The organism is Solibacillus sp. FSL H8-0538, assembly GCF_038003525.1.
GTDB lineage: Bacteria > Bacillota > Bacilli > Bacillales_A > Planococcaceae > JBBOPI01.
On the sequence record NZ_JBBOPI010000001.1, the window covers coordinates 864,729 to 1,326,101 of the forward strand.

463 protein-coding genes, 3 pseudogenes, 1 riboswitch and 1 other annotated feature (2 of these 468 running past the window's edge) are annotated in these 461,373 nt (G+C 38.7%); of the genes and pseudogenes, 415 read left to right on the forward strand and 51 right to left on the reverse strand.

All coding sequences use genetic code 11. The annotated features are described in order from the left end of the window. Window positions 1-366, forward strand: partial view of a potassium channel family protein gene (locus MHH87_RS03920; protein ID WP_340748023.1) — the 3' portion only. Its footprint begins 294 nt before the window's first position; only the last 366 of its 660 coding nucleotides appear in the window; the start codon falls outside the window, past its left edge; its stop codon occupies window positions 364-366. A 54-nt stretch (window positions 367-420) separates the two neighbouring features. On the opposite strand, the gene rnjA is transcribed toward MHH87_RS03920, so the two are convergent. Both rnjA and MHH87_RS03930 read right to left on the reverse strand, forming a co-directional pair. Continuing rightward, window positions 421-2,088: a ribonuclease J1 gene (gene rnjA, locus MHH87_RS03925; RefSeq protein WP_340748024.1), complete on the reverse strand. Its 1,668-nt coding sequence runs from the start codon at window positions 2,086-2,088 to the stop codon at window positions 421-423. 5 nt (window positions 2,089-2,093) lie between these two features. Next, complete coding sequence (locus MHH87_RS03930; protein WP_340748025.1) at window positions 2,094-2,303, reverse strand: DNA-dependent RNA polymerase subunit epsilon; 210 nt, start codon at window positions 2,301-2,303, stop codon at window positions 2,094-2,096. Window positions 2,304-2,684: 381 nt separating this feature from the next. Here MHH87_RS03930 and MHH87_RS03935 point away from each other — a divergent pair, with 381 nt between their 5' ends. Further along, window positions 2,685-3,455 carry a Cof-type HAD-IIB family hydrolase gene (locus tag MHH87_RS03935; protein WP_340748026.1) on the forward strand — a complete coding sequence of 257 codons (771 nt, stop codon included), beginning with the start codon at window positions 2,685-2,687 and terminating at the stop codon, window positions 3,453-3,455. A gap of 89 nt (window positions 3,456-3,544) precedes the next feature. Here the strand turns inward: MHH87_RS03935 and def (MHH87_RS03940) are convergent, their stop codons facing one another. Next, a complete protein-coding gene (gene def, locus MHH87_RS03940; protein WP_340748027.1) occupies window positions 3,545-4,102 on the reverse strand; it encodes a peptide deformylase in 558 nt (185 codons plus the stop codon). A gap of 386 nt (window positions 4,103-4,488) precedes the next feature. Between def (MHH87_RS03940) and pdhA the strand changes: the two genes are divergently transcribed. The 6 genes from pdhA to MHH87_RS03970 all read left to right on the forward strand — a co-directional run bounded on the left by pdhA (window position 4,489) and on the right by MHH87_RS03970 (window position 10,976). After that, window positions 4,489-5,601 carry a pyruvate dehydrogenase (acetyl-transferring) E1 component subunit alpha gene (gene pdhA, locus MHH87_RS03945; RefSeq protein WP_445683075.1) on the forward strand — a complete coding sequence of 371 codons (1,113 nt, stop codon included), beginning with the start codon at window positions 4,489-4,491 and terminating at the stop codon, window positions 5,599-5,601. Between the two features lie 3 nt (window positions 5,602-5,604). After that, window positions 5,605-6,582, forward strand: coding sequence for an alpha-ketoacid dehydrogenase subunit beta (locus MHH87_RS03950; RefSeq protein ID WP_340748029.1), 978 nt, complete (start codon window positions 5,605-5,607; stop codon window positions 6,580-6,582). 18 nt (window positions 6,583-6,600) lie between these two features. Then, entirely contained in the window at window positions 6,601-7,956 is a 1,356-nt protein-coding gene (locus MHH87_RS03955) for a dihydrolipoamide acetyltransferase family protein (RefSeq protein ID WP_340748030.1), read from the forward strand. Window positions 7,957-7,960: 4 nt separating this feature from the next. Further along, window positions 7,961-9,373, forward strand: a complete 1,413-nt coding sequence (gene lpdA, locus MHH87_RS03960; RefSeq protein ID WP_340748031.1) for a dihydrolipoyl dehydrogenase — start codon at window positions 7,961-7,963, stop codon at window positions 9,371-9,373. A 537-nt stretch (window positions 9,374-9,910) separates the two neighbouring features. Continuing rightward, window positions 9,911-10,324, forward strand: a complete 414-nt coding sequence (locus tag MHH87_RS03965) for a CidA/LrgA family holin-like protein (protein WP_340748032.1) — start codon at window positions 9,911-9,913, stop codon at window positions 10,322-10,324. Continuing rightward, window positions 10,287-10,976, forward strand: a complete 690-nt coding sequence (locus tag MHH87_RS03970; protein ID WP_340748033.1) for an LrgB family protein — start codon at window positions 10,287-10,289, stop codon at window positions 10,974-10,976. The genes MHH87_RS03965 and MHH87_RS03970 overlap by 38 nt, the downstream gene beginning before the upstream one ends. Before the next feature lie 226 nt (window positions 10,977-11,202). Here the strand turns inward: MHH87_RS03970 and MHH87_RS03975 are convergent, their stop codons facing one another. Next, window positions 11,203-12,672 (reverse strand): aminotransferase class I/II-fold pyridoxal phosphate-dependent enzyme, encoded by a 1,470-nt coding sequence (locus MHH87_RS03975; RefSeq protein WP_340748034.1) that lies wholly within the window; start codon window positions 12,670-12,672, stop codon window positions 11,203-11,205. Between the two features lie 141 nt (window positions 12,673-12,813). Between MHH87_RS03975 and MHH87_RS03980 the strand changes: the two genes are divergently transcribed. Continuing rightward, complete coding sequence (locus MHH87_RS03980) at window positions 12,814-13,773, forward strand: NAD(P)H-dependent flavin oxidoreductase (RefSeq protein WP_340748035.1); 960 nt, start codon at window positions 12,814-12,816, stop codon at window positions 13,771-13,773. A gap of 21 nt (window positions 13,774-13,794) precedes the next feature. Continuing rightward, on the forward strand, window positions 13,795-14,067 hold the full coding sequence (locus MHH87_RS03985) for a UPF0223 family protein (RefSeq protein WP_340748036.1): 273 nt from the start codon (window positions 13,795-13,797) through the stop codon (window positions 14,065-14,067). Between the two features lie 461 nt (window positions 14,068-14,528). On the opposite strand, the gene MHH87_RS03990 is transcribed toward MHH87_RS03985, so the two are convergent. Then, complete coding sequence (locus MHH87_RS03990) at window positions 14,529-15,155, reverse strand: YktB family protein (protein WP_340748037.1); 627 nt, start codon at window positions 15,153-15,155, stop codon at window positions 14,529-14,531. A 121-nt stretch (window positions 15,156-15,276) separates the two neighbouring features. Here MHH87_RS03990 and MHH87_RS03995 point away from each other — a divergent pair, with 121 nt between their 5' ends. Beyond that, the gene (locus MHH87_RS03995; protein ID WP_340748038.1) at window positions 15,277-15,474 is read left to right on the forward strand and encodes a hypothetical protein; all 198 of its coding nucleotides are present in this window, start codon (window positions 15,277-15,279) and stop codon (window positions 15,472-15,474) included. Window positions 15,475-15,619: 145 nt separating this feature from the next. Beyond that, window positions 15,620-16,411: an inositol monophosphatase family protein gene (locus MHH87_RS04000; RefSeq protein WP_340748039.1), complete on the forward strand. Its 792-nt coding sequence runs from the start codon at window positions 15,620-15,622 to the stop codon at window positions 16,409-16,411. Between the two features lie 123 nt (window positions 16,412-16,534). Here MHH87_RS04000 and MHH87_RS04005 read toward each other — a convergent pair whose 3' ends face one another. Beyond that, window positions 16,535-16,750: a DUF5325 family protein gene (locus tag MHH87_RS04005; protein ID WP_340748040.1), complete on the reverse strand. Its 216-nt coding sequence runs from the start codon at window positions 16,748-16,750 to the stop codon at window positions 16,535-16,537. Between the two features lie 129 nt (window positions 16,751-16,879). On the opposite strand from MHH87_RS04005, the gene typA reads away from it, so the two are divergent. The 3 genes and pseudogenes from typA to MHH87_RS04020 form a co-directional block, all read left to right on the forward strand. Continuing rightward, window positions 16,880-18,730, forward strand: coding sequence for a translational GTPase TypA (gene typA, locus MHH87_RS04010; RefSeq protein ID WP_340748041.1), 1,851 nt, complete (start codon window positions 16,880-16,882; stop codon window positions 18,728-18,730). 35 nt (window positions 18,731-18,765) lie between these two features. Then, window positions 18,766-19,152: a YlaH-like family protein gene (locus MHH87_RS04015; protein WP_445683114.1), complete on the forward strand. Its 387-nt coding sequence runs from the start codon at window positions 18,766-18,768 to the stop codon at window positions 19,150-19,152. 263 nt (window positions 19,153-19,415) lie between these two features. Further along, a pseudogene (locus tag MHH87_RS04020) lies at window positions 19,416-19,958 on the forward strand (ABC transporter substrate-binding protein); the annotation flags it as partial. A 428-nt stretch (window positions 19,959-20,386) separates the two neighbouring features. Here the strand turns inward: MHH87_RS04020 and MHH87_RS04025 are convergent. Further along, window positions 20,387-21,565 (reverse strand): hypothetical protein, encoded by a 1,179-nt coding sequence (locus MHH87_RS04025; RefSeq protein ID WP_340748043.1) that lies wholly within the window; start codon window positions 21,563-21,565, stop codon window positions 20,387-20,389. Window positions 21,566-22,256: 691 nt separating this feature from the next. Here MHH87_RS04025 and MHH87_RS04030 point away from each other — a divergent pair. Then, window positions 22,257-23,465, forward strand: a complete 1,209-nt coding sequence (locus MHH87_RS04030; RefSeq protein WP_340748044.1) for a hypothetical protein — start codon at window positions 22,257-22,259, stop codon at window positions 23,463-23,465. A gap of 283 nt (window positions 23,466-23,748) precedes the next feature. Here MHH87_RS04030 and MHH87_RS04035 read toward each other — a convergent pair whose 3' ends face one another. Beyond that, entirely contained in the window at window positions 23,749-26,022 is a 2,274-nt protein-coding gene (locus MHH87_RS04035; RefSeq protein ID WP_340748045.1) for an nSTAND3 domain-containing NTPase, read from the reverse strand. 1,654 nt (window positions 26,023-27,676) lie between these two features. Between MHH87_RS04035 and MHH87_RS04040 the strand changes: the two genes are divergently transcribed. From MHH87_RS04040 to MHH87_RS04065, 6 genes are all read left to right on the forward strand, one after another. Continuing rightward, window positions 27,677-27,835, forward strand: a complete 159-nt coding sequence (locus MHH87_RS04040) for a hypothetical protein (protein WP_340748046.1) — start codon at window positions 27,677-27,679, stop codon at window positions 27,833-27,835. Between the two features lie 5 nt (window positions 27,836-27,840). Further along, window positions 27,841-29,217, forward strand: a complete 1,377-nt coding sequence (locus MHH87_RS04045; protein WP_340748047.1) for a recombinase family protein — start codon at window positions 27,841-27,843, stop codon at window positions 29,215-29,217. Next, window positions 29,214-30,713 (forward strand): recombinase family protein, encoded by a 1,500-nt coding sequence (locus MHH87_RS04050; RefSeq protein ID WP_340748048.1) that lies wholly within the window; start codon window positions 29,214-29,216, stop codon window positions 30,711-30,713. The genes MHH87_RS04045 and MHH87_RS04050 overlap by 4 nt, the downstream gene beginning before the upstream one ends. Before the next feature lie 787 nt (window positions 30,714-31,500). Beyond that, a complete protein-coding gene (locus tag MHH87_RS04055) occupies window positions 31,501-31,704 on the forward strand; it encodes a hypothetical protein (protein ID WP_340748049.1) in 204 nt (67 codons plus the stop codon). Window positions 31,705-31,751: 47 nt separating this feature from the next. Further along, complete coding sequence (locus MHH87_RS04060; protein ID WP_340748050.1) at window positions 31,752-33,344, forward strand: recombinase family protein; 1,593 nt, start codon at window positions 31,752-31,754, stop codon at window positions 33,342-33,344. Window positions 33,345-34,251: 907 nt separating this feature from the next. Further along, window positions 34,252-34,740: a hypothetical protein gene (locus MHH87_RS04065; RefSeq protein WP_340748051.1), complete on the forward strand. Its 489-nt coding sequence runs from the start codon at window positions 34,252-34,254 to the stop codon at window positions 34,738-34,740. 358 nt (window positions 34,741-35,098) lie between these two features. Here the strand turns inward: MHH87_RS04065 and MHH87_RS04070 are convergent, their stop codons facing one another. Both MHH87_RS04070 and MHH87_RS04075 read right to left on the reverse strand, forming a co-directional pair. Beyond that, the gene (locus MHH87_RS04070; protein WP_445683115.1) at window positions 35,099-36,508 is read right to left on the reverse strand and encodes a phage lytic cycle repressor MrpR family protein; all 1,410 of its coding nucleotides are present in this window, start codon (window positions 36,506-36,508) and stop codon (window positions 35,099-35,101) included. 206 nt (window positions 36,509-36,714) lie between these two features. Then, window positions 36,715-36,874 (reverse strand): annotated as a pseudogene (locus tag MHH87_RS04075) (cytidine deaminase); the annotation flags it as partial. A gap of 256 nt (window positions 36,875-37,130) precedes the next feature. Between MHH87_RS04075 and MHH87_RS04080 the strand changes: the two are divergent. The 3 genes and pseudogenes from MHH87_RS04080 to MHH87_RS04090 form a co-directional block, all read left to right on the forward strand. Further along, window positions 37,131-37,592, forward strand: a pseudogene (locus MHH87_RS04080) (ABC transporter substrate-binding protein); the annotation flags it as partial. A 1-nt stretch (window position 37,593) separates the two neighbouring features. Continuing rightward, window positions 37,594-38,376, forward strand: a complete 783-nt coding sequence (locus tag MHH87_RS04085; RefSeq protein ID WP_340750875.1) for an ABC transporter ATP-binding protein — start codon at window positions 37,594-37,596, stop codon at window positions 38,374-38,376. After that, window positions 38,360-39,148 carry an ABC transporter permease gene (locus tag MHH87_RS04090; protein WP_340748053.1) on the forward strand — a complete coding sequence of 263 codons (789 nt, stop codon included), beginning with the start codon at window positions 38,360-38,362 and terminating at the stop codon, window positions 39,146-39,148. The genes MHH87_RS04085 and MHH87_RS04090 overlap by 17 nt, the downstream gene beginning before the upstream one ends. A gap of 377 nt (window positions 39,149-39,525) precedes the next feature. Here the strand turns inward: MHH87_RS04090 and MHH87_RS04095 are convergent, their stop codons facing one another. Beyond that, window positions 39,526-39,729 carry a YlaI family protein gene (locus tag MHH87_RS04095; protein WP_340748054.1) on the reverse strand — a complete coding sequence of 68 codons (204 nt, stop codon included), beginning with the start codon at window positions 39,727-39,729 and terminating at the stop codon, window positions 39,526-39,528. Between the two features lie 11 nt (window positions 39,730-39,740). Next, window positions 39,741-40,238, reverse strand: a complete 498-nt coding sequence (locus tag MHH87_RS04100) for a peptidyl-prolyl cis-trans isomerase (protein ID WP_340748055.1) — start codon at window positions 40,236-40,238, stop codon at window positions 39,741-39,743. 319 nt (window positions 40,239-40,557) lie between these two features. Between MHH87_RS04100 and MHH87_RS04105 the strand changes: the two genes are divergently transcribed. From MHH87_RS04105 to pyc, 3 genes are read left to right on the forward strand one after another with little or no spacing between them, the layout of a single operon-like run. Further along, complete coding sequence (locus MHH87_RS04105) at window positions 40,558-40,839, forward strand: YlaN family protein (RefSeq protein WP_340748056.1); 282 nt, start codon at window positions 40,558-40,560, stop codon at window positions 40,837-40,839. A 58-nt stretch (window positions 40,840-40,897) separates the two neighbouring features. Continuing rightward, window positions 40,898-42,112, forward strand: coding sequence for an FtsW/RodA/SpoVE family cell cycle protein (locus tag MHH87_RS04110; protein WP_340748057.1), 1,215 nt, complete (start codon window positions 40,898-40,900; stop codon window positions 42,110-42,112). Further along, window positions 42,096-45,530, forward strand: coding sequence for a pyruvate carboxylase (pyc, locus tag MHH87_RS04115; RefSeq protein WP_340748058.1), 3,435 nt, complete (start codon window positions 42,096-42,098; stop codon window positions 45,528-45,530). The genes MHH87_RS04110 and pyc overlap by 17 nt, the downstream gene beginning before the upstream one ends. Before the next feature lie 118 nt (window positions 45,531-45,648). On the opposite strand, the gene MHH87_RS04120 is transcribed toward pyc, so the two are convergent. Continuing rightward, window positions 45,649-46,560, reverse strand: coding sequence for a COX15/CtaA family protein (locus MHH87_RS04120; protein ID WP_340748059.1), 912 nt, complete (start codon window positions 46,558-46,560; stop codon window positions 45,649-45,651). A 335-nt stretch (window positions 46,561-46,895) separates the two neighbouring features. On the opposite strand from MHH87_RS04120, the gene cyoE reads away from it, so the two are divergent. The 7 genes from cyoE (at window position 46,896) to MHH87_RS04155 (ending at window position 53,467) form a co-directional block, all read left to right on the forward strand. Beyond that, complete coding sequence (gene cyoE / locus MHH87_RS04125) at window positions 46,896-47,813, forward strand: heme o synthase (protein ID WP_340748060.1); 918 nt, start codon at window positions 46,896-46,898, stop codon at window positions 47,811-47,813. Window positions 47,814-47,917: 104 nt separating this feature from the next. Continuing rightward, window positions 47,918-48,991, forward strand: coding sequence for a cytochrome c oxidase subunit II (coxB, locus tag MHH87_RS04130; protein WP_340748061.1), 1,074 nt, complete (start codon window positions 47,918-47,920; stop codon window positions 48,989-48,991). 39 nt (window positions 48,992-49,030) lie between these two features. After that, window positions 49,031-50,935 carry a cbb3-type cytochrome c oxidase subunit I gene (locus MHH87_RS04135; RefSeq protein ID WP_340748062.1) on the forward strand — a complete coding sequence of 635 codons (1,905 nt, stop codon included), beginning with the start codon at window positions 49,031-49,033 and terminating at the stop codon, window positions 50,933-50,935. Continuing rightward, window positions 50,935-51,561 (forward strand): cytochrome (ubi)quinol oxidase subunit III, encoded by a 627-nt coding sequence (locus MHH87_RS04140; RefSeq protein ID WP_340748063.1) that lies wholly within the window; start codon window positions 50,935-50,937, stop codon window positions 51,559-51,561. The genes MHH87_RS04135 and MHH87_RS04140 overlap by 1 nt, the downstream gene beginning before the upstream one ends. Window position 51,562: 1 nt before the next feature. Next, a complete protein-coding gene (locus MHH87_RS04145) occupies window positions 51,563-51,904 on the forward strand; it encodes a cytochrome C oxidase subunit IV family protein (RefSeq protein ID WP_340748064.1) in 342 nt (113 codons plus the stop codon). Between the two features lie 157 nt (window positions 51,905-52,061). Continuing rightward, the gene (ctaG, locus tag MHH87_RS04150; protein WP_340748065.1) at window positions 52,062-52,976 is read left to right on the forward strand and encodes a cytochrome c oxidase assembly factor CtaG; all 915 of its coding nucleotides are present in this window, start codon (window positions 52,062-52,064) and stop codon (window positions 52,974-52,976) included. 29 nt (window positions 52,977-53,005) lie between these two features. Continuing rightward, window positions 53,006-53,467 (forward strand): DUF420 domain-containing protein, encoded by a 462-nt coding sequence (locus tag MHH87_RS04155; protein WP_340748066.1) that lies wholly within the window; start codon window positions 53,006-53,008, stop codon window positions 53,465-53,467. Window positions 53,468-53,618: 151 nt separating this feature from the next. Here the strand turns inward: MHH87_RS04155 and MHH87_RS04160 are convergent, their stop codons facing one another. Then, window positions 53,619-53,975 carry a YugN family protein gene (locus tag MHH87_RS04160; protein WP_340748067.1) on the reverse strand — a complete coding sequence of 119 codons (357 nt, stop codon included), beginning with the start codon at window positions 53,973-53,975 and terminating at the stop codon, window positions 53,619-53,621. Window positions 53,976-54,124: 149 nt separating this feature from the next. On the opposite strand from MHH87_RS04160, the gene MHH87_RS04165 reads away from it, so the two are divergent. The 3 genes from MHH87_RS04165 to MHH87_RS04175 all read left to right on the forward strand — a co-directional run bounded on the left by MHH87_RS04165 (window position 54,125) and on the right by MHH87_RS04175 (window position 57,298). Further along, entirely contained in the window at window positions 54,125-55,198 is a 1,074-nt protein-coding gene (locus MHH87_RS04165; protein WP_340748068.1) for a CAP domain-containing protein, read from the forward strand. Between the two features lie 95 nt (window positions 55,199-55,293). Next, window positions 55,294-56,766: a UDP-N-acetylmuramoyl-L-alanyl-D-glutamate--2,6-diaminopimelate ligase gene (locus MHH87_RS04170; RefSeq protein WP_340748069.1), complete on the forward strand. Its 1,473-nt coding sequence runs from the start codon at window positions 55,294-55,296 to the stop codon at window positions 56,764-56,766. 85 nt (window positions 56,767-56,851) lie between these two features. Then, a complete protein-coding gene (locus MHH87_RS04175; protein WP_340748070.1) occupies window positions 56,852-57,298 on the forward strand; it encodes a YlbF family regulator in 447 nt (148 codons plus the stop codon). Between the two features lie 144 nt (window positions 57,299-57,442). Here the strand turns inward: MHH87_RS04175 and MHH87_RS04180 are convergent, their stop codons facing one another. Next, window positions 57,443-58,354 carry a glycerophosphodiester phosphodiesterase family protein gene (locus MHH87_RS04180; protein ID WP_340748071.1) on the reverse strand — a complete coding sequence of 304 codons (912 nt, stop codon included), beginning with the start codon at window positions 58,352-58,354 and terminating at the stop codon, window positions 57,443-57,445. A 211-nt stretch (window positions 58,355-58,565) separates the two neighbouring features. On the opposite strand from MHH87_RS04180, the gene MHH87_RS04185 reads away from it, so the two are divergent. Next, window positions 58,566-58,838: a YlbG family protein gene (locus tag MHH87_RS04185; protein WP_340748072.1), complete on the forward strand. Its 273-nt coding sequence runs from the start codon at window positions 58,566-58,568 to the stop codon at window positions 58,836-58,838. Here MHH87_RS04185 and MHH87_RS04190 read toward each other — a convergent pair whose 3' ends face one another. Then, a complete protein-coding gene (locus tag MHH87_RS04190; protein ID WP_340748073.1) occupies window positions 58,839-59,228 on the reverse strand; it encodes a DUF7147 family protein in 390 nt (129 codons plus the stop codon). A gap of 53 nt (window positions 59,229-59,281) precedes the next feature. Between MHH87_RS04190 and MHH87_RS04195 the strand changes: the two genes are divergently transcribed. Genes MHH87_RS04195 through coaD form a run of 3 tightly spaced genes read left to right on the forward strand, consistent with a single transcriptional unit; the run spans window position 59,282 to window position 61,790 of the window. Beyond that, a complete protein-coding gene (locus MHH87_RS04195; RefSeq protein ID WP_340748074.1) occupies window positions 59,282-60,703 on the forward strand; it encodes an RNA polymerase II in 1,422 nt (473 codons plus the stop codon). A 30-nt stretch (window positions 60,704-60,733) separates the two neighbouring features. Further along, window positions 60,734-61,309 (forward strand): 16S rRNA (guanine(966)-N(2))-methyltransferase RsmD, encoded by a 576-nt coding sequence (gene rsmD, locus MHH87_RS04200; protein ID WP_340748075.1) that lies wholly within the window; start codon window positions 60,734-60,736, stop codon window positions 61,307-61,309. Continuing rightward, window positions 61,302-61,790 carry a pantetheine-phosphate adenylyltransferase gene (gene coaD, locus MHH87_RS04205; RefSeq protein WP_340748076.1) on the forward strand — a complete coding sequence of 163 codons (489 nt, stop codon included), beginning with the start codon at window positions 61,302-61,304 and terminating at the stop codon, window positions 61,788-61,790. Before rsmD ends, coaD begins: the two co-directional genes overlap by 8 nt. Window positions 61,791-61,883: 93 nt before the next feature. On the opposite strand, the gene MHH87_RS04210 is transcribed toward coaD, so the two are convergent. Continuing rightward, on the reverse strand, window positions 61,884-62,894 hold the full coding sequence (locus MHH87_RS04210; protein ID WP_340748077.1) for a hypothetical protein: 1,011 nt from the start codon (window positions 62,892-62,894) through the stop codon (window positions 61,884-61,886). On the opposite strand from MHH87_RS04210, the gene MHH87_RS04215 reads away from it, so the two are divergent. Further along, a complete protein-coding gene (locus MHH87_RS04215) occupies window positions 62,869-63,915 on the forward strand; it encodes a SepM family pheromone-processing serine protease (protein ID WP_340748078.1) in 1,047 nt (348 codons plus the stop codon). The two genes, MHH87_RS04210 and MHH87_RS04215, sit on opposite strands and share 26 nt — an antisense overlap. Here the strand turns inward: MHH87_RS04215 and MHH87_RS04220 are convergent. Then, the gene (locus MHH87_RS04220; RefSeq protein WP_340748079.1) at window positions 63,912-65,120 is read right to left on the reverse strand and encodes a nucleotidyltransferase; all 1,209 of its coding nucleotides are present in this window, start codon (window positions 65,118-65,120) and stop codon (window positions 63,912-63,914) included. The two genes, MHH87_RS04215 and MHH87_RS04220, sit on opposite strands and share 4 nt — an antisense overlap. 212 nt (window positions 65,121-65,332) lie before the next feature. Here MHH87_RS04220 and MHH87_RS04225 point away from each other — a divergent pair, with 212 nt between their 5' ends. The 45 genes from MHH87_RS04225 (at window position 65,333) to pyrE (ending at window position 110,928) form a co-directional block, all read left to right on the forward strand. After that, window positions 65,333-65,866, forward strand: coding sequence for a YceD family protein (locus tag MHH87_RS04225; RefSeq protein ID WP_340748080.1), 534 nt, complete (start codon window positions 65,333-65,335; stop codon window positions 65,864-65,866). Between the two features lie 24 nt (window positions 65,867-65,890). After that, window positions 65,891-66,064, forward strand: a complete 174-nt coding sequence (gene rpmF / locus MHH87_RS04230; RefSeq protein WP_340748081.1) for a 50S ribosomal protein L32 — start codon at window positions 65,891-65,893, stop codon at window positions 66,062-66,064. Between the two features lie 444 nt (window positions 66,065-66,508). Continuing rightward, window positions 66,509-67,273, forward strand: a complete 765-nt coding sequence (locus MHH87_RS04235) for an enoyl-CoA hydratase/isomerase family protein (RefSeq protein ID WP_340748082.1) — start codon at window positions 66,509-66,511, stop codon at window positions 67,271-67,273. A gap of 113 nt (window positions 67,274-67,386) precedes the next feature. Continuing rightward, window positions 67,387-67,797: a transcriptional regulator gene (locus MHH87_RS04240; protein WP_340748083.1), complete on the forward strand. Its 411-nt coding sequence runs from the start codon at window positions 67,387-67,389 to the stop codon at window positions 67,795-67,797. A 126-nt stretch (window positions 67,798-67,923) separates the two neighbouring features. After that, window positions 67,924-68,136: a biotin/lipoyl-binding carrier protein gene (locus tag MHH87_RS04245; protein WP_340748084.1), complete on the forward strand. Its 213-nt coding sequence runs from the start codon at window positions 67,924-67,926 to the stop codon at window positions 68,134-68,136. A 46-nt stretch (window positions 68,137-68,182) separates the two neighbouring features. Then, on the forward strand, window positions 68,183-69,721 hold the full coding sequence (locus tag MHH87_RS04250) for an acyl-CoA carboxylase subunit beta (RefSeq protein WP_340748085.1): 1,539 nt from the start codon (window positions 68,183-68,185) through the stop codon (window positions 69,719-69,721). 157 nt (window positions 69,722-69,878) lie between these two features. Next, window positions 69,879-70,775 carry a ketopantoate reductase family protein gene (locus MHH87_RS04255; RefSeq protein WP_340748086.1) on the forward strand — a complete coding sequence of 299 codons (897 nt, stop codon included), beginning with the start codon at window positions 69,879-69,881 and terminating at the stop codon, window positions 70,773-70,775. After that, window positions 70,772-71,167 (forward strand): DUF3397 domain-containing protein, encoded by a 396-nt coding sequence (locus MHH87_RS04260; RefSeq protein ID WP_340748087.1) that lies wholly within the window; start codon window positions 70,772-70,774, stop codon window positions 71,165-71,167. Before MHH87_RS04255 ends, MHH87_RS04260 begins: the two co-directional genes overlap by 4 nt. A 150-nt stretch (window positions 71,168-71,317) precedes the next feature. Further along, window positions 71,318-72,934, forward strand: coding sequence for a bacillithiol biosynthesis cysteine-adding enzyme BshC (gene bshC / locus MHH87_RS04265; protein ID WP_340748088.1), 1,617 nt, complete (start codon window positions 71,318-71,320; stop codon window positions 72,932-72,934). A gap of 176 nt (window positions 72,935-73,110) precedes the next feature. Continuing rightward, window positions 73,111-73,542, forward strand: a complete 432-nt coding sequence (gene mraZ, locus MHH87_RS04270; RefSeq protein ID WP_340748089.1) for a division/cell wall cluster transcriptional repressor MraZ — start codon at window positions 73,111-73,113, stop codon at window positions 73,540-73,542. Between the two features lie 26 nt (window positions 73,543-73,568). After that, window positions 73,569-74,519, forward strand: a complete 951-nt coding sequence (gene rsmH, locus MHH87_RS04275; protein ID WP_340748090.1) for a 16S rRNA (cytosine(1402)-N(4))-methyltransferase RsmH — start codon at window positions 73,569-73,571, stop codon at window positions 74,517-74,519. Continuing rightward, window positions 74,520-74,888, forward strand: a complete 369-nt coding sequence (gene ftsL, locus MHH87_RS04280; protein WP_340748091.1) for a cell division protein FtsL — start codon at window positions 74,520-74,522, stop codon at window positions 74,886-74,888. Beyond that, entirely contained in the window at window positions 74,885-77,092 is a 2,208-nt protein-coding gene (locus MHH87_RS04285; RefSeq protein WP_445683077.1) for a penicillin-binding transpeptidase domain-containing protein, read from the forward strand. The genes ftsL and MHH87_RS04285 overlap by 4 nt, the downstream gene beginning before the upstream one ends. A gap of 62 nt (window positions 77,093-77,154) precedes the next feature. Next, window positions 77,155-79,071 carry a penicillin-binding transpeptidase domain-containing protein gene (locus MHH87_RS04290; protein WP_340748093.1) on the forward strand — a complete coding sequence of 639 codons (1,917 nt, stop codon included), beginning with the start codon at window positions 77,155-77,157 and terminating at the stop codon, window positions 79,069-79,071. A gap of 92 nt (window positions 79,072-79,163) precedes the next feature. Continuing rightward, complete coding sequence (gene mraY, locus MHH87_RS04295; RefSeq protein WP_340748094.1) at window positions 79,164-80,138, forward strand: phospho-N-acetylmuramoyl-pentapeptide-transferase; 975 nt, start codon at window positions 79,164-79,166, stop codon at window positions 80,136-80,138. Continuing rightward, the gene (gene murD, locus MHH87_RS04300) at window positions 80,135-81,487 is read left to right on the forward strand and encodes a UDP-N-acetylmuramoyl-L-alanine--D-glutamate ligase (RefSeq protein WP_340748095.1); all 1,353 of its coding nucleotides are present in this window, start codon (window positions 80,135-80,137) and stop codon (window positions 81,485-81,487) included. Before mraY ends, murD begins: the two co-directional genes overlap by 4 nt. Before the next feature lie 184 nt (window positions 81,488-81,671). Next, on the forward strand, window positions 81,672-82,772 hold the full coding sequence (locus MHH87_RS04305) for an FtsW/RodA/SpoVE family cell cycle protein (protein ID WP_340750877.1): 1,101 nt from the start codon (window positions 81,672-81,674) through the stop codon (window positions 82,770-82,772). Between the two features lie 3 nt (window positions 82,773-82,775). Beyond that, window positions 82,776-83,606, forward strand: coding sequence for a cell division protein FtsQ/DivIB (locus MHH87_RS04310; protein WP_340748096.1), 831 nt, complete (start codon window positions 82,776-82,778; stop codon window positions 83,604-83,606). Further along, entirely contained in the window at window positions 83,584-84,309 is a 726-nt protein-coding gene (locus MHH87_RS04315) for a DUF881 domain-containing protein (RefSeq protein WP_340748097.1), read from the forward strand. Before MHH87_RS04310 ends, MHH87_RS04315 begins: the two co-directional genes overlap by 23 nt. 24 nt (window positions 84,310-84,333) lie before the next feature. After that, on the forward strand, window positions 84,334-85,044 hold the full coding sequence (locus MHH87_RS04320; protein WP_340748098.1) for a DUF881 domain-containing protein: 711 nt from the start codon (window positions 84,334-84,336) through the stop codon (window positions 85,042-85,044). Between the two features lie 12 nt (window positions 85,045-85,056). Further along, the gene (locus MHH87_RS04325; protein ID WP_340748099.1) at window positions 85,057-85,428 is read left to right on the forward strand and encodes a small basic family protein; all 372 of its coding nucleotides are present in this window, start codon (window positions 85,057-85,059) and stop codon (window positions 85,426-85,428) included. 95 nt (window positions 85,429-85,523) lie between these two features. Then, on the forward strand, window positions 85,524-86,816 hold the full coding sequence (gene ftsA / locus MHH87_RS04330) for a cell division protein FtsA (protein WP_340748100.1): 1,293 nt from the start codon (window positions 85,524-85,526) through the stop codon (window positions 86,814-86,816). Between the two features lie 39 nt (window positions 86,817-86,855). Continuing rightward, window positions 86,856-88,007 (forward strand): cell division protein FtsZ, encoded by a 1,152-nt coding sequence (gene ftsZ, locus MHH87_RS04335; RefSeq protein ID WP_340748101.1) that lies wholly within the window; start codon window positions 86,856-86,858, stop codon window positions 88,005-88,007. Window positions 88,008-88,323: 316 nt separating this feature from the next. Next, window positions 88,324-89,145 carry a sigma-E processing peptidase SpoIIGA gene (locus MHH87_RS04340; protein ID WP_340748102.1) on the forward strand — a complete coding sequence of 274 codons (822 nt, stop codon included), beginning with the start codon at window positions 88,324-88,326 and terminating at the stop codon, window positions 89,143-89,145. A gap of 16 nt (window positions 89,146-89,161) precedes the next feature. Next, window positions 89,162-89,869 (forward strand): RNA polymerase sporulation sigma factor SigE, encoded by a 708-nt coding sequence (gene sigE, locus MHH87_RS04345; RefSeq protein ID WP_445683078.1) that lies wholly within the window; start codon window positions 89,162-89,164, stop codon window positions 89,867-89,869. 87 nt (window positions 89,870-89,956) lie between these two features. After that, window positions 89,957-90,736, forward strand: a complete 780-nt coding sequence (gene sigG / locus MHH87_RS04350) for an RNA polymerase sporulation sigma factor SigG (RefSeq protein ID WP_340748103.1) — start codon at window positions 89,957-89,959, stop codon at window positions 90,734-90,736. A 50-nt stretch (window positions 90,737-90,786) separates the two neighbouring features. After that, a complete protein-coding gene (locus MHH87_RS04355) occupies window positions 90,787-91,026 on the forward strand; it encodes a PRC-barrel domain-containing protein (RefSeq protein WP_340748104.1) in 240 nt (79 codons plus the stop codon). Window positions 91,027-91,101: 75 nt separating this feature from the next. After that, entirely contained in the window at window positions 91,102-91,770 is a 669-nt protein-coding gene (locus tag MHH87_RS04360) for a YggS family pyridoxal phosphate-dependent enzyme (protein WP_340748105.1), read from the forward strand. A 17-nt stretch (window positions 91,771-91,787) separates the two neighbouring features. Beyond that, on the forward strand, window positions 91,788-92,282 hold the full coding sequence (locus tag MHH87_RS04365) for a cell division protein SepF (RefSeq protein WP_340748106.1): 495 nt from the start codon (window positions 91,788-91,790) through the stop codon (window positions 92,280-92,282). Between the two features lie 19 nt (window positions 92,283-92,301). Next, complete coding sequence (locus MHH87_RS04370; RefSeq protein WP_340748107.1) at window positions 92,302-92,559, forward strand: YggT family protein; 258 nt, start codon at window positions 92,302-92,304, stop codon at window positions 92,557-92,559. 183 nt (window positions 92,560-92,742) lie between these two features. Then, a complete protein-coding gene (locus MHH87_RS04375) occupies window positions 92,743-93,531 on the forward strand; it encodes a YlmH family RNA-binding protein (RefSeq protein WP_340748108.1) in 789 nt (262 codons plus the stop codon). Window positions 93,532-93,627: 96 nt separating this feature from the next. Further along, window positions 93,628-94,170, forward strand: coding sequence for a DivIVA domain-containing protein (locus tag MHH87_RS04380; RefSeq protein ID WP_340748109.1), 543 nt, complete (start codon window positions 93,628-93,630; stop codon window positions 94,168-94,170). Window positions 94,171-94,239: 69 nt separating this feature from the next. Next, window positions 94,240-94,506 (forward strand) — a binding site (T-box leader). A gap of 145 nt (window positions 94,507-94,651) precedes the next feature. Beyond that, window positions 94,652-97,411 carry an isoleucine--tRNA ligase gene (gene ileS / locus MHH87_RS04385; protein WP_340748110.1) on the forward strand — a complete coding sequence of 920 codons (2,760 nt, stop codon included), beginning with the start codon at window positions 94,652-94,654 and terminating at the stop codon, window positions 97,409-97,411. Between the two features lie 208 nt (window positions 97,412-97,619). Continuing rightward, on the forward strand, window positions 97,620-98,099 hold the full coding sequence (lspA, locus tag MHH87_RS04390; RefSeq protein ID WP_340748111.1) for a signal peptidase II: 480 nt from the start codon (window positions 97,620-97,622) through the stop codon (window positions 98,097-98,099). Continuing rightward, window positions 98,096-99,004, forward strand: a complete 909-nt coding sequence (locus MHH87_RS04395) for an RluA family pseudouridine synthase (protein WP_340748112.1) — start codon at window positions 98,096-98,098, stop codon at window positions 99,002-99,004. The genes lspA and MHH87_RS04395 overlap by 4 nt, the downstream gene beginning before the upstream one ends. 382 nt (window positions 99,005-99,386) lie before the next feature. After that, window positions 99,387-99,932 (forward strand): bifunctional pyr operon transcriptional regulator/uracil phosphoribosyltransferase PyrR, encoded by a 546-nt coding sequence (gene pyrR / locus MHH87_RS04400; RefSeq protein WP_340748113.1) that lies wholly within the window; start codon window positions 99,387-99,389, stop codon window positions 99,930-99,932. 31 nt (window positions 99,933-99,963) lie between these two features. Then, window positions 99,964-101,259 (forward strand): solute carrier family 23 protein, encoded by a 1,296-nt coding sequence (locus tag MHH87_RS04405; RefSeq protein ID WP_340748114.1) that lies wholly within the window; start codon window positions 99,964-99,966, stop codon window positions 101,257-101,259. Between the two features lie 198 nt (window positions 101,260-101,457). Continuing rightward, window positions 101,458-102,336 (forward strand): aspartate carbamoyltransferase catalytic subunit, encoded by an 879-nt coding sequence (locus tag MHH87_RS04410; RefSeq protein WP_340748115.1) that lies wholly within the window; start codon window positions 101,458-101,460, stop codon window positions 102,334-102,336. 1 nt (window position 102,337) lies between these two features. Then, window positions 102,338-103,612 (forward strand): dihydroorotase, encoded by a 1,275-nt coding sequence (locus tag MHH87_RS04415; RefSeq protein ID WP_340748116.1) that lies wholly within the window; start codon window positions 102,338-102,340, stop codon window positions 103,610-103,612. Continuing rightward, window positions 103,612-104,712, forward strand: a complete 1,101-nt coding sequence (locus tag MHH87_RS04420; RefSeq protein WP_340748117.1) for a carbamoyl phosphate synthase small subunit — start codon at window positions 103,612-103,614, stop codon at window positions 104,710-104,712. The genes MHH87_RS04415 and MHH87_RS04420 overlap by 1 nt, the downstream gene beginning before the upstream one ends. Then, window positions 104,705-107,902 carry a carbamoyl-phosphate synthase large subunit gene (carB, locus tag MHH87_RS04425; protein ID WP_340748118.1) on the forward strand — a complete coding sequence of 1,066 codons (3,198 nt, stop codon included), beginning with the start codon at window positions 104,705-104,707 and terminating at the stop codon, window positions 107,900-107,902. Before MHH87_RS04420 ends, carB begins: the two co-directional genes overlap by 8 nt. 1 nt (window position 107,903) lies before the next feature. Next, window positions 107,904-108,677 carry a dihydroorotate dehydrogenase electron transfer subunit gene (locus MHH87_RS04430; protein WP_340748119.1) on the forward strand — a complete coding sequence of 258 codons (774 nt, stop codon included), beginning with the start codon at window positions 107,904-107,906 and terminating at the stop codon, window positions 108,675-108,677. Next, entirely contained in the window at window positions 108,674-109,585 is a 912-nt protein-coding gene (locus tag MHH87_RS04435) for a dihydroorotate dehydrogenase (RefSeq protein WP_340748120.1), read from the forward strand. Before MHH87_RS04430 ends, MHH87_RS04435 begins: the two co-directional genes overlap by 4 nt. Window position 109,586: 1 nt before the next feature. After that, on the forward strand, window positions 109,587-110,294 hold the full coding sequence (gene pyrF / locus MHH87_RS04440; RefSeq protein WP_340748121.1) for an orotidine-5'-phosphate decarboxylase: 708 nt from the start codon (window positions 109,587-109,589) through the stop codon (window positions 110,292-110,294). Window position 110,295: 1 nt separating this feature from the next. Continuing rightward, complete coding sequence (gene pyrE, locus MHH87_RS04445; RefSeq protein WP_340748122.1) at window positions 110,296-110,928, forward strand: orotate phosphoribosyltransferase; 633 nt, start codon at window positions 110,296-110,298, stop codon at window positions 110,926-110,928. 923 nt (window positions 110,929-111,851) lie between these two features. On the opposite strand, the gene MHH87_RS04450 is transcribed toward pyrE, so the two are convergent. After that, complete coding sequence (locus MHH87_RS04450; protein ID WP_340748123.1) at window positions 111,852-113,534, reverse strand: Rqc2 family fibronectin-binding protein; 1,683 nt, start codon at window positions 113,532-113,534, stop codon at window positions 111,852-111,854. 572 nt (window positions 113,535-114,106) lie between these two features. Between MHH87_RS04450 and MHH87_RS04455 the strand changes: the two genes are divergently transcribed. From MHH87_RS04455 to spoVM, 15 genes are all read left to right on the forward strand, one after another. Then, entirely contained in the window at window positions 114,107-114,982 is an 876-nt protein-coding gene (locus MHH87_RS04455) for a YicC/YloC family endoribonuclease (protein ID WP_340748124.1), read from the forward strand. Between the two features lie 168 nt (window positions 114,983-115,150). Further along, the gene (gene gmk, locus MHH87_RS04460; protein WP_340748125.1) at window positions 115,151-115,768 is read left to right on the forward strand and encodes a guanylate kinase; all 618 of its coding nucleotides are present in this window, start codon (window positions 115,151-115,153) and stop codon (window positions 115,766-115,768) included. A 4-nt stretch (window positions 115,769-115,772) separates the two neighbouring features. Beyond that, on the forward strand, window positions 115,773-115,997 hold the full coding sequence (gene rpoZ / locus MHH87_RS04465) for a DNA-directed RNA polymerase subunit omega (RefSeq protein WP_340748126.1): 225 nt from the start codon (window positions 115,773-115,775) through the stop codon (window positions 115,995-115,997). 257 nt (window positions 115,998-116,254) lie between these two features. Next, window positions 116,255-117,457, forward strand: a complete 1,203-nt coding sequence (gene coaBC / locus MHH87_RS04470; protein WP_340748127.1) for a bifunctional phosphopantothenoylcysteine decarboxylase/phosphopantothenate--cysteine ligase CoaBC — start codon at window positions 116,255-116,257, stop codon at window positions 117,455-117,457. Further along, a complete protein-coding gene (gene priA / locus MHH87_RS04475; protein WP_340748128.1) occupies window positions 117,454-119,868 on the forward strand; it encodes a primosomal protein N' in 2,415 nt (804 codons plus the stop codon). Before coaBC ends, priA begins: the two co-directional genes overlap by 4 nt. A gap of 25 nt (window positions 119,869-119,893) precedes the next feature. After that, window positions 119,894-120,379: a peptide deformylase gene (gene def, locus MHH87_RS04480; protein ID WP_340748129.1), complete on the forward strand. Its 486-nt coding sequence runs from the start codon at window positions 119,894-119,896 to the stop codon at window positions 120,377-120,379. Window positions 120,380-120,382: 3 nt separating this feature from the next. Further along, a complete protein-coding gene (fmt, locus tag MHH87_RS04485) occupies window positions 120,383-121,324 on the forward strand; it encodes a methionyl-tRNA formyltransferase (protein WP_340748130.1) in 942 nt (313 codons plus the stop codon). Next, window positions 121,321-122,685: a 16S rRNA (cytosine(967)-C(5))-methyltransferase RsmB gene (gene rsmB / locus MHH87_RS04490; RefSeq protein WP_340748131.1), complete on the forward strand. Its 1,365-nt coding sequence runs from the start codon at window positions 121,321-121,323 to the stop codon at window positions 122,683-122,685. The genes fmt and rsmB overlap by 4 nt, the downstream gene beginning before the upstream one ends. Before the next feature lie 3 nt (window positions 122,686-122,688). After that, window positions 122,689-123,828 carry a 23S rRNA (adenine(2503)-C(2))-methyltransferase RlmN gene (gene rlmN, locus MHH87_RS04495; RefSeq protein WP_340748132.1) on the forward strand — a complete coding sequence of 380 codons (1,140 nt, stop codon included), beginning with the start codon at window positions 122,689-122,691 and terminating at the stop codon, window positions 123,826-123,828. Between the two features lie 13 nt (window positions 123,829-123,841). After that, on the forward strand, window positions 123,842-124,588 hold the full coding sequence (locus tag MHH87_RS04500; RefSeq protein ID WP_340748133.1) for a Stp1/IreP family PP2C-type Ser/Thr phosphatase: 747 nt from the start codon (window positions 123,842-123,844) through the stop codon (window positions 124,586-124,588). A gap of 2 nt (window positions 124,589-124,590) precedes the next feature. Continuing rightward, window positions 124,591-126,543, forward strand: a complete 1,953-nt coding sequence (gene pknB, locus MHH87_RS04505; RefSeq protein ID WP_340748134.1) for a Stk1 family PASTA domain-containing Ser/Thr kinase — start codon at window positions 124,591-124,593, stop codon at window positions 126,541-126,543. 11 nt (window positions 126,544-126,554) lie between these two features. After that, window positions 126,555-127,436 (forward strand): ribosome small subunit-dependent GTPase A, encoded by an 882-nt coding sequence (gene rsgA / locus MHH87_RS04510; protein WP_340748135.1) that lies wholly within the window; start codon window positions 126,555-126,557, stop codon window positions 127,434-127,436. A 2-nt stretch (window positions 127,437-127,438) separates the two neighbouring features. Next, window positions 127,439-128,104, forward strand: a complete 666-nt coding sequence (gene rpe, locus MHH87_RS04515; protein ID WP_340748136.1) for a ribulose-phosphate 3-epimerase — start codon at window positions 127,439-127,441, stop codon at window positions 128,102-128,104. Further along, window positions 128,101-128,751 (forward strand): thiamine diphosphokinase, encoded by a 651-nt coding sequence (locus MHH87_RS04520; RefSeq protein WP_340748137.1) that lies wholly within the window; start codon window positions 128,101-128,103, stop codon window positions 128,749-128,751. Before rpe ends, MHH87_RS04520 begins: the two co-directional genes overlap by 4 nt. Before the next feature lie 14 nt (window positions 128,752-128,765). Next, window positions 128,766-128,855, forward strand: a complete 90-nt coding sequence (gene spoVM / locus MHH87_RS04525; RefSeq protein ID WP_340748138.1) for a stage V sporulation protein SpoVM — start codon at window positions 128,766-128,768, stop codon at window positions 128,853-128,855. 147 nt (window positions 128,856-129,002) lie between these two features. Here spoVM and rpmB read toward each other — a convergent pair whose 3' ends face one another. After that, window positions 129,003-129,191: a 50S ribosomal protein L28 gene (gene rpmB / locus MHH87_RS04530; protein WP_049668398.1), complete on the reverse strand. Its 189-nt coding sequence runs from the start codon at window positions 129,189-129,191 to the stop codon at window positions 129,003-129,005. A gap of 972 nt (window positions 129,192-130,163) precedes the next feature. On the opposite strand from rpmB, the gene MHH87_RS04535 reads away from it, so the two are divergent. The 91 genes from MHH87_RS04535 (at window position 130,164) to MHH87_RS04985 (ending at window position 222,143) form a co-directional block, all read left to right on the forward strand. Beyond that, the gene (locus tag MHH87_RS04535; RefSeq protein ID WP_340748139.1) at window positions 130,164-130,526 is read left to right on the forward strand and encodes an Asp23/Gls24 family envelope stress response protein; all 363 of its coding nucleotides are present in this window, start codon (window positions 130,164-130,166) and stop codon (window positions 130,524-130,526) included. Between the two features lie 18 nt (window positions 130,527-130,544). Continuing rightward, on the forward strand, window positions 130,545-132,197 hold the full coding sequence (locus tag MHH87_RS04540) for a DAK2 domain-containing protein (protein WP_340750880.1): 1,653 nt from the start codon (window positions 130,545-130,547) through the stop codon (window positions 132,195-132,197). Between the two features lie 347 nt (window positions 132,198-132,544). Next, on the forward strand, window positions 132,545-133,207 hold the full coding sequence (sdaAB, locus tag MHH87_RS04545; protein WP_340748140.1) for an L-serine ammonia-lyase, iron-sulfur-dependent subunit beta: 663 nt from the start codon (window positions 132,545-132,547) through the stop codon (window positions 133,205-133,207). 13 nt (window positions 133,208-133,220) lie between these two features. Continuing rightward, a complete protein-coding gene (gene sdaAA, locus MHH87_RS04550) occupies window positions 133,221-134,117 on the forward strand; it encodes an L-serine ammonia-lyase, iron-sulfur-dependent, subunit alpha (protein ID WP_340748141.1) in 897 nt (298 codons plus the stop codon). Continuing rightward, window positions 134,110-136,158 (forward strand): ATP-dependent DNA helicase RecG, encoded by a 2,049-nt coding sequence (recG, locus tag MHH87_RS04555; RefSeq protein ID WP_340748142.1) that lies wholly within the window; start codon window positions 134,110-134,112, stop codon window positions 136,156-136,158. The genes sdaAA and recG overlap by 8 nt, the downstream gene beginning before the upstream one ends. Window positions 136,159-136,291: 133 nt before the next feature. Continuing rightward, on the forward strand, window positions 136,292-136,867 hold the full coding sequence (fapR, locus tag MHH87_RS04560; RefSeq protein ID WP_340748143.1) for a transcription factor FapR: 576 nt from the start codon (window positions 136,292-136,294) through the stop codon (window positions 136,865-136,867). Continuing rightward, complete coding sequence (gene plsX / locus MHH87_RS04565) at window positions 136,867-137,862, forward strand: phosphate acyltransferase PlsX (RefSeq protein WP_340750882.1); 996 nt, start codon at window positions 136,867-136,869, stop codon at window positions 137,860-137,862. The genes fapR and plsX overlap by 1 nt, the downstream gene beginning before the upstream one ends. 27 nt (window positions 137,863-137,889) lie before the next feature. Then, on the forward strand, window positions 137,890-138,834 hold the full coding sequence (gene fabD / locus MHH87_RS04570; RefSeq protein ID WP_340748144.1) for an ACP S-malonyltransferase: 945 nt from the start codon (window positions 137,890-137,892) through the stop codon (window positions 138,832-138,834). Then, complete coding sequence (gene fabG, locus MHH87_RS04575) at window positions 138,834-139,580, forward strand: 3-oxoacyl-[acyl-carrier-protein] reductase (protein ID WP_340748145.1); 747 nt, start codon at window positions 138,834-138,836, stop codon at window positions 139,578-139,580. The genes fabD and fabG overlap by 1 nt, the downstream gene beginning before the upstream one ends. Window positions 139,581-139,637: 57 nt before the next feature. Continuing rightward, window positions 139,638-139,874, forward strand: coding sequence for an acyl carrier protein (acpP, locus tag MHH87_RS04580; RefSeq protein ID WP_340748146.1), 237 nt, complete (start codon window positions 139,638-139,640; stop codon window positions 139,872-139,874). 222 nt (window positions 139,875-140,096) lie between these two features. Continuing rightward, complete coding sequence (gene rnc / locus MHH87_RS04585) at window positions 140,097-140,858, forward strand: ribonuclease III (RefSeq protein ID WP_340748147.1); 762 nt, start codon at window positions 140,097-140,099, stop codon at window positions 140,856-140,858. Between the two features lies 1 nt (window position 140,859). After that, on the forward strand, window positions 140,860-144,435 hold the full coding sequence (gene smc, locus MHH87_RS04590; RefSeq protein WP_340748148.1) for a chromosome segregation protein SMC: 3,576 nt from the start codon (window positions 140,860-140,862) through the stop codon (window positions 144,433-144,435). A gap of 2 nt (window positions 144,436-144,437) precedes the next feature. Next, a complete protein-coding gene (gene ftsY / locus MHH87_RS04595; protein ID WP_340748149.1) occupies window positions 144,438-145,688 on the forward strand; it encodes a signal recognition particle-docking protein FtsY in 1,251 nt (416 codons plus the stop codon). A 152-nt stretch (window positions 145,689-145,840) separates the two neighbouring features. Then, a complete protein-coding gene (locus tag MHH87_RS04600) occupies window positions 145,841-146,173 on the forward strand; it encodes a putative DNA-binding protein (protein WP_340748150.1) in 333 nt (110 codons plus the stop codon). A 13-nt stretch (window positions 146,174-146,186) separates the two neighbouring features. Further along, window positions 146,187-147,545 carry a signal recognition particle protein gene (ffh, locus tag MHH87_RS04605; protein ID WP_340748151.1) on the forward strand — a complete coding sequence of 453 codons (1,359 nt, stop codon included), beginning with the start codon at window positions 146,187-146,189 and terminating at the stop codon, window positions 147,543-147,545. Between the two features lie 104 nt (window positions 147,546-147,649). Next, on the forward strand, window positions 147,650-147,922 hold the full coding sequence (rpsP, locus tag MHH87_RS04610) for a 30S ribosomal protein S16 (RefSeq protein WP_042471867.1): 273 nt from the start codon (window positions 147,650-147,652) through the stop codon (window positions 147,920-147,922). A 15-nt stretch (window positions 147,923-147,937) separates the two neighbouring features. After that, the gene (locus MHH87_RS04615; protein ID WP_340748152.1) at window positions 147,938-148,171 is read left to right on the forward strand and encodes a KH domain-containing protein; all 234 of its coding nucleotides are present in this window, start codon (window positions 147,938-147,940) and stop codon (window positions 148,169-148,171) included. 82 nt (window positions 148,172-148,253) lie between these two features. Further along, on the forward strand, window positions 148,254-148,772 hold the full coding sequence (rimM, locus tag MHH87_RS04620) for a ribosome maturation factor RimM (protein WP_340748153.1): 519 nt from the start codon (window positions 148,254-148,256) through the stop codon (window positions 148,770-148,772). Further along, entirely contained in the window at window positions 148,772-149,506 is a 735-nt protein-coding gene (trmD, locus tag MHH87_RS04625; RefSeq protein ID WP_340748154.1) for a tRNA (guanosine(37)-N1)-methyltransferase TrmD, read from the forward strand. The genes rimM and trmD overlap by 1 nt, the downstream gene beginning before the upstream one ends. Window positions 149,507-149,635: 129 nt before the next feature. Continuing rightward, entirely contained in the window at window positions 149,636-149,980 is a 345-nt protein-coding gene (rplS, locus tag MHH87_RS04630; RefSeq protein ID WP_340748155.1) for a 50S ribosomal protein L19, read from the forward strand. Between the two features lie 230 nt (window positions 149,981-150,210). Then, complete coding sequence (gene lepB, locus MHH87_RS04635; RefSeq protein ID WP_340748156.1) at window positions 150,211-150,774, forward strand: signal peptidase I; 564 nt, start codon at window positions 150,211-150,213, stop codon at window positions 150,772-150,774. A gap of 309 nt (window positions 150,775-151,083) precedes the next feature. Beyond that, window positions 151,084-151,959 (forward strand): ribosome biogenesis GTPase YlqF, encoded by an 876-nt coding sequence (gene ylqF, locus MHH87_RS04640; protein WP_340748157.1) that lies wholly within the window; start codon window positions 151,084-151,086, stop codon window positions 151,957-151,959. A 233-nt stretch (window positions 151,960-152,192) separates the two neighbouring features. After that, window positions 152,193-152,966: a ribonuclease HII gene (locus tag MHH87_RS04645; RefSeq protein WP_340748158.1), complete on the forward strand. Its 774-nt coding sequence runs from the start codon at window positions 152,193-152,195 to the stop codon at window positions 152,964-152,966. A gap of 6 nt (window positions 152,967-152,972) precedes the next feature. Next, window positions 152,973-154,877 carry a hypothetical protein gene (locus MHH87_RS04650; RefSeq protein WP_340748159.1) on the forward strand — a complete coding sequence of 635 codons (1,905 nt, stop codon included), beginning with the start codon at window positions 152,973-152,975 and terminating at the stop codon, window positions 154,875-154,877. After that, a complete protein-coding gene (locus MHH87_RS04655) occupies window positions 154,874-155,167 on the forward strand; it encodes an EscU/YscU/HrcU family type III secretion system export apparatus switch protein (RefSeq protein WP_340748160.1) in 294 nt (97 codons plus the stop codon). Before MHH87_RS04650 ends, MHH87_RS04655 begins: the two co-directional genes overlap by 4 nt. Before the next feature lie 252 nt (window positions 155,168-155,419). Next, the gene (gene sucC, locus MHH87_RS04660) at window positions 155,420-156,601 is read left to right on the forward strand and encodes an ADP-forming succinate--CoA ligase subunit beta (RefSeq protein WP_340748161.1); all 1,182 of its coding nucleotides are present in this window, start codon (window positions 155,420-155,422) and stop codon (window positions 156,599-156,601) included. Continuing rightward, window positions 156,598-157,500, forward strand: a complete 903-nt coding sequence (sucD, locus tag MHH87_RS04665; RefSeq protein WP_340748162.1) for a succinate--CoA ligase subunit alpha — start codon at window positions 156,598-156,600, stop codon at window positions 157,498-157,500. The genes sucC and sucD overlap by 4 nt, the downstream gene beginning before the upstream one ends. Window positions 157,501-157,757: 257 nt before the next feature. Further along, window positions 157,758-158,654, forward strand: a complete 897-nt coding sequence (gene dprA, locus MHH87_RS04670; RefSeq protein ID WP_340748163.1) for a DNA-processing protein DprA — start codon at window positions 157,758-157,760, stop codon at window positions 158,652-158,654. A 224-nt stretch (window positions 158,655-158,878) separates the two neighbouring features. Beyond that, entirely contained in the window at window positions 158,879-160,963 is a 2,085-nt protein-coding gene (gene topA / locus MHH87_RS04675) for a type I DNA topoisomerase (RefSeq protein WP_340748164.1), read from the forward strand. A 17-nt stretch (window positions 160,964-160,980) separates the two neighbouring features. Then, window positions 160,981-162,294 (forward strand): FADH(2)-oxidizing methylenetetrahydrofolate--tRNA-(uracil(54)-C(5))-methyltransferase TrmFO, encoded by a 1,314-nt coding sequence (trmFO, locus tag MHH87_RS04680; protein WP_340748165.1) that lies wholly within the window; start codon window positions 160,981-160,983, stop codon window positions 162,292-162,294. Between the two features lie 310 nt (window positions 162,295-162,604). After that, entirely contained in the window at window positions 162,605-163,504 is a 900-nt protein-coding gene (xerC, locus tag MHH87_RS04685; protein ID WP_340748166.1) for a tyrosine recombinase XerC, read from the forward strand. A gap of 20 nt (window positions 163,505-163,524) precedes the next feature. Next, the gene (gene hslV / locus MHH87_RS04690; protein ID WP_340748167.1) at window positions 163,525-164,070 is read left to right on the forward strand and encodes an ATP-dependent protease subunit HslV; all 546 of its coding nucleotides are present in this window, start codon (window positions 163,525-163,527) and stop codon (window positions 164,068-164,070) included. After that, window positions 164,067-165,464, forward strand: a complete 1,398-nt coding sequence (gene hslU / locus MHH87_RS04695; protein WP_340748168.1) for an ATP-dependent protease ATPase subunit HslU — start codon at window positions 164,067-164,069, stop codon at window positions 165,462-165,464. Before hslV ends, hslU begins: the two co-directional genes overlap by 4 nt. Window positions 165,465-165,549: 85 nt before the next feature. Further along, window positions 165,550-166,329: a GTP-sensing pleiotropic transcriptional regulator CodY gene (codY, locus tag MHH87_RS04700; RefSeq protein ID WP_340748169.1), complete on the forward strand. Its 780-nt coding sequence runs from the start codon at window positions 165,550-165,552 to the stop codon at window positions 166,327-166,329. A gap of 419 nt (window positions 166,330-166,748) precedes the next feature. After that, window positions 166,749-167,141 carry a flagellar basal body rod protein FlgB gene (gene flgB, locus MHH87_RS04705; RefSeq protein WP_340748170.1) on the forward strand — a complete coding sequence of 131 codons (393 nt, stop codon included), beginning with the start codon at window positions 166,749-166,751 and terminating at the stop codon, window positions 167,139-167,141. 2 nt (window positions 167,142-167,143) lie between these two features. Next, entirely contained in the window at window positions 167,144-167,608 is a 465-nt protein-coding gene (flgC, locus tag MHH87_RS04710; protein ID WP_340748171.1) for a flagellar basal body rod protein FlgC, read from the forward strand. A 6-nt stretch (window positions 167,609-167,614) separates the two neighbouring features. After that, complete coding sequence (gene fliE / locus MHH87_RS04715) at window positions 167,615-167,926, forward strand: flagellar hook-basal body complex protein FliE (RefSeq protein ID WP_340748172.1); 312 nt, start codon at window positions 167,615-167,617, stop codon at window positions 167,924-167,926. Window positions 167,927-167,984: 58 nt separating this feature from the next. Then, a complete protein-coding gene (gene fliF / locus MHH87_RS04720; RefSeq protein ID WP_340748173.1) occupies window positions 167,985-169,586 on the forward strand; it encodes a flagellar basal-body MS-ring/collar protein FliF in 1,602 nt (533 codons plus the stop codon). 14 nt (window positions 169,587-169,600) lie between these two features. Beyond that, window positions 169,601-170,614: a flagellar motor switch protein FliG gene (gene fliG, locus MHH87_RS04725; protein ID WP_340748174.1), complete on the forward strand. Its 1,014-nt coding sequence runs from the start codon at window positions 169,601-169,603 to the stop codon at window positions 170,612-170,614. Then, complete coding sequence (fliH, locus tag MHH87_RS04730) at window positions 170,607-171,398, forward strand: flagellar assembly protein FliH (protein ID WP_340748175.1); 792 nt, start codon at window positions 170,607-170,609, stop codon at window positions 171,396-171,398. Before fliG ends, fliH begins: the two co-directional genes overlap by 8 nt. A gap of 5 nt (window positions 171,399-171,403) precedes the next feature. Next, complete coding sequence (gene fliI / locus MHH87_RS04735; RefSeq protein WP_340748176.1) at window positions 171,404-172,732, forward strand: flagellar protein export ATPase FliI; 1,329 nt, start codon at window positions 171,404-171,406, stop codon at window positions 172,730-172,732. Further along, window positions 172,729-173,178: a flagellar export protein FliJ gene (gene fliJ / locus MHH87_RS04740; protein WP_340748177.1), complete on the forward strand. Its 450-nt coding sequence runs from the start codon at window positions 172,729-172,731 to the stop codon at window positions 173,176-173,178. The genes fliI and fliJ overlap by 4 nt, the downstream gene beginning before the upstream one ends. A 4-nt stretch (window positions 173,179-173,182) precedes the next feature. Then, window positions 173,183-173,782: a MotE family protein gene (locus MHH87_RS04745; protein ID WP_340748178.1), complete on the forward strand. Its 600-nt coding sequence runs from the start codon at window positions 173,183-173,185 to the stop codon at window positions 173,780-173,782. Window positions 173,783-173,804: 22 nt separating this feature from the next. Continuing rightward, window positions 173,805-175,031 (forward strand): flagellar hook-length control protein FliK, encoded by a 1,227-nt coding sequence (locus tag MHH87_RS04750; RefSeq protein WP_340748179.1) that lies wholly within the window; start codon window positions 173,805-173,807, stop codon window positions 175,029-175,031. Window positions 175,032-175,034: 3 nt separating this feature from the next. Then, window positions 175,035-175,736, forward strand: a complete 702-nt coding sequence (gene flgD / locus MHH87_RS04755; RefSeq protein WP_340748180.1) for a flagellar hook assembly protein FlgD — start codon at window positions 175,035-175,037, stop codon at window positions 175,734-175,736. Window positions 175,737-175,748: 12 nt separating this feature from the next. After that, window positions 175,749-176,123 (forward strand): TIGR02530 family flagellar biosynthesis protein, encoded by a 375-nt coding sequence (locus tag MHH87_RS04760; protein WP_340748181.1) that lies wholly within the window; start codon window positions 175,749-175,751, stop codon window positions 176,121-176,123. Between the two features lie 103 nt (window positions 176,124-176,226). Then, a complete protein-coding gene (locus MHH87_RS04765; RefSeq protein WP_340748182.1) occupies window positions 176,227-177,213 on the forward strand; it encodes a flagellar hook-basal body complex protein in 987 nt (328 codons plus the stop codon). A 143-nt stretch (window positions 177,214-177,356) separates the two neighbouring features. Next, window positions 177,357-177,578: a flagellar FlbD family protein gene (locus tag MHH87_RS04770; protein ID WP_340748183.1), complete on the forward strand. Its 222-nt coding sequence runs from the start codon at window positions 177,357-177,359 to the stop codon at window positions 177,576-177,578. Continuing rightward, a complete protein-coding gene (fliL, locus tag MHH87_RS04775; RefSeq protein WP_340748184.1) occupies window positions 177,568-177,996 on the forward strand; it encodes a flagellar basal body-associated protein FliL in 429 nt (142 codons plus the stop codon). Before MHH87_RS04770 ends, fliL begins: the two co-directional genes overlap by 11 nt. Before the next feature lie 146 nt (window positions 177,997-178,142). Continuing rightward, window positions 178,143-179,138: a flagellar motor switch protein FliM gene (fliM, locus tag MHH87_RS04780; RefSeq protein WP_340748185.1), complete on the forward strand. Its 996-nt coding sequence runs from the start codon at window positions 178,143-178,145 to the stop codon at window positions 179,136-179,138. Then, window positions 179,131-180,348 carry a flagellar motor switch phosphatase FliY gene (gene fliY, locus MHH87_RS04785; RefSeq protein ID WP_340748186.1) on the forward strand — a complete coding sequence of 406 codons (1,218 nt, stop codon included), beginning with the start codon at window positions 179,131-179,133 and terminating at the stop codon, window positions 180,346-180,348. The genes fliM and fliY overlap by 8 nt, the downstream gene beginning before the upstream one ends. A gap of 24 nt (window positions 180,349-180,372) precedes the next feature. Further along, window positions 180,373-180,735: a response regulator gene (locus tag MHH87_RS04790; RefSeq protein WP_340748187.1), complete on the forward strand. Its 363-nt coding sequence runs from the start codon at window positions 180,373-180,375 to the stop codon at window positions 180,733-180,735. Window positions 180,736-180,739: 4 nt separating this feature from the next. Then, window positions 180,740-181,405 (forward strand): flagellar biosynthetic protein FliO, encoded by a 666-nt coding sequence (locus MHH87_RS04795; RefSeq protein WP_340748188.1) that lies wholly within the window; start codon window positions 180,740-180,742, stop codon window positions 181,403-181,405. After that, the gene (gene fliP, locus MHH87_RS04800) at window positions 181,402-182,067 is read left to right on the forward strand and encodes a flagellar type III secretion system pore protein FliP (protein ID WP_340748189.1); all 666 of its coding nucleotides are present in this window, start codon (window positions 181,402-181,404) and stop codon (window positions 182,065-182,067) included. The genes MHH87_RS04795 and fliP overlap by 4 nt, the downstream gene beginning before the upstream one ends. 13 nt (window positions 182,068-182,080) lie before the next feature. After that, window positions 182,081-182,350 (forward strand): flagellar biosynthesis protein FliQ, encoded by a 270-nt coding sequence (fliQ, locus tag MHH87_RS04805; RefSeq protein WP_340748190.1) that lies wholly within the window; start codon window positions 182,081-182,083, stop codon window positions 182,348-182,350. A gap of 4 nt (window positions 182,351-182,354) precedes the next feature. Beyond that, window positions 182,355-183,131: a flagellar biosynthetic protein FliR gene (gene fliR / locus MHH87_RS04810; protein WP_340748191.1), complete on the forward strand. Its 777-nt coding sequence runs from the start codon at window positions 182,355-182,357 to the stop codon at window positions 183,129-183,131. Further along, a complete protein-coding gene (gene flhB, locus MHH87_RS04815; RefSeq protein WP_340748192.1) occupies window positions 183,132-184,220 on the forward strand; it encodes a flagellar biosynthesis protein FlhB in 1,089 nt (362 codons plus the stop codon). It abuts the gene before it with no gap. Window positions 184,221-184,243: 23 nt separating this feature from the next. Further along, window positions 184,244-186,277 (forward strand): flagellar biosynthesis protein FlhA, encoded by a 2,034-nt coding sequence (flhA, locus tag MHH87_RS04820; protein ID WP_340748193.1) that lies wholly within the window; start codon window positions 184,244-184,246, stop codon window positions 186,275-186,277. Continuing rightward, a complete protein-coding gene (gene flhF, locus MHH87_RS04825; RefSeq protein WP_340748194.1) occupies window positions 186,274-187,440 on the forward strand; it encodes a flagellar biosynthesis protein FlhF in 1,167 nt (388 codons plus the stop codon). The genes flhA and flhF overlap by 4 nt, the downstream gene beginning before the upstream one ends. Beyond that, window positions 187,437-188,309, forward strand: coding sequence for a MinD/ParA family protein (locus MHH87_RS04830; protein ID WP_340748195.1), 873 nt, complete (start codon window positions 187,437-187,439; stop codon window positions 188,307-188,309). The genes flhF and MHH87_RS04830 overlap by 4 nt, the downstream gene beginning before the upstream one ends. Further along, window positions 188,310-189,452, forward strand: a complete 1,143-nt coding sequence (locus tag MHH87_RS04835; RefSeq protein ID WP_340748196.1) for a protein-glutamate methylesterase/protein-glutamine glutaminase — start codon at window positions 188,310-188,312, stop codon at window positions 189,450-189,452. It begins immediately after the preceding gene. Window positions 189,453-189,467: 15 nt separating this feature from the next. Continuing rightward, window positions 189,468-191,534: a chemotaxis protein CheA gene (locus MHH87_RS04840; RefSeq protein ID WP_340748197.1), complete on the forward strand. Its 2,067-nt coding sequence runs from the start codon at window positions 189,468-189,470 to the stop codon at window positions 191,532-191,534. Between the two features lie 22 nt (window positions 191,535-191,556). Then, window positions 191,557-191,997 carry a chemotaxis protein CheW gene (locus tag MHH87_RS04845; protein WP_340748198.1) on the forward strand — a complete coding sequence of 147 codons (441 nt, stop codon included), beginning with the start codon at window positions 191,557-191,559 and terminating at the stop codon, window positions 191,995-191,997. A gap of 71 nt (window positions 191,998-192,068) precedes the next feature. Continuing rightward, window positions 192,069-192,704, forward strand: coding sequence for a chemotaxis protein CheC (locus tag MHH87_RS04850; protein WP_340748199.1), 636 nt, complete (start codon window positions 192,069-192,071; stop codon window positions 192,702-192,704). After that, window positions 192,704-193,207 (forward strand): chemotaxis protein CheD, encoded by a 504-nt coding sequence (locus MHH87_RS04855; RefSeq protein WP_340748200.1) that lies wholly within the window; start codon window positions 192,704-192,706, stop codon window positions 193,205-193,207. Before MHH87_RS04850 ends, MHH87_RS04855 begins: the two co-directional genes overlap by 1 nt. Next, the gene (locus MHH87_RS04860; protein WP_340748201.1) at window positions 193,204-193,581 is read left to right on the forward strand and encodes a multidrug transporter; all 378 of its coding nucleotides are present in this window, start codon (window positions 193,204-193,206) and stop codon (window positions 193,579-193,581) included. The genes MHH87_RS04855 and MHH87_RS04860 overlap by 4 nt, the downstream gene beginning before the upstream one ends. 148 nt (window positions 193,582-193,729) lie before the next feature. Then, a complete protein-coding gene (locus MHH87_RS04865; RefSeq protein WP_340748202.1) occupies window positions 193,730-194,500 on the forward strand; it encodes a FliA/WhiG family RNA polymerase sigma factor in 771 nt (256 codons plus the stop codon). Window positions 194,501-194,512: 12 nt separating this feature from the next. After that, window positions 194,513-194,827 (forward strand): RNA polymerase subunit sigma, encoded by a 315-nt coding sequence (locus tag MHH87_RS04870; protein WP_340748203.1) that lies wholly within the window; start codon window positions 194,513-194,515, stop codon window positions 194,825-194,827. 8 nt (window positions 194,828-194,835) lie between these two features. Next, entirely contained in the window at window positions 194,836-195,420 is a 585-nt protein-coding gene (locus MHH87_RS04875) for a hypothetical protein (protein WP_340748204.1), read from the forward strand. Window positions 195,421-195,580: 160 nt separating this feature from the next. Continuing rightward, the gene (gene rpsB, locus MHH87_RS04880) at window positions 195,581-196,297 is read left to right on the forward strand and encodes a 30S ribosomal protein S2 (protein WP_340748205.1); all 717 of its coding nucleotides are present in this window, start codon (window positions 195,581-195,583) and stop codon (window positions 196,295-196,297) included. A 151-nt stretch (window positions 196,298-196,448) separates the two neighbouring features. After that, window positions 196,449-197,330 carry a translation elongation factor Ts gene (tsf, locus tag MHH87_RS04885; protein ID WP_340748206.1) on the forward strand — a complete coding sequence of 294 codons (882 nt, stop codon included), beginning with the start codon at window positions 196,449-196,451 and terminating at the stop codon, window positions 197,328-197,330. Window positions 197,331-197,504: 174 nt separating this feature from the next. Then, complete coding sequence (gene pyrH, locus MHH87_RS04890) at window positions 197,505-198,230, forward strand: UMP kinase (RefSeq protein WP_340748207.1); 726 nt, start codon at window positions 197,505-197,507, stop codon at window positions 198,228-198,230. Next, window positions 198,230-198,787 (forward strand): ribosome recycling factor, encoded by a 558-nt coding sequence (gene frr / locus MHH87_RS04895; protein WP_340748208.1) that lies wholly within the window; start codon window positions 198,230-198,232, stop codon window positions 198,785-198,787. Before pyrH ends, frr begins: the two co-directional genes overlap by 1 nt. A 376-nt stretch (window positions 198,788-199,163) precedes the next feature. Continuing rightward, window positions 199,164-199,958, forward strand: a complete 795-nt coding sequence (locus MHH87_RS04900) for an isoprenyl transferase (protein ID WP_340748209.1) — start codon at window positions 199,164-199,166, stop codon at window positions 199,956-199,958. Beyond that, entirely contained in the window at window positions 199,955-200,755 is an 801-nt protein-coding gene (locus tag MHH87_RS04905) for a phosphatidate cytidylyltransferase (protein ID WP_340748210.1), read from the forward strand. Before MHH87_RS04900 ends, MHH87_RS04905 begins: the two co-directional genes overlap by 4 nt. Before the next feature lie 17 nt (window positions 200,756-200,772). After that, a complete protein-coding gene (gene dxr / locus MHH87_RS04910) occupies window positions 200,773-201,918 on the forward strand; it encodes a 1-deoxy-D-xylulose-5-phosphate reductoisomerase (protein ID WP_340748211.1) in 1,146 nt (381 codons plus the stop codon). Between the two features lie 61 nt (window positions 201,919-201,979). Continuing rightward, window positions 201,980-203,239, forward strand: a complete 1,260-nt coding sequence (gene rseP, locus MHH87_RS04915; protein ID WP_340748212.1) for an RIP metalloprotease RseP — start codon at window positions 201,980-201,982, stop codon at window positions 203,237-203,239. A 279-nt stretch (window positions 203,240-203,518) separates the two neighbouring features. Next, the gene (locus MHH87_RS04920) at window positions 203,519-205,225 is read left to right on the forward strand and encodes a proline--tRNA ligase (protein ID WP_340748213.1); all 1,707 of its coding nucleotides are present in this window, start codon (window positions 203,519-203,521) and stop codon (window positions 205,223-205,225) included. A gap of 85 nt (window positions 205,226-205,310) precedes the next feature. Beyond that, window positions 205,311-209,639, forward strand: a complete 4,329-nt coding sequence (locus tag MHH87_RS04925; protein ID WP_340748214.1) for a PolC-type DNA polymerase III — start codon at window positions 205,311-205,313, stop codon at window positions 209,637-209,639. A gap of 455 nt (window positions 209,640-210,094) precedes the next feature. Then, entirely contained in the window at window positions 210,095-210,580 is a 486-nt protein-coding gene (gene rimP / locus MHH87_RS04930) for a ribosome maturation factor RimP (RefSeq protein ID WP_340748215.1), read from the forward strand. A 13-nt stretch (window positions 210,581-210,593) separates the two neighbouring features. After that, on the forward strand, window positions 210,594-211,727 hold the full coding sequence (gene nusA / locus MHH87_RS04935) for a transcription termination factor NusA (RefSeq protein WP_340748216.1): 1,134 nt from the start codon (window positions 210,594-210,596) through the stop codon (window positions 211,725-211,727). Between the two features lie 56 nt (window positions 211,728-211,783). After that, window positions 211,784-212,062 carry an RNase P modulator RnpM gene (gene rnpM / locus MHH87_RS04940; RefSeq protein ID WP_340748217.1) on the forward strand — a complete coding sequence of 93 codons (279 nt, stop codon included), beginning with the start codon at window positions 211,784-211,786 and terminating at the stop codon, window positions 212,060-212,062. Next, window positions 212,059-212,367: a YlxQ family RNA-binding protein gene (locus tag MHH87_RS04945; RefSeq protein ID WP_340748218.1), complete on the forward strand. Its 309-nt coding sequence runs from the start codon at window positions 212,059-212,061 to the stop codon at window positions 212,365-212,367. Before rnpM ends, MHH87_RS04945 begins: the two co-directional genes overlap by 4 nt. A gap of 14 nt (window positions 212,368-212,381) precedes the next feature. Beyond that, the gene (infB, locus tag MHH87_RS04950) at window positions 212,382-214,748 is read left to right on the forward strand and encodes a translation initiation factor IF-2 (protein ID WP_340748219.1); all 2,367 of its coding nucleotides are present in this window, start codon (window positions 212,382-212,384) and stop codon (window positions 214,746-214,748) included. Then, window positions 214,748-215,026 (forward strand): DUF503 domain-containing protein, encoded by a 279-nt coding sequence (locus MHH87_RS04955; protein ID WP_340748220.1) that lies wholly within the window; start codon window positions 214,748-214,750, stop codon window positions 215,024-215,026. Before infB ends, MHH87_RS04955 begins: the two co-directional genes overlap by 1 nt. Window positions 215,027-215,173: 147 nt before the next feature. Beyond that, window positions 215,174-215,518, forward strand: a complete 345-nt coding sequence (gene rbfA, locus MHH87_RS04960) for a 30S ribosome-binding factor RbfA (protein ID WP_340748221.1) — start codon at window positions 215,174-215,176, stop codon at window positions 215,516-215,518. Window positions 215,519-215,689: 171 nt separating this feature from the next. Then, on the forward strand, window positions 215,690-216,601 hold the full coding sequence (gene truB, locus MHH87_RS04965) for a tRNA pseudouridine(55) synthase TruB (protein ID WP_340748222.1): 912 nt from the start codon (window positions 215,690-215,692) through the stop codon (window positions 216,599-216,601). Between the two features lie 15 nt (window positions 216,602-216,616). Next, window positions 216,617-217,570, forward strand: a complete 954-nt coding sequence (ribF, locus tag MHH87_RS04970; protein ID WP_340748223.1) for a riboflavin biosynthesis protein RibF — start codon at window positions 216,617-216,619, stop codon at window positions 217,568-217,570. A gap of 128 nt (window positions 217,571-217,698) precedes the next feature. Then, entirely contained in the window at window positions 217,699-217,968 is a 270-nt protein-coding gene (rpsO, locus tag MHH87_RS04975) for a 30S ribosomal protein S15 (RefSeq protein ID WP_340748224.1), read from the forward strand. A 302-nt stretch (window positions 217,969-218,270) separates the two neighbouring features. After that, on the forward strand, window positions 218,271-220,382 hold the full coding sequence (gene pnp, locus MHH87_RS04980; RefSeq protein ID WP_340748225.1) for a polyribonucleotide nucleotidyltransferase: 2,112 nt from the start codon (window positions 218,271-218,273) through the stop codon (window positions 220,380-220,382). Between the two features lie 537 nt (window positions 220,383-220,919). Further along, window positions 220,920-222,143: a M16 family metallopeptidase gene (locus MHH87_RS04985; protein ID WP_340748226.1), complete on the forward strand. Its 1,224-nt coding sequence runs from the start codon at window positions 220,920-220,922 to the stop codon at window positions 222,141-222,143. Window positions 222,144-222,428: 285 nt separating this feature from the next. Here the strand turns inward: MHH87_RS04985 and MHH87_RS04990 are convergent, their stop codons facing one another. Genes MHH87_RS04990 through MHH87_RS05000 form a run of 3 tightly spaced genes read right to left on the reverse strand, consistent with a single transcriptional unit; the run spans window position 222,429 to window position 224,283 of the window. Then, a complete protein-coding gene (locus MHH87_RS04990; protein WP_340748227.1) occupies window positions 222,429-223,064 on the reverse strand; it encodes an ABC-2 transporter permease in 636 nt (211 codons plus the stop codon). Continuing rightward, the gene (locus MHH87_RS04995; RefSeq protein ID WP_340748228.1) at window positions 223,064-223,906 is read right to left on the reverse strand and encodes an ABC transporter ATP-binding protein; all 843 of its coding nucleotides are present in this window, start codon (window positions 223,904-223,906) and stop codon (window positions 223,064-223,066) included. The genes MHH87_RS04990 and MHH87_RS04995 overlap by 1 nt, the downstream gene beginning before the upstream one ends. Then, a complete protein-coding gene (locus tag MHH87_RS05000; protein WP_340748229.1) occupies window positions 223,903-224,283 on the reverse strand; it encodes a GntR family transcriptional regulator in 381 nt (126 codons plus the stop codon). The genes MHH87_RS04995 and MHH87_RS05000 overlap by 4 nt, the downstream gene beginning before the upstream one ends. Before the next feature lie 152 nt (window positions 224,284-224,435). Here MHH87_RS05000 and MHH87_RS05005 point away from each other — a divergent pair, with 152 nt between their 5' ends. From MHH87_RS05005 to MHH87_RS05335, 67 genes are all read left to right on the forward strand, one after another. Then, entirely contained in the window at window positions 224,436-224,705 is a 270-nt protein-coding gene (locus tag MHH87_RS05005; protein WP_340748230.1) for a YlmC/YmxH family sporulation protein, read from the forward strand. Further along, complete coding sequence (locus MHH87_RS05010; RefSeq protein ID WP_340748231.1) at window positions 224,702-225,496, forward strand: NAD(P)-dependent oxidoreductase; 795 nt, start codon at window positions 224,702-224,704, stop codon at window positions 225,494-225,496. The genes MHH87_RS05005 and MHH87_RS05010 overlap by 4 nt, the downstream gene beginning before the upstream one ends. Beyond that, window positions 225,475-226,065 carry a dipicolinate synthase subunit B gene (locus tag MHH87_RS05015; RefSeq protein WP_340748232.1) on the forward strand — a complete coding sequence of 197 codons (591 nt, stop codon included), beginning with the start codon at window positions 225,475-225,477 and terminating at the stop codon, window positions 226,063-226,065. Before MHH87_RS05010 ends, MHH87_RS05015 begins: the two co-directional genes overlap by 22 nt. An 80-nt stretch (window positions 226,066-226,145) precedes the next feature. Continuing rightward, entirely contained in the window at window positions 226,146-227,183 is a 1,038-nt protein-coding gene (locus MHH87_RS05020; RefSeq protein ID WP_340748233.1) for an aspartate-semialdehyde dehydrogenase, read from the forward strand. A 13-nt stretch (window positions 227,184-227,196) separates the two neighbouring features. Further along, entirely contained in the window at window positions 227,197-228,105 is a 909-nt protein-coding gene (gene dapA, locus MHH87_RS05025) for a 4-hydroxy-tetrahydrodipicolinate synthase (RefSeq protein WP_340748234.1), read from the forward strand. A gap of 374 nt (window positions 228,106-228,479) precedes the next feature. Continuing rightward, the gene (locus MHH87_RS05030) at window positions 228,480-230,147 is read left to right on the forward strand and encodes a ribonuclease J (RefSeq protein WP_340748235.1); all 1,668 of its coding nucleotides are present in this window, start codon (window positions 228,480-228,482) and stop codon (window positions 230,145-230,147) included. 149 nt (window positions 230,148-230,296) lie between these two features. Beyond that, entirely contained in the window at window positions 230,297-232,534 is a 2,238-nt protein-coding gene (locus MHH87_RS05035) for an FtsK/SpoIIIE family DNA translocase (RefSeq protein WP_340750883.1), read from the forward strand. A 190-nt stretch (window positions 232,535-232,724) separates the two neighbouring features. Next, complete coding sequence (locus MHH87_RS05040) at window positions 232,725-233,453, forward strand: GntR family transcriptional regulator (protein ID WP_340748236.1); 729 nt, start codon at window positions 232,725-232,727, stop codon at window positions 233,451-233,453. A 54-nt stretch (window positions 233,454-233,507) separates the two neighbouring features. Next, window positions 233,508-234,602 (forward strand): BMP family lipoprotein, encoded by a 1,095-nt coding sequence (locus tag MHH87_RS05045; RefSeq protein WP_340748237.1) that lies wholly within the window; start codon window positions 233,508-233,510, stop codon window positions 234,600-234,602. Window positions 234,603-234,940: 338 nt separating this feature from the next. Beyond that, the gene (locus tag MHH87_RS05050) at window positions 234,941-236,482 is read left to right on the forward strand and encodes an ABC transporter ATP-binding protein (protein WP_340748238.1); all 1,542 of its coding nucleotides are present in this window, start codon (window positions 234,941-234,943) and stop codon (window positions 236,480-236,482) included. Further along, window positions 236,483-237,529, forward strand: coding sequence for an ABC transporter permease (locus MHH87_RS05055; protein WP_340748239.1), 1,047 nt, complete (start codon window positions 236,483-236,485; stop codon window positions 237,527-237,529). A 1-nt stretch (window position 237,530) separates the two neighbouring features. After that, a complete protein-coding gene (locus MHH87_RS05060) occupies window positions 237,531-238,490 on the forward strand; it encodes an ABC transporter permease (RefSeq protein ID WP_340748240.1) in 960 nt (319 codons plus the stop codon). Between the two features lie 293 nt (window positions 238,491-238,783). Next, a complete protein-coding gene (gene yfmF, locus MHH87_RS05065) occupies window positions 238,784-240,046 on the forward strand; it encodes an EF-P 5-aminopentanol modification-associated protein YfmF (RefSeq protein ID WP_340748241.1) in 1,263 nt (420 codons plus the stop codon). Between the two features lie 3 nt (window positions 240,047-240,049). Then, window positions 240,050-241,351: an EF-P 5-aminopentanol modification-associated protein YfmH gene (yfmH, locus tag MHH87_RS05070; RefSeq protein WP_340748242.1), complete on the forward strand. Its 1,302-nt coding sequence runs from the start codon at window positions 240,050-240,052 to the stop codon at window positions 241,349-241,351. Then, window positions 241,351-242,079: an elongation factor P 5-aminopentanone reductase gene (ymfI, locus tag MHH87_RS05075; protein ID WP_340748243.1), complete on the forward strand. Its 729-nt coding sequence runs from the start codon at window positions 241,351-241,353 to the stop codon at window positions 242,077-242,079. The genes yfmH and ymfI overlap by 1 nt, the downstream gene beginning before the upstream one ends. Window positions 242,080-242,122: 43 nt before the next feature. Continuing rightward, complete coding sequence (locus tag MHH87_RS05080; RefSeq protein WP_340748244.1) at window positions 242,123-242,380, forward strand: DUF3243 domain-containing protein; 258 nt, start codon at window positions 242,123-242,125, stop codon at window positions 242,378-242,380. 325 nt (window positions 242,381-242,705) lie between these two features. Next, window positions 242,706-243,503, forward strand: coding sequence for a DUF3388 domain-containing protein (locus MHH87_RS05085; protein ID WP_340748245.1), 798 nt, complete (start codon window positions 242,706-242,708; stop codon window positions 243,501-243,503). Between the two features lie 9 nt (window positions 243,504-243,512). Next, a complete protein-coding gene (locus MHH87_RS05090) occupies window positions 243,513-244,388 on the forward strand; it encodes a helix-turn-helix domain-containing protein (protein ID WP_340748246.1) in 876 nt (291 codons plus the stop codon). Window positions 244,389-244,434: 46 nt separating this feature from the next. Further along, the gene (gene pgsA, locus MHH87_RS05095) at window positions 244,435-245,013 is read left to right on the forward strand and encodes a CDP-diacylglycerol--glycerol-3-phosphate 3-phosphatidyltransferase (protein WP_340748247.1); all 579 of its coding nucleotides are present in this window, start codon (window positions 244,435-244,437) and stop codon (window positions 245,011-245,013) included. 15 nt (window positions 245,014-245,028) lie between these two features. Continuing rightward, window positions 245,029-246,285: a competence/damage-inducible protein A gene (locus tag MHH87_RS05100; RefSeq protein ID WP_340748248.1), complete on the forward strand. Its 1,257-nt coding sequence runs from the start codon at window positions 245,029-245,031 to the stop codon at window positions 246,283-246,285. Between the two features lie 173 nt (window positions 246,286-246,458). Next, a complete protein-coding gene (recA, locus tag MHH87_RS05105) occupies window positions 246,459-247,523 on the forward strand; it encodes a recombinase RecA (RefSeq protein WP_340748249.1) in 1,065 nt (354 codons plus the stop codon). Window positions 247,524-247,980: 457 nt separating this feature from the next. Next, window positions 247,981-249,534, forward strand: a complete 1,554-nt coding sequence (gene rny / locus MHH87_RS05110) for a ribonuclease Y (protein ID WP_340750885.1) — start codon at window positions 247,981-247,983, stop codon at window positions 249,532-249,534. 287 nt (window positions 249,535-249,821) lie between these two features. Then, window positions 249,822-250,850 (forward strand): UDP-glucose 4-epimerase GalE, encoded by a 1,029-nt coding sequence (galE, locus tag MHH87_RS05115; RefSeq protein WP_340748250.1) that lies wholly within the window; start codon window positions 249,822-249,824, stop codon window positions 250,848-250,850. 279 nt (window positions 250,851-251,129) lie between these two features. Beyond that, complete coding sequence (locus MHH87_RS05120; RefSeq protein ID WP_340748251.1) at window positions 251,130-251,909, forward strand: tyrosine-protein phosphatase; 780 nt, start codon at window positions 251,130-251,132, stop codon at window positions 251,907-251,909. A 42-nt stretch (window positions 251,910-251,951) separates the two neighbouring features. Next, on the forward strand, window positions 251,952-252,857 hold the full coding sequence (locus MHH87_RS05125; RefSeq protein WP_340748252.1) for an LCP family glycopolymer transferase: 906 nt from the start codon (window positions 251,952-251,954) through the stop codon (window positions 252,855-252,857). Between the two features lie 213 nt (window positions 252,858-253,070). Continuing rightward, window positions 253,071-254,909 carry a polysaccharide biosynthesis protein gene (locus MHH87_RS05130; protein ID WP_340748253.1) on the forward strand — a complete coding sequence of 613 codons (1,839 nt, stop codon included), beginning with the start codon at window positions 253,071-253,073 and terminating at the stop codon, window positions 254,907-254,909. A 106-nt stretch (window positions 254,910-255,015) separates the two neighbouring features. Next, window positions 255,016-256,242 carry a DegT/DnrJ/EryC1/StrS family aminotransferase gene (locus tag MHH87_RS05135; protein WP_340748254.1) on the forward strand — a complete coding sequence of 409 codons (1,227 nt, stop codon included), beginning with the start codon at window positions 255,016-255,018 and terminating at the stop codon, window positions 256,240-256,242. Continuing rightward, window positions 256,235-256,909 carry a sugar transferase gene (locus MHH87_RS05140; RefSeq protein ID WP_340748255.1) on the forward strand — a complete coding sequence of 225 codons (675 nt, stop codon included), beginning with the start codon at window positions 256,235-256,237 and terminating at the stop codon, window positions 256,907-256,909. Before MHH87_RS05135 ends, MHH87_RS05140 begins: the two co-directional genes overlap by 8 nt. A gap of 109 nt (window positions 256,910-257,018) precedes the next feature. Next, window positions 257,019-258,212, forward strand: a complete 1,194-nt coding sequence (locus MHH87_RS05145; protein WP_340748256.1) for an ATP-grasp domain-containing protein — start codon at window positions 257,019-257,021, stop codon at window positions 258,210-258,212. A gap of 4 nt (window positions 258,213-258,216) precedes the next feature. Beyond that, window positions 258,217-259,482 carry a glycosyltransferase family 4 protein gene (locus MHH87_RS05150; protein ID WP_340748257.1) on the forward strand — a complete coding sequence of 422 codons (1,266 nt, stop codon included), beginning with the start codon at window positions 258,217-258,219 and terminating at the stop codon, window positions 259,480-259,482. Continuing rightward, window positions 259,469-260,788 (forward strand): nucleotide sugar dehydrogenase, encoded by a 1,320-nt coding sequence (locus MHH87_RS05155; RefSeq protein WP_340748258.1) that lies wholly within the window; start codon window positions 259,469-259,471, stop codon window positions 260,786-260,788. Before MHH87_RS05150 ends, MHH87_RS05155 begins: the two co-directional genes overlap by 14 nt. Before the next feature lie 3 nt (window positions 260,789-260,791). After that, window positions 260,792-261,829 carry a glycosyltransferase family 4 protein gene (locus MHH87_RS05160; protein WP_340748259.1) on the forward strand — a complete coding sequence of 346 codons (1,038 nt, stop codon included), beginning with the start codon at window positions 260,792-260,794 and terminating at the stop codon, window positions 261,827-261,829. Between the two features lie 58 nt (window positions 261,830-261,887). After that, the gene (locus MHH87_RS05165; protein WP_340748260.1) at window positions 261,888-262,769 is read left to right on the forward strand and encodes a D-glucuronyl C5-epimerase family protein; all 882 of its coding nucleotides are present in this window, start codon (window positions 261,888-261,890) and stop codon (window positions 262,767-262,769) included. Between the two features lie 3 nt (window positions 262,770-262,772). After that, window positions 262,773-263,879, forward strand: a complete 1,107-nt coding sequence (locus MHH87_RS05170; protein ID WP_340748261.1) for a glycosyltransferase — start codon at window positions 262,773-262,775, stop codon at window positions 263,877-263,879. Window positions 263,880-263,909: 30 nt separating this feature from the next. Beyond that, window positions 263,910-265,097, forward strand: a complete 1,188-nt coding sequence (locus tag MHH87_RS05175) for an O-antigen ligase family protein (protein ID WP_340748262.1) — start codon at window positions 263,910-263,912, stop codon at window positions 265,095-265,097. Window positions 265,098-265,747: 650 nt separating this feature from the next. After that, window positions 265,748-266,860: a GNAT family N-acetyltransferase gene (locus tag MHH87_RS05180; protein WP_340748263.1), complete on the forward strand. Its 1,113-nt coding sequence runs from the start codon at window positions 265,748-265,750 to the stop codon at window positions 266,858-266,860. Between the two features lie 763 nt (window positions 266,861-267,623). After that, window positions 267,624-268,598 carry a glycosyltransferase gene (locus MHH87_RS05185; protein WP_340748264.1) on the forward strand — a complete coding sequence of 325 codons (975 nt, stop codon included), beginning with the start codon at window positions 267,624-267,626 and terminating at the stop codon, window positions 268,596-268,598. Then, entirely contained in the window at window positions 268,583-270,058 is a 1,476-nt protein-coding gene (locus tag MHH87_RS05190) for a lipopolysaccharide biosynthesis protein (RefSeq protein ID WP_340748265.1), read from the forward strand. The genes MHH87_RS05185 and MHH87_RS05190 overlap by 16 nt, the downstream gene beginning before the upstream one ends. A 44-nt stretch (window positions 270,059-270,102) precedes the next feature. Beyond that, window positions 270,103-271,320 carry an ATP-grasp domain-containing protein gene (locus MHH87_RS05195; RefSeq protein WP_340748266.1) on the forward strand — a complete coding sequence of 406 codons (1,218 nt, stop codon included), beginning with the start codon at window positions 270,103-270,105 and terminating at the stop codon, window positions 271,318-271,320. A gap of 38 nt (window positions 271,321-271,358) precedes the next feature. Beyond that, window positions 271,359-272,582 (forward strand): ATP-grasp domain-containing protein, encoded by a 1,224-nt coding sequence (locus tag MHH87_RS05200; protein ID WP_340748267.1) that lies wholly within the window; start codon window positions 271,359-271,361, stop codon window positions 272,580-272,582. 245 nt (window positions 272,583-272,827) lie between these two features. Further along, window positions 272,828-273,778: a hypothetical protein gene (locus MHH87_RS05205; RefSeq protein WP_340748268.1), complete on the forward strand. Its 951-nt coding sequence runs from the start codon at window positions 272,828-272,830 to the stop codon at window positions 273,776-273,778. 89 nt (window positions 273,779-273,867) lie between these two features. After that, window positions 273,868-274,980: a DegT/DnrJ/EryC1/StrS family aminotransferase gene (locus tag MHH87_RS05210; RefSeq protein ID WP_340748269.1), complete on the forward strand. Its 1,113-nt coding sequence runs from the start codon at window positions 273,868-273,870 to the stop codon at window positions 274,978-274,980. A gap of 134 nt (window positions 274,981-275,114) precedes the next feature. Beyond that, window positions 275,115-276,005, forward strand: coding sequence for a glucose-1-phosphate thymidylyltransferase RfbA (rfbA, locus tag MHH87_RS05215; protein WP_340748270.1), 891 nt, complete (start codon window positions 275,115-275,117; stop codon window positions 276,003-276,005). Window positions 276,006-276,126: 121 nt separating this feature from the next. Beyond that, a complete protein-coding gene (rfbB, locus tag MHH87_RS05220) occupies window positions 276,127-277,161 on the forward strand; it encodes a dTDP-glucose 4,6-dehydratase (protein ID WP_340748271.1) in 1,035 nt (344 codons plus the stop codon). A gap of 311 nt (window positions 277,162-277,472) precedes the next feature. After that, entirely contained in the window at window positions 277,473-278,771 is a 1,299-nt protein-coding gene (locus tag MHH87_RS05225) for a glucose-6-phosphate isomerase (protein ID WP_340748272.1), read from the forward strand. A 129-nt stretch (window positions 278,772-278,900) separates the two neighbouring features. After that, entirely contained in the window at window positions 278,901-279,785 is an 885-nt protein-coding gene (galU, locus tag MHH87_RS05230) for a UTP--glucose-1-phosphate uridylyltransferase GalU (RefSeq protein ID WP_340748273.1), read from the forward strand. A 274-nt stretch (window positions 279,786-280,059) separates the two neighbouring features. Then, window positions 280,060-280,788, forward strand: coding sequence for a YveK family protein (locus tag MHH87_RS05235; protein ID WP_340748274.1), 729 nt, complete (start codon window positions 280,060-280,062; stop codon window positions 280,786-280,788). Next, on the forward strand, window positions 280,788-281,513 hold the full coding sequence (locus MHH87_RS05240; RefSeq protein WP_340748275.1) for a CpsD/CapB family tyrosine-protein kinase: 726 nt from the start codon (window positions 280,788-280,790) through the stop codon (window positions 281,511-281,513). Before MHH87_RS05235 ends, MHH87_RS05240 begins: the two co-directional genes overlap by 1 nt. Before the next feature lie 378 nt (window positions 281,514-281,891). Continuing rightward, window positions 281,892-282,689, forward strand: coding sequence for a TIGR00282 family metallophosphoesterase (locus tag MHH87_RS05245; protein WP_340748276.1), 798 nt, complete (start codon window positions 281,892-281,894; stop codon window positions 282,687-282,689). Between the two features lie 185 nt (window positions 282,690-282,874). Then, window positions 282,875-284,095 (forward strand): ISL3 family transposase, encoded by a 1,221-nt coding sequence (locus MHH87_RS05250; RefSeq protein ID WP_340747992.1) that lies wholly within the window; start codon window positions 282,875-282,877, stop codon window positions 284,093-284,095. 430 nt (window positions 284,096-284,525) lie between these two features. Then, window positions 284,526-284,792 carry a stage V sporulation protein S gene (locus MHH87_RS05255; protein ID WP_340748277.1) on the forward strand — a complete coding sequence of 89 codons (267 nt, stop codon included), beginning with the start codon at window positions 284,526-284,528 and terminating at the stop codon, window positions 284,790-284,792. A 253-nt stretch (window positions 284,793-285,045) separates the two neighbouring features. Continuing rightward, window positions 285,046-285,312 carry a stage V sporulation protein S gene (locus MHH87_RS05260; RefSeq protein WP_340748278.1) on the forward strand — a complete coding sequence of 89 codons (267 nt, stop codon included), beginning with the start codon at window positions 285,046-285,048 and terminating at the stop codon, window positions 285,310-285,312. Window positions 285,313-285,744: 432 nt separating this feature from the next. Next, entirely contained in the window at window positions 285,745-287,478 is a 1,734-nt protein-coding gene (locus MHH87_RS05265; RefSeq protein ID WP_340748279.1) for a 2-oxoacid:acceptor oxidoreductase subunit alpha, read from the forward strand. Window positions 287,479-287,480: 2 nt separating this feature from the next. Then, window positions 287,481-288,347, forward strand: a complete 867-nt coding sequence (locus MHH87_RS05270; RefSeq protein ID WP_340748280.1) for a 2-oxoacid:ferredoxin oxidoreductase subunit beta — start codon at window positions 287,481-287,483, stop codon at window positions 288,345-288,347. A 122-nt stretch (window positions 288,348-288,469) separates the two neighbouring features. After that, window positions 288,470-289,996 carry a methyl-accepting chemotaxis protein gene (locus MHH87_RS05275; protein ID WP_340748281.1) on the forward strand — a complete coding sequence of 509 codons (1,527 nt, stop codon included), beginning with the start codon at window positions 288,470-288,472 and terminating at the stop codon, window positions 289,994-289,996. Between the two features lie 199 nt (window positions 289,997-290,195). Continuing rightward, window positions 290,196-291,026 (forward strand): nuclease-related domain-containing protein, encoded by an 831-nt coding sequence (locus tag MHH87_RS05280; RefSeq protein ID WP_340750888.1) that lies wholly within the window; start codon window positions 290,196-290,198, stop codon window positions 291,024-291,026. Window positions 291,027-291,152: 126 nt separating this feature from the next. After that, window positions 291,153-291,515 carry a hypothetical protein gene (locus MHH87_RS05285; protein WP_340748282.1) on the forward strand — a complete coding sequence of 121 codons (363 nt, stop codon included), beginning with the start codon at window positions 291,153-291,155 and terminating at the stop codon, window positions 291,513-291,515. Window positions 291,516-291,599: 84 nt separating this feature from the next. Continuing rightward, complete coding sequence (miaB, locus tag MHH87_RS05290; protein ID WP_340748283.1) at window positions 291,600-293,147, forward strand: tRNA (N6-isopentenyl adenosine(37)-C2)-methylthiotransferase MiaB; 1,548 nt, start codon at window positions 291,600-291,602, stop codon at window positions 293,145-293,147. Continuing rightward, window positions 293,144-293,578 (forward strand): RicAFT regulatory complex protein RicA family protein, encoded by a 435-nt coding sequence (locus MHH87_RS05295; protein WP_340748284.1) that lies wholly within the window; start codon window positions 293,144-293,146, stop codon window positions 293,576-293,578. Before miaB ends, MHH87_RS05295 begins: the two co-directional genes overlap by 4 nt. 222 nt (window positions 293,579-293,800) lie before the next feature. Then, window positions 293,801-295,996, forward strand: coding sequence for an EAL domain-containing protein (locus MHH87_RS05300; RefSeq protein ID WP_340748285.1), 2,196 nt, complete (start codon window positions 293,801-293,803; stop codon window positions 295,994-295,996). A gap of 254 nt (window positions 295,997-296,250) precedes the next feature. Next, window positions 296,251-296,826 carry an outer spore coat protein CotE gene (gene cotE, locus MHH87_RS05305; protein ID WP_340748286.1) on the forward strand — a complete coding sequence of 192 codons (576 nt, stop codon included), beginning with the start codon at window positions 296,251-296,253 and terminating at the stop codon, window positions 296,824-296,826. 101 nt (window positions 296,827-296,927) lie between these two features. Next, entirely contained in the window at window positions 296,928-299,555 is a 2,628-nt protein-coding gene (mutS, locus tag MHH87_RS05310; RefSeq protein WP_340748287.1) for a DNA mismatch repair protein MutS, read from the forward strand. 14 nt (window positions 299,556-299,569) lie between these two features. Next, the gene (mutL, locus tag MHH87_RS05315; protein ID WP_340748288.1) at window positions 299,570-301,459 is read left to right on the forward strand and encodes a DNA mismatch repair endonuclease MutL; all 1,890 of its coding nucleotides are present in this window, start codon (window positions 299,570-299,572) and stop codon (window positions 301,457-301,459) included. 31 nt (window positions 301,460-301,490) lie between these two features. Then, window positions 301,491-302,408, forward strand: a complete 918-nt coding sequence (locus tag MHH87_RS05320) for an alpha/beta fold hydrolase (protein ID WP_340748289.1) — start codon at window positions 301,491-301,493, stop codon at window positions 302,406-302,408. Next, on the forward strand, window positions 302,401-303,300 hold the full coding sequence (gene miaA, locus MHH87_RS05325; protein ID WP_340748290.1) for a tRNA (adenosine(37)-N6)-dimethylallyltransferase MiaA: 900 nt from the start codon (window positions 302,401-302,403) through the stop codon (window positions 303,298-303,300). Before MHH87_RS05320 ends, miaA begins: the two co-directional genes overlap by 8 nt. 77 nt (window positions 303,301-303,377) lie before the next feature. Beyond that, window positions 303,378-303,635 carry an RNA chaperone Hfq gene (hfq, locus tag MHH87_RS05330; RefSeq protein WP_340748291.1) on the forward strand — a complete coding sequence of 86 codons (258 nt, stop codon included), beginning with the start codon at window positions 303,378-303,380 and terminating at the stop codon, window positions 303,633-303,635. A 78-nt stretch (window positions 303,636-303,713) separates the two neighbouring features. After that, entirely contained in the window at window positions 303,714-304,016 is a 303-nt protein-coding gene (locus tag MHH87_RS05335; RefSeq protein ID WP_340748292.1) for a rhodanese-like domain-containing protein, read from the forward strand. A gap of 119 nt (window positions 304,017-304,135) precedes the next feature. On the opposite strand, the gene MHH87_RS05340 is transcribed toward MHH87_RS05335, so the two are convergent. Next, on the reverse strand, window positions 304,136-304,747 hold the full coding sequence (locus MHH87_RS05340) for a trimeric intracellular cation channel family protein (protein ID WP_340748293.1): 612 nt from the start codon (window positions 304,745-304,747) through the stop codon (window positions 304,136-304,138). Between the two features lie 276 nt (window positions 304,748-305,023). Here MHH87_RS05340 and MHH87_RS05345 point away from each other — a divergent pair, with 276 nt between their 5' ends. From MHH87_RS05345 to glnA (MHH87_RS05355), 3 genes are all read left to right on the forward strand, one after another. Then, the gene (locus MHH87_RS05345; protein WP_340748294.1) at window positions 305,024-306,271 is read left to right on the forward strand and encodes a methionine gamma-lyase family protein; all 1,248 of its coding nucleotides are present in this window, start codon (window positions 305,024-305,026) and stop codon (window positions 306,269-306,271) included. A gap of 590 nt (window positions 306,272-306,861) precedes the next feature. Then, the gene (locus tag MHH87_RS05350; RefSeq protein ID WP_340748295.1) at window positions 306,862-307,242 is read left to right on the forward strand and encodes a MerR family transcriptional regulator; all 381 of its coding nucleotides are present in this window, start codon (window positions 306,862-306,864) and stop codon (window positions 307,240-307,242) included. A 96-nt stretch (window positions 307,243-307,338) separates the two neighbouring features. Then, on the forward strand, window positions 307,339-308,673 hold the full coding sequence (gene glnA, locus MHH87_RS05355; RefSeq protein WP_340748296.1) for a type I glutamate--ammonia ligase: 1,335 nt from the start codon (window positions 307,339-307,341) through the stop codon (window positions 308,671-308,673). Window positions 308,674-308,773: 100 nt separating this feature from the next. Here glnA (MHH87_RS05355) and MHH87_RS05360 read toward each other — a convergent pair whose 3' ends face one another. Then, the gene (locus MHH87_RS05360; protein WP_445683079.1) at window positions 308,774-309,163 is read right to left on the reverse strand and encodes a CotD family spore coat protein; all 390 of its coding nucleotides are present in this window, start codon (window positions 309,161-309,163) and stop codon (window positions 308,774-308,776) included. A 266-nt stretch (window positions 309,164-309,429) separates the two neighbouring features. Between MHH87_RS05360 and MHH87_RS05365 the strand changes: the two genes are divergently transcribed. Further along, on the forward strand, window positions 309,430-309,681 hold the full coding sequence (locus MHH87_RS05365; protein WP_340748297.1) for a phage holin: 252 nt from the start codon (window positions 309,430-309,432) through the stop codon (window positions 309,679-309,681). Between the two features lie 166 nt (window positions 309,682-309,847). Here the strand turns inward: MHH87_RS05365 and MHH87_RS05370 are convergent, their stop codons facing one another. Beyond that, entirely contained in the window at window positions 309,848-310,273 is a 426-nt protein-coding gene (locus tag MHH87_RS05370; protein WP_340748298.1) for a ferritin-like domain-containing protein, read from the reverse strand. 463 nt (window positions 310,274-310,736) lie between these two features. Between MHH87_RS05370 and MHH87_RS05375 the strand changes: the two genes are divergently transcribed. The 3 genes from MHH87_RS05375 (at window position 310,737) to MHH87_RS05385 (ending at window position 314,274) form a co-directional block, all read left to right on the forward strand. Beyond that, complete coding sequence (locus MHH87_RS05375) at window positions 310,737-310,895, forward strand: hypothetical protein (RefSeq protein WP_340748299.1); 159 nt, start codon at window positions 310,737-310,739, stop codon at window positions 310,893-310,895. Between the two features lie 632 nt (window positions 310,896-311,527). Then, window positions 311,528-313,651, forward strand: coding sequence for a DUF2339 domain-containing protein (locus MHH87_RS05380; protein ID WP_340748300.1), 2,124 nt, complete (start codon window positions 311,528-311,530; stop codon window positions 313,649-313,651). 80 nt (window positions 313,652-313,731) lie between these two features. Beyond that, window positions 313,732-314,274: a 5' nucleotidase, NT5C type gene (locus MHH87_RS05385; RefSeq protein ID WP_340748301.1), complete on the forward strand. Its 543-nt coding sequence runs from the start codon at window positions 313,732-313,734 to the stop codon at window positions 314,272-314,274. A 114-nt stretch (window positions 314,275-314,388) separates the two neighbouring features. Here the strand turns inward: MHH87_RS05385 and MHH87_RS05390 are convergent, their stop codons facing one another. Genes MHH87_RS05390 through MHH87_RS05400 form a run of 3 tightly spaced genes read right to left on the reverse strand, consistent with a single transcriptional unit; the run spans window position 314,389 to window position 316,555 of the window. Next, window positions 314,389-315,654 (reverse strand): type II secretion system protein, encoded by a 1,266-nt coding sequence (locus MHH87_RS05390; protein WP_340748302.1) that lies wholly within the window; start codon window positions 315,652-315,654, stop codon window positions 314,389-314,391. Between the two features lie 9 nt (window positions 315,655-315,663). After that, window positions 315,664-316,122, reverse strand: coding sequence for a type II secretion system protein (locus tag MHH87_RS05395; protein ID WP_340748303.1), 459 nt, complete (start codon window positions 316,120-316,122; stop codon window positions 315,664-315,666). A gap of 10 nt (window positions 316,123-316,132) precedes the next feature. Further along, window positions 316,133-316,555 (reverse strand): prepilin-type N-terminal cleavage/methylation domain-containing protein, encoded by a 423-nt coding sequence (locus MHH87_RS05400; protein WP_340748304.1) that lies wholly within the window; start codon window positions 316,553-316,555, stop codon window positions 316,133-316,135. Window positions 316,556-316,872: 317 nt separating this feature from the next. Here MHH87_RS05400 and MHH87_RS05405 point away from each other — a divergent pair, with 317 nt between their 5' ends. The 10 genes from MHH87_RS05405 to MHH87_RS05450 all read left to right on the forward strand — a co-directional run bounded on the left by MHH87_RS05405 (window position 316,873) and on the right by MHH87_RS05450 (window position 327,334). Further along, window positions 316,873-318,195: a VanW family protein gene (locus MHH87_RS05405; RefSeq protein WP_340748305.1), complete on the forward strand. Its 1,323-nt coding sequence runs from the start codon at window positions 316,873-316,875 to the stop codon at window positions 318,193-318,195. Window positions 318,196-318,213: 18 nt separating this feature from the next. After that, window positions 318,214-319,884 (forward strand): GspE/PulE family protein, encoded by a 1,671-nt coding sequence (locus MHH87_RS05410; protein ID WP_340748306.1) that lies wholly within the window; start codon window positions 318,214-318,216, stop codon window positions 319,882-319,884. 12 nt (window positions 319,885-319,896) lie between these two features. Then, complete coding sequence (locus tag MHH87_RS05415) at window positions 319,897-320,946, forward strand: type IV pilus twitching motility protein PilT (RefSeq protein WP_340748307.1); 1,050 nt, start codon at window positions 319,897-319,899, stop codon at window positions 320,944-320,946. Next, window positions 320,943-322,148, forward strand: coding sequence for a type II secretion system F family protein (locus MHH87_RS05420; RefSeq protein ID WP_340748308.1), 1,206 nt, complete (start codon window positions 320,943-320,945; stop codon window positions 322,146-322,148). The genes MHH87_RS05415 and MHH87_RS05420 overlap by 4 nt, the downstream gene beginning before the upstream one ends. 130 nt (window positions 322,149-322,278) lie before the next feature. Then, the gene (locus MHH87_RS05425) at window positions 322,279-322,719 is read left to right on the forward strand and encodes a prepilin-type N-terminal cleavage/methylation domain-containing protein (RefSeq protein ID WP_340748309.1); all 441 of its coding nucleotides are present in this window, start codon (window positions 322,279-322,281) and stop codon (window positions 322,717-322,719) included. Window positions 322,720-322,845: 126 nt separating this feature from the next. Next, window positions 322,846-323,823 (forward strand): type IV pilus biogenesis protein PilM, encoded by a 978-nt coding sequence (pilM, locus tag MHH87_RS05430; protein WP_340748310.1) that lies wholly within the window; start codon window positions 322,846-322,848, stop codon window positions 323,821-323,823. Then, window positions 323,820-324,410: a PilN domain-containing protein gene (locus tag MHH87_RS05435; RefSeq protein ID WP_340748311.1), complete on the forward strand. Its 591-nt coding sequence runs from the start codon at window positions 323,820-323,822 to the stop codon at window positions 324,408-324,410. Before pilM ends, MHH87_RS05435 begins: the two co-directional genes overlap by 4 nt. Continuing rightward, window positions 324,410-325,147, forward strand: a complete 738-nt coding sequence (locus MHH87_RS05440) for a potassium transporter (RefSeq protein ID WP_340748312.1) — start codon at window positions 324,410-324,412, stop codon at window positions 325,145-325,147. Before MHH87_RS05435 ends, MHH87_RS05440 begins: the two co-directional genes overlap by 1 nt. 33 nt (window positions 325,148-325,180) lie before the next feature. After that, the gene (locus MHH87_RS05445) at window positions 325,181-325,933 is read left to right on the forward strand and encodes a prepilin peptidase (protein ID WP_340748313.1); all 753 of its coding nucleotides are present in this window, start codon (window positions 325,181-325,183) and stop codon (window positions 325,931-325,933) included. A gap of 705 nt (window positions 325,934-326,638) precedes the next feature. Further along, window positions 326,639-327,334: a gamma-glutamyl-gamma-aminobutyrate hydrolase family protein gene (locus tag MHH87_RS05450; protein ID WP_340748314.1), complete on the forward strand. Its 696-nt coding sequence runs from the start codon at window positions 326,639-326,641 to the stop codon at window positions 327,332-327,334. 122 nt (window positions 327,335-327,456) lie between these two features. Here MHH87_RS05450 and lexA read toward each other — a convergent pair whose 3' ends face one another. Then, on the reverse strand, window positions 327,457-328,077 hold the full coding sequence (gene lexA, locus MHH87_RS05455; protein ID WP_340748315.1) for a transcriptional repressor LexA: 621 nt from the start codon (window positions 328,075-328,077) through the stop codon (window positions 327,457-327,459). 166 nt (window positions 328,078-328,243) lie between these two features. On the opposite strand from lexA, the gene yneA reads away from it, so the two are divergent. The 4 genes from yneA to tkt all read left to right on the forward strand — a co-directional run bounded on the left by yneA (window position 328,244) and on the right by tkt (window position 331,819). Beyond that, window positions 328,244-328,579, forward strand: coding sequence for a cell division suppressor protein YneA (gene yneA, locus MHH87_RS05460; RefSeq protein ID WP_340748316.1), 336 nt, complete (start codon window positions 328,244-328,246; stop codon window positions 328,577-328,579). After that, window positions 328,579-329,238: a YneB family resolvase-like protein gene (locus MHH87_RS05465; RefSeq protein WP_340748317.1), complete on the forward strand. Its 660-nt coding sequence runs from the start codon at window positions 328,579-328,581 to the stop codon at window positions 329,236-329,238. The genes yneA and MHH87_RS05465 overlap by 1 nt, the downstream gene beginning before the upstream one ends. 66 nt (window positions 329,239-329,304) lie before the next feature. After that, on the forward strand, window positions 329,305-329,544 hold the full coding sequence (locus MHH87_RS05470; RefSeq protein ID WP_340748318.1) for a DUF896 domain-containing protein: 240 nt from the start codon (window positions 329,305-329,307) through the stop codon (window positions 329,542-329,544). A gap of 280 nt (window positions 329,545-329,824) precedes the next feature. Further along, window positions 329,825-331,819, forward strand: a complete 1,995-nt coding sequence (gene tkt, locus MHH87_RS05475) for a transketolase (protein ID WP_340748319.1) — start codon at window positions 329,825-329,827, stop codon at window positions 331,817-331,819. A 143-nt stretch (window positions 331,820-331,962) separates the two neighbouring features. Here the strand turns inward: tkt and MHH87_RS05480 are convergent, their stop codons facing one another. The 5 genes from MHH87_RS05480 to MHH87_RS05500 form a co-directional block, all read right to left on the reverse strand. Beyond that, window positions 331,963-332,595, reverse strand: coding sequence for a response regulator transcription factor (locus MHH87_RS05480; RefSeq protein ID WP_340748320.1), 633 nt, complete (start codon window positions 332,593-332,595; stop codon window positions 331,963-331,965). Further along, window positions 332,588-333,616: a sensor histidine kinase gene (locus MHH87_RS05485; RefSeq protein WP_340748321.1), complete on the reverse strand. Its 1,029-nt coding sequence runs from the start codon at window positions 333,614-333,616 to the stop codon at window positions 332,588-332,590. The genes MHH87_RS05480 and MHH87_RS05485 overlap by 8 nt, the downstream gene beginning before the upstream one ends. After that, window positions 333,613-334,290: a cell wall-active antibiotics response protein LiaF gene (liaF, locus tag MHH87_RS05490; RefSeq protein WP_340748322.1), complete on the reverse strand. Its 678-nt coding sequence runs from the start codon at window positions 334,288-334,290 to the stop codon at window positions 333,613-333,615. Before liaF ends, MHH87_RS05485 begins: the two co-directional genes overlap by 4 nt. 70 nt (window positions 334,291-334,360) lie before the next feature. Next, on the reverse strand, window positions 334,361-334,993 hold the full coding sequence (locus MHH87_RS05495; protein WP_340748323.1) for a PspA/IM30 family protein: 633 nt from the start codon (window positions 334,991-334,993) through the stop codon (window positions 334,361-334,363). A 19-nt stretch (window positions 334,994-335,012) separates the two neighbouring features. Beyond that, complete coding sequence (locus tag MHH87_RS05500; RefSeq protein ID WP_340748324.1) at window positions 335,013-335,366, reverse strand: lmo0954 family membrane protein; 354 nt, start codon at window positions 335,364-335,366, stop codon at window positions 335,013-335,015. Window positions 335,367-335,580: 214 nt separating this feature from the next. Here MHH87_RS05500 and MHH87_RS05505 point away from each other — a divergent pair, with 214 nt between their 5' ends. The 5 genes from MHH87_RS05505 to MHH87_RS05525 all read left to right on the forward strand — a co-directional run bounded on the left by MHH87_RS05505 (window position 335,581) and on the right by MHH87_RS05525 (window position 338,815). Next, the gene (locus MHH87_RS05505; RefSeq protein ID WP_340748325.1) at window positions 335,581-335,802 is read left to right on the forward strand and encodes a YneF family protein; all 222 of its coding nucleotides are present in this window, start codon (window positions 335,581-335,583) and stop codon (window positions 335,800-335,802) included. A 172-nt stretch (window positions 335,803-335,974) separates the two neighbouring features. Further along, window positions 335,975-336,772, forward strand: coding sequence for a transporter substrate-binding domain-containing protein (locus tag MHH87_RS05510; RefSeq protein ID WP_340748326.1), 798 nt, complete (start codon window positions 335,975-335,977; stop codon window positions 336,770-336,772). A gap of 143 nt (window positions 336,773-336,915) precedes the next feature. Continuing rightward, window positions 336,916-337,575, forward strand: coding sequence for an amino acid ABC transporter permease (locus MHH87_RS05515; RefSeq protein WP_340748327.1), 660 nt, complete (start codon window positions 336,916-336,918; stop codon window positions 337,573-337,575). A gap of 17 nt (window positions 337,576-337,592) precedes the next feature. Next, window positions 337,593-338,333, forward strand: coding sequence for an amino acid ABC transporter ATP-binding protein (locus MHH87_RS05520; RefSeq protein WP_445683116.1), 741 nt, complete (start codon window positions 337,593-337,595; stop codon window positions 338,331-338,333). 11 nt (window positions 338,334-338,344) lie between these two features. Continuing rightward, entirely contained in the window at window positions 338,345-338,815 is a 471-nt protein-coding gene (locus MHH87_RS05525; protein WP_340748329.1) for an S-ribosylhomocysteine lyase, read from the forward strand. Window positions 338,816-339,040: 225 nt separating this feature from the next. Here the strand turns inward: MHH87_RS05525 and MHH87_RS05530 are convergent, their stop codons facing one another. Further along, a complete protein-coding gene (locus tag MHH87_RS05530) occupies window positions 339,041-340,003 on the reverse strand; it encodes an alpha/beta hydrolase (protein WP_340748330.1) in 963 nt (320 codons plus the stop codon). Between the two features lie 194 nt (window positions 340,004-340,197). Here MHH87_RS05530 and MHH87_RS05535 point away from each other — a divergent pair, with 194 nt between their 5' ends. Both MHH87_RS05535 and MHH87_RS05540 read left to right on the forward strand, forming a co-directional pair. Next, window positions 340,198-341,379, forward strand: coding sequence for an acetyl-CoA C-acetyltransferase (locus MHH87_RS05535; RefSeq protein ID WP_340748331.1), 1,182 nt, complete (start codon window positions 340,198-340,200; stop codon window positions 341,377-341,379). 69 nt (window positions 341,380-341,448) lie between these two features. Next, a complete protein-coding gene (locus MHH87_RS05540; RefSeq protein ID WP_340748332.1) occupies window positions 341,449-341,709 on the forward strand; it encodes a YqkE family protein in 261 nt (86 codons plus the stop codon). Window positions 341,710-341,740: 31 nt separating this feature from the next. Here MHH87_RS05540 and MHH87_RS05545 read toward each other — a convergent pair whose 3' ends face one another. Together MHH87_RS05545 and MHH87_RS05550 are read right to left on the reverse strand one after the other, a co-directional pair. After that, entirely contained in the window at window positions 341,741-342,226 is a 486-nt protein-coding gene (locus MHH87_RS05545; RefSeq protein ID WP_340748333.1) for a VanZ family protein, read from the reverse strand. 5 nt (window positions 342,227-342,231) lie between these two features. Then, window positions 342,232-343,122, reverse strand: a complete 891-nt coding sequence (locus tag MHH87_RS05550; RefSeq protein WP_340748334.1) for an aldo/keto reductase — start codon at window positions 343,120-343,122, stop codon at window positions 342,232-342,234. Between the two features lie 87 nt (window positions 343,123-343,209). Between MHH87_RS05550 and MHH87_RS05555 the strand changes: the two genes are divergently transcribed. From MHH87_RS05555 to MHH87_RS05610, 12 genes are all read left to right on the forward strand, one after another. Next, the gene (locus MHH87_RS05555; protein WP_340748335.1) at window positions 343,210-343,773 is read left to right on the forward strand and encodes an NUDIX hydrolase; all 564 of its coding nucleotides are present in this window, start codon (window positions 343,210-343,212) and stop codon (window positions 343,771-343,773) included. Between the two features lie 828 nt (window positions 343,774-344,601). Beyond that, window positions 344,602-345,057 (forward strand): ferric iron uptake transcriptional regulator, encoded by a 456-nt coding sequence (gene fur / locus MHH87_RS05560; protein WP_340748336.1) that lies wholly within the window; start codon window positions 344,602-344,604, stop codon window positions 345,055-345,057. Window positions 345,058-345,300: 243 nt separating this feature from the next. Then, window positions 345,301-346,203 carry a site-specific tyrosine recombinase XerD gene (gene xerD / locus MHH87_RS05565; RefSeq protein WP_340748337.1) on the forward strand — a complete coding sequence of 301 codons (903 nt, stop codon included), beginning with the start codon at window positions 345,301-345,303 and terminating at the stop codon, window positions 346,201-346,203. A gap of 135 nt (window positions 346,204-346,338) precedes the next feature. Continuing rightward, on the forward strand, window positions 346,339-347,517 hold the full coding sequence (deoB, locus tag MHH87_RS05570) for a phosphopentomutase (protein WP_340748338.1): 1,179 nt from the start codon (window positions 346,339-346,341) through the stop codon (window positions 347,515-347,517). Window positions 347,518-347,530: 13 nt separating this feature from the next. Then, window positions 347,531-348,835, forward strand: a complete 1,305-nt coding sequence (locus tag MHH87_RS05575) for a pyrimidine-nucleoside phosphorylase (RefSeq protein WP_340748339.1) — start codon at window positions 347,531-347,533, stop codon at window positions 348,833-348,835. A gap of 472 nt (window positions 348,836-349,307) precedes the next feature. Then, window positions 349,308-351,056, forward strand: coding sequence for a SulP family inorganic anion transporter (locus tag MHH87_RS05580; protein WP_340748340.1), 1,749 nt, complete (start codon window positions 349,308-349,310; stop codon window positions 351,054-351,056). 240 nt (window positions 351,057-351,296) lie between these two features. After that, complete coding sequence (locus MHH87_RS05585; protein WP_340748341.1) at window positions 351,297-351,650, forward strand: STAS domain-containing protein; 354 nt, start codon at window positions 351,297-351,299, stop codon at window positions 351,648-351,650. Further along, window positions 351,643-352,083, forward strand: a complete 441-nt coding sequence (gene spoIIAB, locus MHH87_RS05590; RefSeq protein WP_340748342.1) for an anti-sigma F factor — start codon at window positions 351,643-351,645, stop codon at window positions 352,081-352,083. Before MHH87_RS05585 ends, spoIIAB begins: the two co-directional genes overlap by 8 nt. Window positions 352,084-352,095: 12 nt before the next feature. Continuing rightward, the gene (locus MHH87_RS05595) at window positions 352,096-352,881 is read left to right on the forward strand and encodes a SigF/SigG family RNA polymerase sporulation sigma factor (RefSeq protein WP_340748343.1); all 786 of its coding nucleotides are present in this window, start codon (window positions 352,096-352,098) and stop codon (window positions 352,879-352,881) included. Continuing rightward, a complete protein-coding gene (locus MHH87_RS05600) occupies window positions 352,878-354,320 on the forward strand; it encodes a spore germination protein (protein WP_340748344.1) in 1,443 nt (480 codons plus the stop codon). The genes MHH87_RS05595 and MHH87_RS05600 overlap by 4 nt, the downstream gene beginning before the upstream one ends. Window positions 354,321-354,429: 109 nt before the next feature. Further along, the gene (lysA, locus tag MHH87_RS05605) at window positions 354,430-355,749 is read left to right on the forward strand and encodes a diaminopimelate decarboxylase (protein WP_340748345.1); all 1,320 of its coding nucleotides are present in this window, start codon (window positions 354,430-354,432) and stop codon (window positions 355,747-355,749) included. 187 nt (window positions 355,750-355,936) lie between these two features. Continuing rightward, on the forward strand, window positions 355,937-356,296 hold the full coding sequence (locus MHH87_RS05610) for a GNAT family N-acetyltransferase (RefSeq protein ID WP_340748346.1): 360 nt from the start codon (window positions 355,937-355,939) through the stop codon (window positions 356,294-356,296). 43 nt (window positions 356,297-356,339) lie between these two features. On the opposite strand, the gene MHH87_RS05615 is transcribed toward MHH87_RS05610, so the two are convergent. Beyond that, complete coding sequence (locus MHH87_RS05615; RefSeq protein WP_340748347.1) at window positions 356,340-356,852, reverse strand: DUF309 domain-containing protein; 513 nt, start codon at window positions 356,850-356,852, stop codon at window positions 356,340-356,342. A gap of 124 nt (window positions 356,853-356,976) precedes the next feature. Between MHH87_RS05615 and MHH87_RS05620 the strand changes: the two genes are divergently transcribed. The 17 genes from MHH87_RS05620 to glnA (MHH87_RS05700) all read left to right on the forward strand — a co-directional run bounded on the left by MHH87_RS05620 (window position 356,977) and on the right by glnA (MHH87_RS05700) (window position 374,559). After that, the gene (locus MHH87_RS05620; protein WP_340748348.1) at window positions 356,977-357,759 is read left to right on the forward strand and encodes a segregation/condensation protein A; all 783 of its coding nucleotides are present in this window, start codon (window positions 356,977-356,979) and stop codon (window positions 357,757-357,759) included. Continuing rightward, the gene (scpB, locus tag MHH87_RS05625; protein WP_340748349.1) at window positions 357,728-358,315 is read left to right on the forward strand and encodes an SMC-Scp complex subunit ScpB; all 588 of its coding nucleotides are present in this window, start codon (window positions 357,728-357,730) and stop codon (window positions 358,313-358,315) included. The genes MHH87_RS05620 and scpB overlap by 32 nt, the downstream gene beginning before the upstream one ends. Window positions 358,316-358,327: 12 nt before the next feature. Continuing rightward, entirely contained in the window at window positions 358,328-359,305 is a 978-nt protein-coding gene (locus MHH87_RS05630; RefSeq protein ID WP_340748350.1) for a D-alanyl-D-alanine carboxypeptidase family protein, read from the forward strand. Between the two features lie 325 nt (window positions 359,306-359,630). Then, window positions 359,631-360,365: a pseudouridine synthase gene (locus MHH87_RS05635; protein WP_340748351.1), complete on the forward strand. Its 735-nt coding sequence runs from the start codon at window positions 359,631-359,633 to the stop codon at window positions 360,363-360,365. Between the two features lie 116 nt (window positions 360,366-360,481). Beyond that, a complete protein-coding gene (gene resA, locus MHH87_RS05640) occupies window positions 360,482-361,015 on the forward strand; it encodes a thiol-disulfide oxidoreductase ResA (protein WP_340748352.1) in 534 nt (177 codons plus the stop codon). 12 nt (window positions 361,016-361,027) lie between these two features. Further along, a complete protein-coding gene (locus tag MHH87_RS05645) occupies window positions 361,028-362,680 on the forward strand; it encodes a cytochrome c biogenesis protein ResB (RefSeq protein WP_340748353.1) in 1,653 nt (550 codons plus the stop codon). After that, complete coding sequence (gene ccsB, locus MHH87_RS05650; protein WP_340748354.1) at window positions 362,677-363,864, forward strand: c-type cytochrome biogenesis protein CcsB; 1,188 nt, start codon at window positions 362,677-362,679, stop codon at window positions 363,862-363,864. The genes MHH87_RS05645 and ccsB overlap by 4 nt, the downstream gene beginning before the upstream one ends. A 315-nt stretch (window positions 363,865-364,179) precedes the next feature. Further along, window positions 364,180-364,896 (forward strand): response regulator transcription factor, encoded by a 717-nt coding sequence (locus MHH87_RS05655; RefSeq protein ID WP_340748355.1) that lies wholly within the window; start codon window positions 364,180-364,182, stop codon window positions 364,894-364,896. Continuing rightward, complete coding sequence (locus tag MHH87_RS05660; RefSeq protein WP_340748356.1) at window positions 364,889-366,661, forward strand: ATP-binding protein; 1,773 nt, start codon at window positions 364,889-364,891, stop codon at window positions 366,659-366,661. The genes MHH87_RS05655 and MHH87_RS05660 overlap by 8 nt, the downstream gene beginning before the upstream one ends. Before the next feature lie 107 nt (window positions 366,662-366,768). Further along, window positions 366,769-367,302, forward strand: coding sequence for a sigma-70 family RNA polymerase sigma factor (locus tag MHH87_RS05665; RefSeq protein WP_340748357.1), 534 nt, complete (start codon window positions 366,769-366,771; stop codon window positions 367,300-367,302). Beyond that, window positions 367,299-368,525: a hypothetical protein gene (locus MHH87_RS05670; protein ID WP_340748358.1), complete on the forward strand. Its 1,227-nt coding sequence runs from the start codon at window positions 367,299-367,301 to the stop codon at window positions 368,523-368,525. Before MHH87_RS05665 ends, MHH87_RS05670 begins: the two co-directional genes overlap by 4 nt. Before the next feature lie 83 nt (window positions 368,526-368,608). Then, a riboswitch (FMN riboswitch) is annotated at window positions 368,609-368,784 on the forward strand. Between the two features lie 248 nt (window positions 368,785-369,032). Further along, window positions 369,033-369,611, forward strand: a complete 579-nt coding sequence (locus MHH87_RS05675) for an ECF transporter S component (RefSeq protein WP_340748359.1) — start codon at window positions 369,033-369,035, stop codon at window positions 369,609-369,611. Window positions 369,612-369,796: 185 nt separating this feature from the next. Further along, on the forward strand, window positions 369,797-371,065 hold the full coding sequence (gene kynU, locus MHH87_RS05680; RefSeq protein ID WP_340748360.1) for a kynureninase: 1,269 nt from the start codon (window positions 369,797-369,799) through the stop codon (window positions 371,063-371,065). 18 nt (window positions 371,066-371,083) lie between these two features. Then, on the forward strand, window positions 371,084-371,941 hold the full coding sequence (gene kynA, locus MHH87_RS05685; protein ID WP_340748361.1) for a tryptophan 2,3-dioxygenase: 858 nt from the start codon (window positions 371,084-371,086) through the stop codon (window positions 371,939-371,941). 17 nt (window positions 371,942-371,958) lie between these two features. Beyond that, a complete protein-coding gene (gene kynB, locus MHH87_RS05690; protein WP_340748362.1) occupies window positions 371,959-372,582 on the forward strand; it encodes an arylformamidase in 624 nt (207 codons plus the stop codon). A gap of 195 nt (window positions 372,583-372,777) precedes the next feature. Next, window positions 372,778-373,188, forward strand: a complete 411-nt coding sequence (locus MHH87_RS05695; RefSeq protein ID WP_340748363.1) for a MerR family transcriptional regulator — start codon at window positions 372,778-372,780, stop codon at window positions 373,186-373,188. Window positions 373,189-373,212: 24 nt separating this feature from the next. Continuing rightward, entirely contained in the window at window positions 373,213-374,559 is a 1,347-nt protein-coding gene (glnA, locus tag MHH87_RS05700) for a type I glutamate--ammonia ligase (RefSeq protein WP_340748364.1), read from the forward strand. Between the two features lie 94 nt (window positions 374,560-374,653). On the opposite strand, the gene MHH87_RS05705 is transcribed toward glnA (MHH87_RS05700), so the two are convergent. Then, a complete protein-coding gene (locus tag MHH87_RS05705) occupies window positions 374,654-375,787 on the reverse strand; it encodes a tyrosine-type recombinase/integrase (protein WP_340748365.1) in 1,134 nt (377 codons plus the stop codon). Window positions 375,788-375,845: 58 nt separating this feature from the next. Then, window positions 375,846-376,322: an ImmA/IrrE family metallo-endopeptidase gene (locus tag MHH87_RS05710; protein WP_340748366.1), complete on the reverse strand. Its 477-nt coding sequence runs from the start codon at window positions 376,320-376,322 to the stop codon at window positions 375,846-375,848. A gap of 175 nt (window positions 376,323-376,497) precedes the next feature. On the opposite strand from MHH87_RS05710, the gene MHH87_RS05715 reads away from it, so the two are divergent. Next, the gene (locus MHH87_RS05715; RefSeq protein ID WP_340748367.1) at window positions 376,498-377,733 is read left to right on the forward strand and encodes a DNA cytosine methyltransferase; all 1,236 of its coding nucleotides are present in this window, start codon (window positions 376,498-376,500) and stop codon (window positions 377,731-377,733) included. A 24-nt stretch (window positions 377,734-377,757) separates the two neighbouring features. On the opposite strand, the gene MHH87_RS05720 is transcribed toward MHH87_RS05715, so the two are convergent. Continuing rightward, window positions 377,758-379,680 carry an ATP-binding protein gene (locus tag MHH87_RS05720; protein ID WP_340748368.1) on the reverse strand — a complete coding sequence of 641 codons (1,923 nt, stop codon included), beginning with the start codon at window positions 379,678-379,680 and terminating at the stop codon, window positions 377,758-377,760. A gap of 203 nt (window positions 379,681-379,883) precedes the next feature. Then, on the reverse strand, window positions 379,884-380,246 hold the full coding sequence (locus tag MHH87_RS05725) for a helix-turn-helix domain-containing protein (RefSeq protein WP_340748369.1): 363 nt from the start codon (window positions 380,244-380,246) through the stop codon (window positions 379,884-379,886). Window positions 380,247-380,434: 188 nt separating this feature from the next. Here MHH87_RS05725 and MHH87_RS05730 point away from each other — a divergent pair, with 188 nt between their 5' ends. The 12 genes from MHH87_RS05730 to MHH87_RS05780 all read left to right on the forward strand — a co-directional run bounded on the left by MHH87_RS05730 (window position 380,435) and on the right by MHH87_RS05780 (window position 384,802). Continuing rightward, window positions 380,435-380,623: a helix-turn-helix domain-containing protein gene (locus tag MHH87_RS05730; RefSeq protein ID WP_340750892.1), complete on the forward strand. Its 189-nt coding sequence runs from the start codon at window positions 380,435-380,437 to the stop codon at window positions 380,621-380,623. A 146-nt stretch (window positions 380,624-380,769) separates the two neighbouring features. Further along, a complete protein-coding gene (locus tag MHH87_RS05735) occupies window positions 380,770-381,048 on the forward strand; it encodes a group-specific protein (protein ID WP_340748370.1) in 279 nt (92 codons plus the stop codon). Window positions 381,049-381,208: 160 nt separating this feature from the next. Beyond that, the gene (locus MHH87_RS05740; protein ID WP_445683080.1) at window positions 381,209-381,481 is read left to right on the forward strand and encodes a helix-turn-helix domain-containing protein; all 273 of its coding nucleotides are present in this window, start codon (window positions 381,209-381,211) and stop codon (window positions 381,479-381,481) included. Between the two features lie 157 nt (window positions 381,482-381,638). Continuing rightward, on the forward strand, window positions 381,639-381,833 hold the full coding sequence (locus tag MHH87_RS05745) for a hypothetical protein (protein ID WP_340748371.1): 195 nt from the start codon (window positions 381,639-381,641) through the stop codon (window positions 381,831-381,833). A 53-nt stretch (window positions 381,834-381,886) separates the two neighbouring features. Further along, complete coding sequence (locus MHH87_RS05750) at window positions 381,887-382,540, forward strand: ORF6N domain-containing protein (RefSeq protein WP_340748372.1); 654 nt, start codon at window positions 381,887-381,889, stop codon at window positions 382,538-382,540. After that, on the forward strand, window positions 382,537-382,692 hold the full coding sequence (locus MHH87_RS18865; RefSeq protein WP_445683081.1) for a DUF6906 family protein: 156 nt from the start codon (window positions 382,537-382,539) through the stop codon (window positions 382,690-382,692). Before MHH87_RS05750 ends, MHH87_RS18865 begins: the two co-directional genes overlap by 4 nt. Before the next feature lie 15 nt (window positions 382,693-382,707). After that, window positions 382,708-383,679, forward strand: coding sequence for a DnaD domain-containing protein (locus tag MHH87_RS05755; protein WP_340748373.1), 972 nt, complete (start codon window positions 382,708-382,710; stop codon window positions 383,677-383,679). Between the two features lie 2 nt (window positions 383,680-383,681). Beyond that, on the forward strand, window positions 383,682-383,816 hold the full coding sequence (locus MHH87_RS05760; protein ID WP_340748374.1) for a BH0509 family protein: 135 nt from the start codon (window positions 383,682-383,684) through the stop codon (window positions 383,814-383,816). 76 nt (window positions 383,817-383,892) lie between these two features. Further along, window positions 383,893-384,087 carry a hypothetical protein gene (locus MHH87_RS05765; protein WP_340748375.1) on the forward strand — a complete coding sequence of 65 codons (195 nt, stop codon included), beginning with the start codon at window positions 383,893-383,895 and terminating at the stop codon, window positions 384,085-384,087. Between the two features lie 10 nt (window positions 384,088-384,097). Beyond that, complete coding sequence (locus tag MHH87_RS05770) at window positions 384,098-384,310, forward strand: hypothetical protein (RefSeq protein ID WP_340748376.1); 213 nt, start codon at window positions 384,098-384,100, stop codon at window positions 384,308-384,310. Between the two features lie 64 nt (window positions 384,311-384,374). Continuing rightward, the gene (locus MHH87_RS05775; RefSeq protein WP_340748377.1) at window positions 384,375-384,557 is read left to right on the forward strand and encodes a hypothetical protein; all 183 of its coding nucleotides are present in this window, start codon (window positions 384,375-384,377) and stop codon (window positions 384,555-384,557) included. Between the two features lie 35 nt (window positions 384,558-384,592). Further along, complete coding sequence (locus tag MHH87_RS05780; RefSeq protein ID WP_340748378.1) at window positions 384,593-384,802, forward strand: hypothetical protein; 210 nt, start codon at window positions 384,593-384,595, stop codon at window positions 384,800-384,802. 142 nt (window positions 384,803-384,944) lie between these two features. Here MHH87_RS05780 and MHH87_RS05785 read toward each other — a convergent pair whose 3' ends face one another. Continuing rightward, window positions 384,945-385,211 (reverse strand): hydrolase, encoded by a 267-nt coding sequence (locus tag MHH87_RS05785; protein ID WP_340748379.1) that lies wholly within the window; start codon window positions 385,209-385,211, stop codon window positions 384,945-384,947. Between the two features lie 221 nt (window positions 385,212-385,432). Between MHH87_RS05785 and MHH87_RS05790 the strand changes: the two genes are divergently transcribed. From MHH87_RS05790 to MHH87_RS05965, 36 genes are all read left to right on the forward strand, one after another. Then, window positions 385,433-385,735 carry a hypothetical protein gene (locus MHH87_RS05790; RefSeq protein ID WP_340748380.1) on the forward strand — a complete coding sequence of 101 codons (303 nt, stop codon included), beginning with the start codon at window positions 385,433-385,435 and terminating at the stop codon, window positions 385,733-385,735. Window positions 385,736-385,913: 178 nt separating this feature from the next. Further along, on the forward strand, window positions 385,914-386,279 hold the full coding sequence (locus tag MHH87_RS05795) for a hypothetical protein (protein ID WP_340748381.1): 366 nt from the start codon (window positions 385,914-385,916) through the stop codon (window positions 386,277-386,279). Between the two features lie 205 nt (window positions 386,280-386,484). Next, a complete protein-coding gene (locus MHH87_RS05800) occupies window positions 386,485-386,883 on the forward strand; it encodes a hypothetical protein (protein WP_340748382.1) in 399 nt (132 codons plus the stop codon). A gap of 50 nt (window positions 386,884-386,933) precedes the next feature. Next, window positions 386,934-387,383 carry an IDEAL domain-containing protein gene (locus MHH87_RS05805; protein WP_340748383.1) on the forward strand — a complete coding sequence of 150 codons (450 nt, stop codon included), beginning with the start codon at window positions 386,934-386,936 and terminating at the stop codon, window positions 387,381-387,383. 42 nt (window positions 387,384-387,425) lie between these two features. After that, window positions 387,426-387,833 carry a hypothetical protein gene (locus tag MHH87_RS05810; protein ID WP_340748384.1) on the forward strand — a complete coding sequence of 136 codons (408 nt, stop codon included), beginning with the start codon at window positions 387,426-387,428 and terminating at the stop codon, window positions 387,831-387,833. Continuing rightward, complete coding sequence (locus MHH87_RS05815) at window positions 387,817-388,086, forward strand: hypothetical protein (protein ID WP_340748385.1); 270 nt, start codon at window positions 387,817-387,819, stop codon at window positions 388,084-388,086. Before MHH87_RS05810 ends, MHH87_RS05815 begins: the two co-directional genes overlap by 17 nt. Window positions 388,087-388,178: 92 nt before the next feature. Then, window positions 388,179-388,376, forward strand: coding sequence for an XtrA/YqaO family protein (locus MHH87_RS05820; RefSeq protein WP_340748386.1), 198 nt, complete (start codon window positions 388,179-388,181; stop codon window positions 388,374-388,376). A 206-nt stretch (window positions 388,377-388,582) separates the two neighbouring features. Next, a complete protein-coding gene (locus MHH87_RS05825; RefSeq protein WP_340748387.1) occupies window positions 388,583-389,302 on the forward strand; it encodes a hypothetical protein in 720 nt (239 codons plus the stop codon). A 182-nt stretch (window positions 389,303-389,484) separates the two neighbouring features. Then, a complete protein-coding gene (locus tag MHH87_RS05830; protein WP_340748388.1) occupies window positions 389,485-389,673 on the forward strand; it encodes a hypothetical protein in 189 nt (62 codons plus the stop codon). Between the two features lie 16 nt (window positions 389,674-389,689). Beyond that, on the forward strand, window positions 389,690-389,962 hold the full coding sequence (locus MHH87_RS05835) for a hypothetical protein (protein ID WP_340748389.1): 273 nt from the start codon (window positions 389,690-389,692) through the stop codon (window positions 389,960-389,962). Between the two features lie 28 nt (window positions 389,963-389,990). Next, entirely contained in the window at window positions 389,991-390,446 is a 456-nt protein-coding gene (locus tag MHH87_RS05840) for an ArpU family phage packaging/lysis transcriptional regulator (RefSeq protein WP_340748390.1), read from the forward strand. Continuing rightward, a complete protein-coding gene (locus tag MHH87_RS05845) occupies window positions 390,443-390,985 on the forward strand; it encodes a tyrosine-type recombinase/integrase (protein ID WP_340748391.1) in 543 nt (180 codons plus the stop codon). The genes MHH87_RS05840 and MHH87_RS05845 overlap by 4 nt, the downstream gene beginning before the upstream one ends. A gap of 421 nt (window positions 390,986-391,406) precedes the next feature. Beyond that, window positions 391,407-391,991, forward strand: a complete 585-nt coding sequence (locus tag MHH87_RS05850; RefSeq protein ID WP_340748392.1) for a hypothetical protein — start codon at window positions 391,407-391,409, stop codon at window positions 391,989-391,991. Between the two features lie 139 nt (window positions 391,992-392,130). Then, window positions 392,131-392,316, forward strand: coding sequence for a hypothetical protein (locus MHH87_RS05855; protein ID WP_340748393.1), 186 nt, complete (start codon window positions 392,131-392,133; stop codon window positions 392,314-392,316). 308 nt (window positions 392,317-392,624) lie between these two features. Then, window positions 392,625-392,951 carry an HNH endonuclease gene (locus MHH87_RS05860; RefSeq protein WP_340750896.1) on the forward strand — a complete coding sequence of 109 codons (327 nt, stop codon included), beginning with the start codon at window positions 392,625-392,627 and terminating at the stop codon, window positions 392,949-392,951. A gap of 159 nt (window positions 392,952-393,110) precedes the next feature. Next, complete coding sequence (locus MHH87_RS05865; RefSeq protein ID WP_340748394.1) at window positions 393,111-393,446, forward strand: P27 family phage terminase small subunit; 336 nt, start codon at window positions 393,111-393,113, stop codon at window positions 393,444-393,446. Continuing rightward, window positions 393,421-395,190 carry a terminase large subunit gene (locus MHH87_RS05870; RefSeq protein WP_340748395.1) on the forward strand — a complete coding sequence of 590 codons (1,770 nt, stop codon included), beginning with the start codon at window positions 393,421-393,423 and terminating at the stop codon, window positions 395,188-395,190. The genes MHH87_RS05865 and MHH87_RS05870 overlap by 26 nt, the downstream gene beginning before the upstream one ends. Window positions 395,191-395,208: 18 nt before the next feature. Then, window positions 395,209-396,426, forward strand: coding sequence for a phage portal protein (locus tag MHH87_RS05875; RefSeq protein ID WP_340748396.1), 1,218 nt, complete (start codon window positions 395,209-395,211; stop codon window positions 396,424-396,426). 38 nt (window positions 396,427-396,464) lie between these two features. Further along, window positions 396,465-397,184: a head maturation protease, ClpP-related gene (locus tag MHH87_RS05880; protein ID WP_340750898.1), complete on the forward strand. Its 720-nt coding sequence runs from the start codon at window positions 396,465-396,467 to the stop codon at window positions 397,182-397,184. A gap of 52 nt (window positions 397,185-397,236) precedes the next feature. Then, entirely contained in the window at window positions 397,237-398,418 is a 1,182-nt protein-coding gene (locus MHH87_RS05885) for a phage major capsid protein (protein WP_340750900.1), read from the forward strand. A 47-nt stretch (window positions 398,419-398,465) separates the two neighbouring features. Beyond that, window positions 398,466-398,714 (forward strand): hypothetical protein, encoded by a 249-nt coding sequence (locus MHH87_RS05890; RefSeq protein ID WP_340748397.1) that lies wholly within the window; start codon window positions 398,466-398,468, stop codon window positions 398,712-398,714. After that, window positions 398,714-399,079 (forward strand): head-tail connector protein, encoded by a 366-nt coding sequence (locus tag MHH87_RS05895; protein ID WP_340748398.1) that lies wholly within the window; start codon window positions 398,714-398,716, stop codon window positions 399,077-399,079. The genes MHH87_RS05890 and MHH87_RS05895 overlap by 1 nt, the downstream gene beginning before the upstream one ends. Continuing rightward, complete coding sequence (locus tag MHH87_RS05900; RefSeq protein ID WP_340748399.1) at window positions 399,039-399,380, forward strand: phage head closure protein; 342 nt, start codon at window positions 399,039-399,041, stop codon at window positions 399,378-399,380. The genes MHH87_RS05895 and MHH87_RS05900 overlap by 41 nt, the downstream gene beginning before the upstream one ends. Then, entirely contained in the window at window positions 399,381-399,803 is a 423-nt protein-coding gene (locus MHH87_RS05905) for an HK97-gp10 family putative phage morphogenesis protein (protein WP_340748400.1), read from the forward strand. It abuts the gene before it with no gap. Further along, a complete protein-coding gene (locus tag MHH87_RS05910; RefSeq protein WP_340748401.1) occupies window positions 399,800-400,144 on the forward strand; it encodes a hypothetical protein in 345 nt (114 codons plus the stop codon). Before MHH87_RS05905 ends, MHH87_RS05910 begins: the two co-directional genes overlap by 4 nt. A gap of 17 nt (window positions 400,145-400,161) precedes the next feature. Further along, window positions 400,162-400,734 carry a major tail protein gene (locus tag MHH87_RS05915; RefSeq protein WP_340748402.1) on the forward strand — a complete coding sequence of 191 codons (573 nt, stop codon included), beginning with the start codon at window positions 400,162-400,164 and terminating at the stop codon, window positions 400,732-400,734. Between the two features lie 79 nt (window positions 400,735-400,813). After that, on the forward strand, window positions 400,814-401,116 hold the full coding sequence (gene gpG / locus MHH87_RS05920) for a phage tail assembly chaperone G (RefSeq protein WP_340748403.1): 303 nt from the start codon (window positions 400,814-400,816) through the stop codon (window positions 401,114-401,116). 198 nt (window positions 401,117-401,314) lie between these two features. Further along, window positions 401,315-405,952 (forward strand): phage tail tape measure protein, encoded by a 4,638-nt coding sequence (locus MHH87_RS05925; protein WP_340748404.1) that lies wholly within the window; start codon window positions 401,315-401,317, stop codon window positions 405,950-405,952. Continuing rightward, window positions 405,953-406,813 carry a phage tail family protein gene (locus tag MHH87_RS05930; RefSeq protein WP_340748405.1) on the forward strand — a complete coding sequence of 287 codons (861 nt, stop codon included), beginning with the start codon at window positions 405,953-405,955 and terminating at the stop codon, window positions 406,811-406,813. Between the two features lie 14 nt (window positions 406,814-406,827). Continuing rightward, entirely contained in the window at window positions 406,828-408,294 is a 1,467-nt protein-coding gene (locus tag MHH87_RS05935) for a hypothetical protein (protein WP_340748406.1), read from the forward strand. Further along, entirely contained in the window at window positions 408,291-408,518 is a 228-nt protein-coding gene (locus MHH87_RS05940) for a hypothetical protein (protein ID WP_340748407.1), read from the forward strand. Before MHH87_RS05935 ends, MHH87_RS05940 begins: the two co-directional genes overlap by 4 nt. Window positions 408,519-408,520: 2 nt before the next feature. Continuing rightward, window positions 408,521-409,669, forward strand: coding sequence for a siphovirus ReqiPepy6 Gp37-like family protein (locus MHH87_RS05945; protein WP_340748408.1), 1,149 nt, complete (start codon window positions 408,521-408,523; stop codon window positions 409,667-409,669). A 79-nt stretch (window positions 409,670-409,748) separates the two neighbouring features. Beyond that, on the forward strand, window positions 409,749-410,123 hold the full coding sequence (locus MHH87_RS05950) for a hypothetical protein (protein WP_340748409.1): 375 nt from the start codon (window positions 409,749-409,751) through the stop codon (window positions 410,121-410,123). 70 nt (window positions 410,124-410,193) lie between these two features. Next, complete coding sequence (locus MHH87_RS05955) at window positions 410,194-410,616, forward strand: phage holin family protein (protein ID WP_340748410.1); 423 nt, start codon at window positions 410,194-410,196, stop codon at window positions 410,614-410,616. Then, window positions 410,613-411,377, forward strand: a complete 765-nt coding sequence (locus MHH87_RS05960; RefSeq protein WP_340748411.1) for an N-acetylmuramoyl-L-alanine amidase — start codon at window positions 410,613-410,615, stop codon at window positions 411,375-411,377. Before MHH87_RS05955 ends, MHH87_RS05960 begins: the two co-directional genes overlap by 4 nt. A 156-nt stretch (window positions 411,378-411,533) precedes the next feature. Then, a complete protein-coding gene (locus tag MHH87_RS05965) occupies window positions 411,534-411,896 on the forward strand; it encodes a hypothetical protein (RefSeq protein ID WP_340748412.1) in 363 nt (120 codons plus the stop codon). A gap of 12 nt (window positions 411,897-411,908) precedes the next feature. Here the strand turns inward: MHH87_RS05965 and MHH87_RS05970 are convergent, their stop codons facing one another. Next, entirely contained in the window at window positions 411,909-412,142 is a 234-nt protein-coding gene (locus MHH87_RS05970; RefSeq protein ID WP_340748413.1) for a helix-turn-helix domain-containing protein, read from the reverse strand. A 241-nt stretch (window positions 412,143-412,383) separates the two neighbouring features. Here MHH87_RS05970 and MHH87_RS05975 point away from each other — a divergent pair, with 241 nt between their 5' ends. From MHH87_RS05975 to MHH87_RS05985, 3 genes are read left to right on the forward strand one after another with little or no spacing between them, the layout of a single operon-like run. Next, entirely contained in the window at window positions 412,384-413,685 is a 1,302-nt protein-coding gene (locus MHH87_RS05975) for an FtsK/SpoIIIE domain-containing protein (RefSeq protein WP_340748414.1), read from the forward strand. 4 nt (window positions 413,686-413,689) lie between these two features. After that, window positions 413,690-414,226: a replication-relaxation family protein gene (locus MHH87_RS05980; RefSeq protein WP_340748415.1), complete on the forward strand. Its 537-nt coding sequence runs from the start codon at window positions 413,690-413,692 to the stop codon at window positions 414,224-414,226. A gap of 13 nt (window positions 414,227-414,239) precedes the next feature. Continuing rightward, window positions 414,240-414,773 (forward strand): hypothetical protein, encoded by a 534-nt coding sequence (locus tag MHH87_RS05985; RefSeq protein ID WP_340748416.1) that lies wholly within the window; start codon window positions 414,240-414,242, stop codon window positions 414,771-414,773. Between the two features lie 40 nt (window positions 414,774-414,813). On the opposite strand, the gene MHH87_RS05990 is transcribed toward MHH87_RS05985, so the two are convergent. The 4 genes from MHH87_RS05990 to MHH87_RS06005 form a co-directional block, all read right to left on the reverse strand. Next, window positions 414,814-415,503 carry an Ltp family lipoprotein gene (locus MHH87_RS05990; RefSeq protein WP_340748417.1) on the reverse strand — a complete coding sequence of 230 codons (690 nt, stop codon included), beginning with the start codon at window positions 415,501-415,503 and terminating at the stop codon, window positions 414,814-414,816. 410 nt (window positions 415,504-415,913) lie between these two features. Continuing rightward, the gene (locus MHH87_RS05995; RefSeq protein ID WP_340748418.1) at window positions 415,914-417,326 is read right to left on the reverse strand and encodes an alanine/glycine:cation symporter family protein; all 1,413 of its coding nucleotides are present in this window, start codon (window positions 417,324-417,326) and stop codon (window positions 415,914-415,916) included. A 661-nt stretch (window positions 417,327-417,987) separates the two neighbouring features. Then, entirely contained in the window at window positions 417,988-418,764 is a 777-nt protein-coding gene (locus MHH87_RS06000; protein ID WP_340748419.1) for an enoyl-ACP reductase FabI, read from the reverse strand. 346 nt (window positions 418,765-419,110) lie between these two features. After that, entirely contained in the window at window positions 419,111-419,359 is a 249-nt protein-coding gene (locus MHH87_RS06005; RefSeq protein ID WP_340748420.1) for a ferredoxin, read from the reverse strand. 101 nt (window positions 419,360-419,460) lie between these two features. Between MHH87_RS06005 and MHH87_RS06010 the strand changes: the two genes are divergently transcribed. From MHH87_RS06010 to MHH87_RS06030, 5 genes are all read left to right on the forward strand, one after another. Further along, window positions 419,461-420,498: a helix-turn-helix domain-containing protein gene (locus MHH87_RS06010; RefSeq protein ID WP_340748421.1), complete on the forward strand. Its 1,038-nt coding sequence runs from the start codon at window positions 419,461-419,463 to the stop codon at window positions 420,496-420,498. Next, complete coding sequence (locus MHH87_RS06015) at window positions 420,498-421,943, forward strand: RecQ family ATP-dependent DNA helicase (protein ID WP_340748422.1); 1,446 nt, start codon at window positions 420,498-420,500, stop codon at window positions 421,941-421,943. Before MHH87_RS06010 ends, MHH87_RS06015 begins: the two co-directional genes overlap by 1 nt. 81 nt (window positions 421,944-422,024) lie before the next feature. Then, window positions 422,025-422,651, forward strand: coding sequence for a LysM peptidoglycan-binding domain-containing protein (locus MHH87_RS06020; RefSeq protein WP_340748423.1), 627 nt, complete (start codon window positions 422,025-422,027; stop codon window positions 422,649-422,651). Between the two features lie 94 nt (window positions 422,652-422,745). Then, entirely contained in the window at window positions 422,746-423,510 is a 765-nt protein-coding gene (locus MHH87_RS06025; RefSeq protein ID WP_340748424.1) for a metallophosphoesterase, read from the forward strand. Between the two features lie 52 nt (window positions 423,511-423,562). Beyond that, the gene (locus MHH87_RS06030; RefSeq protein WP_340748425.1) at window positions 423,563-424,528 is read left to right on the forward strand and encodes a YpdA family putative bacillithiol disulfide reductase; all 966 of its coding nucleotides are present in this window, start codon (window positions 423,563-423,565) and stop codon (window positions 424,526-424,528) included. Between the two features lie 45 nt (window positions 424,529-424,573). Here the strand turns inward: MHH87_RS06030 and MHH87_RS06035 are convergent, their stop codons facing one another. Next, a complete protein-coding gene (locus MHH87_RS06035; protein ID WP_340748426.1) occupies window positions 424,574-425,548 on the reverse strand; it encodes an asparaginase in 975 nt (324 codons plus the stop codon). A gap of 82 nt (window positions 425,549-425,630) precedes the next feature. Between MHH87_RS06035 and prsW the strand changes: the two genes are divergently transcribed. From prsW to MHH87_RS06205, 34 genes are all read left to right on the forward strand, one after another. Beyond that, entirely contained in the window at window positions 425,631-426,305 is a 675-nt protein-coding gene (gene prsW, locus MHH87_RS06040) for a glutamic-type intramembrane protease PrsW (RefSeq protein WP_340748427.1), read from the forward strand. A gap of 229 nt (window positions 426,306-426,534) precedes the next feature. Beyond that, window positions 426,535-427,356: a spore cortex-lytic enzyme gene (sleB, locus tag MHH87_RS06045; protein WP_445683082.1), complete on the forward strand. Its 822-nt coding sequence runs from the start codon at window positions 426,535-426,537 to the stop codon at window positions 427,354-427,356. A 12-nt stretch (window positions 427,357-427,368) separates the two neighbouring features. After that, entirely contained in the window at window positions 427,369-428,652 is a 1,284-nt protein-coding gene (locus MHH87_RS06050; protein ID WP_340748429.1) for a PepSY1/2 domain-containing protein, read from the forward strand. Window positions 428,653-428,740: 88 nt separating this feature from the next. After that, window positions 428,741-429,394, forward strand: a complete 654-nt coding sequence (locus MHH87_RS06055) for a flagellar brake protein (protein WP_340748430.1) — start codon at window positions 428,741-428,743, stop codon at window positions 429,392-429,394. A 130-nt stretch (window positions 429,395-429,524) separates the two neighbouring features. Beyond that, window positions 429,525-430,199, forward strand: coding sequence for a (d)CMP kinase (cmk, locus tag MHH87_RS06060; RefSeq protein ID WP_340748431.1), 675 nt, complete (start codon window positions 429,525-429,527; stop codon window positions 430,197-430,199). 114 nt (window positions 430,200-430,313) lie between these two features. Further along, complete coding sequence (rpsA, locus tag MHH87_RS06065; RefSeq protein WP_340748432.1) at window positions 430,314-431,462, forward strand: 30S ribosomal protein S1; 1,149 nt, start codon at window positions 430,314-430,316, stop codon at window positions 431,460-431,462. A gap of 138 nt (window positions 431,463-431,600) precedes the next feature. Continuing rightward, a complete protein-coding gene (gene der, locus MHH87_RS06070) occupies window positions 431,601-432,911 on the forward strand; it encodes a ribosome biogenesis GTPase Der (RefSeq protein WP_340748433.1) in 1,311 nt (436 codons plus the stop codon). A gap of 24 nt (window positions 432,912-432,935) precedes the next feature. Further along, window positions 432,936-433,949, forward strand: coding sequence for an NAD(P)H-dependent glycerol-3-phosphate dehydrogenase (locus MHH87_RS06075; RefSeq protein WP_340748434.1), 1,014 nt, complete (start codon window positions 432,936-432,938; stop codon window positions 433,947-433,949). Between the two features lie 164 nt (window positions 433,950-434,113). Then, window positions 434,114-434,380 (forward strand): DUF2768 domain-containing protein, encoded by a 267-nt coding sequence (locus tag MHH87_RS06080; RefSeq protein ID WP_340748435.1) that lies wholly within the window; start codon window positions 434,114-434,116, stop codon window positions 434,378-434,380. Between the two features lie 22 nt (window positions 434,381-434,402). Then, window positions 434,403-435,119: a hypothetical protein gene (locus tag MHH87_RS06085; RefSeq protein WP_340748436.1), complete on the forward strand. Its 717-nt coding sequence runs from the start codon at window positions 434,403-434,405 to the stop codon at window positions 435,117-435,119. Between the two features lie 86 nt (window positions 435,120-435,205). Then, window positions 435,206-436,684, forward strand: coding sequence for a stage IV sporulation protein A (gene spoIVA, locus MHH87_RS06090; protein ID WP_340750903.1), 1,479 nt, complete (start codon window positions 435,206-435,208; stop codon window positions 436,682-436,684). A 202-nt stretch (window positions 436,685-436,886) separates the two neighbouring features. After that, on the forward strand, window positions 436,887-437,159 hold the full coding sequence (locus MHH87_RS06095) for an HU family DNA-binding protein (RefSeq protein ID WP_340748437.1): 273 nt from the start codon (window positions 436,887-436,889) through the stop codon (window positions 437,157-437,159). Between the two features lie 208 nt (window positions 437,160-437,367). Beyond that, window positions 437,368-437,937, forward strand: a complete 570-nt coding sequence (gene folE / locus MHH87_RS06100; RefSeq protein ID WP_340748438.1) for a GTP cyclohydrolase I FolE — start codon at window positions 437,368-437,370, stop codon at window positions 437,935-437,937. A 59-nt stretch (window positions 437,938-437,996) separates the two neighbouring features. Further along, on the forward strand, window positions 437,997-438,218 hold the full coding sequence (gene mtrB / locus MHH87_RS06105; RefSeq protein ID WP_340748439.1) for a trp RNA-binding attenuation protein MtrB: 222 nt from the start codon (window positions 437,997-437,999) through the stop codon (window positions 438,216-438,218). Window positions 438,219-438,258: 40 nt separating this feature from the next. Next, a complete protein-coding gene (locus MHH87_RS06110) occupies window positions 438,259-439,008 on the forward strand; it encodes a heptaprenyl diphosphate synthase component 1 (protein WP_340748440.1) in 750 nt (249 codons plus the stop codon). A gap of 11 nt (window positions 439,009-439,019) precedes the next feature. Next, complete coding sequence (locus MHH87_RS06115; RefSeq protein ID WP_340748441.1) at window positions 439,020-439,733, forward strand: demethylmenaquinone methyltransferase; 714 nt, start codon at window positions 439,020-439,022, stop codon at window positions 439,731-439,733. A gap of 19 nt (window positions 439,734-439,752) precedes the next feature. Continuing rightward, window positions 439,753-440,727: a heptaprenyl diphosphate synthase component II gene (gene hepT / locus MHH87_RS06120; protein WP_340748442.1), complete on the forward strand. Its 975-nt coding sequence runs from the start codon at window positions 439,753-439,755 to the stop codon at window positions 440,725-440,727. Window positions 440,728-440,814: 87 nt separating this feature from the next. After that, a complete protein-coding gene (gene ndk, locus MHH87_RS06125; protein ID WP_340748443.1) occupies window positions 440,815-441,231 on the forward strand; it encodes a nucleoside-diphosphate kinase in 417 nt (138 codons plus the stop codon). Between the two features lie 622 nt (window positions 441,232-441,853). Continuing rightward, entirely contained in the window at window positions 441,854-442,084 is a 231-nt protein-coding gene (locus MHH87_RS06130) for a hypothetical protein (protein WP_340748444.1), read from the forward strand. Window positions 442,085-442,165: 81 nt separating this feature from the next. Further along, window positions 442,166-442,936, forward strand: coding sequence for a CheR family methyltransferase (locus MHH87_RS06135; RefSeq protein WP_340748445.1), 771 nt, complete (start codon window positions 442,166-442,168; stop codon window positions 442,934-442,936). A gap of 269 nt (window positions 442,937-443,205) precedes the next feature. After that, window positions 443,206-444,387, forward strand: coding sequence for a chorismate synthase (gene aroC, locus MHH87_RS06140; RefSeq protein WP_340748446.1), 1,182 nt, complete (start codon window positions 443,206-443,208; stop codon window positions 444,385-444,387). Between the two features lies 1 nt (window position 444,388). Continuing rightward, a complete protein-coding gene (gene aroB / locus MHH87_RS06145; protein ID WP_340748447.1) occupies window positions 444,389-445,480 on the forward strand; it encodes a 3-dehydroquinate synthase in 1,092 nt (363 codons plus the stop codon). Then, complete coding sequence (aroH, locus tag MHH87_RS06150) at window positions 445,477-445,839, forward strand: chorismate mutase (RefSeq protein WP_340748448.1); 363 nt, start codon at window positions 445,477-445,479, stop codon at window positions 445,837-445,839. Before aroB ends, aroH begins: the two co-directional genes overlap by 4 nt. Window positions 445,840-445,872: 33 nt before the next feature. Then, on the forward strand, window positions 445,873-446,973 hold the full coding sequence (gene hisC / locus MHH87_RS06155; RefSeq protein ID WP_340748449.1) for a histidinol-phosphate transaminase: 1,101 nt from the start codon (window positions 445,873-445,875) through the stop codon (window positions 446,971-446,973). Continuing rightward, entirely contained in the window at window positions 446,970-448,067 is a 1,098-nt protein-coding gene (locus tag MHH87_RS06160) for a prephenate dehydrogenase (protein WP_340748450.1), read from the forward strand. Before hisC ends, MHH87_RS06160 begins: the two co-directional genes overlap by 4 nt. Window positions 448,068-448,162: 95 nt before the next feature. After that, window positions 448,163-449,455, forward strand: a complete 1,293-nt coding sequence (aroA, locus tag MHH87_RS06165; RefSeq protein ID WP_340748451.1) for a 3-phosphoshikimate 1-carboxyvinyltransferase — start codon at window positions 448,163-448,165, stop codon at window positions 449,453-449,455. A 113-nt stretch (window positions 449,456-449,568) separates the two neighbouring features. After that, the gene (locus MHH87_RS06170) at window positions 449,569-450,813 is read left to right on the forward strand and encodes a tetratricopeptide repeat protein (protein WP_340750905.1); all 1,245 of its coding nucleotides are present in this window, start codon (window positions 449,569-449,571) and stop codon (window positions 450,811-450,813) included. Between the two features lie 14 nt (window positions 450,814-450,827). Beyond that, entirely contained in the window at window positions 450,828-451,379 is a 552-nt protein-coding gene (locus MHH87_RS06175; protein ID WP_340748452.1) for a ReoY family proteolytic degradation factor, read from the forward strand. A 59-nt stretch (window positions 451,380-451,438) separates the two neighbouring features. Continuing rightward, window positions 451,439-451,888: a YpiF family protein gene (locus MHH87_RS06180; protein ID WP_340748453.1), complete on the forward strand. Its 450-nt coding sequence runs from the start codon at window positions 451,439-451,441 to the stop codon at window positions 451,886-451,888. Between the two features lie 159 nt (window positions 451,889-452,047). After that, window positions 452,048-452,551 carry a QcrA and Rieske domain-containing protein gene (locus MHH87_RS06185; protein WP_340748454.1) on the forward strand — a complete coding sequence of 168 codons (504 nt, stop codon included), beginning with the start codon at window positions 452,048-452,050 and terminating at the stop codon, window positions 452,549-452,551. A 22-nt stretch (window positions 452,552-452,573) separates the two neighbouring features. Further along, window positions 452,574-453,248 (forward strand): menaquinol-cytochrome c reductase cytochrome b subunit, encoded by a 675-nt coding sequence (gene qcrB, locus MHH87_RS06190; protein ID WP_340748455.1) that lies wholly within the window; start codon window positions 452,574-452,576, stop codon window positions 453,246-453,248. A gap of 43 nt (window positions 453,249-453,291) precedes the next feature. Next, window positions 453,292-454,086 (forward strand): menaquinol-cytochrome c reductase cytochrome b/c subunit, encoded by a 795-nt coding sequence (locus tag MHH87_RS06195; protein WP_340748456.1) that lies wholly within the window; start codon window positions 453,292-453,294, stop codon window positions 454,084-454,086. A gap of 128 nt (window positions 454,087-454,214) precedes the next feature. Next, window positions 454,215-454,814, forward strand: coding sequence for a DUF1405 domain-containing protein (locus MHH87_RS06200; protein WP_340748457.1), 600 nt, complete (start codon window positions 454,215-454,217; stop codon window positions 454,812-454,814). 50 nt (window positions 454,815-454,864) lie between these two features. Beyond that, window positions 454,865-455,545, forward strand: coding sequence for a zinc metallopeptidase (locus MHH87_RS06205; protein WP_340748458.1), 681 nt, complete (start codon window positions 454,865-454,867; stop codon window positions 455,543-455,545). Between the two features lie 204 nt (window positions 455,546-455,749). Here MHH87_RS06205 and MHH87_RS06210 read toward each other — a convergent pair whose 3' ends face one another. Next, window positions 455,750-456,616 carry a YitT family protein gene (locus tag MHH87_RS06210; RefSeq protein WP_340748459.1) on the reverse strand — a complete coding sequence of 289 codons (867 nt, stop codon included), beginning with the start codon at window positions 456,614-456,616 and terminating at the stop codon, window positions 455,750-455,752. 146 nt (window positions 456,617-456,762) lie between these two features. Here MHH87_RS06210 and MHH87_RS06215 point away from each other — a divergent pair, with 146 nt between their 5' ends. The 6 genes from MHH87_RS06215 to MHH87_RS06240 all read left to right on the forward strand — a co-directional run. Next, window positions 456,763-457,098: a nucleotide pyrophosphohydrolase gene (locus tag MHH87_RS06215; protein WP_340748460.1), complete on the forward strand. Its 336-nt coding sequence runs from the start codon at window positions 456,763-456,765 to the stop codon at window positions 457,096-457,098. 1 nt (window position 457,099) lies between these two features. Then, window positions 457,100-457,897, forward strand: a complete 798-nt coding sequence (dapB, locus tag MHH87_RS06220) for a 4-hydroxy-tetrahydrodipicolinate reductase (protein ID WP_340748461.1) — start codon at window positions 457,100-457,102, stop codon at window positions 457,895-457,897. 17 nt (window positions 457,898-457,914) lie between these two features. Then, window positions 457,915-458,319 carry a methylglyoxal synthase gene (gene mgsA, locus MHH87_RS06225; RefSeq protein WP_340748462.1) on the forward strand — a complete coding sequence of 135 codons (405 nt, stop codon included), beginning with the start codon at window positions 457,915-457,917 and terminating at the stop codon, window positions 458,317-458,319. Window positions 458,320-458,502: 183 nt separating this feature from the next. Continuing rightward, on the forward strand, window positions 458,503-459,639 hold the full coding sequence (bshA, locus tag MHH87_RS06230) for an N-acetyl-alpha-D-glucosaminyl L-malate synthase BshA (protein ID WP_340750907.1): 1,137 nt from the start codon (window positions 458,503-458,505) through the stop codon (window positions 459,637-459,639). Beyond that, window positions 459,636-460,811: a CCA tRNA nucleotidyltransferase gene (locus MHH87_RS06235; protein ID WP_340748463.1), complete on the forward strand. Its 1,176-nt coding sequence runs from the start codon at window positions 459,636-459,638 to the stop codon at window positions 460,809-460,811. Before bshA ends, MHH87_RS06235 begins: the two co-directional genes overlap by 4 nt. Further along, window positions 460,789-461,373, forward strand: partial view of a biotin--[acetyl-CoA-carboxylase] ligase gene (locus MHH87_RS06240; protein WP_340748464.1) — the 5' portion only. It continues 402 nt past the right edge of the window; only the first 585 of its 987 coding nucleotides appear in the window; it begins with the start codon at window positions 460,789-460,791; its stop codon lies off the right edge, out of view. Before MHH87_RS06235 ends, MHH87_RS06240 begins: the two co-directional genes overlap by 23 nt.

Genomic DNA, 461,373 nt, shown 5'->3' on the forward strand with positions numbered 1-461,373 from the left:
AAAGCTCAAAATGATTATCATGAAAAGGTGCTCCGTAAAATTGGAGCGGACTTTGTCGTCCATCCGGAACGGGATATGGGGATTCGAATTGCGAATAATATGATGTCGAATAATGTTCTTGATTATTTAGAGCTATCCGAAGAGCACTCAATTATGGAAATAAAAGCGAATGAGCGCATTGCGGGAAATTCGTTAATTCAGCTCGATATCCGTGTGAAATACGGTATTAATATTGTTGGGATTAAGCGTGGGAATATAATTATGATTTCTCCAGCTGCGACAGAAAAGATTGAAGTAGGGGATATTTTGCTTGTCATCGGAGCTGATATTGATATTAATCGCTTTGTGAAGAAAGCCATGGGGTAAATGAAAAAAGCGTTGCTGACCAAATTTGGCCGGCAACGCTTTTGTTCTTCTAACCTAGACTTCCATAATGATCGGTAAAATCATTGGGCGACGTTTTGTTTTTTCGTATAAATACGGTCCTAAAACGTCAGTAATTTCATTTTTAAGCTCAGTCCATTGTGTAGATTTCTCTTGAATGGAGTTGTTTAAATGGTGATTTAGCATTTTCTGAGCTTCGTTAATCATCGTACCAGATTCACGCATGTACACGAATCCGCGAGAAATGATGTCAGGACCAGAAACGATTTTATTTCTTTCCATATCCACACTAACTACAACGATTACTAACCCTTCTTCAGAAAGAATGCGACGATCGCGTAGTACGATATTGCCTATATCTCCAATGCCGTTGCCGTCGATGTATACATCACCTGAAGGTATGCGACCTGTAACTTTAGCTTCGTTAGCACTTAGTGCTAGCACGTCACCATTTTCCATAACAAATGTACGGTCAAGTGGTACGTCACATGAAGCAGCAAGCTCCGTGTGGATTTTTAGCATGCGGTACTCGCCGTGGATTGGCATAAAGAATTTTGGTTTCATTAAGCGTAGCATAAGCTTTTGCTCTTCTTGAGAACCGTGTCCAGATGTATGGATATTGTTTAATGCGCCGTGGATGACTTCTGCGCCTGCACGGAACAGTAAATTAATAATTTTGTTTACGCTCAATGTGTTACCTGGTACAGGTGAAGATGAGAAGATAACAGTATCACCAGGCTGAATTTGAATTTGACGATGCGTACCATTTGCGATACGAGATAACGCAGCCATAGGTTCCCCTTGAGAGCCAGTACATAAAATCATAACTTCATTGGCAGGTAAGCGATTTAAGCTTTGTACATCAACGAATGTTTCCTTCGGTGCTGTAATATAGCCCAGCTCACGACCGATTGTAATGGCATTGTCCATTGAACGACCGAAGACAGCTACTTTACGACCATATTTTACAGCGGCATCTGTTGCCTGCTGTAGGCGATGGATATTTGAAGCAAATGTTGCGAAAATAATACGACCATCTACCTTACGGAAAATATCATCAATACTTTTTCCTACAGTTCGTTCTGACATTGTGAAATCTGGTTTTTCAGCGTTTGTACTATCAGATAGTAAACATAAAACACCGTCACGACCAATTTCAGCCATTTTTGTTAAGTTTGCTGGCTCGCCAACAGGAGTAAAGTCAAATTTAAAATCACCTGTATGCACGATATTGCCTGGTGGTGTTTTAACAACGACCCCGAATGCATCTGGAATACTATGCGTCGTACGGAAGAAACTTACAGAAGTTTTACGGAATTTAATCACGTCTTCTTCTTTAAATTCTATTAACTTAGTCGTACGAAGTAATCCGTGCTCTTCCAATTTGTTTCTTAGTAAACCTAATGCTAATTTACCACCATATACTGGTACGTTTACTTGACGTAAAAGATAAGGAATACCACCGATATGATCTTCGTGACCATGTGTAATGAATAAACCTTTAATTTTATCGACATTGCGTACTAAATATGTGTAGTCAGGGATAACATAATCAATCCCTAATAAATCATCTTCTGGGAATTTAATACCGGCGTCGATTAATATAATCTCGTCCTGAAATTGAACTCCGTATGTGTTTTTGCCGATTTCACCCAGTCCGCCAAGTGCGAAAACAGCCGCTTGATCATTCTTAACAAATTTCATATGGATTAAGCGTTCTCCAAACGGAAATTCGGACTAGCTTGTTCATACTCTAAGTAGTTGCCTTCTAAAAGCTGAACAAGTTCAATGTTATAATTGCGGTCTTTTAAGTAGTGGCGCACTTCGCGTTCAGAAGATGCCTCTAGATAAAGAGTTTTTGTGTTTTCGCGAACTGGAATGTCAGTGATGCCTTCTTGATAATAAACTTTGTAAATCATAGTTACTCTCCTTTAAGTACGTACATTATTGTTGCATTTACGATTACGGTGCAAAAAAATTGTGTATTTCTGTTACTTATATAGAATACGTCAACGAAAAGTAAGCGGAAAACGACGATGCAACGTAAAACAACGTATCGATCTGACGATTACAATAAATGCATTTCCTTTATATTATCATGCGACTCCTTTAAAATAAAGAAAAGCCCTTCAATTTGTGAAGGGCTTAGGCAATTGATTTTTTTCCGAGGATGCCATTTAACCGTTTCAACCATTTCTTTTTGAGCCGTTTCAACATGGTACATCACTCCTTACATTCATTATACGGAAAATTCTGAAATTTGTAAAGGGCGGACAAAATTAATATGAAAGGACTTTTATATGAAAAATATTCTATTTTTTGATGTGGACGGAACGCTTTTTAATAGTCAAAAGAAGTTACCGGTATCTGCTAAAGAGGCGATTTTTAAAGCCCGAGCAAATGGTCATGAAATTGCAATTGCAACAGGCCGCGCTCCGTTTATGATTAAACAGCTACTAAAAGAGCTTGAGATTGATACATATGTAACGTTTAATGGTCAGTACGTTGTTTATAAAGGGGAAGTCATTTTTACTGATAGCATTCCGAACGTGGAGCTAGAAGAAATTATAGCGTACGGTGCTGAGCGAAATCATCCAGTAGTCTTTCTGGATGATCGCAAAATGATTGCATCGGTAGAAGGCAATGTTGCCATTCAAGAAAGTTTAGACACACTACGTTACCCTTATCCTGAAATGGATGCGCAATTTTACTTAAATAGTGCTGTATATCAAACGCTACTATTTATAGAAGAACATGAACAGCAACAATATGAAACGCGCTTTCCCAATGTGGAGTTTGTGCGTTGGCATGCAAAATCATGTGACATGCTTCCTAAAGGGGGTTCGAAGGCGCGCGGGATTGAAAAAATATTACAACATATTAGTGTGCCGATTGAACAGGTTATGGCATTTGGTGATGGGTTAAATGATGTGGAAATGCTGCGAGCAGTTGGTATCGGTGTTGCGATGGGCAATGGACATTCAAAAGCGAAAGAAGCTGCCGATTTAATCGCAGGGCATGTAGATGAAGACGGATTATACAAAATAATGAAGAAATTGATGTTGTTTTAAGAAGAACGCAATGTAAATTAAATCTATATGTTTATCAAAAAAAGGAATTGCGCCCTGTGAGTTACTCAGCGAGCGCAATTCCTTTCTAATTATTCGCGGTCAAATGGTGCTGCATCCGGGATAGAGGCGAATGGATCTTCCTCGTTAATGCGATCATAGAACATGACGCCGTTTAAATGGTCAAGCTCGTGCTGAAATGCGATTGCTGGTAGACCAATAAGGCGGATTTTTTGTTCTTCACCATCTATTGTGAAAAATTTTGCCGTAATACGTGCGTAACGAGGTACATAACCAGGTACATTGCGATCAACTGATAAACAGCCCTCGCCGCCAGAAAGATAGGTTTTTTCAACCGAATGGCTAACTATTTTAGGGTTGATTGCAACTAAACTTAATTGCTCGCCCTTTTCATCTTCTAAATGCAAGGCGAACATGCGCTTTAAGCTATTAATTTGGTTCGCAGCAAGACCTATGCCGCCGCGTAAACCATATTGTTCAGCTATTTCAGGGTTCTGACTATTGATTAAGTATTGAAGCATGTTCTCCGCCAATTGGCGATCTCCTGCTGTTAATGGGAATGTCATTTCTTCTGCGCGTGTACGTAGGGTTGGATGACCTTCACGAATAATATGTTCCATTAAAATCATTTGAAACTTCCTCTCACTTTCAACTTATATAATAATTATACATCACTAAAATGGTCATTCAACGAAAAAAACTAGCTATTAGAAACATTTTTATATTTTATTGTTGGAAATAAAACGATTCGGGTAACAATAGAAGGGTGTGATAAAATGCTTCTTAAAGCTTTCTTGGGAAAACTATTCAAGGCAAATGATTACCACTATTATAGTACAGGAAGTGATTTAATATATAACAGTAATTTAATTCGAGAAAAACGTAATTTCTATGAAAAAATGTGATTTTAAACAAGAATCAATGATTGACCGATGTCGTTTTATTCATTATACTCGGATATATAGTTTATTGTACTAATGGGAAATGTTATTTTTCTAATACAGTTAAGAAGGGGATGTGCAAAATGACAAAACAATTTGATCCGACAGTAACGTTACAGGAAATTGAAGATAAGTTTCAAATGTTTCAAATTTTAAACGAAGAAGGGGAAGTTGTAAACGAAGAAGCGAATCCAAATTTATCGGATGAAGAACTGGTAGAGCTAATGACGCGTATGGTGTTTACCCGCATTTTAGATCAACGTTCAATTTCACTAAATCGCCAAGGTCGTTTAGGTTTCTATGCGCCAACAGCTGGTCAAGAAGCATCGCAACTGGCATCTCAGTTTGCACTTGAAAAAGAAGATTGGATTTTACCGGGTTACCGTGATGTGCCGCAAATTTTCTGGCATGGCTTACCATTATGGAAAGCATTTTTATTTAGCCGCGGTCATTTCATCGGCAATCAGGTACCAGAAGGTGTAAATGTATTAGCACCACAAATCATTATTGGTGCACAGTATATTCAAGCAGCTGGTGTTGCATTGGGCATTCAAAAGCGTGGCAAAAAAAATGTTGCGATTACGTATACGGGTGACGGCGGTTCTTCACAAGGTGACTTCTATGAAGGTATTAACTTTGCGGGTGCCTTTAAATCGCCAGCGATTTTCATCGTACAAAATAACCAGTTTGCGATTTCAACTCCACGTGAATTACAAACAGCAGCAAAAACAATTGCGCAAAAAGGGATTGCTGCTGGAATACCATCTATTTTAGTTGATGGTATGGATCCACTAGCGGTATACGTAGCAACACGTGATGCACGTGTGCGCGCGGTAAATGGCGAAGGACCAACATTAATTGAAACAATGTGTTACCGCTACGGTCCGCACACGATGGCAGGGGATGACCCAACACGTTATCGTACGTCTGATACAGATAATGAGTGGGCAGCAAAAGACCCAATCGTTCGTTTCCGAAAATATTTAGAAGTGAAGGGTTTATGGTCACAAGAAAAAGAAGAAGCAGTTATTGAACGTGCTAAGGAAGAAATTAAAGAAGCGATCAAACTAGCAGACCAAGCACCAAAACAAAAAGTAACAGAACTAATGGATAATATGTATGAGGGCGATATGCCTTATAACTTACAAGAACAGTATGCAATCTACAAAGAGAAGGAGTCGAAATAAGCGATGGCACAAATGACGATGATCCAGGCGATTACAGACGCACTACGCTGTGAATTAAAAAATGACGAAAACGTTTTATTATTCGGCGAAGACATTGGCGTAAACGGAGGCGTATTCCGTGCAACGGAAGGGCTTCAAAAGGAATTTGGCGTTGACCGTGTTTTCGACACACCACTAGCAGAATCAGGGATTGGTGGTTTAGCAATTGGTCTTTCTCTACAAGGTTTCCGTCCAGTTCCAGAAATCCAATTTTTCGGTTTCGTATATGAAGTAATGGACTCGATTAGCGGACAGCTTGCACGTTTACGTTACCGTTCTGGCGGTACGTATCATGCACCAGTTACGATTCGATCTCCTTTTGGCGGTGGCGTGCATACTCCAGAAATGCACTCGGACAGCTTAGAAGGCTTAATGGCACAGCAACCAGGTTTGAAGGTTGTCATTCCGTCAACGCCTTACGATGCAAAAGGTTTACTTATTTCATCAATCCGTGATAATGATCCGGTTATTTTCTTAGAGCATTTAAAATTATATCGTTCATTCCGTGAAGAAGTTCCAGAAGAATCGTACACTGTGCCGATTGGGAAAGCGGATGTGAAGCGTGAAGGAAAAGATTTATCGATTATCGCTTACGGTTTAATGGTACATGAAAGTTTAAAAGCCGCAGAAGAATTAGAAAAAGAAGGTTATTCTGTAGAAGTAGTCGACCTTCGTACAATCCAACCTTTAGATATTGAAACTATTATTGCATCTGTAGAAAAAACAGGTCGTGCAATTGTTGTGCAAGAGGCGCAAAAGCAAGCAGGAATCGCAGCGAATGTCGTAGCTGAAATTACAGAACGTGCGATTTTAAGCTTAGAAGCCCCTGTTTTACGTGTAGCAGCACCGGATACAATATATCCATTCCCACAGGCGGAAGGTGTTTGGTTACCGACTTTTAAAGATGTAATGGAAACAGCAAAAAAAGTTTTAACATTCTAAGAATAGAGGGTGAAATAGATGGCATTTACTTTTCGTTTACCGGATATCGGAGAAGGTATTCATGAAGGTGAAATCGTAAAGTGGTTCGTAAAAGCGGGCGACAAAGTTCAAGAAGATGATATTTTATGTGAAGTTCAAAATGATAAAGCGGTTGTAGAAATACCTTCTCCTGTAGAAGGTATAGTTGAAGAAATCTTTGTTGGCGAAGGAGTAGTTGCTATAGTTGGTGATGCGTTAATTCGCTTTGACGCACCGGGCTATGAAGATTTAAAACTAAAAGGTGACGATCACCATGAAGCAAATACGGAAGCGCAAGTACAAGCAATAGTTGAAGCGGGACAAGACGTTGTGAAAGCTGAGGCGCCGAAAGAAGCACCTGTTGCAGTGGAAGCACCGAAGTCTGAACCTGCTATGGAAGTAGAAACATCTACTAAACGTATTATTGCGATGCCTTCTATTCGTAAATTTGCACGTGAACACGAAGTTGATATTCAACAAGTTGTTGGCTCAGGTACAAATGGTCGAATTTTAAAAGAAGATGTTGAACAATTTATGAACGGTGGCCAAGTGGAAGAAGTATCGACAGCGCCAACAAACGCACAAGTTGATGCGATAGAAACTATTGAAACTACTGAAACGAAAGTAGCGCCAGTTGTGAACCTTGAAGGTGAATTCCCGGAAACACGCGAAAAAATGTCAGGTATTCGTAAAGCGATTGCAAAAGCGATGGTACACTCAAAACAAACAGCTCCTCACGTTACGCTAATGGATGAAGTAGACGTAACGGCGCTTGTGGCACACCGTAAACGCTTTAAAGATATCGCAGCAGAACGCAACATTAAATTGACATACCTTCCTTACGTTGTTAAAGCACTAGTATCAACATTACGCGAATTCCCTGAGTTTAATCGTTCATTAGATGATGCGACACAGGAAATTATTCAAAAACACTACTATAATATCGGAATTGCTGCGGATACAGAACGAGGTCTATTAGTACCGGTTATTAAACACACAGATCGTAAATCTGTATTTGCAGTTTCGAGTGAAATTAATGAACTGGCAACAAAAGCACGTGATGGTAAGCTGGCACCGCATGAAATGAAAGGTGCATCGATGTCAATTACGAATATTGGCTCAGCTGGTGGACAATGGTTTACGCCTGTAATTAACCATCCAGAGGTGGCGATATTAGGAATTGGAAGAATTTCAGAGAAACCAGTAATAAAAAATAGTGAAATTGTAGCTGCACCTGTGTTAGCATTATCATTGAGCTTTGACCATCGCATGATCGATGGTGCCACTGCGCAAAATGCGTTAAATCATTTAAAGCGTTTGCTAAGTGAGCCAGACTTATTATTAATGGAGGCGTAAACAAATGGTAGTAGGAGATTTTCCAATCGAGATTGATACTCTTGTTGTAGGGGCAGGTCCAGGAGGGTATGTTGCAGCAATTCGTGCAGCACAAACAGGACAAAAAGTAACAGTTGTAGAAAAAGGTCAATTAGGTGGCGTTTGTTTAAACGTTGGCTGTATCCCATCAAAAGCTTTAATTTCTGTAGGTCACCGTTTCGAGCAAGCAAAACATTCAGATGACATGGGTGTAGTAGCTTCAGAAGTGAAACTTGACTGGGCAAAAGCACAAGAATTCAAAGATGGTGTAGTGAAAAAATTAGTAGGCGGCGTTGCAGGCTTACTTAAAGGCAATAAAATTGATGTAGTAAGCGGTGAAGCTTACTTCGTAGACGCAAACACTGTACGCGTAATTAACGAAGATTCAGCACAAACATATACATTTAAAAATGCGATCCTAGCAACAGGTTCTCGTCCGGTAGAAATTCCGACGTTCAAATTTACGAAGCGCGTAATTAACTCAAGCGGAGCACTTTCTTTACCAGAAGTTCCTGGTAAATTAGTTGTTATTGGTGGCGGTTACATTGGAACTGAGTTAGGTTCAGCATTTGCTAACTTAGGTTCTCAAGTGACAATTATTGAAGGCGGTAAAGACATTTTAGCTGGCTTTGAAAAACAAATGACGCAAATCGTGAAAAAAGGCCTTAAAAAGAAAGGCGTTGAAATTGCAGTAAACGCTTCTGCTAAAGGTGTTGAAGAAACAGAAACTGGCGTTATCGTAACTTATGAAGTAGGTGGCGAAGAAAAGAACGTGGAAGCAGATTATGTGTTAGTAACTGTAGGTCGTCGTCCAAACACAGACGAAATCGGCTTAGAAGCAGTTGGTATCGAGTTTGCAGAACGTGGACTTCTTAAAGTGGATAAGCAATGCCGTACGAATGTTCCGAATATTTATGCAATCGGTGATATCGTTGCAGGTCCTCAGCTTGCACATAAAGCGTCTTACGAGGGTAAAGTAGCGGCGGAAGCAATTGCTGGAGAACATTCTGTTGTAGATTACCTTGCAATCCCTGCTGTATGCTTTACAGATCCAGAATTGGCTACAGTTGGTTTAAACGAAGAGCAAGCAAAAGCGGAAGGCCTTGAAGTGAAAGCTGCTAAATTCCCATTCGCTGCAAACGGTCGTGCTTTAGCGTTAAATGCAACTGACGGTTTCGTGAAGCTTGTTGCGCGAAAAGAAGATGGTTTACTAGTAGGCGCTCAAATCGTTGGTGCTGGGGCATCAGATATGATCGCTGAAATGGGCTTAGCTATTGAAGCAGGTATGACAGCTGAAGATATCGCTCTTACAATTCACGCTCACCCAACTTTAGGTGAAATTACAATGGAAGCTGCCGAAGTATTACTGGGCAACCCAATCCATATCGTATCTAAATAATACTTAATGTAAGCCTTTCACATTCTATTAGAGTGTGGAAGGCTTTTTTATTGTGAAGGAAATTCACTAGCGTTGCACGAAATAAATAGTGAAAATTCAAATTTCCATTAACAGTAAAATCGAGTCAGAAAACAATAGATAGAATATTCTTCCTGTTTATTTAAGCCCTTCACTATTATCTGTACTTGATTAAATTATCTCAAAAAAAGCCAAGCGATATTGTAAAATCACGAAATCGATGATACAACATATCCAAAAATATGTGCAAAATGGATCGGATATCGCTTGCTGACGCTTATTATCGAATATGTCGTATAGCGCTTTGCTCAATTGTGCGCATCCTGTGTTAAAAAATGTAGTGACGTAAAACGAAACGCCGACAGATTCTACCTACTGAGAATTTATTAAATGAAAAAAATGAGTCTCGTAGCAAGAGCAGATTTCGATAGTGAGCCTTTATTATATAACTAAAATTAATAGACAGAATTTTCAGGCGAGCGTACAATATAAGAACAAAATGCAAAGGGGGGACAAAGAGTGCGTGTACTTCGAATTATGGCGCAAATCGCTATTTTATTTGTTTACTACTATATTGGGACATTAATAGTAGATTTTACAGGTATTATAATTCCTGGTAGTATCATTGGGTTAGTTTTATTATGGCTAACTCTTTACTTTAAACTAATAAAAGTAGAATTTATTCAAGATGGAGCTGGTTTCTTATTAGCTTTTTTAACATTATTTTTTATTCCTTCAACAGTAGCGGTGGTCAATTATCCAGAGCTATTATCGATAGCCGGAGCGTACTTAGTCATTGCGGTAATTGTTAGCACAATATGTACAATTGTGATTACGGGGAAGGTAAGTCAATTTATTGAGAAACGTGAAAATCAAGAAAAGGAGGCGACTGACGTTGTTGCAACTCCTTCAAATGCTAGTCATCATCGTTAGTACTGTTGTTCTGTTTGTGCTGTTAAATAAATTGTATTTAAAAGTGGGAAACCCATTTTTACTACCTATATTAACGGCTACTATTATTACGGCTGTTGTACTTTTATTGTTTAATATTCCGTACGATACATATATGGAAGGTGGACAGTGGATTTCGAGAATGCTAGGTCCGGCTGTTGTAGCCTTAGCCTTCCCGCTTTACAATCAGCGCTCAATTATTTTGAAATATAAATATTCTATATTAATTAGTTTAGTCGTGGCGATGATTTCTGGGTTAGTAAGCGTATATTCGTTTTTAAAGCTAACGAATGCAAGTACATCATTTTTATTGACATCCTTACCGAAATCATTAACTACGCCAGTTGCGATGCAAGTAAGTGAATCCATTGGAGGGATTGCGCCGTTAACAGTCGTACTTGTAATGGTTGCTGGATTTACAGGGGCAATTCTCGGTCCGTTTGTGTTTAAAATAGCGCGAATTGATACAGCAATTAGCCGTGGTGTGGCAATGGGAAGTGCAAGTCACGGAGTAGGATTAGCGAAATTAAAGGAATACGGGGAGCAGGATTTATCGATTGGCTCGCTCTCAATGGGATTAAGTGCCGTTTTAGGTGCCTTTTTATGTCCGCTATTTGCAATGTTTTTTATGTAAAAAACTCGGCAGCCAAAAGTGGCAGCCGAGCTTACTATTTGTTAAGGAAACTATAAAATTTCGCCATGTGGATAACATACAAAAAAAGTAAATGCAACGTCTAGGCTAAGCGCCAGCCCCTCGAGGTCGCGGTCTGCCCTCTGCCGAAAGTGGTGAAGCGTTTACGTTCGCTTCGGGCTCGCAAGCCGCTTGTCGGGGCTAAACAGGCGCTTTAGCGCATTTGTTCCTAGTAAATTGCTTTGCGTTCCTTAATAACACGAATGGTTTTTAATGTATCATCTTCTGGTCCTTGAACAGGTAGTCCTGCTGCAATATTCATTTGAATATAGTTTATGTTATCTTGCGTAATTATTTCCCCAGGAATAAAAATAGGAATCCCAGGTGGATACACCATTATAAATTCAGCGCAAATATAGCCCTCTGCTTCTGCTAGTGGAATGCTTTCGGTTTGTGCATAAAACGCATCACGTGGTGTCATCGCAAGAGCAGGGATTTCGGGAATATTGACATTCGTTTCTTTAATGGCTGCTTCTGAATCAAATGCTTTTGACATACGTGTTAACGCATTGATAAGTAGATTTATTTCTTTCTTCGTATCCCCTAATGTTACAAGACATAATATATTGTATAGGTCCGATAATTCGACCTCGATATTGGCGTTGTGACGTAGCCATTCCTCTGCTTCATGTCCTGTGATACCAAGATCTTTGACGCTAATTAATAGTTTTGTAGGATCCATATCAAATGTAGCGGATGAACCCAACTTTTCTCGTCCAACACAATTTAAATGAGGAATCGAATTAATGCGTTTACGTGAATCTTTTGCTAAACGAATTGCTTCGTCAAGTAAATCATAGCCATGAATCGCAAGTTGACGACGAGCCGTGTCAAGAGAAGCAAGTAATGGATAAGAAGTTGATGTTGTTGTAAGCATTGAAAATACCGCTTGTACTCTCTTAGCCGATACTAAACCTTCACGCACATTTAAAATTGAACTACCAGTCATAGAGCCACCCAGCTTGTGAACGCTTGTTGCCGCCATATCTGCGCCAGCTTGCATCGCAGATAACGGTAAATCATCATGGAATTTGATATGTACACCATGTGCTTCGTCTACGATTACTGGAATATTATGTGCATGTACAATATCGACAATTCGTTGTAAATCGGCAGCAAAGCCAAAATACGTTGGGTTTATTACAAGTACTGCTTTTGCATCTGGATATTTATCGAGTGCTCTTTCAACTGATTCTGGAGAAATTCCGTGAGAAATACCAAGCTCAGAATCTACCTCAGGATGAATGAAAATAGGAATCGCTCCAGCGAATACAATTGCAGACATAATAGATTTATGAACATTCCGTGGTACTAAAATTTTATCGCCTGGACCAACGACGGTCAGAACCATCGTCATAATGGCACCACTAGTACCTTGAACGGAAAAGAATGTGTGATCAGCACCAAAGGCTTCTGCAGCAAGCTTCTGCGCTTCCATAATTGCACCTTTTGGCGAATGTAAATCATCTAGTGGAGCGATATTAATTAAATCTATTGATAAAACGTTGTCGCCGACGAACTCTCGAAACGCCGGGTCCATTCCTTGACCTTTCTTATGACCTGGAATATGGAACTGAATCGGATGTCTGTTTCGATGCTTGAGTAAAACGTCGAACAATGGAGTCTCTAACTGTGACAACGCAGGTACCACCTCACTTAAGTAAATTTTTAAAAACAAATGAATTATAGCACCTATTAAAGTATGTGACTATATAAAATTTACAAAAAAACAAAATAGTTAACATGATGTGATTAATAAAAAATGAATCGGGGGATAAAAATGCATTGGCGAACACGTGTAACACAGTTATTAAATGTCGAGTATCCTATTATTCAAGGTGGTCTAGCGTATTTAGCGTATGCCGAGCTTGCCGCAGCAGTGTCGAATGCAGGAGGACTCGGACAAATAACGGCAATGAGCTTAGCTACGCCGGCTGAGCTGCGGGCAGAAATTAATAAAGTACGAGCGTTAACAGATAAACCTTTTGGTGTAAATTTTGCAATTGGTCAGCACGGTACAGGCTACGAAAAAATGGTAGAAGTTGCGGGGGAAATGAATGTGCCAGTTGTAACAATGACAGGAGGCAATCCTGCGCCAATTTTTAATATTTTAAAAGGTGCGCCATGTAAAAAAATGGTACTTGTTGCGGCGCGTCGACAAGCACAAAAGGCAGAACAACTAGGTGCAGATGCTGTTATGGTTGTAGGGCAAGAAGGAGGAGGTCACTTAGGGCGTGACGATGTCGGTACAATCGTTTTAGTGCCACAAGTGGTAGATAGTGTCTCAATCCCTGTAATCGCTTCTGGAGGCATCGGAGACGGTCGAGGATGGATGGCTGCACATGCACTAGGAGCAGAAGGGATTGAAATGGGGACACGCTTTATTGCAACGAAAGAATGTGTCCATGCGTCGAAGGAATATATTGATGCACTGCTTGCAAGTACAGAAGCTGATACAACGGTAATTAAACGTTCGCTTGGTGCTCCGGCACGTGCCATTCGCAATGACTTCACGGAGCAAATTTTACGACTAGAAGCGGTGACACCTACATATGATGCGTTGAAAACCTATATAAGTGGAGCGGCTAATAAGAAATTCATCTATGAAGGGAATCCTGAACAAGGTTTCGGCTGGGCTGGCCAAGTAGCCGGAATGATTCAAGATGTGCCGTCTGTTCAACAGTTAATTAGCCGAATGGTTGCGCAAGCAGAGGCAATCCGTTTAAAATGGGGACAGTAATTGAAAAGGTAGGTAACGAATATGGAATATTCATACCCATTATCGACGGATTGGTCGACGCAAGAAATGGTAGATGTTGTAAAGTTTTTTGAAGCAGTAGAAGCAGCTTACGAAAAAGGCATCAAACGCGAAGTTGTCATGGCGGCATATCGCAGCTTTAAAGAAGTTGTTCCTTCTCAATCAGAAGAAAAAACACTTTGCCGTGAATTTGAAGAAGTGAGCGGTTACGTATGCTTCCGTGTTGTAAAATTAGCGAAAGAACTAGCTGACGGACAAATTGTTCGCATGCGTTAAAAAAAGAAAGGGTTGTACTAAAAGTGAGAATTTTCACTTTTGGTACAACCCTTTACTACAGAAAAAAGTGGTAATCAAAAAATATTGCGGCTGTCGACAGTGCTTTTTTTTCTTAAACGTCTTTTTTATATATTGTTCTACAATATTTGTTAGTGCGTACACTGTATCAAAGCTATCGATCGGGAATTCGGCTAATACAAATTCAGTACCTAGTTCTTCACATACCTCGTTACACTTCTCTCCGATTTCAAAAAAACTCAACGTCTGCTATTCAAGATAACAATTCAAAAGTAATAAAACCACATTTTGCTTCTTTATGTACATCATATACAAGGATGATAATAATTATCAATTAGGTTAGGCAAAAAAAACAACAAAAAAGGCAACAAAAAAAGCTAACAAACATTGAACAAAATGTAATGTTTGTTAGCTAATTGTGCATATTAATAAAAGACTATCGTTTACTTGCCAATAATTACATTATAAATCGGTAGTAACGCGTCAAAAGTTTCTTCTGTAAGTGCTGTGAATTTTTCTGGTGACATTTTAATTGCATCTTCAGCAGCAATATGACGTCCAACTAAAAATTCACCTTTTTTCACATCACGTAAACGGGTAATAAGCTGTTCAAGCTTTGCATCACGTGCCTCAGCAAGCGTAATCGCATCTGGAGACATATGATCACCTGAAACGATATAGTCGTCTGATAATGCGTCAAATAATTCGAGATGATTTAATAACCGCTGTGCCATCTCTTGCTTTTGGGGAGCTTCGTAAATAATTGCAGTTACGATAAATAAATGCGTACCCCATAAGCCAATTTGGAAATGAGGTAATGCTTTATAGCCTCGTTTATAGGGTGCATAAGCTACCCAAGAATCTTGCGGCGGGTTCACAGTGCGTCTGGCATGTTTAGCGACATGTGGAAAAAACTCATCACCAGTTTGTGCGCTGAAATAAGAGGAATATACTTCACCTAGTTGGTGAAATTTAGGTCTAATAATAGAAGTTAATGCGTCCATTCTATCGCTCAATCCATTTATTTGGAAAACGCTGAAGTCTTCAGAAGTCCATTGTATTTTATTCAATTTTGATAACTCCTTTCGATTTATATGTTTATTTTATTAACTTTTTGGGAAAAAATCAGATAACAAAAACTTTCGAGAATGACAAAAAGTTTTTCAAAAAAATAATAAGGAAGTGATTTTAATGAAACAGATGATTAAAATTATACGCAAAGTTGATATTGAAAAGCAATACGAAGAAATTTTACGTTTAGAGCTGGATTATGAACTTGCTTCTCTTTATTCTGCGATGAACGAGCAAAATATTTCTGATATCGAAAAAGCGAAAAAGCGTCTAACGGAAATTCAGGGTGAGCTTGAAGGTTTACATGCATATGCGTAATAAAAAGTTTATACCAAAATAAAAAATCACTTGCTGGATATTCGGACAGCAGGTGATTTTTGTTATACTAACTGATATATATAGAATATTTAGTTAACTAAATGTGGTAAATTTATATATATTGTTGTTGAAAGGTGGATGCTAGGTGGATTTTAAACGTTTAGATGAATTTGCAAAAGACATGCTTTTTGAAGCGGGGAGACGCATCCGTGAATCGTTCTCCTATGATTTAGAAATTGAAACGAAATCAGGTGCCAATGATTTAGTAACAAATATTGACCGCGAAACAGAGTTATTTTTTATTGAACGCATTAAAACATTTGATCCATCTTATCGAATTCTGGGTGAAGAGGGAATGGGGGAAAAGGTTGATAATTTAGATGGCGTTGTGTGGATTATTGATCCGATCGATGGGACGATGAATTTTGTGAAGCAACATCGACATTTTATGATTTCAGTGGGCCTGTTTGTAGACGGTGTTGGTAAGCTAGGGTACATATTTGATGTAATGCGCGAAGATTTATTTTATGCGATTGCTGGTGAGGGTGCTTGGTATAATGACTCCCCATTGCGCAAACTACAGCCTGTCGTAATTGAAGAAGCGGTTATTGGGATAAATGCAAGCTGGGTGACGCCGAATCCTAAAATTAACCATGAAAAATTGATCGAATTAGTACGGGCAGTTCGAGGGACACGCTCGTATGGCTCTGCTGCAATGGAAATTGCCTTTGTGGTGAGTGGCAAGCTGGATGCGTATATTTCAATGCGCCTTGCACCTTGGGATATTGGCGGTGGAACAATTATTGCTAAAGAAGTTGGCGCAATAGCAACGAATTTACATGGGGAATGGTTTGATTTCTTATCCAATGATACATTCATTATTGCCAATCCTCATATTCATCAATTAATCTTGGACAAGTATATAGAAGAAAAATAAAAAATGACCTCGGTGTAGCTTGCGCCGAAGTCATTTTTTGTAGACGCGTAGGAATAACTTACTTATCTACATAAGTAAGGACAGCATCTAACCCTATTTTGGGCGAGATGTGTCTTTCTAACATTATAGAAGACCTTGCTCACGGAATTTCCGTTTTGTTTTGAAGCCCATAATAAAGATGCAACACATCGCAATAATACAAGCAACTATGCCGATAAAACCTAACATATCAAAATCTGTCCCAATCATTCCGATTAAGGCAACAGAAAATCCGATACCCATCATTGATAAAATGGCTGCGAGTGTATAAATGAACATAACTACTTTTGCTTTATTCATTTTAATCCTCCCCAAAATAAGTAAATATGTTATAAAAAATTGAACATAAATTTTCCGAAAAGACATTTCATCTTTCTTGTGCTATAATATCACAGTTAAACATACGAAAAAAGAATATGGAGTGGAATAATGACAAATTTACGTCAAGACTTACGTAACATCGCAATTATCGCGCACGTTGACCATGGTAAAACTACATTAGTAGACCAATTATTAAAACAATCAGGGACTTTCCGTTCAAACGAACACGTTGAAGAACGCGCAATGGATTCTAACGACATCGAGCGTGAGCGCGGGATTACAATCCTTGCCAAAAATACAGCTGTTAACTATCATGACACACGCATCAACATTTTAGATACACCTGGACACGCCGATTTCGGTGGTGAAGTTGAACGTATCCTTAAAATGGTAGATGGCGTTCTATTAGTAGTAGATGCATATGAAGGTTGTATGCCTCAAACACGTTTCGTACTAAAAAAAGCTTTAGAACAAAGCTTAACACCAATCGTAGTAGTAAACAAAGTAGATAAAGATTCAGCTCGTCCTTTAGAAGTAGTAGACGAAGTTCTTGAATTATTAATCGAGCTTGGTGCTGATGACGATCAATTAGACTTCCCAGTAGTTTACGCTTCAGGTGTAAATGGTACTGCTTCTCTTGATTCAGATCCATCAAAACAAGAAGAAAACATGAAGTGCTTATTCGAACAAATTATCGAATCAATTCCAGCACCAGTAGATAACTCAGAAGATCCATTACAATTCCAAGTAGCATTACTTGACTATAATGACTTCGTTGGACGTATCGGTATTGGTCGTGTATTCCGCGGTACAATCGAAGTAGGCCAACAAGTTTCATTAATGAAATTAGACGGTAAAGTGAAAAACTTCCGTGTAACTAAATTATTCGGTTTCTTCGGTCTTAAACGTGAAGAAATTCAATCAGCTAAAGCTGGTGACTTAATCGCTATTTCTGGTATGGAGGACATCAACGTTGGTGAAACAGTTTGTCCGGTAGACCACCCAGACGCGTTAACGCCATTACGCATTGATGAGCCTACTTTACAAATGACTTTCTTAGTAAACAACTCTCCATTCGCAGGTCGCGAAGGTAAATGGGTAACTTCAAGTAAAATTGAAGAGCGTTTACGTGCACAGTTACAAACTGACGTATCTTTACGTGTAGAAGATACGGATTCTCCAGATGCTTGGACAGTTTCAGGTCGTGGTGAGCTTCATTTATCGATCTTAATCGAAAACATGCGTCGTGAAGGCTTCGAATTACAAGTGTCTAAACCACAAGTAATTATCCGTGAAGTTGACGGCGTAAAATGTGAGCCAATTGAACGTGTACAAATCGACGTTCCAGAAGACTGCGTAGGTTCTATTATCGAATCTATGGGTAACCGTAAAGGTGAAATGTTAGACATGGTTAACAACGGTAACGGACAAGTTCGTTTAATCTTTAACGTACCTGCTCGTGGTTTAATTGGTTACACAACTGAGTTCATGTCTATTACTAAAGGTTTTGGTATTATCAACCATACATTCGATTCTTACCAACCAGTAGTTTCTGGTAAAGTAGGCGGACGTCACCAAGGTGTATTAGTTTCAATGGAAACTGGTAAAGCTACTACTTACGGTATGATGGGTATTGAAGACCGCGGTACTTTATTCCTTGAACCAGGTACTGAAATTTACGAAGGTATGATCGTTGGTGAAAATACTCGTGACGCTGATATCACTGTAAATATCACAAAAATGAAACAAAAAACAAATATCCGTTCAGCGAACAAAGACCAAACGAACGTAATTAAAAAGCCTCGTATCCTAACTCTTGAAGAAGCTCTTGAATATTTAGGTGACGACGAGTATCTTGAAGTAACACCAGAAAACATTCGTTTACGTAAACAAATTTTAGATAAAAATGAACGTGAGCGTATTGCTAAAAAGAAAAAGAACGCTGAGTTAGAAAAATAATTCAGTTTTTGGGGAAAGGATGAACTATATTGAATATGCTGTCTACATTCGTTGGCACATTAAATTTCATTCAAGCATCTGCACCTACAACAAGTACTGGCGAAAATGATTTTGTATTCGGACGCATGTCAGGAACTACGCGTTATCTTTATGAGAACCTATCAAGCTATGAAATGGCGGGGTATGTGACATTTATTATCGTGTTTTTACTATCTGCACTCGTGTATAAGCTTGGTTTTGCAAAGCAATTGCCTTTAGGTAAAAATATTATTATTTACATCTTCCTTTTTTTAGGGTGTGTCGTGCTAACCTTTTTAGCGCTATTTTTACCAATGATTGAAGGATTAATAGTTGCTGTCTTAATTTTAATTACGTATAAATCACGTTTATGGCGTGAGAAACGTGAACAAAAGCAAGCGTAAAACTAAATAAATTTATTTACTGCACCCCCATTATTAGTTTGTGCTAATAATGGGGGTGCAGTTTTTATTTAGTCGATAAGAACGTATAACATTCTTATTTACATAAGTAAGAACAGCATCTCACCCTATTTTGGGCGAGATGTGTCTTTCTAACAGATTAAGAGGAGTGGGAGCAAATGTCTTTTCTCATTTCGATTCACACTTTATTTTCGTGATACATAACCTACTCTAGAAAGAAATGTCTAAGTTGAGGAGGAAATGGAATGAAGAGCATTCGAAAATCGAGTTTCATTGGTATTCTTACATGTATGGTGCTCGTTCTTCTTGCAGCGTGTGGAAAGGAAGAACTAAAAGACGTCAGTGTCGGTGAAGTTACACGTTCCATTTTTTATGCGCCACAATATGTAGCCATTGAAAAAGGCTTTTTTGAAGAAGAAGGCTTGAAAGTGGATTTAAAAACAATTCCTGGTGGCGATAAAACAATGACGGCGCTGTTATCGGGGGGCATTGATGTGGCACTTGTTGGTTCTGAAACCTCTATTTATGTAACAGCTCAAGGAGCAAACGACCCAATAAAAAACTTTGCTCAGCTTACACAAACAGATGGCACATTTTTAGTAGCGCGTGAAAAAATCGATAATTTTTCATGGGATATGTTAAAAGGGTCTACATTCCTTGGTCAACGTAAGGGCGGTATGCCACAAATGGCAGGAGAATTTGTCTTAAAGAAACATGGTATTGATCCGCAAAATGATTTAACGCTTATTCAAAATATTGATTTTGCTAATATTGCAACTGCGTTTGCGTAAGGGTACAAAAAACATCACTACATATTGAATGGAGATGTTACATAATGAGTAGCTCCTGTTTTGTAACGCATCACAATATGTGGCAGAGGAATTAATGTCAAATGGGATGGCGCGGAAAAAGAGGCTTACTTGGGAAGAATTATCCGCAGTCCTCATGTAAGGGAGGAGAGGTACTAGTACTTGCCTATTTGAATACAGACTTAACACCGCACCGCTCGCATCATAAACATACGTCACTTTTAGCAGAGACCGGTATAACACTTGATCAAATTATAGACAAGTTCTATTCAGATGATCAAATCTCACGAAAAAAATGAATCGAAGCCTTCCACAAGTTTGCTCAACTCATGAGACACTTCGATTCATTGTAACTATGTTAACATGTGTTCACACACTTTACCTGCGTGGAATGTATGAACTCAAAATTAACTTTTCTGATTAAATCTTCTTAAAAATCCAAATTGCTGATTTAAAGCCATGTTAATTAGTTTCAAAAAACTAGCTTCCGTAAGGTCACCTGTAGTACGGATAACAAAAGCACCAATAATTAATAGAAATACTTCTGCAAAAATAAATACTAACAAAATGAGCCATGAGGAACTGATAACATTACTGACGATTGTTAATCCGGTAATAATAAACCCAAAGGCCAATAAAAAAAAACTACCGATTGACCATAGCTTCACTAATTTATTATCTTGAAAAGAATATTCACTTGTCAGTTTATTAGTTTGTTTTGGATCAATAATTTTCATAAGCTTTATAAACTCCTTCTCATTTTCAAATTTTACATATAAATCAGCCCACAAATGTTTATTTTCTTTTAAAATCTCCTTTAAATTATCAAAATTAATTTCCTGCCCTTTCAGGTATTGATTCCACTCAGGATTTGTTTCGAAGGCCCTTTGAGATAAACAATAAGCATCCCAAATATACTTAATTAAATTGAGCAACTCATTTTTCGAAAGATCTTTATGGGAGGTACTGTGATCTAAAATAATTTTAGTCATGGCTGATGTTATATTAGCCCTCATTCCAAAAGAATTTCCCATAGTAATTCTTTTATATGTTAAATCTAAAGCACCTTGATTTACCTTCTTATCAACTTCCTCTACCATCCGTTCAGTTCGATCTAATGCCTCTTTATAATAGTCTAAAGCTTTAACTGAATCACCATTATCCCAGGCTTTTCGTGCTAGCATTCCACTATATTGCGCTTTATTTGTATTCAAAAAAAACTCCCACACATTTAATTGATTTTCTAATTTTATATCTCTTTTTGTTTTCTTTAAACTATTAATCGCATTTGTTATGTGGATATCACTGTTTCTATAATGCTGTATAGCGCTTTGAATATCTCTATTTTCATAGAAGTAAGCCGAGAGACAATGTTCTTTTTCAAATAAATAATATTCTGCATAAGCTGTATGACTTAATTTATCTTGTATTGACTCTATATCCTTAATCAAATCCAGGTATATTTCACCGGCGTTCTTAAATTCTTCAGCTGCCAATTTATAATATTTAGTATTCTCCGGAGATTTACGAGCAATTTCTTTCAAACTATGCCCTTCATTAAAATGTTTAATTATTGTATCATTCATATTAATGTCTCTTCTCTATTTTTATATTTAAACCAATAAACCATAAATTTATAATCCTTTAAACATAATTAGATATTAATTATACGTAATGTCACTTCAGCCACTCCTTTGCATAAGGGCAACCCTTTTATACTATGCAAGCTCTAGGGGGTGCCAAATGGATCTAGTTCCTCTTGATTCAGTTTGATATAGAATTCTTTACTATGTCCGGAATGAAATATAAATTTGCTTGAATGCTTCCTAGCGCTTTTTGTAGATATTTGCGGGTTTTATTTTCATTTCGTAAAAGGTTCAATTCCTTCCTCCATATTTGGATAGTTAAAATTTTTTATAGAGGATAAAGTTCAATCCCTAAGTCTTCAACTATGAAAAACATTAATATGGAGCAATGGACCTGATTGCATCGTTTGGTTAAGTCACACCCATTTAACTAGCTTACTGGTACAATAAATCATGTCTAGATAAGTTCGTTCCATGTCTAATGGCTAGTGCGCCCCTTATGCTTTAATAAAACCATTTTTCCATCTAAAGAAGTTGCCCGAATCTGTTTCCATTCCATTCCGGCACCCTCACTCCTTCTCAAAAAAACCAGATTGTATTATAATGTATATAAATATAATTAATGGGGGTTTTTCAAATAGCTGTCCGACTAATATCCAGTCAATGTGACATATGCTCTTCAAATATAAATTTGAAATTTCAAGAAGGTCAATTAGACAAATATCCGATATATTTTAATTGTCCCGTATGTTTAACTAGGAATTCTGGTGAAATTAAAAGATTACCAGACAGATGGGATATAAAAATCGATAATGTTAATATTATAGAGGATTATAACTTTAAACCAGAATTTTTAATAATTCTATCTGGAGAGTTCCCAGCAACTAAAATGCTATTACATGAAGATAGTCAGGAATTTAATTTATTTACTTCTATCTCTCCATTCCTTAAGCATAGACCATCGGATTTAGATACTTTCACAAGGTTGCAAAATATAATTCCAGCAATTGTTGAAAATGACTGGAGAATAATAGAACGTATTACCAACTTATTTTTCAACAACAGAGAAGAATTTATTGAGCAAGAAATAACTAAATTGCGAGTCAGTCCATATTTTAATATACAAGAATATGAACTACCTAGAAGTGTGCGCGATTTAGTAGCCACAATTCCTAGGAGCTTTAACCAATTCAATAACATATACAATATGAGTGTGGAGGATATTTTCAAGACTATATCAATTCAAAGAACAAAAAATGAATCAAACTATATCTCCTTCATTAATTCATTTACTGAAGATGATATATCACAAATTTTAAAAAGAGCATTTGAGATTATAAATAACTTCATTAAAAATTACAGATTTTTTCTTCCTGTCATATATTTGGAGGGTAATTCTGAAGATCTAGATGCAATAAAAGAATTTGAAGGACTGACAACTGTCTCAATTGACGAGTTGGATAAATTTTATTTATTTGCTTATGAATCCATTATGGAATGCTCTGAATTACTATTAATTATAGATAACTATGTTAATAAAGGGAGTCATGAGATTTTTCCGAAAATGAAGTTCAATAAATTCCCCCCCTTAAATAATCTAAGTGATTATCGAAAATTAACAAAGGGAAATCGATTAAAAGTTCTTGCTCATAAAGATAATACCATTAGTACAATTATAAGTATGAATTTAGAGGCTAATTTAAGAAATGCAATTGGGCATAACAACTATAAATACGAACAAAACTCGCAAAAAATAGCTTATAAGGGTTCGGAAATTTATTTAATTGAATTTGCTAATATATGTTATCAATTATTAAAAATAGCAACATATATTTGGGATGTTGGATTTGAGTTTATGAATTTAAAAGTTCATAATGATAATATTTCTCCTATAATATGATTATCTAGCTCTGAAGCCAATAAGTTTTCTTATTGGCTTTTAAAAACCCCAATCCTTATCGGCTTGCTCCTTGCTTAATAATAAAGGTTTATCTAGATATAAATTATGATGTTATATATAACTTTCTAGCCTTTCCGCTATATACAAGGACATCTTAGGTGTATTATAGCTTTTCGCACTTAAATGATGAAATTCTCAAGTGACTTACACCCGGAGCAAAAGCAATAACAATACGAATGATTTCGCCAATTATCAATTGTACGCTCTTTAAAAACCCTAGATTTTATTCGTCTACATCTGAGAATATATTACCACTATGCTGAGTTTCATATACATCATAGTGAGAGAAATCCTCTTCATCATAATCCTCTTCAAATTGATTTCCTTGTAGCTCCCACTTATAATCGCTTAATTTCAAAGATGCTTCATGTAAAATATTATCAAAGCACTCTTCTTCTTCCACAGTCAATATTGAACGTCTATTAATTTCATTCAAAAATAATTCTACAGAGTGAAACCATTCACTATAAATTTCTTCAAAATCATCTGTATCATCCATATTGTCAAATAATGACTCTAACTCTTCCATAAAATATTCTGCACCTAATTCTTTAAATTCTAACAAAATCGAGTCAACATCTCCATCAGTTAAAAACAATCGTATTGTTTCATTGGATAAGTAAGTTGAGTCCCGTCTAGCAATTGCTATCCTTCTAACATCTTCGACAATTACACTTCTCAATTCTTCATTAATTAATCCTAGTCTCTCCAATCGAGTTGCAAATTTATATGCAGACCCAAAGTCAAATTGTCTGAAAGGCTGTTGTACTAAATGAGATAGATACTTATATTTCTCTTCACTAAACCAACCAAGGAAGTCATCAGGTGTTTCGTGAAGGAAAAATTTTATTAGGGTTTCTTTTTCAAAATGATACATATTTAGTTCAAATAATTTCTCAGTAAGTAAATCCCAAAACTCTTGAGGAATGAAAATTTTATGCTCTTTATCCAGACAAGAAACATCCCGCAGTATTGTTCTATTGTTTGCTCCAATAAGAAATAATTCAAGCATCTCTGTATTTCTAGCTAAGATCATCTGAAGTGAGTCCAACATACTTGGATGAAAAAGAGACCACATTTGCCTACCAGAAACAATAGATAATTTAACTAAACTATCCTTCATAATATTTAAAGAATTTCTGATTTCAGGTAAACTAACGGCATACGATTCTTGGAATGTTTTATCAATATTCTCCGCTCTTACTGGGCTAGGTAATTGATTACCATGCAGGAGAATAAGAGTAAGAGCAGCTTTTTTATTTTCATCAAGTGAATCTATTACATTTTCAAAGAACCGAACTGGCTTAGAGAAAAACTCATTCAATGATTCCCTATTCATAGATAAATCCTTATGAAAAATTGAAGTTCCTAGTCTTCTTGCCAATTCAGGGGAAAAGTTTTCATTAGCTGCTACCTCTTCTAAAAAAGGTTTCAATTCCCCCTTAATTTCCTTAGTTAAATCGCCACTTTTAATATGATTATAAAGTATTTGTTCTCTTTCATTCTTGGTAAGATCTAGTACATTTATATGAACTTGAGAGTCAAATAGTAGAGGAAATACACTTTCCTTTATTTTTGACTGCGCCTCTCTAAAAATGTAATCTCTACTCGTAAAGATAAATGTTGCACCTTTTTTTAAAGCAACATTTAGTAGAGGAAAGTTACGGTCCCACTGGTTTAGCAACAAGTTATCTAAATTGGTTGTTCCAAAGGCATCATCGAACCAGTACGTTTTATGAGGGTCTTCTGGATTCCAATGTTTTCTAAACTCACTTGCATCATTTAAAATAATTGTTTCACGGGATTCATCTTCAGCTATAGCTGTCATACATAAAGTAGCAGCAATTGTTGTTTTACCAACGGCTGGAGGACCCAGTAAAATTACAAATCTTTTATCTACAATTCCTTTTAAAGCACTTTGATAAGATTTTGTGCTTACAAAGGATAAAACATTAGCTTGAAGTTCTTCTAACAATTCTTTTGATTGTTTATGTATTCTCTCATCAATAATTTCAGACAAGTCTCCAATTCCATATAACCTAGGAACCAGTCTTCTTAAGAATTTATGGGCATCAACAGTTGATTCGAACCATTCCCGTCCTAAAGTTGTACAACTTTTGAGGCCTTTTATCTTAAGAAACTCCTTTTTTATTTCCTCGTCGTTGCCAGCCGAAAGGTTATAGTTGGTAAATATTATGTAATGTTCTACCCCCTCGCTCTTTACAAGCTCAGTAATTTTTGGAATTTCATCTTTAACTGCAGATAGGGTAAAATTTTTATCTATTTTAGAGGTATGTTTACATTGAAAGACAAACTTCCCCTTGAGTGGTTTATCATTAACATTTAATTTACCTTCACCCTCAAAGAAACCATCTCTGCCTCCATCTTTACCTTCTGAAAAAGGCGTATAGGTAGCACCAAATATATGTTGCATGATATTAGTACAAAGATTTTCAAATGCTTTCCATCCAAGTAAGTGCATATTATATTTATCCAATTTTCGACCTCCCCATATTAACTTTTCTATTAAATCTTACCTGTGAATATTTTCCTATCTATAATTCTAATACTATTCTTAATACAGAACAAGCACCTTCATAGGTGATTGCAATTGTATTAGAATAATAAACTCGAAAGATACGGAATTACTTGTATCAACAAATTGATACGCCATTTCCAGTGTAGAAGGACTTGTAGAATCTAAAAGAAAAAATTTGGATGCCTTCCTAACTTCAAAATGCCGATTAAATCCATAATGTCTGAAGGTGATCAAGTAGCGGTTTATTTTATATTTGAGAGGTAGCATGGTAGTATTCGACTTTTGGATGATCCTGCAACGGGAAAAACCGTTAAATTCTCTCTTATTACACTATTGTGAATTGCTGATGGCAAAATCGGTGGTAAAGATCGTATGTTGATGTACATGATATTTTTCTTCAACTTGGTTTAAACTCTTAATACTTTGGAAGCTAAACATCGAGTTAGCTAAAAAAGAAATCCTTTAAAGGTCTCATATTTTATACTTGGGTATCAATCTAACCAAGTGCTTATGTTACTAACCTGCTTCGTTAATTTAATGACTTCAACCACAAAGAACCTTCCCTTACAAGAATTCGGCTTTTTACATTTAGGTAAGTCTTTGAAGTTATCACTGGCTTTTCCTCTGTTAAAATTATACGTGCGGCTTTCATCGCATACGGCGTTCCAACTAGTCATATTTTATTCTTTCTATGTTTTAAGAAGTAGAGTGTAAAATTTCCAAAGTTAGATTGTTTCATTGTTACATTTCAGTCGTAATTTATTTACCACTTCCATTTGCTTAATTAAAAGCTTTGCGGATTATAGGAACTTTTCAACTTTTACAATATGCTTCAGATGAATAAGTTGATGTATGGCCTTATCTAGAACTATTTAAGTTTGAATAGCCATCATCTTTAGAAATATGTAATCAACCTAATCCGGCATTCTTCTTATTATTTTTAACTTTCTCTCTTCAAAAGACTCCCATATAACACAAATAATACTCTATAAATTACTTCAAATTTCAACAAGACCACTTGAAGATACCAAATGAATTTAAAATTTTTTAATTATCTATTCGAACAGCTTAAATCACCTGTTACAATGTTTCAAATTTAGAAAGGACAATTAAGTAAATTGCAAAACGGTCTTAAACAGAAAATGGATTAGGAAATAGTTACAAAGCGGAAAATAGTCAAATTGAACTATAAGAATATTAAAATCTGAAGATAGAATGATTAATACTCGAGGCCAAGAGTATTTTTCAACTTCAAATCATAATGAGAAAGGAGGTCCTTCAAGTGGAGGGAAAAGAGTATCTTAACAATACTGAATGGTATAAACAGTGCTTAGACCATTGTGAATCCTTCGGTATCTCTAAAAATATCATTAATTTATTCATTCTCCTACAGGAACAAAACCATGAACAAAATTATGAGAAAACTTAAAATTCCAGGATATCAAACAAAGCCAATTATTATTCCAAGGAAGAACAATTCTTCGGTATTACCTGATGTTGTTCAGCTATCGTTGGATTTTAATAAAGACGAAAAAAGAGATTTGGAGAATTAACGTATAAAAAAATCCTCTCCAGGCAATGATTATTACAAAATCATACTGGAGGGGATCAAATGAAGGAAAATTATCGAGTTATTAAAGTCAGTTACTCTGAAGAGCTATCATCTGAATCGGAACTATGGTTTAGACGTTTTATTGAGAAAATGCTATTAGACCATATTGTGAAAGATGATTACAGACTACGAGCTTTACTGATTAAAAAGAGAGGTTAATTTACATGAGAAAATTTGAAATTATTTATACGCGCGTCAGTTCAGCAGCACAAAATCTTGAATTACAATTAACTGCTGCAAAAAGGTATCTTGAGTCGATTAATTTAAGTGGCAATGAGGAATCAATTATTTATCTATCAGATCACGATGTTTCTGCAACAAAATTGAAAATGGATCAGCGACCAAAATTGGCCGAGTTAATTAGCCTAATTGAAGAAGGCAAAGTAGAAAAGCTAATCGTTTATAAACGTGATCGCTTAGCTCGAAACTTTTATGAATTTGTGGATTTAACAAAAATATTTATAAAATATAATGTTGAAATTATATACACAGCTAGTAATGAACCGCCCTTTAAAAAGAAGCTTGCCCTAGAAGCATTTTATGGAATGTTTGGGCAACTTGAAGGCGAAAATATTCGTACTCGTACGGAAGATGCTCGCAAACAATATCCTTCGCGTCTTTTTGGCTACACACGAATAAAAGAAGATGAACAAGTTCGCTTCCAAATTAATGAGGATAAAAAAGATTTAATTCTTTCATTATTTGAAGATTTTAGTAACGTGCAAGACGGTGAGCAATTTCTAAATTTTTTAATGGTACGACGTAAAGGTTTTAATAAGCCTGAAAAGTTGTTTCGCATTTTATCAAATCCATTTTATGCAGGACACTATGAAGCAAAAAATGGTTATCAGCTATTACCTCATGTAACACCAATAATTGATTTAGACCTTTTCCTTAAAGGTAAATCCAAACTTGATGAGTACTTTTCCTATTATCAAGAAAGTTTAGATGGTGCTAACAACCAATTTTTAGTTACACCAAATTGCGAGAAGTGTGGAAATGTAATGAAGCATCGAAGAGAAAATGTGTTTGATATAGGATACTTTGTTTGTAGTGATAACCATAAACGACTTTCAATCACCGTTGAAGAGTTAAATTGTTTAGTTAAAGAAACATTATTGGAACACATCCAATCGATTTCAGCCAAACATTTAAGAAGCATTATTTATAAACGCATCATAGCAGAAAATAAAAAGCTACAAATAGAATTAGAGGTAACTAAATCTGAATTCCTCAATAATTCACTAGCTCTAAGTACCATTGATGTAAAAAGAAAGCCTGCTATAGCAAGGCTATTAGATAAAATAAAATCACTAAAAGATAAGTACAATGACTTAGAACTGGATTTACAAAGTATTCAGAAATTAGGTGATGAAATTATAGAAATTTACTCACTTTTATCACAGCTTACATTAGATTTTACACCGCAAGACCTTCAGCGACTTTCTGAATTGCTTATTGATAAAGTTAAGGTTTATGAAACATATGTACATGTGGAACTATTCCTTTCCTCTTATGGGAAAGAGGACAATGTCTCATGACAAAAGTAAACGCTACTGGGTATTTGCGATATTCCGATCAGAAACAGAATGATAATCACTCATTAGAAATCCAAAAAAGCCAAATTCAACTATTAGCCGAAAGAGAGAATCTCCAAATCATTGCATGGCGCGCTGATAAGGCAACTAGTGCATTTCGAAATAATATTAGTAAACGTAAAGGGATTCAATTAATTATTGAAGATATTAAGAGTGGCGCTGGGGCTATCTGCTTCTATGAAGAATCCCGTTTAACTAGAAGCATTACTGATTTTTACAACGAGCTTTACTTGCCAATTAAATTGGAGTACCCTCATGTTAAGTTTTTTAGTACCCAATCTGAAGCAGAGTGGAATCCAAATGATCCAATCGTGCAGACAAAGCTTGTCATTGCTGCTGAGGAATCAGAAATAAAGTCTGTTCGCGCAAAAGATGCTCAAAAAAGTTTACTGCATCGTGAGCAACCGACAAGACCTGGGAGTCGCCCCCCTATTGGCTATGATATGATTGATGGAGTTTTACATCCTAATGAAGATGCACAAATAGTCCAATTAATCTTCCATCTAGCGTGTTGGGGTCACTCTCATGGATTAATTGCTGATTACCTAAACCAATGCACCATTACTACTAAAAAAGTGAAGTATTGGAATAGTAGCACGATCGGATACATCCTTTCTAACAAGGTTTACTCAGGAAATCTAGCTTGGAATGTTAGGACTAGCTACGATTCTAGTAAACCAAAGAATGAATTAGAAATTGATTTATTCAAAAATGTTCATGAACCAATCATTAGCCCCACCACTTTCCATTTATCTAAACAAATAAATGATTTAAAAAAACAAGTTGGCACGATGAATACACCATATTATCTCCGCTCAATATTAAAATGTAAAAAATGCAATTGTTTTTTAGTAGCGAAGGATAATTCACCCAAGGGTAAAAATGGAAAGTATATGATTTATAAATGTACAGGATGTAAAAAATCGGTACCGATAATCCCTATCCATCAAGTTGTACTAAATGATCTGCAGAAAAAGTGGAATACACAACTTCATCACTTTTCAGCTACTTCAAAAGAACAGCTTAAAAATTGGGCTACTACCCTTACTAAAACAAGTGGTAACATAAAGCATCTTCTTGAAAAAGGACAATATAATCAAATAATGATGGCAGCAGATATTGAGAATAATCCTCTATTAGCCGAGGTCTTTCAAACTACCCAGCTGCATTTAAAAAACGAATTAATCTACACAAACGAAACACTAGATGAAATGAAATCTCTTCTTAATGATGACTATCTGGATAAAGTTATAAAAAAGTTAATACAACAAAGCTTTTTTAAATTTAAGGATAATGAATTAAGAGTATTTTTCTTAATGTATTTTGAAGAAGTTACAATTAATTTTGAAAAGAATAACGAACTTAGTATAAATTATCGCCTATCTCCTTTTGTCTCACTGGAGAAATCCATTGGTTATATAACCGAACAATTTTATTAAATCGATATTTTGACTGGTTAGGCAACCGAAACGAAATGCACTTACTACATTTTTAGAAAATCCACTTTTCATGAATCCCTTGATATCAAGGGATTTAGAGTATAATCATTCGGTTCCCTAACCATCTTGGAATTCCTCGATGGCCTTAAAACCGAAAGCTATAATGTATTTATGGTCAAAAAACCGAAGTTTTAAACTTAGAATATAATAATTTTTTTAAGAGGCTTAAAATATAAAAATACAAAGATATAATGATTTAAGAAATATCCAATCGAATAGTAGAACCCCAAAATAAGCGAAAACCGCAGCGGGAACTAAATCCACATTATTAATTTGTGGATCTAGTCTTACTGCGTTTTTTTTGCGAAAGGAAGATGTATAAATGATCCATCAACTAAAAGCAGTAATGTATTATCGTGTAAACTCAATTGAACAGCTATATTCAATTCCAACAGGAAGTAAAATTTAAAAGGATTATTTGGACAATATTCCTAAAGTCTACGAAAAAGTTTATTTAATCAAAAGTTAACAGCATAGAAGAAATGGAATAACAGAATTCACTATAAAGTTTTAATATGAACAACTAAATAACTGATAAGGGAAAACCCCATAGAAGGTTTTACACAAAATTGTGTAAAACCTTCTATGGGGTTTTTCTTTTTTAAAAGAATTAAAAAGGGTGTTGAATTAAGCGTTATTATGAGTCATTCCAATGTAAATAAATGACTAATATTATCGATTCAAAACGAATACACTTTAACACCCCATAACATCGGAGTGATTTATTATGAAGGAAGTAATTCATCATCAATCGTTGGGTAAAATTGACATAGGTGGAGTAACGTATCTCCACAAACCAGATGATAATTTTGATTATTTAAAGGATATTTCAGAAAATGAAGTTAAAATACATTTAAAATTCACCAAAGACCGTGAAAAAAGAAAAGAAGCAAAAAATGCATTAAAAACGTTTTTCTTAGAGATATTATAAATATCTCTTTTTTTAACTTAACAGGCGAATGAAACGGGTGTGTGGAAATGAAACGAGTTTGGTGTCTTTATCGAGTATCTAAGAAACAACAAGTAAGTATAGATGATGATATACCGATGCAAAGGAATTCTTGTCATGAATTCATCAAAAACAAACCTGATTGGATAATAACAAATGAGTTATACGAAAAAGGAGTATCCGGTTGGAAGAAAACAGTAAACGAACGAGATGAAATGGCCATACTAAAAGATGGCGCATTAAATAAAGAATTTGACGTACTTTTGGTTTTCATGTTCGATCGTTTAGGTAGAAGAGAAGATGAAACACCAGTAATGGTAAATTTTTTAATTCAGAACGATATTGAGGTCTGGTCTGTAAAAGAGGGCCAAAGAAAAATTGAATCTCATATTGATAAGCTTCTAAATTATATAAGCTTTTGGCAATCGGATGGAGAAAGTCAAAAAACTTCAATTAGGGTAAAAGAAGCAAAGAAACAGCTAAGTGAACAAGGCTATTTTCAAGGTGGCTCGGCACCAATTGGATACAAAATTGTTGAAACAGCTGAGCAACACTGGAAAATTAGAGAACGTCGAGTTAAAGAATTAGTACCAGATGAAGATGAATCTGAAATGATTAAGTTGATTTATAAATTATATGTAAACAAACATATGGGTTATAGAAAAATTGCTGATTATTTAAATGAAAATGGATATCGAAATAGAGACGGTAATGTTTTTGTGGTGAGTACCATACAGAGAATATTATCAAATTCAATTTACATTGGTTTAAAGAGATATAAAAATGCTGTAGGAGGAATGCAGCCGTTTAACGAAAGGTTAAGAATTATTCCAGATGAGTTATTTAGTCAAGCTGAACAAATAAGAAATAATAGGAGTAGTAATATTAAAGAACAAGACAAATCAGATATACCAAGAACAGGGAAATTGCTGTTTTCAGGTTTGGCATACTGCAAATATTGTGGTTCAAAGTTAACCTCTAATTATTTATATAGGAAGTTAAAATATAATAATAAAGAGGGATACTATAAAAACACCATTTACCGATATAAATGTCCTTTAAATAAAGGTAAATTATATTGTGATCATCAACAAAATATCTGGGGTGGAAAAAAATTCGATACACTAATTATTAATAAGATAAAAATTATCTTATCACAATTTGAATTGAGATCCTTTCTTGATACAAGCAAAAATATGAAAGCAGAATTGCTAAAGCTAAAGGAACGGAGTGTTCATAATTTAGAAAAAGAATATTTACATTTAACAAAGCAACATGAAAAATTAAACCTTGAAATTGGGAAGACTTTAATCGGGGAGAGTTCTTTTACTGCTGAACAGTTATCTGGAGCCATTAATGCAATAGAAAAGCAAATAGAAGAAAAGTTATCACAATTAAATTCTTTGAAAGAAGAATTGGAAAAAGAGAGAGAGAACTATTCGGATGTGAATTATCTGGCAAATGAATTAGAAAATTGGAAGCAAAAGTTTAATGAAGCAGATGATGATCTAAAAAAAGCAATGCTCTCAAGAATAATAAATAAGGTTTATTTAGGGAAAAATGAAATAGAAATTGAACTAAATATATGGTTATCAGATTACTTTGAAGGGAAATTTGATTAGAATTTTTTAGTACAGATAATGTTTCTGAACACCAAAAGATCGCAATATTCATCTGTTACAAACATTTGAAATAGCATTGAAATTAGTATCAAATTAACATGCTAATTATCACTTCAATTGACTTTATAATTAGCAATCATTTCACAAAGTAAAAGGACTTAGCTTCTGCGAACTAAGTCCTTTTATCATTGTTCCGATATTCAGATATTCAATTAAAGCGCCCGAGTGTAGGTATTTTAAAAATAAAATATAGAGTAGTAGGTCTGTTGAATAAATAACCTTCCTAAAACAGTTATTTTAAAAACGTCCCCAAACATTGTTAACGTTCGTGCCTTTTTACGATGACTATTGTTTATACAGCTTTTTATACAAATGGCGCAAACAGTTGATGCAGCAGCATTTATATTTGCTGGGCTTGTTCTTTAATTTGCATAAAAACTTGTATAACATATTTCTTATCGGTGAAATCTGAATCTTTTCTGACACTACCCCATAAAAAAATGTTGTTCAATTATATTGCCCTTTAATGGAAACAAGCGCTGATTCTTATTTCAGAATCGCGCCCGTTTGTGGAACATTTAAAAATGCTATGTTTGCAAAACCGTTCCTCAGTTATTCTACTAAAACCTCAATTTACTTAGGTAGAAAAAGCTTCTCCAGTGTCCAATTTATAACTTTCTTGCAACAATCTTATTAACTGCAGATCTTTAATTTCTCGTTTGGAGTACAGTATCATACGGATTAATTTCTTCTTTAATATAATCGACAAGGCCACTTCTGAAGTTCTAGTTTCCCTATACGTATTAGAAATGGTAAAATAATGGTAGTAAATAGTTGCTTATTAAAATAACCCAGTAGTTTAATTGTAGAATTTTTAGGATTTTATTTAAGGAAAGGAGGCACTCGTTTGTTTTTGTATCATGTGATTATTAGAAATGATGATCTCGGTGTATATATAAGCCCCGAAATCGTTTTAAAGGAAGGATTAAATCGTAAGACGGCTACAAAATGGTATGGCAATAGTGGTAATTTATTTCCAGAACTAACTATCCGTTTCAGACCCGCAAATTTACCGAAATGGGTTGATTTTAAAGTTGCTTTCGGTGCAGGTTTGGAAGAGTATGATATTCCTCACTATCGATTTCCATTGTTTAGTGATAAAATTTTAGTTTTTAACAGAGATATATCAAGTGATTTATTTGCTTATATTGAAGATATTTATGATGGTGGCAATGGGCGTATTGTTGAAGGATTACCTTCAAAGGAAGATTTAATGAAAAATTATTGGGCAAGTATGAACACTCTTGAAGAATTTTTAAAAAATAAGCCTTATAATAACCCAGAACTTTATGTTTTTGAACAAGTTCCTGCAAAGTTAATTGACTATATAGAGTAAATTCTTGTTCAGTTTCATCCACCTTTAATAGAGGTGGTTTTTTTATACCCCTAAAGTGTTATAACTTTTGAGATTACAAAGTTCCACCTACGTTTTGGGAACAAAAAATGTTGTTCAATTATATGGCCCTATAATTAAATAAAGCACTTTTCTTAAAATAATTCATGGGGGAGGAATGTTAAATCATATGGAATACGAATTTGAAATGGATTTCTACAGGGATTGGACTTCTCATCTTAGAAATATCTTAAAGCAATCTGGATATATTCTTATCCGTAACAGTTTGATATAAACAATAGATAATGTTTATACTTATTGGACGAAATAAAAAAGCGACTTAGAAGCCGCTCAATTTTAGTTAAAAGTTTTCTTTAAAATTTTCCCTATGATCCTTTAGTGCATCAAGCGAAGGGTGATAATCCTTATTTATTGGTAATCTGATTTTCTGTTTATCAAAAGACCGGTAATAATCCGATTCAACTTTATATGAAATTAGAAGTTCATAATTATCACTGATTATTATTAGTCCCGCATCAAATAATTTATGAAAATCGACTCTTAATAATATGCCATTCTGCGGATGATGGCTTTTCTCGTTAATGTATCCTTGGATATGCGCTGATTCCAAAACCTCTTTAATTGACTCATTAGTAATTGCACATTTTTCTAGGTAATTAAAGCATATTCGATCCCTAAACTCGCCTTGTCTAACTCTTTTTACTGCTTGATTCACATTCTCTTTATCTTTTAAACTTGAATCTAGCAATTTAAACGGTTTAAATTCAAAATTCAAGTTATATAAATCGCTCATTAATTGTTCATTAGTAAATCTTTTAAGTCTAGTAGGAAAGCTTTTCGTTCCGTTAGATTGTGTTTGTTGTTTTAGATTAAATCTAAATATAATCTCAGTTAATGCTTTTTTTTCATTAAAAAGACCGTCTTTCAAGTAAATACTTTTAGCCAAAGCAACTTTACCAGAATCTACAATATAGTTTGGTTTTTTTTCTGGAAAGCCAAATATATCTGCTAAAGATTCGATTCTTCTACTAATTAAGAATCTTCCACTGTTTGGATTTATATCTTCTTTGTGCCTTCCTTTTTTTATCTTTTTAATAACATATTCACTTTCTATGAGAGGAAAAACAGTGGTTTTTGCTTCTGAAGTTCCGTTTTTTAAGAAGTATTGTTTTTGATCATTCGCCTTTAAGATTAATTCAATACATTTCTCACTAACCACTAAATGTCTTATTTCACCATTATCATTTAGTTTCAGCATATTTTTATCTATATTTACATCTTCCATTTTCAAATTTAGAAGTTCTGAAAACCTATCACCGCCAACTCCTTCAAATAATAATTGCAGGATAATTGAATCTTGAGGATTTATACATTTTTCAATAATTTCTTCAAATTCACTATCCAACAAGTAAGGTTTATGCGGAGGAACTAAACTTTTGATCCATTGCGAACTCATGGATTTTCCCAATAGGTTAAATTTTGCAAATTCCATTTCGACGCAATAGTTAATATAACTTTTAAGTAAAGATAAACGCGTTCTAATGCTTTCTTCTGTTGATAGATTATATGATTTTAATAACTGTTCCATTTCTTTAAGATTAAAATCATAAATATCCTTATTAAAGAGTAATTCCACTCTATTACCTTGTTGTAGTATATATATATGGTGTTTTGCAGTCTTTATATTTGAATATACATTTTCTGCAAATTCAATTTTTAATTGATTATTAATGACATTCTCCCCCTCTATGAAGCACTCTAATCCCTTTTATTTCCTATTTTATATTACTTTTTTTGATTCTTTCCTATTTTTTATTCTATGTAAAAAAAAACCGACTTATTAAAGTCGTTTCTCTAAGCTTATTAACCAATTCTCCAATATCCTTCATCTATTTTTAAGCCCGTTTCCTCAAAAAGTCTTTCCCTGTATAATTGTTTAAAGATTACCAATATTCCTATACATAATTCTGTTCCTGCGTTGATTACTTCTGGCGCAATACTCATTAGTATTTTACCATCTTCAGTAAACATTGCAGCTGCACCACCCCATCCAGTAGGATATCTTTTTTTCAATTAACTCTATAGCTGCTTCATACAATCTTTGTTCGATTTCCAATTTTACACCTCCTTTGTAACTAATTAATGATTACAATTTGAAAATTTTCGTTCAATAATCTGGCCCGATTGTGGAGCAAGATAAACAACATTCTTCAACTAACCTGGCGCTTTAGATTAATAAAAAACAAAACCATAAATAAAAGAACTAATACCACATATGTAAGCGTTTATGAATTACTACAATAAAATTATAACGATAAAAGTAAATTACTTCTGTTAGCTATTGTAAATAGTAGTGTTTTTTGTATCCGTAAGCCTTTGCATCTGGAACGGGCGATTATGTTCAATTATTTGAACCGACTGCAAGTGTTTTTGAAAAAGAGGGAGTTGGTCATATTGTTGCCTCATTTGGTACAGAATCAGGCCATTTACCATACACAACATTTATGACAAAAGCGAGTTATATCGAGAATGATGCCGAAACGTACGAGAAATTTACGAGAGCTATAAAAAAAGCGCAAGATTGGGTATATGAAAATAGTGCGGAGGATATTGCTAAGGTAATTCAGCCGTATTTTGAGAATACGGATGTAGCGTTAATTGCTACAGTTGTTGAACGCTATCGCTCACAAGGATCGTATGCACGTGATCCGATTTTAGACGAGGAAGAATGGAATAACTTACAAGATGTGATGGATGAAGCAGGGGAATTACCAAAAAGAATGGATTATAACGAGCTAGTAAATACGTCGTTTGCCGAGAAAGTATCGAAGTAATATGGGCTTTTTAACCGTCAGCAACGTACATCATACGTATTTTTCCACTGAAGCGGCAACTGAAGCGGTAAGAGATATTCATTTAGCAATAGACAAAGGAGAATTTGTCTCTTTCTTAGGGGCTAGTGGTTGTGGCAAAACAACACTATTATCGATTATCGCTGGGTTAATTACTCCTACTATGGGGACGGTATTAATAGAAGGCCAGCCAGTTTTAGGGGATGACCATTTGTCCATTGGCTATATGCTGCAGCAAGACTATCTCTTTCCCTGGAAAACAGTCGAGGAGAACGTTATGCTCGGCTTAACTATTTTGAAAAAAGAGAAAACAAGTTCACTTGAAGTAGCTAGCAAATTACTTCAAGATGTGGGGTTGCCAAATGTACAAGAAAGGTATCCGCGTGAACTTTCAGGAGGCATGAGGCAAAGGGTTGCGCTTGCAAGAACGCTTGCTGTAGATCCTAAAATATTATTACTTGATGAGCCATTTTCAGCTCTTGATTATAAATCCAAATTAAATTTAGAGGATTTAGTTTCGAAAATGCTAAAGCAATATGGAAAGACCGCAATTCTTGTCACACATGATATTGGTGAGGCAATTGCGATGAGTGATCGAATTTTCTTGTTCTCATCAAAACCAGGGGAATTGTACAAAACATTTCGAGTACCTGAGAATTTAAGGGAACTAACGCCATTTGAAACACGTGCTCAAGCAAGCTACTCCACACTTTTCCAAAAAATCTGGGGGGAGATGGAAGCCCTTGAACATGAATCTTCTTTATAACGAATATAAAAAGGCGCTTATTAAAGAAAAACGCTTGATTCGAATTTTTCAATTGTTGATTTTAATCGTTTTTTTTGGAATATGGGAGATTGCTTCTCGCTTGCATTGGATTGACCAACTTATTTTTAGCTCCCCAACGAAAATCTGGGGTTTATTTCTAGAAAAAATGGTGGATGGCACGTTAATACCTCATATTAATGTTACATTATTTGAAACCGTGCTCGGATTTATTATCGGGACTTTTTTAGGAACAGTTTTAGCTACAATTTTATGGTGGTCTCCAATGCTTTCGAAAGTGTTAGATCCATATCTTGTTATACTAAACGCAATGCCAAAAGTGGCGCTTGGCCCAATTTTAATTGTCGTCATGGGACCTGGTATGACATCCATTATTACAATGGGTGCTATTATTTCAGTAATCATTTCAACAATCGTCATTTATACAGCATTTAAAGGTGTAGATCCAAACTATTTGAAAGTGCTACAAACCTTTAATGCGACAAGGTTTCAAATGTTTAAGGAAGCTATACTACCGGCTTCATTTCCAACAATTATTTCGACACTAAAAGTAAATGTAGGGCTTGCTTGGGTGGGTGTTATTGTTGGTGAGTTTCTGGTTTCATCGAAAGGACTCGGTTATTTAATTATTTATGGCTTCCAGGTGTTTAATTTTAATCTGGTGCTATTATCTTTAATGATCATTGCGATATTTGCTTCGATTATGTACCAGGTAGTGGAATTGCTTGAAAAAACGCTAATAAAAAATGGCTAAAACCAATATATGTGCAAAAAATGGGCTGTACCAAAAGTGGATTTCTCACTTTTGGTGCAGCCTTTGCTATTAGACAAAATTTTGTAGCATTCGGTAATGCCACTTTTTAGTGGAGAAGCAAGTATAACTTTCCGATCCACATAAGTAAGGACATCAACTCGCCTGATTTTAGGGTGAGTTGTGTCTTTCTAAGGATTTTTTATAAAGGGGAGTATATTTTCTTAATGAACACTCATATAGACGAAATTAACATACAACTTATTTTCAAATAAGTTGTATATCAAATCCGATGATTTTTACAATTCGCGAAAATATATTACGTGGGTAATTTTCCTCGCCCTGATTTTAGCCATACAATTTTTTTATCATTTAATCATTTAAAATTCCTCATCAAGCTTTGAAGAAGTGCGGAAAAATCTGAATTTTCCAGTAGCTAGTCGTGTATCCGTATTTTCGCTAATACGCGTCTGACATGGAGTGCACATATACGTATGAATCGGACGATTGCGCAATTTTTTTGCTAATGGTAAATCGTCTTCCAAATTATTTATCACATCACAAATGACACATTTAACACGCATCGATTTTCCTCCTATTGAATGCGAATTGCTGCCACACTTTTAATTGGATTTTCAACATTTGAACCATCTGCGAATAGAATGTGCACGGGACCATCCTCTACAAGGGGCTTGCCATCTTGGCTATATTTAAAAATAATTGTAGACGCTTCTTCAATTGAAAATACATGTTCCGTGCCATCTTGACACTCAAACACAACCTCTGTAGCTGTAGGTAAGATTTGTGCATTGTTTAAGAATGGTTTAATCTCGATGCCGAATGTACCGGTCAACAGCCCTTTGCGATCGAATTTACGCTCTGTTTTTAAAGTTGGAGGGAAAGTAGCGCCTTCCATTATTTCACGTGACCAATGTGCACCCATTTCTCGTAAATATTTTTCGTCTTCTACCACTTCTTTTGTTGAAGTGAAATATGTAGTAAGATCGAGTTTACGATCGTCGAAAATCCAAACTGTTGGATCTAAAGTTAATTGATATGTGACAGCACCTTTAATTGGAATAATTGTTTCCATTGTAACGCAGTCCTCCTCATTTAATTCTCGTCTTTCATTATAACGTCACTTGAAACAATTAATAAAGTGAAACTTTGCTCGATGTTGTTTGACCTAGTAGAAGTTGGATCAATAGGACTTTTAGGGACAGTTGATTTTACTTTAAGTACCATCTATTCACCGAAAGTTCTTAGGGGGAAATTCTACTGTCCCATAATGCGGGGAAAGAATTATAATTGAATTAGGATAATTCATACAAAGACACTTGCAATTTTACTTGCAAAAAGATAAACTTTATTAAGATAGAATCGAAGAAATATCAAATAATGGGGGCGTCCTCATGGATACGAAATCACAAGCTTCCTTTCAGGAAAAAGCTTTAGAGTTATTGTCAGTTGATGCAGACAAAATTGCTCGACTAATTAGAGTTCAAATGGATAATTTGACTATGCCGTCATGTCCATTATATGAAGAAGTGTTGGATACACAAATGTTTGGCTTATCACGTGAAATAGATTTTGCTGTTAAGTTAGGATTAATTGAACGTGAGCAAGGGAAGGGAATTCTTGATTCATTAGAGAAAGAACTATCTTTATTGCATGAAGCGTATACAGACAAATAAAAGAAAACTCAAACGCCGTGCGCGATTTGGGTTTTTTTTCTAGAATGAGGTTTAGTAAATGAAAAAATATTTCGCGCTATATTTCCGGAACTTCGACTATCCTTTGTTTTTTACATATATATTTTTATGTATTTTCGGATTAGTAATGATTTATAGTTCCAGTATGATGGTAGCAATCGTGTATGAAGAAGAAAGTCCAGATTACTTTTACAAAAAACAGTTATTAAATTTACTATTTGTAGCAGCACCATTGTTTGTCATCGCGGCAATTATGCCGTACCGAAGATTAAGTAATAAGTATTTACTTGGTTTCTTAATGATCGTTATGATTGTGCTAGAAATATGGTTGACAATTGATGGAATTGGTAAAGAACAAACCGGTTCCAAAAGTTGGATTAATCTTTTTGGTTTAACAACGTTTCAGCCATCCGAATATGCGAAGTTATTTGTCATTGTGTATTTCGCAGGGTCCTTTTATAAAAAAAGTCTGAAAAAAGATTCGATTCAGTCATTAACGGCCGAAGATATTAAATTTCCAATTTTTATATGGTTGTTAATTTTAGGTTGTGTATCGCTGGAAACCGATATTGGTGCAGTAGGTATTATCTTCGTCATTGCGATGTCTGTTGTATTTGCAAGTGGCATGGAGGGGAGTGCGCTACGCCGATTAGTGACAACTATAGGAGGCTTTGGGGCTTTAGTTGTCGGCGTGTTATTGCTTATAAAGCGTGATTCCATTTTCAATGAGAGTCGTTTAGGGCGTTTTACATCGTATCGAAATCCGTTTGAATATTCTGATGGATCGGGTCACCAAGTTATTAATGGCTATTATGCGATTGGTTCAGGTGGCTTAGAAGGAAAGGGCTTAGGTCAATCTGTTCAAAAACTTGGGTATTTACCAGAGCCCCAAACGGATTTTATTATGGCTATTATTGCAGAAGAGCTAGGTTTACTTGGTGTGTCCATCGTTATATTTGGTCTAGGGTTTATTGTGCTACGCGGTTTTTGGATCGCAATGGTTACAAAAGACCCGTTAGCGCGTATGCTTGCTACGGGCATTTCTACTTGGATAGGGTTACAAACATTTATTAACCTCGGTGGTTTGTCGGGAATTATCCCGTTAACTGGAGTAACGCTACCTTTTATTAGTTATGGCGGTACTTCTATAGTATTACTTTCTCTAGCAATTGGGATACTTATTAACGTTTCCACTAACTACAAATTAGAAAAAAAAAGTTATAGGGAGTTGAGAAGAAATGAAGTCAATCAATAAAATTTTAGTTGCAAACCGTGGGGAAATTGCCATCCGTATTTTCCGTGCGTGTAATGAGTTACATATTAAGACAGTTGCTATTTATTCGCGGGAAGATAGTGGTGCATACCATCGCTATAAAGCAGATGAAGCTTATCTAGTCGGAGTGGGTAAAAAACCAATCGATGCGTATTTAGATATTGAAGGAATCATTTCTATTGCAAAAGACGCTCAAGTTGATGCAATCCATCCAGGTTACGGATTTTTATCTGAAAATGTTGACTTTGCACGTCGATGTGAGGAAGAAGGCATTCAATTTATTGGACCAACATCTGCGCACTTAGACATGTTTGGGGATAAAGTAAAAGCGCGTGAACAAGCAATTCGTGCGGATATTCCAGTTATTCCTGGTACAGACGGCCCTGTAGCCAATATTGAAGAAGTTGAAGAATTTGGTGAAAAAAATGGCTATCCAATTATGATTAAAGCCGCATTAGGCGGTGGTGGTCGTGGTATGCGTATGGTGCAAAAACCTGAAGAGTTAGCCTCAGCATATGAACGCGCGAAATCAGAAGCAAAAGCTGCTTTCGGTTCAGATGAAGTGTATGTTGAAAAATGTATAGTGAAGCCAAAGCATATTGAAGTTCAAATTTTAGGGGATACAGAAGGAAATATTATACACCTTTATGAGCGTGACTGTTCAATTCAGCGCCGCCATCAAAAAGTAGTAGAAATTGCTCCTTCAAATTCCATTTCAAATGATTTACGTAATCGTATTTGTGACGCAGCTGTGAAGCTTATGAGTAATGTGAATTATATAAATGCAGGGACAGTAGAGTTTTTAGTGACTGACGATGAATTTTATTTCATCGAAGTAAATCCTCGTATTCAAGTAGAGCACACTATTACTGAAATGATTACAGGGATTGACATTGTACATGCGCAAATTAAAGTCGCGCAAGGGCTTGGACTACATTCAAAAGAAGTTGGTATCCCAGCACAGGGAAATATTCCGTTATTTGGTTTTGCGATTCAATCGCGGGTAACGACAGAAGATCCGAAAAATGACTTTATGCCAGATGCAGGTAAATTAATGGTATACCGTTCAAGCGGTGGGTTTGGCGTACGATTAGATGCAGGTAATGGTTTCCAGGGTGCGGTTGTAACTCCTTACTATGATTCATTACTTGTAAAAATCTCAACTTGGGGTATGACGTTTGCTGAAGCAGCAGCGAAAATGGACCGTAACTTACGTGAGTTCCGTATTCGTGGCGTAAAAACAAATATTCCATTCCTGGGCAATGTCGTTGTCCATGAAAAGTTTTTAAATGGTCAGTTCGATACGAGCTTTATCGATACGACGCCTGAATTATTTGAATTCTCAGAAAGAAAAGACCGTGGTACAAAACTATTAAACTATATCGGGAACGTAACAATTAACGGTTTCCCAGGTGTTGAAAAGAAAGCAAAACCAATTTTCGTACAACCAGACAAGCCAAAAATTCATTTATTAACACCACCAACACCAGGTACGAAGCAAATTTTAGATGAGCGCGGTGCAGATGGTTTAGTCGAATGGATTAAAGCGCAGGAAGATGTACTGCTAACGGATACAACATTCCGTGATGCGCATCAATCACTGCTTGCAACACGTGTGCGCTCACAAGATATGTTCCAAATTGCAGACGAAACAGCGCGTCTAATGCATAATTACTTCTCGCTAGAAATGTGGGGCGGTGCAACATTTGACGTAGCATACCGTTTCTTAAAAGAAAACCCATGGGCACGTTTAGAAAAATTACGTGAACAAGTACCGAACGTGCTATTCCAAATGTTATTGCGTGGAGCAAATGCAGTAGGTTACACAAACTATCCAGATAATTTAATCCGTGAATTCATCAAAGAATCAGCTTCGTCAGGAATCGATGTATTCCGCATTTTCGACAGCTTAAACTGGATTAAAGGGATGGAAGTAGCTATTGATGAAGTTCGCAATTCAGGAAAAGTTGCAGAAGCGGCAATTTGCTATACGGGTGATATTTTAGACGATTCTCGTGCGAAATACACAGTACAGTACTACAAAGACATGGCGCGTGAGCTAGAAGCGGCAGGAGCGCATATTTTAGCAATTAAAGATATGGCAGGGCTTCTTAAACCGGAAGCAGCGTATCGTTTAATTTCAGAATTGAAGGATGCAACAAGCTTACCGATTCACTTACACACACATGATACTAGTGGTAATGGTATTTATTTATATGCAAGAGCAATCGAAGCAGGCGTAGACATTATTGATACAGCGTTAGGTTCAATGGCAGGCTTAACTTCACAACCAAGCGCAAACTCGCTTTACTATGCTATAAAAGGCTCAAAACGTGAAGTACGTGCGGATATCGAATCACTTGAAAGCTTATCTTACTACTGGGAAGATGTACGCAAATACTACACAGACTTTGAATCAGGCATGATTAGCCCGCATTCAGAAGTGTACGTACACGAAATGCCAGGTGGTCAATATAGTAACCTACAACAGCAAGCAAAAGCAGTAGGACTAGGCGATCGCTGGGATGAAGTGAAGACAATGTACTCTACTGTCAATTTAATGTTTGGTGATGTTGTGAAAGTTACACCTTCTTCAAAAGTAGTTGGTGATATGGCCTTATTTATGGTGCAAAATGATTTAACAGAAGACAATGTAATTGAGCGTGGTCAAACAATCGACTTCCCCGATTCAGTTATTGAGTTTTTCCAGGGTTATTTAGGACAACCTCATGGCGGATTCCCAAAAGAACTACAAGAAGTAATTTTAAAAGACCGCGAAGCGATTACAGTGCGTCCAGGTGAGTTACTAGCTCTAATTGATTTCGAGGCGTTAGAGCAAGAGTTAGAGGCTAAAATCGGCCGTAAACCGACAAACCAAGATGTATTAGCGTACGCATTATATCCAAAAGTATTCGAACAATATTCGCAAGCGGCGGAATCGTTCGGGGATATTTCAGTTTTAGATACGCCAACATTCCTATATGGTTTAAAACTTGGAGAAGAAATCGAAGTTGAAATCGAAAAAGGGAAAACATTAATTATTAAATTGGTGTCTATTGGTGAATCACAACATGACGGTACACGAGTTATTTACTTTGAGTTAAATGGTCAATCTCGTGAACTTGTTATTCAAGATTTAACAGTGGAAGTGGATGGCAGTATCGCACAAAAGGCAGATCCAGCCAATCCAAACCAAATTGGTGCAACAATGCCAGGTACGGTACTAAAAGTCGTTGTGAACAAAGGAAGCTCTGTAAAGCGTGGGGATCATTTGTTAATTACGGAAGCAATGAAAATGGAAACAACGGTACAAGCACCGAAAGATGGTATTGTCAAAGAAGTATACGCTGTAGCAGGTGACGCAATTTCAACTGGTGACCTATTAATTGAATTAGAATAATAATAGAATCCGGAGGGCAAAAAGCTCTCCGGGTTTTTCATTTGATAAGAAAGTACATTATCTCAAACGAAAAAAAGTGAAGTCTCGTTTAATCAAGAACGAGATTTCACCTTTTTATTTACTTACTTCGTGATACAAGCAAAATCATGTAGCAGAGTAAACCGAATAATAATGAAATTAGCAATGAGTGCATAAGCGCAACAAACAATTGCAATTTTAGTAATACGACTAACATACCTGCTACTACTTGTAGACAAACGATGACGAAAGCGGTAATCCAACCCCAATAGATCACGCGTTGGTTTGAATAATTTTTCACTACATGCCATGTAATATAAGCAATCCAAATGAAAATTAACAATACTGCGAAACGATGCCCCATTTGTACCCATTCGTACATATTGTACGGAATGGCAAAAGGTTCATCATTACGACAAAAAGGCCAATCTGGACATACTAAACTAGCTTCAGTATGACGAACTAGTGCCCCTGTATAAACAACGATGTAAGAATAAAGCGTAACACCGATTGTATGCCATTTTAATTTATCGCCTATATAGATTCTATCTGCATCAAACTTTGTATCAACCTCAAAAACTATCAATGTAAGCAGTAACACCGCTGCAAAAGAAATGAGAGAAATACCAAAATGTAATGCTAAAATAAAGTCGCCTTGTCCCCATAATACTTGTGCAGCACCAATTAATGCTTGCGCTATTAGGAAAAACATGGCTAAAAAGCCTAAAAACTTAACTTCACGAATATGTCCTAGTGAGCGCCATGTCCAAACTGTTAAAATCAGAATGAAAATAGAGACAGCACCTGTCACAACGCGGTGTGAAAATTCAATCAATACTTCAGTTGTAATTACTTTAGGAATAAGAGATCCGTTACAATCTGGCCAATTTCGACCACAGCCTAATCCACTATCTGTTTTCGTAACGAGTGCTCCGCCTAAGAGGATAAGCAACATACCGATTGTTGCCGCAACAGCAAACCATTTTAAATATTTACTATGTTTTTGTTGCATGAATTGAGCCACCTACTTTGTCTATCAACATCGCTCATAAAAAGCGTCTCTAGTTTTAAATGATAGCGAATAAATGCCAAAAAGACAACTTCATTCCGGATATCCATAATAGATGTCTCTCCTTTTTCACAAATTGTTCATAAATTCGTTCGTTAACCTTCACAATTCTAATTGGAAAATGCATTAATATATATATGTTGTTTTCTATTTCTTGCTAGTTACATGCTTTTTTACCAAACTTCATCGAAATTTCACGAAACGTCTAGAAATCATAGACGAATTTCGATATAGTTGTGATAGCGGAATATGCTTACAAAAATGAAAGGAGAGGTAATATGTCAAACGGTCGTGCAATATCGACTGCCAGAAAAACTGAACCGGAAACGACATCTTTCTTAAAAGATTTTCTCGCACTCATAAAGATTGGAATCGTTAATTCTAATTTAGTGACAACTTTTACCGGGATGTGGTTAGCTTTTCAGTTCACTAATGGTCACTTTCTAGAACGTTTCGATGTGGTATTATGTACAATGCTTGGAGCAGCTTTTATTATTGGTGGCTCTGGTGCTTTGAATAATTACATAGATCAAGATATCGATCCAGTTATGAAAAGAACGAAAGCAAGGCCAACAGTAACTGGCAGATTCAGGACTGTACATGTGTTGACAATTTCTCTCACGTTATTAATTGTAGGTGAAATTTTGTTATTTACGGCATCACTCGCTGCCGGCATGTGGGGACTAGCAGGGATTTTAGCTTATGTAGTTTTGTACTCAATGTGGTCTAAAAGAAAACACGTTAGCAATACAGTGGTGGGAAGTATTTCAGGTGCAATTCCTCCGGTAATTGGTTGGGCGGCAGTTGAGCCTAATCTCGGATTTGGCGCACTTGCGTTATTTCTTATTATGTTTGCATGGCAGCCACCGCATTTTTATGCACTTGCTATGAAACGGACAGAGGAGTACCGCGCAGCAAATATTCCGATGCTCCCTGTTGTGAAGGGCTTTAAACGTACGAAAGTGTCAATGCTCTGTTGGGTACTTTCCTTACTACCTCTACCATTTCTATTATTAGAATTAGGTACAGGGTTTATTGTTTTAGCAACAGTACTTAACGTAGGGTGGCTAGTATTAGCAATTAGCGGCTTTAATACGAAAGATGATATGAAGTGGGCAAGCAAAATGTTCATATATTCCTTGAATCATATGACTATTCTTTTTGTATCCATGATTATTTTTTCCGTATTCAGCTAAACTAAATGCAGGAATTCTTTCTTTGATAAGAATTCACATAGATCACAACCGTAGTCCTGGTTACACATGAAAATACAACAAAGAAAGAGGGGTTTAATTAAGCTATGATGAAAGGGCTTAAAAAATGGCGTTTATTCTCGCTGTTAACAGTAATGACAGTTTTCCTTTCTGCATGTGGAGAAGATTATCTTTCTACACTAAGACCAGCAGGCGCAGTAGGGAAAGAGCAACTGAACATTCTTCTGTTCACAACTGCAATCATGACACTTGTAGTTATCGTCGTATCAGTTATCTATTTAATTGCTTTCTTTAAGTTCCGCCGTTCAAGAGTTGGCGAGAACGCAATGCCAAAGCAAGTGGAAGGTAGTCACACACTTGAAATAATTTGGACAGTAATTCCAATTATTTTATTACTTATCTTAGCTGTTCCAACTTTAAACTCTACTTATAAATTTGCAGATGTTGCTGCAATGGACGAAGTAGACGAAGATGGAAACAAAACTGCATTGACTGTAAACGTAACTGCAAAATTATATTGGTGGGAGTTTGAGTACCCAGAACAAGGAATTGTTACAGCACAAGAGCTTGTAGTTCCAACTGGAGAAAAAGTTTACTTCAATTTAAAAGCAGCTGACGTTAAGCACTCATTCTGGATTCCAGCTGTTGGTGGTAAAATGGATACTAACGTTGAAAACGTAAACAAATTCTATTTAGAATTCGGTAAGGAATCGAAAGACTTAAACGAAGGCGAAGGCGTATTCTATGGTAAATGTGCTGAGCTTTGTGGTCCTTCGCATGCTTTAATGGATTTCAAAGTTAAAACTTTAGACCGTACTGCATTTGATGCATGGGTAGCTTCAATGCAAGCGACTGAAGGTCAAGTAGCTTCTAAAGAGTCTTCGGACCTAGGTGAAGCAACATTCGCTAACAGTTGCTTAGGCTGTCACGCAGTGTCTGGTGTTGGTGTTGGTGGTGCAATGGCGCCAAACTTAGCTACTTTCGGTGATCGTAACCGTGTTGCTGGTTTCTTAGATCATACAGAAGCAGAAGTAGTAAACTGGTTACAAAACTCAGACGAGTTAAAACCAGGAAACTTAATGCCCTTATACGATTCTATGTCTCAAGAAGAATTGGATGCAATTGCCAAATACTTAATGACACTATCAGTAGAAAAATAATCTAACAATTAGATACAAACTTTGAAGGAGGTTAAAGTTGTGAGCTCTGTCGCAAAGAAAAAGGGCTTTGGAGCACATGTATGGGACTATTTAACAACTGTCGATCATAAGAAAATCGCTATTATGTATTTAGTCGCTGGTACATTGTTCTTCGCTATCGCAGGTTTCGAAGCGTTATTAATGCGTGTTCAGTTAATGATCCCAAATAACGATTTCATCTCTGCAGGCCTATTTAACGAATTATTAACAATGCATGGTACGACGATGCTATTCTTAGCAGCCACGCCATTGCTATTTGCATTTATGAATGCTATTGTCCCACTCCAAATTGGTGCCCGTGACGTAGCGTTTCCATTCTTAAACTCACTAGGATTCTGGTTATTCTTCCTAGGAGCTATTTTCCTTCACCTATCATTCTTTATGGGTGGAGCACCGGATGCAGGTTGGACTTCTTATGCATCATTATCTTTATACTCTCCAGGTCATGGTATTGACTTCTATGTACTTGGTTTACAAATTTCTGGTGCGGGTACGCTAATTTCAGGTATCAACTTCCTTGTAACAATTATTACAATGCGTGCACCTGGTATGACATTTATGCGTATGCCATTATTCACTTGGACTTCTATGGTATCAAGTGCATTAATCTTATTCGCATTCCCTCCACTTACAGTTGGTTTATTCCTAATGCTAGTGGACCGTATGTTCGGGGCAAACTTCTTCGATCATACAATGGGTGGTAACACAATTATTTGGGAACACTTATTCTGGATCTTTGGTCACCCTGAAGTATATATCTTAGTACTACCAGCGTTTGGTTTATTCTCTGAAATTATTCCTGTTTTTGCTCGTAAACGCTTATTCGGATATTCTTCAATGGTATTTGCTACAATCTTAATTGGGTTCCTTGGCTTCATGGTATGGGCCCACCATATGTTTACAACGGGTCTTGGCGCGACTGCTAACGCAATCTTCGCTGTAGCAACAATGGCTATCGCAGTACCAACAGGTATGAAGGTATTTAACTGGATTATGACTATTTGGGGCGGTTCAATTAAAGTTACAGTACCAATGCTTTATGCGCTTGGTTTCATCCCGTCATTCGTTGCGGGTGGTGTTACAGGGGTAATGCAAGCAACTGCACCTCTTGACTACCAATTACACGATTCTTACTTTATCGTAGCTCACTTCCACTATGTAATCGTAGGTGGTATCGTAACTGCGTTATTCGGTTCAGCACACTTCTACTGGCCGATTATGTTCAACCGTACTTTAGGTGAAAAACTAGGCGTACTTACTTTCTGGGTATTCTTCATTGGTTTCCACTTAACGTTCTTCTTACAACATTTCTTAGGTTTAATGGGTATGCCACGTCGTGTATTCACATACATGGGCGGCCAAGGCTGGGATTTATTCAACATGATCTCAACTGTTGGTGCAATGATGATGGGTCTAGGCGTAGTTTTACTTGTAATTAATGTATTATTATCGATTAAATCAGAACCAGTTAATCGTCGCGATTACTGGGGAGATGGTCGTTCTCTTGAATGGGCATTGGAAACTCCACTACCATTCTATAATTTTAAACAAACTCCACTTGTTCGTGGATATGACCCGTATTGGATTGAAAAATCTGAAGGTAACAAAGAGGGTATGGTTTATGCTGAGCCAGTAGGCGAAATTCATATGCCAAACAACTCAATTTTACCGTTAGTAATTTCTATCGGTACATTTGTTGCTGCATTCGGTGCACTGTATCACCCGGATGGCGTATCTTGGTCAATTCCGGTAATCGTAATTGGTCTTGGTATGACTGTTGTGGCTATGATTATTCGTTCTCTTAAAGATGACCACGGTTTCCACGTGCATGTTGAAGAAATCGAAGCAATCGAAAAAGATTTAGCTGCTTACCGTGCAACAGGTAAAAAAGGAGGTAACAAGTAATGGATTTCAATACTAAATACACTCCTCAAACTTGGCCGAAGCACCCGGAACAAGCTACACAGGAAGGGAAAAATAAAGTCGTTGGATTTTGGATTTTCCTTGCTTGTGAGGTCGTTCTATTCGCAAGTCTATTTGCAACTTACCTAGCACTTAAAAATAAAGGTCCAGCTGGTATGGAATTCTCAACACAAAGCTTATTCGAGCTTCCACTAGCATTCATGATGACAATGTTACTATTAACGTCATCTTTAACGTCAGTTTATGCAATGTACCATATGAAGAACTATAACTTTAAAGGTATGCAAACTTGGTTAGCAATTACAGTTATTTTAGGTTTAGGGTTCTTAGGCTTAGAAATTTATGAGTTTAACCACTATGTACACATCGGGTTTGGTTATACTCAATCTGCGTTCTCTTCTGCGTTCTTTACGCTAGTAGGTACACACGGTCTTCACGTAATTATCGGTTTAGTGTGGTTTATCTTATTAATCACACGTAATGCGAAACGTGGACTTAACCTTTACAACGCACCGAAGTACTTTATCGCTTCACTATACTGGCACTTTATTGACGTTGTTTGGGTATTCATCTTCACAGTAGTTTACTTGATGGGAGTGTTGGGATAATATGTCACAAGAAGCTCACGTAGAAACTCGTACACAAGCACAATACGAATATGACCGTCATCATAATAAGGTTCATATGCGTAAACAAGTAGTAAACTTTGCGATTATGATTTTATTAACATTCATTGCGTTTACTACGGTGGTAGCTGGCTTCTCAGCTACATTTATCTTGCCACTAATTTTATTATTAGCAGGCATTCAAGTAGTTTTACAACTGTATGCTTTCATGCATATGGAAGATCGAGAAATGCACATGATCGGGGTTATTGAATTCTTCATGTGGAGCGGTATATTCATCGCGTTAACATTCTTTGTTGCGTTCACTACTATTATTTGGTGGTAATACTTAAAAAAACGTCTCTGGCTGAGCCAGAGACGGTTTTTTTATAATTCAACAGCAAAAATATGTTTCTTGAGCACAATTGTCATACTTCGTTCATTGAAGTTACTATGTAAGAACTCTATAATAGTAGTACTGAAGTTAAAAGGAGCACGAGTATATGCCGCTAAGTATATTTGGTTTTCAAGCATTATGGAGCCCATATTTAATGGGAGTCATTGTATTTTTAACAGTGCTTTATTTTCTAGTAACAAAAACTTGGAGAAAAGATTTCCAAGTAAGTGAGCCATTAAAGAAAAGTGAAGCAGCCTATTTCTTAATTGGGATGATAACTTTATATATAGTAAAAGGTTCTCCGATTGATTTATTAGGACATATTATGTTTACATGGCATATGGTACAAATGGCGTTGTTATTACTTCTTGTCCCAGTATTCCTGATTAAAGGAATTCCGCCGTGGGTATGGAAGGTCATTGTGGAAGCGCCATTTATTAATAAAGTAATGAAAGTATTTACCCAACCACTTTTTGCAATATTATTATTTGTTGGTTTATTTTCTTTTTACCATTTGCCATCAGTATTTGATACGATTAAATTAGACGAGACTTTACATGGCTTATATACTTTTATTTTATTTTTATCAGCTGTAAATATGTATTGGCCATTATTGAATAATGTTGAAGGTCAACATCAATTAAAAAATATTCATAAACTTGGATATATTGCAGCAAATGCTGTATTAATTACACCGGCATGTGCTTTGATTATTTTTGCATCACATCCGCTGTATGGAACTTATAGTGATTCAGAAATGTGGCTAAAGGCGATGGAGCTTTGTGTACCAGCTTCCACATTATCTGGATTGTCATTATCTGGTCCGGAGTTGTTTTCAAACATGAGTCTTGTTTCAGATCAGCAAGTGGGCGGCGTTCTAATGAAAATCATCCAAGAAATTATTTTTGGGGTTATTTTATTCAAAGTATTCAGGAAATGGTGGAATACGGAGCGTGCTAACCAAGATGAAATTACCGCAGACGCATTAAGGGAATTCCAAAAGAAATCAACAGTTCAATAATATAAAATAAAGAGATAGGGGAATTGTCAATGGGAGTACCTATATTACCTACAATTAGTACAGCATTCATCGTAATCAGTGCAGTTTTAGTAGCAATTGGTTGGGGGCTTATTTTTAAAAGGAAAATCGAAGCACATAAAAAAGTAATGTTAGCTGCAGGCGTATCGGCACTTATTTTCTTTATTATTTACGCTTCTCGTACGGTTTTTATCGGCAATACTGCGTTTGGTGGACCAGATGAATTAAAAGGTTATTATACATTTTTCTTAGTGTTCCATATTACTTTAGCAACAGTAGGGGCCGTGTTTGGGATTGTAAGTATTTTAACGGGCTTAAAAACTAATTTAAAAATTCACCGGAGAATTGGACCGATTACTAGTATTATTTGGTTTTTCGTAGCGATTACAGGTGTAATGGTATATTCTCTTCTTTATGTAATTTATGAAGGCGGAGAAACAACTTCTGTATTTAAAGCGATATTAGGCTTTTAATAAAAAGGCTTCCACTCGATTGTTGATCGAAACGTGGAAGCCTTTTTATTTGGTTAAGAAAAACATCTCTCACCCTTATTTTGAGCCAAGGATACCTTTCTAATATGTAGTGAAAATAAAAAAGCTGGGCAGTCCAGCTTTTTTAATACGATTAAATGCCGTATTCAGTAAGTTCTTTACGAACGTTTGATAAAATGGCTTCGCAATCTTTTACAAGGTGTGCTGGGAATACTTCGTTATCGTATTCCACGCCATGTGGATAATAGTATTTACCTATTGCAGGTTTGTTAATGTTTAAAGTAGCATCGTGAGCACCTACATCACCAGATACAGCGTTACAGAACACGCGTAAATAGAAACGGCCTTCACGTACGTCAAAACGACGGTCAAAAGTCATACGGTCATAATCCCATCCACCGTGACATTCTAATCCGAATTTACGCATTACAGTGGCAAGAACTTCTTGATCAACTTTAACTTCTTCAAGTTGTGTGTTTTCAAAATACATTGATTTATCCTCCTTTAGCAAATCGTACATAAGTATACGCTCAATTTTAATAATAGAGCAAATTGCCCTTTGTTGCAATGACAACATTGTGTCAAGGCAACTTCAATTGCTATAATTATAACTAATAGAATGTATAGAAGGAGGTACGAATGAAAACACTTTTCCGCATCCTTATTGTGGCTACTTTTCTTGGCATCATTTACTATTATTCAAATGATGCAAAAAATGAGTATGACTTATTAGAAGGACCGAATCAAACGTTACAAGCAATTCCAAAATTGGATTATACTGACCTTGATGAGGAAGCAATCCCGCGTCCTAAAACGGGAATTTCTACGCTAATTGATACTTCAAGCGATGAGATCGTAGCGCGTTACGGGACACCAAGTCGTATAGATATCACTTCATATGGTTATGAGTGGTGGGTATATAACGAAACTGGGAATTTTTTAATGGTTGGCGTATGGGATGGGATCGTAACACAACTGTATACGAATGAGGAGTCCATTGATGTGGCGCCGTATTCGATTGGTCAAACGCTCAATGATATTTATCGCATGACGATTTTCGAGTCAGAGGTCACAGTAAAGGTCGATGATAATGTGTATATGTTTAGTATGAATGAAGAGGATATGCAGAGTCGAATTTTAGTGGAATATGAAGGGGTTTATGCACAGTTATACATAGATTATGAGTCGCAAAAGTTGAGCGGTATTCGTTTTATGAATGGTCAAACACTGGCGATGCATCAGCCGTATGAACTGCAATTTGTAGGAGATTTAATCGAGTCGCCAACACCATCTAGCTTTTTACAAATGGAAATTAATTTAGCAAATGCCAATCAATTAGCAGATCTAGTCAATGCGTATCGCACGAAGATGGATCTTCCTAAATTGACGCAGCTTAATAGTTTAAACTTTCTTGCAAGTGCACATAGTGAGGATATGTTTTTAGAAAATTTTGTCTCACACAATTCACCAACGTACGGTTCCTTAACGGATCGCTTAGACAGTCAACAAATTGAATATGAGTTATCTGCAGAAAATCTGGCTACAGGTTATTTGGATGTCATCGAAGTCGTCCATGGTTGGATGAATTCAACAGATCATCGTGAAGTCATGTTTGACGAAGCATACACACACATTGGCTCAGGTGCGTTTGTGAATTATTATACCCAAGTTTATATTGAGAAAAAATTGACTGAAGCCTCGCTGATTCAATGAGAAAGACATTTGCAAAAGGGATTTTTTCTTTTGTAAACGTTTTTTACTGTGGCATGACAGACACTTTCCCATATAGTAAGTAGAGGAGAGTGGATGTGCAGTTAGCAGAACTCATCAAAGATTGGCCATGCACAGTGAAGGGCTCCGTTCGCGTAGACGTTAAACGAGTTGAAGATGATGCGAGGGAAGTTCAGCCAGGGGATTTATTTGTTGCACGAAAGGGAAGACATAATAACGGCGCTGAGTTTATTCATCAGGCACTCGCTAGGGGAGCAAGTGGTATCGTCGTTGAAGATGAATTAAAGCTTGACCAACTTATTGCTCCTGTGCCGATTATATGGGTGCCAAATGTATTGAAGTTTATTTCGTTCGCCAGTGCCAAGCTACTTCATTTCCCATCTGAAGCATTGCAAGTTGTTGCGGTAACAGGGACGAATGGTAAAACAACCGTTACACATTTTATAGGGCAAATCTTGCAAAAGCTACATAAAAAAACAATGGTTATTGGCACAAACGGGGTTTATTTACAAGGAGAGCGCACAACTCATCAACTAGAGTCACTGACAACGTTACAACCAAAACAGTTGCATCGATTATTGCAAGAAGCGGTATATCAAGATGTTGAATATGTCATTCTAGAAGCTTCTTCAATGGGGCTTGCAACGCATCGACTGGATCACTGCCATATTACAACTGGGGTCTATTTGAATTTGTCTGAGGACCATATTGAGGACCATAAAAGCTTTGAAAATTATAAACTTGCTAAGCAACAGCTTGCCAAATTAAGTGATCAGCTCGTTTTAAATGGCGATGATGCTTTTTGTCGTTCCATCGGTGTACTGTCGAAAAAAAAGAAACACTATTTCGGCTGTGGCAACCGAGTAGATGTACAGCTCCAACTCATTACAGAAGAAGAGGGCTTTTCTACATGCTGTATACAAACGGAACAACAAGAAAAAGTCGTTACATTCCCGGTAATGGGTGATTATCAGCGCTCGAATATGCTAGCAGCGATTACGACGGTCTGTACGCTCGGATTTCCGTTTGCGGATGTGTGTAATGTCGCGCAGCATATAACATTACCTGAAGGACGTATGCAACGGATAAAGAATGATATCGGCCTTACGATTTTAATTGACTACGCCCATACAGCAGAGGCGCTCCGTGCGGTATTGCAAGTCGTACGGAAACAAGCAAAAAATAAAGTAATAGTAGTATTTAGTTGCGGTGGAGAACGAGATCAACAAAAAAGAGCCAAAATGGGTATGGTTGCCTCCACATTTGCCGATTTTATTTATTTAACAACAGATAATCCCCGAGGCGAATCACCAGTAAAAATTAACGAGCAAATTCAAGAAGGGTTTTCAGCTAACCAGGCATTTGACGTGGAATTAGACCGTAAGAATGCCATTAGAAAAGCACTGGAGCTTGCGAAAGCGGGTGATACTGTTGTGATTATCGGAAAAGGGCATGAACGAACACAAACAATTAGTGGGCGTACGTTACCATTTTCAGATTATGACTGTGTGCAGAACGTGCTACGAACGTCGCTAAATTACGAAAAATGAAAATGTAGCTATATGTGCGAGGAAGACAAAATAACAAATTTATTATAGTTTCTGTTATGATAGTGTCAGATTGGAGGAATTTACAATGCTAATGACTTCTGAATGGGCTATTATTTTAGATGAGGTCGATGAATTAAGTAACATGATTCTTTCTTCTGAGCAGGCGCATAGTTTGCGTCATGCATATACGGCCGTTTATAAGGATGAAGAGCTCGCAGTGGAAATTGCTGCTTTTCAAAGGATGAAGGATCACTATGAGGATGTACAACGCTTCGGGAAATATCACCCGGACTATCATACAATCATGAAAAAGATTCGCGAGCAAAAGCGTGCGCTTGATTTAAATGAACGCGTCGCCGCTTTAAAAATTGCGGAAAATGATTATCAAGATTTGTTAGATGAGGTTAGCTTATTAATTGGGCGTTCAGTATCTGATGCTGTTAAAGTTCCGGTAAGCAATCCGTTTTTTGCAAGCAGTGGTTCTTGTGGCACAGGTTGCGGCACAGGCGGCGGCTGTTCTTGCTCGTCATAATTTAATGAAAATGGCTGTGCCAAAAGTGAAATTTCCACTTTTGACGCAGGCATTTTTTTAGATAAGAAACCATAACTTTTTAGGAATATCTAGGCATTCTCGGCCAGCGCTTGTCGCATACAAACGGGCGCGAATGTGCTTTTCTTATGCTTTTTGAACTTTTTGTAATAATGTATGTGCGATGTCAGGGCGATCTGTTACGATGCCGAATGCGCCATTACGAACAACGCGGCTCATTGTCATTAAATCATTAACACCAGTATAAAGTAGCGGCACGTTTAAATCAGCTAAAAACTTCACGAATTTTGGTGAATCGTAAGAGAATACACCTGACTTAAGTGGAACTTTGAACACATCTATTTTGGGATTGTATAAATGCCCAAACTGGCTTGAAAATGCAGTAATCGCCTTTTTAATATCTGCATCGCCAGCTCCTAAGGCAACACGATTTTGTGCGTATAAGTTGAAGCGGTCGATTTGCTCACTGTAAACACTCGTCACAACAATGTTATTTTGTGCACCTAGCTCCTCGATTAATCGCCATAACTTCGACGGCATTAAGCTACCCTCATACGTATCTGGGCCGTCTTTGATTTCAATTACGATTAATTTGTCAGTAAATTTCTCAAGCACTTCTCGTAATGTTACTACTGTTACTTGCTCGTCGCGGTAAGGTGTATTACCTTCTAAGCATTCGAAATTGAAGCCGTGGTTTAACTGCTGTAAATCCGCTAAAGTTAAATCTTTAACATAACCAGCACCGTCAGTTGTACGGTCTACTGTTGCGTCATGAAATGCGATAATCTCTTCATCCTTCGTTAAACGGATACTAACCTCAAATCCATCTACACCCAGTTCTGTCGCTTGATCGAATGCAAGCATCGAATGTTCAGGTGCTAAATGTGCACCGCCGCGATGTGCAAGAACGATAGGACGTCCGAATTGTAACGCTTCTTTCCCTTCACGCTTTTGTGGTTTTGAAATCGCCTTTGTCCCAGCCCAAGCTGCCGCACTAGCTGCAGCAATAGCAAGAGCTACCTTCGTTTTTTTCCCCATAGTTCGTCCTCCTCTAACCTTACATAATTCGTTTCCAAAGCTAACAATTTCTCTTACGAAAAATAGAGCATACGTGTATGATTTCCATATGAGGTGTAAGTTCACTCTATGATTCCTATTATAACGGAAAATACTGTCTGCTGTCAGCTAAACTCTGTTGCTATCAAATAGCACATTTGGTATGCTTTTAATAAGAAATGAGGGAAATTATATGAATGAACGACAAGGATTAATCGTGTATGTACATCAGTTGAAACACGCCAAATCATTACGTAAATATGGTCACGTCCATTATATTTCTAGAAAATTAAAATATGTAGTAATTTATTGTAATCGTGAAGACATTGAATCGATTAAAAATAAAATACAACGCCTTCCATTTGTGAAAGACGTTGTTGAATCATTCCGCCCTTACTTAAAGACGGAATTTGAAAATGCACGACCAGATAAAGCGAAAGAGTATGATTATAAGGTTGGACTATAATTATTGCATCGGCGGAATATAGTGATTTAGTCGTAAAATACCGATTACGTATTGATAAAATAATTTTGTTTCCGAAAAAATAGAAGAGTGCTTAATTTCGAAAATACTTTCTTGTTTACCTGTTGCAGCAACGGCTTCTTGGAAAATTTCGATACGTTTTGAAGGTTTTTCTTCATTAAAAGGAATTCCTTCACGACAAATATAAATGGGCATGAATTTACTTTCGCCTACTGGTTTGAAAGCGACAGCGATCGAAGCAACCATTTTACCTTCATTATTGGCAGTAAAAATGAACGCGTTATGTAAGCGCTCTTCATTCGTTTTAATTAATTCGCAAAGCTCATAAATATCTCCATAGCCTTGCCCTAGTTCGATAAATTGTTGAATCATTTTTAGACACATCCTTTCCATAACATAGTATCATGATGCAGGAGGACAGGCACATGAAAATTGCAGTTAGCATTTTTTCTGTTTTAGTAATATTAATTAGCGCGATGCTTTTTGTGCAATATCAAGTATATTCAGATCATCTTGATACAGCAGAGGAAGCATATAAATATTCACAAGAAATTGAAATTGTTTACCGAGGGGAAAGTTTAGATGTGCGCCAGCATTTTAAAAATTTACCGAATCAAGCGCTTTCTATTCACTGGCCCAAAGATGCCGTAAACCCAAGCTGTTTTATCGAGACAGAGCAGAGTTGCGCGCGTTTGAGTGAGGATACGACGAAGTTTGAGGCAGGCGATACACGTGCTCAATCGTTGTCCTACATAATTCCCCTTGATGGCGGCTTAAAATCTAAACAATTAATGAAGGATTTATTTGTCACGTTAGAAAATGGAGATGTTCAGTTTTCAACTGTCCATATTTCTACAGAAAGCTCGATTGGCGGGCAATGGGTAACAGGACTACCACTAATTGGTCAGCAGTCATTGTCGCTCGTAAATTACACGATGTTTAGCGGTATGGGACAGGTGAAGGATTTATACTGGCAAACAGGTGAGTTTACGTTACAAAAACAAACTGATATTGTATCGATTTATTCAAAATCGCCACTGAAAAACGCTTTTTATGAAAAAATGGCCAAGATAAAGTTTTTAAATGAAGACCATATTGCTATCGTAAATGGAGCGAATTCTGCAAATGCGGAAGGTGATCGTATACTATTTTTACCGGATATTACGGTTGCTAAAGTACAGAAAAATGTCATTATCTCGCAAGTCGAATCATTATATAAGTTTGGGGACAGCCCGCACTGGGTTAAAGAGCTAGTCGCCTCGTATTTAACAGGTACAGTTTTTGGTAGTGATAAAACAGCTAAAGTAGTCGAGTCATTAACGAACCAAATGACAGATAAGCAGCTGAAGGACTGGACAAATCGTTTGCAATCACTCGAGGGTCAAGCACTAAATCCAAAGGTTTTAGACGAGGAATTAACGCATGTCTTCGGTGCAAGTACGCGCTATATTACGATGAATGCCCAGTCAAAAGGAGCATATCCGTTTTTATTTAATGACATCCGGGAATTATACGTCGACATTACGTTACAAAAAGACGTCCAAATTATTTTAAAGGATGGCCAAATTTTGTATTCAGCAGTGCCAGTATTAAATGCGCTCGGTTATGAGGCAACAGAGGGGAAAAATGGTTTTTATGTAAATAGTGAAACACGCGTCTTCCGTTTCCCTGTCGAGCCAGGGTTCTACGTTTTCAATCAACGTAGGTACAATACAGTATCAGAACCTGTGAAAAAGGTAGCGGGAGACTATTATATTGAAGAATCATGGTTACAACGACTATTTTTAGTGGAATTGGCTAAATCAGATAATCGTATTACGATTACATCGACGACAGCACAGCAATAAGGGATAATACAGAAAGTTTGGTGGGAATATATGCGCGTTGTAGCGGGAGATCGCAAAGGCATGCCGTTAAAAGCCATTAACGGCAATACAACTAGGCCGACGACAGATAAAGTAAAAGAATCTATTTTTAACATGATTGGTCCATTTTTTGATGGAGGAACAGCGCTGGATTTATTCGCAGGAAGTGGTGGTCTGGGCATTGAAAGTTTAAGCCGAGGCGCAGATCGTGCCATTTTCGTTGAAAAAGATGGACGTGCCTTCCAAACATTACAAGAAAATATAAAAAAATGCCGCTACGAGCAGGAATCTGAAGCTTTTCGTACCGATGCGAATCGTGCGGTAAAAGGTTTATTAAAACGAGATATTGTGATTGATTATTTATTTGTCGACCCACCATATCATAAAAAAGAATATTATGATTTAGTCGAGATGCTTGTACAAGGGGAAAAGCTCGCACCTAATGCGATTATTATGTGTGAGCATTCAACGGAAGTGGACTTGCCGGAAAGCTATGGATCGTTTAAGTTAACGCGTAAAGAAACATACGGAGGAACAATTATCTCGATATATAGCGGCCTAGGGGAAGAGGGAGAAACGATTGTCTGAAAAAATCGCAGTAGTACCTGGAAGCTTTGATCCAATTACGAAAGGTCATTTAGACATTATTAAACGTGCAGCAGATGTTTTTGACGTCGTTTATGTTGCTGTATTAAATAATTCAGCGAAACAGTCGTTATTTTCGATTGAAGAGCGTATGAGCTTAATCGCAGAAGTAACGAGTGATTTTCCTAATATTCGTATTGAAAGTTCTTCAGGATTATTAATAGAATATGCGCAACAAAAAAAAGCAATCGCGATCGTACGTGGCTTGCGTGCCGTTTCGGATTTCGAATACGAAATGCAAATTACGTCGATGAACCGCGTACTAGACGAAAGTATTGAAACATTTTTCATTATGACGAAAAATCAGTATTCCTTCCTAAGCTCGAGTATTGTAAAGGAAGTAGCGAAATACGGTGGTAATGTTAGCGAGCTTGTACCTGCAGTAGTGGAGCAAGCATTAAAACAAAAGTACAATACAAATTAAAAAGACACTTCAATAGGTGGTTCTTACTGCACGGTAATACGGGATAAACGAATGCGACAAAGTTACTTTTGACTTTGTCGCATTTTTTTTGTTTTAAAGAAAAAATAGCAGGTATAGACACGGCATTAAAATACTATAGAGGAGGCGAATCCAAATATAAGGCCGAAGTGCAATTCCGGCTCCTCTAGCGATGACAATAACTTGTAAATGAATACTGAGGCTTTGTGTTGTTAAAAATAACACGGTAATAACAGCTAACATAGATCCGTCTAAATGCTGATGCACTAAAAATAAGCCATTTGTCATCTCCAATGCCCCTGCTACGAATAGCTCGAAAACTTGAGGTAATGATTGGAATAAAACATCTGTACTATATAAAAAAACAGTATAAATAGTTGTGAAAAAAACAATGGTTGACGCAACGATGAGTACAGTAGGAATACTGTCCTTAATGCTATTAGTAAAGGGCTGCGGGTCTACTACATGTTCGTATACAGTTGTCCTAGTCGCAGGAATAAGTAGATAAATAATTACTAAAAAAATAAGAGAGAAGCTATGTAATAATAATAAATAATTCCAACTAAATGTCGTAGAGCCAAATAAATCCATCCCAACAAAGCCAAACATAAATAAAGGGCTTGGACTATGGCAAATACCAAGTAAATAAGCGGCCTGCTTTTTTTGTAGTTCCCCCTGCCGCGTTAAATGAGCAATTGTTGCTGCTCCTGTTGGAAAGCCTCCTACAGCGCTAATGCAATACGTTTTAAAAAATAAAGAGAACGAAGATTTGCCAGTTGGTTGCGCAGTTAATCGAATGAGCCAGTTCGTTAAAATTAAATAAGGTAGTAAATAAGGGAAGAGCGCATCCATAAATAGTGATACACCTAAATCGGCTCCTTCGTGTGCAACTTGTGGGAAGAGCAACAGTAAAATAATGAGTGATAAGCAAAGTAAAATAGATAGAATGATGCATTCAGCCCTTTTCGATTTTTTGTCATTCGTTTCATCAAGTGCTAAACTAATATATGCTCGACAAAAAATAATTAGTCGTACGCTACTATAGGAGGTGCAATACATAATGAAATTTTTTTCAAAAGGGGCCATTATTGGAATCATCATTGTTGGTTTTTTAATGCTCTATCGGTTGGATTCTTATGTTATGAAGCCTGGTCATGCTTATAATGTGAGTGACTTTATTACGATTCAAAATGGAGATGAGGATGACGAAGGCTCATTCAGTCTTATGACAGTATCCTTGTCACGCGCAACCCCTTTTACGTATATGATTGCACAGTTTAAAGAATATGAAGAAATCATGGAATTAGACTCGGTTCGTCAAGAGGAAGAGGATGATGAAGAATATAATGTGCGTCAGTTAAAATTAATGACGGATTCACAGTTTAATGCTTCTTATATAGCTTTTTCAAAGGCTGGGCTTGATTATAGCATTACGTATAAAGGCGTTTTTGTACTAAATGTTCTGACAGGTGGAGCAGCGGATGGCGTATTAAAGCCAGGCGATGAAATTGTAGAAATTGACGGGGAGCGTATTAAGCAGCAGGCGATGCTCGTTGAACGATTAAATAATAAAGCAGTAAATGATGAAGTAAAGCTAGTAGTTGATCGAAATAATAAATTAATTGATAAAACGTTAACGTTAAAAGAAATTCCTGATAGTGATGGCCGAATTGGGCTAGGAATTACTTTTACAGAGAGTAAATCGATTAAAACGGATCCAAAAGTAAATGTCAAAACAGAAGATATTGGTGGGCCATCTGCAGGCTTAATGTTTACCCTTGAAATGTTAAACCAATTACTTGACGAGGACTTAACGCATGGCTATTTGATTGCAGGTACGGGTGAAATGAATGAGGCTGGTACGGTTGGTCGTATTGGGGGCATTGAGAAAAAAATTGTAGCTGCTGACAAAGATGGTATGGAAATCTTCTTTGCGCCAGACGACGAAATAACAGAAACGATGCTTAAATACAACCCAAACATCGTCTCAAATTATGAGGCCGCAGTAAAAACTGCTAAACAACTAGGTACTTCAATGAAGGTTGTGCCTGTTAAAACGATTGATGACGCTCTTGATTATTTAGCGTCACTACAACCGAAAAATTAAATACGAATAGGCGGAGTTTTATAATCTTCGCCTATTTTTTTATGGGAGAAATGCTGCACGCCTAAGCTATACATTGTCGTCGCTCGCAAATCAAGTGCAAGCATCGGGTCACTAGTGGCAGCGACGCGACTAATAAGCGGTAGCGCCAAAGATTTTTTATGCGTTGAAATATAAGCCTGTCCTTGCTTTGTCATACCGAGCACACGAATATATGACGGTGCTGAAAAGGCATGTAGCTGGTCTTTTGTGATGCCCGTATAAATATGTGTGAGCATACGCTGTAAACGTGTCCACGTATAGCGCTTGGATTTTAATAGCGTCATAAACTGCTGGTAAGATGAGCTAACCATTGCGTGTTTAATTAATGCGTTTTCTAGTCCCTCACATACATCTGCGTACTGCTTAAGCTGCTGTGGTGTGTGACGAAGGATTGCGTATTGCAATAGTGGCCAAAAGTTTTCCCAACTCGTAAATTTTCCGTAAGACGTTTGCCAACTACGTAATTCATTTACACTCGCATTCGGCATGAACTGTGCTACCTCATTTAGCGAGCCTCCATTAAAAACAGCCTTGCGAATACCCGTAGCGCTCGCTATATGGCTTTGTGCGTTAATATCGTCATAATAACCGGCTTCAATGCGCTGAATGGTTACAGGCTTTATCGGGCTTGCTAATTGTTGTGCAGCCTCAATGTAATGAAAACCTAAAATATTATTAGGTTGTGCTAAATCAATGTATGAATCCTGCGTTTGCTGCTGAAGCTGTTCATAAGCGGTGTGTAATGCTTGTGGATAGCTAATCCCGGAAGTAACAGCCTCTTTTATTGAAGCGTTGTAAGCCACGCGGTTATCTTCAATTAAATGGTAGCTATTTAAAAAGGGCTCAATACTTCCTTGCTCACTACCGAACGCAAGATGTTCACATTGCATAGCAGATAGCAAGTGGACGGCCCCAAATGCAAATTGAGTAGCCTGTGCTGTACTAAAAACGTAAGGTAGTTCAATGACTATATCGACGCCGCTTGTTAACGCCATTTTTGTGCGATGCCATTTATCAACGAGTGCTGGCTCACCCCGTTGTAAAAATTGCCCGCTCATTACGGCAATAGTGACATCTGCATCTGTGACACGTTTTGCTTCATTTACGTGGTGAAAATGACCGTTATGGAACGGATTATATTCAACGACAATACCGACTGCTTGCATATTTTTCCTCCTCGCAGTAAAATGTATCTTTGTATAGTTAATCGAACAGTACTAAAATTTTTGTACATTTTTAGTAATATTGCTCCGTTTCTTGCAAATTAAACTAATTTATATTGATTATAAGCATGTTTTGAAGTAGTGACAAGAAATTATCTTGACATCTATTTTTCAACAATATATAATCATGAGTGTTGTCTCGAGGTGATTAACGAATGAAATGGTCAATTCATCAATTATCTAAGTATCGACAAAACGGGCTACCAATTGATACGTATGTTCAGTTGGATGAAGTTATGATTCGTAACCAAGATATTCGTAACGTTTCACCCGTTCATGTAAAGGGGCTATGTACTTTTGGTGCATCCCAAATGACTTGTCACTTGACGGTTAGTGCTACATTGACGCTTCCATGTGCTCGCACGTGGGAAGATGTTGAGTTTCCCGTAAGTATTGAAACAGTTGAAGTTTTTAGCTGGATCGATGAACTTAAACGCGGGGATGATGACGGTGAGATTCACTATCTTGATGGTGATGTTGTCGACATGAAGCCGGTTTTAGAGGAGTTGATTCTTCTCGAAGTGCCTATGCAAGTATTCAAAGAGAATACCGAAGGACAAGTGCATGGCGGAGAAAACTGGTCTTACACAACGGATGAAGATGTAGAGCTAGCGAGAAAAGTTGACGAACCAAAATTGGATCCAAGACTGGCTGCTTTAGCTAAGTATTTTGATCAAACAGATGAATAGATAATCTGTAAGGAGGTGCCATCAATGGCTGTACCATTTAGAAGAACTTCTAAAACTGCAAAAAGAAAGCGTCGTACGCATTTCAAATTATCATTACCTGGTATGGTAGCTTGCCCAAACTGTGGAGAAGCTAAATTATCTCACCACGTTTGCAAAGCTTGCGGACAATACAAAGGTAAAGAAGTAGTAAGCAAATAATTCAGTATTTGCGCTATATAAAGGCTAGAAGAGAGACCATGGCTCTCCTCTAGCCTTTTTCTGTTTTCATGACGAGAACGTCTGTTTAGGCTCGGTATGAACTGGAACGTTCGGAGTTTTCGAAAAGTATATTTACGTACGATCGAAGCTAGATATCTTTTTTGATGCTGCAGTAACACAAGAGACTAATCAACGACTGACTGACTAACATCCTGTACAAATGGAGCTAGCCTAAAATCGCCACGTCCTGTGGCAACGACTGACTGACTAACATCCTGTACAAAGGGAGCTAGCCTAAAGTCGCCACGTCGTGTGGAAACGGCTAGCTGACCGACGTCGTGTCGGCCTGAATATTCAATTAATTCACTTGTCAAACGTGTGATCGTTCGCTACTATAAATAGTGATATGTGTTATAGTACGATAATTTCAAAGGGGTGGACAAGGTGGCATATTTAATTCAGAAGAATGATGGTATTTTGACGTTCACGATTAATCGCGAAGAAAAACGCAATGCGGTTAATGATGACGTCATGAATGGTTTAAATGAGGTTATTACATATATTAAACAGCATAATGATGTACGCTTTTTAGTCGTTACTGGGGCTGGGGAAAAATCATTTTGCTCTGGTGGAGATTTGTCGGTATTTCATGCGCTTGAAACTGAGGACCAAGCATTTGGCATGCTAAGTAAAATGGGGAAAATATTATATGATTTAGCGACGTTACCGGTCCCGACGATTGCGCTTATTAACGGTACGGCTGTTGGTGGTGGCTGCGAAATCGCAACAGCCTGTGATTTTCGGTTGGTGGCGAGTGATGCGAAATGTGGCTTTATTCAAGGGACATTAGGGATTACAAGCGGCTGGGGTGGTGGAACGTATTTGTTTGAACGCGGATTACGCCACGATAGAGCGCTGAAAATGCTTGTAGATGCAAAACCATACGAAGCACAGTTGCTTTATGATATCGGCTGGGCAATGCGTGTATTTGACGGGTCGAAAGAAGAAGCGCTTGAAGCATTCATCTATGAAATGCGAAAAGTTCATCCATCTGTTCATCAAGCTTATAAGGAAATTGAGCTGCGTAAATGGCGTGAGCGTAATATGTATCAGCGCGTTATGGAAGAAGTTCGTACATGTGCGAAGTTATGGGAAAGTGAAGCTCATCACGAGGCCGTTAATAGCTTCTTGACAAAATCAAAAAAATAAATGACAGTGAACGTCTCTTAACTTCTAGTGGAAGTGAGGGACGTTTTTCTATTGTTTCCTATTCTATTTCGTCTCTATTCGCATATAGTAGTAAAAAATGTGAGGTGACTGAAATGGAACATAAACGAAGAAAAGATCAGTGGACGGTGGCGGATGATGAAAAACTTGCTGAAATTGTCATTCAAGCTGTTCAAAATGGTAAAACGCAACTAGAAGCATTTGAGGCGGCAGCGCTCGTATTAAATCGTACAAAGCAGGCATGTGGTTTTCGCTGGAATAAAACATTGCGTCTCCAATATGGCCAAATGTTAAATAGTGTTCGCAAGCGCCCGAAGCAATTAATGCGCAGCCATTTGAAACTAGCGTTGACTAGCTTTGATGAGCTAACAGAGGCCTATACGGAGCTTGAATTAAAATACCGTGAGCTGCAAACAGATCATGAAAAATTGCTGAGATGGCTACAACAAGGTAACGCCTTTCTTTCAAAACAACAGGAAGCAAAAGAGGAAATGAGTATAAAGTAGATAAAATAATCATTTTTTCTTGAAATATAAGGAAAATATTTGAAATAAAATTCGATGCTAGCTTACAATAGAAGAGAAACATGTCGATTTTATTCTCGAACAATAATCTTCTAAGGAGGCATTACTATGGGGGAAGTAAAAGCACAAATGGCAGGAACAGTATTTGAAGTAAGCGTTAAAGAGGGCGAAGAGGTGACAAAAGGGCAAACGCTCATAATCTTAGAATCGATGAAGATGGAAATACCGTGTGAAGCAGAAACAGGTGGCGTTGTCGTGAAAATTCTTGTAGCAGAAGGGGATTTTGTTGAAGAAGATGATGTACTTGTTGAACTAGCATAACCTTGGAATCTAGTAGGTTAGAATTCTGGTCGAAGGAGAGAATTGTATGACGAACACATCGTATAACGAAACTTTACAGCAAAAAATCGAAGCAATTTATGCAGGGGGTCATGAGAAATATCACGAAAAATTAAAGGAAACGAATAAATTATTTGTACGTGATCGTCTACAGCTATTATTTGATAACGGGGAATATGAGGAAGATGGCCGCTTTGCAAACTGTGAGGCGGGCGATTTACCGGCAGATGGAGTTGTCACGGCAATTGGGAAAGTCGGTGGACAAACTGTTTGTGTAATGGCTAATGATTCGACGATTAAAGCCGGATCATGGGGCTTCAGAACGGTTGAAAAGATTATTCGTATACAGGAAACGGCCGAAAAAATGCAAGTACCGCTTTTCTATTTAGTTGATTCAGCAGGTGCGCGAATTACAGACCAACTAGAAATGTTCCCTGGTCGTCGCGGTGCTGGGCGTATATTCCATAATCAAGTGCGCCTGAGCGGCATGATTCCACAAATTTGCATTTTGTTTGGTCCGTCTGCAGCGGGCGGGGCATATATTCCGGCGTTTTGTGATATCGTCATTATGGTGGACGGCAATGCGTCAATGTATTTAGGTTCGCCGCGCATGGCAGAGAAGGTCATCGGAGAAAAGGTGACCCTAGAAGAAATGGGTGGAGCGAATATGCATTGTACGGTGAGTGGATGTGGTGATGTGCTTGCTACAACTGAGGAAGAGGCCATTGCGGAGGCGCGACGCTATTTAAATTATTTTCCTTCAAGCTATGCTGATTTACCGCCGCTTGACATCGGGAAGGTTCCGAAAACGGGTCGTACACTTGAGGAAATGATTCCAAAAAATCAAAATGCACCATTTAATATGTATGAGTGTATTGATCAGCTAATTGATGTAGGCAGTTTTTTTGAGGTGAAGAAACTGTTCGCTGCAGAGCTTATTACTGGTCTTGCGCGCATTGATGGGCTAGTGGTAGGTATTGTTGCGAATCAGCCGAAAGTGAAGGGTGGCGTATTATTCGTTGATTCAGCGGATAAAGCGACTAAGTTCATAAATTTATGTGATGCCTTTTCGATTCCACTTTTGTTTTTGGCGGATGTACCAGGATTTATGATTGGTACTAAAGTAGAACGTGCAGGCATAATTCGACATGGTGCGAAATTTATATCGGCTATGAGCTCAGCAACCGTGCCGAAAATCTCAGTTATTATTCGCAAGGCATACGGTGCGGGTTTATACGCGATGTGTGGACCTGCATTTGAGCCCGATGTTTGTATCGCACTACCAACAGCTCAAATTGCGGTGATGGGCCCAGAAGCTGCCGTTAACGCGGTATTCTCTAATAAAATCGAAGCGATTCAGGATCCGAAAGAACGCGCAGCATTCGTTAAAGAAAAAATCGAAGAATATAAAAAAGAGATTGATTTATATAAGCTGGCATCGGAAATGGTAATTGACGAAATTGTAGCGCCCAATCATTTACGCGAAACGCTTATTCAGCGATTCGGCTATTATAGTACAAAACAAATTATATTGCCTTATCGAAAACATCCCGTCTATCCAGTATAATAATTGTTACCTGAAGGGGCTGTCTTGAAGGCAGGCCTTTTTTCTGTGTGGTTAACAAAGTTTAACTTTCTAAACTACCTAATAAAGGACGTCATCTAGCCGTATTTAGGGACGAGATGATGCCATTCTGATTCGAGATTTTTTAGGAGGAGTAGCGATGCTTATTCAAATTGTCGGTGCAGGTGCAGTTGGCATGCTCATGGCAAGTTTTGTTGCGGAGGCGGGTTTGCCGGTACAGTTAGTGGTGAGACGCGCGCAGCAAGCCGTTATCATAAATAAACAGGGGCTTGTACGTCAAAATATTGATGGAGATGCGCAACAATTTCAATTTCGATCAACGACGCGCATAAATAACGAGACGGGGTTAATTATTGTAGCTGTGAAATACGGTCAATTATCAGAGGTTATCGAAAATTTACATAGTGTAAATGAACAAATTCCTATATTATTTCTTCAAAATGGTTTAGCCCATTTTGAAGAGGGGTTAAGGCTGCCACATCAGCATATTGCCTATAGTTCTGTGCAGTTTGGTGCACAAAAATTAGATGATGTAACAGTCGTGCATCGTGGGATTGGAGCAATGAAGATCGCTGTAGCACGTGGAGAAGTAGGTGTGTTTCAATTTCTGGAGCAATTAGAAAGTCGTACTTTGCCAATTGTTTTTGAGGCAAATGCGGAACAAATGCTATTGGAAAAAGCGTTGCTAAATTGTTTTATTAATCCTTTAACAGCCATCTTACAAATAAAAAATGGGCAACTACTTCAAAATAGCGAAGCTCTCCAATTATTGCAATCATTATATAATGAATTAAGGTCTGCTTTTCCTGAGCTAACGAACCTAGTTAGTTTTGAAGATGTCCAACAATTATGTGCTCGTACAGCGAATAATACGTCTTCTATGCTTGCAGACCGGCTGCTTGGGCGTAGAACAGAGGTTGATACAATTGTTGGAGCAGTTATCAAAAAAGCACATAACGCCGGGAAGCAACTACCAACACTCGAGACGTTGTACTGTTTAGTAAAAGCCTTTGAAGAGAGCGGTGAGAAAATGTGAAGTTTGTCATACAAGTTTTGATGACGACTATTTTATTTTGTCCTATTATTGCACTTTTGATAACATATGTGATTTTCCGAAAATGCAAAATTGATCATGTGAAAGCATTTGGTCTTGCTGCAGATATCACAACATGTGTATTGTTTTTAACGGTACCGCTTGCAATAAATAGCATATGGGAGGTGTCACTATTCATTCCTGTTATTTTAATGGCGGTAGTCATTGCTGTGTTTTTTACATACATTGATTGGAAAACGAAAAAAGAAATTGAAGTACTGCAGTTGCTGAAAAAACTGTGGCGAATTTACTTTATTTTATTAGGCGTTTTATATTTTGTTATTTTGGTTGGGGGGCTTACACAAAATATTATTGGGTATGTCGCACCTATGTAAAATATTATCCGAAGATGTAAGCATTTTCTTTCCACAAAAGGTGCTCAACGTTTACAATAAGAAAACAGTCATGAATTAAAAATATAGTAGCATAGTAAAGATAGTCATTAGTACTAACATAGTAGAGATAGAAGTAGAGGAGATTTTTCAATGAAGCTGGAACAAATTTCATTACCAGTGAAGAACGGATTATTAGCAGACTATTGGTCTGAAGATGCAAATATTCATACGTTTTTCGATTATAAATATAATGATCAATCATTTGTGGAACGTGCGAGCTACTTGCAAAATAAAACATATGACATGGAGCAACTAGCAACAGTAATTCGCGTTTATATGGAAAAATTCGGCATACATTCAGCGGTGGAACAACATTTAACGGATCTTGAACAAGGTGCACTTGTAGTTGTTGGAGGACAGCAGGCGGGCGTACTAACAGGCCCGTTATACTCGGTTCATAAAGCCATATCGGTAATTTTATTAGCAAAAGAACAGCGCGAGAAATTACAAATTCCTGTTGTACCACTATTTTGGATTGCTGGTGAAGACCATGATATAGAGGAAATTAATCATACGTATACAATTGTAGATGGGCAACCGAAAAAGCGTGGCTATAGTGAACGCTCTAAACGTAAAACGATGGCTTCTACAACAGCATTAAATCAAGAAGCGATGGAACAACTTGTACGCGTTGTATTTAAGGACTTCGGTGAAACGGCGTATACAGAAGGGCTACTAGTAGATGTGTTAAAGCATGTCCGAGCGAGCGAAACTTTTACGGACTTCTTTGCAACATTGATGAATGAGTTATTTGCTAAACATGGTCTGTTAATGATTGATGCGGCAAATGGGGCATTCCGCCAATATGAGAAGTCGTTCTTTGCAGCGATTATTCAGCATAATGAGCAAATTGCCAAAGTGGTAGTAGAGCAGGAACGTGAACTAATGGAAGCGGGCTACGGTATGCCGATTGAAGCGAATGCGGACAATGCAAACTTATTTTACGTACAAGACGGAGAGCGCTTTTTATTAGAATGCAAAAACGAGCAGTTTCGTAATGTGCTAGCGCATATTAAATTTACAAAGGACGAGTTACTCGATCTGGCGAAAAATACACCTGAAAAGCTCAGTAATAATGTGGTTACGCGTCCGCTAATGCAAGAAATGACGATTCCAGTTCTAGCCTTTGTAGGAGGACCCGGGGAACTTGCTTACTGGGCAACCTTAAAAGGTGCTTTTGCTATACTAGATTTACAAATGCCGATTTTTGCACCACGTCTTAATATTACGTTGCAAACTCGCCAAGTACAGACACTTCTTCAACAGTATGAGCTGTCACTTATGCAAATCATTGCGGGTGAAGGCGAACAATTGAAGCAGGAGTTTATTGGGAGCGTGCAGGATGTGGAAGCGGCATGTCAAATTCAGCAAATGAATGAATTGCTAGCAAAACAATATGATGAGTTACTTAATCATTTATCGACACAGCAATTAGATCTACAAAAAATTATTGAAAAAAATAAAGTGTATCATGAGCAACAGTTTAGTTATTTACGAAGTAAGATCTCCCAGCAAGTACTGCAAAAACATCAGGTAGTGTTAAGGCAATTTGATGTATTGCAGGCAGAGCTTTTACCGAACGAAGGTTACCAAGAGCGGCTTTATAATCCGTATCAGTTTCTAAATACTTATGGTCCGACGTTGATTGATGATTTATTGGGTCTTCCGATGAGTATTTGTGCTCAACATCAAATTGTCTCGCTGTAGAATTTATGAGTTATCTCACATAGAGATAACTCTTTTTTTATGCCATTTCTATTAGATGTTTTTAGGTGAATACGGTCTAATTACACAAATACCAAATAGTTGTCAACCATTTTCTAAAAGTTGTGGTGGAAAGTGGGGCAATGTGGTACATTATTTATTAAAGTGGGGTGAGTAGCATGTTCATGGGAGAATATCAACATTCCGTTGATACGAAAGGGCGACTGATTATACCTTCAAAGTTCCGCGAAGCACTTAGTGATTCATTTGTTATTACGCGGGGACTTGATAACTGTCTTTTTGGCTATCCTATGGATGAATGGCGAAAACTCGAGGAAAAACTAAAGGATTTACCGATGACGAAAAAAGATGCACGTTCGTTTGCACGATTTTTCTTTTCTGGAGCTACTGAAGTAGAAATAGACAAGCAAGGCCGGATTAATATTCCATCTACACTTATTCATCACGCTAATCTTGTAAAAGAGTGCGTCGTGCTAGGTGTATCCAGTAAAATTGAGATTTGGGCGAAGGATGCATGGGATCAGTACTTTACTGAATCGGAACAATCTTTTAATGAAATAGCAGAAAATATGGTAGGTTTTGATTTTTAGTCAGACCAGAAAAAGGAGCTTAGAATATGTTCGATCATACAACTGTGTTATTGAGAGAAACTGTTGATGGATTGAACATCAATCCGGATGGTATTTATGTGGATTGTACTTTAGGTGGTGCAGGGCATAGCGAGTATTTAGTGAAGCAGCTATCATCAGAGGGGCGTTTAATTTGTTTTGACCAAGACACAACAGCAATAGAAAATGCGAAAGTAAGACTAGCCGATTATTTAGATCGTGTAATATTTGTTCATTCAAACTTCCGTTATTTAAAGGAAGAGCTATTAAATTTAAACATCCATGAAGTCGATGGCATTTTATATGATTTAGGTGTCTCATCACCGCAGCTAGATACACCAGAACGTGGCTTTAGTTACCATCACGATGCGCCTCTAGATATGCGCATGGACCAAACGGCAGAGTTAACCGCTTTCCATGTCGTGAACGAATGGTCGTATGAAAATTTAGTCCGTATTTTTTTCCGTTACGGAGAAGAAAAGTTTTCAAAGCAAGTTGCACGTAAGATAGAACAAGCACGCGAAGTTGCGCCGATTGAAACGACAGCTCAGTTAGTAGAATTGATTAAGGATGGTATTCCAGCCCCAGCTCGTCGCAAAGGTGGACATCCTGCGAAGCGTATTTTCCAAGCGATTAGAATTGCTGTGAATGATGAATTAGGAGCAGCAGAGGATTCTTTAACTGATGCAATTGACATGTTGGCAATTGGTGGGCGCATTAGTGTCATTACGTTCCATTCACTAGAGGACCGTTTGACAAAAACAATTTTTAAAGAAGCTTCATCACTACCAGATTTACCACCGGGACTACCCGTGATTCCGGAACATATGAAGCCAATTTTAAAACTTGTAACACGAAAACCGATTGTACCATCAGAAGAGGAGTTAGAGGCAAATAATCGTTCACGTTCAGCAAAGTTACGCGTTGCTGAAAAAATTAACGATAAAGGACGTGGGTAAATGGCAGTCAGATTAAGACAGACTAATATTCAACAGCCTGGAATGCCTGAGCAAAAGAAGCAGCAACCACGCCAACCTAAACAGAAAAAAATAAAGCTTATTTCGGTACAGGAGAAAATACTATATGTGGCATTTGTAGTGCTAATGGCTGTTTTAGCAGTTTCGATTTTACATACACAGGGAGAAATTCAAACTGTAGGTATGGAAATTCAAAAAATTGAAACTGAAACGCAAAAAATAAGTATGGAAAATGTCGATTTAAAAGTTCGTGTTAGCGAATTATCTACGTATGAGCGTATTTGGGAAAAAGCGAAAGAACTCGGTTTAACACTAAATGAGAAAAATGTGAAGGTAGTGCCGGGCGAATGAAAAAGAAAAAATTTCGTTTCCAGTTAGGAGCCTTTCTGATGTTTGCAATATATGGAGGGCTCTTTTTACTATTATTTTGGCGGATTGTTCATATTCAGGCGACAGGTGAAGTTGAAGGTCATGCTCTAGCTGTTGAAGCAGCAGCTAAATATGAAAAAGAAACCGTGTTAGCAGCAGACCGTGGGAAGATTTTAGACCGCGATGGCAATATTATTGCAGAAGATACGCTAAGCTACCGCCTGATTGCGGTTGTTCGAGAGTCTGCAACTACAAACCCTGAAAAACCGAGACATGTAGTTGACCCACAAGAAACGGCAAAAATTTTAGCGCAGTATATTCCAATGGATGAAGCGGAGATTTATGCGCGCCTTACAAAAGAGGGAGATCCATATCAAGTCGAATTTAAATCAGCTGGTCGAGGTATTAGTCACGAAGTTAAGACTGAAATTGATGAGCTAAAATTGCCGGGTATTCTTTTTGTGAGTGATACGAAACGTTATTATCCAAATGGCTCCTTTGCTGCCCATTTAATTGGTTTTGCCTTAAAAGAAGATCAAAAGGATGGAACTACTAAAACGGTCGGTAAGATGGGACTTGAATCTATTTATAATGATCAACTCACTGGAACAGACGGCGCACTAAAGTATCAAAGTGATGCATTCCGTTATTTGTTACCGAATAGTGAGAAAATGGTTCAGCCAGCAACAGATGGTTCTGATATTCATTTGACACTCGATAAGTCGATCCAAAATTTTCTAGAAGACGCTATGTCACGAGTGAATGATGAATATAATCCAGAATCGATGGTAGGTGTTGTAGCCAATCCAAAAACAGGGGAAATTTTAGCAATATCTCAACGTCCAACTTTTGATCCAGATACACGAGCAGGGCTTGAAACAAATTGGCTAAACGATGTCATTGAAAATGTTATTGAGCCAGGTTCTACGATGAAAATTTTTACTGTCGGGGCTGCCGTTGATTCTGGTAATTGGCATCCAAATGCAACGTACCAATCCGGTCAATATACGTTACTAGACCGAACAATTCGTGACCATAACTTAGTTGGCTGGGGGACAATATCTTATTTAGAAGGATTCCAGCGTTCATCAAATACTGCCATGGCACATTTACTAGAAATTATGGGGCGCGATACTTTTGTAGAATATATAAATAAATTTGGGTTTGGTGAAAAGACCGGTATTGATTTACCTAGAGAAGCAACCGGTACGATATTAACGAAAGTACCAAGTAATGTTTTAACGACATCCTATGGTCAAGGGTCAACGGTAACACCAATTCAGCTTATTCAAGGTTTAACGGCAATTGCCAATGACGGTGAAATGATGCAGCCGTATGTCATTGATAAAATTGTAGACCCAAATACCGGGGAAGTTACATTTGACTCAAAGCCTACAGTAAAGAGTAAGCCGATATCAGCAGAAACAGCGAAAACGATGCGAGAGTTACTTGCTTCCACAGTAACTTCTGAGGTGGGGACTGCGAAACGCTTCCAAATAGAAGGCTATGAGGTTGCTGGGAAAACAGGAACAGCGCAAATGCCAAAGAAAAATGGTGTTGGTTATGACTGGGGTAAAAATGAGTTCCTTTATTCATTTTTAGGGATGGCACCTGCAGACGATCCACAATTAATTATGTATATTGCAATCGCAAAACCGCAATTAAGTGCGACAGAAGTAGGCTCAGAACCCGTTTCGCAAGTTTTTAACTCCGTGATGCAAAATAGCTTGAAATATTTAAACATTAATCCGGAAGATGTGGCCAAGGTGAAAGTAACTTCTGTAGCAGACTATGTAGGTCAGCAAGCAGAAGCGATTCAAATAGAACTAATGAATGAGGGGCTGCAGCCAATTATAATTGGTAAGGGCGGGGAAGTAATCGCTCAATATCCAAAAGCTGAAACCAAGGCTACAGCAGGCAGTCTCGTATTTTTAAAAACGGACGGTGAGATTACATTGCCATCATTTACTGAATGGTCGCTACGTAATTTGCTCGTCTATAAAACGATGTCTAAATTACCCATTGAGATTATCGGAGAAGGCTATGTAGAAAGTCAAAGCGCTTCACCTAACACAGTTATTTTAGATAACGCTCCAATTGTTGTAAAACTAAAAACGCCGGAGCAATCCTTTGCAACGCCCGTTGAAGAAATAGGCGATGAAGGCGAGCAATTACCACAAGATTAATGTAGTACTGAATAGAAGTCCACTTATTTACATACGTTGTTTAAAACGAGGTGTGTTGTCGAATGAAGTGGATTTCCGTCCATTCAAAAAAACGATTAAAGTGGATCTTGATTGCATTAGTACTATATGGCGTGGCGATTTTTCTTAAATTAATTTACCTTCAGTTTTTTCAATATGAAAAATTAACGACCTTAGCGAAGGAAAATTGGGACAGGGAAATTCCCTTTGCATCAGAGCGCGGACTAATTGTAGATCGGCATGGTGAGATTATCGTGACGAACAAATTAGCACCTACACTGTACTTTATGCCATCTCAAAATTCGCAGCCGGAAGAGGTAGCAGAGGCAATTGCGGAAGAGCTTGGTATCCAGCCGTCACCTATTTTGCAAAAGCTCAAGAAACGTGCGTATTTAATTAAGCTAGCACCACAAGCAAAAAATATTACGTATGAGCAGGCAGTTGCGATACAGCGCAGACAAATCCCAGGATTATATAGCGGGGTGGATTATATTCGACAGTATCCGCATGGTAATTTGCTCGCGCGCTTTATAGGTTTTACGGGAGTAGACAATCAAGGTCTTGCAGGTATTGAATATGAATACAATCAACTGTTAACAGGTAAAGATGCGGCAATTCGCTTGTTCACAGATGCAAAAGGCAGTTCGCTAGCTCATGTTGATGATGAATGGAAGGCAGGGAGCTCGGGTGCAACAGTTGAGCTGACCATTGATTTACGTATTCAACAATTCGTGGAGCGTGAGTTAGCGCAGGCGATGAAAAAGTATGATTCCGATCAAGCATTAGCCATAGCGATGAATCCAAATACTGGTGAGATTTTAGCACTTGCTTCTTTTCCAACGTATGACCCAGCGAATTTTAATGAAGTAGAGCCGGCAATTTATAATCGTAATTTACCTGTGTTTATGACATATGAGCCTGGCTCTACCTTTAAAATTATTACACTAGCTGCAGCGGTAGAAGAAGACGTCGTCGATATGAAGAACGATCATTTTTATGATGCGGGCTATACACTTGTCGAAGGGGCACGCTTACGTTGTTGGCGGCGTGAAGGGCATAAGGATCAAACCTTTTTACAAGTTGTAGAAAACTCTTGTAACCCAGGTTTTGTACAGCTCGGGCAACGTGTTGGTGCAACGAAGCTGCTGGATTATATTCATAAATTTGGCTTCGGAGAAAAGACAGGCTCAAATATTTCTGGCGAGGCAAGTGGGATTTTATTTAAGAAAGAAGCGTTTGGTCCCGTCGAGCATGCGACGACATCGTTCGGTCAAGGGATTTCTGTTACGCCGATTCAACAAGTGCAAGCAGTGGCAGCGGCAATTAATGGAGGCAATTTGTATCAGCCATATGTTGTGTCCAAAATTAAGGATGGAGATAGTGGTACCGTACTGCATGAAAATGTACCGACTATAAAGCGGTCAGTTATTAGTGAAGCATCCTCCACTATTATTAGAGAAGCATTAGAGTCGGTTGTGGCAAATGGTTCCGGCCGACAAGCTTACCGTGATGGCTTACGAATTGCTGGGAAGACTGGAACAGCACAAAAGGTTGAAAATGGTCGATATAAGGATGGCGATTATATCGTTTCCTTTATTGGTTTTGCTCCAGCAAATGACCCGGAAATAATAATTTATGTAGCAATTGATCATCCGAAAAGTGCATTGCAGTTTGGTAGCGTCATTGCGGCACCGATTGTCGGGCAAATCATAGAAGATATTGCGCCGATTATTGGGATTGAGAAGCAATCGGAGCAGCTTGACAGAAAATATGTATGGGGCGATGAATTAACTGCACGGCTAGCTAATTTTGTTGGGCAATCAGTTAATAGTATCGTCGAGCAACAATATCCGTATAAAATTCAGTGGCATGGCAGTGGAAGCAAGGTTGTACAGCAATTACCAGCTGCCGGTAGCCTAATAGAACAAGATGAAGTACTTCATCTCTATTTAGATAATTAAATGTTAGTTCGTTCTTTTAAAATGGCAATAAAACAACTATTATAGTGAAGGATGTTCACTTAGAACAGAAGAAGATTTAAAGGAGTTTTTACATGACACTTGCAACAACAGTGACCATTTTAGCAGTATCATTCATCATAACAGTAATTCTAGCGCCGATTGGAATTCCAATGTTACGACGGCTAAAGTTTGGTCAAAGCATCCGTGAAGAGGGACCCCAGTCGCATATGAAAAAAGCGGGAACACCGACAATGGGTGGTATCATCTTTTTACTAGCAATTATTTTAACGACTATAGGTGTAGGCAATATTTTTGATTTATTTACAACACAAACAGTTGTTTTATTACTCGTTTTAGTTGGATTTGGAGTCATTGGTTTTTTAGATGATGGATTAAAAGTAATCTTTAAAAGAAATTTAGGATTAACATCATTGCAAAAATTAATCGGGCAAATTGTCATTGCAATTGCAGCATTTCTGTTATTACGTCTAGGTACATTCGATACATCGATTACCATTCCATATACAGATTTATCGATTGATTTTGGGGTGTTATATGTTGCATTTTTAATTTTCTGGTTAGTAGGTTTCTCAAATGCCGTCAACTTAACAGATGGCTTAGATGGCTTAGTAGCAGGAACAGCTTCGATTGCCTTTGCAGCATTTGGCGTTATTGCACTGTTTAATGAGCAAGGTGATATCGCATTATTTGCTTTTGTTGTAACAGGTTCTTTACTAGGCTTCCTTATTTTCAATGCCAACCCAGCGAAAGTATTTATGGGCGATACGGGTTCACTTGCTTTAGGCGGTGCACTGGCAATGATTTCTGTGCTTGTAAAGTCAGAGTTATTGTTATTACTAATCGGGTTGGTGTTCGTTATTGAAACATTATCTGTTATTTTACAAGTAGGTAGTTTTAAATTACGCAAAAAACGTATTTTTAAGATGAGCCCTATTCATCACCATTTCGAGTTATCGGGTTGGTCAGAATGGAAGGTCGTAGTTGTATTTTGGTCTACAGGGTTAATCGTTGCATTAATTGCAGTATTAGCGGAGGCGTTTTTATGATTGAGTATGCAGGGTTAGAATTTAAGAAAGTATTAGTATTAGGTTTGGCAAAAAGTGGTGTTGCTGCAGCGGAGCTATTACATAAGCTTGGTGCATTTGTAACCGTAAATGATGCAAAACCATTTGATGCAAACCCAGAAGCGCAGGGACTACTTGCAAAAGGCATTACGGTTATTTGTGGCCGTCACCCAGAAGATTTACTGGATGAAGGATTTGAATTAATCGTGAAAAATCCAGGTATTCCTTACAGCAATCCAATTATTGCTGATGCAATAGCACGTGGATTACAAGTCATAACTGAAATGGAGCTTGCGTATTTAGTAAGTGAGGCTCCATTTATTGGGATTACGGGTTCTAATGGTAAAACAACAACGACAACGTTAATTTTTGAAATGTTAAATGCTGGAGAGCGCAAGCCATTAATCGCCGGAAATATCGGGACAGTGGCTTGTGGTGTAGCGGCTGAAGCGACAGCAGACAATGTTATCGTTACAGAGCTTTCTTCATTCCAACTAATGGGGACACTTACATTTAAGCCTCGTATTGCCATTTTAACAAATCTTTATGATGCGCACTTAGACTACCACGGAACGTTTGAAAATTACGTAGAAGCGAAATTTGGCGTGACACGTAATCAAACAGCAGAAGATTATTTCATTTATAATGTGGACCAAGAAATCGTACGTAATTATGCAGCGAAATCTAATGCACAGCTTGTACCTTTTACAACAAAAGGACAGACAGCTGAAGGTATTAGTGCAGATGCAACGACAATTTACTGGCAAGGTGATGCCATTTTACAACGTAGTGAAATTGCTCTGCCAGGACAGCATAATTTAGAAAATATTTTATGTGCGGTGGCAGCATCACTTTTACACGGATGTTCTATTGAAGCAATTAAACAAGTACTTGCTCACTTTGGTGGCGTGCGTCATCGGACACAGTTTGTACGTGAATGGAAAGGCCGTAAAATTTACAACGATTCAAAAGCGACAAACTGCTTGGCAACGAAAAGTGCGCTTGCCGCATTTAATCATCCGATTGTGTTATTAGCTGGTGGCTTAGATCGAGGTCATTCATTTGAAGAACTACGCGAAGAAATGAGCAATGTAAAAGCCGTTGTTGCATTTGGTGAAACCGGTTTACGTTTTATAGAGTTTGCAAAATCATGCGGAATTACCGACACAATTAGAGCCATTGATGTAGAAGATGCAGTAGGCTATGCAGCCAAGCTTTCTGCAGAGGGGGATATTATTCTACTATCACCTGCATGTGCCAGCTGGGACCAGCATGGTAGCTTTGAAATCCGTGGCGATTTATTTATTGAGCGTGTCATGAAGCTTTCTTAACCTGATGAGCCCTTTACGTTTCACCCAAAATGCGGATGGGGCCAACAACAGGATGTTGGTCATCGCAACTTGGGTGAAAATGATTTAGCTGTGCGATAGCAACAAATGTTTTTGCTGTGTAAAAGCAAAGAGACAGCTAAAAAACGGCGCAAATGGGATTTTCTAAAATGCTGAAGTAGAAAGGATTGTCACACTGACTCATCAGTTGAAGCGAGTATTTTTTACTTGTGCCTGTTTGCTTTCGGTTATTGGCATTGTTTTTATTTATTCTGCTGGTACGTATTGGAGTTCCGTGCATTACGTCGGACAAACCCCTTTTTATATTAAGCAAGCCGTTTATTTTATTGTCGCAGTGGGAAGCTGTCTAATTTTGATGAAGGCGAAATTTCTACATAGTGAGCGAACATGGACAATGTTATATGTCTTTTCGCTCCTATTATTAGTTGGGGTTTTAATTCCTGGCATTGGTATAGTACGTAACGGTTCACAAAGTTGGATTGGCTTTGGTCCCTTATCGCTACAGCCAGCTGAACTTGCTAAACTGACGACACTCGTGTATTTAAGCATCGTGTTGTCTAAGCGGAAGCTAGGAGAAAGAATCGTCCAAATTAAACATTTTGGCATTATATTATTGCCATCGTTTCTCATTATGTTACAGCCTGATTTTGGAGCCGTGTTCATTTTACTAGTTGCAGCTTTGGTCTTATTATTCATCGCACAATATCCACTGAAGCTATATGTGTTCGTCTTATTGTTAGGGGCAGGAGGTTTAGTCGGCCTTATTTTGGCGGCGCCGTATAGGCTAAAACGAATTGAAGCCTTTTTAAATCCATGGGCAGATCAGTTAGGAAGTGGTTTCCAAGCTGTCCAATCACTATTAGCAATTGGACCAGCTGGATTATTTGGGCATGGTTTTCTAAAAAGTAGACAAAAATATTTATACTTACCAGAACCACAAAATGACTTTATTTTTTCGATTATTCTTGAAGAGATGGGGTTAGCTGGTGGGGTGGTGCTGCTGCTTATTTTTGCGTGCTTTTTAATGACCGGTTATGCACTCGCGATTCGTGCTTTGCTACAAAAACAGTTTTACATTATTAGCGCTTTAACGACGATGATTGCTATTCAGGCATGCCTAAATATAGGGGTTGTTATTAGTCTATTACCGGTAACGGGTGTGACGCTTCCATTTATTAGTTATGGTGGGACATCGTTATTAATGATTTGGTTCACCGTCGCGACCATTTTAAATTTTGCCAATGAGCGAATTAGGAAGGAGGAGTAAGCGGTGAAAAAAGTGATTGATATAACGGAACGTGTTCCAGCAATGCAAAGAGAACGCAAAAAGCGAACAAATTTTAAATTTGTAGCATTAACGACCATATTCGTATTTATAATTGCTTTACTCCTATATTTCCAAACGTCCTATAGTGATATAAAGAAAATTGAAATTATAGGCGATGAAATTGTTGACAGTTCATTTTATTTAAAACAATCCGGCTTAAAAATAAATAACTCGATGTGGGGCTTTAAAATAGCCGATATTGAGAAAGAGATTTCTGCAAGTGACTGGGTACAATCGGTAAAGGTAGAGCGCAAGTTTTTAAATCGAGTAATAGTGACAGTGGATGAATGGAATAAAGTGGCCTATATTTCGAAGGATGGGACATTTTACCCGATTTTAGAAAATGGCGTCATCTTTCAACAATCGAGTGAGCTCGTTCCAATCGATGCTCCTATTTTTCTAGAGTTTGATGATGAAAGTTTGCGTAAAAAATTGTTAAAGGAATTAGCGCAGCTTAATCCACAAGTGTTAGCGCTCATTTCACAAATCAACGCGTCACCGTCAAATGCAGATCCATATGCTGTAACACTTTTCATGAATGATGGCTATGAAGTACGGGCTGATATTTCATCGCTTTCAAGCAAGCTTAATTACTATCCTTCCATCGTCGCACAAATAGAAAGTGTCGAAGGATATGAAAAGGGAATTATTGATATTGAAGTAGGTTCTTATTATCGTCCTTTTTCCGATGAATACGCGGTCGGATTAGCTGAAGAGATAGATAGTGAAGCAGCAGGAGGAGTGGAAGACAATGAAGAGCAATCTTCACAATAAAAAAGCTCCTCTTTTTAATCGGAAATATTTTGTACTGTTAATTGTTTGTATTATTACAGGCTTTTTCATTGGCTATTCGTACAACTTATCGAAGGATAAAAAAACAGTAAGCTCAGCCTCCATGTATTACCAGAAGGAAAATACGTACCGACAAGAGCTAATTGAGCAGCAAGAACGTAATAAAGAATTAACAGATGAAGTAAATAGCGTTGAAAAGAAAATTCGTGCTTATGAAAAAGAATTTGCGTCAAATGAAGAACAGTATGAGCAATATATTGAGGAAGCCGAACGGTTGCGCTTACTTTTAGGGACAACCCCTGGGGAAGGCGAAGGCATTAAGCTAACGCTGGAAGATGGAGAGTATGATGCTGCGAGCACGAATCCAAATGATTATATTGTGCATGATAGTCATATTTTCAAAGTGATTAATGAATTGAAAATTGCTGGTGCGGAAGCAATTGCGATAAATGGGCAACGTTTAAAAACGAATTCCTATATTAGTTGCAATGGCCCTGTGATAACAGTAGATGATAAACAGCATCCTGCCCCTTTCGTCATTGAAGCAGTGGGCAAGCAATCCGTACTAATTGCTTCATTAGAGCTAGCTGGGGGCGTTTTTGACCAGTTATTAAATGAACGTGTTATTGTGACGCTAGAGAAGAGCGATAGAATTCAAATGCCTTCCGTAAATGAAGAAAATTAAACTTGCATTGTGGAGGGAAGATCGATGACGAAAAAAATGTACAGAAACATTACAATCGTGTCCTTCATCATTGGTTTTATGTTAGCTGTACAATATAACACAGTGCAAAATCCGACTGAACGTGATACAAGGGATATTTGGGAAATTCGTCAAGAATTAGCTGATGAGAAAAAACGCCATTCTGAACTACTAACGACGATTCGTTCTTTAACGGAAGTAGTGAATAAGTATGAGGATGCCGAATTTGATAATCCAGAGCTATTGCTAGAACAAACTGTAGAGGAATTACGAATTCAAGCAGGTGTTGTACCAGTGAATGGTCCAGGGTTAACGCTAACCGTATCTCCCTCTTATGAATTAGTACAATTTGGATATGATATCGAATCGCTATCACCTATTTTATTAATCAGGTTAATCAATGATTTGTATCGCTATAATGCAGAAACAATTGAAATCGATGGCCAACGCTTAACTCATACTTCGGCAATTCGTGATATTAATGGGCAAACGTCGATTAATAGTGTGCCGATTAATAATACTGATATAGAAATTAAAGTAATGACACAAACATTTGAACAAGCGCAAAAAATGTATAACCATTTACTAGCTTCATCGTTTCGAGATGAGTTTTTCATCGATAATTTAAATTTAGCGATTCACGAGGCGCAACGAACATTAAATATTCAATCCATTGAGGAAGTAGATTTAAATGAATATTTAACGGAAAAAAATTAAGGGGATTAGAATATGTGGTTACCACTTTTAGGATTAATTTTAGGCGTAGCACTTGGTATTTTAACCGATATTCAAATTCCTTCTGTATATGAAAACTATTTATCTATTGCTGTACTAGCTGCTCTTGATACGATGTTTGGTGGTATTCGTGCACAGCTTCAACAAGTGTATGATGATAAAGTGTTTCTATCAGGTTTTTTCTTTAATATCGTGTTAGCAGCGGGGCTTGCGTTTTTAGGTGTTCATATCGGTGTAGATTTGTATTTAGCCGCTATTTTTGCGTTCGGAGTACGTCTTTTCCAAAACATCGCCGTCATTCGTCGGATATTATTAGCTAAATTAGACGACAGACGATTAATGAATCGTAAAAAATCATCAGAATAAGGTTAAAATTTCATTACAAACGCTAATTTACTTAGACATTAACGTAAATTTACAATAGAATGAACAGTAGGAGTAATCGAAGGAGGTGCAGCGAATTGAATCATCAGGATATTTACGTTTCACTAGATATAGGTTCATCTTCTATTAAAGTATTAATAGGTGAAATGAGTGATGATCAGTTGCACGTAATCGGTGTCGGGCATGTAAAGTCTACCGGCATTCGGAAAGGTGCAATAGTTGATATTGATGCAACAGTACAATCAATTAAAAAGGCCGTAGATCAGGCTGAACGAATGACAGGGATCAAAATCGAGGAAGTGGTGCTTGGAGTTCCAGCAAACCAAACATACTTACAATCTGTAAAAGGAGTTGTAGCTGTTAATGGCGACAACCGTGAAATTACAGACGATGATTTAGAGCGTGTTATCGAATCTGCACAAGTCATGTCTATCCCACCTGAACGTGAACTGGTAAATTTAATCCCGAAACAATTCATCGTAGACAACTTAGATGAAATAAAAGACCCAAGAGGTATGATCGGCATTCGTTTAGAAATGGATGCAACGATGATAACAACATCAAAAACACTAGTACATAATGTACTACGATGTGTTGAACGAGCGGGCTTACAAATACGTGAAATTTATTTACAACCATTAGCAGCAGGTTTCTTTGCATTGACAGAAGATGAAAAAAATCAAGGAACAGCTTATATCGATTTTGGCGGTGGTTCAACGACAATCGCTGTTTTTGAAGAAGGACTATTAACTCATACAAGCGTCATCCCAGTTGGTGGCGATCATATTACAAAAGATTTATCAATTGTATTAAAAACTCCAACAGAACAAGCAGAAAAAATTAAAAAGCAGTATGGACATGCCTATTATGATGATGCTTCAGATGAAGAATTATTTGAAGTCCCTGTAGTGGGAACGGATTCGACGGATCAATATAGTCAGCGTTATATTGCTGAAATTATTGGTGTGCGTTTAGAGGAACTGTTTGAACTTATTTTAGATGAGCTTGCTCGTATAGGTGTAAGAGACTTACCGGGAGGCGTCGTCATTACAGGAGGCGTTGCACAATTAGAAGGACTAGCCCAACTAGCACGCCAAGTTATGCTTACGCGTGTTCGCATTTATACACCGGATTATATTGGTGTACGTGAGCCTTTATTTACGACTGCAGTTGGACTAATTCGTTATGCGCATTCAGATGACAGGTTTTACGGTAGGAGCATGGGAAGTACAGCTCCAGCGTATGTGCCATATCCAGCTCAGCCAACTCCTTCTAAAAAACAATCGAATACACCGGAGAGAGTAGATCACGGTAATAAAGTTCGTGTCATTGATCGCGCGAAAAACATATTAAATAAATTTTTCGAATAACAGCGAAAAATCAAGACGAGAGAAGTAGGAGGAGAAACAATGTTAGAATTTGATACAAGTATGGATCAGCTTGCTGTCATTAAAGTAATAGGTGTAGGTGGCGGAGGTAATAACGCAGTAAACCGCATGATCGAACATGGTGTGCAAGGTGTAGATTTTATAGCAGTTAATACTGATGCGCAAGCATTAAATTTATCAAAAGCTGAATATAAACTACAAATCGGGGGGAAATTAACACGTGGTCTTGGCGCCGGTGCTAATCCTGAAGTCGGTAAAAAAGCGGCAGAAGAAAGCCGTGAGCAATTAGAAGAAGTACTACGTGGAGCAGATATGGTATTTGTTACTGCTGGTATGGGTGGTGGTACAGGTACAGGTGCAGCCCCAGTAATCGCCGGTATTGCACGTGATTTAGGCGCGTTAACAGTAGGTGTTGTTACACGACCATTCACATTTGAAGGCCGTAAACGCCAAACACAAGCGATCGGCGGTATTTCATCAATGAAAGAAGCGGTTGATACATTAATCGTGATTCCAAACGATAAACTACTTCAAATCGTGGATAAATCAACGCCGATGCTTGAAGCATTCCGCGAGGCAGACAATGTACTAAGACAAGGTGTACAAGGTATTTCAGATTTAATCGCAACTCCTGGTTTAATCAACCTTGACTTTGCCGATGTTAAAACAATTATGTCAGGTAAGGGTTCAGCACTTATGGGAATCGGGATTGCTGCTGGCGAAAATCGTGCAACAGAAGCAGCCAAAAAAGCGATTTCAAGTCCACTTCTTGAAACGTCAATTGACGGAGCAAAAGGTGTAATTATGAATATTACAGGCGGCACTAACTTAAGCCTTTATGAAGTACAAGAGGCAGCGGATATCGTAGCACTTGCTTCAGACGAAGAAGTAAACATGATCTTCGGTTCTGTTATTAATGACAACTTAAACGATGAAATTATCGTGACAGTAATCGCAACAGGATTCTCAGATGACTTTGTAGCGCCACGTCCACAGCCAGTCCGTTCAACATTAGGTACGCGTCAACAAGCACAACAAGTAACACAGCCTACTGGACAAGTAAGAGGGCAAGAACCAGTACACCAAGAAGCACCTCGTCAGACACAAAGCTATCAGCAAGAAGATGCTTTAGATATTCCAACATTTTTACGTAATCGTAAAAATCGCGGCTAATATTTAATAGATTGAAGTGGCTATAAAAGCTAGTTTACAGTTGTGATAAACTGTAAACTAGCTTTTTTAATTGTTTAGGAAATTATAAGATTTCGCTTAAGAACTTGAGTGTCCCTTACTAATAATGGGTTGTGTACCTGCCCCTTCGATTTCGTTGCAAAAACGGAGTTATCTCACAAGAATTTGAGATAACTCCGTTTTGTCGATTTGTTTATTTGAATGAAAGTTTTTGTCTAAAACAATTTGCAAAACCTTGCAACCGTTTGACATTTTCTACAGTGAGCCAATGCTAATCTACATGTAGGAGGAGCAAAACATGGTAGGCGAACTAATCATTTTGTACAATACACTATTTAACTTGATTTTATTAATGTTTACGAAAGAAATAACGGGACTGTACATAAGCAAGTGGCGTCTTGTTGCCAGTGCGTTAGCTAGTAGTATAGTTGCGACGATTTTATCGCCCTCGTTATTTGCGTCCATTCTGAGCTTTATCTTATTAATTGGCATTGCTTTCTCTTTTAGAATATACAGTTTTATTATTCAAGGGAGCTGGCTTGTCGTTGGGACGCTATTAGCAGGAGGACTATTAACCGCTCTGCAACCAATTTTGCAGGGGCGTTCATGGCTAACGTATATTTTGCTTAGTGCTAGCGCAGCTTGTATTGGCTTGGCGCTCGTAAAACTGAATTGGCATAAAAAATTACAAGATGCAGTACAACAGTCCTTTTTAACGAGCTGTGAACTTCAATTATTTGAACAAGCTCTTACTGTGAGTGCATTTATTGATACAGGAAACGAATGCGTAGAGCCTCTAAGTAGGCAGCCAGTACATTTTTTATCGTATAAAGCAGTGCAAGAGCAGCTAGCACCGTCGCTAAAAACAGCGCTTGAGCAGTGGCAGGAAGACGCGCCTTTAAATGTATCGATGTTTCCGGTTGAATTTCGTAAAGCAATTCGTTTTGTTCCAATTACTACTATTCAAGAAAATACAGTTATTGTACCAGCCCTTCGCGTGAGTTGTTTACAAGTGCAAGGGAAGTCATATGCGGGGCATTATATTATTTTCACGAAAAATGATGCCCGTTTCCCGCAAGATGCCGAAATGATTCTACATGTTTTTATCCTTACCAATTGATAAAGGGGGATCAGGATTGTTTGAAAAACTCATAGCTTATTTAAAACGTATTGGACGTAAGTTTTGGAAGAAGGGCACATACTATATAGGAGGACATGATTCATTGCCAGTACCTTTAACTCGAGAAGAAGAAGTAATCGTCGTCGGAGCCTTTATGAATGGAGATATGCATGCAAGAGATACATTAATCGAACGTAATTTGCGGCTTGTCGTCTATATAGCAAGACGCTTTGATAATACAGGTACACCAATTGAAGATTTAATTAGTATTGGTTCAATCGGTCTAATTAAAGCCATTGAAACATTTAATTTAGATAAAAATATTAAGCTTGCTACGTATGCCTCACGCTGTATTGAAAACGAAATTTTAATGCATTTGCGTAAAACGAGTCGTATGAAAGGTGAAGTCTCACTAGATGAGCCTTTGAATTCAGATGCAGATGGCAATGAATTATTATTATCGGATATTTTAGGCACGGAGGAGCATATTATTACAAATGACGTTGAGAAAAAAATCGAGCGTCAGCACATGTTTACAGCCATAAATAAATTAAATCCCCGTGAAAAATATATTATGGAATGTCGCTTTGGTTTAAATGGTAAAGAAGAAATGACACAAAAAGAAGTGGCTGATCATTTAGGTATTTCGCAGTCGTATATTTCGCGTCTAGAGAAAAAAATAATTTTAGATTTACGAGAGCACTTAAACGAGCCTATTTTATAGATTGGCTGAAATTGGCATAGTTGCTTACGCATATTCTCATTGCATCCGGACAAACTGATTGAAAGATAAAGTTCGGAGGAAGAGAATATGGTGCGTACAAAAGTAGAGCTATGTGGTGTAGATACATCGTCATTACCTATATTAAAGCACGAGGATATGAAGCAACTTTTTATTAGAATGCAAGCTGGAGAAAGTGCTGTACGTGAGGAACTGGTCATTTGTAATTTACGACTCGTCCTTAGTATCGTTGGACGTTTCTCGTATCGTGGGGAACAGGCTGATGACTTATTCCAGGTCGGCTGTATCGGCTTGTTAAAAGCAATAGATCACTTTGATTTAAAGCACAATGTACGGTTTTCTACGTATGCCGTGCCAATGATAATTGGAGAAATTCGCCGTCACTTACGCGATCATCATGCACTGCGCGTCTCTCGCTCACTACGGGATATAGCGTATAAAGCGATGCAGGCAAAGGAACAGTTTATTTTAGAACATTTACATGAACCAACAATCGAGCAAGTGGCGGCTGCAATTGAGATGAAAAAGGAAGATGTGTTGTATGCGCTAGATGCGATTCAAGATCCAATGTCGTTGCAAGAGCCGATTTATTCGGATGGGGGCGATGCAATTTATATGATTGATCAATTGAAGGGAGATGTGAGCGAGGATCAATGGGTTGCTTATGTATCGGTGAAGGAAAGTCTACAAAAATTAGATTTCCGGCAACAATTAATCGTCGCAAAGCGTTTTTATTATGGTGAAACGCAAACAGAAATCGCACAGACACTTGGGATTTCACAGGCACAAATTTCACGTCTTGAAAAAAGTGCAATTGAAACAATGCAAAAGGATTATAAGTTTTTGTAGTAAGCGTACGTGCTTCGTGCGCTTTTATTCTGTTGGAAAGGGAGGTTTGCATGCGTTTTTCAACCGTGCAGGAAAAGGAAATCATTGAGGCGACGAGCGGCAAGTTTATTGGGTATATAATAGATGCGGAAGTTTGTGAGGAAAAAGGAGAGATTATAGCCTTTATAATTTCTCAGCCTAAAAAATTTTACCACTTGTTTCAAGGTGAAGAGAATACTATAAGAATAGCGATTAGTCATATTCTCACAGTTGGGAAAGACGTAATCCTGGTAAAAGGTATTAATGAATAGGTCGCGCTATTCATTGAAAATTGGTCGCTAGCTTGTTACAATGTAAGAAACTAATGTTGTAAAGTTGGGGTAAAAGTGTCGGATATCGTTAATAATTTATTTAACATACAAACAAAAATTGAAGAAGCGAAAGAGCGAGCAAATGTTTCACAAGATGTACAAATTATCGCTGTCACAAAACAGGTAGATGTAAAGCGCACAGTTGAGGCAATTGAAGCGGGTCTTCAAAATCTTGGTGAAAACCGTCCAGAAGGTCTAGCTTTAAAGCTTGAGGCAATTGAGCTAGATGCGTGTTGGCATTATATTGGTTCATTACAAACACGTAAAGTGAAGCAAGTTATTAATGAAATTGATTATTTGCATTCATTGGATCGCTTAAGCTTAGCAGATGAAATTGAAAAACGTGCAACAAAAGTAGTAAAGTGCTTTGTGCAGGCCAATGTTTCAGGGGAAGAATCAAAACATGGATTAACGAAAGAACAAGTATTAACGTTTATAAACGAACTCGCAACCTATACAAAAATAGAGGTAGTCGGCTTAATGACGATGGCGCCAAATACAGATGATGAACAAGTTGTTCGGCAAGTATTTCGTGAGCTGAAATTATTACAGCAGGAAGTTGAACAATTACAATTGCCGTATGCACCATGTAGTCATTTATCAATGGGTATGTCAAATGACTATGAAATTGCCGTAGAAGAAGGTGCAACGTTTGTCAGAATTGGCACAGCTCTTGTTGGCTAAGAAAGAAGGGATAATGGATGAGTATTAAAAATATATTTGACAAATTCTTTTACTTAGAAGAAGTGGATGAAGAACAAGGAGCTCCGGCCGTAGCGGCTCATGTAGCACCAACATCAGCCCCACGACAAGAGCAGCCAAAGCAATCAATTGTAAATAATCGTGTAAAAAAAGATCGCAAAATGCAGCCGCGAAACGAAGTTGTAGTACCTAATAACGTCGTAAGTTTGCAGGCAGCATCGTCATTAAAAAATTCTAAAGTTATTTTAATTGAACCTCGTGTTTATGCAGAGGCGCAGGATATTGCTGAGCATTTAAAAAACAAACGTGCAACAATTGTCAATTTACAACGCATTGACCGTGATCAAGGTGTTCGCATTATTGATTTTTTAAGTGGTACAGTGTATGCGCTGGGCGGCGATATTCAGCGTATAGGTACGGATATCTTCCTATGCACGCCTGATAATGTAGAAGTGTCAGGTGAAATTTCAGATTATTTATACGAGGAACTTTAAACTAGAGAGGTAGTAATATATGATTTTTTCATTAGTATCCACAGCATTTCTCGTTTACAGATTTATGCTTATTGGTTATATTTTAATGTCTTGGGTTCCAGCGTTGCAAAATTCTGCAGTTGGTAGTTTTTTAGAAAAAGTGTGTGAGCCGTATTTAGGGTTCTTCCGAAAATTTATTCCGCCAATTGGTATGATAGATATTTCACCAATTGTTGGATTATTTGTTTTAGTATTTATTGAGCAAGGTGTTTATAATGTAATAGGTTATTTACTATAATTCAAACCTTCCCCTACGTAAGTGGGGGTTTTTTAGTAGATAAGAAAGTATAACTTTCTTATCTACATAAGTAAGGACAGCATCTCGCCCTATTTTGGGCGAGATGTGTCGTTCTAAGTAGTTTTAAATATAGAATTTAGTGCGGTATACTACATAGTAAAGACAACGAAGAGAGGTGTTTTCATGGAGCATTTAATTCAACATTTTAGAAAAGATGAGCAGCAATTTATTGAGCAGGCAATTGGTTGGCAACGTGAAGTAGAAGATCGCTATGCACCAAAGCTCACTGATTTTTTAGATCCTCGTCAGCGTTTTATCGTAGGGGCTGTCCTCGGTCAATCCATTGATTTAATTATGCAGACTGCAGGTGTTTTTGAACCAGCGGAAAGGGCTCGTGTCCTTATTGCCCCATCATATTTCGTTGCAACAGAAGACGATTTTCAAATGACCATTTTTACTATTAGTTTTCCGTCTAAATTCTTACAGCTAAAGCATCCAGATGTGCTCGGTGCGCTACTTTCGCTCGGGATAGACCGTAGTAAATTCGGAGATATACGAATTTGTGAAAATACGGTGCAGTTTGCTGTAGCAACTGAAGTAGGGGATTATGTCCGGGCCAATTTAACGAGCATAGGAAAAGTAAAGGTGCATGTCGAAGAAATTGGTGAGGCGGTCCCGTTAATCCAAACTAATGAAGAGTGGATTGAGAGCTCGTATACAGTTGCTTCGATGCGTCTTGATGTGGTGCTGGCAACCGTGCTTAATATTTCACGTCAAAAAGCCCAAAGTTTAATCGCTGCTAGTAAGGTGAAGGTGAACTGGACTGTGCGCGAAACAACATCATTTGAGCTACAAGAAGGAGATATATTATCTGCGCGCGGCTATGGTCGACTAAAGGTCATTATGACTGAAGGAAGAACAAAGAAAGATAAAATTCGTCTCCAAGTAGGTCGATTAGAGCAAAAAGCGTAAATAACAAGGAAATTTTACGGAAAATTGATGTTAATGTGAAACTAAACCTATATAATGAGTTTTATAGTATAAACGTGTAAAGGAGAGTCGAATGACATGCCACTATCACCTCTTGATATACATAACAAAGAGTTTACGCGTGGATTCCGCGGCTATGCCGAAGATGAGGTAAATGAATTTTTAGACCAAATCATTAAAGATTATGAAATCATTTTGCGTGAAAAGAAAGAACTTGACGAAAAAATTAAGACGATGACCGAGCAAATGAATCATTATAATTCACTAGAGGATACATTACAGCGCTCCATTATTGTCGCACAAGAGGCAGCGGATGAAGTACGACGCAATTCTCAAAAAGAAGCGAAATTAATTGTAAAAGAATCAGAGAAGAACGCAGACCGTATTATTAATGAAGCGTTAACGAAGGCGCGTAAAGTAACAATAGAAATTGATGAGTTAAAAAAACAATCAAAAGTTTTCCGTAATCGCTTCAAGATGCTTGTAGAAGCACAGCTGGATTTATTAAATACAGATGATTGGGATCATTTACTGGAATATGATGTGCATTTGACTGAAATTCAAGCACATGCGCGGTCTGAAGAGGAAAACGATTCTTCAAGTGAGAGTACTACTTATTAGTGGATAGTGCTTGACATAAACAAGGTCATTTTCATATACTGATACACAAGTATGAAGTTTTTATATGCAAATGAAGCAAAGACGGAGACAGTATGATTTGAATGCGGTTTAGCGATTCGAGGACGGTGAAAGCTCGAACGAAGCAATTAAAACAGAAAATCACTCCTGAGCTAAACGACTGAACTACACTGGATTCAATTGGCGTAAAAACGTCAAGATGATTTAGTAAGTAAGTCGTTTCGTCACACGCTACGTTACAGCGTCTAAGAGGCAAAGAAGCACACGCTTTTTGCAAATTAGGGTGGTACCACGAGACATACGCTTCTCGTCCCTTTACCAGGGACGGGAAGCTTTTTTTTATGTAATTATGTAAGGACTTCATCTCTTCCTTTTTTGGGGGAGATATGTCTTTCTAATTTGGTTAAACGGGTAATAGTGCAGCGGTTTGCATATAGATTTCAAAAAATAGGAGGCTTTCCAAATGGTAGAGTATAAAGAAACGTTATTAATGCCTAAAACGGATTTCCCGATGCGCGGTGGTTTACCGACAATGGAACCGAAAATGCAAGAGAAATGGAACGAAATGGACATCAATAAATTAGTAAATGAGCGTACAAAAGATCGCCCATCATTTATTTTACATGATGGCCCTCCTTACGCGAATGGTGATATTCATATCGGGCACGCATTAAACAAAGTAATCAAGGATATGATCAACCGTCAAAAATCTATGACTGGTTTTCATGTACCGTATATTCCAGGCTGGGATACACATGGTTTACCAATCGAGCAAGCATTAACAAACAAAGGTGTTAAGCGTAAAGAAATGTCTGTTGCTGAGTTCCGTGAGCTTTGTGAAAAGTATGCGTACGAGCAAATTGCTAATCAAAGTTCTCAGTTCCAACGTCTAGGAGTTCGTGGTGACTGGGAAAACCCATACATCACATTAAAACCGGAATTTGAAGCACGTCAAATCGAAGTATTCGGTAAAATGGCGGAAAAAGGGTACATTTACAAAGGCTTAAAACCTGTTTATTGGTCTCCTTCTTCTGAATCGGCTTTAGCGGAAGCAGAAATAGAGTACAAAGATGTTAAGTCTGCATCAATTTATGTAAGTTTTGCGATTAAAGATGCTAAAGGTGTCGTACCAGCGGATGCAAAATTCATCATCTGGACAACAACGCCTTGGACTTTACCCGCGAACTTAGGGATCTCATTAAATCCTGAATTTATTTACGCGGTTACTCAAGTTGGCGAGAAAAAATTCATCGTGGCAAAAGAATTACTTGAAACAGTAGCGAAAGCGCTTGAGTGGGATAGCTATGAAGTTATCCAAGAAGTGAAAGGGCAAGAAATGGACCGCATCGTAGCAGCGCACCCATTCTATGACCGTGATTCACTTGTTATGGTTGGTGACCACGTAACGGCTGAAGCGGGTACCGGATGTGTTCATACAGCGCCTGGACACGGGGAAGATGACTATAACATTGGTAAACTTTATGATCTACCAATTCTGTCACCAGTTGATAATCGCGGCTGCTACACAGACGAAGCACCTGGCTTTGAAGGTATTTTCTATGATGACGCTAACAAAATGGTTACAGAAAAATTAAAAGAAGTAGATGCACTTGAAAAATTAAACTTCTTTACACACTCATACCCACATGACTGGCGTACGAAGAAGCCGGTCATTTATCGTGCAACACCACAGTGGTTCGCGTCAATTGATGCATTCCGTGATGAGTTATTACAAGCAGTAACAGCGACAAAGTTCACGCCGGCATGGGGTGAAACGCGCCTTTATAATATGATTCGCGACCGAGGGGACTGGGTAATTTCTCGTCAACGTGCTTGGGGTGTTCCGATTCCGATTTTCTACGCAGAAAACGGCGAGCCAATTATTTCACCTGAAACAATCACGCATGTATCTAGTCTATTCCGTGAACATGGTTCAAACATCTGGTTCCAAAAGCCGGCAAAAGAATTACTTCCAGCAGGCTTCACACATGCAGGAAGCCCGAACGGTGAATTCACGAAAGAAAACGACATTATGGACGTTTGGTTCGACTCAGGTTCATCTCACCAAGGAGTGCTTGTAGAACGTGGCTTAACATACCCAGCTGACCTTTATTTAGAAGGCTCGGACCAATATCGTGGCTGGTTTAACTCATCATTAATTACATCTGTAGCAATTAACGGTTACGCACCTTATAAAGGTCTTCTTTCTCACGGCTTTGTACTTGATGGAGACGGACGTAAAATGAGTAAATCTTTAGGGAACGTTATCATTCCTGAGAAAGTAATGAACCAATACGGTGCAGACATCCTACGTCTATGGGTAGCATCTGTAGACTATACAGCAGACGTTCGTATCTCTATGGATATGTTAAAACAAGTATCAGAAGTATACCGTAAAATCCGTAACACATTACGCTTCTTACACGGTAACGTTGCAGACTTCAATCCTGCGACAGACCGTGTGGCATACGAAGATTTACGGGAAATGGATCAATACATGTACATGCGCCTACAAGACGTAGTGAAAACAGTGCGTACCGCATATGATCGTTACGAATTTGCAGCTGTATACCATGCAGTAAATAACTTCGTCGCAATCGAATTATCGTCGTTCTACTTAGACATTGCGAAAGACGTTGTATACATTGAAGGTCATGACAATAAAGACCGTCGTGCAATGCAAACAGTCATGTATGATACGTTAATGGCGTTACTAAAACTTATGACACCAATCATCCCTCATACTACGGATGAAATGTGGTCATACTTAGGTCAAGAAGAAGCATCTGTTCAATTAACAAACTTCCCAGAAGTTGAAGAGAATGAAAATTTCGCTGACCTACGTGCGAAATGGGTAAATGTCATTGCTGTACGTGACGAAGTGTTAAAAGCGCTAGAAGAAGCACGTAACGCAAAAGTAATCGGTAAATCACTTGAAGCGAAACTTTCTGTATATGCGGATGGAGAAGTCGTGCAATTACTTAATGATTCCAATATTAATTTTGCTCAGCTTTCAATCGTTTCTGAGTTTGTCATTGCAGGTAGCAAAGCTGACGCACCTGAACACGCATTAGTATTAGATAAAACTGCCATCGTTGTTGAAAAAGCTGACGGGGAAAAATGTGAGCGTTGCTGGTCAATTACTGAAACAGTAGGTAAAAACGAAGCGCATCCAACATTATGTACTCGTTGTGCAGAAGTTGTTGAAAATTATTACGTATAAGTAAATAAATTAGGCGATGTCTCGGAACTTTTCTGAGGCATCGTTTTTATGTTAAGGAAATTATAAAATTGCGGCTGTAGGCAATCGTTTTTTGTCGAAAATAATTATGCTAAAATGATAATTTTCATTTCAAGTGATTATATCCCTATAAGTATGCATACGGTTTGTGATAGAATGGGTAAGATATATCGTAAACGGGGGAACTGCTGTGTATAAATATTATGGATTAGCTTTGTTTGCTATACTATTAGACCAATGGACGAAATGGGTAATAGTTAAAAATATGGAATTAGGAGAACGAATTGCGGTTTGGGATCCATGGTTAGGTATTTTATCGCATCGAAATCGCGGTGCTGCATGGGGCATGCTAGAAGGTCAAATGTGGCTATTTACCATTGTTACAGTGGGTGTCATCGTTGGGATTATTTACTTCTACCATACAGAAGCGCAAGGAAAGCCTATGTTCCAAGTGAGCTTAATGTTACTACTAGGCGGGGCAATTGGTAACTTTATCGATCGACTTTTCCGAGGTGAAGTAGTCGATTTTATAGACGTACTTATTCCGGGTATTAATTATCATTTCCCGATTTTTAATATTGCCGATGCAGCGTTAACAATAGCGGTGACTATGCTTTTAATTACGATTATTTTAGAAGATCAAGCAGAAAAGAAAAAGGTGAAAAAATGACAGTAGTAACACATACAATCCAAGCAGAAAACGTTGGAGAACGTATTGATAAAGCATTGTCGTCTATTCAAACAGAATGGTCGAGATCACAAATTAGTAACTGGCTTACTGAAGGCAATATCAAAGTCAATGGGAATACAGATGTAAAGCCAAAGTACAAAGTAAGAGAAGGTGACATCATTGAAGTTGATGTGCCAGAAGTTCAAGAATTAGAAATTATAGCGGAAGATTTGAATTTAGAAATCGTCTATGAAGATGCAGATGTTTTAGTTGTTAATAAACCAAAAGGAATGGTTGTACATCCCGCGCCAGGTCATGCATCAGGCACATTAGTAAATGGATTAATGCACCATTGTAAAGACTTATCAGGTATTAACGGCGTGATGCGTCCTGGTATAGTGCATCGTATCGATAAAGATACTTCAGGCCTATTAATGGTCGCTAAAAATGACATTGCGCACGTATCATTAGTGGATCAATTAGTAAAAAAGACCGTAACACGTAAATATACAGCACTTGTACATGGTCATATCGCACATGATAAAGGGACAATTGATGCTCCAATCGGTCGTGATGTGAAGGACCGTCAAAAGCAAGCAGTTGTTGATAACGGCAAGAACGCAATAACGCATTTCCAAGTAATGGAGCGCATGGGGAATTTTACGTTGGTAGAATGCCGTCTTGAAACGGGTCGTACACACCAAATTCGAGTCCACATGAATTATATTGGTTACCCATTAGCTGGCGATCCAAAATACGGGCCGAAGAAAACCCTCGATTTCGATGGACAAGTACTGCATGCAGGTGTATTAGGCTTTGAGCATCCAGTTACAGGTGATTATTTAGAGTTTTCATCACCACTACCTGCAGATTTCGAACAATTGTTGTCTGAACTTCGTAATTAGTATTGACATGTATCTTTATGGGTAATATACTATGAAAAGTGAAAAACTAAATAACCACCTTTAATGACAGTCCAGAGAGGCTGAGAAGGTACTTGTGAAATGTAGAAAAAATTTAAGCTGATCTGTTTACTGCGTAGATGAATGCGGTAAGTATAAGCGTATGATTTCTGTCTAGCTGATTAAAGTGAAGCGGAAACGATTTTTTCGTCATGGTCTTTTAACACTTGTATATTCAACCTCTTGAGCGGATGCTTGAGAGGTTTTTTGTTGTAAAAAACAAAAGTGAGTAAGCTAAGAAGGACGCTTCCCTAGGGCAAATGCATGGTCAACTTCATGTTGACTACTGACCGACAATAAAACAACAATGAAAGGAGAAATGAACATGCCTCAAATTACAGAATTACTAGACGGACCTTCAATGAACCGTGCTCTGACACGTATTGCACATGAGATTATCGAACGCAATAAGGGCATAGATGAATGTATTTTAGTTGGTATTAAAACACGTGGAGACTTTTTAGCAAGACGCTTAGCCGAGAAGATTGAAAAAATTGAAGGTAAGCCAATTCGAACAGGTGAACTGGATATTACGCTTTACCGAGATGACTTATCAACAAAGCAAGTAAATGATGAAGCGCAGGTACAGCAAGTAGATATTGAATACAAAGTAGATACGCAAAAAATTATTTTGGTGGATGATGTATTATATACAGGACGAACAGTACGTGCAGCGCTTGACGCAGTTATGGACTTAGGAAGACCTTCTCAAATTCAGCTTGCTGTATTAGTAGACCGAGGACACCGAGAACTACCGATTCGCGCTGATTATGTAGGGAAAAATATACCTACATCGGGGACAGAACGAATCGTCGTGAATTTATCAGAAGTAGACGGGCAAGACTTAGTAACAATTCATAAAGAAGACTAAATCAACAATAAAGAATGCGAGGAAAATAACAATGTCAAAAGCAGTTTTAGATATTAACGACAAGCCAAGTAGTGGGCAGTTGATAACGTTAAGTTTCCAGCATATGTTTGCCATGTTTGGATCAACAATTTTAGTACCACAATTAGTAGGGTTGAGCCCAGCGATAGCCCTTTTAACGAGTGGGATTGCGACAATTATGTTTTTACTCATTACACAATTCAAAGTACCAGCTTACTTAGGCTCATCATTCGCCTTCATCGCGCCGATTTTAATTGCAACAGGCGGTGTGGATCAGGCTACTGGTGCAAATATAAATCCAGGAAATGCGATGATCGGAGCAATGGCAGTTGGTATTGTATACGGGATCGTATCACTCCTTATTTGGAAAACAGGCTATAAATGGCTAATGCGTCTCCTACCACCGATTGTAGTAGCACCAGTCATCATCGTAATCGGATTAGGGTTATCAGGAACAGCTGTAGGAATGGCGATGAACGTAAATGGTGAATATAGCTTTTTACACTTCTCAGCAGCATTAGTCACATTGTTCTCAGCAATTATCTTCACGGTGTACTTTAAAAATATTTTAAGTGCGATGCCAATTTTAATGGGCTTAATTATCGGCTACATTTATTCTTGCATCATCGGAATCGTGGATTTCTCAGCAGTAAAAGAAGCGTCATTTTTCGCAATGCCAGAGTTCTTAATTCCTGGTGTAGACTATGAAATCAACATCACATTAAAAATTTTACTGGCAATGGTGCCGATCGTTATCGTAACGATTTCAGAGCATATTGGCCACCAGTTAGTTCTAGGGAAAGTTGTTAACCGTAACTACATTAAAGATCCAGGTCTACATCGTTCAATCTTTGCAGATGGGCTTGGAACATTTGTCAGTGCATTATTAGGTGGACCTCCAAAAACAACATACGGTGAAAATATTGGTGTACTGGCCATTACGCGTGTGTATTCCGTATATGTAATTTTAGGGGCAGCAGTCATTGCGATTATTGTATCATTCTTCGGTCAAGCGATGGCATTAATCTCAACAATCCCAACGGCCGTGCTTGGCGGGATTTCAATCCTGTTATTCGGGATTATCGCTTCAAGTGGTTTACGTATGTTAGTTGAAAATAATGTAGACTTCGGTAACAACCGTAATATGGTAATTGCATCAGTAATTCTAGTAGTAGGCATCGGCGGAGCAGCCTTAAGATTTTCAGAGTCATTTGCCATCGAGGGCATGGCGTTAGCCGCGATTATCGGTGTTATTTTAAACTTAGTTTTACCTGGTCGCGATACAAAAGAAGTAGACTATGACAACTAAATAGAAGTACCTTTTAAAGAGTGTCCAGAGAGGCAAGCAAGGGGAATTTGAAAAGCATAAGATAGGCGAACTATAGCTATCTTTACCTTTTCACACCTTCCTTTGCCTCATTGATGCCATCAATGAGGCTTTTCTTTTGAATGGTTTTCCCAGTCAAAAGAGGTGGATTTAAAAATGCATGACAATCGGAGGCGCGTTATGAAAAACTTACTTTCAATGGAACATTTATCGAATGAAGAAATTTTACACATCTTAGACCGAGCAAGAGATTTTGAAAATGGCGGAAAACCTCAATTATCGCGCTCATACAACATTGCAAACTTATTTTTTGAACCGAGCACACGTACAAAAACAAGCTTTGAGATGGCGGAACGTCGTGTCGGTTGTACTGTTATTCCTTTTGATGCAAGTTTCTCAAGTGCAGTAAAGGGTGAAACGATGTACGACACAGTAAAAACGCTTGAAATGATTGGTATGGATGCAGTTGTGATTCGTGCAAAGGAAGATGAATACTACAACGAGCTTTTAGAAGGCATCAACGTAGCAGTCATTAACGCAGGCGATGGCGCAGGTCAGCACCCGTCACAATCATTACTTGATTTATACACGATTCAAAAAGAGTTTGGCACATTTGAAGGATTGAATGTCACGATTGTAGGGGATGTCTCACATAGCCGTGTAGCAAAATCAAATGCCACAGCACTTACTCGATTAGGGGCAAATGTTCGATTCCTCTGCCCAAAGGAATGGGCAGGCGAGTTTGAAGCGTTCCACTCTTGGGATGAAGTACTTGAAGATAGCGATGTAGTCATGCTGCTACGTATTCAACATGAACGTCATTCTGTAAGTAAAAGCTTCTCAAAAGAAAGCTATCATGAGCAGTATGGATTAACAGTTGAGCGAGAGAACAGGATGAAGCCTGATGCCATCATTATGCATCCAGCTCCAGTGAACCGTGACGTTGAAATTACGGATGAGTTAGTCGAATGTGAACGATCACGTATTTTTGAACAAGTGCGAAACGGTGTATTTGCACGTATGGCCATTGTAGAAACGATTTTGAAGGAGAGACCATAACATGACAAAAGTTATTCAAAACGTACAACTATTAACTGAACAAGGCGAGTTAGTAACAACTTCTTTGACAATCGAAGACGGGAAAATTGCTAGCGTTGGTGGTGACATTCCAGCCGGTGCGGAAATTATTGAAGGGAACGGCCATTTTATCTCACCGGGTTTTGTCGATGTACATACACATCTGCGTGAACCAGGATTTGAGCATAAAGAAACAATTGCAACAGGTTCAGCATCTGCTGCAAAGGGTGGTTTTACAACGATTTGTGCAATGCCGAATACGAAGCCAGTTCCAGATTCGGTAGAAAACATGCAACTTATTAATGGCTTAATTAAAGAAAGTGCTGTAATTCGCGTTTTACCATATGGCTCACTTACGAAAGATATTTCTGGTGAGGTACGTACAAATATCGAAGAACTTAAAGCAAACGGAGCAGTGGCATTTTCGGATGACGGTGTTGGGATTCAATTATCATCAACAATGTATGAGCAAATGAAAGAAGCGGCGCAACATAATATGGTCGTTGTGGCGCACTGTGAAGATAACTCACTAATTTATGATGGCGTTATGCATGAAGGAAAACGCAATCTGGAGCTTGGCTTACCGGGGATTCCATCAATTTGTGAATCGGTACAAATTGCACGTGACGTATTACTAGCGGAAGCAGCAGGTGCGCGCTACCATGTTTGTCATGTTTCATCAAAAGAATCAGTGCGTGCTGTCCGTGATGCAAAAGCAGCGGGCATTCGTGTAACAGCTGAAGTTTGTCCACACCATCTACTACTTGAAGAAATGGATATTCCTTCAGATGATGCCAACTGGAAGATGAACCCGCCATTACGTGCAGCAGACGACAAAGACTCATTACATGCGGCACTACTTGACGGCACAATTGACTGTATCGCGACAGATCATGCACCTCATACAACAGAAGAAAAATGCTGTGGTATGGTGGGCGCTCCGTTCGGTATTGTAGGCTTTGAAACAGCTTTCCCGTTACTTTATACAAAATTCGTTGAAACAGGTAAATGGACGCTAAAACAATTAGTCGACTGGATGAGCGTAAAAGCAGCAGAAATTTTTGAACTTCCATATGGCAAAATTGAAGTAGGGTGTTCTGCGGATCTGGTTTTAATTGACTTAAATAAAGAGCAAGCGATCGATGCAGAAGGTTTTGTGTCAAAAGGACGTAATACACCATTTAACGGTTGGGTAGCAAAAGGCTGGCCGGTCATGACAATTTTTGAAGGCAACATTGTATATCAGGAGGCGGAATAATGAAAAAACGTTTATTAATTTTAGAAGACGGCACAGTGTTTCACGGTACAGCATTTGGTAGCGATGAAGCTTCGCAAGGTGAGGTTGTATTTACAACAGGGATGACAGGTTACCAAGAAACATTATCTGACCCTTCATTTTACGGACAAATCGTAACATTAACATACCCTTTAATTGGGAACTACGGAATTAACCGTGATGACTTCGAAGCGATTTCACCAGCAATTCGTGGCTTCGTAGTACGCGAGCTATGTGATCAACCATCAAATTTCCGTTGTGATATGACGTTAAATGACTATTTAACATCGAAAAACATTCCTGGTATTGAGGGAATCGATACACGTAAATTAACGCGTATTATTCGTACACAAGGTGCGGTTCGCGCAATTCTTACTGAAGCGGATGCAGAAGTAAAAGTAGACGAAATCGTAGCACAGCTTCAAGCAACACCGTTAATTACGCATCATGTAAAAGAGGTTTCACCAAAAGCTGCGTATCCATCACCAGGTCGTGGTAAACGCGTTGTGTTAATCGACTACGGTATGAAGCATGGTATTTTGCGTGAGCTAAACAAACGTGACTGTGATGTAGTCGTTGTTCCATATAACACACCGGCTGAAGAGGTGCTGGCTTGGCATCCAGACGGCATTATGTTATCAAATGGCCCTGGTAACCCAGCGGACGTAACAGAAGCAATCGACACGCTTCGCAACCTAATTGGTAAAGTCCCAATCTTCGGTATTTGCTTAGGGCATCAACTATTTGCACTAGCAAGCGGCGCAACAAGCTTTAAATTACCATTCGGTCACCGCGGAGCGAACCACCCAGTTAAAGATTTACGCACAGGTCGTACGGAGTTAACTTCACAAAACCACGGTTATGCAATTGACGAAGCGTCACTTGCAGGCACAGACCTTGAAGTAACACATTTAGCATTAAATGACGGAACAGTTGAAGGCTTACGCCATAAAGTACACCCGGTATTTACAGTACAATATCACCCAGAAGCATCACCGGGACCAGAAGATTCAAACCACTTATTTGATGAATTTATTGAGTTAATGGAGCAAGAAGCAGGGAAGGGGAAACAACATGCCTAAACGTACAGATATAGAAACTATTTTAGTAATCGGATCAGGTCCAATTGTTATCGGCCAAGCAGCGGAATTTGACTATGCAGGAACACAAGCTTGTCTTTCATTAAAAGAAGAAGGCTACCGTGTCATCTTAATCAACTCAAACCCAGCGACAATCATGACGGACACAGAAATCGCAGACAAAGTATACATCGAGCCAATTTCTTTAGAGTTCGTTTCACGTATTTTACGTAAAGAACGTCCAGATGCCATCCTTCCAACATTAGGCGGTCAAACAGGTCTGAACATGGCGATTGAGCTTGATGAATCAGGCATTTTAGATGAGCTAAATATCGAAATTCTTGGGACAAAACTTGATGCGATCCATAAAGCAGAGGACCGCGACTTATTCCGTAACTTAATGTATGAACTTGGTGCACCAGTACCAGAATCAGACATTATTCACAATATGGAAGAGGCACATGCGCTTGTGGCACGTATTGGCTACCCAGTAATCGTACGTCCTGCATTCACACTTGGCGGAACAGGCGGCGGTATTTGTCATAATGATCAAGAGCTTGAAGAAATCGTAACATCGGGGCTAAAATACTCACCTGTAACACAATGTCTTCTAGAAAAATCAATCGCTGGTATGAAAGAAATTGAATACGAAGTAATGCGTGACGCGAACGACAATGCCATCGTAGTATGTAACATGGAAAACTTTGACCCAGTAGGTATCCATACAGGGGATTCAATCGTAGTCGCACCTTCTCAAACATTATCAGACCGTGAATACCAAATGCTACGTAATATTTCACTTGATATTATCCGTGCGCTTAAAATCGAAGGTGGTTGTAACGTACAGTTAGCACTGGATCCAAATAGCTTCCAGTACTATGTAATCGAAGTAAACCCGCGTGTATCTCGTTCATCGGCACTTGCATCAAAAGCAACAGGTTACCCTATTGCCAAACTTGCTGCAAAAATTGCAGTAGGTTTAACGCTTGATGAAATTAAAAACCCAGTAACAGGTTCAACATACGCTTGCTTCGAGCCCGCACTTGACTATGTTGTAGCGAAAATCCCGCGCTGGCCTTTCGATAAATTTGAATCAGCAAAACGTAATTTAGGTACACAAATGAAAGCTACAGGTGAAGTAATGGCGCTTGGCCGTACATTCGAAGAAGCTTTATTAAAAGCAGTTCGCTCACTTGAAACTGGTCATGTGCATATTGAAATGAAGCATGCAGAAGACTTAACAGATTCTTGGATTGAAAAACGTATTAAAAAAGCTGGGGACGAGCGTTTATTCTTCATCGGTGAAGCAATCCGTCGCGGCGTAACAATCGAACAAATCCATGAGTGGTCAGCAATCGACTTATGGTTCTTAAATAAATTAAAGAAAATCGTTGATATGGAAGCAACACTTGCTGCAAACAAAAACGATAAAGATGTCTTACGTACAGCAAAACGTCTAGGCTTTGCTGATAAAAAAGTAGCTGAGCTTTGGGAAACGACACCGGAAGCAATCTACGCATTCCGTAAAGATACAGGCATCATCCCTGTGTATAAAATGGTTGATACTTGTGCGGCAGAGTTTGAATCACAAACACCATACTTCTACGGCACATACGAAGATGAAAACGAATCAATTCGCTCTGAAAAAGAATCGGTAATCGTACTTGGTTCGGGTCCAATCCGTATCGGACAAGGGGTAGAGTTTGACTATGCAACCGTGCACTCAGTTTGGGCAATTAAAGAAGCAGGTTATGAGGCAATCATTATTAACTCAAACCCAGAAACAGTATCTACTGACTTCTCAATTTCAGATAAATTATACTTCGAACCACTAACAATCGAAGACGTAATGCACATCGTGGACTTAGAGCAACCAAAAGGTGTAGTCGTTCAGTTTGGTGGACAAACTGCCATCAACTTAGCAGATAAATTAGCAGCGTACGGCGTGCAAATCTTAGGTACTTCTCTAGAAGATATCGACCGTGCTGAAAACCGTAATAAATTCGAAGCGGCATTACAAGAAATGGGTATTCCCCAACCACAAGGGGAAACAGCGGTATCAACAGAAGAGGCATTAGTTATTGGTAAAAAACTAGGCTTCCCTGTACTAGTTCGCCCTTCTTATGTACTGGGTGGACGCGCAATGGAAATCGTGTATAACCTTGAAGAGCTCGAGCACTATATGGAAAATGCAGTAGAAGCATCTCCAGATCATCCGGTATTAGTTGACCGCTATTTAACGGGTCAAGAAATCGAAGTAGACGCAATTTGTGACGGTGAGAACGTCTTAATTCCGGGGATTATGGAGCATATTGAGCGCGCAGGTGTTCACTCTGGTGACTCCATCTCGGTCTACCCACCACAAAAATTATCACAAGATCAAAAAGATGTGTTAGTTGATTACACAACACGCTTAGCAAAAGGTCTTGGTATTATCGGTTTAATGAATATCCAGTACGTAATCTCTCAAGGTGAAGTGTACGTAATCGAAGTAAATCCACGTTCATCTCGTACAGTACCGTTCTTAAGTAAAATTACGAACATCCCAATGGCAAACATTGCAACAAAAGCGATCCTTGGTCAATCAATTGTCGAACAAGGCTACCCAACAGGTCTTGCAAAAGAGAAGCAAGGTGTATTCGTTAAAGTCCCAGTGTTCTCATTCGCCAAACTTCGTCGTGTAGACATTACATTAGGCCCTGAAATGAAATCAACAGGGGAAGTAATGGGGAAAGATTCAACACTTGAAAAAGCGTTATACAAAGGCTTAGTTGCAGCAGGTATGGAAATTAAAACACATGGTACGGTTCTTTTCACAGTGTCAGATAAAGATAAAGAAGAAGCAATCGCACTTGCAAAACGTTTCTCAACAGTGGGCTACCGCATTGTAGCAACAGAAGGTACAGCAGCGATTTTCGAGCAAAACGGTGTGCGCACAGATGTTGTCGAAAAAATCGGTGGTAAAGGCAGAACATTACTTGATTTAATTCAAAACGGTGAAGCACAACTCGTAATTAACACATTAACAAAAGGTAAGCAACCAGCACGTGACGGGTTCCGTATCCGTCGTGAGTCTGTAGAGAATGGCGTACCTTGCTTAACTTCATTAGATACAGCAGAAGCGATGTTACGTGTAATCGAATCGATGACATTTACAGCAGAAGAAATGCCAAAATCGGAGGTAGTACACTAAAATGATCCGTCAAGAGAAAATGACCGTTGTTGCTCAGCAGCTAATTGCGACAAACATTTTCGAATTGACACTACAAGGGGAACTGGTTCAGGATATGACTCCTGGCCAGTTTGTCCATGTCAAGGTGTCCGATTCGCAAGAGCCATTATTACGTCGACCAATTAGTATCGCCAATGTTGACAAAGAAAAAAATGAATTTACGATGATTTATCGTGCAGAAGGTCGAGGGACTCAGGTGCTTGCATCAAACCGTGAAGGTCAAGTAGTCGATGTACTAGGGCCACTTGGGAACGGCTTCCCAGTTGAAGCAGTACAACCTGGTCAAACGGCACTTCTAGTTGGTGGAGGAATCGGTGTACCGCCACTGCATGAATTATCAAAGCAGTTAAATGCACGCGGCGTGAAAACAATTCACGTGTTAGGCTTCCAAACAGCAGATGTTGCATTTTACGACGAGCAATTCGCGGCATTAGGTGACACATATTATGCAACAGTAGACGGCACAAAAGGAACAAAAGGTTTCATCACAACGGTATTTGATGAAGTGAAGCCAGAGTTTGACGTGTTTTACTCTTGTGGACCACTGCCAATGCTACGTGCATTAGAGCAGTACTATCCGGAAAAAGTAGGTTATTTGTCATTTGAAGAGCGCATGGGCTGCGGTATTGGTGCTTGCTTCGCATGTGTTTGTAAAACAACGGATGCAATCGAAAAAGATTATGTAAAAGTGTGCTCAGACGGGCCAGTATTCCCGAAAGGAGTTGTGGAGCTATGAGCCGCATCAACATGGAACTACCAGGATTAGAGTTAAAAAACCCAATTATGCCGGCTTCAGGCTGCTTCGGATTTGGCCGTGAATACGCGCAGCTTTATGATCTATCTAAGCTGGGTGCTATCATGATTAAAGCAACAACTGTTGAAACGCGTCTAGGAAATCCAACACCGCGTGTCGCAGAAACAGCAGCAGGTATGTTAAATGCAATTGGACTTCAAAACCCAGGCATTGAAAAAGTAATGAACGAAGAATTAAAGTTTTTAGAAGGTTATGATGTGCCGATTATCGCAAATGTCGCGGGTACAACAACAGAAGACTATGTAGAAGTCGCGCGTCGCATTTCTACAGCGTCTAATGTGAAGGCATTAGAATTAAACATCTCTTGTCCAAACGTCAAACATGGTGGCATTCAATTTGGTACAGACGCGGCAACAGCACGTCAGCTTGTGGAAGCAGTAAAAGCTGTTTCACAAGTGCCAGTCTATGTAAAACTATCACCAAACGTAACGAATATAGTAGAAATCGCACAAGCTGTGGAAGCGGGCGGTGCAGACGGTATTACAATGATTAATACATTAGTAGGTATGCGCTTAGATGAACGTACAGGAAAACCTGTTATTGCAAATGGCACAGGGGGGCTATCAGGTCCAGCAGTAAAACCAGTTGCCATTCGTATGGTGTACGAAGTATATAAAGCAGTCAATATTCCGATTATCGGAATGGGCGGTGTGACGAACGTACAAGACGTAATTGATTTTATGTCAGCGGGTGCTTCTGCAGTTGCAGTAGGTACAGCAAACTTCGTTGAACATTTCGTTTGTCCAAACATTATCGACGCGCTACCAGCCAAACTGGATGAGCTAGGCGTAGAGCATATTTCAGAAATTATCGGAAGGAGCCACCGTTAACATGAACAACAAACCAATTATTGCACTTGACTTTCCTGGAGAAAAAGAAGTGTTCCACTTTTTAAATAAATTTAACGAGCCTTTATTCGTAAAAATCGGCATGGAGCTTTATATGCAGGAAGGTCCAGACATTGTTCGTAAAGTAAAAGAGCAAGGTCACGACATTTTCCTGGATTTAAAACTTCATGATATTCCGAATACAGTGAAGTCCGCAATGAAAGGTTTAGCACGACTTGGTGTTGATTTAGTCAATGTTCATGCAGCGGGTGGTAAGCCCATGATGGAAGGTGCGCTTGAAGGCTTAGAGGCAGGAACAGCTGCTGGTAAAGAGCGCGCGGCATTAATCGCGGTAACACAATTAACATCAACGACAGAAATTCAAATGCAGCAAGAGCAAAAAATTGCGTTATCACTACAAGATTCAGTATTACATTATGCGCGTCTTACAAAACAAGCGGGCTTAAATGGTGTCGTTTGTTCGGTTCATGAGGCACGTGCGATTGCAGATGCGTGCGGTGAGGATTTCCTTCGCGTCACGCCAGGTATTCGTATGGCAGGTGGCGATGCACATGACCAAAAACGTATTGCAACGCCAGACGGGGCTCGTCAAGACGGTTCTTCATTAATCGTCGTTGGCCGTGCTATTACAGGTGCAGCGGATCCAATAGCAGCTTATAAAAATGTTTGTGAATTATGGGAGGAAAAATAAGATGTCATTACAAAACGAAATCGCACATGCAATGTTAAAAGTAGGAGCAGTGGAACTAAATCCAACAGACCTTTTCACATGGGCTTCAGGAATCAAATCTCCAATTTACTGCGATACACGCTTAACAATTTCAGATCCTGTTATTCGTAAACAATTAGCGAACGGGTTAGCTTCATTAATCAAAGAAAACTTCGGTGAAACAGAAGTTGTAGCAGGAACAGCAACAGCAGGTATCCCACATGCAGCTTGGGTTGCGGATATTTTAGAATTACCAATGGTGTATGTACGCTCAAAAGCAAAAGAGCATGGCCGCGGTAACCAAATTGAAGGTAAATATGCAGCTGGTCAAAAAGTGGTTGTGGTAGAAGACATCGTATCAACTGGCGGCTCTTCAATTACAGCGGTAGAAGCATTACGCGCGGCGGGCTGTGAAGTATTAGGGGTAGTTTGTGTATATACTTATAACTTACCAAAAGCTGAAGAAGCATTCGCTGCTGCAGATGTAAAATATGCATCACTTACAAACTTCGACTACTTAATCGAAGCAGCAAACGAATCAGGCACGATTCAAGAAGACCAAATTCCGTTCTTAAAGAGCTGGCACGCGGATCTTAAAGCGGGTACTCTTAAATAATAAAATCAAAGTAATTCCAATAACAAAACACCACATGAGTTCCCAATGCTCATGTGGTGTTTTCAGTTTGTTTTTTGTAAATGTCCCTTATTTTTTGTTGAAAAATGAAAATAGGCGCATTTAGCATACAACTTAATTGTAAATAAGTGAAAATGACACTTAATTTCGAATAAGTTGTATATCGATTTCGACTTTTTGAGACGAACTCTATTACGATAAACTACAATGAAATTTAACAGCGGCAGCCTAAAACTTCTTTTCGTTTTTTCTTTTTATTGTACAAAGTGTTTCCTTAAAATCTTTATTTACATAATAACTACAATGTTAATTTACATTGCCAATATTAAAGAAAAGGATCAGTTCATTTTAATGGATTAATAAAATTTTTCCTGCTTATTAAGCAATTTTTGAACGCTACCCCTTTATGGAAAAATAGTTTGACGGTGTTTTGGTACTTAAGAGACTGACCCTCTTTAGTTAGCTCTATATATTATTTTTAAATTTTTAAATTGTCCCAATGTCTTTCTTCCTCACTAGCAAAAATTATAAAACCTTCCCCTTGATTGATAGCTAAATCTGCTTCGATGACAGCATTCCTATCTAGTCAATTCGATTATTCGGTCACATACCTCTCCCGATAATTCCGCTATGTTTTTCAAATTTTCTACTTAATTCTTAAATGTTGGGAAATATCGGATATCCCGTCGTAAAACGTCATCATTTGTCATGACTTCTTTTCAATCGTTTATCGCATATCCTGACATATTGAGCGTTTTGTGTGATAGTGCATATGTCTATTCGACAAGTTTCTAAATGCATTGCGAAATTTCGTCGTATTAATAAGCGAGATGATCAAAATCGACAGAAAAAACTACTGAAACACTTATTTATTGTTTCAGTAGAAAAATGATAAAATCCTATTCTTATTTTTTAAACGATAAAATTTTAGCTTCATCTGGTGTAACGTACAAAGTCCTTTGTTCAAAATAAATTACAAATCCAGGTTTTGCACCACTTGGCTTCTTCACGTGACGGATTTCCGTGTAGTCTACAGGTACAGAAGACGATTCGCGGGCTTTACTAAAGTATGCACTTAACATCGCTGCTTCCATTAATGTTGCTTCATCAGGTTCAGTAGTATGTATAACTACGTGTGATCCTGGAATGTCCTTTGTATGTAACCAAATTTCATTGCGTTTCGCGATTTTGAATGTTAAAAAATCATTTTGTTTATTGTTTTTACCGACAGAAATTTTAATGCCTGTTGATGAAGTGAATTCTTCAGGCGTTGGTTTTGTTGGTTTTTTCTTTTTCTTTGATGCGCGTAAACGTAGATAGCCCTGCTCCGCTAGCTCTTCACGAATTTCTTCAATATCAGCAGGGGCTGCTTGCTCAACTTGCTGCATGAGCATCTCGAAATAAGCGATATCATTCACCGTTTTGTCGAGTTGCTCCTGTACCATGATGAGCGCGTTTTTCGCTTTATTATATTTTGTGTAGTAGCTTTGTGCATTTTCAACGGGTGTTTTACGCGGACTTACTGGGATGCGTACCATTTCACCCGTTTCACTATAGTAATTCGCAACATCGACAAAATCCACGCCTTTTTCAAAATTATACAGATTGGCCATTAACAGCTCACCGTACAGCTGAAACTGATCAAGATTGGCAGCGCGGTCAAAATCTTTTTGTAGTTTTTTTAGTTTTAATTTTAATTTATTTATTTCGTTAATGAGCCAACGTTCTAAATCGCCCGCTTGCTGTTTTACGCGGTCGCGCTCAGCACGGGCAAAGAAAACACGATCCAGTAGCTCGCTTAAATTTGGATAGTTCGTCACATGCCCTTCTAGATGTGTTAAATGTGCAGGTGAATAATAGATCTTTCCATTGCTTTCTAAATACGTAGGGTGTGCGGCACTTGCAACTTCGGTAGTAAATTGTCGGAATGCCGTAACCACATCTTGGCTCTTGATACGGTGCAGTAGCTCTGCTGCTTGCATTGGTGAAAACGCAGCAAAATGAGTTACTACATCTTTCGGTTCTTTGTCCTCGGCAAAAAAAGCTTGGATGTCTTGGTCAGCTACTTCGTATGGGTTCACTTTATGCTGAGCAGGTGGAGCCATATAAATTTGACCTGGTAGCACGGTACGGTAGCTATTGAGGGACGGTGGTAAGTGCTTTAAACTATCGATAATTTTATCGTTACCCGCATCTAAAAGCAGTAAATTACTATGTCGTCCCATAATTTCAATGACCAACTTACGTGTAATTGGGTCGCCGATTTCATTTTTACTTTCGATAACGAGCTGTAAAATTCGCTCTGAGCCATCATGCTGGACTGCATGTATAAATCCACCTTCAATATGTTTACGTAGAAGCATACAAAACATTGGTGGCTCTGCCGGATTTTCAATAGATTGCTCCGTAAAATGGACTCGTGCATAAGAAGGGTGAATCGAAAATAACAGCTTTTTATTACTGCCACCCGCACGAATGTGTAGGACGACTTCTAATGCGTTCGGTTGGTGTATTTTAGTAATGCGGCCGGAAACAAGCGTATGTATTTCATTGGCCATTGCTCGTGTAAATAATCCATCAAATGCCATGTAAATTCCTCTTTCATGAACGTGCAAAGGAAACCGCCTTGCCGTTTTCGTCATATTTTATCCGATATGCAATCGGTCGTATTATTAGTTGGCGCCGAGTTACTTAAAACGGCACTCAAAATAAAAAATAGGCACAAGCTCCACAGTCGTTACAATGTTAGCAACCAAAAGCTCAATAGCAAATGGAGGGAATGCCCTATGCCCATTGTAAAGCAAATCTACTGTTTTGACATCTGTGATTAAGTTGAACTAAAATGTTTTGATGTATTTTATTGATTAGTAATGGGAACGTCTTGCTGATTAGTTTAGTTTTATGCAAAAAACGTATAAAATGATGGGATATTAATCGTAAAACAATCGGAACGACTAATGGATAGGGCAATCGGACAGGTTGTTAGTATCGTAACATTCATAGTCTCTAATTGTATCTTAAATAATGATGATTTCGACTAATGAGATGCGTAGAGTTATTTAATCAGGGTATCGATGCGTTTTTTCTATAAAACAATCATCATAAACTCGTCAACATATGATATAATTATAGCAGTATGCAAAGAAGGATGTGACGAACCTTGGTGCGTAGTATGACTGGCTTTGGCAGGGGTGTCACAACGACGAAATCTTATCAACTTACCGTTGAAGTTCGTGCTGTGAATCATCGTTTTTTAGAGATTAATACAAAGTTTCCGAAAGAATGGATGGAGTCTGAGGTTCTTGCTAAAAAGATGCTTTCCGATGCCGTTTCTCGTGGAAAACTTGATGTTATAATTTTTATAAAAGAACTCCAAGTAGCAGAACATAAAATTCAGATTAATTGGCCATTACTTGATGCATATCGTAAGGCAAAGGAAGAGCTGGCACAAAATGTCTTTATCGAAGAGAAATGGACGATGCAAGAAATTGCTATGCTTGATCAAGTATTAGTCGTTGATAAAGAATCTTATGTTCAAACAGATATTTTAGAAGCTGTACAACAGGCAATGTCCCAAGCAATTGAAAATTTATTACAAATGCGTGAACGTGAAGGACAAGAGCTTGAAGTCGTTATGCTGCAATATAAAGAGCAACTGCAACAGCAAATTTCATTCATTCGACAAACGTCGCCAGAAGCTGTAGCGAAATATCGTGAACGTTTACTTGCGCGTATTGAAGATGTAGTGAGTGGACAAGTCGTTGAGGAGCGTTTACTAACAGAAGTTGCGTTGTTTGCAGAGCGTGTTGATATTTCAGAGGAACTGGATCGCTTAGATAGTCATTTCCATCAGTTAGATGAAACGCTTCAGGAAACAGTAGCGATTGGACGTAAGCTCGATTTTTTAATGCAGGAAATGCATCGTGAAATTAATACGATTGGATCAAAAAATCAATCTTCGCAAGCTTCGATTGCTGTCGTACAAGCGAAAACAATTTTAGAAAAGATGCGAGAGCAAGTTCAAAATATTGAATAGGCGGATGTCACAGATTTTGAAAGGAATTAGTGGATGTTAGCCTAATTTCGTTGCATTTATGCGACGGCTGCTAACTGACCTGCATCACGCAGGCCCAAGACAATTCAAAATCTAGACGCCAATTACGCCGAGGTGTAATTGATTGAAAAAGGGAGAATAAATTATACAATGAAAAAACAACGTGGCTTATTAATTGTATTATCAGGTCCGTCGGGTGTTGGGAAAGGAACGGTTCGTAAAGAGTTATTCTCGCAGGCCGATACGAATTATGAGTATTCTATTTCAATGACAACACGTAATCCTCGCGAAGGTGAAGTAGATGGTGTAGACTATTTCTTTAAGACGCGCGGGGAATTTGAAGGGCTAATCGAACAAGGTGGCTTACTAGAACATGCAGAATTCGTAGGGAATTACTACGGTACACCGCTTGCCTATGTAAATGAAACACTGGATTTCGGACGCGATGTCTTTTTAGAAATCGAAGTACAAGGTGCTGCACAAATTCGTGAAAAGGCGCCGGATGCGTTGTTTATCTTTTTAGCACCACCTAGTTTATCTGAGTTAGAACAACGTTTAGTTGGACGGGGCACAGAAACAGAGGAAGTCATTGCCAAGCGTATCGCAACAGCGAAGGAAGAGCTTGAAATGATGAGCTTATATGATTATGTAGTAGAAAATGATGAGGTTCAAAATGCGTGTGATAAAATCAATGCGATTATTAAAGCAGAGCATTGCCGCCGCGAACGCGTCGAAAAAAGATATTTGTCAATGTTGAGAGGAGAATAAACCTATGTTATACCCATCAGTAGATGCTTTAAAAAAGAAAGTTGATTCAAAATATTCTTTAGTGAGCTTAGCTTCTAAACGTGCACGCCAACTGCAAGAAGAGGGCGGAGAAAAGTTAGATTCTTACATTTCATACAAACCAGTAGGTCGTGCGCTTGAAGAAGTTTCGGTTGGTGCACTAAAAATTGTGAAGCAAGATGCTTCTACTATTTATGAAGACGAAATTTAATTTTAGTTAGCAATTTTTTAAAATGCGTAATAGCGTATCGGTAAACATAAATATGCCGATACGTCATATATTTTTCCGCGTTATGTACAAACTAGTATTTTAATGATATATGTTGCGAAGTAGCTCCCGGAGAATTTTTCTTTGGGAGCTTATCATTTGGTCGATAATTAAGTATGACTGACTTATCGACATAAGTAAGGACGGCATCTCGACCTATTTTGGGTCGAGATGTGTCTTTCTAAAGGGGACGAAAACGAATGATGCAAAAAAATAATATTCTACTTTGTGTTTCAGGTGGGATTGCTGTTTATAAAGCGGTGGCGCTCGTTAGTAAGCTATCGCAGGCTGGGTTGAATGTGAAAGTAATCATGACGGAGTCCGCACGCCAATTTGTCAATCCTTTGAGCTTTCAAGTGATGTCAAATAACGATGTGTTTTACGATACATTCGATGAAAAAGATTCTCGTGTCATTGCGCATATTGATTTAGCAGACTGGGCCGATTTAGTATTAATCGCACCGGCTACAGCCAATGTGATTGGCAAGCTTGCCAATGGAATTGCCGATGATATGGTCACAACGACACTCCTTGCGACAACAGCACCCGTGTGGATCGCACCGGCGATGAATGTACATATGTATGATCATCCAGCTGTGAAGCGAAATATTTCGCAGTTGGCACAGGACGGCTATAAATTTATTGAACCGTCAGAAGGCTTTTTAGCATGCGGGTATGTAGGGAAGGGTCGCTTAGAGGAGCCAGAAAAAATTACCGAGCTTGTCGTAAAGCATTTCGCGCCAAAATCATTGCCGTTAAAAGGCAAGAAAGTTATTGTATCAGCAGGCCCAACTCGTGAAAAGATTGATCCTGTTCATTTTATTACGAATTTCTCTACTGGGAAAATGGGCTATGCGATGGCTGAAGCTGCACGTGACTTAGGGGCAGATGTTGTACTCGTTTCAGGTCCAGTCCAGTTAGCTAGACCAGCCTGTATGAAAATTATTGATATTGAGAGTGCACATCAAATGTATGAAGCAATGGACGCTGAGTTTGCTGCAGCTGACATCGTTATTAAAACTGCTGAAGTTGCAGATTATCGTCCAAAGCAAATCCATACACCTAACGTGAAAAAACAAGATGGTGATCTGGCAATTGAGCTAGAGCATTCAATTGATATATTAGCTGCATTAGGTGACAAAAAAGCAACGCAACGCTTAATTGACTTTACCGTTGGACCGAATGATATAGAAGCATACGCCCAGCAAAAATTATTTAAACAAAAATTGGATTATATGATTGTCAATGTTGGGACGGAACAGGGCTTGGACTTTGGTACCGAAACAAATCGCGTCACGCTTTTCGGTAAAGAAGACTTCAAGCAAACATTCCCACAACTTCAGAAAAAGGACCTTGCGCTAGCATTACTAACAGCGATTGCAGAAAGAGAACAAACTCCATGATATATGTGGCAGAAGTAATCGTGGATGTATCTGCTTATCCAGTTGACCGTGCGTTTGATTACCTCATCCCTGAACAGTGGGCGGATTTAATTGAAAAGGGCTGCCGGGTGAAAGTGCCATTTGGTCCGCGTAATGTACTCGGGTTTGTGGTCGATTTGAAAAACGAAACAGCTGTACCGCCTGAAAAAATAAAGCCGATCGCGCAAATTTTAGATATTGAACCGGTGTTAACAGAAGAAATGCTTCAGTTGGCGAAATGGTTGAAGCATGAAACAATCTGTTACGAAATTGACGCCCTCCAAGTTATGCTACCGAGTGCACTAAGAGCGAAATACGAGAAAATTGTTCACCTGCAAGTAGTTCAAAATGATCTGCTTCCAGAGCTTCAACCGTATTTTGCAAAATCACCTAAAGTAAATTATAAGCTTTTTGAAAAAGATCATTTGCTTCGTGAGCTAAAGCTAGCGGCGATACACGGTCATGTAACAATCGAAAATAGTGTGAAGCAGCAAGGTGCAGTGAAGCATATACGGAAAGTTGCGATTACACAGGATACGGCGCTACTAGAGGGGATTTTTACAGCGATTTCTAATCGTGCACAAAAGCAGAAACTGCTTGTGCAGTGGATGCAAGGCCATCCGGGGGGCATTTTCACACCGGATGAGATTAATGAACAAGCGCAAGTAACGTCAGCCGTTCTGCAAGCTGTAGTTGAGCGAGGTGCGGCAACCTATATTCAGGAAGAAGTGTACCGGGATCCTTTTACTAAGGATGTTGCACGTACCGATTTTCTTCGGCTAACAGATGAGCAAACAGTGGCGCTACAGCAAATAACAACTGCTATGGAAGAAAAGCGGGCAGAGACCTTCCTACTGCATGGTGTAACGGGTAGTGGGAAAACAGAAGTGTATTTACAAGCAATTCAACATACCCTTGCAGAAGGCAAAGAGGCCATTGTGCTCGTGCCGGAAATTTCTTTAACACCACAAATGACGGAGCGATTCCGTTCACGCTTTGGCGAGCAAGTTGCGGTTATGCATAGTGGATTATCCGTTGGCGAGAAGTATGACGAGTGGCGTAAAATCCAACAAGGCAAAGTCAAGGTAGTTGTTGGTGCGCGTTCGGCCGCTTTTGCACCCTTTACAAATGTCGGACTCATTATTTTAGATGAAGAGCATGAATCCACATATAAGCAAGAAGATTCACCCCGTTATCATGCGCGAGATGTTGCGATTTGGCGTGGCGAATTTTATAGTTGTCCAGTCATTTTAGGAAGTGCAACGCCAGCGCTTGAATCATTTGCCCGGGCTAAAAAAGGTGTTTATACGTTATTAACACTCCAACAGCGTGCGATGAGGCAGGCGTTGCCGACAGTTGAAATTGTCGATATGCGTGAGCAATTAAAAAAGGGTAATCGTTCAATGTTTTCAGAACCGCTTGTGGATGCAATTCGTGTCCGACTAGAGAAAAAAGAGCAAATCGTATTGTTTTTAAATCGTCGTGGCTATTCGTCGTTCGTCATGTGCCGGGATTGTGGTACGGTTGTTCAATGTCCAAACTGCGATATTTCGCTCACATATCACCGTTCGAATGAAAAGCTAAAGTGCCATTACTGCGGCTATGATGAATATGTTCCGCATGAATGTCCACAATGTCAGAGTGAGCATATCCGCTTTTTCGGAACCGGTACCCAAAAGGTAGAGGAAGAGTTATATAAAATTTTCCCAGAAGCACGCGTATTACGAATGGATGTCGATACGACAAAGCATAAGGGTGCACACGAAGAAATTTTGGAGGCATTTGGTGAGGGGAAGGCAGATGTTTTACTCGGCACGCAAATGATTGCAAAGGGGCTTGATTTCCCGAATATTACATTAGTCGGTGTCCTCAGTGCAGATACATCGCTCCATTTACCAGACTACCGGGCGGCGGAAAAAACGTTCCAACTGATGACGCAAGTAAGTGGGCGTGCTGGTCGTCATGATAAACCGGGTGAAGTGTTTATTCAAACGTACACGCCTGAGCATTATGCGATTGAATTGTCGAAAGAGCAGTTATATACCCCTTTTTATGAACGAGAAATGCATACGCGTCGTCAAGCAGGCTATCCTCCGTACTATTATTTAGCACTCATCCAAGTTTCGCATGAAGATGTCATGATAGCTGCCGAATACGCAGGTCGAGCTGCAGAATGGCTACGTGCCAATTTATCATTTAAAGTGTCGATTATCGGCCCGACAACTGCAAGCATTAGCCGTCTCCAAAATAGATATCGTTATCAATGTTTGATAAAATATAAAATAGAACCAAATTTAATTCCGGTCCTGCTACAACTCATTAAGCTGTATCGCTCTGATTGGATTAAAAAAGGAATTATTTTAACAATTGATTTAGATCCGTCGATGATCTAAAGGTTTAGAAAGAGGTAAACAAAAAATGGCAATTAAACAAGTGGTATTTAACCCCGCAAAAATTTTAACGCAAAAAACAAAGGAAGTTGAAGTAATCAACGAAGAGATTATTCAATTACTTGATGATTTATATGACACAATGGTTGAACATGATGGTGTCGGTATCGCAGCACCACAAATTAATGTTGGCTTACGTGTAGCTATTGTAGAGCTCGGTGAAGATATATTAGAAATGATTAATCCTACTGTTATTGAAACACGCGGTGAGGAAGAAGATGTAGAAGGTTGCTTAAGTTTCCCGGATCTATTTGGCATGGTGAAGCGCCCAACGTACGTGAAAATTGAGGCAGCTGACCGTGAAGGCCGTGTTTATGAGCTAGAAGCAGAAGACTTCGAAGCACGTGCGATTTTACATGAAATCGATCACTTAGACGGTGTATTATTTGATTCAAAAATTACACGAATCTTAACAGAGGCTGAACTTGAAGAAATGTACGCTGAGGAGGAATAGTCTGTGACATCGATCGTATTTATGGGAACACCTGCTTTTTCGGCACCAATTTTACGTATGCTTCATGAGGAAGGCTACAATGTCTTAGCTGTTGTAACACAGCCTGACCGTCCAGTTGGGCGTAAAAAAGTGTTAACGCCTCCTCCTGTGAAGGAAGAAGCAGTACGTTTAGGCTTACAGGTTATTCAGCCTGAAAAGCTTCGTGGATCTAAAGAGCTTGAAGAAATTCTAGCATTGAACCCAGACTTAGTTGTGACAGCGGCATTCGGTCAAATATTACCGAAAGAGCTCCTAGAAGCACCACGTCTAGGTTGCATTAACGTGCATGCGTCCTTACTTCCGCTTTACCGCGGGGGAGCGCCAATCCACCAGGCAATTATGGACGGGCAAGCAAAAACGGGCGTGACGATCATGTACATGGCTGAAAAATTAGATGCGGGCGATATTATCTCGCAGCGTGAAATTCTCATTGAAGATACAGACCATACAGGTGGCATGTTCGATAAATTAAGTGAAGTGGGTCGTAGTTTATTAATAGAGACCCTACCTTCAATTATTGAGGGGACAAATGACCGTATTGTTCAAGACGAATCACAAGTAACGTATGCGCGCAATATTTCCCGTGAGCAGGAGCGTATTGACTGGTCAAAAGAGGCACGTACAATTTATAATCAAGTGCGCGGCTTGCATCCTTGGCCAGTAGCGTATACAACGTTTGAAGAAGGGAACTTCAAAATTTGGTGGGCAGAAGTTGGCGCAACCGCAAACGATGCTATACCAGGAGAAGTTGTAACTATTGAAAAAGATTATTTTGAAATTGCAACGGGTGAAGGCGCTAGTCTTGCTGTTTATGATCTGCAACCAGCAGGGAAAAAACGCATGTCAGCGGAAGAATATTTGCGCGGTACAGGGTCGAAATTACAGATTGGGGACCGTTTTATATGAGTAAAAAGAAAGAACAAATTTGGGATGGAAATGTACGCGATGCGGCACTAACAATCCTTTTAACAGTTGATAAAAGTCAGGCATATAGCAATCTTTTATTACACCAAACAATTGAAAAATATAAAATTGTGGATGCAAAAGACCGTGGCCTTTTAACGGAATTAACATATGGAACATTGCAGCATAAAATGACGCTTGATTATTATTTAGATCCATTTATCCGTGGGAAAGTAGATATTTGGGTACGCTGGTTACTACGTTTATCGTTATACCAAATGCATTATTTAACACGTATTCCTGCGCATGCAGCAGTAAACGAAGCAGTAGAAATTGCCAAACGCCGCGGACACCAAGGCATTGCGTCAATGGTGAATGGGATATTACGTTCGATCTTACGCCAAGGGGTACGTTCGACGGATTTAATTGAAGATGCGAACGAGCGTCTAGCAATTGAAACAAGTCATCCGAATTGGTTAGTGGATCGCTGGGTGGAAAGCTACGGCTATGAAAAGACAAGCGAAATGCTACACGAAAACAACATACCACCTGTTCAAACAGTACGCGTTAATACAACAAAGGCGACAGTTGAAAAAGTATTGGCAACGCTTGAGCGAGAAGGTGTGAAAGCACAGCGCAGTGAGTTTGTTCCTGAATGTATCTATTTAACGAGTGGTCAAGCTGCTCGTACAGCTGCGTTTAAACATGGTTTAATTACGATTCAAGATGAGAGCTCAATGCTTCCAGCGAATGTATTAAATCCACAACCAGGTATGAAAGTTCTTGATATGTGTGCAGCACCGGGCGGTAAAACAACACATTTAGCTGAAAAAATGCAAAATGAAGGCTCTATTTTAGCGACAGATCTTCATGTGAAGAAACTAGATTTAATCGATGAAAATACAGCGCGTCTTGGCATTGAAATCGTCCAAACAGCACCACTTGATGGCCGTAAAGCCGGTAGCTTCTTACAAGCAGAAGACTATGATGCGGTGCTTGTTGATGCACCGTGTTCTGGACTTGGTGTAATGCGCCGTAAGCCAGATATTAAATATACGAAGCGCGAGGAAGATTTAGAAAGTCTTCAAACGATTCAATTAGCGCTTTTAGATAATGCTGTTAAAGTATTAAAACAAGGTGGTCGTCTTGTGTATAGTACATGTACAGTAGACAAACGTGAAAATGAAGGTACGGTAAAAGCCTTCTTAGCCGCACATCCTGAAATGGAATCACAACATCTTGAAAATTTACCACAACAACTAGATGCGAAACAACAAGACGGAATGCTTCAAGTATTCCCTCAAGATATTGGTAGCGACGGGTTCTTCGTTGCTGCATTCGTAAAAAAAGGAGCGTCCCATTAACTAATGGATGAAAATAAATTTGATGAACGTATTTTAGATTTAGTCGAAGAGGCAGAGGAAACACCTGCCCGCCGTGTGAAAAAAGAAAAGCCGCTATTAAAAGAGTCAATTTACTCACTGCGACCAGATGAGCTACAACAGTGGTTAAAGGATAATGGAGAGAAAGCCTTCCGTGCTGGGCAAATTTATGAGTGGTTATATGAAAAACGCGTAAAAACGTTTGAAGAAATGTCAAACCTTTCAAAGCCATTACGCGATAAACTAGAAGAAAACTTCGCATTAACAACGCTATCTACAATTATTAAACAAGAGTCAAAGGATGGAACAATCAAGTTCTTATTCCAATTACAAGACGGCTATTCTATTGAAACGGTGTTAATGCGTCATGAATACGGAAATTCAGTATGTGTAACGACACAAGTAGGCTGCCGTATTGGTTGTACATTCTGTGCATCAACTTTAGGTGGATTAAAACGACACTTAATGGCGGGTGAAATTACAGAGCAAGTGGTGAAAGTACAACAAGAACTTGATGAACTAGGCGAACGTGTAAGTCATATCGTGATTATGGGGATCGGTGAACCTTTCGATAACTATGATGCGATGATGAACTTCCTAAAAGTAATCAATAATGAAAAAGGTTTAAATATCGGTGCGCGTCATATTACCGTTTCCACTTCGGGGATTGTACCGAAAATTTATGAGTTTGCGGATGAGCAATTACAAATTAACTTTGCCGTTTCATTACATGCTCCAAACCAAGAAGCGCGTCAAAAATTAATGCCGATTGCACGTGCTTATAAACTGGATGAATTATTAGAAGCGGTTCGTTATTACACGAACAAGACAGGTCGTCGCGTGAGTTTTGAGTACGGCTTAATGTCGGGTGAAAACGATTCGGTAGAAATTGCGGAAGAATTAGCGAAATTAATTAAAGGAATTAAATGCCATGTTAACTTAATTCCAATCAACTATGTGCCAGAGCGTGATTATGTACGTACGTCACGTAACAGTATTTTTGCGTTTGAAAAAGCATTGAAAAATCGCGGCATTAACGTAACCATTCGCCGTGAACAAGGTGCAGATATTGCTGCTGCATGCGGGCAATTACGTGCACAAGAAAGAGAAGAAGAGATAAAATAGGTAGGTGACGTTTGTGAACTTTACAGTCGAAAGTGATATTGGTTTAAAACGTACAGTAAATGAAGATCGGGCCGCTTTTTTTGAGCGCCCGGATCGTTTTAAGCTTGCGATTTTAGCGGATGGCATGGGTGGTCATAATGCGGGCGATGTCGCAAGTGAAATGGCAGTAAATGAGATGGAAGCGTTATTTTTAAGTGCCGATGTGCAAGATTTCGAAAATAAAGCGAGTCAGCAACAATGGCTTCGCGATGCTATATCACATATTAACTATGAAATTTACCACTATTCTTTATCACATGAAGGCTGTCAAGGAATGGGGACGACGCTAATTGCTGTGCTACTAGATGAGCAGCACGGACTTATTAGCCATGTCGGCGATAGTCGCGTCTACCAGTTCACCGATGATACAGTGCAACTTATTACGCGAGATCATTCTTACGTAAATATTTTATTGGAAAATGGAGAGATTAGTGAAGAAGAGGCACAAAACCATCCGAAGAAAAATTTTATTTTAAAAGCGCTCGGAACGGAATCATCCATTGAGCCTGATTTTTATGGTGTATCAATGGAAGAAACCTCGTATTTGCTTATATGCTCGGACGGCTTAAGTAATAAACTATCGATAAATGAGATGGCCGCGATTATTACGCTTCCCTTGCCACTGCAGGAAAAAGGAAAAAAGCTTGTACAACTTGCCAATGACTGCGGTGGGGAAGATAATATTTCCCTTATTTTAGTAACAAACAATGAGGAGGTGTAGGGATGATTGTTGGTAAACGAATAAATGGTCGTTATAAAATACTGAAGCTAATTGGCGGTGGCGGCATGTCTAATGTGTATTTAGCACAAGACATGATTTTAAATCGTGAGGTTGCCATTAAAATTTTGCGTTACGATTTTACAAACGAGGAAGAATTTCATCGTCGTTTCCAGCGGGAAGCTCTGTCTGCAACTAGCCTTACACATCCTAATATTGTCAGTGTATATGATGTGGGCGAAGATGGGGATATGCACTACATCGTAATGGAGTACATTAAAGGAAAAACATTAAAACAATACATACAAGAGTTTTCTCCTTTATCGCCGGCGCGCAGTGTGCATATTATGAAACAGCTTACATCTGCAATTGCGCATGCCCATGATAATGGGATTATTCATCGCGATATTAAACCTCAAAATATATTAGTGGATAGTGAAGGTAATGTAAAAATTACTGATTTCGGTATTTCGACAACATTAAGTGCTACGTCGTATACACAAACGAACTCTGTCATTGGGACAGTTCATTATATATCGCCTGAGCAAGCGCGGGGTGGCACCGCAACAAAAAAATCGGATATTTATGCACTCGGCATCGTACTGTATGAACTACTCACTGGGGAGCTGCCGTTTTCGGGAGAATCCGCAGTATCGATTGCATTGAAGCACCTGCAATCAAAAACGCCATCTGTTCGTGCGTTTGATGCGTCTATTCCGCAAAGTGTCGAGAACATCGTATTAAAGGCGACAGCAAAGGATCCGTCTCACCGATATGATTGTGCCGAGGCGATGGAGGAAGATTTAGATACTGCTTTATCGCTTAACCGTGTAAATGAACCGAAGTTCCAACCGCCAGTAGATAATGACGCGACAAAACTTATCCCTGTTATAAAGGATCCAAAACCGCTTAGAGAAATATCTGTACAACAACATGAAGGGCATCCGTCAAACCCACCGCAATCAACTAAAACATCACCAACAAAAAAACGCAGGAAAAAAGGTCCGATAATTATCGGACTGGTCGCTGTTCTTTTACTGGTGATTATTGTTGCTGTGAACATGTTGACACCAAACAAAATTAAAGTACCGGATGTTGTAAATTTGCCAGTTGAGGAAGCCGTGGCAGCCATCGAAGAGGCAGGATTTGTTGTTGGTGAGACGGAGGAACGAAACTCACCAGACATTGCGGAAAATCAAGTGATTGAAACAAATCCTTCTGCAGGGCTAGACCGCGTAAAAGGTTCGACAATTGATTTAATTGTTAGCATCGGGGCAGAAACTTCTGAAATGGTCGGTTATGTCGGAGGTCAAATTGATCAAGTATTACCAATGCTAGAAAATCGAGGTTTCAAAGATATTACACAAGAGGAAGCATTCTCACCTGAAGACCCAGGTACCATTATCGGGCAATCGCCAGTAGAGGGTACAGAAATTGTGATTCAAGATACGACGATAACATTTACAGTGAGTAAAGGTAAAAATTTAATTCGAGTTGCGAATTTAACGGGCTATACTGAATCCGCACTGAAAGAATATGAACGTAGCTCTGGCTTTACAATTAAAGAGAAGGGCAAAAAGTATTCGGAAACAATACCGGCAGGCAGTGTAGTATCACAAAAGCCAAGTAGTGATAAGTCTTTAGAAGCGGGCGGAACAATTGAAGTTGTGCTGTCAAAAGGCCCGCCAGAAAAAAGAAAGAAATTTTATTCGAATACGGTAGAAATTCCATACGAGCCGCTTGAAGAAGGAATGAAAGAAACAGTCCGTGTGTATATACAAGATAAAACGAATCCGTCGATGGCAGAACCGTTTGATGAATTCACAATTACAGAAACGACATCATATCGCATTGAACTGGAAATTGAAGAAGGAAATAAGGGAGCTTATCGTATTATCCTTGGATCGACTACAATTGAAGAAAAAACGATTCCGTACGATGATCCAAGCCTAAACTAAGGGGGAATTTGATGGCGCAAGGCCAAATTCGAAAAGCATTGAGTGGTTTTTATTACGTAGAGCGAGATGGTGAATTAGTTCAATGCCGAGGACGTGGAATTTTCCGTAATCGCGGAGAATCACCGCTTGTTGGAGATATTGTGGACTTTACGAAGGATAGCGATTCTGACGGCTCAGTCGATAAAATTCATCCACGTAAAAATGAGTTGGTACGTCCACCGATTGCCAATGTAGACCAAGCAATTTTAGTGTTTTCTGTAAAGGAGCCTAATTTTAATACAATTTTACTCGATCGCTTTTTAGTCGTGTTAGAATCATTTTTTGTTCAGCCGATCATTTGCTTAACGAAAATGGATTTATTAACGGACAAAGAGTTAGTTGAACTACAGCCATTTATTGACGATTATAAGGCAATTGGTTACGACGTATTAACGACGTATAAAGATGATGAATCTTTAGTAGAGCGCCTACAGCCTGTATTAGAGGGCAAGACATCAGTTCTTGCTGGTCAATCAGGCGTTGGTAAATCAACGTTATTAAATACTTTAATTCCAACGCTTGACTTAAAAACAGGTATTATATCGAAAAGCTTAGGCCGCGGGAAGCACACAACGCGTCATGTAGAGTTGATTGAAGTATGTGGTGGGTTGCTTGCTGATACACCTGGATTTAGCTCATTTGACTTTGATACAATTGAAAAAGAAGAATTAACTGGATGCTTACCTGAATTCCAACGTATTAGCGAAGACTGTAAATTCCGCGGTTGCTTGCATACGAAGGAGCCGAAATGTGCAGTAAAGGCAGCGGTTGAAACAGGTGAAATTCGTCCATATCGTTACGCGCATTACGAACAGTTTTTACAAGAAATTCTAGATCGAAAGCCGAGGTACTAACAATGATTAAAATTGCACCATCGATTTTAGCTGCAAATTTTGCAAAGCTAGGAGAAGAAGTAAAAGAGGTAGAAGCTGCAGGCGCAGAGCTTATTCATATTGATGTTATGGATGGCCATTTTGTGCCAAATATTTCATTTGGCGCAATTGCACTAGAAGCGATTCGCCCATTATCGACTTTACCAATGGATGTTCACTTAATGATTGAAAATCCTGATCAGTATATTGAACAATTTGCAAAAGCAGGCGCAGACTACATTACAGTCCATGTAGAAGCTTGCCGTCATTTACACCGTACTATTCAATTAATTCGTTCATGTGGTGTGAAGCCTGGCGTTGTATTAAACCCGCATACTCCGATTGACACGATACAGCATGTGTTAGAAGATGTTGATATGGTATTGTTTATGACCGTGAACCCAGGTTTCGGTGGTCAAAAATTTATTGAATCCGTCGTGCCTAAAATAGCTGCTCTATCGGCAATTATTAAAGAACGTGGGCTAAATATCGAAATCGAAATTGATGGTGGTATCAATGCAGAAACGATTGTGCCATGTGCAAAAGCCGGTGCGACAATTTTCGTTGCTGGTTCAGCCATTTATAGTAAAGAAGACCGTACAGCTGCATTACAGGAAATTAAAGCGGCAGGTCTAGTAGCCATCCAATGATCGTCGTTGTATGCTCTGGAGGACCCTCTACGGAAATATGTAATCTAGTTCCTTATCATGAGACCGCAAATGTTGTTTTTATCGGAGCGGACCGGGGTGCCTATTATTTACTTGAAAAAGGCATTGTCCCGCACGCTATTGTTGGCGATTTCGATTCAGTTACGGAACTGGAGTGGCAACAACTAGAGGAAGTGGTAGACAATGTGGAAAAGTTTCAGGCAGAAAAGGACGAAACGGACACGGATTTAGCGCTGTTGAAGGCATTAACATATAACCCAAGCGAAATCGTATTAACGGGTGTAACAGGTGGACGTCTGGATCATTATGAAGCCGCGCTGCGCTCAGTATGTCGTTTGCAACTGGAGTATCCTGCCATTCGAATTAAAATCGTCAATACGTACAATGAACTGCGGTTTTTAACGCCTGGTACGCACGATCTTGACAAGCATGAGCTTTTTCAATATATATCTTTTTTTGCGCATAATGAGCATGTAGATGAGGTGACATTACGTGGTGTGAAGTATGAGACGACTGCAGAACCAATGGCGCTCTCCTCGTCACGTTTTACAAGTAATGAAATCATTGCGGACAACGCGTATATCGAATTTACTTCAGGCATATGCTTAATGATAAGAAGTGTTGATTAAAGGGGGAGCTTTCTTTGAAAGTTTACACATTTCAACTACCAAAATTCATTAGCAGTATGACACGTGCCTGTATTAACCTATTTAGAAGAGAACCGAAGAAGTAAAAAGAAACTGCTAACGCCCTGCGTTGGCAGTTTTTTTGGTAGATAAGAATTCTAACCTTGAAGTTGTAGTCATACCCCAACATTTCGTATAAAACCAAATAAAAAAACATCGACCCATAATATGGTCGATGCCTTTTATTCACGCGATTAAACGCGTTCGATTTTACCTGATTTTAATGCACGAGCAGAAACCCATACGCGCTTAGGCTTACCGTCAACTAAGATACGAACCTTTTGAAGGTTAGCACCCCAAGTACGTTTAGAAGCGTTCATTGCGTGTGAACGGTTGTTGCCTGTACGAGCTTTACGGCCAGTAATTACACATTGTTTTGGCATTGTAAATTTCCTCCTTACAGATGAATCTGAAAGCTATATATTTCAGTTCGATATTTCACATACCATAATAATTTAACATACCTGCCTAATGAGTGCAAGATATTTTGAACAACCTTTCAAGAAAAAAACCTTTACACCTAATTTTCGTTCTCAATAGATATTACGATATACGGAAATTGAGGAAAGTATATAAATAAATAGAAAGGAGATGTGTCTTTCTAATATTAATATTTCATTTCACATAATTGGCTCTACACCAAAATCTGAACTTGACAGCACATTCCACTCCAGGCGGTCGCTTTCCGCGGGCGTGGCTTGAGCCTCCTCGGGCCAACACGATGTTGGTCACGAAGGCGTTGCCACAGGACGTGGCGTTCTTAGCCTTGGATCCTAAAAGCTTCGTGCGGGGTCTCAAGGCTCACGCTTTTCCCGCAGGAGTCGCCGCCTTCCGTTCCATGTGCCTATAAAGTAGTTCACTTTCTTTTAAAGTAAAGGACATGTTTTGGTAAAGGCCCACATAATTCCCTATATATTTTTAAATTGTATAAAGTGCGTATTTCAAAGTAAAAGAAAGGGCTAATACTATTGGATATATAAGCCGCGATTCTATGATGCCGCAAACCATTTGAAAATTATCTTAAAGCAACACCAATTACGATGCATTTCTGCAAATATACGATTAAGAGAATATGAATGGCTATGGGGAAGTACATGTAGCCTAGATTTTCTTTTCAGATGAACTTAATTATAGTATTCAACCAAAATAATAAAAACCTTCATTTATTACTATTTTTCTACTAAGGAATAATTGTTTTGAGGTTGCTTCAAATAGGAAAGGAAATTCATTGTTTTTTGTCGAATGTTGTCTCCCTTTTTTTCGGTAGTACTAGACGAACGCTAACGATTTCTTTTATAATCGGCTTTTGTGTAGTACAATAATGATTAGTCAAAAAGAGCCAAGGGGGCATACTTATGTCAGTAGAATTAAATAACGAATTCGGCCAAATTGATATTTCAAATGATGTGATTGCACAAATTGCTGGCGGAGCAGCGATCGAATGCTACGGCATCGTCGGTATGGCATCTAAACACCAAATTCGCGATGGATTAACAGATATTTTACGTAAAGAAAATTTCGCTAAAGGTGTTCTTATTCGCCAAGAAGATGAAAACCTACATATTGATATGTACATTATTGTAAGTTATGGCACGAAAATTTCCGAAATAGCTTATCAAGTCCAATCAAAAGTACAATATACAGTAAATAAAACATTAGGTATGAGCGTTAAATCAGTTAATATTTTTGTTCAAGGCGTTCGTGTAACGAATGTGTAAGAGGAGGAAATGAATCGGATGAAGTCACTAGACGGAATTAAATTTGCAGAAATGGTGCAAATGGGTGCACACCACCTGTACCAAAATGCAGGTTATGTTGATTCGCTAAACGTATTCCCGGTACCGGACGGGGATACAGGGACAAACATGAACTTGTCCATGACATCGGGTGCAAAAGAAACAGAAGTGCAAGCAAGTGCGCACATCGGTAAAACAGCACAGGCATTATCAAAAGGTTTACTAATGGGTGCTCGTGGGAACTCTGGGGTAATTTTATCGCAATTATTCCGCGGCTTTGGTAAATCAATCGAAAAACAAGAAATAATCGATGGACGCATGTTAGCTAATGCATTCCAAGCGGGTGTAGATACTGCCTATAAAGCAGTGATGAAACCAGTAGAAGGAACAATCCTTACTGTTGCTCGTGAAGCAGCGGCTAAAGGCGTGGAAGTTGCAGAAACTGAGGACGACCTTATTGCGGTAATGGAAGCATTCGTAACAGAAGCGAAGGCATCGCTTGATCGTACACCAGAGTTACTACCTGTTCTTAAAGAAGTAGGGGTAGTCGATAGTGGTGGTCAAGGGCTTTTATTCGTTTACGAAGGATTCCTTGCGTCTATGAAGGGCGAAGAATTACCTGTACGTAACGAATCTTCTTTAGATGATTTAATTAATGCAGAGCACCACCGTGTTCAAGATTTCATGGACACAGCGGATATTGAGTTTGGCTATTGTACAGAAATTATGGTGCGCTTAGAAGCAGATAAAGTACCATTTGATGAAGAACAATTCCGCCAAGAGTTAAATCCAATGGGTGACTCTTTACTTGTTATTTCAGACGATGAGGTTGCGAAAGTACATATTCACTCGGAAACTCCGGGTGCTGTACTAGCTGCAGGTCAAAAATACGGTAGCTTAATTAAAATTAAAGTAGACAATATGCGTGAACAACATTCAGCAATCGTTGGAGAAGCACCTCAAGCTCCTTCTACTCCTGTGAAGAAGCAGCAAAAGCATCCATATGCAGTTGTAACAATTGCGATGGGTGAAGGTGTTGCGGGACTACTTCGTTCAATCGGTGCATCTTATGTTATTGAGGGTGGCCAAACAATGAACCCTTCAACAGAAGACATCGTAAAAGCGGTTCGGGAAATTGGTGCAGAACGCGTACTGATTTTACCAAACAATAAAAACATCATTATGGCGGCAGAACAAGCGGTGGAGTTACTTGATATCGAAGCAGCTGTTGTACCGACAAAAACAATACCTCAAGGGATGGCGGCCGTATTAGCGTTTAACCCTGAAGTATCAGTGGAAGAAAATAAAGCAAATATGACTGACGGTTTTGCACATGTGAAAACGGGACAAGTGACGTTTGCTGTACGCGATACTTCAATTGATGGCGTAGAAATCCGCAAAGACGATTTTATGGCCCTTGCAGAAGGTAAAATCATTTTATCGACACGAAAAATGATGGACGCAGCGAAGCAAGTACTTGAAAACTTAGCAGATGAGGACTCTGAAATTATTACAATTATTTATGGTGAGGATGCAACTGCAGAGCAAGCAGCTGAACTTTCAGATTTCATCGAAGCAAATTATCCGGATGTAGAAGTAGAAATTATTGAAGGAAAACAAGCTTTATATCCATTTATTCTTTCAGTTGAATAATATAGCGAAACTTTATAAAGTGTAAGGCATAGGGGATGTATCTCACGATGGTTTTGCTATTCATTGCGGGAAAATTAAGTATTGTTCATGAATGAATTGGAGGTGTCTCATAAGGAAATTGAGACACCTCTTTTCTGCAACGTTAGGCATTGTCAACAGCGGCAAAAATATTAATCGCAATACTTTATTAAATAGCCAGGGCTGTGTCAAAAATGAGGACTTACACTTTTGCCATAGCCTCTTGGCGTATTTAATAGAATATGGGATAAATTTGTTGTTTTGTGTAATATAAAGGGAATGGTAAACTGATATTATTAAATATCACAAAAAATAAGGGGGTAATTGGTATGAAATTTACATCTGTCTTTGATATTATTGGTCCTGTTATGATTGGCCCTTCTTCATCTCATACAGCGGGAGCGGCGCGAATTGGTCGTGTTGCTCGTGACTTATTTGGACGTCAACCGAAATACGTGAAAATCTATTTATACGGTTCATTTGCTGAAACGTATCGCGGGCATGGAACGGATATTGCCATTGTCGGTGGTTTACTAGATTATGATACGGATGATGAACGGATAAAAATAGCATTTGAGAATGCGAAGCAAGCAGGTTTGTCGTTTGAATTTATTCCGGAGACAGCCAACCGCGAGCATCCAAATACGGCTCGGTTAGTTATGGGGGATGACGAAAGCGAAATGAGTGTTGAGGGGATATCGATTGGCGGCGGAAAAATAGAAATTAGTGAAGTGAACGGTTTTAAGTTGCGTTTAACAGGTGGTATGCCAGCAATTCTTGTCGTTCATGATGACCGTGCAGGCTGTATTGCTAATGTAGCAAACTGCCTTGCAATGCATGACGTCAATATTGGACATATGGAAGTATCGCGTATTGAACGTGGTCTAACAGCGTTAATGGTCATTGAAGTGGATCAAAATATTGATGAGCGCATAATAGAGCAAATCTCATATATTCCACATATAACGAAAGTGTCAAAAATTAATAATTAAGGGGTGAGTGTAAATGGATGTATTATTTCAAAATGTTCGAGAGCTTGTTGAACGTGCAGACAAAGAGGGAAAATTCATTTCAGAATTAATGATTGAGCAGGAAATGGCGATGAGTGGCCGTACGCGCGAAGTAATTATGGCGCAAATGGACCGCAACTTAACGGTGATGGAAGAAGCGGTAGAGCGTGGATTAAAAGGCGTGCAATCCGTGACAGGTTTAACAGGCGGAGATGCGGTACTTATTCAAAACTATATTGCAACAGGGAAATCTTTATCAGGAGATTTATTATTAGATGCAGTAAGTAAAGCGGTAGCAACAAATGAGGTAAATGCCGCAATGGGTACTATTTGTGCGACACCAACTGCAGGTTCTGCGGGTGTTGTACCTGGTACACTGTTTGCTGTGCAAAATAAATTGAACCCAACACGTGAGCAAATGATTCGCTTCCTGTTCACATCAGGTGCGTTTGGCTTTGTTGTAGCGAATAATGCATCGATTTCTGGTGCAGCTGGTGGTTGTCAGGCAGAAGTTGGTTCTGCGGCAGGAATGGCAGCAGCGGCAATTGTTGAAATGGCAGGTGGCACACCGCAGCAATGTGCGGAAGGCTTTGCGATTACTCTGAAAAACATGCTTGGTCTTGTATGTGATCCCGTTGCTGGTTTAGTTGAAGTACCTTGTGTCAAACGTAACGCAATGGGAGCGGCGAACGCGCTAGTAGCTGCTGATATGGCGCTAGCAGGAGTAACGAGTCGCATTCCGTGCGATGAGGTCATTGGCGCAATGTATCGTATTGGCCAGGCAATGAGTCCTAACTTAAAAGAAACAGCCCGCGGAGGTTTAGCAGCAACACCAACTGGTAGAGCATTAGCTGCGAAGATTTTCGGAGGAGCTGTTATGCAAGGTGAATGAGTTTTTATCTCAGCCTGTTACACAGCTAAAAGGAATCGGCAAAGAGACAACGGAACATTTAATTGCAATCGGTATTCATACGATTGGCGATTTGATTTGGACGTTTCCGTATCGTCATGAGGATTTTCGTTTAAAAGATTTAACTGAAACACCACATAATGAGCGTGTCACGATCGAGGCGCGGGTTGAAAGTGCACCAACTGCTCTTTTTTTAGGGAAAAATAAATCACGCCTGCAATTTTCTGTACTTGCAGGTCGTCATTTAGTAAAGGTTGTTTTTTTCAATCAAAATTATTTGCGTCAAAAGCTCACGCCGGGCATGGTTATTACGGTTACAGGGAAATGGGATCGTGGCCGCCAAGTAATCGTCGGTTCAACCGTTAATTTTGGTCCAAAAACAGAGCAAGTTGATTTTGAACCAGTGTATAGTTTAAAAGGAAATTTACAGCAAAAGCGTTTCCGCAAATATATGCGCCAAGCTTTGGATAGCCTAGGTGCAGAAATAGCGGAAACATTACCTGCTAAAATACGCGAAGATTACAAATTACTTAGCATTGTTGATGCGTTAGAGGGAGTTCATTTTCCGATAAATGCAGCACATGCGAAACAAGCAAGAAGACGTTTTGTATATGAGGAGCTGCTACAGTTCCAATTACGTATCCAAGCACTTCGTAAAGCGAATAAGGAAAATGAAAAAGGGCTATCCATTGCCTATGATGTCAATAAGTTGCGTGAATTTATTACGACATTACCTTATGATCTGACCGGCGCACAAAAACGAGTTGTCAATGAAATATGTAAAGATTTAAAAGAACCTCAGCGCATGAATCGCTTGTTACAAGGGGATGTAGGATCTGGAAAAACAGTCGTGGCAGCACTCGGTTTATATGGAGCTGTTACAGCGGGGTATCAGGGCGCATTAATGGCGCCTACTGAAATTTTAGCGGAACAGCATGCTGAAAATTTACATGCTTGGTTTGATGATATTGGTGTGCGTGTTGCGCTATTATCTGGTTCGACGAAAGCGAAGGCGCGGCGTGAATTGTTAGCTGAACTTGCTACCGGTAATATTGATATTTTAATAGGGACGCATGCGCTGATTCAGCCGGATGTTGTGTTTGAAAAACTTGGCTTTGTTATTACTGATGAGCAGCACCGCTTTGGGGTAGAGCAACGTCGGATTTTACGCGATAAAGGGGAAAATCCAGATGTGCTGTTTATGACGGCAACACCGATTCCGCGAACCCTTGCGATTACGGTATTCGGTGAAATGGATGTATCAATTATTGATGAGCTGCCTGCAGGGCGTAAAGAAATTGAAACACATTGGATGAAAAAAGAACAACTTAGTAGCGTGCTGGCAAAAATGTCGATGGAACTTGAAGCTGGGCGCCAGGCATATGTAATTTGTCCGCTTATTGAAGAATCGGACAAGCTTGATGTCCATAATGCAGTAGAAGCATATGAACATCTTGCTACATATTTTGGTAGCCGATTTAAGGTCGGTTTAATGCACGGGCGTTTGCATGCGGATGAAAAGGATTCGGTTATGCGTGCGTTTAGTGATGGGGAAATTCATGTACTCGTTTCAACGACAGTTGTGGAGGTTGGTGTAAACGTTCCCAATGCGACATTTATGACGATTTATGATGCGGAGCGTTTTGGTTTAGCGCAGCTTCACCAATTGCGTGGCCGTGTTGGTCGTGGAGAGCATCAATCTTACTGTGTGTTAATTGCAGATCCGAAATCGGATGAAGGAAAAGAACGCATGACATCAATGACGGAAACGAATGACGGATTCCGCTTAGCAGAAAAAGATTTAGAGCTGCGCGGAGCAGGCGATTTTTTCGGTAAACGACAAAGTGGCTTACCTGAATTTAAAATGGCGGATCTTGTACATGATTATCGAGCACTTGAAACGGCAAGGCAAGATGCGGCGCGATTACTTTACGACAATACTTTCTGGTCGGATGTGGAATATGCACCGCTACGTAATATGCTGGAAGTTTCTGGTGCATTACATGGTGAACGAATTGATTAATGACTAGAACGTAAAGAATTTGAAAACAATTCTTGCGTTCTTTTTTTTATGAATGTATACTGGTATTAGTACCAAGTGCTAATACTGATGTTAAACTTACATATAGAGACTTTAAGGTAGGTGGCGAATGAGGATGAAGCGTTCCAAAAAAGAGCGTCAACGATTATTAACTGAAAAAATTATTGAGAATCCATTCGTCACTGATGAACAACTAGCTACAGAATTTGTTGTGAGTGTACAGACGATACGATTAGATCGTATGGAACTGGCGATACCAGAGCTACGTGAACGTATTAAAGATGTGGCAGCAAAAAACTACGAAAACGAAGTAAAATCACTTCCGCTTGATGAAGTGATTGGTGAAATTATAGATATTGAATTAGATAAACGTGCATTATCAATTTTTGACGTAAAGGAAGAGCATGTATTCCAGCGTAATGGGATTGCGCGAGGGCATCATTTGTTTGCGCAATCGAATTCTTTAGCGGTTGCAGTAATTAATGACGAACTTGCGTTAACGGCTAAATCGAGCGTCATTTTTTTGAAGCCGGTAAAGGCGGGTGACCGCGTAGTGACGAAAGCAATCGTACGTGGGCAACATAGTGAAAAAAATCGTACATATGTTGATGTTACGTCAACGGTTGACAATGAGCTCGTCTTTAAAGGCGAATTTGAAATGTATCGCACGAAAGGTGTAGAGGAATCATGATGAAACTAGCGGTAGATGGAATGGGTGGAGACAATGCACCACAAGCAATTGTGGAAGGTGTATTACAAGCGCTAACGGATTTCCCGGACGTGGAAATTGAATTATACGGGATACAGGATGCGATGGCTCCTTACTTAAAACCACACGAACGCTTACAAGTGATTCACTGTGAGGAAACAGTAGAAAGTATAGATGATCCGGCACGTGCGGTTCGCCGAAAAAAAGATTCGTCGATGGCTCGCATGCTTGAAGCAGTAGCTGAAAATCGCGCTGAAGCATGTTTATCTGCAGGTAATACGGGTGCATTAATGGCTGGGGGTTTATTTAAAGTTGGCCGTATTGACGGGATTGCGCGTCCAGCACTAGCGTCGACATTACCGACAATTGATGGCAACGGTTTTTTAATGCTTGATTTAGGTGCGAATGCAGACGCCAAACCAGAACATATGCTACAATACGCAATTATGGGTGATATTTACGTGAAAAAGGTACGAGGTTTTGAAGCACCTCGTGTTGGATTACTTAATATCGGAACAGAAGATAAAAAAGGGAATGAGCTAACAAAAGCGGCATTCGGCCTTTTAAAAGATGCAGACTTCAACTTTGCAGGTAATGTAGAAGCCCGCGAACTGCTAAATGGAGTAGCGGATGTAGTTGTAACAGATGGCTTTACAGGAAATATGGTGCTAAAAACAATTGAAGGAACGGCGGGGACGCTTTTCTCGATGATTAAAGAAGCATTAATGTCGACAACAAGATCAAAAATTGGTGCAGCACTCGCAAAAGACCAGTTTAAAGTGATTAAAAATAAGATGGACTACACAGAGTATGGTGGCGCAGCGTTATTCGGCTTAAAAGCGCCCGTTATTAAAGCGCACGGTTCTTCAAATGCAAAGGCAATTTACAGTGCAATTCGCCAAGCGCGCATTATGGTAGGGCATAATGTATGTGACACAATTGCTGAAAAGATTGCGCAAATGCCAAAAGCAGAATAAGTAATGAATTACAAAGGGGTACTGAATATGACAAAGATAGCTTTTATTTTTCCGGGACAAGGCTCACAACAAGTTGGGATGGGAGCGGAGTTTGTTTCGCAAGAAGTAGATAGTAAAGCATTCTATGAGCGCGCGGATGAAGTGTTAGGCTTTTCACTGTCGGACTTGATGTTGCAGGGTCCGCAAGAAAGCTTAACGTTGACATATAATGCACAGCCAGCGCTGTTAACAACGGGAACTATGATTGCAAAGAAATTACAACTTTCAGGAATTAATCCACATTTCACAGCTGGTCATTCTTTAGGGGAATATAGTGCATTCGTTGTCTCCGGAGTGATGACATTTGAAGATGCGGTTGCAACGGTGCACAAACGTGGGTTATTTATGGACGAGGCAGTGCCAGCGGGTAAAGGTGCAATGGCAGCTATTTTAGCGATGGAGGTAGATGCGTTGCAAGCTGTTTGCGATGAAGTAACCGAAAGTGGGGAAGTCGTACAAATTGCAAACTTTAACTGCCCAGGTCAAATCGTTATTTCAGGTACGAAACAAGGGGTAGATGCGGCATGTGTTGCTGCAAAAGCGGCTGGTGCCAAGCGCGCGTTACCACTAGTCGTGAGTGGACCTTTTCATTCACAACTAATGAAACCGGCAGCAGATGAATTAGCAAAAACTGTAACAGGACTTTCACTGCAAGCACCACAAATTCCAGTTGTCAGTAATGTAACAGCCGAGCTACTAACCGATGTCGCAAGTATTCAGCAGGAAATGGTCAATCAAGTAACGAGTTCAGTATTATGGCAGCAAAATGTTGAAAAGCTAATTGCTGAAGGGGTTTCGATTTTCATTGAATGCGGGCCTGGGAAAGTATTATCAGGACTTGTGAAAAAAATCGATCGTAACGTACAAACTTACTGTGTATATGATGACGCATCATTTGCACAAGTTGTAGAAGCATCGAAGGAGTGGGCGTAATGTGTTTAACGAATAAAACAGCTGTTGTGACAGGAGCTTCACGCGGCATTGGCCGAGCGATTGCACTGGAGCTAGCAAGTCAAGGTGCCAACATTATTGTGAATTATAGTGGTAGCGAACAAAAGGCGCTTGAAGTAGTCGCTGAAATCGAAGCAAATGGCGGTAAAGCAGTAGCAGTACAAGCGAATATTGCTGATGCGGATGCTGTGCAGGCACTGATGAAGCAAGCAGTCGACACTTTTGGTTCAATTGATATTTTAGTAAATAATGCAGGCATCACACGCGATAATTTACTAATGCGTATGAAGGAAGATGAGTGGGATGATGTCATTAACACGAATCTTAAAGGGGTATTCCTTTGTACGAAAGCTGTTACGCGTCAAATGATGAAGCAACGTGCAGGTCGCATCATTAATATTTCGTCGATTGTGGGAGTTGCAGGGAACCCAGGACAGGCGAATTATGTAGCGGCGAAGGCTGGTGTCATTGGTTTGACGAAAACAACCGCACAGGAATTAGCGAGCCGAAATATTTTAGTGAATGCACTTGCACCGGGCTTTATTACTACGGAAATGACAGACGGTTTACCAGAGGAATTGAAAGAGGCGATGCTTAAACAGATCCCACTTGCTAAGCTTGGTCAGCCAGAGGATATTGCGAAAGCGGTTGTATTTTTAGCTTCGGATAGTGCCAACTATATTACAGGGCAAACATTACATATAGATGGCGGTATGGTAATGGCATAGTTTTCGCTAGGAACGAAAGGCTAAATTTTGTATACTATTTGAGGGGAGGTGACCGATTTGACTACAGTATTAGAACGTGTTTCAAAAGTAATCGTTGACCGTTTAGGCGTTGACGAAAGCGAAATTAAATTAGAAGCTTCTTTCCGTGAAGATTTAGGCGCTGATTCATTAGACGTTGTAGAATTAGTAATGGAATTTGAAGATGAGTTCGATATGGAAATTTCTGACGAAGACGCTGAGAAAATTGCTACAGTAGGTGACGCAATCACTTACATCGAAAGCAAAGTTAGCTAATTCGCTTTAGAGGCACGTTTCATGAAGAAATTCTTCGTGAAGCGGGGCCTCTTTTCATTTTTTGGGGAAATTAGGTTTTACTTAGCAAGGCTTTACAATTGACGGCTAGTACCTTTCGCTGCAGAAGGTATACGAGCAAAAATATTTGCTCGTATACCTTTGCACATTACTATAGAACGATGTAAACTAGACGATAGAAACTAGAAGGAAGGCAGATTGTCCATGACTTTAAGAAAAAAAGGTAATAATCAGAAATCTGGTGTACTCCCTGAAAAAGTACGTAACCAATTTCAAGCTTTACAAGATGAATTGAATCTTCAATTCATAAACAAAACATTACTATATCAAGCCTTTATACATTCATCTTATGTGAATGAGCATCGCCGCAAGTTATTTACGGACAATGAGCGCTTAGAGTTTTTAGGAGATGCTGTACTAGAACTTTCTGTATCGAAGTATTTATTCGAAAAATATCCGCATATGAGTGAGGGTGAGTTAACGAAGTTACGAGCTTCAATCGTTTGCGAGCCATCACTTGTCGTTTTTGCGAATGAATTACAGTTCGGTCAGTTTGTCCTACTTGGCAAAGGTGAAGAATTAACAGGTGGTCGTGAGCGTCCTGCATTACTTGCGGATGTGTTTGAATCATTTGTTGGTGCACTTTATTTAGACCAAGGACTAGACGTAGTCGTAACATTCTTAGAGCGAATTATTTTCCCGAAAGTAGAAGTCGGTGCTTTTTCTCATGTGATGGATTTCAAAAGTCAATTGCAAGAAATGGTACAGCAATCGAACAACGGCTTATTACATTACGAAATTGTTGATGAAAAAGGGCCAGCCCATAATCGTACATTCGTATCTCGTGTCTTGTTAAATGACAAAGATTTAGGTGTGGGCCGTGGTAAATCGAAGAAAGAGGCTGAGCAGCAAGCAGCGCAAAGTGCAATGATCATGCTGAAACAGTCGTTGCAAGGGGAGGAATAAAATGTTCCTTAAACGACTTGAAGTAGTTGGCTTCAAATCATTTGCCGAGCGTATTGGAATTGATTTTGTACCTGGGGTTACAGCGGTAGTTGGTCCTAATGGTAGTGGAAAAAGTAATGTAACGGACGCAATTCGTTGGGTGTTAGGAGAACAGTCTGCAAAGTCGTTGCGTGGTGCAAAAATGGAAGATGTCATTTTTGCGGGAAGTGAATCACGTAAACCACTAAACTTTGCGGAAGTAACATTAGTATTAGATAACGAAGATGAGCGAATTGCAGTCCCTTACACTGAAATAAGTGTGACGAGACGTGTGTATCGTTCAGGTGATAGCGAATATTTGCTGAACAACCAGCAATGTCGCCTGAAGGATATTACGGACTTGTTTATGGATTCCGGACTGGGTAAAGAGGCGTTTTCGATTATTTCTCAAGGGCGTGTCGATGAAATTTTAAATAGCCGCCCGGATGACCGTCGTAGTATTTTTGAAGAGGCGGCAGGTGTTTTGAAATACAAGCTTCGTAAGAAAAAAGCGGAGCATAAGCTTGTTGAGACTGATGGTAACTTAGATCGCGTGCTTGATATTTTACATGAAATTGAAAGTCGCCTGGAACCGTTAAAAATGCAGGCATCAAGCGCAAGCGATTATGTGCGTATGTCTACCGAGTTAAAGGATTTCGATATTGCGTTAATCGTGCACGATTTAATTGCCAATGAGAAAACGCTTCGTGCCTTTAAACAGGAACATGAAGAACTGTCAATAACTGAACAAAAGTACGCGGCAGAAATTACGCAGTTTGAAAAAACAATGCGTGATATTCGTGTGCAGTTAAAGTCGATTGATGATGTACTCGATACATCGCAGGAACAATTAGTAGAAGCGAGCTCAGAAGTAGAACGCTGGGAAGGCCGAAAAGCGCTCATGAATGAAAAGCGCTCAAATGCCGAAAAACACCTGCAACAATCACGTGTGCAGTTGCAGGATGCCAAGTTAGTTGTACAAGAGCTTGAGTTAAATGAAGCTGAGAAAAAAGCTCAGTTTGACGTCAAGCAAAAAGAAGTACAACAAATTCGCCAAGTTATTAAGCAACTAGAGCAATCGTTAATGCGTTCTGTTTCAGAAATCGAAGCAGAAATCGAACATTCGAAAAATAAATACATTGATTTACTAAACGAAGAAGCAACTGTAAAAAATGAGCTGAAACACATTGAGCAGCAGCTCGTGCAGCAACAAGAAACGGCTACGCGCATGACAGGCCGTTCAACAGAAATGCAAAAAGAGCTCGACCAATCTTTAGCCTTAAAAGAAGTAACAACGCAACTTTTACAGAAGGTAGAGTCAGCTGTAAAAGATCAATTAGCGCAATATGAATTACTTCAAATGCAGTTGAAATCAGCGACAACGGATTTAGATGACAAGCAGTCATTGCTTTTTAAAGCTTATCAGCATCAGCAACAATTAAAGGCTCGTAAAGAAACATTGGCGGAGCTTGAATTGGATTTCTCGGGCTTCTTTCACGGTGTAAAAGAAGTCTTACTTGCGCGTGATCGAGGCGAGCTTGCGGGAATTGAAGGCGCAGTTGCTGAATTAGTTCAAGTAGATGCGTATTATTCACAGGCAATTGAAACGGCATTAGGTGCGGCATCACAGCATATCGTGACAGCGAGCGAACAGCATGCACAACAGGCGATTAGCTGGTTGAAGCAAAAACGTGCAGGACGTGCGACTTTTTTACCGAAAACCGTTATGAAATCGCGTAAGTTGTTCCCAGCGCAATTAGCGACAGTTATGGAGCATCCTGCGTTTGTAAAAGTCGCCTATGAGCTCGTATCATTTGATGAGGAAAATCGTTCTATTGTAGAAAACTTACTTGGTAATGTGCTCGTTGCAGCCAACTTAGAAGGAGCTAGTCAAATTGCACGTCTAATCGGCTTTAAATACCGTGTTGTAACGCTTGAAGGTGATATTGTCAATGCAGGTGGTTCCTTAACAGGTGGTGCGCTGAAGCAACAGTCTTCACTATTTTCACGCAAAGCGGAGCTAGAAAAGCTTACAACTACGTTAGCTGAAATGGATGCGACGATTCAACATGCGGAACAAATGGTAGCCGCACAAAAGGAACAAATAATTACGCTACGCCATTCATTAGAGGAAATGAAACTACAAGGTGAAGCAATGCGTGAAGAGGAGCAAATCCATCGTTCGAAATTGCTTGAACTTGAGATGACGGTGAAAAGCCTACAATCTACGGTTTCCCTAACTACATCGGAGCAATCTACTTTAACAACACGTAAAGAGTCATCAGCAGAGCAAAAGGTACAGGCACAAAATCGACTTGAGCAATTGCAGGTGGAGCTCCAAGAAGTAAATGAACTCGTTGATCAGCTGACGTTAGCGAAGGCGCAAGGTGAAACACAAAAAGACGCGCTACGTGAGCAATCTGCACAAAAACGTTCTGAATTAGCTGTTGCCCAGGAGCAGTTAGGACAAGTTCAAATTGCGACTGCTGAAATTGCAGTTAACTTATCCAAAGCGAAGCAATTAGTCGAGAAGATTTCCCAGGAAATTCAATGGATTGAATCGGAAGACGGGGTAAATGGACCGTCTGTTGAAGAAATCGAAGCAACTGTTGGAGAATGGACGAAGAAAAAAATCGCTCTTACAGAAGCAATTAAAAAAAATCGCGAGGCACGTACAACACTTCAAGAGCAAATGATAGCGATTGAACTAAAGTTACAAGAAGTACTACGTGTGCATAAGGGATTTGTTGAAGCACTGCGTACACTTGAACTAAAGTGTAGCCGTATTGAATTCGAAATGGCGAGCTTACATGAGCAACTTGAAGAGCAATATGAACTTGATTTTGAAGATGCACAGGACGAAGCTATTGCTATTGAAGATGAAGAGCAAGTACGCCGTAAAGTAAAATTATTAAAACAGTCGATTGAGGAGCTAGGTCCAGTGAACTTAGCTGCAATTGAAGAATATGATCGTGTGCTAGAGCGTCATGTTTTCTTAACAGAGCAACGATCAGATTTACTTTCTGCGCAAGAAACGCTTCACGAGGCAATTAAGGAAATGGACGAGGAAATGACGCTTCGCTTTAGTGAAACATTCACCATGATTCGTGCCCAATTTAAAATTTCCTTCCGAGAGCTATTTGGTGGTGGTCAAGCAGATTTAGTATTGCTTGATCCAGAAAATATGTTAGAAACAGGAATTGAAATTGTCGCACAGCCTCCCGGTAAAAAGTTGCAAAATTTAAGCCTATTATCTGGTGGTGAGCGTGCCTTAACGGCAATTGCTTTATTATTTGCCATTCTAAATACGCGTCCAGTACCATTCTGTATTCTGGATGAAGTGGAAGCGGCTTTAGATGAATCAAATGTAGTGCGCTATAGTGATTATTTAAGGAAATTTAGTGAAAAAACCCAGTTCATCGTTATTACCCATCGTAAAGGAACGATGGAAGGTGCGGACGTTCTATACGGAATTACGATGCAGGAATCGGGCGTTTCGAAACTTGTGTCCGTAAAGCTTGAAGAAGAGGTTGCATTAGTAGGACAAGGGAGTGTATAAACATGAGCTTTTTTAAACGATTAAAGGAAAAATTAATAGGCCATTCAGAAGAACAAACGTTGATTGAACCGCAAGCGGAACAACGGGATTCGGATGCCCAAACTACTGAGCAGGATGTATTAGAAACTGTAACAGAAGAAGTTATTATTGAAACAATACCTGTTGAAGAAGTAGAAGAAGAACAGCGACAACAAGAGGAAATCCAAACAGAACAACCAACTGCTGAGAAACAAGCGGAAGGTTTAGTAGAAGAGGTTATTGAAGAAGTTGTCGAAGAGAAAAAACCTTCTGCTTGGTCAATTACACAAAAATTCAAAGCGGGTTTAGAAAAAACACGTAATTCATTTACATCAAAAGTAAATGATCTTGTAGCGCGTTACCGTAAAGTGGATGAAGATTTCTTTGAAGAGCTTGAAGATGTGCTATTACAAGCGGATGTAGGCTTTGAAACGGTTATGGAACTAATGGATAAACTTCGCTATGAAGTACAGCGCCAAAACATTAAAGATACAAGCGGCATCCAAACAATTATTTCAGAGAAACTTGTTGAAATTTATGAATCTGGTGAGGAAAACTTAACTGAGCTAAATATTCAAAAACAAGGTGAGTTAACTGTTATTCTATTCGTTGGAGTAAATGGTGTTGGTAAAACTACGACGATTGGTAAATTAGCTCACCGCCTTAAATCAGAAGGTAGAACAGTGATGCTTGCAGCAGGGGATACATTCCGTGCAGGGGCCATTGAACAATTACAAGTTTGGGGCGACCGTGTTGGTTGTGAAGTCATTAAGCAATCAGAAGGCTCAGATCCAGCAGCTGTTATGTATGACGCGATTCGAGCAGCAAAAAATCGTGGTGCTGATGTGTTGATTTGTGATACTGCAGGCCGTCTACAAAATAAAGTAAACTTAATGAATGAGCTTGAAAAGGTGCACCGTGTTATTTCTCGTGAAATTCCGGACGCACCGCATGAAGTATTACTTGCACTTGACGCAACAACTGGTCAAAATGCATTGGTTCAGGCGCAAATGTTCAAAGAAGTAACGAATGTGACCGGAATTGTGTTAACGAAGCTTGACGGTACGGCTAAAGGTGGTATCGTGCTAGCGATTCGTAACAAACTGCACATACCGGTAAAGCTTATTGGTTTAGGTGAAAAAATGGACGACTTACAACCGTTCGATGCAGAACGCTATGTATACGGTTTATTTGCTGAAGGTATTGAAAAAGAACTGAAAGAAATAGAAGACTAAGTTTCAGCCCGCTACGAATTTGTAGCGGGTTTTTTAGTGGCGTTGGGGATGTTCAAAAAAAACAACCATATTTTTAGACAAGTAATTAACCTTGACAGTATGGTTAAAAACCATTATGATACAGTAGACAAATTATGATTGGAGAGATTAAGATGCTACTTGAAAAAACAACACGCATGAACTTTCTCTTCGACTTTTATCAAGCTTTATTAACTGATAAACAACGAAGTTATATGGAACTTTACTATTTAGATGATCACTCATTAGGAGAGATTGCTGAATCGTACGGAATTTCACGTCAAGCGGTATACGATAACATTCGTCGTACAGAGGCAATGCTTGAAGAATATGAAAATAAACTACAACTATTTGGGAAATTCCAGCAGCGTCAGCAAGTGTTAGAACTGCTGACAAACGCGTTAAAAGACGACACTTCACTTGAGGCGCGTCTTGCGTTAATTGAACAATTGAAGGAATCGGATTAGGGGGCGAACTCGAATGGCATTTGAAGGATTGGCAGACCGACTCCAAGGAACCATCCAAAAGATTAAGGGTAAAGGTAAAGTTTCTGAGCAAGACGTTAAAGAAATGATGCGCGAAGTCCGTTTTGCATTAATTGAAGCGGACGTTAACTTAAAAGTCGTAAAAGAATTCGTTAAAAAAGTTAGTGAGCGTGCTGTGGGCTCTGACGTCATGAAAAGCTTAACACCTGGCCAACAAGTCATTAAAATCGTACAAGAAGAGCTAACAAATTTAATGGGTGGCGAACAAAGCCCGATTAAATTTAACACGAAGCCACCAACTGTTATTATGATGGTCGGTCTTCAAGGTGCCGGTAAAACGACAACTACAGGTAAATTAGCAAACGTTTTACGTAAAAAGTATAATCGTAAGCCGTTACTTGTAGCAGCTGACGTTTACCGTCCAGCCGCTGTTCAACAGCTCGAGACATTAGGTAAGCAGCTATCTCTTCCAGTATTTGCACTAGGCACAGATATTTCACCAGTGGAAATTGCGCGCCAAGCATTAGAGCATGCGAAAGAAGAACACTATGATGTAGTTATTATCGATACAGCAGGACGTTTGCATATTGACGAAACATTAATGCAGGAATTAAAAGATATTCGGGCATTAAAAGAGCCGGATGAAGTGTTCCTAGTTGTCGATGCAATGACAGGTCAAGATGCAGTAAACGTTGCGCAAAGCTTTAATGAAGCAGTCGGCATTACTGGTGTCGTATTAACGAAGTTAGACGGTGATACGCGTGGTGGTGCAGCACTTTCAATCCGTGCTGTAACGGAAAAACCAATTAAATTTGTCGGTATGGGTGAAAAAATGGATGCGCTTGAGCCATTCCATCCAGAACGTATGGCATCTCGTATTTTAGGAATGGGCGACGTGTTATCGCTAATTGAAAAAGCGCAAGCAAACGTCGATATGGAAAAAGCGAAAGAGCTTGAAGAAAAGTTCATGACGCAAACATTCACATTGGACGATTTTGTCGAGCAATTACAAGCGGTGAAAAAAATGGGACCACTGGAAGATTTATTAAAAATGATTCCAGGTGCCGGCAAAATGAAAGGCCTAGACAACGTAAAAGTTGACGAAAAGCAAATGGGTCACATTGAAGCAATCATCTATTCGATGACACCTGCAGAAAAGACGAATCCAGAAATCATTCAAGCAAGCCGTAAAAAGCGTATTGCGACAGGTTCAGGTAGATCGATTCAAGAAGTCAATCGTCTGTTAAAACAGTTCGAGGAAATGAAAAAAATGATGAAGCAAATGACGGGAATGACATCAGGAAAAGGCAAGAAGAAGATGAAATTACCTGGATTTGACTCGTTATTTAAATAAAAAATTACGTATTTTTTAAGGTGTTAAGAAAAAACACTTTACAAACATCACAAACATTGATAATATACTATCTTGTGTGAAACTTATTCGGAGGTGCTATTAAAATGGCAGTTAAAATTCGCTTAAAACGTATGGGAGCTAAAAAATCTCCTTTCTATCGTATCGTAGTTGCAGACGCTCGTTCACCACGTGACGGTCGTCAAATCGAAACAGTGGGTACTTATAATCCACTTACTACTCCAGCAACAGTTGCTATCGATGAAGAGAAAGCTCTTAAATGGTTAGCTGATGGCGCAAAACCATCTGATACTGTACGTAACCTGTTCTCAGAACAAGGTATCATGGAGAAATTCCATAACCAAAAATTCAGTAAATAATCGGAGGTGCCGCACTTGAAGCAGCTGATTGAGGCAATTGTGAAACCATTAGTCGATTATCCAGAAACAGTTCGTATTGAGACGGACGAGAATGCTAATCGAGTTGTTTATAAGCTTTTTGTTCATCCAGAGGATCGAGGGAAAGTCATAGGCAAGCAAGGGCGCGTTGCGAAAGCAGTTCGTACTATTGTTTATTCAGCGGCGAGCGGTTACCATAAGAAAAAGACTTACGTCGATATATTGGATTAAAAAGAGGTGGGAGCAGCGGCTTCCCCTTCTTTTTTTATATAAACACATATAAATAGGAAATACTAAGCTAGAGGTGAACAGTATGGAATGGTTTAACGTAGGACGGATTGTGAATACACACGGGATTCGTGGAGAATTACGCATAATTTCAACATCAGATTTTGAAGAAGATCGCTTTGCGGTTGGCAGTAAGTTAGCAGCATTTAAAAAGGATGATAAAAAACCGACATGGATTACAATCGGTTCAGCACGTCGTCATAAAAACTTTATATTAGTTACATTTGAAGGCATGGAAAATATTAATTTAGTTGAGCCTTTTAAAGAGGGTTTGCTAAAAATTACGATGGACCAATTAGCGGATGATGAGCTAGAAGAAAATGAATACTACCACTTTGAAATCAAAGACTGTGAAGTGTATTCAGAAGAAGGCGAATTAATCGGTGTTGTCACGGACATTTTAGAAACGGGTGCCAATGATGTATGGGAAATTAAAGCGAGTGGCGGCAAAAAATACTATATTCCGTATATTGAAGATGTCGTGAAGGAAATTAATGTAGAAGAAAAGAAAATTACGATTCATGTGATGGAAGGCTTATTATAATGAAGATTCATGTACTTAGCTTGTTTCCTGATATGTTCGAAGGTGTTTTTGGCGCTTCGATTTTAAAGAAGGCGCAGGAGAAAGGCGCTGTTAGTCTAGCGGTATCTGATATCCGCAACTTCACAGATAATAAGCATAAGCAAGTAGATGATTATCCGTACGGGGGCGGCGCGGGCATGGTGTTAAAGCCGGAGCCGATGTTTAACGCTGTAGAAGCGATTACAGAGGGTCGTACGCCGCGTGTCATCTTAATGTGTCCACAAGGCGAACGCTTCAATCAGAAGAAGGCTGAAGAGCTTGCTCAAGAAGAAGAGCTGGTTTTCCTTTGTGGTCATTACGAAGGCTATGATGAGCGCATCCGTGAGCATCTTGTAACGGATGAAATTTCGATTGGTGACTTTGTATTAACGGGTGGCGAATTACCTGCAATGACGGTTATTGATGCGGTTGTGCGATTACTACCTGGCGTTCTAGGTCAAGCCGATTCTCATATCCAAGATTCGTTCTCTACAGGACTACTTGAGCATCCTCATTACACACGTCCAGCTGATTTTAGAGGGATGAAGGTGCCTGATGTACTGACGAGCGGTAACCACGCAAAAATTGAAGCGTGGCGTGAGGAGCAGTCATTTAAGCGTACACTAGAGCGTCGTCCAGATCTTTTTGAAGCACTTGAGTTATCGCCAAAGCAATTAGCGATTCTAGAAAAATTAAAAGCAGAAAACGAAAAATAAGGTGCTTGCACGCAATGAATATTTGTGGTAACATTCATTCTGTACTTCTATGTGGAGTACTGAATTACGGTGTTCCGCTGTGGCCCAAATAGGTGCGTGCATGAGCATCTGTCTAAGGAGAGAAAAACAATGTCAAACATTATTACAGAAATCACTAAAGATCAACTTCGTTCTGACCTACCTTCATTCCGTCCTGGTGACACTGTTAAGGTACACGTTAAAGTTGTTGAGGGTACTCGTGAGCGTATCCAATTATTCGAAGGTGTAGTTATTAAACGTCGTGGTGGCGGAATTAGCGAAACTTTCACAGTGCGTAAAATTTCTTACGGCGTTGGTGTAGAACGTACTTTCCCAGTACACACACCTAAAATGGCTAAATTAGAAATCGTTCGTAAAGGTAAAGTTCGTCGTGCTAAACTTTACTACCTACGTAACCTACGTGGTAAAGCTGCGCGTATTAAAGAAATTCGATAATCACTTTTTAAGAAAGGGGCTTGTTAATACAAGCTCCTTTTCTTTTGGTAGTGAAGAAAATTTCACTTTTTTTACCTCATAAAAAGGACAACATCTCGCCCTATTTTGGGGCGGGATGTGTCTTTCTAAAATAAAAAAGCGGTAATCTATTGTGATAATCGGATTATTTTTTTGCTTGTAATACATATTTCGTTTACAATAAAATGGTGATATATGAGGGGGACATCTGCGTGGAAAAAACTCAAAAAGAAAAAAATGAGCTTTGGGAATGGACGAAAGCTCTACTAATAGCATTCGCAATTGCAGCATTCATTCGTTACTTTTTATTTACACCAATTGTAGTTGATGGGGAATCAATGATGCCAACCCTTGAAAATGGCGATCGTATGATTGTGAATAAAATTGGCTATAAAATTGGTAGTCCGGACCGATTCGACATTGTCGTCTTCCATGCACCAGAGCAAAAGGATTATATTAAACGTGTAATTGGTTTACCGGGTGACTATGTGGAATATAAAGATGATCAACTATATATTAATGGTGAACCGATCGATGAGCCATATTTAGAACCGTATAAAGCCGAAATTACAGAAGGTAATTTAACTGGTGATTTTACATTACGTGATATTAATCCGTCTCTAGATGTAATTCCCGAAGGCTCTATTTTTGTAATGGGTGACAACCGTCGTTTTAGTAAGGATAGCCGCCATATCGGTCTTGTAGACCAAAAAGAAATCATCGGTAATACTAGCATTATTTTCTGGCCTTTAAATGAAATTGAAATCGTTAAGTAATTAAATAAACGATGGATGAGGAGGTTCCTGCAATCTCCTCATTTTTTAGTGGATAAGAAGAGAATATCCACATAAATAAGACAACATCTTGCACTATTTTGGAGGAAGATGTTTCTTTCTAAAAAGATAAGAAAGTATAACTTTTTGATAATGTCTAGGCATTCGCGCCGCACGCTCGAAGTCGCTTCGATCCCTCGGGCGAAAGTGGGGGAGCATTTACTTTCGCTTCGTGCTCGCAAGCAGCTGTCGCGTGCAAACGGGCGCGAATGCGCTTTTCTTATATTGAATACAACAAAGGAGGAATTCACCATGACAATTCAATGGTTCCCAGGACATATGGCGAAAGCTCGCCGACAAGTATCGGAAAATCTGAAGCTAGTCGACATTATTTTTGAGTTAGTCGACGCACGCCTGCCGTTATCCTCACGTAACCCGATGATTGACGAAGTAATTAACCAAAAGCCACGCCTGCTTATTTTAAATAAACAGGATATGGCGGATGAGCATGAAACGCGTAAATGGATTGCGTATTTTGAGGAGCGCGGGCATAAGGCGGTAGTGATTAACTCGTTAGAGGGTAAGGGGCTACAGGCAGTAACAAAAGCTGCGCAAGAAGTGTTAGCAGAAAAATGGGCGCGTATGAAATCAAAAGGGATGAAGCCACGTGCTATTCGTGCGATGATCGTTGGTATTCCAAACGTAGGGAAATCGACACTTATTAACCGATTAGCCAAGAAAAACCTTGCGAAAACAGGGAATATGCCAGGTGTGACGAAAGCGCAACAATGGATTAAAGTAGGCAAAGAAATCGAGCTACTGGATACACCAGGGATTTTATGGCCGAAGTTTGAGGATCAAGAAATTGGCTATAAACTAGCATTAACAGGTGCGATTAAGGATACGATTACAAATATGGAAGACCTAGCTGTATACGGGCTAAATTTCCTATCTGTTCATTATCCAAAACGTATGGAAGAACGCTACGGCATTACAGCGGTTGACGAAGAATTAGTCGTAACATTTGACCATATCGGTAAGCTACGTCGCGTATTTGGACAAGGCGGGGAAGTTGACTATGACCAAGTATCACAACTAATCGTTCGTGATATTCGTAATCAACATCTGGGTAAATTGACATTTGACTTCGTTTCTGAGCAACTTGAAAAAGAGCGAGAACAACAATAATTTGATGAGACCTTTTTCACTACGGTGAAAAAGGTTTTCTTATTTTTTTGGTTCTTTACCGAAACATGTGCTTTACTTAAAAAGAAAGTGTACTACTTTATAAGCACATGGAACGGAAAGCGTCCGCCTGGAGTGGAATGTGCTATTAAGTACAGATTCTGGTGTAGAGCCCTTATTTTATAATAAAAGAAATAATCCGATAAAACATATAGACAGGTACAAGGAGTAATAACATGACAACAATTAAAGAAATTACAGAAGCATTGAAACAAGCACAGCAGCAAGAACCTTGGATGGACGCTATTGTGCAAGATGAACGCAGTGGTGTACAAAAGGCGTGGGCGCAGTTCCAAAAACGTCTGCAGAAGCAACAGCAACTACAAGACGCTCATACGGAAAAGCTAGCCTTTGATGCGTCGTATTTACCACATCCTGATGCATTCATTGCAGGCACGGATGAGGCCGGGCGTGGGCCGCTAGCAGGGCCAGTAGTGACAGCCGCTGTTATTTTACCGAATTACTGTGGAGAACTACTTGGTATTAATGATTCCAAACAGCTATCAAAAGAAACGCGTGAAAAATTTGTTGCGATGATTAAGACGCATGCGATTGCTTATGCTGTTCATTTCCAACCGGCGGAAGTAATAGATGCGATTAATATTTACGAGGCCACGAAGCAGTCGATGAAGGCAAGTATTGAAGCGCTTGAAATAAAACCAGATTTTGTGTTAGCGGATGCGATGACGCTACCAATCGATATCCCGCAAGCGTCGGTTATTAAAGGCGATGCGAAAAGCTTGGCTATTGCTGCGGCATCAATTTTAGCAAAAACCGCGCGTGACGACTATATGGAACAACTTCATGAACTGTTTCCGCAATACGGTTTTGCCCAACATGCTGGTTATGGAACGAAGCAACATTTAGAAGCGCTAGAAAACTACGGACCAACTGAGCATCATCGCAAAAGCTTTGAGCCAATCAAATCCATGATTGTACAAAAGGAGTGACGAGACATGACCTCAACATCATTTAATCCGATCCAAATGCAAACGAAAAATGTGCAGCTTAATCAGCCGCTTACATTAAAACAAGGACAAGTGTTTCACGGGACGATTAAGCAATTGTATCCCGATCAAATGGCAGAAGTGCAAGTTGGTAGTCATAAGCTGATAGCAAAGCTTGAAGTGCCGTTAAAAGTCGGTGACGCACATTTCTTTCAAGTGACGAATACAAATGCCCAAACGGAGCTAAAAGTTGTTACAGGGCCTATGACGCAAACGATGACACCAACACAACAGCTAAATCAGCTATTGGACTCCATGAATTTACCAAAAACGTCAGAAATGCAACAGGTTATGTCGCATTTTATGAAGGAACAAGTACCGATTTCAAAAGGCCAGCTCGTGCAGGCAGAGGCTTGGATGAAAAATTTAGCTGAAGGCAATATAAAACAAGATGCGCTTGTTGCATTGCAGCGCATGATTGAATTGAAAATGCCGTTTACAAAGGATGTATTTCAGGCACTCATACAAGGGGCAAAAACAGATGGTATATCAGCTACATTAGCGAATTTGGCGCAGCTGTTAGCAAACCAAGCAGGAGGCAATGAAGCATTAAAGTCCAATGTATTGCAGCAAATTCAGGCGCTTGCAAAACCGTTTGATGCAGAAATAGGTGGTGTAATTTTAGCGCGTGCGATGCAAACATTAACAGATTTAACAGCACCACTTGCTGTTAAAACTCAGGCACTCACGATGCTGAAAGAGATGGGTGTGCTACCGCAATCAGCCAATTTACAAAACTGGTCTGTACAAAGCATGCAGCAAATTTCTCAAGCTAGTCCGGTAACATCCATTACCCAGGCAGGTCAAGTAGTCCAACAAATTATGAACGCCAAGCCTGAAAATAGTATGCTGTTGGTTGAACAAGTGAAGTCTTGGATCTCCAATGAAAGCTTGTTGACATCTAATCAAAAGGAACAACTGCAGCAACTTGTTCAACGATTTACCCAGCTACCACAAAATAAACAAACACTCGAAGTTTTCGCTAAACAAATGCAAGAGCAATTTGCAAAGGCTTTTTCGGAAAATACTGCAAGTCGTCTATTTACACAAAACGACAATGGTTTATCGACGAAGGACCAATTACTATCTTTAATGAAGCCAGACGCACACATGCAAACTAACGACGTACTATTCCGCAATTTAGTGAGAGTGGCGACAGACTCCCCACATCCAGCAGTTCAAACACTCCTTACACAGTCGGAATCGCAAGTACAGGTGGCTATTGATAGCAAAGCGATGGAGCAAGCGATGAAAACGGTGCTAAAGGGGCTAGGGATTAGTTATGAGGCAGCATTATCAAATAAGTCAGCAACCGACGTTCAAGTAATTGCCCAACAGCTAAAACCTCAACTGCTAGCACTTATTCAAGATGTCCAAACACCGTCAACACTAAAGGATTCAGCCGAGACGGTAATAGCCCGTATGAACGGGATGCAATTATTATCAAGTGAAAACGGTCATCAGCATCAGCTGGTTATGCAAGTACCACTTGAATTTTTCGGTAAAAAGATGGACGCTACGTTGCAATGGAATGGACGCATGAAGGACGATGGGAAAATTGATGCCAATTATGCCAGGGTTCTGTTTTATTTACAAATGGCATCGCTACAAGAAACAGTCGTGGATATGCAAGTACAAAACCGTGTTATTACGATTAATGTCTTTAATGACAATCCGAATATTGATGTACTAGCGGAACCTCTTAAACAAACGTTAAAACAAGGTTTAGGAGAGAAAGAATATCATTTATCTGGCGTCTTTATTAAACCGTTTGAAAAATCAATATCAGAAAAAGGTAGACAAAATTCAAAAGATGATATGGAACAGCAGAGCGAGGTGGATATTCGCGTATGAGCGAAAAGAAATATGTACGAAAAGAGGCAATTGCACTTTCCTATAATCCTACCAAAAGCAATGGTCCAACAGTTGTCGCGAAGGGGAAGGGGAAAATTGCAGATACGATATTAGAGCAGGCGGCACTACATGATGTGCCTGTTTATGAGGATCCAAACCTCATGCAACTGTTGGGGCAATTGGATTTGAACGCATCTATTCCAGAAGAATTATATCAGGCGGTAGCGGAAGTTTTTGCCTTTATTTATCGTTTAGACGAGCAACATCATGCATTAAAAAGTAAGTTATAGAGAAGGAAGTTAAGCGGCAGGTACGAGGTTATTATTCGCAGTCCTTTAGTTAGTAGTAGAGAACGTGTCAAAATTGACATTTTCTCTTTTTTTGCACCCATTTTTTAGTGTTTTTTAACATAAAATAGAATAAACTGTAATTTTTAAAAGATAATCATACACGAAAGACAAATATGGACATTGTCTGAATGTTTGTATAAAATAGATTATGTTAGTAAAATAATTTCCAAATGTCCGATGGGAGGATGTATTATGAATATCCATGAATATCAAGGTAAAGAGATCTTGAGAAAATACGGAGTAGCAGTTCCGAACGGGAAAGTTGCTTTTTCTCCAGATGAAGCAGTTAAGGTCGCAAAAGAGCTTGGATCCAATGTAACAGTTGTAAAAGCTCAAATTCACGCAGGTGGCCGCGGTAAAGCGGGCGGCGTAAAAATTGCTAAAAACCTTGATGAAGTTCGTTCATATGCAAAAGAAATGTTAGGAAAGATTTTAGTCACACATCAAACTGGTCCAGAAGGTAAGGAAATTAAACGCCTTTATATAGAAGAAGGATCTGATATTCGCAAAGAGTACTATTTAAGCTTAGTACTAGACCGTGCAACTTCACGTGTTACAGTGATGGGCTCTGAAGAAGGCGGTATGGATATCGAAGAAGTAGCCGAAACAAATCCTGAAAAAATCTTTAAAGAAGTCATTGATCCTGTAACAGGTTTACAACCGTTCCAGGCACGTCGTATGGCTTTCAATATGAATATACCACCGAAGTTAGTAAACAAAGCAGTAAAGCTAATGCTTGGTCTGTACCAGGCATTTGTAGACAAAGATGCATCGATTGTAGAAATTAATCCATTAGTGGTAACAGGCGATGACCAAGTTGTTGCGCTTGATGCAAAATTTAACTTTGATTCTAACGCACTATATCGTCATAAAGACATTGTAGAATTACGTGATTTTGATGAGGAAGATCCAAAAGAAATTGAAGCATCTAAATATGACTTAAGCTATATTTCATTAAACGGCAATATTGGCTGTATGGTTAATGGGGCAGGTCTTGCGATGGCTACGATGGATACAATTAGCTATTACGGCGGCTCACCCGCTAACTTCCTTGACGTTGGGGGCGGCGCGACAGCTGAAAAAGTTACGGAAGCATTTAAAATCATTTTATCTGATCCACAAGTAAAAGGGATTTTTGTTAATATTTTTGGTGGAATTATGAAATGCGATATTATTGCTGAAGGTGTTATTATAGCAGCAAAACAAATCGGTTTAGCTGTACCACTAGTGGTGCGTTTAGAAGGAACAAATGTCGAACTTGGTAAAAAATTATTAAATGAGTCGGGCTTAAACATTGTTGCTGCAGATTCTATGGCTGACGGTGCGCAAAAAATCGTTAATTTAGTAGCTGACGAAGGCGAGGTTACATCATGAGTGTGTTCATTAATAAAGAGACAAAAGTAATTGTACAAGGGATTACAGGCGAAACAGCACTTTTCCATACAAAACAAATGTTAGAATACGGTACGAAAATCGTTGCCGGAGTAACACCTGGTAAAGGCGGTCTTGAAATTGAAGGCGTTCCAGTATTTAATACGGTACAGGAGGCAGTTGCAGAAACGGGTGCCAATGTATCTGTTATTTACGTACCAGCCCCATTTGCAGCAGATGCGATTTTAGAAGCGGTAGATGCTGAATTAGATTTAACAATTTGTATTACTGAGCATATCCCAGTACTGGATATGGTAAAAGTAAAACGTTACATGGAAGGTAAGAAAACACGTTTAGTTGGTCCAAACTGTCCAGGTGTTATTTCGGCGGATGAATGTAAAATCGGTATTATGCCAGGCTATATTCATAAAAAAGGACATGTTGGAGTTGTATCACGTTCAGGTACTCTAACGTATGAAGCTGTACTGCAATTAACACAAGCGGGCATTGGACAAACTTCGGCAGTAGGGATTGGTGGAGACCCGGTAAACGGGACAAACTTTATCGATGCACTCGAAGCATTCAATGAAGATCCAGAAACATATGCAGTAGTTATGATTGGTGAAATAGGTGGTACAGCGGAGGAAGAAGCTGCTGAATGGGTGAAAGCAAATATGACAAAACCGGTAGTTGGTTTCATCGGTGGCCAAACAGCACCTCCTGGCAAGCGTATGGGACATGCTGGAGCGATTATTTCAGGTGGTAAAGGTACAGCGGCTGAAAAAATTAAAGCAATGAATGCAGCTGGAATTGAAGTCGCTCCAACGCCTTCAGTTATTGGAGAAACATTGATTAAAGTAATTAAAGAAAAAGGTCTATACGAAGTTTGTAAGACACATTAAAATGAAGGTGTAGCGTTCCATGCGCTACATCTTTTCTTCGTTCTGATGTCCATGCATTCACGCCAAATGCAATTTGTGACGAATAACCGATGGAACACCATCCTCGAGGTCGCTTTGGTTCGGCCTGATGTAGAGCAGACCGTTATTGCCGCATGGATGTGATTTAAAGCATCAGGGATGTAAATGGGAATGAATGTGCTTTCTACTTGTGCGGTCATTTTAAATAAATTTCTTCTATTTAAATGAGGAGTGATAAAATGACAAACCAAATTGATTTACACAAATTGCTTACACTACACTACGTATACCCTCTACCATTTCATAAATTTCAACGTCTACAACAGTATATAAGCACGCTTGATCAACTTGCGGAATTCCCATCCCCACAGCTTGCGACAATTTTAAACTTAACAGTAGCGAATGCGCGTGCATTAAAAGAACATTACTTGCGTATGCTCGAAGTACCATTAGCAGAGCATTATGCACTAGAAGGAATTTCGCCAGTTCCTTTTACAAGTGAGTTTTACCCAAAAAAGTTATTGCAGTTAATTGACCCCCCTACTGTGCTGTATGCTAAGGGCGATATTTCATTACTGCAAAAACCCAAAAAAATTGCCGTCATTGGCTCGAGGCAGGCAACAAATTATACTGCGGAGGCATTACAATTATTATTACCGCCACTTATTGAACATGATTATGTTATCGTCAGTGGTCTTGCCAAAGGGGCAGATAGTCTCGCACATAAGGCTGCGATTTTTTACGGCGGAAAAACGATAGGTATTTTAGGGCATGGCTTCTTTCATTTGTATCCAAAAGAAAATAAGCAACTTGCGGAAGAAATGGCACAACATCATTTGTTATTGACGGAATATCCACCATATGTAAGTGTGAAAAAATGGCATTTCCCGATGAGGAATCGTATTATTAGTGGTATAAGTGACGCGCTTGTTGTAACAGAAGCAGCACTAAAAAGTGGTACACTCATTACAACGGAGCATGCACTCGATCATGGGAAAGATGTATTTGTCGTACCTGGACCGATTACTTCAGAGCAGTCAAAAGGGACTAATAAAATCCTAAAAGAAGGAGCAATTCCGGTTTGGAATGGATATCAAATAATAGATGAAATGCAAATGTTTTCAAGTTTTAGTTGAAAAAAAGTTGCAATATCCGTAAATCTGTTATACATTTTGCAACAGGTATTGCTTTGAATTTAGTTCAGCGATGTGAAATACACATTGCTGAATTAAATTTGTCTTCGGCGGATGTCTCGGATTTTCAAATTAGTGCATGGTGCTCTCACAATGCACAATCTGGACAGCAAATGCGTCAAGGCGTATTTGATTAAAAAGTAACCTCTCTAAGGGGGAAAGAATAGATGGCAGATTATTTAGTAATAGTAGAATCACCTGCGAAGGCGAAAACAATTGAACGTTATTTAGGAAAAAAGTATAAAGTAAAAGCTTCTATTGGACACGTGCGCGACTTGCCACGTAGCCAAATGGGAATTGATACAGAAAATAATTATGCACCTAAATATATTACAATACGCGGAAAAGGACCTGTACTGCAAGATTTAAAATCCGCAGCAAAAAAAGTTAAGAAAATCTATCTCGCGGCCGATCCAGACCGTGAAGGGGAAGCAATCGCATGGCATTTAGCGACAGCATTAAACATCGATATTGAATCGGATTGCCGCGTTGTGTTCAATGAAATTACAAAAGACGCAATTTTAGAATCGTTTAAACACCCACGTCCAATTAATATGGATTTAGTTGATGCACAACAAGCCCGTCGAATTTTAGACCGCCTTGTTGGCTATAATATAAGTCCTATTTTATGGAAAAAGGTTAAAAAAGGGCTATCAGCAGGGCGTGTTCAATCGGTTGCGCTACGTCTTATAATTGACCGTGAAAATGAAATTAAAAGTTTCGAGCCAGAGGAATACTGGACAGTCGATGCAAGTTTTGAAAAAGGTAAAAACCAATTTGACGCTCTTTATTATGGCAATGGTACTGAAAAAGTGAAGCTAACAAATGAAGCACAAGTGAAAGACGTGCTGAAAAATATCAAAGGTGATCATTTTGAAGTAATGAATGTCGTGAAAAAGGAACGTAAACGAAATGCAGCACCAGCCTTTACAACATCTTCGTTACAACAAGAGGCTGCACGAAAATTGAACTTCCGTGCAAAGAAAACGATGATGCTGGCTCAACAACTCTATGAAGGAATTGAGCTAAGCAAAAAAGAAGGCGCAGTTGGATTAATTACGTATATGCGTACAGACTCAACGCGTATTTCTGATACAGCAAAAGCAGAAGCCGTAAGCTATATCGAAGGGAAATATGGCAAAGAGTATGTTGCTACAGAAGTAAAGCAAACAAAAAATAAAGCGAATGCACAAGATGCCCACGAAGCTATTCGTCCAACATCTGCTATGCTTACACCAGAAGAGTTGAAAGCAGTGCTTAGCCGTGATCAATTACGTCTGTACCGCTTAATTTGGGATCGTTTTATTGCTAGTCAAATGTCATCCGCTATACTAGATACAGTGACAGTAGATTTACAAAACGAAGATGTATTATTCCGTGCGAACGGTTCTCAAGTGAAGTTCGCGGGTTTCATGAAGCTTTATATTGAAGGCACAGACGATCAAACAGAAGAAACGAACAAGCTATTACCAGAAATGGCGATTGGCGATAAAGTGAAAACGTTAGAAATCGAACCGAAACAGCACTTCACACAGCCACCACCACGCTATTCTGAGGCGCGATTAGTAAAAACGCTAGAAGAACTAGGTATAGGTCGTCCGTCAACGTATGCACCGACACTTGATACAATTCAAAAGCGCGGCTATGTTCAACTGGATGCGAAGCGTTTTGTACCAACAGAGCTTGGCGAAATCGTACACCAGCTCGTACTTGAGTTTTTCCCGGAAATCATCAATATTGAGTTCACAGCAACAATGGAACGTGATTTAGATGATGTCGAGGAAGGTATGACAGAATGGGTTAAAGTAATTGATGCATTTTACCGTGATTTTGAGCCACATGTGAAGCATGCGGATGAAGTGATGGAAAAAATCGAGATTAAAGACGAGCCAGCTGGAGAAGACTGTGAAAAATGCGGTAATGCAATGGTGTATAAGCTAGGACGTTATGGCAAATTTATGGCTTGTTCTAACTTCCCAGACTGTCGTAATACAAAAGCGATTATGAAATTAATTGATGTGAAATGCCCAACATGTAAGGAAGGCGAAATCGTTGAGCGTAAAAGTAAAACGAAGCGTCTATTCTACGGCTGTAATCAATACCCAGAATGTGACTTCGTATCATGGGATAAGCCGATTAGTAGACCTTGTCCGAAATGTAGTGCATTATTAGTTGAAAAGAAACTTAAAAAAGGTGTTCAAATCCAATGTACAAACACAGAATGTGATTATGAGGAGACACCTTCACAATAATTTAAAGAGGTAGTAACATGACACAACAAATAGTTAACGTAATTGGTGCCGGCTTAGCTGGTAGTGAAGCAGCATGGCAAATCGCAAAACGTGGAGTAAAAGTTCGTCTATACGAAATGCGCCCTGTGAAGCAAACGCCTGCTCACCATACTGATAAATTTGCTGAGCTTGTATGCTCAAATTCATTACGCGCAAACACATTAACAAATGCAGTTGGCGTAATTAAGGAAGAAATGCGTATGCTGGATTCTGTTATTATGACAGCGGCAGATAAATGCTCGGTTCCTGCAGGTGGTGCACTTGCAGTAGACCGTCATGAATTTGCTGGCTATGTAACAGAAACGGTAAAAAATCACCCGTTAGTTGAAGTAATTCATGAGGAAGTGACGGAAATTCCTGAAGGGATTACAATCATCGCTACAGGTCCGTTAACTTCTAAAGCGCTAGCTGAGAAGATTCAAGCCTTAACAGGGCAAGATTACTTGTACTTCTACGATGCAGCAGCACCCATTATCGAAAAAGATAGCATCGATATGGATAAAGTATACTTAAAATCTCGTTATGATAAAGGAGAGGCAGCTTATTTAAACTGCCCAATGAATAAAGAAGAATTCGACCGCTTCCGTCAAGCGTTACTTGAGGCAGAAGTTGTGCCACTGAAAGAATTTGAAAAAGAAATTTATTTCGAAGGTTGTATGCCAATCGAAGTAATGGCAGCGCGCGGCGAGAAAACAATGCTATTTGGTCCGATGAAGCCAGTAGGACTAGAAGATCCGAAAACAAATAAACGCCCATATGCAGTTGTTCAATTACGTCAAGATGATGCTGCAGGAACACTCTATAATATTGTTGGCTTCCAGACACATTTAAAATGGGGACCTCAAAAAGAAGTGCTTCAGTTAATTCCAGGACTTGAAAATGTAGAAATCGTTCGCTACGGTGTTATGCATCGCAATACGTTTATTAGCTCACCTAAAGTGTTAAATAAAACGTATCAGCTACGTTCAAACCCAAATATTTTCTTTGCGGGTCAAATGACAGGTGTGGAAGGCTATGTAGAGTCTGCTGGTAGTGGTTTAATCGCAGGTATTAATGCAGCACGTCTTGCATTAGGACAAGAAATGCTATATTTCCCAGTAGAAACGGCACTAGGCTCAATGGCGCGCTACATTACAGAAGCAGAATCGAAAAACTTCCAACCAATGAATGTGAACTTCGGTTTATTCCCTGATTTTGGTGAGCGGATTAGGTCAAAAGCAGAGCGTGCTGAACGCCATGCAAACCGAGCGATAGAAACAATTCGGAATTTTATAAATTCTCAAACAATTTAATTGCTTTAAGCCTCTAAAGATTGTTATAATTTTAGAGGCTTTTTCTTTTAGGGGAAATCATCTCGTATTGAAGTGAAATGGTGGAAGTTAGATGTAAATGTCGAATTATAGCGAAAAATTCGGTGCATTTTTAAAATTTGTTCATTTTTCACTTGATATATTTTATATATAGGTATAATGTCGATATGTGTGTTTTTTAATATACGGTTGAGCGAGTTGCTTTAAGTGCTACGATTCATCGTTTAATTATAGTTTCATCTATGCACGTCCTGTTTAATTGCTTGAAATTTATCGTGGAGGTAGAGTGGCAATGAATGGTCATCCCAATGAGGCTTTAGATCAATTTATTCGTTACGTTCAGCTCGAAAAAAACTTTTCATTACATACTGTGCGTGAGTATGATTCGGATCTTAGAGAGTTTCTTTCTTTTCTGGAAACAGAAGGGGTCATTTCTCTAGTTGACGTGGAGTATATTCATGCGCGATTGTACGTCACAAAGTTGTACGATGAACAAAAAGCAAGAAATTCTATTTCGAGAAAAATTTCATCCATACGATCATTCTTTCGTTTTTTAAATCGAGAGTATGGTTTAGATGATGCTCCCTTCCGATCTCTTTACCATCCCAAAAAAGAAGAACGTTTACCGAACTTTTTTTATGAAGAAGAGCTCGTTCAACTTTTTGAGAAAAATAAAGGGAATGAACCGAAAGTTATTCGTAATATGGCGATACTAGAATTACTTTATGCTACTGGAATGCGTGTCAGTGAATGTACATCCGTTGAAATACAAGATATTGATTTTCATTATTCAATTATTCGTGTGATGGGTAAAGGTCGTAAAGAGCGAATCATTCCGTTTGGACAATATGCCCATGAAGCATTAACAATCTACTTACAAGAAGTGCGCCCTATTTTGATGAAAAAAAAGGAGCATAATAAAGTATTCGTTAATATGCGTGGAGGCGAACTTACAGCACGTGGAGTGCGATATATACTGAGTGAAATGATTGACAATGCAAGTTTGCATTCGAAAATCTATCCGCATATGTTACGACATACATTTGCAACACACTTATTAAATAATGGCGCAGACTTACGTACTGTACAAGAGCTTCTTGGACACGCGCATTTATCTTCTACACAAATTTATACACATGTAACGAAGGAAGCTCTTCGGAAAACGTATATGAATGCTCATCCGAGAGCTTAAATTGTAAGGGGGAACTTTTAATGGGACAAATCCATGCAACGACGATCTTTGCGATTCATCACAATGGTGAATGTGCAATGGCAGGTGACGGTCAAGTAACGCTTGGCAATGCAGTTGTAATGAAGCATACTGCTAGAAAGGTCAGACGTCTGTTTAATGGCAATGTATTAGCTGGTTTTGCTGGTTCTGTTGCGGACGCTTTCACACTTTTTGAAATGTTCGAGTCCAAGTTAAATGAATATAACGGTAATTTACAACGAGCAGCTGTGGAGGTTGCCAAGCAGTGGCGCGGCGATAAAATGCTACGCCAATTAGAAGCGATGTTACTAGTAATGGATAAATCAACATTATTACTCGTATCCGGCACAGGCGAAGTCATTGAGCCAGATGACGGTATTTTAGCGATTGGTTCAGGCGGTAATTATGCACTATCGGCTGGGCGTGCGCTTAAAATGCACGCTGGAGAGCATTTATCAGCGAAGGACATTGCTAAAGCCGCATTAACAACAGCTGCAGATATTTGTGTTTTTACAAACCATAATATTATCGTGGAGGCGCTATCATGATTGAAAATAACTTAACGCCAAGACAAATTACAGAACATTTGAATCGTCACATCGTCGGGCAAGCGGCAGCAAAGCGAGCAGTAGCTGTAGCGCTACGTAATCGTTATCGTCGTTCACTCCTAAGTGACGAAATGAAAACTGAAATTATCCCGAAAAATATTTTAATGATTGGTCCAACCGGTGTTGGAAAAACAGAAATAGCAAGGCGTATTGCAAAACTAACGAATGCCCCGTTTATTAAAGTGGAAGCAACGAAGTTTACGGAAGTAGGCTATGTAGGTCGGGATGTAGAATCTATGGTACGCGATTTGGTGGAAGCATCTCGTCGACTCGTAAAAGAGGAAATGACAGAAGCCGTACAAGAACAAGCAGAGCGCAATGCAAATGAGGGACTCGTTCAATTACTCGTTCCTTCGAAATTAAAAGGAAAGATGCCCCAAAATCCATTTGAAATGTTTTTTGGGCAAAAAAATGAACAGCCAGCAGATCAGCCAGCATCTGAGGATGTCGAAGTACGCTCCCGTCGTGCTCAAATCGCGCAAGACTTAAAAGCCGGTAAACTAGAAGAACAATGGGTTACAATCGAAGTCACTGAACAAACCCCTTCTATACTTGATGCGATGCCTGGAATGGGAATGGATATGGGTGCTAGCGGAATGCAAGATATGTTGTCTAATTTAATGCCTAAAAAAACAAAAAAGCGTAAAGTTCAGGTGAAAGACGCACGTCGTATTTTGACGCAAGAGGAAGCGAACAAGCTGATCGATTCAGAAGAATTAGCAAACGAAGCGGTACTACGAGCTGAGCAGGCTGGAATCATTTTTATTGATGAAATCGATAAAATTGCTAGCAAAGGTAGTACTTCTTCTGCTGAAGTTTCGCGAGAAGGCGTACAGCGTGATATTTTACCAATTGTTGAAGGCTCAACAGTAACAACGAAGTATGGTCCGGTGAAAACAGATTACATGTTATTTATTGCTGCTGGTGCTTTTCATATGTCAAAGCCAAGTGATCTAATTCCAGAATTACAAGGTCGTTTCCCGATTCGTGTCGAGCTGGAGAAGTTAACAAAAGAAGATTTCGTACGGATTTTACAGGAGCCAGATCAATCATTAATTTTGCAATATAAAGCATTACTTGAAACAGAAGGCGTTACGATGGAATTTACAGAGGATGCAATTGTACGTATTGCAGAAATAGCAACAGAAGTAAATCAAGAAACTGATAATATTGGTGCCCGTCGTTTACACACTATTTTGGAGCGCTTGTTAGAAGAATTGTCGTTTGAAGCTTCAGAAATTGCACCAGCGCATATAGAAATCACGCCGAATTATGTCGATAAAAAGCTCGGTGATATCGTAAAAAACAAAGATTTGTCACAATTTATCTTGTAGGTAAGTTGAATTAGTATCTTTAAATTGTAAAAACCTTTAGAATATTGAATGAATTAAGAATGCCTGTCTAGGAGGAATATTTAGAATGAATTTATTAACAAAAACTCGTAAAATTAATGCGATGCTTCAAGCATCTGCTGGAAAGCCAGTTAACTTTAAGGAAATGGCTGATACATTAGGTGATATTATCGAAAGTAATGTTTTTATCGTTAGTCGTAAAGGTAAGCTTTTAGGCTTATCAATTCACCAACAAATCGAAAACGATCGTATAAAAAAAATGTTTGAAGAGCGTCGATTCCCTGAAGAATACACACACAATTTATTCAACATCTTTGAAACATCTCAAAACCTTGGGATTGATAGTGATTACACAGCATTCCCGATTGAAAATAAAGACCTTTTCAAAAATGGATTAACTACTATCGTACCAATTATTGGTGGCGGCGAGCGTTTAGGTACATTAATTCTTGCACGTATTAACGATCAATTTGAAGATGATGATTTAATCCTAGCTGAATACGGTGCAACGGTTGTCGGTATGGAAATTTTACGTGAAAAATCAGAAGAAATCGAAGAAGAAGCTCGTTCAAAAGCTGTTGTACAAATGGCGATTAACTCGTTATCTTATTCAGAGCTTGAAGCAATCGAGCACATCTTCGAAGAATTAGATGGTAACGAAGGGTTATTAGTTGCTTCTAAAATTGCTGACCGCGTAGGAATTACTCGTTCTGTAATCGTAAATGCATTACGTAAATTAGAATCTGCGGGCGTTATCGAGTCCCGCTCATTAGGTATGAAAGGTACTTATATTAAAGTACTTAATGATAAGTTTTTAAACGCTTTAGCTGAGATTAAAATGAAATAATCTTTGTTTTTTCAAAGGGTCCATCGAAATGATGGACCCTTTTTGGTGGATAAGAAAGTATAACTTTCCCATCCACATAAGGAAGGACATCAACTCGCCCTATTTTGGACGAGTTGTGTCTTTTTTGTAATAAAATGTTAAATATTAACAAGGGAGAAATTTGTATTTTAATAATACTTTTATAGTAATCATTCTATTTTAGCTAGGAAGATTGCTGATTTTTTCGGTCGTATTATGTCGAATGAGGGTGCAAAATATACAAATGTGAAAAATCCCAAAAAAATCCTTGGAAAAATAGTGCGTATAGACTATTAAAAAGCGACAAAAGACGATAGACACTAGGAATTAACTTATTTACAATTAAATTATTGAATATGAAATTATGTTTATACAATTGTTAATTAAATGGGGTGAAAGGTTTGGATTTTTTTGGTGGAACGATTAGTAGCCTGGAAAATGGACTTTCCTATGCAACGTTAAAAAATAAAACTATTGCACAAAATATCGCAAATGTTGATACACCTAATTATAAAGCGAAAGATGTAAGTTTTAAGGCAATGTTAAATGATGCACAGCAAGCAACAATTGCGGCCAATCGAAATGATCAAAGACATTATGATTTTACGTTCAGTGAATCAACACCAGGTGTATATAGTTACGACAATTTTAGAACGCGTCATAATGGTAATGGAGTTAATATGGACACAGAGCAAGCGAGCTTAGCTGAAAACACGATTTACTATAATGCATTAATTGAACGTGTCAGTGGAAAATTAAATTCATTAAATACTGTAATTAAAGGAGGGAGATAACGTTGTCAATTTTTCATAGTATGAATACGACTGCGTCTGCTTTAACTGCCCAGCGTTTAAGAATGGATGTTATTTCTTCAAATATGGCCAATGTTGATACGACACGTGCCAAACAAGTAAATGGTGAATGGGAACCGTATCGTAAAAAATCAGTAACGCTAACTTCTCAAGAAGGTCAGTTTTCAAACTTTTTAAATGTTGCGATGGGCAAAACAACTAAACAAGGGGCGGGGAATGGTGTGAAGGTTACTGAAATTAAAGAAGATACCGAAACACCATTTAAGCTTGTTTATGACCCTACGCACCCTGATGCAAATGAAGAAGGCTATGTGCAAACATCCAATGTGGATTTATTAAAAGAAATGGTCGACTTAATTTCTGCTACGCGTTCATATGAAGCAAATGTAACCGTTTTTAATGCAAATAAATCGATGCTAACAAAAGCATTAGAGATTGGGAAAGGATGATAATTAATGGCAATTAATTCAGTATCGTTTATGGCACCTACACAAATAGTGAATGAAACGAATAAAGTACATACTTCTGTTACGTCTGCTGAGGCACAACAAACATTTGCAAATACGCTAAAAGATGCGATTGCTGGTGTTAACAGTCAACAAATTCAATCAGACACAATGACAGAAAAATTGATTAATGGTGGAGATGTTGATTTACACGAAGTAATGATTGCTTCTCAAAAAGCAAGCATTACATTGAACGCAACAATGGAAGTTCGTAATAAGGCAGTAGAGGCCTACCAAGAAATTATGCGCATGTCTGTATAATTATTGTAAAAGCGGATCGTAAATTGTTGGGGCATTCACTATAACCGGAGGATTCATAATGAATGAACGACTGACAAAAGTAAAAACTGACTCCACGAGATTTTGGACGAGTCGTACGAAAAATCAAAAAGGTGCGCTAATTGGAACGTTAGTAGCTATTATAGCCCTTGCTGGAGCACTCACATATTTTTCAACGCGTACAACGATGGTCCCTCTGTTCACAGAATTATCATCTAGTGAGGTTGGAAAAATAGCGGAAGTATTAACTGCACAAGGCGTAACCTATGAAATTGCGCCAGGCGGTACAAATATTCTAGTTCCAGAAGAGCAAGTGGATGCATTAACAGTATCGCTCGCATCACAAGGATATCCTGAGACGGGCGGAATTAATAACTCATTCTTTACAACGAATGCAGGCTTTGGGATGACTGATAATGAGTTTAACGTCATCAAGAAAGCGGCGACAGAAACAGAAATATCCAATTTAATTAAAATGGTTGACGGTGTTAAAGATGCGAAAGTTTTAATTTCTATGCCTGAAGAAGGGCTATTTGTAGCAAGTGCAAATGAAGAATCATCTGTTGCAGTTATGTTAACGACTGAGGCGGGTTACAAATTTTCAGATGAACAAATTAAAACACTTTATAGCTTGATATCTAAAAGTATTCCAAATTTAAGTACTGAGAATATTGAAATTTCAAATCAATTTGCTGAGTATTTTGATTTAAATTCAGCGGAATCAAACGGCAATTCAATCGGTACAGTGGAAGGACAAATGCAAGTAAAGAAAACAATTGAACGTGATCTTCAACGTCAAGTACAGGAAATGCTTGCAACATTAATGGGTGACGATAAAGTCGTAGTATCAGTTACAACCGATATTGACTTTAAACAAGAAAATCGTGAAGAAAATCTCGTAACAGCGGTAGATGAAGAGAATATGTCAGGGATAGAAATTAGCGCACAGCGTATTACTGAAACATATTCAGGCAATGCCGGAGCAGTAGCAGAGGGCACACCAGAAGCCGGAAATGTCACAGATAATTTTACTGATTATGCAGAAGGTACAACAGGTAATGGCGATTACGAGCGTGTAGAAGAAACAATTAACAATGATGTGAACCGCATTCGTCGTGAAATTCAAGAAAGCCCATATAAAATTCGTAACCTTGGCATTCAAGTAATGGTTGAGCCACCAAAACCAGATGATGCAACATCGTTATCCGAAAATGTGCGCGGTGACATCGAACAAATTCTAGCGACGATTGTTCGTACGACAATTGACCAAGAGGCCGCGGGTTCTTTAACAGAAGAAGATATTAACAATAAAATCGTAGTTTCGGTACAACCTTTTTATGGTAAAGATGTTGTTGATGATAACACTAAGCCAGTCATTCCTTGGTGGGTTTGGGTAGTGGGGGGTATTTTAGTTGCTGCAATCGCGCTATTAGTATTCTTCATACTGCGTTCACGTAAACGTAAGCAACAAGAAGAAGAATTAGAAATACTAGAAAGACAACAAGAGTTAATTGATGTAGAAGATATATCAGAAGAAAAAGAAACTGAAGCGACAGTACGCCGTAAGCAATTAGAGAAGATGGCGAAAGAAAAGCCAGAAGATTTTGCGAAACTATTGCGTAGTTGGATTGCTGAAGACTAATAGGAGGTTCAGCTGTGTCCAAGAAAGACAAAGAACTATCAGGAAAGCAAAAGGCTGCTTTGCTGTTAATTTCTCTAGGACCAGAAGTTTCGGCTTCTGTTTATAAGCACTTAAGTGAAGAAGAAATTGAACGTCTAACGTTAGAAATTTCTAGTGTTAAAAAAGTTGAGTCGAATGTAAAGGAAGACATAATTGAAGAATTCCATCAAATCGCACTTGCGCAAGATTATATAACACAGGGCGGTATCGGCTACGCGAAAACCGTATTGGAAAAAGCGCTTGGACTAGATCAAGCACAAGCGATATTAAATCGTCTAACATCTTCTTTGCAAGTTCGTCCATTCGATTTTGCGCGTAAAGCAGATCCATCACAAATTTTCAACTTTATTCAAAATGAACATCCGCAAACGATTGCATTAATTCTGTCATATTTAGAGCCAGGACAGGCGGGTGTCATTCTATCTTCATTACCACAAGAGGTACAAGCTGATATCGCAAAGCGTATTGCGGTTATGGATTCTACATCACCGGAAGTTATTAGCGAAATCGAATCAGTATTAGAACGTAAACTATCTTCTACAGTAACGCAAGATTACACTGAAACAGGTGGCGTAGATGCAGTCGTTGAAGTACTGAATGGCGTTGACCGTCAAACGGAAAAAACGATTCTCGATGCACTCGAAATTCAAGATCCCGAGCTTGCAGAAGAAATTAAAAAACGCATGTTCGTATTCGAGGATATTGTTACACTCGACAATCGTTCAATTCAGCGTGTTATTCGTGACTGTGAAAACGAAGACTTATTGCTTTCAATGAAAGTATCTTCGGATGAAGTAAAAGATATCATTTTCCGTAATATGTCGCAGCGTATGGCGGATACATTCCGTGAAGAAATGGAAATTATGGGACCTGTTCGACTGCGTGACGTGGAAGAAGCACAATCACGTATAGTAGCTGTAATTCGCCGTCTTGAAGATGCAGGTGAGATTATTATTGCACGTGGTGGAGGAGATGACGTAATTGTCTAGAATCATCCGTTCAACAAATGCAAAACCTACTGAGGCGAATTCAATCGAAATTAAAATTCGTAATATGTTTGAGCCGGAAAGTTTTGTGGAGGAGCTAGTAGATACTCCTGCTCACCCACAGCTGACGATGGAGGACATATTCGAGGAGCGCACACAGTTACTTGCACATGCGCAGCAAGAAATTGATGAAGAGCGCCATAAGTTTGATCAATTTCGAAATGAGCAATTGCTAGCCATTGAAGCACTAAAGCAAACATGGGAAGAAGAAAGATTAGTTCTTCAGCAGCAAGCTTACGAAGAGGGCTTTGGACAAGGCTACGAAGAGGGGATTCAAAAGGCCAATGCGGATATGGCTGAATCATTAAGAGTGGCAAATGAAACAATAAACCAAGCAAATGTAAATGCGGAAAAATATATCGAAGCACAAGAACAAGTGATACTGGAACTTGGACTAAAAACAGCGGAGCGCATTTTAGGTGCAACGCTAGAACGTGATGATGAGTTATATGCTTCGATTATAAAGCGCGGATTAAAAGAAGCGCGAGAAATGAAAGAAGTTAAAGTATATGTGTCTCCCAAATACTACGGTGTGTTAACGAAAAATCATGATGAACTAGCGGAAATGTTCCCGCCAGATGTTCCATTTATGATTTTTGTAAATGAAGATTTAGAGGATACAGAAAGCTATATTGAAACAAATCATGGACGTATTGTTGTGTCAATTGATGAGCAACTTCATGAATTACGATTAAAATTACATGAAATTTTAGATAGCAAGGAATGATACGGATGAAAACGGCTCAATTAATTGAACAGATTCCAACTATTAATACATTTAAAAAGTTTGGTAAAGTGACAAGAGTAGTCGGTTTAATGATTGAGTCTCAAGGTCCGGATAGTTCGATTGGCGATGTATGTAAAATACATGTCCATTCCCCTAAAAATGGTCATCAAATTATTTTGGCAGAGGTTGTAGGATTTAAAGATGAAATCGTTGTACTCATGCCATTTTCTTCATTACGAGAGATTTCAATTGGCTGCTTAGTCGAGGGAACGGGTATGCCACTAGAGGTAAAGGTTGGCCCGGAACTAATCGGGAAGGTACTAGATTCTATGGGGAACCCGTACGATGGCTACTCACTACCACGGGGATTAACTACCGTTCAAACCGAACAGGATCCACCAAATCCACTAACTCGTCCACCTATTAATGAAACACTAGAGGTTGGTGTAAAAGCAATTGACGGTATGCTGACAGTAGGAACTGGACAGCGTGTCGGCATTTTTGCAGGTTCAGGGGTTGGGAAGAGTACGTTACTTGGGATGATTGCCCGCAATACAAAGGCAGATCTAAATGTCATTGCACTTGTAGGAGAGCGTGGTCGTGAAGTTCGTGAGTTTATAGAACGCGATTTAGGGCCTGAAGGATTAAGTCGTTCGATTGTTGTTGCAGCAACGAGCGATCAACCCGCATTAATGCGTATTAAAGCCGCATTCACAGCGACTGCCATCGCAGAATATTTTAGGGACCGTGGATTAAATGTTATGCTAATGATGGATTCTGTGACACGTGTCGCAATGGCTCAGCGTGAGATTGGGTTAGCTGTTGGTGAGCCACCAGCGACAAGAGGTTATACGCCTTCTGTTTTTGCAATTTTGCCTAAATTATTGGAGCGTTCAGGTACGAACTTAAAGGGAACAATTACTGCTTTTTATACCGTACTTGTAGATGGAGACGACATGAATGAGCCAATTGCAGATGCAGTACGAGGAATACTAGATGGTCATATCGTACTCGATCGAAATTTAGCGAATAAAGGACAATATCCAGCAATCAATGTTTTAAAGAGTGTCAGTCGTTTAATGAATCATATTTCTGAACCAGAGCATGTGAATGCAGCATCACGATTACGCGAACTTTACTATACATACTCAAAATCTGAGGATTTAATCAATATCGGTGCCTATAAACGTGGGACATCGAGAGAAATAGACGAAGCTATACATTATGAGCCATTAATTACAGCGTTTTTAAAGCAAGGCTATAAAGATAAAGTTTCCCTACAGCAAACGGTAAATGAGTTAGTTGCATTATCGAATGGTGGTGCGAAATCATGATTACGTACACATATCGTTTTGAAAAAATATTAGTCATACGCGAGCAAGAGAAATCCGAATCGGAAATTGCTTATAAAGAATCAGTACGTGTGTTTGAAGAAATTGCGACAAAGCTCTATGAATTATTAAAGAAAAAAGAAGATTTAATAGAGTACCAACAAGAGAGGCTAAAGATTGGTTCGTCTATAGATGAAATTAATCATTATGCACGATTTATCGATAGTATGGAGAAAACGATTGTGGATGTTCAGCAAAAAGTTGTGCAGGCACGAGCAAAAATGACTTGGCAAGAGCAAAAATTATTAGAAAAAAACTTGGAAGTGCGTAAATTTGAAAAAATGCGGGAAAAAGACTTCGAGGTATACAAGGAAGAACAAGAACGCATAGAAGCGATCCGACTTGATGAGCTTTCTTCACTTGCGTACAACAAGAGGGAAATCAGGTGATTTCATGGCAAAAAAAGATGTAGAAAATATTGAAATAGAAGTGGAAGAAAAGTCTCCAGGCTTTTTCAAAAAAATATTGTATTTGTTTTTAATTCCACTCATGTTTACAATTGCGATTTTGCTAATTGTGGCGACTTTCACAAATACGAATGTGTTCCAAATGGCTAAAAATGCGACCGATTCCATACCATTCCTTTCCTCAAAAGAAGAAGAGATTGAGGAAAATAGTTCATTGAGCGATGAGAAGGTCGTGCAGCTACAAGCGGAGATTCAAGAAAAAGAAGCGGAGATTACACAACTTCAAACAAAAATTGATGCGGCTGCGACGGAGAAAGATGAATTATTAGTTGAACAAGAACGTTTATTATTTGAAATTGAAAAGTTGAAACGTGATCAGCAAGCAACCCAAAAGGAATTTGGTGAAATCTTATCCACATTTGAAAAGATGTCTGCAAAAACAGCAGCACCGATATTAGTACAAATGAGCGACACAGAAGCGCTTCGTATTTTATCTAATATGAAGCCGGATACGCTATCAGCAATCTTTACAAAAATGTCTCCGGCCGATGCAGCACGTTATACAGAGTTATTAGCTCAGCAATAGCGTAGTAAAAGGAGGTGAAATAATGAATATCGCAATGTTACAAACAACGTCAAAAGCATTGTCAGCACAAACAAACACACAACAAACTACTGCTACTGGCAAAAGCAATGAATTCGGTTCAGTCTTTAGTCAGATTATGTCTACTACAAACAAGCCAACTACAACAGAGTCTACAACAGCACCAGTAACACTGGAGGGCGTAGAAGTCGTTCTAGCTACGGATTCACTGGAAGAGCTACTGGATACGTTAGGTATTCCAACGGATGAAAATATGTTATTTGCTTTTGTCGGCGAGGGCGAGCAGCCTGTTGCCATCGATCAAATGTTAACACTTGAAGATTTAACAGCAGCACTTGGCATGACCGAAGAAGAACTAACGGCAATCGTGCAAAAGCTTATAGGTGAAGAGACTCCAATTACAGACGTATGGTCAATCATTGAGCAAGCGCCAGCAATTCTTACGGAAATTGTTGCAGTATTACAAGGGAATCAACAAAATGTGACACCTAAGGAAGCGCAGCAAATTGTTCAGTTTTTAAAACTCGCTGAATTACTAGGCTCCAAAACCGACACCATGTATCAGCAAGAAGTTCAATTGTCTCAGTTGAAAGAGACGCTTCAAAATGCGCTCACACAAGTTCAGCAATCGACAGCTCAGCAGGAAGCGCCAAAACCGGTATTCCAACAAGTAATTCAGCAAGTTGTACCGCAAACGGCACAACAAACAGTTAAGCAAGAAACGGATTTAACACAAACAACTGCAGTACAGCAGCAAACAATGACGCAAACTAAAACAGTTACAATTACGCTGCCTGCTGAAAAGCCAGCACAATCTGAGGCGCTACTGAAGGAAATTCAAGCAATCATTAATCGGAGCCAATTGTCCGGGCAACAAGGGAATATGAAGCTTTTGCTAAAGTTATATCCAGAAAATCTGGGACAAATTCGTATTGAGTTAATTCAAAAAGATGGCATTTTAACGGCGCGTTTACTAGCATCTACAGCCTTAGGTAAGGACTTACTAGATAGCAATTTAAATCAATTAAAATCGGCCTTTGTCGCACAAAACATCCAAATGGAGCGCATTGACATTTCACAGTCCCTACAAGATACAGAACGCAATACGCGCGATCAAAGCTTATTTAGTAACTTCTTTAAGCAGCAAGCAAAAGAAGAAGAAAAAGATCATGAGGATGACGAAGAGGGTGAATCATTGTCGTTTAGTGAACTATTAAATGAGGAGGTGTAACGAATGACAAATTCAATAAATGATGGTTATTATTTACCTGCAGCTAGTAATGTGAAATACACAACAGAAAAAGATAATGGTGCTTTAGGGAAGGATGCCTTCCTAAAGCTATTAGTTACGCAACTTCAAAATCAGGATCCAACTAGTCCAATGGATGACAAAGAGTTTATCGCTCAAATGGCGCAGTTCTCTTCTCTAGAACAAATGCAAAATATGACATTAGCGATGGAAGCGTTATTAGGTTCACAACAACAAACTCAAATGATGTCTTATACAAATTTCATCGGTAAAGAAGTAAAATGGGATGAAATAACAGAAGAAAAAGATAGTGAAGGCAATTACATTACTAACAGTGGTACAGGTGTTATTACTGAACTGAAATTCGTTAAAGGCGAGCCGGTATTCATATTAGAAGGTGGTAAAGAAATTACACCGGGTAATATTTCATCTATCTTAAGTGGCTCATCATCTACAGGGAATACGAACGCGTCAAATCCATTTGCAGAAGCTAGTCAATTAATTGGGAAGAAAGTGCAATATAAAGACGGTGAGGAATTGGTGCAAGCCATTATTGAAGCAATTACAACGAAGAATGGTGTCATTGAATATGTATTAAATAACGGTACACGTTTAACGAAAGACAAATTTGAAGTAATGAGTTCTACAGATGAATCCACTGAAGATCCACCAACGGACTCAGAGTAAGGTGGTGATATGATGAACCGAATGAATATTCAGCGCATCCCGTATCACCCACCTATCCAATCGACTGTTTCACCGAAGACACAACCGGCGAAGCAATCGTTCGTTGAGCATTTACAGCAAGCGACAACGAGTCAAGAGCTAAAGATTAGTAAACATGCAAATGAACGCTTAATCGAACGGAATATCGCAATTTCCGATGAAGAATGGCAAACTGTAACGGCTAAAGTATTTGAAGCGCGAGATAAAGGTGTAAAGCAGCCATTAGTTATTATGGATCAAGCAGCCCTCATCGTCAGTGCAAAAAATTCGACAGTCATTACCGCAATGGATCGTTCTGAGGCGAAAGAGCAACTTTTCACAAATATAGACGGCACAATTGTGCTATAGGCCGGACCTTCTGAAGTAAGGAAGCCTAAGCGCTGCTGAATGAATGACGCAGCCACTCAAAACGCCAAGGCGAATTTGAAAATCGAAGGGAGAACTAAACAATATGTTACGTTCAATGTACTCAGGTATTTCAGGTCTTAAAAACATGCAAACAAAATTAGATGTAATTGGTAATAATATTGCCAACGTAAATACTTATGGCTTTAAAAAAGGTCGTGTAGTATTTAAAGATTTAATTTCACAGACACAAACAGGTGCTTCTGGTCCAACAGGTACTGTAGGTGGCCGAAATGCACAACAAGTGGGGTTAGGCTCTCAGTTAGCGGCTATTGATACAATTCACAGTGGAGGTGCACTTCAATCTACAGGGAGAGTGTTAGATTTAGCACTAGATGGTGATGGGTTCTTCATCGTCGCAGATGCTCCAGGAACAACTGATGCTGCTGGAGGTACTTTTGAAAGTCCAGCCTATACTCGTGCAGGGAATTTTTACATGGATAAAGATGGGTACCTTGTAAATGGTGACGGTAAATATCTTGTAGGTGTTGCTGAAAACTGGGATGGAGATCCTACAACAGTTGGTAGTTCTTATGACTTAAATACTAATGTGACTAACGACCCTGCACATTCAACAAACTTAGATGCAGATGATACAGATGGATTTTTACCAGATGATACGGCTTTTATTAATGCAGGTGGAGTAGATTTGGCGTATCGACCAATTCGTATTCCTACTAATGCAGAAAGTATGAGTGTTGGACAAGATGGGAAAGTAACATTTGTTGATTCAGAGGGTGTTTTACGTTTTGCAGGTCAAATTGTACTTGCTAAATTCCCAAATGCTGGAGGTATGGAAAAAGCGGGAAGTAACTACTATAAAGATACTGCTAACTCTGGGGATCCATTTATTCAAGTTGCAACTACAAATGGTATGTCTGCAGTCCAATCCGGCTTTATGGAAATGTCCAACGTTGACCTTTCAGAAGAATTCACAGAAATGATCGTTGCACAACGTGGTTTCCAAGCTACGTCTCGAATTATTACAACATCAGATGAGATTCTTCAAGAGCTTGTAAACTTAAAACGTTAATAAATAAAAGAGCATTCGCTCAAGTTTTTAGATATACTTTTTTATAAGCTGTAATATTTACCAAGCGCGAACGTTTTTTCCTAAATAAATTCATTGCAAGGGAGGGTCGGGCCGGCTCTCAAAGCGGGACCGGCCCCATTACAATGATCGAACTTACTCGTTTAAATGGCAAAGCGTTTTCGTTAAATGCTTTATACATAGAAACAGTCGAATCTTTTCCGGATACAACGATTACGCTAACGACTGGGCGTAAATTCATTGTTTTAGAAAATGAAGATCAGGTGCGACAAAAGGTAACGGCCTTTTATCAACAAATACAAGTTTTATCAAACCCGCATCTACGAGGTGAAGAAGATGAAGAATAATAAACTTTTAACAATTATGCTCATCATTTTAGTGACGATTACATTAATCGGTGTAATTGTGTTTGTGTTATTAACACAATTAAACAAAGAACCTGTTTCAGCTGAACTAACAATTGATGAGATTGTATTAGCATCAGTGGATGTTCCGGAACTAACAACAAATTTAGCTGACAAGCGTATCGTTCGCTTACAACTTAAAATCCAAACTTCAAATGAAGACGCAGCGGCGGAGTTAACAAAACGTGATTTCCAAACGAATAACATTATTATTCAAGAATTATCGGAAATGACACAAGAAAACTTAGAAGGCAAACAAGGGAAAATTGCTTTCCAAAATGCTATAAAAGCTCAATTAAATGAATTGATGCAAGAAGGTGAAGTACAACAAGTATACATAACCTCCTACATCATTCAATAAAGTACAACTTCATAGGGTGTGGGCATAAAGCCCACTAATATGTTTGTTGAACGAATCAGGCCTTTACTTGCAGTGGATTTACTAAATCAAGTATTTCTGTAAGTTTCTGCGTGATCAAAGAAACATCATGAAATGGAGGTGGGCAAATGGCAGGAGATGTAATGTCCCAATCCGAAATTGATGCGCTGTTATCAGCGATATCAACGGGGGAAATGTCAGCAGCTGACATGAAAAAAGAAGATGAAGGTCGAAAAGTAAAAGTATATGACTTTAAACGAGCTCTTCGCTTCTCAAAAGATCAAATCCGAAGTTTGACCCGAATACATGAAAATTTTGCACGGTTATTAACGACATTTTTCTCTGCGCAGTTAAGAAGCTATGTCCAAATTACCGTTGCATCCGTAGACCAAATACCATTTGAGGAGTTTGTTCGCTCGATTCCTAATATGACTTTAATAAATGTATTTGAAGTGCCGCCATTAGATGGTAATATTTTAATGGAAATTAATCCAAACATTGCGTACTCCATGCTAGACCGTTTGATGGGTGGAACTGGAGCGAGTCATAGCAATGTTGATAATTTGACGGAAATTGAAACGAAAATTATGACGAACTTATTTGAACGTTCATTTGATAATTTACGAGAGGCATGGGAAAATATTGCTGAAATTGACCCGATGCTAGTTGAACTTGAGGTAAATCCACAGTTCTTACAAATGATTTCACCAAATGAAACCGTGGTTGTTATTTCGTTGAATACAATTATCGGTGAAACAACGGGTATGATTAATATTTGTATACCGCATGTAGTATTAGAACCGATTGTGCCAAATCTTTCTGTTCGATACTGGATGCAAACAAATACGAAAGAAATCTCTCCGGAACAAACGCAAATGCTTGAAATGCGCGTAAAGCAAGCTAGGTTACCAGTTGTAGCAGAGCTCGGTAGTTCTGATATTACAATTGAAGATTTTCTATCAATGACGATAGGAGATGTTATACAATTAGATCAGAAAATAAAAGACCCACTTGTTCTAAAAGTCGGGAATTTACCGAAATTTACGGTGCAGCCAGGTAAATTAAATAAAAAAATGGCTATCCAGATTATCGACCCTTTGGAAGGAGGAGACGAAAATGAGTGATCAAATGCTCTCCCAAGAAGAAATAGAGGCTCTATTAAGGGGCGAGACGTTGGAGGATAAATCTAACGATACAACGGCGATTGATGATGATTTCATAAATATTGAAGATTATTTAAGTCCACTAGAGCAAGATGCACTAGGCGAGGTAGGAAATATCTCATTTGGTAGTTCGGCTACTGCACTTTCTGCATTATTAGGGCAAAAAGTCGATATTACAACACCAAGCTTATCGATGATTAATCGCAATCGATTAGAACAAGAGTTTCCACATCCTTATGTAGCAATCCAGGTAGAATATACAGTTGGATTAATTGGCATGAACTTGCTAGTGATTAAACAATCCGATGCTGCAATTATTGCAGATTTAATGTTAGGGGGGGATGGATTAAATCCCAAGCCTGAGTTAAGTGAGATTCAACTAAGTGCTGTACAAGAAGCAATGAATCAAATGATGGGTTCAGCTGCTACTTCTATGTCAACAGTATTCAATCAAAAAGTAGATATTTCTCCACCGTCTATCGATTTAATGAATATTTCGCTAGGTGAAGGTCGCGATAATATTCCAGATGATGACTTATTAGTGAAAGTTTCATTCCGTTTACGCATTGGTGATTTGATAGATTCAAATTTAATGCAATTATTACCTTTAAACTTTAGTCAAAAGATAGTAAAGTCATTAATGGGGGGAGTAGAAGATGAGGCTGCTGCAACGGCAACAGCACCGATGCCAGCACCGCCTGTCCAAGCCCCACCTCAAGCGGCACCAATTCAACAACAAATGCAACCACCGATGCCACAGCAACCAATGTATGAGCAACCGATGTATCAACAGCAACCAATGTATCAGCAACAGACTTTTGCAATGCCACAGCAACCACCGCAACAGCCTGTTAATGTACAACAAGCGCAATTTGCTAGCTTTGAATCTCCGAGTATTTCGCAGGTGGAAGCCCGCAATTTAAATATGCTTTTAGATATTCCTTTACAAGTAACGGTTGAACTTGGTCGTACTAAGCGCTCTGTAAAAGAAATTCTAGAGTTATCGAGTGGTTCAATTATCGAGTTAGATAAACTAGCTGGTGAGCCGGTAGATATTTTAGTAAATAGTCGCTTAATCGCAAAAGGTGAAGTAGTTGTTATTGATGAGAACTTCGGTGTTCGTATCACAGATATTTTAAGCCAGGCAGATCGCTTGAATAATTTACGATAGTTTTTTAAATGGAGGAGTTTTATTATGTCTAAAAGGATTTTAATTGTTGACGATGCAGCATTCATGCGCATGATGATTAAGGATATTTTAACGAAAAATGGATTTGAAGTTGTTGGTGAAGCAGCTGACGGTGTTCAAGCAGTAGAGAAATACAATGAATTACGTCCTGATTTAGTAACGATGGATATTACAATGCCTGAAATGGATGGCATTGCAGCATTAAAAGCAATTAAAACAAATCACCCGTCTGCTACAGTTATTATGTGTTCAGCAATGGGGCAACAAGCAATGGTAATTGACGCAATTCAAGCTGGAGCAAAAGATTTTATCGTGAAGCCTTTCCAAGCAGACCGCGTAATTGAAGCAATCCAAAAAGCTTTAGGTTGATAACATGCATGTAAAAAAATCATTGCGAGTTGGCATGGTTTTTGCATTACTTGTAGTTATCGCTTTATTCGTGCCATCACAATCATCTGTGTTTGCTTCAGCAAATAACGGAATGATTAGTGATGAATGTTTGAAAAACCCGAATCAATGCCAAGAAAGTAATATAACAGATGCCGAAGCAGAACAACCTGAATCGGCATCTGTTAGTATAGGGCCTTGGGAGTACATAAAAATTCTTTTATCGCTTGTATTCGTCCTTGCGTTACTAATTATGGTTCTGAAGTTTTTGAACAAACGCAACTTAAACTATCAGCAGAACAGTATTGTTCGTAATATTGGTGGTTTATCAGTCGGCGCACAAAAATCGGTTCAGCTATTACATATCGGTAATAGTTTATATGTCGTTGGTGTAGGCGAAGATGTTCGTCTGCTAAAAGAAATTGCAAGCCCTGAAGAAGTGGAGCAAATCTTGAATTATTACAATGACAAGCAAGGAAATGCATCAACATCGCCATATATTGTCGAGTTGTTTAGTAAATTTAAATCTAATAAAGATGTTTCTGAAAATCCGAAGTTTAACACGATGTTTAATGAGCGTATTAACGAAATTAAACGAGAGCGTAGTGATGAACTGGAACGTTGGAAAGAACAGGAGAACGATAAACAATGACAGATTTTATCTCAATCTTTTCTGAAAGCGATCCGACGAATGTTGCTACATCTGTGAAGCTATTAATATTGCTAACAGTCCTTTCATTAGCGCCTAGCATTTTAATATTAATGACCTCGTTTGCACGAATCGTCATCGTATTGTCATTTACACGTACAGCGCTGGCGACACAACAAATGCCGCCAAACCAAGTGATCATTGGTTTAGCGCTGTTTTTGACATTTTTCATCATGGCGCCTACTTTCCAGGAAGTAAATGAACAAGCGCTACAGCCGCTATTCGACGAGGAAATTGGGCTAGAGGAAGCATATGAAAAAGCTTCCCTGCCATTCAAGCAGTTCATGTCCAAGCATACAAGGCAAAAGGACTTGGAGTTGTTCCTAGAATACAATCAGGCGGAACGACCAGAATCGATTGAAGATATTCCTTTAACGATGCTTGTTCCTGCTTTTGCATTAAGTGAAATTAAAACAGCATTTCAGATGGGTTTTATGATCTTTATTCCGTTTTTAGTCATTGATATGGTTGTCGCAAGTGTACTAATGTCGATGGGGATGATGATGCTACCACCAGTAATGATTTCACTGCCATTTAAAATTTTATTATTTATACTCGTCGACGGCTGGTATTTAGTAATGAAATCGTTACTTCAAAGTTTTTAGGGGATGATACAGTATGACACAGGAAATGGTCATTTCAATTGCAGAAACCGCGATTTATAACATTCTTATCGTTTCAGGACCGTTATTATTAATTGCACTGGGAGTAGGATTAGCCGTAAGTATATTTCAGGCGACAACGTCTATCCAGGAACAAACGCTTGCATTCGTTCCAAAAATCGTTGCAGTCCTTGTCGGATTAGTATTTTTTGGCCCATTTATGATTTCGATGATGACGAGTTATTTTCACGATATATTAAATAATTTAGTTCGATATATTGGGTGAGTACATGAATGAACTAATACCCAATATATCGATTCTATTATTAATTTTCGTACGGGTTTCTGCATTTTTTGTATCAGTCCCTCTTTTTTCTTATCGTACCATACCACCACAAATGCGAATTGCCTTAGCGTTTGTACTATCTTGGATGATGTACTATACGTTTAATGTCGAGGCCTTTGCGTTTGACGGTAATTACATATTACTTATTTTAAAAGAAGCCATAACAGGATTAACGATTGGTTTAACTGCGATGATGGTAATGTCAGCCGTACAAATTGCTGGGGGCTTTATCGACTTCCAGATGGGCTTTGCGATGGCTAATATTATCGATCCACAAACAGGTGCCCAAACGCCTTTAATGGGTCAATTTTTCAATTTCTTAGTCCTACTTGTGCTACTGGCAATTAATGGACATCATTTGATTTTAGATGGCATTTTTTATAGCTATCAATTTATACCAATTGATCAAGTCTTCCCGAATTTCGGGGATCAAAATACGGTTGAATTTATGATGAAATTATTTGTCGCAGTATTTGCAATCGCATTTCAAATGTCAGCTCCAATAATTGCAACGTTATTTTTAGTTACGCTTGCCTTAGGGATTACAGGAAAGACGGTGCCACAAATGAATATTTTTGTCATTGGTTTTCCTATTAAAATTGCTGTAGGGTTCCTCGTTTTATTTATTACAATGGGCCTAATGGTTAAAGTTATGCAAAGTTTAATTGAAATGATGATTCTTGCAATGCGCAATTTGATGATCATTTTAGGTGGTGCGTAAATGAAACTATTATTAACACTCGACATCCAGTTTTTTGCGGGTGAAAAGACGGAAAAAGCGACTCCTAAAAAAAGAGGCGATGCACGGAAAAAAGGGCAAGTATTAAAAAGCCAAGACGTTACTGCTGCAATTTTACTATTACTTATGTTTGTTTTTTTATTTTTCGCGGGGCCAATTATGCTAAATGGGATTTTTGGATTCCTCTTGCAAGCCTTTCAGAAAAATATATTAATAGAAACCTTAACTGCTGAAACCGTAATGGAAATGTATAGTGAAACCCTTAAAGAGATGGGGAGGATTGTACTGCCAATTATGGTTGTTGCTGTTGTTGCAGGTATTGGAGCGAACTATTTGCAGTTTGGCCTATTATTCACAACTGAAACATTAAAATTTGATTTAAAAAAAATGGACCCTATTAAAGGGGTTAAAAAAATAATCTCCGTGAGAGCCATTATTAATTTAATAAAATCATTATTAAAAGTAGCCTTTCTCGGTACCGTTACGACAGCGGTTATTTGGATGAATTTAGAAGATGTGTTGTCGCTTGCACTTCATAGTCCGTGGGAATCATTGACGACGGTCGCCTATTTATCTGGCATTATGGGGATCGCTGCTTCACTAATGCTTCTAGTTATCGCATTACTCGACTATATGTATGAAAAATTCGAATTCGAAAAGCAGTTGAAAATGTCGAAGCAGGACCTTAAAGATGAACATAAAAATTCGGAAGGTGACCCATTAATCAAGTCGAAAATAAAACAACGGCAACGAGAAATGGCGATGCGCCGTATGATGCAGGAAGTTCCGTCAGCGGATGTAGTTATTACGAACCCGACCCACTATGCGATTGCGCTTAAATACGATGAAAATAGTATGGATGCACCAAGAGTTGTAGCAAAGGGGACGGACTTTATTGCACAAAAGATTAAATTAATTGCAAAAGAAAACGACATCATCTTGGTGGAAAATCGCCCATTAGCGCGCGCCATGTATGACCAAGTTGAAATTGGTGAAACAGTACCTGAAGAATTTTTCAAAGCGGTAGCAGAAATTCTTGCGTATGTATACAGAATTAAACGTAAAATTTAACGCACGAAGCAGGAGGGACAACAATGCAAATACGCGATATAGGGGTTTTAGCTGCGGTAATTATGATCGTAGCGATGCTCATTATCCCTCTACCTACATGGCTATTAAGCTTTTTAATTATTATTAATATGACATTAGCATTATTAGTTCTATTAACGGCTATGAATATGAAAGAAGCGTTAGAATTCTCAATCTTTCCAACCGTTATTTTACTACTAACACTATTCCGTCTAGGCTTAAGTGTATCGACTACTCGTGCTATTTTAGCCTACGGGCATGCCGGTGATGTAGTAGAAACTTTCGGTAACTTCGTAACAGGTGGTAACATTTTAGTTGGTTTAGTAATTTTCTTGCTTTTAGTTATTATTCAGTTCATCGTAATAACGAAAGGTGCGGAGCGTGTTGCTGAAGTTGCCGCACGTTTCACATTAGATGCCATGCCTGGTAAACAAATGAGTATCGATGCGGATTTAAATGCTGGGGTCATTTCGGAAAAAGAAGCTCGTGAACGTCGTAATAAAGTATCTGGTGAAGCAGACTTCTATGGAGCGATGGACGGGGCAACGAAATTTGTTAAAGGGGATGCCATCGCCTCAATTATCATGGTTGGGATTAACTTACTTTTCGGTATGATTATCGGTATGGCACAGCAAGGGCTTTCGTTTGGTGATGCAGCGATGAGATTCTCAATTCTAACAGTCGGGGATGGGCTAGTTTCGCAAATTCCCGCATTATTAATGTCAACTGCCACTGGTATCGTTGTTACTCGTGCCACTTCTGAAGGTAATTTAGGTGCGGATATTACAAAGCAATTATTTGCTCAGTCTAAACTGCTTTATGTTGCTGGGGGTACGATTTTCTTACTTGGTTTATTCACACCAATTCCTTTTTGGATTACAATTCCAATTTCAGCAGCTCTGATAATCGGTGCCTACCTGATGGATCATAAAAAAGAGGAAACACCAGAAGAGTTATTGGAGTTTGAAGAAGAAGTTGCATCCGATACGATGAAGAGTCCAGAAAATGTTGTAAATTTATTAAATGTAGATCCAATTGAATTTGAGTTTGGCTATGGCTTAATTCCATTAGTGGATGCAGGACAGGGTGGAGATTTACTTGACCGCGTTGTTATGATTCGCAGACAGCTAGCTCTTGAACTTGGGATTGTTATACCAGTTGTGCGTATTCGCGATAATATTCAGCTTCAGCCGAATGAATATCGTATTAAAATTAAAGGTAATGAACTGGCAAAAGGGGAGCTTTTACTCGATCACTATTTAGCAATGAGTCCAGGAGACGATAATTCAATTGATGGGATTGATACAATTGAGCCATCATTCGGACTTCCTGCAAAATGGATTTCAGAGCAAGTGAAAGAAGATGCCGAAATTCTCGGTTATACAGTTGTGGACCCACCTAGTGTCGTATCAACACATTTAACAGAAATGATTCGAGCAAATGCGCACGAGTTACTCGGTCGTCAAGAAACGAAACAATTACTCGATCATTTACGCGAAACATATCCGATTTTAGTAGACGAATTAACGCCAAACCCATTATCAATCGGTGAAGTACAAAAAGTATTGGCAAGGTTGCTACGTGAAAATGTATCAATAAGAAACTTACCGATTATATTTGAAACATTAGCGGATTATGCAAAGTTAACGAGCGATACCGATATTTTAACAGAGTATGTAAGACAAGCACTGGCGCGTCAAATTACATCTCAGTTTGTGAATGGTCAGCCATCGCTAAAGGTTATTACAGTATCGGGGAAAGTAGAAAAGCTTGTTTCAGACAGTATTCAACAAACGGATCATGGAAATTATTTAGCGATGGATCCACAAGAATCACAATTTGTACTAGAGGCAATTGCAAAAGAAGTGGAACGTGTATCTTTTACAGAACAATCACCACTTATTTTATGCTCTCCAGGTGTACGCATGTATATAAGACAGTTAACGGAGCGTTATTTCCCTCAAATTCCAATATTATCTTACAATGAGTTGGACGCGGCCGTAGAAATTCAAAGTGTTGGGGTGGTGAATGTTGAATGAAAATGAAGAAGTATAATGCACCTTCGATTGCAGAAGCTATGAAATTAATTCGTGCAGATCTTGGCGACGATGCGGTCATTTTAAATTCGAAAGTGGTAGTGACGAAAAAGCTTTTTGGATTTATTAAGCATAAAACCTTTGAGGTTGTAGCGGGGATTGATCGTGCTGAAAAAAAGCGGTCTTTCTCGTCGTTTTCAGACATTCAACCGATTCCTATGCCAGTGCAACCGCCAATTGTGCAGCAACAAGTAGAAATGGTGTCAGGCCGCGAACAAGACGGTTCTATGCTAACATCCGATTTGAAAAAAGAAATTGCGGATTTAAAATCAATCATGCAATCTATGCAGCGTATGTCGACACAATCACATTATCCTGATGAACTCTTACCCTTTGTCGATTTTTTAAAACAACAAGAACTTGGAGAGGAGCTTATCACAGCAATTAGTGATGAGCTTTTTGTGCATTTTAAAAATAATGAGGCGAAACTGCAATTTGAAGATATGCGGATTGTCGCTCAAAAGTACTTAGCTGCTCGTATGGAAAATCTACCAATTACAGGATTGTCTTACGAAAAAAAATATATTAATGTACTAGGTCCGACAGGGGTGGGCAAAACGACGACGATTGCGAAGATGGCCGCCCGCTCTGTATTAGAAAAGAAGAAAAAAATAGGCTTTATTACGACGGATACATATCGAATTGCAGCGATTGAGCAACTTAAGACGTATGCGGGATTACTACAGGCACCTGTTGAAATTGTGTATAATGCATCCGATTATAAATCGGCCATTGAAAAGTTAGCGCATTTAGATTTAATTTTTATTGATACAGCCGGTCGTAATTATAAAGAAGCAAAGTATGTCGACGAATTACAGAAATTAATTAATTTTAATGAAGAAGCAGAGTCGTATTTGGTGCTATCGTTAACTGCAAAGGAAAAAGATTTAGATACAATCATTGACCAGTTTGAACAAGTTCCAATTGAAAAGTTCATATTTACGAAACTAGATGAGACAAATTCTATTGGCACTATGTTTAATTTAATGATTAAATATAATAAAGGACTTGCCTACTATACAAATGGTCAAGAAGTACCAGAAGATATAGAGCAGCCAAATCTAGAAAGTTTATTTGAATTGTTCTTTCAAGGAGAAGTTAAATGAGAGACCAAGCTGAAAAATTAAGAATGAAAATGCTCGAAAGTCAAGGCGCTTTAGGCAGATCAATAGCCGTAGTTAGTGGCAAAGGTGGCGTGGGGAAAAGCAACTTTTCTACAAATTTTGCAACGCTACTAGCACAAGAAGGTAAGAAAGTCGTCATTGTCGATATGGATATTGGAATGGGAAATATTCATATATTAATTGGAAAAAGTGTACAATATAGTTTGAAAGATTACCTTGAAGGTGATTTGACAATAGAAGAGGTTATGTTTGAGGGTCCTAATGGCTTAAAATATATTTCAGGTGGCTCTGGTATGTCTGAGCTAATGGAATGGTCGGGTGACATGTTTGACCGATTAATTCAAGCTTTCGAACAGCTCCAAAAGTCATTTGATTATATTTTATTCGATATGGGTGCTGGTGCGACAAATTGGTCATTAGATTTACTAACATCCGTCGACGAAATTATTGTTATTTCGACTGCAGAGCCAACGTCAATTATGGATGCGTATTCAATGATGAAATACATTCACCTAAAGGACAATCATAAAACATTTTACCTACTTTGTAATCGTGCATTTACAAGAGAAGAAGGTCAAGAAACCCTAAACCGTTTAAAATCTGTTATGGAACGTTTCCTATCGAAGGAAGTGGTCATTTTAGGCTCCTTACCAGAAGATCCTGTCGTGCGAAAAGCGGTTAAATCACAAGTGCCCTTTGCCATCATGTATCCAGATGCACCGATTTCAAAAACGTTGAAACAAATTGTAGGGCGCTTCATCCATCATCAAACGGAAGAGGTACATGCACCTATAGAATCTAACAAATTTTTATCTAGGTTAAAAAGTATTTTTTCGAAAGGGCGTGATTAATTGGACTTCTCGAACAAAAGCAAGCTAGTGGTTGTTGATGACTCTGCTTTTATGAGAAAGCTAATTAGTGACTTTTTTGTTGATCATCCTAACGTAGAGGTTGTCGGTACGGCTCGCAATGGTAAAGATGCCATCCAAAAAATTCAACAGCTACAACCAAGTGTTGTTACGATGGATGTCGAAATGCCAGAAATGAACGGTTTGGATGCTTTAAAAGAAATAATGGGAATTTGCCCGGTTCCGGTTGTCATGCTTTCAAGTACAACCCAGCGCGGTACAGACAATACGTTAACTGCGATGGAGTATGGGGCGGTCGATTTTGTTGCCAAAACAAGTGGAACAATTTCCCTTGATTTACACAAAATTAAAGATGAGCTTATTCATAAAGTAGAGCAGGCAGCGCATATTTCAGTTGCGAAGTTAATAAAGCCATTCGCTTCGAAAACTTCAGCTATAGAAAGCGTAATACCTAATAAACAACCCAAAATAATGAAGACAAATACTTTTTCAAAAGTGCAACAACCAATTTCTATGTCTCTTCTAAAAAAGGTTGACTGGAATAAAACATCTAAAAAAATTGTATTAATTGGTACTTCAACGGGTGGCCCTCGTGCACTACAAGAAGTAATTACAAAAATACCTAAAACTATTAAAGCGCCGATTTTGATTGTCCAGCATATGCCAGCGGGATTTACCAAATCTTTAGCACTTCGACTGGATCAGCTGAGTCAGATTCGTGTAAAGGAAGCAGAGCAGGGCGATCTATTACAAAATGGTACAGCCTATATTGCACCAGGTGGATTTCATATGAAATTGCGTAAGGTAGGGTCAACATACGGGATTCTACTTGACCAAACTGAGCCACCTCGTTCCGGTCATCGCCCATCTGTTGATGTAATGTTTGAGGATGTTAGCAAGTATCCAGAGTTAGACAAAATAGCCGTCATTATGACAGGTATGGGCTATGATGGCTCAAAAGGTTTAAAAGCATTAAAACAATCAGGAAATGTTATTGCAATTGCAGAGTCAGCCGATACATGTATTGTATATGGGATGCCAAAAGCTGCCGTGGAAACGCAGCTTGTTGATGAAGTGGCAGATGTAGACGACATTGCACAAACTATAATGAAATATATGCCTTAAAAGGGGTGCCCTCTTATGGAACTAAATCAATATTTAGAAATGTTCATCGAAGAAAGTAAAGAGCATTTACAAGCTTGTAGCCAACACTTATTAGAATTAGAGAAAAATCCACAAGATTTAGCAATCGTGAATGAAATTTTCCGCTCGGCACATACACTTAAAGGTATGTCTGCAACGATGGGCTTCGAAGATTTAGCTGATTTAACACATAAAATGGAAAACGTTTTAGATGCCATTCGGAATGAAAAAATTAAAGTAACACCAGAAATTTTAGATGTTGTATTTGAGTCAGTAGATCACTTAGAAGCGATGGTTTTTAATATTGCAGATGGCGGCGACGGTAAGCGTAATGTACAGTCAACGGTTGAACAGTTAAAACGCATCGAATCTGGTGACACAGCTGCTGCATCAGTAAGGACAGCGGCAGTGGAAGTAGCTGCAACAAACATTACTCCTATAGATTATAAATTAACGTATGACGATTTTGAGAAAACAGTTTTACTTCAATCTTCAGAGCAAGATTATTTTGCGTATGAAATTGCTATAGCATTACGCGAGGACTGTTTACTAAAAGCAGCGCGCGTATTTATGGTATTTGAGATTTTAGAGAAAAATGGTGACGTTATTAAATCGTCGCCAACAGTAGACAAGCTAGAAGAAGAGCAGTTTGATAGCCAGTTTTATGTTGCCTACATTTCCAAAGAAAATGCAGAAGATTTACAGAAGATGCTTATGAAAGTTTCGGAAGTAGACCAAGTGGAAGTAAAAAAAATTAATAATTCGGTATTTACGCAATCTTCAACTACTGACACATCAGGGCAAGTAGTAGTTGAAGCTGTACAACAAGAAACAGCGCCTGCCGTTTTAGAGCAAGCGGTAGTTACACCAACTGTCCAAAAATCAAATGGTTCAAAAACACAATCACATGCAACAAGTAAAACAATCCGTGTAAATATCGAACGTTTAGATATATTAATGAATCTGTTTGAAGAGCTTGTTATTGACCGTGGTCGATTACAATCAATCGCGACAGAAGTAAATCACGGTGAGTTAAACGAAACAGTTGAGCGCATGAGCCGCGTTATGGGCGACCTACAAAATATCGTGTTAACAATGCGCATGGTACCAGTGGAAACAGTATTTAACCGCTTCCCGAAAATGGTTCGTCAATTATCACGTGATTTGAACAAAAAAATTACGCTAGAAGTGATCGGTGCAGAAACAGAGCTTGACCGAACTGTTATCGATGAAATTGGGGATCCACTTGTTCACTTAATTCGTAACTCAGTTGACCACGGCATTGAAAGCCCAGAAGTACGTCGCGGGAAAGGCAAGCCAGAAGAAGGGACAGTTGAACTTCGCGCTTACCATAGCGGAAACTACGTATTCATCGAAATTGAAGATGATGGTGCGGGCATTGACCGTGAGAAAGTACTTGCAAAAGCCCTTTCTAAAGGGGTTGTTTCGCAAGAAGTAGCAAACTCAATGACGGATAGACAAATTAATGAGCTGATTTTAGCATCAGGCTTCTCTACTGCAGATGTTATTTCTGATGTATCAGGTCGCGGAGTTGGCTTAGATGTTGTAAAAACAACAATTGAATCACTTGGCGGTAATATTTCAATTGAGTCAACACAAAATGTAGGATCTGTATTCTCGATCCAATTACCATTAACATTATCAATTATTTCAGTAATGTTAGTTGAAATTGAAAAAGAGATTTACGCTATTCCTTTATCATCTATTATTGAAACATCAATTATCCGTAATTCGGACATTATGAATGCACATAATCAAAAGGTAATTGATTTCCGTGGCAAGGTAGTACCACTAGTATTCCTTGAAGAAATCTTTGAAGTACCTCGTCAAGATGCAAAAGATGATGGATTCCATTCGGTAGTTATCGTACGTAAAGGTGAGAAACTTGCTGGATTAGTTGTAGATTCATTCATTGGTCAGCAAGAAATCGTATTAAAATCGTTAGGTAACTACTTAACAAACATTTTCGCGATTTCAGGTGCAACGATTTTAGGTAACGGTAAAGTAGCGTTAATCGTAGACTGTAACGCACTTTTGAAGTAAATAGGATGAAGAGGTGAAAATGATGACGAATGCGGTTGAGCAAGAGTTTATTAAAGTAATTGTTTTTCAATTAGCGGATAAAGAATATGCAATTCCTGTATCACATGTACAAGGAATTGAAAAGTTAATGCACATTACGCGTGTCCCAAAAACTGAGAGCTATGTGAAAGGTGTAATTAACCTTCGCGGAGTAGTCACACCAATTATTGATCTTCGTGAACGCTTTAATTTACCTGTGTCAGGCAATGAAGAAACAACACGTATTATTATTATTACACTAGAAGATATGGAAGTAGGCTTTGTTGTCGATTCTGCAAATGATGTATTGGATATCACAGCTTCTTCTATTGAGCAACAACCAGAAGTAGTAGGGTCTTTAGAAGAAGAATTTATTTCTGGGGTAGCAAAATTAGGCAAACGTTTATTAATTTTGCTCCATTTAGACAAAGTATTAAATCCATAAGATTAACGAATAATTTTCTAGATAAGTAGTATCTATACTTGTCTAGAATCTACTAAAGTAGGGATTCTAATATGAATTTTAATCAAAAAATCACTTCATTACATCTAGATGTTTTGAAAGAGATTGGCAATATTGGCGCAGCACATGCAGCAACGGCTCTTTCTGATTTGCTTGATAAAAAAATCGATATGCGTGTACCGAAAGTAGAAATGGTTTCATTTAATGACATGATGGAACTAGCTGGTGGATCGGAGACGATAGTAGTAGGCATATTTCTACGTATCGAAGGTGATGTGGAAGGCAGTATGTTTTTTGTTTTACCAATCAAACAGGCAAATCTCTTTATTCAACGTTTAATTCGTGACGAGTCATTTGATTTTAATCACCCACAAGTATCCGAGTTAGGGCTATCTGCAATGCAGGAAATGGGCAATATATTATCGGGCTCTTATTTATCCGCATTATCTGATTTTACAGGTTTAAAAATTTATCCGACTGTACCTGGTTTGAGTGTTGACATGTTTGGTGCAATTATTAGTATCGGTTTAATCGAATTATCACAAGTAAGCGACAATGTAATCGTAATTAATACATCCATTTTTGATGAAGATATCGGCGACGAGGAGACCGTTCGCGGACATTTCTTCCTGTTACCAGATCCCGATTCATTTGATGTCATTTTTAGAGCACTAGGGGTTAGCCTTTAATGCTTTTGTCAAATACGAATGAGGTTGTTAAGGTAGGAATTGCACAAATGGATGTAGTAAAGGTACCGAATACGATTCGAACATCTGGATTAGGTTCGTGTGTCGGTGTTGTGTTATACGATGAATCGAAAAAAGTCGCTGGATTATTACATGTCATGTTACCAGATTCAAGTTTAGGTAGAACAGAAACAATTAATGTCGCTAAATTCGCAGATACAGGGATAACAGCACTTGTGGGTTTATTAAAGCTAGAAGGTATTCAAGCGTTTAAATTAAAGGCAAAAATTGCTGGTGGGGCACAAATGTTTAAGTTCACATCAGATAAAGATTCTATGAGAATTGGCCCGCGTAATGTAGAGGCAGTAAAGGTGGAACTTCGCAAACATGGTATCCCTTTGATCGCAGAGGATACGGGCGGTAATAGTGGGCGCACGATTGAATTTAATCCTTCGACTTGTAAACTAAACATCCGTACAGTGAATCAAGGAGTGAGTGAAATATGATGTATGGTTCATTATTATATAATTTATGGGCTGCATTATTTTCATTTTCAGTGTACTTTGTGTGGGCTTTGCAACAGCACTTACCGCTACCAGTTACTACCATTGTAAGTTCATTTATCGCAGCGATTATCGTCTTTATTGCGATGTATCCGTTTCGTTATATATTAGGGTATATTTTCTATACACCTCATCAAGTAACTTTTAACGAGGCACAAGGTGAAGGTTTTTCTTCAACAGATGAAACCGCTAAATATGGACAATTCGGTCGTCCTGAAAAACATTCAACCGTGGAGTTCCAAGATGAAAGTACAGAAGAAATTGCGCAGGTTGTACGAAAGATGTTGCACGGTCAAGATGAAGCAGTTTCAAAATAAGAAAAGAGTCGAGAAATCGGCTCTTTTTTTATGTACAAAAGTACACTGTATTTTCAATTTTTTGCTCTTGGTGTAAGTGTAATTTACGCTACATTTTGGTATAATAAGCAATATGTATGCTTTTGTCTTCGAAGAGAGGTGGATACGGGTGACACAACAGATTCTAAATGATGAACATAAACTTTGGATTCGTTGGATTGACGATCGAGATCCAGAGGCCGGGGATATGCTCATCAAAAAATACAAGCCACTCGTTTCTTATCACGTACAACGAATTGGTGCTGGACTTCCCAAAAATGTTTCACGTGACGATTTAGTCAGTTTAGGGATGATGGGATTATTTGACGCATTAAATAAGTTTGATATTAACCGAGATTTAAAGTTTGACACATATGCCTCCTTCCGAGTGCGTGGCGCAATTATTGATGGTCTACGTAAAGAGGACTGGCTCCCGCGCTCAGCACGAGAAAAGGCGAAAAAACTAGAGGCGCAGATTGAAAATTTAGAACAAACATTGATGCGACATGCGACCCCTGAGGAGCTTGCAACGCATATGGACTTGCCAGTGGAAGAAGTATATCAAACCTTCCATGAACATTTCTTTTCGAATGTGTTATCGATAAATGAACAGCAGGACCAAGAAGAAAGTGAAGGTAAAGCCTTCGTTATCCGTGATGATCATACACGCACACCTGAACAGCAAGTAGTACATTCAGAGCTGCTAGGCGATTTAGAAACAAATATTCAAAAATTAAATGAAAAAGAGCAACTGGTCCTAAGTCTCTTTTATACAGAAGAAATGACGTTGACGGAAATAGGGGAAATGCTAGAGCTATCAACATCTAGGATTTCGCAAATTCACTCTAAAGCATTATTTAAATTACGGAAGTTATTGTCGTCTGAAATGATCAATACATAAGGAGGGCTTTTCGTGAGTTTAAAAGGTGTGGAATTACAAATTGCCATTCCAAAAACATTTGATGCAGGTAAAATGGCGGATCAACATCAGCAAAATACAATTCAACAGCAAATAAATGCGAACGAAGCACTTAAAAGAGAAATTGAGCGTAAACAGCTGTCCGTTCATGAGTCAGACGGAATGGATGAAATTTCTGACGAAGAAGCGCGTGAAGGAGCATCAGACAATGATATGATGCTCGAGCAGCGCAAGAAAAAAAAGAAAGAACTTGAAGAAATAAAGGCACAGCACCCTTTCAAAGGGAATTTGTTTGATGTTAGTGGGTAGGAGTAACTATGGTAATCATTGCAATAGCGGTGCTGTTTATTATTCAGCTAATTAGTTTTTACGTCATCGTTTTATTAAATAGCAAAATAGCAAAATTTAAAGATTTAGAAGTGCGCCAAGATAAGCTTATTCGTGAAATGGATGATGTGATTGGTGTGTATTTACTAGAAATGCGTGAGGAAAATGACCGTCTTATTAAAGAATTAACAGTTTCAAGTGTGCGTCCAAAGCAATCAGAGATGCCACAAGAAAGCCGTTCTTGGCAACAAGTAGAACTAGGTAATGAGTTGGGAGGGCCGTCCGTAACTAGCGAGCAAATACCAACAGTGGAGACACCTTCTCTTGAACAACGTACATTTGTCCCGAAAAATATTGCGGCAAACGCTTATAATCGCCAAAAGAAGCAAATACAGCCGGTTGTAAAGGAGCAAGAGCAAGAGCCACCGATACAAACACCGAGTCTAAAAGAGTTACCTTCATTTGAGAAGCAAGTTGTGCAATATTTTAACGAAGGCATGACAATTGAAGAAATTGCAAAGAAAACACAAAAAGGTAAAACTGAAATCGAGTTAGTAATTAAGTTTCATGCGTAAAATAGTTGCAGTGCCTAATGCATTATGATATATTATCAATTGGTGTTAAACATTACACACGCATTTTGATGTAGTAAGTGGTGCTCTAGGTTACTAGGGTAGCTTGTTGCAGATGAAAAGTGCGGAGGAAAAAAACCAAACATTTTAGGAGGAAACACACATGTCAGTAATTTCAATGAAACAATTACTTGAAGCTGGTGTACATTTCGGTCACCAAACTCGCCGTTGGAACCCAAAAATGAAGAAGTATATCTTCGTTGAGCGTAACGGTATCTACATTATCGATTTACAAAAAACAGTTAAAAAATTAGAAGAAGCTTACGACTTCATGCGCCAAGTTGGCCAAGATGGTGGTAAAGTTCTTTTTGTTGGTACGAAAAAACAAGCTCAAGAAGCTATTAAAGATGAAGCTGAGCGTTCAGGTAACTACTATATCAACCAACGTTGGTTAGGTGGTACTTTAACAAACTTCGGTACAATCCAAAAACGTGTTGCTCGTATGAAGCAAATCGAAAAAATGGAAGAAGATGGTACTTTTGAAGTACTTCCGAAGAAAGAAGTAATCCAACTTAAAAAAGAGCACGAACGTCTAGTTAAATTCTTAGGCGGTATCCGTGATATGAAAGCAATTCCGGACGTAATGTTCGTAGTTGACCCTCGTAAAGAGCGTATCGCTGTAGCAGAAGCTATCAAATTAAACATCCCACTAGTAGGTATCGTAGATACTAACTGTGATCCAGATGAAATTGATTATGTAATTCCTGCTAACGATGATGCTATCCGTGCTGTTAAATTATTAACTGCTAAAATGGCTGATGCATTATTAGAAGCTAAACAAGGTGAAGAAGAAGCTCCAGCTGAAAAAGCTGCAGAATAATTCACTAGTAAAAAAGGTGATAAGTGGATGATACCCCTTATCACCTTTTTTTGAGAACAACTTAGACTTGTGGAAAACGCTCGTATACTGCGTCTAAGATAAATAACTTTTGAAATAATATGTACCCACTTATTCTAAGGAGGAAACTCAAATGGCAATTACTGCACAATTAGTAAAAGAATTACGCGAAAAAACTGGCGCAGGTATGATGGACTGCAAAAAGGCTTTAGTAGAAACTGACGGTAACATTGAAGCTGCAATCGACTTCTTACGTGAAAAAGGTCTTTCATCAGCTGCTAAAAAATCAGATCGTATCGCTGCTGAAGGTACAACTTTCATTTTAGAACAAGGTAATGAAGCAATCATCCTTGAAGTAAATGCTGAAACGGACTTTGTAGCTAAAAACGAAAAATTCCAAATTTTAGTATCTGAATTAGCTGCTCACTTACTTGCAACTAAACCAGAATCAGCTGAAGCAGCTTTAGAAACTACAATCGGTGACATTAAAGTTGCTGACTACATTTCTACTGCAATCGCGACAATTGGAGAAAAAATCTCTCTACGTCGTTTCGAAATTAAAACAAAAACGGATGCAGATGCATTCGGTGCTTACCTACACATGGGCGGCCGTATTAGTGTATTAGTAGTTCTTGAAGGTTCTACTGATGCTTCTGCTGCTAAAGATATTGCAATGCATATCGCTGCAATTAACCCTACTTACGTATCTCGTGATGCAGTTTCTGCTGAAGCTGTTGAACATGAACGCAAAGTATTAACTGAGCAAGCGTTAAACGAAGGCAAACCAGAAAACATCGTAGCGAAAATGGTCGAAGGCCGTATTGGTAAATTCTTTGAAGATGTTTGCTTACTTGACCAAACTTTCGTTAAAAACTCAGATCAAAAAGTACGTACTTTCGTAGAATCTACTGGCGGTTCTGTAACTGGTTTCACTCGTTATGCTGTAGGTGAAGGTATCGAAAAACGTGAAGACAACTTCGCTGAAGAAGTAATGAACCAAGTTAAAGGTAACTAATCATTAGTCTAATAATCCTTGAATTGCGCAAGTGATTCGAGAAGTAAAGTAGGGAGCACATTTTTGCGTGTTCCCTATTTTTCAAGAAAAATAACAATATGAACTCGGTGAAATAGCATTTTACATAGAAGTGTAGCTATTTCCTTTCAAATAAATGAGTAACGGAGGTTTACTATGAGTGTGCCACAATACAAACGAGTAGTAATTAAACTAAGCGGCGAAGCATTAGCAGGGGAAGCGGGATTTGGTCTATCACCTGAAATTATCAAATCTGTTGCTGAACAAGTTAAAGAAGTAGTAGATCTAGGTGTAGAAGTTGCGGTAGTAGTTGGCGGAGGAAACATTTGGCGCGGCAAAGTTGGTAGTGAGATGGGGATGGATCGTGCTTCAGCTGACTATATGGGTATGCTTGCAACAGTTATGAATTCTTTAGCGATGCAAGATGCGCTTGAAAAGCAAGGTATCGAAACACGCGTCCAATCTTCAATCGTAATGACACAAGTTGCTGAACCATATATTCGTCGAAAAGCTGTACGTCATCTAGAGAAAAAACGCGTTGTTATTTTCGCGGCTGGGACAGGTAACCCATTCTTCTCTACTGATACAACAGCTGCATTACGTGCTGCTGAAATTGATGCAGACGCAATATTAATGGCGAAAAATAATGTGGACGGTGTATATTCTGCAGACCCTAAGCTAGACGCTACAGCTGTGAAGTACGATACTCTAACATATTTAGACGTTATTCAACAAGGTTTACAAGTAATGGATTCAACGGCTTCTACTTTATGTATGGACAATGATATCCCGTTAGTTGTATTCTCTATTACAGAATCAGGTAATATTAAACGTGCCGTATTAGGCGAAAAAATTGGGACAATTGTTAGGAGAGATGCATAATGGCTAAACAAGTACTAGACCAAGCACAAGATAAAATGAACAAAACGATTGCTGCTTTCTCTCGTGAGTTAGCATCAATTCGTGCCGGCGTTGCAAATGCTTCATTATTAGATCGCATTCAAGTTGAGTATTATGGTGCACCAACGCCAATTAACCAACTTGCAGGTGTATCTGTACCAGAAGCTCGTTTACTCGTAGTCGCACCTTATGACAAATCCGTTTTAGGTGTCATTGAAAAAGCAATCATGAAATCGGATATTGGTATTACACCAACAAATGATGGTACAGTTATTCGCTTAATGGTTCCTGCTTTAACAGAAGAGCGTCGTAAAGAGCTTGTTAAAGTCGTAAAAAAAGAAGCTGAAGAAACAAAAGTTGCGATTCGTAATGTACGTCGTGATGCAAATGATGATCTGAAAAAGCTTGAAAAAGCAGGCGAAATTACAGAAGATGGTCTACGTGGCTTCAGTGAAGATATTCAAAAACTGACGGATAGCTTTATCGTAAAAGTAGACGATGTAGCGAAAGCAAAAGAACAAGAAATTTTATCAGTATAATTTCAAGTTTCTATGTAAGATCAATTATTAAGCTGTTGTATTGTCTAGGCATTCACGCCACGCCCTTGAAGCCGCGGTCTGCCCAAGGGCGAAAGTTGAAAACACACTTTCACTTCGGGTCCCCAGCGCTTGTCGGGTGTAAAAGGGCGAGAATGCCTTTTCTTAGTAGAACTTTATGTGGATTAAGACGTCCTGCTAGTAAGGGCGTCTTTTTCTTTCATATTAATATTTTGTATGTGCTGTTTTTAAATGCGGTAAAAATGGAAATATACATAGTAAGAAAAGTTGTTTTTGAATTAAAATAGGACACATAAAGCCATTTTTGATATGATAAGGAAGTATACGTCCGTTATGCTAGCGGTTGGGGGAATTAACTATGTTTAAAAAACTTTTAAGAAAAAAAACAAATAGTAAGGTGACAACGATTAACGAAAGTGTGGACTTAGTTAAAGAAGATAAAATTCCTTCCCATATTGCAATTATTATGGACGGAAATGGTCGTTGGGCGAAGAAACGTGCCCTACCAAGAATTGCAGGTCATCATGAAGGAATGAAGACCGTTCGAAAGATTACGCGATGTGCTTGTGATTTAGGGGTGAAAGTTTTAACGCTGTATGCATTTTCTACGGAGAATTGGAAGCGACCTAAATCAGAAGTAGAATTTTTAATGCGTTTGCCAGAGCAGTTTCTTAATTCATTTTTACCTGAATTGATGGAGCGAAATATTCGCATTGAAATGATTGGTGTGATGGAAACACTACCCTCACATACGCAAAAGGCTTTGAAGTATGCAATGAATGCAACAAAAGATAATACAGGTTTAGTATTAAATTTTGCGATGAATTACGGTGGTCGAGCTGAAATTGTCATGGCGATACAGCAACTTATGAAGCAGGTAGAGGAAGGGGAATTAGCCATTGATGATATTGATGAAGCGTGCGTTAATCAGTATGTCATGACCTCGCATTTACCAGAGCCGGATTTATTAATTCGCACAAGCGGGGAAGTGCGTTTAAGCAACTTCATGCTATGGCAGCTAGCGTACACGGAATTGTGGTTTACCGACATACATTGGCCGGACTTTGACGAGCAATGCTTAGTTGAGGCGATTAGTGTTTATCAAACCAGAAACCGTCGTTACGGAGGGCTGAAAGGAGAAGAAACAAATTGAAACAACGTATTATTACAGCGATTATAGCAGCGGCATTGTTCATTCCATTCGTTATATACGGTAATGTCCCATTTACGCTATTAGTTTTCGCAATGGCAATCGTTGGCTTTTATGAGATTTTAAAAATGAAAGGAATTCCTTTTGCTTCAGTACCGGGAATACTGGGCTTACTAACATTGCTAATGCTAGTTATGCCAGATGACTGGACTACAGAAGTACTACAGACGATTGGCTATGCCTCAAAGGTAGAAATTGTTTACGGTTTAATGGCATTGCTATTAATTTATGTAGTGCTTGTGAAAAATAAAATTACATTCGATGAAATAGGGTTTATCCTACTCGGTGCATTTTATGTTGGTATGGGCTTTCATTACTTAATTGAAACGCGTGGGCATGGACTAGAGTTTATTGTTTACTGCTTATTAGTTGTGTGGACGACGGATTCGGGTGCGTACTTTGTTGGGCGTAAATTTGGTAAAAAGAAACTTTGGCCTGAAATTTCACCAAAGAAAACGGTAGAAGGTTTTGTTGGAGGAATTGTAATTGCTGTATTGTTTGCACTAGTAATGCAGTTGATTTATCCGTTTGCAAATGGTTTTGTGTCTTTAGTTTTTATTACGATTATTGCTTCAATTGTTGGGCAAATGGGTGATTTAGTCGAGTCTGCAATAAAGCGTCATTACGGCGTGAAAGATTCTGGGAATATTTTGCCTGGACATGGCGGTATTTTGGACCGCTTTGATAGTTTATTATTTGTTGTACCACTATTACATTTCTTACACCTATTTGGTGGCTAAAAAGGGGACATTTAGTCGTGAAAAAGATTAGTTTATTAGGTGCAACAGGCTCCATTGGATGGCAGACTTTTGACATTTTACTTGCACATCCAGAAGACTTCAAGCTTGTTGCTTTCTCTGCAGGTCAAAACATTGAGAAGTCACGTGAGATGATTGAAAAATTGCAGCCAGAGCTTGTATCGATGCAAACAGAAGAAGCAGCGGTAGCACTTCACAAGGAATACCCGCAAATATCGTTTACATATGGTGCTAAAGGGTTAGTCGAAGTTGCTACACACCCGGACTCAACGGTGTTAGTGAACGCAGTACTAGGGAGTGTCGGCTTAGAGTCTACACTCGCAGCAATCCGTATGGGCAAAACAATTGCCATTGCGAACAAGGAAACTTTAGTTACAGCAGGTCATTTAGTAATGGCTGAGGCAAAAAAGTATAATGCCCCAATTTTACCGGTAGATAGTGAGCATTCGGCACTTTTCCAATCAATGAACGGTGAAAATCCCAAAACGATTGAACGCTTAATTTTAACTGCTTCAGGTGGTTCATTCCGTGATAAAACGCGTGAGGAATTAAAAAATGTAACAGTGAAGGATGCACTAAATCATCCGAACTGGTCAATGGGCGCAAAGATTACAATTGACTCTGCAACAATGATGAATAAAGGGTTAGAAGTGATTGAGGCGCATGTGTTATTTAATATGCCTTATGATAATATTGACGTACTTTTACACAGAGAAAGTATTATTCACTCATTAGTGGAGTATCATGATACAAGTGTCATTGCGCAGCTCGGGACGCCGGACATGCGTGTGCCCATTCAATATGCACTAAGTTACCCGGATCGTTTGCCACTTCAAGGCGGGCAACGTTTAAATTTAGCCCAAATTGGACAACTTCATTTTAAAGAAGTTGATTTTGAACGTTTCCATGCATTGAAGCTTGCTTATGAGGCTGGCCGTGCTGGTGGTACGATGTTAACTGCGATGAATGCAGCGAACGAAGCGGCAGTTGCGTTATTTTTACAGGAAAAAATTACGTTCCTACAAATTGAGGAGCTAATTGAAAACGTCATGAATGCACATAATAATATTTTATTACCTGATTTAGAAACGATTTTACATGTAGATAGTGAAACAAGAAAAACGGTTGTGGGCATGGTAAAATAAAAAGTAACTGAGTAAACGGGCGAATGGTCGCCACAATGTTTACTCATGAAGGTGGGGTATTATGCAAACAGTTATTGCATTTATCGTTATTTTTGGCTCGCTCGTATTCTTTCATGAGCTCGGTCACTTTATTTTCGCTAAACGCGCTGGAATAATGGTTCGTGAGTTTGCCATTGGAATGGGACCGAAAATTTTCGGCATGACAAAGGGTGAAACGATTTACACACTACGACTATTGCCGATTGGTGGGTATGTGCGTATGGCAGGTGAGGATCTTGATTCTGTTGAGCTTCAGCCAGGATACCGTGTAGCACTTGTGACGAACGAAGATAATGTAGTTGAAAAAATTGTATTAAACCAAAATACACAATATCAAAACGTTGTGTTTTTAGAAGTGGAACGTGCGGATTTAGAAAAAGAGTTATGGATAGAAGGCTATGATGAGGAAGATCAGCTTGTACGCTACAACGTATCACGTAATGCGTCAATTACTGAAAACGGTACTGAAACTTTAATTGCACCAATTGATCGCCAGTTTAATTCAAAAACAGTTGGTCAACGTGCGATGACGATTTTTGCAGGTCCGTTATTTAACTTTATTTTAGCGTTCTTCATTTTCTTACTTATCGGCTTACTACAAGGAATTCCAACGAATGAGCCAGTTATCACATCAATTATTGATGATGGCCCGGCGCAATTAGCAGGCCTTAAAGCAGGCGATTTAGTAAAAGAAATAAATGGTGTGCCTATTACAAAATGGCAGGAGCTATCTCAGGCAATTCAAGAAAGTCCTGGTAAAGAGCTTACGCTGGGTGTTGAACGTGAAGGAACTAATGTCATGATTGAGGTTACGCCAAAAAAGGTTGAGCAACAGGGTGTTACATTTGGACAGGTAGGTGTAATGTACCAAAGCCAGTTTGAAAAAGATCCAATTAAAGCGGTTATGTACGGAGCACAGCGAACGTATGATGGTACGGTATTAATTGGACAACTACTTGGCAAGTTAATTACAGGTGAATTCTCTATTGATTCCTTATCAGGTCCAGTCGGTATTTATAAGACAACAGAAAAGGTTGCTGAAGACGGCATTTACAATTTAATGTACTGGGCAGGTATGTTAAGTATTAACCTTGGGATTATGAATTTACTACCATTACCAGCACTTGATGGTGGACGTTTATTATTCTTCGGTTTTGAAGCGGTACGCGGTAAACCCATTGATCGTCAAAAAGAAGGGGTCGTTCATTTTATCGGAATCGTGCTATTAATGATTTTAATGGTTGTCGTGACGTGGAACGATATTCAAACATTCTTCTTCTAATAATTGTGTATCAAGGCTAAAGTGCCATTCCCTAAACCGTTGCCAAAGGACGTGTTATATTTGGCGATTCGGGATTTAAACGGGCACTTTAGCACGTTGCTCTCTAAGCTTTGGGTGTTTTGTGCGATTTGCACTAGCATCCAAAGCTAAATTTTATTAGTATATAAGAAGGTATAACTTTCTTATATACATAAGTAAGAACATCATCTCGCCCTATTTTGTGCGAGATGCGTCTTTCTAATGCTAGTACTATTATGAATTTAAAAGGTGGAACACTTTATGAAACAAAGTTTAACATTCATTCCAACACTACGTGAAGTGCCTGCAGATGCAGATGTAAAATCACACAAAGTTTTATTACGTGCTGGATTTATCCGTCAAAACACTTCAGGCGTATATTCTTACTTACCATTAGCGAAACGCGTGCTTTCTAAAATTGAACAAATAGTTCGCGAAGAAATGGAAGCAATTAATTCAATTGAATTATTAATGCCCGCATTACAAGCGGCTGAACTTTGGCAAGAATCTGGCCGTTGGGAAGCTTATGGACCCGAATTAATGCGCCTAAAAGACCGACATGACCGTGACTTCGCACTAGGTGCTACACATGAAGAGGTTATTACAACTCTAGTACGTGACGAAATTAAATCATATAAAAAATTACCATTAACACTTTACCAAATCCAAACAAAATTCCGTGATGAAAAACGTCCACGCTTCGGACTACTTCGTGGTCGTGAATTTATTATGAAAGATGCTTACTCTTTCCACGCATCACGTGAAAGCTTAGATGCTACATATGATGATATGTATAAAGCGTATTCTAATATTTTCTCTCGTCTTGGTTTGAATTTCCGCGCTGTTATTGCAGATGCTGGTTCAATTGGTGGAAAAGGGACACATGAATTCATGGTATTATCTGAAATTGGCGAAGATACAATCGCCTACTCAGATACATCTGATTACGCAGCAAACATCGAAATGGCAGAAGTAGTAGTAGACTACAAGCCATCAGATGCGTCAATGAAGGAACTAGAAAAAATCGCAACGCCAGATCAAAAAACAATTGAAGAAGTTTCTACTTTCTTAAATGTTGATCCTTCAAACGTGATTAAATCATTAGTATTCAATATTGACGAGGAACTTGTTGTCGTATTAGCACGAGGCGATCACGAAATTAATGATATTAAACTGAAAAACACATTAGGTGCAACTTCAGTAGAACTTGCAGATGAGGCTTCTATTATTAATTTACTAGGTTGTACGCCAGGCTCGATCGGACCAATGAAATTACCTGTTAGCGTAAAAGTGATTGCTGATAATGCAATTAAATCAATCCGTAATGGTGTTGCTGGTGCTAACGAAGACGGCTTCCACTTCACAAACGTAAACCCAGAGCGTGATTTTGCCATTAACACGTATGCAGATATTCGCTTCATTCAAGTAGGCGACCCATCTCCAGATGGACAAGGTGAAATTAAATTTGCTGAGGGTATTGAAGTAGGTCACATCTTTAAACTTGGTACAACTTACTCAGAGAAAATGAATGCAACATTCTTAGATGAGCAAGGGAAAGCACAGCCATTCATCATGGGTTGCTACGGTATTGGGGTTTCTCGCTTACTTGCTGCAGTTGCAGAGCAATTCCAAGATGATAAAGGTTTTGTATGGCCAAAACAATTAGCGCCTTACGATTTACACTTGGTACCGGTTAACACAAAAGACGAAGCACAAGTACAGCTTGCTGAAGATCTATATGGTTTATTAAAATCATACCGCTATGACGTGTTATTCGATGACCGTGTAGAGCGCGCGGGTGTTAAATTTGCAGATGCGGATTTAATCGGTTTACCTGTTCGTGTAACAGTTGGTAAAAAGGCTTCAGAAGGTATTGTAGAAGTGAAATTCCGTCATTCAGGCGAATCAGTTGAGTGGGCGAAAGAAGAGTTAGTGGATCGTTTAAACGAGTTTTTCCGTACAAATTAATTTGACACATGTAAAAATGTAAGTGGGGGAAGTACATATTATGTACTTTCCTTTCTTTTTCAAGGAAATAAGGTAGGTGAATGTTATGACGCAGCATCAAGAAGCACAACAAAAGTTTCTTTTATTACTCCAACAGCTTGAATTAACGGACGATGTGTATATGTCGTTTTTTGAAAACGGTGAATTAAGCCGTGTAACCGTTCACAAAAAAAATCGCGTCTGGAGCTTTTCGATCAAGCTACAAAATATGTTGCCGTTTCAGCTTTATCAGCTCGTACGCACGCGTATGGCCGAAAAGTTTGCTTCAATTGCCCAAGTAACATTGACGATTGAAGCACAGCAACCCGAGATTACTGAGCAACTCGTTTTAGATTATTGGTATCATGCTATTGAACAAATTGGAGATATGTCGCCGTTACTACGAGAAAACTTAATGACACAAGTGCCGAAATGGAACGGGCAAAAGCTAATTGTCACATCCATGCTGGAAGTAGAGCTCCTGTCGCTTAAAGCAAAATATACGGATAAGATTGCGGATTCTTATAAAGCATTCGGTTTCCCAAACATTCCGCTAGATTTCCAACTAGTTGAACAATCCGAGGAATTGATTGCGGCACAGGAGGCCTATTTCGTTCAAAAACAAGAAGAGGAAGAAATTTTAGCAAAGCAGGCACTTGCCGATTTTCAGTTGCGTGAAAAAGAGAAGGCAGCAAATCCAGGCGCGGTTCTTGGCGATCGTCCATTCCAACTTGGGGCATTTATTAAAAATGCAGAGCCAGTAGAAATTTGTACGGTGCTTGAGGAAGAACGTTCCATCGTCATGGAAGGTTTTGTGTTTGCCGCGGATATTAAAGAGTTGCGTAGTGGCCGTTCTTTACTTGAAATTAAAATTACGGACTATACGGACTCTATGCTCGTCAAAATGTTCTCAAACAATGACGAAGATGTAGAAATGATGAAAATGCTAGGTAAGGGTATGTGGGTACGAGTGCGTGGATCTGTTCAAATGGACAATTTCGCACGTGATTTAGTCGTGATGGCAAAAGACATTAATGAAATTAAAAAAGAATCACGTAAAGATACCGCAGCAGAAGGCGAAAAACGTGTAGAGCTGCATATGCACTCACCAATGAGTCAAATGGATGCAATGACACCGGTGGACCGTTTAGTTGCTCAAGCAGCGAAGTGGGGGCACCCGGCAATAGCCATAACGGATCATGCGGTTGTCCAAGCATTCCCTGACGCCTATGCTGCTGGAAAGAAAAACGGCATTAAAGTTATTTACGGATTAGAGGCAAACTTAGTAGATGACGGTGCGCCGATTGCTTACGCGCCGCAGCATATTGAGCTTGAGAACGCTACATTTGTCGTATTTGACGTGGAGACAACGGGCTTCTCGAATGTATACGATACGATAATCGAGCTTGCCGCCGTCAAAATAATAAACGGACAAGTTGTTGATACCTTTGAACGTTTCTCCAATCCACATCGGCCGTTAACAGCAAAAATTATTGAACTAACGCATATTACAGATGATATGCTCGTGAACGCACCGGAAATCGAGGACGTTATTCGCGAGTTTCACGAGTTTATCGGGGACGCAATTGTTGTCGCCCATAATGCTTCGTTTGACCTTGGTTTCTTATATGTTGCTTATAAAAAAGCGGGGCTTGGTCATGTCACGCACCCTGGTATTGATACAGTTGAGCTATCACGTCTCGTAAACCCTGGTCAGAAAGCACATAACTTAAAAGCCTTAACGAAAAAATATAATATTGAACTAACCCAGCATCACCGTGCTATTTATGATACGGAGGCAACGGGTGAACTAATGCTTCATTTACTCAAGCAGTCGAATGAATTGGGCATTAAATATCTTGATGAATTTAATGACTATGTTGGTGGTACGGATGGTTATAAGCAGGCAAGACCTAGTCACTGTACTATTTTAGCTGTAGACAATGATGGCTTGAAAAACCTATTTAAGCTCGTATCGATTGCGCATACCGAAACGTTTTACCGAGTACCGCGTATTCGCCGTTCGGATTTATCGAAACTACGCCAAGGCTTAATCATCGGCTCAGGCTGTTCAAACGGTGAATTATTTGAATCGATTATGAATAAAACACCAGAGCAGGCAGAACAAGTTGCGAAATTTTATGATTATATTGAAATTCAGCCAAAGCCAGTTTATTCACAGTTAATCGCGCGAGGTACTGTGCATGATGAATTTAATTTGGAAGATATTATTAGACGTCTCGTGAAACTTGGTAAGAAGGTAAATATTCCAGTTGCTGCAACAGGTAATGTACATTACTTAGACGAGACAGATGCGAAATTCCGTGAGATATTAATTGGCTCGATGGGTGGGGCGAATCCACTAGGGCGCTATGCACTGCCTAAAGTGCATTTCCGAACGACGGATGAAATGTTAAAAGAATTTGATTTCTTAGGTCCGGACTTAGCCAAGGAAGTTGTTGTGACGAACACGCAGCTGATTGCTAATATGATTGGTGATGTTAAACCGATTAAAGACGATCTGTACACACCGAAAATTGAAGGCTCAGATGATGAAGTAACGAATTTAACTTACGAAATGGCGCATCAAATATACGGAGAACACTTACCGGAAATTGTGCAGGCTCGTATTGACAAAGAGTTAAAGTCCATTTTAGGACACGGCTTCGGAGTAATTTATTTAATCTCCGCAAAGCTTGTAAAAAAATCGCTTGCAGACGGCTATTTAGTAGGTTCGCGTGGTTCGGTCGGTTCATCATTAGTCGCGACCTTTATGGAAATTACTGAAGTAAATCCAATGCCACCGCATTACATTTGTCCAAATTGTAAGCATTCGGAGTTCTTTAATGATGGTTCTGTTAGCTCCGGCTATGACTTACCGAATAAGAACTGTGTAGAGTGCGGTACGCCATATAAAAAAGATGGTCAAGATATTCCGTTTGAAACGTTTTTAGGATTCAAAGGGGATAAAGTACCGGATATCGATCTCAACTTCTCCGGTGAATATCAGCCACAAGCGCATAATTATACGAAGGAGCTGTTCGGTGAGGAATATGTATTCCGTGCGGGAACGATCGGTACGGTTGCCGAAAAAACGGCGTATGGGTATGTAAAGGGCTACGCGAATGACCGTGGAATGACGTTCCGTAATGCCGAGGTTGACCGACTAGTACAAGGCTGTACCGGTGTTAAACGAACGACTGGACAGCATCCAGGGGGAATCATTGTTGTACCGGATTATATGGATATTTATGATTTCTCTCCGGTGCAGTTCCCAGCGGATGCGCAAGATTCAGAATGGAAAACAACACACTTTGACTTCCACTCGATTCACGACAATATTTTAAAACTAGATATTCTAGGGCACGATGATCCGACTGTAATTCGTATGCTGCAAGATTTATCAGGCATTGACCCAAAAACAATTCCAACTGATGATCCGGAAGTAATGAAAATTTTCAGCACGACCGAATCACTTGGAGTAACGACTGCACAAATTGGTACAAAAACCGGTACGTTAGGTATTCCAGAGTTTGGGACGAAATTCGTTCGCCAAATGCTTGAAAGTACAAAGCCTTCTACTTTTAGTGAGCTTGTGCAAATTTCGGGATTATCACATGGTACGGACGTTTGGCTTGGTAATGCACAGGAGCTTATTCAAAATGGTACATGTGTATTATCTGAGGTAATCGGCTGTCGTGATGATATTATGGTGTATTTAATTTATCAAGGACTTGAACCGGCCTTTGCTTTTAAGATTATGGAATCTGTACGTAAAGGGAAAGGTCTTAGCGATGACATGGAAGAGGAAATGGTTCGCCAAGGCGTGCCAGATTGGTATATTGATTCATGTAAAAAGATTAAGTACATGTTCCCGAAAGCGCACGCAGCTGCCTACGTGTTAATGGCAGTACGGATTGCTTGGTTTAAAGTGCATTACCCCATTCTTTATTATGCGGCATACTTTACGGTGCGAGCGGATGATTTTGATTTAATTGCGATGACACAAGGGTCTGTCATGATTCGTAAAAAAATTGATGAAATCAATTTAAAGGGCCTCGAAGCATCGACGAAAGAGAAAAATTTATTAACGGTAATGGAGCTTGCGCTTGAAATGTGCGAGCGCGGTATGCAGTTCCAAAAGATAGATCTTTATCGTTCGCAGGCAAGTGAGTTTATTATTGAAGGTAATACACTGATTCCACCATTCGATGCGATTCCTGGTCTTGGTACGAACGTAGCAAAGGCAATTGTAGAAGCGCGTAAAAATGGAGAGTTTTTATCGAAGGAAGACTTACAGCAGCGCGGCCGTGTTTCGAAAACGTTAATCGAATACATGGATGAGCTCGGCTGTCTACAAGGAATGCCGGACGCCAATCAGTTGTCACTATTTTAACTGCTTTCAGCGGGCGTCCAAACGCCAGTTGAAGGAAGTTAGAGCTTCGGGCGGATGGTACAGATTTTGAAAGAAGTCAATTTTGCAAGCGCAAATCAAAATCTAGAAGACAAATTGGCTGGGCAAATTTGATTAACAAGGTGCTAGCAAATAGCAAATTTGCATTCAGTGAATTTTTGTGCTATTCTTATGGTAATAATTTGTTGATAGTTTTGCAGCAAAAGAGTGGGATATCCCGCTCTTTTCTGTTGTTATGCTAAAGTAATGCAAATTTTCACCGTAAAACAGTAACTGTTTGACCTTCAAATTTCACCATCCGTGGTGGAATTTGTGTTTTATTTGTAGATAAAAGAGTATAGCTTTCTTATCCGCAAAAAAAGGACTTCATCTTGCCCTATTTTGGGGGTCGAAATGTGTCTTTCTAATAAGAAAAACAGTGACGTAAGGAGGATACTATGAGCAAAGTTACGTCAATTATTGAAGAACTCGTGACACCAATCACAGATGAACTGAATCTTGAACTAGTCGATATTGAGTTCGTGAAAGAAGGTCGCGATTGGTTCCTTCGTATTTATGTAGATACACCAGTGGGAGGCATTGACATCCTTCAATGTGCACAAGTGAGCGAACGCTTAAGCTTAGTTTTGGATGAAAAAGATCCGATTGAGCAAAACTATTATTTAGAAGTATCTTCACCTGGTGCTGAACGTCCACTGAAGAAAGAATCAGATTTTGAAAAGGCAGTTGGAAAATTCATCTTTGTGAAAACGTATGAGCCAATTAAAGATATGAAAGAATTCCAAGGCTATTTACGTGCATATACTGAACAAAGCCTAGAAGTGGAAATTCGTATTAAAACACGTAAAGTAACTGTACAAATTGAAAAAGAAAAAGTAGCGCAAGCTCGACTTGCTATCGATTTCTCAGATAAGCAAATTTAGGAGTGAAAATAAAATGAGTAGTGAATTACTAGATGCCTTAACTGCCCTAGAAGAGCAAAAAGGTATTTCAAGAGATGTATTAATTGAGGCGATTGAGGCGGCTTTAGTAACGGCATACAAACGCAACTTCAACCAAGCGCAAAACGTGCGAGTTGATTTAAACCTAAAAACAGGCTCAATGGTCGTGTATTCACGTAAAGATGTAGTAGAAGAAATGGAAGATGATCGCTTACAAATCTCACTTGAAGATGCGAAGCTAGTCAACCCTGCTTATGAAATCGGTGACATTTTAGAACAAGAAGTAACACCACGTAACTTCGGTCGCATCGCCGCGCAAACAGCGAAACAAGTTGTGACGCAGCGTGTACGTGAAGCAGAACGCGGACTTATTTATGAAGAATATGTAGATCGTGAAGATGACATTGTAAATGGTTTGATTGAGCGTCAAGATGCACGTAATATTTATGTGAGCATTGGTAAAGTAGAAGCGGCATTACCAGTAAACGAACAAATGCAAGGTGAAGTTTACAAGCCACAATCTCGTATTCGTGTATACATTACGAAAGTAGAGCGTACTACACGTGGACCACAAGTAATTGTATCTCGTACACATCCTGGTTTACTTCGTCGACTCTTCGAAATGGAAGTACCAGAAATCTTTGACGGTACTGTTGAAATAAAATCGATTGCACGTGAAGCGGGCGACCGTTCGAAAATCTCAGTATTTGCACATAACGATGAAGTAGATCCAGTTGGTTCATGTGTAGGTGCAAAGGGCGCACGTGTGCAAACAATCGTAAATGAATTAAACGGTGAAAAAATTGATATTGTTGAATGGTCAGAGGATCCAGTTATCTTCGTAGCAAATGCGCTAAGCCCGTCAAAAGTTTTAGACGTACAAGTGAACGAAGAAGAAAAATCAACAACAGTTGTCGTACCGGACTATCAATTATCTTTAGCTATTGGTAAACGCGGACAAAATGCACGCCTTGCTGCAAAATTAACTGGCTGGAAAATCGACATTAAGAGCGAAACAGATGCACGTGAATTAGGGATCTATCCTTCTTCAACAAGCGCATTCATTGTTCAAGATGATGAATCTCAAGACGAAGTAGCATTCGATTTATACCAAGACGACGAAGAATAATTCTACGTGTTCATACGTTATTTCGTACGATGTTTTTGTAGGGAAGGTGAATACAAATGTCGACAAATAAAAAAATTCCATTACGTAAATGTGTAGCTACAGGTGACATGCATCCAAAAAAATCAATGATTCGCGTCGTTCGTTCGAAAGAGGGCGAAGTGAGCGTTGATGTTACGGGCAAGAAATCTGGTCGTGGAGCATATGTTTCAAAAACAGAGGCTGCTGTTGAAATTGCACGCAAGAAAAATATTTTAGACCGTCAGTTAGAAGCAAAAGTGCCGAATGAAGTGTATGAGGAACTTCTTACGCTCATTCGCCGGGAGTCGATTTTATGACGAATCCTGCATTGCTTCAATTACTAGGTTTGGCGGCTCGTGCGCGTAAAGTAATCTCTGGAGAAGAACTAGTAGTGAAGGAAATCCGTAGTGGTAAAGCAAAATTAATTTTGCTTGCCTCGGATGCTTCACATAATACTAGTAAAAAGATTCAAGATAAATGTACGTATTACAACGTTGAGTATTATGTTTTTGGAGATCGTTATGATCTTGGACATGCTACTGGGAAAGAAGCCCGTGTAGCAATAGCTATTTCTGATAGTGGGTTTGCGAAAAAAATGTCTAGTCTACTCAACGAAAAATAATCGGGGGTGAGCAGATGAGCAAAGTAAGAGTTCATGAATATGCGAAAAAGGTAAATAAAACGAGTAAAGAAGTAATTGAGCAGCTTTCAAAATTTGAAGTTAAGGTCACTAACCATATGGCAATGCTTGAAAATGATGCTGTTTCAAAACTTGATTCTGTCTTTAAGCAAGTAACAGAACCGAAGAAAGCAACTCCTTCTAATTCAACTGCGCCAACAGGACAGCAAACTAAGAGTCCTAAAAGCGAAGGTCAAAGTCAAGGCCAAGTAAAGCAAGGCCATCAGGTAAAAAAGCAAGATTCACGCCCGCAAGCTACTACTAACAGTCATCAACCGAAAAAAGTTAACACTGCCTCAGGGCAAAATCAATCGTCTCAGGGCGAAAAACAACAGAATGTAAAAGGTAACCAAAATAGAAATATGACACAAAATACTCCTAATAACCGCAGCACAGGCGGCGGTACAAATAATAATAACAGCAACAACCGTAACACTAGCGGTGGTAATAACAATAATCGTAATAACAATAGCAAAGGTGGGTATACTCAACGTAGAAAGCCAGGAATCAATGGTGGTAAACGTCGTACACGCTCACAAAACCCTATTCAAGTAGTCCAAAAAGATCTACCTGAAAAAATTACTTTCTACGAGTCATTATCAGTAGCGGAGCTTGCTAAAAAATTACACCGTGAGCCATCTGAATTAATTAAAAAATTATTCATGCTTGGCGTAATGGCAACAATCAACCAAGAATTAGACAAAGATGCAATCGAGCTAATTTGTGCTGATTACGGTGTAGAAGTAGAAGAAGAAATCCGTATAGATATTACTGATTTAGAAACTCACTTCGAACAAGAAGTAGTCGAAGGCGAATTATCAGAGCGTCCGCCAGTTGTAACAATTATGGGTCACGTTGACCATGGTAAAACAACATTACTGGACTCAATCCGTAATACAAAAGTTACAGCTGGAGAAGCGGGTGGTATCACTCAGCATATCGGTGCTTACCAAGTAACTGAAGGCGACAAAAAGATCACATTCCTAGATACTCCTGGTCACGCAGCGTTCACAACAATGCGTGCGCGTGGTGCGAAAGTAACGGACTTAGCAATTATCGTAGTAGCAGCGGATGATGGTGTAATGCCTCAAACAGTTGAAGCGATTAACCATGCAAAAGCGGCTGAAGTGCCAATTATCGTAGCAGTAAACAAAATGGATAAGCTTGCAGCTAACCCAGACCGCGTTATGCAAGAATTAACAGAGCATGGTTTAGTACCTGAAGCTTGGGGCGGGGAAACAATTTTCGTACCAATTTCAGCACTAAAAGGTGAAGGAATTGACCAACTTTTAGAAATGATTTTACTTGTTTCTGAAGTAGGCGAACTTAAAGCTAATCCTAAACGTGCAGCATTAGGAACAGTAATTGAAGCACAACTTGATAAAGGTCGTGGTTCAGTAGCTACACTTCTAGTGCAAGACGGTACATTACGCGTTGGGGATCCAATCGTAGTAGGTCACGCTTATGGGCGCGTTCGTGCGATGGTAAATGACCTTGGTCGTCGTGTAAAAGAAGCAGGACCTTCAACGCCAGTTGAAATTACAGGTTTAAACGAAGTACCACAAGCGGGCGACCGTTTCGTAGTATTTGATGATGAAAAAACTGCTCGCCAGGTTGGTGAATCTCGTGCGATGACGGCAATTCAATCTCAACGTTCTGAAAAACAACGTATCACCCTGGATAACTTATTTGAACAAATGAGCCAAGGTGAAGTAAAAGAACTTAATTTAATCGTTAAAGCTGACGTACAAGGTACAGTTGAAGCGATGGCTAGTTCTCTTATGAAAATTGATGTTGAAGGCGTTAACGTTAAAATCATCCATACGGGTGCGGGTGCAATTACTGAGTCGGATATTTCACTTGCGGCTGCTTCAAACGCAATCGTAATTGGCTTCAACGTACGTCCAGATACAAATGCTAAACGTGCAGCGGAAGCAGAAGGCGTAGATATTCGTCTACACCGTATCATCTATAAAGTAATCGAAGAAATTGAGCAAGCGATGAAAGGTATGTTAGACCCTGAGTATGAAGAAAAAATCATCGGTCAAGCAGAAGTTCGTCAAACAATTAAAGTATCTAAAGTAGGTACAATTGCTGGTTCTTACGTAATCGAAGGTAAAATGCAACGTGATGCAGGCGTTCGTATTATTCGCGAATCAATCGTTGTCTTCGAAGGTGAGTTAGACTCATTAAAACGTTTCAAAGACGATGCAAAAGAAGTAGCAAGAGGTTACGAATGTGGTATTACAATCAAAAACTACAATGACATTAAAGAAGGCGACATTATCGAAGCCTACGTAATGGAAGAGATTGTACGTAAATAATGATTGTATACGCAGAGGTTGAGTTTATTATTCACACTGCCCATTCGTTAAAGGAAAAACGTGCCGTACTACAACGTATGGTTACGCGTACAAAGCAAAAATTTAATGTGTCCGTCGCGGAAATTGATCATCAAAATGTGTGGCAGCGAACAAGAATTGCTCTTGTGGCTGTCTCCTCATCTAAAGCTGCAGCAGAGCGTGAAATTAATCATGCACTACACTTTTTACAATCAAATCCCGAGTGGGAGCAGCTTGAGTTTTACCGCGAATATTTATAAATATTGAAGGCTAGTGAAAGCGTTTGTCATTCGCAGAACCCAGCTCGATGAAGACGCGAATAGAACCCGTGTTCATGAGTGGACGAATCGAGCCAGTGGCAAAGAAGACGAACGCTTGCCACAGCAATAAAAAAGGTGGTGACATTTATGTCTCTACGTTCAAACCGTGTAGCGGAGCAAATGAAAAAAGAGCTTGGTGAAATTATCGGTCGTAAAATTAAAGATCCGCGTGTAGGATTTGTCACAGTAACTGATGTTGCTGTAACAGGGGATCTTCAACAAGCGACAATTTACATCTCGTCTTTAGGCAACGACCGTGAACGTGCAGAAACACTTAAAGCTTTAGAAAAGGCTTCAGGTTTCGTTCGTTCTGAAATCGGTTCACGCATTCGTTTACGTCGTACGCCAGAATTATCTTTCGAATTTGATTCTTCAATCGAATACGGAAATAAAATTGACGCATTAATTCGTGGACTACACGAAGAGAAATAAGTTTTTGATAAGCCTGCGCTGCATACTTTATGCAGGCAGGCTTTTTTAATCTGAAAATTTTGTTGAAGTGGCGAGGTTTATCCCAAAGGTGAAAGGATTCGTCCAAATTCTGGTTGGATTCTAGCACCTAATGAAACCTAAATCAATCACTTTTTAAAGGAGCACAAACAGATGAACGGAATTCTTCCTTTATGGAAAGAGCGCGGCATGACGAGTCATGACTGCGTATTTAAACTTCGAAAAATTTTACGAACGAAAAAGGTTGGTCATACGGGAACACTGGATCCAGGTGTTGAAGGTGTACTACCCATTTGCATCGGGCAGGCTACACGGATTGCAGAATACTTAACAGACACAGGAAAAACGTACGAAGCAGTTGTATCAATTGGACGCACTACAACGACTGAGGATGCAGAAGGGGACACGGTTGAGGAAAACGTAGCACATAAATCATTTTCACGTGAAGAAATTTTAGCTGCTCTAGCAAGTCTAACTGGTGAAATCCAACAAACGCCACCTATGTTCTCAGCAGTAAAGGTAAATGGCAAAAAACTTTATGAATATGCACGTGCAGGTCAAACAGTTGAACGTCCGACACGTACAATTACCATTTACGAACTTAAACTAGTAGATGACGCAGATCATTTTGAGGGTGAGGAAGTACGCTTCTCTATTCGTATTAAATGTAGCAAGGGTACATACATCCGTACACTTGCCGTTCAAATAGGTGAGGCATTAGGTTACCCAGCACATATGCACGAGCTTGTGCGCACAGCATCGGGGACGTTCACAAGAGAAAAGTGCTTTACTCTTGCTGAAATCGCAGAAATGATGGAAGCAGGCGAACAGGGAAAATTCCTATTGCCTGTAGAGTATGCATTATCAAATTATCCTTATGTTGAAATCACAGCGGACATAGAAAAACAAATTTTCAATGGACAAGTGATGCCGCTACATGCATTATTAAATGATAATGAAAAAATTGTATATGGTGTTAATGGGCGTGCATTTGCGGTATATATCGCACATCCGACAAAGGAAGGCCAAATGAAGCCGGATAAAATTTTCCCTGAAGTTGAGTAGGAGGCTTTTATTGTTATGAACGTTATTCATTTAAAATATCCACATCAGTTAAAACAAGCGGCACAAACGACCGCTTATTCACTTGCAGTAGGTTTTTTTGATGGTGTTCATAAAGGGCACCAAGCAGTTATTCAAACAGCTATAAACAAAGCCCAGGAGCATGGGATGCAAAGTGCAGTCATGACTTTTGATCCACACCCATCAATTGTATTAGGTAAACGTAATGAAAGAGTTTTCTATATTACACCGCTTCAGCAAAAGCTAGATACATTGAAAAAATTAGATGTAGATACAGTATTCGTTGTACATTTTACATCTGATTTTGCAAGGCTTTCACCTGAAGATTTCATCCAGTACTTTATTCGTGACTTGAATGTTAAGCATGTGACTGCTGGTTTTGATTATTCATTCGGTGCATTCGGAAAAGGGAATATGGAATTAATGCAGCAATTATCCAATGGTGATTATTCAGTGACCGTTGTTGACAAGCAAACGGATGCAGACGAGAAAATTAGCTCGACACGCATTCGTAAAGCTTTGCAGGATGGTAATATGGAGCAGGTTCGTACTTTGCTAGGACGTGCCTTTGAAGTGCCGGGTATTGTTGTACATGGTGATAAACGCGGGCGTACAATGGGCTTTCCTACTGCGAATGTACAGGCAATGGAAGGTTGCTTCACCCCTGCAACAGGCGTTTATGCAGTACAAATTCTTGTGCAAAACGAATGGTATAACGGTGTATGTAATGTCGGCTATAAACCGACATTTAAAAATCCGGACGATAAGAAATTATCGATTGAAGTGCATATTTTAAATTTCGATAAAAATATTTACGGTGAGGAAGTTGTAGTTGGTTGGTATAGCCGTATTCGCAGCGAACGTAAATTTAATGGCATTGACGAATTAATCACACAAATTGAACTAGATAAGCAGCAGGCCATTCAATATTTCGCCGAGTTATCATATTAGTTGATTGCGCGTGGAAACTATGGTAATATTCATTAGTGCACAACTGTGCTCGAACCTTAGCTCGGCTTTCCGTTGCTCCAACGATTGCTGTGCTAATGGGGATACTTATATTTAGGAGGTCAATAACAATGGCTATTACACAACAACGTAAAAACGAAATTATCGCTGAGTACCGTACTCACGAAAGCGACACTGGTTCACCAGAAGTACAAGTAGCAGTTTTAACAGCTGAAATCAACGCTTTAAACACGCACTTACGTACACACAAAAAGGATTTCCACTCTGAGCGTGGTCTTCTTAAAATGGTAGGTCGTCGTCGTCACTTATTAAAATATCTTCGTGAAACTGACGTACAACGTTACCGTGAATTAATCACACGTTTAGGATTACGTCGTTAATCTGACTATAAAAAGCGGGAATTTTCCCGCTTTTTATTTATGTTGTAAGAAATTAGCTTAAAAATGTCACATTGTTTGACAACGGCTGACGGATTGTCACGATGCCAACCTAAAGTTAAAGCGGCTCGTTTCCGCTGAAATTAGATAAAAAATAATCTTCTCCTAAATAAAAATGTAAATACAATTATTATAATGATAAATTAATGAAAATATTTAGCATAGAAAATGCTTTTTTGATACACTTACTATAGTACATAAAAAGATAAGTAAAGTGTTTCAAGTAGAGGAAAGGGGTTCATTTAATGAACGAAAAAAAGGTCTATTCGTATGAATGGGCTGGTCGTCCGCTTACAATTGAAGTAGGACAGCTAGCTAAACAAGCAAATGGTGCAGCTTTAGTGCGCTACGGGGAAACTGCAGTGCTTTCTACTGCAACAATGTCAAAATCTCCAAAGCCATTAGATTTCTTCCCATTAACAGTTAATTATGAAGAGCGTCTATACGCAGCAGGTAAAATTCCAGGAGGCTTCATTAAACGTGAAGGACGTCCATCAGAAAATGCGATTTTAGCATCACGTTTAATCGACCGTCCAATCCGTCCAATGTTCCCAGACGGCTTCCGTAACGAAGTACAAGTTATTTCAATGGTTATGTCAAATGACCAAAATAATCCTTCAGATGTAGCGGCGATGTTCGGTTCATCTCTTGCATTAGCGATCTCTGATATTCCTTTCGACGGCCCAATCGCGGGTGTTCACGTTGGTTATATCAACGGCGAATTTATCCTTAACCCAACAGTAGAACAAGCTGCACTAAGCACAGTTCACTTAACAGTAGCTGGTAACAAAGATGCAATAAACATGGTAGAAGCAGGTGCTTTAGAAGTACCAGAAGAAATCATGCTTGAAGCAATTATGTTCGGCCACGATGAAATTCAAAAATTAATCGCTTTCCAAGAGCAAATTGTTGCTGAAGTTGGTAAAGCGAAAGTAGAAATTACTTTATACGAGCTAGATGCAGAACTGACTGCACAAATTAAAGATGCTTGTGAAACGGACATGAACGTTGCAATTCAAACAGTTGAAAAGCATGCACGTGAAGAAGCGATCACAGCAGTAAAAGAACGCATTGTTGCGTCATTCGTTGAGCAAGAAGCCGACGCAGATACAATGAAGCAAGTTAAAGGCATTTTAGATAAAATGGTGAAAGAAGAAGTTCGCCGTCTTATTACAGAAGACAAAGTGCGTCCAGATGGTCGTAAACTTGACGAAATCCGTGCACTTTCTTCTGAAACGGGCCTACTACCACGTACTCATGGTTCTGCATTATTTACGCGTGGACAAACGCAAGCATTATCAATTTGTACACTAGGTGCTTTAGGTGACGTTCAAATTATCGATGGTATCGGTATTGAAGAATCTAAACGCTTCATGCATCACTATAACTTCCCTCAATTTTCAGTTGGGGAAACTGGCCCTATCCGTGGACCAGGTCGTCGTGAAATTGGTCACGGTGCGTTAGGTGAGCGCGCGCTTGTAGCTGTTCTTCCAGATGAAACAGTATTCCCATACACAGTTCGTTGTGTATCTGAAGTACTTGAATCAAATGGTTCAACGTCTCAAGCATCAATTTGTGCTTCTACATTAGCGATGATGGATGCAGGTGTTCCTTTAAAAGCACCAGTAGCTGGTATCGCAATGGGTCTTATTAAAAAAGGCGAGCACTACTCAATCTTAACGGATATTCAAGGTATGGAAGATCACCTTGGTGACATGGACTTTAAAGTAGCAGGTACAGCTAAAGGTGTTACTGCACTTCAAATGGACATTAAAATCGATGGTCTTTCTCGTAACATCCTTGAAGAAGCGTTAACACAAGCAAAAATCGGACGTATGCACATTTTAGAATCAATGCTTGCAACGCTGGCACAGCCACGTGAGAAATTATCTAAATATGCACCGAAAATTGTTGTCGTTAAAATTAATCCAGATAAAATCCGCGACGTTATTGGACCGGGTGGAAAACAAATTAATAAAATTATCGACGAAACTGGCGTTAAAATTGATACAGAGCAAGATGGTACAATTTACATCGCATCCGCTGATGAGGATATGATTGCACGCGCTAAAGAAATTATCGAGTCAATCGTACGTGAGGCAAAAGTTGGCGAGTACTACATGTCAACAGTTAAACGTATCGAGAAATTCGGTGCATTTTGTGAAATCTTCCCAGGTAAAGACGGCTTACTACACATTTCGGAAATTCAAGAAGAACGTACAAAAGCTGTAGAAGACGTATTAAAACTTGGTGATCAAATTCTTGTGAAATGTATCGAAATCGACAACCAAGGCCGTGTAAACATATCACGCAAACTTGTTCTTAAAGAAGAAAAAGAACGCGCTGAGAACGCCTAAATAGAAGCGGATATCGCTTAAAGAGAGAAAAATATAGCGTGCCGTGGAAATTAAGTTTACAAAGATTCTGTACCAAAAGAGAATGACAGGTACGAACGAGTTAATATTACTTATACAAAAGAGGGTGTACGCAATTTGTACAGCCTCTTTTTTAAAGGTTTTTTTTAGTGGATAAGAAAGTATAACGTTCCCATCCACATAGGTAAGGAAATCAACTCGCCCTATTTTGAGCGAGTTGTGTTTTTCGAATTACGATATTTTTTTGTTGAAAAACTAAAATAGGCGAATTGGGGATACAACTTAACTATAAATAAGTGTCATTTTCAATTATTTTCAAGTATTAAGTGCCATTTTCACTTAATTTTAAATAAGTTGTAGAATAATTTCGATGATTGAAGAAAATTGTGGTAGAAAAATTAACCCGCAAAGAAAATAGAGTGAGAAGTTGTCCTCTATTAGGTGTTAGGAAAGTTATATTTTTTAGCTACAAAAAACATTGCGGTATAATATTGCCTTTTAAAAATAGGGGGAACTTCTTTGGTTACAGTAACTACATGTCAAAATGGTGTTCGTATTGTTTCAGAGCATATCCCACATGTGCGTTCGATTTCTGTCGGCGTTTGGGTTAATGCAGGTTCACGTTATGAGACACCAGAAGAAAACGGCATTACACATTTTATTGAACATATGTTATTCAAGGGAACTGCAACTCGGTCAGCCCGTCAAATTGCAGAAGAATTTGACCGTATTGGTGGAGAAATTAATGCTTTTACGTCAAAGGAGAATACTTGTTATTTTGCCAAAGTACTTGATCATCACGGAGAGCTAGCGATTTCGATTTTAGCAGATATGTTTTTCAACTCGCTGTTTGCAGCAGAGGAGATTGAGCGTGAACGCCAAGTCGTGTTAGAAGAGATTTACATGAGTGAGGATGCACCGGATGATGACGTGCATGAGAAATTATGGGCAGTGATTTACCCGAATGATGCGTTAGGGCGTCCGATTCTTGGGACAGCTGAGACACTGGCTACTTTTGATGGTGAAAAAATCCGTGCCTATATGGCGAAGCATTACGGACCGAAAAATGTTGTTATTTCCGTAGCGGGTAATATTACCGATGAACTACTAGCAACTATCGACCAATTATTTGGGCATTATGAAGCTTCTAAACAAGCAATTGAAGCAGAGTTAACGTATCCGGAATTTACGCCAGGTGAAATAGTGAAAACACGCGATACAGAGCAGGCGCATGTGGCGATTTCATTTCCGGCCATAAATGTGAAGGACCCAGCGATGTATAGCTTTGTCGCGCTAAATAATATTATCGGCGGCAATATGAGCTCTCGTCTATTCCAGGAAGTACGTGAAGAGCGTGGCCTAGCCTATTCAATCTTCTCCTACCAATCAAGCTATGCAGATGTAGGGGCGTTTACGATTTACGGGAGTGCAAGTAAGCAGCAACTTTCACAAATGCAGCATACAATAGATGCTACTTTACTTGATTTAGTAGCAGAAGGCATCACGGAGACCGAGCTCGAAAATGCGAAGGAACAGCTAAAGGGAAGCTTTGTACTCGGCTTAGAAGGAACAGAAGCCCATATGAACCGTAACGGGGTAAATGAGCTTGTACATCAAAATCATCGCTCAGTCGACGAAGTACTCGCTGCGATTGACGCGATTTCAATGGACATCATTAATGAATTAATTACAAAAATTTTATTAGCAGAACCGGCCATTGCTATCATTGGACCGGAATACTAAAAAAGAAGGGGTTATGCCGCGTATTCGGTATAACTCCTTCTCTCTTATTTAGTACATTGCTTCATATTTTGTGAGCATAATTTATTGCATTAAATAAGTTGATGACATACTAATCATCATAATTGGGACGAGATTTGTAAATGGCGCACTCATTAAACCGAACGCAATTAGGTATCAAAAGGTCAAAATTAGCAGGCACATTGAAGTAATCCTTGAGCCGTTAAATAATAAAGATAAATACATTTGCGCAAAAATCATCATCCCCTTTTTTCATCTGGAAACGAATCAAAACTGTTTTTTACGATATAGTACGACTGATAATTGATATGAGAACAAGACGATGATGAATGCAATAAACGGAAGTGCATAACTCATCACGACTAATGTTTCAAACGGAGGAAATAGATTTTCCTTTCCTTCAACAAAGCCTGTAATAAAACTGGCTGTAAAAGTAGGAAGGAGAAACACGCAAGTAGTAATGAGGCGCCCCTTTTGAGAGCCGAATTTAATATTAATGGGCAATAAAATGGCTAACATAAACAATGCACCAAAAAGTGAGACAGCTAATAGCGCAACGACATAGTGAAATGGTAGTTGCATTGTAAAAAGATTTACAATGAATAGGATTGGTGTCACAATAAGTAAACTGCCGATTGTCAGGACAAATCCTAATACATAGCGGCTTTGCACAATGTCCTTTTTATTTACAGGTAGGGAACCTGCAAATTTATCCCACTGGCATGATTCGTCAAATACAAACACGGTTGTTACTTGTAGTGTACCAAAAATTAGCGCCACTGAAATGAGCATTACGCCTTGTTCGAATATGAACGCTGCTATCGAAATAATTAACAATAACCAAAGCATCATTTTTATCTGTTTTTGCAACATTAATATGTCCTTTAGTAAAAGTGCTTGCATTACAAAGCCCCCTTTACATGAAATAACATTATGTCTTCAATCGAAGGTTTTTCTAATGGAAATGCAGCGTTAACACGTGAACGTTCTACTAATATCTCTACACCAAATGCACATGGGCGCTTCGAGATCATCGCTTCTTCGGGTAAGTCCAACGCCTCTGACTGTGAACCTTTCCAAATGCCGTAATCATAGAGCAATATATCTTTATTTTCGCTAAACAAAATCTTTCCTTTGTGAATAAACGTAATGTCATCGGCAATCTTTTCTAAATCGCTCGTAATATGCGATGAAAATAAAATGCTATGTTCTTCGTCCTGCATAAAATCTAATAATAAATCTAAAATTTCATCGCGTACAATGGGATCAAGTCCGCTTGTTGGCTCATCTAGTAGCAGTAGCTTAGGATGGTGTGCGAGTGCAACAGCAATCGATAGCTTCATTTTCATACCGCGCGATAATTGCTTCACTTTTTTCTTTTGTGGGATATGGAATTGCTGGAGCAGTTGCATAAAATATGGATCATCCCACTGTTTATACATTTTCTTCATAAAAGAATTCACATGTTTTGCTGTGAACATGTCAGGAAAGTGAATATCATCAAATACAACGCCGACCTGTTCTTTCCAGCGCACCTCATTTATTAAATGATTGTTACCAAATACTGCAATGGTACCGGCATCTTTATGCAATAAATTTAAAATGCATTTAATGGTCGTTGATTTACCCGAACCGTTTTCCCCGATAAACCCCATCACCGTGCCCTTTTTCAAGGTGAAGCTCACATTCTGTAAGGCAAACCCATCAAATTTTTTTGTTAGTCCTTGAATTGTTATGGCCGTCATTCAATTTCCTCCTCCGTTAATAACATAAATAATTCGAGTAGCTCCTGCTTAGACATATTCGCTGTTTTCGCTGTCTGCACAGCTTTAAGTAAGTGTGCTTCTAATTGCCGTAATAGCTCCTCGCGCAGAAAATCCTGATTACGCTCCGCAACAAAGCTTCCTTTTCCTGCAACCGTTTCAATAAATCCATCACGTTCTAAATCGGCATACGCACGCTTCGTTGTCATAACGCTTATCTTTAAATCTTTCGCAAGCGCACGGATCGACGGAAGTGCATCACCAGGAAGGAGCTTTCCGCTAAGGATTGCTTGTTTTAACTGTGCGGTAATTTGCTCATAAATTGGTTTTTCGCTTGCATTGCTTAATTGAATAAACATATGCACCACCACCTTTTTAATATAACTGTATATATACACTATACACAGTTATGTGCCGGATTGTCTATAAAAAGTTTTGATTCATCTATCGCACAATCAAAATATAGCATGCATATAGTATTGATAAGCTCGCGTAAGAGGAGGGAAAAAAGATGCTGTTATCAGAGCTTGCTGAAAAAGAGTTGATTGAAGTCGAAAAAGGGATGCGTTACGGGTTTTTAGCAGAAACGGAATGTATATTTAACCCGAAGACTGGTAAAATTATTGGATTTGAATTGCAACCCCAGGCGATGAAGATGCCGTTTCAAAAAAAGAAATCAGCTTCTGTGGCGTATATTCCATGGGAGGAGATTTTACTAATTGGTGAAGACCGAATTTTATTCAATAAAACGACAACGACTTTACCGCATCCAGAAGTATGACAAATGAGCGCTGGTTTGTCATTGGTACCGATGAGCGTATGAAGCTCCTCGCAAAAAAATTAAGTCATCCAGCGCGTACCGTATATTATAAATGCACAGATAAATGGGATGCAGTAGTGAATGCAGCAGCGCTTGAATTTCACCCGCAGCGAATCGTGCTACCGATTCAACCATTACATCTAGAGGTGAAAGAGCTATTTGGGATTCAACAGGCGCATTTTTTTACGGGGAAATTAACAGAACAATGGCAACAACAATTAAATAATCAACCATTGTATTTTTATTTGCAAAATGAAGCGTTTATTTGGCGAAATGCCGTACTAACAGCTGAGGCGATGCTTGCCCATTTATATAAAGAGGGCATGGCGCTACAAGGAAAAAAAATTATGATTACAGGATTTGGTCGGGTTGCAAAAATGCTTGCATACCTATTTAGTCAGCTGAAGGCAAAAATTATCATTGCTGTACGTTCCGAAACGCAGCGCGCAGAAGCACTTGCATATGGCTACACAGCAATTACACTATCGCCGAAAATACGGTGTAATGCGGATGTATTGATTAATACAATACCAGCACCGTGGCTAACAAGGGATTATACAAAGCTCCTGTCAATGCCTATTTATGATTTAGCTTCTGCCCCGGGATGTTTACAAGAGCTAAAACTTTCGCAATATGAACTATTACCCGCATTGCCGGGGAAATATTTTGCAAAGGATGCGGCACAGTTACTATATGAAACGATTTTGGATCTACTAGAGGGGGAAGAATCGTGCTCGAAGGAAGAAGGATAGGATTAGGAATTACAGCGTCACACTGCACATATGAGGACGTTGTACCAAAAATTAGGGATTTACGCAATGCTGGTGCGACCGTAGTGCCGATTATTACACCATCTGTTTTACATGCTGCAACACGCTTTGGAACGGGAGCAGAATGGATAGAAAAAATAGAGGCGCTTGCAGGAGAAAAGGTGATTGCAACCATTATGGAGGCAGAGCCGTTCGGGCCAAAAAATCCGCTTGATTGTATGGTCATTGCACCGATGACGGGGAACTCTATAAGTAAATTTGCCAATGCAGCAACCGATAGTGCCGTACTTATGGCAGCAAAGGCAACTTTACGTAACGGATCGCCAGTTGTTCTTGGCATTTCTACTAATGATGCACTAGGCTTAAATGGTATGAATATTATGAAGCTCCTCAATGCAAAAAATGTATATTTTATTCCTTTTGGTCAAGACGACCCTCAAAAAAAGCCCACTTCACTTATATCAGATTTCAGTAAAATGCTTGAAACTGTGCATTGTGCGATTGTTCATAAAAAACAATTCCAACCAATATTTATACAGTATTTTAAATAATCAAATAACCATACACAATTTGAAATTTATATGATACAATAGCCAACATTATGTAACTAGTTTTGAGGAGAGATGATAATATGACAAAACAATTGATAGTTGCTGTCGTTGGGGCGACAGGAGCAGTAGGATCAAAAATGATGGAGCATTTAATTAAACGCAAATTTCCAATTCAACATATAAAGTTTTTAGCTTCAGCACGTTCTGCAGGCAAGCTAATTGAATTCAATGGTCAAACATACACGATTGAAGAAGCTACACCTCAAAGCTTTGAAGGCGTAAACGTAGCATTTTTCTCAGCAGGTGGCTCTGTTTCAGCAGCACTTGCACCGGAAGCAGCTAAACGTGGAGCAGTTGTGATCGATAACACTAGTCATTTCCGTATGGATTCGAATGTTCCTTTAGTTGTACCGGAAGTAAACCGTGGCGACCTTGCAAAGCATAACGGTATTATCGCGAACCCGAACTGCTCAACGATTCAAATGGTAGCAGCTTTACAACCGGTTCGTGAAAAATTTGGTCTAAAAAAGGTGGTTGTATCGACTTATCAAGCGGTATCAGGATCAGGAGTAGCAGCTATTGAAGAACTACGCGAACAAAGCGCACAGTGGGAAGCTGGTAAAAATGTAGAAGCGAATGTATTACCATGTAAAGCAGATGAAAAGCATTATCCAATCGCACGTAATGTCATTCCACAAATCGACAAATTTACGGACAATGGTTTTACATACGAAGAAATGAAAATGATTAATGAAACGAAAAAAATACTGCATATGCCAGAGCTTCACGTAGCAGCAACATGTGTACGTGTACCAGTTGTATCAGGCCACTCAGAATCTGTTTATATTGAAGTAGAAAAAGACGCAAGCCTACAAGAGATTTTTGATGTACTAAAGGATGCACCGGGCATTGTCCTGCAAGATGATATTAAAACACAAACTTACCCGATGCCAATTTATGCTGAAGGGGAAGACCCAACTTATGTAGGTCGTATCCGCCAAGATTTAGACAATAAAAAAGGATTCCATATGTGGATCGTTGCTGACAACTTATTAAAAGGTGCGGCACTGAACTCAATTCAAATTGCAGAAGCGATGTTAGAGGATAACTTACTTTAAGAGGGGTGTATGTATGAATTTGGGGAATATTGGTACAGCTATGATTACGCCGTTTACGAAAGAGGGCGGTGTGAATTACCCGGAACTTGAACGAATTATAGATTTTTTAATAAATAATGGTTCAGACTCAATTATTGCGTGTGGAACAACTTCTGAAAACCCAACATTATCGACAGAGGAACGTATTGAGGTCGTTCGATTTACGGTAGAGAAGGTAGCAGGGCGCGTACCTGTTATTGCCGGTACAGGTGATAATGAAACCGCGTACTCCATCGAAATGACGCACCATGCAGAGGCAAATGGAGCAGATGGCATTATGCTAGTAGCTCCGTATTACAATAAGCCAAATCAACGTGGGATTTATGCCCACTATGATACGATTGCGAAAGAAACAAAGCTTCCAATTATGGTTTATAATGTACCAGGGCGTACCGGGATTAATGTGACAGCAGAAACGTCGATTTCACTTAGCAATATTCCGAATATTACTTGCATTAAAGAAGCAAGCGGCAACTTAGATCAGATGAGTGATATTATTGAAGGTGTAGACGAAGATTTCCTTGTTTACAGCGGAGATGACGGCTTAACATTACCATTATTAGCAATTGGCGGCGCAGGTATTATTTCAGTGGCATCGCATGTTGTGGGGAATGATATGCAAGACATGGTTCGTGCGTTCCGTGAAGGGCGTCACGAAGATGCAGCAAAAATTCACCGTGCATTGATACCACTTGTGCGGGCGTTATTTGCACATCCAAATCCATCACCTGTTAAATACGCTATGACAAAGTTAGGCTTTGATACAATAGATGTTCGTTTACCAATGGTTGAGATGACAGACGCTGAAAAAGCTGAATTCGATCAAATTTGGGATACGTATCAAGAAAAAGCGAAGCACTTTCGTTCAGTAGAAGCGAACTAAAAATTGGCTATGTTAAATAAAATTGTTGTTGTTATGTAAAGAAGTACTTCTGCTAAAGGCGTCACATCCATGTGACAACGCAGAAGTCAGCAAGTCGTGCGGTTTGTACGCTTAGCACGGTTGAATTAGCTAAAAAAACAATTGTAGCGTTTAACAGCGAATATAAAGTAAGTGCCCATAACACTCTGTTATGGGCATTTTTATATGAAAATAGTAAATTGAAATACATTTAGAGACTAGAGGAAATCAGTAGAAAGATGTTGGCATTTCCAAAAACGTTACTAAATTGACTTTTTTTATTTGTGCTTCACTCGTTATCACCGTATAATGAGGATTAAGTGGTTGCTGTTCGGACATTTTTAGGAGGAAAAAAAGTGACAAAAACGAAAAATGAATTAATCCGCATCATCCCTCTCGGTGGAGTAGGGGAAATCGGAAAATCAATGTATGTAATCGAAATCGATGAAGAGCTTTTCGTCGTAGACAGTGGGTTAATGTTCCCAGAAAATGAGATGCTTGGTATCGACATCGTTATTCCAGACATTACTTATTTAGAAGAAAATAAAGACCGTGTAAAAGGGATTTTCTTAACGCACGGACATGAAGACGCAATTGGTGCCATTGCCTATGTATTAAAGAAAATTAAAGCACCTGTATACGGTTCGAAATTAACGATTGCTTTAGCCAAGGAGCATTTAAAAGAACTACCGGCTCCGCATCAAGTGAAGTTCTTCGAAGTAACAAATAATAGCCGTATGAACTTTAACTCAACACATGTGACGTTCTTCCATACGACTCATAGTATTCCGGATTCATTAGGAGTTGTATTCCACACATCTGAAGGAGCAATTGTGCATACAGGAGAATTTAAATTCGACCAATCTGCAACAGGTAAATTCAAGCCTGACTTAGCAAAAATGGCACAGCTTGGTGAGGAAGGGGTTTTCATTTTACTTTCTGAATCAATTGAAGCTGAACGCCCAGGCTATACAACGAGTGAAACAGTGATTGGCGAGCAATTAGCTAAAACATTCCACTCTGCGCCAGGTCGTATTTTAGTAGCGCTTTATGCATCGAACTTTATTCGTATACAACAAGTGTTTAAACAAGCACAAGAAGCACACCGTAAAGTAGCGATTGTTGGAAAATCACTAGAAAAAATTGTTGATCTTGGTGTCAACTTAGGCTACTTAGAAGTGGACGAGGATACTCTAATTCCGGTTAGTGACATCCGTAAATATCAAGATGATGAGATTATTATTATGGCGACAGGAAACAAAGGTGAACCACTTGAAGCACTTGATAAAATAGTGCGTAAACACCACCGCGATATTAAAATTAAAAACACAGATACAGTATTAATTACGTTTACACCATCTCCGAGTATGGAAGTGCAAATGTATAATACGATGAACCAATTAGCGAAAGCTGGCGCAACTGTGTTAACTTCAAATAAAAAAGTACATGTATCAGGTCATGGTAGCCAAGAAGATTTAAAATTAATGTTAAACTTTATGAAGCCAAAGTATTTCGTGCCGATACAAGGTGAATACCGTATGTTAATTGCGCACTCTAAATTAGCGCAACAAACAGGCTTACAAAAATCTCAAATTTTTATCGCGGATAAAGGCGATATTGTTGAATATAAAAATGGTAAAATGCGCATGAGTGGTCGCGTACAGGCAGGGAATGTATTAATTGACGGAATCGGTATCGGTGACGTTGGTAATATCGTACTGCGTGACCGTAAATTACTATCTCAAGATGGTATTTTCATCGTTGTAGTCACATTAAACCGTGCGCAAAAGAAAATTGCATCAGGTCCAGAAATTTTATCACGTGGATTTGTTTATGTACGTGAATCAGAGCAACTTATGGTAGAGGCATCGGATATTGCGCGTACAGTTATTGAGAAATATGTGAATAAAGACACGTTTGAATGGACAAATATTAAACAAGAGATCCGTGACACACTTAATCAATACTTATTCCAAAAAACAAAGCGCCGTCCAATGATTATTCCGATTATTATGGAGTATTAAGCACTTTGTTAAAAAAAGGGTTTTCAATGTCAATTTTGGCATAGAAGATCCTTTTTTTCTCTATAAATAACTGGAAGCAGGTGGAACTTTTGGTTGCTAGGAAAGTAAAAAAACAACCGGCAAAAACTAAAGCAAGTACAGATAATGACATGCATCCTCTTGCCTATGAAATTGTCGGCCTCGTCTTTATTGCATTTGCTGTCATTGAATTTTTTGAGTACGGTATTGTAGGTAGAATTACGCATTCAATAGCAATATTTTTATTCGGAAATTTGCATATTGTTGTGCCATTTTTATGTTTGCTTATCGCATCAATGCTTATGGTGCGCCGCCGTGGCATTGCTTTTAATAGTCGTATCGTTTGCGGTGTCTTATTTGTTGTCAGCAGCTTAGCAATTTTTAGTCATAGCATGCTGTTTCAGCAATTATATGAGGCCGGTGCGCTCATTTCAAATTCAGTCCTACGCGAGACGTGGCGACTGCTTATTAGTACAGAAGGTATTGCGAATCGCAGCAGTGCATTAGGTGGCGGGATGGTTGGCGCGCTATTATTCAGCTTGTTACATATTTTATTTGATTCAGCTGGAACAAAAGTAGCAGCAGCAGTGCTATTTGCCATCGGGTTTATTTTAATTACAGGTAAAGCCTTTGTACCGCTTATTATTGAAAAGGCACCGAAATTAAAGGCAAAAATAGTGAAGAAGAAATCACCAAAACCTGCTAAAACGACGGAACGCAATACACGTACTAAGCGTACAAGAAGTGAGCACAGTGAAGAAGCCGCAGACGAGGAGCCTGTAGTAATCCTAACCCCTCAAGCAAGTATGGATGAGCCAGTAATTTCGGATTTTATGATAAATGTTAGAAATAATGAACAAGAAGTGCTTGAGAACACGCCAGAAGTAGAAAATATTGTTGATATACATGAGGTAGAGCAATTAGTTCCAACAATGGAAAACGAATCATATCAATTGCCATCTGTCACATTATTAAAGCTTCCGCCTGAGCATGATCAAAGTGGTGAGTACAGTGTCATACAAGCAAATGCTAAAAAACTGGAGCAAACGTTCTCAAGCTTTGGTGTAAAAGCAAAGGTGACGCAGGTGCATTTAGGTCCTGCTGTCACTAAATATGAGGTTATGCCTGATGTAGGCGTGAAAGTAAGTAAAATCGTGAGCCTTCAGGATGATTTGGCATTAGCACTTGCCGCGAAGGACATACGAATGGAGGCACCGATTCCAGGTAAATCAGCGGTGGGCATTGAGGTGCCAAATAGTGAAGTAGCGATTGTGACATTACGTGAAGTATTAGAGGCGAAGGAAAATAACAAGCCCGATGCCAAACTACTTATGAGCTTTGGACGTGACATTACCGGCCAAGCGATTTTAGCAGAGCTAAATAAAATGCCACATTTACTCGTCGCGGGTTCTACCGGTAGCGGAAAAAGTGTATGTATCAATGGGATTATTATTTCCATTCTCATGCGTGCTGCTCCACACGAAGTCAAAATGATGATGATTGACCCTAAAATGGTCGAGCTAAGTGTTTATAATGGTATTCCGCATTTACTGGCACCTGTTGTGACAGATCCGCGTAAGGCGGCTCAGGCACTACAAAAAGTTGTGTCAGAAATGGAACGTCGCTATGATTTATTTTCACATACAGGAACAAGAAATATTGAGGGATATAATGAGCATGTTCAGCAGTCCAATGAAAGCAACGAAGAAAAGCATCCAAAACTGCCGTATATTGTGGTCATTGTAGACGAGTTAGCCGATTTAATGATGGTTGCCTCAAGTGAGGTAGAAGATGCCATCACAAGGTTGGCTCAAATGGCTCGTGCAGCAGGTATACATTTAATTATTGCGACGCAAAGACCGTCTGTGGATGTCATTACTGGTATCATTAAGGCAAATATTCCATCTCGAATTGCATTTGCGGTATCTTCAGCAGTGGATTCACGTACGATTTTAGATATGGGAGGGGCGGAAAGACTGCTCGGTCGGGGGGATATGTTGTTCCTACCAGCAGGGGCATCCAAGCCAACAAGAGTGCAAGGAGCGTTCGTTTCGGACTCAGAAGTGGAATGTGTTATACTTAATGTTATAGAACAGCAAAAGGCACAGTATGAAGAAGCGATGATTCCATCAGATGAGCCGGTGCCTGATTTTTCAGAAGAAACGGATGATTTGTACGATAATGCTGTACAGCTTGTAGTAGAAATGCAAACAGCATCTGTATCACTACTCCAACGTAGGTTCCGCATAGGTTATTCAAGGGCTGCACGCATTGTCGATCAAATGGAACAGCGTGGAGTTGTCGGACCTCCTGAAGGAAGTAAGCCAAGACAGGTTTTATTAAATAAGGCTAATATTGTAAATCAATAAATTCACTCAATAATTCAAATTATAAAATTTTTTGTCGAAATTCAAAAAAATATGCTTGAAAGTAGTTATTCTAATACAGATTTTTATAATTCTATTTTCTTTTATTAATGAAAGTGTTATATTATTCACGAATTAGTAGGAATGTTGTACATCAGATGTCTGATCTCTTTATTTTTGGTGGTGATTATTAATGTCTATTAAAGCGGATCATCGTCATTTATACTTGCAAGTGATTGACCGATTGAAATCAGATATTGAAAAAGGTGTTTATCAAGAAAATGAAAAGCTCCCTTCAGAATTTGAATTATCGAAGTCACTTGGAGTAAGTCGTGCTACTCTTCGTGAGGCGCTGCGACTATTGGAAGAGGAAAATATCATCGTTCGTCGTCATGGCGTAGGCACTTTCGTAAATCCGAAACCGTTGTTTACATCGGGTATCGAGCATTTATCAAGTGTTTCTTCTATGATCGAACAGGCTGGGATGGAACCTGGCGCCATTTTTATGAGTGCTACCGAGGACAGACCAACTGAAGATGATGTAGCACGTTTCCAAACCGACATTGATGACAATGTTATCACGATTGAACGCGTAAGAACTGCAGATGGGGAACCTGTCGTTTATTGTATTGATAAAGTACCAGCAAGCTATCTGCCGCAAGAATTTTTAAACAATCAAGATGTATCGATTTTTTCGGCGCTCGAGCAGACAGGTCATATTCGTGTTTCCTATGCGATTACTTATATCGATCCAGTAGGTTACCACGAGGAAGTTTCGCCTATTTTAAACTGTGGGCCCGAGACGGCATTACTCGTTTTGAAACAATTTCATTACGACGATACGGACCGTCTTGTTCTTTTTTCGAAGAATTATTTCAGAGCTGATAAATTCAGCTTCCATGTAGTACGGAAACGGGTGTAGAACAAGTTTTTAAAAATCCTGCTAATTACTAATACCTTTGAGGGGGACTCATTAATGAAAAAGCGTAAATTTGGTTTATTAATCTCATCTGTTGTTGCAACTGGTGCTATTTTAGGTGCTTGTGGTGCTGAGGAAGACACTTCAAAACCTGACACTTCTAAAACGGACGAAGGTACAACTGCTACTGAAGAAACAGCTACTGGCGATTTCTCTGTAGCAATGGTAACTGACGTTGGTGGCGTTGATGACAAATCATTCAACCAGTCAGCTTGGGAAGGTATTCAACAATTTGGTAAAGATAACAGCCTAGCTGAAGGTGATGGCGGTTATGCTTACTTACAATCAGCTTCAGATGCTGACTACAATACTAACCTATACAACTTATTACGTCGTGACTTCGATTTAGTATTCGGGGTTGGTTTCATGATGGGTGACGCAATGGGAGAAATTGCTGGCGAAAATCCAGATAATCAATTTGCACTTATCGATTCAGTAGTAGATGCGCCAAACGTAGCGTCTATTATGTTCAAAGAGCAAGAGGGTGCTTTCCTTGCTGGTGTAGTTGCAGCTTCAATGTCTGAATCAGGTAAAATCGGTTTCGTAGGTGGCGTAAACATTCCAGTAATCAACCGCTTCCATGCTGGTTTCGTAGAGGGTGCAAAAGCAGTTAACCCTGATATCGAAGTCCAAGTAAACTATACTGAAGCTTTCGATGACGCATCTAAAGGTAAAATTGCTGCTAACGCGATGTACTCTTCAGGCGTAGATATTATATTCCACGCTGCTGGTGCAACGGGTAACGGTGTATTCTCTGAAGCGAAAGAGCGTAAAGCAAAAGACGCGAACGCAAACGTATGGGTAATCGGTGTAGATGCTGACCAATACGCTGAAGGTCAAGTCGATGCTGCAACAAATATTACATTAACTTCTATGCTTAAAGGTGTAAATAATGCAGTAGTAGATATTTCTACACGTGCTAAAAACGGTGAATTCCCAGGTGGAGAAACAATCACTTACGGTTTAGCAGAAGACGGTGTAGGCCTGGCTGACTCACGCGGCGCAATTCCACAAGAAGTTTTAGACCTAGTAGAAGACTACAAAGCTAAAATTGCTGCTGGTGAAATTGTAGTTCCAGAAGCAGCTAAATAATACATTTTGCATGAAGGATCATCATAGGGGTTTACTCTACCCTTATGATGATTTTATTAGTTTTAACGATTTTTTAGATAATTTTTATTAATGCGTCCTATCTGAACTTTTTAAAAATTAGGAAATGTAAGCGTTATTTTGCGCCAAAATAAATGCTTTTCTCGTATAATCTAGTTAAAATGAATGACAGATGACAATTTCATTGATTTGCAGGAAAAGTTTTCCTATTAGTGGAAGTTAGTAATAATAGTTTAATAAAATTAATAGATGAAAGGTTTTTAAAAAAATCTTTCATGTGTTAATTTTAAAATTTAATTTAGCCTAAGGGAGTGAATATATTGGAATTCGTGATTGAAATGCTTAATATCCGTAAAGAGTTTGGCGGGTTTGTAGCAAATAACAACATCACCCTCCAACTAAAAAAAGGCGAAATTCATGCACTACTTGGTGAAAATGGTGCAGGTAAATCGACTTTAATGAACGTGCTTTTTGGACTTTATCAGCCAGAAGCTGGGGAAATCAAAGTACGCGGAGAATCAGTAAAGATTACTGATCCGAACGTAGCAAATAATCTAGGAATCGGAATGGTTCATCAACATTTTATGTTAGTTGAAAACTTTTCGGTAACTGAAAATATTATTCTAGGAAGTGAGCCAACTAAGGGTGGCATAGTAAACGTAAAAGACGCAGCAAAAGATATAGCGGCACTTTCTAAAAAATATAACTTAGACGTAGATCCATATGCAAAAATTGAAGATATTTCAGTCGGGATGCAGCAGCGTGTTGAAATATTAAAAACATTGTACCGTGGTGCAGAAATTTTAATATTCGATGAGCCAACTGCGTCACTAACACCGCAGGAAATTATCGAATTAATGGCGATTATGAAGCTATTAATTAAAGAAGGTAAATCGATTATTATCATTACGCACAAGCTGAAAGAAATTATGGAAGTATCAGACCGCGTAACGATTATCCGTAAAGGGGAAGGGATTGGTACGGTTGTTACAGCTGAAACAAACCCGAACCAATTAGCTGAACTGATGGTTGGTCGCCAAGTTGATTTTAAAACGGAAAAAACCGAAGCGAACCCAACAGAAGAAGTACTGTCAATTGAAAATTTAGTCGTAACTGATTATCGTGCGATCGAAAAAGTAAAAGGCTTAAACTTAAACGTACGCCGTGGTGAAATTGTTGGGATTGCGGGGATTGACGGCAATGGTCAATCGGAGCTAATTGAAGCAATTACAGGTTTACGTAAAGTGAAGAGTGGTACGGTTAAATTAAATGGACAAGATATTACAGGCATGAAGCCGCGTAAAATTACGGAAGCTGGCATTGGACATATTCCTCAAGACCGTCATAAGCACGGTTTAGTACTAGACTTCCCAATTGGTCATAACATTGCACTACAAACCTACTATCAAGCACCGATTTCTAGAAATGGTGTGATGAACTATAAAAAAATCTCTGAAAAAGCACGTCAAGTGATTGAAGAATTCGATGTTCGTACAGGCCAAGGTGAAATGACACCGGCGCGTGCGTTATCTGGTGGTAATCAGCAAAAAGCAATTATTGGACGAGAAGTAGACCGTAACCCGGATTTACTAATCGCAGCTTTACCAACACGTGGTTTAGACGTTGGGGCGATTGAATTCATTCACTCACGTTTAATTGAACAACGTGACAATGGAAAAGCAGTACTATTAATTTCATTCGAATTAGATGAAGTGATGAATGTTTCAGACCGAATTGCTGTAATTTATGACGGCATCATTGTTGATACAGTGTATCCGAAAGAAACAAGCGAGCAAGAATTAGGCTTATTAATGGCGGGGGAAAGTCGCAATGCCCAGAGCCAGAAGGAGGGGAACGAATAGATGTCAAATCGTGTTGTGAATATACTCGTTCCTGTTGTTTCGATTATTATCGGTCTTCTAGTTGGGGCTGTTGTAATGATTGTCAGTGGATATGATCCTGTAAATGGATATATCGCACTGTGGAATGGTATTTTTGGAGATTCATATTCAATTGGTAATACAATTCGCCAAATTACACCGTATATTTTATCAGGTCTAGCGGTTTCCTTTGCATTCCGTACAGGACTATTTAATATCGGTGTTGAAGGCCAGCTACTAATGGGCTGGTTAGCTGCAGCCTACGTAGGATACGCATTTGAGCTACCACGCGTTATCCACTTACCGCTAGCGTTACTTGCGGCTGCTGCTGCTGGTGCTTTTTGGGCATTTATCGTCGGCTTCTTAAAGGCGAAGTTAAAAGTACATGAAGTTATTGCATCAATTATGTTAAACTACACGGCGCTATATATTACCAATGCAATTATTAAAAATGTATCTGACGGTGGCTTCAAAACGCCAACGATTTTAGAATCTGCCACATTACGTATGCCATGGCTACGCGAAATTACAGATAATTCTAGTCTTCACTTAGGGATTATCGTGGCACTATTAATGGTACTCTTAATGTGGTTCATATTAGAAAAAACAACGCGTGGTTATGAGTTAAAGGCAGTAGGATTTAACCAACATGCAGCTGAATATGCAGGGATGAATGTCAATAAAAACATTATTTTAGCTATGACAATCTCAGGTGTTTTCGCTGGTTTAGCAGGTGCGATGGAAGCGTTAGGTACATTCCAAAATGCCTCCATTAAGGCTGGTTTCTCAGGTATCGGATTTGACGGGATCGCAGTTGCCTTACTAGGTGCCAACACACCATTAGGGGTAATTTTTGGCGCGTCTCTATTCGGTTCATTAAAATACGGCGCTCTAAACATGCCAAATGCTGCTGGTATTCCAGAGGAGATTGTATCAATTATTATTGCATTAATTATTTTCTTCGTAGCATCAGGTTACGTAATTCGATTAGCGTTAGAAAAATTTAGAAAGAATAAGGAGGGCAAATAACATGGGCTTTTTAGAAATGTTATACTTTATCGTCCCTTCTGCAATTTTATATGCCACACCGTTAATTTTCACGGGTATCGGTGGTGTATTTTCTGAGCGATCAGGTGTTGTCAACATCGGACTGGAAGGGTTAATGGTCGTCGGCGCCTTTGTCGGCATTTATGTCAACTTAGAATATTATGATCAATTCGGTTCTTCGGTTATTTGGATTGCGATATTAGCTGCATTAGTAATGGGTGCAATTTTCTCTTTACTGTTAGCTGTAGCCGCTGTGTCATTCCGTGCAGATCAAACTGTTACAGGGGTTGCCATCAACATGCTTGGTGCGGCTGTTACAGTATTCTTAGTGAAATTGATTTATGATAAAGGGCAAACGGATATGATTCAAGCGCCAATTAGACGCTTTGAAATTCCTGTGCTATCCGATATTCCGTTCATCGGCAATCTATTATTCCACGATGTATATAGTGTTTCGATTTTAGCGTTCGTTGTTGCCTTTGTGGCATGGTTCGTTATTTATAAAACGCCATTCGGATTACGTCTACGTGCAGTCGGGGAACACCCTATGGCTGCTGACACAATGGGTATTAATGTTTCAAAAATGCGTTATATAGCAGTAATGATTTCTGGTGCGCTTGCGGGTGTCGGTGGTGCTGCATATGCACAAACAATTACACTTGATTTCTCAGCATCAACAATTGCAGGTCAAGGATTCATGGCCATCGCTGCATTAATCTTTGGTAAATGGCATCCACTTGGTACTTTAGGTGCTGCTCTATTCTTCGGTTTAGCGCAAACTTTAAGTATTGCAGGAAACCAAATACCATATATTCAAGAAATTCCAGCTGTATATTTACAAATACTTCCGTACTTATTGACGATTCTTGCTTTAGCTGGATTTATCGGCAAAGCTACAGCGCCAAAAGCGTCCGGTCAACCGTATATTAAAGGTAAGCGATAAAAGTAAAATCGGCAAAATCATGAAGATTTTGCCGATTTTTTTTAGTGGAAAAGAAAGTAGAACTTTCTTATTTATATAAGTAAGGACAGCATCTCGCCCTAGTTTGGGCGAGATGTGTCTTTCTAATAGCAATTTGCATGAAACATTTGGTTTAAGGGAATGAATACCGAGTATGTAAATGTAAAAAATTATTTTCGTAATACTGCTATACATAATAACTTTGCATAAACATAAGCTACGCATGTATAGTAGAAGTAAGTGAAGTATTACTTAGGGAGTCAGGAGGAGTTTTTTTGTTTTTAACGACACAATTAGCGAAAGGTGTTTCGCTACATATAAGACAAACGACACAATTTAAAACGGTGAATTTCTCAATAAAGTGGAGAAAGCCTTTGACGACAAAGGATGCAGCAGAACGAACAGTATTGTCAAATGTATTACAGCATAGTAATGAACGTTTCAAAACTTCAGCAGCATACCGTAGCTATTTAGATGATTTATTTGGAACAGTGCTTTATTTTGACACGTCTAAGCGTGGAAATGAGCATACACTTTTATTAAATGCAGAAGCAGTAAATGATCAATATTTAGCACATGGTAACGTATTAAATGAAGTGCTCGAACTGCTTCAAACGGCCATCTTCAAACCGAATTTTGAGCAAGGCGTATTTGTTCCTTCAATTGTTGAACGTGAAAAAGATATGGTTGTCCAACGTATCCAGTCGATTTTTGATGATAAAGCACGTTACGCACAGCAGCGTTTAACAAACATTCTACGTCCTAACCATCCTGCTTCAATTTCAGCAAATGGTACGATTGAAACGGTGCAGCAAATAACACCACAATCATTAACAGAAGCTTATTACTCAATGATAAATGACGATATTATTGACATTTATGTAGTTGGGGATGTAGATGTGGAGGACATGACGGCGAAACTGAAGCAGGCACTACCATTTAAAGACCGCGATGGCTTTGAGAAGCAGACATTAACTGCTACAGAAAAACCAGAACAATCTTATACAAAAGAACAACAAGAAATGAAGCAAGGGAAACTTCATATGGGCTATAGCACATCGGTTACATTTGGTCATGAGGATTTCCCAAAAATGCAAATTTTCAATGGGATTTTTGGGGGTTATGCACACTCAAAAATATTTATGAATGTACGCGAGCGCGAAAGCCTAGCCTACTATGCATCAAGCTCGTATGCATCTCAATACGGTCTTGTTTTTGTTGTATCTGGCATTGAGCCGGCGAATGAAAATAAAGCAATCGAAGTAATTGGCGAACAGTTAATGTCCATACAAAATGGTGAAATTACCGATTTAGAGCTAACACAAACAAAAGCGATGCTCATAAACCAGTTAAAAGAGGCATTAGACTCTGCTCGAGGACAAATCGAAATTTTTGATCAATATAAAGGTTTAAACGAACAATTTACAGTCGAACTTTGGACGAAGCGCTGGCAAGATGTAAAGAAGGAAGATGTGCAACAAATGGCGAAACAGCTAGAGCTAGAAGCAACTTATTTCTTATGCGGCAAGGAGGACTAATTCGTGAAAACGATTGAATTTAAACAATTAGATGAAACGCTTTATTATAAACAGCTAGATAACGGCTTGGATGTTTACATTTTACCAAAAAAAGGCTTCTCTAAAACATTTGTAACGTTCACAACGAAATATGGTTCCGTTGATCGATCATTTGTACCAATTGGCGGGTCAGAAGCGATTACAGTTCCAGACGGCATCGCACACTTTTTAGAGCATAAAATGTTTGAAAAAGAAGACGGTGATGTGTTCCAAAAGTTTAGTGAGGTTGGTGCACAGGCAAATGCATTCACATCCTTTACACGCACGGCGTATTTATTTTCAGCAACGGACCATCTTTATAAAAGTACGGAAACATTACTGAATTTCGTGCAAGAACCTTATTTTACAGAAGAAACGGTAAATAAGGAAAAGGGCATTATTGGTCAGGAAATTACGATGTATGATGATCAGCCGGATTGGCGTTTGTATTTTGGTGCAATTGAAAATATGTATCATAATCATCCAGTAAAAATTGATATCGCTGGTACTGTGAAGTCAATAGATGGGATTACAGCAGAGCACTTATATACTTGCTACAATACGTTCTATCACCCATCGAATATGCTCTTATTCGTTATCGGCGCTGTAGACCCAGTAGAGATGATGGCTTTCATTGAAAATGATCAAAGCAAAAAACAATTCCCTGAACCAACAGAGTTAACCCGTTTATTTGATGAGGAACCAACAACCGTCGCAGTGAAAGAAAAAGTGCTGCATATGGATGTACAAAAACCAAAAGTATATGTTGGCTTGAAGGCGAAAGAAACTTCACTTAGTGGCGAGACGATGTTAAAGCATGAGTTAGCGGTCCAAATAGCGTTAGAATGCTTATTTGGTCGTGCATCGAGCTTTTATACAGACATTTACGAGCAAGGCTTAATCGACGAATCGTATACGTATGATTTCTCACTAGAAAAAGGCTTTGGCTTCGCATTAATCGGCTCAGATTCATCAAATCCGGATGCATTAGTACGTACAATAAAAGACAGGCTCGATCAGGCAAAGCAGGAAGTAGTATTCACCGAAGAAGATGTAGAACGTATTAAACGAAAAAAAATCGGGTTTTTCTTACGAGCGCTTAATTCGATGGAGTTTATCGCCAACCAGTTTACACGTTATAAATTCAATGATATGAATTTATTTGACGCTGTACCGACCCTTGAAAAGTTAACGGTTAAAGATATTACAGAAGCATTCCAAACAATTCAAGGGCAAGAGCAACAAACTGTCTTTAAAGTACTTCCAGTAAACGAGCGCGAGGTATAATGAAGAAATTTGCATTAGTGTGCGGGGCTTCTGGCGCTATTGGGAAAGCGATTTGTGAAAAATTAGCCCAAGATGGTTGGTCACTTTATTTGCATTATTCTTCAGGTACAAGTAAAGTGGCGGTGCTTGTTGATCGATTGACGCATCGTTTTCCAGAACAGGAGTTTTTAGCCGTGCAAGCAAACTTTCATGCGGCAGAAGGAGCCGAGCAACTCACTTCACAAATTTTTTCTTTACAAGCAGTGATTTTTGCTCATGGTCATGCGTATTATGGTTTACTGGAATCAACGCCGGCCGTTGAGATGGAGAAACTTTGGCGCGTTCATGTTCAAAATCCTATGCGCGTAACGGCACTTGTCGCAAGTAAACTTCGTGCAAACGACACGAGCTATATACTCTGGATTGGTTCCATTTGGGGTGAAGTTGGCGCTGCGGGCGAAACAGTCTATTCTGCAGTAAAGGGTGCGCAACATAGTTTTGTGAAAGCCTATGCACAGGAGGCTGCGTATAGCGGTATCCGCGTCAATGTAATTGCACCGGGTTTTATTGAAACAGGGATGAATAGTCAGTTAGCAAAGGAAGAACGCCGAGCGATTATCGAGGATATCCCGTTACAAAAGCTGGGGCAAACTTCTGACGTTGCTAACATGGTGTCCTTTTATATGAGCGGTCAGGCCGATTACGTAACAGGCCAAATAATTCGTGTTAATGGTGGTTGGTACATATAATTTCTTTTTTTGCACATACTAAAGTGCAAAGGAGGAGATTATGATGGGTATTCTGCAAAATTGGGAACGATGGACATCTTTTTTAGGTCAGCAAGTTGGTGATGCAAAAGAAAGTGGCATGCCGAAGAAAGTCATTGAAACTATGGCTGTTCAAATTGGTGAGTATTTAGCAAATAACGTAGATCCTCAAAATGAACAAGAGCGAGTGCTATCTGATTTATGGGCTGTTGCAGAAAATGATGAAAAACATGCGATAGCTAGCTGCATCGTCAAACTTGTTCAAAATAAAAATACTCATTAAGAGAAATGGTTGCGCCAAGAGTGGAATTTTCACTTCTGGCGCAATTGTGCTACTCGACAAAGTATTGATTTAAAACATTATGTCTGTCGGCCAAGTCCTATGAAGCAAAAAAAAGAGGGTGTCTCAATGCCCTTGTGAGACATCCTCTTCTTGTCATGTTATGGAATAAAATTGGTAATTTTTATAAAAATAAAATTTAAATATAATAAAATTTAAGATATCGCAGAAAAACCGCCGTTTCGAACTTTTCAATACATATAAAATCAGCTATGATGGAACTTATAAAGTTATTTTTACGTTTCTATGATGAGGGGACGGATTTGGGATGGGCGAATGGTATTTTGAGTACGAAATTCAGGTGAATCGTCCTGGGTTATTAGGGGATATTGCTTCACTACTTGGTATGCTTCGGGTCAATATTGTCTCAATTAATGGCGTTGATGAAGGAAGACGGGGTATGCTTCTTCAAGCAAAAAACGAAGATTCAATTGAGCGTTTTATTTCCATCGTATCTACGATGGAAAACATAAATGTAACAAAGTTCCGCATTCCTAAATTACGCGACAGGTTAGCCGTTCGACACGGACATTATATTCCTCGTGACGCCGACGAGAAAAATACGTTCCGCTTCGTACGCGATGAACTGGGTATTTTAGTTGATTTTATGGCCGAGTTATTCAAAAAAGAAGGTAATAAATTAATTGGTATTCGTGGTATGCCGCGTGTAGGGAAAACGGAATCCATTGTTGCAGCAAGTGTTTGTGCAAATAAGAAATGGATTTTCATTTCATCCACTATGATTAAACAAACGGTTCGCAACACGCTTATTGGTGATGAATTTCATGGCAATAATATATTTATTTTAGACGGTATTGTAACACGGCGTTCAAATGATGAGCGCCATCAACAACTCGTGCGCGAGATGATGAGCATGCCAACGATTAAAGTCATTGAGCATCCTGATATGTTCGTACAACATTCTCAATATAAAATTGAGGATTTTGATTATATTATTGAGCTTCGCCACCATCCCGATGAAGAAATCACATATGAAATCATTGAGAAAAATAATATGATGTCACAGTCCGACAACTTTGGAGGATTCGGTGAATTTAATTTTTAATAAAAGTAGGTGTTTTTGTTGACAGAATTAGGCGCTCGCCTGAAAGAAGCTAGATTAGCTAAAGGCTATAGCTTAGACGATTTGCAAGAAATTACGAAAATTCAAAAGCGCTATTTAGTCGGCATTGAAGAAGGCAACTATTCCATCATGCCTGGTTCATTTTACGTGCGCGCATTTATTAAGCAGTATGCGGAAGCGGTAGGGCTTGAGCCGGATGCATTACTTGCTGAATACCAAAAAGATGTGCCTGGTGCTCAAAAAGAAGAAGTTGCACAATCCTTTACGCAAAGTCCGAATCGTAGAAAGATGAATTCTACTTCGTCAAGTAAAATGATGGAAGTAATGCCTAAATTTATTGTGGCACTATTTATTATCGTCATTATTGTAGTTATTTGGGCTTTATATTTACAGAAGGCAAACAATTCTCCGGATATTATTGACGATGCATCGGCACCAATTGAGTATGCGCAAAAGCCTACAACTAATGAGCAAGTACCAAGCGTTGATGAGGACAAAGAGGAAGATATCGTTGAAGAACCAATCGTAGAAGAGCCGGTTGTAGAGCAAACTATTAGTGCAGGTGTAATCGACGGTGAAACGACAACTTATGAAGTAACAGGTACTGAAACTTTAAGCATCCGAGTAGAAGTAGCTGGTGAAACTTGGGTTGGGATTCGTAACGAAGCACGAGCTGAACAAATAGAGGCAAAAGTATATAGTACTGGTACTGTTGTGGAAAATGATTCAACAGCGGACGGTTATGCCCGTATTCGTTTAGGAAACTCGAAAGTAGCAAAAGTATTTGTGAATGATGTGGAATTACAATATACACAAGACCTTGCAGCACAAAATATTATTTTAAAATTAGTTAAAGAGGAGCAATAGTCATCTTAGTAGATGGCTATTTTCTTTCAATGAAAGGTGTTAACAAATGAATATTCCAAATAAGATTACAGTCTCACGTATTTGTTTAATCCCATTTTTTATGATTGTAATTATGTTTGATTTTGGTTGGGGAACAATGGAGCTATTCGGTGCAGAAATGCCCGTCCATCATTTTGTTGGTGCGATGATTTTTATCATTGCCTCTGTAACAGACTGGGTGGACGGTTTTTATGCGCGTAAGTACAACTTAGTAACAAATTTCGGCAAGTTTTTAGATCCATTAGCAGATAAGTTACTTGTATCTGCGGCATTAATTTTATTAGTAGAGCTTGGGATGGCACCAGCTTGGATTGTCATCATTATTATTAGCCGTGAATTCGCGGTAACAGGTCTTCGTTTAATTCTCGCTGGAGAAGGCGAAGTCGTTGCGGCCAATCAATTAGGAAAAATAAAAACATGGGCACAGATTGTTGCGATTTCGGCCTTGTTATTACACAATACAATTTTTGAATTATTTGGTATTCCGTTCGATATGATTGCGTTATATGCTGCTTTATTCTTTACAGTTTGGTCAGGATGGGATTATTTCTATTTAAATCGCCGAGTGTTGCTTGATTCGAAATAAAAGGGGTTTTAGAGAATGAATGCGGAGATTATTGCTGTCGGCTCTGAGCTACTACTTGGACAAATTGCGAATACAAATGCAAAGTTTATTTCGAGTCAGCTTTCAGAGCTAGGAATTAATGTGTTTTATCATACGGTCGTTGGAGATAATCGAGATCGCTTAGTGGAAGTCATTAAGCTTGCAGAATCCCGTGCAGATTTAATTATTTTTTCAGGCGGTTTAGGTCCAACAAAGGATGATTTAACGAAGGAAACGATCGCGGCGCATCTCGGAGTTGAGTTAACGAGTGATGCTGATGCAATGATTTTAATAGAAGATTTTTTTGCACGACATAAACGTCCAATGACAGACAATAATCGTAAGCAAGCCCTAGTACTAGACGGCTGTGAAGTATTAGCGAATCGTCACGGGATGGCACCAGGTATGTTGTTTGAACAAGAAGAGCGTATTTATATTCTCTTACCAGGTCCACCAAAAGAACTGAATCCGATGTTTCAATTCGAAGCGAAGCCAAAGCTTGCGGCTCGCTTAACGGACGGGGCAGTAATTGTGTCGCATGTACTCCGCTTTTATGGCATTGGTGAAGCAGAACTAGAAGAGCGCGTACAAGCTATTTTGGACACCCAAACGAATCCGACTGTGGCCCCATTAGCTTCAGACGGTGAAGTGATGCTACGTATTACAGCGAAGGCACAGGATGAAGATGAGGCGTGGCGCTTAATTGGCGAGAAGAAGGCGGAAATATTAGCAATCGTTGGTGAGTACCAATACGGTGTTGACGATGATTCACTCGCTTCTAAAATGGTAGAAATGTTATTAGATAACGGCTTAACAATTGCGGCTGCTGAAAGCTTAACTGCAGGGTTATTTCAATCAGAACTAGCAGAAATTCCAGGTGCTAGCGGCACATTAGTAGGCGGTGTTGTTACTTATGCCGAACAAACGAAAATCGAACAGCTTGGTATTTCGGAGCAATTATTAACCGAATTTGGTGTCGTTAGTAGCGAATGCGCAGCAGCAATGGCTTTTAATGTACGTGAAAAGTTTGGTACGCACATTGGGATTGGCTTAACCGGTGCAGCAGGTCCAGAAGCGCATGATAACCAGCCACCTGGTACAATATGGGTGGCACTTAGTATTGGCCAAGAAGAGCCTGTTACGTATCGTTTACAGCTGTCTAGTGCTCGGAATACAAATAGACTGCGTGCAGTTAAGTTCACGTATAGCTTCTTAATGAGAAAACTTGTGCAAAAAGGCTATAAAAAACGATAAAGAGGGTAAATAATAAACGCCCGAAATTATGGAATTTGAGCTTGTAAAAAGGGCTCAAATTTTTCTTTTGGCCAAAAACCGAAAATATGTTCGCTTTTTTCTTGAATATCGTCTCAATAAGAAGTATAATAGAGACATACCAAAACAGAGTAATTTCTTAAGGAGGAAATATTTTGAGCGATCGTAAAGCAGCCTTAGATATGGCGTTAAAACAAATTGAAAAACAATTCGGTAAAGGTTCGATTATGAAGCTTGGTGAACAAAGTGACCGTCGAATTTCAACTTCTTCATCAGGTTCATTAGCTCTTGATGCAGCGTTAGGGGTTGGTGGTTATCCACGTGGTCGTATTGTTGAAATCTATGGACCAGAATCATCAGGTAAAACAACTGTGGCCCTACATGCTATTGCAGAAATACAAGCAAATGGTGGAACAGCAGCATTCATCGATGCAGAGCATGCATTGGACCCAGTATATGCTCAAAAACTAGGTGTAAATATTGATGAACTATTACTTTCTCAGCCAGATACAGGTGAGCAAGCACTAGAAATCGCTGAAGCATTAGTACGCAGTGGTGCAATCGACATTTTAGTTATTGACTCAGTAGCAGCATTAGTACCAAAAGCAGAGATCGAAGGCGAAATGGGCGACTCTCATATGGGCTTACAGGCTCGATTAATGTCACAAGCCCTACGTAAGCTTTCAGGTGTTATTAACAAATCAAATACATTAGCGATTTTCATTAACCAAGTTCGTGAAAAAATTGGTGTAATGTTCGGTAATCCTGAAACGACTCCTGGTGGTCGTGCGCTTAAATTCTATTCTTCTGTACGATTAGAAGTTCGTCGTGCTGAAACAATTAAGCAAGGGACTGAAATGGTCGGAAATAGAACAAAAATTAAAGTAGTAAAAAATAAAGTAGCTCCACCATTCCGTACGGCTGAAGTAGATATTATGTATGGTGAAGGGATTTCAAAAGAAGGCGAAATCGTTGACTTAGGTGCAGAACAAGACATCGTACAAAAATCAGGTTCTTGGTATGCGTACAATGAGGAACGATTAGGACAAGGTCGTGAAAATGCAAAGCAATTCTTAAAAGAAAACCCTGCGATTCGTGATGAAATTGCCAATAAAATTCGTGAATCATATGGACTTGGTTCAATTGCCTATACGGTTGGTGCACATGATGAAGATGAAGAGATTGATTCAGAATTAGCTTCATTATTAGCTGACGAATAAAAAATAAATCCAGTGAGCCCGTGCTCACTGGATTTATTTTATTTAGGCTATATTAATTAACAAAGTTTAATTTAAGGAACTGCTTCCTCTAGGCTCAGTAAAGATAACGCACAAACGCCTCTAAAAAAATTATTCTGTATTATGGGAAATTTCACATGATGGGAAAAACAATTGCAACTTGAAATTCTTTAAACGGATTTATAGGAGAAAAGTTGTAATACCTAATATTGGATAAGCTGAAAAATCACGACTTTTTTAGTTGTTTCAGAAAAGTTAGCAAAATCATTATGATGAAAAGGCTGAAACGTCGGCAATCCTTGACATACCTAGTATGGAAATATACAATTAAAATGTATAATTTCTAAATTTTGAAATGAAATAGGCACTATGTTGAATGCCTCAACATATTCGCCAACTAGAACATCAGACATATTAAGCAAGTAGGAGGGATTATATGATGGAATCAATTATCCCCGCTTTGCTAGGATTCGCTGTCGGTGTCGCTGTTATCTATTTCTACATGAAACAAGTGAATGAATCAAAGGTGACTGGTGCAAAGCATACTGCACAGGCAATCGTCGATGAGGCGAAGCGTGAAGCAGATGCATTGAAAAAAGAAGCACTACTTGAAGCAAAAGATGAAACTCACAAATTTCGTACTGAAGCAGAAAATGACATTCGTGAACGTCGTGGAGAACTTCAGAAACAAGAGAACCGTTTATTGCAACGAGAAGAGAATCTTGATCGCAAGGATGATGCTCTGAACAAGAGAGAGACAAGCTTAGAGCGTAAAGATGAAGCTCTAGCTGGAAGACAACAGCATATTGAACAGATGGAAAGCAAAGTGGAAGAACTCGTTGCGGCTCAAAAGTCAGAACTTGAACGCATCGCAGCTTTAACACGTGAAGAAGCGAAAGGCATCATTTTAAAGCAAGTTGAAAATGAACTTTCAACAGATATCGCAGTTATGACGAAGGAAGCTGAAACACGTGCGAAAGAAGACTCTGACAAAAAAGCACGAGAAATTTTATCGTTGGCCTTACAACGCTTTGCAGCTGATCATGTTGCAGAAACTACGGTTTCGGTTGTAAACTTACCAAATGATGAAATGAAAGGCCGTATTATTGGTCGAGAAGGTCGTAATATCCGTACACTTGAAACGCTGACAGGTATTGATTTAATTATTGATGATACGCCAGAAGCAGTTATTTTATCAGGCTTTGATCCAATTCGTCGTGAAACAGCACGTCTTGCACTTGAAAAATTAGTACAAGATGGTCGTATTCACCCAGCGCGTATTGAAGAAATGGTTGAAAAATCTCGCCGTGAAGTGGATGAACAAATCCGCGAAACGGGAGAGCAAACAACATTTGAGGTAGGCATTCACAACCTGCACCCAGATTTAATGAAAATTCTTGGTCGCATGAAATATCGTACAAGCTATGGTCAAAACGTACTGAAGCACTCTGTTGAGGTAGCTCACTTAGCGGGCTTACTTGCTGCAGAGCTTGGTGAAGACGTGACGCTAGCTCGCCGTGCAGGTTTACTGCATGATATTGGGAAAGCCATTGACCACGAAGTAGAAGGAAGCCACGTTGAAATCGGCGTTGAGCTTGCGACGAAGTATAAAGAACACCCAGTTGTTATTAACTCGATCGCATCTCACCACGGAGATACGGAAGCCACTTCTGTTATCGCAGTACTTGTAGCTGCAGCGGATGCATTATCAGCAGCTCGTCCAGGTGCTCGTAGCGAAACATTAGAAAATTACATTCGCCGACTAGAGAAGCTTGAAGAAATTTCGGAAAGCTATGACGGTGTTGAAAAATCATTTGCCATCCAAGCAGGTCGTGAAATCCGCATTATTGTTCAACCTGAAAAGATTGATGATCTTGCCTCACACCGCTTAGCACGCGATATCCGCAAACGTATTGAGGAAGAACTGGACTACCCTGGTCATATTAAAGTGACAGTAATCCGTGAAACTCGTGCAGTTGAATATGCGAAATAATAAAAACCTCTTTTGACAATTGTCAAAAGAGGTTTTTTCTTTGGAAAAAATTAATTATCAATAACTTGTTGTGGGGAGTACGCCATATATTTGTCCTTCTTTCCCCTACTTCCTATAAAAAATCCAACAAAACTATAATTCTATGATACTACTTTGACAAACTATAACAAATTGAACTAGTAATAAATATAGTCGAAGTCACATAATTTGAAATACATCAAGTAATAATAATGCAAAGAAAATGGGTAATTCATGATTTACTAGATGATATTAGAAAGGACAATAACATGCATATTCTAGTTTCAGGTGGACTTGGCTATATAGGTAGCCATACATGCTTAGTTTTGTTAGAAGCAGGCCATACAATTAGTATTGTGGACAATCTCATAAACAGTAAAATTGAAACATTAGAGAAATTACGAATCATTTCTACTAGTGATTTTCAATTTTATCAATGCGATATTTTAGATTATGAGCATTTAGAAACAATAGTTCATGAGGGTAATGTGGATGGTATTATTCATTTCGCTGGATTAAAGTCTGTAGGAGAGTCGGTTTCAAATCCTTTAGAGTATTATCGAGTTAATTTGAACACTACAATTAATTTAACGAGGCTTGCTGTAAAATATAAAATTCCAAGATTTGTTTTTAGTTCATCTGCCACTGTATATGGTTCAGCCAAATCCCCTTTAGTAGAGTCTCAAAAATTATTACCAACAACAAATCCTTATGGTGAAACGAAAGCGATGTGTGAAAAGATCTTAAATGATGCTTCTCAAGCCAATCCAAATTTAGGCGTGACATTGCTAAGGTATTTTAATCCAATAGGTGCCCATGAAAGTGGACTAATTGGAGAGAATCCCAATGGCACACCGAATAATTTAATGCCTTATATTACTCAAGTAGCTAAAGGGAAACTGGAAAAGTTAAAAATTTTTGGCAATGATTATCCTACGAACGATGGTACTGGCGTTCGTGATTTTATTCATGTCATGGATTTAGCTAAAGGGCATGTAGCGGCGATTGAAAAGCAAAAAAGCGGCGTACAAGTTTATAATTTAGGTACGGGTAAAGGGACGAGTGTACTAGAAATTATTAAAACGTTTGAAAGAGTTAATAATTTGGAAATTCCCTATGAATTTATAGAGCGAAGAAATGGTGATATAGCTGAAGTATATGCAAATGTGTTGAAAGTTGGAAAAGAACTAGGGTGGAAAACGGAAAGGAATATTGAGGATATGTGTAGAGATGCTTGGCGTTTTGAAAATCAAAATTCGCAATATGAGGAAGAAAAATTTTCTGAATTATGGAAGTGATGCGAGACACTTTTAAATTTTTTATGAAAACGTTAAAAGGCTATTGCAATCTAATAGAGGATAAAAAAAATAAAACATCTTTCGTTGAGAAATTGGAGTATGACACTAAAAATCAACGTAGAGGTGTTTTTTTCTATGGGGAGACAGTCAGTTCAAGTGTTATTAATAAAATTTGAGAAATATACTTAGAAAAGACGGTATTAATTTATAAATTTTTGTTAATTATATCATGTATTACATATTAATGGGTTTTGAAACAGGAAATAGGGTGGTGTACGAATGATTGATATGCATAGCCATATATTGTGGAATGTTGATGATGGGCCAAAAACGATGGTCGAATCGATGAAGATGTTTCAACAAGCCGTAAAAGAAGGTATTACAAATATAATTGCCACGTCACATTGTCATCATCCACAGCATCATGTGGATTACAATGTAGTCAATAATCAAATGCACATATTACAAAATGAACTCACCAATAATAGTATCCCTTTAACGCTTCATGTAGGACATGAAGTACGGTTATCTGAAAAAATTGTGTCACTCTATAAAGCCAAACAAATTCACACATTAGCAAATTCGAATTATTTATTGCTGGAATTACCATCACATACGATACCGTATTATACAACAAGTATGATTCAGGCGTTATTGGTGGAAGGTATTACGCCCATCATTGCGCATCCAGAACGCAATAAAGCCATTGCAGAAAAACCTAGTCGCCTAGAGCAGCTAATCCGAGAAGGGGCACTTGCACAAATAACAGCAGGGAGTTTAGCGGGGCTTTTTGGTAGGAACATACAAAAGCTCTCACTGGATTTAGTAAAAGCAAATTTAGTTCATTCGTATGGATCAGATGTCCATAATTTAACCAAACGTCCATTTCTTTTTGACGCGGGCCTCTGTTATTTAGAAAAGAAAAAACAATTAGATGCAGTGGACACGTTACTAGAAAATAACGCGAGAATTCTAGAAAATAAGCCATTTATTATACATGAAACGGAGGAAATCGAGGTAGTGAAATGGTGGAATCTTTATAAGTCCTTCGTTTACTAGACCCCCAAAAAAAATAGGACATTTAGTACCGAGGAGGACATGATGAAAAAAGTATGGAAGTGGCTTGCAATAACGGTACTTATTCTATGTGTTATAGGTTTTGCTATTTATTTTAAACTGTATAGTGATTTGAAGAGTACTGCTGAAGAAATGTATACGCCACTTAATGATGAACTACCTGCCAAAAGAACACAAGTAGTCGATATCACTAAAAAGGAGCCGTTTTCTGCGCTCATCTTAGGGGTAGACGAGCGGGATGGAGATGTTGGACGTTCCGATACGATCATTGTATTGACTGTCAATCCTACTTTAAACTCTACAAAATTGATCAGCATTCCACGTGATACGTATACCAAAATTATTGGCAAGGACTTTCAAGATAAAATTAACCATGCCTATGCTTATGGTGGAATTGAAATGGCCATGAAAACCGTCGAAAATTTACTAGATATTCCTATAGACTATGTGGCGCAGGTCAATATGGAAAGCTTTACAGATATAGTTGATATCGTTGGGGGAATTACTGTAAATAATACATTAGAGTTTAACTTTGAGGATGAGCATTTCCCAATTGGTGAATTATCGTTAGATGGCGAAAAGGCATTAAAATATGTACGAATGCGTTACGAGGATCCTGAGGGTGATTTTGGACGCCAAAACCGTCAAAAACAAGTTATTCAAGGAGTATTAAAGAAAAGTATATCGTTTAACACGGTGCTTAACTATAAAACGATTTTTAAAACTTTGGAAGAAAATATAAAAATTAACGTTATGTTCGATGATCTCCTTAACATTAGAAAACACTATGGAAATAGTTTTAATACCATTGAACAGCTCTATATAAATAATGGTGTAGGGACTAAAACGGAAGGGATTTACTATTATTTACCAGATGAAAAGGAGCTAGAAGAGATTCAAGAAACGCTAAAAAATCATTTAGAAATTTGATTGGATAATAAGAATTGAGCCCTATGTTTTACTGGGTTCATTTCTTTTTATTTGCATGAAATAAGTCAAGCTAAAGTATTGGATATTTACCCCATGCATAGCCAAATCATTAACTATATTGGTAAAGGATAACTAATTTTTTTAAAAATGAATACTCATACACTGTATAAAATAGACTGTACAGAAACGATGTAGAAAGAAGGGGAAACACGTGTGAACTACAAATTAAGGTACACAATATTCTTTATTCTTGATTCACTAATCGTGTTATCAGCCATTTTTATGAGTTATGTGTTATTGAACCCTACCTACAATATTTCTGGCGATTCATTAATTGTCATGAGTTCGATTACATTATTGATAAGCCATCATATTATGGCGTATTTCTTCCACTTGTATAATCGTATGTGGAGTGTAGCTTCGGTTAGGGAATTGTTGACAATCAGTTATGCCGTAACAATTTCAATTATTGTGGCAAGTGGGCTTCAATTTTTAGTAAAAGGTGATATTTACTTAAGGATAATGGTTATTACATGGCTATTACACATTGTGCTAATAGGTGGCTCCCGCTTTATTCTACGGCTTTTGCATGATCGAACTTCATTTAAACCACAGGATAATTTAAAACGTGTGTTAATAGTTGGGGCTGGGGAAGCAGGTACAATGCTCGTACGAAGTATTAAGCGAAATCCATTTCCAGAATATCAAGTTGTGGCTATTGTCGATGATGATCGAAACAAACAACAGTTAAAACTAATGGACGTTAAAGTATGCGGCACTACAGAAGAAATCCCACAAATTGTTCAAGAGAAAGCAATTGATGAAATTATTTTAGCTATTCCCTCTCTTGGTAAATTAGCCATTCGAGAAATTTATTCTCTTTGTGCTAGTACTACCGCAACCATTAAAATAATGCCGAAAATTGAGGATGTCATAACAGGTAAAGTTTCGGTAAACGACATGCAAGAGGTTAATATTGAGGACTTACTTGGTCGTAAAGAAATCCAACTTGATATGATAGCCATCGCCAATAAATTAACAAATAAAGTAATCCTCATAACCGGTGCGGGTGGATCTATTGGTGGTGAAATATGCCGACAAGTAGCACAATTTCAGCCCAATAAAGTAATTCTACTAGGGCACGGTGAAAACTCCATTTACACAATTTACATGGAATTATCCGAAAAAACAGAACACAGAAATATTGAGTTTGTTCCAGTCATTGCAGACGTCCAAGATCGAGAACGAATTTTTGAAGTTGTACAGCAATATCAGCCAGATGTTATTTATCATGCAGCAGCACACAAGCATGTCCCACTGATGGAGTACAACCCAAGAGAGGCAGTAAAAAATAATATCTTTGGAACTAAAAACGTAGCAGAAGCTGCACATACATTCGGCGTATCCAACTTTGTGATGATTTCGACAGATAAAGCGGTAAACCCACCAAACGTAATGGGCGCAACGAAACGAATCGCAGAAATGATTATTCAAAACATCGCGAGAAATAGCGACACGAACTTTGCAGCCGTACGTTTTGGCAATGTGCTTGGTTCACGTGGAAGCGTAGTGCCAAGATTTAAAGCGCAAATAGCGGCGGGAGGACCGGTCACTGTAACCCATCCAGAAATGACACGCTATTTTATGACCATTCCAGAAGCGTCAAGACTTGTGTTGCAGGCAGGTGCACTTGCCCAGGGGGGAGAAGTGTTCGTGTTGGATATGGGTGAGCAAATAAAAATTGTCGATTTAGCGAAAAACCTGATTCGATTATCTGGATTTACAGAAGATGAGGTGGGCATTAAATTTTCTGGTATACGTCCTGGTGAAAAGATGTATGAGGAGCTACTCAATGCTGAAGAAATTCAGGAAGAACATGTCTATCCGAAAATCCACGTAGGAAAAGCCAATTGTATGGATGAAACTCTTTTGATGACTTGCCTTGCAGAGCTAGAAGATACTAATGTATTAGAAATAAAACAAAAAGTAATTGATATCGCTAACGGCAACTGGGTAACTAGCACAACGCATTTACCTAGAACGATTGCTTGAAAAACTTATTCCCTTAACAAAAAGAAGCACTAGTAAAACAGTACAAATAAATTAGCTTTGTTTAGTTTCCATTTTAATAATAACTATATGTAGAAAGGCGAGATGTTTGAAAAAAGCTGACGTTAGAAATATCCAATTTTCTCCACCGGATATTACGGATTTAGAGATTGCTGAAGTTGTTAACGTTATGAATTCAGGTTGGATTACTACTGGACCAAAGACAAAAGAGTTCGAGAGAAGAATAGCCGAGTATGTTGGTACAAACATGGCAGTTTGTCTAAATTCTGCAACAGCGGCTATGGAGCTAACTCTTCGTATTTTAGGAATAGGACCTGGAGATGAGGTTATTACTTCAGCCTATACCTATACAGCCACTGCTTCAATTATTGACCATGTAGGTGCAAAAATCGTATTAGTTGATACAGCTACAGATTCTTTTGAAATGGATTATTCGAAGCTTGCTAATGCAATAACTGAAAAAACGAAAGCTATTATTCCAATTGATATTGCTGGAAAGATGTGCGATTACGATGCGCTATACGAAGTAGTAGAGAGTAAAAAAGAACTGTTTACACCTAAAAATAAACTTCAATCGTTATTTAATAGAGTAATTATTATGACTGATGCTGCTCATGCATTTGGAGCTGAAAGAAAGGGTAAGAAATGTGGGCAAGTTGCAGATTTTACTTGTTACTCTTTTCATGCGGTTAAGAATTTAACAACTGCAGAAGGTGGAGCTGTCGTTTGGAGAAATGATCTTCAATTAGATGATGAATGGCTCTATAAACAATATATGCTATACAGCCTTCATGGCCAATCCAAGGATGCCCTGGCAAAAACGCAAATAGGTGCCTGGGAGTATGACATTATCTATCCAGCCTACAAGTGTAATATGACCGATATTATGGCTGGCTTGGGTTTAATCCAACTAAATCGATTTGAAGCTCTAAAAAAAAGACGTAAAGAAATTATAGAGATGTATGACAAGGCGCTTACACCATTAGGTATCCAAAGCTTGCAGCATTATGGAGATAATTTTTCTTCTGCAGGGCATCTGTATTTAGCTAGAATACCTGGGATAGACGAATATAAGAGGAATATCATAATTGTGAGAATGGCGAAAGCTGGAGTAACTTGTAATGTGCATTATAAACCATTACCTTTGTTAACAGCATATATGAATCTTGGGTTTGATATTAAGGATTATCCGAATGCCTTTAATGTTTATAAGAATGAAATCACACTGCCACTTCATACTTTATTGAGTGATGGGGATGTGGAGTATGTGTTGGAAAATCTTTTAGAAATTATAAGGGGTATTGAATTTGTATAAAAAGTATATTAAGCGTAATATAGATATCTTTTTTGCCTTTGTTAGTCTACCAGTTTTACTGGTAGTCTTCATTTTTGTGGCTCCATTTATAGTATTAACAGATAAAGGTTCCATCTTTTATAATGCAAAGCGAATTGGAAAGGACGGAAAGCTGTTTAAAATGTATAAATTCCGCTCTATGACAATTGATGCACCAGATATTAGGTTACCGGATGGTTCCACATATAATGCTGTAGATGATCAGAGGGTTACAAAAGTAGGGAAATTTTTGAGGGAAACATCGCTGGATGAGTTACCACAAATTATAAATATATTAAAAGGTGATATGAGCCTTATAGGACCTAGACCAGATCCACCCGATTGGCTTGATCGATATTCGGAGGATGTGCGAATTTTTCTCACAGTCAGACCAGGTATTACTGGATATAGTCAAGCATATTATAGAAATTCCATTGATAGTGAAGAGAAAATGAAGAACGATGTGTACTATGCTCAAAATTGTTCATTTACTCTAGATAGTAAGATTCTCCTTAAGACAGCAGTAGTCGTTCTTAAAAAGGAGAATACGTATGCAGATACGTCAAGTGCAATGCCAGTTAAGGATCTCGAAATCTACATTGTCCAAAAAAGTAAAGAGGAGACTACCAGTGAAAAAATTAATTCATGAGTACAGAAACAAATTCCGTTATAAATTAATTGGTAGTAGAGAGGGTTACAGAGTATATAACATAAAGCATATCGGTAAAGTCTTAGAACAAGTAGTGGTGACGGCGTAAGTGAAAAAGATCATGATATTAGGGGCTAGCTTACTCCAACTGCCAGCCATTTTAAAAGCTAAAGAGATGGGCCTACAAGTGGTGGCAGTTGATATGGATAAAAATGCTATTGGGTTTAACAATGCAGATGTTAGTCTTCAGATTAGTACTACTGATATTCCTAAAGTAGTTGAAGCTGCCAAGCGTTTCCAAATAGATGGGGTGATGACACTTGCTAGCGATCTCCCAATGAGGACTGTAGCAGCAGTAGCAGAAGAATTAAATATTATTGGCATTAGTAAAGAGACAGCACTGAAGGCTACCAATAAAGCAATTATGAGAGAGTGTTTACAAGAATTCAATGTTCCGATCCCCGTGTTTTACAGAGTAGATCGATATGACGAATATTTAAAAAGCGTTCAGCAAGTCGGAGGGAAATGTATTGTAAAACCTGCTGATAACTCCGGTAGTCGTGGAGTATTTTTAATAAATGATATGAATGATCAAGAATTAGTTGAATATGCTTTCGAATATAGCAAAAAGTTTTCCAACAGTGGTGAAATCGTTGTTGAAGAATATATGGTTGGCGCAGAAGTGAGTGTAGAAACGTTAAGTGTTGGTGGAAAAGTTCATATTATTGCAATTACTGATAAATTGACAACAGGTGCGCCAAGATTTGTGGAAATGGGTCATTCACAGCCATCTTGTTTATCAGAAAATATAAAAAAACAAATCGAAGAAGTAACAAATGCTGCGGTCATGGCACTTGGCATAAAAGAAGGTCCCTCTCATACAGAAATAATAGTAACCACCGAGGGCCCTAAAGTTGTGGAGATAGGTGCAAGGCTTGGTGGTGATAATATTACTACTCATTTAGTACCACTCTCAACCGGAGTTGATATGGTGAAGTGTTGTATTGAAATCGCATTAGGACGGAAGCCTGAACTGGAAAGCAAAATTAACCTAGGTTCTGCTATTAGATATTTTGAAACGCATTATGGAAAACTAATTAGCATAAGTGGCGTTGATCAAGCAAGGCAAAATGCTAGCGTCCAACAAATAAGCTTTGTAAAGAACGTCGGAGATGATATTTGTGAAATCAATAGTAGTTCAGATAGAGTGGGATTTATTATTACACAAGCCATTGATGCGTTTACTGCAATAAATAATTGTGAGATGGCTAAAAACTTGATCAAATTTCAAATAGGGAGCTAATGCGGTGAGAATTTGGATTGTTTCAGTTGGAGAACCTCTCCCAACTGATGGTGAGAATACAAGATTAAGAAGAATGGGAAATCTTGCGAACTGTATTTCTGAAAATGGTCATTCTGTTGAGTGGTTCACTGTCTCGTTTGATCACTATAAAAAAATACAAAGGTGTAAAGAAGATAAAGATATTATTGTTAACGACAATTTTATTATGCATTTAGTATATACAAGCGGGTATAAAAAGAATATTTCACTTAGAAGGATTATGCAGCATAAAGCTGCAGGTCGTAAAATCTATAAAAAAATGAATAGCTTATCAAAACCAGATATTATTATTGCTTCAATGGAGCCATTAGAGGTCTCTTCAGCTGCAACGAAATATGGTGTCAAAAATTTAGTGCCAGTCATAGTTGATGTAAGGGATTTATGGCCAGAAATTTACTATGAGGTATTACCGAAAAGGGTACATTTTTTGTTGAAACCGTATGTTGAATTCTGTCGCATAATACTACGTAAAACCATGGCAGCGGCTTATTCAATAATAGGCTTGTCGGACAAATTTCTTGAGTATGGTTTGAGTTTTGCAGGTCGAGAAAAAGGAATTTTAGATAGAACGTTTCCTATTGCGTATCCTAATTATAATTATAGTCTCTATGAACATAGTTTTAATAAATATTGGGGGAATTTAGGAATTAAAACTACTGATTTTATTATCGTTTTTTTTGGTAATTTCGGAAAACAATTTAATTTTGAAAGTATTATTGAAGCAAGTAATTTATTAAAAGATAGCCCCAGTATTAAGTTTGTGTTATGTGGGACTGGACCCCAACTGGATGATGTTAATAATAGGACATCATCCAATGTGATTTTTCCAGGTTGGATCGAAAAAGAACAAATATCATCAATGGCTTCTAACGCGAACTTAGGAATCGCGCCATACATTAATAGCAAGAATTATACTCAAAATACACCGAATAAGTTTGGAGAATATTTATCAGCCAGCTTACCCGTATTAGTTAGTGTTTCAGGATCAATGGAAAAAGCATTGAAAGAGAATCACTGTGGCTATAAGTATAATAACGGCTCAAACTTAGCGGAAATTATAAAAAACTATTTTAATAATAGTGAAAAGTTAGTTGAGCATTCTATAAATGCGCGACAGTTATATGAGCAAGAATACAACGGTGATGTGGCTTATAGCAAAATGCTTGATTATCTAATTGAAGTAAACAAAACATATGCTGACAATAAGGAGCGAATTCATGACACTTTATGATCAAATCATAAATAGACAAGAAAAAATTTCGATCGTTGGGTTGGGGTATGTTGGAATGCCGTTAGCTGTTGCTTTCGCAAAGAAAGTAGATGTCATCGGTTTTGATTTGAATATTCAGAAAATTGAGGAATATAAAAATGGTATAGACGCTACAAATGAGGTTGGTGATACAGCTATTAAACAATCGACAGTAGATTTTACTTATGATGAAAAAAAACTTCAAGAGGCAAAGTTTCACATTGTTGCTGTCCCTACACCTGTAAATGCGGACAAGACACCGGATTTAAGTCCAGTTGAGGGTGCTAGTAAAATTATTGGAAAAAATCTTAGTAAAGGATCGATTGTAGTATATGAATCTACGGTGTATCCGGGTGTTACAGAGGATGTATGTATCCCAATTCTTGAAAAAGAATCTGGTCTAAAATGTGGAGTGGATTTTAAGGTCGGGTACTCTCCAGAACGCATTAATCCTGGTGATAAAGTATATCGATTACAGAACATTAAAAAGATTGTTTCTGGCATGGACAAAGAGTCATTAGAAGAAATTGCGAAAGTTTATGAGCTTGTCGTTGAGGTTGGGGTTCATCGAACAAAATCAATCAAAGTAGCGGAAGCAGCTAAAGTAGTTGAAAATAGTCAACGTGATATTAATATTGCCTTCATGAATGAACTTGCGATGGTTTTTGATCGCATGGGTGTTGATACCTATGAGGTAATCGAGGCGATGAATACGAAGTGGAATGCACTGAAGTTTTATCCAGGGTTAGTAGGTGGTCACTGTATAGGGGTAGATCCTTACTACTTTATTTATGAAGCGGAAAAACTAGGATATCATTCGCAGATTATCTTATCTGGTAGAAAGATAAATGATGGCATGGGAGAATATATTGCTAATGCTATTATAAAAAAATTAATTCTTGCGAACAAAAAAGTGAAAAAGTCAAAAGTAGTTATTTTAGGTATTACCTTTAAGGAAAATTGTTCTGATACAAGGAATTCTAAAGTAGAAGATATTTTGAAACACCTAAATGAATATGGTATAAAGCCGGTAATAGTAGATCCACAAGCATCTCCTATCGATGCAAAACGTCATTATGGAGTTGATTTAGTACCTCTGGATTCAATAAATGATGCAGATTGTCTTGTTTTTTCAGTAGCTCATGATGAATTTAAAAAATTGAACGTTGATGATATGGACAGACTATTTAGAGCGTTACCAAACGAGGAAAAAATTATAATAGACGTCAAGAGTATTTTAGATAAGAATGAGCTCGAAAATCAAGGTTATAGTTATTGGAGATTATAAAGAATGTATAAATTTGGAATTTGCGGACACTTTGGGGGAGGACAAGAATTTTTAGACGGTCAGACAGTAAAGACAAAAATTTTAACGGAAGAATTAAAACAGGAATTTGGATCGACAGAAGTAAAAGTTGTCGATACACACGGTTGGAAAAAAAACCCTATAAATTTATTTAAAGAATGCCTTTTTTTAATTAAAAACTGCGAAAATATAATTGTTTTACCTGCTCACAATGGTGTAAAAGTCTTTGTACCATTCTTTGTACTATTGAATAAAATTTTTAGCCGTAAACTTTATTATATGGTCATAGGTGGCTGGTTACCAAGCATAGTAGATAATAATATCAAACTTAGGGGGCATGTAGGAAAGTTTACTGTAGTTTATGTAGAAACGCATTCTATGTTAGAAAGATTAGTTGAACAAGGATTAAACAATATAAAAATTCTTCCTAATTTTAAAAGGTTGGAAATTGTTAATGAAAACGAGCTCGTTTATTCAATAGGTGAACCTTATAAACTCTGTACTTTTTCGCGAGTTATGGAGGAAAAAGGAATAGAAGATGCAATAAAAACCGTAATAAAAATTAATGAATCATTAGGAAAAAGTGCATATTCTTTAGATATTTATGGGCCTATAGATCCTGGCTATGTAGAGAGATTTGAAAGGCTAAGTGAAAAATTTCCGGAGTATATTGTATATAAAGGTGTTGTTGACTATAACAAGACTTCCAAAGTATTAAAAGATTACTTTGCGTTATTATTTCCAACACACTTTAAAACAGAAGGCGTGCCTGGTACGATAATTGATGCTTATTCGGCTGGGGTACCAGTAATAGCTTCTCAATGGGATTCTGTTAATGAAATAATCTCTCATGAACTAACAGGTATTATTTATGATTATAGGAAAAATTCGGAACTAGAATATTTATTGCTCCAAATATTTGAAAATCCAAATAAAATTAACAACATGAAAATAAACTGTTTGAAAAAAGCAAAACAGTATTCTACAGAAACAGTTATTAAGGAGTTTTTAAAATATTTATAAATGAGAGGGTTAATTGTATATGGGTTTAAGCATATATAACATAAAGAGATGGACTAGAATGTTAACAGGTAGAAGCATTGAACATGTACATCAGGGTATTGGAAAAATATATTCCCTTTCAGAAGTCAAAGGATATTATAACGATTTAACAGAAAAAGTTACGAAGGATCAATATTATAGCGACGTAAAACTTCCGATCTTAATAACAGAAAGTGGTTCAGAAGTGTTATTTCCGATCGCTATTTTCCAATTTGGTTTAGGTGCATATGATTTATATTTATTAGAAAACGAAACTCTTTTCTTAGAAAAATTTAAAATTTGTGTTGATTGGGCAGTCGATAATCAAAATCCAGATGGGTCATGGAACAATTTCTATTTCAATCAACCCGAAGCACCTTATTCATCAATGGCACAGGGTGAAGGGGTGTCACTCTTAGTAAGAGCTTATAAGGAATTTAACAATGAAAAGTATCTTTTGGCAGCGAAAAGAGCAATAAGTTTTTTAATTAAGCCTCTAGAAGAGGGTGGAACGACCAAATATACTAATAACGAAATTTTTTTACAAGAGTTTACAAACAAACCGACAGTACTAAATGGATGGATATTTTCGCTCTTCGGGTTATACGATTATATTAAAATCGTTAATGATGATAAAAATATTATTGACATATATAATCGTTCAATTCAAACATTGGCAAACCACATGAATGATTTTGATAATGGCTATTGGAGTAAATATAACATTGAACATATAATTACAAGTCCATTTTATCATAGACTTCATATAGCCCAATTAAATGTGATGTATGAAATTACAGGAGAAGATATCTTTAGTGAATATCTTGAAAAATGGACAATCTATAATAATACACCGCTTAATCGATTTAGAGCGTTCACTGTAAAAGCTATGCAAAAACTACTTGAAAATGAGAAGGAATAAAATATGGATAAGAAAACAAAGGTAATGCAAATAATTCCGGAGTTTGGGCTTGCTGGTGCAGAAATCATGGTTGAAAGCCTGTCAGTTGCATTGTATGAAGATGGATTTGATATAAGTATTGTTAGCCTTTATGATTTTCATTCTGCCATTACGGAAAGATTAGAAAACCATAAAATACCGCTTTTTTATTTGGATAAGAAAAAGGGCTTTGATATAAGGGTTTTTTTTCGGTTATATAAATTATTTAAGAAAGAAAAGCCAGATGTGATCCATACACACCGTTATATAATGCCCTATGTGATACCGGCAGCAATCTTGGCGAAGGTACCAACTAGAATTCACACGATACACAATATTGCAGAAAAAGAAGTTGGGAAAATGTCCAGAAAGATAAACTACTTTTTTTATAAATATTGTAGGGTGATACCTGTAGCGATTAGTCCCATCATAAAAAAAACAGTAATCTTAGAATATAGATTCCCAGAAAATCAAGTAGAACTAGTTTATAACGGTATAGATTTAACAAGGTGTATTCAGAAGAAAGAATACCAGGCTAAAAAAGGTGTAATTAACATCCTTCATATAGGACGATTCTCCGAGCAGAAGAACCATGTTGGTTTAATTAAAGCATTTAAAATTATTCATACGAATATTCCAAATGCCGTATTAACATTAATAGGTTCAGGAGAGTTGGAAAAGACAATAAGGGATCTAGTAATAGAACTTGAATTAGAAAATTGTGTAGAATTTTTAGGAGTACAATCAAATGTTTATCCGTATTTAAATGAGGCGGATATATTTGTGCTACCGTCAAAATGGGAAGGCATGCCCATTACACTAATTGAGGCTATGGCTACAGGATTATCAATAGTAGCTACGAGAGTCGGGGGGGTTCCTGATATGATTGAGGAAAATGCAACAGGATTATTAGTTGATGTGGAGCATGAGCAAATTGCAGCTGCATTACTTAAATTGATTAGAAACAGTAGTTTGAGAGAAAAGTTGGGAACTGCAGCAAAAGTTGAATCAAAACGATTTTCATCAAAAGAAATGGCGAAAAAATATGAACTAATATATAAAAACGGTGAGAGTTATTGGAGTGGGAAGTAATAACTTAGAAGAATTTTAAGGGGAGCAACTATGCAAAATATATATCAAAGCGAACGTTTGAATGATAATTATATTGTAATAAGCATCAGAACTTGGTTGTTAGCTGTATATCTTTTTTTTGCTCCATTTGATTTTTTACAAGTAATCCCTGGTGTTTCGCTATCAAGAGTTCTTATTTGTCTGCCCTTAGTTGGGTGCTTTTTGTATATGAAATATATGAAGATTCGACTAGATCGTTTTTTATTTGTAATAATTTTATATGTGGGTATGTTGATTATATCAATGTTTTATACGTATGACTTAGAAAGTACATCTCAAAGAATAATTACAGTTGGATTAAATATGGCGGTCATACTAACTTTATCAATGTTTCATTACAATAAAAGCGAAATTACCATTATAAAAAAGGCCATGGTCTTAAGTGGGTGGCTTACATTATTTTTAATGCTCTTTTACTCTAATACTAGCTTAATGGGAGGCAGAATTACTGTTTCTGTAAATGGAGTTTACCAGGATCCTAATTATTTATGTGGTTTTTTTATCTTTCCAATTATCCATTATTTTGGGGAATTTATAAAAAAAAAATATATATTTTCATTTATAAAAATGAGCGTATTTATAATTTTAGTACTATTAACAGGTTCCCGAGGAGGGCTACTGGCAATCCTTGGTTCTTTAATTTTTTATTGTTTAATTTGGATGATAACAAAAAAATTTACACTCTCTTCTATCGTATTAATTATTAGTGTAACATCTATATTCATTATTTTCTTTAATACAGTCTTAGGTTTTTTGCCACAAACAATTACACAAAGATTTGATGCATCCTTCACAGTACAAGATGGTGCTGCAGGTAGAGGGGCTATTTGGGAGAGTATCATATATAAGTTTAATGATTCACCTAATTTCAATATGTTATTTGGTTGGGGAGCAGGTACAATTCGAAATTTCACTTATAATGGAAGTGTTGGTCATAATATATGGATCGAGTCATTAGTCGAAGTCGGGGTAATTGGCGTGCTCGTTCTTTTCATTTTTTATTTTACTTTTTTCAAAAAGGCCTTAAAAATGGATGAGTACGTTGTTAGCGCCAGTTTTATAGGATATATGATTATGGCCATGTCTATGTCCCTATATTCATATAAACCTATCTGGAACATTATTCTGCTCATCATGATTTTGAAAAATAGCACCGTAAAGAGGGAAATCGTGAAATAAAGCACATAAATTAAAAGCTAAAGTATGCATTTCAGTTTTAACGTTGCAATGTATTACCAGCATTTTATGGATTATTTAACTTTGTAAAATTATTTGCAATGCATATTCACGTGACTCGAATCTTTACTTTTGTCTGACAACTTAAGTATAAGATAATTGGAGGTTACGTGCTTTTTTTGCCCTCAAATTGTATATGGCGGTGATTTTTCCTAGTACTATAATAAGCCATTTACTTCATTTTAGTAGCTCCCAAACATAAACTTGCAAATTTCACTTGTAATTGTAGCCTCTATATATCCCACAGATTGAACTGGTTTCTTCGTACTTTTAATTAGTTGTTTGTTCAGCTCATGCAGCCCTAACCTATTTGGAAATAATATTTATGAAAATGATTCAAATAGTAATTATTGATGTATGAAGTACATATTTTAGTGAATGAGGATATTTTTACTTAAAATGATTGTTTAACTGACGACTAAATAGGCAATGATAATATAGTTTTAAACGTTGGTTGCTAAATGGGTTAAAACAAACCACATTATACAATCCTATTCTTTCAATACTATGTGACAAAGGAGATGGAAAGAATAACCCCAATATTGAAAAGGCCAGGGTAAAACCAGTTATCAATTAGTAAGGGAAGTGTATAAATGTTATCGGAGAAGCAAATTAATAGAATAAAAAAAATAAAATCTTGTCTTCATCTTATCAATTTTGGTGAACTAGAAAAATGGGATCAAATCGTAAAGAGCTTTCATAATTTTGATGTATACTATCTTGCCGATTATGTTAAAGCCTTTAAAATCCACAAAGACGGTGAACCACTACTATTCTATTATGAAGATAAAAATATTAAGGCTATGAATGTTGTTATGAAAAGGGATATAGCAAATGACAAGCGGTTTATAGGGAAAATAGCCCCGAATGTATTTTATGATATTATGACGCCATATGGTTATGGCGGATTTCTAATAGAAGGACATATTACGGAGGAAAGCTTAAAGGAGCTGGATAATGAATATAGTTCCCTGTGTCTAAAGGAAGGGATCATTAGTGAATTTGTCCGTTTTCACCCCGTTCTTAAAAATAGTGAAGATGTAAAAGGCATTTATGATATCTCAATACTTGGAAAAACCATTACAATGCAATTGAGTTCACGAGATCTAATTTTGAGTAATCTTACTAGTGAAAAAAGGAAACGGATTAGAAAAGCTAAGAATTCAGGGATTGAAATTTATTGGGGCAGAAATACAGAATTAATAGGGGAATTTATCCGTATATATAATTCTACTATGGACTATACTAAAGCAAAAGATTATTACTATTTTACAAAAGATTTTTTTAATAGTATCCTTCATGATTTAAAATACCATTCATCTATATTTTACGCTATGGATGATAAAGAGAGAATAGTTGCAATGGCGATTTTCTTATATGCTAATGGACAAATTAACTGTTTCTTGTCAGCTTCAGATAAAGAGCTTGATGAACTTGCATTAACAAATTTAATTATGTATGAAGTAGCTTGCTGGGGTAGTGAAAATGGGTACAAAACCCTCCATATGGGTGGAGGGGTAGGGGGGAAAGAGGATGGTGTATACAGTTTTAAAAAGGCATTCAACAAAAATTCGGAAACAAATTTTCTCATTGGAAAAAAGATATTTAATGAAGAAAAATATAGAGAATTAGTAGAAATCAGAGGAGTAGAAGATGATTTTGATGAAGAAACACCATTTTTTCCAATATATAGAAGTTATACTTAATAGGTTATTAATTTCCCTTTTGTATTAGGGCTTACTATTTTTTGGAATCTAAGCTGCTTAGCTACTGCAAATATTCCCGTATTAAGTGTTATGGCAAAAAGGATTAGTAGTCAATTATCTCTATTTCCAAGCAAAGAATTGGATTCGTTAACTACTAACAGATCAAGTATTTGGAGAAATCATTTAGTATTCTTTCAAGATCAACCTCTTACAAGAATATTATTTGGAGGGAATTAATTACTTTACTGACTTTGATTTTAACTCGAAATTTGAAAACGTTTTCACCAGGCATATATTGATATGCTATTAACATTTGGGTTAATAGGAACATTAGTAATGATATTATTTATTTTTATTGTTACATTAACTTATTCAAAAAAATATTATAAAACTAATGAGTCTTTACCAGAACATGTGCTTTACTTTAAAAGAAAGTGTACTACTTTATAAGCACATGGAACGGAAAGCGTCCGCCTGGAGTGGAATGTGCTGTCAAGTACTGATTTTGGTGTAGAGCCAAACTAATAATCAAGAATATTTGCTTTTAGTAATGACTGGACGACAATACCTTGAACATTTCAGCTGCTATGTAAGCTGTATCGATCTGCTGCTATTTAAAAATAATAATTTTCTTGTGTGTAAATGAAAAACGAAAAGCCTTTGGTACTTCTATTCACAAAAAAATTTAAGACTTACTCATAATCCTTATCGGTAAATAATATAGTGGATGGACCTTGAGTAGTTCTTAAAGGGAGTGTAAGGAATGGAAAATATTCTAGTCAGTATCCACTGTACTACTTATAACCATGAAAAATATATAGAAGATGCAATTGAAAGTTTTTTAATGCAACAAACAAACTTTAAGTATGAAATCATAATTCATGATGATGCCTCTACAGATAGTACTGCAGACATTATTAGAGCATATCAAAGGAAATACCCGGATATTATAAAACCAATATTGCAAAAGGAAAACCAACGATCTAAGGGGGTATCGGTAACTAAATTAAATATGAAGAGAGCAAAAGGGAAGTATATTGCCTTTTGTGAAGGCGATGATTATTGGACACATCCACAGAAATTACAAAAACAGGTAGATTATATGGAAAATAATCCGGATTGTAGTTTATGTGTTCATGCAGGGTATATCGTATTTTCATTAGACAAAAAGCTAGTATCGTATAATCGCCCTAATAAAGGAAATAATGTTTTTACTGTTGAGGAAGTGATTGAAGGTGGTGGTGGTCTTTTCCTCACTAATACCATTCTGTTTTCAACGAAATTTAGTCAAAATAGACCTGCCTTTTTTGATGTTTCTCCAGTTGGTGATTATCCATTAGTAATTAATTTATCTTTGCTGGGTACTGTACATTATATAGATGAATATATGTCAGCTTATCGAGTAGGAGTGGGTGGTTCATGGACTGCTAACTACTTGTCTACTATTGAAAAGAAAAAAACACATTTTGAAGAGATAGCAATTATGCTTGATGAAATAAATAAATACACTAACTACCAGTATGAAGATACTATTACAAGAACTAAGAGTCGCAATCAATTTAACCTATTGTTAGAACAAAGGCTGTTTAAAGAGGCAAAAACAGGAGAATTCAGAGAGTTGTATACTAAATTAGGAGTCAAAAGAAAGATAATTATATTTATAAATCAATATTATCCAAGAGTAGCTGATTACTTAAAATTGATAAAAAGGAAATGGTTTATATGGGCCATGAAGTAAAAAAAAGTGAGGTCCTTTCATCACTCTTGTGGAAACTAATGGAAAGGGGAGGAACTCAAGGTATCCAATTTATTGTAATGATTGTGTTAGCTCGACTATTATTACCTGAAGAATTTGGGTTAATTGTTCTTGTAACTATTTTTATTACAATTGCTGGAGTGTTTGTTCAAAGCGGATTTAATACTGCACTTATTCAGAAGAAAGATGCAGATGCCGTAGATTTTTCATCTGTTTTTTATTTGAGTTTATTTGTTGCAAGTCTGTTATATGTCCTTCTTTTTATTACAGCCCCATTTATCGCTACATTTTTTGAACAGCCTGAGTTTGCAAGGGTCTTAAGAATCTTATCTTTTACATTGTTTTTTGGGGCATTCAATTCCATTCAGAATGCTATTATTTCTAGAAATATGGAATTTAAAAAATTATTTATTAGTAGCCTAAGTGCCAATATTTTTTCTGGCATAGTAGGGGTTGTGTTGGCCTACACAGGTTTTGGTGTTTGGGCTTTAGTAGGGCATCAATTAACGAATCAACTAATGGTTACTATAATTTTGTCGTTTACCGTTAAATGGAAACCTCAATTTATATTTTCAATTGACAGAATAAATAAACTATTTTCATTTAGTTGGAGGTTATTGGCCTCTATGCTACTCGATACGATCAACTCAAATTTGAGAAATCTATTGATTGGTAAAATGTTTAGTCCTGCGACACTAGGTTTTTATAATAGAGGGGATCAATTTCCGAATCTTCTTATAAGCAATATCAATGGTTCTATACAGTCTGTTATGCTTCCAACTCTGTCGTCATATCAGGATGATAAGCAAAAAGTAAAAGCGATTGTACGTAGAGCGATTGTAACGAGTGCATTTATAGTGATCCCAATGATGGTTGGTTTGGCTGTTATTGCTGAACCACTAGTAAAGATTTTATTAACAGATAAATGGTTACCAGCAGTTCCATTTTTACAAATTTTCTGTGCTGTTTATGCATTATGGCCAATTCATACAGCCAATTTACAGGCTATTAATGCTTTAGGGAGGAGTGATATCTTTCTAAAATTAGAAATTGCAAAAAAAATTCTCGGACTCATTATTTTAGCAATAAGCTTACCATTTGGAGTTTATGCAATAGCTATCGGAATATTTGTAGGGGGCATCCTATCTACGTTTATTAATGCCTACCCAAATTTGAAGTTGTTAAATTATAGTATTCAAGAGCAGTGGAAAGATATTATACCATCCTTATTAATTTCCTTATTAATGGGTGCAGCAATTTATCCTATTCAGTGGGTTGGAATGTCCGATATGCTGACGGTGATTACTCAAATCGTTGTTGGTGTTGTTTTATATATAGGTTTAGCAAGGGTATTTAAACTAGAATGTTTTACGTATTTATTGATGACATTGCAAGAAATGGTGAGCAGGCAAAAAGGAATCACTGTAAAAGAGCTGTATTAATGCCATATCAAATAGATTAAAAAATAATTTTAGAGGTGTAGTAAATGAAAAAACTATTAATGCTAGGTGGTTCTCCTTCTCAGGTTCCCGCGATTAAGAAAGCAAAAGAGATGGGATATTACGTTATAACATGTGACTATCTTGAAGACAACCCCGGACATCAGTTTTCTGACGAGTACTACAATGTTAGTACTATAGATAAAGAAGCTGTTTTAGCATTAGCAAAGACCTTAAAATTAGACGGAGTAGTCTGTTATGCTGCAGATTCAGGAGCGCCTACAGTAGCGTATGTAGCGGAACAGTTAGGATTGCCAGCATTTCCATATCAATCTGTCGAGATCCTGTCGAATAAGGATTTGTTTCGATCATTTCTGAACGAAAATAATTTTAACGTTCCATTAGCTATAGGTTATGCAACACTTGAGGAAGCTATTGTAGACTTTCATAACTTTAAAATGCCTGTGATGGTAAAGCCCATTGATGCTTCAGGAAGTAGAGGTATTTCAAAAATAAACTCGATAGAGCTTCTTCAGGAAAAAGTGGAATATGCTTTAAGCTTCTCAAGAGCCAAACGTTTTATTATTGAAGAGTATATTGAAAAGCAAGGATACCAGTTGGGGGTAGATGGTTTCTCTGTAAATGGCCATCTTGTATTTTCTGGTATTGCAAATAATCATTTTGAATCTAAGCTTTTAAATCCATTTCTCCCAATAGGAGAAAGTTATCCTAGTAATCTACCGGAGCATTTGAAGTATAAAATTGATAATGAAATTCAAAGATTAATAAATTTATTAGATCTGAAAACAGGTCCTTTTAATGTTGAAGTTCAAATTGACAATAGAGAAAATATTTATATTTTGGATATAGGTGTACGAAATAGTGGTGACTTGACTCAAATTATAAAATATGCAGATGACATTGACTTAATAAAATATACAATAAAGGCTGCATTAGGTGAGGACTGTAGTGATTTAACGAGGACGGAACCAGTAGGATATTGGTCTAGTTTTCTAGTTATTAGTGAGAAGAGTGGATTATTTAAAGGATTAGAAATTGAAAATGAATTCCTAAAAAATAATATTGTTGAAATTGATGCACTAGTAAAATACAGTGGAAATATGGTAAAACCCGACGAACAATTAGGGAAAATGGTACTGACATTTTCTTCAATGGCTGAAATGTTAGAGAAAATGGATAATATGACAAATTGGATTAAGATCATTGTTGAAGAAAGTGTATTTAGTGATGTCACAAATACGTAATCTTCATTATCTTTCAAAATGACAAATGAGGTGTAATAATGAAAAAATTATTAATGCTAGGTGGTTCATATTTTCAAGTTCCCGCTATTAAAAAAGCAAAAGAGATGGGTTATTACGTTATAACTTGTGATTATTTAGAAGATAATCCAGGCCACCAATTTGCCGATGAGTCCTATAATGTCAGTACTACTGATAAAGAAGCTGTATTACATTTGGCAGATTCGTTGCAAATAGACGGTATCGTTTGCTATGCAGCAGATTCGGGAGCACCAACAGTAGCGTATGTTGCTGAGAAATTAGGATTGCCTTCACATCCATATAAATCTGTGGAATTACTGACTAATAAGGAAAAGTTTAGAGAATTTCAGAAGGAAAATGGGTTTAACATCCCTAGAGCTAAAGGATATCACACATTGGAAGAAGCTAAAGCTGATTTTCATACCTTTAATATGCCTGTCATGATTAAACCGGTTGATTCGTCGGGGAGTAAAGGGGTTTCGAAAATAGACTCAATCGAACTTCTTGAAGAAAAAGTGAAGAATGCATTAAGTTTCTCAAGAGTTAAACGTTTTATTATAGAAGAGTATATTGAAAACTTTGGTCCTCATGTTGGCGGAGATGGCTTTTCTGTAGATGGTAAACTTGTATTTCGATGTTTATCAAATGAATATTTTTCAATAGATCGAATAAATCCATTTGTTTCTGTATTTGCGAGTTGGCCTTACATGATGCCAGAACATATTCACAATAAAATTCACGATGAAATTCAAAGAGTTTTAGATTTACTCAATATGAAAACAGGTGCTTACAATTTTGACATTCGTGTTGATAATAATGAAAATGTGTATCTTATAGAGATTGCTCCGCGAAATGGTGGAGACTGGAACCCTCACGCAATAAAATATGCAACGGGCATTGATACGCTTAAATATACGATTAAGGCAGCACTAGGTGAAGACTGTAGTGATTTAACTATGATTGAACCTACTGGATTCTGGGCCAGTTATGTATTGAATAGTCAGAATAGTGGGATTTTTAAAGGAATTGAGATCCAAGAAGATTTTAAAAATAACAATCTTGTGGAATATGAATTAGTAGTACAACCGGGTGATGATATTTCTGCTCTTACAGGAGCCCATGATAAGGTTGGGATCATGATACTGAAATTTTCTTCAACGGAGGAAATGTTAGATAAGGTGGACAATATGACTAACTGGGTGAAGATTATCATTGAAGAACCTTTATTTACGAATAACAAATAATTTACGGTACATCTAGATGGGTCTTTACCAAAACATGTCCTTTACTTTAAAAGAAAGTGTATTACTTTATAGGCACATGGAACGGAAGGCGACCGCCTGGAGTGGAATGTGCTGTCAAGTTCAGATTTCGGTGTAGAGCCATCTAGATAGTTGAGAATTTTTTTTGTTCAATTATCTGATAATTGGAGTTTTATGATTTACAAAAAATTATACTTCGGATTTTTGATCTTCTTAGAGGTGATGTAATGAAAGAATTAGGTGGATACTTTGGTTTGGAGCAGTTAGTAAATAATGAATATCATGATGATTTAGTTGCATTAAACAATGCACGAAATGCATTTTTATACTTACTTAAGTCAAAAGGGATTCAGAAAGTATATATTCCTTACTATTTATGTGATTCAGTAAGCGACATGTTGAATAAAAATAACTATGAATTTGAATATTATAAAATAAACACCCATTTTATCCCGATATTTAATAAAAAAATTTATGACAATGAAATCCTTTATATTGTTAATTACTATGGACAACTGTCTAATGAGAAAATTCTTCTACTGAAACAAACATATAAGCAAATATTAATAGATAATACACATGCCTTCTTTCAAAGACCGTTGGGTGGGATTGATACTATTTATTCTTGTAGAAAGTTTTTTGGAGTGCCTGATGGAGCGTATCTTTCAACAGATAAAAAACTAAGTGAAGAACTAAAGATTGATGTTTCAAAAGAGAGAATGACACATATTTTGGGGCGTTATGAAGGTTTAGCTGCCGATTTTTATGTTAACTTTCAAGAAACGGATAAGTTACTTAATGATGAGCCTTTAAAATCTATGTCAAAACTTACTCATAACCTTCTCGGAGCAATTGATTATGAAAACGTTCGTCAAATCAGAAATAATAATTATGCATATTTAGAAAGTGCGCTCAAGGTAAAGAATAAATTGCAACTAGTAATACCTAATGGGGCTTTTGCATATCCCCTTTATACCGAAAATGCAATTGAAATTAGAAAAAAATTAATAAAGAGGAACCTGTATATTCCAACTTTATGGCCAAATGTACTGGAAAGCGCATTAGAAAATAGTATTGAGTACCAATATTCAGCCAATATTCTCCCGTTACCATGTGATCAGCGTTATGAAGAAGATGATATGAAATATATTGTACACTGTATAAATGAAGAAATATAAATCATCAGATACTTTATCGATATCATAAGTCAAATTATTTCATAAAGGTAAAGATTAAAACCCTAATGTCCATGAAATGAGGTGCTAGTATGAATAATCCAATACAAGTGACACGTTCATCAATGCCAGGTTTGGATGAGTATGTAGAAGAAATAAAAGATCTTTGGGATAACCAGTGGCTAACTAATATGGGGATTAAACATAGACGATTAGAAGCAGAGTTAGCTCGGTATTTAAACACGCCAAACATTGCTTTATTTACAAATGGTCATCTTGCACTTGAATATTTAATAGGTGCCTTAGAACTTAAGGGAGAGGTTATCACGACGCCTTTTACCTTTGCATCAACAACCCATGCAATTGTTAGAAACGGTTTAACGCCAGTTTTCTGTGATATTAATCCACATGATTATACAATTCAAACGGAAAATCTTGAAAGTTTAATAACGGAAAAAACTTCAGCCATAATTCCTGTTCATGTTTATGGGAATGTTTGTGATTTTAAAGAAATTGAGAGAATAGCAAAAAAATTTAATCTTAAAGTGATTTATGATGCAGCCCATGCCTTTGGTGTTACCGTTGATGGACTAGGGGTGGCTAATTTGGGTGATGCTTCCATGTTCAGTTTCCATGCGACAAAAGTCTTTAATACAATAGAAGGTGGAGCATTAACCTTTGCCGATTCTAGCATGAAAGAGGTATTAAATAGTTATAAAAATTTTGGGATTACTGGACCAGAAACGGTGGAGTATACAGGCGGTAATGCAAAAATGAATGAATTTCAAGCTGCAATGGGTCTTTGCAATCTTCGACATGTAGATGAAGAAATTTATAAGAGAAAGATAATATATGAGCGGTATATTGAAAATCTTAATAATATTAAAGGAATTAATTTATCCCTTCCGCAAAAAGGTGTTAAAAGTAATTATGCATATTTTCCAGTTATATTTGATGGTTTTCCACTTTCAAGAGATGAGGTTCATGATGAATTAACAAAACAAAATATTTTTTCTCGAAAGTACTTCTTCCCACTTACAAATAGTTTTGAGTGTTATCGAGATAGATTTACTCCAGATGAAACTCCAATAGCGAAATATATAGCGAAAAGGATCCTTACTTTCCCACTTTATGCAGATTTAAGTTTGGGAGATGTGGATAGGATTTGTGCGATTATTAAGACAAGTATTACTAATGTACGATAGATAAGTTGAGCAATGTTTTAAGAATAGGAAATCGAGAATCAAATTAGCTTTATCTAACTTTAGTTTAAACAATCTGACAAACTCTATGAATTAATTATTTTCAATAATAAGCATATTAAAGAGGTGAACGTTGAATGAAAGGAATCATCTTAGCTGGTGGATCAGGTACTCGACTGTATCCCTTGACTAAATCCGTTTCAAAGCAAATGTTACCCGTTTATGATAAGCCCATGATTTATTACCCGCTATCTGTATTAATGCTAGCAGGAATAAGAGAGATTTTGATTATTTCTACACCTAGAGATATTGAAGGTTTTCAGGAACTACTTGGAGATGGCTCGATGCTAGGCATGAGTTTTGAATATGCTGTTCAAGATTATCCAAGTGGCTTAGCGGAAGCTTTTATTATTGGTGAAAAGTTTATTGGAGATTCCTCGGTGGCATTAGTGTTAGGAGATAATATTTTCCATGGATCTTATTGGATTAATGTGTTAAAAGAAGCTGCAAATTTAACTTCTGGTGGAATTATTTTCGGCTGCTATGTAAAAGATCCTCGAGCCTATGGTGTTGTAGAGGTAGATGAGCATGGAAACGCCATTTCAATAGAAGAAAAGCCTAAAAATCCTAAATCCTCTTATGCAATTCCCGGCTTGTATTTCTTTGATAATGACGTAGTGGAAATCGCAAAAAACGTAAAGCCGTCAAAGCGGGGCGAAGTGGAGATTACTTCGATCATAGAGGAATATTTACGAAGAGGCGAATTAAAGGTGGAGCTTACAGGTAGAGGATTGGCATGGTTAGATACAGGAACACATGAATCTTTACTTGAAGCATCAAATTTTGTTGAGGCTATTCAAAAAAGGCAAGGGTTATATATAGCGTGTATTGAAGAAATTGCATTTAGAAAAGGCTATATTACTAAAAAACGGTTATTAGAACTAGCTCAACCGCTTATGAAAACAGAATATGGAAAGTATTTGTTGGAAATTTCTAATACATTAATTGACTCTCATGTAAACGTGTAGAGTTTTTTTAGTGGTTAAGAAAGTATAACTTTCTTAACCACATAAGTAAGGACATCAACACGCCCTATTTTGGGCGTGTTGTGTCTTTCTGATTTTAACTTTTTAATGAGGGGCGAAATGGATGACCAGGAAGAAAGTACTCGTTACTGGTGGAGCAGGGTTCATTGGTGGTAATTTTGTTCAGTATATGATTGAAAAGTATCCCGAATATGAGATTTATAATTTAGATGGTCTAACGTATGCGGGTGATTTAACGAAACATCGTGGGATTGAAACAAAGGATAATTATCATTTTATTAAGGCAGATATTGTTGATTATGAGATTATAATTCCTCTATTTGAAAAACATAAATTTGATTATATTATTCATTTTGCTGCAGAAAGTCATGTTGATCGTTCCATCACTGATCCGGGTGTATTTGTTCGAACAAATGTAGTAGGGACACAAGTATTATTAGAGGCGGCAAAAAAAATAGGAATTACAAAATTTGTGCACGTTTCAACAGATGAAGTATATGGGGAATTAGATTTTGATCCCACGACATTTTTTACAGAAGATACACCGCTTCAGCCGAATAGTCCATATAGTGCGAGTAAAGCATCATCAGATTTATTAGTTCGGGCGTATCATCATACTTATGGATTACCTATTAACATCACACGTTGTTCAAACAACTATGGGCCTTACCACTTCCCAGAAAAATTAATTCCTTTAACCATATCTCGCCTATTAAATGAAGAAAAAATCCCTATCTATGGGGACGGGCAAAACATTCGTGATTGGTTACATGTTTTTGATCATTGCGTGGCCATAGATTTAGTATTGCACGAAGGGGTAAATGGAGAAGTATACAATGTAGGTGGACATAATGAGCGTACTAATTTAGAAGTGGTTAAAACAATTATTCATTCATTAGGGAAATCAGAAGAACTAATAGAGTTTGTGACAGATCGGTTAGGACATGACAAGCGTTATGCAATTGATCCGACTAAATTAGAGCAATTAGGTTGGAAGCCCACTTATACGTTTGAAACAGGAATTGCCCAAACGATTCAATGGTATATAGATAACAATGCATGGTGGGAGCAAATTATTAGTGGACAATACCAAAAGTATTTTGACAAGCAGTATTCGTTAGAGATATTAAAAAAGTAGTGTTTTTACTACAGTTGGGACTGAATTCTGAAAGAGATGGGGTTCAGTTCTTATCTACATAAGTAAGGACATCATCTCGCCCTATATTGGGCGAGATGTGTCTTTCTAATGTCTTGTTGCTTATTAAAACGACATAATTATTAAATATTCCTTAGTAATTAAGCGTGTAGGTAATTCATATAATGGAGGAGTTAAACAAGATAGTGAACGTTATGAACTATAGTAAATATAACTGAAATAGCGCTTAACAAAGAATGCTAGAGAAACTTATTGTAGTTTGACGTAATTACACTTGTGAAATGAGGAGAAACTTGACATTTCAATTAATCCGAACAGGTATTTTAAATGAATCGTTCTTAGAAATTGATTGGTTAGGCTATTCGTCTTCGGTAGCTACCATTCATCACTATTTAGAAAAAATAAATGGTGAATTAACTGGGTGGCTCCATTCCCCTTTAGAAAAAAACGATGATATGTTGGATTCAATTCAACGTATCGCTTCTGAAATTAAATCGAAAGCGGATGTGTTAGTTGTTATAGGTGTAGGGGGCTCTTTTTTAGGAGCAAGAGCTATTCAAAATGCTTTAACACCATATTTCGGTACTCAGGAAAATGGAATTCAAGTGTTATATGTAGGTCAAAATATGAGTGGAGCCTATATTCAACAGTTATTAAATAGTCTGAAAGAAAAAGAAATCTATGTAAACGTCATTTCGAAGTCAGGCACAACGATGGAGCCGGCATTAGCTTTTCGCGTCTTTCGGAAATATATGGAACACCGTTATGCCAAGGAAGCGCAAAAGCGGATCATCGTCACAACGGATGCTGAAAAAGGTTTGTTAAAGAAAATGGCAGAGAATTCATGCTATCGTCACTTTGTCATTCCTGCAAATATTGGGGGCCGCTATTCAGTACTAACCCCAGTAGGTCTCTTGCCAATTGCGGTAGCTGGTGTGGATATTAGGCGATTACTGGAAGGTGCTAAGAAGGCTGCTATTCTATTAAAAGAAGAAAATCTCGAACTAAATGAAGCGTATCGTTATGCTGTCATTCGCCATGCGCTATATAAAAAAGGCTATCAACTCGAATTGCTCGCGACTTTCGAACCTAGTCTTGCAAAACTACAAGAGTGGTGGAAGCAATTATTTGGTGAAAGCGAAGGGAAAGGCAAAAAGGGGTTATTTCCAGCTACTGTTAGCTATTCCACTGACTTACATGCTATTGGTCAATTTATACAAGAAGGCAGTCCGATTTTATTTGAAACATTACTTCATTTCAAGGAAATCACAGATGATTGTCAGGTTCCTTTTGACCATCGAAATGAAGACGAGCTCAATTATTTATCTAACCGTAGCTTCAATGAAATCAATGCTATCTCCAAACAAGGCACTGCAATTGCGCATGCTGAAGGGGGAGTACCTGTCATTCAACTAGAACTAGAGCGGCTGGATGCCTATCATCTAGGCTACCTCATTTATTTTTTTATGAAGTCATGTGCAATGAGCGCTTCTTTATTACAGGTCAATCCTTTTGATCAGCCAGGTGTTGAAATGTATAAAAATAAAATGAAAGAATTATTAAATATTAGCTACGTTAAATTCCGTCATTGATTCTTATGAAAAAAGGGTCTGCTATTAACACAATAGCAGCGTTTATCAGCATCTAAATCTAAATAATGTGTTAACTACAAAGTCACGAATGACAAGTATTACTTAGTAACAGGTGAGGAGCTAATTAATATGAAGAAAGTTAAAAAAGCAATTATTCCAGCAGCTGGTCTGGGAACGCGTTTTCTGCCAGCGACAAAAGCGATGCCGAAAGAAATGTTACCGATTGTTGACCGACCTACAATAGAATACATCGTTGAAGAGGCCATTCAATCGGGGATAGAAGATATTATTATTGTTACGGGTAAGGGGAAACGAGCAATTGAAGACCACTTTGATAGAAATTTTGAACTTGAAGATAATTTAATGAAAAAAGGGAAATTTGAGCTTCTAAATAAAATCAATCAATCCTCAAAAGTTGAAATCCACTATATAAGACAAAAGGATCCAAAAGGGCTTGGCCATGCAGTTTGGTGTGCTAGGAATTTTATTGGAGATGAGCCATTTGCTGTTTTATTAGGAGATGATATTGTGCAGGCGGAAAAACCTTGCTTGAAACAATTAATTGAACAATATGATGAAACAAACTGTTCAATATTGGGTGTTAAAAAAGTACCGGATGACCAAACATCTCGCTACGGTATTATTGACCATTGTACTGCTGAGGGAAGGCGATATCAAGTAAATAATCTAGTTGAAAAACCTATACAAGGTACTGCACCATCTAATTTAGCAATTATGGGGCGGTATATTTTAACACCAGAAATCTTTACGTTCTTAGACAATTTAGAAGCAGGTGCTGGTGGTGAAATTCAGCTAACTGATGCACTCCAAAAGTTGAACGAGATTCAAAAGATCTATGCTTATGAATTTGAGGGAAAGCGATATGATGTTGGTGAAAAATTAGGATTTATAAGAACGACTGTTGAGTTTGCATTAAATAATGAAGAGTTTGGCATTGAAGTAGAAGAAATGTTGAAAGAAATATTATCACAAAGGACAGCTTATATAGACTAAATAGTGAAGATTCGATAGAAATCAAATAATTTTTGAATGTTGGTTTAGCTTGTATTGTGAGAGGCTGCGAAAATTATAGTAAGCAATGAAATCCTAAAGTTTAGTAGCAACTTTGGGTTTTTTTGTTTTGGGAATTTCCATGAAAATGATTAATAGGAATAAATTTTCTGTATTTTTCATACAATAATAAGTGAAGATAATAGAGGGATTTCACTATTTGTAAATGGATATGCCTTTGGGTAGTATTGTGACTTTGGTACAAGGGGGGGATTAAATGGAGGAATCAAAAAGTTTACAAGAAATCGCAAAGATAATAAGAAAACGATTTTTACTTATCATTAGCCTAACTGTTATTAGTGTTGGAATCGCTGCTGGTCTTAGCTTTTATGTTTTAACCCCCATCTATCAGGCACAAACTCAAATTTTAGTTAATCAAAACAGTAACAGCACAGAAGCATATTCATGGGAAAAAACAGAAATCGATTTTCAATTAATTAGTACGTACAATATCATTATGACAAGTTCTGGTATTTTAAGTAAGGTCATTGAGAAACTTGAAATGAACACAACGCCAGAAAGTTTATCAAAACAAATTACAGTGTCAAATGAAAGTAACTCAAAAGTTGTCAATATTAGAGTGGAAGATGAAAATCCGCTGCGGGCAGTGGAAATTTCAAATACAGTAGCTGAAGTTTTTAAAGAGGAAATTCCTAAATTAATGAGTGTTGATAATATTAATATTTTGTCAGCTGCTAAGTTAAGTGAAAATCCATCTCCAGTAAAACCTAAAAAGTTGCTTAATATGGCCATTGCTGCAGTTGTCGGTTTAATGATTGGTGTTGGTTTAGCCTTTTTATTAGAAATGTTAGATACAACGATTAAAAACGAGAAAGATATAGAAGAAGTTTTGGAATTGCCAGTTATGGGGTTAGTAGGTTCAATTGCACCAGAAAAAGTGATAAAAGATCCCCTTCAATCGCGTAGAGTAAGGAGGAATTCATAATGTTTGGAATAATGAGTAGAAAAAAGAAAAAAAAGTTAAAACTTTCAATGATGGGTCGCAAGCTAATTACAGTGTCGGATACGAAGTCTATTATATCTGAGCAGTTTCGGACAATCCGTGCAAACATAACATTTTCTATGCCCGATCAAGAATTAAAAACCATTCTAGTAACTTCGTCTACACCCGGTGAAGGTAAATCAACAAATGCTTCTAATCTGGGTGTCGTTTTTGCTCAAGAAGGTAAAAAAGTATTACTTGTAGATGCAGATATGCGTAAACCGACATTGCATTATACGTTCAACATATTTAATACATTAGGCTTGTCAACTGTGCTAACAAGACAGCATGCTATTAATAATGCAATTCAGGAGACGTTTGTATATGGCTTATATGTTATCCCGAGTGGTCCGATTCCCCCCAATCCAGCTGAATTACTTTCTTCTAAAATGATGGAGGCTTTTATGGAGGATGCGAAGAAGAATTATGACATAGTAATTTTTGATGCACCCCCGATATTATCTGTTTCAGATGCACAAATATTGTCTAACAAATGCGATGGCACTTTGTTAATCGTTAATTATGGTGTTGTAGAAAAGGAAATTGTTCTAAAAGCGAAGGCAACGCTTACTGCTTCTCAAGCAAAAATTTTAGGAGTGGTATTAAATAATTATGTAATGCCTCGTAATCATCATTATTATAAGTATTATAGTAGTATTGAGGAGTGAAAGTTGATTTATTGGGTTGTTGAAAAAGTGCCTATAGTTTAATTAAGCGAACCATTCGTCGGTTAAATCGACGAATGGTTCGCTTTTTCAGTGGATAAAAAAGTACAACTTTCTGATCCACATACGTAAGGAAAGTAACTCGCTCTATTTTGAGTGAGTTGTGTCTTTTTGATGTATTATTGGAAATACTAAATTTTAGTGGTGTTCTAATGAAGTCAAATCAATAGCCTTCAACTAAAGTTCTTTCCGGGTGAACTTCAATATTGTTTTGTCAAAATACTATCGAATAAGCCAAAATGGAATGCAATTTTTGCTTCTAAGTGGGATAGGGTGGTAGAATGGAAGGAATGTTGATTGAAAGAAAGTGTGGTCATAAATATGAAAGTTCTATTCATCGGTGATATTGTGGGTTCGATTGGCCGTGACGCAGTGGAGAAATATTTACCTCGTCTGAAGAAAAAATATGCAGTAGATGTAGTGATTGCGAACGGTGAGAATGCAGCAGCAGGGCGCGGCATTACGCGAAGTATTTATAATGATTTATTACAAATGGGCGTTGATGTGATCACGATGGGGAACCATACGTGGGACAACAAAGACATTTTTGATTTTATTGATGACGCGGATTATTTAATTCGTCCAGCAAATTTTTCGAAGGATGCACCAGGGCGCGGTATGACGCAAGTGTCGAAAAATGGCGTGACGATTTCGGTTATTAATTTACATGGACGAGTATTTTTACCGCCGCATGAGGATCCATTTGCGATGGCAGAGGAAATGGTAGAAGAAGCGCGTAAAACTTCGCCAATCGTATTTGTCGATTTTCACGCAGAAGCAACGTCAGAGAAGATTGCGCTTGGCTGGCATTTAGACGGCAAAGCTTCCGTAGTTGTTGGGACACATACACATGTACAAACAGCGGACAACCGCATTTATCCAGGAGGCACAGCGTATATTACAGACGTTGGGATGACAGGCCCGTATGATGAAATCCTTGGTATGGGTAAAGATAATGTCATTTACAAGTTTAAAACAAATATGCCGGCGCGTTACGAAGTGCCAAAATCAGGTCGTGAAGTACTAAGTGGTTTCTTCATTGAAATTGATGATAGAACAGGTAAAGCACTACGCCAAGAACGCGTGTATATTAATGCAGATAATCCATTTCAAGCATAAATAAAAAGAGTCAGCTGCGGCTGGCTTTTTTTTATTTTAACGGAAAGATTTTTCTAATTAAGAAAACAAAAATTGGTTCTATACTAAATGTTGGGGTATTACTACAATTTGAGGGTAAAAAAAGACACGTAACACCCAAATGTCTTATACTTTAGTTGCTGAACAAAAGATAAGATGGGGGTTACGTGTACATGCATTCTAACATAAGTTTACCAGGATTTGAAGACGCGATTATTTTAAAGACAGAGGTGCGTGGAGGGCAGTATCTGATTCATTTTGAAATGCCCATAACGACGCAGGTTTGTCCAAACTGTGGAGAAGATACACGCCGTGTGCACGATTATCGTTGGACTAAGGTAAAACATTTAAAAATGGCAGAACGAATGACGACTTTATTTTATCGTAAACGCCGTTATGCTTGTACGTGCGGGAAGCGTTTTGCGGAGAAGAATCAAGTTGTTTCGCCCTATCAACGCTATTCTAATGAGTGGAATCAAATGGCTCAAATCCGTTCAGTGAAAGCCAAAACCTTCACTGAGATTGCGCACCAATATGGGGCATCGGTTAGTACCATCATTCGCAGATTTGATCGGATTGTTCCTGGAAAAATTAAGGGAGAAACAGCCTTGCCAAAGGTGATTGCCATTGATGAATTCAAAGGCAATGCAGGTGGGGAAAAGTTTCAACTAATTATTGCCGATGCAGTGACAAAAGAACCTATTGATATTTTACCGGACCGGAAAAAAGAAACCATTAAAGCCTATTTGCGTGAGCATGGGGCAAATGTTGAAATGGTCGTTATGGATATGAGTCATTCATTTAAAGCAGCAGTTCAAGAAGCGCTGGATAACCCAATTATCATTGCGGATCGCTTTCACTTTGTTCGCTATATTTATTGGGCAATCGATCGTGTTCGAGTACGTATTCAGAAGGAATGGAATGATTACGATCGTAAGAAAGTAAAGAAGAAGCGTCATGTATTTTTTAAGAAACCTAAGGATGTAACTGAGAAAGACCAGTGGTATTTAAAACGCTATTTCAGCTTTTCAGCAGAATTAAAATTGGCTTATCAGTTAAAGGAACAGTTTCGAGAATGGTTTGAACTGGCGAAAGAGAATGGTGCAGAGAAACTAAAGGAAACGAAGGAATTCCTTCTGAAGTTTTATGAAGCGGTAGAAGAAGCTGATATTCCGGAGTTTCAACGCAGTGTGAAAACCCTTCAAAATTGGCAAACAGAAATCCTCAACTCTTTTACATTTAACTATTCAAATGGCTTCGTAGAAGGTTTAAATAATTTAACAAAAGTAATTAAACGCAATGCTTTTGGCTACCGTCGATTTGATCGATTACGCGCCAAAATTTTATTAACACATCAATACAAAACAGTCGGCAATGAAATAGGATAAGGGTGGAGAATTGTATCCCCACCCCAACTATTGACAAAGAACCCAAAAATTAACGTATTGAGGATACAACATATCCGTAAATAAGTGCCATTGACGCTTAATTTCCAATAAGTCGTATGTCTAACTCAACAATTGAGACAACTCACGTTAGGGAAATAAATTCCTCAAAAAAAAAAGGCGAGAGGATGACCTTACTTTATTATTAGAATCGTTCAATTTCTAGTAACCAATTATAAACTACTACACAGAAAGTTAACGAAGCTATAGAGAATAAGAGCGAAAAGTAAATAAACGAGCTCGATTCAAAAATAAATAATTCGCTTGGTCATCGCTTGAAGTCTATTTCTCTATTACACGGCATACAATTAGCTACGGACAACAAATTAGTTCGTCCTAAAACATAATAGGAATTATATGAGGAGGAATAGCTATGGATGCATTAAAAGTATCGTCTCGTTCTAATCCAAATTCTGTTGCAGGTGCACTGGTCGCTGTCATTCGTGAACAAGGATATGCGGAAATGCAGGCAGTCGGTGCAGGCGCACTCAACCAAGCTGTAAAGGCAGTGGCGATTGCGCGTGGTTTCGTGGCACCGAGTGGAACGGATTTAATTTGTGCACCAGCCTTTGCTGATATTACAATTGGCGGGGAAGATCGTACGGCTTTAAAACTTTTGGTAGAAAAACGTACCCGATAAAACGATAAAACGAACAGGTCGTCCAGATGTGGATGACCTTTTTTATTTTAGGGAGTTTAAAATGAGTTCCGAAAAAAACAACATTTGAAACAAACCATTTCAAAAAATCAGAACAACTTATCCATCCGTAAAACAAACGTAGAAATTGATAAGTAGTATTGTGTTTTGAATTTTTATTATTTTTGTATAAATATCACATTTTATATTGCGCGCTATACTATCTTGTTAAACTATTTTATAAGGGGGAATTGCTGTGGATTCATTAAAAGTATCGTCACGTTCTAATCCAAATTCCGTTGCAGGAGCAATGGTCGCAGTCATTCGGGAGCAAGGGTATGCAGAAATGCAGGCAGTCGGAGCAGGCGCTGTCAATCAGGCAGTAAAGGCAGTAGCAATTGCTCGGGGATTTGTGGCACCGAGTGGAACGGATTTAATTTGTACGCCAGCTTTTTCCGACATTACGATTGGCGGGGAAGATCGTACAGCAATAAAGCTAATTGTGGAAAAACGCAAGCGTTAAAACGAACAGGTCGTCCTCTAATTGGATGACCTTTTTTTTGCGCAGAATTCCCGTATAGATTGGCTAAAAAGATACAAAATTTACATAAAGAAATGGTATCACATTACAGAAAACTGACCTTGATTCTTGGGATTAAAAAAACCTATTCTATCTATGATTACAACTTTATGAACGGTGCGTTCCGTCAAAGGTCTGATTTTTTGTTTCAATATGACATTTGCAATAGTACACGTTACATCTTCGTGTTAAACTAATGTAGGAAATTTATCTTTTTTCAGTAGGTGTCTACACGCCGCTGAACAAAAATAAGCCTACAGGGATGTCACATATATCGTACAGCAGTTGACTCGTGTAAACTCGAGTCCGAAATATGGACGTATTTAAACCGAGGCGTAATTGATATATAAATTGCAATCTTAAGGAGATGTTGAAATGTTACATCAGCTTTCATGGAAAGTCGGTGGGCAACAAGGTGAAGGGATTGAGAGTACAGGTGAAATCTTCTCAATGGCAATGAATCGTTTAGGGTATTTCCTATACGGTTACCGTCATTTCTCTTCTCGTATTAAAGGTGGCCATACGAATAACAAAATTACAGTTCGTCCAACAGAGGTTCGTTCAATTGCGGACGATTTAGATATTTTAGTGGCGTTCGACCAAGAAACGATCGACGTAAACTATAAAGAATTAACGCCAAACAGTATTATTATGGCAGATGCAAAATTTGACCCGAAAAATCCAGAAGACTGCGTAGCACCGCTATTTGCTGTACCATTTACTGAAATTGCCGCGGAATTAGGTACTTCATTAATGAAAAACATGGTCGCAATCGGCGCAACAGCAGCACTTTTAAACTTAGAAGAATCAGTTTTCCAAAGCGTTGTTGACGAAATCTTCGGCCGTAAAGGGGAAGAAGTCGTAGCGAAAAATATCGAGGCGATTCAAAAAGGTCGAGAAGCCATTGCTGAACTAATCGGTCAACGTGTCGGTGAATGGGAGTTAACTCCGGCTGACGGCAAACGTCGCATGTTTATGATCGGTAATGATGCAGTTGCATTCGGTGCACTTGCAGCAGGTGCGCGCTTCATGGCTGCGTACCCAATTACACCAGCTTCAGAAATTATGGAATACATGATTAAAAAACTACCGAAATTCGGTGGTGCGGTCATCCAAACAGAAGATGAAATCGCAGCTGCAACAATGGCTATTGGCGCTAACTTCGGTGGCGTACGTTCATTTACAGCTTCAGCGGGACCTGGTCTTTCACTTATGATGGAAGCAATCGGTTTATCTGGTATGACAGAACAGCCGCTTGTAATTATTGATACTCAGCGTGGTGGCCCATCTACAGGCCTTCCAACAAAACAAGAGCAGTCGGATTTAATGGCAATGATTTATGGAACGCACGGTGAAATTCCAAAAGTCGTAATCGCACCTTCTACAATGCAAGAGGCGTTCTACGACACAATCCAGGCGTTCAATATCGCAGAAGAATTACAACTGCCAGTTATTATTATGACAGACTTACAATTATCACTTGGTAAACAAACAGTTGAGCCATTTGATTACAGTAAAATTAATATTCGCCGCGGTAAAATTGTTGATTCTGTGGAAGCTACAGATTCAAAGGATTACTTCAAGCGCTTTGAAAATACTGAAGACGGCATCTCGCCGCGTGTGTTACCTGGTACATTAGGTGGTATTCACCACGTAACAGGTGTCGAGCATGATGAAACAGGGAAACCATCAGAAGCAACAGGCAACCGCCGTACGCAAATGGATAAGCGTTTCCGCAAGCTAGAAGCATTAAACTTTAATGAACCAGTCTATATCAATGCACCATATGAAGAAGCAGATGTATTACTTGTCGGCTTTAACTCAACGCGCGGTGCACTTGAAGAAGTACAAGAAGCTTTAAACGCAGAAGGCATTAAAGCAAATCATGCGCATGTGCGTTTACTATTCCCATTCCCAGCAGACATCATGTCTCGATTAGTAGACGGAGCGAAAAAAGTTATTGTTGTGGAGAACAATGCAACAGGCCAGTTAGCAAATATTATGAAAATGAATATTGGCGGCCATACAAAAACAGCTTCAATTTTGAAATACGACGGTACACCTTTCTTACCGCGTGAACTTAAAAATCTTGTGAAGGAGGAGATCTAATTATGGCTACATTTAAAGATTTCCGTAACTCAGTCAAGCCAAACTGGTGCCCAGGCTGTGGTGACTTCTCTGTACAAGCAGCCATTCAACGTGCTGCTGCAAATGTTGGATACGAACCGAGTGAACTAGCTGTTATTTCTGGTATCGGCTGTTCAGGTCGTATTTCAGGCTATATTAACTCTTACGGCTTCCACGGAATTCACGGCCGCGCTCTTCCAATTGCACAAGGGCTTAAAATGGCGAATAAAGACTTAAAAGTTATTGCTTCTGGCGGTGACGGTGATGGTTTCGCAATCGGTATGGGGCATACAATCCATGCAATTCGCCGGAATATCGACATCACATATGTAGTTATGGATAACCAAATTTATGGATTAACAAAAGGTCAAACTTCACCACGTTCTGCTGCTGGTTTCGTTACGAAATCAACACCAGGTGGGGCAATTGAGCCATCACTTAAACCGTTAGAAGTTGCCTTAACTGCAGGTGCTACATTTGTTGCGCAAGGCTTCTCTACTGATATTAAAGAACTAACTGCTATGATCGAAGCTGGTCTGAATCATAAAGGCTTCTCATTCATTAACGTTTTCTCACCATGTGTAACATATAATAAAGTTAACACGTACGACTGGTTCAAGGAAAACTTAACAAAGCTTGCAGATGTTGAAGGTTATGACCATACAAACCGTGAAATGGCGATGCAAACAGTTATGAGAAATGAAGGTCTTGTAACGGGTATTATTTATCACGATCAAGAAACAACTTCTTATCAAGATAAAATTATTGGCTATTCAGAGCTACCGCTAACAGATATTGATCTTTCACTACCTGAAGCAGATTTCGATGCATTAGTAAAAGAATTTATGTAATACATGAGCTCGTCACATCCGTGTGGCGGGTTTTTTTACATTTAATTTACAAAACTCTTGCAGTATATTAATATTCGGTCGCTATTCTTGGGTTAAAAGCTTGCGGATAAGGAGACTTGCCAGTGCGACTGTCAAAATATATTAAAGTAAAGGACCGTTTAATTGTCTTAATGCTTATTTGCATCGTTTCGAACATTATTTTAGCTGTATTTAGTATGGACTACATGCGGAAAATGGAACAAGGAACGGAGAAAATGTATGCTGAAAAGCTTTTATCGATAACCCTTATACATACAATGGAACAGCAACTCGAATCAAAAGGTGATTTTGAAGCAGACCTTTTAACTGATTTGAAGCCTGCATTATTCGATTCGAAAATGGACTATTACTATAATCTTTTACAATCTGAGCCAACCGTGGAATTGCTTGTTGAAGTGAAGCAATATGTTTTAGAACGGGCAAATGCACAGCTTCAGACGTACAAGGCAGACATCAGATTTGGGTATAAATTAATTATCTGTGTATCAGTCGTGATGATTTTGCTCGTGCTGTATTTTAGTGTCGTTGCTGCAAAAGCCATTAATAAGCCAACGAAACAACTACAGCGTCTGTTCAAGCTCGCGCAGCAAGGGGATTTCACGAAAGTAGCAGACTATGATGCCCGCGACGAGCTCGGTGAAACGATGCGCTATTATAATGCAATGATGACCGAAATTAGAGAGTTACTAAAAGTGGTAAATACAAGTACTCAATCTGCAACAGCGGCGAATATTTTGCTTGAAAAAAGCTCAGCGGAAATGACTAGAGGTGCGGTGCATATTTCAAGTGGAACGGAAATAATGGCGCACTCTGCACTGCATACATCCAATCAGCTCAACGAAAACGCGGCATCTATTCAAGAGGTGGCAGGAGGAATTGAGCTCATTACGGAACGCATGAAGGATGTTGAACGCAGTATCCAACAAACGATTGCTGAGGCGGAAAGTGGTCAGCAAATTGTCTCGGAAAATTTAACCCAAATGACCGAAATCGAATATGCGATACAGCAAGCTAATTACACGATGCACGCATTAAATGAGCAGTCGCTAGAAATTCATAAAGTTGTCGACATGATTCATGCCATTGCCGATCAAACAAACCTACTTGCACTGAATGCCACAATTGAGGCGGCACATGCAGGGGAGCACGGACGCGGTTTTGCTGTTGTTGCGGGTGAAGTGAAAAAGCTGGCGGCCCAATCGATCCAATTTACGAAGGTTATTGCAGCAAACGTTCATGAAATTCGCTCAGAGGCCAGCAATGCAACGAAGATGATGGAAATGGCAGTAGCAACAGTCCATCAAGGATTAGTCAAAACGGAACATACTGCAGCCAAATTCCAATTGATTTCGCAGCAGATTTTGCAGATGGGGCCACCCATTGAAGAGGTGGCAACCGTCATTGATACGATTTCGGCACATACGAAAGAAGTAGCGCAATCATCTGTAGAACTAGGCGCCATGTCGGAAGAAAACACCGTGCAAATTACTCAAATGGCTACCAAAGTGGCAGAACAAAAAAAATCGACAGCCGACATGCACGACGAAATCCGGAACATCGCCAAAAATATGCGCGCACTAACTCATGCAGTACATCGGTTTAAAGTGTGAAAATAACTTCTTTGCCTTACTAAAAAGTGTTGAAAAAACTACTTTCCCACATCAACTAGGAATCCTCTCATTTGTTCGCTACAATACGGGCTAAGGAGGGGATTTTGTGTTGTTGATGGAACGCTCGACCCCGCAAAAATTGACGATCCTCACTACATTTCAGAGGCGTGTGGATAGAACGCTGGAGGAGCAATTGAAAGTGGTGACGATTGGCTATGAAGGGGAGAAAAGAGTTGATCGATACTGGAAAGAGATTGCCGGAGAGTATGTGCTATTTCATAATTTTGAAGGGATGAATGATGTTGGAGGCTCACATCAAATTGATACAATTTTTCTTTGTCCGCAATTTCTCCTTGTACTAGAAATTAAAAATATGACTGGGAATTTGACGATTGATGCGGATAAACATCAGTTACTACGAATTCGCAAAACCGGAGAAATTGATAGTTTTTTGAATCCAATCAATCAAGTTATGCGTCATCAACAGTATATGAAGCGGATTGTGGAAAGGCTTGGCATACAACTCCCAGTCTGTAGCGGTATTATTATGGCGCATCAATCTGCCGTTATCGGCGACATGCCAAACGATGTGCCGATTTTTCACGTTAGTGGGCTCGCGATGTTTATTCAGAAGATGTATCAACAACACCCCCGGTCAATCGCACCTCAGCATGTAGAGCTCATTGGTGAAACATTAGTTACCATGCACAAACCACGTGACTGGACCTACCCAGTTGAAATCGGCAAAGTTCGTAAAGGAGCTCTTTGCGGAGAGGGGCATGTGATGAAATATAAATCGGGTAAGTTTGTTTGCTTTTGTGGAGAGAAAGGCGTACAACCTTTATATCAAGGGCTCCACGATTATCGACTATTAATAAGTGAATGGATTACAAATAAAGACTTTAGAGATTTTTTTATGATAGATAGTAGTGACAAAGCAAATAAATTATTAAGGAAATTGAATTTTTATTATGAAGGGACGAATAAAGGGAGACGTTATTTAATCCCAAAAGAGGTTTGGCGGATATAAGTGAAGTTTTGGCGGATATCCAGAGTAAATTGGCGGATATAGCACTTGAATCCGCGGATATCCGCCTCAATTTCGCGGATAAATCTGAATTTCGCACAATCAACCCCAAAAAGGAGGCTCATTCCAATGACGAACATTATCGATTTCATCTCCAAAAAGAAGCATCAGCAAGAGGAAAAACTCCACCGCATCTTTCAAAAACGCAATTCTATCCAGGACCCACAACAACTAGACAAGCTCGTGCAATCAAAGCTACTTGCTGTTGAGGATCATCGCCTGTTTCTTGCCTTCATTGCCTACACAGAAGAGCATGAGTTAGACTCTAAAATGATTTTCCGAGAAGTACTGCAACTTCCGAAGCACCAATTTGAATCCAAGTATCAAATGAAATGGTCAGCTATTGTACAACTTGCCTTTACGTTTCTCGTGATATTAAAAGGCAACGATGAGCAGGCGTACCGAGAATTTCTTACGATCCCTTCGCAATAGCTTGTCCTTCCGCCTATGTTTTCGCTATAATAGACAAATGGGTATTCGACAGTGCGAAGCCATTTGAAAGGAGTTTACAGTTCGATGAATGAGGAACAACGACTAGCGAGTCAGCAAGTTAAACAACCAAAAACGTCTGAGGCAAAAGCTGAAAAGGACTACAGTAAATATTTTGAAAAAGTGTTTACTGCTCCATCATTAAAAGACGCGAAAAAACGTGGGAAAGAAGATATTAAGTACCATAAAGATTTCGCTATTGATGAACAGTTTTTACGTATGGGCGAAGGTCGTAAGTTTTATATTCGTACGTACGGTTGCCAAATGAATGAGCACGATACAGAAGTAATGGCAGGTATTTTCATGCAGTTAGGATATGAGTCAACAGAGGACATCGAATCAGCAGATGTTGTCCTCCTCAATACATGTGCCATCCGAGAAAATGCGGAAAACAAAGTATTTGGAGAGCTTGGATTCCTAGTAAAATACAAACGTAAAAATCCTGAAATGTTAATCGGTGTTTGTGGCTGTATGTCGCAGGAAGAATCGGTTGTGAATAAAATATTAAAAACGTATCCGCATGTGGATATGGTTTTTGGAACGCATAATATTCACCGCCTACCGAACATTTTACAAGAAGCCTACATGTCAAAAGAAATGGTCATTGAGGTGTGGTCAAAAGAAGGGGACGTCATTGAGAACCTTCCGAAAAAACGCCTTGGTTCGATCAAAGCTTGGGTTAATATTATGTACGGCTGCGATAAATTTTGTACATACTGCATCGTTCCGTATACACGCGGCAAGGAGCGCTCACGCCGTCCGGAAGAAATTATTGCGGAAGTTCGCGAGCTAGCGGCACAAGGCTATAAAGAAATTATGTTACTTGGCCAAAATGTCAACGCATATGGGAAAGATTTTGAAGACTTACACTATCGTTTGGGCGATTTAATGGACGAACTTCGAAAAATCGATATTCCGCGTATTCGTTTCACGACGAGTCATCCACGTGATTTTGATGACCAATTAATCGAAGTGCTTGCACAGGGTGGTAATTTAGTAGAGCATATTCATTTGCCGGTTCAGTCAGGTTCAAATGACGTGCTAAAAATTATGGCGCGTAAGTATACACGCGAGCATTTCTTACAACTTGTTGATAAAATAAAAGTTGCGATGCCGAATGTTGCCCTTACGACGGACATTATTGTTGGCTATCCGAACGAGACGGAAGAGCAATTCCAAGAAACATTGGAGCTGTACCGTGAAGTCGGCTTTGAAATGGCATTTACGTATATTTACTCACCACGCGAGGGAACACCGGCTGCGAAAATGGTCGACAATGTACCAGAAGAAGTAAAAAAACAGCGCCTACAACGCTTAAATGCGGTTGTAGCGGAGTTTTCTAGTGCAGCACTGAAGCAACTAGAAGGTGAAGTCGTAGAAGTACTAGTTGAAGGTAGTAGTAAACGCCGTGATGATGTGCTTGCAGGTTACACGCGCAAAAATAGATTAGTGAACTTTGAAGGTCCGACTGAGTTAGTTGGGAAGCTGGTGAAAGTAAAAGTAATTGAGGCAAAATCCCATTCTCTCATGGGCGAATTTATAGAGCAAGTAAAAGAAAAGGTGGAGCTAGTATGACAAAACTTTATACTAAAGATGAGATTGTAGCAAAAGCACAAGAAATCGCGCACATGATTGCGAATACAGAAGAAGTAGAATTCTTCAAAAAAGCAGAAGAGCAAATTAATGAAAATCAAAATGTACGTGAAAAAATTGCATCATTAAAAACATTACAAAAGCAAGCAGTGAATTTCCAACATCTTGGAAAAGAAAAAGCGCTTAAAATGATTGAAGGCAAAATCGCTGGTATTGAAGAAGAAATCGATGCTGTCCCAGTTGTTCAGCAATTTAAGCAATCTCAAACAGATGTAAATGACTTATTGCAACTTGTATCCAATGCAATTGCAAACGCCGTTACAACGGAAGTAATTGAAGCTACTGGTGGCGACGTTTTAAAAGGTGAAACAGGCTCAAAAGTACAAAATAGCACACCTGGTAGTTGCTCATAAAATGTGAAAAGCAGTCCTAATGACATGGACTGCTTTTTTTATGGTAAAAAAGTATACTTTCTCATTTCGTGATACGGGACAACATCTCGCCCTATTCTGCGCTTAAGTGGGCCTTTTTCAGTGTAAAAAATTGCTCGTTAATTATGCGAAAATTGTCGTATAATCTTGCTTATTTTGGTATAATCAGTAAATTGTTCATTTTAATAGGAAGGATAATAAAAAATGTATGAAATTTACAAAAACCAACTACAAAGAAATCAATTGTATTCCGGATTATGTCAGATTGCAAAACAGCTAGATTCAGGGGTTGTGATAATCGATCCACTGAAGGATTTTACAATTGTTTATGCGAATCATGTTTTTACCGAGATGACAGAGTATAGTGACCATGAACTTATCGGCTCTAAACTTACAATGCTACAAGGTCCTTTATCGGACAGTGAGCAAGAGCAAGTTTTTTTAGACAGTCTTCAAAATTTCAAGTCGATTAAAACGACAATATTTCATTATCGTAAAGATGGTTCGGCATTTTGGCATGAGCTTTCTAGCTTGCCGATTCATGATGAACAGGGAATCGTACAGTTCCACTACATTACTTCAAATGATATTACGAGTATCGTAAATATGGAGGCACTTGTATTATTGGAGAGAGAAGTTTATACGGGGCTTGAACAGGGCGATGAGCTTTCTGTGATTTTCGAGCATATTTGCAAGTATGTAGAGATGAAATTCCAAAAAAAATGCCGGTGCTCGATTTTGCTTCTTGAGGGCACACAGTTAAAAGTAGTTGCGTACGGATCCTTACCAAAACAATTTAAATCGATTATGCATGGCATGGATATATCTAAATTTATTTATAATGAAGAAACAGCAGTGTTTTTAAAAAAGCCCTTCATTATTAAAGATATTAAGCAAAATCAAAATAGTTCCGAATATGCGGATATATTCACTTGCTATAATTTAGTGTCTTCTTGGGGTCAGCCGATTGTAAGTGCGGAAGGTGAAGTGGTTGGTATTTTTTCAATGTATTTTGAAGAAACAGTAGAACCAAGAGATGTTGATTTTCAATTTTTAAATCGAGTTGCACCAATCGTGACAATGGCATTTAAATATTTCAATCAAAAGAATGAAATTAGCCAACTTGCTTTTTTTGACCACACTACGGGTTTACGGAATATTGAATCGTTTAAAAAAGAAATCGTGAAACAATGTAGTAGCGGGACTAAAGGTGTTATTTATATTTTTGAACCGGGAGAGTATCAAAATATTGTAGATTTATATGGACGTCAAGGTGGCGATGAAATTTTACGCCAGCTGTCAGTTCGCCTGAAAAAATTAGACATTTTTGAACAATCAATTTTAGCCCGCTATACAAGCTCTGCAATTATTATTGCAACAAAATATCAACCAAAGCAGGATTTTAGCCATACGGATGTAGAGGACATGTTGCTAATTGAGCCGTATAAAATTGCGGATAAAAATGTGTATATTACACTGAAAATCGGTACCTCACATTTTGATGAGGGTATTTCTACTGATGTTAGTATCCAACGAGCGGATACGGCACTGTCAGCTGCGTTAAAATGTGTAGGTACCGTTATAAAGCAGTATGATGAAACCCAAATTACGGCGATTCAACAAGAAATGGAAGTTTTATCACACATCTCAAGTGCACTGAAAAATAAGGAGTTTGTGCCTGTATTGCAGCCTAAAGTGAATATTAAAACAGGGGAAATCGAAAGCTTTGAGGCATTAGCACGCTGGATGTCTAAAGATGTAGGTTTCGTATCACCAGCAATCTTTATTCCAGTCGCTGAAAATACAGGGAATATTCATAAAATTGACCGTTCAATTTTAAAGAAAATACTTGTGTGGCAAAAGGCTCGAATGGATGCTGGAAAGAAAATGTTCCAAGTATCTGTCAATATTTCGCCAAGTCATTTTTATTATCCTACCTTTGTAGAAAATACATTGGCACTCATTCATAGCTCTGGTGTAGATCCATGTTATTTGAAATTTGAGATTACCGAAAGTATTGAGCTAGAAAATGTACTGCGTGCTAAAAAAATTATTAACGATTTAAAAGACCAAGGCATTGCCACGTCAATTGATGATTTTGGTGTGGGCTATTCTTCACTTAGTTATTTACAGGAGCTACCGTTTGAAGAAATTAAAATCGATAAAAGCTTTATTGATAATTTAGCCGAGCCGCGTATGAATGCGGTTGTCAAAACCATTATTCAGCTGTCTGGGAATTTACAAATGACATCAGTCGCAGAAGGCATTGAAACCGAGGAGCAACATAATGAATTGAAAGCGCTTGGCTGTCATATCGGGCAAGGTTATTACTATTACAAGCCTCTTCTATTAGATGAAGTGGAAGACTTATTTAAAGATGAAACAACCAGTATACACTAATAAAAATGCTGCAAATTTATCGAGGATTTGCAGCATTTTTAGGTTCTAACATTTCCCATTAGCCAACCGTTCAGGTAGTACTACAACGCTCATAGATGGACTTTTTAGTGGATGAAAAAGGATACCTTTCTCATCCACGTAAGTAAGGACATCGACTCGCCCTTTCTTGAGTGAGTTGTGTATTTTTAATACGTAACCCTTTAGGCTTAAGCCGCATACACTAATGCGAGTAGTAAGGAAAGGGGAGATTTTCGGTGAAGCGTTTACGTCAAATTGTGACGAAGGCAGTAATTGCGAAGGGGAAAAAGCGTACTGAATGCAGTGAAACGCTGCGTCCACCGAATGTACCGACAAGCATTTTAGGTTGTTGGGTCATTAATCATCAGCACCAGGCCAAAAAAGTAGGGAAATTTGTAGAAGTGTCTGGAAAGTTCGATGTTAACGTGTGGTATGCGTTCAATAATCATTCTAAAACGGCGGTATTTACAGAAACGATTTCCTATAAGGATCGTATTAAGCTGAAATACCGTGACGAAGAAATCTGTGATTCGACTGATGTTCGTGTTCGTGTCTTGCAACAACCGAACTGTATTGAAGCGGTCATCACACCAAATGGTGAACAGTTTAACGTCGTGATTGAAAGAGAATTTTTAGTGGAAGTAATTGGTGAAACGACAATATGCATCAGTGTTCATCCTCTTGATTTTGAGGAGGAATGGAGTTTTGAAGATGAAAGTTCGATTCAATCGTCAAGTTCATCGTCGTCAAGTTCATCATGTTCTTCAATTTCAGGCTTTGGGAAATCGAACGAATCGTCTTCATTTTCATAAAAAATTTGAGCGCCTTCTACAATTCATAGTAGATATTAGGGCGCTCTTTTCTATTCTTTTGTTATAATGGACAGTACAAGAAAAGCAAGTGAGGGAACCAGATGACTACATATACACCAATGATGCAACAATATTTAGAAGTCAAAAAAGAGTATCAAGACGCCTTTTTATTTTATCGATTAGGCGATTTTTATGAAATGTTCTTTGAGGATGCTATTAATGCATCACAAATTTTAGAAATTACATTAACAGCCCGTGCTGGAAATACGGACAACCCCATTCCGATGTGCGGTGTACCACATCATGCGGCTAAAAATTATATTGAAACACTTGTCGCAAAAGGCTATAAAGTGGCCATTTGTGAGCAAACGGAAGATCCAAAGCAAGCAAAGGGCGTTGTAAAACGTGAGGTTGTGCAGTTAGTAACACCTGGAACGATTATGGAAGGGAAAACGATTGATGGGAAAACAAATCACTTCCTAGCAGCGGCTGAGGAATTGTCCCCTACAGAAATTGCTTTTGCGTACCTTGATGTATCAACGGGCGAAGCGAATACGTCGACCATTGAAGGCAGTGTAAAGGAATTAATTCAGCAACTACAAGCTTATACTATTCGGGAATTGATTGTGACAGAGCAGCTGTATATTTTAATGGCAGAACAAGCTACAAACTACGGCATTGTATTGTCTCGCGAGACAGAAGAAATGGAAGATGTAAAGGCGGGTCAGTATGTGAGCGCGCTACCAGCAAACCTGCAACCTGTTGCGAAGCGTCTACTACAATATATTGAACGTACGCAAATGCGTTCCTTATCGCATATTCAAGCGTTTAGCTTTACCGAGTCCAAAAATTATTTGCGTATCGATACAAATTCAAAGCGTAATTTAGAGCTCATTCAGTCAATTCGAGGCGGTGATGCAAAAGGTACATTGTTATGGTTACTGGATGAAACCGTGACAGCGATGGGCGGACGTAAATTAAAGCAGTGGATGCACCTGCCCCTTGCAAGTAAACATGCGATCGAAGCACGCCTTGCCATCGTAACGGATTTGCTAGAAGAGTTTTTCGTACGTGGCGAGCTACAAAAGTTATTGAAACAAGTGTATGACTTAGAGCGTTTAGCCGGACGCGTTGCATTCGGTTCTGTTGGCGGTCGTGATTTAGCGCAGCTTCGTGAATCACTACGACAAGTACCAGCAATTCAAGCAAAACTACTAGAAAGTGGTAAAGAAACCTTAACAGCACTTGGGCGACAGTTAGATTTATGTACGGATATTGAAGCGCTATTATCAATGGCTATTACGGATCATCCTCCAATTTCCATTAAAGAGGGCGATGTTATTCGAGATAGCTACAATGAACAGCTCGATCAGTACCGCTACGCCTCTCGGAACGGGAAGGACTGGATTGCGCAACTTGAACAAAAGGAACGCGAATTGACGGGCATTAAAAATTTGAAAATCGGCTATAATCGTGTGTTTGGTTATTATATTGAAATTACGAAATCTCATTTAGGTAATGCGGATTTAGCACGTTATGAGCGCAAGCAAACACTTGCCAATGCGGAGCGTTATATTACAGAGGAATTAAAAGAAAAAGAAGCGCTTATTTTAAATGCAGAAGAGCAAAGTTTAGCGCTTGAGTATCAATTATTCGTTGAACTGCGCGAGGAGCTAAAGGCTTTTATTCCACGTGTACAAGCGTTAGCGGCACAAATTAGTGAACTCGATGTATTTATAAGCTTTGCTGTTGTTACTGATAAATACCGGTTTACAAAACCAACATTCCACGACGGACGCGCTTTAACAATTATTGAAGGTCGCCACCCTGTTGTTGAAAAAATGCTAAATAAGCAAATGTATGTACCAAATGATTGTGTCCTAACTAATGATAAAAATATGATGCTGATTACGGGGCCAAATATGTCCGGTAAAAGTACGTATATGCGCCAAGTCGCACTGATTGTTGTCCTTGCGCAGATGGGCTGTTACGTACCAGCAGAAGTAGCGGAACTGCCAATTACCGATCAAATTTTTACGCGTATCGGTGCTGCAGATGATCTAGTAGCAGGACAATCAACGTTCATGGTCGAAATGTTAGAGTCACAGCATGCCATTACGCACGCAACGAAAAACAGCTTACTATTATTTGATGAAATCGGTCGCGGAACGTCCACATATGACGGGATGAGCTTAGCACAGGCAATGATGGAATATATTCATACGGAAATCGGTGCCAATACACTATTTTCTACGCATTATCACGAGCTAACAGACTTAGAAACACAACTGGAGCACCTGAAAAATGTCCATGTAAGTGCGACAGAAAAAGACGGCCGGGTTGTCTTCTTGCACAAAGTAAAGACAGGAGCAGCAGATAAAAGCTACGGTGTCCACGTTGCTGAACTTGCGGACATGCCACAAGCAATTATTGACCGTGCACGCGTGTTACTTGAGGAATTTGAAAGTAAGGAGCCTGTGAAAGTTAGTTTACTGACTCCTACCCAATTACTTGAGCATGATCAATCGGTAGAAAAAGCAAAGCCAGTCCTAAAAGATGAGGAGCTTCAGCTATCATTATTTGAAGCAGTGCGTGAGGAGCCTCAGTTAACACAAGGTGAGCGAGATGTGTTAGAGGCACTTGCGAAGCTCAATGTAATGGGGACAACGCCGATGCAGGCAATGACAACACTTTACGAATTACAGCAAAAATTATTAAACGATAACTAAAAAGGTGGCGTGACATGGGAAAAATTCAAATTATGGACGAATGGCTGTCCAATAAAATTGCAGCCGGTGAAGTAGTTGAGCGCCCCGCATCCGTTGTGAAAGAGCTAGTTGAAAATGCAATTGATGCGGGCAGTACAACAATTGAAGTTTTTCTTGAAGAAGCCGGCCTCGCATCAATCCAAGTTGTAGATAACGGCAGTGGCATGGATGAGGAAGATGCACTAAAGTCATTCTTTCGCCATGCTACGTCTAAAATAGAAAAAGAACAGGATTTATTTCGCATTCGCACACTTGGCTTTCGCGGGGAGGCATTAGCGTCGATTGCATCTGTTTCAAAAGTTTCCATTCGCACGTCAGACGGAAAAACGAGCGGTCTTGAACTTTTTTTAGAAGGTGGCCATGTGAAAGAACAGAAGCCAACCGCTCTTCGAAAAGGAACAGATATTACGGTGGCACAGTTATTTTTCAATACGCCGGCGCGCTTAAAATATTTAAAAACAATCCAAACCGAGCTCGGTCATTCGATTGATTTACTGAACCGCATTGCACTTGGCTATCCTGAAATCGCGATTAAGCTCGTACATAATGGTCAGACGCTCCTACAAACAAACGGACGCGGCAATGTACAGCAAGTGCTCGCTGCCATTTACGGAGCCCATAATGCGAAAAAAATGATTGCCTTTGAAGGTGGAAATAATGACTATAAAGTACATGGCTATGCAACGCTACCAGAAGTAACACGTGCCTCCAAAAACTATATGTCTTTATTTGTGAACGGTCGCTGGGTGAAGCATTACCTTGTACAAAAAGCCATTGTCGATGCGTACCATACGTATTTACCGATTGAGCGTTTTCCAATTGTCCTCCTTTATATTGAAGGGGATCCACACTTAACCGACGTCAACGTACATCCGGCAAAGCATCAAGTACGTCTTAGTAAAGAGCCGGAACTATTAAAGCTTGTAGAAGAAACGCTGCGTGGTGCCATTCGTCAAGTGATTCGCGTACCACAAGTGGAAAAGCGTGACAAGCCCGTACGTTTACCGAGCGAGCAAATGAATATTTGGAAACCTGCACAAACAGTGGCACCAACATTTGATGAAACGAAGCTGGGTGAAATTGTCGAACGCTTAACGCATGAGCAACCGATCGTGCGCGAGCAGGCACCACTTCAATCGATTTTTACTCCATTAGCGAGTGCACCAATTTTTATAGAAGAAAAATCAATAATAGAAGCTTCCGCACAAAGTACACAAGCCCCCATAGCCCAACAGGAACTGCCGCATGAGTCGGATCAAGAATTCTCGGAAAAGAAAGAGCACTTTCCGCAACTTGAAGTCGTAGGGCAAATTCATGGTACGTATATTGTGGCGCAAATGGAGGACGGCTTTTATTTGATTGACCAGCACGCCGCACAGGAACGGATTAAATATGAATATTTCCGTGACAAAGTAGGCGAAGTGAATGCGAACGAACGGCAAGCGCTACTGATGCCCCTCACGTTCCACTATTCTGCGGATGAGGCATTAACCTTGAAGGAATCCATGATCGCACTTGAAGAAGTAGGCGTGTTTTTAGAAGAATTTGGCCAAGCATCCTTTGTAGTGCGTGAATACCCAACCTGGTTTCCTAAAGGGGAAGAACAGGAAATAATTGAAGAGCTAATCGAGCAAGTTTTGAAAACGCGGAAAACGGACGTTAAGAAACTACGAGAAGCAGCAGCTATAATGATGAGTTGTAAAAAGTCGATTAAGGCGAATCATTATTTAAATAAAGAACAGATGGTGAAGCTTTTAGATGATTTACGAGCAGCGGACAATCCGTTTACTTGTCCACATGGTAGACCGGTGCTTATTCATTTTTCAACATATGAAGTAGAAAAAATGTTTAAGCGTGTGATGTAATAGATGTAAATCCGAAGCAAAGGGTGATTTAATGGACAAACAAATGCAATATGTAAGAATGAGTGATGGGCATGAAGTTTTTGTTACAACATTTACACCTAAAGAGCAAGTAGTAGGGCATTTTCATATTTTACATGGGATGGCAGAGCATTCAACACGCTACACATCTTTTGCAGAAATGCTCTGTGAACACGGTTATTTCGTATCGATGCACGATCATAGAGGACATGGCAATACCGTTGATCAAAACGGCCAACTAGGCTATTTTGGTGAGCAAAACGGCTTTGCGCGTGTTGTAAAGGATGTATTTGATGTCCTGCAAACAATTCGTCAAGGAAGAAATCTCCCACCTGTGACGTTATTTGGGCATAGTATGGGATCGTTTATTGCAAGGCGCTATATACAACTCTATAGCTCGACATTGCAGGATGTCATCATTTGTGGGACAGGGGCGACAACAAGGCTGCATTATGTGGGGAATCGTCTTGCCAAGGCGCTCGCAAAAACACAAGGACCACTAGAAAAAAGTCATCTAATGAATGACCTGAGCTTCGGTAGTTTTAACCAATCATTTAGCAATGTGAAAACGTCATTTGACTGGTTATGTAGCGATCAAGAGGAAGTACAAAAATATATCGCTGACCCGAAATGTGGATTTATTGCAACCAATCAATTTTTTGCGGATTTAACAGATGGTCTTATTTTAATAAATAAAAAGGGTGAAAACTCACGCATTCGTCCAGATTTACCCGTCCTCTTTATAAGTGGCAGTGAGGATCCTGTAGGGGACAAAGGGAAAGGTGTATTCCAAGTAGCGCAGCAAATGACGGAATCTGGCGTGGAGTCCGTGTCGGTGTACTTATTTGAAGGAATGCGCCATGAAATATTGAAAGAACCAAATAAACAGCATGCATACGATATTATTTTACGGTGGTTAAAAAATGACTAAAACAAAAGACGTAGTGGCAATTATTGGCCCTACTGCATCAGGGAAAACAGCACTTAGTATTAAGTTAGCAAAGGAAATCGGTGGAGAGATTATTAACGGCGATTCCATGCAAATTTACAAACAAATGGATATTGGGACAGCGAAAATTACCGAAGAGGAAATGGACGGTATCCCCCATCATCTACTCAGCATTAAAGAACCAACAGAAGGCTTTTCTGTTGCAGAATACCAGCAGCTCGTACGCGACAAAATTGTTGACATCCAGTCGCGCGGCAAAATGCCAATTATCGTCGGCGGTACAGGCTTATATGTGCAGTCTGTTTTATATGACTTCCAATTTACGAAGGAAGAAGTAGATGAAGAAGCGCGAAAAAAATATTATGAAGCGCTAGCGGTGCTTGGTCCAGATGCAATGCATGCGCGCCTCGCTGCAATTGATCCAGCAACAGCACAGGAAATTCATCCAAACAATACGCGTCGTGTTATTCGTGCGCTCGAAATGGCGGAGTTGAGTGGCGTATCAAAGGCTGCCGAGGAATTTAATCGCGGCGATATTGCTTTATATAATCATTTAATTATCGGTATGGACATGGACCGTGAGAAATTGTATGCCCGAATTAACTTACGTGTGGACATGATGATGGACAACGGGTTAGTAGAAGAAGTGAAGGCATTGTATGATGCGAATATTCGAGACGTCCAATCCGTGAAAGCAATTGGCTACAAGGAACTTTACGCCTATTTTGACGGCTTCGTTACATTAGAGGAAGCAGTGGAACAAATAAAGCAAAATTCAAGACGCTATGCTAAACGTCAATTAACGTATTTCCGCAATAAGATGGACGTCCAATGGATAGGGAATGATTGGGATGTCATAATAAAAAACTTCTAATTTTTCAAAAAAAGAAGGAAAAAATATAGTCATGGCGAATAAAGAGGAGTGAATAGAAAAGAAAAGAGGGATCCTTCATGAAATCGATTAACTTACAAGATACGTTTTTAAATTATCTGCGGAAAAATAATATTTTCTTAACGGTATTCCTGTTGAATGGTTTCCAGTTAAAAGGGACAATCAAATCCTATGACAACTTCACTGTACTGTTAGAATCGGACGGTAAGCAGCAGCTTATTTATAAGCACGCAATCTCTACTTTTGTGCCTTCTAAACAAGTTGTATTGGCAGGGGAAGAAGATAAATTTAAACCTTTTGTTGATATAAAAGGTTGAATTGTATCCTTCGCTAGCAGTTTTCCAGCTATTCACTTATAATGACAGTGTATAATGAAATATTGGAGGATTTTAAACGTGAAAACAATGACAACTGATGATTTACTAAATTTATTTGATGCAAATGAAGATTTAAACGTAATTGATGTTCGCGAGGACTTTGAAGTAGAGCATGGAATGATTCCAGGTGCTATTCACATCCCGCTTGGTTCAATTCCTGAACGTACGGAAGAACTTGATCCAGCTAAATCATACATCGTCGTATGTAAAGCTGGCGTACGTAGCGCCAATGCTTGCGAATATTTAGCAGCACAAGGCTTTGACGTAACAAACCTAGAAGGCGGCATGATGTCGTATGATGGTGAGTTAGAATTTAAGTAGTCTTATAATATAGCGCAGAGTTTTGGGAACCCCCTCAACTCTGTGCTTTTTAGTAGGTAAAAAGTAAACCTTTCTAAATGGTGAAAGTGAAATGTACGCGCTTCAATACTTGTCGCGCTCTATTTTAAAGTTGTATTAATTTTTCGTCTTGGTAAATGCCATTTCTTTGTATAGGAACAAATGCGCAATAGTGTAATGAGTATAAATAAAACGTAGTGAAAAATATCGCTCGTGAACATATTGAGGCCAATGATTAAACCGGCTCCTGCTGCCCACATGGCATAAATTTCATCGCGCAGAACAATTGGTTTACGCCCAGCAAGCAAATCGCGTACCATGCCGCCACCAGAACCAGTAAGGATGGCTGCAACAATGACCGCACTTAGTGGTAAATTAAGGGATACTGCATACATGGCTCCTTGAATTGCAAAAGCCGAAAGCCCAATAGCATCGGTAAAATTCCCCCATCGATTCCAATGTTTAATTAAGCGCTGGGGCACTAAAAAGAATATCGTAATAGCCGCAATAGCAATTTGAAACATCGATTCCTGACTCCATAGCGTTGATACGGGTAGACCGATTAGGACGTTGCGAATGGCACCACCACCAAAAGCCGTGACAATACCGAGTAAGTAAACGCCGAATAAATCATATTCTTCTTCCATCGCTACAATCGCACCAGAAATAGCAAAAGCGATTGTGCCAACAACACTAAAGACATCCCATGCCATTTGTGACCCCTCCGTAAAAAACTCAATATGACAAGAGAATAGCAGTTTTATAGTTAGCCGTCAAAAGCAAATTGTTGACGGCTAGTATATAATTAATAAAGTAAAAGAAGTTTGGGTCTTTACCAAAACATGTCCTTTACTTTAAAAGAAAGTGCACTACTTTATAGGCACATGGAACGGAAAGCGTCCGCCTGGAGTGGAATGTGCTGTCAAGTACTGATTTTGGTGTAGAGCCAGAAGTTTATTGTTATTTTTAGATAGAATGGAGTTTTCATCATGGCATTTAGTTCAAATCTAACAGAAGAAACGTTAGCGCTTGCTACGCATATCGAGGAAAAAGTTCGCCCTTACCATGCAAAAGCAGACGCCCAAGCCTTTTTCAATCAACAAAAGGTATTAGCTGCATTCCGCAAGCATCAAGTTAGTGATTATCACCTCAATCCATCAAGTGGCTACGGCTATGACGACGAGGGCCGCGATAATTTAGAGCGCGTGTATGCAGAAGTTTTCGGCGCAGAAGCAGCGATTGTACGCCCGCAAATCATTTCAGGAACACATGCTATTACTCTAAGTCTATTCGGTGTACTTCGCCCGGGCGACGAGTTACTGTACATTACAGGAAAGCCTTATGATACATTGCAATCAATTGTATACGGTGGCGAAAAAGATACAGGTTCATTAAAGGATTTTAATATTAACTATTCACATATTGATCTACTCGACAATAAAGAGATTGACTGGGACGGTGTGCGCGCGGCAGTAAATGCCAACACAAAAATGATCGCTATCCAACGTTCAAAAGGCTACGCAACACGCCCATCATTCACAATTGAAGCCATTGAAGCAATGGTTAAACAAATTCGTGAAATTGCACCAAAGGCAGTCATTTTTGTGGACAACTGTTACGGTGAATTTGTTGAAGCTTTAGAGCCAACTGAAATCGGCGCGGACTTAATGGCAGGCTCACTCATTAAAAATCCAGGTGGCGGTTTAGCAAAAATCGGAGGCTATATTGCAGGACGTGCTGATCTAGTCGAGAAATGTGCCTACCGCATGACGTCACCAGGCATTGGTGCAGAGGCAGGCGCGACATTAAATACACTTGCTGACTTTTACCAAGGCTTCTTCCTAGCACCGCATGTTGTGGCACAAAGCGTAAAAGGTGCCATCTTCACAGCAGCTATGCTAGAAGAAATCGGTATGACAACATCACCTCACTATACAGATGCACGTACAGATTTAATTCAGTCTGTATCTTTCCAAACAGCGGAGCAAATGGTCGCATTCTGTCGCGAAATCCAAGCGGCTTCACCAATCAATGCCCACTTCGCACCGGAACCAGCATACATGCCCGGCTATGAGGATGATGTCATTATGGCTGCTGGTACATTTGTACAAGGCTCTAGTATTGAGTTAACTGCAGATGGCCCAATCCGTCCTCCGTATACAGCGTTTGTGCAAGGTGGACTAACCTATGAGCATGTAAAATATGCAATTTGCTCGGCAGTACAAGCATTAAAATAAACTACAAGAGGATGTCGCACAAGCGATGTCCTCTTTTCAGTGGATAAGCAAGTATAACTTTCCTATTCGCAAACAAAGTATGCCACCCATCGAAACACTTCCAAATGTAGCTGTTTTGTTACGTAAATTGAATAAAGTTAAAATTCAGGCTCATCAACAATAGGAGTGGATGTCAATTAGAGTAGAATAATTGTTGATTGGAGTGGCGGCTGGCGACTCCTAGGGGATTAGCGTTCTAGATGAGACCCTGGACTGAGGCCAACACGATGTTGGTCACAAAGGCGTTGCCACAGGACGTGGCGTACTTAGCCTTTGTTCCTTTATTTCCCGAAGCGGCTCATCGAACGCCCCCTGGAAAGCGTCCAGCCAGAACGGAAATCAACCGCAAGTTATGGTGCAGAACTAAAGTTCACCCTCCAATATTTATAATGTATATTGAAAAAATAGTAATGCAAACATTAGTAGTTTGCGATTATTCGCTCAATTTTGCAAATATTTTAGGAGTTTATTTCTGTTGTGTTAGTTTTTCTTACATAAGATTGACATGCTAACTTACAGAGAGTAATATATGTGAAAGGGAGGTGGATTAAATGAGTAGTGAGATTCGACGATCCATGCCATTGTTACCGATTAGTATTGTTATGCAACTGACAGAGTTAACAGCGCGACAAATTCGTTATTATGAAGAGCACGATTTAATTCAGCCGCACCGTACAGAAGGAAATCGACGTATGTTTTCATTAAACGACGTGGATAAATTACTTGAAGTAAAAGACTTGCTAGAGCAAGGGGTTAATATGGCGGGCATCAAAAAGGTGTTCGACATGAAAAACAACCCAGCTGCACAAACTGAAAACAAAGAAATTACTGATACTGAACTACGAAAAATTTTGCGTGAAGAAATGCACCAAGCACAACGCATGCAAAAATCGTCAATTCGACAAGGGGATTTATCACGTTTTTATCAATAAAAGAGTATTCGCGCGCGAATGCCTGAAATAAGAAGCGTGTAAATTATAAATAGCCCAGGAAACTGGGACCGAACATATTTAGGAGAGTGAAATACTGTGGGTAAATACACAAAAGAAGACATTCAACGTCTAGTGCAAGAAGAAGAAGTTAAATTCATTCGTTTACAATTCACTGACATTTTAGGAACAATTAAAAATGTCGAAATTCCTGTTAGCCAATTAGAAAAAGCGTTAGACAACAAAATGATGTTCGACGGTTCTTCAATCGAAGGTTTCGTTCGTATCGAAGAATCAGACATGTACTTATATCCGGATTATGACTCATTCATGGTCTTCCCATGGACTGCTCAAAAGGGCAAAGTTGCTCGTTTCATCTGTGACATCTACCGTCCAGACGGCACACCATTTGCTGGTGACCCACGTAATAACTTAAAACGCGTTCTAAAAGAGATGGAAGAACTTGGTTTCACAAACTTCAACTTAGGACCTGAGCCAGAATTCTTCTTATTCAAATTAGACGAAAAAGGCGAACCAACTTTAGAAGTAAATGATAACGGTGGTTACTTCGACTTAGCACCAACTGACCTTGGCGAAAACTGCCGTCGTGATATCGTGCTTGAATTAGAAGAAATGGGCTTTGAAATTGAAGCTTCTCACCATGAGGTAGCTCCTGGTCAACACGAAATCGATTTCAAATATGCGGACGCCATTACTGCATGTGACAACATCCAAACATTTAAATTAGTAGTAAAAACTATTGCACGTAAACACGGTCTACATGCAACGTTTATGCCAAAACCATTATTCGGTGAAGCTGGATCAGGTATGCATTTTAACGTTTCTTTATTCAAAGGAAAAGAAAATGCATTCTACGATGAATCAACAGAACTTGGCTTATCTGAAACAGCATTACAATTCATGGCGGGCGTATTAGAGCACGTACAAGGCTTTACAGCGGTGACAAACCCAACAGTAAACTCTTACAAACGATTAGTTCCAGGTTATGAAGCACCATGTTACGTAGCATGGTCAGCACAAAACCGTTCACCACTTATTCGTATTCCATCTTCTCGCGGCGTATCTACACGCGTAGAAGTACGTTCAGTGGATCCAGCGGCTAACCCTTACTTAGCAATGGCTGTAATCCTAGAAGCCGGCTTAGAAGGTATCCGTCAAAAAATGACACCACCACCAGCGATTAACCGCAACATTTATGTAATGAGCGAAGCAGAACGCAAAGCAAACGGTATCGAAAACTTACCGGCTGCACTTGACGACGCATTAGCTTTACTTGCAAAAGATGAATTAATTCAAGCTGCACTTGGTGAACACATTTACGCAAACTTTAAAGAAGCAAAAGAAATCGAGTTCGACATGTACAGAAGCACTGTACACCAATGGGAACGCGACCAATACATGAAGATGTATTAATAAAAAAGCGTTGGGGCTGTAGGGCTCCGACGCTTTTTCTTTTTGTCTTTCAAACATTGAGGGGAATAGTTTTTCTAAAAATGTAAACAAGACGTGTCGCTTAAAAACCAAATCCTCTTTTTCTTTGTTTGCAATTAGGATGGTGTGGCATGTTGCACATGATATGTCTCTCACAGCATTGATTTACGACAGATTGTGTGTGAGGGAAATAGTGTTCGTGATTGATCATATGTCTGTTCACAGTAGTTGTATGTGAAGGATGAACATGCGGTACAACAGTGTTTGTTACATTTGTTTGAACAAATTGCTGTGTCGGTGAAACTTGTGTTGGCGAAACTTGTGATTGCATCGGCGAAAGCTGGGATTGCATTGGTGAAGTTTGGGATTGCATCGGTGAAACTTGTGATTGCCACGGATCGAACTGGCTAGGGGACATTTGATTTGATCCATTTCTATTACAACGCGAACAACCCTTTTTCGAATTAAACATAGAATAACCTCCTTTTTGACTAGCTTAGTTTCTTTACTAACATATGAAATGAAAGTTTTGATGACTATTTGTATGCCTATTAAATACATATTAAAGACGAATTGTGGTGTTATTTTGTAGAAATATGATCAATAAATTATCGTTTGGCGTTGGAGCAGCAAGACTCTAGCGCTTGTTTACGTCCGCAAAGGTCAAATAATGCGTATAAAACAATCATTAATACAAGCCTACAAACGTATAGATGAGATGGAAGGGGATGATGGAAAATGACAGCAGACAAATTAAAGCAGCATATCGCGTTATTTGGAGGCTTGCTATCAGCCATTCTTTTGTTTTTGCGTTCGCTAGACATTGATTTAAAGTGGTTTGACCAAGGCGTAATTGATTCATTTGTAAGTTTGCTTCTAGCGTTAGTGCCATTTGTGCTCGTATTATATGGGGTTTGGAAGAACAGCTATATTGTGACGAAGAAGGCACGGGAACAGGAGAAGGTATTGAAGAAGAATGGGTTGAAATAGGGGTTAAATCTTTTTTGTTAGGAACTATAGAATAATCGTAAGCCAAGAAATCAAGCGTCTAACATGGAGATTTTGGTTTGTTCTTGTAAAAGGATATGGATGCAATGGAAAAAAGCTATTCCGCGGTTTAGGAATAGCTTTTCTAATGTATAAAATTATTACTTTACTAACCCCTCATAAAGTACAAAAACCATACAGCATGATTTTGTTCGTCAAAAGAAGCTTGCATATATGCATTACTAATAAAACAATCCTGTGTCTCTCTGGCTACTTGATGATAAAATTCCACCGCTTGCTGTTCGTCGATAAATGCGGCATGCACCCCTTCTTGAAACGTTTTCGGGTATGGTTCATCGGATAATTGCGGCGTGGGATGCATCCCTGTTAAACATGTATAAATATAAGCAAAACCAGCGTAATGGCGCATTTCATCCTTGCGAATTTCGAGAATGCGGTCTCTGATCACCTCGTTTGGTGCACAGTTCGCTAAGTATTCATAAAAACAAATTGCTTGAAATTCCCCGTTTAGAGTCTTCATCAAATCATTAACAATGTTTCTATGTTCTAAATGATGCATGTCATGATACTGCAAAAAGTAATCCCCCTTTTTAACAATGTATGAATGAGCCCAAAAAAGTGTACCAAATCATCCGAATAGGCGATTTTGTTGTTGTAATTTCTGAGCAATGTGTTGGATGGAATACTAATACAAAATTATTCCGTTATATAGAAAGATAGGCAGAAGAGCTTAATGTTTTATTGTCGGGAAAACTATCGCGGTCTTTCATGTAACTTTGAGAGAATTCATGATCAGCCGATTTATTGTGAATTATGAAACGTCTGATTTGAAAAATAGCGATCCATCTGTTCCGACAGACTTTATTGCTGGGTTTGCAAGTAAAAGTGTTGAGTTTGCAAGTAACTAGAAGAAAGTTGCAAATAAAAGTGTTGGTTTTACAAGTAAGTAACAAGCTTGCAAGTAAAAGAGCTGAGTTTGCAAGTAAATAGAAGAATCTTGCAAGTAAAAGTGTTGGTTTTGCAAGTAAGTAACAAGCTTGCAAGTAAAAGAGCGGAGTTTGCAAGTAAATAGAGGAAAGTTGCAAGTAAAAGCGTTGAGTTTACAAGTAAATAGAAGAAAGTTGCAAGTAAAAGTGTTGGTTTTGCAAGTAACTAATAAAGTTGCAAGTAAAAGAGCTGAGTTTGCAAGTAAATAGAAGAATCTTGCAAGTAAAAGCGTTGGTTTTGCAAGTAACTAATAAAGTTGCAAGTAAAAGAGCTGGGTTTGCAAGTAAATAGAAGAAAGTTGCAAGTAAAAGAGCTGGGTTTGCAAGTAAATAGAAGAAAGTTGCAAGTAAAAGTGTTGGTTTTGCAAGTAAGTAACAAGCTTGCAAGTAAAAGAGCTGAATTTGCAAGTAAATAGAAGAATCTTGCAATTAAAAGAGTTGAGTTTGCAAGTAACTAGAAGAAAGTTGTAAGTAAGTAAAAAGCTTGCAAGTAAAAGAGCTGTGTTTTGCAAGTAACTAATAAAGTTGCAAGTAAAAGAGTTGGGTTTGCAAGTAAATAGAAGAAAGTTGCAAGTAAAAGAGTTGATTTTGCAAGTAAGTAACAAGCTTGCAAGTAAAAGAGTTGGGTTTGCAAGTAACAAACAGACTTGCAAGTAAAAGAGCTGTGTTTACAAGTAACTAGAAGAATCTTGCAAGTAAATAGAAGAAAGTTGCAAGTAAACAAGTCAACTTTACAAGTAAACAAAACCCACCCTCTAAATAAAAGTGTAATTTTACTATTTTAGAGCCCGCGTGCTATAATTATGTCAGTCAGAAAATTTCATCATTTAAGGGGTGAGAAGATGGAAAAGGATGTTAATGATCGGATTGACGCGTTGGAGCGAGAGGTGCGGATGTTGCGAGCAGAGTTGAATGGGCTTAAAAGCAGTCACTCACTACAACAAGTAGTGCAGCCGGTAACCGAAAACTCAGATAAACAAGTATTCACACCAATTGAGCCTAAAGAAAAACCGAAACCATTAGATAAATATTTATTCCCAGAAAAAGCAAAAATACAAAAAGAAGTTGTGCATAAAACAGAGGCGAAACCTGAAAAATCTCAGCGTTCGCTTGAGGAAACGATTACGCACGCGTTGCCAAAGGTGTTTATGGTTATTTTGGTGCTCGGTGTTTTATGGGGACTGAAGCTTGTTAGTGATTATGGCTTCTTGTCGGATGCGGTAAAAGTTACGATGGCCTATATGTTGTCAATCGGGCTAGGTGTAGCGGCTTACTTTGCAGAGAAAAAAGGATTCGCATCGACAGCTGTTACGATTACTTTGTACGGCGGGGCCTTTATGGTCGGGATTTTGACGACGGCAGCAGGGGCTATCATATATGATGTGCTTGGACTATATGTAGCACTCATCATCGCCGTTATTTATATCGCATACGGCATTTGGATTAGTTATGTGAAACAAAATGAAGTGCTCACATCATTTGTGGCATTTACTTCATTACTATTACCTTATTTACTAGAATACATGGATTTCAGTGGGCTATTGATTGTAGGTTTTGTGCTCGTGCTGATGGTGGTATTGCAGCTTGTTATTGTGAAGCATCAGCAACGAATCGCATTATATGTCACTACATTTTTTGCCGTTCTAGCAATTGCCGTAGTAGAAACGACAGATGCAGATCGTTTATTATTTGCACTTAGCTACGTTGCAATACTAAAGATTTTCCTGTATAGCTGGTGGCGCTTGTATGACGCGGCGAGCAAATGGAAAACGGTGTATGAAGGGCTTCTATTTAGTGCAAGTGCGTTCATTTTAATGCTGATTAATTTCATGGTGATCGATGAAAAATTTGCAGAAGGCGTACTCATTGTGACATTGCTATTATTTGCAGGGGCAGCCTGGTATGTATGGAAGCAAGGTGCACGAAATGTATTTGATGTAGTCGCAACGCTTGCACTTTTAACGTTAATGAATGTGTTCCTTATGATGAATTTACCGGATGAGACAGAGCGATTGCTTGTTGCGCTGAGTGCCTTTGCTGGACTAATGGTTGCGTTGAAATTACGTGCGAGCTTTATGAAAGTGACGTATACGTTTGTATTTATGATGACGTCACTCGTGATTTTCACTATTAATGATGTGGAGCCGTTCTTTACACTCGAAAACATTACACTGTTGCTCCTTATTGCAATGATGGTAGCTGCCTTTATGTTGGCGAAGCGACCGAAAGAGGAATTGACAAAGTTCGAGCAACTCATGAGTAAAGTTCATGCCATTGAACTCGCGCCCGTGTTCATTATGGCGTTTAGTTTGTTGTATATGTACAAAATTGATTTAGCATACTTCACGGATGCGAGTTTACCGTATTGTACACTCATTTTTATAGCGCTTGCGATGGCACTTGCCATTACAGCACCAAGTCAATTTGCGGGTAAATTATTGCCGGTCTTCCTAGTCGTTAGCTTTTTCTTCAGTATGGCCATACTGACGCTTACTTATGGGTATAACGCAACGGACGAGGTATTTAATATTGTCACACGCCTACTCTATATTGCGATGGTAGTTGCGATACTCGTCGATCTGTATATGGAGGGCAGTATTTATACGAATTGGCAAAAGTATTTGGCCTCAAAAATCGAAAGTTGCTTAATGATCGGAACCATTGTTACAGTGGGGCTAGTTATGAGCTTGTCTGAATGTTTGAGTTTTGCGGGCTTTATTGGCTGGGAAGTAAGTGTGATTATGAATACAGTGTCAATTTTCGTTGCAGCGGGAATTGCCTTAATGCTCGGTACAAAACGCGAATTCCGTAATCTGAAATTAACAGGCTTCGGGCTACTTGTGTTTGGCATTTTCAAGTTAATATTCTTTGATCTATCATCACTAGATTTACTCATTCGCTCAGTACTCTTTATTGTGATTGGCGGGGTAGGGCTACTCCTGTCAAATCGCCTCTTACGTAAATAATAGGTGAAATTGAGGCATTTACTTGTTTCGGTCCTGTTCCTTGTTTACACTGAGGGAAGAACAGATGGGGAGGCACCGAGATGAGAAAAAGTATAGCAATTGATATGGATCAAGTACTAGCAAACTTTTATAAGAAAATGGCTGTAACCTATAATGCAGCCTTTCAAACGAACTTAACAGAAGAAGAATTTTTACAAACAACACTGGGGGATTTAGACCCAGCCGATGCAACGAAATTTTTTGCCATAATAAATGAACCCGATTTTTTCCGCGATTTAGAAGTTCTTGATGCGGATTCAATCGAAGTAGTACGCGAGCTAAATGAACGCTTTGACGTATATATCGCAACAGCGGCAATGGATGTACCCGGTTCATTCAATGCGAAATACGACTGGCTACGCGAGCACTTCCCATTCCTAAACACACAAAACTATGTATTCTGTGGCAATAAAGCTGTTATTAATACAGATTATTTAATCGACGACAGCCCGCGCCAATTAACGGCATTTAAAGGACAGGGGATTTTATATTCAATGCCTTATAATGCCGAGGTGGAGGGGTTTGTAAGGGTTCGTGGTTGGAGGGAGATTGGGGAGTATTTTGACATAGTATTGAAAATATAGAATAAATATTTAACTTGAAATAGGCCACTACTTGTTCAATATGAATAAGTAGTGGCCTGTTCTATATTTGGATAAAATTAATAAGTAATTAGAATTAAATTCTAAAATAACAATTTATAATTCGATAATTTCGGAGGGCTTTACATAAACGCTTTCTGAATTGTAAATCGGGTCATTTAAGGTAGGTAAATAACCCGTACACGCGTTAGAGATATTATCACCACTACCATTAAGGGCTTCTAATGAATTAATATAGAAAGTTGTACAAATAGTTTGACCATTTCCGTTGAAATGTTTTGTTTCAAGTTTAGGTGCATAAAAAATATTAGTGCTCAAATTTGATGCGTGGACATTATTAGTTATTAATGAGTAATCTGAAATAATAAAAATGTTAACATTTTGACCGGTGATATTAAATGAAGGAACTTTTCCTATTTTTTCTACATTACAATATATTAAATCAACATGATGTTTGTTAGGGTTATCAATAGACAAGTTGAAATCTGAACTATTTAAGTTAGGTATGTTAACGTAATATAAACCAGGATTTTTAATTTGTCCGTTAACAAGGTTTGAAGTACTCTTTGGTAATGAATTTTCCTTTTCCTTACAGTATTTTTTGTGGTGTAAATAAACATCATTTAGGTATGAAATATTAGTATTAGGTAAAGTATCATAAACAGTATTTCCTTTTTTACTTACACCATTAATACTCCAATTATTACCTACAGATAGTTTAGTATCTCCATTAAAAAAATAAAATGGTGCAATATTTAAGTCAATTGGATTAGATATTTGAGGTGGAGAAGGGCTATTTAAAATGTAGTCTCCCACACGTACATTTTCGGCTTTTATTGCTATTTTTTGTTGTAATTTTCGACTGCTTTTAATATTTCCATTTGATTCTAAATTAAATTCCAAAGGAGTGGCTGATGTTGTAATATTTACAACGGCGTTTGGTTGTATATTGTCTAAAGTAGTCACAAATAAGTTTGAATTATAATTATCTGTTCCAGGTAATTGAATTCCTAATGAATTTGTTAGTTCATTTAAATAATAAGTAGTTAAATAATTAGAATTCAAATTAGCCTTTTCCGGATTTATGGCAGGCAAACTATTTAATCTAGAAATTTCTGTTAATGTATTAGTTTTAGCGGAATTATTAATAGTTGAAAGAGTAGCTTCTATTTCTGCTAATTTATAATTTAGCGCGCTTTCTGCTATATAGTAAGTTGCTTGATCTGTTTGTTCATTTGTTGATGTCTTCATGGAATTACTTGTTATACTAAATAAGCTCAAACCCAAGATTGAAATGAGTACTATTGTGAAAAGGGTTAACAACAATGAATAACCTTGTTGTTTTTTTACATGCCACTTCATAAAAATTCCTCACTTTCTAAAGAATATTTGTGTATTACCTTTTAGGATTTTACCGTTTTGATCTTTTAATTCTAGGTTGATGACTAAATCAATAGTCCCAATGATTTTAAATAGCTCGACCTGAGTAGCGATTAATTGTGGAGATCCTCCAGCTTCACTTCGATAAAGCTCCTTGTTATCTTTTTCGAATGTATAAGTAAAAAGAAGTGATGGATCTAAAGAGGAAGTGAATGTGTATGTATCTCCATGATGTGTTAAATCTGTAGTTCTTCGAGCATCCTTTGTTACTAACTTTAGTACATAACTAACATCAAAAAGTTGTTTATTTGCTGAGACCTGTTTTACATGAGTATTTGCACTAGATGATATAATACCCATAATAAATACAGCGACAATACTTAATATAACCAATGTTGCAATAACTTCTACTAGTGAGATTCCTTTGTCATTCATTATTTTTTTTTTCATTATATATCTCCTAATAAATACTTTGAAGCTGGCTTTTTAACGGTGCATTTCTATTCGAGCAGCTTTTGATTATTCCAGTTATATCATATTCTTGGCCCTCGCATACTTTGACTAATACTTTTCTTAAATTTGGATAAATTGTAGAGAACTTTGTGATTTCAATATCTATAGTGTAATTATTTGGAAAAGCTTCGGTATAATTACCAATTGGAATAATAGAAGTTTTGGAGAAATTAAAATAGAACTCCATTTTTTGCTGTGCCACATAAGTCGCATCGACAATTTCCTCAGATGCTTTTCCCGTTTTTGCACTTTGGATAAACAATCCAAAAAATGAGATGAGTATAATAGAAATTAATACAATCGACGCAACTACCTCTATCAACGAAATCCCTTTTTGACAATCTAATGTCTTCTTTAATTTATATTTCAACGTTTTGGCCCCCTTCCGATATTACTATTGAAGGTTAAAATTTTTATATATAGAAAGTGATATACTTAAGTTTTGTTACTTCAAGTTATTTATCGGTTAATAATTACCTTTATTATACAATGACATAATATTATATGCTATAAAACTCATTGATAATAAATTAGAAATTAATTTATTTTGAAATATTAGGAAGAAAGATTTATGCAATAGAAATAATTTTAGTGTATTCTATGAATATAGGTTTTTTGGATTACTAATTTGGAAGTAATTATGGAAAATAAAAGGAAGTAATACAAATAGTATTTGAGGTGTTCAATTTGAAAATAAGAAAGAAACTATCTATATTGGCAGCGTTAACTCTAGTTCTTACATATATTTTATCACCTGGGAATTATTTGGTCCAAAAGGCGTATGCGGATGAAGAAGGAAACAGTTCGACGATAGGTGGGATTGTCGTTGATAATTTATCGACCGAGGATCTAAAGGCAGTGCTAAATGAGGCAATAAAAAGTTGGACAAACGAGCCAATTATCCTTGTCGGTGGAGGAACAAACTTAGAATTGGACCCAACTACGATTCAGTATGATGTCGATGCAACAATTGCTACTTATGAAACTTTGACGAACAAGGCTTGGTATGAATTTTGGACGTCGAAACGAATAGTGCATTTACCATTTCAAGTAATGCCAAGTGAAACGATTAAAAATGAAATTGCATCTGTTGCAATTTGGGATACAGACCAAACGTATGAGTTGGTCATGACTCAGGCAGCTTATTTACGTTCACATGAAATAGAAGCAACAGTTTCAGACTTAACTTCGATTGAAAATGAACGGATTGTGTTAGCCATCGAAAAAATCCCATCAAGTGCGATGGGCATCAATGATTTAACAGAAGCACTAAATGATCAGTTGCTTAATCCGGGAGAATCGTACTCTTTATTAGATAATTTAGGGGATCGTGTTGATATGGCGAACCGTGATGCACTCAATTTTGTTGCGTCGATGGTTTATAGTGTCGCGCTCCAAATAAATAGTGAAATTCTAGAGCGTTCTTCACAAAAGGGCATTTCACCTTATTTAGAGCCTGGTATTGAAGCGGCGATTGATCGTAGTGGCAATAAAGATTTACGTTTTGTAAATACGATGGCAAGCGCAATCAAATTTAAGCTGGCTGTTGAAGGTGAGAATTTCAAAGTGGAAGCCTATTCAACAATGAAGGAACAGGAAGTAACTGTTCGCGTTGTGCGTGATCGTGAAGTGGCACCGCGTATTATTACACGTTATTCGAATAAGTTAGCGATTGGCGAGCAGGAACTAGTTCAAGAGGGAACACCGGGGTTACGCGTTTCTGTCTATCGAATAGCTGCCGATACAGGTGTGGAAGAGTTAGTTAGTAAGGATTACTATGCACCAACAAATCGCATAGTTGTGAAATCATCGCGTCAGCCAGTAACATCGTCAACAAATTCAGATGGTAGTTCGACTAATGCTACAATTGATTTAGACGGAGATGGCCTAGAAGACTATGAAGATGATTCTGAGGGTGAATCAGGCGAGTTGAATGAACTACCATTAGATGATGAAGATTTACCGGAAGGCAGTTACTACGATAAGGGTGGAAATTTAATTACACCGTAAGAAAGGGGCGGACTTGTTATGAAGGTAGCAACGCGTAAACGGCTAGGTGACTTATTAGTAGAAGCAGGCGTTATTACAAATGATCAGTTGGAATACTCCTTAACGACGAAAAGCCGCGATGAAAAACTTGGAGACTTTCTTATTAAAGAAAATTTCTTAACCGAGCAACAATTAATAGAAGTATTAGAATTCCAATTGGGGATTCCACACATCCATTTAAATCAATATGCAATTGATGCGGAGCTCATTCAGTTAGTTCCAGCAGAGCTTGCAAAACGTGCTAGCATTATGCCGATTCGTCGTGACCGCAATAAACTGTTTATTGCGATGGCTGACCCAATGGATTACTTCGCGATTGAAGAAGTCCGTATGGCGACGGGTTGTCAAATTGAAACGAGTATTGCAGCAAAGGACGATTTATACCGGACGATTACGAAATACTACGATCTACAAGAATCGATGGATGCGGCGCTTTCAGATATAGGTTCTTATGCTAGTGCTACTGAAACACAGCAGGAAATTACCGATGAAGATTCACCAATCGTCCGTTTAGTCAACCAAATTATTGCCAATGGTGTAGCCCAGCGCGCATCCGATATTCACTTTGATCCACAGGAAACAGAATTTAAAGTACGTTACCGCGTAGACGGGGTACTGCGTACGGAGCGTTCATTACCCAAACATATGCAAAGCGTGATGACGGCCCGTGTAAAAATTATGGGGAACTTAAATATTACCGAAAACCGTACGCCGCAAGATGGTCGTATTAAAATCAATGTCAACTTCAAGCCAGTGGACATCCGTTTATCGACACTTCCTACTGTTTACGGTGAAAAAATCGTAATGCGTATTTTGGACTTAAGTAATGCGGCCAATGATATTGATAAATTGGGCTTCACACAGTCGAATGAAGCGTTATTTCGTAAAATGATTGCGCGACCAAATGGCATTGTACTTATTACAGGTCCTACTGGTTCAGGTAAATCGTCTACCTTATACGCGGCATTATCGAACTTAAATAATGAAGAAGTGAACATCATTACGGTTGAGGATCCAGTGGAGTACCAATTAGACGGGATTAACCAAATTCAAGTAAAAGAAGAGGTTGGTTTAACATTCGCAGCGGGACTTCGCTCGATTTTACGTCAAGACCCGGATATTGTAATGATCGGGGAAATTCGAGACTTAGAAACGGCTCAAATTGCGGTTCGTGCGTCACTAACAGGTCACTTAGTGTTAAGTACGCTGCATACAAACAGCGCAGTCGAATCGATTTCGCGTATGCAGGATATGGGCATTGAACCGTTTCTATTATCATCTTCTTTAGTTGGCATTATGGCACAGCGTTTGGTGCGCCGCGTTTGTCGTGACTGTGCACAAACTATTCCAGCGACAGATCGCGAGAAAGAGATTTTTGCTGAAAATGGATTTACAGTGGAAACCGTTCGTAAAGGGCGCGGCTGTCCGTCTTGTAGCCATACGGGTTACCGTGGTCGTCTAGCAATTCATGAAATCTTACCAATTGACCGTCAGCTAAAGGAATTAATCTTAAATCGTACAAGCGCCACGATAATTCGAGATTACATGAAGGAACAAGGCTACCATTCATTGCTCGAGGACGGGCTATTAAAAGTATTAGACGGAGTTACCACATCAGAAGAAGTTCTGCGTGTAGCAACTGCGGAATAGGGGGAGTAAAGTATGAGTTCAACACTATCTATTCGTGATTTGTTAACACGCGCTTACGAGGAGCGTGCGTCAGATTTACACTTAACGGTAGGCATTCCTCCTGTTTACCGAATTGATGGACAGCTTTCCCAATATGGTGAAATCGCTGTAACGCCAGAAATGGTGAGTGATATGGTCAGTGAAATCTTACCGGAGCATAAGGTTGGAGAGTTTGACGAAAAAGGCGAAACCGACTTCAACTATTCATTAGAGGGTATGTGTCGTTTTCGTGTGAATGCCTATCATCAGCGTAATGCGGGGGCGATTGCTGCGCGATTAATTTCAAGTAAAATTCCAACAATTGAATCGCTCAACATGCCGCAAGTTTTATATGATCTAGCTGAAAAACCACAAGGACTCATTTTAGTAACAGGTCCTACGGGTTCGGGGAAATCGACAACACTTGCTGCAATGATCGATTACATTAATACAAATAAATCAAAGCATATTATTACGCTAGAAGATCCAATTGAGTATATACACCAACATAAAAAATCAGTTGTAAATCAGCGTGAAATCGGTGTCGATACGGGTTCATTTGCGAACGGCTTACGTGCGTCACTACGTCAGGACCCGGATATTATTCTAGTAGGGGAAATGCGAGATTTAGAGACAATTTCAACGGCGATTACGGCTGCAGAAACAGGCCATTTAGTTTTCGGCACATTACATACATCGAGCGCACCAACGACAATTGACCGGATTATTGACGTATTCCCACCCTATCAACAAGGACAAATCCGTATTCAGCTAGCGAACGTGCTCCAGGGCATTATTTCGCAGCGACTATTTGTAAAGAAACATGAAAAAGGACGAGTTGCTGCAACTGAAATTTTAGTTGCTGTACCGGCTGTTACCAATTTAATTCGTAACGAAAAGATTCACCAAATACCGAGTGTTATGCAAACAAGCAGAGCACTGGGAATGCATACATTAGAAAATTCGATTCAACAGCTTGTTTCTTCAGGGAAAATCTCATTAGAGGAAGCGCGCCCGTATATGAACGTGGGTGATTATAGTTGACCGTATTTAAATACACTGGCCGTACGAAAGCAGGAGTAACGAAAAAAGGTATTATTGATGCATCGAATAAAAATACCGCAGTAGCTAAGCTCCGTGAACAAGGCATTAACCCACGTGAGATTGCGGAGTCTAACAGCATTTTACACAAGGATTTAAATCTAGGTGGGAAAATTAAAAATCAAGATTTCGTTATATACTGCCGTCAGTTCGCCACGCTGATCCGTGCGGGGATTTCCATTGTTGAAGCGACGAATATTTTAGCACGCCAATCAGCTAGTAAACCGTTGAAAAAAGCGTTAGAACAAGTGGAAGAAGACGTACGGTCAGGCACTTCATTTTCACAAGCAGTAGGGAAGCATCCAAAAGTATTCCCGGACTTATTCGTCAACATGATGCGTTCGGGTGAGGCGACAGGGAATATCGACGAAACGCTCGAACGGTTAGCTGATACATTTGAAAAACAATTTAAATTGAAGAAAAAAGTACAATCGACGATGACGTATCCAGCTGTGCTAATGGTCATTACCGTAATAGTTGTATTCTTCTTACTAATTTTTATTGTACCTACATTTGTATCAACATTTGAAGAGATGGACGCGGAATTGCCATTAATTACGGTTATTACAGTAGCAGTGAGTAATTGGCTACAGAAGTTTTGGTGGGTAGTGATTGTGGTAGTTGTGTTTTCAATAGTCGGATTCAATATGTTGTATAAAAGTAACAAAGAGTTCAATTATATGGTGCATTACACGTTACTACGAATGCCTATTTTTGGTCCGTTGCTTCAGAAATCAGCATTAGCTCGTTTGACACGTACTTTATCTTCGTTATTTAGTAGTGCAGTACCGATTTTGCAAGCATTAACGATATCGGAAAAAGTTTCAGGGAATCCGGTATTAGGGAAAGTAATCCTAGAGGCTAGAACAAGTCTTGAAAAAGGAAGTACGCTTTCAGAGCCACTTGAACAAAGTTGGATCTTCCCACCCTTAGTTACGAGTATGACGAGAATCGGGGAATCTACCGGCTCACTAGATTATATGCTTGAGAAAATAGCGGACTTTTACGAGGACGAGGTTGACCGTGCAGTAGATACGTTGAAATCGTTAATTGAACCTTTAATGATTTTAGTATTAGCGGTAGTAATCGGAATAATTGTTGCGGCTATTATGATGCCAATGTTTAGTTTATATGAGCAAATGTAAAGTTAAGAGAATTGTAAGAGCACATTGAAAATATGGAACTAAGGACGTTTTGCAAGGAGGTGACATAGGTATGCAACAAACGTCCGTGCAAAAACAAAAAAACTATAAAACTAATAAAGGAGGTTTTAATATGTTTAATCAAATGAAAAACCGTATTAAAAACGAAAAAGGTTTAACACTTATCGAGCTTTTAGCAGTAATCGTAATCCTAGCTATTGTAGCAGCAATTGCAATCCCCGCGATTGGAAACATCATTGATAATTCTAGAATAAAAGCAGCAAAATCAGATGTTGTAAATGTTATTAGTGCTGCAAATATTTACTTCACTGAAAATTCTGATGCGGTGAGTGTTGATAAAGCGGGTTTAGTAGGTTTTGTTGATGCAGAAGGTATTTTAAAAGGTGCTACTTATACTGTTACTAAGGGAACGGCAACAACACCAACATCTTTATCAGTTACTGGTAAAATTAAAGTTGGTAGTAGAGATGTTGGAATTGCGGGAGCCACTGTCGATGGAATCGATGTATCTAAGGCAGAACCCGTAACAGGCATGTTTGAGTATACAAAATAATTAAACACTCAAAGAACATCCAACCCATCTAGGCTTGGGTGTTCTATTGAGTGATTAATTTGCAAGTGAATTCAGTTAACGTTTGTTCTTTTAAAAAAATCCAAAACCTATAAAGGAGGCCCTACCATGTTCAATTTCAAAAAAAAATCACACGTATCAATCGAACTTAATGATTATGTCCTACGTGCGCTTGTCAAAAAGGGGCCGAATGCAGCGCAATGGATACTGCATGAAATCCCGCTACCAAAGGGGGTTGTGCAGGATGCGACAATTATCGATGAAATCGCGTTATTTAATTTGCTAAAAGAAAATGCATCGAAATTCGGTGGGAAGAAGCAAAATGTGCGTCTATTTGTACCGGATACGTCAGTGCTGCTAAAAACATTCGATCATCCACCAGATGTTGAGGGCAAGAAATTAAAGGAATATGTGCAAATGGAGCTGGGGCATTCCATTCATTTACCGTTCCAAGAGCCGCTTTTGGATGTGTATGATCATATTCCTGGTGATGGTCAAGCGGTATTATTCGCAGCGCCTCCCGAGGAAGTACAAAAGTTTATGGGGCTACTGCTAGATATCCATATGAACCCAGAAGTGGCCGATATCCGAGCACTGTCCAATTTACGTCTATTAGAGCAGATGAAAAAAATTGATGACCATAAGACGTTTTTAATTGCAGATTGGTCGATTAATGAATTATCGATTTGTATTTATACCAATGGACATGTGGAGTTTTTACGTTACCAATCGATTGACACAGATATGGTCAAATGGAATCCAAAAGTGCATGAAAATGGGGAAGTGGAGTTTACGTACAGTGGCGATATTCAAGATTACCGAATGATTGTAACAGATCAGGTACTTGAGCTTGATCGTATGATGAACTTTTTCAAGTTCTCTCTACATAAAGGGGAAAAATCGGTCGATGAAATTATTATTATGGGGGACAACCCGTTACTAGATAGCATTAGTACATTTTTAAGTGAAAATTTAGCTACACCGATCAAAGTCATTGATGATGCAGTCATTGAAGAATTTTATCCGCAATTGAAGGCAAAGCACGCCTCACTGATTGGACTCGCACTAAAGGAGGTTAATGCATGATTCCAGATATTAACCTGCTCCCGAATATTGAAAAAGGGCAGTCCAGTTCCAAACTTCTTTACGGCGTAGTAGGTATTATCGCTTTATTACTGTTGTCGCTTTTAGTATGGCAATATTTTGGTGCGCGTAGTGAGCTTGTTACGCTAACGAATGAGGAGCAAGCCTTGCAAGCACAGCGAGATCAGGTGCAAAGTGAATATGATGAACTGATTAGCGGAAATAAAGGCTCGTTAGAAGAGTCAGTTGCATTCGTGGAAAGAGTATCTTATCCTGTGTCACCGCTAATCGATGAAACACAAAACTTACTACCAGAAAATACATACTTACGTAATTATTCATTTGATGAAAAATCAGCGACAATTTCGGTGGACTTTGAAACATTAAGTGATGTGTCAACTTACGTGAGCCGATTGGAAAACAGTGCGTATTTTGTGGATATTCAACTGGGCTCCGTGTCGAATTTTGATGTAAATCCAATCACTGAAGACACAGCAGAGGAAATTAATTTCAATGAAGTGCCACGCTATTCAGTAGAACTTACATTATTTATGAATGAAACGTATTTGGCTTCTGGAGGTGTGCAATAATGAATCAACTTTCAGGTGGCAAAAATTCATCATTACTTTTACTTACAGCGCTAGTCGCAGCATTATTATTTGCGATTTATTACTATATTGTCCTGCCAAAGCAGGACGAGGTGTCTAGTATGCAAAGTTCAGTGAGTAGCTTACAAACAGAAGTCGCTAGTCTACAAGAGCAAATTGCCCTTGTTCAAGACGAACAAAATCAAACGGCATCGAATACGTTTGAGCTTCGTAAAAAAGTACCACAGGACCGAGCGATGATTGAACTACTATTAAATATTGAAGAAATTGAGTTCGTCTCCGAATCGCGCATTGTGTCACTTGATTTTAATAATTATGATTCACTTGTAGCAGATTCTACGCTGCAGGATCCAAATCAAGTAGAGCCAGTGGAAGGGGAGGGAACAGCTGAAGCAACAGAGGTTGTAAATGGGGAAGTCCCGACAGCGGAAGCTACAGAAACAACAGAAGAAGCTACTACACCACCCGTATCCACAATTGCACGTGAAGCATTACCAGCAGAGCTGAAAATGGTGACATTTAGTGTCAATGTAGAATCACCAAATGCAGCAAACCTTGAAGTATTTTTAAAAGAACTTGAAACATTAGAGCGCGTCATGCGTGTGGATACGATTGATTATTCATTACCTGGTGAGGAAAATGAGTTTTCAGAAGAGCGATCCGATATTGTATCTGCGACGATTCAAGTAACGACCTTCTATTATGAAGGCGATCAGTAACCGATAAACAGGAATTAGTTAGGAGCGTTTACCATGGAAATTGCCTATACCGTTTTTGCGTTTATTTTTGGTCTCGTTTTCGGCTCATTTTATAATGTAGTCGGCTTACGTGTGCCAAAAAAGGAGTCAATCGTCTCGCCTCCATCGCACTGCACAAACTGTAACAGGCGACTGACCGCTCTGGACTTGATTCCTGTTTTTTCATACCTATTTTTACGAGGAAAATGCCGTAACTGTGGTGTGAAAATATCACCAATTTATATGGTTACCGAGCTTGGTACAGGGGTACTGTTTGCCTTTGCTTATTGGCAAATTGGATGGCAGCCAGAGCTTGCAGTCGCACTGTTATTTATTTCACTGTTGGTCATTATTAATGTGTCCGATATTGCATATATGTTAATTCCGAATAAGATTTTGCTGTTCTTTGCGCCACTCCTTATGATTGCACGCATTTTTGCACCGCTCGATCCGTGGTGGGATAGTGCGCTCGGAGCTGTCATTGGTTTTGGTATCTTGTTGCTGATCGCCATTATTTCAAACGGTGGCATGGGCGGCGGCGACATTAAGCTGTTCTTCGTCATCGGATTAGTGCTCGGGACGATGCATACCTTACTAACATTATTCCTCGCTTCCGTCATTGGTATGGTAGTCGGCATCATTGTTTTAAAAGTGCGCGGCCAAGGACGAAAAACACCTGTACCATTTGGACCGTCTATCGCATTAGCAGCCGTTCTTGTTTATTTTTACGGAAATTCGATTGTGGATTGGTATTGGCGTTTCTTTTAATCTTGTTTTAATTTTAGCTAGTGGATAATTTTTACTGAAAAATGCAAATTGACCAAATGAACATACGACATAACCGCAAATAAGTGCCAGTGACACTTAATATCAGATAAGTTGTATCTCAATTCTACCAATTGAGACAAATCGCGTTTAAAACATCCATCTCTCGAAAACAGGGTGAGAAAATTTCCTTTCTAATGAGATAATAAAGGGGATTTTTAAATCACCACTAGAAAAACAATAATGAAAATTAATTAGCTGTAAAAAATCATCTGTCATGGCGACACAGGAATTTTTACATGGCCTTTTAGTAAATAATTTAGTTATTTCCTTTATGAGGAGCAATATAGAAATGGTTCCTCTGCAAGTTGAAGTTAAAAACCAAATTATTAACGTGCGCTTGTGCTTATTATTAATAGATTACCGATTTAATTCTATATTTCATGTGGTATATATTGTTATAGTAGTAATGTAGAGGCTCATCACCAAAAGTCGGGGATGACAATAAAAGTAGAATGATTGTTGATTGGAGTGGCGGCTGGCGACTCCTAGGGGATTAGCGTTCTAGATGAGACCCTGGACTGAGCGTAGCGAGGGAAGCGGCTCATCGAACGCCCCCTGGAAAGCGTCCAGCCAGAACGAAAATCAACCCCAAGATACGGTGTTGAACTAACATAGAGGTAATAATCATAAAAAAGAGGTGGTATTATGAAGCCGATAATCGGTGTCACGATGCATACGGGAGACGGAAAATTTGAAATAAATAATGCCTATGTCAAATCGATTGAACAGGCAGGAGGCATTCCATTTTGTTTACCGCTCATTAACGAAGCAGATGTAGGGCGCATTTTAGATAAAATTGATGGACTACTGCTAATTGGCGGGCATGATATTGACCCTTATTTGTTCGGACAGGAACCGCACCCGAAGCTAGGAGTGTTTTTTATACAGCGTGATGCTAGCGATATTCGCATAGTAAAGGCTGCTTTTGAAAAGCAAATGCCGATTTTTGGGGTTTGTCGTGGTCATCAAGTACTAAACGTCGCTTTTGGAGGCACGCTCATTCAGGATATTAATTCGCAGCTAGAAAATGTGCATGCGCATCGACAATTATCTGGGCGCCAGGAACTAACGCATTCTGTTAAAGTAACAGGAGAGAAACTTAGAGAAATTTTTGGGGAATCGACAATCCGTACGAATTCATTTCACCACCAAGCTGTTGATGAATTAGGTGAAGGTTTGGTTGAAGCAGCGGTTGCTTTAGATGGTGTGAATGAGGCCATTGAGCATAAGGACCACCCATATTGCATTAGCGTACAGTGGCATCCTGAGGAGTTAGCAGCAACAGGGAATGAATTAGCTCAAAAGTTATTTAGTAGCTTTATAGAGGCATCAAAAAAATAAAAGCAGGCAAATCCGTAAATGGATTTGCCTGCTTTTTAACGCTATCTAGGCATTCGCGCACACACTTGAGGTCGGCCAGCGCTTATCGGGTGTTAACCGGCGCAAATGCACCAATCTTTTTATTAATGAACGCGGCGGTATAAGCCGACTACTTTACCTAAAATCGTTACTTGGTTTACTAAAATCGGGTCCATTGAAGAGTTTTCTGGTTGCAGACGGAAATGCGTTTTTTCTTTGTAGAAACGTTTTACCGTTGCTTCATCATCCTCAGTCATTGCAACAACAATCTCACCGTTGTTTGCTGTAGAACTTTTTTTCACGATTACATAGTCACCGTCTAAAATTCCAGCCTCAATCATTGATTCTCCCATAACCTCAAGCATGAATAATTCATCCTCTGAGCTACCATACGTATCCGGTAGTGGAAAATACTCCTGAATATCCTCGATTGCAGAAATCGGTACCCCGGCAGTTACTTTCCCGATTAATGGGACATGGATAACGCCTTGCTTTGGTACTGAACTTTCATCCTGATCTAATATTTCAATTGCGCGGGGCTTTGTAGGGTCGCGACGAATAAGACCTTTACTTTCTAAACGAGCTAAATGCCCGTGGACAGTTGAACTTGAGGCAAGACCTACAGCTTCACCGATTTCACGAACTGATGGCGGATAACCTTTTGAACGAACTTCCTCTTTTATAAAAGCTAGAATCGCTTCTTGTCGTTTTGATACTTTTGTCAACTTGCTCACCTCTCTAATCTATGTAGTCTAATTTTATTAATAATAGTATAACAGTATGCGAACACAAAAGCAAACATAGGTTCGAGAAAAGTGTTGACAAAAACATGTGTTCGCTTTATTATGAGAACATACATTCCGAACAAACATTCTAAAGGGGTCGAATTTGATGAAGTGGTTGCAAGAAAATAGCGTAGTATCAATGTTTTTAGCGTTTTCTATTGTTTTTATTACATACATCTTAGTGACAGACGAACATATAGCACAATACGAACAAATTGAAATCGAACACGGTGACACTTTATGGTCGTTAGCCGATCAATATCGTGGTAAAATGACAAAGCAAGATTGGATTAGTTATGTTACAAAAGAAAATCATCTGACGAGTGAACATATAGTCATTGGGCAGTCTTTATCTGTTCCAGTAGAAAAGGAATCACAATATATCGTTCAGCAATCCAGTCCTGACGAACACCATTCAGTAAAAGTAGCGAGTGAGAAATAATGAAAAACAATAATGAGGCTGTATTATATTGCCGTGTCAGTACAGAAAAACAAACCCAAGAGTCATCGTTAGTACGCCAAGAAGAAGAACTGTCTCGTTACGCAAAACAGTTAGGCTATAACGTCGTGAACATCTTCAAGGATCAGCAAAGCGGCTATGATGTAGACCGCGAAGGCTTACTTGATATGATGGATTATATGAAGGCAAATGCCATCCATGCGTTATTTGTGCAGGACGAGACGCGTTTAGGGCGCGGGAATGCACGAATGGCCGTTCTTCATTTATTACAAAAAAATGATGTGACCGTTTTTTCATTAAATGAAGCGGGACCATTAGCATTAAATGAAATGGATACGATGTTACTAGAAATTTTAGCGGTTGTGGAGGAGTACCAAAGAAGACTTCACAACGCAAAAATTCGTCGTGGTATGAGACGCGCTGTAGAAAACGGCTACAAACCCGAGGAAAACTTAAAAAACCGTGGCAATTTAGAAGGCCGTGAACGAATTGAAGTGCCAATTGAAGAGATCGTCAATTTGCGTCAAAAGGGCCTCACATTTTTAGAAATCGCTAGCACCCTATCAGGACTCGGCTATCAAGTCAGTAAAGCGACCATTCACCGAAGATACACTGAGCATATTGAAAGACTTGAAGAGTAAACACTTGCACTTCAAGTCTTTTTCTCATACCTTTGTATTATTGCAATTATGAAAGGTGAGACAAATATGTTATCAAAAGAAAAACTTGCTCGTATTAATGAACTTTCGAAATTAGCTAAAGAAGGTAAATTAACAGAAGAACTAGCAAAAGAGCGTACAGCGCTGCGCAAAGAATATTTAGATGTTTTCCGTACAACGATGCGTGACACAATCGAGCACGTTAAAGTAGTCGACGAAAAAGGCAATGATGTAACGCCGGAGAAAGTAAAGCAAGTAAAAGCGCAAAAAAATCAGTTATTAAACTAAGGGCTCCGCGCGATAATCTGTTTTTGCTTTTAATAATGAACAATGAAAAGTGCTTCGTCGTAGCAAAAACCTTAGCCGTAGCACGATGTGTGTCAAACACGGAAGCTACCACAGCCAATAACTCCAATAGAGGTTTTTATTAAAATTTCGATTAATATGGCACATTTTTAATTAAGTATGACATATTTAGCAAAACGTTAAAGGAAAGCATTGTTTTCTTGTACAAACTTGACTAAACTGTATTAAGAACAATATATAGCACGAGAAAGGATGTCACAAAATGACACAACACGTGGATCAATTAGCAATTAACGCTATCCGTACTTTATCAATTGATGCAATCGAAAAAGCAAACTCTGGTCACCCTGGACTGCCAATGGGTGCCGCTCCTATGGCTTATACTTTATGGACAAAACAATTACGCCACAACCCACAAAACCCTAAGTGGTTTAACCGCGATCGTTTCGTACTTTCAGCAGGTCATGGTTCGATGCTTTTATATAGCCTATTACATTTAGGTGGTTATGGTTTAGAGATGGAAGAGATTAAAAACTTCCGTCAATGGGATTCAAAAACACCAGGTCACCCAGAGTATGGGCACACTGTAGGGGTGGAAGCAACAACGGGTCCACTTGGTCAAGGGATTGCCATGTCTGTCGGTATGGCAATGGCAGAGCGTCACCTTGCAGCTACTTATAACAAAGCAGGTCTAGACATTGTTGACCACTATACATTCGCACTTTGCGGCGACGGCGACTTAATGGAAGGCGTAGCGGCAGAAGCTATTTCTTTAGCAGGCCACTTACAACTTGAAAAATTAATCGTACTTTACGATTCAAATGATATTTCACTAGATGGTGATTTAGAGAAGTCATTCTCTGAAAACGTACAAAAACGTTTCGAATCATACGGCTGGAACTACTTAAAAGTACAAGACGGCAATGATGTAGATGCGCTTAATACTGCGATTGAAAATGCCAAAAAATCGTCAGACAAGCCAACATTAATCGAAATTAAAACAGTAATTGGCTTTGGTTCACCAAATAAATCAGGCAAATCTGATTCTCACGGTGCACCACTTGGAACAGACGAGGTTGTTTTAACAAAAGCAGCTTACGAATGGAACCACGAGCCATTTGCAATTCCTGCAGAAGTATATGATACATTCAACGCAGCAGCAGAAGTTCAAGGTGTACAAGCAGAAGCAGCTTGGAATGAAAAATTCGAAGCGTATAAAGCGGAATTCCCAGAACTAGCTGCACAATTTGTGAACGCAATGAACAATGTCTTACCAGAAGATTTCGCTTCAGAGCTTCCTGTCTATGAAGCAGGTAAATCTGTAGCAACACGTAGCTCTTCAGGTGATGCAATTAATGCAATCGCATCGAAAACACCATCATTCTTTGGTGGTTCAGCTGACCTTGCTGGCTCAAACAAAACGACGATTAAAGGCGCTGGTGATTTCTCTGTAGAAAATCCAGAAGGCCGTAATATTTGGTTTGGTGTACGTGAGTTCGCAATGGGTGCTGCAATGAACGGGATGGCCTTACACGGTGGTGTGAATGTATTCGGCGGGACATTCTTCGTCTTCTCGGACTATGTTCGTCCAGCAGTACGTTTATCTGCTTTAATGGGCTTACCTGTTACGTATGTATTCACACATGACTCAGTTGCTGTAGGTGAAGATGGTCCAACGCATGAGCCAATCGAGCATTTAGCAGCATTACGTGCAATGCCGAACCTTTCAGTAATCCGCCCAGCTGACGCAAATGAATCAGCGGCAGCTTGGAAATTAGCGGTATCTTCTAAAAATGTGCCAACTGTTTTAGTATTATCTCGTCAAAACTTACCAGTACTTGACGCAACAATTGAAACAGTTTATGACGGAGTAGAAAAAGGTGCTTACGTTGTATCTCCAGCTACAAAAGAAGTAGCGGATGCAATTCTAATCGCAACAGGTTCAGAAGTGGGCTTAGCTGTAGAAGCGCAAAAAGCATTGCTAGTTGAAGGCATTGATGCATCAGTCGTTTCGATGCCTGCAATGGACCGCTTTGAAAAACAATCAGCAGAATACAAAGAATCAGTATTACCGAAAGCAGTGACAAAACGTCTTGCAATCGAAATGGGTTCTTCATTCGGCTGGCATAAATATACTGGCTTCGAAGGTGATGTACTTGCAATCGATACATTCGGCGCATCTGCACCAGGCGAGTTAGTAATTGAAAAATATGGCTTTACAGTAGAAAACGTAGTAGCGAAAGTAAAAGCATTATAACCCAAAATAAAAAAGGAATCTTGTCAACGCTGACGAGATTCCTTTTTTTGCGATAAAACGCTACTATTAAGGTAAAAATACCATCTTGTTCAAATTGTTCATACGTATACGTACGCTCAGACATATATATAATCTCCATTTAACTACTTCACTAACCCATTTTGAAACGCATAAACAACCGCCTGAGTACGGTCCTGGACATCGAGTTTACCTAAAATATTACTCACATGTGTTTTTACCGTTTTTAGTGCGATGAATAGTTCTGCTGCAATTTCTTGGTTGGCTAAACCGCGTGCCATACATTGTAGTACTTCCATTTCACGCTCGGTTAATAGCTCGTGAAGGGAAATCGTCGTACCAGAACGCATACGCGACATTACTTTTGTGGTCACCTCGGGCTCGAGTACCATTTCACCATCCATTGTTTTTCGAATAGCGTTAGCAATTTGTTTTGCGTTGGATGTTTTTAAAATATAACTAACCGCACCAGCTTCGAGGGCAGGGTATACTTTGTCATCATCTAAAAAACTTGTGACCATCATGACCTTTGCTTCAGGCCATTGACTTAAAATTTCAGCAGTTGCCTCGGCTCCGGTCATGATGGGCATCACATTGTCCATCAATACTACATCTGGTCTCAATGCGAGCACCCGTTCAACCGCTTCTAACCCGTTTGCTGCTTCACCAACGACATCAATATCCGGCTGGGCAGAAAGGTACGCAGAAACGCCGATGCGCACCATTTCGTGATCATCTGCAATAAAAACTTTAATCAAGCTGTTCGCCACCTTTCGTTATTGGGACTTTAACTTCGACAATGGTCCCTTCATTTGGAACAGAAACAATTTTGTATGTGCAGCCTATTTCTACAGCGCGTTCTGCAATATTTCGAAGACCGTAAGAAGCAGATTTATCGCCTTCTGCTTCAAATCCTAAACCATTATCTTGAATCCGCAAAATCGCTTTTTCATCGCGTTCAACAAGTAATAGCTCCACTTCGCTAGCTTTTGCGTGACGAAGTGTATTGGACAGTGCTTCCTGCGCGATGCGGAATAAATGATCTTCCTCGGCTTTTGAAAGCGCGATTTCCTCTAGCTGATAGTCAATTTTAAAATACACTTTTTCCTGAAGTTCTACGATTAAATCTTCCAGTCCTTCCGCAAGTGTTTTGTTGCGTAGCGCAATTGGGCGTAAATGCAGGAGCAGGGCGCGCATTTCAAGTTGTGCTTGCTGGACGACTTTTTCTACTTGTGTTAGTTGTTTTTTTGATGTCTCCGGCTGTTCTTGTTCGGTTAAGGCAGATAACATCATCGAAGCTGCAAAAAGTTGTTGGGAAACAGAGTCATGAAGCTCACGTGCGAGTCTTTGGCGTTCTGCAACGAGACGTTCCTGGACGATCGCATCATTTGTTTCGACTTTTTCATTCGTTAAGCGCTGTAGGGACGTGCGCTGCGTTTCAATTAAGTCACTGGCATTGGTTAGCGCTTTTTTTAAAGGGCGGGGAACGCCTCTTTTTATGGGACCTGTAAAATCGGGCTCTACTAATTTTTTAACATAACGCGTCGTCGTGGCTTCACGCATTTTCATGGCGCCACTCATCCATGTTGAGATCAAAAAGGACAAAATTCCAATGAGTAGTAGGCAGATGAATAAAATGGGCATCGATTCAATGTTTTTATCCACTAATATCGACCATGTCTTTTCGGTTGGTTCACCTAATAGCAACACAAGAACGATAAATGTCAGCGTAAAAAGCATGAAAAATAGCGTGATAAAACGGCCAATAAATGAAATCATGCGCGCTGTACCTCCACATCACCAATCCACGTCGCCACATAAATAACGAGCTCGCGTTTTGCATTAAGATCGCCATCCTCAAACTGTAGCTGTTCGTTAAATAGACGTTTTGGTGCAGCTCGTAAGCAAGTCGCTTCACCGTAAATCGTAGTATAGTGCAAGCGTACAGGCACCTCATACGGAATAATGACGCGCACCTTACCAAGGGCTTGCTGAATCGAAATAACGGATTTTCCAACAGGTAAAATCGTCTGCGTCGCGTCAATGGTAATATCCCCTATGAAACGTTGAATTTGAACATCCTTCCATTTGTACGCATCAAGTGGGGAAGACGTTGTACCAATTAATGTAGCTTGCTGCACATCAGCTTGTAACGGTTCCTTATTTAGTTCAATTACTTCAGCTGATTTTTTCTGTAGTTTATATAGTAAGTATATGAGTAAGCCAATTACGAAAAGGCGTAGTGTCCATAAGCTAAGAAGGGCGAACAGCATTAAAATAATACCAATCCAAAACATCGTCCGTTTCGACTTTTTGACACCAAAATAAGTAAGACCTGCCCCGAAAATTAATAGGAACACGCCACCATTATTGAAAATGGTTAGTTCGACTAAGACGATTAACAAAAAGCTAATGACGAGAAATGACAGCTGATCCGTCGAAAATTTAGTCAAGTAAGGCCCCTCCTTTTTAACGTTAGAAAGGGAGAAAGCATAGCGCTTCCTCCTCCTCAATAGTATAGCATTATTTGCCTAGTTCAATAGCTTTTGATGTGCCTTCTTTTTCTAGTTGAGCTAGGCGTGTTTCGAATGTTGTTACTTCGTATTTTTTATCGATTTTTTGTGCAAGCTCATCAATATAGTTGGATAGTTCATCAAAGTTTGATTCATTGTTTGACGTCAATACTTTATCCATTTGATGATGTGCTCGTGTTACATTTTCTTTGCCCATCAGTTGCAGCTGACGAACTTTCATATCTTTAATTTTATGCTTCATCGTTTCAAATTTACGTTCAAGTTCAAAATATTCTTGAGTACTCGCATTTATACTAGATAGAAGCTCAGACTTACGCACTGTATATGCTGCGACCTCTTCATTCGCAAAGGCAATTAAATCCGCTTCACCGCTCGCCGTTGCAAGTGCTAACTGTGACTCGCGTTTTGCTAGCATTTCTTCCGTTTGTTGCAGCTGTGTTTCTAGTTCTTTTTTCAATTGACTTTGGCGCGCTAGCAGTTTTCCTGTTTGTTCCGTTTGCTTTTCCGCCTCGCGGATATACTGATTTAGCAGGGAAATCGGATTTTTTTGCTCCTTTTTATCAAATAAGTCATGTAAATCCGCCTGAATTGTATACTTGAAACGTTGAATTAAGTTTTTCATTGTAAATCGCTCCTCTACATTATTTTGATAATTTTGCCCATTCTTTTTCAAAGTTTGTGAATGGATCGTTTTCATGTTCACTTTCGACAATAACTTCATCGCCTTTGACGTTCCAGTTTTTGTAAATGAAGTAAAGAATGGCGATTGCAACTAAGCCGATAAATCCAGGTGTGTTCGATAATGCACTCATTAATCCTGCTAGTGCTAGAACAATGCTCATTACTTTACTGAAAACAGCTGTGCTTTTCGTGTAGTAATGTAAGCCTGCAGCTACGAGCAATCCTGAAATGATCAGACCCGCTACAGGTAATAAGGCAACGAGTGCAATTAGTGCAGCGAAGGCGCCTATTGTAAATAAAAGAAACTTTTTCAAATGTTTCATCCTCCTTGTTAGTGATGTCCTTATCGTACCTTGACTTGTAATTTTCGGTAATGACCTATTACTGTATCTTTCACTAGGTCTAGAGGCGTAGAGCACGTAAGCCTTTTTCATAGAAATTAATAATAGAAACGTTATACAATTTAGTGTATAATCCATTTTGGAGAGTTTTTCTCGGTATATCGCACGTGGAGGAGGTAGGACATAAATGAATTTATGGCTTGGAATTGTATTAATTATCGTGGCTTTAATCGGAGGCGCAGCACTAGGTTTCTATATCGCTCGTCAATATATGATGAAATATTTAAAAGAAAATCCACCAATTAACGAACAAATGATTCGAGTAATGATGGCTCAAATGGGACGTAAACCATCAGAGAAACAAGTTCGTCAAATGATGGCTAGTATGAATAAAGTACAGGATAAATAAATAATTAATCAAAGGTTATCGGATGCATGATGTTTCATTCTGCATTAGGTAGCCTTTTTATTTTATTTAACATAAATTTCTTAGAAAATACTGTTGATTTATTGACGTAGCCATGTAATACTATAAAACATATAAAAGAACTAGGATTTAGAATCTAGAGGGAGATGGTAAGATGAAAAAATTATTAACAGGTTTATTTCTTGGATTGTCAGTATTACTAGTCGCATGTAGCTCAGATGAATCTGACTCATCAAGCGCAGAGCAACAAAATAAATTACAGCAAATCAAAGAGGCTGGTGTGATTACAATTGGCTTGGAGGGTACATTCCCACCATTCAGTTTCCATGATGAATCAGGTGCATTAACAGGTTTTGAATATGAAATAGCGGATCAAATTGCGAAAGATTTAGGTGTAGAAGTAAAATATGTGGAAACAAAATGGGATGCATTAATTGCAGGGTTAGATACAGATAAATACGATTTCGTTATTAACAACATTTCGATTACTGATGAACGTAAAGAGAAGTATGATTTTACGATTCCGTATATGAGATCTGTAGCGAAACTAGCGGTTCATACTGATAGCGACATTCAATCGTTAGAGGATTTTGCAGGTAAAAAAGCCGCACAAACGATTACAAGTAACTTCGCACAAGAAGCAATTGATTTAGGTGCAGAAGTAGTACCTATGGACAATTTAACAAACTCAATCGAACTTGTATTACAAAAACGTGCGGATGGTACGATCCATGATCAAGTAACGTTCTTAACATTTTTAAAAGAACAAAAAGATGCACCTCTTCGTTTAGTAGAAGGGGAAGTAAGCTCAACAGACATCGCCTTAATCTTAAACCAAAATAATGAAGAGTTTCGTGAAGCCTTAAATGACATTATTAAAAAGCGTAGCGAGGATGGAACGTTTGCAGCTATCTCTGAGAAATACTTTGGTGATAACATTATTTCTCAATAATTGAAGGCAATCAATCGGCAATCAAAGCCGATTGATTTTTCTTTAGTGGATAAGAAAGTATAACTTTCTCATCCACATAAGTAATGATATCAACTCGCCCTATTTTGGTCGAGTTGTGTTTTTCTAAGGAAGGGATGACCAATATGAGCCGTGAACTCGAAATTATTTTACAATCCATTTGGCCGATTTTGAAGGCGGGATTACTCGCAACGATTCCACTTTCACTCATTTCATTTGCAATTGCATTGGTTATTGCTGTTATTACAGCATTAATCAAACTATCTAACTTTAAAATTTTAAAATTCATTTTTAGTACATATGTATGGATTTTCAGAGGGACACCGTTATTAGTTCAATTATTTATCGTCTTTTACGGCGTACCAAAAGCAGGCATTACACTAGATGCCTGGACCGCAGCCATCATTACATTTTCATTAAATACAGGGGCGTATGCATCGGAGTCCATTCGAGCTTCGATTTTAGCAATTCCAAAAGGGCAGTGGGAGGCAGCCGAATCACTTGGCATGACTTATTGGCAAGTACTACGCCGCGTCATTGCACCACAAACTGTGCGTATCTCGCTACCGCCAATTACAAATAATTTTATTGATTTAGTAAAGGGTACTTCACTAGCGGCAAGTATTACGATTACGGAAATGTTTATGATTGGTCAGCAAATTACCGCACGTACATATGAACCGCTTGCGATTTACAGTCTTGTTGCAGCATTGTATTTAGTCATTTGTACCGTGTTAACGTATGCGCAAGGCAAATTGGAAAAATCAGCATCTAAATATATTTAAGAAAGGGTGTGGACGACATCGTAGTATTTCAAGAAATGAATAAATATTTTGGTATTCAACACGCACTTAAAAATATTTCACTACAGTTTCATCGAGGTGAAACAACGGTGATTTTAGGTCCATCAGGTTCTGGGAAATCAACGCTATTACGTTGTATTAATTTACTTGAAATCCCACAATATGGTACATTAGAAGTAGGGCAAGTAAAAGTGGATTTTGCCAAGATGCTAAGTCAAAAGGATAAGCTAGCTATTCGACAAAGTACAGCTATGGTATTCCAGTCCTTTAATTTATTTCCGCATCTGAACGTGCTAGAAAACGTTGTCGAAGGACCAATTACAGTTTTAAAAAAAGATAAGAATAAAATGCTAGCAATGGGAGAGCAGCTACTTACAAAAGTAGGGCTCGCGCATAAAATGGAAAGTTACCCCTCGCAGTTATCAGGGGGTCAACAACAACGTGTGGCAATTGCAAGAGCGCTGGCTATGGAGCCGACCTTTTTGCTATTTGATGAGCCGACAAGCGCACTTGACCCTGAACTTGAAGGGGAAGTATTAAAGGTGCTGAAAAAATTATCCGAAGAGGGTAAATCTATGATTATTGTGACGCATAACTTGAACTTTGCTAGAGAAGTGGCAGACCGAATTTTATTTTTAGAAGACGGTGACATTGTATTTGATGGCGAGACTGAAGCGTTTTTCGCGAATCAAAAGAATGAACGGATTACAGCATTTATTCAATCAATGCAATTTATTTAGGAGGAACTATAATGAAAACTGAGAAAACAAATGTTGAAAGTTTTGATTTAGATCATACGAAAGTAGTCGCACCTTATGTTCGTTTAGCAGGCACAAAAACAGGAGCGCATGGCGATGTTGTGACAAAATACGATATCCGCTTCAAACAGCCAAATAAAGCACATATGGAAATGCCGGCGCTTCATTCACTGGAGCATTTAATGGCAGATCGTATTCGCAACTATTCAGACCTTGTAGTAGACCTTTCACCAATGGGCTGCCAAACAGGCTTTTATGTATCATTTTTAAACTATGATGACTATGAAGGAATTTTAGATATTTTAGAAAAAACAACAAATGAAGTACTTGCTGCAACTTCTGTACCAGCATGTAATGAAGTACAATGCGGCTGGGCGGCAAGCCATAGCTTAGAAGGTGCTCAGGCGCTTGCACAAGAATTTTTAGAAAAACGCGCAGAATGGCATATTGTTTTCGAGGATTAATTCGCGTACACATATGTTTTAATAAACCATACATTAAAAGTTCGATTTCAAATTTGAAATCGAACTTTTTTTGCGGGCATAAGGAAGCGAAACTTACCCATCCACATAAGTAAGGACATCAACTAACCCTATTTTGGGCGAATTGTTTTCTTTGAGGGTGAACGAAAAATAAAGGGCATTCAATGCATTTATTTTTGCATGAATCCCCTTATTGGTTGGTGTACATTATGATGCAGGTTCCTCCCCATCATCCATAAAGCCACCAGAGTTTGGTACAAATTGATAAAGAAACTCCTTTACCAGTAGCTCATATTGTTCAGGTGATTCATTAAATGACTGAGCATGACCGCCTTTATCAAAAAGGAGTAACATTTTTGGGTCTGGCTTTAATTTAAATAGATCTTCTGCCATTTCATAAGGGATGAATTCATCTGGGATGCTATGAATAAATAATACGGGTTTTTTAATATGCTGCACTACTTCTTTCGGTGTCACACTTCGTAAGGAATAGCCGTCACGTAAACGCATAAATAAATCGCTAATAGGAACCGCCGCACGGAAATTAAACGAAATCGTGTGCTTGATAATTAGGTATAGCAGCTCTCTGAAATCCGAGAAGGCACAATCTGAAATATAAAAATTCCCTCCATCATTAACTGTCCCTGCATATAAAAGGGTAGTGGCTGCGCCCATGGATTCACCGTGAATTCCTAAGAGGGCGTCCTCACCTATTATTGAACGGATCTCTTGAACAACTGCCCCTAAGTCAAATTTTTCATAATAACCATAGCTAGTCGTCTTCCCACCTGAATCGCCATGTCGACGATGGTCATACACAACCATATTAAAGCCGAGACGTTCAAACATGCGCGCGTATTTTACAGAGTTTATTTTATTTTCAGTAACACCATGACAAATGATAATCGTATTTGTCGTTTCGAGCGGCTTCAAAAAAATCCCTTTAATCGTATAGCCATTTGGTGAAGATATCGAGAGCTCCTGCTTAGGGCACTCGTTATACCACACCTCATCAAAACGTCTTGCTTTTGTTTCGCGCTCATAAACAAAGGTAGGGTCTTTTGGTTTAATATACATCAGTCGATTGGTGAGCAAAATCCCTGATATAGCAGTTACAGTAGCTAAAATTGTAGTGGCAATACTAGAAAAAAACACAATTTTCTTTTTCAATCGTTTCACCTCACAATCAAAATATAATATTTTTTTATTATTTTCCCCGATAAAATTGATATAAAACATCAAAGAATACCAACTTAAAACCTCTAACATAAATTATTTAAATATTTGGTAAAATTATCTTGAGGGCGCCGTTTATAGAGTGATAGACTTGTATTACAAAAGGATTGGAGAAAAGGGGAGAGAATATGACACAAGAAGTAGTAATCGTCAGCGCAGTGCGAACAGCTATAGGTTCGTTCCAAGGGGCTTTGAAGGATGTGGCAGCACCAGTACTTGGTGGGATTGTCATTAAGGAAGCTGTAAAACGAGCGGGTATTGAGCCAGAACTTGTTGATGAAGTGATTATGGGGAATGTACTAGCTGCAGGTCTTGGTCAAAATCCAGCACGTCAGGCATCGATTCACGCTGGGCTGCCGCATGCTGTCCCGGCATTAACCATTAATAAAGTATGTGGGTCAGGATTAAAGGCCGTTCATTTAGCAGCGCAGGCCATCGCAGCAGGAGACGCAGACATAGTCGTTGCAGGTGGCTTTGAAAATATGAGTCAAGCACCGTACGTCTTAAAAAATGCACGTGAAGGGTTTCGTATGGGCGATCAAAAGGTTGTTGATACAATGATTCAGGACGGTTTATGGTGTGCATTTTATAATTATCATATGGGAGTAACGGCAGAAAATCTATGCGATGCGCACAACATTACACGCGAGGAGCAGGATGCCTTTTCAGCCCGTTCTCAAGCCCGTGCAGCAGCGGCGATTGAAGCTGGCAAGTTTGAAGACGAAATTGTACCAGTAGAAATTCCGCAACGTAAAGGAGAGCCGGTTATTTTTGCAAAGGATGAGTACGCCAAGCCAGAAACAACGGCAGAAAAATTAGGTTACTTGCGTCCGGCATTTAAAAAGGATGGCTCGGTAACAGCAGGTAATGCATCTGGTATTAATGATGGGGCAGCAGCGGTAGTTGTAATGTCAAAGCAGCGAGCATTTGAGTTAGGTTTAACACCGCTCGCAACACTTGTGGCAAATGCAAGTTCAGGTGTAGATCCGTCTATGATGGGTATTGGGCCAGTGCTCGCAGTAAAAAAAGTACTAGTAAAAGCGAAAGTCACACTCGATGATATTGATTTAATTGAAGCAAATGAAGCGTTTGCGGCACAATCAATTGCAGTTGATCGCGAATTAGGGTTTAATCATGATAAACTAAATGTGAACGGGGGAGCGATTGCACTTGGTCATCCTATTGGTGCGAGTGGTGCCCGAATTTTGGTGACACTACTTCATGAAATGCAAAAGCAAGACGCAAAGTCCGGTCTTGCTACTTTATGCATCGGCGGCGGCCAAGGTGTAGCAACAATCGTTCAACGTTAATTTAACTACATTCAGCGGGCACACAAACACCGGCTGCATGAGGCGAATTTGATAGAGAAGGTGAACGACATGGGGAAAAAGAAAAAACAAGGGCAAAAGCAAGCGGCAATGCCTAAAAATGAAACGACAGAGCTACTCACATTAAAAGATCAATTAGGCGGCGACGTGTTAGCTAAGCTAAAGGCAGCAAAGCAATCTCTCGTTGCAGAAGTGCAAGCGCAAGAGGAAGAACGTCAAGCCCGACTTGTCTTTGAACGCAAGCAAAAGGAAAAAAATATGAGTTTTGAAGAGCTATTAAATAATTACGGCGATCAAGGTTCTAAATTTTAAAGTAAAAAAAGCTGAGTCCGCGATTGCAGACTCAGCTTTTTGAATTATAGGAAGGTTTCCACCGATGCTTCAATGCAAAAAAAATTTTTACTACGAGTATAAATGTGAAAGCTCCGGCTGTATCAATTAGTACATCATCAAAAATACCAGTGCGCCCTGGTTTGTAGGATTGACGAATTTCATCAAAGCTTGCCAATATAATAACCGAGATAATCGCGAAAATACTTGATGGACGCCAGCATAGTTTTCGGTAAAAGAAAAAGAAAATTAGGGCAATAACGCCGTAACCAGTAAAATGTGTCGCTTTACGAATTAAAAACTCAAGAAAATAATAATAGCCACGCGTTTCAACGGATAAGGTTTCTCCCCAATAGGTTACTTCGATTTTGCTGAGTAATTCTTCAAACGGTTTATTTTGTAGTAACTCCCTTAAAGCAGGGACAATCGTTTGTTGTTGGTACGTCATATTAGATGCAAAGGCGACGACAGCTAACGCTATTATGACGAGAAAAAGCATTTTTTTCACCGATGATCGGTATAAATGTCTTGTTTTGTAAATTGTTTAATTTGTGCAATGTCGCCGAGTTGCTGTAATTGACTGTATGAGTTTAAATTCATCTGTAATTGTTCCTTCGTCCGTGCACCAATAACGGTAGATGCAACTGCTTCAAATTGTAAATTAAATGCAAGTGCTGCCGTATGTACATCGCCAAATAGTTCCTCTAGCTGCAGGAGTACATATTGTGCTTCCTTCTCAGAATAGCTCATATACGGCTGTAAACGAGTTTTCCATTCAGCCGTTAGTAAACCTTTCGCAATCGAACCGCGCGTCACAACCGAAGCACTAGCTGCCTCAATGGTACTAAACCATTCCTCTGCGCGCTGATCGAAAATATTAAACTGCATCATATTGCTCACAGCATGGCTTTCTTGTAAAAATGGCACAAAAACATTCGGACGAATCGAAGAGATCCCGTATTCGCGAATGAGCCCGTCCTTTTTTAAGTCGTCAAATGTCGCAATGATTTCCTCCCACGGATCATCAATTGTGCCACCGTGAAGCTGGTATACATCAATATAATCTGTTTGAAGTCGTCTTAAGCTTTCTTTCACGGCTTCTTTAATATGTGCAGGAGAAGGATCCCACGACCAACCGTCCACGCAGTCCTGCCAACGATTTCCGACTTTTGTTGCGAGGATGATGTCATGGCGGTGAGGTTTTAGGATTGCACCGACAACCGCTTCATTTTCTCCTTTATCGTATAAATCTGCTGTATCAAAATAATTAATACCTGCATCAAGTGCTGCCGCAATGACTTCGCGTGCATCCGCCGTATTGGACGGTAAGGACATGCAGCCTAGGCTTAACTCGGAAATAGTAAAATTACTGTTACCGAGATTTCTTTTTTTCATCTACAATTCCTCCAATGTGCTTGCTTCGAAATATTCCATTTCTAATGGTACAATGAAATCAATCATAACGACAAGTGAGGAAGCCAAATGAAAAAATTTGAGGAAAAAACTATTACATCGAATACTATTTTTACAGGGCGTGTCATTTCATTAAAAGTAGACGAGGTTCAATTACCGAATGGCAAGACGAGTAATCGAGAAATTATTAATCATCCAGGTGCAGTTGCAGTCATTGCGATAACGGATGAAGGGAAGCTATTAGTAGTTGAGCAGTACCGAAAAGCAATCGAACGTTCAATCATTGAAATTCCTGCTGGGAAATTAGAGCCGGGCGAGGCACCTGCTGTCACTGCACGCCGTGAATTAGCAGAAGAGACAGGTTATGGTTGCGAGGAACTTACATATATTCAAACCTTCGTTACCTCCCCTGGGTTTGCAGATGAAGTGATTCATCTTTATGCGGCACGAAGATTATTTGTTTTAGAGGAGCAAGCGCAGTTAGATGAAGATGAATTCGTAGAGCTAATGGCCGTGACAATTGAGGAAGCAGAGGCAATGGTGGCGGATAAGCGTATTTTTGATGCAAAAACAGCCTTTGCTGTGCTCTGGATGAAAATGCAACACCTATCAAATTCGCCCCAGCGAAATTGACGTCCAGATTTTGAATTGTGCATGGGCATGGGCCTGCACGATGCAGGTCAGTTAGCCGTTGTCGTATGGATGCGACGAATTTAGGCTAACATCATTGACCCCTTTCAAAATCTGAGACATCCGCCGGAGGCTATAACTTCATTCAGCCGGCGTTGGGACGCCAGCTGAATGAAGTTATAGTTTTTTTTTTGCATATGCGTGGTGGACGAGCATAAGTTGTATGGACGAGGAGGGTGTTCATATATGCGAAAAACTATGTACGTGCAATATGCGACGATGATAGCGATCTGTTTTATGAGCGGAGTCGCGTGTTATCAATTATTTGAACTACAAGAAGCGATGCAAGTTATTAAGTGGGCAGACAGTCGCTTATTGACACTTGAGAAGCCATCCATTCTAGCGAGTGCATTACCCGTTTTTCTATCCATTATTATTGTACTATTTTTTTCAACCCATTCGTTTCTAGCTATATGTGCGCAAATTTTTGTTGGAATTAAAATCACTTTTTTCGGCTTTAGCTCCGTTTTTTTGCTCGTCCAGCACAATTCAATAAAGTTATATGGGCTTTGGTGGTTCCCTTTTCAGCTAATTTATTGTATTTTACTAATAGTGCTATGTACGAATATCAGTACAAAGAATAGTACAAGGGGTTTCGGACATAGAATGAGGAAAGGTTATTCACTTAAGAGAGTTTTAACTATTATACTTATCATACTGATCGTGTTTATTGCAGAAATCGTCGCAATATCGTACGTATTTATATGAATCATTAACTTGTAAACAGATTTACTCATTTGGTATAATTAAATAAGTATAGGGGGGCGTCGCATGGAGAGCCGAATAGATCGAATAAAAAAACAATTGCATAGTGCTAGCTATAAGCTGACGCCACAGCGAGAAGCGACAGTGGCTGTTTTACTAGAGCATGAAGAGGACCATTTAAGTGCCGAAGATGTTTACTTATTAGTAAAAGATAAGGCACCTGAAATAGGGCTGGCTACAGTGTATCGTACACTAGAGCTTTTAACGGAGCTGAAAGTTGTCGATAAAATTAATTTTGGTGATGGGGTATCACGCTATGACCTGCGTCAAGAAGGCGCAATGCATTTCCATCATCACTTAGTTTGTATTGAATGTGGTGCAGTAGATGAAATACAGGAAGACTTACTAGAAGACGTAGAAGTTATCGTAGAAAAGCGCTGGAATTTCATTATTAAAGATCATAGACTAACATTTCACGGAATTTGCTGGCGTTGTCACGACAACGATGGAGACAGTAAATAAGCGGAAGTATAAGTAGCAAGAAAAAAGCAGCTGAGGGGCTGTTTTTTTTTATGGTTAAGGACATCAACTCGCCCAAAATAGGACAAGTTGATGTCTTTACTTATGTGGATGGGAAAGTTATGCTTTCGCATCCACTAATTAAACGATGACGATCATTCTTTGTTTTTTACTTTTGGGACAGCCACTTTTGGAATTTCATGCTAAACTGACTATAACAATTTAGTAGGAAACGAGGCGGTATCGATGAATCAATATACAGACCCGATTGCGGATTATATCCATTTTATAAGAGTAGAACGGCAGCTATCAGATAATACGCTACAATCGTATAAAAGAGATTTACAAAGCTATGCGGCTCATTTAGAACAAGTACAGCAGCTTGAATCCTTTAATGAGGTGACGAGGAATCATATTTTACTGCATTTAGAAAGCCTGCGCGCACAAGGGAAATCGGCTCGGACAACTGCTCGCCATATTTCGTCTATTCGTTCGTTTCATCAGTTTTTACTGCGTGAGAAGGTGACAGAAACAGATCCAACAGTGCATCTTGAAATGCCTGCTAGAGAACAAAAACTCCCAAAAGTGTTATCTGTTGAGGAGATTGATGCGCTAATTGCTGCACCGAACCTTGCTAAACCACAAGGCGTACGCGATGTAGCATTACTCGAACTGCTTTACGGCTCAGGTATGCGCATTAGTGAATTAGTCGAGCTGAATTTAGAAGATGTACATATGACGATGGGCTTTGTGCGTGTTTTTGGTAAGGGTGGTAAGGAGCGAATTGTTCCACTCGGACGAGGTGCACTTGGAGCATGCGAGAACTACTTAACGAAAGCGCGTCCCGTATTACAAGGTAATTATCCAAAGAGTGAAGCGTTTTTTATCAATCAAAGAGGGAAACGTTTTACTAGACAAGGGTGCTGGAAGCTTTTAAAGGAGCATGCAGCGACTGCCAATATTCAAAAAGAGATTACACCGCACGTACTGCGACACTCGTTTGCGACGCATTTAATCGAAAACGGAGCCGATTTGCGAGCAGTGCAGGAACTACTTGGGCATGCCGATATTTCTACGACGCAAATCTATACACATATTAGTAAAACACGTCTTTCTGAAGTATATAAACAGTTCCATCCGCGGGCATAATAGGCGTCATAAGAAAAATCTTTCATAAAGTAGCCAACAATGACAATAGTCAGTAAATACAGTCGGATGTCTGACCTTTATTTCTCCGGAATTTTTGGTAAAATAGATGATATGAAAGAGGAGTGAAATATAACTATGAAACCATTTAAAAAAATTCACGTTATCGTAATGGACTCAGTAGGCATTGGTGAAGCACCAGATGCCGATAAGTTTGGGGATGTTGGTGCACATACATTAGGCCATATCGCTGAAAAAATGAATGGCTTAAAGATGCCGACAATGAGTAGCCTCGGATTATCTAATATTCACGAGCTCCCAGGTATTGAGAAAGCGCATACACCGAAAGGCTTTTACGGCATGATGCAAGAAGCGTCTGTCGGCAAAGATACGATGACTGGTCACTGGGAGATTATGGGCTTACATATCGACAAGCCGTTTAAAGTGTATCCAGAAGGCTTTCCGGCTGAATTAATTGCGGAGCTTGAGAAACGTACTGGACGTAAGGTTTTATGCAACTTACCCTATAGTGGGACAGCAGTGATTGATGATTTCGGACCAGAGCATATGGAAACAGGTGCGATTATCGTTTATACATCGGCAGATCCTGTATTACAAATTGCTGCACATGAAGAAATTGTACCATTAGAAGAACTTTATAAAATTTGTGAGATTGCACGTGAATTAACGCTAGATCCTGAATATTTAGTTGGCCGTATTATTGCGCGTCCGTTTATCGGCACTCCAGGCAACTTTACTCGTACACCTAATCGTCATGATTATGCATTAACTCCATTTGGCCGTACGACAATGGCTGAAATGAAGGATGCCGGCTTCGATGTTATTGCAATCGGTAAAATTTCGGACATCTTCAATAATGATGGTGTTACAGAATCAATCCGTACAAAAAGCAATTCAGACGGCATGGATAAAATAAATGAAGTAGTAAAACGTGATTTTCACGGTCTGAGCTTCTTGAACTTAGTAGACTTTGATGCAAACTTCGGCCACCGCCGCGATCCAATCGGTTACGGTGAGGCACTAGAAGAGTTTGACCGCCGTTTACCTGAAGTGCTAGAAGCAATGGGTGAAGATGATTTAGTCATCATTACAGCAGACCACGGCAATGATCCCACATTCCCAGGAACAGATCATACGCGTGAATACGTGCCATTAATCGTCTATTCTCCACGCTTTACTAAAGGTACTGAAATCCCACTTCGCAATACATTTGCGGATATTGCAGCAACGGTGGCGGAAAACTTTAGTGTAAAAGCACCTCAATTTGGAACGAGCTTTTTAAGTGATTTGAAATAAGGGGGACCATCATATGAGAATGGTTGATATTATTGAAAAAAAACGAAACGGCGGAGAGCTTTCTAAAGAGGAAATTCGCTTTTTTGTAAACGGTTATACAGATGGGCAGGTTCCAGATTATCAAGCAAGTGCACTATGTATGGCAATTTACTTTCAAGATATGAATGACCGCGAGCGCGCAGACTTAACGATGGCTATGGTTGAATCAGGCGATCAAATCGACCTATCAAGCATTGAAGGAATCAAAGTGGATAAACACTCAACAGGCGGTGTAGGGGATACGACAACATTACCTCTTGCAGCTATGGTAGCAGCAGTAGGGGTTCCGGTTGCCAAAATGTCTGGTCGCGGCCTAGGTCATACAGGTGGGACAATAGACAAACTAGAAGCAATAAAAGGTTTTCACGTGGAGCTTACAAGCGAGCAGTTCGCGAAGCAAGTAAACGATCTTAAAATGGCGGTTATCGGCCAAAGCGGTAACTTAACCCCTGCAGATAAAAAGCTCTATGCATTACGTGATGTAACAGGGACTGTATCAAGTATTCCGTTAATCGCAAGCTCAATTATGAGTAAAAAAATTGCAGCTGGTGCAGATGCCATTGTACTTGATGTAAAAACGGGCGACGGTGCATTTATGAAAACCGTAGAAGATTCCAAACTACTTGCTGAAGCAATGGTGAAAATCGGGAATAATGTTGGTCGTAACACGATGGCGATTATTTCAGATATGAGCCAGCCATTAGGGTATGCAATTGGTAATGCGCTTGAAGTGCAAGAAGCAATTGATACATTAAAAGGTCATGGCCCAGCTGACTTAAACGAGCTTTGCTACACACTTGGTTCACAAATGGTTGTACTTGGCGGCAAGGCAGCGACAATTGAAGAAGCACGTACGATGCTTGAAGAAGTTGTAGCAAATGGTGCGGCACTTGAAGTACTGAAAAAATTTATTACAGCTCAGGGCGGCGACGCATCTGTTGTCGATGATCCATCCCGTTTACCACAAGCAAAATTCCAAATTGACGTACCTGCGAAAGAGGCAGGCTATGTTTCTAAAATCGAAGCAGATGATATCGGTACTGCAGCAATGCTTCTTGGCGCTGGCCGTGCAACAAAGGATTCTGAAATTGATCTAGCAGTTGGGTTAGTACTGCGCAAAAAAGTAGGCGATTCAGTAGCTAAAGGAGAATCATTAGTGACGATTTATGCGAATAGTGAAGACATCGGTGAAGTGATCGAAAAAATTTACGCGCATATTCATCTTTCACCTGAACAAGTTACCGCTCCTAAATTAATTGAAGCGATTATTACTAAATAATAGTTAGAAAGCTGTGCCAAAGTGAATTTCACTATGGGCACAGCTTTTTTTAGTGGATAAGAAAGCATAACTTTCACATCCACATCAGTAGGGACATTAACCCACCCTCTTTTGGGCAAGTTGTGTCTTTCTAAATTCTATCATTTCTTACTATTAAATTCATTAAAATATGGTAGAATATGAGTAATATTAGTTCAAAAATGTTCATATTTTCTATTTTTGGGTGTTTACCAAAACATGTGCTTTACTTTAAAAGAAAGTGTACAACTTTATAAGCACATGGAACGGAAGGCGGCGACTCCTGTGGGAAAAGCGTGAGCCTTGAGACCCCGCACGAAGCGAAGCGGAGGAGGAGGCTCAAGCCACGCCCGCGGAAAGCGACCGCCTGGAGTGGAATGTGCTGTCAAGTACATATTTTGGTGTAGAGCCCTATTTTTAGTAATATAAAAATTTAAGGTGAAGAAGGGGTTGTATGTCTCGTATTTGGACGGGAAGGTTTCAAGGCTATTCGTTTAATCATTTTAAAAAGGATTTATTATCGGGCATAATCGTTGGGATTGTAGCTGTCCCACTAGCAATGTCATTTGCTATTGCATCTGGTGTTAAGCCTGAATACGGCATTTACACGGCAATTATAGCAGGGCTTTTAATTTCGCTACTCGGCGGCTCGAAATATCAAATTGGTGGCCCAACTGGAGCTTTTGTACCAGTATTACTTGGTATAGTGCTAGTTTATGGCTACGAGAACTTACTGATTGCAGGTGTTATGGCTGGAACGATGCTCGTGCTAATGGGGATATTTAAGCTTGGGACGCTCATTAAATTCATCCCTAGACCTGTTACAGTTGGCTTTACAGCAGGGATTGCCGTTACTATTTTTGCTGGACAGGTTGGAAACTTTCTTGGATTAACTGGGATGAAGCAACATGAAAAGTTCCATGAAAATATTTTAGAAATTGTTTCTCATCTAAATACCGTAAATATTTTTAGCATCGTTGTGGCGGTGATTAGCTTAGTGACCATATTATTAACGCCGCGTGTGTTACCAAAAGTGCCAGGTGCACTTGTTGGTATTATTCTTTCGGCGATGGTAACAATCCTATTTTTACCGGGACAAGTGGCTACAATTGGCTCTACATATGGCACCATTCCGAATACTTTGCCGCAATTTTCCATTCCGGAAATTACATTTGAACGCCTTTATTTACTGTTAGGTCCGGCATTCGTTATTGCCATGCTTGGTGGGATTGAATCACTACTTTCTGCTGTTGTTGCCGATGGAATGACGAATAGTAAGCATAATAGTAATCGTGAATTGATCGGTCAAGGGATTGCTAATATCGTAACACCATTTTTCGGAGGAATTCCGGCGACAGGTGCAATTGCCCGCACAGCTACAAATATTAAGACGGGTGCTACTTCGCCGATGTCTGGTGTTATTCACGCCATCTTTGTTTTGTTGACGCTCTTAGTTCTTGCGCCATATGCCGTTCATATTCCACTTGCAAGCTTAGCACCTGTTCTTATGATTGTTGCGTGGAATATGAGTGAGCGCCATCATTTTTCACATATCCTAAAATTAAAGTCAGGGGATTCACTCGTCCTTGTTATTACGTTTTTATTAACAGTATTTACGAGCTTAACATTTGCGGTACAGGTTGGACTCATGCTAGCGGTGGTCTTATTTGCGAAGCGTATGAGTGAAGTGCTTGTCGTGACAAAGGTGCTTCCTGATTTAGAAACGACAGAAGGAAAGCTACTTGCCGACATGGTGTCAGATACTCATGATTGTCCCCAAATAAGCGTCTATACGATTGAAGGACCGTTATTCTTCGGTGCGGCCCAAACATTTGAGCAGTCGATTTTAAATACAATTCATTATCATCCAAGGGTACTTATTTTGCGAATGAGCAAGGTACCGTTCATTGATACGACCGGTGAAGAGTATTTCCGAAATATTGTCCGAAATTTTACAGAACAAGGTGGAAAGGTCCTTGTAACAGGGGTACAATCCAGTTTAAAACAGATGCTTGATGCGAATGGGTTAACAGAGGAAATTGGTCAGGAAAACTTTTATACGCAAACAGGCGATGCTATTACTGGAGCAATCGAATGCATCAACCACAAATCATGTAACAGCTGTAAACATTTTGTGTTTCGTGAATGCCAGCAGTTATCTCAAAATAAAGCACGGAGTCTTAAGGGAAAAATCTATTTATGAAACGGAAGCACACGCCCCAGTGTTCATACCTAACAAAATAATATTTTTCGCCGAATAAGGTGTGACTAAATTTGTCACGCCTTATTTTTTTATGTTTAAAAACAGGGCGGATTTTCCATACTGCAAGTAACTTCTAGTGTGTCACTTCTGCACTACTATTAGCGAATCAGTTCTAGTTTTGTCATTCAGAAAGGAAAGCTCCTATTCATGTGGAATAGCGAAACAAGAGGGGGCGAGAAAATGAAGTTTGATATCACAATGTATCCAAATGAAATTGCGGTCATTCGGTTATTTGGTGAGCTGGATCATCATGAAACTGAAAAAGTACGCGCACATATTTCAAAAACTATTTTGCAAGGCAATGTGAAAACAATTATTTGGAATCTAGAGCATTTGCATTTTATGGATAGTTCCGGCATCGGGCTAATTTTAGGAAGAATACGTGAGTTAAGGGCGGTAGATGGACATACAGTTTTACTCAATCCATCGCCTACTATGCAAAAGATTTTTCAGTTTTCCGGACTCGGTGCATACACAATGAACGGACTGGAACAGACAGCGATTATGCAGGCAAGGGGGATTGTCAATGGATAACGAAATGACACTGACGTTTTTGGCGCGCAGTGAAAATGAAGGCCTTGCGCGGATGGCTGTTACAAGCTTTGTCGCACAGTTGGATCCGACAATCGATGAACTATCAGAATGTAAAACAATCATCTCAGAGGCAGTTTCTAATGCAATTATTCATGGCTATGCAGGAAATCCAAATGGCGTTATTACAGTACATGCAGTGCGAGATTTTGACGTCATTAGTGTGGCGATTAAAGACGAGGGTTGCGGCATTGCGGATATTGAACAAGCAAAAGAGCCGTTGTTTACAACAAAATCTGAAATTGAACGGTCTGGCATGGGCTTTACTATTATGGAAAGCTTTTCGGATCATCTGCAAGTAGAGTCGGTCATCGGGGAAGGAACGGTCATAACTTTTACGAAGCAAATTTCTTCTGTCCGTACACTCGTAACGTAAAGACATAGGGGGATGAGGACAATCGAACAGCCGTCTGAAACGTTGTTGACACAGGATGAAATGCGGATGCTCATTGCGCATTCGCAAGCTGGTGATAAAGAGGCGAGAAAACGGATGATTGAGGGCAATACGAGGCTTGTGTGGTCTATTGTACAACGCTTTGCCTCGCGTGGTGTAGAGTTGGAGGATTTATTTCAAATCGGCTGCATCGGCTTAATGAAATCCATCGATAAGTTTGATCTTTCCTATGAGGTGAAATTTTCAACGTATGCGGTGCCGATGATTATTGGAGAAATCCAGCGTTTTCTCCGCGACGATGGCATGGTCAAGGTTAGCCGTTCTATTCGGGAGCTAAATTTCAAAATTCGGCATGCTACCGATGACTATATGAAAACGCATGAAAAGCCGCCGTCGATAATGGAACTCGCAAATCTACTCGGTGTTTCGCATGAGGATATTTTAATGGCGGCCGACGCTATGCGGGATCCCGCTTCGCTTCATGAGCAACTATTTGAAAATGATGGCGATTCTATTACGCTCATGGATCAAATGAAGGATGAAAAATCTGAATTACCGTTTGACTATATACCATTGAAGGAGGTGTTAAAAAAGCTCGGGAAGCGCGAGCAATCAATTATTTATTTCCGCTACTTTTTAGATTTAACACAAACGGAAATCGCCGACAGACTAGGTATTTCACAAGTACAAGTTTCAAGGCTTGAGAAGAAAATATTAGCGCAACTTAAAGTCTGGATGGAAGCTAATGCAACTAGAACAACAAAGACGGTGAATAAATGACAAATCAGCTTTTCAGTTCCGTAGAAGAAGCAGAGCAATTTTTAAGTTCCAAGTTTGGTAATGGCGATTCATTTGATGTTTGCATTAAGCGGATCTTTATTAGAAATATGGATACGCTTATTGTTTATATTAGTGGCCTTGTGAACGGCGATAGCATTACTGAAATACTCTCAGATTTGCAATTTGTAGCGGAAGAGGAAATAGAAGACGATAAAGAGTATTTTCATGAACATTTCAATTATTACGGGACGGATGAAGCGCCTACAATTGATGAATTTTTGCTCGGTATATTAAGTGGACGAGTAGGATTTGTAACAGCACATGGTTACTGCTATTTAGCAGAATTCCGGAATTATCCTGGACGTAATCCAGAAGAGCCTGATAATGAAAAAGTTATTCGTGGTTCACGGGACGGCTTTGCTGAAAATATTATTCAAAATGTAGCGCTGATTCGACGTCGTATTCGGAGTACTGAGTTGCGTTTTAATATGCACAAAATTTCCACGCTTGGTCAGACAGATGTGAGCATTTCGTATATGAACAATCTGGTCAATGAAGAACATTTAAAGTGGATTCAAGACCGATTTAAGTTGATCAAACATGACGGACTCACTATGGCGGACAAGTCACTAGAGGAATGGTTATTTAAGCAAAGATTTCATCCGATGCCATTTGTTCGCTATTCAGAGCGCCCAGATATTGTAGCGGCGCACTTATTAGAAGGGCATATTGCGATAGTTGTTGATACGTCTCCGTCCGTTATGCTTATGCCGGTGACAATGTTTCACTTACTACAGCACGCGGAGGAATATCGGCAGGCTCCGGTCATTGGCTCGATTATGCGGTTACTACGTTATGTAGCTGTAATTCTAAGCCTTGTTTTATTGCCGCTGTGGTATTTATTTGCCACACATGAACAATTTTTACCGGACAAACTTTCCTTTTTAGGGGTAGCAGAACCGAGTGAGGTACCGCTCTTTTTACAATTGCTAATTGCTGATATTGGGCTCGAATACTTACGGATTGCGGCCATTCATACACCTACACCACTGTCGACCGCCATGGGGTTAGTTGCGGGTGTTATTATCGGACAAATCGCTATTGAGGTCGGGTTATTTTCAGGTGAGGTCGTATTGTATACAGCGATTGCAGCAATCTTCACGTTTGCTATTCCGAATTATGAACTCAGTATTTCAGTAAAAGTGTTTCGGATACTACTTCTTAGTGCAACGGCAATTGCAGGAGCAAACGGTTTTTTCATCGCCATTTTTATTATTTTTTCTTATTTATGTTCATTAAAGCCGATGAGGGTGCCGTATATGTGGCCGCTCGTTCCATTTTTCCCAAAGGCTTTCCTGCGCGTATTTATTCGTTTCCCAATGTCGGATGACGCACCGAGACCGTATATTGTGGGGGCAAAACAGCGGAAACGGTCATGAACGCACATTGCACGAGACTCTCTCCTATGTTAAAGTTCAACATATGATATTTTGTGACTTTTAAGAAAATTAGCGTGTACATGCTAATGTGGACAAAGGAGAGAGAACTATGCATTTTTACGGAACGCAGGGCATTAATGAAAACGGACATTTAACAATTGGTGCAGTGGATACGACTGAGCTTGCAGAAACGTACGGGACACCTTTATTCGTGTACGATACCGCATTAATTCGCAAGCGTGCGCGTGGATTCATCGATACATTTAAACAGTTAGGTGTAACAGCGCAAGTTGCTTACGCATCAAAAGCATTTGCTTGTGTAGCCGTGTATCAGCTAGTAGCAGAGGAAGATTTATCACTGGATGTTGTATCTGGAGGCGAGCTTTATACAGCACTTAAATCTGGATTCCCGGCGGAGCGCATTCATTTCCACGGGAATAATAAATCGGTTTTGGAGTTAGAGCTTGCATTTGATTCGAAAATTGGCTGTATTGTAGTCGATAACTTCTATGAAATTGGACTACTAAAAGACATTTCTGAAGCAAAACAACAACCTATGAATATATTATTACGCGTTACACCAGGCGTTGAAGCGCATACACATGATTTCATTACAACAGGTCAAGCTGATTCAAAATTCGGCTTTGATTTAAATAACGGTCAGGCAGATGAAGCATTTGCGCAAGTGAATGGTCATGAATACTTACAACTTTTAGGCTTACATTGCCATATTGGCTCTCAGATCTTTGAAACGGACGGCTTTAGTTTAGCGGCGGGTAAAGTGATGCAAAAAATGGGTGCTTGGAAAGAGGCGCACAACTTTGAATGTACCGTATTAAATTTAGGTGGTGGCTTCGGTATTCGTTATACAGAAGAGGACAAACCACTTGAGCCTCATGAGTATGTGGCAGAGATGATAAAAACTGTACAAGAAGAGGCACGTGCGTTAAAATTAGCAATGCCGGAGATTTGGATCGAACCAGGTCGTTCTTTAGTTGGGGATGCAGGTACATCTTTATACACAATTGGTTCACAAAAAACCGTTCCTGGTGTACGTGAGTATATTGCAGTTGATGGTGGTATGAGCGATAATATTCGTCCAGCACTATACGATGCAAAATATGAGGCGGTCATTGCAAATAAAGCAAATGACGACAAAAAAAGTACATACACTGTAGCAGGAAAGCTATGTGAGTCAGGTGATAAGTTAATTATTGATGCACCGTTACAACAAGTAAGCCCCGGTGATATTTTAGCGATGTTCTGTACCGGAGCATACGGTTATTCAATGGCGTCTAACTACAATCGTGTACCTAGACCAGCTGTTGTGTTTGCTGAAGCTGGCGTGCATCAGCTAGTAATTAAACGTGAAAGCTATGAAGATATCGTTGTCAATGATCTCCCGTTAACATTAAAAAAGGGTGAGTAAGCTTTGAAAATTTCAAAATGGATGTTATTAGTATTTATTTTAGTATTTTGCGCATTTTGGGCAATTTTATATCTATTTTGGATCATTCCAACGTTTATAGCGTAAATTCATGTAAATTTGTTTTATTGCAATATCTATTTTTGTAATGATAGGTATGCAATGATTAAAAATGAGGGAATGTTATATAATGTTAGTACGATATAAAAAAGTGCTTGAAAAGATTGCAATGGGTTTAATTTCATTAATGCCGCAAGAAAAAGATTTAAAGAGATTAATGGAAACCATCCAACAATACGAGCAAGAAGATAATTGGGTTTTATATTTATGGAAAAAGGATGAGGAGTATGTTGGGATTGTTGGCGTACTTGCAGATGATGCAAATGCGACGATTCAGCATATTACCGTCATACCGTCATACCGTGGGGAAGGTGTAGCAATTGAAATGCTACAAGAGCTACGTGAGCTTGGCTACAAAGTTATTAAGCCAAATGAAGAAACAGAGCCTTTCATCCAAAAATGTATACCAATCTTAAAAGAAGCTGACTAATGTCGGCTTCTTTTTTGTGGATAAGAAAGGGAATTTTCTTGCCCTATTTTGGGCCGAGCTGCGTTTTTCTTAATTTTTCGGCACGGGCTTCAAGAATATCTGAGCGGTCGCGTAGCATATGTTTATTGAAAAGAAAGGCAGGATCTTGTTCGGGTTGCTTAGCAATTTGTTCGCACACCAAAGTTTGCAATGTAGTATTTGTCAGCGTAAGCTGAAATGGTTCAAACGGTCTATTTTGTGTAATACAGTATAGTGTCGCGTCTACATCTAGCATTAGTTTACTTGTATCTACATAATCAAAAAATTTCGAGCCCTTATTTGCTTCAAAATTTACTTTTGCCTTTAGTAAGATGCGCTGAGCACCAATGGTATTGCCACGTCGCAAATGGTACATCCCTGTTGCTAGTTGCACATAGCCAACGAGTGGGTGATCCTTAACGCCAGGCGCAATTTCCTTCCAGTATTCCTCCAACACTTCATGGCATTCAAAATAATCTTCATTGCCATTGAAATATGTACAATAATCAACAAATAGATGATGAAACAATGGATGCATTCTTATCACCTTTCCTCTATACTGAATTTGTTAATAACAGTCAGGTTGTCAGACAAAACGTATTGTTTCGGCTGAAAAACGTGTTATGATTATTTTTCGACTAGAAATGACAGGTGGTACCAATATGTCCTATGAAGTAAAGTTAGACGCCTTTTCAGGGCCTCTTGATTTATTATTACACTTAATTCATCGCTTGGAAATTGATATTTATGATATTCCGATGGCTGAGTTAACATCGCAATATATCGATCATATCCATGCAATGCAAACGCTTGAACTAAACGAAGCAAGCGAATATTTAGTAATGGCTGCAACACTCCTAGCAATAAAAAGCCGTATGTTGCTACCGATACATGAAGGTGAAATTGATGAATCAGAGCTTGAAGTAGACGGGCCTGACCCTCGTGAGGAGCTCGTTACGCGCCTTATTGAATATAAAAAATATAAAGAAGCGGCGTCAGAATTACAAGTATTAGAAACAGAGCGTGCGCAAGTTTATACGAAACCGCCCTCTGATTTATCAGAGTTTATGCCAGAAGAGCAACTTGTTCTTTTTGATGCGAATGTTAATGTGTACGATATGTTAAGTGCCTTCCAAAAGCTCATGCGCCGTAAGCAGTTAAAAAAACCATTACATACGCGTGTGGCAAGACAAGAAATCTCGGTGAAAGAACAAATGCGCGTTGTTGTTGATGTATTAAAGAACCGTGGTGGAAGGGCTATGTTTTCAGAGCTATTCCCATATGATGATAAAGCAACACTAGTTGTGACTTTTTTAACCTTGCTTGAATTAATGAAACGCCAAGTCGTTTTTGTAGAACAGCAACATAACTTCGATGATCTCACTGTACTTTTACAAAAGGAGGATATTGGCGATGAACTCGAACAATTTGATGAGCAAAATTGAGGCACTACTTTTCGTCGTAGGAGACGAGGGGATGTCCGTAAAACAATTAGCGCAGTATTTAGAAGTAGAACCAATGGATATTGAAGCGGGACTTAGTGAATTGCAAACGCAATATGAGGAATCAGAAGTGCGCGGCATTACATTAAAACAGCTTGCTGGATCGTATCAAATAACAACGAAGCCTGCTTTAGCTGACGCTATTAAAAAGCTTGTTGAAAACCCAACGAATCAAGTATTAACGGCTGCCTCACTAGAGGTATTGGCCATTATTGCATATAAACAGCCGATTACACGTGCTGAGGTTGAGGATTTACGCGGCGTAAAAAGTGAACGTCCGATTGCGACACTTGTCTCGCGTGCATTAGTGCAGGAAGTAGGGCGAGCAGAAGGAACTGGACGTGCCATTTTATATGGTACAACAAAGGAATTTTTAAATTACTTTGGCTTAAAAAGTCTGCAGGAGCTACCCCCGTTGCCGGATGCAGCACAAGCTGAGGAAGAGCAAGAAACGGATTTATTTTTAACGAAGTTTCAAGAAACTTTTAACCAAAACTAAAGGAGTGGCTCGTTGAAAAAGTGGGCAATGGTGCTCGTATTATTTGCTAGCCTTGTGTTGCATGGATTACCAATTCAGGCTGCCGGCAGTGGGTACGCCGTGATTGATGCGCAAACAGGACGCCTACTTGAAGGGGTGAATCCGCATGCACAGCTGCCCATCGCAAGTTTAACGAAAATGTGGACGGCGCTTGTAGTAATTGAAAATAGTAGTGATCTTCAAGAAAAAGTTGTTATTTCACAGCAGGCTGTTGCGAGTGAGGGTTCGTCCATTTATTTGGAGGTAGGCGATGAGTGGACGATTGAGGAACTTTTATATGGCTTGTTACTTCGGTCTGGAAATGACGCTGCCTATGCGCTTGCTGAGCATGTTGGTGGCTCAAAAGAAGGCTTTGTCCATTTAATGAATGAAAAGGCCTTATTTTATGGATTAACAAATACAAACTTTGATAATCCTTCTGGGTTGCATGCTGAGACACACTTATCAAGTGCCTATGATACGGCGCGCATGCTACAAATTGCTATGAAAAATCCGGATTTTCGACGCATTGCCTCCACGAAAATTTATAAAGGGACCGTTGCATGGCAGAACAAGCATCGTTTGCTGCATAGTGACATTGGAGCGGTTGCTGGTAAAACAGGTTATACAAAAGTGGCAGGACGAACACTTGCTACTTATTTTGAACGGGAACAAAAAAAATTCGTTGTCGTCACAATAAATGAAGGCAATGATTGGAATGTTCACAAATCCTTAGCACAAAAGGTTGATAATGGATACGAAGTTGTGACACTTGCAAAAAAAGGGAATTATTCATTAAGTGGTGCAAAGGTTAAGCTGAATGAGCCGATCTCGCTGTTGCTGAAAAGAGAAGAAGTTAAGCAAATTCAGCATGTTGTCCATCTTTCAAGAAACGAGGCGTCAAATACAGCGATTTGGCATGTATTTCTACAAAACCGTGTAATTTTTTCGAAACGTGTGGAGAGAAAGTAAGACGGCTAACATAGCGGTCTTCTTTTTTTGCATGGAAAAAAATAGTGGATTATATCGTCGCACATGTCGAAATAAGTTATTTCCCTTTAATAATCAAGTAAAGTATGCAATAATTTTCAACAGAATAGGGCTAACAGGATGTTAGCCCGGTAACCGTTGCCACAGGACGTGGCGGTATTAGGTTATCCTCCCTGAAACAGGATGTTAGCCCGATAACCGTTGCCACACGACGTGGCGTTTTAGGTTAATTAATTTATGAAGTCTAGCTTTGTCGAATGCATGGGTTGCATGCGCAAAGCTGTCTATCAATCAATGAGGTGAGCTTATGGAAAGATTACAAAAGGTTATTGCATACGCTGGTGTTGCATCAAGACGTAAAGCAGAACAATTAATTGTCGAAGGTAAGGTTAAGGTTAACGGTAAAGTCGTGAAGGAGCTTGGTACAAAAGTAGCGGCATCTGATGAAATTGAGGTTGAAGGTGTAAAATTAGAGAAAGAAGATAAAGTGTACTTCTTACTTTATAAACCACGTGGCTATATTTCCGCTGTAACAGACGATAAGGGACGTAAAACAGTAACGGATATTTTCAAAAAGAAAGTGTACCAACGTATTTTCCCTGTAGGACGTCTAGATTATGATACGACGGGTTTATTGCTGTTGACGAATGATGGTGAATTTTCTTATCAGTTAACACATCCGAAATTTAAAATCGACAAAACGTATATTGCACGCGTAAAAGGAGTTCCTACGAAAGAGGGACTAATGAAATTACAAAGTGGGATTAAACTCGAAGATGGAAAAACAGCTCCAGCCAAAGTAAGTATGACTTCTTATGATGAAGCTGCGGGTAAAGCAATTTGTGAAATTACCATTCACGAAGGTAAAAACCGTCAAGTACGTCGTATGTTTGAAGCAATTGGCACACCAGTTGTGAAACTTAAACGTGAGCGTTTCGCCTTTTTAGACCTTGGTGGTTTAGTTCCTGGCGAATACCGCGAGTTAACAAAACATGAAGTAAAATTACTGCGCGTATTAGCCGAAACAGGTAAGTTGGATTAACACTAACCAATTAGTGGAAACGTTCATAAATCATTCGAATTAAACGAAAAAAGCATACGTTTTCTTTGCTATAATGGATAAAGATATAGCGTTTTTCGGGGGGAGGATTTAAGTACATGGATCATAAGAAAAAACGATCGATTACTCGCGGTATCATTTTAACCGTACTTATTTTAGCGATTGCCTATACAGTATTTACAACAGCCATGAAAGATGAAGTGGAAATACTAAAGATTGGCGCTGAGGCACCTGATTTTGCATTAGTCGATTTAAACGGCAACACACATCGCCTATCAGATTATGAAGGACAAGGCGTGTTTTTAAATTTCTGGGGAACTTGGTGTGAGCCTTGTGAAAAAGAAATGCCCGCAATGAATCGTCAGTATGCATCATTTAAAGATCAAGGTGTACAAGTATTAGCAGTGAATTTTGCACAGTCTGATTTCGAAGTACAAAAATATGTAGCAAATATGGGTTTAAACTTCCCGGTAGCTATTGATAAAACGAAAAGTGTATTTACGGCTTATAATATTAACCCATTGCCAACAACAATTTTAATTAATCCAGAAGGTAAAGTGGAAAAAATTATTACGGGCGAAATGAGTGAGGCGCAAATTTCCTCGTTCATGGAGTCAATTAAGCCGGAATAGGAGTTTTACATGATGAAAAAAATCATTTGCGAATGCGGTCATGAAAACCCAGTAGGCACAAAGCTATGTGCGAAATGTGGACGTCCTTTAACAGAAGAGGAAAAAGGGAAGAAACTCGTAGATATGCGCTATGACGGGATTGCCATCCGCTCAAAAACCTATAATAAATCAATTATCGACAAAGTATGGAACTTCTTCTCAAGTGTTAAAGTTGGGATTGCGCTTATTTTAATCAACTTAATTGCAGCATCTATCGGTACGATTTTACCGCAAGAATTTTATGTTAGCGTGTCTTCAGAAACTGAAAAAGCTGCTTATTATGAAGACATATACGGCTCGTTTGGTAAATTATATTATGAGCTAGGCTTATCCAATTTATATACTTCATGGTGGTTCCAAATTTTAGTTGGGATGCTCGGTATTTCAATTATTATCGCTAGTTTAGACCGTGGAATTCCATTACACAAGTCGTTGAAAAACCAACGTGTAAAACGTCACGTGAGCTTTATGAAGCGTCAACGTGTTGTTGCGGAAGGTCCGGTAACAGTTGAGGGTGAAGATACGCTTTCACTCGTTGAACAAAAGATGAAGGCTTTAAAATACAATGTGCGCCGTGAAGATAAGGCGCTTTTAGCAGAACGTGGTCGCTTTGCCCGTTACGGTCCGTACATAAACCATGTTGGCTTAATCGTCTTTTTACTAGGTATTATGCTACGTCTACTTCCAGGGTTTTATATAGACGAATCAATGTGGCTTCGCGAAGGTGAAACCCGTGCAATTCCTGGGATGGAAGGCTATTTCTTGGAAAGCGAAAAATTTATACTAGACACATATGATAATGATCCACAAGGTGAGCAACTTAAACAAGGTGTGAACGTAGTTGCAAAAAACTTCCAAACGAACGTTTTGCTTTATAAACAAAAAGAGGGCGCAGTTGCAGGTCAAACAGATGACCTCGAGGAAGTAAAAGATTACGAAATCCGTGTAAACCACCCGTTAAAAGAAGACGGTTATGCAATTTATCAAATGGACTACCGTTTAAATGAGTTAAAGGCGATGATTTTCGAGTTAACGAATAAAGAGACAGGTGAGTCTTTAGGCCAAATTAATATCGATTTAACAAACCCGAAAGATGAGTATATTTTGGGCGACGAAACAAAAGTCCAACTAATGTCGTATTATCCAGATTTCTCTGGATTTGAAGAGGGCGTTCCACAAACAGCAACGGCTATACCAAATAATCCAGCATTTATTTTCAAAATGATTACACCGGACAAACCAAAAGGCGAAACAAGCTTTGTTGCGATTAAACAAACATTAGAGCCATCAGGTGAAAATGTTTATAAAATGAAGTTTGCTAATGTAGAAACACGTAGCATGTCAGGTTTAACTGTTCGTAAAGATAAAACTCTCTCTGTCTTAATTATTGGGGGGATTATATTTATGCTAGGTGTTGTAATCGGTTCCTATTGGAATCACCGTCGTATATGGGTGGAACAATTAGAGGACGGCACACTCCGTCTTGCTGCACATACAAATAAAAACTGGTTCAGTATTAAGAAAGATTTAGATTCAATAACTGAGTTTGCTCATCTACCTCAATATGTGGATCAAGCAGAAGTCGATACAGAAGAGAAAGAAACGAAAGGTGATAAAACCGTATGAGTTTGATTGATTTAAGCGGTAATTTACTATTTACTGCTTTCCTAGCATACTTAATTGCTACGCTATTATTTGGTGGAGCAATCAAAGGTTCACAAAATGATACTGCAGTAGCACGCGCTGAAAAATGGGGCAAGCTAGCAATTATCGTAACAATTATTGGGTTCTTAGCTCAACTAGGCTACTTTATTACCCGTTGGATTTACACAGGTCATGCACCTGTAAGTAATATGTTTGAATTTACGACAGCATTCGGCATGTTCATCGTACTATCATTCATTTTAATCTACTTTCTTTATCGTGTATCAGCACTTGGTGTTGTGGCGCTACCAATCGCGCTTTTAATTATTGCTTACGCATCAATGTTCCCGAGTGAAGTCAGCCCACTAGTGCCTTCACTACAAAGCCATTGGTTAACAATTCACGTGATTACTGCAGCACTTGGCCAATCTATTTTATCGATTAGTGCGGTTGCAGGGTTAATTTACTTGTTGAAAAATGTTGATTTAACGAAGAAATCAAAAGAACGTTTCTGGTTAGAAGCCGTAATGTTCTCCTTAGTATTAGTTGTAGGCTTTATTGTGTCATCCGTAACATTTAATGCGATGGGTTATGAGTCGAAATTTGATTACACAAATAAAGAAGGTATCGCAAGCGAAATTACGTATAACGTGCCAGCTATTTTTGGTATGAATGATTACGTTGTTTTATCTGAGGATAAAATGGCGCCATTAGCAGAAATGCCTGCATTAATTGATGCGCGTAAGCTTTCAACGGTTGTTTGGTCGATTATTTTCGGTACGATTATTTATGTTTTAGTCCGTCTCATAACACGACGTTCGATTTCTTCTATGATTCAGCCATTGTTAAAACGTGTGAATTCACAATTAATGGATGAAATTGGTTACCGCTCAGTGCTAATCGGTTTCCCGGTATTTACATTAGGCGCACTAATCTTCGCCATGATTTGGGCGCAAGTTGCGTGGAGCCGTTTCTGGGGCTGGGATCCAAAAGAAGTATGGGCACTGATTACATTTTTATTCTATGCAGCATACCTTCACTTACGCCTATCAAAAGGCTGGGAAGGTAAAAAGAGTGCTTGGCTAACAGTTATTGGTTTCGCTATTATTATGTTCAACTTAGTTGCAGTGAACTTAATTATTGCTGGTTTACACTCTTACGCATAACGAGTAGCGATATAATTTCAAGGCTATGTATAAGTAAAATTGTTGTTATAGAGGAATTGAATAATAGTAGTTAAAATTTATCACAACCGTGCCTAACATAAAGCGCGAAGACGAACCGTAGGAGACCACTACAGTGGGCTCATGCGGTTTGTGCGCTAGCACGGTTGGATAGCAAATAAAATATTAGAAGCGTTTAACTGCGCCAAATGCAAAAAGAAAGTTCTTCTCATTATTGGGTAGAGCTTTTCTTTTCATTTGGCGTACTAAATTGTACAATAGAGTAGAGAAATAGAGAACTCGAAAGGGGAAACACCAGTGTCTGAAAATATTTCTGTCCTAATTGTAGATGATGAAGACCGAATTCGTCGGTTATTGAAAATGTATTTAGAGCGTGAAGGCTATACGGTGGATGAAGCCGAAAATGGAGAAGAGGCAATTGAGAAGGCATTTGAAAATGACTATCATTGCATTCTTTTAGATATTATGATGCCTGAAAAGGATGGCCTCCAAGCATGTGGGGAAATTCGTGAAAAGAAAACAACACCAATTATTCTATTAACTGCAAAAGGTGAAGAAGCAAACCGCGTGCAGGGCTTTGAACTTGGAGCGGATGATTATATCGTGAAGCCGTTCAGCCCGCGTGAGGTAGTCCTACGTGTGAAGGCGATCTTAAGACGCTCTTCTGCGTTCTCACCAGTATCAAATCCGTCTTCTTCAAAAGATTTAGTCGTCTTCCCGCATTTAACAATTGATCATGATGCGCACCGTGTAACAGCGGATGCTACGGAAGTTAATTTAACACCAAAAGAATATGAACTGTTATACTTTTTAGCAAAATCACCAGATAAAGTGTTTGACCGTGAACAACTGTTAAAAGAAGTGTGGCATTATGATTTCTTCGGAGACCTGCGCACAGTCGATACACATGTAAAGCGTTTACGTGAAAAGTTGAACCGTGTTTCTGAAAATGCGGCAAAAATGATCGTAACTGTTTGGGGCGTTGGCTATAAATTTGAGGTCGTGAATGAATAGAATATGGAATAGTATTGTCGGGAAGCTATGGGTAACCATATTGCTTCTCGTTTCATTTGTACTTTTTGTATTTACGGTATTAATGTTAGAATTCCTTGAAAACTATCATAATCAGCAGGCAGAAAGCTCACTTCGTCAAACGGCTGCAACAATTGCGAGCATTGTTGATGACGAGCAAGTGAACAGTATCTCGATTGAAATAATTAAAGAAATACTGAATGAGCATACAAATGCATTAATAGCAGAAAATCCAAACAAAGTCGTTTATGCTGTGCAGGATGGCGTAAATAGCGAAAGCATCCAGCAAAGTATTTTAACGAATAAAGCATTTGAGGAAATTTACGCTTCAATGAAACCGATTAGCAAGGAGCTCATTTTACCGTCCAATACAGAAAAGGGTAAAATGGATTCCTATGTGGTTCTCGGATTCCCATTGAAAAGTGAAAATGAGATGCATGGAGCAGTTTTTATTTATCAAAATCCAGACGCTATCCATCAAACGAGTAGAGAAACGACGAAAATTGTGTTTTTATCTGCGACCATCGCCTTTATTTTAACGACGATTTTTGCATTTTTCCTCTCCTCTCGTATTACTTACCCACTGCGTAAAATGCGAGAGCATGCGTTTGAACTGGCAAAAGGGCGCTTTGATTCGAAATTACCCACGAAGCAAAACGATGAAATTGGTCAGCTAGCTGTAGCCTTTAACCAAATGGGCCGCCAGCTAAAACATCATTTAGAAGTAATTAATCAAGAAAAAGAGCAGCTATCAAGCATATTAACGTCAATGACGGATGCGGTTATTACCTTTAACCGAGATCGTACAATTTTAGTAAGCAATCCACCTGCTGATCGTTTATTGCAAAAGTGGTTTATTAGTAAAGGGTCACAAAGTGCAAAACCGATTCCACCAGAGCTTTATCATATGTTAGACCATGTTCTAGATTTTGAGGATAAGCTAGAAGAGGAACTGTCGATGGAAGGTTCCTATTATGGCATAACGTTTAGTCCGTTATATAGCGGCGAGGCCATTCGTGGTGCAGTTGCGGTCATCCGAGATAAAACCGAACAAAACCGTTTAGAGAAGTTGCGATCCGACTTTATCGCCAATGTTTCTCATGAGTTACGTACACCAATAGCAATGCTTCAGGGCTATTCCGAGGCGATTTTAGACGACGTCGTGACAAGTGACGAAGAGCGTAATGAGATGATTCGTATCATTTATGATGAATCGCAGCGTATGGGTCGATTAGTAACGGATTTATTAGATTTGGCACGCATGGAATCAGGGCATATGACCTTGTATAAAGAAAATGTACCAATGGTGTCTGTTGTAGAGCGCATGACGCACAAATTCGGTCAGGTAGCCAAGGAAAAACAAGTGAATTTACGTTTTGAAACGGAATTTACACCGACCGCGATGATTCATATTGACGAAGACCGCATTGAACAAGTATTAACAAATTTAATTGATAATGCACTCCGTCATACGCCAGAAGAGGGCTCCGTTACGGTATCTTTACTTAAAGAGCAAACGTATGCCAAAATACAAGTACGCGATACAGGTGTTGGAATTCCACAAGACGATCTGCCATATGTATTTGAACGTTTCTATAAAGCTGATAAAGCACGTACACGTTCAAAAGGAGGCACAGGTCTCGGCCTAGCCATTGCGCGCAATATTGTAGAGGCACATAAAGGAACTATAGCGGTTAATAGTGTTGAAAAAGAAGGAACTACCTTTACGTTCTACTTGCCAATATAAAAAAGGTGCTGCTACTATTTTTTTCGTAGCACACCTTTTTTAACATACATACGTTGAAACTTTTCGTAATTCGTAACGACAAATAAGTAGGAACGGAGGTGGAGTGGGTGAAAGAATCCATATTCCATCGATTATATGATGTATACCATCAGGATGTATTTAATTTCTTAATCTATTTAGTGAAAAATCGTTCTGTAGCGGAGGATTTATCGCATGAAGTTTATGTGCGTGTACTTAAAGCTTACTCTCGATTTGAAGGCAAGAGTAGCGAGAAAACCTGGTTATTTTCCATTGCGAAAAATGTAGCAATTGACCATTTTCGCAAAAATGCTGTGCAAAATCGTCATTCATTTACAGCATTTGAATGGGAAACGGAGCAACTGTATTCCCCTTTGCAAACACCAGAGCAATTTACTGAGCTGAGCGATCAACTGCGGGAGGTACTAGAAGCGCTAGAACAGTGTACGGGCGATCAAAAAATGGTGATTGTCATGCGTTATTTCCAAGAACTCTCGATTACAGAGACAGCAGAAATTTTAGGCTGGTCTGAAGGTAAAGTGAAGACGACGCAACACCGAGCGATTAAACAATTAAAAGATTTACTTATAAGCAATGAAGATAAGGAGGCGAATTCATTATGACGAACGACAAATGGAAAGATATTGATATCGAAGAGTTATTAGAGCAAGCACCAAAAATTCATGATACTCGTTCGAAAGATGATGTCCTCTCAAAATTAAAAGAAGTAAATGCATTTCATGAAGAGGAGAGCCCACAACCTATAGTTAAGAGAAAAAAGAATTCATTTGGGATTTTTATTGCTAGCGCAGCTATTATCTTTTTAACATTAATCGGTGCGTATCTTTTAAAAACACAAGAACTAGAAGAAACGCAAATTTATGACACAGCAACCACGTCGATGGACATTGAAGAATATTCGACGGAGGAAAATGCCATTAGTGGTACTGTAAATGAATCGATTGAAAATAAAGCGTCAGTCAGACAATTTTCAGTGGATGCTATAAAAACAGCTGTGTATACCGAGGATATTAAAGATGTAACGGTCTTTCCGATAGGGTTAACTGCCGGTGCTGAAAGTATTCCTATGACGTTCCTCATTCCAAATGAGCAGATTTCAGACGATTTCAACGAACAACCAACGCAACTTCAGCTTTACGAAAAGTACGCATCACGTATCAATGAGCAAGCGCTTGGATTTGATGACTATCATCCGTACACAGGGCGTTTAACAGAGTCTGGCACGACGATAACACATAGTATGCCAGATAATCATCAATACGATGTAGCGTCTGCAACGATGTATGTATATGGTGGCACGCTCCAACATACGTTTGGAAAAAATTATGGGACACTCGTGAATGTAGACGAAAGCGGCAAACCCATTACGTTTGATCAAGCAGGTGAACCGAGTGAACCGTCGCAATTAGGAGGTGACATGCTGCATTATAGCTATGCGGTATTTCAGTTGGAAGATGGTCCTAGTTATTTAGCGCCAAATAACCAAGAACTTTTTGATACGGTGACCGAAGCGCTTGAGCGTATGCCTGTTGAATATAATGACGTGTATCAATCAGCGATTATTAAGGGTGTTAAGTATGAGGTTAAAGAGCATGTTGATTTTGTAAAAATTCGATTTGTAGAACCACTCAATTTAGACGGTTATAATGCAGAGGAAGCAATGCGCATGCTTGAAGCAATATTATTAACTGCGGCTGGATTTAATCAACAAGTACGTTTTGAAAACATCATACAATCTGAGTGGGGCGGTTTTAATTTTAATGAAATGATGCCAACTCCAATCGGAGCAAATGGGATAAACATGGATTTTCTTCAAAATAATTAGAAAATAATAACAGTATTAAGCGAAAAGGCTTTACAATTCTTGTTTTTATTCTATAATAGTGATTGTAACATAATTTCATATTGATTCATCTTCGGGGCAGGGTGTAATTCCCGACCGGCGGTAATAGAGGCTACAACCTCCGACCATTTACTTGGAGGACGTTGTGAACAAGCTTCTCGAGCCCGCGAGCCGCTTTTTGCGTGCAGGATTTGGTGAAATTCCAAAGCCGACAGTATAGTCTGGATGGGAGAAGATGAAGGTACGGTCGTCATTTTTACGAAAATGTCGCATTTTTACTGTACAGTAAAAGTTTTACCTTTTGGTGAAGCTTTATTTCACGATATCATTTTTTGGTATCGTACACAGTTTATATTGCGAATAGACCCCTATTTAAGTGTGCCTATTTCTCCCTTATGCTTTTTTGCGTAAGGGTTTTTTTCGTAAAATTTGATTAGTACTGTCCTTTCTTCTTGCGAGATGCAATCAGCAAAGAGGAGAGATTTTTCGATGCAAAAACAAAATTTAAAGTTACGTTCATTCGTAACAATTGCGATGTTAAGTAGCGTGTCGTTTGTACTTATGTTATTTAACTTTCCGCTACCATGGTTTCCGGTGTTCCTACAAATCGATTTCAGCGATGTACCAGCGTTAATTGCGGCAATCACAATGGGTCCAGTTGCCGGTATTTTAGTTGAGTTAATGAAAAATGTTTTAGATTGGATTTTCTCGGGTACACCAACAGGGGTGCCAGTAGGACATATGGCAAACTTTATGACAGGTGTGTTATTCATCTTACCTGCATACTTCCTTTATAAAAAATTCGCGACGGTAACAGGCTTAACAGTAGGATTAGTTGCGGGAACAATATCGATGGCGGTTGGTATGAGTGTATTAAACTACTTTGCCTTTTTACCGATGTACTCGTACTTCCTTGGTTGGGGTTCATTCGATATGTATGAAACGATCGTGTTAGGGATTTTACCATTCAACCTTATCAAAGGGATTATGTTAATGGTCATTGCGATTTTACTATTCCGTACAATGAAAGTTTGGATTGAAAACCAACGCGCACAATATATGTCTTAAAATAATAGGAGTGTCTCAAACGTATTTGAAAAATGCGTTTGAGGCACTTTTTTTAGTGGATATTTTTGGAAGAATCATCATCTTTGTAGTGTTATACAGTATCATAATTACATTTTAATGATATTTCAGCGAACTAAATCATTTAATGATAAATAAAGGCCATGTAAAAAAAGGAGATGAAATCCATGGATATTCGGCGCGCATATGCACTACAACTAGATGAAAGAGATCCACTGCGTTCATATAGAGGGGAATTTTACCTAAGAGAAGGGATATATTATATGGACGGAAATTCTTTAGGCTTATTGTCGAAGCGAGCGGAGGCTGCGTTGCTATCGTTGCTAGATTCGTGGAAGCAGTACGGCATTGATGGATGGACTTCGGGAGCGCATCCGTGGTTTTATTTATCGGAAAAGCTAGGTCGGATGTGTGCACCACTCATAGGGGCCAAATCGGATGAAGTTATTTTGACTGGTTCAACGACGAGCAATTTGCATCAACTGCTCGCTACATTTTATAAACCGACCTCAACGCGTTCGAAAATTTTAGCGGACGAACTAAATTTCCCGACGGATTTATATGCAATCCATAGTCAGATCGAACTGCATGGGCTAAATCCAAGTGAGCATGTGAAGCTTGTGAAATCAACGGATGGTCAAACTCTTTCGGAAGAGAACATTATTGCGGCGATGACGGGGGACGTAGCGGTAGCCATTGTACCAAGTGTACTTTATCGTAGTGGTCAAGTTTTAGATATGAAGAAAATAGCGCAGGTGGCAAAGGAACGAGGGATTATTCTTGGTTTAGATTTATGTCACTCGATTGGTTCGATGCCGCATGCTCTTCATGACTGGGAAGTGGATTTTGCGTTTTGGTGTACTTACAAACATTTAAATGGTGGGCCAGGCTCTGTAGCGGGGATTTTTGTGCATGAGCAGCATTTTGGTCGAACTCCGGGACTTGCTGGTTGGTTCGGCTCAGATAAAACAAAGCAATTTGATTTAGAGGAACAGATGACACCTGCCCAAACAGCTGGTGCCTATCAAGTTGGTACACCTCATGTACTGAGCTTAGCGCCGATTTATGGCTCGCTAGAAATGTTTGCAGAAGTAGGGATTGAAGCAATTCGTAAAAAATCATTGCAACTAACTGCTTATTTCATGCAGCTGATAAAGGCTGAGCTTAATGAATTCGCATTTTTATTTGGCAATCCGCAAGATGATTCCCGTGGTGGACATATTTTTTTAGTGCATAATGAGGCTGCTCGTATTTGCAAGGCATTGAAAGAGGCTGGCGTTATTCCTGATTTTCGTGCACCGAACGGTATTCGACTTGCACCGGTCGCGCTTTATAATTCCTACACGGACGTATGGGAAACAATACAAATTTTAAAACACATTATGGCAGAAGAAACATACAAAAATTTCGAAAATAAACGAGGTGTTATCGCTTAAATCAAAGGGAGGGATTTCATGTCAAAAAAATCGATTTCAGAGCTAGAGGAAAAGTTGAAACGTGAAAAAGGGATTCACACCGACTTTAAGAACGATAGGACGTATGGTGAATATTTGGCACTTAATGAAATATTATCGAGTCAAAATCGGCTTTCCGATCATCATGACGAAATGCTTTTCATTATTATTCATCAAGTGAGTGAGCTATGGATGAAACTGATTTTACATGAAATGAAAGGTGCAATTGCAACGATTGAGCGAGGGGAAATGCAGCCGGCCTTTAAAATGCTTGCCCGCGTGTCGAAAATCCAAACGCAAATTATTCAGGCATGGGACGTTCTGGCAACGATGACACCTTCGGAATATTTGAAGTTCCGCGATGACTTAGGAAAAGCATCGGGTTTTCAGTCATACCAATATCGTCTCATTGAATTTGCGCTAGGCTATAAAACTCCGCATATTTTAAAAATCTACGAGAAAAATGCAGCATTAGTAGCTATTTTAAAAGAAGCGTATGCTGCACCGAGCATATATGATGTAACCATTGCGGCGCTAGCGAAAGCGGGTCTGTCGATTAATCCGGACTTGTTAACACGTGATTATAGTGTAACGTATGGCGGAGATGACACAGTGGCGGAGGCGTGGAAAACGGTATATTTAAATGTGGAACATTACTGGGATTTGTATCAGTTAGGGGAAAAGTTAGTTGACATAGAAGACTGGCTACAGCAGTGGCGCTTTCGCCATATGAAAACAGTAGAACGCATTATTGGCTTTAAAATCGGAACGGGTGGCTCATCTGGTGTTAATTACTTAAAGCAAGTACTTGACCATCGTTTCTTTCCGGAACTATGGGACTTACGAACAAATCTGTAAAAGTAGGTGGGGAGTTGATGAGTGAGTGGATCGATATTACACAACCATTTCGAAATGCGATGGGTACTTGGCCTGGAGATACACCATTTGCGTTTGAATTAACCTATACGAAGGCGCAAACGGGATCGGTCAATATTGGGAAATTTACGACGAGTACGCATACTGGGACCCATGCGGATGCCCCTTTTCATTTTGATGATGATGGCCCGACAATTGAACAATTAGATATAAATGTTTTTATCGGGGAAGCATTAGTCATTGACGCAACCGATGTACAAGAAATTACGCCAAAATGGTTACAATCGATTAATTTTTTTGGTGTGCACCGCATTTTGCTCAAGATGACAAAGGTTGTGAACGTGGATGATTTCCCACATGAAATTACTGTACTAAGTCCGCAACTAGGGCCTTTTCTGAAAAAAAGAGGTGTCGTGTTAGTGGGGGTAGATTGCCCATCTGTTGATGCACTGGATAATAAGGAAGTGGAAGCGCATCATGCATTGTATGAGAATGGTGTTCACATTATTGAAAACTTAATGTTACAAGATATATCATCAGGTTTATATGATTTTATTGGGCTGCCGCTGAAAATAGAAGGAGGGGACGGGGCACCGGTGAGGGCAGTACTCCGTCGTAAATAAAAGGCCGAAACATACTTTTTGATAGCTGTTTGGAAGGATTCTGACGAGTCTTTTCAAGCGGCTTTTTGTATGGTTGATTTAATACCGCCGTGCGATAAAAACGATCTAAAAAAGATATGTTATATTTCCTAACATAAAATTGATATTAGACATAACATATGGTAAAGTAATTCTTAAGAAAGGGAGGCGAAGATAATGAGTCGAGAGTTTCGAAGGGCAATGCCGTTACTCCCGATCAGCATGGTCATGCAATTAACCGACTTAACAGCAAGGCAAATTCGCTATTACGAGGAGCATGGACTAATTGAACCTGCGAGGTCTGAAGGTAATCGGCGAATGTTTTCTTTAGACGATGTAGATTCGCTACTCGAAATACGAGAGCTGCTTGATCAGGGGATTAATATGGCTGGTATTAGAAAAGTATTTGATATGAGAAAGCTAAGTAATGTAAGTAATGTAAGAAATTCTAACACATTATCAATTTCGGATGCTGAACTGAGAGTGATTTTGCGTGAAGAGATGCAACAGGCACAACGTATGCAAAAATCTTCGTTACGTCAAGGCGACTTATCGCGTTTCTTTCAATTTAAAAATGACAAAGTTTAATAAAATAGTAGGAGAGTGAATGGAATGGTAAATTCAACTAGTAAGTACATGAAGGACGATATTAAACGTATCGTGAAGGACAAAAATGTAAAGTTCATCCGTCTTCAATTTACGGATATTTTAGGTACAATAAAAAATGTTGAAATTCCATTAAGCCAGCTAGATAAAGCATTGGATAATAAAATGATGTTTGATGGTTCCTCAATTGAGGGCTTCGTTCGTATTGAAGAATCTGACATGTATTTACGCCCAGATTTAGATACATTCATGATTTTCCCTTGGACTGCTGAAAAGGGGAAAGTAGCACGCCTCATCTGTGACATCGCTCGTCCAAATGGTACCCCTTTTGAAGGAGATCCACGCTCCAACTTAAAACGTATGTTAAAACAGATGGAAGAGCTAGGCTTTACAAGCTTTAACTTAGGACCAGAGCCGGAATTCTTCTTATTTAAATTAGATGATAAAGGGAATCCAACATTAGAATTAAATGATGATGGTGGTTACTTTGACTTAGCACCAACGGATCTTGGTGAAAACTGCCGCCGAGATATCGTATTAGAGCTTGAAGAGATGGGCTTTGAAGTGGAAGCTTCTCATCATGAGGTAGCGCCAGGTCAGCATGAAATTGATTTCAAATATGCAAACGCAGTTGAGGCGTGTGACAATATTCAAACATTCAAACTTGTCGTTAAAACAATTGCGCGTAAACATGGTCTACATGCAACATTTATGCCAAAACCTTTATTCGGTGTAAACGGTTCAGGCATGCATTTTAACTTATCTTTATTTGAAGGTGAAAAAAATGCATTTTGGGATGAAGGTGCTGATTTGCAATTATCCGATACAGCCCGTCATTTTATGGCAGGTGTATTGAAACACGTGCAAGGTTTCACAGCAATAACAAATCCGATTGTCAACTCATACAAACGTTTAGTACCTGGATACGAAGCACCTTGCTACGTTGCATGGTCCGCACAAAATCGTTCACCGTTAATCCGTATTCCTGCTTCACGCGGTCTGTCAACACGTATTGAGTTACGTTCGGTGGACCCAGCTGCAAATCCGTATTTGGCAATGGCAGTTATTTTAGCAGCCGGTTTAGACGGGGTGAAAAACGCATTAACCCCACCAGCAGCAGTTGACCGTAATATTTATGTAATGAATGCGGTAGAACGTGCTGAGCATGGGATTGATAATTTACCAGCTTCATTAGATGTAGCATTAGCTACACTAGCTAAAGATCAAGTAATTGTAGATGCATTAGGTGAGCACATTTACGCCAACTTCAAGGAAGCAAAAGAAGTAGAGTTCGACATGTTCCGTACCACTGTACACCCATGGGAACGGGAGCAATATATGAAGATGTATTAATGAAAAAGCGTTGGGGCAACTAGGCTCCGACGCTTTTTCATTTTTTTCTGTCCACATGAGTATTTTAGATTGTCCACATAATGTCCACAAACTTTTAAAACTCTCCTAACTTGTCCATATAATCATCAAAACTATCAATGGTCCTCTCTGCAACTTTATTCGATATGTGTGCATAAGTATTCATTGTCGTAACAGGAGAATGATGACCTAAACGATCTGCGATAGATTTCATATCCCAATTTGCTTCAATTAACATTGCAACATGTGTATGTCGTGTAGAGTGAATTGGCAGCGATTCATGTTTGATATGTTCCATAGCTGATTTAAATGAATTCCATAAAGTAGATTTGGGAAGAGGGGAGCCATCATCACGAGCGAATACAAGGTTAAGTTCATGATTATAAAGTTCACCAACTAACATTTTTTGTTCAGTACGATATTTAATATAAGTTTTTAGCTTTAGCATATATTTTTCACGCATTTTAATCTCACGTGTAGAAGCATAACTTTTTGTATCACCTAGTAGTTCATCATCATTTTCAGGTTGAAATTCAAGTGTTTGATCAACACGCAAAATGTTTTCACGCCAAAAAATATCATCTAATCTTAGTGCAGCACATTCTCCTTTTCGCATGCCACTTTCAAATAGTGTTTCGAAAAACAGACCATACGTATAATTTCTCCGATAAATGTAAGCTAGTATTTGAGGAATTAAATCCGGTTCAATAAACTTCAACTTTTTCACGGACAATTTCTTAATGACAACATTTTCGCATGGATTTTTAGTGATATAGCCATTCAGAACAGCGCGTTTCATACATTGATTAATTGCGTTATGAACACGACGGGCTGTTGTTCGTGCTAAACCTTTTTCGATAATGCCATCAATGAATTTTTGATAAGTCATTGGGCGAATATCTTTTAAGTTCAAATGACCAAAAACAGGCACAGCATGATCTTCAATTGCATTACGATAAGTTTTATACGTATTTGGCTTTAACTTGTCCTTCACATAATTTTCGAGCCACAATGCGCCATAATCTTTAAAACGCATATTCCCAGCAAACTTCTCTATGCTTTTTAATTCAACCTCTTTATTAATCGCTGCATCACGTGCTTCAATTTTTGTATGGAAGCCACTCTCCGAATACTCCGTCCATTCATCATTAAATCCCTTCACACGTATTCTATAGGACCAATACTTTCCACGTTTTCGATATGACGCCATAAAATCATCTCCTTACTTAAATTTAGCTTATATGTATTTCAAAGTTTGTGGAATCGTTTCAGATATTCCGATTTAGCATACTATTTTTGTTACTTATGTATTGAAGCAGTCGTTTCAAGGCGAAATCGTATTCTACATTGAATCGCTTTTGAACCTCATAGACACCTGTTATTTCAAAATCAAATAGATTTAACTGATCTAGCATAAATGTAGGCACTGCAGCGTGATACATAAACGTATTTGCTTTGGCTTCCTGATATACCCGGAAACTTTCGGGCATTCGACGCTGGTTACCAGTATGTAATAGAACGTGAGCTAGCTCATGGCAAAATTCTTGCCATTGTTGTTGCGGTGTTAGGCGTTCATTCAAGAAAACAAATCCTTTATCGTTCATAAAAAGGGCTTGGCTAGTTTCTGGCCAATAAAATGTATCGATATGTAATCGTTCGGCTAGAGTTGAAAATCGAAGCTGCTGAGGGCTATGAATATCGATTTTCAGGTACATTTCTTTTACAAATTCCTCTGTGTGAGTCAAGTAGCATAACATCCAACCATCTCCAATAATAGAAAATAAGAACACTTGTTCTATATCAGTGTATAGCAAGCTATGTTAAAGTGGAAGTCAGAATTTTAATGATTTTTAAGATGTTGAAATATATTCTTGTTTATGTTTTCAAACCTGGTATAATTTTTTTAAGGAGTTGAACGTTTTGAAGATAATAGATCTATTTGCAGGTGCAGGCGGATTGTCTGAGGGATTTAGACAAGAAGGTTATGATATTCTTGCCCATGTAGAGATGGATAAAAGTGCATGCAACACTTTGAAAACACGTGAGGCATACTATTTTTTAAAAGAAAATAATTTGTTAGATATATATAAGAATTATCTACTAGCAAATATCACTAGAGAGGAATTATATAATAATGTCCCTCAAGAGGTATTAGATAAAGTAATTGAGGCTGAAATTAGCAATAAAACCATTCCTAATATTTTTAAACAAATTGATGATGTTTTAGAGAATGACTCTGTAGATCTAATAATCGGCGGACCACCTTGTCAAGCGTATTCTACAGCAGGTATATCAAGAGACCCTGATAGGATGAAAAATGACCCAAGAAATTATTTCTACCGATACTATATACGATTCCTAAGGAAATATCAGCCAAAAATGTTTGTTTTCGAAAATGTAAGAGGCATACTTACAGCACAAGAGGGCAAAGTGTATAAAAATATTCGTAGGAATTTAAGTAATGCCGGATATAAAATGGATTATCAAATATTAAATGCAAAAGATTTCGGAGTATCTCAAGTAAGAGAGCGAGTTATAATAATCGGTTGGAAAAAAGATATAGATTTTGAATATCCTGATTTTGATTTACAAATTGAATCACCCACAATTAAAGAACTATTTAAAGACCTACCTAAAATGAATGCTGGAGAATCTGTTAATGGGAAAGGGAAGTATGTTCTTAAAAAGAATACTTCTATTGAAGGCATCAGATTAAATGATTGGAACATACTTACTCAACATATCTCAAGGCCAAATAATGAGAATGATTTGGAGATTTACAGACTTGTTGTAGATGCTTGGAACAATGAAAAGAGATCTTTAAAATATAATGAATTACCTTCCAGGCTAATAACACATAAAAATAGCGATTCTTTTTTAGATAGATATAAAATGGTTAGAAATGAATTTCTAGCACATACAGTAGTTGCCCATATTTCGAAAGATGGGCATCATTTTATCCATCCTGATATCGAGCAAAATAGATCTTTAACTGTAAGAGAAGCAGCACGAATTCAATCGTTCCCAGATGACTTTTATTTTGAAGATTCTCGTACGGCTGCCTTTAAACAAATTGGTAATGCGGTCCCACCATTAATGGCAAAGCAAATTGCAAAAAAACTAAAAAAAGAGTTACATCAAGTTAATTTGATGTAACTATTTTCAATAAGTACTAAGTTACTATGAGGTAGGAGCTGCTTCTTTTAAAGCAGAATGGATTGTAGCTTGTGCTGAAATCATCTCAGTTTTTACTGAATTTATATCTTCCTGCATATCAATAAAATGTTTATGATATTGTTTTGCTTGGTCTATGAGTTCAGTATATGTTTTAATAAAAAGTTTGCCAGATGCCGTATGTGATTCGTACATATCTAGAGCCTCTTCATCCATATCATATCGATCGCTAATTAAATAGGTCTTCACGGAGTTAATTTGTCCTTTTCTTTTATCAAGTAAAAAAATCTCATATTTCCGTGCCTGTCGAATTTCTTTCATTGAAAGTTTTATTCCTGGTCTTTTTAACTCAATAATAATTACATCTCCATTAACATTAGAGCATAAGAAATCAATTCTTCTGTTTGACTCTACTAATTCTTCATCGGGGAAATTTTCATGAAGTATTTTTTTAAATGTTACTTCTCTATCGAAAACGGACATTCGAGGTTCTAATATCCATGGGAATTTTTCTAGGAATGGTTGGATTACTTTTGTTTCAGAAGCATTACCATTAATAAAGTCTTCGAATCTTTGAATAGTTTTTACTCTCCCTAAAGCTAGCTTAGCCATTTCATTTATCTCGATACTTTCCCAATCATTGCTTAGCTTTTCCATATTTTCAATTGTCAATTCGGTTTCATGCATCTCATGTACATACTCTTTAAAACTTTCAAATTTAAATTGTTGTTTAAAAGCATTTAATAGAGATGCAGCCTGTACAGTATCATTTTGGGATGGAAGTTTAGCTACTAATTGTTTCTCTACCTTTTTTAAAATCATTTTATCTGAAGGGGACATATCATCGTAAAAATTATTTGGCAAAAACTGTTCAATTTCAGCTTTTCTTTTAGTATCTCTCTGAACTCTCCATGATTTAGCTGCGATTTTTAATACTTCGTCTAATGCTTTTTTTAAGTATCTCAATTCTTCATTTGAATCCCATAAAATCGATTTGCGATCAGTGGAAACAATGTCATCGTCATTACTTTCATCAATAAAGTCAGCTGTAAAATATCCTGTTACATATGTATTAAAGAAATCATTAGATCTGTCATTAAAAAAAGTCTTTTCTTGAACTAACTTTTTACGCGCATATATAATAATGCCTTTATGTGATTCTTGCAGTGGAGTAGATTTTGTCAATATCTTTCCTGTAGCGCCTTTCGCTTCTAACCATTCTAAGTATGTATTGGCAGCGATTTCTTGATTAAAGTCATCTGGAAAGTTCCAACTGAATTCAAAATCGATTCTAGAATGATATGTTTCATTAGTAACTGTTACACTTTCATTAGTATTCATATTAATAATTTCCACAACAAAGCTACTATCAAATATTTGAAATCTTGATGAAAGCCCTTCGGCGAGAGTGTTAATATCTGTAATAGTTTTTTGGCGTATATTATTTAACTCGATAATAGTGCCTTTTGCGGTATTTTCTACTACATTTTTGTTTAATATTTTTGGGTGATAAGTGGCACTTGAAACATTTTTGATATCATTATAATTCATAGAAAATGAATTTTTTAAATTATCGGATATTGAGTGAATTACAATTTCCTCTGTAATACCAAAGACAGCTAGTTTCCCAAGTCCTTTTTTTCCCGTTACTTGTCTTAAATTGTTTTTAGACATCCCACTACTATCAGATAATCGTCTATTTCTTCCTATTACTAGAAATTGATCGTTTATTTCAGATAATGTCATACCATGACCATCATCCTGAACCGTAGCAGATTTATTTTCATAATCAATTAAAATACTAACTTTATTTGCTTCTGCATCATAAGCGTTTGAAACTAACTCAGCAATTACTGGAGGAAAAGTGTTATATAGCTTCACTCCTAGATGATCAATGGTTTTTAAATCAAACGTCATTTTTAATTCCAACATAACATCACCCATTCCATAATATTTATAATCAATTTTTTAATTTGTAGGTTGCACATGTGATTACTTTAATAAATACAAAACTTTTAATTTGTAAGAAAAGGACATGCCATTGCAGCATGTCCTTATTTAATTGAAAAAACTCTCTACATAAAATAATACAAAATGTCTTTAAAACCTGTGATTTATATTAATTTATGTAGTTAACGTTTTTCATTTTTAATCATTTCCCATATAGCACGTAACTTACGTAATTCTTCTTCGCTGGATTGTGGCAGCTCTTTGTACCAGACGCCGAGCTCTGGATCGTTGATGAATGCCTGGAAAGCTGCTTCTTCGTCTTGTGGCATTGATGTAGGTTCTGGGGTGTCTGTGCGGCCAAGAAGGTAGTCTGTGCTGACATCTAATACGTTTGCTAAGTTAAGCAACTCGCTATCTTTAACAGGTCTTTCATTCGATTCGATTCGATTCATAACACTAACATTTATGTTTAAACGATTTGCTAGTTCTCTTTGAGTCCAGCCTATTTTTTCTCGTAAAGAGATTATTTTCTTTCCTATGTCCATGTTATTCACCGCTTTCAGTGAGTTCTATTTTTAATATACCATGTTTCCATTTTGGAAATTAAATTATTTCTAAAATAGAAATTTTTATCTTGCGTTTCTAAAACAGCAATGATATATTCTATTCAAGGAGTTGCTAAAACAGAAATCGGAAGGGGAGGGAATAAGTGAAAGTCTTCAGCCTCGAATACGTGAAACAACGCAGACAAATCCTTAATAAAACGTTGCAAGATGTAGCTGTTTTGATGGGGATGAAGAATGCTTCAACATACATGAAATATGAAAACGGGACATATTCATTTAAAGCAGATCAATTACCGTTACTTGCAAGAATACTCGATTGTGAAATCTTGGATTTTTTTTGCTTAAAAAGTTGCTAAAATAGAAATTTTAGAAGGTAGGTGAGAGGGAAACCAGGGGATTTGAATAAAGAGCCCTCTCAGATTGCTGAGACAATTAGTGAGGTTTTAAGTGAGTTTTATAGGCTTGCGACAATTTGTCGCCTACCTTGAAAGGAGGTATATCAATGACATCCATGTTACAGATACAAATTAATGACGCTGCAGCAGAAGCAATACTTCGTGAAGAAATTCGCAAACGTGTTGACGGGTTGGTGCATAAAGCAACCTTCTGGGATATGCAGGAGCTTTGCAGGCAGGTGAGTTTAAGTGAAACGACAGTAAAAGAAACATTCTTTTATGATCCGGACTTTCCTAAATTCAGAGTCGGTAGGAAGTGGCTCATTAATGCGCGATTGGCTGAAGAGTTTTTGTATGAGTGGTCCAGTCGTCAGCCGAAGAATTAATGTGGGGGAGTGACTAGTTTAGTCACTCATTAGCTGATAGTTGAAGCGAAGATTTTGTCGAGGTATCAAGGAGAGTATTCGTTTCTTCTATTAATAAAATTTTACCACTATGTGTTTCAAGTTAAAATTCCAGTTCGGAATAAGAAAGGTGATGAATTTGGTGAATGTAAAACTAGGCGCGTTATTAAAGGCATGTCGACAAAAGAAAGGTCTATCACAGTTTGAAATGGGGGTTGATATGAACTATTCACAATCCTCCATTAGCAAATTTGAGAACGATGAAAAAGTACCGGATGCTTATACGCTGATGCAGTGGGGTCAGATAACAAACTGTCCAGAAGTGATTGTAGCATTCTTATATGGAATGGATGGTATCACGATTATCCAGCAGCTCCTACCCATTATTGGAGGCATTGCAATCTGGTTTATCTGAATTTTTAGAAAGGTGGTTTATGTATGGAAATGGGCATAAAAAAAGCAAGCACAAGATGCGCTTGCAGGTAACTGAAACTTTGGCGAGTCCCTCAGTTAATATTATGTCCTTCTATTATGAATGATTTTAAAAAACATATCAAGGGGAGGAATTTTGAATGGAAACAGTTATTCAAAAAATGCAGCAGTTTTTAAAAGATGAAAAGGAGCTGCTTGCAGATCTTGCACTGGATGTTGCAAATGCTGAGAATGACTATGAATACGCTAAATCAAAAGCGTTATACAGTGTTCAAATGGCACGCGTTAGCGGCATTAAAGATACATTGGCAATGCTTGAAGAAAGCCACCAGTAATTCATAAAGGGTGGCGACGGATTGACGTCACCCTGTAAGAAAGGGGAATAGGCATGAATTTGGAAGTTATTGAACGTGAAGGTAAACGTGTTTTAACAACAGCTCAAATCGCTCAAGCATTTGATGCGGATACAAAATCAGTTACTCGCAATTTCCAACGTAACATTGCTCACTTTGAACAAGGCAAACATTATTTTGCACTCACTGGCGAAACACTCAAGCAATTTAAGGGTGAGCGACAAAATGACGCCACCCTTAAATTCGCATCAAACTTGTATTTATGGACGGAAGAAGGCGCATTTATGCTAGCCAAATCGCTTAATTCTAAACAGGCGTGGCAAGCTTATAATCTGCTTGTTAGTCAGTACTATGCAATTACAAGAGAGTTGCAGACTGCACCGAACCAAGCGGCTTTGCCTTATGACGAAAAGAGATTCATAGCTTTAGAGAGTCGTGTCCAAGAAATTGAGCAGCGTCTAAAAGATGTTACGCTCCATTCTGGGGAACAGCGTCGATTACAACGTGCCATTGGTGAACGTGTGTATCAATTGTCCAAGCAGTCAGGAGATCGTCCAGTATTATTCCGAGCATTATATACGGCCATTAAAGAACGCTATCATGTGGGCTCTTACCGTGATGTAAAGCAGCATGAATTGCAGGATGCATTGAAATTTGTTTATGCATGGGAAGGGGGTGTCCCAGTATGAAACAAGGTCGTAAGCCGTCAGTCAACGAGAGGAACTACATAAAATCATTCCGGCTAAATCCAAGCAACTGGTTTATCAGCAAAAAGAAATCTGACGAATGGTTGATTATGCATCGTGAATTAGGCCGTACACGTACTATACCGTCACCATAATAGGGGGGAGCTAACATGAATTTACTAATTAATGAGCCACCGCTTCAGGTGTTACCGTCACTGGCTGTCAAAATCGGGCTAAATAATGCGTTGTTATTACAGCAAGTACACTACTGGCTAAGGATATCAACAAACCATCGTGATGGGTATAAGTGGACATACAAGACGCTAGAAGAATGGCATGTAGAATTTCCTTTCTGGTCAAAGCGGACTCTGGATCGTGTGATTAAAAATTTAGAAGACGAACAATTGTTAGTTGTCGGCAACTTTAATCGTATGAAAATGGATAGAACAAAATGGTACCGAATTGACTATGAAAACCTCGACAAACGTTGTAATGAAGCATTTCGCCAAAATGACGAGATGCATATGGACAAAATGACATCTTCCATTTCGTCAAATTGTCGTGATGCAAATAGTCAAAATGACGTAAACGATTTCGCCAATTTGACTACACCAATAACCAGAGAATACACAGAGAATACTACAGAGACTACAACAGATATAAAAAATGATGATGAAGATGGTAAAAAGGCTTCGCCTGTAGCACAGCAAATCCCAAAAATCGAAACGGCTTACTCGTTCTACCAGGAAAATGGATTCGGCGTATTATCTTCACACGTTAATCAAAAAATTGGCTTCTGGATGGATGACCTATCAGATGAGCTTGTAATCCACGCTATGAAGCTAGCAGTTGAAAATAATGCGCTTCGATGGAATTACGTGGAAACAATTTTGAAAGATTGGTATAACAAGCAACTCAAAACGCTAGCTGATGTAGAGGCTGATCGCTTGCGGTATGAGGCTCAAAAAAATCAAAAGCCTAAGCAACAGGGATATAAAAAAACAGGTCGTCAAGAAAATATTCCTGATTGGTTTGAGGGCCGGAATAACAAACCAGATGTTCCAGCAACGACACAAATAGCGGATGTAGATTTTGAAGCAGAGCGGCAAAAAATCTTAGACAAGCTTCGAAGGGAGGAGTAGCTGTGACGCAGGAAGAACGTGACGAGCTCGTATTCATTTGCTCCATGATGACCAACTTTACTGAGGAATGCTTACAAAACATGCCAGATGCAGAACTAGAACGAATCTATAACAAAAACATGAATGCTAGTTTGTAAGCTTAGAAGTGCTAATTTTTTTTACTCTTTTGATGTTAAATAATCACTTTTTTAAAAAGAATTAGGGGGTATGTGAATGTCTACAGCAACAGTTTTTAAAACGCCTGGACAAGATCCAGTTGTAGTAGTGGGTCCGCTAGTTGAGTTACAGGTTAATAAGTATTTAGCTGCAGGATGGACAGTTGGAATAGCTATGTATAACAAACATGGCATTCCGATTGCACCGGCTTCACACAAATTGAAACGTGCAGAAGACATTATCGTGAATTGAGGTTGAGCAAATGGGCATTGTGAATGAGTTATTTTACGATCGTCAGGAAGCGCTTGACCGACAGAAACTACTGCACAATCATCGTTGCGTAGGTTGTCCGTATCGCTTAGTAGATGGCTATTCAGAAGATTGCCATAGATGCCCGGTTAAGTACGAGCTTATTGAAATTGGACAGGTTTTGAATCAAACAGTTAAAGCGCGGGTTGAAGTATGCGAGCTTTAGAACAAAAATGCGTAGTAACCATTACGTGCAACAGGACGAGATGGTCATAGAAAGGGTGAAGGAAATGGGAAATGAAACGGATTTAATTAGAATACACACAACAAATAAATATTCTGACCAACGAATTGATTTTGGGGTATTCCCAACGGTCGATAAGCTATCTGATTCTGAAAGAGAAGAATTAGCACAGCTATTATTTTTGATGATAGGAAGATTAAAAAAGAACGAATATCCATTTTCTAAGTAATGTGCAATTTGTACAAAAAGTGAAGGAGGATTTATGTGGAGAAAACAACTTTGAAAATAGGAGAAGTTATTGAATTTATGGAGCATATCGCACCTAAGATAGGTGATTGCTTCAGTCCTAATCAAGTTCAAAGAAAGTTTAGAACTGGGTATATAAACGCTCGAAAAGCAATTAATGAGCTAGTTGAACTGGGATACCTGGAAGTAAATACAGCAGGACACATATCCTTTCGTCGAAAAAAATAATCAACTAATTTAATGCACATCTTGAATTAAATAAAGGGTAAAAAATCTTAAAGTAGTAGTAATAAATACTAATAAATTTTTAAAATAGCATGCTGAAAACTTAAGAAAGGCCACTTCCATAATGAAAGGGGCCTCTGGTAACCTAGTCTGCTTCTATGCGAATAGCATCGACTTTTTGGCAATCTACGATGAGTGTAGAACCTGGTTCTGTTTCGTTATCTTTAAAGAATGCACAGCAATTATTCCGATCAAACCTGATGAAAATGACATCTTCTAAGATCTGACCACCTGATAAGAAAACATCTACCTCAGTACCTCTTTTTAAGCGTCTTAATTGGTCACATATACAGCCGTTACAACGATTGTCACATCTACTACATGTATTTTTCGTATTACTCGTATTACTCATGTCAAGGACCTCCTTTCCGAATTTATTGTCTAACATTAATAACTTATGTTTTCGGAAGGAAAAGAGATTGTACATTTGCTCCAACTATAATCAAATTCTATATTTGAGGTCTTAAATTTAAATTTTTAATTTGAAAATTTTCTAGTTGATAGAAAAAAGAAGAGACATTCGTATAATGCACACCTCGACAAAAATGTTGAGGAAAGTAGCAGGAATAGTTTATGCCAAATAATCGATTTTATAAGCGATGGGCGGAAGCTTTTCAAATAAGCAAAGAAGTCATTATTGAACGGCAGGTTATTTTGCAATTAGCTCATGCTGAGACTGATCGTAAATATCATCGTGTTCGCTATGAGCTAGAGGAAATGAAGAAAAAACTTGCTACAACTTCACCTAATACAAACGACTATGTACTTTACCAAAAAGAAGTAACTTATTTACAGCAATGTTTAGATGGTTGGCAACAAACACTAGACCACATTGCTATTTGGCAAAAAGAATTGGATGGAAATGGAGCACGTTAGAAATAAATTGTGTAGGAAGGAGAATGAATATGACTTACACAATCGTTTGTACACGATGTGAAAAAGAAATAGGTGAATCAAAAGAGGAATCTGTAACAGCGGTATGCTTTGAATGTTATTACAAAGATAAATAAAGTGGGTTTCGATAAATTTTGTGCAGTAAGAAAGGGGAATGCAGATGGGGTTATTATACGTTTATGTTTGCGATGCTTGTGACACTGTTCATCACTGTAAAGAGGAAATTTTGTACTGCACCGAGGAAACATGTGAGGAATTATCAACGCGTGTCAGATTAAATGCTGCAGTTGAAATAGATGTCAGTTTAGAATGGGAAAACGCAACTGAATGGGGCACCGTGGAACAAACTGATACAGCAACATTACAAACAATTTACATGGGTAAAAAAAGTCTTGATGTATATTCTAAGCCTTGGGTTGATGAAGAAGGAGAGATTTATGCAGATAGACTTTGCTTAGACTCAAATCAATTTCACGAAGCTGAACACATGGGAACGTTTGAAGGTTTTCATAGCTTAACATTATGAAAATAGCAGACTGTTGTTTTTGTAAAGAACCTGTTTATGAGTGTTCCAGTTGGAATATTACAGAACGTTACGACATCCACCACATTGAATGCGCAAAGAAAGAACGTGAGCGCATAATAGTGCGCAACTACGAAATGAAGGAAAATGCAGCTTGGTTAAAAGATCATAATCAGCAAATTAACAACCAGTTGAAAGGGTGAAGGATATGGAACAACGAGAAGTAGATTTTAATGTAAAAAGCTTTTTTCTAAAAGATGATTATATCAAGGCTGGTTCTCCAGTTATGTATTTTGAATTTAACAAGTCGGAGTATTACGGGTTAATAGCAGTTCGTAAAGATTACAGCCCGGAAAATAATCCTTTGAAATTATCAGGTAAGGAAGCTTGGCAAAGAGCTATTGAAACGTATATTGAAACTGTGTGCGGTGATGACGAAGAATCGATTGAGGCAATCGAGAGTTATCCGAAAGAAATTTCTAAATCGGAGGCATTATTAAAATTCATGCTTGCTTGTGAAATGAAAAGTAAAACTGTTGGTGAAGTAGTAGAGCAATTTGAGTTGATTGAAAATGGGCTTGTATTGGTTGATGGCAGCTTAATCTAGTTACTGCACATTTTGCACAAAATGCGTTGTAGAGAAAGGGAGATGTTTAGATGATAAAGATTCAATATTTGAGGCCGTTCCATATAAAGCACACAGGTGACAAATTACGTTTAACGTTCTCTAATGAACAGCTTACAATCGCGAAGGATGAACAAGAATTTCATTTCATAGCAATTGAAGGAAAGGAAATGAGTATTGATTTAAAAACGATGCAAATCGAAAATCTTTCGGAAGTATTCGTGTTTCAGTGTGGCAATCGCTTTATTCGTTTGTCGTTGTATCAAATGGCGATCATCTCAGACTTGGATAAACATCTAAAACCGATACTCGATATGCTTCCACAAACAGAAGTCATCGAAACTTCGACCGATGAAGCAGTAGCAATTGTAGCAGAACTTGAAAAACAACAGTTAATGGATGCGATTGATGTAGCGCTTGATAACAGGAGAGAAGCCTTGTTTGTTGAACTATCAAATAAATTACAGGAGGTATCTTTATAGAATCAAGAACATTTGAACCAAAATAAAGGAAGGAGAATTTTAATGAAAGCAATAGAAGTGCGCCAGGCACGAAAGGAATTAAAAACTAAACGGCTTGCTATTTTACAAAAGTTAGATGAGCTGCAGGCTTCGTTAAAGCGTGAAAAGGACAAGGCAAAACGCAAAATGGTTTTACAAGAAATTAAACGATGCGGAAAATTGTTAGAACAAAAAGTCCTTGTTCATGTGGACGATCATCCATTTAAAGATCAGGAAGAATATAAAATGTACGCATCTATTGGAAAAGAAAGAGAGTTGTCAGTAAACGTTTATCTTAAATTAAAACAGCGCGGTTTTTCCGATAAAGAAGTAGCTGAAATTGTAGGTATGCCAAAATCAGCAATTGATAAATGGAAAGTCCGACACGGAATTAATCGAAGCATGTGGAAGGTAATTGAAGCAGATGCTTGAGCAACTAACAATATTCGATGCAGCACCAGAAGTGATTTTTCAAGAACACGATAAAGTTAAGCTTATTCTACTGGAAGAAGCAGCTGATAGCGAATTGCACAATTACCGTAAATATTATTGCTCTCACTTGATTAATAGAGTAGGAGAAATTCAGACAATTACACAAAATTACTCTGGCACAACAAATTACACTGTTTTAATTGCTGGCGAACAAATCATATGCGAAGAAAAAGAATTGCAGTGGATCGCATGAAAAAAGCTACGGCGGCAACCGTAGCTTCTACATATTTTCAAACGTTTTCCCTTGCACCAATTGACTCATTATAACACAAAGGGGGGAACTGTATGAGAATGCGAGAATTGGAAATTTCTGTTGATGGCAGTTTGAATGTTGATATAATGGAGTTACCTGAGAATTGTGTGATAGTCGTTTCAAAAGGGAAAGCAAAAGTAGCGGAGCTTCCTAAACATGCCGAAACAAAGATCATTACTCACCAAGGCCAGGTAAAACGTGTTAAGTGGGATGAGGGTGAGGAGTTTTGAAATACAAATTATAATTATTTTCCCGTGTATTTACTAAAATTAAATGAGGTTCGTTACCAAAACATGTGCTTTACTTAAAAAGAAAGTGTACTACTTTATTAGCACATGGAACGGAAAGCGTCCGCCTGGAGTGGAATGTGCTGTCAAGTACAGATTTTGATGTAGAGCCTTAAATGAAGAACAAAAAATATTTTAGGAGGGTTAAAATGTATACAATATTAAATATACCAGCTCTTATAAACGACATCTATGAAGATTCAAGAAAAATGTATAAAGTAATTGGAGAATTAGAAGATATATATAGGGGATACCGAGGACATGACGAGGGAGAGTACTCTTCAGAACAAATTGAGTTGGAAGAATACTTAGTATCATATATTGAATCAATGCATGTTAAAATTTGTATGATTATGGAATTTTATAAATTAGATCAACTTTATGAACAATACTTAAAAGAATATAATAGTTATTCAAAAATTAAATTGAAACTCTATCTAGAAGTGGATGTTTTGGATAGTCCTGTATTCGGTATCATGAATAAATATATCCGTGCAATTAGTTTTATTGAAAATACTGTTAATGATAATTCGATCATAATTCAAAATGGCAATAGTATTAATAATGAAAACAGTGTTAATAATGATACTAAAGTTAGTGTAGCTGTTACTAATAAAATAGATATAGATAATCTTCTTGTGAAGTTAAAAGAAATAAAATTTGTTAATAATGAGAAAGAAATTGAATTTCAAGTAATAGTAAGTGATTTAGAGAATTCAATAGAAAATGATAATAAAGAAGAAAGTCTGGTTAAAAAACAATTTAAGAGAATTAAAGATTTCCTTTGTTCAACGGGGGGAGATTATGTTAAAGATGAGTTGAAGTCTCAAATACCAAACATTATAAAAATTCTAACAGAATTACAATAAATTCCAATTGTTAATTTAAAACAATTGGAAAATCAATAGCTAAATAATAGTTCTACCAGCCATCTGGAGGACAACAATTGATAGCAGCATTTGCTGCCGTCTCTTGTTGTCCTCTTTTTTATTTATCTTAACGCAAACATACACAAAGTGAAATTCCAATTCGGAATAAAGGGGAGAGGGGCATGCGGACATTGCAATCAGAGTTAGCTCGAAACGGCTTGGGCAAAAGTAAAACGAACAAAAAGACGGCGACAAAAAGACGTCAACCTTCAAAGCAAAAAGAAAAACTTAGTAGACGTGATGTTGAGGATTTGATGGGTATTCGACGAGACACGTTCAAGCGCGTTGGCGGAGCAATTCGAAGGAAATAAGAAAGGGTGTATAAACATGCAAACATTCGATATTAGTACTACAAAAAATGAATTCATCACAAAATTTATTGAAGGGCTTTTTACGGTCATAGAGAAACTAAAAAATTATCTAAAAAGCTTCGTGGAGCATTTTAGGCCGTTTCTAGAAAAATACCAGGCTTCATTAAAGCGGGAGGAACAACTTGAACAAAACATCCAGCAGCACAAATTAAATTTACAAAGGATTTTTATCAGGGACCAGGTACTGGATAGAAGACCTAGATACAGGGTTCGAAAAATTATTCATTAAAAATTAAATAAACTGGAAGGTGAGTTCATTGAAAAAACATATCCCTCGAATTGACGAGAAGAAGACTAAATTGGCTTTGGAAAAAGTATTGGATAAATACCGTGAATATTTAATGACGCTACCATCTAGTGAGATGCCAACAATTACGCCGTCGTATTCTATTATTCCTCCAAGTAATACGAACACGTTTAATAGTAAAACGGAAAATGTGGCAATTGAACGTGCAGAATATGAACTGGCACGTACCAAGTTTATGAATAAGATTATTGATGCACTGCAAACATTGAAAGAGGAAGAACGCCTGATTATCGTGGACCGCTTTCTTGCAGAAGACATTAAATTTGATATTGATATTTGGACGGATCTGGCAGTTGGCAAAAATAAATACTATAAACTGAAATGGCAGGCAATGCTTCGTATGGCATTCGCTTTGAAAATCGAAGTCTATTTTCAGGACAAGGATAATCGAGGTGTAGCAGTATGACAAGAGTGCAGCCAATACGCGATAAAGAATTGCTGAGCAAATTTAAGCGCTTTTTCCAGGAAAAGAACGAACGCGACTTCATCATGTTCTTGGTGGGCACTCAATGCGGATTCCGTATTTCGGATATACTGCCATTGAGAGTAAAGGATGTGCTTGGGTGGGATATTATCGTTTACGAAAAGAAGACAGACAAGTATCGTGAGGTCAGGATGCCACCAGAACTGAAAAAAGCTGTTCGAAAATATGTTGACGGTAAATCAAAAGACGAATTTCTATTCAAGTCCCGTAAAGGAAAGAACCAACCAATTACACGAAAGCGAGCTTATGAAATATTACGTGAAGCTGCAGAGTATTTTGATCTTGAGCGAGTGGGTACGCATACGCTGCGCAAAACATATGGCTACCATCACTACAAGAAATTTAAAAACATTGCGATGTTGCAAGAAACACTAAATCATAACAATCCATCTGACACTCTCATTTATATTGGTATTATTCAAGACGAATTAAATGCCTTACAATCGAAAGTTGACTGGTAAACCTCCAAACTATTGGAGGTTTTTTGTTTGCGCATATTCTTATCATGCTTTTAATTATGTAAATTTTAAAGGGTCTTTTTTAGACAAAGTCACATTCGGTTTTAGAGGTGGCTAGAAGCTTATATACGGTGTGGTATTTGGCAACTTGGTGAATGTGACATTATAGGAGTAATGACCTGTTCAAAGCATGTAAACAGGCGATAAATAGGCGTTATATTTACGTGATTTCTATGCTGAAAGATTGATTCAAATTAAGTTAGGAGGAAATGGGGATGATTTAAGGAGGAAATCGGGAGGAAAAGAGGAGGATTTCGGGACACGTTTTGGAAATAATCATGATATATTGGTATTATTAGAGAAAATTGTTTGGTTGACTTAAAGTTTATTTATACATAAAGGTTAGATATTTTGGATTTAATAATTGAAGGAGGAATTCGGGATAGAAAATAATTGCGAAGATCAACTAAGTAGAACAGTAACAAAAGAATTAGAAATGATAAACCGAGAAAAGCTTAATAAAAGAGTGGGTAATAAATTTATATTATTGGGATCAAGTATTATTATTACTTGTATACTGAGCATTTTTTTAAAAGGCAACTTTAATGTAATAGAGGAATGGATAAAATCTAGCAGTGGTACGATATTAATCTTTTTAACTGTGGGTATGTTTGTAATTGCTATTGGTATATCACTAAGCAGAATTAAGGAAGATAAAACTAACTTTAGATTAAGTACATTTTTTATGGTATGTAGGTTGGCCATTATTTTATCTCTATTCATACAGCCTTCCTTCTTTTTAGAATATATAAAAGGATTAATTGAAAATAGTATAATTTTTATAGGCTTGTGTTTATATTTTGTTGTTCTTTCAATTTTAATTGAGGTAATAGATATGGTAGTAGGTTTTATAAGCATTATTAGAAATGAAGTTTCAGAAAAAGATAAGGTAACAGTAGTAATAGCTATTCTAACGCTAGTGGTAGGTTTTGTAGCATTATTTAAATAATAGTAAAACAAAGGTCATATTCAATAGGAGTATGGCTTTTCTTATGGAATAAAAACCATGAATCATCGAGTTGCTTCCTCCTCAACTCACAAGATGGTGCATGGTTTTTATTTTATAAACCTTGAAAGGAATGAATGGAATGGCGACAGCAAAAGAAATTCTACTGGAAAATAAACGCGAAATGGAAAAGCATTTTAAGCACATTGAGGAGCGAATAAATATATTACAAGAAGATATCGCTACTGCTCATCAGCAAAGGAAAGAAATCAAGTCAACTATCGTTAGCATTGATCTAGCGTTAGTCCAGATTGAAGAAGGTGAATAACATAGGGACTATTTACGCTAAGTGCAACAAATCATGCGGTCACAAGTGGCACGTTGCACACTTCAATAAGGACAAACTACCAGGTGGTGTTGAGAAGACCTACTTCACTTGCCCAAATTGTCAGCGCGATTACGTCTGCTTCTATACAGATGAACACGTTCGCCAGTTACTGAAGAAGGTGCGAGAGATTGACCGACAATTAAAGTGGAAAGCAGGGACAGATGAGTATCAGACATTGGTATCAATGCAGATCTCTTTGCGTGAAGAAATCAAGAAGCACATGAATGAATTGAAGGCAGCTGCTATTGATGGTTAACAACAAGCCCTATGACAAGTACTCGCGCAACAAGGACCGTGACCGCTTCTATCATTCTACCGCTTGGAAACGTGCTCGCGAGCTTGCATTGCTTCGAGATAGCTACCTATGCCAAGAGTGCTTGAAGCATAAGCGCATCACCAATGCCGACATGGTTCATCATATCGTTGAGGTAAAGGATGACATCAAGCTAGCACTAACGTTAAATAACTTAATCAGTCTCTGCAATCAATGCCACAACAAGCAGCACGGTCAGCAGGGTTATACATCTAACAAGCTAAAGGTCGTTACGATACAAGCTAACCCTGAAATAATCTAATTCTACACTTTAGTTAATTAAAGTTTATACTAAAAATATATTATTCTATTATAGCCCCCCCTTAAAGTTTTTTTAAAATAATATATACCCTACACCGGATGCCTCAATCGCTGAGTGCGCGAGGTGTTTTTTAGGTAAAGGGGGGTCAGCAAAAACTCCATGAAAGGAGGCGAAAAAGTGGCGATTCCAACAGCAGCCAAAATTCGCAAATATTTGGGCGAAAATTATCAAAAATCTGATGATGAGATAATTCAGCTTTACGTGGAGACACATAGATTTTATCGTCGACTGAAAAAAGAGGTTGATAGTAATGATCTAATGATGGAGTACACAAATAAAGCGGGTGCAACAAACGTCATTAAAAATCCAATGGCCATTGAGTTAACAAAAACGGTTCTTGTATTGAACAACTTACTAAAATCACTCGGTCTCACTCCAGCGCAACGAAAGCAACTAGAAGGTGATGACGATGACGAAGATTTCGATAACTTCTAGTTCTATCGAAATTAAGAAATGGTACGATGCTTGGAAAGCTGAACAAATTGAAAAGGGACATATCTTGTTAGATGCTTCTCCTAATCTATTAACAACTTGGTATGCTGAACGTGTTTTAGCAGGTGACATCATTGCTGGTGAGAAAGTAAAGCTTGCTTGTACCCGACATATGAACGATCTTGACCGTCAAGGCACAGATGAATTCCCCTATATTTTTGATGAAGAGATGGGTCACCGTCCGATTCGCTTTACCGAAAAGTTTTGTAAGCCATCAAAAGGCGATTACAACAAATTGGTGTTGCAGCCGTGGCAACATTTTGAAATAGGTTCTCTATATGGTTGGGTTCACCGTGACACGTATTACCGCCGATTTCGTGAAGGAGTCGTTTTTGTCGCTCGTAAGAATGGTAAAACAACAAAGATTTCGGCGTTGTCCGATTATGCAGTTTGTAAAGACAATGAGCCAGGAGCACGCGTTTATATTTTGGCCAACACGAAGCAGCAAGCAGGAGAGTTATTTGATGAAGCGAGAGCAATGATTCAATCCTCTCCATCATTAAGAAAAAAATTAAGAGAAAATCAAAAAGGCATTTTCCATGACCAAAGCAAAAGTAAAATCGAATCTCGTGCATCTGATTCAAAAAAATTAGACGGACTCAATACACACCTGGGTATCTTTGACGAGATTCACGAGTTTAAAGACTTTAAATTAATTAACGTTATTAAGCGTTCTTGGTCTGCACGAAAGCAGCCAATGGTTCTCTATATTACAACGGCAGGATATGAGCTTGACGGTCCACTAGTTGAATATTACGAAATTGGCACAGACGTTTTACAAGGAACGAACACGCAGGATCGTAAATTTTATCTGTTATTCGAGTTAGATCACGAAGACGAAATCAATAATCCGGAAATGTGGATTAAAGCAAATCCAAATATCGGTGTTTCGCTTGATCTCCCACAGCTTGTTGAAGATTTCAATTCAGACAAAGACACTCCTGCAGAGTTCGCCGATTGGGTTACCAAGCAGTTTAATATTTTTGCAAAAGCAAACGGCCAATCATTTATTACTTATCAGACGTTGAAGAAAAACAATAAAACAATAGATATGGATAGCTTGATTGGAATGGAATGTGTCGGTGGTTTCGACTTATCATCGACAGAAGATTTCACAAGCGCCAATTTAGAATTTCCTCTCTATGATACTAGAGAGGTTTTTGTTTTGTCCCATTCGTGGGTGACAGAGAAAAAGGTAAATGAGGATGCTGAAAAACTCCCATATCGTGAACTTGAAAAAGCAGGAGAATTAACAATTTGTGAAGGTGATTATATTGATTATCAGCTCGTTTATGAGTGGTTTGTTGAGCAAAGCGAGATGTACAATATTTTAAAAATCACATATGACCGAGCAAATGCGTTCCGCTTAGTGAAGGCACTTGAAGCATACGGTTTTGAAATGCAGGTAACGATTCAAGGTCCAATCACGTTGAGTCCGGCAATTAAGGATCTAAAGGAAATGTTTTTAGATGGCAATGTGATTTTCAATAATAACCGTTTGCTCCGCTGGTATATAAACAATGTACGTATTAAAGAAGACCCTAAAAAGAACTGGATGGCTTCAAAACAGAGTAGGTATCGTAAAATAGATGGATTTGCATCGATGGTCAATTCACATACAGAAGTGATGGTCCTACTAAGTGAAGTGAAACCGACTGGCAATGCAGGGTTTATTTCAGTGACTTAATCAGGAGGAGGTGAGAAATTGAAATTTTGGCAACGTGTAAAAGTGTCGGCTTACTCAGCATATGTATCATGGAAAGGTGCAGGCTACAATTTTACTAATTGGATAGGGCGAACCTTTTGGGGCATCGACAATGGACAATTAGCCACAAATGAAACAATTTTTAGTGTAATTAGTCGTTTGGCTAATACCGTTTCAGCACTTCCGATTAAGCTCCATCAAAATTATAAGCTCGTCACAGACCACCAAGCTTACGACACATTAGTAAATGAGCCAAACCAAAATATGAACTCCTTTGATTTGTTGAATGCGCTAGAAGTGAGCCGAAATGAATCAGGGAATGGTTATGCAGTTATTTTGCGTGATATTAGACAACAAGCCCATGAAATTATACCTTTAGATCCGTCATGTGTAACAGAATTTATTAATCGAGATGACGGTGCGCTCTGGTATAAGGTGCAAGGTGAGACTAATACAATGTATGTTCACAACAGCGACATGCTGCATGTAAAACATATTCGTGGTCCGTCACGTTGGCGAGGCATTAATCCATTAAAAGTTTTATCCAATACGATTAAATATGATAAGGCTGTGCAGGAATTTAGCTTGTCTGAGATGGAGAAGAAAGAATCATTCATTTTGAAGTATAAAGCCAACGTGGACACGGAAATGCGAGATCGTATTATTAGTGATTTCCGTCGCTTTTATGCAGAAAATGGAGGAATATTATTCCAAGAGCCAGGGGTAGAAATTGATAAATTACAAAAACAATACTTTGCATCAGACACGTTGGCATCGGAACGAATTACACGTTCACGAGTAGCCAACGTTTTTAATGTGCCAGTTAGCTTTTTAAATGATGTTGAAGGTGGCTCCATGTCATCTAATGAACAAATGATGATTCAGTTCGTTAACATGACGCTGCTTCCAATTGTGCGCCAATATGAGCATGAGTTTAACCGTAAATTACTTACTAGCGAGGACCGTAAGCGCGGCATGTACTTTAAATTCAATTTGGGTGGACTACTGCGCGGCGATACTTCAGCACGTACACAATTTTATCAGGCTATGTTACGTAGCGGCGCCATGAAACCGGATGAGGTACGAATGCTTGAAGATCTCGCTCCTATGGGTGGTATGGCTGACGTTTTATGGATAAGTGGCGACCTGTACCCGCAGGAAATGGACCCGACATTGCGTAAATCAAATAAATCGCCTATAGAGGGAGGTGAAATTTAGTGACAGTAAAGCAGAAACAACAAAATAAGTTCTTTCAAATGAAGGCGTCTGCTGACAATAAATCAGCTGACGTTTTTATTTATGGCGAAATTACAAAGTATGCGTGGGAGGAGTATGGTGAAGTTTCCTCTATTACATTTAAAAATGAACTTGACGCGCTTGGAAGTGACATTGAAACAATCAATCTGTACATCAATAGTCCAGGTGGTAGCGTTTTTGAAGGCTTAGCAATCATTAATATGTTGCAACGTCATGGAGCACGCATTGTTGTTCATATTGACGCACTTGCAGCTTCTTGTGCGTCCATTATTGCAATGGTAGGCGATGAAATTCGAATGCCTTCGAATAGCCTAATGATGATTCATAATGCTTGGACATGGGCAAGTGGTAACGCAGCACAATTACGCAAAGCAGCGGATGACATTGAGCGTATCAATCAGTCGGCTATTCAGATTTACCTGGACAAAGCTGGTAACAAATTAGATGCGGATACATTACAAGCGCTACTAGATGCAGATACGTGGCTATCGGCTGAACAAGCATTTGAATACGGTCTTTGTGACGTTGTAGTTGAGGCAAGTAACGCGGCAGCTTGCGTTGATGAGGAATTAATGAAGCAATATAAAAATGTACCCCAAGAATTAATGAAGCAGCCTCAAGTAAAAACACAAATGTCAGCCGAAGAAAAAGCGTTCCGTGAAAAAATCCTTGCAGATTCGAAGGCGAATCTTACTTATTTGAATGCATTAAATATTTAATAAAAATTAGGAGGTTTTCTACATGAAATCATATTTAACAGCAGCAGTCACAATGGCAATGCTTATGCCACATGACTTAACAATGTTCGGAAAAAAAACGATTTACGAATTAAAGCAAGCGATGGCAACTCTTGGTCAGCAACTTGCGAAAACAGAGGAAGATTTAGGTGCAAAAGCAATGGACCCATCAGCTTCCATTGAAGATATTAAAGCGGCGCAATCATCGAAAGCGGATCTTCAGGCGCGTTTTGATGTAATCAAGCAACAGCATGATCAACTTGAAGCAGAGCAAACTGCAAAGTTCGCACAGCAAAAAGCGGGTATATCAGGTATCGAGAATCCACAACAAAAAGTGGTTGCGGCGAAAGCATCATTAATTCGTTCTACGATGCGTAGCAAAGTAATTGATAATGATGTGCGCGCGGCACTAGGAGACGATGTTGCATCAGGTGGAGGTAAGTTCCTACCGAAAACGGTTTCTAATGACGTTATTCTTGCACCACTTGCGAAAAATCCATTACGGGGGCATTCTGCTGTTACTCAAATCACAAACCTTGAATTGCCACGCCTATCGTTTATATTAGATGATGATGATTTTATTGCAGACATGGCAACAGCGAAAGAACTTGAAGCAAAAGGCGACACAGTAACCTTCACGCGAAATAAATTCAAAGTATTCGCAGGTGTATCCGAAACGGTTATAAACGGTTCAGATGCTGATTTAGTTGGTCATGTTGAAAATGCGCTTAAATCGGGTGTAGCTGCAAAAGAAAAGAAAGTAGCTTTTGCTGCAACGCCAAAAGTTGGAGAAGAACACATGAGTTTCTATTCGACAGAAAATGCAATTGCAAAAGTGACTGGTGCCGACACTTACACGGCTATTCGCAAAGCGATTGCTAATCTACATGAAGATTACCGTGAGAATGCCAAAATCCTCATGTCCTATGCTGATTATTCTGACATCATCGAAAAATTAGCAAATGGTAATGCAACTCTATATACTGCACAACCTGAGCAAGTATTAGGCAAGCCAGTTATCTTTGCGGATGCTGCAACAAAACCAATCGTAGGGGATTTATCTTATTCTCACTTTAACTACGATATTGGTGAGACGTTTGAGCGTGACAAAGATATCAAAACAGGCATTGAACAATTTGTTGTCACAGCTTACTTTGATCACCGTATTAAATTAGCCTCTGCATTCCGTATTGCAGATGTAGTCGCAACTCCTTAATTGGAGTTAGCGGCTTTTAATTTTGTCTTTGAAAGAAGGTGAATTACATGTACAAAGTGATTAATCGATTTAAAGAAAATCGACACGCAGGTCACATTTATGAGCCTGGAGATATCTATCCAACTGAGGGAAAAGAACTCGATGAATCGCGTGCAACATTTTTAACCCAACCCCACCACATTTATGGCGTACCGTTTTTGAAAATTGTGGAAGATAAGACATCTGAACCACCAGTTCCAAAAACAACAAGAGCTAAAAAAGCACCGGCTACTACCGTAGAAAAAGGTGATGAATAATGGCTGAGGAAACTTACTCATTATTAGATGAGCTCAAGGAATTCTTACGTGTTGATGGGGAGGATGAAGGACGTTCCCTCAAGACATTTTTAACGTCAGCCCAGATTTATTTAGAGGGAGCGGGTGTGAAACAGCCCAATGATTATTATCTTGAAATTGACGGAAGAGAAGTGTTTGCCCAACATCGCTTAGCCGTCATGGTGCTCGCTACACACTTTTATGAAAACCGCCTAGCAATTACACCGACGACGATTAAAGTAGAACAAATTCCAATTCCATATGGTGTTCAGTCGATGATTTTACAACTAAAGTGGGTGAATCCTGATGAACTATCAACACAACAACAATCCAGCGAAACTGAATAACCGCATACTTTTTCAAACACCACCTGATCCAAAAGCAATTGGACCTGATGGCTACGCATCGGAAGAATGGACGGATTATAAAAAAGTGTGGGCTGAAATTAAAACGCAGCGCGGCTACAAAGTATTTAATTCTGATGCTACTCAGTGGCAAGGGAAGAGTATTTTCGGTGTTCGATATCATGAGGATCTTTCTGAGGAAATGCGAATTGTTTTTAAAGAAAAAACCTACGAAATTGAATCAATAGTCAACGATGATGAACGTAATCAGTGGCTCACTATTATCGCGGCGGAGGTGTTGTAGTTGGAAATTAATTTTAGTGGTCTTGATGCAGTAATGCAAAATATAGCTCGAATGGCTATTGAAGAAGATACCGAACGTAAGGCTCTGATCAAAGCAGCCAAAGTTGTAAAAGATGCGATTTCGGAAGAGGCGCCAGTTGACAAGCGCTCAGGAGAAGATTCTGCAACACTTAAAAACAACATTAAATCAAGCCGTCCTGTCGATGGCGAAGTGAAAATTCACACTGGGCAAGCTTATCACGCTCACTTAGTTGAGTTTGGTCGTTCAGCAGGTTCTGCAGTCGCCAAAAAGAAGGGGAAAGAGCAGAAAGTCACATGGGGCGCAACTGCAGCGAATCCCTTCTTTACACGCGGATTTGAAGGCAGTAAAGATACTGCGATGCTGGAAATGGCAGAAGTCATTAAAAGGGATTTGAAACTATGATTGATATTAATACTCATATTATTAGTGCGCTCAGTCCACTCAATAAAGCTGTAGCCTTTCAAGCATTACCAAAAGGCTCAACTCTGCCTGATCAGTATGTTACGTTTTTAGAAATTAATGCAAATCCGTCACTAGAAGCAGCGGATAAGGAATTTGAAACAGAACGTCTTATCCAGCTAAACATTTGGTCAAAGTCAAATCCTCATACACTTTCTGAAAACATTAAGAAGTTAATGGACCAAGCAGGTTATGAGCGTACATTTGAACACGACGCACCATATAACGAAGGCGACTCACACTTTAATAAAGTGATGCGGTTTGCCTTTTTTGACGACTACTAAAATTAGGGGGTTCTTAAATGACACCATTAAATGAAAAACCACAGAAAATTAGTTTAAAGAAAATCCATTATGCAATTATGACGAACGAAGCTACAGAAGCGTGGGGAGCAGTTAAAACATTAACAATGCCTATCTCTTTAACGTTAACACCGAATTTTTCTGAAGCGCACCTTGATGCCGGGGACCGTGTTGTAGACTCTGAGGCGCAACTTGATTCCATTACAATTGCCGGAGAAACTGCGGATTTACCAACAGAAGTATTAGTTGACTGGTATGGCCATGCGATGTCAGACGAGGGTGGTATTATCACCAACTCAAATGACTCGCCTAATCCGATTGCAATTGGTTTTGAATCTGGCTCTAAGCTGACTTGGTTCTTCAAATCAAAATTAAAACCGGGTGAAGAAGCGGCAGCTACTCGTAAAAAAGGAGAAACAAATTACAAAACGTATCCTTTCAGCGGCGAAGCATTACCTCTTATCAACGGAAACATTAAACATGTCGTCGATACACGCGATACTGGAGTGACAGCAACAGCAGAAACTTTCTTTGCTACAGTAACATTACCGACAATTACGCCAACACCTTAATTCTAATAAAAGCGGTCCTTTCGAGGGCTGCTTTTCTTTTTAAATTTAATAATGTACTTAACGAAAAGGATGGGATTTCATGAAAATTGTAGTACGCATTAAAGGTGAAGATAAAACGTTTATAAACGATTTCGTAGCAGCACGAATTTTCCGCAACGCACTAGCCTTAAACGAAAAAATGAAAGATCAAGGTACGAATATTTCTGTTGATACTTTTGATGAGATGGTGGAGTTCGTTATTGCGGTCTTTAATCATCAATTTACTGTGGATGATTTTTATGACGGCGTAGAAGCGTACAAATTCCAAGATGAAATTATGCGCGTGTTTAATAGTGTACTAAATGTAGGTGGTTTAGAAACAGTAGACTCTGAGGGAAAGTAAGTAATAATCCTTACGAAAGCATTAAGCAAATGTATAGGGACTTACTAAAAGCCGGATACAAGCTCCATGAGATTGACCAGATGGATATTCATTTTTGGTATGAGCTTATGAGCGATTATGAGGAAATTGAAGAGGTCACAGCAGATGATATTAATTGGCTGTGATTTTTATTTTGCCTAAAAAGGCGGTGAAGAATATATGACAAGTTTAGGTTCATTAGAGGTTAGTCTGTCGCTTAATGCGGCAAATTTTAATAAAACAATAGCTCAAGTGGATAGGCATTTAAAATCCATGGGTTCTGAGTTACAAGCTATTCGTGCAAAAGGTGCAGCTTACGAGAACTCTATTGATGGTATGCGCCAAAAACAAGATGTCTTAAATCGTTCATTTGATGCCTCCAGCTTAAAACTGCAGGAACAGCGCAAACGCTACGATGAGATGAAGGCAAGCGGCACTGCAACGGAAACACAACTTGAAAGGCAAGCGAATCTCGTCAACCGTGCGCAAACTGAATATAACAGATTAGAGCGCGAGTTATCTGAAGTGACAGAAGAACTTCGCATTCAATCTAGTCAGTGGACTCAAGTAGGTCAGCGCATGGAAGCAGTAGGTGCTACCTTAAAATCAGTCGGCGATAAGATGTCTTCTATTGGTAAGGATTTATCAATGAAAGTAACGGCTCCAATTATCGCGTTAGGTGCAGCTTCATTTAAAGCGGCAGTCGACTTTGAATCCGCTTTTGCAGGCGTTCGCAAAACTGTTGATACGACAGAAGAAGGCTTCGCTAAACTTGAGCAGGGTATTCGTGATATGGCAAAAGCTGGACCGTCATCTGCAAGTGAATTAGCGGAAATTATGGAGATGGCAGGGCAATTAGGTATTGCTGAAGATAGCTTACTCAGCTTTACATCTACAGTATCTGACTTAACTACTGCAACAAATATGACCGCTGATCAAGCTGCTACCGAATTTGCTCGATTTGCAAATATCGTCGGAATGTCTCAAGATGACTTTGACAAAATGGGTAGCTCTATTGTAGAGCTGGGTAACAACTTCGCAACGACTGAATCCGAAATTTCGGCTATGGCGATGCGTCTTGCCGGTGCGGGAGCGCAAATTGGTTTAAGTGAAGCAGACATACTTGGTTTATCTGCAGCCCTAACATCTGTTGGTATTGAGGCTGAAATGGGCGGTAGTGCGATCAGTAAAGTAATGGTAAATATGCAGGTTGCCAGTACGGCAGGCTTTAAGGGCGTACAGGAGTTAACACAAAAAACAGGCTTATCGTTGCGGGAAATGCAGTTAATGTCGTCTAACAACAGTAAAGGTTTTACGCTAATGGCGGAATCCCTTGGCATGACGAAAACTGAACTAAACAACATGATTAAGGCGGGCGCGAATTTAGATGGCTTCTCTAAAATTGCCGGAATGACTAGTGAACAATTCGTAAAAGCATTTGAAACAGATGCGATCGGTGCACTTGGGGCATTTATAAATGGATTAGGTAACGCAGAGGAAGCAGGCGAATCTGCTATTAATATGCTTCAAGAAATGGGCATTACAGAAGTTCGATTACGCGACAGTTTACTTCGTGCAGGGAATGCTAATGAGCTCTTTGCCGAGGCGATAAAAATGTCTAACGATGCGTGGGAAGAAAACTCTGCATTAACGGACGAAGCTTCAAAGCGCTATGCGACGACAGAATCTCAATTACTCACGATGAAAAACAGAATGATGGAAATCGCGATGACAATTGGCGAGATATTAATACCTATCGTTTTGGATATTGTAAATAAAGTTGCCGATTGGGTGGAAAAATTCAGTGACATGAGCGAAAGATCTCAAAAGTTAGCATTGGTAATCGGTGCAATTGCAGCAGCAATTGGGCCTCTGTTAATTATCGGAGGAGCATTAATTTCTAGTTTCGGAACAATAATAGGTGCGGTCGGTACTCTTTCTACAGCAATTGGAACGGCTGGCGGTGTTACGGCTTTATTAACTGCAAAATTAGGATTCTTATCTCCGGTATTAACTGCCTTATCAGGCCCTTTAGGTTGGACGGTTGCAGGAATTGCGGCAATCGGTACTGCGGCTGTAGTCGTAGGTAAGCAAATGGGTGAGTCCGCTATACAAATAGAGGATTGGTCAGTGGGCGTATCTGAAGCTACGGCCAATGCAGTAGGCGGCTTTGTAAAAATCTCAGATGATGTTGGTCAAACTTTATCGACGTTATATTTGACCTCCACAAAAATTACAGATGAAATTGCTACGGATTTAACTTCTAAATTCGATGCGATGTATTCTCAAATTGTGGAAAGCTCCAATGAAAAACATAATGCGCAGATGGAAAGTTTGCAAAACTATTTCCTTAATTCGTCAGCATTAACATCCAATGAAGAAGCAAAAATTTTAGAGAAGCGTCAACAAGCTCATGATGCAGAAATTGAAAGACTAACTGCTAAAAATCAACTTGTTGCGGATATTACACAAAAAGCAATTGAAGAAAATCGTCAGTTGACTTATCAGGAAAGAGTAGTAATCAATAATATTAATTTGCAAATGAAAGAAGATGCAGTACGTGTTTTATCAGAAAGCGAAGTAGAGCAAAAAGTTATCCTTGAAAAAATGAGAGTTGATGCATCTGAGGTTACAGCATTGCAGGCAGCGGAAGTTGTTAAAAACGCTGTTGATCAAAAGCAAAAAGTTATAGAAGAAGCCAATAAGCAATATGAAGAATCGATTGCTCATATAACCCGTTTGAGGGATGAAACAAGTGAGATTACTACAGAACAAGCAGATCGTATGATTGCCGAAGCGAAGAAATCACGAGATCAAACTATTTTCTATGCGGAAGAAATGCATGATGAAATTGTATCTGAAGCAAAATTACAAGCAGGCGAACACGTTGATCAAGTTGACTGGGAAACAGGCGAAATTAAATCTAAATGGGAAGTCATGAAAACGGACGTTTCTAACAAGTTGAAAGAACTAGGAACAAATATTAAACGTGACTGGACGCAAGCTTATAATGACACATCAAAATTGGTCAAAGAAATGGCATCGAGTGTAAACGAAAAATTCCAAGGAATGGGCAAGAACGTTGGCATAAAAATGAATGAAGCGAAGGATAAAATCGTCGGTAAATGGAATGAAGCAGAAGCGTTTTTAAAAGGAATTAATTTAAAGCAAATTGGCTTAGATATCGTTTCAGGTTTAATCAAAGGTATCGGAGATAAGTTTGACGGTGTACAAAAAAAAGTTGAAGAACTCGCTTCATTAATTCCTGAATGGACTAAGAAAATATTAGGTATCAAATCTCCTTCTCGCGTCATGATGGCTGTTGGTAATGATATCGGTGACGGTTTAGTTATCGGAATCGGCGATAAAGAGCCTTTAATTCAGAAAAAGATGGAAAGCATCTCTAGTATCATTACGAATGTTACCAAAAATAACGCAGCTGAAGTAGCAAAGATTGCTGATAAAGCTGAAGCAGATCGAACAAAAATTCAAGAAACATACGCAACAAAACGCAAGAATCTTAAAAAGTTTACATCTTCGCAGATTCAAGGACTTGAAAAAGATATGCACGATAAACTCGATGCGGTTAATACAAAAGCCTGGGCGGATATGCAAAAGAAAGAGTCTGAAGTCTCTTCTCAAAAGTTAGCAGCTATCAAGCAGTACCTCGAAGATAAGAAATCAACAGAGCAACTTTCTTTAGTTGCTGAAGCGCAAATTTGGGAGCAATCCATGTTAATGTTCGATAAAGGTACAAAAGAGCGTGTAGAAGCGCAGAAAACATATAAAACAGCAGTTGAAGCAGTTAACAAAGAATTGATTTCAATAAACAATGATTATTCTAATCAAATTCAAAAGGTGAATGAAGATTTAGTGAAGCAAGAAGAAACACTTACTAAAGCTTATGAAGATGCAGTGAACAAACGCGCGACATCTCTTTATTCATTCAAGAATTTATTTGATGAATTTAAAGTTGAAATTGATACAACAGGCGACCAATTACTTGTTAACTTAGGAACACAAGTTGAAGGTTTTAAAGCGTGGCAAAGGGAAATTGAAACGTTATCTGAAAAAGCGATTGATAAAGGATTGTTAGCAGAATTACGAGAAATGGGACCGAATGCACTTCCCCAATTAATTGCATTAAATAGCATGACTGATACGCAATTAACTCAATACAGTAATTTGTATAAAGAGAAATCTGCACTCGCTCGTAAACAAGCGGAAATTGAAATGGTTGGCATGAAGAACGATACAGACAAGCAAATTAAATCGTTAAGAACGGCAGCTGCAAGCGAACTCGACAGATTGCAAATTGAGTGGTCAGGTAAAATTGAGTCGCTCACTCAAACAACGGCTACAGAACTATCATCATTAAAACAAATTGGCGTAGATGCTGGTAATGGTTTGTTGCAAGGTCTATCGTCAACGCAAGGTGCATTGCAACGTAAAGCACAGGAAATTGCTGAATCTATTAGTAAAACGATTGCCAATGCTTTAAAAATTAAATCACCTTCAAGGGTTACAATGGGCTTCGGTGTCAACATCAATGAAGGGTTAATCAAAGGTATGGAACAATCGCATGGTCGTTTGCAAGAAGCGATGAACAACGCGTATGGTAGTTTATCTAGTAGTGCGGCGAAATCAGCTGAAATTAGGACAGCAAGTACTATGTCCTCCACATCAACGATTGATAACTCGAGGTATATGCAACCAAGTATTACGATCATTAACCAAGTACCGAATACGTCACCAAGTGAAATCGCACGAAAAGCATTACAAACACAACGTCAATTCGCTATGGAATGGGGTGTCTAATTGGCGGAAAAAATTATATTTATAAACGCAAGAGGGCAGTCTATCGAGTTATCGAATCGGCGCCCTTTTCTACTTGAATCTGTGGAAGGTAAAGGGGACGTAGGAGCAGATATACAAATGCAAACTGCACCTTTCCAAGACGGCAGTACGTTTGTTGATTCATTATTACAACCACGGGCGTTATCGCTTAAAGTAGCGATTTTAGCGGATGATAACGACACGCTATTAGTTCAACGTCAGCACCTAGCAACGGTATTAAATCCAAAGCTAGGTTTGGGTATGCTAATTTACGAGAACGGCAATACAATTAAGGAAATACAAGCGATTCCTGAAAGCGTACCTATATTCCCGACAGGTAGAGAAAACAAATTGTTTCGATTACAGCGTGCAATGGTTAATTTGTTATGTCCTTCTCCATTCTGGGAGGATATAAATAGAGAAAATTATAAACTAGAAGATTTCGTAGGCAATTTCCGTTTTAGTTTTAGATTTCCAGTACGATTTTCAACGCGTGGCGATTCTCGAATTCTAGTGAATAAGGGTGATGTACCGACGCCAATTCGAGTAGAGTTCCGTGGTCCAGTAACTAATCCGAAAATTACGAACCTTACTACAGGGGAATTTATTCGTGTTAATCGGGCTATTCCTGAGGGCTATAAATTAATACTCGATACTTCATTCGGGAATAAGAGAGTTGAAATTATAGGTCCTGATGACATTGTGCAAAATGCATTTCATTACATTGACTTGGCATCTACTTTTTTTAGTTTAGATGTTGGTGAAAATCGATTTAGTTTTATTACAGACGGTGGAAACCCAGAAGTGTATGTAGAATACAAACATCGCTATTTAAGCGTTTAAAAGGAAGTGAAATAATGGCAGAACATTATAGTTTTTTTGATGCAGTTTTACTAGATGATGGTGTCACATACGACAGAGAGTATAATGCACAACAGTTTACGAAGTATTTCGGAGCGCTTGTTACGACAGGAGTTATGAAGGGTACTGGCAATATGCTAGCTGTAAGTGCTAATGGTTCTAATATGGTCACAAAAATAAATACGGGTATCGCATTTGTAGAAGCTAAATATTACGAAAATGATAGCTTTAAAGAATTGACTCATGACACTGAAACCTTAGGAAATAGCCGTATTGATCGTGTGGTTATCCGACTGGATTTAAGTACAGAAGCTCGTTATGTAAAAGCATTTATCAAGAAAGGTGTGCCAACCACTAGTCCAGTGGCTCCAACGTTAACTCAAACACCTAACCTTTATGAAATCAGCCTTGCACAAGTAAAGGTAATCGGTGGACAAACGTTTATATCCACAAATGCCGTAACGGATGAACGTGGTACGGATATCATTTGTCCATATGCAGGGAGTAATATTTTACCTAATTTTGATGATAATGCACTTTCAGAACATATGGGTAAAAAGGCTTCTATAAACGAATTCGGTCACGTTAAAATAGGGACAGGAATAAATGTCAATAATGGAGTCATTAGTGCGACGCCTGTACAAAATGCTACTACATCTGTGAAGGGTATTGTTCTATTAACAAATGATTCCAGTGCAAATACCCAAGATTTAGTACCAACAACAATTGCAACCTATAGTATTCGTAATTTAGCACTTCAAGCGTATAATGTTGTTTATTCTAGTACGCCAAATGTAGGTTCTTCATCTATCGCCCAAGGGACGTATGCTTCAGCTTTTGGTTCTCTATCGTCTGCAAGGGGAACGGCAACATTGGCTTTAGGTGCCTTCAGTAAAGCAGAAGCAAATATGGCTACAGCTTTGGGTTATGGGGTAACAGCACTTAATTCAAATGAAGGCATAATTGGTGACCCAAGTTTCACTAATAAGTGGATTGTCAGAGGGGCATTAAGTGTGACAGGTACAAAGAATTTCGAAATACCACATCCACATCCATATAAAAAACATACGCATGTAATAAGACATGGTGCTGTAGAAAGCCCTACTACAGGTGACACTTTATACAGATATACAGTTGAAGCTGTAAATGATAATGATGTCGTAGAAGTCATACTACCAGATTACTTTGAGCATCTTAATATAAATGTCGATGTGTGGGTTAATCCATTCAAACATTTTGGTAGAGCTTATGGGGAAGTCATGGGTGATAAATTGCTAGTCACTTGTGAAAAAGCAAGAGTATATAAAGTTTTAGTAATTGGTACTCGTAATGATGATAACGTTCAAGATTGGTATATAAAAGGTGTTGAAAGAGAAGCAGGAGAATCGTGGTATGGGGAAACCTATTCTTTTGAAGTTGACGAAATAACAGAAGTAACAGAATTTGAGGAGGTATTGCAATGAATATTGTATTAAAGGAATCGAAATTACAATTTAAAAATCCAACAATCGGACAGCCAACTCGTGCTGTAGAAGAACACTATTATGCTAGGCGCATAGTGGCTGTAGTTGGTGGAGAAGATAAACAATTTAGATTCATGGCTAGCGAGGTGCCTTTTGCAGCCATAGAAGAAGATATGATTGCGGCGATTAAAGAGCAAATTGAACTAACTGCATTTGATGAATAACAATGAAAAAGCCCATTCGAATATTATCCTTAAACATGGACATTTTAGCCGAAATCGACAACTATGAATCCATGTTCTTCATTCGTTCCTGGCATGGCATCGGCGCTATTGAATTACGTATTAATCGTTACAAAAAATACTCAGATACATTATTAAAGGATAACCTTATTCTTGTTGGAAACAACTTGAATAAGGTTTTTATTATTAAGCACAGGGAAATTGAACTTGATGAAAACGGTAAAATCACGGAGAACTGGTTGATTAAAGGTTATGCATTAAAATCGATTGTTGCGCAGCGTATTACGATGCCACCTGAACGCACTGCTTATGATAATAAGTCAGGCAACACAGAAACAGTCATGAAGCATTACGTTAATCAAAACCTTGTCAATCCAGTAGATGCAAGGCGTAAAGTACCACAACTAGTGATTGCACCCGATTTAGCTAGAGGTAGCAATATTTCTTATTCTTCACGTTTTAAAAACGTTGGTGAAGAAATGAGTACATTATCTCTTGGAAGTGGTCTTGGTTGGGATGTAACGCTTGATATCGCTAATAAGCAGTGGGTATTCGATATTGTGGAAGGCAGAGATTTAACAGTTAATCAGTCGATGAATCCTCCAGTTGTATTCAGTCCACAATTCGAATCGCTTAAATCGATGCATTACACTCAAAGCGAACTCAATTTTAAAAATGTAGCAATTGTAGCTGGGCAGGGTGAAGGTATTGAAAGACGAATTGTAGCGGTTGGCTCATACGCAGGATTAAAACGTCATGAAATATTTATCGATGCAAGGGACGTTGCAGAAGTTGACGATGAGGAACAACCTATTCCAGTGCAACAAATTATTCAATCGTTAACGGATCGTGGACAACAACAATTAAATGAGCTGATGCAAGAAGAATATTTAGAAGGGCAGATATTAACGAATAGCCCTTTTGTTTATCAACAAGACTATGATCTTGGCGATATTCCAACTATCCAGAATGTCGATTGGCGAATCACAATGAATGCGAGAATTACTGAAGTTAAAGAGATTTATGAGCAAAGTGGTTTTAGTATTGAAGCTACGTTTGGAAATAACAGGCCAACTCTTATTCAAAAAATAAAACAAGAACTCTCACAAATTAGTGGGGAGGTTAGAAGATAATTACAGTGCGACAAAATAATAGAAGTAAAACTTTACCTCCTGTAGTAATCTAATATTTAGAAGGGAGTGTTTTTTTAACATGCTAGACTTAGAATTAATCTCATTACTAACAAGCAAATTGGCTGAATCTATCCAAAAATCAATAACCGTAAGCGAGCGGGGAAATGTTGCAGAACTAGAAAGTGAAGAACAATTACAAGAGGTACAACACAGAATTTCTGAAAATCAAGCGAGAGTAGCTCAAGAATTAGCGATAGCTCAAAGAATACAACACGCTGAAGAAGTGGAAATCGAAGAGATTTATGATAATTCCGGGAGTGCTGGGATAGGTGTACAGGCATCAGAAGGAACCCTTAATTTTGGTTTACATGGAAATGGTAGAAAAGTTGTGAAGCGAATTTATAGATTTAAAGGTGTTAACGAGTTTTCGTTGAGCGAGAGCGAAATTAAATAGTATTAACAATGAGTTGCCTTCCACGTTTCATTTGTGGAGGGCATTTATTATGCAAAAAAGGAAGTGTTATATGAAAACAGACACACTATATACATCAATCGTAGGTGGCTTAATGGCGTGGATAGGGTACCTTGTCGGAGGTATTGACCACTTGATAAAAGCATTAGTAATATTTATGGCCATCGACTATGCACTAGGATTTATGGTGAGCCTAGTCTTCAAGAAAACTGAAAGCAAAAAGATGTTTAAAGGCTTAATTAAAAAGACTGCAATGGGGTTGATGGTCATTGCTGCAGTGCAATTAGACATGGCAACAGAGAGTGGAAACTTTATGCGAAATGCAATGATTCTATTTTTAATTGGTATGGAAGGTATCAGTATGATTGAAAACTTAGGTAAGCTAGGCATTCGTGTTCCGAAGTATTTAGCAAATGCGTTCACTCAGTTGCAAATGGATAATGATGATAAATCGAAAGATGGTGAGGACAAATGACAGTAAAAGAAATCGAACTTCACCCTGGTCATTGGAAGAACACAGGTAGTGGCTCTAACGGTATTTTGAATGAAGTAACAGAAGCAAGAAAGGTAACAAAACGTGTCTATGATATTTTAAAGTCATGGAAGGTGCCAGCCACATACTTTGAGGACAACACATCAACAAATCAGAAGCAGAATATTGATGCGCTCGTAAAAGAGCACAACAAGGACAAAGACGGGCTTATCGTGTCGATTCACTTTAACGCATCTGGTGGCACTCAAAACAGAGCTATTGGCACAGAGGTTCTTTACTACGATCAAAAGGATTTAGCAGCTAAAATTGCTGAAGCCATTAGCGATGCAACAGGTGGTGGCTTGTTAAACCGTGGTGCTAAACAACGAAAAGATTTGGGTGTACTTGCTAGCACTTATGAGCCGGCCATCTTAATTGAGATTTGCTTTGTTAACTCAACTATTGACGCTGCTATCTACCAACGTGATTTCGAGAAAATTTGCCAAGCGATAGCAGAGGTATTAGCAGCGGCCGTCGGAAAAAGAGTAACAAGTAAAGGAGATGTTGAAATGGAGTTTTCAAGCCCTACATTAAAGGTTAAAACAGATGCTCTCATTAAAGATAAGAATGCACAAAAGGATTTAATTGCGAAAGGTATTAAAGCAGGCGCGTTTAATAAATCGTGGCAAGATGCTTTCGATAAAGGTGAATTAAAAAAACACGACATTATCGGACTTGCGACATTATATGCACTTGCAAAATAACCACTCGAAATAATATCCAATTGTATTATAATATAAGTGTATCAAGTCTTTGTTCAAAATTGACCGCCTTTTCTACTTTATTGTAGAGGGTGGTACTTTTTTTATGTACAAAATACAAACATTTGTTCTATAATGAAGTGAAATGGAGGTCGTAATATGCTAAATGAAATTCAATCACTGATCCACAGACAAATCATCTTAAACCTAACTATCCGCACATTCGAGCATGAACGTAACCAGTTGACTACATTTAAAATGCAACGAGCTTTTGCAACATGGTTTGATGTAAAAATAAAAGAGTTGCAGCAAGACTTAATAACAACGAAATCGGAACTCGGTAAGCTCGGAGTTAAAATTCAATCGGATAGAGTGGATGGAGAAGTCACAGAATATGCAGTGTTGGTAAGAGGTAATGCAGACACAAGAAGGTATATGAATGTAGCTCTACGAAATTGGGTCGAAGAAGAAACAAATCGATTGTTAGGTATGCCTTATCACACGCCAGAGGATAGAAAATAACCGCTTAATCCATTACTTTGGATAGCGGTCTTTTTTTTGTTTAAAATCAATTAATTCCCTAATATCATCGATTTCTAATGCATCGGCGATTTTGCATAGTGAAACTTTAGGGACGTGAACTACTTTGTTGTTTACCAATTCAGAAATAGTCCTATTCGATAATTTCGTTAATGCAGCAAGATCCTTTTGTTCCATTCCTCTATCCTTTAATATCCCCTTCAACTTGATTTCGATTTCTCGCCCCATTTCATCACTCCATAAATTTACTCAATTACGATTGTCATAATTTACGAATTTCGGAAATACAATACTACCAGATGCAATACCTCATCATATACCTCATTTAATGCTACCTTAGTATTCGACTTGGTAGTGCCAAAACCCTTTATTCCCAATACTCCAAAATCAACTTTGATATGCTTGATTGCCGTAACTCTTACTATGTAAGAGAACCAGTGGCGCAACCTCAAACGAAAGGAGATGCAAATTGCTGTTCGAAATTTTTACGACAACTTTTTTGGGTGGAATTGCCATTAAAGCATTTCTTGAAAAGAAGGGACTAAATGTAAATGACAGCGGGAAAATTCAGCGAATTATTTCTTTGTCTGGATTAAATGTAAAGGACGGAAAAGATACGTTGACTACACAGTTAATAAAAAAGAAATCATACGACTGGGGAATGGAATACAAATACCGAATTCCGCTTGGTCGTAGCTTTGATGATTACCTAAATAAATTTAAAGTATTGGAGGACGGATTAAATAACAGACGTCAACACATCACTTTTGAGGACTTGAAAAAGTTACAAATTGATTCGAACTTGATCAACAATCTTCAACAACTGTGGAAGACAAAACTGACCGAGAGAAAAGAAATTGAATTAGATTTCGATGGGTTATTAATAGTAAAAGTTTACAACGAGCCCATGCCCAAACAAGTAGAATTTAAAGCCGGGGGAAATTGGTGTATACCAGTGGGTGTTACACGTGATAAAAACGCGTTTAGATATCACGACTTCGAAAAAATACCGCACTTGGTCTTAGGCGGCGCTACTCGGTATGGTAAAAGTAATTTTATCAATTCAATGATCACGAGTTTAATACAGAGCAATCCAGAGCAAGTACATTTATTCCTTATCGATTTAAAAGGTGGAGTTGAATTATGCGATTACGAGAACATTAAACAGACCGTATCAATTGCTTACGAACCCGAAGAAGCTTTAACTACACTGCAATTAGCTTACGAACGAATGCGGGCCATTCAAAATCAGTTACGAATGATGGGTAAAAAGAATGTGCAGCAAGCAAATATAAAAGAACGTTATTTTATTATCATTGATGAGGTAGGTGAATTAAATCCTGCTGAAGCCGTGACTAGAGATGAAAAGAAATTAAAAGAAGAATGCCAAAAACTCATGAGCCAAATTGCTCGATTAGGAGCTGGACTTGGATTCCGTCAGATACTCGCTACTCAATACCCAACAGGTGATGTTATTCCTCGTCAATGTAAACAAAATAGTGATGCAAAACTATCGTTTCGTGTTCAATCCGCTACCGCTTCAAGGGTTGTACTAGATGAGACAGGTGCCGAACTCCTTCCGCAAATAAAAGGTAGAGCTATCTATCAGACCGCAGACAAACGCGAAATTCTTCAAACTCCACTCATTACTCCAGAAACCATCCACAACACAATTACTCCTTACATCAAAAAGAAGGAGGAAATCAAAATTGTCAAAGAAACAGTTGAGCCATCGGGACGAGCAGATACTGTTACTTTTGAAGAAGTTTGATTTTATGACACGCGATCAACTCAATCATTATTTTGAGTTAGGGAAAGTGCGTAATGCCAATAGAGTCCTCCGCGATTTGTCGGATTATATAGCATGTATGCGCGAGGGATACCAGAGTATTTACTACTTAAGTAAGTTAGGTAGGGGCTATGTTGAGTGCACTAAGATTCGCAAGAAAGGCGGCCATGTCCAACACACCGTTTTGCGGAATGAGTTTTGGTTGTTTTCGAATTGTCCACCGGATTGGCGGAATGAAGTTAAAATATCTGATGGAAAAACGCATGTCGTCACAGACGCGATGTATACAAAGAGTTTGCAACATCATTTTTTAGAAGTTGACCGATTGCAACCTATGAAAGAAAATCGGGCTAAAATCGCGCGATATGAAGAATTAGCTAGTAACGGTTTAATCGAGGCAAAGCTAGGTTATTTTCCTACAATCGTTTGGCTGACGACTACAGAATTGCGAAGGCAACAGTTAAAAGAACTTTGTGGAGAGCTACGTGTCGTAAAGGTATATACACTCGACGATATAAAATGAAGGAGGAAACGATGTGTTTGGTAAGAAGTTGAAAGTTGAGGTAGTGCCAGCTACTGAATATACAGACTTCTCGGACCGTTTGAAAGAGGAAGGTAATAAATACGCAACCAAGAGAACAATGGTTGTTGCTGCATCAATTCCATTACTAGCAAGCGTTCCGTATATTATAAATCGCTTTACAACAACTACTACAATTGCCCCAGTCATGACACCTCCAACAGTTACAGAACCTGCTTTGAACGTTTTCTCACAAGCGCCTGAATTAATACCCGTAACTATGTCGACGCCTATTCCGTCCAACACTGGACTCATTGCAGATAAATCGCTTGATATTTTAGCACACGCATTGGATCCATTAATTCAAATTTTAGTAGCGATTAGTTTTCCGATAGCTAGTGTTATTATGGTGGGTGCTTGCTTCTTCTTTATGTTTGGGAATTCCGAAAAAGCATGGGATATGATAATGAAAGCAGGATTAGGATATGTACTCATTCAACTATCACCATTATTTTTTGACATTCTACGTGAAGTTGGTAAAACGATTTAATGAAAAAAGCCCAACCACACAATTGTGGAGGGCTTTTTGGTTATTTTAAGTTATCGATAGCGTATTGCGCTTCTGCAGGAGTGAATTTTTCCCCATATTCAGAAATTAATTGGTCATAAATAGCTGAATCTGACATATCCATAGTTTCTGCATATGACTCCGCTTTTTTTAATGCATTTTCTTTCCAATCAAATTTAATATTATCGATAGCATATTGAGCAGCTTCCTTAGGGAAATTCTCTCCATATTCCGATACTAATTGCTCATAAATACCTACCTTTGACATATTCATAGTCTTCGCATATGATTCTGCTTTTTTTAATGCAGACTTATATTCTCTTGGGACACTTTCTTCTTTTGCTTTTTCTTCCGCTTTAGCTTTAGCCTCTTCTTCCTCTTTTGCTTTTTGTTCAGCTACTATTTTTTCTTCGGCTTCTTTAGCTTCACGTGCAGCCTTTTCTTCCTCAGTTTCTTCAACTACGACTTTCTCAGTTTTGGCTGCTTCTACTTCTGCTACAGTATTATCCTCTTCTGCCTTTTCAACAGAATCAGTTGTAACACCAAATCCCACGAAAGAAATGATTAATGCAAGTACTGATCCACCTGTATACTTCAACATTTTCTTACCCTTTAAAGCATCCTTTTTACCAAAACTAATTAACGATAGGACGCCAAAACCAACCAAAGCTAGTACACTCAATAAAAAAACAATTAGAAATAAATTATCCATAATTACCACCATCCTTCTAGTATATGATAATGGATAATTTAACCATTTGTATACACCCAAAAACAATAACTGTACTTTATGCTTGTTTAGTATCCTATAATATCACTGCATATTTACGAGAACGACAGTATGCATAACGTATGCATAGGGCACTCAAATATGATTGTCCACAAATCCAAAAGTCAATTGTCCACAAACTGCCCACATACTCATAATTTATCATGGTGTTTTATGTGGAATACAATTGGTAAAAACCTTTAATATCAACGTTTATGGTATACCATAACTTAACCTATTATATAGGTACAGAATCCGTACAACTGTACACCCATGGGAACGGGAGCAATATATGAAGATGTATTAGTAAAGTAAAAAGAAGCTGAACGATTACATGCGTTCAGCTTCTTTCTTTAGTTCTGTCGGTTGCGTTCCCAACAATCAACTTCTCCGATATCACCAACGTCATCCGAATAGAAAACAGGTTCCTTGCCAGCTTTCTTTTGAACCATATAGTTGTCCAATACTTTTTTCGCAATTTTCCAAAGCATTAAAATCGCGACTAAGTTAATAAGCGCCATAAATGCCATGAATACATCTGCTAAATCCCAAACTAATTGCACTTTTGCTATAGAGCCAAAGAATACAAATGCCACAACTAATAGGCGGTAAATATTAAGTGCTGTTTTTGATTGTTTAATAAATTCAATATTTGTTTCACCATAATAGTAGTTTCCGATAACTGAACTAAACGCAAACATGAAAATGATGACTGCGAGTAACGCACCAGCCCAGCTACCAAGATGTTCTGTTAGTGAAGCTTGTGTTAAGTTAATTGATTGGGCATCTGCTTGTAAATATGCATCACTTAATAAAACAATCATCGCAGTTGATGTACAAATTATTAAGGTATCGATAAATACACCTAATGTTTGAATTAAACCTTGTTTTACTGGGTGAGAAACATCTGCTGTTGCGGCTGCATTTGGTACAGAACCCATACCGGCCTCGTTTGAAAAAAGTCCGCGTTTAATCCCATTCATAATCGCTGCACCAATCATCCCTGCAAACGCTTCTTCAACACCAAAAGCTGATTTAAAAATTAATAAAAATAAACTTGGTAACTCACTAATGTTCATCATCATAATAACTAAAGCTAATCCAATATAAACGATGGCCATGATAGGAACTAAATAGGTTGTTATGCTAACGATCCGTTTTAAACCACCAAAAATAATGAGCCCGGTAAGCACAGATAAAATTAAGCCCATGATAACTCGAGAAGTGCCAAAGCTATTACTAAAGGCGATTGCAATTGTATTTGCTTGTACGGAGTTAAAGACAAAACCATAACAAAGCGTAATGGCTATGGCAAAAGCAATGCCCATCCACCGCTTATTAAGCCCTTTTTGCATATAGTACGCAGGGCCACCACGGAATACTTCTCCATCCCGTATTTTATAGACTTGCGCAAGTGTGCTTTCTATGAAGGAAGAAGCTGCACCGATGAGAGCAATTAGCCACATCCAGAAGATCGCACCAGGACCTCCAAGTGCAATAGCTGTTGCAACACCAGCAACGTTTCCTGTTCCGATACGTGACGCAGCACTGATCGTGAATGCTTGGAATGAAGAAATTCCTTTTTTGCCGTTTTTTCCGATAGGCGCTTTTTCTGTTATAACACGAAACATTTCTGGTAATAAACGGAACTGTATGAATTTTGTACGAATTGTAAAAAATAGACCAATCCCGATGAGCATGTAAATCATTAAATATGAATAAAGGAAATTATTTAATTGTGCTACAAAGTTTTCGATAACTGCCATTGTATACCTCCTTAATTTTTAGTTAATTGACATTCGTATACTATATCAAAATAGTAAGTGTTTTTTCTACAAAATAAGAAAAATGACAAAATAATGTCCGGAAATACATAATTAATTCTAAAAAAGCATAAATTTACTGAAATCTGGACTGTGGATAGTATTGTTTCCTGATTTTACTTTTCTATAGCTGTCTGAAAATATGCTTGTATTGATCTGCATTTGAGAGTAGTAAACTGAACGAAAAAAACGCATCTGACTCCATAATATGGAGAAACAGATGCGTTTTTCATTTTTTTAGGAGATAAGAAGGCTCTACACTAAAATCTGTACTTGACAGCACATTCCACTCCAGGCGGACGCTTTCCGCGGGCGTGGCTTGAGCCTCCTCCTCCGCTTCGCTTCGTGCGGGGTCTCAAGGCTCACGCTTTTCCCGCAGGAGTCGCCGCCTTCCGTTCCATGTGCCTATAAAGTAGTACACTTTCTTTTAAAGTAAAGCACATGTTTTAGTAAAGACCCGATAAGAAAGTATAACTTTCATATCGACATAAGTAAGGACATCATCTCGCCCTATATTGGGCGAGATGTGTCTTTCTAATGCAAGTGCATCATATATCTTCTACAATTTTCGTTAAATGCTGTATGGGCTGTTAACGAGAGCAGTTTACCCCATAATATTATAGCCACAGTCGATATAAATCGTTTCGCCTGTAACACCGCGTGATAGCTGACTTAGCATCACAAGCGTCATGTCTGCAACTTCTTCTTGATTTGTGTTGCGTTTTAGTGGGGCAGTGTCTTCAATTTTGTGTAAAATTTGGTTGAAGCTTGGTATGCCTTTTGCAGCAAGTGTACGAATTGCACCAGCTGAAAGGGCATTGACACGAATATTGTCTGCACCTAAATCGGCAGCAAGGTAGCGCATAGAAGCTTCTAATGCAGCTTTTGCTACGCCCATTACGTTATAGCCATCAAGAACGCGTTCAGCACCTAAATAACTCATTGTGACAATCGAGCCACCCTCAGTCATATAAGGTTTTGCCGCTTTACTTACTGCGATTAATGAGTATGAGCTCGTGTCCTGTGCAAATGCGTAGCCGTCACGTGTCGTCTCAACAAAGCGGTTTTTTAAGTCTTCTGCATTGGCGAAGGCTAAAGAATGGACAACCCCGTGAATGACCCCGTATTTTTCACCGATTTCTGTGAACGCTTTTGCAATGCTCTCATCGCTATTAACGTCACATTCAACGACTGCTGTATTATGGTCTGGGTAATTAGCCAGCACTTTATCAATTTTTCCTTTTGAGCGTTCCTTACGATAAGTGAAAATAACATTAGCCCCAACTTCTAGCAACTTTTTGGCAATGCCCCAAGCGATACTGCGTTCATTTGCTACGCCCATCACGACGATATTTTTATTTGTTAATTGTAATAAATCCATATTTTACACCCCTTATAAATACTAGTTATTAGTACCAACTACTAAAACTCACTATAACATTATGAAAAGTGTTAATCAATACTTAATTGTTGACAGCTACTATGTAAAAAATACATGGAGCAAGCTAACCTTGTGCCAATCTCTAAGTTAGAGGTAGCTTCGATTCCTCGGGGAGGCAAAGAGCGTCTTCGCTTGTCGGGGCTAAGCATGGGTCTTAGCGCTTTTGTTATTCCTCATTCGTTTTTCTGTATGGCATGGGACAGTTACACTTTCTTATTCATTAAAATAAAAGGCTGGACCAAATTCGAGCGAAAGTCGAATTTTGGTGCAGCCTTTTCATGTAGTACTATTCGAATTTTAATGAGTCGCCGTCGAAAGTTTCGTCCGCAACTTTGATAGAATCTGTTGGGCAGCCTTCGAATGCATCTTGCATATCTTCTAGTAGATCATCTGGAACTTCAGTAGTACCCATGTTATCATCTAAAATAACGAAAGCAATTCCTTCATCATCATAATCATAAATATCGGGTGCAGCTGCGCCACAAGCGCCACAAGCGATACAAGTGTCTTTATCTACGATTGTATATTTTGGCATTATTACCTCTCCTTTATCCGTTCGCTTCCTTAAGCTCTTTATTATTCTAAATCTGTTTACTAGACTTTTCAACATAATACTACGAAAACGAGGGATTTGATTTGCTAATTCAACAAATTCTTTTAATAATTTTCCAAAAATTTCATAATGAACGGACCGTTTCCGCTGCATATCATATGCTTAGGGGCAAACGTTCTGGTCAAACTATTCAAGACGTAGGGATTTTTAAACTATACCCATTTTTTGGCCTATTACCAAAACTTTCGCGAAAAAAATTTGATGCAGAAGTCGATTTATTATTAGCCTATAGCTATATAACGATGCAAGAAAACGGCTACTATCAAATGACGGAGCTTGGAAGTGAGAAGGCAAGTGAGTCGTTCCCATACACTTTTGATGGCTGGCATTATCGCGGTAATGAACATTTATTTTTTGCGCGGCTGGCATTGATTGTCCAAAGCTTGTCTCACCAGTCTGCCGCAGTTCGGGCCTTTATCCCAATTGAAAAAAATGAAAGTACGCAAAAGTGGGTTCGTGAATTTTTAATTGCTAATCACTATCAGACAAAAACATTGCAACGTACATTGCTTGCAGAAATTGAAACCAGTTTAACCGCAACAAATGTGGATGAAGCATTAAAAGAAACAGTAATTTTCCGCCTTGCTGGCTACAAACAAGCGGGTTTAACATGGCAGCAGCTTGCATTTGGGCAGAAACTGCAGGAGCTTGATGTGCAGCTTCGGTATATAAGTAGTTTGCATAATTGGTTAAATATACTATATGAATATAAAGAACACTATCCAATCCTAAATCAATTAACGCAGCATGTGCGAATTGAAATTCCGCTAACCGGCTCTGCCTTTCAAACTGCGCAACTATTTAAACAAGGATATGACATTGAGCAAATTAGCCAACTGCGCCGACTAAAAACGAGTACGATTGAGGATCATATTGTAGAGCTTGCGATGAATGATGATCAGTTTTTAGTACAGAAATTTGTGAGCGAGGATGACCAAGCACTCGTGCATACGGCGATCGAAAATTATAATACTAAGAAATTAAAAGTGTTACATGAAGTCGTACCGCATTTAAGCTTTTTCCAGCTACGACTCGTGTTAGCGAAAGGGGTCGAAGCATAGTGGAGCTTGAACAACTATTGCAAAAACATTTTGGTTACACAACGTTTCGCCCGGGACAAAAGGAAGTCATTGAACAATTAATGGCGGGTAAAGATGTTGTCGCCTTACTACCAACCGGGATGGGCAAATCGCTGTGCTATCAGCTACCTGGTTACATTTTTAATAAACCCGTTCTTATTGTTTCACCGTTACTATCTCTTATGCAGGATCAAGTTGACCAAATGAAGCAATTTGGTGAGAAGCGAGTTGTGGCATTAAATTCCTTTTTAACACCCGAGCAAAAGCGCTATGCACTCCACTTTTTACATGAGTACCGCTTTATTTTTACATCACCTGAAATGCTCCTACAACCACAAGTAAAGGAGCGTCTGGCACAAATTGATCTGTCACTTATTGTAGCAGATGAGGCACATTGCATTTCGCAATGGGGCTTTGATTTTAGGCCGGATTATTTACGCATTGGTGAGACAATAGATGCATCAAATCGACCGCCTCTACTTGCGCTTTCAGCAACGGCGACAACGACGGTTTTAAAAGATATAGAACAGTATTTAAAAATGAGCGAACCGTATCAGTTTATTCATGATGTGGACCGTCCGAATATTCATTTAGCAAAAAAGTTTTTTCAACATAAAGAAGACAAGCTAGACTGGATGATTGAACATGTCAAAAAGACTGAGGGGCCAGGTATTATTTACACGCAGTCTCGCGCAAAAACCGAGAATATAAGTTTAATGTTGTTAGAGCAAGGAATTGCGGCTGCAGCTTATCATGCGGGGAAAGATGCACAGGACCGACAATTTATTCAACAACAGTTTATTGCGGGGGATTTGGACTGGATCATTGCGACGAATGCATTTGGTATGGGCGTGCATAAAAATAATATTCGTCAAGTTATTCATGAATCGATGCCGGCCACCGTAGCGAACTATATGCAGGAAATTGGACGAGCGGGTCGTGATGGCAAGGATTCACTTGTCTTTCTGTTATATGCAGATGGGGATGAGCAGTTTGCAAAGTTTATTGTGACGGATGATTTACCGAAGGCAGCGCATGCACACAGCTATGCAGATATGCGTGCAAGAAGGGAAAATCCGGTGAATATGATAAATGCGGGCGAAATATCTGAAACGGCCTTTCGTGTTCTTCATTATTGGATGCAACAAGAAACATTAGAAGAAGTAAAATCACGCTTACTGTCAATGGAAATCAAAAAATATGAGGCGGTAAAAGCAATGATGAAAATAATCGAAACAGAAGGCTGTATGCGAGCACTTTTAGTTGAGCATTTTGGTCAAATACTAGCATATACTCCTGACAACTGCTGTTCCGGCTGTGGCATGGACTATGATCGGCTCCTTCGAACAAGACAACAAGTACAAGCACCAGTAACAACGATTTCCTGGCAGACGCGCTTACGACAATTGTTAATTCAAGACGTCTGAATTATCGACGAAACGTTTACTTTTTTGTGGAAATTCGTCATAATATACAGTATAGATAGCGAAAGTCGGAGGGTTGCTGGAATGACTAAAAAAGATTACCGCGAAAAGGTTGAGGAGCATCGTCAAGAAATTGAGTTAAAAAACGAGCCAACATCTAGAATGTCACGATCAAATCGTCATAAAAACAAGAAAACGAAAAAACAACGAAACCCGTTAATGTCAATTTTGACAGTGGTGTTTATATTTATTCCGTTAACAATTTTAGGATATGTATGGTTTTTCTATGATCCTGCAGAGGAAGAAGTAGTAAAAAAAGATGATGATAATTTTGTCGTACAGTTGGAAAAAAATGAACCAGCTGAGTCGAGTGGCGCTGTAATCGATGAATCGCAAGAAAAAGATCCTGAGCAGAAAGATGAAGCGGATGCAGATGCTAACGAACAGGCAGTAAAGGAAGAAGCGGCAGCTGAAGAGGCACAAAAACTCGCTGCGCAAAAAGCAAAAGAGGAAGAAGCGAAGAAAAAAGCCGAAGAAGCTCAGGCTAATGAACAACAAAAAACACATACGGTCCAATCTACTGATAATTTATATCGTATCGCACTAAAATATTATAATGATGGTAGTGGAAGTGTAATAGATAAAATTAAACGCGCAAATAATTTATCATCAGATAGCATTTCAGCTGGACAGGTGTTAATTATCCCGTAATAATTATTGGTATTTGCATTAAGCGCAAATGACAAGGAAAAAGACGACCGTTATCACGGCCTCGTCTTTTTCTATTGGAACGGAGGAAGGCAGCATGATCGTTATTTATTGTTTATTTACGATCGGTATTGCATTTGTGCTCATCATGATGAAACAAGCAAATGAAAATCATATTCATCATCATCAATTAAATATCCAAGGTGAAGAGGAAACAATCCGGCTTTTTTTTATTTCAGATACACATGTACGTGCCATTAATGAAGCAATGATTCAGTCTGTTAAGGGGACAGTTCAAGCGGTCATAATTGGAGGAGATTTTGCAGATAAACGTACTCCTAGGCCGCGCATTGAACAAAATATAAAACGACTAAAGCAACTTGGACCAGTTTACTTTGTATGGGGCAATAATGATCGCGAGGTTGGGGAAGACTGGCTATGTGATTTATTTTTGCAGTATAATGTAACCGTTGTTGAAAATGATGCGCTTTTACTACCAAATGTGAGAAATCCGATTTGGCTCAGTGCCATAGATGATACGTCAGCAAATTACGATATTGAAAAAGCAATTGAACAATGTAAAGATGGAAAAACCATTTTTATTTCTCATAATCCACAAATTTTTTATAAAGTGGTGGAGCAGTTTAAGCCGATTTTAATGATGGGTGGACATTTACATGGTGGCCAAATTCGCTTTGGTAAATTTGCTTTACATCCGCAAGGCTCTTTTACTGTACGACAGGGAGTGCATACACTTATTAGTAATGGTTACGGTACAACGCTCGTGCCATTTCGGTTAGGCGCAAAGCCAGAATGTCACGTAATTGACATAGTCGTTTCGATGAATAAACGGACAAATTAAATTTGTTTAGCAGTATAATATGGGTATTGAATTGTTTTAAGGAGATGTTTTTATGCAAACAGTCGATGCAGTCATCGTAGGTGGGGGTCCTTGTGGTTTATCGGCGGCCATTGAGCTTCAGAATATCGGATTAACGCCTGTTGTCATTGAAAAGGGGAATATTGTAAACGCAATTTACAATTACCCAACACATCAAACATTTTTTAGTACAAGTGAAAAATTAGCAATTGGTAATGTGCCATTTATTATTGAGGAACGTAAACCGCGACGTAATCAAGCACTTGTTTATTATCGGGAAGTAGTGAAGGCGAAAAATGTTCAAGTGAACCGTTTTGAAAGAGTTGAGCGCGTAGAAAAGGCGGGCGATATGTTTACTGTAACAACGGATAAACAAACTTATAAAACACCGTATGTCATTATTGCAACGGGTTATTACGATCACCCAAATTATATGGGCATTCCAGGTGAGGACTTGCCGAAAGTTCATCATTATTTCAAGGAAGCGCATGAATTTTTCGATACAGATGTCATCGTAATTGGCGGTAAAAACTCGGCGGTGGATGCTGCGCTAGAGTTACATAAGGCTGGTGCGCGTGTAACGGTTGTGTACCGCGGGGATGATTATTCACCAAGTATAAAGCCTTGGGTATTACCTGAATTTGCAGGTCTTGTGCGTGACGGTGAAATCACAATGCATTTTAATAGCAGGGTAAATGAAATTCGAGCTGATGAAGTCGATCTCGAACTTGAAGGCGAGCAGCAAATACTGAAAAATGATACGGTGTTTGCAATGACGGGCTATCATCCAGACCACGGATTTCTTCGAGCGATGGGCGTTGTGATGGATGAGAAGACAGGCCGCCCTGACTATGATCCAGAAACGATGGAAACAAATGTGGACAATTTATTTATTGCCGGAGTACTGGCAGCAGGAAATAATGCCAATGAGATTTTTATTGAAAATGGTCGCTTCCATGGTGGGCAAATTGCGCACTATATTGCAAGTAAACGATTATAAAAAGAAGCATTTCCAACGCGGCTAAAGCCAGGATGGAAATGCTTTTTATTTGGCGAAAAATTCTTTTAGATCTACAGGGGACTGCACTTGATTCAACCCGATTAATAGCTTTAACCTTGCCTTTTGACCATTTATGCCTGTTGCAAAAATAACACCTTTGTCTTCGAGGCTTTTACCGCCGCCTTCATAGTCGTAAACACCTTCTGCAATGCCGTTAAAGCAGCGAGATACGAGGATGACGGGAATGTTTTCTTCGAGCAACTTGTCAATGCTCACTGCAACTGCAGGTGGTACATTTCCTTGACCAAGACCTTCTAATACAACTCCGTCATAATTCATACCGAGGATTGCGTTAATTAAATCTCCGTCCATTCCTGCGTAAACTTTTAGGAGAGACACCCGTTTTTCAATGTTGGCAACTTCTACAAATTGGCGACGCAAAGGCATATGATGAATGTGCACCTTTTTTGTCGTAATTAAGCCAATCGGACCATACTGTGGACTTTGAAAGGTATTGACGCTAGAAGTTGAAGTTTTCGTAATATTACATGCAAGATGTACCTCATCATTCATAACAACGAGGACACCTTTTTCACGTGCTTGGTCATCGCTAGCAACCCGCACAGCTTTGACTAAGTTATAAACGCCGTCCGCACCAAGTTCATTTGATGAACGCATCGCTCCTGTTAAAACAATCGGGAATTTATAGCGCGTTGTTAAATCTAAAAAATAAGCCGTTTCTTCTAACGTATCGGTACCGTGCGTAATGACCACCCCGTCAATAGAAAATTTTTTCGTATAGTCTACGATCAAATTGCGCAGTGTGAGCATTTCTTTCGGTGTAACATGTGGCGAAGGGAGATTAAAAGCCTCGACCTCTATGATGTTGGCGTACTTTGCAAGGACAGGATTTGCACCTATCAGTGGATTGTTTTTATTTGGTATAACTGCACCTGTTTCATTATTCATATTCATTGAAATTGTTCCACCTGTGTGGAGTAATAAAATGTTTTTTTTCATGATAAAAGCCTCCTCAATTACATTCTATTAGTAAGTTTAGTGCTATAATTATAAGTATTCACGATTGAAAGGAGCCGGCAATATGTTCATAATATTATCAGCAGCCATTGCGCCGGGATTAGCGCTTTTAAGCTATTTTTATTTGCGTAATCAAATGTCTACCGAACCGCGTAGAACATTGCTCCACTCATTTATTTATGGGGGGCTAATAACGTTCCCAATTTTATTTATTCAATATGTATTGCAGGCAGAGGGCACCTTTTCAAGTCCATTCGTCTCCAATGTTGTATTTACGAGTGCGATGGAGGAATTTTTTAAATGGTTCGTTATTTTTATAACGATTTTACGTCATGTTGAATTTGATGATCCTTATGACGGCATTCTTTACGGAGCGGCTGTGTCACTTGGATTTGCTACTGTTGAAAATGTCATTTATTTATTGTCATTTGGATTGGACACAGCATTTATGCGCGCGTTGTTACCGGTATCCAGTCATGCACTTTTTGGTGTTGTGATGGGTTATTACTTTGGTAAAAGTAAGTTTTCAATGAATGACAAACAAACGGAATACTTGTTGGTAGCATTAACAGGGCCAATTATTCTGCATTTTAGCTATAATGCAATTTTGACACTTGAAGGGAATTTCGTCTACTTAATGCTTCCGTTCATGTTATTTCTTTGGTGGTTTGCGCTGCGTAAGGTGAAGCTCGCTCATCAGCATTTAGTTGAGCATTTATCCCGAATAAATGGTCATTAAGGTTTAGCGCAAGTAAAATAGTTACTGCCTATAACTAACTCGGTACACTAACAACGAGAGAAAATAGAAACTGATTGAAGTTTAATATTATCCCAACTAGGCCGTTATTAAAGCTTTTATTTACTTTGGTGAATAAAAGCTTTTTTTGGTAGATAAGTAAGTATAACTTTCTTATCTACATAAGTAAGGACAGCATCTCGCCCTATTTTTGGCGAGATGTGTCTTTCTAATGTATAAATCAGTATCTTCCTTCCATCCTAAGAAAAAGGAGTGGAAGACATTGAAACGAATAATTTATCTTGTTCTCATATTTAGTCTAAGCCTATCGCTCCAAGCGACAGCTTTTACGGGACAAATAATCCAGCGCGGCGCCTTTGGGGATGACGTGTATGAGCTACAAGCTAGGCTACAATATTTGAGTTATTATCACGGGAAAATTGACGGTAAATTTGGCTATGGTACTTACTGGGCGTTACGTAATTTTCAGGAGCAGTATGGACTGCCAATCGATGGTATTGCAGGTAAGAACACTAAAAATAAGCTTGTGAACAACTCGGATTACGACGAGGCTTTTGTGAAGAATCAAATTAAGCAAGGCAACCGCTTTACTTATTACGGCGGGACACCGTTAGAGCAACAAGTACAAAAGGGTGCGGGTAGTTCCTCAAGTTCAGACATCCAGTTACCAGCAAAGTATTCTGAACGAGATTTGCAAATACTCGCGAATGCTGTTTACGGTGAGGCACGTGGTGAACCGTACGAAGGGCAAGTAGCGGTGGCCGCTGTAATTTTAAATCGTTTGGAATCTTCAGAGTTCCCGGATTCTATTTCAGGTATTATTTTTCAGCCAGGTGCGTTTACCGCAGTTGCTGATGGGCAAATTTGGCTGACACCGAATGCACGAGCAAAAGAAGCAGTACTTGATGCGCTAAATGGTTGGGACCCATCTGAAAATGCCTTGTACTATTTCAATCCTGAAACGGCGACAAGTAAATGGATTTGGACACGACCACAAATTAAACAGATAGGCGAGCATATTTTCTGCTTATAAAGGAGCGTGCCGATGAAAAATCTAGTTTATTTATTAACTATTGTTGTCGTGGCATTAGGCATATATGCATTTGGAGCTAATCGCAGTAACAATCAGCTCGAACAGGCACTTCATACTCGTTATACAAACGAACTAACTAATGCATCTGAAAAACTTTCATTGCTTCATAAAACCATTTCACAGTCATTGCTTTTTGAGGATGAGAAGGCGCTAAATAATGAGCTAGATAATATTTGGCGCATGAGCAGTGATTTACGCAATACGGTATCCAATTTGCCATTGCATGAAGAAGTAACAACGCAATGGATGCGTTATTTAGGGAAAATTGGTGATTCGGCAAAAGTTGCTGCCGCGAGTGAAGACGCATCTGTGTGGCGTAAACAAATGGACAAGGTAACCCCAAACTTACATTCGTTTACGGAGGAATGGACGGTGGCGACCGCAAAATTTTATGAGCAGGACGGCGATTATAGTAAATGGTCGACAAATCAGACAATGGAACTCTCTGAATCACCGTTTAAAACAGTTTCTACGCAGTTAAAGAGCTATAACGAAACGGACTTTCCATTAACGGCAAGTGAATCTGATTATGAGAAGAAGCGGGACTTAAAGCATTTAATGGACAAACAGGTGACGAAGCAGGAGGCTATTAATAAGTTCCAAAAATTTTTCCCAGGTATTTCTGAGGCAGCCTTAACTGTTACGAAAAGCCATGATGATGCATCGTATCCGTTTTATCATATTCAATTTATCCGAGGAGCCCGTATTGGTTATGCAGATATTACGGAAAATGGCGGTCATTTGTTATCCTTTTTATTAGAGCGCCCTATTCGTAAGGAAGCACAATCACATGAGCAAATCGTGCAAAAAGCAGAGCAATTTATGGAACAAGTCGGTTACAAGGATGTTGTAATCTCAGAATCACGTGAAAATCATGAGGCGTGGCATTTTGTATTTACTCGTGTTTACGGGGAGGATGAAGCGCTTGTTTATCCGGACAGCATTCAGGTGAAGCTTGCGAAGGATAATGGGGAAGTACTCGGTGTCAACGCGATGGAATACATTCAAAAAGAATCAATCAAGGACCAGCCAGTTACCCCGGTTGATTGGGATAAATTCTTTAATGAAAATGTAGTAGTAGAAGAAGTGAAAACGATCTATACAGATAATAAAACATTACAATTGCGAAGATGCTATCAAGTGATTGCTCATGTACAAAATGAATTGCATGATACGTTTCGTGTGGTAGTCGATGCAGAGACGCATGAAGTGATTAAGACTGAGCAACTCCCATAGAATACAAAACATCGGCTGAACATCTAGAAAATTTAGCCAACCCGTGCGATAATAGAATTACTATTCTATAACGTACAAGGAGAAAAAGATGGAGCTAAAAATCGGTACACTACTTACATTAGAGCCAACTTATACTGAACGAATTGAAAAATTCCGTTGTAAAGTTGTGGAACAAGAAGAAAATGTTATTTACATTGATTACCCAACAAACGTCATGACAAAGAAAACGGCATTCTTAGTAGATGGCGCGCAATTCCGTGTAAGTTTTCATACAGAAGATAAGCAGAGCTTTGCTTTTAATACGGAAGTATTAGGGCGCAGAGCAGGGAATATTCCAATGATTTTATTGGCTTGCCCGCCAGAGGAAGAGTTTATTAAAATTCAGCGTAGGGAGTACGTACGTGTGGAGACACCCGTTGACATCGCATTAGAGCATAACGGACGTTTCTATCAGTTTGTTGCCGAGGACATTAGTGCCGGGGGAACAGCGCTGCATTTAAAGTCACTGGTCGATTTTAAAGACGGTGACTATGTGCGACTTATGATTGTCCTACCATTTTCGAATGGCGATATGCGATATGTTCAAACAGATGCTGTCATTATCCGTATTTTTGAACGAGATGAGGCTCATATTGCTTCCGTTCAATTTACCGATACGGATGAGCTTGATAAACAGCATATTGTTCGCTTTTGCTTTGAGCGTCAGTTAATAATTCGTAAAAAAGAAATGAACAAACTATAATCAATTTTTCCGAAAGTCGCAATCTTTTTGCGGCTTTTTATTTAGCTTAAAATTTGTCCGTACCTCTAATGCTGAGAGACTAATAATAAAATAATTTATGGTACAATATAATTGGAAAGTAGGGATAGTTATGACAAAAAAAATTCAAATTGCAATTGATGGCCCAGCAGGTGCTGGAAAAAGCACAATTGCCAAAATTGTAGCAGAGGCACTAACATTTACTTACATTGATACAGGTGCTATGTACCGCGCAGTTACGTATAAAGGAATGCAACAAAACATACAATTAGATGATTCGGTTCGTTTAGAGGAAATGCTTCGTCAAACAGAAATTAAATTACAACCTTCACCACAAGGACAACTCGTTTTTGTAGACGGTGAGAATGTATCTGATGCCATTCGTTCAAACAAAGTAACATCAAATGTTTCACAAGTGGCAGCACATCCTAATATTCGTAGGATTTTAGTAACTATGCAGCAAGAACTTGCGGCTAACGGTGGTGTTGTAATGGACGGGCGTGATATCGCAACGCATGTCTTAAAAGATGCGGAGTTAAAAATATTTATGTCTGCATCAGTAGAAGAGCGCGCACGTCGCCGTTTCTTAGATAATGAGGGCCGTGGAATTCCCTCGACAATCGAAAATTTACAAGAAGAAATTGCCTTACGCGATAAATTAGATAGCGAGCGTGAGGCATCACCATTAATTCAAGCAGAAGATGCGCTATACCTAGATACAACGGCATTAACTATTGAAGAGGCAGCAACAAAAATTTTAAAATTAGCAAACGAAAAAATGATGTAAAAGAAATAACAAATACGTCAACATTATGAAATTTCTGAAAATAAAGGTATATTTTTTGTTTTTGTCGAAGTTTTCGAATAAAATAAAAATGGAATATGCGAAGGAGGGTTACATATGTCTGAAGAAATGAATTTAGGGTCAAACCAAGAGTTTCGTGAAGGAGATATTGTGAAAGGCATTGCTGTACAAGTAGATGAAAAGGCAGTAATAGTTTCTATAGAGGGTGCACCTTTTGATGGAATTATACCGATTAGCGAACTTTCAAGCTTACACATTGAAAAAGCTTCGGATGTTGTCTCTGTAGGGGACACACTGAACTTGATGATTACGAAAGTTGAAGAAGAAAACTTTGTTCTATCGAAGCGCAAGGTAGATGCCTTGCAAGCGTGGGATAAGCTAGAAGCTAAATTTGCTTCAGGTGAAGTTTTTGAGGCTGAAGTAAAAGACGTCGTAAAGGGCGGCTTAGTAGTCGATTTAGGTGTACGCGGCTTCGTACCAGCTTCACTCGTTGAAGATTATTTTGTTGAAGATTTTGAAGATTACAAGGGTAGAACGATGCGCTTTAAAATTACCGAGTTAGATAAGGACAAGGGGCGCCTAATTTTATCGCACCGTGCCGTTGTTGAATCGGAAAAAGCATCAAAGAAAAAGCAAGTCATTGATACGATTCAAGAGGGAGATCTGCTAGAAGGCAAGGTACAGCGTTTAGCTAGCTTTGGTGCATTCGTGGATTTAGGTGGCATTGATGGACTTGTGCATATCTCTCAAGTGTCACATGAGCATATTGACGATGTGTCATCTGTGCTTTCAGAAGGACAAACAGTAAAGGTTAAAGTATTATCGGTAGATGTAGCAAATGAGCGCGTGTCGCTATCGATTAAAGATACACTTCCTGGTCCGTGGACGGATATTACAAACCGTGCAGTTAAAGGAGCGATTTTAACTGGAGTTGTAAAACGCCTTGTTACATTTGGTGCATTTGTAGAAGTATTCCCAGGTGTTGAAGGACTTGTGCATATTTCTCAAATTTCCCATAAACATATAAACACTCCGCATGAAGTATTAAAAGAAGGTCAGGAAGTACAAGTTAAAGTACTTGAAGTAAATGCAGGAGAAAAACGCCTTGCTTTAAATATTAAAGACTTACTTGAAAATCCAGGCAAAGAAGAAGTATTTGATTACGTGCTACCTGTAGAAAACACAGGATTCTCCTTAAGTGATGTTATTGGTGATAAATTAAAAGGTTTTGCAAATAGAGATTAATCAAAAAAACGGACGCTTTGATGCGTTCGTTTTTTTTTGCGTACACATGTTAACCTTTAGAATGTTTCGAAAAAATGCTATAATGGCGGAATTCGTGTATAATACAGAAAGATTAGAGTTTGGAAGGATGAAGTACAGATGACAAAACCAGTAATCGCCATCGTAGGTCGTCCGAACGTAGGTAAATCGACAATTTTCAACCGTATCGTTGGAGAACGTGTATCAATCGTGGAAGATATTCCAGGTGTAACACGTGACCGTATTTATAGTTCGGCAGATTGGCTAGCACATGAATTTAATATTATTGATACGGGTGGTATCGAAATCGGAGACGAGCCGTTTTTAGAACAAATTCGTCAACAAGCAGAAATTGCAATTGATGAGGCAGATGTAATTATTTTCATGACAAATGGTCGTGAAGGTGTAACAGCTGCGGATGAGCAAGTAGCAAAAATTTTATACAAAACAAAGAAACCGGTTGTTTTAGCAGTAAATAAAGTAGATAACCCGGACATGCGTGAAATGATTTATGATTTCTACTCATTAGGTTTCGGTGAGCCTTGGCCGATTTCAGGTTCTCACGGCTTAGGTCTTGGGGATTTACTTGATGAATGTGCGAAGCATTTCCCGGAAGAGGACGAAGAGCAATATGATGAAGATACAATTAAATTCTCACTTATTGGACGTCCAAACGTTGGTAAATCATCATTAGTAAATGCATTCTTAGGTCAAGAACGTGTAATCGTAAGTGATATTTCTGGTACAACACGTGACGCAATTGACTCACCCTACTCACATGATGGACAAGATTATGTCATCATTGACACGGCAGGTATGCGTAAAAAAGGGAAAGTGTACGAAACAACTGAAAAGTATTCAGTATTACGTGCGCTACGAGCAATTGAACGTTCTGACGTTGTATTAGTTGTTTTCAATGCTGAAGAAGGTATCCAGGAGCAAGATAAAAAAATTGCAGGATACGCACATGAAGCAGGGAAAGCTGTTATTATCGTTGTCAACAAATGGGATGCGATTGAAAAAGACGAAAAAACAATGAATTTCTATACACATCAAATTCGTGAGCATTTCTTATTCTTAGACTATGCGCCGATCGTCTTCGTATCTGCGAAAACGAAGCAGCGTGTGCTTAACTTATTACCAGTAATTCAACGCGTAAGTGAAAACCATGCAATGCGTATTCAATCTTCTATTTTAAATGAAGTAATTGAAGATGCAGTAGCACGTAACCCGGCCCCAACAGACAAAGGGCGACGTCTACGTCTGTACTATGCAACACAAGTTGCCATTAAGCCACCAACATTTGTTGTATTTGTGAATGAACCGGAGCTAATGCACTTCTCGTATGAGCGTTTCTTAGAAAACCGTATTCGTGAAACATTTGATTTTGAAGGAACTCCAATTCGTTTAATTACACGTGCGCGTGACTAATTTGAACTTAAGGGGACAGAAAGTATGGAAAATGTTACAGTTTTAGGAGCAGGTTCTTGGGGATCTGCACTTGCCGTTGTGCTTGCTGAAAATGGGCATAATACATTGCTTTGGACGCACCGCGAGGACCAGGCAATTGAAATTAATGAACACCATACGAATAAAAAATATTTGCCGAATTCCACATTACCGACCAATCTAGCGGCAACGCATGAACTAGCAAAAGCTGCTGCGCACGCGACGACAATTGTTGTGGCAGTGCCAACGAAGGCAATTCGTGAAGTATGCGAAAATTTATCAGGCATACTTGCAAAAAAAGTTTTATTCGTCCATGTTTCAAAAGGAATTGAGCCGGATTCATTATTACGTATTTCAGAGTTAATGAATGAAAGCTTAAATCTGGAAGTCATCGAAGACATCGTTGTTTTATCAGGACCAAGCCATGCGGAAGAAGTTGTACTACAATATCCAACAACAATTACGGCAGCCTGTGCTAACTTGGTAGCTGCTGAAAAGGTTCAAGATTTATTTATGAACGGCTATTTCCGTGTGTATACGAATGATGATGTAATTGGTGTTGAAATCGGTGGTGCGTTGAAAAATGTTATTGCTTTAGCGGCAGGCATTACAGACGGCTTAAATTACGGGGATAATGCAAAGGCAGCGTTAATTACACGCGGCTTAGCAGAGATTACACGTCTTGGAGTGAAGATGGGTGGTAATCCGTTTACCTTTGCTGGATTAACGGGTATGGGCGATTTAATCGTTACATGTACAAGTGTCCATTCACGTAACTGGCGTGCAGGCAATTTACTTGGTAAAGGCATGAAGTTACCAGAAGTGTTGGAACAAATGGGCATGGTTGTAGAAGGTGTACGTACGACGAAGGCTGCACATCAGCTAGCGTTGAAATACGATGTGCCGATGCCAATTACTTCTGCCTTATTTGAAGTGCTATTTAATGATAAAGAACCGAAAGCCGCTGTCGATGAACTGATGATTCGTATGAAAAAACGAGAAATTGACGATATGCGCTAAAGAAAAGTGATTTCGCCCACGAATGTTTAAACAGCGCTAAAAATTTAATAAATTGTCACAAATGAAGGAGGTATGCATGCATACCTCCTATTCTTTTAATAGCTAAAACGGTATAATTACTATCAGTGTGTAATTACATATTTGTTTGAAAGGCGGTTTTAAAGTTGCAGAATCCATACTATTTTATGGATGCTTCCATGTTTTTATTGAATTCGGCGAGAGGCCCGTTAGCGCAAATGCACGCTCTAGATGTAATGTGGGTGTCCTTTTATGCAATTGGCTTATTAATTTTTTCTGTATTATTAATTTCAGTAGTAAGAAAATGGATCAATAATCCGGTGCTGGCATTTATTTTGAAATTTCTTGCCTATGGAATGTTATTAATTGGTTCGTTCTTAATGGTACTGGTCGTAGCGACTTGGCCAAATTAAAGCGTATATTGGTGGTGTAAAGATGATAAAAGGGTGGAAATTACTTGTTTTATTTGCAATGACGGCTGTGCTTCTTGCGGGTTGTATGTTTCCAGAAGAACAAAAAACGGAGAACCAAGTGCCAGATGTGGATCAGTTGGCAGCGGTACAACGTGCGGTAAATGACTTCCAAAAAGAAACAGGCGTCCTGCCGATTAAAACTCGTGATATGGATACAGATGTTTTTATAAAATATTTAATTGATTTTGAAAAACTTGTACCGAAATATTTAGCGAGCTCACCAGCTAATTCTTTCGAAAAGGGTGGTCTTTTCCAATATATTATTTGGAATCCAGAAGAAACCCCGACTGTGAAGCTTGTTGATTTACGTGTACCTGAGCGTATGCGTGAAGTAAATATTCGCTTTATGGCGACAACTTATCCGCAATACAAGGATAAGCTAGCTGAGTATGTGTACACTATTAATTTTGAAAATATTGGCTATAAAGAGGAAATTACGGTTCCAAGTCCGTACTCTAACAATCAATTGCCTATTATCGTAACATCTGAAGGTGACTTATTTGTCGACTACTCGATTGATTTATATCAATTTATTCAAGAAAATAATGTTACTGTAGAGCCGGGCGAAGATATTCGAAATTTACTTGTTGAAGCATATCCAGTTGTACCTGCCTACTCGCTTCCTTATACAGTAGATGAAAATAATGAACCGGTCTTCATGTACGACCCAACGAAATAATAAAAACCTCACACAGCATTTGTGTGAGGTTTTTTTCATATAATTAGTGAGTACTACATAAATTAATATGAAAAGGGGGAGCAGATATAAGCGAACAAGTATTTCAACAACTAGCAGAACGAACAAATGGCGATGTATATATCGGCGTTGTAGGGCCCGTACGCGTTGGCAAGTCGACGTTTGTGAAAAAAGTCATGGAAGGGGTCGTTTTACCGAATATCATAAATGAGGACGATCGTAGGCGTGCAATGGACGAGTTGCCACAAAGTTCACCAGGTCCAGTCATTATGACAGCAGAGCCAAAATTTGTTCCTGCCCAGGGGACAACGATTACAATTGGCGACAGCGCTATACCATTCCGAATTCGTTTAGCTGATTGTGTAGGATATATTATTGATGGGGTACGTGGGTATGAGGATGAAAATGGTCCGAAATACGTTCATACGCCTTGGCATAATGAACCTATCGCCTTTCAAGAGGCTGCGAAAATAGGTACAGATAAGGTCATTCGTGATCATGCTAATATCGGCGTTGTCGTGACAACGGATGGTACGGTAAATGGAATTGCTCGTCAAGCTGCACAAGTGGCGGAAGAGCAAATTATTCAGCAACTGCAAGATATCGGTAAACCTTTTGTTATTGTATTAAATAGTACAATGCCCGCGCATGCAGAGACGGCAAATTTACGCAATCAATTAATTGATAAATATGATGTGCCAGTCATTGCTGTTTCGGTGGATCAAATGCAGGTGAGCGATATCGCTTATATTTTGCAGGAGGCGCTTTTTGAGTTTTCCGTGGACCAAATTGAGGTAGAAAAACCAGACTGGCTTGATGTGTTAGAACCCTCACATGAACTGAATGCCACATTGCGTGAGGCTATCGAACAATTAAGTGGCGAGTCGATGAAAATTCGAGATGTGCAACAGGCAACGGATATGCTACAGCAGTTAGAATTTGTTGAGAGTAGTGAGGTAGCGCGTGTTGATGCAGGTTTAGGTGTTGCCACGATTCGTCTTACGATTACCCCGGAAACGTATAAATTTGTATGTAAGCAGTGGTTGGATTCTCCTGTAGAGTCTAAAAAGGATTGGCTACTATTCATCAAGGAAGCTGCCGAAGCAAAGGAAGCGCATAAACGTTTCCGTGAAGCGATTAATCAAGCGAGAGAGCATGGTTATGGTGTGACATTGCCAACAATGGAAGAGTTTTCACCAAATGAGCCAGAGCTGATCAAGCAAAATAACTTCTTTGGCGTGCGTATGAAAGCAACAGCTCCTTCCTACCATGTTATTCGTATCGATATGGAGTCAGAATTTGCACCACTTATTGGCTCGGAATTCCACAGTCAGCAATTACTAAAAGATTTAACACATGCATATAATTTTGATCGTCAGGCTTTGTGGCAAACACAATTATTTGGTACACCATTACATGAAGTTTTAAAAGAAAGCATCCGCTACAAAATGAATGCTGTACCAGCTAGTGCGAAGAAAAGAATGCGCCAAACAATAGAGCGCATGGTAAATGAAGGCGATAGAGGGCTCATTACATTTATTATTTAGAGATTTAGAAAAATACAAAAATTGTAAAAATATGTACAGGATGGTTTGCCTAATAGGTGAAATGTCCTGTAATTTGTGTTTTATTCTAAAAAAACCGTATTTATCTATAAAACATGGGTAAATACAGTTGCGTCGCGGTTTTGCATGTGTTACTCTTTTTACAGGATTTAGATTCATGAACCTTTGAGAGGAGGTGAATGGTGTGAATAAAACAGAATTAGTTAACTCTGTTGCTGAAGCTGCAGGTCTTTCTAAGAAAGACGCTTCTAAAGCAGTTGAAGCGGTATTTGATACAATTCAAGATACTCTTGCAAAGGGTGACAAAGTACAATTAATCGGTTTTGGTAACTTCGAAGTGCGTGAGCGTGCGGCTCGTAAAGGTCGTAACCCACAATCTGGTGAAGAAATCGAAATCGCTGCAAGCAAAGTACCTGCTTTTAAACCAGGTAAAGCGCTTAAAGATGCTGTAAAATAATACACGTCTCGAGTTACATAGAGCAGCCTTCATGAATTCATGAAGGCTGCTCTTTTTACATAAGCACAGATCAAAAAAATGACGTATTTTTCTTTCAATTATGTTCGATTTCTCCGATTGAAGAATCGGCTTTTGAACTTCTTGGGAGGATATGCTACGATTCATTTGTTAAAATGAACTGTAAATTGTTTTAGGAGGATTTGTTTTCATGACGAATGTTGATTTAAAAAAGATAGAAGAAGCAGTAAAAATGATCTTAGAAGCTGTAGGGGAAGATGTAGAACGTGAAGGTTTACTGGATACGCCGAAGAGGGTATCTAAAATGTACGCTGAAATGTTTAGTGGATTAAATGAAGATCCACGTGACTTTTTCAGTACAGTTTTTCATGAAGATCACGAAGAATTTGTTCTTGTTAAGGATATTCCGTTTTATTCAATGTGTGAGCATCATTTAGTTCCGTTTTACGGGAAAGCACATGTAGCATATATCCCCAAAAATGGCAAAGTAGCAGGCTTAAGTAAGCTAGGTCGTTGTGTAGAATCGGTTGCTCGTCGTCCGCAGCTACAAGAGCGCATTACATCGAAGGTTGCTGAGACGATTATGGAAATGCTGGATCCAAAAGGCGTTTACGTTGTAGTAGAAGCCGAGCATATGTGTATGACAATGCGCGGACTAAAAAAACCAGGTTCAAAAACAATTACATCTGCTGCACGTGGTGTTTATGAAACGGATGAAGTGAAGCGTCGCGAAGTAATTACATTTATTCAGATGTCTTAATTTGCTGGATTTTGTGATATGATAAACATAGAAAATGTTGTAATGGGGAGAATCGGACGATGACACAACCTGATTATATTATTATTGAAGCAGAAGAAGATGGCGTCCACGTAATTGGCTTAACGCGTGGTACAGATACAAAATTCCATCATTCAGAAAAGCTAGATGCAGGCGAAGTAATGATTGCGCAGTTTACGGAGCACACGTCTGCAATGAAAATCCGTGGTAAAGCCCAAATTCATTCCGCACATGGAGTTATCCAAAGCGGTTCAAAAAAATAAAGCTTTGACATTGATACAACACTGAAATGGAGTAATTTCTATGGATGCAACATACATTCCGAAAGCAATAGAGCAATTAAAATCAAATATTTTCATGCATGTTCGTCATAGAGCATTATTACACTATACAGGGGAACCGACTTTAGATCAAAATCAGCTATTTTTCATTCAACTTCCCTTTTTAAATGATGAAGTATTGAATGGGGAACGCATAATTAGTGCGACGACAGTGGGCATAGTCCATGCGTCCTTAGTTGAGCATGATAAAATACAAGAGCAGAACGCAACGAGCTTAGAACAGCAGTTGACCGTTCTGTCGGGTGATTATTATAGTGGGCGCTACTATCAGTTGTTAGCGCATACAGGTAATGTTTTGTTGATTCAAAAGCTCTCTAAAGGGATTGTAAACCGTTGTGAGCATCAAATTGCGGTTTATGAGTCAGCTAATCGAAGTTTTGCACAGTGGATTGAAAGCTTAACTGTAATTGAGTGTGAGTTAATCGAACAGTTTTATGATGTCTATGGTTTCGAAGCATATAAACCATATCTAAAAGTAGCTCTTACTATTGTACGATTACAGCTTGAGCTCGAAAAGCTTGAAAACGGTCAAGCATCCTTATTTGGACGAGCATTAGCAGAGAGTGTGCTAGCGTCCCAATCAATTCAAGACGAACTGCACCGAGAAATTATGGCGCTTACAGGTGCTCTAGATGAACAGTTACAATCTTCAAAGCTTTTAAACGAAGAATTGAAACAACACATCAAGAGCATGACGTCTCGTCATAAGTGACAAGAAAGGTTTTGAAAACAATGACAAAATCGAAAGAACAACATGTACACGAAGTATTTGAAACGATTTCTGAGAGCTATGACAAAATGAACTCAGTAATTAGCTTTCAAATGCACGTGAAGTGGCGTGAAGATACAATGAAGCGTATGAATGTACAACCGGGCGCAAAATGCTTAGACGTTTGCTGTGGGACAGCAGATTGGACAATTGCACTTGCGAAGGCTGCTGGTGAGCAGGGAATGGTAAAGGGGCTAGATTTCAGTAAAAACATGCTGAAAGTTGGTGAAGACAAAGTGAAGCCCTATCCTCAAATTGAGCTTCTACATGGGAATGCGATGGAGCTACCATTTGAGGATAATTCATTTGATTATGTCACAATTGGTTTTGGCTTGCGAAATGTTCCGGATTATATGCAAGTGTTACGTGAAATGAATCGTGTCTTAAAACCAGGTGGTATAGCCGTGTGTTTAGAAACTTCACAATCTGAAATTCCTGGTTACCGACAACTATTCCGATTCTACTTTAAATTCATTATGCCGATTTTCGGTAAACTTTTTGCGAAAAGCTATAAAGAGTACTCATGGCTACAAGAGTCTGCAAATGACTTCCCAGGCATGAGAAAGCTAGCAACTATGTTCGGTGAGGCCGGCTTTGAAAAAGTGACGTATAAAGGCTATAGTGGCGGAGCGGCAGCGATGCATATGGGCCTAAAAAAAGAACTCTAGTGGGAGAAGGTTTTGACGCGTGGAAAAGATGAAGCTTAAACTACTCTATACCGATATTAAGCCGGACATAGAGATCATCGAAAAAGAATTAGAAAAAGCGTTGAACTCATCTTCACACTTATTGAATGATGCTTCAATTCATTTATTGCAAGCTGGTGGTAAACGAATTCGGCCGGTATTTGTGTTACTAAGTGCTAAATTTGGAGACTATAATATTGAACGAATGAAAAATATTGCTGTACCATTAGAGTTAATACATATGGCTTCGCTTGTGCATGATGATGTCATTGATAACTCTGATATGCGAAGAGGAAGACATACGGTGAAGGCACAGTGGAATAATCGAGTGGCCATGTATACGGGTGACTTTATTTTTGCACGTGCATTAGAATATGTAACGGTCATTGAAAACCCACGTGCCCACCAAATTTTAGCTCGGACAATGGTTGAAATTTGTAACGGTGAAGTGATTCAAATAGAAGATAAGTTTCGTTTAAATCAAAATTTAAAAGATTATTTTCGTCGTATTAAACGTAAAACGGCACTGCTTATTGAGTCAAGTTGTGAGCTGGGTGCAGTTGTAGGTGGGGTAGATGAAAAAAACACGCGTCACTTAAAGCGCTACGGCTATTTTGTTGGCATGAGTTTCCAAATAGTTGATGATATTTTAGACTTCACTGCTACTGATAAGGAACTTGGCAAGCCAGCTGGTAGTGATTTACTGCATGGCAATATGACGTTGCCGATTTTACTAATGAAAGACGATCCAAAGATTCAGCCATACATCGAGAAGGTGTCAGTGGGCGAATTATCAGAAACAGAACGCAAAGAGATGCTTCAGATAGTCCGTAAGTCTGCAGCAATTAAACAAGCAATGCATATTAGCGAATTGTATTTAAAAAAGGCGTTAAAAGAGATAGAAGGGCTACCAAATCACCCGATGAAGAAAAAATTGCGTGATATCGCATTATTTATCGGAAAACGCAAATTTTAGCTAAAGGTTGAAGTTTGTTTAGGATTTTGGTAATATTTATCGGTAGGTGAAAAACCTTTTACTCAAACTTAAGGAGTGTTTAAAACAATGGCAATTGAAAAAACTTTTTTAATGGTTAAACCTGATGGCGTTGAACGTCAATTAGTAGGAGATATCGTAGATCGTTTAGAGCGTCGTGGTTTCGTATTACGCGCGGCAAAATTAATGGTAATTCCTCAAGAATTAGCTGAAAAACACTATGCAGAACACGCAGAGCGTCCTTTCTTCGGCGAATTAACTGATTTCATCACTTCTGGTCCAGTATTTGCAATGGTATGGGAAGGCGAATCTGTAATCTCATTAGCTCGTATGATGATGGGTGCTACAAAACCTTCTGATTCAGCTCCTGGTACTATCCGTGGCGACTATGCTACAACAGTATCTCACAACATTATCCACGGTTCGGACTCTCTTGCATCTGCAGAGCGCGAAATCTCTTTATTCTTTGGTGAAGATTTAGTTTAATTCATTATTAAATTTAACATTCAAACAGCTATGACCTTCGGGTGGTAGCTGTTTTTTTATTGTTAAGGAAAGTATAAAATTTCGCCATGTGGATAACATTCAAAAAAGTAAATGCAACGTCTAGGCGAAAGCGCCAGCCCCTCGAGGTCGCGGTCTGCCCTGGCGAAAGTGGTGGAGCGTTTACTTTCGCTTCGGGCTCGCAAGCAGCTGTCAGGGCTAAGCAGGCGCTTTAGCAGCTTCTAATCCACATAAGGAATGACATCAACTCGCCCTATTTTGAGCAAGTTGAGTTTTTCTGATGTAAAATTATTGGAAAAATGAAACTATTAACAACTAAATATCGTATAATTGAAATAGAGAAAGGTTGAAATAAGTATGTATATGTGAATTGCGATTGGAATTATTGCTGTAACAGCCATTATTATAGAAATGATTTCAAAAAATAAGAAATTTGAGTTGAAAAGGTTAGAACTTGAAAAAAGTGTAATTAGAAACATAAACTATTAATACTCAAAAAGAAACTTATAAAATTGCACTAATCTAAGCAGCTACTTATACAAACACAACAACCGATTGGCTATTAAGAAAACGACGTAAATCTTTAAGGAAGAGAGGATTTCATATGGAAGATATTATCATTTTATCGATCATCTTTGGTTCGGGTGCTTTAATTTCTTTAACAGCCATTTTGACTGGGCATAATCGCTCAAAATTAAAGCTTCAAATTAAAATGCTTGAAAAAGAAACTGAGTTAGAGCAACTTCGTATTGAAGGCTATGCAATGGAAACAGAAAAAATGAGAATGGAACTGGAACATTCGAAGCAATATTTACTAGAATCCCGCAAGCAATAAGGATTTGAGACAATAACTATTTCAGAAACTGGAATTTTCCGCTATAATAGTTTTACGCCATATGAGGGGATCGATGAGACAATGTCAGACTATGTACAATTTATTGATGGCATCAAACGAAAAACAGGAATTGATTTGGCACTATATAAAGAGGCGCAAATGAAGCGTCGACTTACATCGCTTTATGAAAAAAAGGGCTATAAAAATTTTGTAGAGTTTTTTGGCGCACTCGATAAAGACCGCGATTTAATGAATGAATTTTTAGATCGTATGACCATAAATGTCTCTGAGTTTTATCGTAACGGAAAACGCTGGGAAGTACTGCAAAATAAAATTTTCCCGATGCTTTTACAAACGAATAAACGCCCGAAAATATGGAGTGCAGCTTGTTCTACTGGAGAAGAGCCGTACTCATTAGCAATGGTTTTATCGCATCATTTACCATTATCACAAGTAAATATATTGGCGACTGATTTAGATGAAAATGTCATTCAAAAGGCAAAACTAGGGCTATATCCAGACCGCTCATTAGCAGAAGTGCCAAAAGATGTACAAGCAAAGTATTTTGAAACAGAAGGTCAGTTTTATAAAGTAAAAGATGAAATTAAACGTACAGTTAAGTTTAAAAAACATAATTTATTAAAAGATACGTTTGAATCCAATTTTGATTTAATCGTCTGTCGTAATGTAATGATTTACTTTACAGAAGAAGCAAAAGATCAAATTTATGAAAACTTTAGCAAGGCATTACGCCCAGGGGGGATATTATTTGTTGGTTCAACCGAACAAATTTTCAATCCGGCGCGTTACGGCTTTGAAGTGGAAGATACGTTCTTTTATCGAAAAAAATAATCGTACAAAAGTAAAGTGAATGTATGTAAACTGCACAAGTTTTATGAATTGGAAACTTTTCATATGAATGAAGGACGCTTTTCGTACAATTGGCGAAAAGCGTATTTTTATTTCTGGGTGTTTGAAGCATACATCATTTTTTTTAAGTAAAACGTTCAGAATATTCTCAAATAGAGAAAGAATCTTGGAAAATGTGTACTGTTATTTAAAATAAAATATGTTATAGTAAAAAATAAATACTTTAGCGAGTTGAAGGGAGAAAGTGTTTTATGCGTTATTTAACAGCAGGTGAGTCTCACGGACCACAACTAACTACAATTATCGAGGGCTTACCATCCCTTTTACCAGTGACGGCAGAAAAGGTGAACTATGATTTAAAGCGTCGTCAAGGAGGCCATGGCCGAGGTCGTCGTATGCAAATTGAAACAGATACGGTTGAAATCGTGTCAGGCGTTCGCCATGGTAAAACACTAGGATCACCGGTTGCGCTTGTTGTAACAAATGATGACTGGAAGCATTGGACGAAAATTATGGGAGCGGCTGAACTTCCTGAAGATATTGATCCTAACGAAATTAAGCGTCAAATTTCACGTCCACGTCCTGGTCATGCAGACTTAGTAGGGGGCATGAAATATGGTCACCGCGATCTGCGAAACGTTTTAGAGCGTTCAAGTGCACGTGAAACGACTGTACGTGTGGCAGTAGGTTCTGTAGCCAAAGCGTTACTTAGTGAGCTAGGGATTTCGGTTGTTGCCCACGTAACAGAAATTGTTGGCATTAAAGCGGACGTTTCAAAAGTAGAAGGTAAATCTGTGGATGAGATTCGTGCTATCGTCGAATCAGATCCATGCTATTGTGTAGACTCAGATGCTTCAGCGAAAATGGTAGAAGCAATTGATGAAGCGAAACAAGCGGGTGACTCAATCGGAGGCATTGTCGAAGTAATCGTAGAAGGTCTTCCAGCGGGTATCGGCTCATATGTACACTATGACCGTAAATTAGATGCAAAGCTAGCTGCAGCGATGCTAAGTATTAATGCATTTAAAGGCGTTGAATTTGGAATCGGCTTTGAGATGGCTCGCCGTAAAGGTTCTGAAGTACATGATGAAATCCTGTGGGACGAAGACAATGGCTATACACGAGCGAGTAACCGTCTAGGAGGCTTAGAGGGCGGTATGACAACAGGTATGCCAATCGTTGTACGCGGCGTAATGAAGCCAATTCCGACACTTTATAAACCTCTACAAAGTGTAGATATTGAAACAAAAGAACCTTTTAAAGCAAGTGTCGAGCGTTCTGATAGCTGTGCAGTACCGGCAGCATCGATCGTGGCGGAGCACGTTATTGCCTGGGAAATTGCGAGCGCGATTGTTGATCAATTCCAAAGCGACCAATTACCACAATTGCAAGCACAAATTGAAGAAATGCGCAAGTATACAAAGGAGTTTTAATATGAACATTCCAGTGCGTACTGCATCTCATTCGTATGATGTAACGATCGGTAACGGCATTTTAAAAGCAGCCGTGTTACGTTATGCTCAACTTATCGAGCAATCTGATAAAGTGTTTGTGCTAACAGACGAACGCGTTTGGGAAGCACAACAATCTTATTTTACAGCCAACTTTCCATTTGACTTTCATGTTTTTGTCATGCCATCGGGAGAGAGCTGTAAAAGCTTTGATAACTATAATGCGACACAAACATTTTTATTAGAAAAGAAATGCACGCGTAAATCACTTGTGATCGCATTTGGTGGAGGTGCTGTGGGAGATTTAGCGGGTTTTGTGGCGGCAACGTATATGCGCGGTATCTCGTTTATTCAAGTGCCGACAACCATCCTAGCGCATGACTCAGCGGTTGGTGGCAAAACAGCGATCAACCATGCACTTGGAAAAAATATGATCGGAGCCTTTTATCAGCCGCAAGCGGTCTTGTATGACACGCAGCTGCTGCGCACACTTAGCAAAAAAGAAGTGCGCTCAGGAATGGCTGAAGTAATTAAGCATGCGATGATTTCAGATGCAGAGTGGTTACAGCAACTCATGAATGGTGATAAAGTAACAGCATTATCTGAAGACCTACTGGGAAATTATTTAGCAGCGGGTGTGAGGGTAAAAGCCGCAATTGTCGAAGAGGATGAAACGGAGCAATCTGTTAGGAAGTATTTAAACTTAGGTCATACATATGGTCATGCGATGGAAGCTGCAGCTGGTTACGGTGGTTTAGCGCACGGTGAAGCGGTAATGATAGGACTTGTGTATAGTTTATTACTAAGTGAGCGCTATGGCACGATTGATCGTAGCTTCACGACGTCATTTTTAACATTTGCTGTTGAAAACGGCTACCCATTTGAAGCGGTGAGCAAGTTTAGCTTTGATGAACTAATCGAATATCTATTAAAGGATAAAAAAGCGGATTATGGCATTTTGCAATTTGTTTTATTAGAAGAAGTAGGCAAGCCATTTGTTCAAAAAATTGAGTTAGCAGAGTGTCGAGAGATAGACAAACAATTTAGAAATTTATTAGCGGAGGTGCTGATATGATTCGTGGCATTCGAGGTGCAACAACAATTGAATCGGATATACCAGAGCTAGTGTGGAGCGAGACAGTAAAGCTAGTACAGCGAGTTGCTGAGGCAAATAATGTATCGCCAGAAAATATTGCTTCAATTACGATTTCAACGACACCGGACGTGAAATCAGCGTTCCCGGCAAAATCAGTACGGTTAATGGAAGGCTGGCAGTACGTACCGATTATGTGCATGCATGAAATGGATGTACCAGGTGCATTGCCACTTTGCATCCGTGTCTTACTACACGTAAATATAGATACACCACAACATGAGATTCATCATATTTATTTAAATGAAGCGGTGAAATTACGACCTGATTTAGTGAGATAAGTTCAGTTTACGAATAAGAGGAGACGTTTAACGATGAAATGGAAACAACAAATTCATGGTATGAAAGCATATCAACCTGGTAAACCAATGGAAGAAGTAAAAAGAATGTTCGGATTAGACGAAGTAGTGAAGCTTGCATCAAATGAAAATCCATTTGGCAGCTCACCAAAAGTAAAAGCATTTTTACAAGCGGATGCTGCGAACCATGCGATTTATCCAGATGGCTACGCACAAACTCTACGTACAGCAGTGGCAAACCATTATGATGTAAAAGAATCAGAGCTTATTTTTGGCAATGGCTCGGACGATTTAATTGCGATTATTACACGTGCATTGTTGTATCCAGGCGTTAACACAGTTATGGCTGATTTATCATTCTCGCAATACTGGCACAACGCTGAAATTGAGGGCGCAGAAGTACGCAAAGTACCGTTAAAAGACGGCAAACATGATTTAGACAACATGCTTGATGCAATCGATGAAAATACGTCAGTTGTGTGGGTATGTAATCCCAATAACCCTACAGGTACAATCGTTTCAGACGAAGAATTAAGCAACTTTTTAGCAAAAGTACCAGAAGATGTGTTGGTTGTGTTAGATGAAGCCTATATCGAGTATGTCAATGATCCAGCGTATAAGGAAACAATTCATTATTTCCGTGAGTATTCAAATTTAATTTTATTACGTACATTCTCAAAAGCGTATGGTCTTGCATCATTCCGCTTAGGATACGGTATTGCGCAAGCGGATGTTATTGCGAAGCTAGATCCTGTACGAGCACCATTTAATAACACAATTTTAAGTCAGGCTGTTGCAATTGTCGGGTTATCTGACCAAGACTATATTAAACATTGTTGTGAAGCGAATGAAAAGGGGAAAGCGCAATACGTCGCATTTTGTGAAAAACACGGACTCCATTACTTCTCGTCTCAAACAAACTTTGTACTATTTGAAGTAAAAGCAGATAGCAACGTTGTATTTGAGGAAATGATGAAGCGAGGATTTATCATTCGCAGTGGTGCGGCACTTGGTATTCAAGGCTATATTCGTGTAACAATCGGAACAGAAGCTCAAAATGCAAAATTCCTAACGTTACTCGAAGAAGTTCTGACAGAGCAGGGTGTGTTTGCATGACACGGAATGTTTTCGTCATCGGACTTGGACTTATTGGCGGTTCCATCGCTCTAGCTTTACAAAAAGCTCCGCATACGAAAGTGTTTGGCTATGACTTTCATGAAAAAACACGCGATTTGGCGAGCACATTAAAAATTGTGCACGAAGTTGTAGATAATCCACTAGAAGCTGTTGAACAAGCGGATGTTATTATTTTTGGGACCCCCGTAAATGCAACACTTGATTGGATGGAACAATTAAAATCTTGGCCCTTAAAGCGTTCTGTCATCGTTACAGATACCGGAAGCACAAAAGGGTTAATTATGGACAAAGCGCAGGAGCTTCGAGACATCGGCATTACATTTATCGGCGGACATCCTATGGCGGGCTCACATAAAAGTGGTGTGACCGCTGCCAAGCCGTATTTATTAGAAAATGCCTATTATTTGCTAACACCCCAAGTAGATGAGGATCCCAAAAGGATTGATGAACTGGAGCAACTGCTGAAGTTTACGCTTGGTAAGCTTGTTAAAGTAGATGCAACAGAGCATGATCATATGACGGCAGTCGTAAGTCATTTCCCACATATTGTGGCAGCTTCACTTGTTCATCAGCTAAACCGTGAAAAGAATGACTTTCCAATGACTACTTTACTTGCGGCAGGTGGATTTCGTGATATTACACGGATAGCTTCTTCTAATCCGGTATTGTGGCGTGATATAACGTTGCAAAATCGTAAGGAGCTTTCTGGACAGCTAAATACTTGGCTTGCCGAAATGACACATGTTAAAGAGCTACTTGAGCAAGGAGAAGAAACAGAAATTGAACAGTATTTTGCCGTCGCAAGAGATGTGCGAGATGAATTGCCGATTTCTACGGGTGCCTTCTTTATGCCGTTTGATTTATATGTAGACATTCCGGATTATCCTGGTGTAATTTCAGAAATTACGGGGTATTTGGCAGAGGAACATATTAGTATCATAAATATCCGCATCGTTGAAACACGTGTGGACGTCTTCGGAATTTTAGTCATTAGCTTCCAAAATAGTGATGACCGCGAGCGAGCAGCAAAATGTATTGCACACCGCGCGAATTTTGAGACGTATATAGCTTAATAAAGAAGGTGTCTCATTAGGGTTATTGAGACACCTCTTTCTGTACAGGAAGAAAACAAAAGGTACAGCACTATTTATTACAAGGAGGAATTCATATGAGTGAGAAAACGATTCAGTTTGATCAACCGCAGCTAAAAGGAACGATCACTGTGCCTGGCGATAAATCGATTTCGCATCGTTCGGTCATGTTTGGCTCCATTGCTAAAGGAACGACGACAGTTGAAGGATTTTTACTAGGGGAAGACTGCCTAAGTACAATTGATTGCTTCCGAAAGCTTGGCGTTAAAATTGACGTAAACGGTACAAATGTAGTAATTGAAAGCCCTGGTATGGACGGCTGGGCAGAGCCGAAAGAGGTACTCTATACAGGAAACTCAGGCACAACAACGCGTTTAATGCTCGGCATCTTAGGCGGAACAAAGCTACATACAATAATGACCGGTGATGCATCGATTGGTAAACGCCCTATGCGCCGTGTTGCTGATCCGCTACGTTTAATGGGGGCGCAAATTGCCGGTCGAGAAAATGGACAATATACACCACTCGCTATTCAAGGAACGGATTTACAAGCTATTGATTACACAATGCCTGTTGCTAGTGCACAAGTAAAATCTGCTATTTTACTTGCAGGACTACGTGCACAAGGGACAACGATTGTGCGTGAAAGTGAAGTTTCACGTGACCATACAGAGCGAATGCTACGCCAATTTGGTGCAATAATAGACGTAACGGATGGTGTCGTTTCATTTGAAGGCGGTCAGCAATTAACGGGAACTCATGTGAATGTGCCTGGAGATATTTCTTCAGCAGCATTTTTCTTAGTTGCCGGTGCGATTACAAAAGGTAGTGAGATAATATTAAAAAATGTTGGTGTCAATGAAACACGCGCAGGCATTATTGAAGTATTAGAGAAAATGGGCGCCGCAATGCGAGTTGGGATCGAGAATGAGCAAGCAGCAGAACCAACGGCAACGATTACGATTAGTACATCCGATTTACAAGCAACGACAATTGAAGGAAACATTATTCCGCGTTTAATAGATGAAATTCCGATTTTAGCCCTACTTGCTACACAAGCAACGGGCACAACAGTAATTAAAGATGCAGAAGAACTAAAAGTAAAAGAAACTGACCGCATTACAGCTGTTGTAACAGAACTGAAAAAACTGGGTGCAAATATTGAAGCAACGGATGACGGTATGATTATTAACGGACCAACAAAGCTTCACGGCGGTGCCTTAAAATCATACGGCGACCACCGTATTGGCATGATGGCGGCTGTGGCAGCGCTCGTTACAGATGACCCCGTAACGCTTGATGATGCAGCATGTATTGCCGTTTCCTACCCAACATTTTTTGAGCATTTAGAAACACTTCTTCAAAGGTAAAATTCACTAAACTCTCCCGTTCTTGAGGAGAGTTTTTTCTTGTGCAAGTCCTAGTAGTACGGTAGCATTAGGATTGAATTAAGAAAGTAAAGGTGAATGATTTGACAAATTTAATGAACGATATGCTACAAGCAATTCAAAATGGAGATTTAGCACAAATTGATGTGCTTTTAGAAAGTTTTTTAATAAACGAAGCACCGGCTGAACAATATGAAATTGCTGAGGTTTTTATGCAATATGGTTATATAAATGAAGCAGACCGCGTTTTTGAACATTTACAATTCCTATTCCCAGAAGAGGCGCAAATTGCGATTGACCGTGCAACCGTGCTAATGGAAAAGGGCGAGGAAGATGATGCACTGGATTTATTAATGGGCGTTCCAGACGATGCACCTGAATATCCGCAAACATTACTCGTTCTGGCGGATTATTACCAAATGCAAGGATTATTTGAAGTAGCGGAGCAGCGCATTAACGAAGCACTTCAAATTTTACCATTGGAACCATTATTACAATTTGCTAAGGCAGAGCTATTATTTGAAACAGGCCGTTTTACTGAAGCTGTTCGTATTTACGAAGAACTATATGAAATCGATAAAACATTTGCCGGTGTATCACTTGCGCAGCGTTTAGCGGAAGTTTATCGTGCCGGAGCTGGCTATGAGGCGGCGTTTGAATATTATATGGAGGCGCTAGAAGAAGATGTTACACCAGACTTATTATTTGGCTCAGCTTATGCTGCCTTCCAAACGCAAAAATATGAGCTTGCAATTAAGCAACTTGAAGATTTAAAAGAACTAGATCCCGATTATTTCTCAGCTTATTTATTATTAGCGGAAAGCTATGCGATGCTTGAAGATAACAAACAAGCGCTTGTTGCGATTAAAGAAGGTTTAAAGCGTGACGAGTACGATAAATCATTATTTCTATTTGCAGGGAAGATGGCGCTGAAAAATAGCTTATCTGAGGAAGCAATCGGTTACTTGCAGGAGGCCATTGCACTTGATCCTGAGTACATGGAAGCAATTTTAGTGTTAATGTCTGTCTATACAACAGAGCAGCGCTACGAGGCAGTAATTGATCTATACGAATTTGTAAAACGCAATGAATTTGATTGGTCTGCACTGTATCCATTTGTTGCAGAAGCGTATGATAAAGAAGAACAGTTTGAAAAAGCATATGAAATTTACACGCTTGCATATAATGATTTCAAAGAAGATGTATCATTTTTAGAAAAATACTGCTACTTCTTATTAGAAGAAGGCAAACGTGAAGAGGCAAAACAAATTGCACAGCAGCTGATGGCACTACAACCTGCCGAGCAGCAATGGTCGGACCTATTTGATCGCTTTGAGTAAAGGAGGATTAGTTCATGACTTCTTCCATTCCAATTATCGACAAAAAAACCTTTGTCAGGTGGTTTCTTAAAAATTACCAACTTAAAAGAAGAGAAGGCGTGTGGATATTAAACTATTTATTAAGCAATGACGCTTTGCTAGAAAATATTCATTTTGTTGAGGAGGCACACTATTGCCCACGTGCAATTGTTATGTCCTCGGTCGAGAGCAATGGTATTCCATTCCGATTTTATAAAGGTAATATTATGACGTCAGACGCGGAAAAATCGTTTCATGATTTACGGTTAAATCCGAAAGAAGCCATGTATATGCAGCTTAATTTCCCAAACATCCCGCCAAGTCCTTACTATCTGGCTGTGTTAGAAGACAATCCATTTATGCCGAAATATTTGCATATAAGTGAAAAGGATCGCGTAATTGCTGAACAATTATTAAAAAATAGTATGCTCGTATTCCAAGAAGAGAAAATTTTAAAAGAAATAGACGAGGCATTGGATAGCGGAGACAAGGAAAGGTTTTTTGAGCTTTCCAATTTACTACAAGCACTAAAGCAGTCGTCAAAATAATGAATGTTGAAGTCCAACAAAGGGCTTCAACATTTCATACTGATTATGGGGGGAATTTCATGATTTTTAATGTTAAAGATGTAGAACAATTCCAAGAGCAAAAGCAATTTATCGACACAGCTATCGTACCACTGGTTAGCTTAGATTTATCAAACGAAGGCATGAAACAGAGCAGTTCTAAGGTAGAGTATTTAATGTCATTAACAGCATTTGTAGAGCACCAATTTAAAGGGCGTTTAATGTTAACTCCACCGTTTTCTTATACAGACAATACGCGAAACGATACAAATCCGGTTCAAATTAAATCCGAGCTGCATGCGGCCGGATTTAAAACTGTTTTTTTTATGACGTGTGACCATTATTGGACAAGTAAGCAAAATGAGATTGAAGTGATTTGGTTACCTTCAATACCGCTAGAATCAATGGATAAAGCAGTAAAACAGCGGATATTAGAAGATCAATTAAAACAAGTCATTCCGATTCTCACTAAAGCTTGGTCACAGCAATAGAAAAATTGATTCATGAAAAGTTCATAAAGTTATCAAATCCTCATAAAGCATTGTTGACCAACCTATTCTCTTGATATATCATAGATATGTCCTAGTTATTTACTATTTGTAAAAGTATATGTCCGTTGGACTGACCTTTTAGTTAGAGGGGGGAAAAGGATGAGTAATAATCGAGTAACACGACGTCAATTTCTAAACTACACTTTAACAGGTGTTGGTGGATTTATGGCGGCAGGTATGTTAATGCCAATGGTGCGTTTTGCAATTGACCCAGTTCTTCAAACGAAGGCTGATGGGGATTTTGTTTTAACAAGCCAAAAAATTGCAGATATTACAGAAGCGCCAACAAAAGTTGATTTTACGTTTGAGCAAACTGACGCTTGGTATAAATCTGAAGTAACAGAAGCTGCATGGGTATACCACGATGGTAGTAAAATTGTGGCACTATCACCAGTATGTAAGCATTTAGGTTGTACTGTAAACTGGGAAGGTGACCCAGAACATGCTAATCAATTCTTCTGTGCTTGTCACGCAGGTCGTTACGAGAAGACGGGGAAAAACATTGCAGGTACACCACCTCTTGGGCCGCTAGACGAGTATGAAGTGGCAGAAAAAGATGGTTATTTATTGCTTGGGAAAAAGATTGCAAACACTTTTAGTTAATTAGTTAGGGGGTACGAAATCAGTGCTAAATAAAATTTATGATTGGGTCGATGAGCGTTTAGACATCACACCGATTTGGCGTGATATTGCCGACCATGAAGTGCCAGAGCACGTTAACCCTGCACATCACTTTTCAGCATTCGTTTACTGTTTTGGTGGATTAACTTTCTTCATCACAGTAATCCAAATATTATCTGGTATGTTCTTAACAATGTACTACGTACCAGACGTAGAGAATGCTTGGAAATCAGTTTATTACTTACAAAACGAAGTAGCGTTCGGGGAAATCGTTCGCGGTATGCACCACTGGGGAGCTTCATTAGTTATCGTTATGATGTTCTTACATACTCTTCGTGTATTCTTCACAGGTTCATATAAAAAACCTCGTGAATTAAACTGGATTGTGGGCGTTGGTATTTTTGGTGTAATGTTAGGGTTAGGTTTCACAGGTTATTTACTTCCTTGGGACATGAAGGCGTTATTTGCAACGAAGGTAGGTATTGAAATTGCCGCGTCAGTACCATTTATTGGTGGTATGATTAAAGTTTTACTTGCTGGTGATTCTGCAATCATTGGTGCACAAACTTTAACACGTTTCTTTGCAATTCACGTATTCTTCTTACCTGCAGTATTATTTGGATTGATGGCAGCTCACTTTGTGATGATTCGTCGACAAGGTATTTCAGGTCCGCTTTGATCTGAGCACAACGTTTTTATGATTTACTAAAGGAGGGGACACTATGCATCGCGGAAAAGGGATGAAATTCGTAGGCGACTCGCGTGTTACGACTCATAATCGTATGCCGAACAAGCCTAAAGATTATTCCGAGTATCCAGGTAAAACAGAAGCTTTCTGGCCTGACTTCTTATTAAAAGAATGGATGGTTGGTGCTGTTTTCCTAATTGGGTACTTACTATTAACTGTCGCGCACCCTTCACCACTTGAAGGCCCGGCAGATCCAACAAATGCTTCTTATATTCCGTTACCGGACTGGTACTTCTTATCAATGTACCAATTATTAAAATATACATTTGCTTCAGGTCCATACAATGTTATTGGGGCTGTAATTATTCCAGGTTTAGCGTTTGGTGCTCTAGCATTAGTACCATTCTTAGATACGACGCCAGAACGTCGTCCATCTAAGCGCCCATTACCTACTGCATTTATGCTTTTAGCACTTGCATCTATGATTTACCTTACATGGGAATCAGTTCAGGCAACAAACTGGGAAGCTGTTGACGCGCAAGGTGTGATTTCTGATAAGGATTTAGGATTATTACCTGATATCGAAATTGATGAGGCTTCACAAGGTTATGAGATTTATCAAGCTCAAGCATCTTGTATTGGTTGTCACGGTGGCGATTTAGCTGGTGTATCTGGTCCAATGCTATTAGGCAATGAATTAACAGCTGAAGAAGTTCATGAAGTTATCGCAAACGGTCGTGGTGGTATGCCAGCAGGCGCGTTTAGCGGTACTGAAGAAGAGCTTCAGGTATTATCTGAATTCATCGCTAGCTTAAAAGTAGCTGAATAATAAGATTGAAGAGAGTCAGTTCGCTGGCTCTCTTTTTTTACTTTAAAGTTTGTGCCATAATACATAAGAATTCAAAAAAAACGAAACTTAATGACATCTGAATCGTATATAGTAAAGGAGTAATCGTTATGAAATCAATTATGATGCAAGGCTGGTATATGATAACGCACCGTGCGTTTTTAACATTGCTCTTAATCATTAACGTATTAGGGACAGCATATGGTTACTATTGGTATAAAGGTCAGCTAGCTATTACCGAGCCGAAATTTTATATTTTTGTACCAGATAGCCCAACAGCAAGTTTATTTTTCTGTATTGCTATTATTGGTTGGCTACTCGGCAAAAACTTTAAGCTTGTGGAAGTGCTGGCACTCATTACACTGATTAAATATGGGTTATGGGCGGTTGTAATGAACTTGTTAACCCTAGCGGAATCGGGTTCAATAGGTGGGACAGGTTGGATGCTTATTTTTTCACATTTTATGATGGCGGTTCAAGCAGTGCTCTATTTACCTAAGTACCGGTTCGGTGTTGTTCATGTGATCCTTGCGGCGATTTGGACGCTCCATAATGACGTGATCGACTATGTGTTTGGGCAAATGCCAATGTACAGAGTGCTTGACCTATATACTAGTCAAATTGGGTATTTTACGTTCTGGCTGTCTATTTGCTGTATTTTGCTTGCTTATTTAGAAGCTCGCAAGCGTGAATATTTGCAACAGATGTAAAATATATTTAAAATTGAAATTGAATTGTAAGTTAGAAAGGAAGAGATTTAATGGGAATGTTTATAGTTTACTTTGCGATTATTATGCTATTACCTATATATGCGCAGATGAAGGTAAAAAGCACATATAAAAAGTTTGCAAAAGTTCCAGCACAAAAGGGGATGACGGGTGCGCAAGTTGCTCGTTTAATATTAGATCAGCACGGATTAACAGATGTGCGTGTAGTACCGACACAAGGCGTTTTATCAGATCACTACAATCCAGCAACTAAAACAGTTGCACTATCTGAAGACAATTATTACAACACTTCGATTGCAGGTACAGCGGTAGCAGCGCATGAGGTTGGCCATGCAATTCAGCATAAAGAAGCATATTCGTTATTAACACTACGTGCAAAACTAGTACCTGTAGCAAATATATCTTCTAACTTCTCATGGGTTTTCGTTATGATTGGTATTTTTGCACAATTTTCAGGATTACTTTTATTAGGTATTGTGTTACTTGCAGTTGGAGTAGTTTTCCAAATTGTTACACTTCCAGTAGAGTTTGATGCTTCGAAGCGAGCGATGAATGAAGTTGTGTCACTTGGTATTATTGGTAATAATGAAGAACGATCTGCTCGCAAAGTGCTAAATGCAGCGGCATTAACATACGTTGCAGCGGCGGCAGTAGCTGTATTAGAGTTAGTACGTTTAGTATTAATTTATACAGGTATGCGTTCAGACGATTAATTAAAATACACGCATTCGAGTTTGTTCTCGAATGCGTGTTTTTTTTTGTTATTGAAGTGGTTGTTTTTTTCATCAAACGTAAAGCCTTCACCAGCAACGTCATGCACTTCGGGTTGGCACGATGCCAATCAGTCAGCCGTTGACGAAAGGATGCGGCGCAGTTAGGCTGACTTCCTTGCGATTGAAAAGTGTGGTCTATGAAAATTAATGAAGCGGTTGTTTTTTTTCGTCCAACGTAAAACCTTCACCAGCAACGTCATGCACTTCGATAATCGACACGAACGCGTGAGGATCAATATCGTTAATAATAGATTTTAGGCGAACAAGTTCATTTCGTCCGACCACGCAATATAACACATTTTTATGCTCTTTCGTGAAATGCCCGTGCCCGTCAAAAATCGTCACACCTCGCTCCATTTTCTCAGAAATAAAGTTCGCAATTACATCCGAATGATTTGAAATAATGAGCGCACCTTTTGCAGAATACGCTCCGTCCTGCACTAAATCAATGACACGTCCCCCCACATAAACAGCAACAAGCGTATACATCATGGAACGGGCATCAAGGAATGTTAGCCACGATAATAGAATAACAATGAAATCAAAGGCGAACATCGTTTTTCCCATGCTCCAGCCTAAAAATTTATTTGCGAGACGTGCGATAATATCTACCCCACCCGTAGTGCCGCCACAACGGAATACAATCCCAAGGCCGACGCCGACAAAAACACCTGCAAATAACGCAACAAGTAGCTTATCATCTTGTAAATTCATTTGGAATTCATAATGCTGGAATACCTTTAAAAAGACCGATACTGAAATGGTTCCAACAATGGTATAAGCAAATGCTTTCTTCCCTAAAAGCTTCCAACCTAATATAAACATCGGAATGTTTAAAATTAAATTCAGCAATGCTGGATCCCAGTTTAGTGTAAAATACAAAATAAGGGTAATTCCACTAAAACCGCCTTCTCCAAGATGGTTTTGCATATTAAAGTGAACAAAGCCAAAACTAAAGATAGCTGCACCGATTATGATGCCAATAATATTTTGAATTTTAATGCCTTTCATAGTAAACCTCCTATCAAAAAATGAACAAATTACTCATAAATAAGCATATAATTACGGAAAGATGATGTAAGACTTATTATGTTGCAATTTTCATCTTTTGACAATAGTTAGCGAAATATATACCATAAAGAAAGGAGTGTGAGTCTATGTCGAATGAAATCTCATTGCAGCAGCTGCAGCAGAGAGTTGATAATTATATCGGACAGTTTAAAGAAGGCTATTTTCCGCCGTTTGAAATGCTTGCACGTTTAACAGAAGAGCTAGGAGAATTATCGCGAGAAGTGCAGGATGTTTACGGACATAAGAAAAAGAAAATGACTGAGGATGACAATAGCATTGAAGAAGAGTTAGGAGATTTCTTCTTCGTTTTAGTATGCTTTGCCAATGAGCAAGGTATTCGTCTAGATGAAGCTTTACTACGCGTACTACAGAAATTCGAAACACGAGACAAAGATCGTTGGACACGAAAGGACGAACAGTAAAATGACAATCAAAGTAGCAATTGCCGGTGCACGAGGAAAAATGGGTATAGAAGCAGTACATACAGTTATTAAGCGTGAGGGCATGGAGCTAGTCGCTATACTGGACTACAAGCAAGTAGGACAAACATTGGCAGATCTTGATATCTTCCCGGAAAATTACAAGGTTCCAATTTACACTGATTTTTGTGCATTAGTAGAAGAAACAAAACCAGATGTACTCGTAGATTTAACGAATCCGCATGCGGTTTATGAACATACAAAGCAAGCATTAGTTCATAATGTTCGCCCAGTTATAGGAACAACGGGTTTTACAGATGAGCAGTTAGTAGAATTAAAAGAACTCGCGGCATCTAAAAAAATGGGTTGCATTATTGCTCCAAATTTTGCAATTGGTGCGATTTTAATGATGAAGTTTGCACGTGAAGCGGCAAAGTATTTACCGAACGTTGAAATTATCGAAATGCATCATGATAATAAACTAGATGCGCCGTCTGGAACTGGTTTAAAAACAGCGCAAATGATTGCGGAAGTTCGTGACCCAAAAGGCCAAGGTCATCCGAACGAAAAAGAAATGATGCAAGGCGCGCGTGGAGCAGAGTTTGAAGGTATGCATATTCACTCTGTCCGTCTTCCAGGACTCGTTGCACATCAACAAGTATTATTTGGCGGTGAAGGGCAGTTGCTAACAATTCGTCATGATTCGTTCAACCGTGAATCATTTATGAGCGGCGTAACATTCTGTATCGAAAGAGTACTGGATATGGAAGATTTAGTATATGGCTTGGAAAATATCATATAATAGAAGGAATGAATAATATGAAAATTGCTTTAATTGCACACGACCGAAAAAAAGATAATTTAATTCAGTTTGCCATCGCATACCGTGATATTTTAGCTGAGCATGATCTGTATGCTACAGGCACAACAGGCTTATTAATTAGTGAGGAAACGGGTTTAACGATTACGCGTTTTCGTTCGGGTCCACTAGGGGGCGACCAACAAATTGGTGCAATGATTGCAAATGATGATATGGATATGGTGTTTTTCTTCCGTGACCCGTTAACGGCCCAGCCACATGAACCGGATGTTGCAGCGCTTGTTCGTTTATGTGATTTATATCATATCCCGCTCGCAACGAATATGGGAACAGCGGAAATTTTATTAAAAGGCTTAAAAGAAGGATTTGTTGATTGGAGAATTATTCAAGAGCGACGCCAGTAAATTTAATAGTTGGCGCTGTTATATTACATTGTTGTTCTTCAAATGTTTCCATAAGTAGATGGATTCACCTTCGCGCCTATCGCAAAAACGAGCAGCTAGGGCGAATCCATGGCAGTAAAAAATCAACAATTAGAAATAGCAGCGTCAAACATAGAAATGGCAAAAGAAAGGGTGAAGATGCGGATGCGAAAACTTAAGATTGGTATAACATGTTACCCAACAGTTGGCGGTTCAGGTGTAATTGCAACAGAGCTTGGCAAAATGCTTGCAGAACGTGGGCATGAAATACATTTCATTACGTCGAGCGTACCTTTTAGATTAAATAAAATATATCCGAACGTCTTTTTCCATGAAGTCGAAGTGAACAATTACTCAGTATTTCAATATCCACCGTATGATATTGCGCTTGCTAGTAAAATGGCGGATGTTATTCAAGATGAGCAACTAGATGTTTTGCATGTGCATTATGCAATCCCACATGCGGTGTGTGCTGTACTGGCTCGCGAGATGAGCGGTGAGAAAGTCGGCATTGTAACGACATTACATGGTACAGATATATCAGTTTTAGGGGAGGATTCTACGCTTGCACAAGCAATTAAATATGGTATTAACCGTTCCGATTGCGTAACGGCAGTGTCCGATTCCTTAAAGAAGCAAACGTATGAGTTGATTGACACAACGAAGGAAATTGAAACCATTTATAATTTCGTCGATGGCAATGTGTTCAAGCCGCTCGATCCAGGTAATTTGAAGGAACAATTCGGTATCCCCAAAGAAGAGCGTGTCATTATTCACGTCTCGAACTTCCGCAAAATAAAAAATCTGCCGGACGTTGTAAATTCTTTCGTGAAAATTCGTGACGTCATGCCAGTGAAACTTTTATTAGTAGGCGACGGACCGGAGAAGCAGCGAATAATGGATTTAGTAAAAGCCACTCCTTACAAGCAGGATGTATTATTTTTAGGGAAGCAGGAAAATATCGCGGAGCTGTTTGCGATTAGTGACTTAAAACTTCTACTTTCCGAAAAAGAGTCATTTGGGCTGGTGTTACTGGAAGCAATGGCATGCGGAGTCCCAGGTATAGGAACTGCAATCGGTGGCATTCCAGAAGTAATCGATCATGATGAAAATGGCTATTTAGTAGAGCTAGGAGATACAGATGCTGTGGCTCATTATGCGATCGAACTACTGAGTGATGAAGCTAAACTACTTCGTTTCCGTCAAGCAGCAATAAATGCTGTTCAACAAAAGTTCCACTCCGAAAAAGTAATTCTCCAATACGAACAATTATATGAACGACTGGCGGCTGTAAAATTATGAATACGAAGAACTGGCAGGCAGCAATGCAGGTCATTGAAAAAATAGAACAAGCTGGTTTTGAGGCAGTTGTAGTTGGCGGTGCGGTACGTGATCTGTATTTACAAAAGGCAAGTCATGATGTAGATGTAGCAACAAGTGCACTACCAACAGAAGTGAAGGCGCTATTTTCAACTACGATTGATGTCGGCATTGAACATGGCACCGTCCTTGTTACGGACATGGTCGAGCCCATTGAAGTAACGACATATCGCACAGATGGAACGTATGTAGATCATCGTCGTCCGGATGCTGTACAATTTGTTCGCACATTGAAAGATGATTTACAGCGCCGTGATTTCACGATGAATGCAATGGCCCTTACACGTACGAATGAGCTGATTGACTTATATGGTGGTAAAGCAGATATTGATGCGAAAATGATTCGTGCAGTTGGCGACCCCGTGCTTCGTTTTCAAGAGGATGCACTACGAATGCTACGAGCTGTCCGCTTTAGTGCGCAGCTCGGTTTTGCCATTGAAGAAGCGACAATGATGGCAATCAAGCAGCATGCAGCAACGATTCAGTATGTTGCGATGGAGCGAATCCATGCTGAGCTATCGAAAATTTGGACAGGTAAGTATGTGGCAATTGGTCTCGCTTCACTAGAGCAGTCGGAGCTAGCAAGCTTTTTACCAGGTCAATTTAAGGCCTCGCAATGGGCAGACTTTCAAACTGAGGACCGCATTGTCGGCTGGGCGTATTTATGTGTATTAAATGCCGATTTCGACGCACAGCTATTAACGGTTTATAAATGCTCCAATAAAGATAAAGCCTTTGTTAAGCAAGTTCTACAGGCATATAAAGCGCTTGAGGCAGGGTGGCAGCCGGTACATTATTTCCGATATGAACTTTATGCACTACAAACGGCATACCGCTTTGCACAGTGGCAACAAGGAGAGCAAACCGTTTCTTTTGAAGAAATCGAACAAAATAAATTAGCTCTACCAATTCAGCAAACGTCAGAACTTGCAGTATCAGGTCATGATTTTATGCAATGGACAAGTAAAAAGAGAGGTCCTTGGTTAAAACAGGTACTAAATGATGCCCTACAAGCCGTACTAAACGGGGAAGTAGCCAATGATCCACAACAGTTAAAGGAATGGTTAATAAATGCGTTTAACGATGAAGGATGAGCTTTTACAACGGTTTTTACAAGCAAAGGGTTCACCTATTTCTGGTCAGCAGCTCGCTGATGATTTTCAAGTTTCACGTACTGCGATTTGGAAGCATCTACAGGCATTGCAGCAGGACGGGTACACATTTGAAACCGTGAAGAAAAAAGGTTATAAGCTAGTAGATGTGCCAGATGTTGTTGACGTAGCCCAGTTGAAAGCACAGTTAACGACGGAGCGTTTTGGACAAACAGTGCACTATTTTGAGGAAGTACAATCTACGCAATTAATTGCCCATGATTTAGTTCGCGCGGGTGCTCCGGACGGGACGGTCGTGCTAGCAGAGTTTCAAACGGCTGGACGTGGTCGCATGATGCGTGAGTGGAATTCGAGTGCAGGTAAAGGGATTTGGATGACGGTCATCATTCGTCCCGATGTGTTACCACACCAAGCCCCACAGTTTACACTCGTAACAGCAGTAGCGGTCATACACGCCATGAAGGCACAGTTCAAAAACTTTACACCAGAAATAAAATGGCCGAATGATATTTTAATTAATGGCCGCAAATGTACAGGTATTTTA

What these genes read in the sequence shown, in the direction of transcription:
- rnjA (WP_340748024.1), bottom strand. Translation starts at nt 2,088, where the DNA reads ATGAAATTTGTTAAGAATGATCAAGCGGCTGTTTTCGCACTTGGCGGA.
- MHH87_RS03930 (WP_340748025.1), bottom strand. Translation starts at nt 2,303, where the DNA reads ATGATTTACAAAGTTTATTATCAAGAAGGCATCACTGACATTCCAGTT.
- MHH87_RS03935 (WP_340748026.1), top strand. Translation starts at nt 2,685, where the DNA reads ATGAAAAATATTCTATTTTTTGATGTGGACGGAACGCTTTTTAATAGT.
- def (WP_340748027.1), bottom strand. Translation starts at nt 4,102, where the DNA reads ATGATTTTAATGGAACATATTATTCGTGAAGGTCATCCAACCCTACGT.
- pdhA (WP_445683075.1), top strand. Translation starts at nt 4,489, where the DNA reads ATGTGCAAAATGACAAAACAATTTGATCCGACAGTAACGTTACAGGAA.
- MHH87_RS03950 (WP_340748029.1), top strand. Translation starts at nt 5,605, where the DNA reads ATGGCACAAATGACGATGATCCAGGCGATTACAGACGCACTACGCTGT.
- MHH87_RS03955 (WP_340748030.1), top strand. Translation starts at nt 6,601, where the DNA reads ATGGCATTTACTTTTCGTTTACCGGATATCGGAGAAGGTATTCATGAA.
- lpdA (WP_340748031.1), top strand. Translation starts at nt 7,961, where the DNA reads ATGGTAGTAGGAGATTTTCCAATCGAGATTGATACTCTTGTTGTAGGG.
- MHH87_RS03980 (WP_340748035.1), top strand. Translation starts at nt 12,814, where the DNA reads ATGCATTGGCGAACACGTGTAACACAGTTATTAAATGTCGAGTATCCT.
- MHH87_RS03985 (WP_340748036.1), top strand. Translation starts at nt 13,795, where the DNA reads ATGGAATATTCATACCCATTATCGACGGATTGGTCGACGCAAGAAATG.
- MHH87_RS03995 (WP_340748038.1), top strand. Translation starts at nt 15,277, where the DNA reads ATGAAACAGATGATTAAAATTATACGCAAAGTTGATATTGAAAAGCAA.
- MHH87_RS04005 (WP_340748040.1), bottom strand. Translation starts at nt 16,750, where the DNA reads ATGAATAAAGCAAAAGTAGTTATGTTCATTTATACACTCGCAGCCATT.
- typA (WP_340748041.1), top strand. Translation starts at nt 16,880, where the DNA reads ATGACAAATTTACGTCAAGACTTACGTAACATCGCAATTATCGCGCAC.
- MHH87_RS04015 (WP_445683114.1), top strand. Translation starts at nt 18,766, where the DNA reads ATGCTGTCTACATTCGTTGGCACATTAAATTTCATTCAAGCATCTGCA.
- MHH87_RS04025 (WP_340748043.1), bottom strand. Translation starts at nt 21,565, where the DNA reads ATGAATGATACAATAATTAAACATTTTAATGAAGGGCATAGTTTGAAA.
- MHH87_RS04040 (WP_340748046.1), top strand. Translation starts at nt 27,677, where the DNA reads ATGAAGGAAAATTATCGAGTTATTAAAGTCAGTTACTCTGAAGAGCTA.
- MHH87_RS04045 (WP_340748047.1), top strand. Translation starts at nt 27,841, where the DNA reads ATGAGAAAATTTGAAATTATTTATACGCGCGTCAGTTCAGCAGCACAA.
- MHH87_RS04050 (WP_340748048.1), top strand. Translation starts at nt 29,214, where the DNA reads ATGACAAAAGTAAACGCTACTGGGTATTTGCGATATTCCGATCAGAAA.
- MHH87_RS04055 (WP_340748049.1), top strand. Translation starts at nt 31,501, where the DNA reads ATGAAGGAAGTAATTCATCATCAATCGTTGGGTAAAATTGACATAGGT.
- MHH87_RS04060 (WP_340748050.1), top strand. Translation starts at nt 31,752, where the DNA reads ATGAAACGAGTTTGGTGTCTTTATCGAGTATCTAAGAAACAACAAGTA.
- MHH87_RS04085 (WP_340750875.1), top strand. Translation starts at nt 37,594, where the DNA reads ATGGGCTTTTTAACCGTCAGCAACGTACATCATACGTATTTTTCCACT.
- MHH87_RS04090 (WP_340748053.1), top strand. Translation starts at nt 38,360, where the DNA reads ATGAATCTTCTTTATAACGAATATAAAAAGGCGCTTATTAAAGAAAAA.
- MHH87_RS04095 (WP_340748054.1), bottom strand. Translation starts at nt 39,729, where the DNA reads ATGCGTGTTAAATGTGTCATTTGTGATGTGATAAATAATTTGGAAGAC.
- MHH87_RS04100 (WP_340748055.1), bottom strand. Translation starts at nt 40,238, where the DNA reads ATGGAAACAATTATTCCAATTAAAGGTGCTGTCACATATCAATTAACT.
- MHH87_RS04105 (WP_340748056.1), top strand. Translation starts at nt 40,558, where the DNA reads ATGGATACGAAATCACAAGCTTCCTTTCAGGAAAAAGCTTTAGAGTTA.
- MHH87_RS04110 (WP_340748057.1), top strand. Translation starts at nt 40,898, where the DNA reads ATGAAAAAATATTTCGCGCTATATTTCCGGAACTTCGACTATCCTTTG.
- pyc (WP_340748058.1), top strand. Translation starts at nt 42,096, where the DNA reads ATGAAGTCAATCAATAAAATTTTAGTTGCAAACCGTGGGGAAATTGCC.
- MHH87_RS04120 (WP_340748059.1), bottom strand. Translation starts at nt 46,560, where the DNA reads ATGCAACAAAAACATAGTAAATATTTAAAATGGTTTGCTGTTGCGGCA.
- cyoE (WP_340748060.1), top strand. Translation starts at nt 46,896, where the DNA reads ATGTCAAACGGTCGTGCAATATCGACTGCCAGAAAAACTGAACCGGAA.
- coxB (WP_340748061.1), top strand. Translation starts at nt 47,918, where the DNA reads ATGATGAAAGGGCTTAAAAAATGGCGTTTATTCTCGCTGTTAACAGTA.
- MHH87_RS04140 (WP_340748063.1), top strand. Translation starts at nt 50,935, where the DNA reads ATGGATTTCAATACTAAATACACTCCTCAAACTTGGCCGAAGCACCCG.
- MHH87_RS04145 (WP_340748064.1), top strand. Translation starts at nt 51,563, where the DNA reads ATGTCACAAGAAGCTCACGTAGAAACTCGTACACAAGCACAATACGAA.
- ctaG (WP_340748065.1), top strand. Translation starts at nt 52,062, where the DNA reads ATGCCGCTAAGTATATTTGGTTTTCAAGCATTATGGAGCCCATATTTA.
- MHH87_RS04155 (WP_340748066.1), top strand. Translation starts at nt 53,006, where the DNA reads ATGGGAGTACCTATATTACCTACAATTAGTACAGCATTCATCGTAATC.
- MHH87_RS04160 (WP_340748067.1), bottom strand. Translation starts at nt 53,975, where the DNA reads ATGTATTTTGAAAACACACAACTTGAAGAAGTTAAAGTTGATCAAGAA.
- MHH87_RS04165 (WP_340748068.1), top strand. Translation starts at nt 54,125, where the DNA reads ATGAAAACACTTTTCCGCATCCTTATTGTGGCTACTTTTCTTGGCATC.
- MHH87_RS04175 (WP_340748070.1), top strand. Translation starts at nt 56,852, where the DNA reads ATGCTAATGACTTCTGAATGGGCTATTATTTTAGATGAGGTCGATGAA.
- MHH87_RS04180 (WP_340748071.1), bottom strand. Translation starts at nt 58,354, where the DNA reads ATGGGGAAAAAAACGAAGGTAGCTCTTGCTATTGCTGCAGCTAGTGCG.
- MHH87_RS04185 (WP_340748072.1), top strand. Translation starts at nt 58,566, where the DNA reads ATGAATGAACGACAAGGATTAATCGTGTATGTACATCAGTTGAAACAC.
- MHH87_RS04190 (WP_340748073.1), bottom strand. Translation starts at nt 59,228, where the DNA reads ATGATTCAACAATTTATCGAACTAGGGCAAGGCTATGGAGATATTTAT.
- MHH87_RS04195 (WP_340748074.1), top strand. Translation starts at nt 59,282, where the DNA reads ATGAAAATTGCAGTTAGCATTTTTTCTGTTTTAGTAATATTAATTAGC.
- rsmD (WP_340748075.1), top strand. Translation starts at nt 60,734, where the DNA reads ATGCGCGTTGTAGCGGGAGATCGCAAAGGCATGCCGTTAAAAGCCATT.
- MHH87_RS04215 (WP_340748078.1), top strand. Translation starts at nt 62,869, where the DNA reads ATGAAATTTTTTTCAAAAGGGGCCATTATTGGAATCATCATTGTTGGT.
- MHH87_RS04210 (WP_340748077.1), bottom strand. Translation starts at nt 62,894, where the DNA reads ATGGCCCCTTTTGAAAAAAATTTCATTATGTATTGCACCTCCTATAGT.
- MHH87_RS04220 (WP_340748079.1), bottom strand. Translation starts at nt 65,120, where the DNA reads ATGCAAGCAGTCGGTATTGTCGTTGAATATAATCCGTTCCATAACGGT.
- MHH87_RS04225 (WP_340748080.1), top strand. Translation starts at nt 65,333, where the DNA reads ATGAAATGGTCAATTCATCAATTATCTAAGTATCGACAAAACGGGCTA.
- rpmF (WP_340748081.1), top strand. Translation starts at nt 65,891, where the DNA reads ATGGCTGTACCATTTAGAAGAACTTCTAAAACTGCAAAAAGAAAGCGT.
- MHH87_RS04240 (WP_340748083.1), top strand. Translation starts at nt 67,387, where the DNA reads ATGGAACATAAACGAAGAAAAGATCAGTGGACGGTGGCGGATGATGAA.
- MHH87_RS04245 (WP_340748084.1), top strand. Translation starts at nt 67,924, where the DNA reads ATGGGGGAAGTAAAAGCACAAATGGCAGGAACAGTATTTGAAGTAAGC.
- MHH87_RS04250 (WP_340748085.1), top strand. Translation starts at nt 68,183, where the DNA reads ATGACGAACACATCGTATAACGAAACTTTACAGCAAAAAATCGAAGCA.
- MHH87_RS04255 (WP_340748086.1), top strand. Translation starts at nt 69,879, where the DNA reads ATGCTTATTCAAATTGTCGGTGCAGGTGCAGTTGGCATGCTCATGGCA.
- bshC (WP_340748088.1), top strand. Translation starts at nt 71,318, where the DNA reads ATGAAGCTGGAACAAATTTCATTACCAGTGAAGAACGGATTATTAGCA.
- mraZ (WP_340748089.1), top strand. Translation starts at nt 73,111, where the DNA reads ATGTTCATGGGAGAATATCAACATTCCGTTGATACGAAAGGGCGACTG.
- rsmH (WP_340748090.1), top strand. Translation starts at nt 73,569, where the DNA reads ATGTTCGATCATACAACTGTGTTATTGAGAGAAACTGTTGATGGATTG.
- ftsL (WP_340748091.1), top strand. Translation starts at nt 74,520, where the DNA reads ATGGCAGTCAGATTAAGACAGACTAATATTCAACAGCCTGGAATGCCT.
- MHH87_RS04285 (WP_445683077.1), top strand. Translation starts at nt 74,885, where the DNA reads ATGAAAAAGAAAAAATTTCGTTTCCAGTTAGGAGCCTTTCTGATGTTT.
- MHH87_RS04290 (WP_340748093.1), top strand. Translation starts at nt 77,155, where the DNA reads ATGAAGTGGATTTCCGTCCATTCAAAAAAACGATTAAAGTGGATCTTG.
- mraY (WP_340748094.1), top strand. Translation starts at nt 79,164, where the DNA reads ATGACACTTGCAACAACAGTGACCATTTTAGCAGTATCATTCATCATA.
- murD (WP_340748095.1), top strand. Translation starts at nt 80,135, where the DNA reads ATGATTGAGTATGCAGGGTTAGAATTTAAGAAAGTATTAGTATTAGGT.
- MHH87_RS04315 (WP_340748097.1), top strand. Translation starts at nt 83,584, where the DNA reads ATGAAGAGCAATCTTCACAATAAAAAAGCTCCTCTTTTTAATCGGAAA.
- MHH87_RS04320 (WP_340748098.1), top strand. Translation starts at nt 84,334, where the DNA reads ATGACGAAAAAAATGTACAGAAACATTACAATCGTGTCCTTCATCATT.
- MHH87_RS04325 (WP_340748099.1), top strand. Translation starts at nt 85,057, where the DNA reads ATGTGGTTACCACTTTTAGGATTAATTTTAGGCGTAGCACTTGGTATT.
- ftsZ (WP_340748101.1), top strand. Translation starts at nt 86,856, where the DNA reads ATGTTAGAATTTGATACAAGTATGGATCAGCTTGCTGTCATTAAAGTA.
- MHH87_RS04340 (WP_340748102.1), top strand. Translation starts at nt 88,324, where the DNA reads ATGGTAGGCGAACTAATCATTTTGTACAATACACTATTTAACTTGATT.
- sigG (WP_340748103.1), top strand. Translation starts at nt 89,957, where the DNA reads ATGGTGCGTACAAAAGTAGAGCTATGTGGTGTAGATACATCGTCATTA.
- MHH87_RS04355 (WP_340748104.1), top strand. Translation starts at nt 90,787, where the DNA reads ATGCGTTTTTCAACCGTGCAGGAAAAGGAAATCATTGAGGCGACGAGC.
- MHH87_RS04365 (WP_340748106.1), top strand. Translation starts at nt 91,788, where the DNA reads ATGAGTATTAAAAATATATTTGACAAATTCTTTTACTTAGAAGAAGTG.
- MHH87_RS04370 (WP_340748107.1), top strand. Translation starts at nt 92,302, where the DNA reads ATGATTTTTTCATTAGTATCCACAGCATTTCTCGTTTACAGATTTATG.
- MHH87_RS04375 (WP_340748108.1), top strand. Translation starts at nt 92,743, where the DNA reads ATGGAGCATTTAATTCAACATTTTAGAAAAGATGAGCAGCAATTTATT.
- MHH87_RS04380 (WP_340748109.1), top strand. Translation starts at nt 93,628, where the DNA reads ATGCCACTATCACCTCTTGATATACATAACAAAGAGTTTACGCGTGGA.
- ileS (WP_340748110.1), top strand. Translation starts at nt 94,652, where the DNA reads ATGGTAGAGTATAAAGAAACGTTATTAATGCCTAAAACGGATTTCCCG.
- MHH87_RS04395 (WP_340748112.1), top strand. Translation starts at nt 98,096, where the DNA reads ATGACAGTAGTAACACATACAATCCAAGCAGAAAACGTTGGAGAACGT.
- pyrR (WP_340748113.1), top strand. Translation starts at nt 99,387, where the DNA reads ATGCCTCAAATTACAGAATTACTAGACGGACCTTCAATGAACCGTGCT.
- MHH87_RS04405 (WP_340748114.1), top strand. Translation starts at nt 99,964, where the DNA reads ATGTCAAAAGCAGTTTTAGATATTAACGACAAGCCAAGTAGTGGGCAG.
- MHH87_RS04410 (WP_340748115.1), top strand. Translation starts at nt 101,458, where the DNA reads ATGAAAAACTTACTTTCAATGGAACATTTATCGAATGAAGAAATTTTA.
- MHH87_RS04415 (WP_340748116.1), top strand. Translation starts at nt 102,338, where the DNA reads ATGACAAAAGTTATTCAAAACGTACAACTATTAACTGAACAAGGCGAG.
- MHH87_RS04420 (WP_340748117.1), top strand. Translation starts at nt 103,612, where the DNA reads ATGAAAAAACGTTTATTAATTTTAGAAGACGGCACAGTGTTTCACGGT.
- carB (WP_340748118.1), top strand. Translation starts at nt 104,705, where the DNA reads ATGCCTAAACGTACAGATATAGAAACTATTTTAGTAATCGGATCAGGT.
- MHH87_RS04430 (WP_340748119.1), top strand. Translation starts at nt 107,904, where the DNA reads ATGATCCGTCAAGAGAAAATGACCGTTGTTGCTCAGCAGCTAATTGCG.
- MHH87_RS04435 (WP_340748120.1), top strand. Translation starts at nt 108,674, where the DNA reads ATGAGCCGCATCAACATGGAACTACCAGGATTAGAGTTAAAAAACCCA.
- pyrF (WP_340748121.1), top strand. Translation starts at nt 109,587, where the DNA reads ATGAACAACAAACCAATTATTGCACTTGACTTTCCTGGAGAAAAAGAA.
- pyrE (WP_340748122.1), top strand. Translation starts at nt 110,296, where the DNA reads ATGTCATTACAAAACGAAATCGCACATGCAATGTTAAAAGTAGGAGCA.
- MHH87_RS04450 (WP_340748123.1), bottom strand. Translation starts at nt 113,534, where the DNA reads ATGGCATTTGATGGATTATTTACACGAGCAATGGCCAATGAAATACAT.
- gmk (WP_340748125.1), top strand. Translation starts at nt 115,151, where the DNA reads ATGAAAAAACAACGTGGCTTATTAATTGTATTATCAGGTCCGTCGGGT.
- rpoZ (WP_340748126.1), top strand. Translation starts at nt 115,773, where the DNA reads ATGTTATACCCATCAGTAGATGCTTTAAAAAAGAAAGTTGATTCAAAA.
- coaBC (WP_340748127.1), top strand. Translation starts at nt 116,255, where the DNA reads ATGATGCAAAAAAATAATATTCTACTTTGTGTTTCAGGTGGGATTGCT.
- priA (WP_340748128.1), top strand. Translation starts at nt 117,454, where the DNA reads ATGATATATGTGGCAGAAGTAATCGTGGATGTATCTGCTTATCCAGTT.
- def (WP_340748129.1), top strand. Translation starts at nt 119,894, where the DNA reads ATGGCAATTAAACAAGTGGTATTTAACCCCGCAAAAATTTTAACGCAA.
- rsmB (WP_340748131.1), top strand. Translation starts at nt 121,321, where the DNA reads ATGAGTAAAAAGAAAGAACAAATTTGGGATGGAAATGTACGCGATGCG.
- rlmN (WP_340748132.1), top strand. Translation starts at nt 122,689, where the DNA reads ATGGATGAAAATAAATTTGATGAACGTATTTTAGATTTAGTCGAAGAG.
- pknB (WP_340748134.1), top strand. Translation starts at nt 124,591, where the DNA reads ATGATTGTTGGTAAACGAATAAATGGTCGTTATAAAATACTGAAGCTA.
- rsgA (WP_340748135.1), top strand. Translation starts at nt 126,555, where the DNA reads ATGGCGCAAGGCCAAATTCGAAAAGCATTGAGTGGTTTTTATTACGTA.
- rpe (WP_340748136.1), top strand. Translation starts at nt 127,439, where the DNA reads ATGATTAAAATTGCACCATCGATTTTAGCTGCAAATTTTGCAAAGCTA.
- MHH87_RS04520 (WP_340748137.1), top strand. Translation starts at nt 128,101, where the DNA reads ATGATCGTCGTTGTATGCTCTGGAGGACCCTCTACGGAAATATGTAAT.
- rpmB (WP_049668398.1), bottom strand. Translation starts at nt 129,191, where the DNA reads ATGCCAAAACAATGTGTAATTACTGGCCGTAAAGCTCGTACAGGCAAC.
- MHH87_RS04535 (WP_340748139.1), top strand. Translation starts at nt 130,164, where the DNA reads ATGTCAGTAGAATTAAATAACGAATTCGGCCAAATTGATATTTCAAAT.
- MHH87_RS04540 (WP_340750880.1), top strand. Translation starts at nt 130,545, where the DNA reads ATGAAGTCACTAGACGGAATTAAATTTGCAGAAATGGTGCAAATGGGT.
- sdaAB (WP_340748140.1), top strand. Translation starts at nt 132,545, where the DNA reads ATGAAATTTACATCTGTCTTTGATATTATTGGTCCTGTTATGATTGGC.
- sdaAA (WP_340748141.1), top strand. Translation starts at nt 133,221, where the DNA reads ATGGATGTATTATTTCAAAATGTTCGAGAGCTTGTTGAACGTGCAGAC.
- fapR (WP_340748143.1), top strand. Translation starts at nt 136,292, where the DNA reads ATGAAGCGTTCCAAAAAAGAGCGTCAACGATTATTAACTGAAAAAATT.
- plsX (WP_340750882.1), top strand. Translation starts at nt 136,867, where the DNA reads ATGAAACTAGCGGTAGATGGAATGGGTGGAGACAATGCACCACAAGCA.
- fabD (WP_340748144.1), top strand. Translation starts at nt 137,890, where the DNA reads ATGACAAAGATAGCTTTTATTTTTCCGGGACAAGGCTCACAACAAGTT.
- fabG (WP_340748145.1), top strand. Translation starts at nt 138,834, where the DNA reads ATGTGTTTAACGAATAAAACAGCTGTTGTGACAGGAGCTTCACGCGGC.
- rnc (WP_340748147.1), top strand. Translation starts at nt 140,097, where the DNA reads ATGACTTTAAGAAAAAAAGGTAATAATCAGAAATCTGGTGTACTCCCT.
- smc (WP_340748148.1), top strand. Translation starts at nt 140,860, where the DNA reads ATGTTCCTTAAACGACTTGAAGTAGTTGGCTTCAAATCATTTGCCGAG.
- ftsY (WP_340748149.1), top strand. Translation starts at nt 144,438, where the DNA reads ATGAGCTTTTTTAAACGATTAAAGGAAAAATTAATAGGCCATTCAGAA.
- MHH87_RS04600 (WP_340748150.1), top strand. Translation starts at nt 145,841, where the DNA reads ATGCTACTTGAAAAAACAACACGCATGAACTTTCTCTTCGACTTTTAT.
- ffh (WP_340748151.1), top strand. Translation starts at nt 146,187, where the DNA reads ATGGCATTTGAAGGATTGGCAGACCGACTCCAAGGAACCATCCAAAAG.
- rpsP (WP_042471867.1), top strand. Translation starts at nt 147,650, where the DNA reads ATGGCAGTTAAAATTCGCTTAAAACGTATGGGAGCTAAAAAATCTCCT.
- rimM (WP_340748153.1), top strand. Translation starts at nt 148,254, where the DNA reads ATGGAATGGTTTAACGTAGGACGGATTGTGAATACACACGGGATTCGT.
- trmD (WP_340748154.1), top strand. Translation starts at nt 148,772, where the DNA reads ATGAAGATTCATGTACTTAGCTTGTTTCCTGATATGTTCGAAGGTGTT.
- rplS (WP_340748155.1), top strand. Translation starts at nt 149,636, where the DNA reads ATGTCAAACATTATTACAGAAATCACTAAAGATCAACTTCGTTCTGAC.
- ylqF (WP_340748157.1), top strand. Translation starts at nt 151,084, where the DNA reads ATGACAATTCAATGGTTCCCAGGACATATGGCGAAAGCTCGCCGACAA.
- MHH87_RS04645 (WP_340748158.1), top strand. Translation starts at nt 152,193, where the DNA reads ATGACAACAATTAAAGAAATTACAGAAGCATTGAAACAAGCACAGCAG.
- MHH87_RS04650 (WP_340748159.1), top strand. Translation starts at nt 152,973, where the DNA reads ATGACCTCAACATCATTTAATCCGATCCAAATGCAAACGAAAAATGTG.
- MHH87_RS04655 (WP_340748160.1), top strand. Translation starts at nt 154,874, where the DNA reads ATGAGCGAAAAGAAATATGTACGAAAAGAGGCAATTGCACTTTCCTAT.
- sucC (WP_340748161.1), top strand. Translation starts at nt 155,420, where the DNA reads ATGAATATCCATGAATATCAAGGTAAAGAGATCTTGAGAAAATACGGA.
- sucD (WP_340748162.1), top strand. Translation starts at nt 156,598, where the DNA reads ATGAGTGTGTTCATTAATAAAGAGACAAAAGTAATTGTACAAGGGATT.
- dprA (WP_340748163.1), top strand. Translation starts at nt 157,758, where the DNA reads ATGACAAACCAAATTGATTTACACAAATTGCTTACACTACACTACGTA.
- topA (WP_340748164.1), top strand. Translation starts at nt 158,879, where the DNA reads ATGGCAGATTATTTAGTAATAGTAGAATCACCTGCGAAGGCGAAAACA.
- trmFO (WP_340748165.1), top strand. Translation starts at nt 160,981, where the DNA reads ATGACACAACAAATAGTTAACGTAATTGGTGCCGGCTTAGCTGGTAGT.
- xerC (WP_340748166.1), top strand. Translation starts at nt 162,605, where the DNA reads ATGAATGGTCATCCCAATGAGGCTTTAGATCAATTTATTCGTTACGTT.
- hslV (WP_340748167.1), top strand. Translation starts at nt 163,525, where the DNA reads ATGGGACAAATCCATGCAACGACGATCTTTGCGATTCATCACAATGGT.
- hslU (WP_340748168.1), top strand. Translation starts at nt 164,067, where the DNA reads ATGATTGAAAATAACTTAACGCCAAGACAAATTACAGAACATTTGAAT.
- codY (WP_340748169.1), top strand. Translation starts at nt 165,550, where the DNA reads ATGAATTTATTAACAAAAACTCGTAAAATTAATGCGATGCTTCAAGCA.
- fliE (WP_340748172.1), top strand. Translation starts at nt 167,615, where the DNA reads ATGGCAATTAATTCAGTATCGTTTATGGCACCTACACAAATAGTGAAT.
- fliF (WP_340748173.1), top strand. Translation starts at nt 167,985, where the DNA reads ATGAATGAACGACTGACAAAAGTAAAAACTGACTCCACGAGATTTTGG.
- fliI (WP_340748176.1), top strand. Translation starts at nt 171,404, where the DNA reads ATGAAAACGGCTCAATTAATTGAACAGATTCCAACTATTAATACATTT.
- fliJ (WP_340748177.1), top strand. Translation starts at nt 172,729, where the DNA reads ATGATTACGTACACATATCGTTTTGAAAAAATATTAGTCATACGCGAG.
- MHH87_RS04745 (WP_340748178.1), top strand. Translation starts at nt 173,183, where the DNA reads ATGGCAAAAAAAGATGTAGAAAATATTGAAATAGAAGTGGAAGAAAAG.
- MHH87_RS04750 (WP_340748179.1), top strand. Translation starts at nt 173,805, where the DNA reads ATGAATATCGCAATGTTACAAACAACGTCAAAAGCATTGTCAGCACAA.
- flgD (WP_340748180.1), top strand. Translation starts at nt 175,035, where the DNA reads ATGACAAATTCAATAAATGATGGTTATTATTTACCTGCAGCTAGTAAT.
- MHH87_RS04760 (WP_340748181.1), top strand. Translation starts at nt 175,749, where the DNA reads ATGAACCGAATGAATATTCAGCGCATCCCGTATCACCCACCTATCCAA.
- MHH87_RS04765 (WP_340748182.1), top strand. Translation starts at nt 176,227, where the DNA reads ATGTTACGTTCAATGTACTCAGGTATTTCAGGTCTTAAAAACATGCAA.
- MHH87_RS04770 (WP_340748183.1), top strand. Translation starts at nt 177,357, where the DNA reads ATGATCGAACTTACTCGTTTAAATGGCAAAGCGTTTTCGTTAAATGCT.
- fliL (WP_340748184.1), top strand. Translation starts at nt 177,568, where the DNA reads ATGAAGAATAATAAACTTTTAACAATTATGCTCATCATTTTAGTGACG.
- fliM (WP_340748185.1), top strand. Translation starts at nt 178,143, where the DNA reads ATGGCAGGAGATGTAATGTCCCAATCCGAAATTGATGCGCTGTTATCA.
- fliY (WP_340748186.1), top strand. Translation starts at nt 179,131, where the DNA reads ATGAGTGATCAAATGCTCTCCCAAGAAGAAATAGAGGCTCTATTAAGG.
- MHH87_RS04790 (WP_340748187.1), top strand. Translation starts at nt 180,373, where the DNA reads ATGTCTAAAAGGATTTTAATTGTTGACGATGCAGCATTCATGCGCATG.
- MHH87_RS04795 (WP_340748188.1), top strand. Translation starts at nt 180,740, where the DNA reads ATGCATGTAAAAAAATCATTGCGAGTTGGCATGGTTTTTGCATTACTT.
- fliP (WP_340748189.1), top strand. Translation starts at nt 181,402, where the DNA reads ATGACAGATTTTATCTCAATCTTTTCTGAAAGCGATCCGACGAATGTT.
- fliQ (WP_340748190.1), top strand. Translation starts at nt 182,081, where the DNA reads ATGACACAGGAAATGGTCATTTCAATTGCAGAAACCGCGATTTATAAC.
- fliR (WP_340748191.1), top strand. Translation starts at nt 182,355, where the DNA reads ATGAATGAACTAATACCCAATATATCGATTCTATTATTAATTTTCGTA.
- flhB (WP_340748192.1), top strand. Translation starts at nt 183,132, where the DNA reads ATGAAACTATTATTAACACTCGACATCCAGTTTTTTGCGGGTGAAAAG.
- flhA (WP_340748193.1), top strand. Translation starts at nt 184,244, where the DNA reads ATGCAAATACGCGATATAGGGGTTTTAGCTGCGGTAATTATGATCGTA.
- flhF (WP_340748194.1), top strand. Translation starts at nt 186,274, where the DNA reads ATGAAAATGAAGAAGTATAATGCACCTTCGATTGCAGAAGCTATGAAA.
- MHH87_RS04830 (WP_340748195.1), top strand. Translation starts at nt 187,437, where the DNA reads ATGAGAGACCAAGCTGAAAAATTAAGAATGAAAATGCTCGAAAGTCAA.
- MHH87_RS04840 (WP_340748197.1), top strand. Translation starts at nt 189,468, where the DNA reads ATGGAACTAAATCAATATTTAGAAATGTTCATCGAAGAAAGTAAAGAG.
- MHH87_RS04845 (WP_340748198.1), top strand. Translation starts at nt 191,557, where the DNA reads ATGACGAATGCGGTTGAGCAAGAGTTTATTAAAGTAATTGTTTTTCAA.
- MHH87_RS04850 (WP_340748199.1), top strand. Translation starts at nt 192,069, where the DNA reads ATGAATTTTAATCAAAAAATCACTTCATTACATCTAGATGTTTTGAAA.
- MHH87_RS04855 (WP_340748200.1), top strand. Translation starts at nt 192,704, where the DNA reads ATGCTTTTGTCAAATACGAATGAGGTTGTTAAGGTAGGAATTGCACAA.
- MHH87_RS04860 (WP_340748201.1), top strand. Translation starts at nt 193,204, where the DNA reads ATGATGTATGGTTCATTATTATATAATTTATGGGCTGCATTATTTTCA.
- MHH87_RS04875 (WP_340748204.1), top strand. Translation starts at nt 194,836, where the DNA reads ATGGTAATCATTGCAATAGCGGTGCTGTTTATTATTCAGCTAATTAGT.
- rpsB (WP_340748205.1), top strand. Translation starts at nt 195,581, where the DNA reads ATGTCAGTAATTTCAATGAAACAATTACTTGAAGCTGGTGTACATTTC.
- tsf (WP_340748206.1), top strand. Translation starts at nt 196,449, where the DNA reads ATGGCAATTACTGCACAATTAGTAAAAGAATTACGCGAAAAAACTGGC.
- pyrH (WP_340748207.1), top strand. Translation starts at nt 197,505, where the DNA reads ATGAGTGTGCCACAATACAAACGAGTAGTAATTAAACTAAGCGGCGAA.
- frr (WP_340748208.1), top strand. Translation starts at nt 198,230, where the DNA reads ATGGCTAAACAAGTACTAGACCAAGCACAAGATAAAATGAACAAAACG.
- MHH87_RS04900 (WP_340748209.1), top strand. Translation starts at nt 199,164, where the DNA reads ATGTTTAAAAAACTTTTAAGAAAAAAAACAAATAGTAAGGTGACAACG.
- rseP (WP_340748212.1), top strand. Translation starts at nt 201,980, where the DNA reads ATGCAAACAGTTATTGCATTTATCGTTATTTTTGGCTCGCTCGTATTC.
- MHH87_RS04920 (WP_340748213.1), top strand. Translation starts at nt 203,519, where the DNA reads ATGAAACAAAGTTTAACATTCATTCCAACACTACGTGAAGTGCCTGCA.
- MHH87_RS04925 (WP_340748214.1), top strand. Translation starts at nt 205,311, where the DNA reads ATGACGCAGCATCAAGAAGCACAACAAAAGTTTCTTTTATTACTCCAA.
- rimP (WP_340748215.1), top strand. Translation starts at nt 210,095, where the DNA reads ATGAGCAAAGTTACGTCAATTATTGAAGAACTCGTGACACCAATCACA.
- nusA (WP_340748216.1), top strand. Translation starts at nt 210,594, where the DNA reads ATGAGTAGTGAATTACTAGATGCCTTAACTGCCCTAGAAGAGCAAAAA.
- rnpM (WP_340748217.1), top strand. Translation starts at nt 211,784, where the DNA reads ATGTCGACAAATAAAAAAATTCCATTACGTAAATGTGTAGCTACAGGT.
- MHH87_RS04945 (WP_340748218.1), top strand. Translation starts at nt 212,059, where the DNA reads ATGACGAATCCTGCATTGCTTCAATTACTAGGTTTGGCGGCTCGTGCG.
- infB (WP_340748219.1), top strand. Translation starts at nt 212,382, where the DNA reads ATGAGCAAAGTAAGAGTTCATGAATATGCGAAAAAGGTAAATAAAACG.
- MHH87_RS04955 (WP_340748220.1), top strand. Translation starts at nt 214,748, where the DNA reads ATGATTGTATACGCAGAGGTTGAGTTTATTATTCACACTGCCCATTCG.
- rbfA (WP_340748221.1), top strand. Translation starts at nt 215,174, where the DNA reads ATGTCTCTACGTTCAAACCGTGTAGCGGAGCAAATGAAAAAAGAGCTT.
- truB (WP_340748222.1), top strand. Translation starts at nt 215,690, where the DNA reads ATGAACGGAATTCTTCCTTTATGGAAAGAGCGCGGCATGACGAGTCAT.
- ribF (WP_340748223.1), top strand. Translation starts at nt 216,617, where the DNA reads ATGAACGTTATTCATTTAAAATATCCACATCAGTTAAAACAAGCGGCA.
- rpsO (WP_340748224.1), top strand. Translation starts at nt 217,699, where the DNA reads ATGGCTATTACACAACAACGTAAAAACGAAATTATCGCTGAGTACCGT.
- pnp (WP_340748225.1), top strand. Translation starts at nt 218,271, where the DNA reads ATGAACGAAAAAAAGGTCTATTCGTATGAATGGGCTGGTCGTCCGCTT.
- MHH87_RS04990 (WP_340748227.1), bottom strand. Translation starts at nt 223,064, where the DNA reads ATGCAAGCACTTTTACTAAAGGACATATTAATGTTGCAAAAACAGATA.
- MHH87_RS04995 (WP_340748228.1), bottom strand. Translation starts at nt 223,906, where the DNA reads ATGACGGCCATAACAATTCAAGGACTAACAAAAAAATTTGATGGGTTT.
- MHH87_RS05000 (WP_340748229.1), bottom strand. Translation starts at nt 224,283, where the DNA reads ATGTTTATTCAATTAAGCAATGCAAGCGAAAAACCAATTTATGAGCAA.
- MHH87_RS05005 (WP_340748230.1), top strand. Translation starts at nt 224,436, where the DNA reads ATGCTGTTATCAGAGCTTGCTGAAAAAGAGTTGATTGAAGTCGAAAAA.
- MHH87_RS05010 (WP_340748231.1), top strand. Translation starts at nt 224,702, where the DNA reads ATGACAAATGAGCGCTGGTTTGTCATTGGTACCGATGAGCGTATGAAG.
- MHH87_RS05020 (WP_340748233.1), top strand. Translation starts at nt 226,146, where the DNA reads ATGACAAAACAATTGATAGTTGCTGTCGTTGGGGCGACAGGAGCAGTA.
- dapA (WP_340748234.1), top strand. Translation starts at nt 227,197, where the DNA reads ATGAATTTGGGGAATATTGGTACAGCTATGATTACGCCGTTTACGAAA.
- MHH87_RS05035 (WP_340750883.1), top strand. Translation starts at nt 230,297, where the DNA reads ATGCATCCTCTTGCCTATGAAATTGTCGGCCTCGTCTTTATTGCATTT.
- MHH87_RS05040 (WP_340748236.1), top strand. Translation starts at nt 232,725, where the DNA reads ATGTCTATTAAAGCGGATCATCGTCATTTATACTTGCAAGTGATTGAC.
- MHH87_RS05045 (WP_340748237.1), top strand. Translation starts at nt 233,508, where the DNA reads ATGAAAAAGCGTAAATTTGGTTTATTAATCTCATCTGTTGTTGCAACT.
- MHH87_RS05055 (WP_340748239.1), top strand. Translation starts at nt 236,483, where the DNA reads ATGTCAAATCGTGTTGTGAATATACTCGTTCCTGTTGTTTCGATTATT.
- MHH87_RS05060 (WP_340748240.1), top strand. Translation starts at nt 237,531, where the DNA reads ATGGGCTTTTTAGAAATGTTATACTTTATCGTCCCTTCTGCAATTTTA.
- ymfI (WP_340748243.1), top strand. Translation starts at nt 241,351, where the DNA reads ATGAAGAAATTTGCATTAGTGTGCGGGGCTTCTGGCGCTATTGGGAAA.
- MHH87_RS05080 (WP_340748244.1), top strand. Translation starts at nt 242,123, where the DNA reads ATGGGTATTCTGCAAAATTGGGAACGATGGACATCTTTTTTAGGTCAG.
- MHH87_RS05085 (WP_340748245.1), top strand. Translation starts at nt 242,706, where the DNA reads ATGGGCGAATGGTATTTTGAGTACGAAATTCAGGTGAATCGTCCTGGG.
- pgsA (WP_340748247.1), top strand. Translation starts at nt 244,435, where the DNA reads ATGAATATTCCAAATAAGATTACAGTCTCACGTATTTGTTTAATCCCA.
- MHH87_RS05100 (WP_340748248.1), top strand. Translation starts at nt 245,029, where the DNA reads ATGAATGCGGAGATTATTGCTGTCGGCTCTGAGCTACTACTTGGACAA.
- rny (WP_340750885.1), top strand. Translation starts at nt 247,981, where the DNA reads ATGGAATCAATTATCCCCGCTTTGCTAGGATTCGCTGTCGGTGTCGCT.
- galE (WP_340748250.1), top strand. Translation starts at nt 249,822, where the DNA reads ATGCATATTCTAGTTTCAGGTGGACTTGGCTATATAGGTAGCCATACA.
- MHH87_RS05120 (WP_340748251.1), top strand. Translation starts at nt 251,130, where the DNA reads ATGATTGATATGCATAGCCATATATTGTGGAATGTTGATGATGGGCCA.
- MHH87_RS05125 (WP_340748252.1), top strand. Translation starts at nt 251,952, where the DNA reads ATGAAAAAAGTATGGAAGTGGCTTGCAATAACGGTACTTATTCTATGT.
- MHH87_RS05155 (WP_340748258.1), top strand. Translation starts at nt 259,469, where the DNA reads ATGACACTTTATGATCAAATCATAAATAGACAAGAAAAAATTTCGATC.
- MHH87_RS05160 (WP_340748259.1), top strand. Translation starts at nt 260,792, where the DNA reads ATGTATAAATTTGGAATTTGCGGACACTTTGGGGGAGGACAAGAATTT.
- MHH87_RS05165 (WP_340748260.1), top strand. Translation starts at nt 261,888, where the DNA reads ATGTTAACAGGTAGAAGCATTGAACATGTACATCAGGGTATTGGAAAA.
- MHH87_RS05170 (WP_340748261.1), top strand. Translation starts at nt 262,773, where the DNA reads ATGGATAAGAAAACAAAGGTAATGCAAATAATTCCGGAGTTTGGGCTT.
- MHH87_RS05175 (WP_340748262.1), top strand. Translation starts at nt 263,910, where the DNA reads ATGCAAAATATATATCAAAGCGAACGTTTGAATGATAATTATATTGTA.
- MHH87_RS05180 (WP_340748263.1), top strand. Translation starts at nt 265,748, where the DNA reads ATGTTATCGGAGAAGCAAATTAATAGAATAAAAAAAATAAAATCTTGT.
- MHH87_RS05185 (WP_340748264.1), top strand. Translation starts at nt 267,624, where the DNA reads ATGGAAAATATTCTAGTCAGTATCCACTGTACTACTTATAACCATGAA.
- MHH87_RS05190 (WP_340748265.1), top strand. Translation starts at nt 268,583, where the DNA reads ATGGGCCATGAAGTAAAAAAAAGTGAGGTCCTTTCATCACTCTTGTGG.
- MHH87_RS05195 (WP_340748266.1), top strand. Translation starts at nt 270,103, where the DNA reads ATGAAAAAACTATTAATGCTAGGTGGTTCTCCTTCTCAGGTTCCCGCG.
- MHH87_RS05200 (WP_340748267.1), top strand. Translation starts at nt 271,359, where the DNA reads ATGAAAAAATTATTAATGCTAGGTGGTTCATATTTTCAAGTTCCCGCT.
- MHH87_RS05205 (WP_340748268.1), top strand. Translation starts at nt 272,828, where the DNA reads ATGAAAGAATTAGGTGGATACTTTGGTTTGGAGCAGTTAGTAAATAAT.
- MHH87_RS05210 (WP_340748269.1), top strand. Translation starts at nt 273,868, where the DNA reads ATGAATAATCCAATACAAGTGACACGTTCATCAATGCCAGGTTTGGAT.
- rfbA (WP_340748270.1), top strand. Translation starts at nt 275,115, where the DNA reads ATGAAAGGAATCATCTTAGCTGGTGGATCAGGTACTCGACTGTATCCC.
- rfbB (WP_340748271.1), top strand. Translation starts at nt 276,127, where the DNA reads ATGACCAGGAAGAAAGTACTCGTTACTGGTGGAGCAGGGTTCATTGGT.
- galU (WP_340748273.1), top strand. Translation starts at nt 278,901, where the DNA reads ATGAAGAAAGTTAAAAAAGCAATTATTCCAGCAGCTGGTCTGGGAACG.
- MHH87_RS05235 (WP_340748274.1), top strand. Translation starts at nt 280,060, where the DNA reads ATGGAGGAATCAAAAAGTTTACAAGAAATCGCAAAGATAATAAGAAAA.
- MHH87_RS05240 (WP_340748275.1), top strand. Translation starts at nt 280,788, where the DNA reads ATGTTTGGAATAATGAGTAGAAAAAAGAAAAAAAAGTTAAAACTTTCA.
- MHH87_RS05245 (WP_340748276.1), top strand. Translation starts at nt 281,892, where the DNA reads ATGAAAGTTCTATTCATCGGTGATATTGTGGGTTCGATTGGCCGTGAC.
- MHH87_RS05255 (WP_340748277.1), top strand. Translation starts at nt 284,526, where the DNA reads ATGGATGCATTAAAAGTATCGTCTCGTTCTAATCCAAATTCTGTTGCA.
- MHH87_RS05265 (WP_340748279.1), top strand. Translation starts at nt 285,745, where the DNA reads ATGTTACATCAGCTTTCATGGAAAGTCGGTGGGCAACAAGGTGAAGGG.
- MHH87_RS05270 (WP_340748280.1), top strand. Translation starts at nt 287,481, where the DNA reads ATGGCTACATTTAAAGATTTCCGTAACTCAGTCAAGCCAAACTGGTGC.
- MHH87_RS05285 (WP_340748282.1), top strand. Translation starts at nt 291,153, where the DNA reads ATGACGAACATTATCGATTTCATCTCCAAAAAGAAGCATCAGCAAGAG.
- miaB (WP_340748283.1), top strand. Translation starts at nt 291,600, where the DNA reads ATGAATGAGGAACAACGACTAGCGAGTCAGCAAGTTAAACAACCAAAA.
- MHH87_RS05295 (WP_340748284.1), top strand. Translation starts at nt 293,144, where the DNA reads ATGACAAAACTTTATACTAAAGATGAGATTGTAGCAAAAGCACAAGAA.
- MHH87_RS05300 (WP_340748285.1), top strand. Translation starts at nt 293,801, where the DNA reads ATGTATGAAATTTACAAAAACCAACTACAAAGAAATCAATTGTATTCC.
- mutS (WP_340748287.1), top strand. Translation starts at nt 296,928, where the DNA reads ATGACTACATATACACCAATGATGCAACAATATTTAGAAGTCAAAAAA.
- mutL (WP_340748288.1), top strand. Translation starts at nt 299,570, where the DNA reads ATGGGAAAAATTCAAATTATGGACGAATGGCTGTCCAATAAAATTGCA.
- MHH87_RS05320 (WP_340748289.1), top strand. Translation starts at nt 301,491, where the DNA reads ATGGACAAACAAATGCAATATGTAAGAATGAGTGATGGGCATGAAGTT.
- miaA (WP_340748290.1), top strand. Translation starts at nt 302,401, where the DNA reads ATGACTAAAACAAAAGACGTAGTGGCAATTATTGGCCCTACTGCATCA.
- hfq (WP_340748291.1), top strand. Translation starts at nt 303,378, where the DNA reads ATGAAATCGATTAACTTACAAGATACGTTTTTAAATTATCTGCGGAAA.
- MHH87_RS05340 (WP_340748293.1), bottom strand. Translation starts at nt 304,747, where the DNA reads ATGGCATGGGATGTCTTTAGTGTTGTTGGCACAATCGCTTTTGCTATT.
- MHH87_RS05345 (WP_340748294.1), top strand. Translation starts at nt 305,024, where the DNA reads ATGGCATTTAGTTCAAATCTAACAGAAGAAACGTTAGCGCTTGCTACG.
- MHH87_RS05350 (WP_340748295.1), top strand. Translation starts at nt 306,862, where the DNA reads ATGAGTAGTGAGATTCGACGATCCATGCCATTGTTACCGATTAGTATT.
- MHH87_RS05360 (WP_445683079.1), bottom strand. Translation starts at nt 309,163, where the DNA reads ATGTTTAATTCGAAAAAGGGTTGTTCGCGTTGTAATAGAAATGGATCA.
- MHH87_RS05365 (WP_340748297.1), top strand. Translation starts at nt 309,430, where the DNA reads ATGACAGCAGACAAATTAAAGCAGCATATCGCGTTATTTGGAGGCTTG.
- MHH87_RS05380 (WP_340748300.1), top strand. Translation starts at nt 311,528, where the DNA reads ATGGAAAAGGATGTTAATGATCGGATTGACGCGTTGGAGCGAGAGGTG.
- MHH87_RS05385 (WP_340748301.1), top strand. Translation starts at nt 313,732, where the DNA reads ATGAGAAAAAGTATAGCAATTGATATGGATCAAGTACTAGCAAACTTT.
- MHH87_RS05390 (WP_340748302.1), bottom strand. Translation starts at nt 315,654, where the DNA reads ATGAAGTGGCATGTAAAAAAACAACAAGGTTATTCATTGTTGTTAACC.
- MHH87_RS05395 (WP_340748303.1), bottom strand. Translation starts at nt 316,122, where the DNA reads ATGAAAAAAAAAATAATGAATGACAAAGGAATCTCACTAGTAGAAGTT.
- MHH87_RS05410 (WP_340748306.1), top strand. Translation starts at nt 318,214, where the DNA reads ATGAAGGTAGCAACGCGTAAACGGCTAGGTGACTTATTAGTAGAAGCA.
- MHH87_RS05415 (WP_340748307.1), top strand. Translation starts at nt 319,897, where the DNA reads ATGAGTTCAACACTATCTATTCGTGATTTGTTAACACGCGCTTACGAG.
- MHH87_RS05425 (WP_340748309.1), top strand. Translation starts at nt 322,279, where the DNA reads ATGTTTAATCAAATGAAAAACCGTATTAAAAACGAAAAAGGTTTAACA.
- pilM (WP_340748310.1), top strand. Translation starts at nt 322,846, where the DNA reads ATGTTCAATTTCAAAAAAAAATCACACGTATCAATCGAACTTAATGAT.
- MHH87_RS05435 (WP_340748311.1), top strand. Translation starts at nt 323,820, where the DNA reads ATGATTCCAGATATTAACCTGCTCCCGAATATTGAAAAAGGGCAGTCC.
- MHH87_RS05440 (WP_340748312.1), top strand. Translation starts at nt 324,410, where the DNA reads ATGAATCAACTTTCAGGTGGCAAAAATTCATCATTACTTTTACTTACA.
- MHH87_RS05445 (WP_340748313.1), top strand. Translation starts at nt 325,181, where the DNA reads ATGGAAATTGCCTATACCGTTTTTGCGTTTATTTTTGGTCTCGTTTTC.
- MHH87_RS05450 (WP_340748314.1), top strand. Translation starts at nt 326,639, where the DNA reads ATGAAGCCGATAATCGGTGTCACGATGCATACGGGAGACGGAAAATTT.
- yneA (WP_340748316.1), top strand. Translation starts at nt 328,244, where the DNA reads ATGAAGTGGTTGCAAGAAAATAGCGTAGTATCAATGTTTTTAGCGTTT.
- MHH87_RS05465 (WP_340748317.1), top strand. Translation starts at nt 328,579, where the DNA reads ATGAAAAACAATAATGAGGCTGTATTATATTGCCGTGTCAGTACAGAA.
- MHH87_RS05470 (WP_340748318.1), top strand. Translation starts at nt 329,305, where the DNA reads ATGTTATCAAAAGAAAAACTTGCTCGTATTAATGAACTTTCGAAATTA.
- tkt (WP_340748319.1), top strand. Translation starts at nt 329,825, where the DNA reads ATGACACAACACGTGGATCAATTAGCAATTAACGCTATCCGTACTTTA.
- MHH87_RS05485 (WP_340748321.1), bottom strand. Translation starts at nt 333,616, where the DNA reads ATGATTTCATTTATTGGCCGTTTTATCACGCTATTTTTCATGCTTTTT.
- MHH87_RS05495 (WP_340748323.1), bottom strand. Translation starts at nt 334,993, where the DNA reads ATGAAAAACTTAATTCAACGTTTCAAGTATACAATTCAGGCGGATTTA.
- MHH87_RS05505 (WP_340748325.1), top strand. Translation starts at nt 335,581, where the DNA reads ATGAATTTATGGCTTGGAATTGTATTAATTATCGTGGCTTTAATCGGA.
- MHH87_RS05510 (WP_340748326.1), top strand. Translation starts at nt 335,975, where the DNA reads ATGAAAAAATTATTAACAGGTTTATTTCTTGGATTGTCAGTATTACTA.
- MHH87_RS05515 (WP_340748327.1), top strand. Translation starts at nt 336,916, where the DNA reads ATGAGCCGTGAACTCGAAATTATTTTACAATCCATTTGGCCGATTTTG.
- MHH87_RS05525 (WP_340748329.1), top strand. Translation starts at nt 338,345, where the DNA reads ATGAAAACTGAGAAAACAAATGTTGAAAGTTTTGATTTAGATCATACG.
- MHH87_RS05535 (WP_340748331.1), top strand. Translation starts at nt 340,198, where the DNA reads ATGACACAAGAAGTAGTAATCGTCAGCGCAGTGCGAACAGCTATAGGT.
- MHH87_RS05540 (WP_340748332.1), top strand. Translation starts at nt 341,449, where the DNA reads ATGGGGAAAAAGAAAAAACAAGGGCAAAAGCAAGCGGCAATGCCTAAA.
- MHH87_RS05545 (WP_340748333.1), bottom strand. Translation starts at nt 342,226, where the DNA reads ATGCTTTTTCTCGTCATAATAGCGTTAGCTGTCGTCGCCTTTGCATCT.
- MHH87_RS05550 (WP_340748334.1), bottom strand. Translation starts at nt 343,122, where the DNA reads ATGAAAAAAAGAAATCTCGGTAACAGTAATTTTACTATTTCCGAGTTA.
- MHH87_RS05555 (WP_340748335.1), top strand. Translation starts at nt 343,210, where the DNA reads ATGAAAAAATTTGAGGAAAAAACTATTACATCGAATACTATTTTTACA.
- fur (WP_340748336.1), top strand. Translation starts at nt 344,602, where the DNA reads ATGGAGAGCCGAATAGATCGAATAAAAAAACAATTGCATAGTGCTAGC.
- xerD (WP_340748337.1), top strand. Translation starts at nt 345,301, where the DNA reads ATGAATCAATATACAGACCCGATTGCGGATTATATCCATTTTATAAGA.
- deoB (WP_340748338.1), top strand. Translation starts at nt 346,339, where the DNA reads ATGAAACCATTTAAAAAAATTCACGTTATCGTAATGGACTCAGTAGGC.
- MHH87_RS05575 (WP_340748339.1), top strand. Translation starts at nt 347,531, where the DNA reads ATGAGAATGGTTGATATTATTGAAAAAAAACGAAACGGCGGAGAGCTT.
- MHH87_RS05580 (WP_340748340.1), top strand. Translation starts at nt 349,308, where the DNA reads ATGTCTCGTATTTGGACGGGAAGGTTTCAAGGCTATTCGTTTAATCAT.
- MHH87_RS05585 (WP_340748341.1), top strand. Translation starts at nt 351,297, where the DNA reads ATGAAGTTTGATATCACAATGTATCCAAATGAAATTGCGGTCATTCGG.
- spoIIAB (WP_340748342.1), top strand. Translation starts at nt 351,643, where the DNA reads ATGGATAACGAAATGACACTGACGTTTTTGGCGCGCAGTGAAAATGAA.
- MHH87_RS05595 (WP_340748343.1), top strand. Translation starts at nt 352,096, where the DNA reads ATGAGGACAATCGAACAGCCGTCTGAAACGTTGTTGACACAGGATGAA.
- MHH87_RS05600 (WP_340748344.1), top strand. Translation starts at nt 352,878, where the DNA reads ATGACAAATCAGCTTTTCAGTTCCGTAGAAGAAGCAGAGCAATTTTTA.
- lysA (WP_340748345.1), top strand. Translation starts at nt 354,430, where the DNA reads ATGCATTTTTACGGAACGCAGGGCATTAATGAAAACGGACATTTAACA.
- MHH87_RS05610 (WP_340748346.1), top strand. Translation starts at nt 355,937, where the DNA reads ATGTTAGTACGATATAAAAAAGTGCTTGAAAAGATTGCAATGGGTTTA.
- MHH87_RS05615 (WP_340748347.1), bottom strand. Translation starts at nt 356,852, where the DNA reads ATGCATCCATTGTTTCATCATCTATTTGTTGATTATTGTACATATTTC.
- MHH87_RS05620 (WP_340748348.1), top strand. Translation starts at nt 356,977, where the DNA reads ATGTCCTATGAAGTAAAGTTAGACGCCTTTTCAGGGCCTCTTGATTTA.
- scpB (WP_340748349.1), top strand. Translation starts at nt 357,728, where the DNA reads ATGAACTCGAACAATTTGATGAGCAAAATTGAGGCACTACTTTTCGTC.
- MHH87_RS05635 (WP_340748351.1), top strand. Translation starts at nt 359,631, where the DNA reads ATGGAAAGATTACAAAAGGTTATTGCATACGCTGGTGTTGCATCAAGA.
- resA (WP_340748352.1), top strand. Translation starts at nt 360,482, where the DNA reads ATGGATCATAAGAAAAAACGATCGATTACTCGCGGTATCATTTTAACC.
- MHH87_RS05645 (WP_340748353.1), top strand. Translation starts at nt 361,028, where the DNA reads ATGAAAAAAATCATTTGCGAATGCGGTCATGAAAACCCAGTAGGCACA.
- ccsB (WP_340748354.1), top strand. Translation starts at nt 362,677, where the DNA reads ATGAGTTTGATTGATTTAAGCGGTAATTTACTATTTACTGCTTTCCTA.
- MHH87_RS05660 (WP_340748356.1), top strand. Translation starts at nt 364,889, where the DNA reads ATGAATAGAATATGGAATAGTATTGTCGGGAAGCTATGGGTAACCATA.
- MHH87_RS05670 (WP_340748358.1), top strand. Translation starts at nt 367,299, where the DNA reads ATGACGAACGACAAATGGAAAGATATTGATATCGAAGAGTTATTAGAG.
- MHH87_RS05675 (WP_340748359.1), top strand. Translation starts at nt 369,033, where the DNA reads ATGCAAAAACAAAATTTAAAGTTACGTTCATTCGTAACAATTGCGATG.
- kynU (WP_340748360.1), top strand. Translation starts at nt 369,797, where the DNA reads ATGGATATTCGGCGCGCATATGCACTACAACTAGATGAAAGAGATCCA.
- kynA (WP_340748361.1), top strand. Translation starts at nt 371,084, where the DNA reads ATGTCAAAAAAATCGATTTCAGAGCTAGAGGAAAAGTTGAAACGTGAA.
- kynB (WP_340748362.1), top strand. Translation starts at nt 371,959, where the DNA reads ATGAGTGAGTGGATCGATATTACACAACCATTTCGAAATGCGATGGGT.
- MHH87_RS05695 (WP_340748363.1), top strand. Translation starts at nt 372,778, where the DNA reads ATGAGTCGAGAGTTTCGAAGGGCAATGCCGTTACTCCCGATCAGCATG.
- glnA (WP_340748364.1), top strand. Translation starts at nt 373,213, where the DNA reads ATGGTAAATTCAACTAGTAAGTACATGAAGGACGATATTAAACGTATC.
- MHH87_RS05705 (WP_340748365.1), bottom strand. Translation starts at nt 375,787, where the DNA reads ATGGCGTCATATCGAAAACGTGGAAAGTATTGGTCCTATAGAATACGT.
- MHH87_RS05725 (WP_340748369.1), bottom strand. Translation starts at nt 380,246, where the DNA reads ATGGACATAGGAAAGAAAATAATCTCTTTACGAGAAAAAATAGGCTGG.
- MHH87_RS05735 (WP_340748370.1), top strand. Translation starts at nt 380,770, where the DNA reads ATGACATCCATGTTACAGATACAAATTAATGACGCTGCAGCAGAAGCA.
- MHH87_RS05745 (WP_340748371.1), top strand. Translation starts at nt 381,639, where the DNA reads ATGGAAACAGTTATTCAAAAAATGCAGCAGTTTTTAAAAGATGAAAAG.
- MHH87_RS05750 (WP_340748372.1), top strand. Translation starts at nt 381,887, where the DNA reads ATGAATTTGGAAGTTATTGAACGTGAAGGTAAACGTGTTTTAACAACA.
- MHH87_RS18865 (WP_445683081.1), top strand. Translation starts at nt 382,537, where the DNA reads ATGAAACAAGGTCGTAAGCCGTCAGTCAACGAGAGGAACTACATAAAA.
- MHH87_RS05755 (WP_340748373.1), top strand. Translation starts at nt 382,708, where the DNA reads ATGAATTTACTAATTAATGAGCCACCGCTTCAGGTGTTACCGTCACTG.
- MHH87_RS05765 (WP_340748375.1), top strand. Translation starts at nt 383,893, where the DNA reads ATGTCTACAGCAACAGTTTTTAAAACGCCTGGACAAGATCCAGTTGTA.
- MHH87_RS05770 (WP_340748376.1), top strand. Translation starts at nt 384,098, where the DNA reads ATGGGCATTGTGAATGAGTTATTTTACGATCGTCAGGAAGCGCTTGAC.
- MHH87_RS05775 (WP_340748377.1), top strand. Translation starts at nt 384,375, where the DNA reads ATGGGAAATGAAACGGATTTAATTAGAATACACACAACAAATAAATAT.
- MHH87_RS05785 (WP_340748379.1), bottom strand. Translation starts at nt 385,211, where the DNA reads ATGAGTAATACGAGTAATACGAAAAATACATGTAGTAGATGTGACAAT.
- MHH87_RS05790 (WP_340748380.1), top strand. Translation starts at nt 385,433, where the DNA reads ATGCCAAATAATCGATTTTATAAGCGATGGGCGGAAGCTTTTCAAATA.
- MHH87_RS05795 (WP_340748381.1), top strand. Translation starts at nt 385,914, where the DNA reads ATGGGGTTATTATACGTTTATGTTTGCGATGCTTGTGACACTGTTCAT.
- MHH87_RS05800 (WP_340748382.1), top strand. Translation starts at nt 386,485, where the DNA reads ATGGAACAACGAGAAGTAGATTTTAATGTAAAAAGCTTTTTTCTAAAA.
- MHH87_RS05805 (WP_340748383.1), top strand. Translation starts at nt 386,934, where the DNA reads ATGATAAAGATTCAATATTTGAGGCCGTTCCATATAAAGCACACAGGT.
- MHH87_RS05810 (WP_340748384.1), top strand. Translation starts at nt 387,426, where the DNA reads ATGAAAGCAATAGAAGTGCGCCAGGCACGAAAGGAATTAAAAACTAAA.
- MHH87_RS05820 (WP_340748386.1), top strand. Translation starts at nt 388,179, where the DNA reads ATGAGAATGCGAGAATTGGAAATTTCTGTTGATGGCAGTTTGAATGTT.
- MHH87_RS05825 (WP_340748387.1), top strand. Translation starts at nt 388,583, where the DNA reads ATGTATACAATATTAAATATACCAGCTCTTATAAACGACATCTATGAA.
- MHH87_RS05830 (WP_340748388.1), top strand. Translation starts at nt 389,485, where the DNA reads ATGCGGACATTGCAATCAGAGTTAGCTCGAAACGGCTTGGGCAAAAGT.
- MHH87_RS05835 (WP_340748389.1), top strand. Translation starts at nt 389,690, where the DNA reads ATGCAAACATTCGATATTAGTACTACAAAAAATGAATTCATCACAAAA.
- MHH87_RS05845 (WP_340748391.1), top strand. Translation starts at nt 390,443, where the DNA reads ATGACAAGAGTGCAGCCAATACGCGATAAAGAATTGCTGAGCAAATTT.
- MHH87_RS05855 (WP_340748393.1), top strand. Translation starts at nt 392,131, where the DNA reads ATGGCGACAGCAAAAGAAATTCTACTGGAAAATAAACGCGAAATGGAA.
- MHH87_RS05860 (WP_340750896.1), top strand. Translation starts at nt 392,625, where the DNA reads ATGGTTAACAACAAGCCCTATGACAAGTACTCGCGCAACAAGGACCGT.
- MHH87_RS05865 (WP_340748394.1), top strand. Translation starts at nt 393,111, where the DNA reads ATGAAAGGAGGCGAAAAAGTGGCGATTCCAACAGCAGCCAAAATTCGC.
- MHH87_RS05870 (WP_340748395.1), top strand. Translation starts at nt 393,421, where the DNA reads ATGACGAAGATTTCGATAACTTCTAGTTCTATCGAAATTAAGAAATGG.
- MHH87_RS05880 (WP_340750898.1), top strand. Translation starts at nt 396,465, where the DNA reads ATGAAGGCGTCTGCTGACAATAAATCAGCTGACGTTTTTATTTATGGC.
- MHH87_RS05885 (WP_340750900.1), top strand. Translation starts at nt 397,237, where the DNA reads ATGGCAATGCTTATGCCACATGACTTAACAATGTTCGGAAAAAAAACG.
- MHH87_RS05890 (WP_340748397.1), top strand. Translation starts at nt 398,466, where the DNA reads ATGTACAAAGTGATTAATCGATTTAAAGAAAATCGACACGCAGGTCAC.
- MHH87_RS05895 (WP_340748398.1), top strand. Translation starts at nt 398,714, where the DNA reads ATGGCTGAGGAAACTTACTCATTATTAGATGAGCTCAAGGAATTCTTA.
- MHH87_RS05900 (WP_340748399.1), top strand. Translation starts at nt 399,039, where the DNA reads ATGAACTATCAACACAACAACAATCCAGCGAAACTGAATAACCGCATA.
- MHH87_RS05910 (WP_340748401.1), top strand. Translation starts at nt 399,800, where the DNA reads ATGATTGATATTAATACTCATATTATTAGTGCGCTCAGTCCACTCAAT.
- MHH87_RS05915 (WP_340748402.1), top strand. Translation starts at nt 400,162, where the DNA reads ATGACACCATTAAATGAAAAACCACAGAAAATTAGTTTAAAGAAAATC.
- gpG (WP_340748403.1), top strand. Translation starts at nt 400,814, where the DNA reads ATGAAAATTGTAGTACGCATTAAAGGTGAAGATAAAACGTTTATAAAC.
- MHH87_RS05925 (WP_340748404.1), top strand. Translation starts at nt 401,315, where the DNA reads ATGACAAGTTTAGGTTCATTAGAGGTTAGTCTGTCGCTTAATGCGGCA.
- MHH87_RS05935 (WP_340748406.1), top strand. Translation starts at nt 406,828, where the DNA reads ATGGCAGAACATTATAGTTTTTTTGATGCAGTTTTACTAGATGATGGT.
- MHH87_RS05940 (WP_340748407.1), top strand. Translation starts at nt 408,291, where the DNA reads ATGAATATTGTATTAAAGGAATCGAAATTACAATTTAAAAATCCAACA.
- MHH87_RS05945 (WP_340748408.1), top strand. Translation starts at nt 408,521, where the DNA reads ATGAAAAAGCCCATTCGAATATTATCCTTAAACATGGACATTTTAGCC.
- MHH87_RS05950 (WP_340748409.1), top strand. Translation starts at nt 409,749, where the DNA reads ATGCTAGACTTAGAATTAATCTCATTACTAACAAGCAAATTGGCTGAA.
- MHH87_RS05955 (WP_340748410.1), top strand. Translation starts at nt 410,194, where the DNA reads ATGAAAACAGACACACTATATACATCAATCGTAGGTGGCTTAATGGCG.
- MHH87_RS05960 (WP_340748411.1), top strand. Translation starts at nt 410,613, where the DNA reads ATGACAGTAAAAGAAATCGAACTTCACCCTGGTCATTGGAAGAACACA.
- MHH87_RS05965 (WP_340748412.1), top strand. Translation starts at nt 411,534, where the DNA reads ATGCTAAATGAAATTCAATCACTGATCCACAGACAAATCATCTTAAAC.
- MHH87_RS05970 (WP_340748413.1), bottom strand. Translation starts at nt 412,142, where the DNA reads ATGGGGCGAGAAATCGAAATCAAGTTGAAGGGGATATTAAAGGATAGA.
- MHH87_RS05980 (WP_340748415.1), top strand. Translation starts at nt 413,690, where the DNA reads ATGACACGCGATCAACTCAATCATTATTTTGAGTTAGGGAAAGTGCGT.
- MHH87_RS05990 (WP_340748417.1), bottom strand. Translation starts at nt 415,503, where the DNA reads ATGGATAATTTATTTCTAATTGTTTTTTTATTGAGTGTACTAGCTTTG.
- MHH87_RS05995 (WP_340748418.1), bottom strand. Translation starts at nt 417,326, where the DNA reads ATGGCAGTTATCGAAAACTTTGTAGCACAATTAAATAATTTCCTTTAT.
- MHH87_RS06000 (WP_340748419.1), bottom strand. Translation starts at nt 418,764, where the DNA reads ATGGATTTATTACAATTAACAAATAAAAATATCGTCGTGATGGGCGTA.
- MHH87_RS06005 (WP_340748420.1), bottom strand. Translation starts at nt 419,359, where the DNA reads ATGCCAAAATATACAATCGTAGATAAAGACACTTGTATCGCTTGTGGC.
- MHH87_RS06020 (WP_340748423.1), top strand. Translation starts at nt 422,025, where the DNA reads ATGACTAAAAAAGATTACCGCGAAAAGGTTGAGGAGCATCGTCAAGAA.
- MHH87_RS06025 (WP_340748424.1), top strand. Translation starts at nt 422,746, where the DNA reads ATGATCGTTATTTATTGTTTATTTACGATCGGTATTGCATTTGTGCTC.
- MHH87_RS06030 (WP_340748425.1), top strand. Translation starts at nt 423,563, where the DNA reads ATGCAAACAGTCGATGCAGTCATCGTAGGTGGGGGTCCTTGTGGTTTA.
- MHH87_RS06035 (WP_340748426.1), bottom strand. Translation starts at nt 425,548, where the DNA reads ATGAAAAAAAACATTTTATTACTCCACACAGGTGGAACAATTTCAATG.
- prsW (WP_340748427.1), top strand. Translation starts at nt 425,631, where the DNA reads ATGTTCATAATATTATCAGCAGCCATTGCGCCGGGATTAGCGCTTTTA.
- sleB (WP_445683082.1), top strand. Translation starts at nt 426,535, where the DNA reads ATGTATAAATCAGTATCTTCCTTCCATCCTAAGAAAAAGGAGTGGAAG.
- MHH87_RS06050 (WP_340748429.1), top strand. Translation starts at nt 427,369, where the DNA reads ATGAAAAATCTAGTTTATTTATTAACTATTGTTGTCGTGGCATTAGGC.
- MHH87_RS06055 (WP_340748430.1), top strand. Translation starts at nt 428,741, where the DNA reads ATGGAGCTAAAAATCGGTACACTACTTACATTAGAGCCAACTTATACT.
- cmk (WP_340748431.1), top strand. Translation starts at nt 429,525, where the DNA reads ATGACAAAAAAAATTCAAATTGCAATTGATGGCCCAGCAGGTGCTGGA.
- rpsA (WP_340748432.1), top strand. Translation starts at nt 430,314, where the DNA reads ATGTCTGAAGAAATGAATTTAGGGTCAAACCAAGAGTTTCGTGAAGGA.
- der (WP_340748433.1), top strand. Translation starts at nt 431,601, where the DNA reads ATGACAAAACCAGTAATCGCCATCGTAGGTCGTCCGAACGTAGGTAAA.
- MHH87_RS06075 (WP_340748434.1), top strand. Translation starts at nt 432,936, where the DNA reads ATGGAAAATGTTACAGTTTTAGGAGCAGGTTCTTGGGGATCTGCACTT.
- MHH87_RS06085 (WP_340748436.1), top strand. Translation starts at nt 434,403, where the DNA reads ATGATAAAAGGGTGGAAATTACTTGTTTTATTTGCAATGACGGCTGTG.
- folE (WP_340748438.1), top strand. Translation starts at nt 437,368, where the DNA reads ATGACGAATGTTGATTTAAAAAAGATAGAAGAAGCAGTAAAAATGATC.
- mtrB (WP_340748439.1), top strand. Translation starts at nt 437,997, where the DNA reads ATGACACAACCTGATTATATTATTATTGAAGCAGAAGAAGATGGCGTC.
- MHH87_RS06110 (WP_340748440.1), top strand. Translation starts at nt 438,259, where the DNA reads ATGGATGCAACATACATTCCGAAAGCAATAGAGCAATTAAAATCAAAT.
- ndk (WP_340748443.1), top strand. Translation starts at nt 440,815, where the DNA reads ATGGCAATTGAAAAAACTTTTTTAATGGTTAAACCTGATGGCGTTGAA.
- MHH87_RS06130 (WP_340748444.1), top strand. Translation starts at nt 441,854, where the DNA reads ATGGAAGATATTATCATTTTATCGATCATCTTTGGTTCGGGTGCTTTA.
- MHH87_RS06135 (WP_340748445.1), top strand. Translation starts at nt 442,166, where the DNA reads ATGTCAGACTATGTACAATTTATTGATGGCATCAAACGAAAAACAGGA.
- aroC (WP_340748446.1), top strand. Translation starts at nt 443,206, where the DNA reads ATGCGTTATTTAACAGCAGGTGAGTCTCACGGACCACAACTAACTACA.
- aroB (WP_340748447.1), top strand. Translation starts at nt 444,389, where the DNA reads ATGAACATTCCAGTGCGTACTGCATCTCATTCGTATGATGTAACGATC.
- aroH (WP_340748448.1), top strand. Translation starts at nt 445,477, where the DNA reads ATGATTCGTGGCATTCGAGGTGCAACAACAATTGAATCGGATATACCA.
- hisC (WP_340748449.1), top strand. Translation starts at nt 445,873, where the DNA reads ATGAAATGGAAACAACAAATTCATGGTATGAAAGCATATCAACCTGGT.
- MHH87_RS06160 (WP_340748450.1), top strand. Translation starts at nt 446,970, where the DNA reads ATGACACGGAATGTTTTCGTCATCGGACTTGGACTTATTGGCGGTTCC.
- aroA (WP_340748451.1), top strand. Translation starts at nt 448,163, where the DNA reads ATGAGTGAGAAAACGATTCAGTTTGATCAACCGCAGCTAAAAGGAACG.
- MHH87_RS06170 (WP_340750905.1), top strand. Translation starts at nt 449,569, where the DNA reads ATGAACGATATGCTACAAGCAATTCAAAATGGAGATTTAGCACAAATT.
- MHH87_RS06175 (WP_340748452.1), top strand. Translation starts at nt 450,828, where the DNA reads ATGACTTCTTCCATTCCAATTATCGACAAAAAAACCTTTGTCAGGTGG.
- MHH87_RS06180 (WP_340748453.1), top strand. Translation starts at nt 451,439, where the DNA reads ATGATTTTTAATGTTAAAGATGTAGAACAATTCCAAGAGCAAAAGCAA.
- MHH87_RS06185 (WP_340748454.1), top strand. Translation starts at nt 452,048, where the DNA reads ATGAGTAATAATCGAGTAACACGACGTCAATTTCTAAACTACACTTTA.
- MHH87_RS06195 (WP_340748456.1), top strand. Translation starts at nt 453,292, where the DNA reads ATGCATCGCGGAAAAGGGATGAAATTCGTAGGCGACTCGCGTGTTACG.
- MHH87_RS06200 (WP_340748457.1), top strand. Translation starts at nt 454,215, where the DNA reads ATGAAATCAATTATGATGCAAGGCTGGTATATGATAACGCACCGTGCG.
- MHH87_RS06205 (WP_340748458.1), top strand. Translation starts at nt 454,865, where the DNA reads ATGGGAATGTTTATAGTTTACTTTGCGATTATTATGCTATTACCTATA.
- MHH87_RS06210 (WP_340748459.1), bottom strand. Translation starts at nt 456,616, where the DNA reads ATGAAAGGCATTAAAATTCAAAATATTATTGGCATCATAATCGGTGCA.
- MHH87_RS06215 (WP_340748460.1), top strand. Translation starts at nt 456,763, where the DNA reads ATGTCGAATGAAATCTCATTGCAGCAGCTGCAGCAGAGAGTTGATAAT.
- dapB (WP_340748461.1), top strand. Translation starts at nt 457,100, where the DNA reads ATGACAATCAAAGTAGCAATTGCCGGTGCACGAGGAAAAATGGGTATA.
- mgsA (WP_340748462.1), top strand. Translation starts at nt 457,915, where the DNA reads ATGAAAATTGCTTTAATTGCACACGACCGAAAAAAAGATAATTTAATT.
- bshA (WP_340750907.1), top strand. Translation starts at nt 458,503, where the DNA reads ATGCGAAAACTTAAGATTGGTATAACATGTTACCCAACAGTTGGCGGT.
- MHH87_RS06235 (WP_340748463.1), top strand. Translation starts at nt 459,636, where the DNA reads ATGAATACGAAGAACTGGCAGGCAGCAATGCAGGTCATTGAAAAAATA.